The 456,595-nt window shown below is 72.5% G+C and carries 400 protein-coding genes, 10 pseudogenes and 1 riboswitch (2 of these 411 only partly in view); of the genes and pseudogenes, 199 read left to right on the top strand and 211 right to left on the bottom strand.

What is annotated here, in order from left to right:
- From K7396_RS00245 to K7396_RS00265, 5 genes are all read left to right on the top strand, one after another.
- Positions 1-931 carry the 3' portion of a carbohydrate-binding protein gene (locus K7396_RS00245; RefSeq protein ID WP_373866873.1) on the top strand. It extends 200 nt beyond the left edge of the window, so the window shows 931 of its 1,131 coding nt (coding positions 201-1,131); the start codon falls outside the window, past its left edge; the stop codon is at positions 929-931.
- A gap of 348 nt (positions 932-1,279) precedes the next feature.
- Entirely contained in the window at positions 1,280-2,830 is a 1,551-nt protein-coding gene (locus K7396_RS00250) for a M4 family metallopeptidase (RefSeq protein WP_174886830.1), read from the top strand.
- Between the two features lie 117 nt (positions 2,831-2,947).
- The gene (locus K7396_RS00255; protein WP_223659509.1) at positions 2,948-3,343 is read left to right on the top strand and encodes a DUF6153 family protein; all 396 of its coding nucleotides are present in this window, start codon (positions 2,948-2,950) and stop codon (positions 3,341-3,343) included.
- An 82-nt stretch (positions 3,344-3,425) separates the two neighbouring features.
- Positions 3,426-4,061 (top strand): DUF305 domain-containing protein, encoded by a 636-nt coding sequence (locus tag K7396_RS00260; RefSeq protein WP_086719452.1) that lies wholly within the window; start codon positions 3,426-3,428, stop codon positions 4,059-4,061.
- Between the two features lie 437 nt (positions 4,062-4,498).
- Entirely contained in the window at positions 4,499-5,503 is a 1,005-nt protein-coding gene (locus tag K7396_RS00265; protein ID WP_086719453.1) for a LacI family DNA-binding transcriptional regulator, read from the top strand.
- 12 nt (positions 5,504-5,515) lie between these two features.
- On the opposite strand, the gene K7396_RS00270 is transcribed toward K7396_RS00265, so the two are convergent.
- Genes K7396_RS00270 through K7396_RS00285 form a run of 4 tightly spaced genes read right to left on the bottom strand, consistent with a single transcriptional unit; the run spans position 5,516 to position 11,060 of the window.
- Positions 5,516-6,976, bottom strand: a complete 1,461-nt coding sequence (locus tag K7396_RS00270; RefSeq protein WP_086719454.1) for a hypothetical protein — start codon at positions 6,974-6,976, stop codon at positions 5,516-5,518.
- A gap of 10 nt (positions 6,977-6,986) precedes the next feature.
- A complete protein-coding gene (gene hypF / locus K7396_RS00275; protein ID WP_223659510.1) occupies positions 6,987-9,302 on the bottom strand; it encodes a carbamoyltransferase HypF in 2,316 nt (771 codons plus the stop codon).
- Positions 9,302-10,312 (bottom strand): hydrogenase expression/formation protein HypE, encoded by a 1,011-nt coding sequence (gene hypE, locus K7396_RS00280; protein ID WP_086719456.1) that lies wholly within the window; start codon positions 10,310-10,312, stop codon positions 9,302-9,304. Before hypE (K7396_RS00280) ends, hypF (K7396_RS00275) begins: the two co-directional genes overlap by 1 nt.
- A gap of 34 nt (positions 10,313-10,346) precedes the next feature.
- The gene (locus tag K7396_RS00285; RefSeq protein ID WP_086719457.1) at positions 10,347-11,060 is read right to left on the bottom strand and encodes a hypothetical protein; all 714 of its coding nucleotides are present in this window, start codon (positions 11,058-11,060) and stop codon (positions 10,347-10,349) included.
- Between the two features lie 264 nt (positions 11,061-11,324).
- Between K7396_RS00285 and K7396_RS00290 the strand changes: the two genes are divergently transcribed.
- From K7396_RS00290 to K7396_RS00305, 4 genes are all read left to right on the top strand, one after another.
- The gene (locus K7396_RS00290) at positions 11,325-11,909 is read left to right on the top strand and encodes an isochorismatase family cysteine hydrolase (protein ID WP_086719458.1); all 585 of its coding nucleotides are present in this window, start codon (positions 11,325-11,327) and stop codon (positions 11,907-11,909) included.
- Positions 11,910-12,069: 160 nt separating this feature from the next.
- The gene (locus tag K7396_RS00295; protein ID WP_086719459.1) at positions 12,070-13,050 is read left to right on the top strand and encodes an arginase family protein; all 981 of its coding nucleotides are present in this window, start codon (positions 12,070-12,072) and stop codon (positions 13,048-13,050) included.
- A 13-nt stretch (positions 13,051-13,063) separates the two neighbouring features.
- Positions 13,064-13,642, top strand: a complete 579-nt coding sequence (locus K7396_RS00300) for a nitroreductase family protein (protein ID WP_223660348.1) — start codon at positions 13,064-13,066, stop codon at positions 13,640-13,642.
- A 78-nt stretch (positions 13,643-13,720) separates the two neighbouring features.
- The gene (locus K7396_RS00305) at positions 13,721-15,028 is read left to right on the top strand and encodes an MFS transporter (RefSeq protein ID WP_086719461.1); all 1,308 of its coding nucleotides are present in this window, start codon (positions 13,721-13,723) and stop codon (positions 15,026-15,028) included.
- 33 nt (positions 15,029-15,061) lie between these two features.
- Here K7396_RS00305 and K7396_RS00310 read toward each other — a convergent pair whose 3' ends face one another.
- Positions 15,062-16,261, bottom strand: coding sequence for an MFS transporter (locus K7396_RS00310; RefSeq protein ID WP_086719462.1), 1,200 nt, complete (start codon positions 16,259-16,261; stop codon positions 15,062-15,064).
- 60 nt (positions 16,262-16,321) lie between these two features.
- Entirely contained in the window at positions 16,322-17,290 is a 969-nt protein-coding gene (locus tag K7396_RS00315; protein ID WP_086719463.1) for a LacI family DNA-binding transcriptional regulator, read from the bottom strand.
- A gap of 204 nt (positions 17,291-17,494) precedes the next feature.
- Here K7396_RS00315 and K7396_RS00320 point away from each other — a divergent pair, with 204 nt between their 5' ends.
- The 7 genes from K7396_RS00320 to K7396_RS00350 all read left to right on the top strand — a co-directional run bounded on the left by K7396_RS00320 (position 17,495) and on the right by K7396_RS00350 (position 23,421).
- Complete coding sequence (locus tag K7396_RS00320; RefSeq protein ID WP_086719464.1) at positions 17,495-18,076, top strand: LOG family protein; 582 nt, start codon at positions 17,495-17,497, stop codon at positions 18,074-18,076.
- Positions 18,073-18,747 (top strand): HAD family hydrolase, encoded by a 675-nt coding sequence (locus K7396_RS00325; protein WP_086719465.1) that lies wholly within the window; start codon positions 18,073-18,075, stop codon positions 18,745-18,747. The genes K7396_RS00320 and K7396_RS00325 overlap by 4 nt, the downstream gene beginning before the upstream one ends.
- On the top strand, positions 18,744-19,823 hold the full coding sequence (gene prs, locus K7396_RS00330; protein WP_152104255.1) for a ribose-phosphate diphosphokinase: 1,080 nt from the start codon (positions 18,744-18,746) through the stop codon (positions 19,821-19,823). Before K7396_RS00325 ends, prs begins: the two co-directional genes overlap by 4 nt.
- A complete protein-coding gene (locus tag K7396_RS00335) occupies positions 19,807-20,526 on the top strand; it encodes a beta/alpha barrel domain-containing protein (protein WP_086718071.1) in 720 nt (239 codons plus the stop codon). The genes prs and K7396_RS00335 overlap by 17 nt, the downstream gene beginning before the upstream one ends.
- Positions 20,527-20,577: 51 nt before the next feature.
- Positions 20,578-21,114, top strand: coding sequence for a phosphoribosyltransferase family protein (locus tag K7396_RS00340; protein ID WP_086718073.1), 537 nt, complete (start codon positions 20,578-20,580; stop codon positions 21,112-21,114).
- Positions 21,115-21,187: 73 nt separating this feature from the next.
- The gene (locus tag K7396_RS00345) at positions 21,188-22,459 is read left to right on the top strand and encodes an adenosylhomocysteinase (RefSeq protein ID WP_086718075.1); all 1,272 of its coding nucleotides are present in this window, start codon (positions 21,188-21,190) and stop codon (positions 22,457-22,459) included.
- Positions 22,460-22,710: 251 nt separating this feature from the next.
- Entirely contained in the window at positions 22,711-23,421 is a 711-nt protein-coding gene (locus K7396_RS00350; protein ID WP_086718079.1) for a haloacid dehalogenase type II, read from the top strand.
- A 66-nt stretch (positions 23,422-23,487) separates the two neighbouring features.
- Here the strand turns inward: K7396_RS00350 and K7396_RS00355 are convergent, their stop codons facing one another.
- Positions 23,488-23,907: a tautomerase family protein gene (locus K7396_RS00355; protein ID WP_086718081.1), complete on the bottom strand. Its 420-nt coding sequence runs from the start codon at positions 23,905-23,907 to the stop codon at positions 23,488-23,490.
- 120 nt (positions 23,908-24,027) lie between these two features.
- Between K7396_RS00355 and K7396_RS00360 the strand changes: the two genes are divergently transcribed.
- Complete coding sequence (locus K7396_RS00360; protein WP_086718083.1) at positions 24,028-25,011, top strand: LysR family transcriptional regulator; 984 nt, start codon at positions 24,028-24,030, stop codon at positions 25,009-25,011.
- A gap of 134 nt (positions 25,012-25,145) precedes the next feature.
- Here the strand turns inward: K7396_RS00360 and K7396_RS00365 are convergent, their stop codons facing one another.
- Complete coding sequence (locus K7396_RS00365; protein WP_086718085.1) at positions 25,146-25,679, bottom strand: hypothetical protein; 534 nt, start codon at positions 25,677-25,679, stop codon at positions 25,146-25,148.
- A 38-nt stretch (positions 25,680-25,717) separates the two neighbouring features.
- Entirely contained in the window at positions 25,718-26,011 is a 294-nt protein-coding gene (locus tag K7396_RS00370) for a hypothetical protein (protein ID WP_086718087.1), read from the bottom strand.
- 426 nt (positions 26,012-26,437) lie between these two features.
- Between K7396_RS00370 and K7396_RS00375 the strand changes: the two genes are divergently transcribed.
- Entirely contained in the window at positions 26,438-28,426 is a 1,989-nt protein-coding gene (locus tag K7396_RS00375) for an ATP-binding cassette domain-containing protein (protein WP_223659511.1), read from the top strand.
- A 65-nt stretch (positions 28,427-28,491) separates the two neighbouring features.
- On the top strand, positions 28,492-31,647 hold the full coding sequence (locus K7396_RS00380; RefSeq protein WP_086718091.1) for a BTAD domain-containing putative transcriptional regulator: 3,156 nt from the start codon (positions 28,492-28,494) through the stop codon (positions 31,645-31,647).
- 132 nt (positions 31,648-31,779) lie between these two features.
- Here K7396_RS00380 and K7396_RS00385 read toward each other — a convergent pair whose 3' ends face one another.
- From K7396_RS00385 to K7396_RS00395, 3 genes are all read right to left on the bottom strand, one after another.
- Complete coding sequence (locus K7396_RS00385; protein WP_086718093.1) at positions 31,780-33,006, bottom strand: cytochrome P450; 1,227 nt, start codon at positions 33,004-33,006, stop codon at positions 31,780-31,782.
- Positions 33,007-33,163: 157 nt separating this feature from the next.
- On the bottom strand, positions 33,164-34,402 hold the full coding sequence (locus K7396_RS00390; RefSeq protein ID WP_086718095.1) for an FUSC family protein: 1,239 nt from the start codon (positions 34,400-34,402) through the stop codon (positions 33,164-33,166).
- A 139-nt stretch (positions 34,403-34,541) separates the two neighbouring features.
- Positions 34,542-36,155, bottom strand: coding sequence for a molybdopterin-dependent oxidoreductase (locus tag K7396_RS00395; RefSeq protein WP_086718097.1), 1,614 nt, complete (start codon positions 36,153-36,155; stop codon positions 34,542-34,544).
- A gap of 500 nt (positions 36,156-36,655) precedes the next feature.
- Here K7396_RS00395 and K7396_RS00405 point away from each other — a divergent pair, with 500 nt between their 5' ends.
- Positions 36,656-37,456 carry a hypothetical protein gene (locus K7396_RS00405; RefSeq protein WP_143589091.1) on the top strand — a complete coding sequence of 267 codons (801 nt, stop codon included), beginning with the start codon at positions 36,656-36,658 and terminating at the stop codon, positions 37,454-37,456.
- 88 nt (positions 37,457-37,544) lie between these two features.
- On the opposite strand, the gene K7396_RS00410 is transcribed toward K7396_RS00405, so the two are convergent.
- Together K7396_RS00410 and K7396_RS00415 are read right to left on the bottom strand one after the other, a co-directional pair.
- Positions 37,545-38,198 carry a fasciclin domain-containing protein gene (locus K7396_RS00410; protein WP_086718102.1) on the bottom strand — a complete coding sequence of 218 codons (654 nt, stop codon included), beginning with the start codon at positions 38,196-38,198 and terminating at the stop codon, positions 37,545-37,547.
- Between the two features lie 394 nt (positions 38,199-38,592).
- Positions 38,593-39,078, bottom strand: coding sequence for a peroxiredoxin (locus K7396_RS00415; protein ID WP_086718104.1), 486 nt, complete (start codon positions 39,076-39,078; stop codon positions 38,593-38,595).
- A 607-nt stretch (positions 39,079-39,685) separates the two neighbouring features.
- Between K7396_RS00415 and K7396_RS00420 the strand changes: the two genes are divergently transcribed.
- On the top strand, positions 39,686-40,003 hold the full coding sequence (locus K7396_RS00420) for a UBP-type zinc finger domain-containing protein (protein WP_086718106.1): 318 nt from the start codon (positions 39,686-39,688) through the stop codon (positions 40,001-40,003).
- Between the two features lie 69 nt (positions 40,004-40,072).
- Here the strand turns inward: K7396_RS00420 and K7396_RS00425 are convergent, their stop codons facing one another.
- The 7 genes from K7396_RS00425 to K7396_RS00455 all read right to left on the bottom strand — a co-directional run bounded on the left by K7396_RS00425 (position 40,073) and on the right by K7396_RS00455 (position 47,215).
- On the bottom strand, positions 40,073-40,783 hold the full coding sequence (locus tag K7396_RS00425; protein WP_223659512.1) for a hypothetical protein: 711 nt from the start codon (positions 40,781-40,783) through the stop codon (positions 40,073-40,075).
- 61 nt (positions 40,784-40,844) lie between these two features.
- The gene (locus tag K7396_RS00430; protein WP_086718109.1) at positions 40,845-41,216 is read right to left on the bottom strand and encodes a hypothetical protein; all 372 of its coding nucleotides are present in this window, start codon (positions 41,214-41,216) and stop codon (positions 40,845-40,847) included.
- Positions 41,217-41,242: 26 nt separating this feature from the next.
- Entirely contained in the window at positions 41,243-42,868 is a 1,626-nt protein-coding gene (locus K7396_RS00435) for a zinc ribbon domain-containing protein (RefSeq protein WP_223659514.1), read from the bottom strand.
- 178 nt (positions 42,869-43,046) lie between these two features.
- On the bottom strand, positions 43,047-43,784 hold the full coding sequence (locus tag K7396_RS00440) for an SAM-dependent methyltransferase (protein ID WP_086718112.1): 738 nt from the start codon (positions 43,782-43,784) through the stop codon (positions 43,047-43,049).
- A 79-nt stretch (positions 43,785-43,863) separates the two neighbouring features.
- Positions 43,864-44,952 carry a chitinase gene (locus tag K7396_RS00445; protein ID WP_086718113.1) on the bottom strand — a complete coding sequence of 363 codons (1,089 nt, stop codon included), beginning with the start codon at positions 44,950-44,952 and terminating at the stop codon, positions 43,864-43,866.
- 390 nt (positions 44,953-45,342) lie between these two features.
- On the bottom strand, positions 45,343-46,062 hold the full coding sequence (locus K7396_RS00450) for an HAD family hydrolase (protein ID WP_086718114.1): 720 nt from the start codon (positions 46,060-46,062) through the stop codon (positions 45,343-45,345).
- A gap of 232 nt (positions 46,063-46,294) precedes the next feature.
- The gene (locus K7396_RS00455; protein ID WP_086718115.1) at positions 46,295-47,215 is read right to left on the bottom strand and encodes a ScbA/BarX family gamma-butyrolactone biosynthesis protein; all 921 of its coding nucleotides are present in this window, start codon (positions 47,213-47,215) and stop codon (positions 46,295-46,297) included.
- 100 nt (positions 47,216-47,315) lie between these two features.
- On the opposite strand from K7396_RS00455, the gene K7396_RS00460 reads away from it, so the two are divergent.
- From K7396_RS00460 to K7396_RS00470, 3 genes are all read left to right on the top strand, one after another.
- A complete protein-coding gene (locus tag K7396_RS00460) occupies positions 47,316-47,975 on the top strand; it encodes a ScbR family autoregulator-binding transcription factor (protein ID WP_086718116.1) in 660 nt (219 codons plus the stop codon).
- 67 nt (positions 47,976-48,042) lie between these two features.
- Positions 48,043-48,858: a thioesterase family protein gene (locus K7396_RS00465; RefSeq protein WP_152104254.1), complete on the top strand. Its 816-nt coding sequence runs from the start codon at positions 48,043-48,045 to the stop codon at positions 48,856-48,858.
- 123 nt (positions 48,859-48,981) lie between these two features.
- A complete protein-coding gene (locus K7396_RS00470; RefSeq protein WP_086718952.1) occupies positions 48,982-49,512 on the top strand; it encodes an LppU/SCO3897 family protein in 531 nt (176 codons plus the stop codon).
- A gap of 90 nt (positions 49,513-49,602) precedes the next feature.
- On the opposite strand, the gene K7396_RS00475 is transcribed toward K7396_RS00470, so the two are convergent.
- Positions 49,603-55,590, bottom strand: a complete 5,988-nt coding sequence (locus K7396_RS00475) for a WD40 domain-containing protein (RefSeq protein WP_086718953.1) — start codon at positions 55,588-55,590, stop codon at positions 49,603-49,605.
- Between the two features lie 56 nt (positions 55,591-55,646).
- Here K7396_RS00475 and K7396_RS00480 point away from each other — a divergent pair, with 56 nt between their 5' ends.
- Positions 55,647-56,837 carry an SLC13 family permease gene (locus tag K7396_RS00480; RefSeq protein ID WP_223659515.1) on the top strand — a complete coding sequence of 397 codons (1,191 nt, stop codon included), beginning with the start codon at positions 55,647-55,649 and terminating at the stop codon, positions 56,835-56,837.
- A 191-nt stretch (positions 56,838-57,028) separates the two neighbouring features.
- Here the strand turns inward: K7396_RS00480 and K7396_RS00485 are convergent, their stop codons facing one another.
- The 8 genes and pseudogenes from K7396_RS00485 to K7396_RS00520 all read right to left on the bottom strand — a co-directional run bounded on the left by K7396_RS00485 (position 57,029) and on the right by K7396_RS00520 (position 64,985).
- The gene (locus tag K7396_RS00485; protein ID WP_086718955.1) at positions 57,029-57,967 is read right to left on the bottom strand and encodes an inositol monophosphatase family protein; all 939 of its coding nucleotides are present in this window, start codon (positions 57,965-57,967) and stop codon (positions 57,029-57,031) included.
- Entirely contained in the window at positions 57,948-58,601 is a 654-nt protein-coding gene (locus K7396_RS00490) for a hypothetical protein (RefSeq protein ID WP_086718956.1), read from the bottom strand. The genes K7396_RS00485 and K7396_RS00490 overlap by 20 nt, the downstream gene beginning before the upstream one ends.
- Before the next feature lie 286 nt (positions 58,602-58,887).
- Positions 58,888-59,847 (bottom strand): hypothetical protein, encoded by a 960-nt coding sequence (locus K7396_RS00495; protein WP_223659516.1) that lies wholly within the window; start codon positions 59,845-59,847, stop codon positions 58,888-58,890.
- Positions 59,848-60,064: 217 nt separating this feature from the next.
- Positions 60,065-61,906 (bottom strand): gamma-glutamyltransferase, encoded by a 1,842-nt coding sequence (ggt, locus tag K7396_RS00500; protein WP_086718957.1) that lies wholly within the window; start codon positions 61,904-61,906, stop codon positions 60,065-60,067.
- A 363-nt stretch (positions 61,907-62,269) separates the two neighbouring features.
- On the bottom strand, positions 62,270-62,704 hold the full coding sequence (locus K7396_RS00505) for a TIGR03668 family PPOX class F420-dependent oxidoreductase (RefSeq protein WP_086718958.1): 435 nt from the start codon (positions 62,702-62,704) through the stop codon (positions 62,270-62,272).
- 74 nt (positions 62,705-62,778) lie between these two features.
- Positions 62,779-62,898: pseudogene (locus tag K7396_RS00510) on the bottom strand (LLM class F420-dependent oxidoreductase); the annotation flags it as partial.
- A 50-nt stretch (positions 62,899-62,948) separates the two neighbouring features.
- Complete coding sequence (locus K7396_RS00515) at positions 62,949-63,359, bottom strand: RidA family protein (protein WP_086718960.1); 411 nt, start codon at positions 63,357-63,359, stop codon at positions 62,949-62,951.
- Positions 63,360-63,725: 366 nt separating this feature from the next.
- Positions 63,726-64,985, bottom strand: coding sequence for a hypothetical protein (locus K7396_RS00520; RefSeq protein WP_086718961.1), 1,260 nt, complete (start codon positions 64,983-64,985; stop codon positions 63,726-63,728).
- A 170-nt stretch (positions 64,986-65,155) separates the two neighbouring features.
- On the opposite strand from K7396_RS00520, the gene tap reads away from it, so the two are divergent.
- The 4 genes from tap to K7396_RS00540 all read left to right on the top strand — a co-directional run bounded on the left by tap (position 65,156) and on the right by K7396_RS00540 (position 69,711).
- The gene (gene tap / locus K7396_RS00525; protein ID WP_152104253.1) at positions 65,156-67,312 is read left to right on the top strand and encodes a telomere-associated protein Tap; all 2,157 of its coding nucleotides are present in this window, start codon (positions 65,156-65,158) and stop codon (positions 67,310-67,312) included.
- Between the two features lie 9 nt (positions 67,313-67,321).
- A complete protein-coding gene (gene tpg, locus K7396_RS00530; protein ID WP_086721633.1) occupies positions 67,322-67,879 on the top strand; it encodes a telomere-protecting terminal protein Tpg in 558 nt (185 codons plus the stop codon).
- Between the two features lie 180 nt (positions 67,880-68,059).
- Positions 68,060-69,199 (top strand): GDSL-type esterase/lipase family protein, encoded by a 1,140-nt coding sequence (locus K7396_RS00535; RefSeq protein WP_086721635.1) that lies wholly within the window; start codon positions 68,060-68,062, stop codon positions 69,197-69,199.
- 185 nt (positions 69,200-69,384) lie between these two features.
- Positions 69,385-69,711 (top strand): hypothetical protein, encoded by a 327-nt coding sequence (locus tag K7396_RS00540; RefSeq protein WP_086721632.1) that lies wholly within the window; start codon positions 69,385-69,387, stop codon positions 69,709-69,711.
- Between the two features lie 167 nt (positions 69,712-69,878).
- Here K7396_RS00540 and K7396_RS00545 read toward each other — a convergent pair whose 3' ends face one another.
- Positions 69,879-70,361: a lamin tail domain-containing protein gene (locus K7396_RS00545; protein ID WP_086721631.1), complete on the bottom strand. Its 483-nt coding sequence runs from the start codon at positions 70,359-70,361 to the stop codon at positions 69,879-69,881.
- Between the two features lie 689 nt (positions 70,362-71,050).
- On the opposite strand from K7396_RS00545, the gene K7396_RS00550 reads away from it, so the two are divergent.
- From K7396_RS00550 to K7396_RS00560, 3 genes are all read left to right on the top strand, one after another.
- Complete coding sequence (locus K7396_RS00550; RefSeq protein WP_086721630.1) at positions 71,051-71,545, top strand: hypothetical protein; 495 nt, start codon at positions 71,051-71,053, stop codon at positions 71,543-71,545.
- 20 nt (positions 71,546-71,565) lie between these two features.
- A complete protein-coding gene (locus K7396_RS00555) occupies positions 71,566-72,021 on the top strand; it encodes a DUF2690 domain-containing protein (RefSeq protein WP_086721629.1) in 456 nt (151 codons plus the stop codon).
- A 355-nt stretch (positions 72,022-72,376) separates the two neighbouring features.
- Entirely contained in the window at positions 72,377-72,676 is a 300-nt protein-coding gene (locus K7396_RS00560) for a hypothetical protein (RefSeq protein ID WP_086721628.1), read from the top strand.
- A 69-nt stretch (positions 72,677-72,745) separates the two neighbouring features.
- Here K7396_RS00560 and K7396_RS00565 read toward each other — a convergent pair whose 3' ends face one another.
- From K7396_RS00565 to K7396_RS00575, 3 genes are all read right to left on the bottom strand, one after another.
- Entirely contained in the window at positions 72,746-72,949 is a 204-nt protein-coding gene (locus K7396_RS00565; protein ID WP_223659517.1) for a hypothetical protein, read from the bottom strand.
- A gap of 276 nt (positions 72,950-73,225) precedes the next feature.
- Positions 73,226-73,963, bottom strand: a complete 738-nt coding sequence (locus tag K7396_RS00570) for an AAA family ATPase (protein ID WP_107421287.1) — start codon at positions 73,961-73,963, stop codon at positions 73,226-73,228.
- A gap of 306 nt (positions 73,964-74,269) precedes the next feature.
- Entirely contained in the window at positions 74,270-75,334 is a 1,065-nt protein-coding gene (locus tag K7396_RS00575; RefSeq protein ID WP_223659518.1) for an AI-2E family transporter, read from the bottom strand.
- A gap of 595 nt (positions 75,335-75,929) precedes the next feature.
- Here K7396_RS00575 and K7396_RS00580 point away from each other — a divergent pair.
- Together K7396_RS00580 and K7396_RS00585 are read left to right on the top strand one after the other, a co-directional pair.
- Positions 75,930-76,289 carry a YciI family protein gene (locus tag K7396_RS00580; protein ID WP_086721624.1) on the top strand — a complete coding sequence of 120 codons (360 nt, stop codon included), beginning with the start codon at positions 75,930-75,932 and terminating at the stop codon, positions 76,287-76,289.
- Positions 76,286-76,663 (top strand): annotated as a pseudogene (locus tag K7396_RS00585) (sigma factor); the annotation flags it as partial. The gene K7396_RS00580 and the pseudogene K7396_RS00585, both read left to right, overlap by 4 nt.
- 75 nt (positions 76,664-76,738) lie before the next feature.
- Here the strand turns inward: K7396_RS00585 and K7396_RS00590 are convergent.
- The 3 genes from K7396_RS00590 to K7396_RS00600 all read right to left on the bottom strand — a co-directional run bounded on the left by K7396_RS00590 (position 76,739) and on the right by K7396_RS00600 (position 80,591).
- The gene (locus K7396_RS00590) at positions 76,739-77,437 is read right to left on the bottom strand and encodes a hypothetical protein (protein ID WP_167392846.1); all 699 of its coding nucleotides are present in this window, start codon (positions 77,435-77,437) and stop codon (positions 76,739-76,741) included.
- A gap of 444 nt (positions 77,438-77,881) precedes the next feature.
- On the bottom strand, positions 77,882-79,846 hold the full coding sequence (locus K7396_RS00595) for an ATP-binding SpoIIE family protein phosphatase (protein WP_223659519.1): 1,965 nt from the start codon (positions 79,844-79,846) through the stop codon (positions 77,882-77,884).
- A 43-nt stretch (positions 79,847-79,889) separates the two neighbouring features.
- Positions 79,890-80,591 carry a class I SAM-dependent DNA methyltransferase gene (locus K7396_RS00600; protein WP_152104252.1) on the bottom strand — a complete coding sequence of 234 codons (702 nt, stop codon included), beginning with the start codon at positions 80,589-80,591 and terminating at the stop codon, positions 79,890-79,892.
- Positions 80,592-81,031: 440 nt separating this feature from the next.
- Between K7396_RS00600 and K7396_RS00605 the strand changes: the two genes are divergently transcribed.
- Positions 81,032-82,237, top strand: a complete 1,206-nt coding sequence (locus K7396_RS00605; protein WP_086717141.1) for a cytochrome P450 family protein — start codon at positions 81,032-81,034, stop codon at positions 82,235-82,237.
- Positions 82,238-82,338: 101 nt separating this feature from the next.
- On the opposite strand, the gene K7396_RS00610 is transcribed toward K7396_RS00605, so the two are convergent.
- From K7396_RS00610 to K7396_RS00625, 4 genes are all read right to left on the bottom strand, one after another.
- Entirely contained in the window at positions 82,339-84,036 is a 1,698-nt protein-coding gene (locus K7396_RS00610) for an ABC transporter family substrate-binding protein (protein WP_086717142.1), read from the bottom strand.
- Positions 84,037-84,108: 72 nt separating this feature from the next.
- On the bottom strand, positions 84,109-86,244 hold the full coding sequence (locus K7396_RS00615) for an ABC transporter ATP-binding protein (protein ID WP_152104251.1): 2,136 nt from the start codon (positions 86,242-86,244) through the stop codon (positions 84,109-84,111).
- Positions 86,245-86,308: 64 nt separating this feature from the next.
- Positions 86,309-87,373 carry an ABC transporter permease gene (locus tag K7396_RS00620; RefSeq protein ID WP_152104250.1) on the bottom strand — a complete coding sequence of 355 codons (1,065 nt, stop codon included), beginning with the start codon at positions 87,371-87,373 and terminating at the stop codon, positions 86,309-86,311.
- A gap of 103 nt (positions 87,374-87,476) precedes the next feature.
- The gene (locus K7396_RS00625) at positions 87,477-88,457 is read right to left on the bottom strand and encodes an ABC transporter permease (RefSeq protein ID WP_086717127.1); all 981 of its coding nucleotides are present in this window, start codon (positions 88,455-88,457) and stop codon (positions 87,477-87,479) included.
- Positions 88,458-88,964: 507 nt separating this feature from the next.
- On the opposite strand from K7396_RS00625, the gene K7396_RS00630 reads away from it, so the two are divergent.
- Positions 88,965-90,155, top strand: a complete 1,191-nt coding sequence (locus tag K7396_RS00630; RefSeq protein ID WP_086717126.1) for an alpha/beta hydrolase — start codon at positions 88,965-88,967, stop codon at positions 90,153-90,155.
- 182 nt (positions 90,156-90,337) lie between these two features.
- On the opposite strand, the gene K7396_RS00635 is transcribed toward K7396_RS00630, so the two are convergent.
- The 3 genes from K7396_RS00635 to K7396_RS00645 all read right to left on the bottom strand — a co-directional run bounded on the left by K7396_RS00635 (position 90,338) and on the right by K7396_RS00645 (position 93,973).
- Entirely contained in the window at positions 90,338-91,042 is a 705-nt protein-coding gene (locus K7396_RS00635) for a DUF4232 domain-containing protein (RefSeq protein WP_086717125.1), read from the bottom strand.
- Between the two features lie 379 nt (positions 91,043-91,421).
- Entirely contained in the window at positions 91,422-92,861 is a 1,440-nt protein-coding gene (locus K7396_RS00640; protein WP_086717124.1) for a cellulase family glycosylhydrolase, read from the bottom strand.
- A gap of 245 nt (positions 92,862-93,106) precedes the next feature.
- Positions 93,107-93,973 carry a GNAT family N-acetyltransferase gene (locus K7396_RS00645; RefSeq protein WP_086717123.1) on the bottom strand — a complete coding sequence of 289 codons (867 nt, stop codon included), beginning with the start codon at positions 93,971-93,973 and terminating at the stop codon, positions 93,107-93,109.
- A gap of 187 nt (positions 93,974-94,160) precedes the next feature.
- Between K7396_RS00645 and K7396_RS00650 the strand changes: the two genes are divergently transcribed.
- From K7396_RS00650 to K7396_RS00660, 4 genes and pseudogenes are all read left to right on the top strand, one after another.
- Positions 94,161-94,382: a DUF7489 domain-containing protein gene (locus K7396_RS00650; RefSeq protein ID WP_086717122.1), complete on the top strand. Its 222-nt coding sequence runs from the start codon at positions 94,161-94,163 to the stop codon at positions 94,380-94,382.
- 131 nt (positions 94,383-94,513) lie between these two features.
- Positions 94,514-94,645 carry a hypothetical protein gene (locus K7396_RS35590; protein WP_263295684.1) on the top strand — a complete coding sequence of 44 codons (132 nt, stop codon included), beginning with the start codon at positions 94,514-94,516 and terminating at the stop codon, positions 94,643-94,645.
- A gap of 295 nt (positions 94,646-94,940) precedes the next feature.
- A pseudogene (locus K7396_RS00655) lies at positions 94,941-95,301 on the top strand (TetR family transcriptional regulator); the annotation flags it as partial.
- A gap of 355 nt (positions 95,302-95,656) precedes the next feature.
- Positions 95,657-96,928, top strand: a complete 1,272-nt coding sequence (locus K7396_RS00660) for a hypothetical protein (protein WP_086717121.1) — start codon at positions 95,657-95,659, stop codon at positions 96,926-96,928.
- A gap of 109 nt (positions 96,929-97,037) precedes the next feature.
- On the opposite strand, the gene K7396_RS00665 is transcribed toward K7396_RS00660, so the two are convergent.
- From K7396_RS00665 to K7396_RS00675, 3 genes and pseudogenes are all read right to left on the bottom strand, one after another.
- Positions 97,038-98,216 (bottom strand): 4-hydroxybenzoate 3-monooxygenase, encoded by a 1,179-nt coding sequence (locus K7396_RS00665; protein WP_086717120.1) that lies wholly within the window; start codon positions 98,214-98,216, stop codon positions 97,038-97,040.
- A gap of 50 nt (positions 98,217-98,266) precedes the next feature.
- Positions 98,267-98,485 (bottom strand): annotated as a pseudogene (locus K7396_RS35850) (AraC family transcriptional regulator); the annotation flags it as partial.
- Positions 98,486-98,496: 11 nt separating this feature from the next.
- Positions 98,497-99,627, bottom strand: coding sequence for a hypothetical protein (locus tag K7396_RS00675; protein ID WP_143589067.1), 1,131 nt, complete (start codon positions 99,625-99,627; stop codon positions 98,497-98,499).
- Positions 99,628-99,883: 256 nt separating this feature from the next.
- Between K7396_RS00675 and K7396_RS00680 the strand changes: the two genes are divergently transcribed.
- Positions 99,884-100,579, top strand: coding sequence for a hemerythrin domain-containing protein (locus K7396_RS00680; protein WP_086717118.1), 696 nt, complete (start codon positions 99,884-99,886; stop codon positions 100,577-100,579).
- A 95-nt stretch (positions 100,580-100,674) separates the two neighbouring features.
- Here K7396_RS00680 and K7396_RS00685 read toward each other — a convergent pair whose 3' ends face one another.
- Positions 100,675-101,082: a RidA family protein gene (locus K7396_RS00685; RefSeq protein WP_086717117.1), complete on the bottom strand. Its 408-nt coding sequence runs from the start codon at positions 101,080-101,082 to the stop codon at positions 100,675-100,677.
- Positions 101,083-101,199: 117 nt separating this feature from the next.
- Here K7396_RS00685 and K7396_RS00690 point away from each other — a divergent pair, with 117 nt between their 5' ends.
- The gene (locus K7396_RS00690) at positions 101,200-101,580 is read left to right on the top strand and encodes a winged helix-turn-helix transcriptional regulator (protein WP_086717116.1); all 381 of its coding nucleotides are present in this window, start codon (positions 101,200-101,202) and stop codon (positions 101,578-101,580) included.
- 88 nt (positions 101,581-101,668) lie between these two features.
- Here K7396_RS00690 and K7396_RS00695 read toward each other — a convergent pair.
- From K7396_RS00695 to K7396_RS00705, 3 genes and pseudogenes are all read right to left on the bottom strand, one after another.
- Positions 101,669-101,797: pseudogene (locus K7396_RS00695) on the bottom strand (pyridoxamine 5'-phosphate oxidase family protein); the annotation flags it as partial.
- Positions 101,798-101,869: 72 nt separating this feature from the next.
- A complete protein-coding gene (locus K7396_RS00700) occupies positions 101,870-103,567 on the bottom strand; it encodes a hypothetical protein (RefSeq protein ID WP_086717115.1) in 1,698 nt (565 codons plus the stop codon).
- Positions 103,568-103,779: 212 nt separating this feature from the next.
- On the bottom strand, positions 103,780-104,313 hold the full coding sequence (locus K7396_RS00705; RefSeq protein ID WP_317851961.1) for a GNAT family N-acetyltransferase: 534 nt from the start codon (positions 104,311-104,313) through the stop codon (positions 103,780-103,782).
- Here K7396_RS00705 and K7396_RS00710 point away from each other — a divergent pair.
- Together K7396_RS00710 and K7396_RS00715 are read left to right on the top strand one after the other, a co-directional pair.
- Positions 104,201-105,022 carry a maleylpyruvate isomerase family mycothiol-dependent enzyme gene (locus tag K7396_RS00710; protein WP_223659520.1) on the top strand — a complete coding sequence of 274 codons (822 nt, stop codon included), beginning with the start codon at positions 104,201-104,203 and terminating at the stop codon, positions 105,020-105,022. The genes K7396_RS00705 and K7396_RS00710 overlap by 113 nt on opposite strands.
- Positions 105,023-105,098: 76 nt before the next feature.
- Positions 105,099-105,443: a beta/alpha barrel domain-containing protein gene (locus tag K7396_RS00715; RefSeq protein WP_223659522.1), complete on the top strand. Its 345-nt coding sequence runs from the start codon at positions 105,099-105,101 to the stop codon at positions 105,441-105,443.
- Between the two features lie 5 nt (positions 105,444-105,448).
- Here K7396_RS00715 and K7396_RS00720 read toward each other — a convergent pair whose 3' ends face one another.
- Positions 105,449-105,841 (bottom strand): ATP-binding protein, encoded by a 393-nt coding sequence (locus tag K7396_RS00720; RefSeq protein ID WP_223659524.1) that lies wholly within the window; start codon positions 105,839-105,841, stop codon positions 105,449-105,451.
- 312 nt (positions 105,842-106,153) lie between these two features.
- On the opposite strand from K7396_RS00720, the gene K7396_RS00725 reads away from it, so the two are divergent.
- Positions 106,154-107,056 carry an RNA polymerase sigma factor SigF gene (locus tag K7396_RS00725; protein ID WP_086717112.1) on the top strand — a complete coding sequence of 301 codons (903 nt, stop codon included), beginning with the start codon at positions 106,154-106,156 and terminating at the stop codon, positions 107,054-107,056.
- Positions 107,057-107,174: 118 nt separating this feature from the next.
- On the opposite strand, the gene K7396_RS00730 is transcribed toward K7396_RS00725, so the two are convergent.
- The 3 genes from K7396_RS00730 to K7396_RS00740 form a co-directional block, all read right to left on the bottom strand.
- Positions 107,175-107,348 (bottom strand): CsbD family protein, encoded by a 174-nt coding sequence (locus tag K7396_RS00730; RefSeq protein ID WP_086717111.1) that lies wholly within the window; start codon positions 107,346-107,348, stop codon positions 107,175-107,177.
- A 137-nt stretch (positions 107,349-107,485) separates the two neighbouring features.
- Positions 107,486-107,656: a hydrophobic protein gene (locus tag K7396_RS00735; RefSeq protein WP_086717110.1), complete on the bottom strand. Its 171-nt coding sequence runs from the start codon at positions 107,654-107,656 to the stop codon at positions 107,486-107,488.
- A gap of 381 nt (positions 107,657-108,037) precedes the next feature.
- Positions 108,038-108,367, bottom strand: a complete 330-nt coding sequence (locus K7396_RS00740; RefSeq protein WP_086717109.1) for an antibiotic biosynthesis monooxygenase — start codon at positions 108,365-108,367, stop codon at positions 108,038-108,040.
- Between the two features lie 137 nt (positions 108,368-108,504).
- Here K7396_RS00740 and K7396_RS00745 point away from each other — a divergent pair, with 137 nt between their 5' ends.
- Both K7396_RS00745 and K7396_RS00750 read left to right on the top strand, forming a co-directional pair.
- Positions 108,505-109,077: a TetR/AcrR family transcriptional regulator gene (locus tag K7396_RS00745; RefSeq protein ID WP_086717108.1), complete on the top strand. Its 573-nt coding sequence runs from the start codon at positions 108,505-108,507 to the stop codon at positions 109,075-109,077.
- Between the two features lie 219 nt (positions 109,078-109,296).
- On the top strand, positions 109,297-109,809 hold the full coding sequence (locus tag K7396_RS00750; RefSeq protein WP_223659526.1) for a GNAT family N-acetyltransferase: 513 nt from the start codon (positions 109,297-109,299) through the stop codon (positions 109,807-109,809).
- A gap of 136 nt (positions 109,810-109,945) precedes the next feature.
- Here K7396_RS00750 and K7396_RS00755 read toward each other — a convergent pair whose 3' ends face one another.
- Positions 109,946-111,382 (bottom strand): amidase, encoded by a 1,437-nt coding sequence (locus tag K7396_RS00755; RefSeq protein WP_086717106.1) that lies wholly within the window; start codon positions 111,380-111,382, stop codon positions 109,946-109,948.
- A gap of 92 nt (positions 111,383-111,474) precedes the next feature.
- Here K7396_RS00755 and K7396_RS00760 point away from each other — a divergent pair, with 92 nt between their 5' ends.
- Complete coding sequence (locus K7396_RS00760) at positions 111,475-112,149, top strand: TetR/AcrR family transcriptional regulator (protein ID WP_086717105.1); 675 nt, start codon at positions 111,475-111,477, stop codon at positions 112,147-112,149.
- Between the two features lie 206 nt (positions 112,150-112,355).
- Here the strand turns inward: K7396_RS00760 and K7396_RS00765 are convergent, their stop codons facing one another.
- Positions 112,356-112,931 carry a CGNR zinc finger domain-containing protein gene (locus K7396_RS00765; protein WP_086717104.1) on the bottom strand — a complete coding sequence of 192 codons (576 nt, stop codon included), beginning with the start codon at positions 112,929-112,931 and terminating at the stop codon, positions 112,356-112,358.
- A gap of 82 nt (positions 112,932-113,013) precedes the next feature.
- Here K7396_RS00765 and K7396_RS00770 point away from each other — a divergent pair, with 82 nt between their 5' ends.
- Positions 113,014-114,186 (top strand): epoxide hydrolase family protein, encoded by a 1,173-nt coding sequence (locus K7396_RS00770; RefSeq protein WP_086717103.1) that lies wholly within the window; start codon positions 113,014-113,016, stop codon positions 114,184-114,186.
- Positions 114,187-114,256: 70 nt separating this feature from the next.
- Here K7396_RS00770 and K7396_RS00775 read toward each other — a convergent pair whose 3' ends face one another.
- On the bottom strand, positions 114,257-115,291 hold the full coding sequence (locus tag K7396_RS00775) for a hypothetical protein (protein ID WP_086717102.1): 1,035 nt from the start codon (positions 115,289-115,291) through the stop codon (positions 114,257-114,259).
- A 4-nt stretch (positions 115,292-115,295) separates the two neighbouring features.
- Positions 115,296-115,700: a hypothetical protein gene (locus K7396_RS00780; RefSeq protein ID WP_143589066.1), complete on the bottom strand. Its 405-nt coding sequence runs from the start codon at positions 115,698-115,700 to the stop codon at positions 115,296-115,298.
- A gap of 442 nt (positions 115,701-116,142) precedes the next feature.
- Between K7396_RS00780 and K7396_RS00785 the strand changes: the two genes are divergently transcribed.
- Complete coding sequence (locus tag K7396_RS00785) at positions 116,143-116,637, top strand: GNAT family N-acetyltransferase (protein ID WP_086717128.1); 495 nt, start codon at positions 116,143-116,145, stop codon at positions 116,635-116,637.
- 52 nt (positions 116,638-116,689) lie between these two features.
- On the opposite strand, the gene K7396_RS00790 is transcribed toward K7396_RS00785, so the two are convergent.
- The 6 genes and pseudogenes from K7396_RS00790 to K7396_RS00815 form a co-directional block, all read right to left on the bottom strand.
- A complete protein-coding gene (locus K7396_RS00790) occupies positions 116,690-117,499 on the bottom strand; it encodes a glutamate racemase (RefSeq protein ID WP_167392737.1) in 810 nt (269 codons plus the stop codon).
- Positions 117,500-117,870: 371 nt separating this feature from the next.
- Positions 117,871-118,044, bottom strand: coding sequence for a CsbD family protein (locus tag K7396_RS00795; protein ID WP_086717099.1), 174 nt, complete (start codon positions 118,042-118,044; stop codon positions 117,871-117,873).
- 722 nt (positions 118,045-118,766) lie between these two features.
- A complete protein-coding gene (locus tag K7396_RS00800) occupies positions 118,767-119,009 on the bottom strand; it encodes a hypothetical protein (protein ID WP_086717098.1) in 243 nt (80 codons plus the stop codon).
- A gap of 197 nt (positions 119,010-119,206) precedes the next feature.
- Positions 119,207-119,368 (bottom strand): annotated as a pseudogene (locus K7396_RS00805) (VOC family protein); the annotation flags it as partial.
- Between the two features lie 41 nt (positions 119,369-119,409).
- A complete protein-coding gene (locus K7396_RS35855; protein WP_086717097.1) occupies positions 119,410-119,805 on the bottom strand; it encodes a peptidase inhibitor family I36 protein in 396 nt (131 codons plus the stop codon).
- A gap of 429 nt (positions 119,806-120,234) precedes the next feature.
- The gene (locus K7396_RS00815) at positions 120,235-121,014 is read right to left on the bottom strand and encodes a vWA domain-containing protein (protein ID WP_086717096.1); all 780 of its coding nucleotides are present in this window, start codon (positions 121,012-121,014) and stop codon (positions 120,235-120,237) included.
- A gap of 435 nt (positions 121,015-121,449) precedes the next feature.
- Between K7396_RS00815 and K7396_RS00820 the strand changes: the two genes are divergently transcribed.
- The 3 genes from K7396_RS00820 to K7396_RS00830 are packed head-to-tail and all read left to right on the top strand — an operon-like array spanning position 121,450 to position 125,296.
- Positions 121,450-122,079 (top strand): 2Fe-2S iron-sulfur cluster-binding protein, encoded by a 630-nt coding sequence (locus tag K7396_RS00820; RefSeq protein ID WP_086717095.1) that lies wholly within the window; start codon positions 121,450-121,452, stop codon positions 122,077-122,079.
- On the top strand, positions 122,076-123,059 hold the full coding sequence (locus K7396_RS00825) for an FAD binding domain-containing protein (RefSeq protein WP_086717094.1): 984 nt from the start codon (positions 122,076-122,078) through the stop codon (positions 123,057-123,059). The genes K7396_RS00820 and K7396_RS00825 overlap by 4 nt, the downstream gene beginning before the upstream one ends.
- Before the next feature lie 8 nt (positions 123,060-123,067).
- Positions 123,068-125,296: a xanthine dehydrogenase family protein molybdopterin-binding subunit gene (locus K7396_RS00830; RefSeq protein WP_086717093.1), complete on the top strand. Its 2,229-nt coding sequence runs from the start codon at positions 123,068-123,070 to the stop codon at positions 125,294-125,296.
- 24 nt (positions 125,297-125,320) lie between these two features.
- Here the strand turns inward: K7396_RS00830 and helR are convergent, their stop codons facing one another.
- Positions 125,321-127,474: an RNA polymerase recycling motor ATPase HelR gene (helR, locus tag K7396_RS00835; protein WP_086717092.1), complete on the bottom strand. Its 2,154-nt coding sequence runs from the start codon at positions 127,472-127,474 to the stop codon at positions 125,321-125,323.
- 371 nt (positions 127,475-127,845) lie between these two features.
- Entirely contained in the window at positions 127,846-128,847 is a 1,002-nt protein-coding gene (locus tag K7396_RS00840) for an aldo/keto reductase (RefSeq protein ID WP_086717091.1), read from the bottom strand.
- Positions 128,848-129,380: 533 nt separating this feature from the next.
- Here K7396_RS00840 and K7396_RS00845 point away from each other — a divergent pair.
- Positions 129,381-130,121, top strand: a complete 741-nt coding sequence (locus K7396_RS00845) for an SDR family oxidoreductase (protein ID WP_086717090.1) — start codon at positions 129,381-129,383, stop codon at positions 130,119-130,121.
- A gap of 141 nt (positions 130,122-130,262) precedes the next feature.
- Here the strand turns inward: K7396_RS00845 and K7396_RS00850 are convergent, their stop codons facing one another.
- Positions 130,263-130,991: an MFS transporter gene (locus K7396_RS00850; RefSeq protein WP_317852145.1), complete on the bottom strand. Its 729-nt coding sequence runs from the start codon at positions 130,989-130,991 to the stop codon at positions 130,263-130,265.
- A gap of 95 nt (positions 130,992-131,086) precedes the next feature.
- Here K7396_RS00850 and K7396_RS00855 point away from each other — a divergent pair, with 95 nt between their 5' ends.
- On the top strand, positions 131,087-131,833 hold the full coding sequence (locus tag K7396_RS00855) for a VC0807 family protein (protein WP_223659528.1): 747 nt from the start codon (positions 131,087-131,089) through the stop codon (positions 131,831-131,833).
- Between the two features lie 140 nt (positions 131,834-131,973).
- On the opposite strand, the gene K7396_RS00860 is transcribed toward K7396_RS00855, so the two are convergent.
- Positions 131,974-132,432: a MerR family transcriptional regulator gene (locus tag K7396_RS00860; RefSeq protein ID WP_086716917.1), complete on the bottom strand. Its 459-nt coding sequence runs from the start codon at positions 132,430-132,432 to the stop codon at positions 131,974-131,976.
- Between the two features lie 24 nt (positions 132,433-132,456).
- Here K7396_RS00860 and K7396_RS00865 point away from each other — a divergent pair, with 24 nt between their 5' ends.
- Positions 132,457-133,926 (top strand): DHA2 family efflux MFS transporter permease subunit, encoded by a 1,470-nt coding sequence (locus K7396_RS00865; RefSeq protein WP_086716918.1) that lies wholly within the window; start codon positions 132,457-132,459, stop codon positions 133,924-133,926.
- Between the two features lie 112 nt (positions 133,927-134,038).
- Here the strand turns inward: K7396_RS00865 and K7396_RS00870 are convergent.
- Positions 134,039-134,528: pseudogene (locus tag K7396_RS00870) on the bottom strand (MarR family winged helix-turn-helix transcriptional regulator).
- A gap of 54 nt (positions 134,529-134,582) precedes the next feature.
- The gene (locus tag K7396_RS00875) at positions 134,583-135,383 is read right to left on the bottom strand and encodes an alpha/beta fold hydrolase (protein ID WP_086716919.1); all 801 of its coding nucleotides are present in this window, start codon (positions 135,381-135,383) and stop codon (positions 134,583-134,585) included.
- 36 nt (positions 135,384-135,419) lie between these two features.
- Here K7396_RS00875 and K7396_RS00880 point away from each other — a divergent pair, with 36 nt between their 5' ends.
- On the top strand, positions 135,420-136,040 hold the full coding sequence (locus K7396_RS00880) for a TetR/AcrR family transcriptional regulator (RefSeq protein ID WP_086716920.1): 621 nt from the start codon (positions 135,420-135,422) through the stop codon (positions 136,038-136,040).
- A 351-nt stretch (positions 136,041-136,391) separates the two neighbouring features.
- Entirely contained in the window at positions 136,392-136,661 is a 270-nt protein-coding gene (locus K7396_RS00885) for a hypothetical protein (RefSeq protein WP_086716921.1), read from the top strand.
- 169 nt (positions 136,662-136,830) lie between these two features.
- On the opposite strand, the gene K7396_RS00890 is transcribed toward K7396_RS00885, so the two are convergent.
- From K7396_RS00890 to K7396_RS00945, 12 genes are all read right to left on the bottom strand, one after another.
- The gene (locus tag K7396_RS00890) at positions 136,831-137,955 is read right to left on the bottom strand and encodes a M20 family metallopeptidase (RefSeq protein ID WP_086716922.1); all 1,125 of its coding nucleotides are present in this window, start codon (positions 137,953-137,955) and stop codon (positions 136,831-136,833) included.
- 155 nt (positions 137,956-138,110) lie between these two features.
- Entirely contained in the window at positions 138,111-139,283 is a 1,173-nt protein-coding gene (locus K7396_RS00895) for a barstar family protein (RefSeq protein ID WP_086716923.1), read from the bottom strand.
- Between the two features lie 226 nt (positions 139,284-139,509).
- The gene (locus K7396_RS00900; protein ID WP_086716924.1) at positions 139,510-140,511 is read right to left on the bottom strand and encodes a DUF1259 domain-containing protein; all 1,002 of its coding nucleotides are present in this window, start codon (positions 140,509-140,511) and stop codon (positions 139,510-139,512) included.
- A gap of 412 nt (positions 140,512-140,923) precedes the next feature.
- Positions 140,924-141,742 carry a tyrosinase MelC2 gene (gene melC2, locus K7396_RS00905; RefSeq protein WP_086716925.1) on the bottom strand — a complete coding sequence of 273 codons (819 nt, stop codon included), beginning with the start codon at positions 141,740-141,742 and terminating at the stop codon, positions 140,924-140,926.
- Positions 141,743-141,783: 41 nt separating this feature from the next.
- Positions 141,784-142,260, bottom strand: coding sequence for an apotyrosinase chaperone MelC1 (melC1, locus tag K7396_RS00910; RefSeq protein ID WP_086716926.1), 477 nt, complete (start codon positions 142,258-142,260; stop codon positions 141,784-141,786).
- Positions 142,261-142,697: 437 nt separating this feature from the next.
- Complete coding sequence (locus tag K7396_RS00915) at positions 142,698-143,234, bottom strand: hypothetical protein (RefSeq protein ID WP_086716927.1); 537 nt, start codon at positions 143,232-143,234, stop codon at positions 142,698-142,700.
- A 192-nt stretch (positions 143,235-143,426) separates the two neighbouring features.
- A complete protein-coding gene (locus tag K7396_RS00920; RefSeq protein ID WP_086716928.1) occupies positions 143,427-144,047 on the bottom strand; it encodes a LysE family translocator in 621 nt (206 codons plus the stop codon).
- Positions 144,048-144,227: 180 nt separating this feature from the next.
- On the bottom strand, positions 144,228-145,868 hold the full coding sequence (locus K7396_RS00925; RefSeq protein WP_086716929.1) for an amidase: 1,641 nt from the start codon (positions 145,866-145,868) through the stop codon (positions 144,228-144,230).
- A gap of 204 nt (positions 145,869-146,072) precedes the next feature.
- A complete protein-coding gene (locus tag K7396_RS00930) occupies positions 146,073-147,239 on the bottom strand; it encodes an acyl-CoA dehydrogenase family protein (RefSeq protein ID WP_086716930.1) in 1,167 nt (388 codons plus the stop codon).
- A gap of 74 nt (positions 147,240-147,313) precedes the next feature.
- Positions 147,314-148,513, bottom strand: a complete 1,200-nt coding sequence (locus K7396_RS00935; protein ID WP_086716931.1) for a CaiB/BaiF CoA transferase family protein — start codon at positions 148,511-148,513, stop codon at positions 147,314-147,316.
- A 353-nt stretch (positions 148,514-148,866) separates the two neighbouring features.
- Positions 148,867-149,754 (bottom strand): DUF2268 domain-containing protein, encoded by an 888-nt coding sequence (locus K7396_RS00940; protein ID WP_086716932.1) that lies wholly within the window; start codon positions 149,752-149,754, stop codon positions 148,867-148,869.
- Positions 149,755-149,895: 141 nt separating this feature from the next.
- Positions 149,896-150,294: a DUF6303 family protein gene (locus tag K7396_RS00945; RefSeq protein ID WP_086716933.1), complete on the bottom strand. Its 399-nt coding sequence runs from the start codon at positions 150,292-150,294 to the stop codon at positions 149,896-149,898.
- A 570-nt stretch (positions 150,295-150,864) separates the two neighbouring features.
- Here K7396_RS00945 and K7396_RS00950 point away from each other — a divergent pair.
- From K7396_RS00950 to K7396_RS00995, 10 genes and pseudogenes are all read left to right on the top strand, one after another.
- Positions 150,865-151,224 carry a hypothetical protein gene (locus tag K7396_RS00950; RefSeq protein ID WP_086716934.1) on the top strand — a complete coding sequence of 120 codons (360 nt, stop codon included), beginning with the start codon at positions 150,865-150,867 and terminating at the stop codon, positions 151,222-151,224.
- 720 nt (positions 151,225-151,944) lie between these two features.
- The gene (locus K7396_RS00955) at positions 151,945-154,494 is read left to right on the top strand and encodes a Pls/PosA family non-ribosomal peptide synthetase (RefSeq protein ID WP_174886818.1); all 2,550 of its coding nucleotides are present in this window, start codon (positions 151,945-151,947) and stop codon (positions 154,492-154,494) included.
- A gap of 4 nt (positions 154,495-154,498) precedes the next feature.
- The gene (locus K7396_RS00960; protein WP_086716935.1) at positions 154,499-158,083 is read left to right on the top strand and encodes an amino acid adenylation domain-containing protein; all 3,585 of its coding nucleotides are present in this window, start codon (positions 154,499-154,501) and stop codon (positions 158,081-158,083) included.
- Between the two features lie 32 nt (positions 158,084-158,115).
- Positions 158,116-159,153 carry a 2,3-diaminopropionate biosynthesis protein SbnB gene (gene sbnB, locus K7396_RS00965; RefSeq protein WP_174886817.1) on the top strand — a complete coding sequence of 346 codons (1,038 nt, stop codon included), beginning with the start codon at positions 158,116-158,118 and terminating at the stop codon, positions 159,151-159,153.
- 84 nt (positions 159,154-159,237) lie between these two features.
- Entirely contained in the window at positions 159,238-160,323 is a 1,086-nt protein-coding gene (sbnA, locus tag K7396_RS00970) for a 2,3-diaminopropionate biosynthesis protein SbnA (RefSeq protein WP_086716937.1), read from the top strand.
- A gap of 431 nt (positions 160,324-160,754) precedes the next feature.
- The gene (locus K7396_RS00975) at positions 160,755-160,964 is read left to right on the top strand and encodes a hypothetical protein (RefSeq protein ID WP_086721968.1); all 210 of its coding nucleotides are present in this window, start codon (positions 160,755-160,757) and stop codon (positions 160,962-160,964) included.
- The gene (locus K7396_RS00980; protein ID WP_086721967.1) at positions 160,951-162,354 is read left to right on the top strand and encodes an amidase; all 1,404 of its coding nucleotides are present in this window, start codon (positions 160,951-160,953) and stop codon (positions 162,352-162,354) included. Before K7396_RS00975 ends, K7396_RS00980 begins: the two co-directional genes overlap by 14 nt.
- Before the next feature lie 127 nt (positions 162,355-162,481).
- The gene (locus tag K7396_RS00985; protein WP_086721966.1) at positions 162,482-163,054 is read left to right on the top strand and encodes a GNAT family N-acetyltransferase; all 573 of its coding nucleotides are present in this window, start codon (positions 162,482-162,484) and stop codon (positions 163,052-163,054) included.
- A gap of 275 nt (positions 163,055-163,329) precedes the next feature.
- Positions 163,330-163,596: pseudogene (locus K7396_RS00990) on the top strand (muconolactone Delta-isomerase family protein); the annotation flags it as partial.
- Positions 163,597-163,641: 45 nt separating this feature from the next.
- The gene (locus tag K7396_RS00995) at positions 163,642-164,022 is read left to right on the top strand and encodes a YybH family protein (protein ID WP_223660349.1); all 381 of its coding nucleotides are present in this window, start codon (positions 163,642-163,644) and stop codon (positions 164,020-164,022) included.
- A 73-nt stretch (positions 164,023-164,095) separates the two neighbouring features.
- Here the strand turns inward: K7396_RS00995 and K7396_RS01000 are convergent, their stop codons facing one another.
- Positions 164,096-164,533 (bottom strand): VOC family protein, encoded by a 438-nt coding sequence (locus K7396_RS01000; protein WP_086721567.1) that lies wholly within the window; start codon positions 164,531-164,533, stop codon positions 164,096-164,098.
- 191 nt (positions 164,534-164,724) lie between these two features.
- Here K7396_RS01000 and K7396_RS01005 point away from each other — a divergent pair, with 191 nt between their 5' ends.
- Both K7396_RS01005 and K7396_RS01010 read left to right on the top strand, forming a co-directional pair.
- On the top strand, positions 164,725-165,018 hold the full coding sequence (locus K7396_RS01005; RefSeq protein ID WP_086721566.1) for a hypothetical protein: 294 nt from the start codon (positions 164,725-164,727) through the stop codon (positions 165,016-165,018).
- A 302-nt stretch (positions 165,019-165,320) separates the two neighbouring features.
- Positions 165,321-165,965, top strand: coding sequence for a LysE family translocator (locus K7396_RS01010; RefSeq protein ID WP_152104248.1), 645 nt, complete (start codon positions 165,321-165,323; stop codon positions 165,963-165,965).
- Positions 165,966-166,118: 153 nt separating this feature from the next.
- Here the strand turns inward: K7396_RS01010 and K7396_RS01015 are convergent, their stop codons facing one another.
- From K7396_RS01015 to putP, 4 genes are all read right to left on the bottom strand, one after another.
- Positions 166,119-168,185, bottom strand: coding sequence for a SpoIIE family protein phosphatase (locus K7396_RS01015; RefSeq protein ID WP_223659530.1), 2,067 nt, complete (start codon positions 168,183-168,185; stop codon positions 166,119-166,121).
- A 171-nt stretch (positions 168,186-168,356) separates the two neighbouring features.
- Complete coding sequence (locus K7396_RS01020; RefSeq protein ID WP_152104246.1) at positions 168,357-169,670, bottom strand: sensor histidine kinase; 1,314 nt, start codon at positions 169,668-169,670, stop codon at positions 168,357-168,359.
- Positions 169,667-170,377 carry a hypothetical protein gene (locus tag K7396_RS01025; protein ID WP_223659531.1) on the bottom strand — a complete coding sequence of 237 codons (711 nt, stop codon included), beginning with the start codon at positions 170,375-170,377 and terminating at the stop codon, positions 169,667-169,669. The genes K7396_RS01020 and K7396_RS01025 overlap by 4 nt, the downstream gene beginning before the upstream one ends.
- 116 nt (positions 170,378-170,493) lie before the next feature.
- Positions 170,494-171,996, bottom strand: coding sequence for a sodium/proline symporter PutP (gene putP, locus K7396_RS01030; RefSeq protein WP_223659533.1), 1,503 nt, complete (start codon positions 171,994-171,996; stop codon positions 170,494-170,496).
- Between the two features lie 882 nt (positions 171,997-172,878).
- Here putP and K7396_RS01035 point away from each other — a divergent pair.
- From K7396_RS01035 to K7396_RS01050, 4 genes are all read left to right on the top strand, one after another.
- Positions 172,879-173,259, top strand: a complete 381-nt coding sequence (locus tag K7396_RS01035; RefSeq protein WP_086719388.1) for a peptidase inhibitor family I36 protein — start codon at positions 172,879-172,881, stop codon at positions 173,257-173,259.
- 480 nt (positions 173,260-173,739) lie between these two features.
- Positions 173,740-175,122, top strand: coding sequence for a family 2B encapsulin nanocompartment shell protein (locus tag K7396_RS01040; RefSeq protein ID WP_086719389.1), 1,383 nt, complete (start codon positions 173,740-173,742; stop codon positions 175,120-175,122).
- Entirely contained in the window at positions 175,109-176,614 is a 1,506-nt protein-coding gene (locus K7396_RS01045) for a cysteine desulfurase (protein ID WP_223659535.1), read from the top strand. Before K7396_RS01040 ends, K7396_RS01045 begins: the two co-directional genes overlap by 14 nt.
- 143 nt (positions 176,615-176,757) lie before the next feature.
- Positions 176,758-177,417: a hypothetical protein gene (locus tag K7396_RS01050; protein WP_086719390.1), complete on the top strand. Its 660-nt coding sequence runs from the start codon at positions 176,758-176,760 to the stop codon at positions 177,415-177,417.
- A gap of 53 nt (positions 177,418-177,470) precedes the next feature.
- Here K7396_RS01050 and K7396_RS01055 read toward each other — a convergent pair whose 3' ends face one another.
- Together K7396_RS01055 and K7396_RS01060 are read right to left on the bottom strand one after the other, a co-directional pair.
- Positions 177,471-177,986 (bottom strand): hypothetical protein, encoded by a 516-nt coding sequence (locus tag K7396_RS01055; protein ID WP_086719391.1) that lies wholly within the window; start codon positions 177,984-177,986, stop codon positions 177,471-177,473.
- Positions 177,987-178,215: 229 nt separating this feature from the next.
- Positions 178,216-178,782 carry a GNAT family N-acetyltransferase gene (locus K7396_RS01060; RefSeq protein ID WP_086719397.1) on the bottom strand — a complete coding sequence of 189 codons (567 nt, stop codon included), beginning with the start codon at positions 178,780-178,782 and terminating at the stop codon, positions 178,216-178,218.
- A gap of 307 nt (positions 178,783-179,089) precedes the next feature.
- Between K7396_RS01060 and K7396_RS01065 the strand changes: the two genes are divergently transcribed.
- Positions 179,090-180,238 carry a serine hydrolase domain-containing protein gene (locus tag K7396_RS01065; RefSeq protein ID WP_086719392.1) on the top strand — a complete coding sequence of 383 codons (1,149 nt, stop codon included), beginning with the start codon at positions 179,090-179,092 and terminating at the stop codon, positions 180,236-180,238.
- Positions 180,239-180,455: 217 nt separating this feature from the next.
- Here K7396_RS01065 and K7396_RS01070 read toward each other — a convergent pair whose 3' ends face one another.
- From K7396_RS01070 to K7396_RS01080, 3 genes are all read right to left on the bottom strand, one after another.
- On the bottom strand, positions 180,456-182,030 hold the full coding sequence (locus tag K7396_RS01070; protein ID WP_086719393.1) for an IPT/TIG domain-containing protein: 1,575 nt from the start codon (positions 182,028-182,030) through the stop codon (positions 180,456-180,458).
- A gap of 169 nt (positions 182,031-182,199) precedes the next feature.
- On the bottom strand, positions 182,200-182,946 hold the full coding sequence (locus K7396_RS01075; RefSeq protein ID WP_086719394.1) for an IPT/TIG domain-containing protein: 747 nt from the start codon (positions 182,944-182,946) through the stop codon (positions 182,200-182,202).
- Between the two features lie 121 nt (positions 182,947-183,067).
- Positions 183,068-183,760, bottom strand: a complete 693-nt coding sequence (locus K7396_RS01080) for a right-handed parallel beta-helix repeat-containing protein (protein ID WP_223659537.1) — start codon at positions 183,758-183,760, stop codon at positions 183,068-183,070.
- 771 nt (positions 183,761-184,531) lie between these two features.
- Between K7396_RS01080 and K7396_RS01085 the strand changes: the two genes are divergently transcribed.
- From K7396_RS01085 to K7396_RS01095, 3 genes are all read left to right on the top strand, one after another.
- Positions 184,532-185,449, top strand: a complete 918-nt coding sequence (locus K7396_RS01085) for a hypothetical protein (protein ID WP_170314243.1) — start codon at positions 184,532-184,534, stop codon at positions 185,447-185,449.
- A 413-nt stretch (positions 185,450-185,862) separates the two neighbouring features.
- Positions 185,863-186,891 (top strand): fructosamine kinase family protein, encoded by a 1,029-nt coding sequence (locus K7396_RS01090; RefSeq protein ID WP_152104244.1) that lies wholly within the window; start codon positions 185,863-185,865, stop codon positions 186,889-186,891.
- A gap of 336 nt (positions 186,892-187,227) precedes the next feature.
- Complete coding sequence (locus K7396_RS01095) at positions 187,228-187,803, top strand: hypothetical protein (RefSeq protein WP_086720000.1); 576 nt, start codon at positions 187,228-187,230, stop codon at positions 187,801-187,803.
- 46 nt (positions 187,804-187,849) lie between these two features.
- Here K7396_RS01095 and K7396_RS01100 read toward each other — a convergent pair whose 3' ends face one another.
- Positions 187,850-188,929, bottom strand: a complete 1,080-nt coding sequence (locus tag K7396_RS01100) for a S1 family peptidase (RefSeq protein ID WP_086719998.1) — start codon at positions 188,927-188,929, stop codon at positions 187,850-187,852.
- Between the two features lie 827 nt (positions 188,930-189,756).
- Here K7396_RS01100 and K7396_RS01105 point away from each other — a divergent pair.
- The 3 genes from K7396_RS01105 (at position 189,757) to K7396_RS01115 (ending at position 193,661) form a co-directional block, all read left to right on the top strand.
- Positions 189,757-190,953, top strand: a complete 1,197-nt coding sequence (locus K7396_RS01105; protein ID WP_223659539.1) for an acyltransferase family protein — start codon at positions 189,757-189,759, stop codon at positions 190,951-190,953.
- Positions 190,954-191,113: 160 nt separating this feature from the next.
- A complete protein-coding gene (locus K7396_RS01110; protein WP_086720311.1) occupies positions 191,114-192,175 on the top strand; it encodes a class I SAM-dependent methyltransferase in 1,062 nt (353 codons plus the stop codon).
- Between the two features lie 190 nt (positions 192,176-192,365).
- Positions 192,366-193,661, top strand: a complete 1,296-nt coding sequence (locus K7396_RS01115) for a glycosyltransferase (RefSeq protein WP_086720310.1) — start codon at positions 192,366-192,368, stop codon at positions 193,659-193,661.
- A 166-nt stretch (positions 193,662-193,827) separates the two neighbouring features.
- Here K7396_RS01115 and K7396_RS01120 read toward each other — a convergent pair whose 3' ends face one another.
- Entirely contained in the window at positions 193,828-194,730 is a 903-nt protein-coding gene (locus K7396_RS01120; RefSeq protein ID WP_086720316.1) for an alpha/beta fold hydrolase, read from the bottom strand.
- 133 nt (positions 194,731-194,863) lie between these two features.
- Here K7396_RS01120 and K7396_RS01125 point away from each other — a divergent pair, with 133 nt between their 5' ends.
- From K7396_RS01125 to K7396_RS01140, 4 genes are all read left to right on the top strand, one after another.
- A complete protein-coding gene (locus K7396_RS01125) occupies positions 194,864-195,472 on the top strand; it encodes a TetR/AcrR family transcriptional regulator (RefSeq protein WP_086720315.1) in 609 nt (202 codons plus the stop codon).
- Positions 195,473-195,656: 184 nt separating this feature from the next.
- Positions 195,657-196,421, top strand: coding sequence for an ankyrin repeat domain-containing protein (locus K7396_RS01130; protein WP_086720309.1), 765 nt, complete (start codon positions 195,657-195,659; stop codon positions 196,419-196,421).
- A 220-nt stretch (positions 196,422-196,641) separates the two neighbouring features.
- Entirely contained in the window at positions 196,642-198,129 is a 1,488-nt protein-coding gene (gene yczR, locus K7396_RS01135) for a MocR-like transcription factor YczR (protein ID WP_086720308.1), read from the top strand.
- Between the two features lie 307 nt (positions 198,130-198,436).
- A complete protein-coding gene (locus K7396_RS01140) occupies positions 198,437-198,715 on the top strand; it encodes a hypothetical protein (RefSeq protein ID WP_086720307.1) in 279 nt (92 codons plus the stop codon).
- A gap of 135 nt (positions 198,716-198,850) precedes the next feature.
- On the opposite strand, the gene K7396_RS01145 is transcribed toward K7396_RS01140, so the two are convergent.
- Positions 198,851-199,477: an alpha-ketoglutarate-dependent dioxygenase AlkB gene (locus K7396_RS01145; RefSeq protein ID WP_086720306.1), complete on the bottom strand. Its 627-nt coding sequence runs from the start codon at positions 199,475-199,477 to the stop codon at positions 198,851-198,853.
- A gap of 178 nt (positions 199,478-199,655) precedes the next feature.
- On the opposite strand from K7396_RS01145, the gene K7396_RS01150 reads away from it, so the two are divergent.
- The 3 genes from K7396_RS01150 to K7396_RS01160 all read left to right on the top strand — a co-directional run bounded on the left by K7396_RS01150 (position 199,656) and on the right by K7396_RS01160 (position 202,313).
- The gene (locus tag K7396_RS01150; RefSeq protein ID WP_086720305.1) at positions 199,656-200,414 is read left to right on the top strand and encodes an IclR family transcriptional regulator; all 759 of its coding nucleotides are present in this window, start codon (positions 199,656-199,658) and stop codon (positions 200,412-200,414) included.
- Between the two features lie 105 nt (positions 200,415-200,519).
- A complete protein-coding gene (locus tag K7396_RS01155) occupies positions 200,520-201,818 on the top strand; it encodes a PP2C family protein-serine/threonine phosphatase (RefSeq protein WP_086720304.1) in 1,299 nt (432 codons plus the stop codon).
- Positions 201,819-201,893: 75 nt separating this feature from the next.
- Complete coding sequence (locus tag K7396_RS01160) at positions 201,894-202,313, top strand: PPOX class F420-dependent oxidoreductase (RefSeq protein ID WP_086720303.1); 420 nt, start codon at positions 201,894-201,896, stop codon at positions 202,311-202,313.
- A 33-nt stretch (positions 202,314-202,346) separates the two neighbouring features.
- Here K7396_RS01160 and K7396_RS01165 read toward each other — a convergent pair whose 3' ends face one another.
- On the bottom strand, positions 202,347-203,228 hold the full coding sequence (locus K7396_RS01165) for a SigB/SigF/SigG family RNA polymerase sigma factor (RefSeq protein WP_086720314.1): 882 nt from the start codon (positions 203,226-203,228) through the stop codon (positions 202,347-202,349).
- A 1,415-nt stretch (positions 203,229-204,643) separates the two neighbouring features.
- Here K7396_RS01165 and K7396_RS01170 point away from each other — a divergent pair.
- The 4 genes from K7396_RS01170 (at position 204,644) to K7396_RS01185 (ending at position 208,410) form a co-directional block, all read left to right on the top strand.
- Entirely contained in the window at positions 204,644-205,537 is an 894-nt protein-coding gene (locus K7396_RS01170; protein WP_086720302.1) for a Vgb family protein, read from the top strand.
- Between the two features lie 156 nt (positions 205,538-205,693).
- Complete coding sequence (locus K7396_RS01175) at positions 205,694-206,983, top strand: PP2C family protein-serine/threonine phosphatase (protein ID WP_086720301.1); 1,290 nt, start codon at positions 205,694-205,696, stop codon at positions 206,981-206,983.
- A 176-nt stretch (positions 206,984-207,159) separates the two neighbouring features.
- Positions 207,160-208,002, top strand: coding sequence for a DUF1206 domain-containing protein (locus K7396_RS01180; protein ID WP_086720300.1), 843 nt, complete (start codon positions 207,160-207,162; stop codon positions 208,000-208,002).
- Between the two features lie 81 nt (positions 208,003-208,083).
- Positions 208,084-208,410 (top strand): hypothetical protein, encoded by a 327-nt coding sequence (locus K7396_RS01185; RefSeq protein ID WP_086720299.1) that lies wholly within the window; start codon positions 208,084-208,086, stop codon positions 208,408-208,410.
- A gap of 79 nt (positions 208,411-208,489) precedes the next feature.
- Here the strand turns inward: K7396_RS01185 and K7396_RS01190 are convergent, their stop codons facing one another.
- From K7396_RS01190 to K7396_RS01205, 4 genes are all read right to left on the bottom strand, one after another.
- Positions 208,490-210,292, bottom strand: coding sequence for a M28 family peptidase (locus tag K7396_RS01190; RefSeq protein WP_208629157.1), 1,803 nt, complete (start codon positions 210,290-210,292; stop codon positions 208,490-208,492).
- Positions 210,293-210,647: 355 nt separating this feature from the next.
- Entirely contained in the window at positions 210,648-212,177 is a 1,530-nt protein-coding gene (gene amaB / locus K7396_RS01195) for an L-piperidine-6-carboxylate dehydrogenase (RefSeq protein ID WP_086720298.1), read from the bottom strand.
- A 45-nt stretch (positions 212,178-212,222) separates the two neighbouring features.
- The gene (gene hglS / locus K7396_RS01200) at positions 212,223-213,614 is read right to left on the bottom strand and encodes a 2-oxoadipate dioxygenase/decarboxylase (protein WP_086720297.1); all 1,392 of its coding nucleotides are present in this window, start codon (positions 213,612-213,614) and stop codon (positions 212,223-212,225) included.
- A 28-nt stretch (positions 213,615-213,642) separates the two neighbouring features.
- The gene (locus K7396_RS01205; protein WP_086720296.1) at positions 213,643-214,812 is read right to left on the bottom strand and encodes an NAD(P)/FAD-dependent oxidoreductase; all 1,170 of its coding nucleotides are present in this window, start codon (positions 214,810-214,812) and stop codon (positions 213,643-213,645) included.
- Between the two features lie 180 nt (positions 214,813-214,992).
- Here K7396_RS01205 and K7396_RS01210 point away from each other — a divergent pair, with 180 nt between their 5' ends.
- Together K7396_RS01210 and K7396_RS01215 are read left to right on the top strand one after the other, a co-directional pair.
- Positions 214,993-215,919, top strand: coding sequence for a LysR family transcriptional regulator (locus K7396_RS01210; RefSeq protein ID WP_152104243.1), 927 nt, complete (start codon positions 214,993-214,995; stop codon positions 215,917-215,919).
- Positions 215,920-216,288: 369 nt separating this feature from the next.
- Positions 216,289-217,686, top strand: coding sequence for an amino acid permease (locus tag K7396_RS01215; RefSeq protein ID WP_174886816.1), 1,398 nt, complete (start codon positions 216,289-216,291; stop codon positions 217,684-217,686).
- Between the two features lie 70 nt (positions 217,687-217,756).
- On the opposite strand, the gene K7396_RS01220 is transcribed toward K7396_RS01215, so the two are convergent.
- Positions 217,757-218,671 carry a LysR family transcriptional regulator gene (locus K7396_RS01220; RefSeq protein WP_223659541.1) on the bottom strand — a complete coding sequence of 305 codons (915 nt, stop codon included), beginning with the start codon at positions 218,669-218,671 and terminating at the stop codon, positions 217,757-217,759.
- 187 nt (positions 218,672-218,858) lie between these two features.
- On the opposite strand from K7396_RS01220, the gene K7396_RS01225 reads away from it, so the two are divergent.
- Both K7396_RS01225 and K7396_RS01230 read left to right on the top strand, forming a co-directional pair.
- Positions 218,859-221,831 (top strand): FAD-binding and (Fe-S)-binding domain-containing protein, encoded by a 2,973-nt coding sequence (locus tag K7396_RS01225; RefSeq protein ID WP_086717549.1) that lies wholly within the window; start codon positions 218,859-218,861, stop codon positions 221,829-221,831.
- Positions 221,824-222,972, top strand: a complete 1,149-nt coding sequence (locus K7396_RS01230) for a Glu/Leu/Phe/Val family dehydrogenase (protein WP_086717550.1) — start codon at positions 221,824-221,826, stop codon at positions 222,970-222,972. The genes K7396_RS01225 and K7396_RS01230 overlap by 8 nt, the downstream gene beginning before the upstream one ends.
- A 25-nt stretch (positions 222,973-222,997) precedes the next feature.
- Here K7396_RS01230 and K7396_RS01235 read toward each other — a convergent pair whose 3' ends face one another.
- The 3 genes from K7396_RS01235 to K7396_RS01245 all read right to left on the bottom strand — a co-directional run bounded on the left by K7396_RS01235 (position 222,998) and on the right by K7396_RS01245 (position 226,140).
- Entirely contained in the window at positions 222,998-223,294 is a 297-nt protein-coding gene (locus K7396_RS01235) for a PASTA domain-containing protein (RefSeq protein ID WP_223659544.1), read from the bottom strand.
- A 132-nt stretch (positions 223,295-223,426) separates the two neighbouring features.
- Complete coding sequence (locus tag K7396_RS01240) at positions 223,427-225,451, bottom strand: glycoside hydrolase family 5 protein (RefSeq protein WP_373866869.1); 2,025 nt, start codon at positions 225,449-225,451, stop codon at positions 223,427-223,429.
- Between the two features lie 272 nt (positions 225,452-225,723).
- Positions 225,724-226,140 carry a hypothetical protein gene (locus K7396_RS01245; RefSeq protein WP_086717552.1) on the bottom strand — a complete coding sequence of 139 codons (417 nt, stop codon included), beginning with the start codon at positions 226,138-226,140 and terminating at the stop codon, positions 225,724-225,726.
- A gap of 326 nt (positions 226,141-226,466) precedes the next feature.
- On the opposite strand from K7396_RS01245, the gene K7396_RS01250 reads away from it, so the two are divergent.
- Positions 226,467-227,228: a hypothetical protein gene (locus K7396_RS01250; protein ID WP_174886815.1), complete on the top strand. Its 762-nt coding sequence runs from the start codon at positions 226,467-226,469 to the stop codon at positions 227,226-227,228.
- A gap of 165 nt (positions 227,229-227,393) precedes the next feature.
- Here K7396_RS01250 and K7396_RS01255 read toward each other — a convergent pair whose 3' ends face one another.
- Both K7396_RS01255 and K7396_RS01260 read right to left on the bottom strand, forming a co-directional pair.
- Positions 227,394-227,936 (bottom strand): YcxB family protein, encoded by a 543-nt coding sequence (locus K7396_RS01255; protein WP_152104242.1) that lies wholly within the window; start codon positions 227,934-227,936, stop codon positions 227,394-227,396.
- Between the two features lie 117 nt (positions 227,937-228,053).
- Positions 228,054-228,821, bottom strand: a complete 768-nt coding sequence (locus K7396_RS01260; protein ID WP_223659546.1) for a RapZ C-terminal domain-containing protein — start codon at positions 228,819-228,821, stop codon at positions 228,054-228,056.
- Positions 228,822-229,028: 207 nt separating this feature from the next.
- Between K7396_RS01260 and K7396_RS01265 the strand changes: the two genes are divergently transcribed.
- On the top strand, positions 229,029-230,846 hold the full coding sequence (locus tag K7396_RS01265) for a TIGR03767 family metallophosphoesterase (protein ID WP_152104241.1): 1,818 nt from the start codon (positions 229,029-229,031) through the stop codon (positions 230,844-230,846).
- 46 nt (positions 230,847-230,892) lie between these two features.
- Here the strand turns inward: K7396_RS01265 and K7396_RS01270 are convergent, their stop codons facing one another.
- A complete protein-coding gene (locus tag K7396_RS01270; protein ID WP_152104240.1) occupies positions 230,893-231,849 on the bottom strand; it encodes an NAD(P)-dependent alcohol dehydrogenase in 957 nt (318 codons plus the stop codon).
- 255 nt (positions 231,850-232,104) lie between these two features.
- Between K7396_RS01270 and K7396_RS01275 the strand changes: the two genes are divergently transcribed.
- On the top strand, positions 232,105-232,677 hold the full coding sequence (locus tag K7396_RS01275) for a TetR/AcrR family transcriptional regulator (RefSeq protein ID WP_086721282.1): 573 nt from the start codon (positions 232,105-232,107) through the stop codon (positions 232,675-232,677).
- Between the two features lie 87 nt (positions 232,678-232,764).
- Here the strand turns inward: K7396_RS01275 and K7396_RS01280 are convergent, their stop codons facing one another.
- Complete coding sequence (locus tag K7396_RS01280; protein ID WP_373866872.1) at positions 232,765-233,385, bottom strand: MerR family transcriptional regulator; 621 nt, start codon at positions 233,383-233,385, stop codon at positions 232,765-232,767.
- A 254-nt stretch (positions 233,386-233,639) separates the two neighbouring features.
- On the opposite strand from K7396_RS01280, the gene K7396_RS01285 reads away from it, so the two are divergent.
- Positions 233,640-234,554, top strand: a complete 915-nt coding sequence (locus K7396_RS01285) for a hypothetical protein (RefSeq protein ID WP_086721280.1) — start codon at positions 233,640-233,642, stop codon at positions 234,552-234,554.
- The gene (locus tag K7396_RS01290; protein ID WP_086721279.1) at positions 234,551-235,015 is read left to right on the top strand and encodes an ABA4-like family protein; all 465 of its coding nucleotides are present in this window, start codon (positions 234,551-234,553) and stop codon (positions 235,013-235,015) included. Before K7396_RS01285 ends, K7396_RS01290 begins: the two co-directional genes overlap by 4 nt.
- 140 nt (positions 235,016-235,155) lie before the next feature.
- Here the strand turns inward: K7396_RS01290 and K7396_RS01295 are convergent, their stop codons facing one another.
- The gene (locus K7396_RS01295) at positions 235,156-235,896 is read right to left on the bottom strand and encodes a class I SAM-dependent DNA methyltransferase (RefSeq protein ID WP_086721278.1); all 741 of its coding nucleotides are present in this window, start codon (positions 235,894-235,896) and stop codon (positions 235,156-235,158) included.
- Positions 235,897-236,219: 323 nt separating this feature from the next.
- Between K7396_RS01295 and dacB the strand changes: the two genes are divergently transcribed.
- From dacB to K7396_RS01310, 3 genes are all read left to right on the top strand, one after another.
- The gene (dacB, locus tag K7396_RS01300) at positions 236,220-237,830 is read left to right on the top strand and encodes a D-alanyl-D-alanine carboxypeptidase/D-alanyl-D-alanine endopeptidase (protein ID WP_086721277.1); all 1,611 of its coding nucleotides are present in this window, start codon (positions 236,220-236,222) and stop codon (positions 237,828-237,830) included.
- 221 nt (positions 237,831-238,051) lie between these two features.
- Positions 238,052-238,498 carry an RrF2 family transcriptional regulator gene (locus tag K7396_RS01305; protein WP_152104239.1) on the top strand — a complete coding sequence of 149 codons (447 nt, stop codon included), beginning with the start codon at positions 238,052-238,054 and terminating at the stop codon, positions 238,496-238,498.
- A 159-nt stretch (positions 238,499-238,657) separates the two neighbouring features.
- Positions 238,658-239,965: a globin domain-containing protein gene (locus K7396_RS01310; protein WP_152104238.1), complete on the top strand. Its 1,308-nt coding sequence runs from the start codon at positions 238,658-238,660 to the stop codon at positions 239,963-239,965.
- An 87-nt stretch (positions 239,966-240,052) separates the two neighbouring features.
- On the opposite strand, the pseudogene K7396_RS01315 reads toward K7396_RS01310, so the two are convergent.
- Positions 240,053-240,355 (bottom strand): annotated as a pseudogene (locus tag K7396_RS01315) (protein-tyrosine phosphatase family protein); the annotation flags it as partial.
- Positions 240,356-240,388: 33 nt separating this feature from the next.
- Positions 240,389-241,180, bottom strand: coding sequence for an inositol monophosphatase family protein (locus tag K7396_RS01320; RefSeq protein ID WP_152104237.1), 792 nt, complete (start codon positions 241,178-241,180; stop codon positions 240,389-240,391).
- A gap of 302 nt (positions 241,181-241,482) precedes the next feature.
- On the opposite strand from K7396_RS01320, the gene K7396_RS01325 reads away from it, so the two are divergent.
- A complete protein-coding gene (locus tag K7396_RS01325; protein WP_223659549.1) occupies positions 241,483-241,989 on the top strand; it encodes a GNAT family N-acetyltransferase in 507 nt (168 codons plus the stop codon).
- Positions 241,990-242,040: 51 nt separating this feature from the next.
- Here the strand turns inward: K7396_RS01325 and K7396_RS01330 are convergent, their stop codons facing one another.
- Positions 242,041-242,988, bottom strand: a complete 948-nt coding sequence (locus K7396_RS01330) for a PhzF family phenazine biosynthesis isomerase (protein WP_152104235.1) — start codon at positions 242,986-242,988, stop codon at positions 242,041-242,043.
- A gap of 84 nt (positions 242,989-243,072) precedes the next feature.
- On the opposite strand from K7396_RS01330, the gene K7396_RS01335 reads away from it, so the two are divergent.
- The gene (locus K7396_RS01335) at positions 243,073-243,981 is read left to right on the top strand and encodes a LysR family transcriptional regulator (RefSeq protein WP_086716530.1); all 909 of its coding nucleotides are present in this window, start codon (positions 243,073-243,075) and stop codon (positions 243,979-243,981) included.
- A gap of 761 nt (positions 243,982-244,742) precedes the next feature.
- A complete protein-coding gene (locus K7396_RS01340) occupies positions 244,743-244,883 on the top strand; it encodes a hypothetical protein (protein ID WP_223659551.1) in 141 nt (46 codons plus the stop codon).
- Between the two features lie 106 nt (positions 244,884-244,989).
- Here K7396_RS01340 and K7396_RS01345 read toward each other — a convergent pair whose 3' ends face one another.
- Positions 244,990-245,979, bottom strand: a complete 990-nt coding sequence (locus K7396_RS01345) for an ornithine cyclodeaminase family protein (protein WP_086716516.1) — start codon at positions 245,977-245,979, stop codon at positions 244,990-244,992.
- Positions 245,980-246,456: 477 nt separating this feature from the next.
- On the opposite strand from K7396_RS01345, the gene K7396_RS01350 reads away from it, so the two are divergent.
- Together K7396_RS01350 and K7396_RS01355 are read left to right on the top strand one after the other, a co-directional pair.
- Complete coding sequence (locus K7396_RS01350) at positions 246,457-246,714, top strand: WhiB family transcriptional regulator (RefSeq protein WP_086716517.1); 258 nt, start codon at positions 246,457-246,459, stop codon at positions 246,712-246,714.
- 174 nt (positions 246,715-246,888) lie between these two features.
- A complete protein-coding gene (locus K7396_RS01355) occupies positions 246,889-247,548 on the top strand; it encodes an NADPH-dependent FMN reductase (protein WP_086716518.1) in 660 nt (219 codons plus the stop codon).
- A 90-nt stretch (positions 247,549-247,638) separates the two neighbouring features.
- On the opposite strand, the gene K7396_RS01360 is transcribed toward K7396_RS01355, so the two are convergent.
- The 7 genes from K7396_RS01360 to K7396_RS01390 form a co-directional block, all read right to left on the bottom strand.
- Entirely contained in the window at positions 247,639-247,863 is a 225-nt protein-coding gene (locus K7396_RS01360; RefSeq protein ID WP_086716519.1) for a hypothetical protein, read from the bottom strand.
- Positions 247,860-248,267: a hypothetical protein gene (locus K7396_RS01365; RefSeq protein WP_086716520.1), complete on the bottom strand. Its 408-nt coding sequence runs from the start codon at positions 248,265-248,267 to the stop codon at positions 247,860-247,862. The genes K7396_RS01360 and K7396_RS01365 overlap by 4 nt, the downstream gene beginning before the upstream one ends.
- 51 nt (positions 248,268-248,318) lie before the next feature.
- Positions 248,319-249,809, bottom strand: coding sequence for a sensor histidine kinase (locus K7396_RS01370; RefSeq protein WP_086716521.1), 1,491 nt, complete (start codon positions 249,807-249,809; stop codon positions 248,319-248,321).
- Positions 249,806-250,516, bottom strand: a complete 711-nt coding sequence (locus K7396_RS01375; RefSeq protein WP_086716522.1) for a response regulator transcription factor — start codon at positions 250,514-250,516, stop codon at positions 249,806-249,808. Before K7396_RS01375 ends, K7396_RS01370 begins: the two co-directional genes overlap by 4 nt.
- 182 nt (positions 250,517-250,698) lie before the next feature.
- A complete protein-coding gene (locus K7396_RS01380) occupies positions 250,699-252,948 on the bottom strand; it encodes a xanthine dehydrogenase family protein molybdopterin-binding subunit (RefSeq protein ID WP_086716523.1) in 2,250 nt (749 codons plus the stop codon).
- Complete coding sequence (locus tag K7396_RS01385) at positions 252,945-253,943, bottom strand: FAD binding domain-containing protein (protein WP_086716524.1); 999 nt, start codon at positions 253,941-253,943, stop codon at positions 252,945-252,947. The genes K7396_RS01380 and K7396_RS01385 overlap by 4 nt, the downstream gene beginning before the upstream one ends.
- A 1-nt stretch (position 253,944) precedes the next feature.
- Positions 253,945-254,460 carry a (2Fe-2S)-binding protein gene (locus tag K7396_RS01390; RefSeq protein ID WP_086716525.1) on the bottom strand — a complete coding sequence of 172 codons (516 nt, stop codon included), beginning with the start codon at positions 254,458-254,460 and terminating at the stop codon, positions 253,945-253,947.
- A gap of 193 nt (positions 254,461-254,653) precedes the next feature.
- On the opposite strand from K7396_RS01390, the gene K7396_RS01395 reads away from it, so the two are divergent.
- The 3 genes from K7396_RS01395 (at position 254,654) to K7396_RS01405 (ending at position 257,392) form a co-directional block, all read left to right on the top strand.
- Positions 254,654-255,112 (top strand): RrF2 family transcriptional regulator, encoded by a 459-nt coding sequence (locus K7396_RS01395; RefSeq protein WP_086716526.1) that lies wholly within the window; start codon positions 254,654-254,656, stop codon positions 255,110-255,112.
- Positions 255,113-255,423: 311 nt separating this feature from the next.
- A complete protein-coding gene (locus K7396_RS01400) occupies positions 255,424-256,689 on the top strand; it encodes an acyl-CoA dehydrogenase family protein (protein WP_086716531.1) in 1,266 nt (421 codons plus the stop codon).
- 193 nt (positions 256,690-256,882) lie between these two features.
- Positions 256,883-257,392: a hypothetical protein gene (locus tag K7396_RS01405; protein WP_373866871.1), complete on the top strand. Its 510-nt coding sequence runs from the start codon at positions 256,883-256,885 to the stop codon at positions 257,390-257,392.
- A gap of 126 nt (positions 257,393-257,518) precedes the next feature.
- On the opposite strand, the gene tgmB is transcribed toward K7396_RS01405, so the two are convergent.
- The 10 genes from tgmB to sigK form a co-directional block, all read right to left on the bottom strand.
- Positions 257,519-258,448, bottom strand: a complete 930-nt coding sequence (tgmB, locus tag K7396_RS01410; protein WP_086716528.1) for an ATP-grasp ribosomal peptide maturase — start codon at positions 258,446-258,448, stop codon at positions 257,519-257,521.
- 7 nt (positions 258,449-258,455) lie between these two features.
- The gene (tgmA, locus tag K7396_RS01415) at positions 258,456-258,647 is read right to left on the bottom strand and encodes a putative ATP-grasp-modified RiPP (RefSeq protein WP_167392716.1); all 192 of its coding nucleotides are present in this window, start codon (positions 258,645-258,647) and stop codon (positions 258,456-258,458) included.
- Positions 258,648-259,076: 429 nt separating this feature from the next.
- A complete protein-coding gene (locus K7396_RS01420; protein ID WP_152104234.1) occupies positions 259,077-259,787 on the bottom strand; it encodes an alpha/beta hydrolase in 711 nt (236 codons plus the stop codon).
- Positions 259,784-260,611, bottom strand: coding sequence for a DUF1295 domain-containing protein (locus K7396_RS01425; RefSeq protein WP_152104233.1), 828 nt, complete (start codon positions 260,609-260,611; stop codon positions 259,784-259,786). Before K7396_RS01425 ends, K7396_RS01420 begins: the two co-directional genes overlap by 4 nt.
- A complete protein-coding gene (locus K7396_RS01430) occupies positions 260,608-261,903 on the bottom strand; it encodes an SAM-dependent methyltransferase (protein ID WP_086721379.1) in 1,296 nt (431 codons plus the stop codon). Before K7396_RS01430 ends, K7396_RS01425 begins: the two co-directional genes overlap by 4 nt.
- Complete coding sequence (locus tag K7396_RS01435) at positions 261,900-263,192, bottom strand: SAM-dependent methyltransferase (RefSeq protein WP_152104232.1); 1,293 nt, start codon at positions 263,190-263,192, stop codon at positions 261,900-261,902. The genes K7396_RS01430 and K7396_RS01435 overlap by 4 nt, the downstream gene beginning before the upstream one ends.
- Complete coding sequence (locus tag K7396_RS01440; RefSeq protein ID WP_152104231.1) at positions 263,189-263,962, bottom strand: DUF1365 domain-containing protein; 774 nt, start codon at positions 263,960-263,962, stop codon at positions 263,189-263,191. Before K7396_RS01440 ends, K7396_RS01435 begins: the two co-directional genes overlap by 4 nt.
- Complete coding sequence (locus K7396_RS01445; RefSeq protein ID WP_152104230.1) at positions 263,959-265,224, bottom strand: NAD(P)/FAD-dependent oxidoreductase; 1,266 nt, start codon at positions 265,222-265,224, stop codon at positions 263,959-263,961. The genes K7396_RS01440 and K7396_RS01445 overlap by 4 nt, the downstream gene beginning before the upstream one ends.
- A gap of 272 nt (positions 265,225-265,496) precedes the next feature.
- Positions 265,497-266,243, bottom strand: coding sequence for an anti-sigma factor (locus tag K7396_RS01450; RefSeq protein ID WP_152104229.1), 747 nt, complete (start codon positions 266,241-266,243; stop codon positions 265,497-265,499).
- Positions 266,240-266,827: an ECF RNA polymerase sigma factor SigK gene (sigK, locus tag K7396_RS01455; RefSeq protein WP_152104228.1), complete on the bottom strand. Its 588-nt coding sequence runs from the start codon at positions 266,825-266,827 to the stop codon at positions 266,240-266,242. Before sigK ends, K7396_RS01450 begins: the two co-directional genes overlap by 4 nt.
- Positions 266,828-267,112: 285 nt before the next feature.
- On the opposite strand from sigK, the gene K7396_RS01460 reads away from it, so the two are divergent.
- Both K7396_RS01460 and K7396_RS01465 read left to right on the top strand, forming a co-directional pair.
- On the top strand, positions 267,113-268,303 hold the full coding sequence (locus K7396_RS01460) for a lycopene cyclase family protein (RefSeq protein WP_152104227.1): 1,191 nt from the start codon (positions 267,113-267,115) through the stop codon (positions 268,301-268,303).
- Between the two features lie 193 nt (positions 268,304-268,496).
- Positions 268,497-270,056, top strand: a complete 1,560-nt coding sequence (locus K7396_RS01465) for an FAD-dependent oxidoreductase (protein WP_152104226.1) — start codon at positions 268,497-268,499, stop codon at positions 270,054-270,056.
- Positions 270,057-270,108: 52 nt separating this feature from the next.
- Here K7396_RS01465 and K7396_RS01470 read toward each other — a convergent pair whose 3' ends face one another.
- From K7396_RS01470 to crtI, 3 genes are read right to left on the bottom strand one after another with little or no spacing between them, the layout of a single operon-like run.
- Positions 270,109-271,158, bottom strand: a complete 1,050-nt coding sequence (locus tag K7396_RS01470; protein WP_086716439.1) for a DUF5914 domain-containing protein — start codon at positions 271,156-271,158, stop codon at positions 270,109-270,111.
- The gene (locus tag K7396_RS01475; RefSeq protein ID WP_086716440.1) at positions 271,155-272,159 is read right to left on the bottom strand and encodes a phytoene/squalene synthase family protein; all 1,005 of its coding nucleotides are present in this window, start codon (positions 272,157-272,159) and stop codon (positions 271,155-271,157) included. The genes K7396_RS01470 and K7396_RS01475 overlap by 4 nt, the downstream gene beginning before the upstream one ends.
- Positions 272,156-273,691, bottom strand: coding sequence for a phytoene desaturase family protein (crtI, locus tag K7396_RS01480; protein WP_086716441.1), 1,536 nt, complete (start codon positions 273,689-273,691; stop codon positions 272,156-272,158). The genes K7396_RS01475 and crtI overlap by 4 nt, the downstream gene beginning before the upstream one ends.
- Positions 273,692-274,015: 324 nt before the next feature.
- On the opposite strand from crtI, the gene K7396_RS01485 reads away from it, so the two are divergent.
- Entirely contained in the window at positions 274,016-274,972 is a 957-nt protein-coding gene (locus K7396_RS01485) for an NAD-dependent epimerase/dehydratase family protein (RefSeq protein ID WP_086716442.1), read from the top strand.
- A gap of 66 nt (positions 274,973-275,038) precedes the next feature.
- Here the strand turns inward: K7396_RS01485 and K7396_RS01490 are convergent, their stop codons facing one another.
- Positions 275,039-275,575, bottom strand: a complete 537-nt coding sequence (locus tag K7396_RS01490; protein WP_086716443.1) for a DUF4232 domain-containing protein — start codon at positions 275,573-275,575, stop codon at positions 275,039-275,041.
- A gap of 484 nt (positions 275,576-276,059) precedes the next feature.
- Here K7396_RS01490 and K7396_RS01495 point away from each other — a divergent pair, with 484 nt between their 5' ends.
- Positions 276,060-278,255 (top strand): FUSC family protein, encoded by a 2,196-nt coding sequence (locus K7396_RS01495; protein ID WP_223660351.1) that lies wholly within the window; start codon positions 276,060-276,062, stop codon positions 278,253-278,255.
- 42 nt (positions 278,256-278,297) lie between these two features.
- Here K7396_RS01495 and K7396_RS01500 read toward each other — a convergent pair whose 3' ends face one another.
- Both K7396_RS01500 and K7396_RS01505 read right to left on the bottom strand, forming a co-directional pair.
- Entirely contained in the window at positions 278,298-279,029 is a 732-nt protein-coding gene (locus K7396_RS01500) for a ribonuclease H family protein (RefSeq protein ID WP_086716445.1), read from the bottom strand.
- 98 nt (positions 279,030-279,127) lie between these two features.
- The gene (locus K7396_RS01505; RefSeq protein ID WP_086716468.1) at positions 279,128-279,805 is read right to left on the bottom strand and encodes an AIM24 family protein; all 678 of its coding nucleotides are present in this window, start codon (positions 279,803-279,805) and stop codon (positions 279,128-279,130) included.
- 279 nt (positions 279,806-280,084) lie between these two features.
- Between K7396_RS01505 and K7396_RS01510 the strand changes: the two genes are divergently transcribed.
- Positions 280,085-281,587: a sugar transferase gene (locus tag K7396_RS01510; RefSeq protein ID WP_373866868.1), complete on the top strand. Its 1,503-nt coding sequence runs from the start codon at positions 280,085-280,087 to the stop codon at positions 281,585-281,587.
- Between the two features lie 73 nt (positions 281,588-281,660).
- Here K7396_RS01510 and K7396_RS01515 read toward each other — a convergent pair whose 3' ends face one another.
- A complete protein-coding gene (locus K7396_RS01515) occupies positions 281,661-282,605 on the bottom strand; it encodes a GDP-L-fucose synthase family protein (protein ID WP_086716446.1) in 945 nt (314 codons plus the stop codon).
- A gap of 177 nt (positions 282,606-282,782) precedes the next feature.
- On the opposite strand from K7396_RS01515, the gene gmd reads away from it, so the two are divergent.
- Genes gmd through K7396_RS01530 form a run of 3 tightly spaced genes read left to right on the top strand, consistent with a single transcriptional unit; the run spans position 282,783 to position 285,450 of the window.
- The gene (gene gmd / locus K7396_RS01520; protein WP_086716447.1) at positions 282,783-283,796 is read left to right on the top strand and encodes a GDP-mannose 4,6-dehydratase; all 1,014 of its coding nucleotides are present in this window, start codon (positions 282,783-282,785) and stop codon (positions 283,794-283,796) included.
- On the top strand, positions 283,793-284,329 hold the full coding sequence (locus K7396_RS01525; protein ID WP_086716448.1) for an LbetaH domain-containing protein: 537 nt from the start codon (positions 283,793-283,795) through the stop codon (positions 284,327-284,329). Before gmd ends, K7396_RS01525 begins: the two co-directional genes overlap by 4 nt.
- Positions 284,326-285,450: a glycosyltransferase gene (locus K7396_RS01530; protein ID WP_223659559.1), complete on the top strand. Its 1,125-nt coding sequence runs from the start codon at positions 284,326-284,328 to the stop codon at positions 285,448-285,450. The genes K7396_RS01525 and K7396_RS01530 overlap by 4 nt, the downstream gene beginning before the upstream one ends.
- A 41-nt stretch (positions 285,451-285,491) precedes the next feature.
- On the opposite strand, the gene K7396_RS01535 is transcribed toward K7396_RS01530, so the two are convergent.
- On the bottom strand, positions 285,492-286,700 hold the full coding sequence (locus tag K7396_RS01535) for a glycosyltransferase (RefSeq protein WP_086716471.1): 1,209 nt from the start codon (positions 286,698-286,700) through the stop codon (positions 285,492-285,494).
- Between the two features lie 186 nt (positions 286,701-286,886).
- Here K7396_RS01535 and K7396_RS01540 point away from each other — a divergent pair, with 186 nt between their 5' ends.
- The 5 genes from K7396_RS01540 to K7396_RS01560 all read left to right on the top strand — a co-directional run bounded on the left by K7396_RS01540 (position 286,887) and on the right by K7396_RS01560 (position 293,711).
- A complete protein-coding gene (locus K7396_RS01540) occupies positions 286,887-288,392 on the top strand; it encodes a hypothetical protein (protein WP_174886814.1) in 1,506 nt (501 codons plus the stop codon).
- Positions 288,389-290,068 (top strand): polysaccharide biosynthesis tyrosine autokinase, encoded by a 1,680-nt coding sequence (locus K7396_RS01545; RefSeq protein ID WP_086716449.1) that lies wholly within the window; start codon positions 288,389-288,391, stop codon positions 290,066-290,068. The genes K7396_RS01540 and K7396_RS01545 overlap by 4 nt, the downstream gene beginning before the upstream one ends.
- Positions 290,065-291,633: an oligosaccharide flippase family protein gene (locus K7396_RS01550; RefSeq protein ID WP_086716450.1), complete on the top strand. Its 1,569-nt coding sequence runs from the start codon at positions 290,065-290,067 to the stop codon at positions 291,631-291,633. The genes K7396_RS01545 and K7396_RS01550 overlap by 4 nt, the downstream gene beginning before the upstream one ends.
- A gap of 118 nt (positions 291,634-291,751) precedes the next feature.
- On the top strand, positions 291,752-293,260 hold the full coding sequence (locus tag K7396_RS01555) for a PQQ-binding-like beta-propeller repeat protein (protein ID WP_086716451.1): 1,509 nt from the start codon (positions 291,752-291,754) through the stop codon (positions 293,258-293,260).
- Between the two features lie 22 nt (positions 293,261-293,282).
- Complete coding sequence (locus K7396_RS01560) at positions 293,283-293,711, top strand: adenylyltransferase/cytidyltransferase family protein (protein ID WP_086716452.1); 429 nt, start codon at positions 293,283-293,285, stop codon at positions 293,709-293,711.
- A 66-nt stretch (positions 293,712-293,777) separates the two neighbouring features.
- Here the strand turns inward: K7396_RS01560 and K7396_RS01565 are convergent, their stop codons facing one another.
- Complete coding sequence (locus K7396_RS01565; protein ID WP_086716453.1) at positions 293,778-294,509, bottom strand: CDP-alcohol phosphatidyltransferase family protein; 732 nt, start codon at positions 294,507-294,509, stop codon at positions 293,778-293,780.
- A 40-nt stretch (positions 294,510-294,549) separates the two neighbouring features.
- Here K7396_RS01565 and K7396_RS01570 point away from each other — a divergent pair, with 40 nt between their 5' ends.
- The 4 genes from K7396_RS01570 to K7396_RS01585 all read left to right on the top strand — a co-directional run bounded on the left by K7396_RS01570 (position 294,550) and on the right by K7396_RS01585 (position 298,509).
- Positions 294,550-295,851, top strand: coding sequence for a glycosyl hydrolase family 28-related protein (locus tag K7396_RS01570; RefSeq protein WP_086716454.1), 1,302 nt, complete (start codon positions 294,550-294,552; stop codon positions 295,849-295,851).
- Between the two features lie 184 nt (positions 295,852-296,035).
- Positions 296,036-297,097 carry an HpcH/HpaI aldolase/citrate lyase family protein gene (locus K7396_RS01575; RefSeq protein WP_086716455.1) on the top strand — a complete coding sequence of 354 codons (1,062 nt, stop codon included), beginning with the start codon at positions 296,036-296,038 and terminating at the stop codon, positions 297,095-297,097.
- A gap of 5 nt (positions 297,098-297,102) precedes the next feature.
- Positions 297,103-297,978: an HpcH/HpaI aldolase/citrate lyase family protein gene (locus tag K7396_RS01580; RefSeq protein WP_263295704.1), complete on the top strand. Its 876-nt coding sequence runs from the start codon at positions 297,103-297,105 to the stop codon at positions 297,976-297,978.
- 141 nt (positions 297,979-298,119) lie between these two features.
- Entirely contained in the window at positions 298,120-298,509 is a 390-nt protein-coding gene (locus K7396_RS01585) for a hypothetical protein (RefSeq protein ID WP_308686888.1), read from the top strand.
- A 142-nt stretch (positions 298,510-298,651) separates the two neighbouring features.
- Here the strand turns inward: K7396_RS01585 and K7396_RS01590 are convergent, their stop codons facing one another.
- Positions 298,652-299,050: a hypothetical protein gene (locus K7396_RS01590; protein WP_086716457.1), complete on the bottom strand. Its 399-nt coding sequence runs from the start codon at positions 299,048-299,050 to the stop codon at positions 298,652-298,654.
- A gap of 210 nt (positions 299,051-299,260) precedes the next feature.
- Positions 299,261-300,544 (bottom strand): helix-turn-helix transcriptional regulator, encoded by a 1,284-nt coding sequence (locus K7396_RS01595; protein ID WP_086716458.1) that lies wholly within the window; start codon positions 300,542-300,544, stop codon positions 299,261-299,263.
- 331 nt (positions 300,545-300,875) lie between these two features.
- On the opposite strand from K7396_RS01595, the gene K7396_RS01600 reads away from it, so the two are divergent.
- From K7396_RS01600 to K7396_RS01615, 4 genes are read left to right on the top strand one after another with little or no spacing between them, the layout of a single operon-like run.
- A complete protein-coding gene (locus K7396_RS01600; RefSeq protein WP_086716459.1) occupies positions 300,876-302,246 on the top strand; it encodes an ATP-grasp domain-containing protein in 1,371 nt (456 codons plus the stop codon).
- The gene (locus K7396_RS01605; protein ID WP_086716460.1) at positions 302,243-304,252 is read left to right on the top strand and encodes a PEP/pyruvate-binding domain-containing protein; all 2,010 of its coding nucleotides are present in this window, start codon (positions 302,243-302,245) and stop codon (positions 304,250-304,252) included. Before K7396_RS01600 ends, K7396_RS01605 begins: the two co-directional genes overlap by 4 nt.
- Positions 304,249-305,574: an MFS transporter gene (locus K7396_RS01610; protein WP_223659560.1), complete on the top strand. Its 1,326-nt coding sequence runs from the start codon at positions 304,249-304,251 to the stop codon at positions 305,572-305,574. Before K7396_RS01605 ends, K7396_RS01610 begins: the two co-directional genes overlap by 4 nt.
- Positions 305,575-305,596: 22 nt before the next feature.
- A complete protein-coding gene (locus tag K7396_RS01615) occupies positions 305,597-306,421 on the top strand; it encodes a class I SAM-dependent methyltransferase (protein WP_086716461.1) in 825 nt (274 codons plus the stop codon).
- A gap of 72 nt (positions 306,422-306,493) precedes the next feature.
- On the opposite strand, the gene K7396_RS01620 is transcribed toward K7396_RS01615, so the two are convergent.
- The gene (locus tag K7396_RS01620) at positions 306,494-307,570 is read right to left on the bottom strand and encodes an agmatine deiminase family protein (protein WP_308686887.1); all 1,077 of its coding nucleotides are present in this window, start codon (positions 307,568-307,570) and stop codon (positions 306,494-306,496) included.
- 152 nt (positions 307,571-307,722) lie between these two features.
- On the opposite strand from K7396_RS01620, the gene K7396_RS01625 reads away from it, so the two are divergent.
- The 7 genes from K7396_RS01625 (at position 307,723) to K7396_RS01655 (ending at position 321,391) form a co-directional block, all read left to right on the top strand.
- Positions 307,723-308,298, top strand: coding sequence for a TetR/AcrR family transcriptional regulator (locus tag K7396_RS01625; RefSeq protein ID WP_086716463.1), 576 nt, complete (start codon positions 307,723-307,725; stop codon positions 308,296-308,298).
- 353 nt (positions 308,299-308,651) lie between these two features.
- Complete coding sequence (locus K7396_RS01630) at positions 308,652-309,959, top strand: MFS transporter (RefSeq protein ID WP_086716464.1); 1,308 nt, start codon at positions 308,652-308,654, stop codon at positions 309,957-309,959.
- A gap of 106 nt (positions 309,960-310,065) precedes the next feature.
- A complete protein-coding gene (locus K7396_RS01635) occupies positions 310,066-311,355 on the top strand; it encodes a condensation domain-containing protein (protein WP_086716465.1) in 1,290 nt (429 codons plus the stop codon).
- 147 nt (positions 311,356-311,502) lie between these two features.
- Positions 311,503-314,691 carry a non-ribosomal peptide synthetase gene (locus K7396_RS01640; RefSeq protein WP_152104225.1) on the top strand — a complete coding sequence of 1,063 codons (3,189 nt, stop codon included), beginning with the start codon at positions 311,503-311,505 and terminating at the stop codon, positions 314,689-314,691.
- The gene (locus K7396_RS01645) at positions 314,688-316,607 is read left to right on the top strand and encodes a non-ribosomal peptide synthetase (protein ID WP_152104224.1); all 1,920 of its coding nucleotides are present in this window, start codon (positions 314,688-314,690) and stop codon (positions 316,605-316,607) included. Before K7396_RS01640 ends, K7396_RS01645 begins: the two co-directional genes overlap by 4 nt.
- 1 nt (position 316,608) lies before the next feature.
- A complete protein-coding gene (locus K7396_RS01650; RefSeq protein WP_086715108.1) occupies positions 316,609-318,543 on the top strand; it encodes a non-ribosomal peptide synthetase in 1,935 nt (644 codons plus the stop codon).
- Entirely contained in the window at positions 318,533-321,391 is a 2,859-nt protein-coding gene (locus K7396_RS01655) for a condensation domain-containing protein (RefSeq protein ID WP_086715110.1), read from the top strand. The genes K7396_RS01650 and K7396_RS01655 overlap by 11 nt, the downstream gene beginning before the upstream one ends.
- Positions 321,392-321,499: 108 nt before the next feature.
- Here the strand turns inward: K7396_RS01655 and K7396_RS01660 are convergent, their stop codons facing one another.
- Positions 321,500-322,102: a CAP domain-containing protein gene (locus K7396_RS01660; protein WP_086715112.1), complete on the bottom strand. Its 603-nt coding sequence runs from the start codon at positions 322,100-322,102 to the stop codon at positions 321,500-321,502.
- Between the two features lie 588 nt (positions 322,103-322,690).
- Here K7396_RS01660 and K7396_RS01665 point away from each other — a divergent pair.
- Positions 322,691-323,197 carry a mycothiol transferase gene (locus K7396_RS01665; protein WP_086715114.1) on the top strand — a complete coding sequence of 169 codons (507 nt, stop codon included), beginning with the start codon at positions 322,691-322,693 and terminating at the stop codon, positions 323,195-323,197.
- A 29-nt stretch (positions 323,198-323,226) separates the two neighbouring features.
- Here the strand turns inward: K7396_RS01665 and K7396_RS01670 are convergent, their stop codons facing one another.
- Positions 323,227-323,730 (bottom strand): metallophosphoesterase family protein, encoded by a 504-nt coding sequence (locus K7396_RS01670; RefSeq protein ID WP_086715116.1) that lies wholly within the window; start codon positions 323,728-323,730, stop codon positions 323,227-323,229.
- 43 nt (positions 323,731-323,773) lie between these two features.
- Positions 323,774-324,571, bottom strand: a complete 798-nt coding sequence (locus K7396_RS01675) for an SDR family oxidoreductase (RefSeq protein WP_086715158.1) — start codon at positions 324,569-324,571, stop codon at positions 323,774-323,776.
- Positions 324,572-324,815: 244 nt separating this feature from the next.
- On the opposite strand from K7396_RS01675, the gene K7396_RS01680 reads away from it, so the two are divergent.
- Together K7396_RS01680 and K7396_RS01685 are read left to right on the top strand one after the other, a co-directional pair.
- On the top strand, positions 324,816-325,319 hold the full coding sequence (locus K7396_RS01680; protein WP_086715118.1) for a C40 family peptidase: 504 nt from the start codon (positions 324,816-324,818) through the stop codon (positions 325,317-325,319).
- Between the two features lie 178 nt (positions 325,320-325,497).
- Positions 325,498-325,911 carry a thiol-disulfide oxidoreductase DCC family protein gene (locus K7396_RS01685; protein WP_086715120.1) on the top strand — a complete coding sequence of 138 codons (414 nt, stop codon included), beginning with the start codon at positions 325,498-325,500 and terminating at the stop codon, positions 325,909-325,911.
- A 112-nt stretch (positions 325,912-326,023) separates the two neighbouring features.
- Here the strand turns inward: K7396_RS01685 and K7396_RS01690 are convergent, their stop codons facing one another.
- Positions 326,024-326,755, bottom strand: a complete 732-nt coding sequence (locus tag K7396_RS01690) for a L,D-transpeptidase family protein (protein ID WP_086715122.1) — start codon at positions 326,753-326,755, stop codon at positions 326,024-326,026.
- Between the two features lie 142 nt (positions 326,756-326,897).
- Entirely contained in the window at positions 326,898-327,320 is a 423-nt protein-coding gene (locus K7396_RS01695) for a hypothetical protein (RefSeq protein WP_086715124.1), read from the bottom strand.
- A gap of 337 nt (positions 327,321-327,657) precedes the next feature.
- Here K7396_RS01695 and K7396_RS01700 point away from each other — a divergent pair, with 337 nt between their 5' ends.
- Positions 327,658-328,137, top strand: coding sequence for an EF-hand domain-containing protein (locus K7396_RS01700; protein ID WP_086715126.1), 480 nt, complete (start codon positions 327,658-327,660; stop codon positions 328,135-328,137).
- Between the two features lie 28 nt (positions 328,138-328,165).
- Here the strand turns inward: K7396_RS01700 and K7396_RS01705 are convergent, their stop codons facing one another.
- Positions 328,166-329,782 carry an FAD-dependent monooxygenase gene (locus K7396_RS01705; protein WP_086715127.1) on the bottom strand — a complete coding sequence of 539 codons (1,617 nt, stop codon included), beginning with the start codon at positions 329,780-329,782 and terminating at the stop codon, positions 328,166-328,168.
- A 622-nt stretch (positions 329,783-330,404) separates the two neighbouring features.
- On the opposite strand from K7396_RS01705, the gene K7396_RS01710 reads away from it, so the two are divergent.
- Positions 330,405-331,037 (top strand): LysM peptidoglycan-binding domain-containing protein, encoded by a 633-nt coding sequence (locus K7396_RS01710; protein WP_223659561.1) that lies wholly within the window; start codon positions 330,405-330,407, stop codon positions 331,035-331,037.
- A 174-nt stretch (positions 331,038-331,211) separates the two neighbouring features.
- Here K7396_RS01710 and K7396_RS01715 read toward each other — a convergent pair whose 3' ends face one another.
- Positions 331,212-331,649 (bottom strand): CBS domain-containing protein, encoded by a 438-nt coding sequence (locus K7396_RS01715; protein WP_086715131.1) that lies wholly within the window; start codon positions 331,647-331,649, stop codon positions 331,212-331,214.
- Between the two features lie 241 nt (positions 331,650-331,890).
- On the opposite strand from K7396_RS01715, the gene K7396_RS01720 reads away from it, so the two are divergent.
- Both K7396_RS01720 and K7396_RS01725 read left to right on the top strand, forming a co-directional pair.
- On the top strand, positions 331,891-333,918 hold the full coding sequence (locus K7396_RS01720) for a M3 family metallopeptidase (RefSeq protein ID WP_086715133.1): 2,028 nt from the start codon (positions 331,891-331,893) through the stop codon (positions 333,916-333,918).
- 173 nt (positions 333,919-334,091) lie between these two features.
- A complete protein-coding gene (locus K7396_RS01725) occupies positions 334,092-335,093 on the top strand; it encodes a LysR family transcriptional regulator (RefSeq protein ID WP_086715135.1) in 1,002 nt (333 codons plus the stop codon).
- On the opposite strand, the gene K7396_RS01730 is transcribed toward K7396_RS01725, so the two are convergent.
- The 3 genes from K7396_RS01730 to K7396_RS01740 form a co-directional block, all read right to left on the bottom strand.
- On the bottom strand, positions 335,072-336,532 hold the full coding sequence (locus tag K7396_RS01730; protein ID WP_086715137.1) for an SDR family NAD(P)-dependent oxidoreductase: 1,461 nt from the start codon (positions 336,530-336,532) through the stop codon (positions 335,072-335,074). The two genes, K7396_RS01725 and K7396_RS01730, sit on opposite strands and share 22 nt — an antisense overlap.
- A 215-nt stretch (positions 336,533-336,747) precedes the next feature.
- Complete coding sequence (locus K7396_RS01735; protein ID WP_086715139.1) at positions 336,748-339,369, bottom strand: MFS transporter; 2,622 nt, start codon at positions 339,367-339,369, stop codon at positions 336,748-336,750.
- Positions 339,366-339,917 carry a MarR family winged helix-turn-helix transcriptional regulator gene (locus K7396_RS01740; RefSeq protein WP_086715142.1) on the bottom strand — a complete coding sequence of 184 codons (552 nt, stop codon included), beginning with the start codon at positions 339,915-339,917 and terminating at the stop codon, positions 339,366-339,368. The genes K7396_RS01735 and K7396_RS01740 overlap by 4 nt, the downstream gene beginning before the upstream one ends.
- Before the next feature lie 189 nt (positions 339,918-340,106).
- On the opposite strand from K7396_RS01740, the gene K7396_RS01745 reads away from it, so the two are divergent.
- Together K7396_RS01745 and K7396_RS01750 are read left to right on the top strand one after the other, a co-directional pair.
- Positions 340,107-340,499 carry a PPOX class F420-dependent oxidoreductase gene (locus K7396_RS01745; protein ID WP_086715145.1) on the top strand — a complete coding sequence of 131 codons (393 nt, stop codon included), beginning with the start codon at positions 340,107-340,109 and terminating at the stop codon, positions 340,497-340,499.
- A 102-nt stretch (positions 340,500-340,601) separates the two neighbouring features.
- Entirely contained in the window at positions 340,602-341,597 is a 996-nt protein-coding gene (locus K7396_RS01750; protein ID WP_086715147.1) for a D-cysteine desulfhydrase family protein, read from the top strand.
- Positions 341,598-341,625: 28 nt separating this feature from the next.
- On the opposite strand, the gene K7396_RS01755 is transcribed toward K7396_RS01750, so the two are convergent.
- From K7396_RS01755 to K7396_RS01790, 8 genes are all read right to left on the bottom strand, one after another.
- The gene (locus tag K7396_RS01755) at positions 341,626-342,237 is read right to left on the bottom strand and encodes a TetR/AcrR family transcriptional regulator (protein ID WP_086715149.1); all 612 of its coding nucleotides are present in this window, start codon (positions 342,235-342,237) and stop codon (positions 341,626-341,628) included.
- 103 nt (positions 342,238-342,340) lie between these two features.
- Complete coding sequence (locus K7396_RS01760) at positions 342,341-343,207, bottom strand: 3-hydroxybutyryl-CoA dehydrogenase (RefSeq protein WP_086715151.1); 867 nt, start codon at positions 343,205-343,207, stop codon at positions 342,341-342,343.
- Positions 343,208-343,331: 124 nt separating this feature from the next.
- Complete coding sequence (locus tag K7396_RS01765; protein ID WP_086715152.1) at positions 343,332-344,504, bottom strand: acyl-CoA dehydrogenase family protein; 1,173 nt, start codon at positions 344,502-344,504, stop codon at positions 343,332-343,334.
- Between the two features lie 47 nt (positions 344,505-344,551).
- Entirely contained in the window at positions 344,552-345,724 is a 1,173-nt protein-coding gene (locus K7396_RS01770; RefSeq protein WP_086715154.1) for an acyl-CoA dehydrogenase family protein, read from the bottom strand.
- Positions 345,725-345,755: 31 nt separating this feature from the next.
- Positions 345,756-347,843: an acetate--CoA ligase family protein gene (locus K7396_RS01775; protein ID WP_086715156.1), complete on the bottom strand. Its 2,088-nt coding sequence runs from the start codon at positions 347,841-347,843 to the stop codon at positions 345,756-345,758.
- A gap of 2 nt (positions 347,844-347,845) precedes the next feature.
- Complete coding sequence (locus K7396_RS01780) at positions 347,846-348,037, bottom strand: ferredoxin (RefSeq protein WP_152104223.1); 192 nt, start codon at positions 348,035-348,037, stop codon at positions 347,846-347,848.
- Positions 348,038-348,050: 13 nt separating this feature from the next.
- A complete protein-coding gene (locus tag K7396_RS01785; RefSeq protein ID WP_152104222.1) occupies positions 348,051-349,325 on the bottom strand; it encodes an NADH-ubiquinone oxidoreductase-F iron-sulfur binding region domain-containing protein in 1,275 nt (424 codons plus the stop codon).
- On the bottom strand, positions 349,322-349,732 hold the full coding sequence (locus K7396_RS01790) for a hypothetical protein (RefSeq protein ID WP_086717014.1): 411 nt from the start codon (positions 349,730-349,732) through the stop codon (positions 349,322-349,324). The genes K7396_RS01785 and K7396_RS01790 overlap by 4 nt, the downstream gene beginning before the upstream one ends.
- A 331-nt stretch (positions 349,733-350,063) precedes the next feature.
- Here K7396_RS01790 and K7396_RS01795 point away from each other — a divergent pair, with 331 nt between their 5' ends.
- The 7 genes from K7396_RS01795 (at position 350,064) to K7396_RS01825 (ending at position 358,264) form a co-directional block, all read left to right on the top strand.
- Positions 350,064-351,215, top strand: coding sequence for an aromatic ring-hydroxylating oxygenase subunit alpha (locus K7396_RS01795; RefSeq protein ID WP_107421160.1), 1,152 nt, complete (start codon positions 350,064-350,066; stop codon positions 351,213-351,215).
- Positions 351,216-351,363: 148 nt separating this feature from the next.
- Complete coding sequence (locus K7396_RS01800) at positions 351,364-352,497, top strand: polyamine ABC transporter substrate-binding protein (protein ID WP_086717012.1); 1,134 nt, start codon at positions 351,364-351,366, stop codon at positions 352,495-352,497.
- A gap of 1 nt (position 352,498) precedes the next feature.
- Positions 352,499-353,401, top strand: a complete 903-nt coding sequence (locus K7396_RS01805) for an ABC transporter permease (protein ID WP_086717011.1) — start codon at positions 352,499-352,501, stop codon at positions 353,399-353,401.
- A complete protein-coding gene (locus K7396_RS01810) occupies positions 353,398-354,243 on the top strand; it encodes an ABC transporter permease (protein ID WP_086717010.1) in 846 nt (281 codons plus the stop codon). Before K7396_RS01805 ends, K7396_RS01810 begins: the two co-directional genes overlap by 4 nt.
- A gap of 5 nt (positions 354,244-354,248) precedes the next feature.
- Positions 354,249-355,370 (top strand): ABC transporter ATP-binding protein, encoded by a 1,122-nt coding sequence (locus K7396_RS01815; RefSeq protein WP_086717009.1) that lies wholly within the window; start codon positions 354,249-354,251, stop codon positions 355,368-355,370.
- A gap of 154 nt (positions 355,371-355,524) precedes the next feature.
- Positions 355,525-356,838: a flavin monoamine oxidase family protein gene (locus K7396_RS01820; protein WP_086717008.1), complete on the top strand. Its 1,314-nt coding sequence runs from the start codon at positions 355,525-355,527 to the stop codon at positions 356,836-356,838.
- Positions 356,831-358,264 (top strand): aminobutyraldehyde dehydrogenase, encoded by a 1,434-nt coding sequence (locus tag K7396_RS01825; RefSeq protein ID WP_086717007.1) that lies wholly within the window; start codon positions 356,831-356,833, stop codon positions 358,262-358,264. Before K7396_RS01820 ends, K7396_RS01825 begins: the two co-directional genes overlap by 8 nt.
- A gap of 41 nt (positions 358,265-358,305) precedes the next feature.
- Here the strand turns inward: K7396_RS01825 and K7396_RS01830 are convergent, their stop codons facing one another.
- Positions 358,306-359,220, bottom strand: coding sequence for a DMT family transporter (locus K7396_RS01830; RefSeq protein WP_086717006.1), 915 nt, complete (start codon positions 359,218-359,220; stop codon positions 358,306-358,308).
- A gap of 301 nt (positions 359,221-359,521) precedes the next feature.
- Here K7396_RS01830 and K7396_RS01835 point away from each other — a divergent pair, with 301 nt between their 5' ends.
- The 8 genes from K7396_RS01835 to K7396_RS01870 all read left to right on the top strand — a co-directional run bounded on the left by K7396_RS01835 (position 359,522) and on the right by K7396_RS01870 (position 369,355).
- Positions 359,522-360,292: a GntR family transcriptional regulator gene (locus tag K7396_RS01835; RefSeq protein ID WP_223659562.1), complete on the top strand. Its 771-nt coding sequence runs from the start codon at positions 359,522-359,524 to the stop codon at positions 360,290-360,292.
- Positions 360,293-360,362: 70 nt separating this feature from the next.
- Positions 360,363-360,590 (top strand): 4Fe-4S dicluster domain-containing protein, encoded by a 228-nt coding sequence (locus K7396_RS01840; protein ID WP_086717004.1) that lies wholly within the window; start codon positions 360,363-360,365, stop codon positions 360,588-360,590.
- 209 nt (positions 360,591-360,799) lie between these two features.
- A complete protein-coding gene (locus K7396_RS01845) occupies positions 360,800-363,580 on the top strand; it encodes a fumarate reductase/succinate dehydrogenase flavoprotein subunit (RefSeq protein WP_086717020.1) in 2,781 nt (926 codons plus the stop codon).
- Between the two features lie 165 nt (positions 363,581-363,745).
- The gene (locus K7396_RS01850; RefSeq protein ID WP_086717003.1) at positions 363,746-364,870 is read left to right on the top strand and encodes a PP2C family protein-serine/threonine phosphatase; all 1,125 of its coding nucleotides are present in this window, start codon (positions 363,746-363,748) and stop codon (positions 364,868-364,870) included.
- A 151-nt stretch (positions 364,871-365,021) separates the two neighbouring features.
- The gene (locus K7396_RS01855; RefSeq protein ID WP_223659563.1) at positions 365,022-365,207 is read left to right on the top strand and encodes a hypothetical protein; all 186 of its coding nucleotides are present in this window, start codon (positions 365,022-365,024) and stop codon (positions 365,205-365,207) included.
- 210 nt (positions 365,208-365,417) lie between these two features.
- A complete protein-coding gene (locus tag K7396_RS01860; RefSeq protein ID WP_086717001.1) occupies positions 365,418-365,708 on the top strand; it encodes a hypothetical protein in 291 nt (96 codons plus the stop codon).
- A gap of 507 nt (positions 365,709-366,215) precedes the next feature.
- Positions 366,216-368,024 (top strand): M4 family metallopeptidase, encoded by a 1,809-nt coding sequence (locus K7396_RS01865; RefSeq protein ID WP_086717000.1) that lies wholly within the window; start codon positions 366,216-366,218, stop codon positions 368,022-368,024.
- 131 nt (positions 368,025-368,155) lie between these two features.
- Positions 368,156-369,355, top strand: coding sequence for an MFS transporter (locus tag K7396_RS01870; RefSeq protein ID WP_086716999.1), 1,200 nt, complete (start codon positions 368,156-368,158; stop codon positions 369,353-369,355).
- Positions 369,356-369,391: 36 nt separating this feature from the next.
- On the opposite strand, the gene K7396_RS01875 is transcribed toward K7396_RS01870, so the two are convergent.
- Positions 369,392-370,639, bottom strand: a complete 1,248-nt coding sequence (locus K7396_RS01875; RefSeq protein ID WP_086716998.1) for a cytochrome P450 — start codon at positions 370,637-370,639, stop codon at positions 369,392-369,394.
- 380 nt (positions 370,640-371,019) lie between these two features.
- On the opposite strand from K7396_RS01875, the gene K7396_RS01880 reads away from it, so the two are divergent.
- On the top strand, positions 371,020-371,682 hold the full coding sequence (locus K7396_RS01880; protein WP_086716997.1) for a hypothetical protein: 663 nt from the start codon (positions 371,020-371,022) through the stop codon (positions 371,680-371,682).
- Positions 371,683-372,014: 332 nt separating this feature from the next.
- Here K7396_RS01880 and K7396_RS01890 read toward each other — a convergent pair whose 3' ends face one another.
- The 3 genes from K7396_RS01890 to K7396_RS01900 all read right to left on the bottom strand — a co-directional run bounded on the left by K7396_RS01890 (position 372,015) and on the right by K7396_RS01900 (position 375,797).
- A complete protein-coding gene (locus K7396_RS01890) occupies positions 372,015-372,233 on the bottom strand; it encodes a hypothetical protein (protein WP_086716996.1) in 219 nt (72 codons plus the stop codon).
- 387 nt (positions 372,234-372,620) lie between these two features.
- On the bottom strand, positions 372,621-373,016 hold the full coding sequence (locus K7396_RS01895; RefSeq protein ID WP_086716995.1) for an SHOCT domain-containing protein: 396 nt from the start codon (positions 373,014-373,016) through the stop codon (positions 372,621-372,623).
- A 51-nt stretch (positions 373,017-373,067) separates the two neighbouring features.
- Positions 373,068-375,797: a SpoIIE family protein phosphatase gene (locus K7396_RS01900; protein ID WP_086716994.1), complete on the bottom strand. Its 2,730-nt coding sequence runs from the start codon at positions 375,795-375,797 to the stop codon at positions 373,068-373,070.
- Between the two features lie 447 nt (positions 375,798-376,244).
- On the opposite strand from K7396_RS01900, the gene K7396_RS01905 reads away from it, so the two are divergent.
- Positions 376,245-376,583, top strand: coding sequence for a hypothetical protein (locus K7396_RS01905; RefSeq protein ID WP_086717019.1), 339 nt, complete (start codon positions 376,245-376,247; stop codon positions 376,581-376,583).
- A gap of 59 nt (positions 376,584-376,642) precedes the next feature.
- Here K7396_RS01905 and K7396_RS01910 read toward each other — a convergent pair whose 3' ends face one another.
- Positions 376,643-378,097 (bottom strand): APC family permease, encoded by a 1,455-nt coding sequence (locus tag K7396_RS01910; protein WP_107421159.1) that lies wholly within the window; start codon positions 378,095-378,097, stop codon positions 376,643-376,645.
- A 318-nt stretch (positions 378,098-378,415) separates the two neighbouring features.
- Positions 378,416-380,500, bottom strand: a complete 2,085-nt coding sequence (locus tag K7396_RS01915; protein WP_086716993.1) for a SpoIIE family protein phosphatase — start codon at positions 380,498-380,500, stop codon at positions 378,416-378,418.
- Positions 380,501-380,953: 453 nt separating this feature from the next.
- Here K7396_RS01915 and K7396_RS01920 point away from each other — a divergent pair, with 453 nt between their 5' ends.
- Positions 380,954-382,498 (top strand): AMP-binding protein, encoded by a 1,545-nt coding sequence (locus tag K7396_RS01920; protein ID WP_086716992.1) that lies wholly within the window; start codon positions 380,954-380,956, stop codon positions 382,496-382,498.
- 55 nt (positions 382,499-382,553) lie between these two features.
- On the opposite strand, the gene K7396_RS01925 is transcribed toward K7396_RS01920, so the two are convergent.
- A complete protein-coding gene (locus K7396_RS01925) occupies positions 382,554-382,916 on the bottom strand; it encodes a hypothetical protein (protein ID WP_176605155.1) in 363 nt (120 codons plus the stop codon).
- Between the two features lie 266 nt (positions 382,917-383,182).
- On the opposite strand from K7396_RS01925, the gene K7396_RS01930 reads away from it, so the two are divergent.
- Positions 383,183-384,352 carry an EamA family transporter gene (locus tag K7396_RS01930; RefSeq protein WP_308686886.1) on the top strand — a complete coding sequence of 390 codons (1,170 nt, stop codon included), beginning with the start codon at positions 383,183-383,185 and terminating at the stop codon, positions 384,350-384,352.
- Here K7396_RS01930 and ligD read toward each other — a convergent pair.
- Positions 384,280-385,293, bottom strand: coding sequence for a non-homologous end-joining DNA ligase (gene ligD, locus K7396_RS01935; RefSeq protein ID WP_086716991.1), 1,014 nt, complete (start codon positions 385,291-385,293; stop codon positions 384,280-384,282). The two genes, K7396_RS01930 and ligD, sit on opposite strands and share 73 nt — an antisense overlap.
- Before the next feature lie 116 nt (positions 385,294-385,409).
- On the opposite strand from ligD, the gene K7396_RS01940 reads away from it, so the two are divergent.
- A complete protein-coding gene (locus K7396_RS01940) occupies positions 385,410-386,471 on the top strand; it encodes an ATP-dependent DNA ligase (RefSeq protein ID WP_086716990.1) in 1,062 nt (353 codons plus the stop codon).
- 38 nt (positions 386,472-386,509) lie between these two features.
- On the opposite strand, the gene K7396_RS01945 is transcribed toward K7396_RS01940, so the two are convergent.
- From K7396_RS01945 to K7396_RS01955, 3 genes are all read right to left on the bottom strand, one after another.
- Positions 386,510-387,496 carry an MASE1 domain-containing protein gene (locus tag K7396_RS01945; RefSeq protein WP_086716989.1) on the bottom strand — a complete coding sequence of 329 codons (987 nt, stop codon included), beginning with the start codon at positions 387,494-387,496 and terminating at the stop codon, positions 386,510-386,512.
- A gap of 63 nt (positions 387,497-387,559) precedes the next feature.
- On the bottom strand, positions 387,560-388,393 hold the full coding sequence (locus K7396_RS01950) for a PP2C family protein-serine/threonine phosphatase (RefSeq protein WP_086716988.1): 834 nt from the start codon (positions 388,391-388,393) through the stop codon (positions 387,560-387,562).
- A gap of 238 nt (positions 388,394-388,631) precedes the next feature.
- The gene (locus tag K7396_RS01955; protein ID WP_223659565.1) at positions 388,632-390,188 is read right to left on the bottom strand and encodes an APC family permease; all 1,557 of its coding nucleotides are present in this window, start codon (positions 390,186-390,188) and stop codon (positions 388,632-388,634) included.
- A gap of 478 nt (positions 390,189-390,666) precedes the next feature.
- Between K7396_RS01955 and K7396_RS01960 the strand changes: the two genes are divergently transcribed.
- Positions 390,667-390,924: a hypothetical protein gene (locus tag K7396_RS01960; protein ID WP_086716987.1), complete on the top strand. Its 258-nt coding sequence runs from the start codon at positions 390,667-390,669 to the stop codon at positions 390,922-390,924.
- 126 nt (positions 390,925-391,050) lie between these two features.
- Here K7396_RS01960 and K7396_RS01965 read toward each other — a convergent pair whose 3' ends face one another.
- Positions 391,051-391,551, bottom strand: a complete 501-nt coding sequence (locus tag K7396_RS01965; RefSeq protein ID WP_086716986.1) for an acyl-CoA carboxylase subunit epsilon — start codon at positions 391,549-391,551, stop codon at positions 391,051-391,053.
- A gap of 289 nt (positions 391,552-391,840) precedes the next feature.
- On the opposite strand from K7396_RS01965, the gene efeB reads away from it, so the two are divergent.
- A complete protein-coding gene (gene efeB, locus K7396_RS01970) occupies positions 391,841-393,094 on the top strand; it encodes an iron uptake transporter deferrochelatase/peroxidase subunit (RefSeq protein WP_086716985.1) in 1,254 nt (417 codons plus the stop codon).
- A 70-nt stretch (positions 393,095-393,164) separates the two neighbouring features.
- Here the strand turns inward: efeB and hypE (K7396_RS01975) are convergent, their stop codons facing one another.
- From hypE (K7396_RS01975) to K7396_RS02040, 15 genes are all read right to left on the bottom strand, one after another.
- Positions 393,165-394,289 carry a hydrogenase expression/formation protein HypE gene (gene hypE, locus K7396_RS01975; RefSeq protein WP_373866867.1) on the bottom strand — a complete coding sequence of 375 codons (1,125 nt, stop codon included), beginning with the start codon at positions 394,287-394,289 and terminating at the stop codon, positions 393,165-393,167.
- Positions 394,282-395,406, bottom strand: coding sequence for a hydrogenase formation protein HypD (gene hypD / locus K7396_RS01980; protein WP_086721817.1), 1,125 nt, complete (start codon positions 395,404-395,406; stop codon positions 394,282-394,284). The genes hypE (K7396_RS01975) and hypD overlap by 8 nt, the downstream gene beginning before the upstream one ends.
- Positions 395,403-395,741 carry a HypC/HybG/HupF family hydrogenase formation chaperone gene (locus K7396_RS01985; protein WP_086721818.1) on the bottom strand — a complete coding sequence of 113 codons (339 nt, stop codon included), beginning with the start codon at positions 395,739-395,741 and terminating at the stop codon, positions 395,403-395,405. Before K7396_RS01985 ends, hypD begins: the two co-directional genes overlap by 4 nt.
- A gap of 51 nt (positions 395,742-395,792) precedes the next feature.
- Positions 395,793-398,207: a carbamoyltransferase HypF gene (hypF, locus tag K7396_RS01990; RefSeq protein ID WP_152104221.1), complete on the bottom strand. Its 2,415-nt coding sequence runs from the start codon at positions 398,205-398,207 to the stop codon at positions 395,793-395,795.
- Positions 398,204-399,055 carry a hydrogenase nickel incorporation protein HypB gene (hypB, locus tag K7396_RS01995; protein WP_086719685.1) on the bottom strand — a complete coding sequence of 284 codons (852 nt, stop codon included), beginning with the start codon at positions 399,053-399,055 and terminating at the stop codon, positions 398,204-398,206. The genes hypF (K7396_RS01990) and hypB overlap by 4 nt, the downstream gene beginning before the upstream one ends.
- 3 nt (positions 399,056-399,058) lie before the next feature.
- On the bottom strand, positions 399,059-399,439 hold the full coding sequence (locus K7396_RS02000; protein WP_086719684.1) for a hydrogenase maturation nickel metallochaperone HypA/HybF: 381 nt from the start codon (positions 399,437-399,439) through the stop codon (positions 399,059-399,061).
- A gap of 139 nt (positions 399,440-399,578) precedes the next feature.
- Positions 399,579-399,683, bottom strand: coding sequence for a DUF6893 family small protein (locus K7396_RS35860; RefSeq protein ID WP_373866866.1), 105 nt, complete (start codon positions 399,681-399,683; stop codon positions 399,579-399,581).
- The gene (locus K7396_RS02005; RefSeq protein WP_086719683.1) at positions 399,677-400,246 is read right to left on the bottom strand and encodes a hydrogenase maturation protease; all 570 of its coding nucleotides are present in this window, start codon (positions 400,244-400,246) and stop codon (positions 399,677-399,679) included. The genes K7396_RS35860 and K7396_RS02005 overlap by 7 nt, the downstream gene beginning before the upstream one ends.
- Positions 400,243-401,664, bottom strand: a complete 1,422-nt coding sequence (locus tag K7396_RS02010) for a hypothetical protein (RefSeq protein WP_086719682.1) — start codon at positions 401,662-401,664, stop codon at positions 400,243-400,245. The genes K7396_RS02005 and K7396_RS02010 overlap by 4 nt, the downstream gene beginning before the upstream one ends.
- Positions 401,661-402,377 carry a DUF6084 family protein gene (locus K7396_RS02015; RefSeq protein ID WP_086719681.1) on the bottom strand — a complete coding sequence of 239 codons (717 nt, stop codon included), beginning with the start codon at positions 402,375-402,377 and terminating at the stop codon, positions 401,661-401,663. Before K7396_RS02015 ends, K7396_RS02010 begins: the two co-directional genes overlap by 4 nt.
- Entirely contained in the window at positions 402,374-403,042 is a 669-nt protein-coding gene (locus K7396_RS02020) for a DUF5947 family protein (protein WP_223659567.1), read from the bottom strand. The genes K7396_RS02015 and K7396_RS02020 overlap by 4 nt, the downstream gene beginning before the upstream one ends.
- Complete coding sequence (locus tag K7396_RS02025; protein ID WP_174886812.1) at positions 403,039-403,647, bottom strand: hypothetical protein; 609 nt, start codon at positions 403,645-403,647, stop codon at positions 403,039-403,041. The genes K7396_RS02020 and K7396_RS02025 overlap by 4 nt, the downstream gene beginning before the upstream one ends.
- Positions 403,644-405,428, bottom strand: a complete 1,785-nt coding sequence (locus tag K7396_RS02030; protein WP_086719680.1) for a nickel-dependent hydrogenase large subunit — start codon at positions 405,426-405,428, stop codon at positions 403,644-403,646. The genes K7396_RS02025 and K7396_RS02030 overlap by 4 nt, the downstream gene beginning before the upstream one ends.
- 85 nt (positions 405,429-405,513) lie before the next feature.
- Positions 405,514-406,602: an NADH-quinone oxidoreductase subunit B family protein gene (locus tag K7396_RS02035; RefSeq protein WP_086719679.1), complete on the bottom strand. Its 1,089-nt coding sequence runs from the start codon at positions 406,600-406,602 to the stop codon at positions 405,514-405,516.
- A gap of 217 nt (positions 406,603-406,819) precedes the next feature.
- Positions 406,820-407,566, bottom strand: a complete 747-nt coding sequence (locus K7396_RS02040; RefSeq protein ID WP_086719678.1) for a DUF4232 domain-containing protein — start codon at positions 407,564-407,566, stop codon at positions 406,820-406,822.
- 911 nt (positions 407,567-408,477) lie between these two features.
- Here K7396_RS02040 and K7396_RS02045 point away from each other — a divergent pair.
- The gene (locus K7396_RS02045) at positions 408,478-409,011 is read left to right on the top strand and encodes a GNAT family N-acetyltransferase (RefSeq protein ID WP_086719677.1); all 534 of its coding nucleotides are present in this window, start codon (positions 408,478-408,480) and stop codon (positions 409,009-409,011) included.
- A gap of 199 nt (positions 409,012-409,210) precedes the next feature.
- Here K7396_RS02045 and K7396_RS02050 read toward each other — a convergent pair whose 3' ends face one another.
- On the bottom strand, positions 409,211-411,658 hold the full coding sequence (locus tag K7396_RS02050) for an MFS transporter (RefSeq protein WP_152104220.1): 2,448 nt from the start codon (positions 411,656-411,658) through the stop codon (positions 409,211-409,213).
- Between the two features lie 613 nt (positions 411,659-412,271).
- Positions 412,272-412,946: a ScbR family autoregulator-binding transcription factor gene (locus K7396_RS02055; RefSeq protein WP_152104219.1), complete on the bottom strand. Its 675-nt coding sequence runs from the start codon at positions 412,944-412,946 to the stop codon at positions 412,272-412,274.
- Between the two features lie 172 nt (positions 412,947-413,118).
- On the opposite strand from K7396_RS02055, the gene K7396_RS02060 reads away from it, so the two are divergent.
- Together K7396_RS02060 and K7396_RS02065 are read left to right on the top strand one after the other, a co-directional pair.
- Positions 413,119-414,102, top strand: coding sequence for a ScbA/BarX family gamma-butyrolactone biosynthesis protein (locus K7396_RS02060; protein WP_152104218.1), 984 nt, complete (start codon positions 413,119-413,121; stop codon positions 414,100-414,102).
- Between the two features lie 205 nt (positions 414,103-414,307).
- On the top strand, positions 414,308-415,072 hold the full coding sequence (locus K7396_RS02065) for an SDR family oxidoreductase (RefSeq protein WP_152104217.1): 765 nt from the start codon (positions 414,308-414,310) through the stop codon (positions 415,070-415,072).
- 40 nt (positions 415,073-415,112) lie between these two features.
- On the opposite strand, the gene K7396_RS02070 is transcribed toward K7396_RS02065, so the two are convergent.
- From K7396_RS02070 to K7396_RS02090, 5 genes are all read right to left on the bottom strand, one after another.
- Positions 415,113-415,853 carry a 2OG-Fe(II) oxygenase gene (locus tag K7396_RS02070; protein WP_152104216.1) on the bottom strand — a complete coding sequence of 247 codons (741 nt, stop codon included), beginning with the start codon at positions 415,851-415,853 and terminating at the stop codon, positions 415,113-415,115.
- 110 nt (positions 415,854-415,963) lie between these two features.
- Entirely contained in the window at positions 415,964-416,476 is a 513-nt protein-coding gene (locus K7396_RS02075; protein WP_086717827.1) for a methylated-DNA--[protein]-cysteine S-methyltransferase, read from the bottom strand.
- Positions 416,473-417,993, bottom strand: coding sequence for an AlkA N-terminal domain-containing protein (locus tag K7396_RS02080; RefSeq protein ID WP_086717825.1), 1,521 nt, complete (start codon positions 417,991-417,993; stop codon positions 416,473-416,475). Before K7396_RS02080 ends, K7396_RS02075 begins: the two co-directional genes overlap by 4 nt.
- A 142-nt stretch (positions 417,994-418,135) precedes the next feature.
- On the bottom strand, positions 418,136-418,309 hold the full coding sequence (locus tag K7396_RS02085) for a hypothetical protein (RefSeq protein WP_223659573.1): 174 nt from the start codon (positions 418,307-418,309) through the stop codon (positions 418,136-418,138).
- Positions 418,310-418,533: 224 nt separating this feature from the next.
- A complete protein-coding gene (locus K7396_RS02090; protein ID WP_086717821.1) occupies positions 418,534-418,761 on the bottom strand; it encodes a hypothetical protein in 228 nt (75 codons plus the stop codon).
- 178 nt (positions 418,762-418,939) lie between these two features.
- Between K7396_RS02090 and K7396_RS02095 the strand changes: the two genes are divergently transcribed.
- On the top strand, positions 418,940-420,163 hold the full coding sequence (locus K7396_RS02095) for a cytochrome P450 family protein (RefSeq protein ID WP_086717829.1): 1,224 nt from the start codon (positions 418,940-418,942) through the stop codon (positions 420,161-420,163).
- Positions 420,164-420,218: 55 nt separating this feature from the next.
- Here the strand turns inward: K7396_RS02095 and gcl are convergent, their stop codons facing one another.
- A complete protein-coding gene (gene gcl / locus K7396_RS02100) occupies positions 420,219-422,000 on the bottom strand; it encodes a glyoxylate carboligase (RefSeq protein WP_086717819.1) in 1,782 nt (593 codons plus the stop codon).
- A 1,142-nt stretch (positions 422,001-423,142) separates the two neighbouring features.
- Entirely contained in the window at positions 423,143-424,366 is a 1,224-nt protein-coding gene (locus K7396_RS02105) for an acyl-CoA dehydrogenase family protein (RefSeq protein ID WP_086716720.1), read from the bottom strand.
- A 163-nt stretch (positions 424,367-424,529) separates the two neighbouring features.
- Between K7396_RS02105 and K7396_RS02110 the strand changes: the two genes are divergently transcribed.
- Positions 424,530-425,177 carry a TetR family transcriptional regulator gene (locus K7396_RS02110; RefSeq protein WP_086716721.1) on the top strand — a complete coding sequence of 216 codons (648 nt, stop codon included), beginning with the start codon at positions 424,530-424,532 and terminating at the stop codon, positions 425,175-425,177.
- Positions 425,178-425,214: 37 nt separating this feature from the next.
- Here K7396_RS02110 and def read toward each other — a convergent pair whose 3' ends face one another.
- On the bottom strand, positions 425,215-425,772 hold the full coding sequence (gene def / locus K7396_RS02115; RefSeq protein ID WP_086716722.1) for a peptide deformylase: 558 nt from the start codon (positions 425,770-425,772) through the stop codon (positions 425,215-425,217).
- Positions 425,773-425,956: 184 nt separating this feature from the next.
- Here def and K7396_RS02120 point away from each other — a divergent pair, with 184 nt between their 5' ends.
- The 5 genes from K7396_RS02120 to K7396_RS02140 all read left to right on the top strand — a co-directional run bounded on the left by K7396_RS02120 (position 425,957) and on the right by K7396_RS02140 (position 430,535).
- On the top strand, positions 425,957-427,195 hold the full coding sequence (locus tag K7396_RS02120) for a MurT ligase domain-containing protein (RefSeq protein WP_086716723.1): 1,239 nt from the start codon (positions 425,957-425,959) through the stop codon (positions 427,193-427,195).
- 38 nt (positions 427,196-427,233) lie between these two features.
- Positions 427,234-427,962: a type 1 glutamine amidotransferase gene (locus K7396_RS02125; RefSeq protein WP_086716724.1), complete on the top strand. Its 729-nt coding sequence runs from the start codon at positions 427,234-427,236 to the stop codon at positions 427,960-427,962.
- A 190-nt stretch (positions 427,963-428,152) separates the two neighbouring features.
- Positions 428,153-429,178: a 6-phosphofructokinase gene (locus tag K7396_RS02130; protein WP_086716725.1), complete on the top strand. Its 1,026-nt coding sequence runs from the start codon at positions 428,153-428,155 to the stop codon at positions 429,176-429,178.
- A 133-nt stretch (positions 429,179-429,311) separates the two neighbouring features.
- On the top strand, positions 429,312-430,271 hold the full coding sequence (locus K7396_RS02135) for a cytochrome c oxidase assembly protein (protein ID WP_086716726.1): 960 nt from the start codon (positions 429,312-429,314) through the stop codon (positions 430,269-430,271).
- Between the two features lie 105 nt (positions 430,272-430,376).
- Positions 430,377-430,535: a hypothetical protein gene (locus K7396_RS02140; protein ID WP_167392725.1), complete on the top strand. Its 159-nt coding sequence runs from the start codon at positions 430,377-430,379 to the stop codon at positions 430,533-430,535.
- Between the two features lie 46 nt (positions 430,536-430,581).
- On the opposite strand, the gene K7396_RS02145 is transcribed toward K7396_RS02140, so the two are convergent.
- Together K7396_RS02145 and K7396_RS02150 are read right to left on the bottom strand one after the other, a co-directional pair.
- Positions 430,582-431,016 (bottom strand): SSI family serine proteinase inhibitor, encoded by a 435-nt coding sequence (locus tag K7396_RS02145; protein WP_086716727.1) that lies wholly within the window; start codon positions 431,014-431,016, stop codon positions 430,582-430,584.
- A gap of 271 nt (positions 431,017-431,287) precedes the next feature.
- The gene (locus K7396_RS02150; protein ID WP_086716728.1) at positions 431,288-431,959 is read right to left on the bottom strand and encodes an RlpA-like double-psi beta-barrel domain-containing protein; all 672 of its coding nucleotides are present in this window, start codon (positions 431,957-431,959) and stop codon (positions 431,288-431,290) included.
- Between the two features lie 154 nt (positions 431,960-432,113).
- Between K7396_RS02150 and K7396_RS02155 the strand changes: the two genes are divergently transcribed.
- From K7396_RS02155 to K7396_RS02175, 5 genes and pseudogenes are all read left to right on the top strand, one after another.
- Entirely contained in the window at positions 432,114-432,869 is a 756-nt protein-coding gene (locus K7396_RS02155; RefSeq protein ID WP_086716729.1) for a type 1 glutamine amidotransferase domain-containing protein, read from the top strand.
- A 307-nt stretch (positions 432,870-433,176) separates the two neighbouring features.
- Positions 433,177-433,905, top strand: coding sequence for a lysophospholipid acyltransferase family protein (locus K7396_RS02160; protein WP_086716730.1), 729 nt, complete (start codon positions 433,177-433,179; stop codon positions 433,903-433,905).
- A 90-nt stretch (positions 433,906-433,995) separates the two neighbouring features.
- Complete coding sequence (locus tag K7396_RS02165; RefSeq protein ID WP_086716731.1) at positions 433,996-435,051, top strand: NAD-dependent epimerase/dehydratase family protein; 1,056 nt, start codon at positions 433,996-433,998, stop codon at positions 435,049-435,051.
- Between the two features lie 197 nt (positions 435,052-435,248).
- Positions 435,249-435,825: pseudogene (locus K7396_RS02170) on the top strand (TIGR02452 family protein).
- Positions 435,822-436,307, top strand: a complete 486-nt coding sequence (locus K7396_RS02175) for a YbaK/EbsC family protein (protein ID WP_086716732.1) — start codon at positions 435,822-435,824, stop codon at positions 436,305-436,307. The pseudogene K7396_RS02170 and the gene K7396_RS02175 overlap by 4 nt, the downstream one beginning before the upstream one ends.
- A gap of 78 nt (positions 436,308-436,385) precedes the next feature.
- On the opposite strand, the gene K7396_RS02180 is transcribed toward K7396_RS02175, so the two are convergent.
- The gene (locus K7396_RS02180) at positions 436,386-438,026 is read right to left on the bottom strand and encodes an alpha/beta hydrolase (protein WP_086716733.1); all 1,641 of its coding nucleotides are present in this window, start codon (positions 438,024-438,026) and stop codon (positions 436,386-436,388) included.
- Positions 438,027-438,666: 640 nt separating this feature from the next.
- Here K7396_RS02180 and K7396_RS02185 point away from each other — a divergent pair.
- The 4 genes from K7396_RS02185 (at position 438,667) to K7396_RS02200 (ending at position 440,882) form a co-directional block, all read left to right on the top strand.
- Positions 438,667-439,050, top strand: a complete 384-nt coding sequence (locus tag K7396_RS02185; RefSeq protein ID WP_086716734.1) for a hypothetical protein — start codon at positions 438,667-438,669, stop codon at positions 439,048-439,050.
- A gap of 43 nt (positions 439,051-439,093) precedes the next feature.
- The gene (locus K7396_RS02190) at positions 439,094-439,948 is read left to right on the top strand and encodes a hypothetical protein (protein ID WP_086716735.1); all 855 of its coding nucleotides are present in this window, start codon (positions 439,094-439,096) and stop codon (positions 439,946-439,948) included.
- Positions 439,949-440,018: 70 nt separating this feature from the next.
- Positions 440,019-440,399: a roadblock/LC7 domain-containing protein gene (locus K7396_RS02195; RefSeq protein WP_086716736.1), complete on the top strand. Its 381-nt coding sequence runs from the start codon at positions 440,019-440,021 to the stop codon at positions 440,397-440,399.
- 108 nt (positions 440,400-440,507) lie between these two features.
- On the top strand, positions 440,508-440,882 hold the full coding sequence (locus K7396_RS02200) for a hypothetical protein (RefSeq protein ID WP_086716737.1): 375 nt from the start codon (positions 440,508-440,510) through the stop codon (positions 440,880-440,882).
- Positions 440,883-440,898: 16 nt separating this feature from the next.
- Here the strand turns inward: K7396_RS02200 and K7396_RS02205 are convergent, their stop codons facing one another.
- From K7396_RS02205 to K7396_RS02230, 6 genes are read right to left on the bottom strand one after another with little or no spacing between them, the layout of a single operon-like run.
- Entirely contained in the window at positions 440,899-441,729 is an 831-nt protein-coding gene (locus tag K7396_RS02205; protein WP_086716738.1) for an urease accessory protein UreD, read from the bottom strand.
- Positions 441,726-442,421 carry an urease accessory protein UreG gene (gene ureG, locus K7396_RS02210; protein WP_086716739.1) on the bottom strand — a complete coding sequence of 232 codons (696 nt, stop codon included), beginning with the start codon at positions 442,419-442,421 and terminating at the stop codon, positions 441,726-441,728. The genes K7396_RS02205 and ureG overlap by 4 nt, the downstream gene beginning before the upstream one ends.
- Before the next feature lie 55 nt (positions 442,422-442,476).
- A complete protein-coding gene (locus K7396_RS02215) occupies positions 442,477-443,151 on the bottom strand; it encodes an urease accessory protein UreF (protein WP_086716740.1) in 675 nt (224 codons plus the stop codon).
- A 38-nt stretch (positions 443,152-443,189) separates the two neighbouring features.
- Positions 443,190-444,911, bottom strand: a complete 1,722-nt coding sequence (locus K7396_RS02220; protein ID WP_086716741.1) for an urease subunit alpha — start codon at positions 444,909-444,911, stop codon at positions 443,190-443,192.
- On the bottom strand, positions 444,904-445,215 hold the full coding sequence (locus K7396_RS02225; protein WP_086716742.1) for an urease subunit beta: 312 nt from the start codon (positions 445,213-445,215) through the stop codon (positions 444,904-444,906). The genes K7396_RS02220 and K7396_RS02225 overlap by 8 nt, the downstream gene beginning before the upstream one ends.
- A 17-nt stretch (positions 445,216-445,232) precedes the next feature.
- A complete protein-coding gene (locus K7396_RS02230; RefSeq protein ID WP_006608038.1) occupies positions 445,233-445,535 on the bottom strand; it encodes an urease subunit gamma in 303 nt (100 codons plus the stop codon).
- A 531-nt stretch (positions 445,536-446,066) separates the two neighbouring features.
- Between K7396_RS02230 and K7396_RS02235 the strand changes: the two genes are divergently transcribed.
- Positions 446,067-447,011: a M28 family metallopeptidase gene (locus K7396_RS02235; RefSeq protein ID WP_086716743.1), complete on the top strand. Its 945-nt coding sequence runs from the start codon at positions 446,067-446,069 to the stop codon at positions 447,009-447,011.
- A gap of 39 nt (positions 447,012-447,050) precedes the next feature.
- Here the strand turns inward: K7396_RS02235 and K7396_RS02240 are convergent, their stop codons facing one another.
- The gene (locus K7396_RS02240; RefSeq protein ID WP_086716744.1) at positions 447,051-447,365 is read right to left on the bottom strand and encodes a type II toxin-antitoxin system Phd/YefM family antitoxin; all 315 of its coding nucleotides are present in this window, start codon (positions 447,363-447,365) and stop codon (positions 447,051-447,053) included.
- A 58-nt stretch (positions 447,366-447,423) separates the two neighbouring features.
- On the opposite strand from K7396_RS02240, the gene K7396_RS02245 reads away from it, so the two are divergent.
- The 3 genes from K7396_RS02245 (at position 447,424) to K7396_RS02255 (ending at position 449,329) form a co-directional block, all read left to right on the top strand.
- A complete protein-coding gene (locus tag K7396_RS02245) occupies positions 447,424-448,059 on the top strand; it encodes an ATP-dependent Clp protease proteolytic subunit (RefSeq protein WP_086716745.1) in 636 nt (211 codons plus the stop codon).
- Between the two features lie 5 nt (positions 448,060-448,064).
- Complete coding sequence (locus K7396_RS02250) at positions 448,065-448,373, top strand: hypothetical protein (RefSeq protein ID WP_086716746.1); 309 nt, start codon at positions 448,065-448,067, stop codon at positions 448,371-448,373.
- A gap of 311 nt (positions 448,374-448,684) precedes the next feature.
- Positions 448,685-448,851: riboswitch (cyclic di-AMP (ydaO/yuaA leader) on the top strand.
- A 4-nt stretch (positions 448,852-448,855) separates the two neighbouring features.
- Complete coding sequence (locus K7396_RS02255; RefSeq protein WP_086716747.1) at positions 448,856-449,329, top strand: C40 family peptidase; 474 nt, start codon at positions 448,856-448,858, stop codon at positions 449,327-449,329.
- A gap of 150 nt (positions 449,330-449,479) precedes the next feature.
- Here the strand turns inward: K7396_RS02255 and K7396_RS02260 are convergent, their stop codons facing one another.
- On the bottom strand, positions 449,480-450,148 hold the full coding sequence (locus K7396_RS02260; protein WP_086716748.1) for a LysE family transporter: 669 nt from the start codon (positions 450,146-450,148) through the stop codon (positions 449,480-449,482).
- Between the two features lie 71 nt (positions 450,149-450,219).
- On the opposite strand from K7396_RS02260, the gene K7396_RS02265 reads away from it, so the two are divergent.
- On the top strand, positions 450,220-451,134 hold the full coding sequence (locus K7396_RS02265; RefSeq protein ID WP_086716749.1) for a LysR family transcriptional regulator: 915 nt from the start codon (positions 450,220-450,222) through the stop codon (positions 451,132-451,134).
- A 133-nt stretch (positions 451,135-451,267) separates the two neighbouring features.
- On the opposite strand, the gene K7396_RS02270 is transcribed toward K7396_RS02265, so the two are convergent.
- A complete protein-coding gene (locus K7396_RS02270) occupies positions 451,268-452,494 on the bottom strand; it encodes an 8-amino-7-oxononanoate synthase (protein WP_086716750.1) in 1,227 nt (408 codons plus the stop codon).
- 156 nt (positions 452,495-452,650) lie between these two features.
- On the opposite strand from K7396_RS02270, the gene bioB reads away from it, so the two are divergent.
- From bioB to K7396_RS02290, 4 genes are all read left to right on the top strand, one after another.
- A complete protein-coding gene (gene bioB / locus K7396_RS02275) occupies positions 452,651-453,787 on the top strand; it encodes a biotin synthase BioB (protein WP_086716751.1) in 1,137 nt (378 codons plus the stop codon).
- Positions 453,780-455,084: an adenosylmethionine--8-amino-7-oxononanoate transaminase gene (locus K7396_RS02280; protein WP_086716752.1), complete on the top strand. Its 1,305-nt coding sequence runs from the start codon at positions 453,780-453,782 to the stop codon at positions 455,082-455,084. The genes bioB and K7396_RS02280 overlap by 8 nt, the downstream gene beginning before the upstream one ends.
- A 136-nt stretch (positions 455,085-455,220) precedes the next feature.
- On the top strand, positions 455,221-455,922 hold the full coding sequence (gene bioD, locus K7396_RS02285; protein WP_086716753.1) for a dethiobiotin synthase: 702 nt from the start codon (positions 455,221-455,223) through the stop codon (positions 455,920-455,922).
- Positions 455,923-456,124: 202 nt separating this feature from the next.
- A protein-coding gene (locus tag K7396_RS02290) for a class I SAM-dependent methyltransferase (protein WP_086716754.1) crosses the window boundary here: on the top strand, positions 456,125-456,595 show its 5' portion. Its footprint extends 201 nt past the window's final position; 471 of the gene's 672 nt are visible here — the first part of the coding sequence; the start codon lies at positions 456,125-456,127; its stop codon lies beyond the right edge, outside the window.

Raw genomic sequence — 456,595 nt, forward strand, 5'->3', positions numbered from 1 at the left:
GGACACCGCGGTGGCCGGCGTGATCTCCGCGATCCGCGCGAAGGGCGGGGATGTCTCCGCCTCCATCGGCGGGTACGGCGGCACCAAGCTCGGGCAGACCTGCGGCACCCCGGAGGCGACGGCCGCCGCATACCAGCGGGTCGTCGACAAGTACGGCCTCAAGGCTCTCGACTTCGACCTGGAGGAGCCCGAGTACGAGAACGCCGCGGCCATCCACAACGAGATCGGGGCCGCCAAGATCCTCCAGCAGCGGAACCCCGGTATCTACCTCTCCGTCACCACGGCCGGCACCGCGGACGGCACCGGCTGGTTCGGCAAGCAGATGCTCGACGAGGCCAAGTCCCAGTCCTTCACACCGGACAACTTCTCCATCATGCCGTTCGACGGCGGCTTCAACGGCGCGGCCTCCCAGACCGCGGCCCTGACCAAATTCAACTCCCTCTTGCGGACCACCTTCGGCTGGGACGAGGCCACCGCGTACGCCCACGAGGGCATCTCGCAGATGAACGGCCGCAGCGACACCGGCGAGTACTTCACCCAGGCGGACTTCCGGACGGTGCTGGACTTCGCGACCGCGCATCACATGGCGCGCTTCACGAACTGGTCCGTCAACCGGGACCGGCAGTGTTCCCCGCCGGACAACAACGGCAGGACGTCCGGCACCTGCAGCAGTGTTCCGCAGGGTGCGTACGACTTCACCGCGTACTCGGTGAAATTCGCCGGGGCCACCCCGCCCACCACGCCACCCACTATCCCGCCCACCACTCCGCCCGGCAGTTGCACCGCCCCCGCCTACAACGCCGGAACGGTCTATGTGGGTGGCGACACGGCCTCGTACAACGGCCATACGTGGCAGGCGAAGTGGTGGACGCAGGGTGAGACGCCCTCCACCGGCGGCTCGGGGGTCTGGCGCGACCTGGGCGCCTGCTGACCTCAGGGGGAGGTGCGCTCCCGCCGGCCGCTCCTCCCCCCTCTCCCCTGCGCGCCGCCCCTGCCTCGCCAGCGCCATGGCCGCAAATGCCACGAAAGACATCACAAAGCATTGCCATTGGTGAAATTGTTGTTTCTTCTGTGTTGAACATCTGTCAAAAAGCGTCAACTCCTGGCACGCTCCCCTCGATTCACTCTTCTGCTCCACCGGGCATCCACCCCTCGGCTGCCCGGCCGCATCCTGGGCCGCGACGCCGCGGCCCTCACAAGGGAGACCGAGTTGAGACGGATCTCGTCCACCCCCCGCAAGAACACCCTGCGCGCCGCTGCCCTGGTCGCCTCCGCCGCGATGGTCGCCGTCGGCGTCCAGACCGGCTCGGCCAGCGCACAGCCGGACCGTGCGACCGGCGCTTCGGCGGTCCAACTGTCCAGCGCGCAGCGGGCATCCGCGCTCGTGGATGCCCAGCACCACGCCTCCGCCACCGCCGCGAAGATCGGCCTTGGCGCGGCGGAGAAGCTCGTCGTGCGTGACGTCGTCAAGGACGCGGACGGCACCGTGCACACCCGGTACGAGCGCACGTACGAGGGACTGCCGGTCCTCGGCGGCGACCTGGTGGTCCACGAGGCCGCGAACGGGACCCGCAGCGTCACCAGGGCGACCGACGCGCGGATATCCGTGGCCACCACGTCCGCCGCGCTCGCCCCCTCCGAGGCGAAGAAGAGCGCGCTCAGCGCCGCCGCCGCGAAGAAGGACACCCGGACCAGCGCCTCCGCCGCGCCGCGCAAGGTGATCTGGGCCGCCACGGGCAAGCCGGTGCTCGCGTACGAAACCGTCGTCACCGGCGTCCAGAAGGACGGCACGCCCAGCGAACTGCACGTCATCACCGACGCGGCCACCGGGCGGAAGCTGTTCCAGAACGAGGCCATCGAGACCGGCTCCGGCACCAGCACCTACAGCGGCAAGGTCACGCTCACCACCACCAAGAGCGGGTCGACCTACCAGCTGACCGACGGTGCCCGCGGCGGCCACAAGACCTACGACCTCAAGCAGAACACCTCGGGCACCGGCACGCTCTTCACCGACGCGGACGACGTGTGGGGCGGCGGGCGGCAGACCGCCGGCGTCGACGCACACTACGGTGCGGCCGTCACCTGGGACTTCTACAAGAACACCTTCGGCCGCAACGGCATCCGCGGCGACGGCAAGGGCGCCTACTCCCGCGTCCACTACGGCAGCAACTACGTCAACGCCTTCTGGGACGACGACTGCTTCTGCATGACCTACGGTGACGGCGAAGGAAACTCGCACCCGCTCACCTCGCTCGACGTGGCCGCCCACGAGATGAGCCACGGCGTCACCGCCGCCACCGCGGGGCTCAACTACAGCGGTGAGTCCGGCGGTCTCAACGAGGCCACGTCCGACATCTTCGGCACGTCGGCGGAGTTCTACGCCAAGAACGCCTCGGACCCGGGCGACTACCTCATCGGCGAGAAGATCGACATCAACGGCGACGGCACCCCGCTGCGCTACATGGACAAGCCGTCCAAGGACGGGGCCTCGGCCGACTACTGGTCCAGCGGCGTGGGCAACAAGGACGTGCACTACTCGTCCGGCGTCGCCAACCACTTCTTCTACCTGCTGTCCGAGGGCAGCGGCGCCAAGACCATCAACGGCGTCCGCTACAACAGCCCGACCTCCGACGGCTCCAAGGTCACCGGCATCGGCCGGGCCAAGGCCGAGAAGATCTGGTACAAGGCCCTCACCACGTACATGACCTCCACCACCAACTACAAGGCCGCGCGCGCCGCGACCCTGAAGGCGGCAGGCGCCCTGTACGGCACGACGAGCGCCGAGTACAAGGCCGTCGGCGCCGCGTGGACGGGCGTCAACGTGAAGTAGCGGTCCCCTCTTCGGTACGGCGTCCCGGCAACCGGTTGCCGGGACGCCGTCCTGCGCCGTGCGCGCAGGACCCGGGCTGCCGCGCCGCCCGCCCGGAGCGTTGCCTACGATGAGGGCGTGCTGCCCCGCCGACCGTACGAACTCACGCCGCCCGCCCGGCGGTGTCGTGCGCTGTTCGTACTCGCGCTGCTGGCGGGCCTGCTGGGCATGCACGCCCTCGCCCCCGCGGTCACCTCGGCTCCTCACCCGCACGGACCCCGCATGTCCGCGATGGGCACCGCGCACGCGCACTGCCACGGAGCGGGAGACTGCGGCGCCGGCGGGAAGCTCCACCACGCCGACACGACCTGCGCGTCCGGGGCGCTCGAAGCGACGCCGACGCCCCCGGCCCTGATGCCCTCCCCCATCCGCCCCGCCGAGCCCGAGTCCGTGGCGGACGCGGGCGAGTCGAAGGGCCGGGACGGTGGGCGGGCGCCTCCCTCGCTGGCCGAACTCCAACTTCTGCGGATCTAGGAACGCCCGACGGCACGCCCCGCTCCGGGGTGGCGTCGTCGTCCGGCACGTTCCGATACCGCACGTCTTCAGGAGTTCACCCATGACGTTCTTCCGTCCCCTCGCCCGCCGCGTCCCTCTCGTCGCGGCAACCGCCGCCTGCGCACTGGCACTGGCCGCCTGCGGCAGCAGCGACAGCGGCAACCACTCCGGCGACGGCTCCCCCGCGAAGCCCGCTTCCTCGCCGAGCGCCCGGGTTTCGTCCGACGGCCACAATGCCGCTGACGTGGCCTTCGCGAAGGGCATGATCCCGCACCACCGGCAGGCCGTGGAGATGGCCGGCCTGGCCGCCACCCGGGCCTCTTCTCCGCAGGTCAAGGAGTTCGCCGCCCAGATCAAGAAGGCCCAGGCCCCGGAGATCAGGACGCTGTCCGGGTGGCTGGCGGCCTGGCACGAGCCGGTGCCCGCCGAGATGCCCGGCATGGACCACTCCGCCCACTCCGGCATGCCCGGCATGAAGGGCATGCCGGAGATGGCGGCGCTCAAGAAGAAGTCCGGCAAGGAGTTCGACAGGTCCTTCCTGGAGATGATGGTCGGGCATCACCGGGGCGCGGTGAAGATGGCCGGCACCGAACAGGACAAGGGTGCCTACGGCCGGGCGAAGACACTGGCCACGGACATCATCAGGACCCAGAGCGCGGAGATCGCCCGGATGAACAAGCTGCTCGGCAAGGGCTGACCGCCGGCCGCGAGGGGAGCCCGCGCCGACCGTGGGCTCCCGCTGCACCGACCGCGGGCTTCGGCCCGCGGTCGGTGCAGGTCACGGCGGCGATGACGTCGTCCCGTCGCCGCGACCGTCTCCCCACCGGGTTCAATCCCTCGCACCGGAGTTCACCGTTCCGGCTTCCGTCTACGGCGAATTCGCCAACTCGCGCCGGACAACTGACCGGTTCGGATCCGTCGCGCGCAGTAGCGCCAACGACGAGGGATTCCGCTGACTTGGCGGTTCCGCCCCCTCGACCGACCCGTATCGGGTTTCTTTTTGCCCCTGGGAGGTTGTAGAACATACGGATCTGCACACGCATCTCATCGTGCGAACTGCGTGCGGCGTTTCCGTCGAATGTGCGATAGAAATAAGAGAAAGAGCTCCACGTCATCCCAACAGAAGATTCCGGAATGTCCGATACCGAACCTTACCGGGCTGTTACCGCGACAGATGTCGCTCGCGTTGCCGGTGTATCCCAGTCGACGGTTTCCCTGGTACTGAACGGAAAAGGCCGCGGCCGAATCAGCGACAAGACGGTGCGACGTGTTACCGAGACAGCCCAGCGGATGGGCTACCGCATCAATCAGTCGGCCCGCCATCTCCGATTGGGAACCAGTGGCACGGTCCTGCTGGCCGTCCCCACCCTCACCAACAACGCCTTCGCCGCCGTCCACGCGGGCGCGGCGCGCCGCGGCGCCGAACACGGCCTCGGCCTGGTGGTCTTCCCGCTCAGCGCCGAGGACGGGACCAGCCCGTTCTCCGCGCCGCAGCAGGCGCTCGACGGCGTGCTCGCGTGCTCGATGCCCGCGACCACCGTCTCCGACGTCAGCGCGGGGGTGCCCCTGGTGGTCCTCGACGACGCGTCGGCGCCGGGCACGCCGGCCGTGACGATGGACGTCGGCGGAGGCATGGCGCTGGCCCTGAACCGGCTGCTCGCCCTCGGGCACCGGCGCATCGCCCATGTACGGGCCGACCGCCCCGCGTGGACCTTCGAGCAGCGGGCGCAGACCTTCGATCTGGGGGTGCTCACCCGGCCCGACGTGGTGGCCCAGCGGGTCACGTGCCCCTTCGCCCCGGCCCTCGTCAAGGAACGCATGATGCCGGTGCTGTCCGCGCCGGACCGGCCCACGGCCGTCGTCTGCGACGACGACAACATGGCGACGGGGGTCTACTCGGCGGCGATGAGCCTCGGGCTGACCATCGGCACGGACCTGTCCGTGATCGGGTTCAACGACGCCCCCGCCGCCTCCCAGGCCACCCCCGGGCTGACCAGCGTCCACCTGCCGCTGGAGGAACTGGGCGACCGGGGGATGCGGGTGCTGGTCGGGCTGCGCGGCGGCGAGGCGGCGGAGTCGGAACCGCTGCCGGTGACCCTCGTCGAGCGGGACTCCATAGGGCCGGCGCCCCGGGGGTGAGGGGCCGCGCGCTCACACCCAGTCGTGGACGAGCGTGGCGGCCTCGTCGAAGCCGGTCCGCTCCGCGAGCCGCTTCTCCTTGGGGATGTAGGAGTTCGCGAACAGGTCGTAGACGCCGCCGGATCCCACGGAGAGCAGGTCGTTCAACGGGGTACGGAGCACGCTGTCGACATACGTCGCGTCCACGCCGCCCGCACTCATGACGTCGGCGGCGTAGCACGTCGTCAGCGTGGGTCCGGTCCGTTCGAAGAACACCGGGGTGCCCGCGATCATGCCGGTGACATCGACCTCGTCGAGGAGCCGGGCCTCCTCGGCCGGGCCGTGGCGGTCGAGCAGGGTGCGCCACCCGTCCCTGAGCTGTGTGGTGTAGACGAGGGAGCCGGGGCCGACGAGTGGCCTGATGCCCGCGAAGAGCAGCAGGGTCATGTACAGCGCCACCGAGGGGACGAGGTCCTCGCGGTGCAGCGCCTCGCGCAGCGCCTCCCGTTCCAGGGGAATGCGCAGGTGGGCGAAGCGTTCGTCGGCCGGCACGAGCGCGTTGCCCTGTACGTACAGCCGCAGGAGCCCCGGTCGGCGGGGGTGCCGCAGCCAGAAGAAGTGGGTGCCTTTCCCCGCGGCCTCGTCCCAGGCCACCACGACCCCGCGAAAGGTGTCGAGGACCCGCTGCCGCTGTGCGGGGTCGAGCAGGGCCGTGGAAAGCCAGCTCTCCTCCGCCAGCAACTCGATCAGGCTTTCCCTGGCCACGTCCTCGGCGCCGGCATAGAGCAAATCCGGAATGTGCGGCCGCAGTTCTTCCGAGAAGAGCCGGGGCCAGGTCCCGTGCACGACGGTCGCCAGCTGATCTCGATGTACGGTACAGCCGGAATGATCAAGTCCGTTGAGGAGTTGCTGATACTCCTCCAGGAAATCCTGGTCGTCGGGTGCGAAAGCGGACCAGCGCTTGAGTGATCGGAGCCGTTCTACGAAGTCGAAGGGCCGCGGCGGGAGGTAGTACATGACGTCCCGGTGTTCTTTCGCCGAGAAGTAGGGGATGTCCGTGCCGCGGAAGCGGAACCCGTTTCTCATGTAGTGGTTGCTGGGGTTGACGTTGCTGCACGACAACGTGACGATCGGCGCCGCCGGCCGGCCGGAGAGCAGCCGGCCCGCATTCGCGATGATGTTGGTGCCCAGCAGCAGCGGATGGTTGAGCAATTGATGGTGGTCGACGATGTTCACGGCCCGGATGTCCTGGGCCGTGACGGTGTCCGCGGGGCCGCCGGGCCCGAACGCCCGGCCCAGTACCCGCCGTACGGACCGCGCGATCAGCTCCTGTCGTGCCGCGTGTTCGGGGGCGACGGCAGAGGTGGGGGACAGCGCCTTCGCGTACTCCCCCAGTGGCCGGTCGTCCTCGAAGTACGGGGCCATGTCGGGCACAAATGTGCGGAGCTGTCCGACGACGGCGTCCAAGGCCGCCCGCACCCGCTGTTCGTCCATTGCCGCCTCGTCAGTTCGTTGCGTCCTTCGCGACGGCCCGGGCGGCCGCCACCATTGCCTGTCCCACGGAGATGCCGCCGTCGTTGGGGGGTATCCGCCGGTGGGTGTGGACCCGCAGTCCGGCGGCGGTCAGTTCCTGTTCCGTGCGTACCAGCAGGTGCTGGTTGAGGAACACCCCGCCGCTCAGGACGACATCGGGCAGTCCGTGGGTGCGGGACAGGCGCAGGCAGACCTCCACCACGGCGTGCACGATGCTCTCATGGAACGCACGGCTCAACTCGGCGGTGCCGCGCCGCTCCGTGAGACCGGTCAGCAGGGATTCCAGCCAGGGCCGGTGGTCGACGACCAGGCGCCCGTCCTCGTCGTCCAGCCGCAGCGGCCAGGGTGTCGCCGGGGTGTGGTCCCATGCGATGAGCTGTTCCAGTTCGATGGCGGCCTGGCCCTCGTAGCCCACCTCCTCGCACACGCCGAGCAGTGCGGAGTATCCGTCGAAGAGGCGGCCCATGCTGGAGGTCAGCGGGGCGTGGAGGCCGCGTTCGGTCATCTTCATCAGGACGCCGACCTCGAACGGGTCGCGGTTTTGCACCAGCGGGATCGGGAGGGACGCGGCGTCCCGGCCGAAGTACTGGGTGAGCAGGGCGATCGCCACCCGGGCCGGTTCCCGGACGGCCTTGTCGCCGCCGGGCAGCCGGAAGCGCGCGAGGTGTCCGGCCCGCTCGAACCCGCGGTAGTCGCCGACGAGGAACTCGCCGCCCCAGATGGTGCCGTCGGTGCCGTAGCCGGTGCCGTCGAAGATCACGCCGAGGACCGGGCGGTCCAGGCCGTTGTCGGCCATGCAGGACGCCATGTGCGCGTGGTGGTGCTGGACGGCGACCGGCTCCATGTCCGCGCAGGAGCGGGCGTAGCGGGTGCTGTGGAAGTCCGGGTGCAGGTCGTGCGCGACGTAGCGGGGGGTGACGTCGAAGATCCCGCGCAGGTGGCTGATGGTGTCCGCGAAGAACCGCTGGTTCCCCGGCGACTTGAGGTCCCCGATGTGCTGCCCGACATGGAGCGAGGTGCCGGCGCCGAGGCACGCGGTGTTCTTGAGTTCGGCGCCGACGGCGAGGACCGGGGGCAGCTCGAAGGGGGCCGGCAGGGGGTCGGGGACGAATCCGCGTGCCCGGCGCAGGAGGACCGTCGCGGGTCCCTCCGCGCGGTGCACGACCCGGGCGATGGAGTCGTCCACCCGGGTATGGATCGCGCGGTCGTGGACGAGGAAGGCGTCCGCCAGGCCCTGGAGGGTGCCGAGGGCCTCCTCCTCCGTGCGGGCCATGGGCTCGTCGGGGGCGTTGCCGCTGGTGGCGATGAGGACGCCGGCGGTGTCGGCGAGCAGGAGGTGCTGCAACGGCGTGGTCGGCAGCATGAACCCCAGCGTGGGGGATCCGGGGGCCACGTCCGGTGACAGGCCGCCGTCCTGGCGGGCCCGGAGCAGGACGATGGGCCGCGCCGGGGATTCCAGCAGCCGGGTCTCCTCCGCGTCGAGGTGGGCGTGGCGGGCCACCGTCGCGCTGTCGGTGGCCAGCAGGGCGAGGGGTTTGGTGCTGCGTTCCTTGCGGGAGCGCAGCTCGCGCACCGCGGCGGGCAGGTAGGGGTCGGCCATGAGCTGGTAGCCGCCGAGCGCCTTGACGGCCAGGATCTGGCCGTCGCGCAGCATCCGGGCCGCGGTGCCGACCGGGTCGTCGCCGCCCTTGTCCGTGCCGTCCGCCGACAGCAGCCGGACCCGGGGGCCGCAGGACCAGCAGGCGTTGGGCTGGGCGTGGAAGCGGCGGTCGGCCGGGGAGTCGTACTCCTGTTGGCAGGCCGGGCACATCACGAAGTCCGCCATGGTCGTCAGCGGCCGGTCGTAGGGCAGGCCCTTGATGATGCTGTAACGGGGCCCGCAGTTGGTGCAGTTGATGAGGGGGTAGCGGTGGCGGCGGTCGCCGGGGTCGGTCAGCTCGGCGACGCAGTCCGCGCAGACGAGGCTGTCGGGGGTGACGAGTCCTCCCCGGCCGCCGTCGGGGCGGCTCTGCCGGATGGCGAAGGCGGAACTCCCGTCCCGCAGCGGCTCCTCGGCCACCACCTCGCAGGAGTCGATGCGCGCGAGGCCCGGCAGCTCCGCGTAGAGGTCGGTGTGGAAGGCGTCCGCCGCGGTGCGGAGCCCTTCGAGGCAGATGGTGACGCCCCGCGTGTCGTTGAGCACCCAGCCGCCCAGCAGGTGCCGGGTGGCCAGGCGGTAGACGAAGGGCCGGAACCCCACCCCCTGGACGAACCCGGTGACCCGCAGGGTGCGGCGCACCGCCGCCATCAGCACAGCCTCGGCAGCTGGGCACCGTAGAGCAGGTCCACGGTCTTCTCGCGGCCGTCGGTGCCGGTCATCCGGACGGTCCCCGGCTCGCCGTCGACGACGCGGCCGACGACCGCCGCGCGCTTGGTCTCGTCGTGGCCGTGCAGGGCCTTGAGTGCGGCTTCGGTGTGCTGCGGGGAGACGACGAGGCAGAGGTTGCCCTCGTTGGCGAGGTACATCACGTCGACGCCCAGCATGTCCGCGGCCATGGCGGTCTCCGGCCGGACGGGCAGGTCCGGCTGGGAGAGCAGCAGGGCGGCCTGCGACGCCTGGGCGAACTCGTTGACGACCGTGCCCAGGCCCCCTCGGGTCACGTCCCGGATGCACCGCACGCCCTCGCCGCAGGCGTCGAGGACGTCGGCGATCACATGGTTGAGCACCGCGCAGTCGCTGCGCACCCGGTGTTCGAACCCGAGGCCCTCCCGCTGGGAGAGGAGGTGGATGCTGTGGTCGCCGAGGTAGCCGGTGACGATGATGTCGTCACCGGTGCGCAGGGACCGGCTGGACAGGTGCAGGGGGCGTTCGAGCACCCCCACGCCCGTGGTGTTCAGGAAGATGCCGTCCGCTTCCCCGCGCCGTACGACCTTGGTGTCGCCGGCGACGATGTGCACCCCCGCCGACGCCGCGGTGTCCCGTACGGAGTGCAGGATCCGCCGGAAGTCCGCCAGGGCGAACCCCTCTTCGAGGACGACCGCGAGCGTGAGGTAGAGCGGGCGGGAGCCGCTGACGGCAAGGTCGTTGACCGTGCCGGCGACGGCTATCTTCCCGATGTCGCCACCGTCGAAGAACAGCGGTTCCACGACGAAGGAGTCGGTCGTGACGGCGATCCGCCTGCCGGGGAGTTCCAGCAGGGCGCTGTCCTCCATTTCGCCGATGTAGGTGTCGCCGAGAATCGAGGCGATGGTGTCGGAGATGAGCTCCTGGCTCATCCCGCCACCCGCGCCATGGTCCAGGACCACGCTCTTCGTCACGCGCCGGCCTCCTGTGGTGGTTGCGGTCGTCGGATCAGGCGGCGGAGAGGACGGAGTGTCCCAGGGACTTGTTCAGCAACGCGTCCCACCACACCCGCATGACGCGGATGGCGTCCAGGGCTCCCTTGCGGACCTCGTCCATGTCGATCGGTTCGCCGTCGCCGTCCGCGGCGTCCGGTCCGAGGTCCACGAACGCGGCCAGGCCGTCCTTGTGGCCCTGCTCGACGCCGTCCTCCAGGTGGATGTCGTGGAAGCGCTTGATGAGGCTGCCGTCGTAGGTGAAGCCGCGGCGGTCGCAGATCTCCTTGCAGATCTCGTAGAGGACCTCGTGCTCGAAGATCGCGGCGGTCTCGGTGGCGTAGAGCGAGCCCAGGGCGCGCGAGGGGTTGGGGGCGCACAGGGCGTCGACGTCCGCCAGGAAGCGGGTCGTCGGGAGGAACTCCACCCGCTCGTCCATGTCGGTGCCGGCCTCCAGCATGCCCTTCTTGTACATCGGGGCGTGGCCGTCCTCCTCGTCCACGTTGCGCTGGAGCTCCACCGAGACGCCCTTGTCGGCCAGCTTCTTGGTGCAGTCCACGGCCTTCTGCAGCAGGCCCTTGTTGGCGAAGGAGAACTGGTAGTGCTCCATGACGAGCCACTCCAGCGCCGCGGTGTCGGCCTTCGGGAGGGTCGTGAGCAGCTGGTCCTTCACGGCGTTGGTGAAGGCGTCGTTCTCGGCGTCGATCTGTACGGAAAGGCGCTCGGCCATGGCAAGCCTCTTCTCTCGGGAGATGGCGGAAGGGGACGTGCGAAACAGGGGCGGCGGGTGGGGCCCGGCGCCTGCTGTGTCGCAGATTAGTCATACGCATGACTGAAGAACAAGGGGTGGCTTTGGCATCAACTCAGCTTCTGAGCATCAGGTTTGACGGCCGAAAAGTTTGACCCATTGCGAATGGTCATTCGTATGACTACGCTCGCCGTCGACTGACCGACCGCTTCGAGAACCTCCAACTCCCCGAACCAGGGAAGGCGCATGCCCCGATACGCGATCCTCACCAACGACCTCCAGCGCGACCTGGTCGACAAGAACGAGCAGCGCAAGGCGAACGTGGAGAAGATGACTCCCGCCTTCCAGGAGTTCCTGAGCCGGATGCGGGAACTCCAGGTCACGGTGATCCATCTGCAGCTGGTCTACGACGAGGACGACAAGAAGATCGAGTACCACGACGGCCGGATCCCCGTGCTGCGCGGCACCCCCGGGGCCGAGCTGCTCCCGGAGTTCGTGGAGCCCGGCGACCTCGTCATGGAGAAGAAGAAGGACAGCGGCTTCTTCGAGACGGACCTCCACGACTACCTGCAGAAGAACGACATCGACACCGTGATCATCACGGGGATGCAGGCGCAGGTCTGCATCCAGACAACCGCGGCGGACGCGCACTTCCGCGGCTACAACGTGGTCGTGCCCTCCGACGGCGTGGTCTCCACCCGCGACGAGGACCGCACCCGGGCCCTGGAGTGGCTGGCGTCCTACTGCGCCGTGGTGGCCCCGATGACCGAGGTGACCCGGCGGATCAGCAGCGACGAGGGGTTCGACTTCTCGGTGGCCGCGCTGCCCTGAGGCGCACCCGCCCCAGGACGGCACCCGCCGCCGGCCCGTTCGGACGGCCGTTTTCGCAGATCAACCGCACACCGCGGGAGCAGCATCCGGCGCGCCGCCGACACCGTCACCGTGCCCGGCTCCGGCGAGCTCCCGCGCGCAATCCTTGAGGAGGCGTCCCATGGACGTGGCAGTGACAGCGGGGGCCCACGCCTGGAACGGGCTCGCGCTGCCCCCCGGCGCCCGGCAGGAACCGGACCTCGTGGTCATCGGCGTGCCCTTCGAAGGAGGGGCGGGCGGCGCGGGCGGCGCCTCCCTCGGACCGTCCAGGGTCCGGGAGCTGACGCCCCGTCTCAAGACGATCGACCGCCACGGCCGCGACGCCTCCGCGGTCCGGCTGCGGGACCTCGGCGACATCCCGACCTGGCGGTTCGACCTGCCCCGATCGATCGCCCACCTCTCCGAGGTCTACCAACGGGTCTTCCGTGAGGTCACGGTGCCCGTCCTGACCTACGGCGGCGACCACTCGATCACCTACCCCATCGTGGCGGCCGCGGGCGCCGGCCGGTCCCTCGGCCTCGTCTGGTTCGACGCCCACCCGGACGTCCTCGACGGCTACCAGGGCTCCGGGATCTCCCACGGCTCGCCGCTGCGCCGCATCATCGAGGACGGGGCGGTCGCCCCGGAGAACGTCCTGCTGGTCGGCACGCGCGCCTACGACGCGGGCGAGGTCGACTTCATCGAGAAGCACGGCATCCGCGAGGTCCGGGCGGCGCACTTCGCGGACGATCCGCGGGCCGCCCGGGAGAGCTACCGGCGACATCTGGCCGACATCGGCGAACGGGTCGGCCATTTCTATGTCTCGCTCGACATCGATGTGCTCGACGCCTCGTGCGTCCCCGGCACCGGCACGCCGGTGGCCGGCGGGATCGGGACGGGTGAGCTGATCGGCCTCCTCGAGGCCCTGCCCGAGCCCGTACTGGGCTACGACATCGTGGAGTTCGCCCCTGCCCACGACGTGGGCGGCATGACGGGACACGCGGTCATGTCGCTCACCACGACGTACCTCGCCCGGATCGCGGCCCGTGCCCAGGGACCGAGCCGGGACGCCTCCCCGGGCGGCAGCCCCGTAGCGCATCCGGCCCGTCTCCCCGAGGAGTGACGCCGTGGACGTCATGACAGCCATCCTGACGCGGCGCAGCAGCCATCTGCTCAGCGATCCGGGCCCCACCGACGCGGAGTTCACCTACCTGCTGGGCGGCGCGGCCACCGCGCCCGACCACGGTGCCCTCCGGCCGTGGCGATGGGTGCTGCTGCGCGGCGACGGGCGCGCGGCGCTCGGCGACTGCCTGGCGGCGGAGGGGCCGCCGGACCAGCGGGACCGGGTCCGGCGGAAGATGCTGCGCTCGCCGCTCAAAGCGGTGCTGATCTTCGTTCCGCGTCCGGACCACCGTGTCCAGGAGTGGGAACAGCTCGCGGGGACCAGCTCGATGGTGTACGCCATGATGATGTTGCTGCACGCCCGTGGCTACGGCAGCATCTGGCGGACCGGAGCGCTGTGCCGCAGTACGGGCGTCCGCGAACTCCTGGGGCTCTCGTCCGCCGAACGGGTGCTGGGTTCCCTGGACATCGGCACCCCCGACGAGAAGGCGCGGCGCTCGCGGCGGCCGCGCGAGGACGTGGCGGCCAAGGTCTCGGCCTTCGACGCCGCGGCGGTCACCGCCGCCAGGACGGGCGGACCCGCCGGTCCGTGACAGCGGGAGCCCGGCGGCGGGGCCCTCGCAGATCCGACGTACCCGGCCCGTGCCGGACGAGAAAGGCAGCACGTACCAGTGGAACCGAGTGACGAGTTGACGCCGCCGCACGCCCCGTCCCGCCCGCCCGGACAGGGCCCCTCCGCATGGGCGCGGCGGCTCGCATCCGGCGTTCCGCAGGGGCGGGCGGCGCGTATCTTCCTGCTGGTCGCCTTTGTCGACGCCGCGGGCCGGGGCATCTTCCTCGCGGGCTCCGCGCTCTTCTACACACAGGTCATCGGGCTGACCAACGCGCAGGTCGGGCTGGGGCTGTCGATCGCGGGCCTGGTGGGGCTGGTGTGCGCCGTGCCCATCGGCTGGCTCGCGGACCGGTTCGGCGACGGGCCGGTGCTGGTGGCGCTGCAGCTGTGGCGGGCGGCGGCGTTCCTGGTCTACCCGCTGGTCGACGACTTCCGGTGGTTCCTCGTGGTGGCCTGTCTGGTCGGCGCGGTCGAGTGGGCCGCGATGCCGATCATCCAGTCGGTCGCGGGGGCCACCAGCGAGGAGGGCTCGATGGTGGGGGCCATGGCGGTGGTCGCGGTGGCGCGCAACTCCGCCTACGCGCTCTCCGCCCTGGCCGCCACCGCCGTGATCACCTGGGCGTCCCCGCGCGCCTATGTCGCGTTCGTGTTCGTCAACGCACTGGGGTTCCTCGTCTCGGGGATCCTGCTGCTGAGGCTGCGGCTGCCGCGCCGGGCGACGGACCACATGCCCCGGGAGCGGGGGGCGAAGCTGCTGCCGTTCAAGGACGTGCGGTTCGTGCTGCTGTCCCTCACCAACGGGATCCTGTACGCCCACATGCCGATCCTGTCCGTGGCCTTTCCGCTGTGGATCGTGACCCGGACCGACGCGCCGCGCGCACTCGTCGGGGTGGCGCTGACGATCAACACCGTGATGGCGGTGCTGTTGCAGATCCGGCTCAGCAAGGGCGGGGACGAGCTGCGCCGCGCCGGCCGCAAGCAGCGGCTCGCGGGGCTGGCGCTGGCCGTCTTCTGCCTGCTCGTGGCGTGCACCCGGTCGGTGGACGGGGTGACGGCCACGGCCTTGTTGCTGCTGGCCGCGGTCGCGCTGACCCTGGGCGAGCTGTGGCAGTCGGCGGGCGGCTGGGGGATCTCCTACGGGCTCGCCCCCGAGGCGCAGCGCACCTACTACCTGAGTGTCTATCAACTGGGGGCCACCGGAGTGACGGTGGCGGGTCCGGCGGTATTGGTGATGGCCGTCGTGGACGTGGGTCCGGCCGGCTGGATCGGGCTGGCCGCCCTGCTGGCACTCACGGGCCTGGTGACCCCGGCGCTCACCCGCCCGCCGCGCCGGAGGGCCGCGGCCGCCGCCGCTCCGGCCGACTGACCCGGGGCTCTCGGGCCGCGGCCGCCGCCCTCGTCAGGGTGCGCGGGTCGGCGCCTGCGTTCCGGTGCGTGGCGTGGTCCGCTCCGCGTCCGGCCCGGGGCCGGTGAGGTGCGTGACGACGGCGATGACGGTGGCGGCTATGGCGAGCAGGGCACCGACGAGGTTGGGCGAGGCGTAGCCGAAGCCCGCGTCGATGGCGAGGCCGCCGAGCCAGGCCGCGAGTGCGTTGCCGACGTTGAGTGCGGCGACGTTCGCGGCCGAGGCGAGCGTGCGGGCCGTGGGTGCCACCTGCATGATGCGGTGCTGCAGGGTGGGGATCGCGGCGGTGCCGCACAGTCCCAGCAGCGTCAGGGTGATCACCGCGGGTGTCCGGAAGTGGATGCTGTAGGCGAGGACCGCGAGCAGCACCGCCAGTGCGGTCAGGGTGGTGTGCAGCGTGCCGACGGGGAACTTTCCGGCGAAGTGCCCGCCCAGCAGGTTGCCGACGGACATCCCGACGCCGTAGAGCATGAGAATCACGGTGACGGCGGCCGGCGCGAACCCGGTCACCGTCACGAGCATCGGCTCGATGTAGGTGAACGAGGCGAAAATGGCGGCGGAGACCAGCGTGGTGACGAGGAGCGTGACCCACACCTGCCGCCGGCGGAACGCGCGCAGTTCGGTGCGCAGTCCCCCGGCCGCCGGACGGGGCCGGGCGGGCAGCAGGACGAGGATGCTGAGGAGCCCGAGGAATCCCACGAGCGCCACGCTCAGGAAGGTGGCCCGCCAGCCGAAGTGCTGGCCGACGAGCGTGCCCAGCGGTACGCCGAGGATCGTCGAGACGGTCATGCCGCTGAAGATGAGGGAGATGGCCGTGGCCCGCCGGTCCGGGGCGACGAGGTCGGCGGCGGTGACCGAGGCGACGCCGAAGAAGGCGCCGTGGGCCAGCGACACCAGCACGCGGGCGGCCAGCAGCAGGCCGTATCCGGGGGCCACTCCGGCGAGGAGGTTGCCCCCGACGAAGACGGACATCAGGAGCACCAGGACGGCGCGGCGGGGTAATCGGGTGGTCAGGGCGGCGAGCGGAAGTGCGCCGGCCACGACGCCGAGGGCGTAGCCGGAGACGAGATGGCCGGCCACGGGCACGGAGACGGACAGGTCGGCCGCCACGTCCGAGAGCAATCCCATGATCACGAATTCGGTCGTGCCGACCGCGAAAGCGCTGATGGCCAGGGCAAGGATCGCCAGGGGCATACGGCAGATACTCCTCAGGCAGGGAATTGCTGATGGTGTGTCAGGAATGCGGACAGCCCCTCACCGTCCCGGCGGCCCCACCGAGGCCCGTTCGACGAACTCGATCGGCAGCACCGTCCTGGCCGTCGCGGTGTCGTGGCGCAGGAACCTCTCCATGCCCAGGCGGCCCAGCTCCTGGGAGGGCAGGCGCACCGTCGTCAGGGCGGGGACCAGCAGGGAGGCGAGGGGCAGGTCGTCGAATCCGATGACGGAGAGATCGCCGGGAATGGACAGTCCCAGGCCGTGCGCGGCGGAGTAGGCGCAGGCGGCCAGGTTGTCGTCGTCGCAGATGATGCCGGTCACCGAGGTGTCGTCGCGCAGTCTGGCGAGGATCAGCTCCCGTGTCCGTGCGCCGTCGAAGGGCACGGCCAGGCTGCGTCCCCGTACCCGGGGGTGTGCCGCGATCCGGCCGTCGAAGGCCGCGGTGCGCTGGGTGAACGTCCAGGCGTCGCGCTGGGCGCGGACATGCAGGAGGTGCCGGTGCCCGAGGCGGACGAGGTGGTCCACGGCGGACCGCATCCCGGCCGCCACCTCCATGGTGACCGAGCAGACGCCGGCGTCCGGGTCGCTGTCCAGGGCCACCATGGCGACGCCGTCCCGGAGCCGGTCGATGCTGTCGGCGGAGACGGCACAGGCGAGGACGCCGTCGATGGCCTGCCGGGGAAAGGGGAACGGTCCTTTGCCGTCCTCGCCGTTGAGGGGATAGACGATCACCCCGATGCCGCGCTCGGCACCGGCGCGGGCCGCTCCGCTGTGCACATCGGCGAAATGCGGGTTCGTCAGGGAGGGGACGACCAGCATCACGGTGCCGGTTCGTCCTAATCGCAGACTTCGTGCCGAGAGATTGAGTCGATAGCCCATGTCGACCGCCGCATCCAGAACTTTCTTCGCCATTGTGGCCGAGACCCGTCCACGCCACTTTCCCGCCATCACCAGCGAGACGGTGGCCTGTGACACCCCAAGTGTCCTGGCAAGGTCCTTGCTTGTCATCTGGTGCGCGCCGGCCGGCGGGTTCCCTGCCCTGCCGAGTCCTTCTGACAACAGTGCCCCATCTCCCGTGCGAATCCCGGACGTTCAGCTTCCGTTGCATCTTGCGCGGGACATCATACGTATGATCTGGTGGCGCCACATCATACGTATGATGCCGCTCGATCCGAGACATCGGTCAGCGACTTCCGGCGCATGGAGATCTCAATGAAATCGGCCGTCACCGTGTACTGCGGAGCCTCACTCGGCGAGCACCCCGGATACGCGGACGCAGCGCGTCAATTAGGGCAGGCACTGGCGCGGGCCGACATGGATCTGGTCTACGGCGGTGCGTCCACCGGCCTGATGGGGTGCGTGGCGGACGCGGCGCTCCTCGGCGGCAGCCGCGTCACCGGAGTGATCCCGCAGAGCCTCGTCCGCTTCGAGGTCGCCCACACCGCCCTCACCGAGCTGCGCGTCGTCGACACCATGCACGAACGCAAGGCCCTGATGGCTCAGTTGGGCGATGCCTTCGTGGCGATGCCGGGCGGCTTCGGCACCGCGGAGGAGCTGTTCGAGGTCCTGACGTGGGCCCAGCTCGGCCTGCACGCCAAACCGTGCGCCCTGCTGAACACCAACGGCTACTACACGCCGCTCCTGAGGTTCCTGGAACACGCCGCCGGCGAAGGCTTCGTGCACCGGCGCTACCTCGACAACGTCATCGTCGAGGAGGATCCGCACGTCCTGCTCTCGCGCCTCTCGGGCCACCGTGCGCTGCCGCACCTCTTCGAGGAGGTGGCGGAGGCATGACCACAGCACGCCGTCCGGCAGCAGCGGGTGCCCCCTCCCGGCCGTCCGATGCCGCGTCCCCCGCGCCCGCCCTCGCCGTGTTCGACCTCGACGGGACCCTGCTCCCGGAGACGACGTCCTGCCGGGAGATCGCCCGGGTGGTCGGCAGGCACGCGGACATCCACGACCTGGAAGCGGCTTACGGCCGCGGGGAGATCGACAGCCGCGCCTTCGCGGTCAGCGCGCTGCGGTGCTGGAGCTCGGGCGGCGAGACCGTCTACCGCCGGGCCTTCGAGGCCGCGCGCTTCCTGGACGGCATCCAGGACTGTCTGACCTGGCTGCGCGCGCAGGGGACGACGACCGTCCTGGTGACGATGTCGCACCGGGAGTTCGCCGAGTGCTTCGACGGATTCGACCGGATCTTCGCGTCGGACTACCCCCGCGACATCCTCGACCCCGAGGACAAGCCGCTGATCGTCGACCGGCTGCGGGCCGGCCTGGGCATCACCCCCGACGACGTCATCGCCTTCGGCGACTCGATGTCCGACCTGCCGCTTTTCCGCACCCTGCCGCGCACGGTCGCCGTCAACGCCTCCCCCGCCCTCACCGAACTGGCCGCGTACCACTACCGGGGCGACGACCTGCGCGAGGCGCTGCGCCTGGTCTGCCCCGCCGCGGAGTTCGTGTCATGAGTGCCCGGCACCCCACCGGCCGTACCGCGGCCGCGGCGACCGAACCGCCCCCGGCCGGGACCGGCGCCCTCACCGTGCTGTGCCGGTCCTTCGCCGACGACTTCCCGGGCGGGCTGGACGCCTTCCACGACGCCCTGGGCCGGCGAGGGCTGACCACCGAGGTGCACGAACGGGTCGACGGGCGCTTCCCCGACGGGGAGTTGTGCGTGGACCTGCCCGGGGACCCCACCGGCGCCCATGTGCTCGTGCACCAGTCCCTGACCGGACCCGCCGAGCAGGTCGACCGGTCCGTGCTGGCGCTGCTGGCGGTGGCCCGCGCCTACCGGGAGCACGGGGCGCGCAAGGTGACCGCCGTCGTGCCGCACCTCGCGTACGCGCGCCACGACCGGCATGTCCCCGGTGAACGCCGCCCGATCATGGCCGGCCTGCTGGCGCAGCTCGCCGCGACCGCGGGCATCGACACACTCATCACCCTCGCCTCGGGCGCAGAGGACCGGCTCGGACCACTCAGCGGGCCCCTGAACCTGGTGCAACTCCCCTCGGATCAGGCGCTGTTGGCGCTGGTGCGGCCCTGGGTCCTGCCCGGCCGTACGGTGCTCGTGGCCCCGGACGCGGGGGCCGCCCGGCAGGTCCGGCGGCTCGGCGACCGGCTGCACCTCCCGGTGGTCACCGCCACCAAGCGGCGCACCGGTCCGGACTCCGTCACGGCCGCCCTCACGTCGTCGCCGCCCGGCCCCGCCGACCGCGTCATCATCGTCGACGACCTGATCACCAGTGCGGGCACGATGCTGGCGGTGGCCCGGCTGGTACGGGCCGAGTTCGAGGGGTGTCAGGTGCTCTGCGCGGCGACGCATCTGCGCCCCACCGCCACCGGCGAACAGCGACTGGCCGCCGCGCTGCGGGACGGGACGCTGCACCGCGTGCTCACCACCGACGCGGCGGGCCACCGCCCCCGTATCACCGGCCTCGACGTCACCGCGGTCCTGCCGTTGATCGCCGACGCCGTCGCCTCCCACGTGCTCCCCGACCACGCCCCCTTAGCGGAAAGGCCCACTGCGCATGCCGGCTCCCACTGAGCTGCTCGAATCCGTTCCCCCGACCGCGCTGAGCCCGGTCCTGTCGATGTCCGTGGTCTGCCTCGACCAGACCAGGCTCGGCGCACACATCGAGACCCTGCGGACGCTGGGGATCAGCCGGCTGCACGTCGATCTCATCGACCCGGCGTTCGGACGGAACGTGGGGCTGCCCCTGGAGACCATCAGCGATCTGGCGGCCACCTGCGGCCTGCCGATCGACGTCCACGCCATGCTGCACCGCCCCGGTGACCTGCTGGAGCAGGCCGCGCAGCGGGGCGCGGCCACGGTCTGCGTCCACCAGCGGACCGTCACCCCCGAGGTACTGGACTGCTTACGGCGCATCGCCGCCGGACCCACCGAGGTCGGCCTGGTCGTCGACCCGGGCGAGGGAATCGACCGGGCGCTGGTCGAGCGGCTGAACCCCGCCCAGCTGACGGTGATGAGCGTCGAACCGGGCGGTGCGGGGCGGCCGTTCCGCGACGAGGCCCTGCTGACCCTGGCCGAGGCCGCCGAGCTGCGCGAGCGCGGGACGGTGCAGCGGGTGGAGGCCGACGGGGCGGTCGGACCGGCCACGGTCGCCCGGCTGGTGTCCGCCGGCGCCGGTCAACTCGTCCTCGGCAGCACGGTCTTCCCGCAGCGCGGCCCGGCGGACAACCGCCTGGACGAACTGGCCCTGGCGCTCTCCGCCCTCTCCCCCGCCTGACCTCCGGCGCCCCTCCCCTCCCCGACCGACGAAGACCAAGGACGGCCCTTCATGACGCCCACCCATCCCATCACCATCGGCGACGTCCGCCGCGAGCTGCCGATCGTCCGGGTGGCGGACGACGCCCGGATCGCCTTCCTCAAGCTGTACGGCGACGTGGAACTCACCGTCGCCTGCGCCCGCGCGCTGGCCGAGCGGATGCCGACGGACATCGATGTCATCGTCGGCCCGGAGACCGGGGGCATCCTGCTCGCCCACGAGCTCGCCGAGCACTCCGGGCGTCCCTACGCGATCGCCCGCAAGAAGCTGCGCCCGAACATGGTCAAGCCGCTCCGTGTCCCGGTGCAGAGCATCGGAACACCGGGCAGGCAGGAACTCTTCCTCGGCGACGACGACGTGGCGCTCGTCGAGGGCCGCCGCGTCGCCCTCGTCGACGAGGTCGTCAGCAGCGGCGGCACCCTGACCGCGCTCCATGAACTCGTCGCCACGGCCGGCGGCACCGTGCGGCAGGTGCTGGCCGTGGCCACCGAGGGCGAGCGCAGGCCGGAGGTGGAGTCGCTGCTGCACCTGCCCGTCTTCCCGGGCTAGTGCGGCGACGCCCGTCCCCGTACACGTACCTCCTGACCACCCGCACCCGACAGGACGACGTAGGAGTTGCCCGATGACACCCACCATCCATGCCAGCGAGGTCGCCGACATGGGCCTCGCCGACCATGGTGAAGGACTGTGCGACTGGTCGGCCCAGTCGATGCCCATCCTGGCGCGGTTACGTGAGCGCTACGCCGCGGAGAAGCCCTTCGCGGGCCGGCGCATCGCGATCGCCGTGCACATCACGACCGAGACCGCCAATCTCGCCCTGACCCTGCAGGCCGGCGGCGCCGAGGTCTTCCTGTGCGCCTCCAACGTACGGACGACGAACGACGCGGTGGCCGCCTACGCGGCCCGGCAGGGGGTGCACGTCCACGGCATCCAGGGCGAGGACCGCGAGACCTACGCCGCACACTGCCACCGCGTCCTGGACGCCCGCCCGCACCTGGTCATCGACGACGGCGCGGATCTGACCGGCCTGCTGCACGGCGCGCGCACCGACGCCGCGTCCGACGTCGTCGCGGGCCTGGAGGAGACCACGGCGGGCATCCAGCGCATCCGCAGCCTGGAGGCCGACGGGCTGCTGCGCTACCCCGTCATCGCGGTCAACGAGGCGCGTACCAAGCACCTCTTCGACAACCGCTACGGCACCGGCCAGAGCACCATGGACGCCGTCCTGCGCCTGACGAACACGCTGGTGGCCGGCTCACGGGTGGTCGTGGCCGGTTACGGGATGTGCGGCAAGGGCGTGGCGGCACGGGCCCGCGGGATGGGCGCCGATGTCCTGGTGACCGAGGTGGACCACGTCCGGGCCCTGGAGGCCGTGATGGACGGATACCGGGTCATGGAGATGGACCGTGCCGCGGAGCTCGGTGACCTCTTCATCACGGTCACCAGCAGCAAGAACGTCCTGCGGGCCGAGCACTTCGCGCTGATGCCCGACGGTGCCATCGTGTGCAACTCCGGGCACTTCGACGTCGAGATCGATGTGCCGGCGCTGCGCGCCGCGGCCCGCAAGCACACCCGCCCCCGCCCCGGCGTCGACCAGTACACCCTCGCGAACGGCCGGCGCATCACCCTCCTCGCCGGCGGCGAAGTGGTGAACCTCGCCGCCGCCGAGGGCAACCCGGCCACGTTGATGGACATGTCCTTCACCAACCAGGTCCTGGGCTGCGAGTACCTCCTCCGGAACGCCGCCCACATGGACCGCCGGGTGCACGCCCTGCCCGCGGACATCGACGACCACGTGGCCGACCTCAAACTCCGGACACTGGGCGTCGGCATCGACACCCTGAGCGAGGAACAGATCGCCTACCTGCGCTCCTGGGACCAGGGCAGCGCCTGACGGCCCCCTCCCGGGGCGGCACCGGCCGCGGCGGCGGGCTCACCCCTGCCCCCGTGGCCGGTGCGGTGGGAAGGGCAACCGGTCGCTTCGTCCGTTCAAGCTTCCTGCGCCGCGACCCCGCTCGTCCGCGTCACAGCAACGCACCCCCTCGCGCACCCGAGTCGCGCCCACGGGCCGATGACGTACGGCATGATCGGAAGCGCACCAAGTCGGTGCGAGGGATGCCGCGTTGAAGGGTCGGGGGATGCCGGATGGACGTTGATGCCGCCGTGTTCGATGTGTTCGGGACGTTGACCGACTGGCGGTCCGGCGTGGCCGGCGCGCTGGCCGACATCGGCGGCCGGGCCGGACTGGAGGCCGACTGGCCGGCCGTCGCCGACACCTGGCGACGGCGCTACCGCCCGGCGCTGGAGCGGGTGCTGGGCGGAGAGCTGCCCTGGCGGCCGCTGGACGCTCTGCACCGGCTCACGCTCGACGAGGCCCTGGCCGGGCACGGGCTCGACGCCCTCGACGGCGCCGAACGCGATGCGCTCGTACGGGCCTGGCACCGTCTGCGCCCCTGGCCCGACGCCGCTCCCGGGCTGGAGCTGCTGCACACCACCCGTGTGCTGACCGCGACGCTGTCCAACGGCGGGGTCGGCCCGCTCGCACGCCTCACCAAACAGGCGGGGCTGCGCTTCGACTGCGTCCTGTCGGCCGAGCTGGCCAGGTCCTACAAGCCCGACCCCCGCGTCTACCTCATGGCCGCCGAGCTGCTCGAAGTGGAGCCGCGACGGCTCCTCATGGTGGCCTGCCACCCCGACGACCTCGAAGCGGCCGCGGCGGCGGGGCTCCGTACCGCGTACATCCCGCGCCCGCTGGAGTGGGGGCCGGACGCCGCGCGGGTCGCTCCGCCCGCCGGGGTCGACCTGGTCGCCGACGACGTCCCCGGCCTGGCCCGCGCGCTGGGGGCGACGGGCTGACCGGGGCGCGGGGCGTGCGGGGCCGGGCGCGAGGTGTCGGTCGGGACGGGGCCGGGCAGCGGGACGTCAGCGGGTGGCGGGGGCAGCAGCCGGTGCGTTCCCGGCACGGCGGTAGAAGTCGAACTGGGTGATCCCGTGGTAGCCGTAGCTCTCGGGGTGGAGTTCGTGGAGCGCGACACCGGCCCGGGGCAGCGGGCCGAGGAGGTCCGACAGCAGTTCATGGGCCCTTGCGATGAAGGCGGCCTTCTCCGCGGCGCTGTTCGTGCCCGCGGTGATGCTGGCCTCCACATGCGCGTCACGGGTGCCGGTCAGGGGTTTGCCGTCCACGAAGTAGCTGCCGGCCGGGACCAGGTTGAGGTGGACGATGGTGCGCGCACCCGCTTTCCGCAGGGCGGAGACCGCCAGCCCGGTCAGCCCCTCGGCGAGGGCGCTCCGGACGTCGGCGGGGAGGTCGGGGTCGGGGACGGTGACCCGGATGTACGGCATGGCTCTCCTCGGCTCGTGCTGGAGTGTGTCGGCCGCCGGATCCGGCGGCACGGATCAAGCCTCGCCAACCTGGCACCATAGATCCAACGCATAGATGTCATAGACCCATGAGGCCCTCGCATGACCGTGAACCTTCCCCAGTTGAGGGCGTTCCTCGCCGTCGTCGACGCGGGCGGCTTCAGCGCGGCCGCCGCCGAACTGGGCATGAGCCAATCAGCGGTGTCGCACGCGGTCGCCGCCCTGGAGCGCGAGCTGGCCGCCCCGCTGCTGGTCCGCGCCACCCCGGCGCGGACCACGGCGCTCGGCGCGCGGGTCCTGCCGCACGCCCGCCTCGCGCTGTCGGCGGCCCGGTCCGTGGAGCAGATCGCGGCCGAGGCCACCGGGACGATGACCGGCACCGTACGGCTGGCCGCCACACCGACCGTCTGCCAGGGGCTGGTCCCCGGCCTGCTCCGGCACTGGCGCGACGAACAGCCGCGGATCACGGTGCGGGTCTTCGAGGGCGACAGCGCCGAGGTCGCGGGCTGGCTGGCGGACGGCACGACCGATGCCGCCGTCCTGATCGACCCGCCGCCCGGCCCCGGTGTCCAGCTCGCCGAGGACGCCTACCGGGCGCTGCTGCCCCGGGACCACCCCTTGGCGGACGAGCCGCTCGTCGACCTCCGCGACCTGGAGGACGACCAGTTCCTGATCTCGCCCAACGGCTGCGAGGCCCGCATCCGTACGATCCACGGCCTGGCCGGGCTGCGCTTCTCCCCCACGCACCGGGTGCGGGACCTGGCGACCCTGATCAGCATGGTGCAGGCGGGTATCGGCGTGACCGTCCTGTCCGAGGTGTCCCGTTCCCTGATCCCGTCCGACCTGGTCCTGCTGCCGCTGGCGCCGCAGACCTCGCGCCGCCTCGTCCTGACCGGGCCGTCGAACCGGCCCTGGCACCCGGCGATCCGGGCCTTGGCGGATTCGGCCGTCAGTCATCTGGCCCGCGTCGCTTCGCTGTCACCCGTGCCGGAGGAGGCAGGGGTTGCAGGGGAAGCAAGGGACAGGGATGCGGGGGAAGCCAGGGAGGCAGGGGCGCCACAGCCGTTGCCCCGGCATGCCCCGTGAACCGGATCTGCCACACGGGCCGACCACACCTGCGACACCGGGACGGGCAACTGCGGCACCCGGCCCCCGTGGCCTTCCTGAGGGTGTCCGACACCCCTTCGTGGAAGGGGGGTCGGACCGGTTCAGGGCGCGCGTCACCGCCCGCCGGGCCTCTCGGGCAGGCCCCGGGCAGCGGGCGGTTCGACGTCGAGGTAGCGGCGGCGGCGCGGGCCGCGGTACTCCAGCGCTTCCCATCCCAGCCTGCGCAACACCGCTGCACAGTGCCGCAGCGCCTCCTGTTCGGCGTAGGCGGCGCCGCTGCCGGCCGGCCCCAGCCATTCGACCCGCGCCACTCCCGGTGCCTCGGCCGCGCGCACGCAGTACCCCGTGGCCACCCGCTGCCCCTCCTCGTCGACGGCCGACGGGGTCACGCCTGCCGCCTCCAGGGACAGGGCGACGGCACGCACCACGTGGTGCCGTTCCCAGTCCGCCGGGACCGCGAGAGGATCGGCCGCGCCTTCGTTCATCAGGCGCCGGATCTGCAGCAACCCGTTGAACGCGGCCTGGACCGCCGTGGCCCTGGCCGGCGTGGGCCCGGCCGGCGGGCGGCCGTTGCCGTCGGCCACCTCGAAGCCCGCGCCGTCGCCCGTCACCCGGTCCCCTTCCGCTCCCCTTGCCGCTGACGGCATGGTGTCGGCCCGCCGGGCGGGGAAGCCCCCTCACCTCATCAGGCGCGCCGGAGCCGCCCGGCGATGAAGTGTCCCAGGAGTAGGTAGACCACGGCGGGCAGTCCGTAGTTCAGGACGGTGCGCACCCAGTCCGTGTCCATGGTGAACAGGTCGTGCGACCACCCGGCCAGCCAGGCGGCTGCGGACTGCACCCAACTGACCAGGTCGTTGGCGCGGTTGGCGTCGAGGAGGGCGAACAGGATCCACAGACCGAGGATCACCGCGGTGAGGTCCGCGATGACGACGATGACCTTTGCTGCTTCGCTTCTGCCGTTACGGACGTGTCTGGACATGACAAACAGGTTGCCGCTTTCCCGCGGCCGAAACCCGACCCCCGTGGTCCGCATATGCCGCAGGCCCGTACCGTACGCGGCGCCTCGCAATCCCACGAAGGGGTGACGCTCGTCGTTCGAGTCCCCGTGCGGGGCGACCGCCGAGTCCACGCCCGCCTTCCGCCGGGCGTTAGGACATCAGTGCACGATCTGCCCCTCGGTCACCCGTTACGGGGAGCACACCGGGCCGTTCTCTAGAGCACCTGTACCCCTCACCGGCCCTTCCGGAGCTGCCATGCATGCTGTCCCCGTCCTCGCGAAGGTCCCTCTCGGACTCGAACAACGGCCGCCCGGATGCCGTTCGGCGGAGTGCCCGGGGCAGGCGCTTGACGCCTCGACGCGCCGGGCTCTCCGCCCCGCCTCGCGACCGGGTGCGCGGTGGTGGGCATGAGTGCGGCGGACGGCGAGACCTCACCGTCGCCGACCGTACGAGCCGGTGTGCCGGGGCCCCGCCGCGAGGCGCTGGGCCTCCCGCCGGCGACGGTGCCCAGTGGCCCGGGCGGCGGTGACATCACCGACGAGCTGGAGGAGGCGTACTGGTCCGTCTATGACGGCGCCGCTGCCGAGTCGACGGTCCGCGAGGTCCTGGCGCGGCTGCCGCGGATCGTGCGGCAGATCGGCCGGCTGGCGTGGCAGGCCGACCGGCCGGCCACCGCGGCGGTCGTGGTGCTGCAGTTGGTCTCGGCGGCGATGTCGGCCTTCGGGCTGGTGGCGTCGGTGGCGGTGCTGCATGAGCTGTTCGGTCAGGGTCCGACACCGGACAAGGTCCGCAACGCCGTGCCGCAGATCCTGCTCGTGGTGGGGTTCCTGTCGGCGCGGGCGCTTCTCGAAGCGGGGGTCGCCGTGGCGCAGGCCAGGGTGACCCCGAAGATCCGCACGGCGCTGGAGTGCGACTTCCTCCGGCTGACCGCTCATGTGCGTCTCGAGATCGTCGACGACGCGGACTGGCACGACGACGCCTACCGCGCCTCCGACCGCGGGCTGTTCTACGCGCGGCAGATCGTCGGCCAGGTCGTGTCGCTGGCCTCGGCGCTGCTCGGGCTGGTCGGTACAGCCGGGGTGCTCGCCTCGCTGCACCCCGTTCTGCTCCCGTTGCTCCTGCTGTCGGTCCTGCCGGTGGGCGCGGCGGCCGTCCGGACGGCGCGGGCCGGGTTCCACAGCTTCAAGCGGTGGAACGCCCTCCAGCGGCGGGTGCGGGTCTTCTCCTGGCTGCTGCTGGAGCGGGACGCGGCGGCCGAACTGCGCTCCGACACCGCCCAGAACGCCATCTTGGACGAGCACCGCCGGCTCACCGACCGGATCGCCGAAGAGGACACCCACCTCGGGGTGAGTTCCGCGGTGCTGACGCTGGGCGGCCGGGCCCTGGGCGGTGTCGGGACCGGCGTCACCTACGTCGCGCTGGGTGCCATGCTGATCGCCGGGTGGCTCCCCCTCGCCGCGGGGGCGGGCGCGGTCCTGGCGATCCAGACCGGACAGACCGCGCTGACCCGCTTCGTGGACGTGGCCCATCTGGTCTACGAGCACGCCATGTGGGTCGATGACCTCCTGCGGTTCCAGGAGCGCTGCCGCGGACTGCAGCCCCGCCGGTCCGGGATGACCGCACCCACCTCCGTCACCACCCTCACGCTGGAGGATGTCGGCTTCACCTACCCGGGCAAGGAGACACCGGCGCTGTGCGACGTCTCGATGACCCTGCGCGGCAGCGAGACCGTCGCGTTCGTCGGCGTCAACGGGTCGGGGAAGAGCACCTGTTCACGTCTGATCGCCGGGTTGTACGAGGCAGGCCGGGGCACGGTGCGCTGGGACGGCACGGACGTACGGGACATGGACGCCGAGTCGCTGCAGGCGCGGGTCGCCACCGTGCTGCAGGACCCGGTGCACTTCCCGTTCAGCGCGCTGGCGAATCTGACCATCTCGCGCGGCACGCTCACCGAGGCGGACCCGCAGCGGGCCAGGGACGCCGCGGTCGCCTCCGGCGCGGACCGGGTGATCGCGGGACTGCCGGGCACGTGGGAGGCGGTGCTGTCCAAACGGTTCCGGGGCGGCCAGGAGCTGTCGGCCGGGCAGTGGGCGAAGATCGCCGTCGCCCGCGGCCTGTACAAGAACGCGCCCGTACTGCTGCTGGACGAACCGACCGCGAGCATGGACCCCAGGGCCGAACACGAGGTCTACCAGGCGGTTCTGCACGGCAAGCGCAGGCCGGACCAGATCACGGTGCTCATCTCGCACCGGCTCGCCTCGGTGGTCGAGTGCGACCGGATCTACGTCTTCGACGGCGGTCGGATCACCGAGTCCGGATCCCACCGCGCGCTGATGGAACTCGGGGGCGCCTACGCCGAGATGTTCACCCTCCAGGCAGCGGCCTACCGCTCGTGATCCGCCGCTGCGCGCCTCATGCCGGCACCTGAGGGCCCGGCGCACGCCCATGGCAAAATCAGCGGGTGCGGATCGGGATGCTGGGCCCCTTGGAGGTGCGCGGGGACGACGGCGGGGTGGCCGACGTGCCGGGCGCGCGGTTGCGCGGACTGCTGATCGCCCTCGCGCTCAAGCCGGGCCAGGTGGTCCCGAAGGAGTCGCTCGTCGACTGGATCTGGGGCGAGCACCCGCCCGCCGAGGCGGCGAACGCCCTGCAGCGCCTGGTCTCCCGGCTGCGAAAGGCGCTGCCGGACGGGGTGGTCGAGGGGCGGACGGACGGCTACCGGTTGCGGGTGGCGCCCGACGCCGTCGACGCCGTGCGGTTCGAGCGCCTCGTCACCGCGGGCCAGGGCTGCGCCGGGAACACCTCCCGGCGGGTGCGGCTGCTGCGCGAGGCTCTCGGGCTGTGGCGCGGTGCGGCCCTCCAGGACGCCGGGCTGCAGGGCAGTGCCGCGTGCGACGCCGCGGCCGGCCGGTTCGAGGGGTTGCGGCTGACCGCGACGGAGGAGCGGGCCGACGCCGAGATCGCCCTCGGGCGCGGTGCGCAGCTGGTCACGGAGCTGACCGATCTGGTGGCCGCGCATCCGCTGCGGGAACGGCTCGTGGCCGCGCTGCTGCGCGCCCTCGCCGCGGCCGGTCGCGACAGCGAGGCGCTGCTGGTGTACCAGCGCACCAGGGAGGCCCTGGCCGGCGAGCTGGGTGTCGATCCGTCGCCGGAGCTGGCCGCGCTGCATGCCGCCCTGCTGCGGGGCGAGTTGGGGCGGCGGGCGGAGGACCGCAGGACCAACCTGCGCAGCGAGCTGACCAGCTTCGTCGGCAGGGACGGCGATGTCGCCGCGGTCCGTGAGCTGATGGCCGAACACCGGCTCACCACGGTGACCGGGCCGGGCGGTGCGGGGAAGACCAGGCTGGCCACGGAGACCGCGCGCACGCTGGTCGGCGAACTGCCGGACGGGGCCTGGCTGGTGGAGCTCGCCGCCATCGGCACGGACGGCGACGTGGCGCGGTCCGCGCTCACCGCTCTCGGCCTCCGCGACGCCCTGCTCGGCGGAGCGCCCGGCGCGGAGCTGACGGACCGGCTCATCGCCGCCGTCCGCGAGCGGGAGGCGCTGCTGATCCTGGACAACTGCGAGCATGTGATCGACTCCGCCGCGGTGTTCGCCGACCGGGTGCTCGGGGAGTGCCGGCGGCTGCGGATCCTGGCGACGAGCCGGGAGCCGCTCGGCATCACCGGGGAGGCGCTGTGGCCGGTCGAGCCGCTGGCCCTGCCGGCGGGGAACGCGGGACCGGACGAGATCGCGTCGGCGCCCGCCGTCCGCCTGCTGCGCGACCGGGCCCGAGCGGTGCGCAGGGATCCGGCGGCCGACACCTCCACGCCGGCGACGTTGGCACGTGTCTGCCGGGCGCTGGACGGGATGCCCCTGGCGATCGAACTGGCCGCGGCCCGGCTGCGCACCCTGTCCCTCGACCAGCTGGCCCACCGGCTCGACGACCGGTTCCGGCTGCTGACCGGCGGCAGCCGCACCGCGCTGCCGCGGCACCGGACCCTGCGCGCGGTGATCGACTGGAGCTGGGAGTTGCTCACCGACGCCGAGCGGGCGGTCCTGCGCAGGCTCGCGGTGTTCTCCGGCGGGGCGAGCCTGGAAGCGGCCGAACGGGTCTGTGCGGGCGAGGGGGTCGAGCAGGAGCAGGTGCTCGACCTGCTCACCACGCTCACCGAGAAGTCACTGCTGCGCGCCGACGGCGACGGCGACGGTGACGGCGACCCGCGCTACCGCATGCTCGGCACGATCAAGGAGTACGCCGCGCAACGGCTCGCGGAGGCGGGGGAAGCCGACCGGACGCGCCAGGCCCATCTCGCCCACTTCACCACGCTCGCCGAGACCGCCGAACCGCACCTGCGCCGCGCCGAACAGCTGCAGTGGCTGGCCGTGCTCGGGGCCGAGCACGACAACATCGGCTCGGCGATGCGTGGCGCGCTCGCGGCGGGCGAGGCGCAGGCGGCGATGCGGCTCGCCGCGGGCGCGGGCTGGTACTGGTGGCTCAGCGGCCACAAGACCGAGGGCAGGGAGCTGATCCTCGCGGCCACCAAGCTCCCCGGCGAGGTGACCGATGAGGACCGGGCCACCTCGTACGCCCTGCTCTCGATGTTCGTGAACTCCGGGCGGGGCGACGAACACCAGGCGGCGGAGTGGATCCACCAGGCGTACCGGTTCAGCCGGCGCAGCCGCCGCAGCCACCCGCTGATGGGGTTCGTCGCCCCGCTGGAACGCATGCTCCGGGCGCCGGACGCGGCCCTGACCGCGTTCGAACCGCTGCTGGCGGACGCGGACCCCTGGGCGCGTGCGCTGGCCCGGCTGCACCTGGGCAAGATGCGGATCGTGCTCGGCCAGGGCGGACGGGAGGCGGACGCGTACCTGGAGAGGGCGCTCGCCGAGTTCCGGGTGCTCGGTGAGCGGTTCGGGATCTGGTTCGCGCTGACGGAGCTGGCGGACCGGGTGGCCGTGCGCGGCGAGTTCGCCCGCGCGTGCGCGCTCTACGAGCAGGCGATCGCGGCCGTCACCGAGGTCGGTGCCACCGAGGACGTCCTCCGCATGCGGTCCCGCCAGGCGCAGCTCTGCCGGCTGCTGGGCGACGAGGACGCCGGCGCGGCCGCCCTCGCCGAGGCCGAGCAGTGCGCGCAGCGGGTCACCTGGCCGGACGCGCTGGCCGAGCTGGCCCTCACGAAGGCCGAACTCGCCCGGTGGCGCGGCGATGCCGAGGAGGCGCACCACCAACTCGGCGTCGCGACGGCCGCATTGGGCGCCGAAGCGGAACGCGCGGACATCCGCGCGGTGGCCCACGACCTGCGCGGCTACCTCGCCGACGACCTCGACGAGGCGCGCGCGCACCGCGCCGCGGCCTGCGAGGCGGCGTCCGAGGCGGGACACGCGCCGCTGATCGCGCTGGTGCTCGTCGGGGTCGCGGACCTGGCGCAGCGCCGCGACGAACACGAGCAGGCCGCGCGGCTGCTCGCCGCGAGCGCGGGCGTACGCGGACTCCAGGACCGCTCCCACCCGGACGTGGCGCGTATCGAGCAGACCGCCCGCCGCCGTCTCGGCGAAGCACGGTTCGCCGAGGCGACCCGGGAGGGGACCCTGACCAGCTGGTCCCAGCTGGTCGAGGTCACGCTCGCTTCGTGAGCGGGGCGACCGCCCGTGGGCAACGCATCGTGGCACAGCCGCAACGCAACGCTCCTCATCGCAACGCCGCGCATCGCAGCGAGTTGATCGGCACCGACGCCCGCACCGGTTCGCCGGTGCCCGGGACCGGCTCTACCGGGCCGCCTCCGTCCAGGTGACCGGCAGCTCGTGGACGCCGTAGATGTTCATGTCGGTCCTGAGCCTCACCTCGTCGGCGGGGAGGGCGAGTTCGAGGGTCGGGAAGCGGCGCAGCAGTCCGTCGAAGCCGGCGCGCATCTCGATTCGGGCCAGTTGCTGGCCGAGGCACTGGTGGACACCGTGGCCGAAGGACAGGTGGCCGCGGGCCGTGCGGCGGACGTCCAGGGTGTCGGGGTTGTCGAAGCGCAGGGGGTCGCGGTTGGCGGCCAGCAGCGAGACGACGACGGTCGATCCCTTGCCGATCGTCTCCCCGCCGAGCTCGATGTCCTCCGTGGCGTAGCGGTAGAAGATGTCGGCCACGGACAGGTAGCGCATCAGCTCCTCCACGGCGCCGGGCAGCAGCTCCGGGTGGGCGCGGAGTTCGGCCAGCTGGCCGGGGTGCTCCAGGAGCGCGAAGGTGCCCAGCGCCAGCATGTTGGCGGTGGTCTCGTGGCCCGCGAGCAGCAGCAGGAAGGCGATGCCGGTGAGCTCCTCGACGGTCAGGTCGTCCTGGCGGGCCAGGTCGGACAGGATGTCCTCGCCGGGGGTGGCGCGTTTGCGGGTGACCAGTTCGGCGAGGTAGGTGGTGAGCGCGCCGTACGCGGCCATCTTCTCGTCGAGCGGCTGGTCCTTGACCAGGAACTTGGCGGAGTTGACCTGGAAGGTTTCCCGGTCCTCGTAGGGGACGCCGAGCATCTCGCAGATGACCAGCGAGGGCACCGGCAGCGCGAACTCCTTGACCAGGTCGACCGGCGGGGCGAGGCGCGCCATCGCGTCGAGTTGCCGTTCGACGATGTCGTGGATGTGCTCTTCGAGCATCTTCATGCGCTTGACGGTGAAGGCGCCGGTGAGCCGGCGCCGCAGCCGGGTGTGGTCCGGCGGGTCCATGGCGATGAACAGGCCCGGCACCTGCGGGGAGGGTTCGGTCGCGACGGGCATGCCGGGGGTCTCGTACGGCACGTGCAGCACGCCGATGTCCTGGCGGGAGCTGAAGCGGGTGTCGGCCATGAGCCGGCGGACCGCCTCGTAGCCGGTGACGAGCCAGCCCTCGTGGCCGTCGGGGAAGAGCAGGGGACTGACCGGCCGGGCCTCGCGCAGCCGGGTGAGGTCGCGGGGCGGGTCGAAGGGGCCCGCGTCGCGCTCCATGGGGAGGCCCTGCGGGACGGGAACCGTTCGGCTCATCGGTGTTCCTTTCGTGGCGGTGACGGCCACGATTGCCGACGGGCCTGACATGGCGCTGACACGGCTCTGACACCGGCCGTGCCGGGGCACATGGCCGCTGCAAAGGCGTGGTCCGTGGGTGCCGGGGCTGCGCCGGCCGGGCGGTGGCGGCAGTTGTCTATCGCGCCGCATCCGTGGTGCGGCGTCCCGGTCGGCCCAGGCGCAGCCGGCCGCGCAGCTTGTCCACCAACGGGTACTTCTCCCGCTGCTCGCGGGCCTGGCGGTTGAGCTCCTCCACGAGCCGCTCGGACCGCTTCGTCACGTCCAGCTCGTCCAGGATGCGATCGATCTCGGCGAGCAGCGCACCGTGCAGCTGCCACTGCCGCGGATGTTCCTGTACCCCGTCGAGCAGCAGGTGCGCGACGGTCTCGCGGCTTGCGCGGCTGGCGGCGAGTTCCTCGCCGAGCCGTTCCTCGGCCTCCTCCGCGTTGGCGCTGACCTGGGTGGTGATGAGGACCGCGAAGCTCTCGACCGCGCGGGCCATGTGCCGGAACAGCTCCCGCAGGGCGGTGCCGAGGGCCGGTGGGAAGAGCGGCTCGTCGATCCGCGCCTTGGCCAGGTCGGTCAGGGTGCGGCACACCGTACGGAGCACCACCGCGGAGATCTCCAGGGTGTCCAGCCCGGTGCGCAGGACGACGCGGGACAGCAGGCCCTCCTTGACCCGGGGGTTGAGCCGGAGGCTGTCCTCCGCCTGCCGGAGTGCCGCGTCCACCTGCACGATGTCGTGGTCCAGCTGCCGCGCCTCGTGCAGCCGGGCGGCCGCTTCCGCCACGGGCGTATGGCCCGTCACCTCGTCGCCGAGGCTCAGCAGCAGCCGTCGCATCCGGGCGGCCAGGCCCTCGATGGCCGCACTGGCGGGCTGCACCCACAGGGGCGGTACGAACAGCATGTTGAAGAGCAGTCCGACGACCGCCCCGATCAGCGTCTCCAGCACCCGGTCCCAGGCGGTCGCGGCCACCCGCGTCGTGGTCACCCCGAGCACCAGCATCGCGCTGATCGCCACCTCGGGCACGAACTCGCCCGCCCGGACGAAACGCCCGATGACCAGCGACGCGAGAATGATCAGCCCCAGGCTCCACCAGGTCAGGCCCACCAGGGAGCTGAATCCGATGGCGATGACCACGCCCACCACGACGGCGTTGACCCTGCGCACGCTCGTGGTGAGGGTGGTGTACAGGGTGACCTGGACGACGAGCAGGGCGGTCAGGGGTGCCGTCAGCGGCGCCGGTTCGCTGCTCAGCAGCAGGGCGACGACGTAGGAGATCACGGCGGCCACGGTCGAGCGGAGCGTCTGGGCGACGACGGGCTCGCTGTGCCATCGAACGAGATCCAGCAGGGGATCGGTAACTTCGCGCACCCTCTGTCCCCTCCCCCGTTCCGCTCCCGGGGCATCATTCGTTGCGGTGAATGCCCCACACGCCGTCACCCGGGCCGGCCGCCCTGGAGAGCGACCGCCCCGGCGTCTGTCCCCGGGCCGGCGCGGGCGCCGCAGGAGGTCAGGCCACGGTGACCACGACCGAGTGCCACCCGGAGGCGCCGTCGGGGACGGGGCGGGCGCGCTTGTCGGTCTGGGTGTAGCCGGTGCGGTCGGTGGCCCGCACTTCGAGGGTGCGGGTGCCCGGTGTGGCCGGCCATTCCCACGACCACTGCCGCCAGGTGTCGACCGGCCCCTCGGCGGCCAGTTCGGCCCGCCGCCACGCCCCGCCGTCGACGCGGACCTCGACGCGGTCGATCCCCTTGTGCTGGGCCCACGCCACGCCGGCCACGACAACGGTCCCGGCCCTGACGTTCGCGAACGGCTTGGGGGTGTCGATGCGGGACTCCGTCTTGACCGGAGCCTCGGCGGCCCAGTCGCGCCTGACCCAGTACGGGTCGTACGCGTCGAACGTCGTCAGCTCGATGTCCCGGATCCACTTACAGGCCGAGACGTAGCCGAAGAGGCCGGGGACGAGCATCCGTACCGGGAAGCCGTGCGCGAAGGGCAGCGGTTCACCGTTCATGCCGACGGCGAGCAGGGCGTCGCGCCCGTCCATCACCGTCTCGACGGGCGTGCCGAGGGTCATACCGTCCACGGACCGGGCCACGAGCTGATCGGCAGGGCCGCCCTTCGACGGCGGCCGCACACCGGCTTCTTCGAGCAGGTCGGCGAGCCGTACGCCGAGCCAGCGGGCGGTCCCGACGTAGGACCCGCCGACCTCGTTGGACACACACGTCAGGGTGATGTCCCGTTCCACCAGCGGCCTGCGGAGCAGTTCGGGGAAGCCGAGGGTCAGCGGCCTGCTGACGCCCTGGCCGTGGATGCGCAGTTTCCAGCTGCCGATGTCCACACGGGGCACGGTGAGCGCCGTGTCGACCCGGTAGAAGTCGGCCGTGGGCGTGGTGAACGGACTCAGCCCCGGCAGTCTGAGATCCACACCGCGCGGCAGGGCGGGCGCGGCGGAGGCGGGCGGGGGAAGCTCGACCGTGGCCCGCGAGGCCGCTGCGTTCTGCGCTCCGGCGGCGTTCAGCCGACGCCCCAGGAACCCCGCACCGGTGGAGACGGCTGCCATTCCGGCCACACCGACGACGAATCCTCTGCGGTCCAGGCCCCAGCCCGACACCGTTGACCGGGGTGCCGGGGGTGCCGAGGGTGCCGAGGGTGCCGGGGGTGCCGCGTCCGGGCCGGTCAGTCGGCCGACGAGCGCGAAGAGCACCACCGCGGCCACGAGGGCCCCCGCCACGGACGGCACGGCGTCCAGTGGGCTGGTGGAGTCCGGCCGCCCGGTCGCGGCCAGTGCGCCCACGACGCCGAAGAGCAGCACACCGGCGGAGGCCGCCCCGCGGAAGCGGAGCGCCGCGGCACCGAGGGTCGCGGCCAGGACGGCGAGCACCGTGAGGATGCCCAGTTGCAGCATCAGCTTGTCGTTGGTCCCGAAGTTCCGGATCGCCCAGTCCTTGACCGCCGACGGCGTACGGTCGATGGCCGCCCCGCCCACCGCCGTAACGGGACTGGCCTCGGGCCGCACCGCCACCGCGGCCAACTCCGCGACGGCAAGCGCCGCATACCCGGCAGCCAGGCCGCTCAGCGCAGCCGCGGCCACGGGGAGAAAGGTCTTCCGTCGCGCACTCATGACGGGAGTTCGGAGCACCGGCGGCAACGGATTGGCACCGCCGGAATGGGACCCTCCACGGGGACCCCGGGCTCCTCAGACGGACCACGGCGACTTCCACAGAGGCTCCCTGACCGCGCCACGGCCGCCAGGACAGCCTGTCCCTGCACGCCCAAATAGGCGTGCGTGCACCCTGGTTGGTCGACCAGACTGCCTCCATGCAGCACGAGGAAGAGCAACCGCTCTCCGGCGGGAACGTCAGTACCAGCCCTGGGCCACACTCTGGAAGGAAGGCCACGGCGACATCTGGCGCACCGACGCCGCCTACATCGAGCAGCGGCAAGAAGAGTGGACACGCGCCCTGCTGACCGGCTGACGCACCTCAGGGACCGGCTTCCCAAGAACCGGCTCCCCAGGGACGGGCCGCATCAGCAGCGAGCCACGCCGGGAGCGGCCGGCACCGCCCATCGCCCCACCCCCACGTTCCGCTCTCCGTCGCATAATCGACGACCATGGGGGACATGAGGTTCTCGAACTCGCCGGAGCCGAGCGAGCACTACATCTTCGGTGACAGCCGGACGATGGTGCTGGAGTGCGGAATTCAGTGGGATTCCCTGCCCGAGCGGAGTCCCGTCGAGCGGGAGCGGACGGCTGCTCACCGCGCCGTCCGGGCGCTGGCCGCGCTGTGCGAGGGGCTGATCAGGCCCACGACCTTCGGCGTGACCAGAAGCTGGGTGGACGAGCACCCCATGCCGGTGGACGGCGTTCCGCCACGGTGGAACTGGTGGATGAAGACCCCGCAGTCACCGCCTGACGCCCACTCACGCTACGTGGACCCCCAGGTCATGGAGGCAACGACGCTGGACGAGCGGACGATGCTCACCCTCGTCGACCGGGTACTCGACGACCCGTGTGAGACTCCCGAAGGCACGCGCCTGGCCTGGGACGAGATGGTCGTGGACCACACCTGGGCCCGACTGTCCGAGCCCGGCCGTCACATCGAGAACGAGGAATTGCGTATCGATGACCACGACAGCAAGGCCCGTCGCGTCCTCATCCCACTTGACCGTGTGCACGGCGACCTATGGGTGACCGTGCCGGAGACCATGGTGTGGTGTCCGTTCCTGCTGAGAGTGGACAGGTCCTGCGGCACGGCCCACCCCGACGGACTCGACTATGACGAATTCATCGAGCTGACGATCGACGTCAACTGGTCATTCTGGTGGCACCCCGGGGAGGGGCGGGCCATGCTCGATCGAGCGGTGAACCGAGTACGTCGGCAAGGGTGGCGCCACGCGCACCCGCCAGCCAGCCCCCGGTGAAGGGTTCACGGCCCGTGCGCCTGCCTCGCATCCACGAGGCAGGCGCACGCGGGAGCCGGCACGCCTGATCCCCCCTCTAGCTCTAGACCTACTGCTTGGGGAGCAGGACGGAGTCGATGATGTGGACGGTGGCGTTGGCGGTCTGCACATTGCCGCAGACGACCTTCGCGGAGTCGTCGACCATGTACGACTCGCCGGAGCCGGACGTGGTCAGCTTGTTCTTCGCCAGGGTGTCGAAGGAGCCGTCGGCGAGCTTGTCCGGCGAGATCTTCTCGCCGACGACATGGCCCGTGAGGATCTTGGTCAGCATCGCCTTGTCGGCGAGGACCTTGTCGAGCTGGGACTTGGGAATCTTGCCGAAGGCATCGTTGGTCGGTGCGAACACCGTGATGTTCTTGGCGCTGTTGAGCGTGTCGACCAGACCCGCCTTCTTCACCGCGGTCACCAGGGTGGACAGGGCCGTGTTGTTCGAGGCGGCGGTGGCGACCGGGTCCTTTGCCATGCCGTCGAAGCTGCCCTTGCCGTCCTTGGGCACCGACGCACAGGCCGGGCCGAACGGCGTGGCCATGGCAGCCGTGCCGCTGTCGGCACCGCTGTCCTTCGACGGCTTCGAGGCGGTCGAGGACGTGCCGGACGCCTTGGCCTTGCTGTCCATGTCGCTGGAGCAGGCGGCCAGCGCGATCGGCAGGACCGCCGTGGCGGTGACGGCGAGGGCGGCACGACGGAAACGCAGGGTGCTCACGGTGTTCTCCAGAGGATGTCGGTGGTGCGAGGGGACGGGTGGGTGGCCCGCGCCGCCGGAGGCTTCCGCCCGGCGGCGCGGGCACGGGACCGTGCGGCGTCACTGCTGTCCCGGTACGGGCTCACACCCGTGGGCCGGGGCACGCGACCGGTGGGGACCGGGCGCATCGGACGCCGGCTCCGCGACGGCTACGGTCACGGCCACGCAGTCGGCCCGCAGGACGCGCCATGCGCCGCCTGCCCTACCGCGCGGGTGACTCTCTGCTGTCGCGTGCTCATACCCCGTATTCGGAACCCGTCCGGGAGCGGATTGGTCGATCGCTGCCGCAGTTTTTCGCGGCGTCGGCGGCCGAGCCGATGGCACAGGAGGCCACCCGCCCCCCCCCCGCACCCGGTCAGGCGGTCGCCGTGTCCGCGAGCTGCCGGGCGAGCGTGTCGAGGGACTGGAACGTGGCACCCAGCAGGGCCACGTGCTTCCAGCGCAGGGTCCCGTCCGACCCGATGAGGAACACCGCCCTGCGCAGCCCGATGCCGGGGGCGGCGACGCCGAAGGCGCGGGCGACGCGGCGGTCGGTGTCGGCGAGCAAGGGCATCCGCAGGTCGTACTTCCGCGCGAACCGCTCGTGGCTGTCGACGTCCTGCGGGCTGATGCCCCAGACTTCCGCGTCCTGGTCCTGGAACTGTTCGAGGCCACTGGAGTAGGAACACAGCTGCTTGGTGCACACGCTGGTGTCGTCGCCCGGGTAGAAGGCGAGGACGAGGGGGCGGCCCCGCTGGAGGGAGAGGGCGTAGTCACGTCGCTCGAAGCGGTCGCCGGTCAGCACACCGCCGGGCAGAGTGAAGTCGGGTACCAGCGTGCCGATGTGGGGTGCGGAAGCCATCTGGGTGTCCAATCCACTGGAGAGACGGGAAGGTCGGCGAGGAGCACGTACATGATCTCTTGTACGGAAGTCCCACGACGCACGCGTCCAGCAGCCGGGCACCGTGCCCACCGGCTCTGCACCATCGCTCCGTTCCTCCCGTTCCGATCGCACGGCAGCCGGCCCGGTGAGAGAGCAGCGCGGCGTGCAGGACGTCCTCCCGGTGCATTCGTCGCCGGTCGGGGCCCGGATTGGTCGAGTGAGGGATCTGTCGAGGGGCGAGCGCGGCGGGTCCGCTGGAGGTGGACGTCGAGGTGGTCGGGTCCACCGTTTGACAGAGTGCCGCCGAGTGGGAGGGTAGAGGTATCGATCCCGGCCTCGCCGCCGGGCAAGGGTGGCCTACGCCCGGACACCCGCCCCGGCCGGGACCGAGGTCAACCATCCCCTTCCCATCCTTCCCTCCCCTTCCCTCCCGACGATGGCACCAGCCGATCCGGCTCTGCCGTACCCCTGCGGCAGAGCACCCTGTCCGCGCTTCTGCGGCAACCGTCCCCGCGTGGGCTCCACGGCCTTCCGGCCGCGTCACAGGGGACCGTCAGGGATCGGCTGCGTGCGGTGAGGAGGCACCATGGCTATCAGCGACGGAACGGCGGGCGGCCTGATCTGCCAGCACCTCGATCAGGTGACGGTGGTCAACCCGGACAGCCCTGACAGCTGTCCCGAGTGTGTCGCGCTGGGTGACCAGTGGGTGCACCTGCGTGAGTGCCAGAACTGCGGGCACATCGGCTGCTGCGACTCCTCCAAGAACAAGCACGCCACGGCCCACTACAAAGCCACCGGCCACCCGCTCATCCGCTCCTACGAGCCCGGTGAGGCCTGGTGGTGGTGCTACGAGGACCAGGTGACCTTCGAGGTCGAGGGCGTGGGCCCCGAACGGCCGACGTGAACGCGCCCCCGTGAGCCCCCGCCCCTCACCTCGCCGAGGAGGCCCCTCCGGGATGCGCACCGCCGCCGCTCAGTACTTGCTGATGTCGGCGCTGACGATCTCCCCGCCGGACACCGTGTACGTCCCCTGGTACACCTGCACCGAGCCGTCGCTCTGGACCGCGTGCAGGACGGCACGGACCTGGCCGGGGCTCCCGGCGTTCACCGCGGTGAGGTCGATGCTCTTCGTCGTGTTGAAGCCCGCGACCCACCGTGAGTAGGAGGAGCCGCCGATGTTCTTGCCGCCGAGGTCCCAGGCGGCCGAGAAGTTCTCGTCGTTGATGTCGCGGTAGTACTCCTCCACGACCTCGCTCGCGTCGTCGGGGGACGGCGATGTCTCCGAGGGGGTGGGGGTGTCGAGGTAGCTCGGCGACGGCGGATCCACATAGGTGGGCGGTGAGGAGCCGATGTCCGTCGGCGACGGGGTGGGCGACGGGACGGTGCCGTCCGCCCCGTCCGAAGACCCGGCGGACGAGTACGACGACGCATACGAGGACGAGTCGTCCGACGAGTCCACGAGTACGTATGCCGTGACGCCGCCCGCCGCGAGCAGGGCCGCCACCAGCCACAACAGCCACTGCGGGAGGATGGTGGACCCGACGCGGACGTAGCCGTACCCGGTGGTCGCGGTGGCCTGACCGGTGCCACCCGGCACGCCGGCCTGGCGCGGCATGCCGCAACTCGGGCAGGAGTGCGCGGTGGAGTCCTCGCTCTGCGCACCGCAGTGGATGCAGGATGGCACGGTCGTTTCCCCCATTTTCCTCAGGGCTCCTCAGGGCCCGGCACCTTTGTGTGGCACCCGCCTACAGTCCGCGGATTCCCTCTTCGATGGTCACTGCCAGCGAGGCCAGAGCCGTGAATCCCGGCACCGCGCCGACCAGCGCCTTGGCGAACAGCTTCAGCTTGCCCTTGCGGGGCTCGGCCGACGTGACCTCCTCACGGGCGTCCTCCGCGGCCTCGATCAGGTCGGCGCGTTCCGGGTGCTCGGACCTGCCGAGTTCGTCGATCAGCCGGGTGAGCAGGTCGCCGATCTCCTGGGGAGTGGGCTGCCGCCCGCCGTCGGACTGGGTCAGCCTGCTGTTGCGCACTTCGGCCTTCGCGTTCCGGCCGCTGGCGACGGCGTTGCCGACGACGTTCGAGCCGCCGGTCGCAGTGATTCCGTTGTTCCTCTGCATTCCGATGCCTCATCCCTTCTCGGTGGTCAGTCCAGATTCAGCAGCGGGATCTTGTTGAGCATGCGTACGGAGATCCGCGACCTGTCGCCGGAGGCGACCGAATTGCCTTCCACGCGCGCCCCGTCGGCCGCGATGATGCCGTTGTTGATGATCATTTCCTGACGCTGGATCAGTCCGCCCGCGTCGATGTCATGTGCCTCGGCGAATTCGACGAGCGCGTCCAGGACCCGCTTTTCGACCGTCTTCAGGACCATGCCGCTGTCGGCCTTCTGGAAGTAGCGGTGGTGGTCCGCGGACGCCGCCTCCCGGCGCACGCTCAGGAGCGCCCCGTAGTCGAACCTGCGCAGCCTCGTGATCAGCTTTGCCTGGCGCCGCAGCCGCCGCGAGATCCCGTAGTCGGGGGCGAATCCCGCGACCGCCCGCGCGGGCGAGGCCAGCAGCACGAACGCGGTGCTGACGAACGTCTCCGAGAGGAGCTTGGCGATCTCGCGCACGGGCGGGCGGGGCATGAGGGTGTCGATGACCCGGTAGCGGTCGAGCAGCGGGAACAGCACCGTCGGAACGGCTTCCACGAAGAGGCTGGACTCCGAACGGACGAAGCGCAGGAACAGCGAGGTGACCAACTCGCCGCCCCAGCCCGTGGAGTGGACGGCCAGGTAGGGGCGGGCCCCTTCCTCGGGTGTCCGCTTCAGCTCGTCGAGCAGGTCGAGGGGGATCCGGGCGACCGGCCGGCCGAGCGGATCGGGCAGCATACGGGTGTCGTTGAGGAGGCTTCCCCCGTCGACGAAGAGCCGCTCCTCGATCTCCAGACAGGGCAGGACCAGGGTGCCGAGCCGTTGGGCGATGTGGGCGTAGAGCTCCGTCACCTCGAAGTCGCGCGGGGTGACACCCGCCCGGCCGGACGTCGTGACGTCGAAGGTCAGGGACCACGAGTCGAGTTCGGATCCGTAGCCGATGAAGGGTGAATAGCCGCTGTAGGTGGTGACGTTCCCCGCGGCGTACGAGCCGATCTGGCGGAGCCGCGTGGCGATGTCCTCGTTGAGCGGCGGCGGCGCGGCCGCGGGGTCGAACCGGTCCGGGCGGAGGCTTTGCAGGTGGCGGCCGTACTTCGTGGAGAGCTCGAAGGCGAACAGCGTCGCCCAGGAGGCGATCAGCACCAGCAGGGTGAGGATGGCGTCGCCGACCCAGAAGAAGAAGACGAGGAACAGCAGGAGGAGGACGGTGAGGACGAGATCCCGGCCGTGGCGGCGGGCGTTGGCGAGGTAGGCGTGCCGGAGCGCCACGGGGACGTCGCACGCCGGGGCGGCCGCCACTCCCAAGTGGGGTTCGGCGGCGACCTGTTTGATGAGCGACTTGGCGTAGGCGCGGTCCAGATAGGCGGCCGCGCAGATGTACCGGGTCACGTCCCGCCCGTCACCCCACCGCGGCACGGCCATGCGGTGGTCGGCGGTGACGGTGGGGAGGGCCTCGGTGGCCTCGGTGGACTCTGTTGCCTCGGTGGCCCCGGACGGCGCGGTCGGTGAGTGGCCGGCGGGCGCGGGAATCGTCGCGGACGATGCACTCGCCTCCACGGCCGCGCCGCAATGGGGGCAGAACGCGGCCCCCGTCACGGTTGCGCCGGCGCACTCCGGGCACTCAGTCGCTTGCGTCATGACTCCCCCGCACATGAGATGAACCCCACGGCCACTCAGTGCAGCACAACAGTGCGCCGAGAACGCGCCATTGTCACTCTTCGAGTCAGTTCCGTTACAGATCAGGAACGGGAGGCCGCGGAGGCGGGAGGGGCGAGGCGGCCGGCGGGCCGCCCTGCGGGGGCAGGGGCCGGTGGCCTCAGGGGGACGTGCGGCGCAGGACCAGGCAGACGAAGCCCCAGGTGTCCCGGTAGACACGGAGCCATTCGGTGCGTCGGGTGCCGGCCGTTTCGAGCACATGCGCGCTGTCCGGGTCGTCGGGGTGGTCCAGGGCCCATGAGGCCAACGAGCCCCAGCAGGACCACTCGTAGGCGTCCAGCTCGCCGCGGGTGCTGACATGGCCGTACACCGGAGTCCAGCCGTCGGCGACGATCCGGTCCACCGTCGTGGCCAGGTCGTCGAAGTCCCCGAGCATCTCGACGGCTTCCGGTGAGGGTTCGCGGTCCCAGAAGCCCTCGCCGATCAGCACGCGTCCCCCGGGTGCCAGGTGTTCGCGCACCGCGGCCAGGGTGGGCAGCAGGCCGCCGAAGGCGTGTGTGGCGCCGACGCTGAGCACCAGGTCGAAGGGGTGCGGCGAGGAGAAGGTGCCGGCGTCCTGGTGGTGGAGCACCAGGCGTTCCTGGACGCCCCGGCCGGTCGCGGTCCGCCCGGCCTGAGCCAGGTCGTCCGCGGAGAGGTCGATGCCTTCGGCGTGCAGGTGCGGGTGCAGGTCCAGGGCGCGCAGCAGCCATTCGCCGCCCCCGCAACCGAGGTCGAGGACCCGCTCGTTGCCGTGCGGGAGGCCGTGCTCCAGCAGGCGGCGCACCGAGTCGTCGTCGAGCGGGGCCTTCACCGGGTGGTGGGCATGGGCGAGCCGGGAGATCTGTTCACGATTCACCGGCGCAGCTTGGCAGCGCCGGATGGCGCGCGCACGTGAATTTCCGCCCCGGCCGCCCGGACCTCCGGGCGGCGGCCGTTCAGCCCGTGAACGCGCGGGTGAACTCGTTCGCCGGCTTGCCGAGGCTCGAACAGGTCGCTGCCGCCTTGAGGTTCGCGCCTCCGGGGCAGGCCTTGTCCCGGGTGAGCGACCACATCGACAGCCGGCCGAGGCCCTTCTTCCCGGCGAACCGCTTGAGCTCGGCGGCGTCGTCGGGCGTGAAGACCTCGCCCTTGACGTCGTTCACCCCGATCATCGGCGTGACCCCGACGGCCTTCCAGGCGCGGGCGTCGTCGCGGATGCCGAGCGCCGACTTGACCTGCTTCTGGGTGGCGGTGGCGGCCGAGATGGCGTACTGGCCCATGTCGCCGTCGTAGTAGGTGCCGTAGTCCATGGCCATGATGTTCACGGCGGATATCCGGGCGCCGTGCTTCGCGGCGTTCTCCAGTACCGCGACGGAGTGCCGGTTCAGGCCGGAGGGGAGCACCGGGAGGGTGAAGGACACGTCCAGTTTCCCGCGCTGCTGGAGCCTGGCGATCGCCTGGGCGCGGAGGTTGTTGGCCTTGGTGTCCGTCAGGGCGGGGCCCTCGATGTCGAAGTCGGCCCTCGTCAGGCCGTAGGTGTCGATGACCTCGCTGTAGGCGCGCACCAGCTTGTCCACCGAGCCGCAGACCCTGGCCAGTTCGTTGCCGCTCTGCCCGCCGAACGAGATCCGTACGTCGCCGCCCTTGGCGCGCAGCGCCTTCGCCTGCCGCGCCACCGGGTTGTCGCCGAGCGCCTGCCTGCCGCCCCACTTGGGTACGCAGCCGCCTCCCGGGGAGACGAAGGCGAGGTTGTACTCCTTCACGCCGGTTTCCTCGGCGCCCTTGAGGAGGTCGTAGGAGGGCCTGAGGGAGGTGTCCACGTACGGCGCGAAGGCGGTGGACTCCTTGGCGGGCGACGTGGGCGCGGGGCTGCTCGGCCGCGGTGAGGACACCGCGGGGGCCGGGCGCTTGGGCTTCTCCTCGTCGGCGCTCGAACAGCCCGTGAGCAACAACGCCCCCGCCATCACTGCCGTCCCTGCCGCGGTGGCGGCCGGCCGCGCCGTGTGGCCCGTCCGGCGGGAAGGCACTACTGCGTTGTTCGTCATCGTCGGGCTGCCTCCATCGGTGGGGGGTGGGCAGTTGTGTGCGGGCCTGCCGCGAGGGGGCGACAACAGCTGGGGGCGGCGTGCGGGCCGTTTTCGCAAGGGTTCGGGTGGCGCGGGAGCGGGGCACTCGGGGCGGCCGCGAGGGTGAGCGGTCGGCCCGCCCGCGGGATACGCATACATCATCGAGGTGTCATCCCTTGAGGGTACTTGATCCGGCGGACCGGGCTCGGTGGTGCCCCTGTCTGCGGCAGGGCCATGGGGGCCGCCCTGCCGCAGCACCGCCCCGCGAGGGGGAGGCCGCCCCGGCACCTCGTACCGGGAGGTTTTTCCACGGGACGGCGGCCCGGGACCGGGCCGCCGTCCCGTCCGTCGCGCCGCACCGTCACCGCGTCACGGCGTCCTGCCCTCCGGCCGCGCCGGGCCGGCGCTCTGTGCGGGGATGCGGGCGCCGGCCCACCCCTGCACCGCCGGCTCCTCCAGCGAGGGGACCCACCAGTCGGCCAACGCCGTCTCCTCGTCGCTCGGCCGGGGACCTACGCCCAGGACGCGCATGCCCGCGCCCGCGGCGGCCTGGATGCCGCAGTGGGAGTCCTCGACGGCCAGCGTGTCGGCGGGTTCGACGCCGCACAGCTCGGCGGCGGTGAGGTAGACGTCCGGGTGGGGCTTGGGTCTCGTCGTGGCGTCGGGCACCACGATGTGGCTGAAGCACTCGCGGAGCCCGGCCATGCCGAGGCAGGACTCGACGACTTCCAGCGGGCAGTTGCTGGCCACCGCCAGCGGGGCGAACTGCACGGCCGAATGCACCAGTTCCGGCGCTCCGGGCATGGTGGTGGGGTCCGCGGCGACGAGATCGCGGAAGCACTCGAGCAGCGATTCCGTCATGCCCTCGGTGAGATCCGGGCGGCCGGCGACATCGGCCATCAGGCGGCCGCATTCGGTGTAGTGCAGCCCTTTGGCCTTTTCGGCGAATGCGGCCGAGGGGGTGAATCCATAGCTCTGCAGCACCATGTCACGGGCGTCCTGCCAGTGGCGTTCGGTGTCCATCAGCGTCCCGTCGCAGTCGAAGACGACGGCGGCCGGGGTCCAGGAAAAGATGCTGTCTGCGGTCATCCGAGATTCCGTTCCGAGGGGCCCGGAGGCGCCGCTGTGACCGGTCGCGAAGAGAGACAGCGCAGGGTCGGTTTTCACGGACGCCCGTCACCGGGCCGAGGGAATTTTCCGGCAGAGGGCAGCTCTCATGGGCAGGAGTTCTCCCCGTTCCAGGCCGGAACATAACGATCGTTACGTTACGGATGGCCACACAGCGTGGTCAACAGCTTCATAAATGTCCATATTGTGTGCTCTACGTATAACCGAGAGTTCCGTACGCCGTTTCGGCGCCGTCCTGGAGGATGCGGAAGGCGCATGTCGAGCGGTGCCGGGTGCACAGCACATCTGCGGGTGGGGCCAGTTCGGTGAACCGCGAGGCCCTCAGCCAGCCGGAACAGGGGCGGCTCAGCGTGCCCCGGCTGCGGTAGGAGGCGGCCTGGCGGGCGGCCTCCAGCAGCACCATGCCGGGTACGTGATCGGTGGGGTGGTCGAAGAAGAACGGGTGCCGCGGGTCGGCCGGCGACACCAACAACCCGTCCCCGTCGAGCGCGAGGACCACGTCGTGCGGGTGGTTCACGGTCAGCCGGGCGGGCGACGGGCGCCTCCCCTCCCCCGACGCGCGGGCCGAGGAGGACCCGCCCGCGCTGCCGGCGCGCAGCGCGCTGAAACGCGCGCCGTCCAGAAAGCGCACGCCCCCGCCGCCCGAGCCGAAGATCCGTCCGCGGGCGGCGAAGGTGGCGTTCAGCCGCAGGCCGGCGACGGTCCCGTCCGGCCGCCGCCGGACGGCGCTCACCCGGGCGCGGCAGGTGACCTCGGTCGCTCCGGCGCCAGAGGGCGGCTCGTCGGCCGGGCTGAGCCGGAAGTACAGGTCGGTGATGACCGCGTGCCACGCCGCCGGGACGGCGTAGTGACGCAGCGGAACATAGAGACCGAGCTGACGCAGCGTCTCCACCAGGATCAGCGGACTGTGCCGCTGGGAACCGTCGCGCGGGAAGGTCGCATGCGCGCGCGGCCAGGACGCCGCCGCGCGGAAGACGTGCGCGGTCCCGGTCGGCCGTACGTCGGTGAGGAGGACCTCCGCCACCGAGGTCCGGTGCACCAGCTCCCGCTCGACCGTACGCGACCAGCTGAGCGGCTCACTCTTTCCAGCGGCGCCCACCGTTGACGTACTCATACGACCAGGGAATACCGAGATGCGCGGGTGCGCACGCCTGAATTCCGGGACGCGCGGAACGGGTAGGTTGCCTGCCGGCGGAACGAGAACGATATCCGAGGTGTATGTGCAGATCCGGGCGAAGACGACACGCAGGTCCCTGCTCGAAGCGGCAGCAGCCCTGTTCGACGAAAAGGGCTACGCCGGTACCAGCATCAGCGACATCAGCGCGCATTCCGGCCGCACCAGCGGTGCCATCTACTTCCACTACGCCAGCAAGGAGAAGCTCGCCCTCGCCGTCGTCGAGGAGCATTTCGCCACCTGGCCGCATTTGATCAGCCGGCACCAGCAGCCGGGGCTGCCCGCGCTGGAGAAACTCGTCGCGCTGAGTTTCGAGGTGGCCCGGGCCTTCCGTGACGACATCGTCGTACGGGCCGGAGCCCGCCTCTGGGCCGAGCGCAAGGCCATCGACGCCCAGCTCCCCGCGCCGTTCCTCGGCTGGATCGAGGCGGTCACCCAGCTGCTCGAAGAGGCCGGCCGCAACGGTGAACTCGCGCCCGGTGTGCCGCCCGCCACCACCGCCCACGGCATCGTCTGCGCCTTCTTCGGCCTGCACACCGTCTCCGACGCCCTGGACGGACGCCGGAACATCGAGGAGCACCTCGACGACCTGTGGCATCTGCTGCTCCGCGGTCTGCAGGCCGCGCCGGATCCGGACGCGCTGCTCGCCCGGGTGCGCCGGCCGCGCCACGAGAGCCGGCAGTCCCCCGGGCCGGCCTAGGGGGTGTGGTCGGGGTCGTCGGCGGCGGCCATTGCCCGGCCGGGGGGCCGGGGGTAAGGGTGGGCGCATGACTGATCATTGGCTTGCCGATTCGGAACCCCGGCACCAGGCGTTCTACCGGAGCCTGGGCGACGGCCGCTACGAGAGCAGCCCGGCCACCGCGGGGCCGTGGAGTGCGAAGTCCCAGCACGCCGGTCCGCCCTCCGCCCTGCTGGGCAGGGAGATGGAGCGCCACGCCGCCCGGCCGGGCTTCCGTATCGCCCGCATCACGCTGGAGCTGCCCCGCCCGGTGCCCGTCGGTGATCTGCGGGTGGCGGTGCGCACGGTCCACTCCGGTGGGCGGACCGAGCTGCTCGAGGGTGAACTCACCGCGGACGGAAAGACGGTGATGCTGGCGCGTGCCTGGCGGATGGCCGCAGGCCCGGCCGACACGCCGCGGCTCCGGCCCGAGCCCGAGCCGCCGTCGCTCCCGCGACCGCAGGCGCCACAGACCATGTCCGGCGCCTATCTGGACGGCTATGTCTCCGCCATGGAATGGCGGTTCGAGGAGGGGAAGGGCTTCGACACACCGGGTCCCGGCATGGTGTGGGCCCGCCAGCGCATTCCGCTGGTGGCCGGCGAACCGGACACCCCCCTGACCCGGGCCCTCACTCTGGCCGACAGCAGTTGGGCGGTCGCCTTCGAACTCGACCACCGTGCACAGTTCGTCATCAACACCGATGTGACGCTGTCGTTGCACCGCGAGCCGGTGGGCGAGTGGCTGTGCATGCGGTCGTCGACCGCGGCCAGCCCCGAGGGTTCGGCGCTGGCACTCGGGCAACTCGACGACGTGTCCGGCGACTGCGGTCGCATTCTCCAGACCCTGCTGGTCGCCGAGCTCTGAGCGCGGAAGGTGCGTTGCGGCCGTAAGACCCTGCTGGTCAGCGGGGTCCGGCCGGCAGGTAGCCTGCACCGGTCATTTCGCGTTGCCCTTCGTCCGGGCAGTCAACCATGGGGGAATTCAGGCATGTCCGCGCCGCCGCCCTATCCGAATCAGCCGCAGCAGCCGTACGGATATCCGCAGCAACAGCAGCAGCCGTACGGCTACCCGCAGCAGCAACAGCCGCAGCAGCCGTATGGGTATCCGCAGCAGCCCCAGGGACCGCAGGGACGGCAGCGGCCGCAGCCGCAGAGGAGCCCGCTGCGGGGGCTGATCACCGCCGTCATCGTCCTGGCGGTCTTCGGGGGCGGCGCCTGGTACGTGTGGGACTACAACACCAACCCTCATGGCGGCAAGGCCAAGAAGGAAGCCGCACAGGCGGCGCGTGCCGAGGAGAACAAGAAGTACAACCCGCAGGTCGGAGACTGCGTCAAGGTCCACGACCCGCAGGGCGAGCCGGTCGCCGAGATCGTCGACTGCGGCTCGCCCGAGGCGCAGTACAAGACCGCCGACCGGCTGATCGGCGCCGACGCGCGGTGCGGACCGAAGTTCGACTACGGCATTCACGTCTCGATCCGCCACAGCAGCAACTACACGCTGTGCTTCACCAAGGTCTGAGCACCACCGGGGCCTGACCCTCGGGTCCCCGCCGGCCGTCGCCCGAAGTCAGGGGTGACGGCCGGTGTCATGCGTACTCGCTCTACCGGTTCAACTCCCGTGCGGAACGGCTTCATCGAGGGGTGCGGTAAGAGACAGCCGGCGCACCCCCGGAAGGTGGCCGTCGAGTTCGCCCGGCTCGAAGCGGCACATGCCCACCGCGTGCCAGAACTCGCCCGCGATGTCGCCCTCGTACTTGTAGCCGCCCGAGGGCGAGAGCGCGGCCCAGCCGCCCGGCACACCGATCAAGGTGGCCCGCAGCGACGGTTCGCCCCGCGCGGGGACGGTCCACAGCCGCACCGTGCCGTCCTCGCCGCCGCTGGCGAGCAGCGAGCCGTCCGGGCTGAAGGCGGTCGAGAGGATCCTCCCCGTGTGCCCGGTCAGTTGGCCGGTCTCCTGCCCGTCGCGGGCGTCCCACAGCCGTACGGTCCGGTCGTCCCCGGCCGTGGCCAGCAGGGGGCGGCTCGGGTGCGCGGCGGCGGTCCACAGCCGGCCGGAGTGTCCGCGGAGGCGGTGCCGCGGCCTGCCGTCGGCCCAGATGATCGCTTCGCCGTCCCAGGACGCGCTGGCCAGCCAGGCGTCGCCGGGGCCGAACGCCACGGTGTACACCCGGTCGCGGTGGGCGTCGAGTTCGAGGGTGAGGCGGCTGTCCCGGATGTCCCACACGCGGACGCAGCGGTCGTCGCAGCCGGTCACCAGCCGGGTGCCGTCGGCGCTGAACGCGATCGACCGCACCCGGCCCCGGTGCTGGGCGAGCGTTGTCACATGGGTGCCCGTGCTGCGGTACCACAGCCGCACCGTGTCGTCGTCGTTGGCGGTGGCGAGCAGCTCGCCGTCGCTGCTGAACGCCTCGGCCCACACATGGTCGGTCTCGGCGTCGATCGCGCGCTGGTACTCCCCCGTGGCGGCGTTCCAGAGGTAGACGTCGCCGTCGTTGCTGGAGGTGCCGAGGAGGGCTCCGCCGGCTCCGGTGGGGCTGAAGACGGCCGACACCAGGCGGCCGCTGTGGCCGCTGAGTTCCCGCAGGCGGCGGCCGGTCTCCGGTTCCCACAGCCGGACGACACCGTCGTTGCTGCTGGCCGCCAGATGCGAACCGTCCGCGCTGAAGGCCAGGGTGCCGATCCGGCGGCCATGGCCGCGCAGGATGCGGCGGCCCTGTCCGCTGGCGGTGTCCCACAGCCGGACCATGCCGTCGTTGCCCGCCGTCACCAGCAGCGGGCCGGACTCGGCGCCGCTGAGGCCGCCGCGCGGGCGGAACCGGCAGGTCCAGACGGATCCGCGGTGGTCGGCGGGCTGCTGGCGCAGGGGGGACACCGACCAGCCGGCGGCCGCGCGGGCGCCGCTGCCGTCGGTCCCGGCGCCGTCCGCCTGTACCCGCCACAGCCGGACGGCGCCGTCGCTGTCGCCGGCCGCCAGCAGCGTGCCGTCCGTGTCGAACACCACCTGGTAGACGGCGCCGCTGCCCCGGCCGGGCTGCCCGGCGGGGGTGCCGGTCACCGGGTCCCACAGCCGTACCTGTCCGTCGGTGTCGCCGCTGGCCAGCAGGGTGCCGCTCGGGTGGAAGTCCAGGGTGTAGACGCGGCCGGTGTGGCCGGTGAAGGCGTGCCGCAGCCGTCCGGACGCCACGTCCCAGACCCGTACCGTGCCGCCCTGCTCGCCGCCGCGGTCGCCGGTGGCCAGCAGCGTCCCGTCCGGGCTGAACTGCGTCCGGTTGCAGATGCCTTCGTGTCCGGGCAGTTCGGTGGTCAGGCGGCCGGTGCGGGTGCCCCACAGCCGGACGCCGGCGGCCGCGTCGCCGGTGACGAGGGTGCGTCCGTCGGGGCTGAACACCGCGGTGTAGACAGGTGCGGTGTGCCCGAGCAGCTCGTGGCGCCGGGTGCCGGTGGCCACGTCCCAGAGGGTGACGGTGCCCTCCGCGTCACCGGTGGCGAGGAGCGTACCGTCCGGGTCGAGGGAGACGGGCCACACCCCGCTGGGGTGGATGTCCAGGCGGTGCAGGCAGGCCCCGGAGACGGCGTCCCACAGCCGGACGGTGCCGTCCGCCCCGCCGGTGGCGAGCAGGTCCTGGCGGAACTTCACCGCGTAGACGCGGCCGACGTGGCCCTGGAGGGTGCGCAGGGCCGTACCGGTGGCGGCGTCGCACACCAGGACCCCGCCGTCCTCGCTGCCCACCGCGAGCAGTTCGCCGTCGGTGCTGTACGAGACCGGCTCGGGCAGCCGGACGGACTGCATGCCGAACCCGTAGGGGACGCCGACCGCGGACGGCCGGAAGCCCGCGTCGACGGGCATGCCGGGGGCGAGGGCGGCGGAGCGCAGTTCGGGGCGGCGCAGGGTCTCCTCGTCGGTGGTCGCGTCGATCAGCGCGGCGCGGTTCCAGCGGCTGCCCCCGGTCCGGATGCCGCGGAGGTCGGCGCGGATCAGCCGGGCCCGGCGCAGGTCGGCGCCGCGCAGGTCGGCGTCGGTGAGGTCGGCGTCGTCCAGCCGGGCGCCGACGAGGCGGGCCTCGCGCAGGACGGCTCCGGAGAGGTTGGCGCCGACCAGCTGGGTGTCGGTGAGGTCGGCGCGGGTGAGGTCGACGCCGGAGAAGTCGCGGTGCGAGAGGTCCTCGCCGGCGAGGGCGGCGCCGCGCAGGTCGGTGTGGGCGGGCACCCGGAGCCGGGCGAGGACCTTGACCGCGTTGGCGCGGGCGACCTCGTCGGCCTGTCCGCGCCGTCGCCCGTCTCCTGCGCCGTCCTCGTCCGGGACGTCCAGGACGCTCTCGGCCCACTCCTGGCAGGTGCGGTGGTCGGCGAGGTCGCAGAGGAACTCGACGGTGAGCTGGCTCAGCGGGCGGCGCGCCAGCAGCTCGTGCTCGCCGCGGGCGAGCCGCGTCGCCGCCTCGCGGGCCACCAGCCACTCCACGATGGAGCTGTGAATGAACTGGAACAGCCCCTCGTCGCTGCGCACCAGCAGGCTGCCGGAACCGATGGCGTGGGCGGCCTCCCGGGCGGAGAGCCGGATGTCCGCCAGGCCCGTCAACGTCCCGGCGACATCGGTGAGTTCGTCGAGGCTCAGGGTGCTCTGGCCACTGGACCACAGCCGCAGCGCGAGCGTGGTGACGGCGTCCCAGCGCTGGTCGAGATTCATCCCCGGGGCCGCGCCGACGCCGCCCTGGCCGCGGTGCTCCTCGTACTGCAGCCAGGAGGTGAGCACCTCCTCGTAGAGGCCGGCGGCGCTGAGGGCGCGTCCGGCTCCGGCGACGGCGCGCAGCCGGTCGTGGTCGAGGTCGGCGACGAAGCTGAGCAGGCGCGGGTTGCGGCACAGCGCCAGCAGGTCGGGGATGCCTTCGAGGAGGCGCACCCGGCGGTCGGCGGCCTGGTCGTCGCCGTAGCGGTTGGCCAGGTAGGTGCGGATCTGCTGGGGGGTGAACTCCTGGAGGGCGAGGACGCGGCGCTGTGGGAGCAGTCCGACGCGCTCGCCGAGGGCGGTGAGCACCTGCGCCTGGGACTTGAAGTGCTGGTTGCGGCTGCTGACGACGACCTTGGCGTTGTCCACGACGGCGTCCAGGAGGACCTGCAGCCGGTCGGTGGCCCGTTCGTAGCTGACCCGGTTCGCCAGTTCGTCGAAGCCGTCGAAGAGCAGGACGATCCGGCCCTGCTGGAACATGTAGCGGAAGGCGCGGAGGTTGACGGAGTCGACGCCGTGGTTGGCCAGGTGGGCGGCGACGAGGCCGTCCAGCGAGTACGCCCGGTCGAGGGTGTTCAGCTCGATGAACAGCGGGATGAGATGCGGCATCTCCTCGGGGATGCGGCGGGCGAGCTCGCGCAGCGCGAACGTCTTGCCGTGCCCGAAGTCCCCCAGGAGCAGCAGGAACCGGCCGTGGTCGGCCTCCAGGAGCCGCAGCATGTCGTCGACGAGTCCGTGGCGCTCCTCGCCGCCGGGGCGTTCGACCTCCCGGTAGCTCTGCGGGAGGTAGAGGTCCGGGCGGTAGCGCTGGTCGGTGCGCAGCCGCTCGGTCTGGGCGGCAACGTAGTCGCGCAGGTCCAGCAGTCCCTGGAACTCGGTGAAACTGCGGATGCGGACGCCGCGCCGGCGGGCCCGCTCGCGCAGTTCGCGGGCCGGCGCGGGCCCGTCGTGGACGAGTTCGGCGTCGGGCTCGGTGTCGGAGGCGTGGACGTGGTCGAGGAAGGCGTCGATGTGCTCGGCGGAGGGGGTGCCGTGGCACACCCCCACCCGCTGTTGCCGGACGAAGCCGGACTCGTTCCAGGTGACCAGGAGTTGCGGCGGGCTGCCCGCGATACGGCGCAGCTGGGCGCCGTCGTGGCGGGTGCGGCAGACCTCGGCGACCCGGGCCACCAGCTCGTCGAGCGGGTCGTCGAGGGCGCGGGCCTCCGGCCCGGGTTCCTGCTCGGGCACGCCGGGCCCCGCGGTCTCCGGCGTGCCGTCCCCGGGCGGGCCGCTCTCGGCGTCGGGCTGCCGGCGCGGCGGCCCGAAGACGCGGTGGGCGCGCCGCCAGTCGGCCTCGATGTGCTCGGGTTCTCCCTCGGGCCGCTCCCGCCAGCGGGTCAGGCCGTCGCGGGTGATGCGCAGCAGTTGGTGGCGGGCGGGCCCGGCCGCGCCGTAGACGGGCAGTTCGCCGGCGGTGAGGGGGAGGGACGGGGTGGCGGTGGGTGCCCCGGAGGCGGAGCGCCGGTCCCCGGTGGGGCCGTGCAGGAGGAGGTGCAGCCGGGGAGCGGTGAGGCGGGCGAGGGCGGCGGTGTCCCGGAGCGGGCCGGGGCCGTGCGCGGAGCCGGTGCGGCCGTCGTCCTCGACGACCGGGTGCCGCAGGGCGCCGAGGCGCAGCCAGCCCTCCTGCTCGTACGGGCGCAGGGCCTGGGCGAACCAGGCGGCCTGCTCGGGTCCGAGCCAGCCGTACTGGTCGTCGGGCCGGTGGCTGTACGCCATGGAGGAGTTGAGGCCGGCGATGACCGTGCGCAGTTCGGGGACGGGGAAGAGGCTCCAGGGCTGGTCGCTGTCGAAGACGACGTCGAGGCCCTGGTAGAGCTCGTGGAAGAGCCGGGCGTAGTGGCGCCACTTGGGCCAGTAGGGCGGCCGGGGCTGCATCTCGTCGGCTTCGCAGGTGTTGAAGTACGCGCGGCAGGCGGCCTGGCTGACGTCCTGGCCGCCGGGCACCACGGCGAGGCGGTGCGGTTCGAGGCCGAGCAGGGAGCGCAGGCCGGTGAGGAAGCTGAGGGCCTGGTCGGTTTCGCGGGGGCTGCCCGAGGCGGTGAGGTCGCCGGTGACGACGAGGAGGTCGGGGGCGGGCGCGCCGGCGTCGGTGAGTTCGACGAGGTCGCCCCAGATGGCCGCCTGGAGCGCGGCCGGGTCCTGGCCGCGGCCGAAGGCGGGCCCGGCGAGGTGCAGCACGGTGACGGCCTCCCGGGCGTGCTGCGCGCCGGGCTCCTGGGGGTACTGCGGCGGGACGGCGGGACGGCGGCGCCCTGCCCAGCCGGGGCGGCCGAGCGGCCTGCCGTCCCCGGACTGCGGCCGCGGGATGCCGGCCGGGACGGCGGGGCCGGTGGCCGGGCCGCCGGGGTAGCCGGGGCGGCTGGTGGGCCGGGCCCGCCCGTCGAGCGCCTGGCCGACACGGGTGAGCAGCATCTCGCGGGCGGCGGCGGTGTCGGTGACGCCGACCAGGTCGACGTAGGTGATGGTGGCGAGCAGTCCCTCGACGGGGATGTCCTCGACGCGGACGGTCAGCAGTCTGCGTTCCGGGGCGTCGGGGTCGGCGCGCAGCGCGGCCTGCCACTCCATGCGTCCGTAGCGGGAGCGTTCGTAGTTGCTGGAGAGCACCGCGATGACGGCGGCGGATTCACTGACGCCGCGGTCCATGAAGTCCACGAAGTTGGTGCCCGGGACGAAGTCCCAGGCCTGGACCACCGTCCGGTAGCCCGCCTCCTCCAGCGTCCAGGCGATCCATGAGGCCCATCGCTCGTCCGCCGGTGAGTAACTGATGAAGAAGTCCAATGGGCCGGTTTCCGGGCGGGTTTCCGGTTCTCCGAATTCCTGGCGAGCCACCATGCCCGCCATCCTATGATCCGTCGTCAACCGGCTGTACAGCGTTTACTCTTTTCCGTGTGCGCGCCATACAACGCCTGCATCCCCTGGACTGGCTGGCCGGAGGGCTGCTCGCCTGCGGTCTGCTGTGTCTGGCCACGGGGCTGCTTCCCACGGAGTCCGCCGGCCAGGCGATGATCCGGATCGGTCCTCTCCTCGCCTTCCTCGGCACGGTCATCGTGCTGGCCGAGCTCACCAGCGAGGCGGAGGTCTTCGACGTCGTCGCCTCGGGGGTGGCCCGCGCCGGGCGGGGCGGCTACGGCAGGCTGTTCGTGCTGTGCGTGGCGTTCGCCTCGGTCACCACCATCACCCTCAACCTCGACACCACGGCGGTACTGCTCACCCCCGTGATGCTGGCGCTCGCGTCCCGGGTGGGGATCGCCACGGTGCCGCTGGCGATGACGACGGTGTGGCTGGCCAATACCGCCAGTGTGCTGCTGCCGGTCTCCAACCTCACGAACCTGCTGGCCGCGAACCGTGTGGCGCTGCGGCCCACGGAGATGGCCGCCACCATGTGGGCCCCCCAACTCGCGGCCATCGCCGTGACGATGGGCTGCCTGTGGGTGTTCTTCTGGCGCCGCGGACGGCGCGGGGCGGAGTCCTACACTCCGCCCGCCCCGCACCGTCCCGGGGACCCGGTGCTGTTCCGGGTGTGCGCCGTGGTCTGTGCGGGATTCCTGATCGCCATGCTGGTCGCCGATGTGCCGCTGTGGTCGGCGTCCGCGGTGGCGGCGGCGGTCGTGGTGGTGGTGTTCGCCGTCCGCCGCCCGGCCAGCCTGCGGCTGTCGCTGGTGCCGTGGCGGCTGCTCGTCATGGTGCCGGGCCTGTTCCTGGTGGTGGAGACGGTCAACGCCAACGGGCTGCACGAACTGCTGACGTCGGCGATAGGGGGCGACGGCGGCGCACTCGGCATGTTCCGGGCCTCGGCGGTCGGCGCCGGCCTGTCGAACGTCCTCAACAACCTGCCCGTCTACCTCGCGGGCGAGTCGGCCGTACCCCTGGGCAACCACCAGCAGCTGCTGGCCCTGCTCATCGGCACCAACGTGGGCCCGGTGGTGACCCCCTGGGCGTCCCTGGCCACCCTCCTGTGGTTCGAGCGCTGCCATGCGCAGGGCGTACGGGTACCGCTGCGCAGCTTCATGGCCACGGGCGCCGTCCTCGCCACGGGCGCGGTGGCGGCTTCCACGGCGGCACTGGTGGCTACGAGGTAGCGGGGCCCGGGACTTGGCCGGCCGGTGATGTGAGCCGGAGGGCGGTCGAGCAGGCCGGGCAGGAACCCATCCCCTTGCCTCCCCATCGGACGCCGGCTCAGCGTCGATGTCCTCGTCCACCTCTCGGCGCCAGGCCACGAGCCGCTCGTCCTCGGGTATGTCCTGGGAGCCTGTCTCCAGGTGTTCTCCCTCTAGGGCACGTGGTCGAGGGCCTCGCTCCGCCTGACGAGGTCGAGCAGGTACGGCATGTCCTGCGGCCGTCCGGCCACGAAGCTGCGGTCGGTGTCGGGCCCGTCGATGGAGCCCTGGAACGCGCCGCCGTCCAAGGAGCGGATCTCCAGCCCGGCCTCCGCCGCGAGCAGTGCGCCGGCCGGGAAGTCGATGGCCTCGGCGCGGTAGCCGACGAAGCCGTCGATGTCGCCACGGGCGAGCATCGACCAGGTCAGCAGCGGCGCCCACAACTGCAGCAGGCGGCGGGAGCGGATCTCCAGCGCTGATTTGAGCGTGCGCGCGGCCGGATCGTCGCGGGCGACGGCATGGCCCTGGGTCCAGGCGAGCAGCGGCCCGGAGGCGGCGAGCGGGCCCGACGGGCCGGTCATCCGCCCGTGCGGACCGTACGCGCCGCAGCCGGTCAGGGCCGACCAGGTCCGGTCGGTGACGGGGTCGTGGATGGCGCCGACCACCGGTTCGTCGTCCACGCACAGGGCGACGCCGACGACGTAGGCGGGCAGGCCGATGACGACGTTGTTGCTCCCGTCGAGCGGGTCGACCAGCCAGGTCCTGCGCGGCCCGGCCGCGGTCGCGTCGTCGCCGTCGCCGTCGAGGGTGCCCGACTCCTCGGCCACGATCCGGTCGTGCGGATAGTTCTCGCGGATGCGCTGGACGACGAGCCGCTCGGCCAGCAGATCGAGGTCGGTGACGACATCGCCCTCGTCGCCCTTCGGCTGGATGTCGTACTCGTCCTGGAAGCGCGCGCGGACCAGCGCGCCGGCCTCCCGCACCGTGGCCACGGCCAGCCGCTGTTCGGCCGCGAACCGCGCCGACGCGAACGCCTCCGGCGCGAACGGCCCCGCGGGGAAGGGCCCTGGAGCGTCCTGCGGGCCCGCTGGCTCATTCCGGGTGATGCCCATGGATCCTCCTGAGGGCGGACCGCGCCGTCCGGGCGGTCTGCGCGGCGTCGCATGTGTGTCGTACCACCCGGTGCCCCGTGCCATTCACGGGTCCGAGGGACAGGTCGGTGTGCCGGGGCAGCGAACGGCCGAGCACGAGGGTGGCCGCGGCGCTCCCCTTCGGGACGACGGTGCTGTGGAACGCCCCGGCCGGCAGCCGGTAGACCTGCCCGCGGGCGCTGGTCTCCTCGGGCCCGGGCTCGCAGCGGACCAGCCGCGAAGTCGGCCGGATCTCGTCCACCCCGGACGGGCTGCTGTCCACCTGGAAGACACGGTGGGTGGGCTGCACGGCGTCCTGGCTCACGCGGGACCGTAGGTTTCCGACCTCGCCGTAGAGCACGAAACTGGTCAGCTCCCAGCTGTGGCAGTGCACGGGTGAGGTGGTCAGCTCGACGGGGTCGCTCGCGCCGGGCTCGAAGACATGCACACAGACGCCTTCGTCCCCGTCGCGCAACACCGGCAGGCAGAAGAAGCCGAGCGGGTGGTGTATCGCCCGCAGTTCACTGCGCCCGGACGTGACGTCCTCCAGCGCGGCAGCGGCCGCCCCGAAGAGCACAGCCGTGCCGTTGCCCTGCCCGATGGTGCGTTCCAACATGCGGTAATCCATGGGACGTCGCCCGGGGCGGCTCACCTGACCTCCCGGAGGATGCTGCGGGCCTGGGGCCGCGCGGGGCGTAAGAGCCTGGAGGCGGCGTCCGCGCCGGAGTAGGGATCACGGCCCCGTGCCCCGCGAAGACCGCCCCGGCCCGCGGGTGCCGCTGCTTGCTGAACCTGCGGCGGACGTGCGGAACGACGTCGCGCCATGCCTGTGGAGCTGGTGTCAGTCGGCAAGGGTCCTCCCTGTCCGCGGCCGGCCGTGAAGCAGGACACCCGGAGCGGCCTCAACTCCGGTACGGGTTCTCCGCATGCAGCGCCTTTTCGACGATCTCGGCGACGTCCGTGTCGGTGACGGTGGAGGGAAGCGCGAGATCCAGCCTCTCGAAGAGCTGGCGCGCTTCGTCGACCGTGGGCTCGTCGCTGAGCGGCGGCGCGCGGTGCAGGTCGAGGGCGATCGCCTGTTCGCGGGCCTGGTGCAGCTCGGTGAGGTAGTAGTCGTACAGCGGACGCCCGCGGTCCACCAGGAGGTTGACCCGGCGCAGGTCGTCCTGCGTGATGATCAGGCACGAGTCGGTCAGGTCGAACCGGAGGGTGGGGACCACGGAGGACAGGTGGACGTCGATCTCCAGGACGTCCAGCCGCTGCTTGTGCCAGCAGGCGGCCAGGACGGTGGCGTACGACTCCTTGCGGGTGCGCTCGGCGCTCCAGGTCCGCCGCTGTGTCGTGTCCGCCTGCCCGCCGTCGAAGGTCCGCCGGAAACGGGCGTACGCCTCGCAGGCCTGGGCGTCCGACGGGTTGACGATGTCGATCTTCATCGTGAGGGAGCGGCGCTGCTCCTGTGCCTTCCGTACGCACTCGGGGAGCGTGACGGCGCGGAGATACGTGCCGGTGCCGCCCTTGAACACCCAGCGGTCGGTGTTCTGACGGGCCTCGTCCAGAGCACGCCGGACCTCGGTTCCGGACAGCGACCGCACCATGGCGAGGTCTTCCAGCGCCTTCTGCGTCCCCGTCGTCGCCTCCCGGATGTCGGCGACCCGGCGCCGCCGCTCGGTGAGCGACCCGAAGACCAAGGCGGCCAGCACCAGCAGGGTCGCACCGGAGGTGACGTTGTCGGAGACGGCATCGCTGAAGATGTCCATCAGGCCGACGACCAGGGCGCCGGATATGGCCACGACCCCGTCGAAGTGCCTGATGACCCAGGCCACGGCGGCCTCGATCCGGTTCGTCGACGACCGTCCAGGCACCTGTCCTGAAGGTGTGTTTCTGCGCGCCACGTGGCCCAACTCCTCCCCCGGGTACAGCAATCGTAGGAGGTGAACGGTACGGCCCGCCAGCGATTGTGATCATCGAGGGGGGCATCTGCGCCATCGACGGAGGCGGCAGGGCGGCAGGGCGGCAGAACCGATGCGGTCCCCTCCGGTTCATGTTCCGGAGGGGACCGCGTCGGTTTCGGGTCGGGCGTTATCGCGATTCGTGGAGCACCATGGCCGAACCGCCGCCTCGGCGCTTGGGTTCGGCCACCGCCGTGACCTTGCCCCGCGGAAGGAATTCCAGGGCGGCCACCGCCCCGATCTCCGGCGAGGGAGTGAACGCCTTCGGGGCGAGGACGAACCGGTGGCCCATGGCCTCCAGCTTCTTGCGTTCGGGCGAGTCGAGGAAGGCCGGTTCGGCTTCCGTCTCCGTCTGGTTCCGCTGCGAGAGACGCGGTGCGGCGACCGCCGCCGGCAGCGACATACCGAGGTCCAGGCGGTTGACCAGGGTCTGCAGCACCGTGGTGATGATCGTGGCGCCGCCCGGGGAGCCGACGGCCATCATCGGCTTGCCGTCCCGCAGGACGATCGTCGGCGACATGCTGCTGCGCGGACGCTTGCCGGGGCCCGGCAGGTTCGGGTCCGGCGTCCCCTTGGTGAGCGGGGCGAAGTCGAAGTCGGTCAGCTCATTGTTGAGGAGGAATCCGCGTCCGGGCACGGTGATCGCCGAGCCGCCGGTCTGCTCGATCGTGAGGGTGTAGGAGACGACGTTGCCCCAGCGGTCCGAAGCCACCAGATGCGTGGTGGAAGGCCCTTCGTGCGGCTGCTTGTTGCCGGTCTTCAGGTCGCATCCCGCGTCCGGATGGCGCGGGTCGGCGGGAGCCAGCGGGCTGGTCAGCGCCTTGTCCGAACGGATCCGGCAGGCCCGGGCCTTGCCGAACTCCTTGGAGAGCAGCTGCTTGGTGGGCACGTCGGAGAATGCGGGGTCGCCCACCCAGCGGTTGCGGTCGGCGAAGGAGATCCGGCTGGCCTCCAGGTAGTGGTGCAGCGCCTGGGTCTTGTCCTTCTCGGAGAGGTGGAAGTTGCCCAGGATGTTGAGCGCCTCCCCCACCGTGGTGCCACCGGCCGAGGACGGTCCCATGGAGTAGACGTCCAGACCGTGGTAGGTGGTCCGGGTCGGATCCCTGCGCTTGGCGGTGTAGTCGGCGAGATCGGCCGCCTTCATGAGGCCGGGGCGGGCCTTGTGCCGGGCGCCCGCGGCCATCGGCGGCTTCTGGACGGTCCGCACCACATCGCGGCCCACGTCACCGTGGTAGAGCGCGTCGACGCCCTTTTGGGCGAGCAGTCGGTAGGTGCGGGCGAGATCGGGATTGCGGAAGCGCGAGCCGACCACCGGGAGCTTGCCCTTGGGCAGGAACAGGTCGGTGGTGGACGTGAAGTCGCGGAAACGCTTCTCGTTCATGGCCGTCTGGGCCCGGAACTCGTCGTTGACCACGAAGCCGTCGTCCGCGATCCGGGTGGCCGGGCGCAGGGCCTTCGCCAGGGAGACCGTGCCCCAGTCCTTGAGCGCCTTCTGCCAGGTCGCGGGCGTGCCCGGGACACCGACCGACAGCCCCGAGTTGATCGCGTCCTCGGTGGGCAGCGGCTTGCCCGAACTGTCGAGGAAGGAGTCCTTGCGCATGCCGCGCGGGGCGGTCTCCCGGCCGTCGAGGGTGTGGACCTTCTTCGTCTTGGCGTCGTAGAAGACCATGTAGCCGCCTCCCCCCACGCCTGCCGAGTAGGGCTCGACCACGCCGAGCGCGGAGGCGGTCGCCACGGCCGCGTCCACCGCGTTGCCTCCCTTGCGCAGCACCTCGAGCCCCGCCCGGGAGGCGTACGGGTTGACGCTGGAGACCGCGCCACCGCTGCCGGTGGCCACGGCCTTCTTCGCGGGCGGCCGCTCCTTGGTGACGGCGGCCGAGGGGGCGCTGTTGATCTGGCACGAAGTGGCCAGCAGGGAAAGACTGAGCGCTGCCGCTGACGCGGCGACGACAGCGGCACGACGGACAGCCATAGGGCCTCCACGACTTCACTGTGTTGCTTGCGAGGGATTCCGGAAACCCTGGCACCGCTCGCCCGGTGGATCAACGCTGAGCTGCAAGGTTTGTGCGAGATCTGAGGTTTCCCCCCAGTAACCCGCCGGGGAGGGAGCGACGGCCCCGGGCCACCGGCACCAAAGGCGGCCGACGACGAAAGTCCCCGGCTGGACGGGGGAGGCCAGCCGGGGACTAAGGGTCGTGTGCCCCGCGCATCGAAGCCGAAACGCGCCGGCGCGAACGATGTGCGCGCCCCGCGGCCTCGCGGTCTCGTGGTCCCCCGGTCCGGACTGCCGGCAGTCCATCCACTCCATGCCCCAGTCGGTGTCAGCGGTGGCCGCTCACGAAGTGGCGCGCCATCCGGACCACCGGCCCACCGCGATCTCCACCACAGCCCCTTCCGGCGGACGGTCCGCGTACTGCCGCCGGTACTTCCGCACCAGGAGTTCCACGTACCGCGCCGACACCGCCGACTCCCCGGCCGGTGGCAGCACTGCGGCAGTGCCGTCGGCCCGCGCCCACCACAGCCGGTGCCAGTCCTCGTCATAGCCGTCGACCAGGAGACACACCTCGCCGTGGGCGCGGATGTTGGCCAGCCGCCGCAACCGGGCCGACCGCTTCGGTTTGTGGTCGACGGCGCAGACCACGGTGTCGCCGGTGAGGGCGAAGACCGTGGGGACCAGGTGCGGGCGGCCGGAAGCGTCGACGGTCGCGAGCCGGGCGATCCGGGCCCGGTCGAACCGCTCCCGGGCCTGCCCGCTCGTCATCCTCGGCACCGTGGGCCCCGACCGCTCACCGGAAGCGCCGCGCGACGTCGGCGATCTCGTCCAGCCAGGACAGCGGCTCGGCCCGGGATGTGGGTGTGCTCGGCGATGAGCGAGGAGTCGAGCCCTCGCTCTTCGTCGGCACGCCCGAGCGGGGCGGGCGCGATGCCCTGGTCGGTGATGAAGGTGGCCACACCGAACTTCACAACGACTCCCTCGGCTTCGGTTTCGGGTTGTGCAGGCTTCGCATCGGGCCTCAAGAGTCGAGTACGGCGGCGACGGCCTCGATCTCGACGAGCTGGTCCTTGTAGCCGAGCACAGTGACGCCCATCAAGGTGCTGGGAACGTCATGGTCGGCGAACGAGTCCCGAACCACCTGCCAGGCAGCCACCAGATCCTCCCGCCGGGCCGATGCGACGAGCACCCTTGTGCTGATGACGTCTTGGAGTGACGCGCCGGCGGCCGTGAGAGCAGCCTGCATGTTCTCGACAGCTTTCAGCGCCTGACCCGCGTAGTCCCCGATCGCTGCCGTCGAGCCGTCGCCGTTCAGGGGACACGCCCCGGCGAGGAAGATCAGACGGGAGTCGGCGGGCGCCGTGGCCGCGTAGGCGTACTCGGCGACGTCGGACAGGGAGGCGGAGCGGATCAGAGTGATGGCACGAGCCATGATCGTCGGGTCCTTTCCCCTCGAGTGGTGAGCGAGGACATCCTGCCAACGCCCCGTTGGCACCCGCCTTCCCTTTTCTCACCGCTCCCACGGCAACACCGTCATTCCTGGTCGACACGCGTGGACCGGGTGATACCAACTGACTCCGGAACCCGTCGAGAAACGCTGTTCCTTGAGATCAACGAAGCCACCCAGGGTTCGCGGATGCGCGCGGCTCACGGATACGCGGGCTGCACAGTCACACAGGGCTCACGACCGCATCAGCCGCGAGCAAGCCCGCGGTCCTACCCAGGTACCCGGATCGCTCCCGGCACAACAGCCCGTGCCGCCGACCGGGCGATACGTTCCCGGGCGGGGTCGAGGCCGTCACGGCGTGCCCTTCGTGAACAGGGACCGTTCGAGCGCGGAACGGATGGAGCCGGAGGCGCTGTCACCGGCCGGGGTGAGGGCCAGTGCGGCCGTCATGAGGAGCAGTACGCGCACGCCTCCGCCGGTGGCGCTGTCCACTCCGGGCAGCAGCGGGATGACCACGGCGAACGCCACGAGGACGAGGCTGGAGCCGGTACGGCGCGCGAGGCGGGCGGCCCGGGACGTCGGTGGCTCGGCGGCGCTGTGCCGCATGAGGGCCGCCATATCGCCCGTGGTGAGGGCCAGGACGCCCCTACGCAGGGAGTCCGTGATCGCGTCGTACTCCTGGGCGGTGCGGACCTGAGTGAGCGCGCGGTCATGACGCCGGATCAGTTCTGCCAGAGCGGTGTGGAATCCTCTCGCCTGGCGCCTTGCCGCGACTTCGGTGATCGAGGTTCGCCGTCGAACGGTTGCGGTGTCGCCGGCGGCTTCGATGGCGCCCGCAAGCCGGGCCCTCACGTTCTTGATGTTGCGTGGCTCCCACCACCGGGCCCGGCCCCGGTGACACGCCGACGTGGCCGCCATGAGTGCGACCAGCACGGCATCGAGGGGGCGAGGTCGATGGGGCTGTCGGAACCTGCGGTTGAGGAGTCTTTCCACCGTGCGCATCCAGCGGACCTCCTGCAAGCCGAGGATCACACCGAACAGCCCCGTCGCAGCAGTGATCAACTGCTGGCCCGCCGGGGCGGACAGCACGGTCGCCATCGTCAGCCGGCAAGCCGCAGCGGCGACGACGATGGTGGCGAGCACCGTGGCCGGTACGAACCAATAGGCGATCTGCGGATGCGCGACGCGCCAGAGCACGCCCCGGGGGCCGAGCCTGCGGAAGAGGGAGACGATCTGGCGTATGTCGTTCCGGATGACGACGAGGGTGCTGAGACAGACGGCGGCCCAGGTCGCCGTGGGGTAGAGCCACCAGGGCGCAGGGGCGGAACCGCCGGTGCCCGTCGCGAACAGCGCGGCCACCACGCCCGCGGTGGCGGAGGCCGCCGCCATTCCGACCGCTGTCACGACGGTGGCGACGTAGTTGGACACGAACTGCAGGCCGACCGGGTAGCGGTGGCGGATCCAGGCGTAGAGCACGGCCATCTGAACCCTGCGGCGCCCGGGTTCGTCGAGATCGGGAAACGCCCGGGCATACCGGCGCGTCCATAAGGCGGCGCCCCGCAACCACGTTGCCTCGCGGTGGAGGAGGTCGTCGTTGCTCGCGATCCGCATGCGGCTGAGCCTCCCCAACGCACGCCCGCCACAAGCTTGTTGTCCATGCCGGCCATCCGGCGACCGAGGTGTGGCCGGTGGCTCAACCCGGCCATCGACCCCGTTCATTGGATAAAATGACGGTTAAATTCAAGGGTAAATTATGCTAGCTTCGGGGGCGGAGGTGAAGCATGCCCACCGAGGAAGAGCTGTTCGCGGCGGTCGACGCACTGCTGGAGGGTGAGCCGCAACTGCCGTCACCGGCGGAACGGGCCCGGCTCCGGGAGGCGGCCGGTGTCACACAGGCCCGGCTCGCCCAGGTGCTGCGCACGACGCCGCAGACGGTGAAGAACTGGGAGCACGGCCGCAGCGAGCCCCGGCCGCCCCGCCTCCAGGCCTATCTGCGACTGCTGGAGGGCTGGGCCGCCCAGCACCCGGCACCGTCGGAGTCGGCGGGCCCCGCAGTCCCCGCCGCGGCACCGGAGTCGGACGGGCCGGCCGCTCCCGCCCCGGCATCGGGAGCGGCAGCGCCCGCCCCCTCCCCTACTGAAGCGCCCCCCGTCTCCGTACCCGCGACGGCGCCCGCCCCAGGGCCGTCGATGGCACGGCGCCCGGCCTCGGCCCCGGTGCAGGCCGCGGCCAAGAAGCGAGCCGCGTCAACGAAGCCGGCGCCGGCCGAGACCGACCCCCGCTTCGCCCACGGCCCGCTCGCGGTGCTGGACGGGGACGGATCGGCGTACTGCGTGGGCGGCCTGGTGCTGGACTGCCCGGCCAGGACGCTCCCCGAGCTGGTCGAATGGGCCCTGGCCGAAGCGAAGCTGGGTGCCGCGCGGCTCCACCACCACGGCCAGGACGCCGACCCGCTGATCGTGCTCACCGACACCGCCGCCGAACGGCTCGGGCTCCCGGCCGTCCTGGAGGACCGGCGCGGCCTGCGGCTCCCTGAGGACCACAAGGTCCCGAAGCAACTGGCCAAGGCGAAGTGGAAGCTGACCAGGCGCGGGTTCGGCCCCTGGGCCCGGGTCTACCGGCCCGCCGAGCGCGGCAAGCGCCAGTGCGTGCAGTTCGCGGTCCTGCCGTGGGGCGCCCTCGACACCCGCTCCTGGGGGGACACCGCCCAGTTGCCGGCGCCGGACATCGCGGCGGTGCTCGGCACGTACGCCACCCGCGTCCTGACCCCGCGCGGCTCCACCGCCGTCTGCGGCCTGGAGCTGATGACCGCGCTGCGCCCGCCGACCCGCGCGGTCAAGGACCCGGCGACCGGCTCGTGGGTGTCCGGTCCGAACCCCGGCTCGCTGACCGAACCGGTCGATCCCGCACCGCCCGAGGCCCCCGCCGAGCATCCCCTCGTCGCCGCCCTCCACCCCCGCCACCATGTGCGCACCCCGGACCAGGCCATCGACGAGGAGGCGTACGACTGGTTCCGCCCCCTCACCGACGAGGAGTGCACCCAGGGCTACACCCATGCGGTCGGCCTCGACGTCAACATGGCCTTCGCCGCCGCCGCCAACCGCCTCGTCATCGGCACCGGCCCGGCGACCCATGTGAAGCACCCGGCGTTCCACCCGAAACTGCCCGGCTCCTGGCTCGTCGACCTCTCCCACGTCGAGATCGATCCCCGGCTGCCGAACCCCTTCACCCCCAAGGGGATCCGGCCGGCCGGGCCCGCGTGGTACTCCACCTCGACCGTCGCATACGCGGTCGAGCTGGGCTACGACGTGGCGCCGGCCGAGGCGTACGTCCGTCATGAGCACGCCGCCTACTTCGACGCCTGGTACACCCGCCTGCGCGACGCCTATATCGCCACCATGGCCGACCTCGGCGTCACCACCGGCATGCCCGACGAGGACTTCCTCGCCGCGATGGACCGTCACAAGAGCGTGGACCCGGGGCGGGCGGCCGTCCTCTCCGCCATCAAGTCGACGGTCAAGGGCGGCATCGGCAAGCTGCGCGAACGCCCCCAGGGCATCGCGTACAAGTTCGGCGAGCCGTGGCCGGCCCTCCAGCGCCCGACCTGGAGCCCGCACGCCAGAGCGGAGCTGATCGGCAAGGTGCGCACCAACCAGCACCGCAAACTCATGGCGTGGGCGCGGGCCGGTCTCTTCCCCGTGGCCATCCTGTCCGACTGTGCCGTCTACCTCTCCCACGGCCCCGGCCCGCTGGACTTCATGCCCCGCACTCCCGAGGGCAAGCCGCTGCCCGGAGGGTTCCGCCTCGGCGTCAGCCCCGGCATGGTCAAGCACGAAGGCACCCGCGACTTCCTCTGGCTCGCCCGGACCGTCGAGGACGAGCAGATCAACCCGGCCCGCCACATCAAGGGCGACGACGCCCCCGACAGCGGGGAGTAGGGATACACGATGGGCATCCTCGGCGACAGCCTCGACAAGGCCGCGGAGAACACCGCCACCCGCCCGGTCCCCAAGAGCGCCGGCGCTCAGATGCGGTTCCTGGTCAAGCAGCACAAGGGGTCCACCAAAGCGGTGGCACAGCTCCTGGGCATCTCCCAGCGGACGGTCGAACGGTACGTCAAAAACCAGATCAAGCGCCCCCGCAAGGACCTCGCCGCACGCATGGAGCGTGAGGTCCGCCGCCGCTGGCAGCCCAAGGTGCGGGAGAACGCCCAGCGCCGCGCCGCGCAGACCGGCGGCATCACCATCGAGACCCGGGCCCGGTTCGGCTTCACCGCCGCCCCCGGAACGACGGACGACGGGCGGATCCGCCTGATCACCCAGCATCTCCCGCCGGCCTACGCCGCCCGCCTCTTCGACGCCCAGGCGGCCGGCGCCCCCGAGCAGCAGTTGCAGAACATCGCCGCCGAGGGCCTGCAGGAGATCTACTTCAAGGACAGCGGCCGCCGCGCCGACGGCCTCCTGGTGGAGTTCACCGACATCGACTACGTCGAGCTGGACTTCTGACACCGCAAGGAGGCGGCGGTCACCTGAGGCCCAGGTGACTGAGCGCTTCAGTTGGCCAGTGAGCGTTGCGCTTGGCCAATTGCGCGTGTCGGCTTGTGTGTCAAGGTGGCGGGGCGGGCGAACTCGCGGGTGCGTACACGCATCCGGACCTGAGAGCGTTGGGGAGCAGTGACGGTGGCGATGCGGACATTTCCGCTGGTGGGCGGGCCGGTGGAGTTACGGGGAGCGCTGGACTTGGAGAGGACGCAGGCGGGGGTGATGCCTCGCCGGTTGCCCGCATGGACCAAGGAGCAGTACCAGGACCCGTCGGTCTACGGGGTGACGGTGATGCCTTCGGGGGTGCGGCTGGTGTTCCGCACCGATGCGCGTGAGCTTGAGTTCGAGGTACTCACCTCCACAGGGCAGCTCGACACCGACCCCCAGCCTCGCCCGACCGGGATGCTGGAACTGCTGGTGGACGGTGCCCACGCCGGGCGCCGGCAAGCACCGATGGGCAACGTGGTGCGGATGGCGGGCCCCGGGGCCGCGCAGCGGCTGGTCCCGGGGGAGCCGGGGACCGTACGGTTCGCCGGGCTGCCGAGTGGCATGAAGAACGTCGAGCTGTGGCTGCCGCAGCAGACCCCCACGGAACTGGTGGCACTACGTGCTGACGGCGAGGTGCTGGCACCGCTGCCGGACGGTCGGCGCCGCTGGGTGCACCACGGCAGTTCCATCAGCCACTGCCTCGAAGCCGACGGCCCGACCGGCACCTGGCCGGTGGTGGCGGCTTCGCTCGGGGGAGTGGAGGTGATCAACCTCAGCCAGGCGGGCAACGACATGCTGGACCCCTATGTCGCCCGGACGATCCGCGACATGCCCGCCGGCCTGATCAGCCTCAAGGCAGGCATCAACATCGTGGGCCTGGCCACCTTCCGACTGCGGACGTTCGGCCCGGCCGTGCACGGATTCCTGGACACGATCCGGGACGGTCACCCGGACACCCCGCTGCTGCTGATGTCCCCGGTGAGCTGTCCGGCACTTGAAGAGGATCCCGGCCCGACCACGATGGGCCCGGACGGGAAAATCACAGCCCTGGGCGACCCGGCCGATGTGGTCCGTGGGGCGTTGTCGCTGACGGTGGTCCGTGAGGAACTGGCCCGAATCGTGGCGGCCCGGCGAGCACGCGATCCCCACCTGCACTATCTCGACGGACGCGAGCTGCTCGGCCCGCACGAGGTGGATGACCTTGCCGACGGCCTGCACCCCACCGCCGCCGCCTACCGCCGGATGGGCAAACGCTTCGCCGCGCACGCCTTCGCCGACGACGGCCCGTTCCGCTGAGCGACCGGGGCTCCGCACCTGCATCAGGTGCGGAGCCCGAGCGTACCGGCAGCCACCCTGTTCGCCCGCACGCTCAACTGGCCAACTAGAGTGCTCAGCCGCACCAACTCCTCGCGTCCGCAACCCGTTTCGATGTTTCGACGTCCCACTCCGTGACGGACGGCCGATGATCACCGGGAGAGCACATGCCGAAGAAGGACCGGACGGCGGACGCGGCGAAGGAGAAGGAGAAGGACCTCGAGAAGTGGATGGCGCGTTTCCAGGTTCGGCTGGTCATGCAGCCGGGCGTGGACCGGGCGATCGTGCTCCAGGCGGTCAAGGAGGTCACGGCGCGCTGCGCGGAGACGGGAGAGCACCCGCGGACCGCCTTCGGCGACCCGGACACCTATGCCGTACAGACCGGCGCGCGGCTGGTGCCGGCCGACCGGGCGGCACGCGTGAGGCGGCACGACTCCGCGGTGGGCACGCTCGGCTCCGCGCTGAAGAGGGTCGGGGAAATCGCCGGTCTGTGACCGGTTGAAGGGACTTCCGTCAGGCTACGCGTACGAGTTCCGGCACGGCTTCTCTGCTGGATGCCGCAGACGCGGGCGGACATGGCAGTGCGCCGCAGGTGCAGGAACCTGCGGCGCACTGGTGGTCGGTGAGGTGACGTCACCTCTCACCGACCGGCCCGGGGTGATCAGTGCTGGTGGCCCCGGTGACCGTGCCCCCAGCTCTCGATGTCAACGACCCGACGGTGGTCGTTGCTCAGGATCGCGGTGCCCCGGTGGTTGTCCCAGACGTAGTCGCGACGGTCCTGGAACAGGTCCCAGCGGTTGTCACGGCCGATGCCGGTGTGGACACGGACCTGGGAGTGGCCGCCCAGGCGGACGTTGCCGAACCGGTAGGTGTGGCCGGCGCGGTCCGACAGGGTCCAGCCCCGCAGGTTGACCGGCATGTGGCCGGTGTTCTTCACCGTCACGTACTCGGCGTTCAGACTCCGGTTGGAGTGGTCGTCCCGCCCGGGGCTGTCGTACTGGATCGCACCGAGCACCACTGCCGAGCGGTGGTGCCGAGCCGGAGAGTGGCCGTGGCCGGCCGCCGCGGCCGGCAGGACGGCGGTGGCCGCCAGAGCCACGGAACCGAGGACCGCGGCGGCGATACGCGAAGTGTTACGGAGCACAAAAACCCCCTGGATACGGCACCTTCGACGAGGTGCCGGAAACCGGATACCCGGCCGGTTTGACCGGGCCCCCACACAGTGGCGCCTCGTCATGTCTTGACGGAAGAAATCCGGTTTGGTGTTACAAAACACAGACATATACACAACCACACCACGCCAGGCGCGCACTCCCCCGCGCCCATCGGGACAAAAACGACACCCCGTACATGCATCCAGACGCCGCAAGGGTTACTCCCGGTGTACCGGCAGCGGCAGGCACAGGCTCGCGTCGAGGACGGGCGCAACCCGCGAGCGGCGTGGACTCGGTGCGCCCCGGATATCCGGTGTCGTGGAGGGCGGCTGACGCGGCGTCCCTCGCGCCGAGGACCGCTGCCCGGCGCCCACCCCGTCCGACGTCCAGCCCCTGAGGCCCGGCGTCCGGCATCCGGGATTCCGGCACCCCTGCGCCCGGCGTCCCACGACCGCCTCATGGGCCACGGCATCCCAGCAGCTCAGCCGCCACGCCGTCCCGTGAGATCCCCGACCGAGCGGTGGCGGTGTTCCCCCGGGCAGCGCGGTGGACAGGATCGGTGCGGCGAAACGGGAGGCCCGGCGCTGCCGCAACCGCCGGCCTGCCGACGGGCCGTCCCACCGGGCCGCCGAGCCCATCGGCCCTCGCCTCGGATTGTCGTCACGAAGGGAACCCGGCTATGTCCACCCATCTGTCCGCCCGGAGCGGGGCCGTCGCCGTTCTGGCTGCCGTCGCACTCGCCGCGCCCGTCGTCGCCGCCGACACCGCGGCCGCAAGGGGTACGAAGCTGACGCATGCGCAGGCCGCGAGCAAGTTACGGGCGGCCGGCATCAGCTGGACGTCGAGCGGTCACTGCTCGAACCGCAACAACCGGAGCTGCACTTCCTTCACCCGCATCAACTCCGGCACGGTCTCGGGGATCATCACCTTCAAGCGGGCCAGCCGCTGCGCGGTCACCATCACCGGCGGCACCGAAACCGGTCATGCATCAGGCCAGTTCAGCCACTGGAACGGCTACAAGGTGGACATCTCGCCGACCGGCTGCGTCACGAACTACATCAAGCACACCTTCCGGTACGCCGGTAAGCGCGGTGACGGCGCGCCCATGTACAAGTCCTCCACGGGCAACATCTACGCCCGGGAGAGCAGCCACTGGGACATCACCTACAAGTGACAGGCAGAGAGGAGACCAGCATGCGTACCGTCGTACGTCTCGCGGCCGGCGCGGCCGCCTCTCTCCTGCTGACCCTGTCCGGGACCGTGCCGGGGAACGCGGCCCCCACCGTGGCCACGGCCACGGCCACGGCCCACTGCACAGGCAGTGGCTGCGCCGGCCGGAACCCGGTGGGCACCGGCTGCGACCGCCAGGCGCGCACGGTCCGCCGCAGCGCCGAAATCGGCCCCCTCGTGGAGCTGCGCTACAGCGCGGCCTGCCGGGCGGCGTGGGTCCGCGTCACCCACGCGCGGGGTGGTGACCGTATCGAGGCCCGGAACAAGGGCGGCGCCTGCCGTCCCACCTCGTGCTACGCGAGAACGGTGGCGCCGGGCCACTCCTCCGTGTACACCGCCATGGTCAACGACAAGGGGATCAGGGCCTGGGGCTGTCTTCAGCGGCGGAACGGCAATGTCGTGTGCACGGAAGCGTACTGAGCGGCCGCGGGAGCGGGTGAGGTGAGGGGCGCGCGGCCCACCGCGTCCCTCACCAGCATCCGCATCACGCATCCGCATTCCCGGGGCCCGCTCCGCCCTGCTCGTGCTCCGGATCCGACTCCTGCTTGCGGCGCCGAACTCCCTGATGCCGAAACCCAGTTGTGGACCCGCGCCGCCGGGCGTCCTCCCGGGCGGCCGTCCCCACGCATCCGGCGCGAGGGCGCACCCTAGACTTCGTAGCGGCGCTCGCCCTCGCCTCGTCTGCGATGTCGCTACGCGCCGCCGTCCCTCATGCCCGGACCCCGACCACGGCACACGGCTTCACCGCCCGACCCGCAAAAGGACAACCGCACCCGTGAAGAAGAGCGCGATAGCCGGCGTCTGCGTACTCGGCCTGCTCGTGATCGCCGGCGCCTACCAAGGCAGCGCCGCCACCAGCGACCCGCTGACCCTCGCCGAGTACCACAAGCTCAAGGCCGGCAGCAGCCAGAAGCTCCTGTTCACGTACGCGAGCACCTGCCAGCAGGACAGCGAGAAAGTCGCCGACGACTATCCCGTCACCTGGACGTGCTACGGCGCCGACGGAAGCAGCAGCGCGGTGTTCTTCTACTCCGAGGGTGTGCTGTTCAGCAAGGCACAGACCGGGCTGACGTAGACCGGACGACCGTGCCCGCCACGCTGCGGCGGGACGGACGAAGGACGGCGGAGCGCCGGCGCGCGCGGTTCACTTGCCCGGCGTCTCCGCCAGCCGGAAGGGGCCCGCGGCACCGGGGCCGAACATCACCGGCAGGTTGCGCCCCAGCGGCACCACCACGATCGGCTCTTCGCGGTACTCCCTGAGGAAGTTCTCCAAGGGCTCCCAGATGAGGCTCCGGTACCCCGACTCGCTTCGTTGGGGTTCGAAGGAGAGAGTCAGCGCAGAGTCCATTACGGTGACGCTCACGGCGTCCACTTGCAGCCACTCTCCACCGATCCAGGCTTCGAGCCTCACGTATGACATGGGGCAAGGGTGCCTTGCATCTGATGCCGCCCGCAAACCAGCCCCCCGGGATGCCTCCGCTATGGCTGCCGGGCGACGATCACCCGCCGCCTCCGAGGCGCCGATGTGTGGTGCGGCGACCGAGGGTGCCGGAGAGCGGAACCCTAGCGTGACGCCCGGGAAGAGAGCTGGCTCAAACAGGCTTCTCCGAAGGCCCGGCACCCATCAGAGGCGGGCGGGGGCCCGGCCGCCGTGGGGGGCGAACTCCACTGCGGCCACGTGCTCTCGTGAACTGCGGTCCAGTAGGACCACGGATATCGCTTCCCGCACCGGGGCGAGACGCGGAGGCGGCGGGGACTGGGGCGGCCCGGACTGGTGCGGGAGCCTGACGCCCTGTACGGATGCGGAGCCGGCTTCGGCTTCGTCGACGGCGGCCCGTGGGGCACACGGCTGCGTCGTGCCGGGTCCGGGCAACGCCCCCAGCAGCCGGTCGAGGCCCTTGCGGTGCCGGACGAAGGCACGTCGCGGGGCCCACCGGCCGCGGGCCTCCTGGCCCGAGAGGGCCTCGGCCACCCCTACGTCCAACAGCACCAGGTGCAGTTCGCGTCCCTGCCGTCCGGCGCTTCGGGCCAGCCACCGGCGCATCCACGGCCGGCCACCGCAGTCGTGGACCAGCACCGGGTCGCCGGCGCGCATCGCCGTACGCAGCCACCGGAAGTACTTCCACCGCGCCCATGGGCGGTACACCGCGTACGGCAACCAGGCCGGCATCACCGCCTCACAGGCGACATGGACGATGCGCGGATCCACCACGGACGCGGCCCCGGACCATCGCCGCAGCAGGGTGCTCTTCCCGCTCCCCGGCAGTCCGGAGACCACCACCACCGCCCCGGCGGGGTACGACAACCGCGCCGGAACGTCCCCTGTGCCCCGCAGATCCACCAGGCCGCGTGGCCGCAACACCCGTTCCTCGTCCGGAACAAGGGACTTCCCCGTTGCCCCCGGCCTGACCGAATTGCTCACTGACCGCCCTTTGACCTCATGGTTTCCCCGCACCGTCGCGACGAGCGATCCTCACACAGTGCGCAAGCCCTGCAAAGCCGGACGAGGAGAACCAGTTGCCGTCGAGCGCTGCGGCGACGTGCCCGCCCGGCAGGCGCACCCGTCCGGCCGACGCGCTCGTCCGGCCGACATGCCCGTCCGGCCGACATGCCCGTCCGGCTCGCCCGAGTTGGCTCCCGGCACCGGACGGGAGCCGCCCGGCGTCGCTCAGCGCCCCTGGGGCCTTGCGGTCTCGGGCGGGTGTGCCCGCAGAGCCCCGTAGACGGACCAGGCCACGGAGACCAGCGGTACGGCGACGATCGCTCCGGGCACCCCCGCCGTGACGCTGCCACAGATGACCGCGAGCGCCACCACCACCGGATGCAGCCGGACGGCCCGGCTCATCACGAGGGGATGCAGCACATGTCCCTCGATCTGCCCGATGGCCACGATCAGCAGCACGACGACCGCGGCCACCAGCGGCCCCTTCGCGGCGAGTGCCACCACGGCGGCGACGGCCAGTGCCACGGGCGAACCCACCAGCGGGATGAAGGCGGCGAAGAACTCCAGCACGGCCAGAGGAACGGCGAGGGGGACGCCCAGGAGGAAGAGTCCGACTCCCACCAGCACCGCGTTGATGGCGGCGACCACCACGATCCCGCGGGTGTACCCGGTGAACGTCACCCATGCGGCACGTCCCGCGAGACGTACGGGATGGCGTCCGCGCCCCGGCAACTGGCCGCCGAACCACGCCCACATCCGGTCGCCCGAATGCAGGAAGAAGACCGAACAGAACAGGGCCAGCACCCCCACCGTCAGGACTTCCACCAGCCGGCCCACGCCGCTGAGCGCCGTACTGATCAGACTCGCGCGATGGCTCGTCACGAACCGCGACACCCGCGCCTGCAGATCCGAGAGCGTCCCCGCGCGCACGCGAAACGGCGGGCCCTGGAGCCACCGCTCGATCCTGGCCACACCGCCGACGAACTCCCGGCGCAGCCCCTCCCACTCCCCTGCGACATTCGCCCCGATCAGACTCAGCACGCCGAAGACGAGCACGATGGCGAGCAGCAGGCCGACCGTGACCGCCACGGACCGCGGCATCCAGCGGTTGAGCAGGCTGACGGACGGCTCCAGAAGGGCCGTCAGAACCAGGGCCAGGAACACCGCCAGCGTCACCAGCTGGAACCGCCCGAGCGCCGCGAAGATCGCGTAGACGGCGGCACCCACGACGATCAGGCGCCACCCGTACGCCGCCGCCACCCGCAGCCATCGGGAGACCTCGGTGGCCACCCCCGCTTCCCGGGTCGGCCGGTCCCCCACCGGGCGGCGCACGCGCAGGGCTCGCGCCCCGCGGGCCGGACGCGGCGCACCGTTCCCGCGCTGCCGTGCCGTGCCCCCGTGGACGGCCGGGGAACGGCCGCGCTCGCTGCCGGATCGGTTCCGCACTGGGCCGCCACCACCTCCCACCCCTCCCGTGCCGGGGCCGGAAGAGGGACGCCTGCCGCGCGGAGGCCGGGCGCCCGGCCTCCGCGCATACCCCAACGTGGTATCACCGCGAAGGGGCCTTCGAACGTGTGCGGGCCCGCATTCCCCCAAAGGCACGCGGCAGCGGACGGACCGCCGGCCGGCTGTTCCGCGGACGCCCGGGGCAGCAGCCGACGGATGTCCGCGGGCCCGGACGGCAGAGGCCGACGGCCCGTCGTCCGCCGCCCCGGCCGAGGGCTCAGGCTGGGAGGTGCGGGCGCCTCGGCTCCCGCATCTCCGGAGCGGGCGGAAAAATCTTCCGGCCGGTCGCGTTCCGGTGTCGATCCGGTACGAGGCCGTTCGTATAGAGGGTGAGACGTCGGCGCAGCACCGGCGAAACGCCTGGCCAAGGAGGCACACCATGACGCTCTACCTGCTCAGCATCTACCAGCCCGACGGGGACGGGACCCCGCCGCCGCCGGAGTTCCTGGAGCCGATCATGCGGGACGTCGAGGCCGTGAAGGCCGAGCTCAAGGCGGCCGGGGCCTGGGTGTTCTCCGGGGGCCTGCACCCGCCGAGCACGGCCACCGTGGTGCGGCGGAAGGACGACGAGATGCTGATGACCGACGGGCCCTACATCGAGGGCAAGGAGCACCTCGGCGGCTTCACCGTCATCGAGGCTCCCGACCTCGACGCCGCGCTCGGCTGGGGCCGCAAGCTCGCCCGCGCCACCACCCTTCCCATCGAGGTCAGGCCGTTGCAGGACGGGTCCTGCGGGTGACCTCCCGTAGGCCGAAGGCGACCGCGGCCGAGATCTCCGGTGTGTTCCGCGAGGAGTACGGCCGTGCGGTCGCGGTCCTGGTCCGCGCCTTCGGTGACCTCGATGTCGCCGAGGAAGCGGTCCAGGACGCCTTCACCACGGCGGCCGCGCGCTGGCCGTCGGCCGGGCTGCCCCCGAGCCCGGCGGGCTGGATCCTCACCACCGCCCGCAACCGGGCCGTCGACCGCCTCCGCCGGGAGGCGTCCCGCGCGGACCGGCAGGCCCGGGCCGCACTGTCGTACGCCGGGGACGCACCGGCCGAGGAGGGCCCCGTGCGCGACGACCGGCTCCGTCTGATCTTCACCTGCTGTCACCCCGCGCGGGCTCGGGTCGCTGTTCCCGGAGGAGTGAGGCGGGCGGTGTGCGTAGCGGCCCGGCCGCCGGCCTGCCCGCTGCCCGGGGCGTGGCCGCTACGCCGTCGCGGCGGTGAGCGACGGGAGCGAGGTGGGCGGTGCGGGGGCGGTGGCGTCCAGGATCTGGCATGCCTCCGCGTCGTGGTGGGCGAGCAGCGCGCTGAGGGCGTCGTCGGCCTGACCGTGCGGCTGGGTGTCCGGCAGGACGGTGATCGACAGATGGCGCAGGAGCTCGGTGTGGGCGGCCAGGACCTGCCGGGTGCGGGTATCGGTGTGGTCGGTGAGCAGGAGGCGGGCTGCGGTGTTGGCGGCGCGCAGCCGGGGCTGGTGGATCCGGCGGTGGGCGCGGGGAAGGGCGCGCCAGGCGGTGTTGGCCACGGTCACCAGGCGCCAGATCTCGTTGTCGGCGGGTTCGGTGTCGTAGAAGCGCAGGCCGTAGCGGCTCACCAGCCAGTAGGAGGCGGCCAGGAGGAGGGCCGCGGCGGCATCGAAGGCCAGCCAGAGCTCCGGCAGATGGGGCTCGCCGCAGGTCGCCCGTACCGCCAGGGCCGCTGCGGCTCCGCCGCCTCCGAAGAGCAGCGCCGCGGCGAGCAGCAGAAGGAGGGCGGCCGGCAGGGCGCCGATCCCGTTGTCACTGTCCAGGCGTGCCATGCCCTTCCAATGGGGTGCCAGGTAGCGGGCGTAGCGGGCCGGTTTGGGGGCGGGTTCGATCAGGGCAATGCGTCCGGCCCAGCTGACGCTCTTCGGCCTGTTCACATTCTTGGTACCCGAGACAGGGCTGCTACAGGGAATCATGTGAGCGACAACGAGCCGTGAGGGAAAACGCGACATGCGGGGCGGAGGTTTAGGCCGCAGATTCCTCCCACCGGCCGGGCGCGCGGCGCAGCGGGCGGAATGCGCCGGTGGAACACCTGGCCGATGATCCGACACATCGTCACCGGGAGTCGCGGTCCCGCCGGGATCGTATGGCCGGGCATCGGGGTGGCTGGTACGTCACCGCTGCTCCGCGGCCGGAGGAAGAAGTCCCCGGCCGGACGGGGGGCCGACCGGGGACTACAGAGCGTGTGCCCCGCTCACTCGCACCGAAACACGGTGGGTGCGGCGAACTTGGCGCCCGCTCGGGTGGGTTGGCGCGGGCAAGCGCGCGGGCCCGGCGGCGTGGGGGTCACGGTGCGTGCCGCCGCCCCCGGGCGGTGCTCCTCAGGGATCGGCTTCCCGGAACTCCCGGAACTCCTCGGGGATCGGCTGCTCGAACCAGACGACCTTGCCGTTGCTCAGCCGGGTCGCGCCCCAGCGCTGGGCGAGCCGGTCGACCAGGAACAGGCCGCGACCGCCCTCGTCCCCTGCCTGGGCGCGCCGCATCCGGGGGACCTGCGGCGAATCGTCGCCGACCTCGCAGCGGAGCACATCGGTACGCAGCAGCCGCAGGGCGATCGGCCGGGAGGCGTACCGGACCGCGTTCGTGACCACCTCGCTGACCAGGAGTTCGGTCGTGTCGAGCAGCGGGTCCAGGCCCCAGCGGTGCAGCGCTCTGCGGGTCAGCTGCCGGGCCCGGCCGGCGGTCTGCGGCTCGGGGTTGAGGAACCAGTACGCGACATTGCGCGGGGGAAAACCGTCGAACCGGGCGGCGAGCAGCGCGACATCGTCGTCCCTCGCACCCTGGCCCAGGATGGTCAGCACCGCGTCGCAGAGCGTCTCCAGCGGCGGGGAGGCGGCCGCGGAGGCGGTCGCCTCCAGGCGGGCCCGCAGCAGCTCCACGCCCGACCAGACGTCCCTGGTCCGGGACTCGACGAGGCCGTCGGTGTACAGGAGCAGGGTCGCTCCCGTGGGCGCGGGCATCTCCACGGACTCGAAGGGGACGCCGCCGACGCCGATCGGCGCGCCGGGCGGGATCCGCAGTACTTCGCCGACCCCGTCGGGGTGTAGCAGCACCGGGGGCAGATGGCCCGCGTCGGCCACCAGGAGGCGCTGCGATATCGGGTCGTAGACGGCGTAGAGGCAGGTCGCCATGTGCTCGCTGCCGAGGCGCTGGGCCTGCTCGTCGAGGTGGTGGAGGACCTCTTCGGGAGGCAGGTCGAGTCCGGCGAGGGTCTGCACGGTGGTGCGCAGCTGGCCCATGATCGCGGCGGAGGTCATCGAGTGGCCCATGACGTCGCCGACGACCAGGGCGACCCGGTTGCCGGGCAGCGGGATCGCGTCGTACCAGTCGCCGCCCACCTGGGAGGTCCCGGCGGCCGGCAGGTACCGGCTGGCCAGCCGTACGCCGGTGGGCGCGGGGAGCGAGGAGGGCAGCATCGTGAGCTGGAGCGCGTCGGCGAGCGAGGCTTCGCGCCCGGAGAGCATCGCCCGGTCGATGCCGAAGGCGGCGTGGGTGGCGAGCTGGGAGGCGACGAGGAGGTCGTCGCCGGTGAAGGCGGGCCGGTCGGTGCCGCGCAGCAGGGCGGCGGTGCCCAGGAGCTGGTGGCGGCCGCGCAGCGGAGCGATGATCAGCCGGCGGCCCGGGGACGGGGCCGGCGGCATGCTCGCCACCGGCTCCAGCAGTGCGCCCACCTCGGGCGCCGTCTCCGCCGCGTCGCCGAAGACGGGGCGCCCGGCCAGCAGGAGCTCGGCGAACGGGCCGGTGACCGTCAGCTCGACGAAGCCGGCGGTGCCCGGTGGCGCGCCGGTGACCGAGTCCTCCGGCCCCTGGGCGATGCTGTGCAGCCGCAGGGCGAGGGGGCCGTCCGGTGGCCGGTCCCCGGTCGGCAGGGGTTCCCGCAGGTGGACGAGCATCGCGTCGGCGAAGGCGGGGATCGCTGCCCGGCACAGTTCCCGCAGGGTTTCGCCCTGGTCGATTCCGCCGGCGATCCGCCGGGTCGCGGCTTCGAGGTAGCGCAGCCGGTCGGTCGGCGTCCCGGGGGCGTGTTCCGCCTCTTCCCGCCCGCTCTCCGCGGCCGGCGCCGGAGGGGTGGCGCCGCGGCCGGCGGCGGGCAGGTCCCCCGGGGGATCGGCGACGCTGCCGGAGCGGCCGCTTCCGGGCGACGACGGACCGGCCGGCGGGGTGGACGGCGGAGCGGCGCCCGTGCCCAGAGGCGCGGCATCCACCGCCATGTCCCGGGGAGCAGGCCCGCCCCCGGCCCCGGCGCGCAGCCTGCCGGGGTCCTGACCGGGGGTGCGGTGCTCCATGGTTCGTCTCGTCCGTCCGGTGGGTGCCAGGGACCGTGCGGTCTCAGCCGCGTCGTGAGCAGTTGAGGAACAGCTGTTCCTCGGGCGGCACGTCCGAGATCTCGGGGGCGTAGGTGTACGAGGACTCCTCGACGACTTCGAAGTCCGCCTCGTCGATGACCTGGCGCAGGTCGTCGCGCAGGTAGCCGGAGACCCGGATGGTGTTGCCGAGGAAGGGGATCGTGAAGTAGTCCACGTCGGCCTCGACCATCGAGAGGGCGAACAGGCCGCGGGGGACCAGCAGGTCGTGGATCATCCGCAGCACGCCGGGGATCTCCCCGCGCGGCAGCATCAGCAGGGAGAAGAAGGCCGCGACCGCGTCGAAACGCCCCAGGTCGTGGGGTCCGTCGGGCCCCAGGTCGGCGATGTCCAGCCGGTGGAGCGTTGCACGGGGCACATACTGGCGGGCGAGTTCCACCATGCCGCGCGACAGGTCGACGCCGACGACCTCCAGCCCCGCCTCCACCAGCTGCCGGGCGGTCGGCAGGCCCGTTCCGCAGCCCAGGTCCAGCACCCGGGATCCGGCGGGCAGCGCCCTGATCAGCCACTCGGCGGCGGCGAGCTGCCCCTTCTTGTACGGGAACGCCTCGTCGTAGCGGTCGCCGATCGCGTCGAATGCCTCGGCCTGCCCCTCGCGGTCGGGCCGGATGCCCTCGGGGCCGGCTTCCTCGCTCTCGTAACCGGTCTCCGGAAATCCTTCGCTCACGAATTACGCCTCTTTTTGTGCGTCTATTCGATTACCTCCATGATGCACCTGACCGGTCTGCCACGGCGCCCGCTCCTCCGGCCCGCCGGGGCCCGCGGAGCGCCCCGTGGAACCCGCGGCCCCGAGGGCTCGTCCGGCGGTCCCGCCGGCAGGAGGGCCGGCGGCGCCGCGGCCGCGACGGTGCTCCGGCAACGCCCGCGCGGCGGCCGTCCACCACGGCTCCGCCGGCCCCCTCGGCGCACCGGAACCCGTCCTCCCCCCCTCTTCCGGCGCGCGGCACCCGGCTCCCTCCGCCCCTCCCCCACTGCGCACAGGTGCGCCGAACGCCCCCTCGCCCGTGCGCCGTTGCGCATCCGCCGACGGTTTGCGCGGCCACCGCCACGGATAGTTCCCCCGTACCCGGCCGTACCGAGGCACAGGTCACGGGGACAGGAGGCCAGATGGCAACGGAACCGGTGGAGACCCTCGACCTGGCGGCGTCAGGAGAGGATTTCGTCCGCCATCCACACGCGGTGTACGCACGGCTGCGCGAGCGGGGGCCGGTGCACCGCGTACGGCTCCCGGAGGGCACGGTCGTCTGGCTGGTCGTCGGCTACGAGGAGGTGCGTGCGACGCTCGGCGATCCCCGTCTGTCGAAGGAGTGGCGGCACGCCTCCTCCGCACAGCCCCTGCAGCAGGTGTCCATCGGGGTGTCGATGCTGCGTTCCGACGCGCCGCAGCACACCCGCATCCGCGGGCTGGTCGCCCGTGCCTTCACCCCGCGCCGGGTGGCATCCCTCGCGCCGCGCGTCCAGGAGATGACCGACGAGCTGCTGACGGCGATGCTCGCCGCGCCCGAGGGCCGGGGTGACCTCGTCGAGGCACTGTCCTTCCCGCTCCCGGTCACGGTCATCTGCGAGCTCCTGGGCGTGCCGTTCCTGGAGCGGGACGCCTTCCGCACCTGGACCGACATCCTGATGGCGGGCGCGCCGACGCCGGAGACCGGGGAAGCCCGGACGGCCATGGCCGGCTATCTCGACGCCCTGGTGAAGACGAAGCGCACCCGGCCAGGCGACGATCTGCTGACCGATCTGATCGCGGTCAGCGACGAGGACGGCGACCGGCTCAGCCAGGAGGAACTCCTGGGAATGGCTCAGCTGTTGCTGATCGCGGGCTACGAGACCACCGCCAACCTCATCTCCAACGGCGTCCTGGCGCTGCTGACCCATCCGGACCAACTCGCCGCGCTGCGCGCCGATCTGTCCCTGATCGACGGCGCGGTGGAGGAGATGCTGCGCTACGACGGGCCGCTGGAGACATCCACCTTCCGCTTCACCATGGAACCGACCGAGATCGCGGGCACGGTGATCCCCGGTGGCGGCGAGGTGGTGCTCCCGGTGATCGCCGACTCGGGACGCGACCCGCTCCGGTTCGACGATCCCGGCCGCTTCGACATCACCCGCGACGCCAGGGGCCATGTCGCCTTCGGCCATGGCATCCACTTCTGCCTCGGCGCCCCGCTCGCCCGGCTGGAGGCCCGGATCGCGGTGCGCACCCTCCTGGAACGCTGTCCGGAACTGGAGCTGGACGCCCACCCGGCGGACCTGTCCTGGCGATTGGGCGCCCTGCTCCGTGGGCCGCGGAGTCTGCCGGTCCGCTGGTCGTAACGGTCGGAGCGGGCCGGTCGGCTCCGCACGGAAGAACGCCGGTGGCCGTACCCGATCGCGTCGGGCACGGCCACCGGCGTCTGTGCCTGGTGCCGGGCGGACTACTTGGTGAAGCCGATGTGCTCGTAGACCACGTCGGTCATGCCGAGGGCGCCCATGTTGACGAGGTTCTTCTTGATCGCCGCGATGTCGGGACGCTGGTAGAGCGGCAGGACGCCGGCAAGCTGCCATGCCTCGGCGTCGGCCTGGTTGGTCTGCTTGAGCGCGCCGGCCGGGTCATCGGCGTTGGAGCTGGCCGCGTTCAGCAGATCGTCCAGCTTCTTGCTGCCGACGTGGGCGTCGTTGTTGCCGCCCTTGACGGTGTAGATGTTGGTGGAGCCGCTGGCGGGGAACGGCGTGCCGAGCAGGGTGTAGGGCGAGACGTCGAAGTCGCCCGGGGTGATGTACTTGTCGAAGAAGTCGTTGGCCGGCACCGTCTGGACCTGCAGCTTGACGCCGACCTGCTGGTACATCTGCGTCAGCATCGAGCCTTCGTTGGTGGCCGCCGGGGTGGCTGAAGGGATGACGAACCGCAGCGACAGCTCCTTGCCGTCCTTCTTACGGGTCTTGCCGCTGAGCTTCCAGCCCGCCTCGTCGAGCAGCTTTCCGGCGGCCTGCGGGTCGTACTTGCCGAGCTTGCCGGAGTTGTCCTGGTAACCCTTCTGGTTGGAGATCAGAAGGTGGTTGTTCATGGCGGAGGGCTTCCAGCCCAGGCCCTTGAGGTCCGACTTGGCGATCGTCTCGCGGTCGGTGGCCATGAAGAGCGCATGGCGGACCTTCGGGTCCTTCAGCTTGGCGCTCGTCCCGTTGAAGGTGAGCTGACGGTAGTTGGGGCCGCCCGCTTCCCGGATCTCACCGGCCGCCACCTTGGATGCCTGCTTGAAGGCGGAGGAGTCGCCGCCGACGTCGAAGTAGTCGACCTCACCGTTGGCGAAGGCGCCGGGCATCGAGCTGGTGTCCATCGCATGGAAGACGATCTTGTCCAGCTTGGGCTTGTCGCCCCACCACTTCGGGTCGGCCACGACGGTCACGGTCTTGGCGGACTTGTCGATGCTGCCGAGCTTGAAGGCGTTGCCGGTGACCGGGATCTTGTTGACGTAGGCGGTGTTGAATGCCTTCGGGTCGGAGACGTACTTCGCCGGGTACAGCGGCTGGTTGGCCGCCGCGTTGAACATGCCCTTCCAGTCCGCGAACGGCTTGGCGAAGGTCATGACGGCCTCGTAGTCGTCCTTGCCCTTCTTGACGTCCTCGACCTGGTCGAAGCCGACGCTGGAGGCCACCTTGAACGCCTTGTCGTGGCCGTCCAGGGCCTTGGTGTTGGCCTCGATGTCCTTCCAGGTGATCGGCGTGCCGTCGGACCACTTGGCCTTGGGGTTCAGATGCCAGGTGACGACCTGCTTGCCCTTGACCGTCGCCGACGAGGCGTCCAGCAGGAACGCCTTGTTGGGCGTCTGCACACCATGGGCGTCCGAGCGCCACAGGTTCGGCATGAGGGACTTCATCACCTCGGTGGGGCCAGCCTGCAGGCCGTCGACCTCCGAGATGTTCCACTGGGTGGCAAAGGTGGTGATGGCCCAGTTCATCGTCCCGCCCTGCTTGAGCTTCGCGGGGTCCGTGGCCTTGATGTTGACGGCGGACGAGCCCAGGGGAGCCTTCTGCTGCGCGTCGTCGTCGCTGTCCGAGCCGCCGCAGGCGGTCAGTGCCAGCGAGGACACGGCGAGGGTCGCGACGAGGGCGACGGGATATCGGGAGACCTTCACGGATGCCTCTTCCTGAGCTGTGGGGAACGTACGTGCTACGGATGTGCGGGTGCGGAGCAGATCACGGGCGGATCAGTCCGCTGCGGGCGGGACGACGTCGAGCGGCCTCGCGTAGTGGCAGGCCGCCGCGTGGTCGGGGGCGAGGACGGACGTCGCGGGGTCCTCGTCCCGGCAGCGCGCCTGCTCGCTGTCGGTGAGTCCGGCGTACTTCGGGCAGCGGCCCGCGAACCGGCAGCCGGACGGCACGTCCGCCGGGCTGGGCAGATCGCCGCTGAGCAGGATCCGGGTGCGCTCCCGCTCCTTCCGCGGGTCGGGCAGCGGAACCGCGGACAGCAGCGCCTGGGTGTACGGATGGGAGGGCGCGGCGAACACGTCGTCGGCCGCGCCGAGTTCCACGATCCGGCCGAGGTACATGACCGCGATGCGGTCGGCGATGTGCCGTACGACGGACAGGTCGTGGGCGACGAAGAGGTAGCTGAGGCCGAGACGGGTCTTCAGCTCGTCGAGGAGATTGAGCACACCCGCCTGGATGGACACGTCCAGGGCGGACACCGGCTCGTCGAGGATGACGAGCCGGGGCTCCAGGGCGAGGGCGCGGGCGATGGAGATGCGCTGGCGCTGGCCGCCGGAGAACTCCTGCGGGTAGCGGTCGGCGTGCTCGGCCTCCAGGCCGACCATGTCGAGGAGTTCGGGGATGCGGGCGGCGATACGGGCCTTGTCCCAGCCGTGGGTCTTCATCGGTTCGGCGAGGATGTCGCCGACCGGCATCCGGGCGTCGAGCGCCGCCATGGGGTCCTGGAAGACGATCTGCATGTCGCGGCGGAGCCCCTTGCGGTCCGCCCTGCTGAGGCCGCGGATGTCCTTGCCGAAGACGGTGACGGTGCCGGCCTGGCCGCTGGGCAGGTCGAGGATCTCCAGCAGGGTGGTGGTCTTGCCGCAGCCGGACTCGCCGACCAGGCCCAGCGTCTCGCCCTCGCGGATGTCCAGGCTGATGCCGTCCACGGCGCGCACGGTGCCGACGGTGCGCTTGATGACCGCGCCCTTGGTGAGCGGGAAGTGCTTGACGAGTCCGTCGAGCGCGAGCACCGTGGGGCGCTCCTCGCGCGGCAGCCGCTCGATCGGCGCGGATTCCGGCAGGACCGGCACGGGGAAGACGGCGTCGCGGTCGAGACCGGCGCCGATCTCGTGCGCGCGGTGGCAGGCGGTGGGGTGCTGGGCGCCCTCGGCGACCGTCAGTTCCGGTTCCGTGGTGCGGCACTGGTCGACGGCGATGGGGCAGCGGGGGGCGAAGGGACAGCCGGGGGGCAGGGCGACCATCTTGGGCGGGTTGCCGTCGATGGGGGTCAGGGCGCGGCGCTCGGTGCCCTCCGCCCGCGCCTCGTCCAGCCGCGGGATCGAGCCGAGGAGACCGATGGTGTACGGCATCCGCGGCCCGTAGTAGACCTCGTCCACCGGGCCGGCCTCGACCGGCTTGCCGGCGTACATGACCTGCACCCGGTCGGCGAAGCCGGCGATCACTCCGAGGTCATGGGTGATCATGACGATGGCGGCGCCGGTGACCTCCTGGGCGGTCTTGAGGACGTCCAGGACCTGGGCCTGGATGGTCACGTCGAGGGCCGTGGTGGGCTCGTCGGCGATGATGACCTTGGGGTCGTTGGCGATGGCCATGGCGATCATCGCGCGCTGGCGCATCCCGCCGGAGAACTCGTGGGGGAACGCGTCCACCCGGCGCTTGGAGTCCGGGATGCCGACCACGTCGAGCAGGTCGATGGCCCGTTTGCGGGCGACCTTCTTGTCGAGCGACTGGTGGACCTGGAGGGCCTCGATGATCTGGTCGCCGACGGAGTAGACGGGGGTCAGCGCGGACAGCGGGTCCTGGAAGACCATGCCGATGTCCTTGCCGCGGATCTTCGACAGCGCGGCGTCGCCGAGGCCGAGCAGTTCGCGTCCGGCGAGCTTGACGGAGCCGGTGACCTGGGCGGTATCGGGCAGCAGGCCGAGTACGGCCATGGAGGAGACGGACTTGCCGGAGCCGGACTCGCCGACGATGCCGAGCACCTCGCCGGGCCGCACGGCGTAGGAGACGCCGCGTACGGCCCGCACCTCACCGGCTTCGCTCGGGAAGGAGACGGTCAGGTCGCTGACGTCGAGGACGGGCTGCGCCGTGTCGAGGGCCTCGGTGGGCTGGGACGGCCTGGTCTCGGTCACCGTCGGGGTCCTTCCTGGGGCGCGCGGTGCGTGGGGAGCTGGTGCGGGGTGTGGGGGGCGCGGTTCATGAGGCGGCGCCCTGGCTGCCGGCGGGGGTGCCGGGCTCGGTGGGCCGGGTGCCGGAGGCCGTCGCCTGGGCCGGAAGCGCGGCCGCGGCCCGCTGCTTCGGCTGCTTCTTCTTGCGGGGCGAACGTGCCTTGGCGCCGGACGCGTTGGGGTCGAGGGCGTCGCGCAGGCCGTCGCCGATGAAGGAGATGGAGACGCCGATCAGCACCAGGCAGCCGGCCGGGAAGAAGAACAGCCACGGGTAGGTGGAGGCGTTGGTGGTGTTGTCGGCGATGACCGTGCCGAGGGAGACGTCGGGTGCCTGCACACCGAATCCGAAGTACGACAGGCCGCTCTCGCCGATGACCGCCGCGCCGACCTGGATGACGGTGTCGATGATCAGCATCGAGGCCATGCTCGGCAGGATGTGCCGGAAGATGATGACGGGCGCGGGGACGCCCATGTACTTGGCGGCCTTGACGAACTCGCGGTCCTTGAGCGTGAAGGTCATGGAGCGTACGACCCGGCCGGTGATCATCCAGCTGAAGGCACCGAGCAGAATGACGAAGACCAGCCAGGTGGCGCCGCGGAAGGCGGGCGACAGCACGGCGATGATCAGGAACGAGGGCATCACCAGCAGCAGGTCGACCAGCCACATCAGCACCCGGTCGGTCCAGCCGCCGAAGTACGCGGCGAAGGCCCCGACGGTGGCGGCCAGGAAGGTGGAGATGACACCGACGAGGAGGCCGATGATCAGCGACTTCTGCAGGCCGCGCATGGTGAGCGCGAAGAGGTCGACGCCACCTTGGGTGGTGCCCCACCAGTGGTCGCCGGAGGGGCTGGAGAGGAAGTTCATGAAGTCGTGCTGCTGGTAGTCCCACTTGGTGAGGAACGGGCCGCCGTAGGCGCCGAGGAACAGCAGGACGAGAAGGAACAGGCCGAACAACGCCAGTCGGTTACGGGCGAAGCGGCGGACCGTCAGCCGCAGCCGTGAGGTACGGGCCTTGGCGGAACGGCCGGGGGTTTCACCGGGTGGGACGGGGCCGGGGGCCGGTTCGGTGGCGGGGGGCAGCTGGACGCTCATCGCGCGCTCTCCTGAGGTGCGGTAGGGGCGGGGGCCGGTCGGCGACGGGGGTGTCCCCCAGCGGTAGCCGGGGCGGGGGTACCTCCCAGCGGTGGCTGGGAGGTCAGCGGACCCGTACGCGCGGATCGAGCGCCGCGTACAACAAATCGGACAGCACGCCGGCGATCAGGACCAGGACGGCCGAGAACAGCCCGACGGTGGCGACGGAGTTGACGTCCTGCTTGTTGATCGAGTCGACGAGGAGTTCGCCCATGCCGTGCCAGCCGAAGGTCTTCTCGGTGAAGGTCGCCCCGGTGAAGAGCAGCACGATGTTGTAGACCAGCAGCGGCACGACGGGCAGGATCGCCGTCCGCAGTCCGTGTTTGACCAGCGCCTTTCGCCGGCGCAGCCCCTTGGCCCTGGCGGTGCGCAGGAAGTCGCTGCCGAGCACGTCGAGCATGGTGGAGCGCTGGTAGCGGCTGTAGAGCGCGACCTGGAGGATGATCAGGGTCAGCGCCGGGAGCAGCATGTGCTGGGCGCGGTTGACGAGGGCGTCGAAGTTCCACTGTCCCGCGTACTGCGCGTCGTACTCGCCGAGCACCTTGATGGTCTGCGTTCCGTCGTTCAGCGCGGTGGCGCCGATCTTCAGCGCGACACCGATGACGAAGACCGGCATCGCCAGCACGAAGAACGAGGCGAGGGTGGTGACCCGGTCGAAGAGGCGGTACTGCCGAATGGCTCCCAGCGCGCCGAGCGCGACACCGCCGGCGGAGCCGACGAGGGTGGCGATCAGCAGCAGCCGGGTGGAGACGCCCACCCGGCGGCCGAAGTCGTCGTTGACGTCGTCGCCTTCGATGGTCTTGCCGAGGTCGCCGTGCACGACGCCCTCCGCCCAGTGTCCGAACCGGGTCAGGATCGGCGTGTCCGGGTTCATGTTGTATTCGTCGAGCGTCTTGGTGATCGACGACGCGGGCAACGGCGGATTCCGGCCCTCGAACTTGGCTCGGGGGTTGAGACTGAGCCCGGCGAGAAAATAGGTGAGGGACGCGGCGACGACCACCAGGACCAAGTAGTTCGCCAGCCTGCGCACCAAATAGCGGCCCATGCTGAATGTCTCTCCCTCGTGCGCACCGAATCAGCCATGTGCAGCCGAAGTGGGGGTCGGTACGGATCGAGCACATCCTTCATGTATTCAACACGTTTGTCGATAACGAGATGTTCACGGAGCGGTAACGCCAACTCCCCTGTTGACCAAGGGCATTACCGCCACATCCCGCAGATTCGATGGCCGTTGCGGATCTACGGTATTGAATCCCAGGCTCGCACCGCTCCTCCGCGTAGCGAAACCCGTTATCCGGACACCCTGCGAACGTGACCTGCGAGGAGGGCAGTTGACGAAGACTTTACGGCAGACGGAGTATCAGACGCCCTGGTGAGGGCCTGACTTGCCACACCGGAGCCACCACGCGCGCACGTGGACCGGTCCGAGTCGGTGGCCGCCCCGCCTCCTCCACCTCCCCGCGAGGGAGGCGGGGGCCACGAAGTGCCGTTCGGGGGACCTGCGGGTGTCGGTGACAGGGCTCCGGGGTCACGGCTCGTACGTTCGGTCGGCATGACCTACGTATCGGGGGACCCCGCGCCCGGCCCCACCCGCCGCACCACCCTGGCCGGCCTCGTCGGCGGGGCGGGGGCCGTGCTCGCCGCCGGATGCAGCGCGCCGGGCCCCTCGCCCGCTCCCACCCGCACGGCCGGGGCCCCCGCTCCGGCGGACGGTGCCACGCCGGGCGCGATGACGCTCTTCAAGGACCCCGGCTTCAACTTCAACGGGCTGCTCGCCCTGGGCGCGTCCGGGTACGGCGCCGCAGAGGTGGGCGAGGTGCTCACCGCCGTGAACACCATCAACAAGGCCGGCCTCTCCGCGCAGACCTTCACCAAGGCCTTCCGGAACCTCGGCGACCAGCTGCGTCAGCCGCCCCGGAGCGGCAGGCCCGGGACGCAGACCACGCGCTTCCGGGCCCTGCGGGCGGCGCAGTACTACGGCCAGGCCCTGTTCTTCGTCCTCGGCTCCGACCACCCCGGCAGCGAGGAGCAGCTGTACCGGGCGGGACGCGAGTCCTGGGACGCGTTCTGCGAGCGGTGCGACCCGGCCCCCCTGACGGCACACGTCCCGTACGGGAGGACGCCGCTGCCCGTGTGGTTCTTCCGCCCTGACACCTCCCACGAGCCACGCCCCACGGTGATCCTGACGAACGGCAGCGACGGCCAGGACGTCGACATGTGGACCTACGGGGTCGCGGCCTTCGAGCACCGGATCGCCGCCCTGGTGGCGATGCCCGGCGTGCTCCAGCCCTGGCTGGGCTTCCCCCCGGAGATCCGGGAGATCCTCACCCCGAGCAAGGAGAAGACCAACGCCGTCTGGAACAAGGAGGTCGTCCCCGAGCTGCCGCCGTCCGCCGCCGCGACCCTCAAGAAGCGCTTCGAACCCTTCTCCGTTCCCGCGATGCTCGCGGCCCGCCGGGGCAAGATGTTCACCGACTTCTACACCCCCGCCACCCTCATCAGGTCGCTGGACATCACCGACGTGGTGCGCCGCATCACGATGCCCACCCTGATCCTCGACTACGAGGACGAACAGTTCTACCCAGGACAACCACGCCAGATGTTCGACAAGCTGACCGCACCCAAGGACTACATGAAACTCACCGCGGCCACCGGCGCACAACTGCACTGCTCCCCTATGGCCCCCCAGCAGCACTGCGAGGTCGTCTTCGACTGGCTGCAGGAGAAGCTGCCGGGCAGCTGATTCGCGCGGGCCTCGTCGTCATGGCGCCCCAGCTGCCCGATTGGGCCGGGGTGGGCAGGCGCGCGGCGGCGAGGGTTGCTGCCCCGTCGCCTCAGCCCGCCACACGTCGATGAGTGGTTGCCCCCGCGAGCACAGCGCGGCCCCGACTCCGGGCGTCCGGTCGGGGCCGCGCTGTTGAGGTGTCAGTTGTCCGTTCCGTCACCGGGGACGGCGTCGGCGGGGCTGGTGTGCCAGTTGGTGACGATGGGCCTGTCGACGGTGACGGAGCCCGTGGAGACGCTCGCCGGGTTCGGGTCGGACGAGCCGATCGCCGCGATGAGGAAAGTGAACTCGACGCCGCCGTTGGTCTTGGTGGTCTTGGGGTTGATGCCGGCATAGGCGGTCTTGGAGCCGCTGAGTGTGACCGCCGGGCCGACCGCCTGCTCGGCGGGGTGCGCCTCGATGCCGTTGGATCCGAAGGAGATGGAGGGCAGCCCGCTGGGGATCGTGCAGGTGATGCCGGGCTTGGCGCGGGCAGAAAGCAGGATGTAGCCGCCCGCCTGCGACTCGGAGCGCGCCGAGAACTTCAGGTCGTTGGCCCCGCAGGACTGTCCGTGGCCCTTCTGGTCTCCGGGCTGGCCCGACTTGGAGCCCGACGAGGACGAACCGTCCTTCGCCGACGTGCCCCCATTCGCGGACGAGCCGGCCTCCTTGCCGCTGCCGGAGCCCTCCTGGGACGCACCGCTCGACGACTCCGGGGTGGCCTTGGCGGACGCCGCGGAGTCGTCGGACGCGGCCGACCCGCTACCGCCATTCGTGCCGCAGGCGGTGACAGTCGCCGCGAGCGCTACACCGGCAGCCGCGGTGAGCGCGGCACGTCGTATACGGGCGGTGTAGGTGCGGTTCACAGATACTCCTCGTTGCGTTCAGGGAGAGAGGGGCCAGGCTGAAGGCTCTTCGGCCCCTCGCCGAAGGTCACTATTCTTCCTCACGCCACTGGCGAACCTACACGCGGGTAAACCACGAACAGGCAGATGGGGCGGAGGGGTTGGCCCCGGCAACATGTGAGGGCCTGGCCCAGCCGTGCGAGTCCGGTTCCGGCCGAAGCCACGGTTCTTGCATGACGTACACCCGGTAGGGCACGGCGGTTCCGTCCTCGGTGGTTGGTTCGGTCGGATGTGCCGGTGTGGGTGAACCCGGCTTTGGCGAGGACTCGGCCGGAGGCCGGGTTGGCGGGGTGGTGCGTGGCCTCCAGGTGGTCCAGGCCGGCAGGGCGAATCGGGTGGGCTATCTCGGGCTGATCGTGACCCGGTAGGTGGCTCCGGCCCTGCCGTGGGTGGTCACGGTGACGGACTGGCCGTAGTGGTCCCAACTGGCCTTGTTGCCTTGGATGTCGATGCGGTAGCCGCCTGGGTACGTGTCCCGGGGCACGGTGATCCGGGTGGGCCCCACCGCGGTGTCGCGGGTGCGGAAAGTGAGCGTGTAGGTGCGGGTAGCCGGGTCGTACGCGAACGTGAGCGGGTCGCCCGCGACGGCCTGCGCATATGGCTGGACGAGCAGTTGGGCGTTGGGCTTCGCGGTGCCCGTCTGGTCGAGGAAGCAGTAGCCGCCGCCCCGGCACCACTGCCACCACGTCCAGCCGCTGGCGAAGCGGTCCAGGGAGGCCGTCATGTCGGTGACGAACTGGCTCGCGTGCGGAACGTAGGGGTTGCCGCCCCACTCCCCCACGATCACCGGCATGCGGTGACGGGTCGGGTAGTCGCTGATCGCGGCCTCGTAGGAGGGGATGAAGGGGCCGTTGGGGTCGTAGTCGGCGCCGGTTTCCATCGCGGTCTCGTAGAAGTGCGGCGCGTAGCCGGCGTGCGGGTCGTCGATGTGGCCCATCCGGGTCGGGACGCCGACACCGACGATGACGGTCGGTTCGACGAATACCCACGACTTGCGGTCGACCAGGCGGATCGCCCGGGCCAGGCGGTTCCACAGCTCGGTGAGTTCGGTGGCCTCGAAGCGGGCCGCGGCGGCGGGGAGGTCTTCACCTTCGAGGAACTTCGCGAACGGCTCATTCATCAGGTCGTAGCCGAGCAGCGCCGGGTGCCTGCCCAGGGCGGAGGCGACCGTCATCCACATGCGAGCGTGCGCGGCGCGGAAGTCGGCGTCCTTGTACAGGTGGTCGAAGGCGGTCTGTACGGACGGCTCGAAGTACTCGGAGAACCAGTCGTCGGGTATCGGCCAGAACGGTAACCCCTCGTCGCGGGTGGCCCAGTCGGGGACGCCGCGGGAGCCGAAGTGCGGGCCGTATACGTCCTGGTGGGCGTCGAGGATGACCTTGATGTGGTAGCGGTTGGCCCAGTCGAGGATGCGGCGCATCTTGGTGAGGTAGCCGCGGTCGTAGTGGCCGGGGGTGGGTTCGAGGTCGTCCCAGAAGAACGCGAGGCGCGCGAGGTTGAAGCCCCGGGCGGCCATATCCTTCAGGTCGTACTCGTGGATGTCGGCGAAGGCGTTGGCGCCTCGGCTGTTCTTGTCGGCGAGGTTGAAGCCGCGCCACTGGAGCGCGCGGCCTTGGCCGTCGGTGATGAAGGTGCGGTCACCGACCGTGACCCGGTCGGGGACACGGACGGGCGCGCGGTCGGGGTGGGCCTGGGCCTGCGCGGGGAGGACACCGAGCAGGAGGGCGACCGCGGCGATCACGGTGAGGGCGGCGAGGGCGACGCGGGAGGTCGAGCGCATGCAGGAGCCCCTTTCGAGGAGGGCTGCTTGGGCGTCGTACTGCTGGCCGGCCGGATGCTACTGGCGGGTGGGTGAAGTTCCCAGAAATGCACGGGAGTTGGCGGGAGTTGGCGGGCGTTCGCGGGCTTGGATCCACCATGCGCCGGAGCTTACGAGCGCAACCCGCGACGGTGGATGAGATCCGGAAACCCGTACCTGCCAGACGATCCACGCCCCAGACTGCGCCTTACCGAGCAGCCCCGGCGTCAGGCCGTCCGGATCCGGTCCCGCACCTCGGGCCGCACCTCGAACCCGGCCGCCTTGTACGTGGCGACGCCGCCGACATTGGAGCTCGGCGTGCACACACGTGAGCTCGACGAGCCCATCTCCCGCAGCGCGGCCGCCCCGGCCACGGTGATCGCCCGGCCGTAGCCGCGACCACGGTGATCCTTGTGGACGCCCATCGGCTCGACCAGCCCCGGCTTCCCCGGGCCGGCCGACCACACCGTCACCACCGCCGCCACGCTGCCCTGGTCGTCATAGGCGCCCAGGCAGCGGGCGTCGGCGTAGAACGGCCCCGCCGACAACGCATGCCCGTACTCGCGCGTAGGCCGCGAGGTGTTGAACGCCGACCGCAGGACGTCGGCGAAGTCCTGCGCCTGCTCCGGGCCGATCGATTTGATCCGCACGCCGGGGTCCTCCACCGGCTCGGTGAGGTCGCGGAAGAGAGGCGTCCACGGCTCGTCGACGCCCCAGCCCTCCTTGCTCAGCAGGTCGTGGAGCAGCAGGCCCGGGGGGACCTCGATGGACACCGTTCCCTCCGGCAGCACACCGCGCTCAGGCAGTGAGAAGTCCTCGACCAGCCGCCGCGCCAAGTCCTCATCCCGGAAGGCGTCCGGAGCGACCGCCATCCGCACCAGCGTCGGCGAGTCGAGCATCCCGACCGCGAGTATCCTCCCGTCCCGGCTCCAGGTCCGGACCACCGCGGCCGTCTCGGCCGTTCCGAACCGGTAGTTCCAGCCGATGTCCCCGGAATGCAACTGCATCGGCGCTTCGTCGTACTGCCACGCCCGCAGCGCGGCCATGGCCTCGCGTACCCCGTCGACAGTCGGCGTACTCAGCACAATCGTCATAGCCGGGATCAGACACTCCGTTCCGAAGGTCCACAACCGATTAACCGGGCCGATCCGGCTCAGGCTCACCCGCCTGCGAACGCAGCCGTCCGCGTTCGGTTCAGTGCCCCGGCAGGACATATGTCATCACCAGGTGATGACGCATGGCTCTGCAAGGTCGGCTGCCGGTCCTCGTAGGCTCCCCAGCATGTTCACATCTCACAAAGTCGGACGGGACGACTCCTGGGAAGGCGTCGTCATCGACAAGTCGCGGGGCATGCTCGACGGCTCGAACATGTACCACTTCGTCGAGGTCCGCCGTGCCGACGGCGAATCCATGAAAGTCCGGATCAGCCGCCGGCTCTGGAAGTCGATCGAGGTCAACGACCGGGTCGTCAAGCGGCCGGGAGCCGACCCGGTCAAGGAGTAGCCGTCCAGGAGCCCGGAGGTGAGGGAAGCCGCTACTGCCATTCCGGGGCCGCCGCACGTACCGGCCGGCTGAGCAGCTGAGCACCGCCCACGTACGCTCGCTGAGCTGCATGGCGGAGGTGGCGTCGGGACATGGCCATCGTCGCCCGCCTGCACATCACGTTCGGCCTGGTGGTGACCCCCGGTCTCGGTGCGCGCCACCACGGGAACGCCGGGCCGTCCCCCTGCCTGCATCTGGTGCATGTGCCGGACGAGCGGGGCTGAGCGACGGTCGGCCCGCGGGTCGGCCGCGCAAAAAAGGGGCCCTTCCCCGTACGAGGAAGGGCCCCTTGGCGGAGCGCCCGGCAGGCCTTGCACCTGCATCTCCCACCGGCTGGTGGACGTCTTTCCTTGGACCACAGACGCGCGGTTCCGGCCCGAGGACCGAAGTTGCATCATGATCATACTGCATTGGCCGACCGGCAGCGAAATCCGCCGGCGGGCCGCACAGACCAGGTCACAGGTCTGCTGGTGATGACTGATCGGCCATCATCAGCAGAGGGTGTACACCGAACCCACCAGGACCACTTCGGCCGCCTTCAAGGCCGGCATGGAGATCCTGGTGGGCCGCATCCGGCGCCTCGCTGCCGGCGGCTGGCTTCGCGTCGACGAGGAACTCGCGGCCCGGATCATCCACGGCGCGCGGCGCGGTGCTCACCTGGCTCTCCCTGCCCCAAGACCGGCGCGATCCGGCCCTGTTCACCGCGCTTCGGGAGTGCATGGTCGCCGCTGTCACCCACCAGCAGCCGGCCGTGCAGGACCCGGGTCCGGCCGGCTCCGCCCGTGCCCTGCGCGCCGCGCTGCCCGACCAGACGAACCTCAGCACCGCCGAGCAGCATCTGCTGCGGGAGTGGCTGAACCGTCTCGCCGCCGACGGCTGACGGCTGAGGGCTGGTGGTCGACGGCTGGTGGCCGACGGTTCGTACGTTCTCACCCGGACGAGACAGCCGTGGAGTTCAGACGTCCGCCGAGCCCACACGACTGAGGTGCGGCGCCGGCACCGGAAGGTCCGCATGCCGTTCCGCATGCCGTTCCGACGGAGAGAGCCGAGGCCACTGCCCTGACTCCGATGAACTACGTTGATCATGCACGGACCGGCGCCGGGGCGTCGCGCATGCAGGATGAAGCTGCCTGTCGGCAAGGGCAGTTCCGCGGCCTCCACCCGGCCGGCGCGCCTCAGGCGGCACCGGTGGGGGAAGGCGCCGGCAACGACGTCACCAGAATCGGAGAACAGCAATGCGGTACGAGCCGTCCGCGCAGCCCGACACGTCCGGTACGCCCTCCCTCGCGAGGCCGACCTCGCGTCGCCGGCTGCTGGGGGTGTCCGGTGCGGCCCTCCTCACGGCGGCGTGCGGTCCCAAGGGGGGTGAGCAGGCGGGTGACGAGGGCGGTGTGCAGCCGCGCGCGAAGAGCGGCGGTGCGCCCGCCGGCGAGGCGCCGGACGGGGCGCTCGGGGTGAACTTCAACGAAGACCCCTCCGACATGAGTTTCCCCCAGGTGCGGGCCCTTTCGGCGAAGTGGGTGCGCGGCTTCGTCCCGATGACGGACGACCTCGACACGCACGCCCCGGGCCGGCAGCGGTCCATCGCCAGGCTGCTCGACGCGGGCGGGAGCGGCTTCAGGACGATTCTCTCCCTGAAGTTCCCCTTCCTGACTCTCGGGCGGTCGCTGCCCACGGTGGGCAGCAAGGAGATGGCAGCGCAACTGAAGCGCGTGGACCGGGTGCTGGACGCGGTCATGGGGAAGACGGACATCCTCACCATCGGCAACGAGCCCTTCCTCGAAACCCTCGACGACGAGCGCGACGCGCGCCTCAACGTGTTCTACGAGCACGTCGCCGAACACGTCATCGGCTACCGCAACAAGCACTTCCCGCACGGCTGCGGGACCCGCCTGTACATGGGAGCCCTCAACCGCCTCGACCAGAAGGTCGGGCGCACACCGGCCACCGAGCGGTGGGTGGCCTTCGTCAACCGGAAGCCGGAGCTCGAGGGCCTCGACATCCATCCGCACGTCGACTCCCTGCAGGCGGCGGGCAGGTACGTCCAGTACGTCGTGTCCCGGCTGGACAAGGGCAAGAAGTTCCTCGCCACGGAGTTCTCCCTGGTGCAGCACTGGGAGGACCACATGGGCGACAAGGTCCCGGCGGCCTACGCCGAGAAGTACCAGGTGCCCCCGGACACCCGCGTGTGGCAGGTGATCGGCAACGCGATCGAGAAGCCCTTCCCCCAGGAGAGGTGGGACGACTTCCTCGCGATGAGTCCGTGGTTCGCCTCGCACAAGGACTATCTGACACAGCAGATGCGGATGTTCCGGGAGACCGGGAAGCTCGCGGTGGCCACCTACGGGGTGACGCAGATCGAATCCATGCAGACGGGCTGGGGCGCTCACAAGAAGCCGTGGATCCTCAACCCCCTGTACGCCAACCGCACGGTCCGGAAGGAGAACGGCAGGGTCGGGCGGACCACGGTCTGGTTCGACTCGTTCCGTGCCCTGCAGGGTTCCTGAGCGGCTCAGCAGCGGCTCGCCGGCGCTGCTCCCGTTCGCGCCCCCGCGCGGGCGCGTGCGGGGCAGTGCCGCCCAGCCGGTGGAATTCCGCGTCTTGGGGGAGTGACGTCTAGAGCAGTCCGTCGACCAGCTCGTCATACAGGCGGCCGGCCGTGGGAGAGTCGTGCAGGCGCCGCAGTTCCGCCCGGGAGATCTGCTTGCGGAAGGCGCCCTCGTAGGCGGCGTCGCCGGCGTTGTGCATCAGATCGGTGATCCAGGCCGCGTAGGCCTGGTAGTTCCAGATGTGGCGCAGGCAGGTGTCGGAGTAGCCGTCGAGCAGGCTCGCGTCGCCTTCCCTGACCTTCGCGATGATCGCGCGGGCGAACACCTCGGTGTCGTAGAGGGCGAGGTGGATGCCCTTGGCGCTCATCGGCGGGACGATGTGGGCCGAGTCGCCAAACAGGTAGAGGCGGCCGTGGCTCATCGGGCTGTACACCACGGACCGCAGGGGCACGATCCGCTTGTCGACGATGCGGCCGGTGGGCACGTCGGCGCCGAAGCGGGCCCGCAGTTCGCTCCAGACGCGCTCGTCCGGCCACTGCGCGGGAGTGTCGCCGGCCGGGCACTGGAGATAGAGGCGGCTGGCGTCCGCGCCGCGGGGGTAGCGTGCGGCCAGGCCACGGTCGTGGAGCGCCATACCGAAGGGGTCGGCCGGCACCTCGGCCATGACGCTGAGCCAGGAGTACTTGTACTCGTGGGAGTGGAGCGTGAGTGCGCCGGCGGGGACAGAGGCCCGGCTGACGCCGTGGAACCCGTCGCAGCCGGCGACGTAGTCGCAGGTGAGGGTGGTGGACGAGCCGTCGGGATGGCGGTAGTGGACCGTGGGGCGTTCGCCGTCGATGTCTTCCAGGCCGACGTCGAGGGCTTGGAAGCGCAGGTCGCCGCCGGCCTCCAGGAAGGCGTCGGTGAGGTTGCGGACCAGGGTCTGCTGAGGGATGAAGACCGCGTCGGTGTCGTCGTCCCCGAACCTGGTGGGGTACATGACCCCGTCGATCCAGGTGCCGCCGCTGATCTTCTTCGGGGAGGAGCCGTCCTTCACGACGTCCGCAAGCCCCCACTCACGGAACATCCGTACGCCGCGGCTGTCGACGGTGCCCGCACGCTGTCGCTTCTCGACGTATGCGCGGCTGTGCTTCCCCACGATGACGCAGCCGATGCCGCTGCGCAGGAGGAAGTTGCCGAGCGTGAGCCCGGCCACTCCGGCGCCGACGATGACGACGGTGGTGGTGTTCTCCGCTGTCTCAACCATGTGCGGGGTGGGCCTTTCGGCGAGAGGGACGACCGGCCGTGCCCCGCATGCTCGAACCCCGGCGGTGTCCACGTGACGCGGTGCGCAGGAGCGACCCAGGTTCCCCGCTCGGTCGTGGTGGCCACGGCCCCGGCGGCCGCGTACACCAACTGGCCCTCGGAGTGGGAGTGCGCTTCGAGCTGGAAGCCGTGCGAGATCCAGGCTCCGCCGTGCGGCGCGGTCGCCGGCGGCAGAGAGGATAACGGCCCGGATCGGCGGGTTTTGGGCATGGGGCGTCAACTTACCGGTACCCCTGGCCCAGAGCGCAGGTCCAGATCACGGGGTGCGGGGCGCCGGCACCGTCGTATGGATCGCCGTCGTAGGCCCAGCCTCCGGCTCTTGCCTGGTCGTTGACGGCCTCGGCGCCGGCCGGGCCGTCGGGGGCGAGGCCGGGGAGGGCGCGAAGCGGGCCGGAGCCCGGCCAGATCTGAGCCTGGTCGATGGGGGTGATCGGCGGGATGCCGTACGGGAACATCGCGGTGCCGACGGCCACGCCGCTGCTGGGGCTGATGTCGTTGAGCCAGCCCTTGCCCTCGTGAGCGGGGAGCCCTGGTATCTGGACGCCGTCCTTGGTGTAGGGGGCGTCCCAGTAGGTCTCGGCGGCCAGGTCCTGGTGGCTGGATGTGCGTTCACCGACGACGCGTCCGTGGTTGTCGATGGCGGACGGATACCAGTCCGTGTCGGTGTTGATCTCCACGGGCCTCAGGTCCCGTCCCGGGCCCGTGGTGCCACCGGGCCAGACCAGCCCGACGCTGCCGCTCACCTCGCTCACGCCGTCCGAGTACCAGGAGTAACCGAGCACCGTTCCACGGGAGTTGATTCCGCGTACGCGTACCCGGGTGTGCCCGGGTGTGACGGCGAGGGTCCGGGTGAGGGTGGCCCCGGTCCAGAGATAGGCGGTGTCCGAACTGTCGTTGCCGCCCGCGACGGTGCCGAGGTCGTTGACGTCGGCGGCATAGGTGCCGCCGGGGAGGATGCGTACGGCCGAGGCGCCGGCCCGGTAGCTGAAGGCGGCGACACCCACCGGGCCCTGGATGCTGCCCACCATGAGGCCGTGGTGGTTGACGGCGGCGACCGAGCCGCTGTCGTATCCGGACGGGAGCGGGACGCGGTGCACGGCGCTTCCCGTCCAGTAGGCGGGCAGCCCGGCGGACCGGCCGACGGACAAGCCGCCGGTGCCGAAGTCGTTGACGCTCTCACTGCCCCAGGCCCCGGCGCCGGCGCCCGGCAGCCGGTCGAGGGCATGCACGGCGGGCGCGCAGCGGGAGGCCGGACCGGCGCCTTCCGCGGCGGTCGCCGGAAGCGCTGTGGTCAGCAGTGCTCCCAGTGCGAGTGCGGTGGCGGCCATGGCGCTGCTGCGGCCCGGTCTCATGGAGGAACCCCCTTCGCCGCGACGGGTTCGGCCCCCGCCGGCCGCTCATCATCGGCTGCCGGCACCGGCGGACGGGGATGTTCCACACCCCATGGCCGGATTGCGCCGAACCGAGGGCTGTCCTGTGTGCCGCGGCACGGCTGACGCGTCGCCCGGCGCCGCCCCAGGCCCGTGCGCCGAGCGCGACCACTTGCCAACATGTTGTCGACATAGCAGCCTGTTGCCATATCCCGAAACGGCACCCGGAGGACACGTCATGCCCAAGGTCGATCTCTATCGGAATGTCCACATGGGGCAGCGTGCCCGCCTCTTCGCCCTCGCCGTCGAGCTGGGCAGCACGGACATCTCCCAGCGCGGCACCGCCGCCGGTCAAGCGGAGCGCTGCCTGGCGATGACGCAGGAGCTGCGCGAGCACGCCGATCATGAAGACACCTTCATCCATGGGCTGCTGCGGGAGCGGGCTCCGGAGGCGGCCGATGCGCTGGAGGCGGAGCATGTGCGCCTCGACGCGGCCTTCGTCGCGCTGGACGAGCGGGCGCGCGCCCTGCCCACGAGCCCGGCCGACGCCCTCGCGGAGGCCCAGCACGCGCTGTACCTCGCGCTGAACGAGGTGATCAGCGCCTACCTGGCGCACCTGTACGTGGAAGAAACAGTCGCGATGCCGGCGCTGTGGGAGTACTCCAGCGAGGAGGAGCTGGGGGCCGTGTACGCCGCCTTTCGCTCGTCCCGTACCCAGGAGGAGGCCCTTACGGACCTCCGCAGGATGCTGCCGGCCCTGCCGCCCCCGACGCGCGCGGCGATCGTGCACGATGTCGTGCAGGCCGCGGCCGACCAGGCGGGCAGCACGCTCGCCGCCGTCACCACCACCCTCAGCCCCGATCAGCGCAGCCGCCTCTACGAGGACCTCGCCGTGCCGGAGGCGTGGGCCCTGCAGGAGTGCGGGCCCGCCTGAGGGACCTCGGCGCTTGACCTGCAACCACGGGACACCGGGCGGCCGCTGGGCATCGCGGTGCTCTGCGTGCCGCCCGGTGGGCGGGGAGCATCGGTTCAGTCGAGGACCGCGGTGGCTTCGATCTCGACGAGATGGTCCGGGACGTCCAGTGCGGCTACGCCCAGCAGCGTGGCCGGCGGGACCGGGGTGACTCCCAGCTTCGCGGCCGCCCGGGAGATCCCCTCCAGGAGCAGGGGCATCTTGTCGGGGGTCCAGTCGACGACGTAGACGGTCAGTTTCGCCACGCCACCGAACGAACCACCGGCCTCGGCCAGGGCAGTGGCGATGTTGAGGTAGCACTGCTCGACCTGCGCGGCGAGGTCGCCTTCGCCGACCGTGCGCCCCTCCGCGTCCCAGGCCACCTGTCCGGCGATGAAGGCCAGCTTCGCTCCGGAGGCGATCGACACCTGCCGGTAGGCGTCGATCTCGGGCAATCCGTTGGGGTTCATCAGGGTGACGGCCATGCTGCCTGCCTCCAGGTCGTGAGAGACCTCCACGGTCTCTTGTGGTTACTCAGGCACCGTAGGAGAGTGAATGCTGACATGGAAGAACGCACTTTTCGGTGACGGGGGAACCTGAGGGTGACCAAGCAGTTCAAGGGCTCGTCCAAGGACGAAGCAGACCTGACACGCGCGGACTCGCTGGCACGGGAGATCTTCTCGGACGTCGCCAACAAGTGGGCGTTCCTGATCATCGAAGCCGTAGGCGAGCGCACCCTGCGCTTCACCGAATTGCGCAACGAGATCGACGGCATCAGCCACAAGATGCTCACCCAGAACCTGCGCATGCTGGAACGCAACGGTCTGGTCGACCGGTGTGTGCACCCCACGGTGCCGCCACGGGTCGAATACACCCTCACGGAGCCGGGCCGTGCGCTGCGGGCGACGGTGGACGGAATGTGCGACTGGACTCACCGGTACCTCGGTGACATCGAGACCGCCCGCCGCCGCTTCGACGCCTGACGGCCGGCCGGTCCGGAAGTGGGGCCGTGGCCGGCCGGCCATGTCCGTCCGTCTCGTCGTGGCGGAACATAACTCGGAGCCCGGTGGGTCAGAACGCCCACCGCGTATGGGAGTAGACCCCGTCGCTCCGGCCGAAGCCGTACGCCGTGGCCGGGGCCACCGCGAACACCACCACATCTCCCTCGCGAAAGGCGTCGCCGAGGCCATTCGTGTGCCCGCTCCCTCGGGCGGGAGCGGGTCGTGGTCGGGTACGGAGTCGGTGGGCCGCGGCCCGCCGCGTACGAACTCGCTAGCCGTAGGCGTGCAACGCGTGGCGCAGCCTCTCGTCCGGGTCGCGGACGAACAGCGCGCGCAGTTCGCTCATGGGGGCGCAGAGGTGGACGGGATCGTCGTCGTCCTCATCGGGGCCGTGGTCTTCACAGGGATCGTCGGCGGACTCGTTCTCGTCGTCCGAGTCGTCGTTCTTCGTTCGGGGTGCGGGGCCCGCCACCATCGGGAAGTCACCCGGAAGGCGTTCGGCGGGAGGCCGCGGGCACCACCTCCAGACGGCGCCGCACTGCCTGACCTGGACCTCGCCGAAGTACCAGGCCGCGCCCACCAGGAACGGGGAGTCCTGCTCGGCCGAGATCTCGTCGTAGCTGCGGAACGTGCCGCGCACCAGGTCTTCGAGCCGGTCGAGGCTCTGGGCGGAGAAGTCCCAGGCGGTGGTTCCTCCGCCCGCCTGCCCGGCCCACGTGGGGAAGGTCTCCCGCCGTTCGGCCAGCCAGGTGTTCAGGCGGTGGTTGTCCTCCCAGTCCGGGCCCTCCAGGTCGTCCGTCTCCTCCAGTTCCTTCAGCTCCGCCGCGGTGAGGGGCGGAAGCGACGGCGCCGCCAGGTGTTCCGGGCGGGCCAGCTGCCACAGGACGGTGGGCCAGGCCGGCTCTCCCCAGACGTAGTCGCCCTCCGGAGCGCGGTCCGGGAAGCGGTCGACCACGTCGCGCAGGCTCTCGCCGGCCACGACGTCGCGCAGCATGACGGGGAGGAGTTCGGCGTGGCCGTCGTAGCGGAGCCGCTGGTTGACGAAGACGGCGCCGGCCCAGTAGCAGTCCTCCGCGTGCCAAGTGCCGGGCGGGGCATCGGGGTTGATGCCGCGGTACTGCCACTGGGCGCCCTTGCCTTCGACGACGCACTTGCCCACGTACCAGGCGGCCATGACCCAGAAGGGCTCGTCACTGGCCGCGTGGTAGTCCTCGACCGTCGGGAAGTTCTCACGCAGCAGCGTCTCCAGCCGGTCCAGGGACGCGCGGGTGAAGTTCCAGTGCTGGCGGCCGCCCGCTTCCTCGGCCCACCAGTCGAGGTAGTCGAGCATGCGGGCGTTCTGCCAGCGGTACGCGGTGTCGCCGGCCCTGAACAGGCACCCGTAGTGCACCCACGGCGTGGGCACCCGCTCCGGCCACCACTCCGGGTGCTGCCGCTGCCGGTCCCTGACCGCCTTGCGCAGCAGGCGCGCGGCGGTGGCGAAGACCTTCCCCGTCCGGTCCTTGACGGCCTGAGCGACGACGAGGAGCGGGACGACCGGTTCGAGGCCGAGGGCAGGGTCCGGGCACACCACGGGCAATCCGCCCGTGCCCGCACGCTCGTCCCAGTCCCAGCGCCCGCCCGCTTCCGCCAGCAGCGTCTCGCCCAGATAGGCCGCGGCGGACTCGATGAACATCGCGTTGGAGTCGCTGCCGTCGTCGCCCCGGCAGAAGTCGAGGAGTTGCTCCTCCAGTTCCGGTAGTTCGCGGGCGCTGTAGTCGTGCTGCCAGCCCTCGGAGGTGTACTGGTCGAGGAAACGGTCGAGAATATCGTGCAGGGACTCGATCCAGAGGTACAAGTGGTGGGCTGCGGAACCCTCCGGGGCGCGCCTGCCGGCCATGTAGATGTTGTCGGGCGGGTCCTCGTCCGGCCGGTGGTCGTCCAGCCCGTGGTCGTCCGGCCGGTCGTCATCGGCCCTGCAATCGTCCATGTGCTTCCCCCGTGTGGATCTGTGTGAGGAACGACCCTAGTCGCGGCCCGGGGTGTCGCATGGGACAGGGGGCTGGCCCCCACACGAGTACACCGGGCGAAACTTGAGGCCGGTGACGGACCAAGGCACTTGGCGGGACGACGGCACCCGTCGGGCTGCCACTCCCCCGCCGTCGTGGGTGCTGCCCGATGGCAGGGCGGCTCCGCCGACGCTCAGCAGGTTCGCTCGTATTCGATCTGGTCGAGGGCGTTGCCGTCGCCGAAGTCGTAAGTGCGCTCGGCGCCGGACTCGGCGAAGCCGCTTCTGGTGCAGAAGCGGCGGGACCGTGGGGTGTCGCGCAGGGTCCACAGGTGCACCCGGGTGAATCCGTCGTCGTGCAGGCGGCGCAGCGTCTCGGTCATCAAGACGGTGGCGATGCCGCTGCCCCAGCCGTCGGGGTGGCCGTAGAAGGTGGGGCCGGTGCCTTCCGGGGCCGGTGGTCCGCCGTGCTGCCGCCCGCGCGCCAGACGTCGCTGTTCAGGGTCTTGTCGCGGACCGTGCCGGCTGGTCTCCTGTTCCCCGGCGATCCGTGACGCGTTCGCCGCCCGGTGGCGCGCGTATCCGTCACGAGCACGAGACCGAGGGTGGAGCGGCGTGGAGTCAGTGGCGGGGCAGGACATACGGGGCGCGCTGCCCGAGGGGCTCGGTGCGGCGCTGCGCGAGACCGCCGAGGAGATCGCCGCGCTGCTGCGCGGGGGCGCCGACATGGAGCTGGCGGTGCCCGGTTCGGAGTGGACCGTCGGGGAGGCGGCGGCACATCTGGCGCAGGCCAACGAGCTGATGGCCGACATCGCGGCGGGCCGGGCGCGCAGCTACGGCGACGGCACGCCGCAGAGTCTGGCGGCGGCCAATGAGCGGGCGCTCTCCGAATTCGGCGAGCGGCGAGCCGAGCCGCTGGCCGCGATGATCGTGGCGCAGACCGATGCCTATCTGAGGGCACGGGCGGAGGGCGCCGCGGCGGGAAGCGTCGTCACCCCGCTGGGCCCGATGGAACCGGACGTACTGGGGTCGTACCTGCTCACGCACATGCTGGGCCACGGATACGACCTCGCCCGCGCCCTGGGCCGGCCGCACATGATCGACCGGGCCCGGGTCGGACTGACGCTGCCGTTCCTGATCACGGCCATGCCACGGGTGACCGACTCCGCCCGCACCGCCGGGCTGACCGCCCGCTACGCGATCCGCCTGTGGGGTGGCGGCCGCTTCGGCGTGGCGGTGCGGGGCGGCGCCGTGGCCGTCGATCCGCAGCCACCGGCCCGCGCGGACTGCACCATCCTCATCGAGCCGGTCACCTTCCTCCTGATGGCGCTCGGCCGACGCGGCCAGTGGAGCGCCCTGGCCCAGGGTCGGATCCTCGTCCGGGGCCGCAAACCGTGGCTCGCTCCCCGCTTCCCGGCGCTCTTCACGGCGCCCTGAGGCAACGGGAAGCCCGCGGCTGCCGGGCGCCGTGCGGTATCGCCGCCGCAGGACTTCGTCACTCAACGATCACCCGGTGGCCTATCCGCACCTTCGCGGAGGGGACCGCGGCTCCTGTGACCTGGCTCCCGACGTCGGGGCGATCGCCCGCTACCGGCGGCAGTTCCACGGCCCGATGATCGCGAACAACGGTTTCGACCGCGAGTCGGCCAACGCCCTCATCGCGTCCGGCCACGCCGACGCCGTCTCCTCCGCCACGCACTTCATCGCCAACCCCGACCTGGTCACGCGCTTCGCCCTGGGCCGGGAACTGGCGGTCGGAGACCCTGACACCTGCTACGCCGGCGGAGCGGACGGCCATGTCGCCTACCCGGCCAGCAGGTGGCGGGACGGCGCGGACGCGGTCACGCCGGGGAGGTAACCCGGTCACGCCAGGGGGAGGCGGACCTCGATCCGCTTGCCCACCGGCTCGCGCTGTACGTCGAAGTCCTCGCAGACGGCGAGGACGATCTCCAGGCCGTGCCGGCCGATCCGTTCCGGGTCGGCCGGACGGGCGTCCGGGAGGGTGGGGTCGCTGTCCCACACCGTGATCACCAGCGTGGCGCCGACGATCTCCAGCTCGACGAGGCACGGGCCGGGAGCGTACTTGCAGGCGTTGGTGACCAGTTCACTGACGACCAGCTGCCCCGTGCCGAGCACCTGGGAGGAGACCGGCAGGCCGTGCTCGGACTGCACCTGAGTCAGGAAGTCCCGTGCGAACGCGCGGGCGGCGGCGATGGACGCGGTACTGGCGTCGAAGGCGGCATAGGACGTGAGCACCGGCTCGGTCCATGGCCGGTGTACTTCCGTGTTCGGCGCTGCTTGGTACATGTGTCTCCACCACGTGCTCCGCGCACGAGCCTGCCGCGTGCGCCAACCGCCGTATACCCCGGGTTCGCCGTCTCAGTCGTGGCCGGAGACACGTGGCGCGGGCCGTGGCCCGGAGGGCCGGGCCGGGGACCAGGCCGGAGGGCCGGGCCGGAGCTCGGAGGATCGAACCGGAATCCGGATGGCCGGGCCGGCGCATGGGCGGCCGCGGCGGGGGTACCCGGTCGCATGATCGGCGCAACCACAGCAGGAGGGAACACCACCATGGGTGCCAGCCTTGCGACCTCCGCGGTCCAGGCCCAGGACTCGGCAGCCGAGGCCCAGGGCTCCGCAGTCGACGTTCGCACGGCGTCGGCAGCGCTGCCGGGAGAGCTGCCGCACATCGAGGACCCGCAGAACATCGCGCCCCGGGACGCCCGTGAGCTGACGCAGCTGTTCTTTCGCCGGCTGGAGACACTCGACGAAGGCACGCACGAGTACCAGTACGCGCGCAACACCCTGATCGAGATGAACCTCTCCCTGGTCCGCTACGCGGCCCGGCGCTTCCGCAACCGCGGCGACGACATGGACGACATCATGCAGGTCGGCACGATCGGTCTGATCAAGGCCATCGACCGCTACGACCTCTCGCGCGACGTCGAGTTCACCACCCTTGCCATCCCCTACATCACCGGGGAGATGAAGCGCTTCTTCCGCGACACCACCTGGGACGTGCGGGTGCCGCGCCGCCTTCAGGAACTCCGTGTGGACCTCGCGCGGGCCAACGAGAAGCTGTCCGGCAGGCTCGGCCGGGACCCGAAGGTCGCCGAGCTGGCCGAGGAGCTGGGCATCAGCGAGGACGAGGTCCTGGAGGGACAGGTGGCCGCCAACGGCTACAACGCCTCCTCCATCGACGTCACGATCAGCGACGACGGCAACGAGACCCCGCTCGCCGACCTGATCGGCGAACGCGATCCCGACATGGACCTCGTCGAGGATCTGCACACCCTCAAGCCCCTCCTGGAGCAGCTCGAGGAACGCGACCGGCACCTCCTCGAACTCCGCTTCGGCCAGGAGATGACCCAGGCGCAGATCGGCGGCGAACTCGGCATCTCCCAGATGCACACCTCCCGGCTCCTCAGCCGCGCCCTGGCCCGCCTGCGCGAGGGCATGCTCGACCAGGCATAGGCTTCGCGGCCCCGCGGGCGGGCGGATAGGTGGGTGGGTTCCGGCGAGATGCCGGGGCCCACCCACACGTTCGCGGGGCCCAACCGCAGGTTCGTAGACCGCCGCGTCCGTCGGGCGTTCAGTCCTTGAACGCGTCCTTGATCTTCTCCTTGGCGTCGCGGAGGTTTCCTTTGGATTCCTTCGCCGAGCCTTTCACCGCCGCACTCTCGTTTCCGACCGTGCGCCCCGCTTCTTTCTGCGCCTTACCGACGGTTTCCTCGGCCTTCGCCTTGGCCTTTTCGCTGGCGCTCATGATCGCTGCCCCTTTCGGACCGACGCCGTCCCTTGGCGGGCGGAAATACTCTGCTGCCCAGATTACTCCCGGACAACAAAATCGGGGCGGGCAGACGCGGTGAACCGTCTGCCCGCCCCGCGCTCGCGAAGGGAGCGCTACCAGCGGTACCACCGGCCGCGCTTGCCGCCGGCACCGGCAGAACGCATCACGAATCCCAGCAGCCAGAACGCCAGCACAATGACCGCGACGATCCATAGAGCCTTGAGAGCGAAACCGGCACCGAAAAGGATCAGAGCGAGAAGAAGAACGAGAAGCAGGGGAACCATATTTATCAACCTCCGAGGCTTCATGTGCCCCGCCTCTGTTCTCCTACGCAGCCGATGGACGATGTTTTTCCGGCTTTATGCGGGGCATAAAGCGGCGCGCTCATACGGTCCGGTCCGGCCCGTCCGGTCCGCAAAAGCGGTCCCGGAAAGCCGGATTGCGGTGCGGTCCGGCCGCCGCTCCCGCGCCGGGCCGTCGCCCTGAACGGGCCGGCCCCGGTGGTGCCGGTCGCCGCGCTCCGCCTGGTCCGCCCCGGGGTGACGGTGCACGGCCGGAGGACCCGGTTCGGCAACACCCCCGATACGGGCCGATGCTGAGCACCGTCCCAGGCTGCCGACGCCGGGTGCCTCCTTCCTGCCGTCACACTTCGGACTGCCGCCGCCTCACCCGGTCGTCGGCATCGTGACGGGCTCCTCGTCCGCCGGGGCCGCCGCCGGACGGAGGGTGAGGACCTGGCGAGGGAGTCGTTCCCGCTCGTCGTAGGCGAAGTCCACGCCGGCTTCCTGGGCCACGGCGAAGGACGCCGCGAGGGCCTCGTCGGAGGCGAACTGCGCGGTGGAGACGACCGCGTACCCCTCGCCCGTGACCCAGCATGCGGCGGACAGGCAGCCCGGGGTGGTCCGCAGGACATCGACAGCGTGGTGCACGCGGGTGATGAAGTCGTCGAAGTGCGTGGGGTGCGGGTAGTGAACGCCGACGAATCCGACCGACATCCCGCCACCTCCTTTCGTCGGCACCGGGCGTTGCCGTCCGGTGACTTCCCCCTGCGCCGTCAAATATACGGCGCCGTATACTTCGTCATACTAGGCCGCCGTGAAACGCTGTCAACACCACCAGCGATACTGGGGACATGCCCGCCGTCACACGCACTCCCCGCAGCAGCTGGATCGAGCAGGGCCTGCTGGCGCTGGCCGCCGGCGGCCCCGACGCCGTCCGGATCGAGAGCCTCGCCCGGGCGCTCGGCGTCACCAAGGGCGGGTTCTACGGGCACTTCGCCAACCGCGATGCGCTGCTGGAGGCGATGCTCGACACCTGGGAGCGCGAAAGCGTGGACCAGGTGCGCGACCGGGTCGAGCGCGAGGGCGGCGACGCCCGGACGAAGATCCGGCACGCGGGCCGGCTCACCTTCTCCAGCGACCGCCTGCTGCCGATCGACCTCGCCGTCCGCGACTGGGCCCGGCGTGACGAGTCGGTCGCCGAGCGCCTGCACCGCGTCGACAACCGGCGCATGGACTACGCGCGGGAGCTGTTCGGCACCATCTGCGCGGACCCGGACGAGGCCGAGGCCCGCAGTCTGCTCGCCTTCTGCCTGGCGATCGGCAACCACTTCCTCGCCTACCACCACGGAAGCCGGACCCGCACCGAGGTCCTTTCCCGCGCCTCCGACCTCCTGCTCAAGGGCTCGCAGGGCGAGGGCTCCTGAGGAGACTCGGCGACGCGTCGGACGCGCGCATCCAGGCCGGGAAATCGGCAGGCGGCGTCCGGGGGCCGGCTGATAGGTTCCGGCCGGTACGCACGGTGCGTGGCGACGGTTGAGGGAGGTTGATGAATATGGTCCGCCTGACGCGTCATCAACATGCCCTTTTCCGGGCCGTCTGAGGTTGCCGACGGCCCGGTCGTTCCGAACGACCAGGAGTCCCGCGTGTCTTCTTTCTCTCTCGACGGTGCCGACCTGACCACCGACCGCCTCGTGCTGCGGCCGTGGTCCGGCGCCGAGCTCACCGCCGTGATCCGTGATGCCCGACTGGCCCACTGGGCGGCGGACTTCCCCGCCGAGGGCGACCGCGTCATCGCCGGTGTCATCGCCGAAGCGCCCGAGGGGCCGGCGGAGTACGGTCACCGCCAGATCGTCGAGCGGTCCACCGGCCTGGTGGTCGGCTCCCTCGGCCTGTTCTGGCCTCCCCGTGACGGGTGCGTCGAATTCGGCTACGGCGTCGTCGCCTCCCGGCGGGGCCGCGGCTACGCGTCCGAAGCCGGCCGGGCCCTCGTCGAGTTCGCCCTGACGGCGCCGGGCGTGCACACGGTGCAGGCGGATGTGGAGCTGTCGAATCCGGCCTCGGTCCGCGTACTCGAGAAGGCCGGCCTGCGGCGCTGGAGCGGCGACGCCGGCACGGCCCGCTTCCGCATCACGGCGGCCGACCTGTCGCGGCGGTGAGACGGCGGGGACCGGCGGCGGTGTTTCGGCACCGCCGCCGGTCCCCGGGGGCGTCCCGGTCAGATCGGCGTCGTGGCCCATGCCTCCACGGCGAGGTGCACGCGCTCGGGGCAGGCAGGCCGGGAAATCCCCGCCATCACCCCTCGTCGCTGTCGACCCGGTGCCTGCGCGGATCGAGCGGGGTGAGTACGCCGAGGCGCTCCTCGATGCGCTGCGCCGCGTCCAGGCACAGGTCCTCGCGGTACATCCCTGCCAAGATCTGAATTCCGTGCGGCAGCCCGGACGCGAGTCCGGTGGGCACGGCCACGGCCGGCACCCCCACATACGTCGACGCGGTCGGCAGCCGCATCGGGGTGAAGATCGCGTCGCGCTCCTCCGGGGTCCGCGGCACCACGGGCTCGGGTACCGGCTGCGTGGACACGGGTCCGAGCATCAGCGGACAGTGCTCGAAGAACTGGGCCCACGCGCGCTGGACACCGAGGCGTACGCCGGTCTGCCGGAGGTATTCCTCCAGGCCGACGGCCGGGTGGCGTTGGGTGTCCAGTTCGATGTGGCGGGCGCTGTCGTCGGTGAGCAGCCTCCTGAGCATCGGCCAGGCCAGGGAGAACTCGGTCCGCAGCAGTGCGCCGTAGCCGTCGAGAGCGTCCTGGAGCCGCGGCACCTCCGCCTCCTCGACGAGGTATCCGGCGTCCTCCAGGGCGGCTGCCGCCGCCTCGATCGCGGCGCGCACGTCCGGGTGGACATCGCCCAGGCCGCCCGGGTCGGTCACCACGCCGACCCGCACCGGTGCGTGGGGCCGTGGCCCGTACAGCGGGGCCGGAACGGCCCGTGGATCCTGCGGGTCCGTCCCCGCGAGCACCTCGTACGCAGCCCGCAGGTCCGCCACCGAGCGGGCCAGCGGCCCGTCCACGGGGAAGAGTTGGTGCCCCAGGACCGGCTCCTGGTCGCTCATCCGGTGGTCGGCCGGGAACCGCCCGTAGCTCGGCTTGAGCCCCGCGACGCCGTTGAACGTCGCCGGGTTGCGCACCGAGCCGCCGGAGTCGTTGCCCAGGCCCAGCGGTGCCATGCCGGTGGCCACCGCGACCGCGTCGCCGCCGCTGGTGCCGCCGGGAGTGCGCTGCGGGTCCCACGGGTTGACGGTGTCCCCGAACAGCTGGCTGACCGTGTGCAGTCCGGCGAGCGCCAGGTCGGGCATGTTGGTGCGGCCGATCGGAATCGCCCCGGCCGCACGCAGCCGCCGCACCGGGGGCGCGTCCGCCTGCGCCACCCAGTCGCGGAAGTACGGCACGCCGTGCGTGGTCGCCGATCCGGCGACGTGGATGTTCTCCTTCACCGTGAACGGCACCCCGGCCAACGGGCCCAGCCGCTCACCGGCGGCCCGGCGCCGGTCGGTCTCCCGCGCCGCCTGCCGGGCACTGCCCTCCAGCAGCCGGGTCACCGCGTTCACCTGCGGGTTCACCGCGGCGATCCGCTCCAGGTGTGCCTCCACGGCCTCCGCCGCGGACACCTCCGCCGATGCCAGCAGCTTCGCCAGTTCCGACGCCCCCAGCGACCACAGTTCGTTCGCCCCCATCGGGCCTCCCTTCCTCCCGACAGAAATATACAGATCTGTATCTGGATACAGAACTGAATATTGCGGTCGCCGGCGCCCCGTAGGATTCCTGCGTGACACCCGAACGCAAACGCCTGACCCGCGAAGAGAGCCGCCGGCAGACCCGCGGCCGCCTGCTGGCCGCCGCCGCCGAGCTGTTCACCGAACGCGGCGTCAACGGCACCTCCGTCGAGCAGATCGCCGAGCGCGCCGGCTACACCCGCGGCGCCTTCTACGGGAACTTCGAGGACAAGAACGCCCTCGTCGCCGAGCTGCTCCACAACCGCACACACCGCGAACTCGAGGAAGTCGGCGCTCTCACCCAGGGCGCCACCTCCCTCGCCGACGCCCTCGACAAGCTCCGGGCCTGGAACCGCGACCGCGCACAGCACCTGCCCCAATGGCTCGCCCTGCGCATGGAACTCGTTTTGCACGCCCTGCGGAACGACGAACTCCGACCGCTGCTCGCCGAACGCGAACTCCTCGCCCGCGAAGCCCACACCGCCGGCCTGGAGCAGGCGTTCGCCGCCCACGGGGTCGAGTCGCCGGCGGACCCCGCGTTCCTCGCTCTGATCGTCCACGCCCTGGAGGACGGCCTGCTCATCCAGCACCTGCTGACTCCCGACGGCATCCCGGACGACGTGGTCGTCAACGCCTTCGACCTGCTCCTGCGCTCCTGGACCGCACTCGCACAGCGACCAGCCCCGGCGGGAGACGGCCAGGCCCCGCCGTCACATCCCTCCCGGTGAGGGCACCCGCTCTGCGTGCGTCCAGCGCCGGCACGCTCGTCTCCACCGGACCCGGTGCCGGCACATCACCGCCCCCATGGCCGCTCTTGCCCACCTGGCCGCCACCCGAGCCATGCGGTTGCGGTTTCAGTGGTGCCGTTGGGGTGCACCCAACGCGACAGATGTGCCGCGGGCGTGGGGCCCACTTGGATGTGCCGGGGTAAGAATCACTCCGCTGATCCGGGGTTCTTGCGCTGGTTGGCGTGGAAACGCGCCTTCTTCTGACGATTGCCGCAGGTGTTCATGTCGCACCATTTGCGGGTGCGGCTCTGGCTGGCGTCGAAGAAGGCGGCCCGGCAGGTCGGCGAGGCGCACAGGGCCAATTTCCCGTCGCGTTCGCCCGCGATGATGCTGATCGCGTCGGCGGCGATCACGCTGAGGGCGTCCTCCACGCAGGAAGCCGAGCCGAGCCGCCATTCCCGATTGCCCTCGGGCGTCAGGATCGCCGCGGCCCGGCCCTGGACGCTGCAGTCATTGATGACCTGGACGGCGGACGCGGGGAGAGCGTCCTGGGTCGCGGCCGCCGTCGCGGCGGCGTGGATCGACTCCCGCAGTTCCCGAGCGCGGTAGAGCTGGGCGGCGGTGCAGGAGTCCACGGCGAGGCCGTACACCGCCAGCCAGTCGATGAGTCGCTGCGGTGCGGGGATCCGCTCCACGGAGTCGCCATGACGCTCCGACAGGGTCCCGGTGAAGCTGGTCGCCAGCACGTTGCCGAGACGGAAGTCAGGGAATCCAGCACGCATGGAACCACCTTAGGCGGTTGCGGTGTGGTTCGGGAAACTGCTAGAACCGCCTTAGCCGGTTCCACGATGGTCAGGAGGTCTCATGCCCCGTCCCACCAGCGACGTGCAAGCGTTTGAAGCCCACGCGACCGACGCCGACCTCGACGATCTGCGCGCGCGACTGGCCGCGGCGCGGCTCCCGGAGGCCGAGACGGTCCCTCGCGCCGCATCCGGCCCGCGCCGATGGGACCAGGGCGTTCCGCTCGCCGACCTCGTCGAGGTCGTGGACTACTGGCGCACCGGATACGACTGGCGGTCGTTCGAAGAGCGCCTCAACCGCATCGGCCAGTTCCGCACGGCCATTGATGGTCTGGGAATCCACTTCCTGCACCGCCGGTCCGCGCGCGCGGATGCCACTCCGCTGATCCTGACGCACGGCTGGCCGGACAGTATTGCCCGGTTCATCGATGTGGTGGACGAGCTGGCAGATCCGGACGACGCGGACGCGCCGGCGTTCCACGTCGTGGTCCCGTCGCTGCCGGGCTTCGGTTACAGCGACAAGCCGGCCACCACCGGGTGGGGAACCGAAAAGATCGCGGCCGCCTGGGTGGAACTGATGGGAAGGCTCGGCTACCGCACGTTCGCGGCCCACGGCGGTGACTGGGGAGGCAATATCACCACGGTTCTCGGCGGCAGGTTCCCGGCGCACGTCCTCGGCATCCACACCACGTTCGCGGAAGGACCGCCCGGGTTGCCGACGGACGGGCTGACAGCGGTCGAGCGCGCGTGGGCCGAGGAGACCCGCCATTTCTGGCGTCACCGCGCGGCGTACGCGAAGCAGCAGGCGACCCGGCCGCAGACCATCGGCTACTCGCTCGTCGACTCACCGGTCGGGCTACTCGCCTGGATCCTCGACAAGTTCGCCGAGTGGACCGACACCGAGGACAGCCCGTTCGAGACGATTTCCCGAGACAGGATTCTCGACGACGTCACGCTGTACTGGCTGACGCGGACCGGTGCGTCGTCGGCCCGCATCTACTACGAGAGCCACAATGCGCTGGACCCCGAACTCCGGGTCGACGTCCCGTCGGCCATCACCATGTACCCCCGCGACATCGAGAAGTGCCCGCGCCCCTGGGCACAGGAGCGGTACCGGCAGATCGTCCGATGGAGGTCGCCCGAGAGCGGGGGGCATTTCCCGTCGCTGGAGGTTCCCGAGTTCTTCGTCAAGGACCTGCAAGAGGGCCTCGCGGCGGTGCTGGCCGCTCAGCGGTGAAGGCGGCCGGGTGCCGGCACTCGGTCGCTGCCTGACACCCCCCTTCCGGGAGCCTCCCCGCGACCCGTCATCATGTCGGCCCGCCCTCCCCCGCGGCGCGATAGCGGTCCAGGGCCGATGCCCGCTCGTGGTACGGAATCCGGGACAGCCGGGACACCATCGTCCACATCTCCCGCTCCTTGGCCAGTTGGTCCGGCAGCTTCAGTCCCAGCGCGTCGGCGAGCGGCTTGCGGCCGATGTTGACCATGGCACGGACCGCAGCGGCCCACTCGTCGGTGCTGGTGACCGCGGACCGGTACCAGACCGGGACGAGGAGGACCAGCACGACGACCGTGCTCCACAGCATCGAGGTGTCCGGGTGCGCGGTGGCCAGGGTCAGGACGGCCAGGAAGCAGACGACGGCATGCCCGTAGAGCAGCGCCACGAAGAAGTCGACGCTGGTACGGGCGATTTCGACCTGCCGGCGTACCTGGTCGGGCACGCACCCGGTCAGCTCGTTCCAGAGGACCTGGGTGTCGAGGCGGTACCGGTCGTGGCCGTACTCCTCGAAGCGCCGGATGGCGTTGCCGAGCCGGGTGGGCGCGATCTGGTCGTCCGCGATGGGGTACCTGGCGAGCCTTTCGTGCACCAGGGCGCGTTGTGCGGCGGTGCGCCGCCGGTCCCTGCGCGCGGCACGCTCGGTATGGGGCTGCTCCCGGAGACGGGTCAGCCGTTCGGCGTCCTCCGGCGGAAGCTCTCCCGCCTCCCGCTCCCGGCGTTCGAGCCGCAGCAGGGAGAGCCGGTCGGCGAGCGCCGCTTTCGCCCGGCGGCTGCGGCGGCAGCCCGCTTCATAGGCCACGGCGGGCCACAGGAGATAGCCCTCCAGCAAGCGGTACAGCGGATTCTGACCGGCGTTGGCGACGAGCCCGAGCAGCAACGAGCCGGTCAGGAACAGCAGCGCGGTACCGCCGCCGGTCGCCGGCCGCAGCCGGTTCAGCGGCGCCAGGCCCTGGAGGCTGGGCGCGACGGTGAGGAAGAACAGCGCCAGATTCAGTGCCGTGGGCAGGATCCAGCCGACGAGCAGCGTCCAGGCCCCGCCGAGCGCGCCCTTGGCGATGTCGCCCATGGATCTACTCCGGCTCCGGCCACTCGTCGTCGTCCGAACTGGTGCTGGGGCCCGGGGGTGTGTGTCCCGTGGGCGGCCGCTGGGACAACGCACCGAGCCGCTCCATCGCCTCCACGAACGCGGCACCGGACGCCAAGACGCCGACCACCGTGTGCGCCTCCGCGATCGCCTCCCACAGCCGGGCGAGGCGTCGGGACGTGACCGAGCCGGTTCCCGCGATCTCGGCCTGAACAAGCTCCAACTCCGTTGCCAACGCGACCACGTCAGCCGTCGGCCGCACCCTCGCGAGGTCGGCACGCAGCTCTCGGAGGGCCAGGACGAGCACCCGCGCCTCCTCGTCCAGGAAGGCCCCGGAAACCGGCGACACCACAGCACTGTGACTGCCGAAGTTGAATGCTCCGTGGCTCACTTCCCCGATGTGGATCTCCGGCTCGTCCTCCCCGCGCCTCTCCCTGTCCCCACGCCTGTCCTTCGATGCCATGAGTTCCCCTCCGTACCCCGACGGGGCCGACCACCGTTCCTGGAGCTGTTGTGCAACCGAACGAACGGGGCCAAACCCCCCTCACGCCTCCGGCACCAACAGCGGCGGCCCTAAGGTGTCGGTCACCGCCACCGACTCGGGAGCCCGATGTGTCCACCGTCGTCCCTGCGTTGTTCACACACCCACTGGAGAACGACGCCGCCCTGATACCGCGCGGTCGCGAAGGCGACTACCCAGGACACGGCTTGGCGCAGCCGCCCGACGCGGCACAGGCGCCCCGCGGCGGGTGGGTCGCAGGCCCCCGTCGGTCGCCGGAGGTGGTGCCGGCGTGAACCTCGGCCTCACCCCCGCGCCCTTCCCCGCCGAAGCCATGCGGACCCGCCGGCTCGATCTCCTGCCGCTTCGCGTGGAACACGCCGAAGAGATGGCCACGGTGCTGTCCGATCCCGCCCTGCACACCTTCATCGGCGGTGCCCCGGACGCCCCTCAGGACCTGCGGGCGCGCTACCGACGCCTCGCCGCCGGCTCGCCCGACCCCGCCGTCGCCTGGCACAACTGGGTGATCCGGCTTCGCGACGACGCATGTCTGACGGGCACGGTCCAGGCGACCCTCAGCGCTTCAGGCCACGAGACCATCGCCGAGATCGCCTGGGTGGTGGGGACCCCATATCAAGGACGCCGCATCGCGACCGAGGCCGCTCAGGCGCTCGTCGCCTGGCTCGGCGAGCGGCACGTCCCCACCGTCCACGCCCATATCCACCCCGCTCACCTGGCCTCCGCCGCCGTCGCCACCGCCTGCGGACTCACGCCCACGGACGACCGGCACGACGGAGAGGTCCGTTGGTGCCGGAGCATCGGCCAATGACGTCCCGCGGGCTTCGGCCGAGCACCGCAACTACGCCCTGACCAGGGCATTTTCACCTCTCGTGGACGACTTCACGGCGCACGACGGGTCCGGCCGCCCGGAGCCGGCGCCCCTCGTCGTACCTCAGTGCCGCCGCCGGGAGTTCCGACTTCCTCCCGCTGAGGATCACCGTCAGGCCGCCGTCCGCGGGTGCCTCGGGGGCGGGCCGCTCGCCGATCCTGCGCAGCGCCTGCGCGGCGACCGCCTCGGCCGAACCGTGGAGCGCGAGTTTGGGCCGGTCCGGGTGCTGCAGGGCGGCACGGATGTGCGGGGCGACGAGTTCGTAGTGGGTGCAGCCCAGCACGACGGCCTTCACCTCGTGGGGCGTACGCGCGGCCGCGGTGGCGACCGCGCGTCCGATGGCGGCCTCGTCCGCGTACTCGACGGCGTCGGAGAGCCCCGAGCACGCCACCTCGGTGACGCTCATCTCCGGCGCGAACTCCTCGATGAGACCGCGCTGGTAGGCGCTGCCGGTGGTCGCGGGAGTGGCCCACACGGCGATCGGTCCGCCGTCCGCCGCGGCCGGTTTGATCGCGGGAACGGTGCCGATGACCGGCAGGTCAGGGCCGAGACGGTCGCGCAGGGCGGTCAGGGCGTGGACGGAAGCGGTGTTGCAGGCGACGATCAGCGCGTCGGGGCGCTGGGCCACGGCGGCTTCGGCGACGGTGAGCGCGCGGGCCGTGACGTCCTGCGGGGTGCGCGGTCCCCAGGGCATGCCGTCGGGGTCCGAGGAGAGCACGAGATCGGCGTCGGGCCGCAGGCGCCGTACCGCGGCGGCCGCCGCCAGCAGGCCGATGCCCACGTCCATGAGCGCGATCTTCAATCGGCCCCCGCGCGGCGGTGCCGGTACGGCTGCCGCCTCCTTCGCCTGTCGCCGGTGTCGCTCGCGCCCGTCGCGATCCCTGGTCTTCTCGTCCACGCCGGTTGCCTCTCGTGTGCTGGTTCCTGAGTGCCACTGGCCGAGAGCGTGCACCGGCTGCGCCCGTCAAAGGCATGACCAATCCATGGAGAGTGGTATGGCCCCACGGCACCACCGGCACACGGCACGGCCGGCTTGCCGGGGTGAACGGGCCCCATTCCAGGAGCTGCAGACGGTGCGTCAACACAAGGCGGTGGCCCGCAGGAAAGCCTGCGGGCCACCGCCTCGGTCTCTGCGGGGAGGGCCACCTCTGTCCGTGGGACGGCGCGGCGTCGTCACCGGTGCAGCGCCTCGTTGGCCTTTGACGCGGCCTGACGCAGATCGCTGGTAGCCCGCTCGGCCCGGCCTTCGGCGGTCATCCGCTCATTGCCCATGGCCCGGCCCAGGGTTTCCTTGGCGGCGCCCTTGGCCTGCTTGGTCTTGGCCGTCATCTTGTCGGTGGCGGTCATGGTCGCACTCCTCCTCGCGTTGGCGTGTTTCCTTGACACAAGATCGCGTGCCCTTGCCGAAGCGGCACAAACATCCGCTTCGGAGTGATCGGCTGCCGACCACGGACGCTGTGGACGCGGTGGCGTCGAGCCGCCGGGTTCGAGGGGCAGTGCCCACGTCGCAGCGCGGCCACGACAATGCGGAAGACGAAGTCCCGCACGTGGGGGATACTCTCCCCGTAGGTCGTGACGTCGGACGGTTTTCCCACGTCAGCGCCGTTGCCCGACACCGTGGCAACCAGCCGCTGTTCATGTCGAAGCCGCATCCGCCACCACGTTCCCTACTCCACGACGCCACTCCCGCGCCCGTACACCCCCAGGCCACATCTGAGGTGCACGACAACGGATGTGACGTTCCATCACCCCAAGCATCGGCTGCACACAGCCACGAGCCCGGAGATCACATGAACGCGTCCTTCCCCCGCCCGGCCAAGCCCGACTACACGAACGTGTTCGTGGAGCCCGCATACTCCGGCGGCGAGCCGTACGGAGGCTCCGAGCAGGACGACGAGGAGTCCGGCCTCGCTTGCTCGGGCCGTCCCCCCTCCGATGTTCCCGAGGGGCGATAGACGGACAGAGACCCGACTCGACGCAACGCGACCCTGCCACCGGGCGCCCGGGCAGGACGGCACCCGGCGGCAGTTGCCGTTGCGGTACGCCCGGAGCGAGTCCGGGCGGCGGCGTCAGTCGACCGGCTCGTGCGGGACGGGCTGGTCGGAACGCACTCCCGACGCCTTGGGCACACCGCTCCGCCCGGTGCCGGCCTGATCGGTGTCGGGAACCGTCTCGTCCGGTCCCTCGCCTTCGTGTTCCGACAGTTCGGGGTCCCACGGGTCGGGGACCGGGCTGGAGACATCGGCCTGGTGACTCGGAAGGTCGTGGGGCACCGGGGTGCTGTCATCGCTGGACGTGTCACGACGGGACATCGGTCGAGATACCTCCTCGGTCGGTATGTGGCGTGCTGACCCGGTACCCGGGCGGCCCTGCGCCATGCTCGGCACGGACTGAGAGACACACCACCCGTTTTTCGACGTGGCGTGCGGCGTCTCGCCGTGTCACCTCGCGGAGGGACGTGAGTGCATACGGTTCCGGCACTCCTCCGGAGACAGGGGTGATTCCGGCGTCAGCCCCTGGTCAGGCAGAACGGGTGGCCGGCCGGGTCGAGGAAGACCCGCCACCGGTCGCCGCCCGGTTGGTGTTCCGGCTTGACCGCGCCCAGCCCCAGCAGCAGCGCCTCGGCCTCGTCCAGATCGTCGACCGCGAAATCGAGGTGGGCTTGTTGCGGATATCGGGATCGCTGCCGGGCCCCGTCGTGGCCGGCGTGGGTCAGTTGCCGTAGTCCCGCCCGACGACGAGGGCGCTCGCGGCATAGGGGAGGGAGCGAAGCTGGGCTCCGGGTGTGACTTTTCCGAGCGTGACGTACTGATAGCAGGGGAACCGGACACAGGTCGCCTGCCGGGCGGGGCCGTAACGAACGGTGAAATGGGTCCCGTTGAAGAACGACCGCGCCGAAGCGGGCAGCTGTACGCCACGGGTTCCGGCCCGTTCGATACTGGAGGCGGGAACAACGGTGACGCGGCCCGAGAGGGAAGAGCCGCTGTAGGAGCAGAGGCTTTGTGCGGGGCAGCTCGGTGCCGCCTGTGCCGGGGCGGCGAATCCGAGGACGCCGAGAACAAGTGCGAGGGAGACACTCGCCAGAGATCTTTCATGCTGTCGGGACATGGGTCTGCTCCGAATCCTTGGGTGAGGAAAGGGACACTGCGCGAACGGGCATGCGAGTCGGCCGGCGGCTGCTGTTCCGAGGAGGGAAAGGCCACTCCCCTGCTCCGTATCCGCCGAGAGTGCAGCATTCACCAGGTCAGGCGTGAAGATACTCAATTTACCGAATGATGGCCGATTCGCCCGAACCTTGAGGCGACTCTTTGCCAGGAAAATCTGGCCGGTTCGAAGGAATCAGTGAGGCGACGGCATATCGCGGAACAGTGGCACCACGGGGCCGCTCTGCCTCATGTATGACGGCATCGGGTGGTGAATCGGGTGGTGAAGGGCGCCCGGTTGCGGACGCCGTCGCGCCGTCGCACCGCCCCGTCACCGTTCTCAGGATGCTTTCGCCCCTGCGCCGTCACGCGACGGCGCGCTGCACGTCACGGTTCACCCCGCGTCCTTGACGATGCCGGCCGCGCGGGCCGCGGTCAGCCACAGCGGGAACTCCTGCAGCAGGTGGTCGTAGAGCACCGCGTCGGGGTGCGTCTTCGGTGCCGGTCCGGCGGCAAAGAATCCCGCGTTGTCAACGACGCGCCGGTCCGGTACCGGGAGGTCGTCGAGCTTGTGCAGGAAGCGGAATTCGTCGTCGCCGAAGCCGATGAACTGCCAGAAGATCGGGAGCTTGGCGGCCGTGCACAGGACGTGTTCGGCGGCGGCCCTGGAGGTGGGAGAACCGTCGGTCTGAAAGACGACGAAGGCCGGATCACGGGCACCGCTGGACTGGTAGTGATCGATGACCGCCTGCATCGCGACGTGGTAATTCGTACGGCCCATATGGCCCATGGCATCGTGCAGGGGGTTGATCCTGCCCTGGTAGGCGTCCAGGCTGATCTCCGCTGTCCCGTCGATCTCCGTGGAGAAGAAGAAGACCGGCACCACCCCGTCGTCGTCGAGGTTGGCCGCCAGGGCGAGCACCTGTTCCGCCAAGTGCTGCACCGAGCCGTCGCGGTAGTAGCGCCGCATACTCCCGGAACGGTCCAGAACCAGATACACGGCGGCGCGCCGCCCTCCGGCATGGTTCTTGGCCAACGAGACCGCGGCGGTCTTGTAAAGACTGACCAGCCCGGGCGCACGGCCGGAAATCTTCTCCAGGCTGATGGCCGGGGCCGGTATCTTGGCCGGCTTGCGGTAGTCGATTCTGGTGCGCTTGCGATAATCGATGGCCATGCGCAGTGATTGTCGCCGAGCCGGGCGGTGTGCGTGGCGCTTTTGCCGATAATGGTGCTCCGACAGCGAAAGCCGTCGCTCGGGGGCCGTCTTGCGTGGAGTCGCCGGAGTCTTCGGGATTCGCCTTTCGCGATCTCTGCTTGAGCGCGTACGAGGCGTGGGACCGGGCTCCCCTCTCCCGCACGGGCGATCCACCACCTCGTCCGCTTCCCGCGGCCTTGCGGCAGCGGTCCTCGCAGTGCGGTGGTCAACCATGTGCGAGACCCTGGGAGGGGAAGCGTGCCGCCGGTGGTGACGGGGCACGCAGAAACGCGCCCGCCAGCGGAGACGGTGCACGGAGGAGCGCGCCTGCCGACGGCGGCGCACCTCCAGGTGTCCCCCGGGGCGCGATGTGTCACGGGTGACACCCGCGCCCAGGGAGGAAGGCGGGCTGCGATGAGCAGAGCAGATGCGGGCGCCGCGGTGCGGAGCCCGAGGGAGCGAAGCCAGGACGAGCGGAATCAGCGCGAGACGCACCGGAGCCGGCCGGATCAGGACGAGACGGCCGGGCTCCTCTCTGTCACCTTGAACGTCAACGGCCGGGCACGGCAGCTCGACGTGGATCCGCGGACCTCGCTGCTCGACGCGCTGCGCGAACACCTGCGGCTGAGCGGGACGAAGAAGGGGTGTGATCACGGGCAGTGCGGCGCCTGCACGGTGCTGGTCAACGGCCGGCGCGTCAACTCCTGTCTGTCGCTGGCCGTGATGCACGAGGGCGACGAGATCGTGACGATCGAGGGCCTGGGCGGCCCCGACGAGCTGCACCCCATGCAACGCGCGTTCATCGACTGCGACGGCTTCCAGTGCGGCTACTGCACTCCCGGCCAGATCTGCTCGGCGGTCGGCATGCTCGCCGAGGCGGAGGCGGGCTGGCCCAGTCACGCCACGGCCGATGTCACCGCACCACAGGTCGAGTTGACCGATGAGGAGATCCGCGAGCGGATGAGCGGCAACATCTGCCGGTGCGCCGCCTATCCGAACATCGTCGCCGCCATCCGCGGCGTCGCGGAGGGAGACGCGGAATGAGGTCCTTCACCTACGAGCGGGCGGCGGACGCGGGGGCCGCCGTCGCCGCGGTGTCCCGGTCCGGCGCGAAGTTCATCAGCGGCGGCACCAATCTGCTCGACCTGATGAAGCTCGACATCGAGAAGCCCAGCCATCTGGTCGACATCAGCCGGCTTCCGTTGCGGGAGATCGAGGAACTCCCGGACGGCGGGCTGCGCATCGGTGCCCAGGCGGCGAACTCCGACGTGGCCGCCGACGCCCGGGTCCGTACGCGCTATCCGGTGCTGTCCCAGGCGCTGGTGTCCGGTGCCTCGGGCCAGTTGCGCAACAAGGCGTCCACCGGCGGGAATCTGCTGCAGCGCACGCGCTGCCCGTACTTCTACGACACCGCCGCGGGCTGCAACAAGCGGGATCCCGGATCCGGCTGCTCCGCCATCGGCGGGTTCAACCGGATCCACGCCGTCCTCGGCGCCAGCAGTTCCTGCATCGCCACCCACCCCTCGGACATGGCGGTCGCGTTGACCGCGCTGGAGGCGGAGATCGAGCTGCTCGACGTCGATGAATCGGTGCGCCGGGTCGTCATCACGGACTTCTACCGGCTGCCCGGCGACACCCCGCACCTGGAGACCGTGCTGCGGCCCGGCGAGATGATCACGGCCGTGCTGCTGCCCCCGCCGCCGCCCGGCCGGCAGCTCTACCGCAAGGTGCGCGACCGGGCGTCCTACGAATTCGCCCTGGTCTCCGTGGCGGCCGTGGTCTCGGTCGGCCAGGGGACGATCGACGCGGCCCGGGTGGCGTTCGGCGGTGTGGCGCACAAGCCGTGGCGGTCCCCGGAGGCGGAGGCCGCGTTGACAGGCCGTCCCGCCACGATGGCCACCTATCGTGACGCCGCCGAGGCCGCGCTGCGCGACGCCGTGGGACAGGGCGGCAACGACTTCAAGATCGAGCTGGCCAAGCGCACCCTGTGCCGGACGCTGGCGCAGGCGGCCCGGTCGAGTTGAGGAGCGAGATGATCGGCCAAGCTGTGAACCGCGTGGACGGCCCGTTGAAGGTCACCGGCCGGGCCACCTACGCCTACGAGTACTGGGAGGCCGGCCAGCCGCTCTACGGTTCCATCGTCGGCGCGACCATCGGCAAGGGCCGCATCACCGGCATCGACACCGGCAGCGCCGAACGTGCCCCGGGCGTAAGGATGGTGATGACCCATCACAACGCACCGGAGCAGGGTCCGCGCGATGAGTCCATCCCGTTCGAATACTGGCGCGCCCAGCCGGTGCTGACCGGGCCGGACATCCACCACTACGGCGAGCCGGTGGCCCTCGTGGTCGCCGAGACCTTCGAGCAGGCCCGCGCCGCGGCCGATCTCGTCGAGGTGGAGTACCGCCTCGGTCGGGGGCGTTTCGCCTTCGACGAGCACGAAGGCGAGGCGTACGCGCCGAAGGAGGCCAACGCGGGGCTGCCCACCGACACCGCGGTGGGCGATTTTGACTCCGGGTTCGGCAGCGCCTCCGTGCGGGTCGACGAGCGCTACACGACGCCGTACGAGTTCTCGATGCCGATGGAGCCGCACGCGTGTCTGGTGGAGCCGCGCGGCGAGGACCTGATCGTCTACGTCAGCTGCCAGATCGTCGACGCGGCGCAGGCCTCGATCGCCGCCACGCTGCGGATCGACCCGTCGCTGGTGCATGTCGTCACCCCGTTCGTCGGCGGAGGCTTCGGCTCCAAGCTGGGCATCCACTCCGAGACGATCCTGGCCGCGCTCGCCGCCCGCGACCTGCGCCGGCCGGTGAAGGTCGCGATGACCCGGCAGCAGATCTTCCAGCTCATCGGCATGCGCCCCACCTCGCGCCAGCGGGTCCGGCTGGGTGCCGCGCGCGACGGGCGGCTGACGGCCCTCGCGCACGACGTCACCATGCACACCAACCCCGATGTGGAGTACGCCGAGCAGACCGCCGCCACGACCCGCAGCCTCTACGCCGCGCCCCACCGGTTGACCAGCCACCGGCTCACCCCGCTCGACCTGCCGCGCGGGACGGACGTCCGCGCGCCGGGCGAGGCGCCGGGCATGCTGGCGGTGGAGTCGGCCATGGACGAACTGGCCGATGCACTGGAGATGGACCCGGTCGAGCTGCGGATACGCAACGAGCCCACCGTCGATCCCGAGCGGGACGTGCCGTACAGCGACCGGCACCTGGTCGACTGCCTGCGCGAGGGCGCGCGGCGGTTCGGCTGGGACCGCCGTTGTGTCACCCCGGCGAGCCGGCGCGAGGGACGCTGGTGGGTCGGCTACGGCATGTCCGCCGCCATCCGCGGGCATTTCCAGGGGCCGGCGGCGGTGCGGGTGCGGTTGACGGCGGACGGCACCGCCGTCGTCCAGACGGACATGACCGATATCGGCACGGGCACCTACACGGTCCTGACCCAGGTGACGGCCGACGGGCTCGGGCTGCCGGCCGACCGGGTGCGGATCGAACTCGGGCGTTCCGACTTCCCCACCAGCTGGGGGTCCGGCGGTTCGTGGGGTGCCGCCAACTCGACCACCGCGGCGCACCGGGCGTGCCTGACCCTGCGCGAGAAGCTGCTGGCCGCGGCGAGCGGCGACACGCGTTCGCCGCTGTACGGCCGGGACCCGGCGGACGCCGTGTTCGCCGACGGCAGCGTACGCGTCGGTGACGCGTCCGAGCCGCTGAGCGAGATCACCGCCCGCATCCCCGAGGAAGGCCGGGAGGCGGAGGGCCGGACCCTCTTCATGGGCGACGACCCGAACTACTCGGCCTACTCGATCCACACCTACGGTGCCCACTTCGCCGAGGTGGGGGTCGACGTGGACACCGCCGAGATCCGTCTGCGCCGGATGCTGGGCGTGTTCTCGGTGGGCCGTGTGCTCAACGCGAAGACGGCCCGCTCGCAGCTGATGGGCGGCATGATCTGGGGGGCCGGCGCGGCCCTCGAGGAAGAGGCCGTCGTCGACCCCCGGTCGGGCGCCTTCGTCAACCGGGACCTCGCGCAGTACCTGGTCCCGGTCCATGCCGACATCCCCGAGGTCGAGGTCGTCGTCCTCGACGGATACGACGACAAGGCCAACGTCCTCGGCGCGAAGGGCGTCGGCGAGCTGGGCATCTGCGGGTCCGGCGCGTCCGTCGCGAACGCCGTGTTCAACGCCACCGGAGTGCGCGTACGCGACTTCCCCATCACGATCGAGAAGGTGCTGCCCGGTCTGCCGTTGATGGACGCCTGAACCGGCCGGCCTATGGACCTGGCCTCAGGAGCTGGTGAGGATGACGAGCTGCCGGGTCGCGCGGGTCATCGCGACGTAGCGGTCGACGGCACCTTCGATGCCCTCGCCGAAGTTCTGCGGGTCGATGAGGACGACCAGGTCGAACTCCAGCCCCTTCGACAGCTCCGGCGTCAGCGACCGGACGCGGGGCGTCGCCCGGAACTCCGGGTCGCCGATGACGCAGGCGATGCCGTCGTCGTGGGCGGCGAGCCAGCTTTCGAGGACCGGGGCCAGGTCCGCGACGGACCCGTGGACGACGGGGATGCCGCTGCTGCGGATGGACGTCGGCACGTTGGCTTCCGGGAGCGCCTCACGGATGACCGTCTCGGCCTCCGTCATGACCTCTTCCGGCGTGCGGTAGTTGATGCCCAGCCGGGCCACGGTGATCCGGTCGAGTCCGACCCGCTCCAGCCGTTCCTGCCACGACTCGGTGAACCCGTGCCTGGCCTGCGCGCGGTCGCCGACGAGGGTGAAGCTCCGGGACGGGCAGCGGTGCAGCAGCATCTGCCACTCGGCGTCGGTCAGCTCCTGGGCCTCGTCCACGATGATGTGGGCGAACGGGCCGGCGAGGGGTTCCGGGTCGGTGGCGGGCAGTGCGCCCTCGTCGACCAGGCTGTCCTGCAGGTCCCGTCCGCGCAGCATCCCCATCGCGCCTTCGCTCTCGTCGATGACGACGTTCTGCAGCAGGCTGTCGATGACATCGGCCCGGCGCGCGCGTTCGGCGGCGGCGGATGCCTCTTGCCGACGCCTGCGCACGGACGCCTCCGGATCGCCGAGCCGCTGCCGTGCCGCGTCCAGGAGCGGCAGGTCGGACACGGTCCAGGCCCGCGCGTCCGGACGCTGCAGCGCGCGCACGTCGTCGGGGCCGAGCCAGGGAGCGCACCGGCGCAGGTAGGCGGGCACCGACCACAGGTCTTCGACGAGGTCGCCCGCTTCCAGCATCGGCCACGCCCGGTTGAGTGTCCGGATCAGCTCCCGGTCCTGCAACAGCGACCTCCTGAGCAGTTCGGGCGGGGCATCGCTGTCGTCCTTGTCGATGAGGAGCGTGAGCAGCTCCTCCCGGATCTGGTCGCGTGCCTCGTTGTGCGGCGTGCCCGGTTCGACCGCCGCGAACGCCGCCGCCCAGTCGTCGGCGCTCAGCCAGAGGTCGGACCAGTGGGTCGAGACCGTCATCCCCTCGGTGGGCGCCTCCTCGTAGAGCGCGACGGCCGGTTCGATCGCCTTCACCAGGTCCGCGGACGACTTCAGGAGGGCCACCCTCGGGTCGGTCTCGACCGCCGCTCCGGCCCCCTCGGTGACCAGGTCGCGCAGGGTGCAGGTCTGCACGCCCTCCTCGCCGAGGCTGGGCAGGACATCGGCGACATAGGCCAGGTAGGGCTGGTGCGGACCGACGAACAGCACTCCGCCGCGACGGTGCCCGAGGCGCGGGTCGGCGTACAGGAGGTGGGCGGCGCGGTGCAGAGCGACGACCGTCTTGCCCGTCCCCGGGCCGCCGTCGACGACCAGCGCCCCGCGGGATCCCGCCCGGATGACGGCGTCCTGGTCGGCCTGGATGGTGGCGAGCACGTCGCGCATCCGGGCCGACCGGTTGCCGCCCAGGCTGGCGATGAACGCGGAATGGTCGTCGAGCGCGGCGTGCCCTTCGCGCCCGTCGGCGGTGAACACCTCGTCCCAGTAGTCGCTGATCCGGCCGCGGGTCCAGCGGTACCTGCGGCGGCTCACCAGCCCCATCGGGTCGGCGTGGGTCGCGGCGAAGAACGGCTCGGCCGCGGCGGAGCGCCAGTCGTACAGCAGCCGGCGGCCGTCGCTGTCGGTCAGGCCGAGGCGTCCGATGTAGACGGGCTCGGGGTCGTCCGCGCGGACGAAGTGCCCCAGGCAGAGGTCCAGACCGAAGCGGCGCAGGGCCCGCAGGCGGCCGGTCAGCCGGTGGATCTCCGCATCCCGGTCCATCGCTCCCCGGCCGATGCCGCCGGGTGCCCTGCGTTCGGCGTCGAGGCGGTCGGACAGTTCGGCGATCGACTGGTCGAGGCTCTCCGAGATGGCCGCGAAGTGCTGCTCGTCGCCGCCGATCAGCGCCGGGTCGGCCTTGGCGGCGAGGTGGTCGGGAAGGTCGAACGCACGGGTGGTCAGGGGGTTCATGTCATCAGCTCCGGTCCGAGGCCGCCGCCGCGACGGCCGCCGGCGCGCACATCCGCACCCCGGCGCCGAATCCGTGCACATGCGGTGCGCGCACATGCGGTGCGCGCACCGCCACCGGCTCGCACTCACCGGCACCACATACCCCACGACCCGACAAACGCATACGCACTTCGCGAATCCCCCATTTCCACTGGTTCTGGCATCGGCCCGCGATTCTGCCCCAGGACCGGGGCCTTGCCGCAAGCCCCCCCGTGCGCTATACGTTGAGAGTGGCAAGGAGTGGGCAGCACTCCTTGCCTTCGTCGTTCCAGGGAGGAATGCGCCCAGGCGTCCAGACCTCCGGCGCCCAGGCGTCCAGGCGATCCGCCCCCTCAGTGCCCCAACCGCTTCAGGGCCGATTCCGGGTAGCGCTCCCCCGCCACCGCCTCCTCGGGCACCGCCCGGCGCAGCAGCTCGCGGTCGGCCTCGGTCAGGGACAGCGCCACGGCGGCGACGTTCTCCTCCAGGTAACGGCGCCGCTTGGTACCGGGGATGGGGACGATGTCGTCGCCCTCGGCCAGCAGCCAGGCCAGCGCGGCCTGGGCGGGCGAGCAGCCGATCCGTTCGGCGACCTCCCGTACCGCCTGGACGAGTACCAGGTTGCGCTGGATGTTCTCGTCGGCGAACCGGGGCCAGCGCCGCCGGTTGTCGTCCGGGTCCAGGTCGCCTCGGGAGGAGACGGCCCCGGTGAGCATCCCGCGCCCCAGCGGGGAGTAGGCGACGACGGCGATGCCCAAGTCGCGGCAGGTGGCCAGCAGTTCGCCCTCCACCACGCCGCGGGTGAAGAGGGAGTACTCCACCTGGACCGCGCTGATCGGGTGGACGGCGTGGGCCGTGCGCAGTGTCGCGGCGCTGACCTCGCTCAGCCCGATGTGGCGCACCAGTCCGGCCGCCACCAACCGGGACATGGCGCCGACCGTCTCCTCGACGGGCGTGGCGGGGTCTCGGCGATGCGCGTAGTAGAGGTCGATGTGCTCAACTCCCAAGCGGCGCAGGGATGCCCGGCAGGCGACGGGTACGTAGTCGGCGGAGGTGTCGACGTCACCGACGCGGCCGGTCGACGCGTCGTGGCGGAGTCCGAACTTGGTCGCCACGACCATCCGGTCCCGCTCGCGGGCGTGCCGGCGCAGCCACCGGCCGACCAACTCCTCGTTGGCGCCCTGCCCGTAGGCGTCGGCGGTGTCCAGGAAAGTGAGGCCCGTCTCGTAGGCGCGGTCCAGCGTGTGCTGGGACTCCTCCTCGTCGGGGACGCCGTAGGCGACGGACATGCCCATGCAGCCCAGACCGATCGCGGACACCTCGGGGCCGTTGGCACCCAGCGTGCGGTACTTCATCGAGTCTTCCTCTCAGTGGACCGGACAGCGGCGCGGGGCGGGGGGCGGTGCGGGCGCGGTGCTACAGCTATGCGATCTCTTCGGTGCGGCCCCCGCCTCTGTAGGTATCCGGGCCACGCGGGGCCGGCGTCCGTACCGGTGGACGGTCGTACCGTTTCGCGCGCGGCGCCGGCGTCGGCGGTCCGCCCCTGCACCATGGTGTTCGGCTAGCCGTCCGACGGTGCCGGCCCCGCCGGCTGCCCCACGGTACGCCGCCGGAGAGCACGCCGGTCGGGCGAGGCCGGCGGCGCGATGCGGAACGGCACGGCGCGGCGCGAATGTTCCCGCGTGGGCTGATGATGGCTCAGGTCCGCACGAGCGGAGGTCCGTCGCCCTCGCCTGGTCGCACTGACCGCTCCGGGTGGCCGGGCTGTTCCTCGGGGTGTCGCGTACCGGACCGAGCGGGCGTCGCTCGGACAATACGTCTCCGAGCGGAGGGTGCGCCCTCCCTGACCCCGTGGCCTGCCCCGTGCCCGTCGAGAAAGGTGACAGCCATGAAGTTCACAGTGATCGGTGGTACCGGGCTGATCGGCTCGCAGGTGGTCCGGAAGCTGACCGCAGCCGGCCATCAGGCCGCCCCCGCGGCGCCGTCCACCGGTGTCGACCTGATCACCGGCGAGGGCCTGGACCAGGCCCTGGAAGGCGCCGAGGGCGTGATCAATCTGGCCAACTCGCCGACCTTCGACGAGGCGTCCTTGGAGTTCTTCCGCACCGCCATGCACAACCTGCTCGCCGCCGGAGAGCGTGCCGGCGTCCGGCACCAGGTCATCCTCTCGATCGTCGGCGTGGACCGGGTGCCCCAGTTGGACTACTACCGGGCCAAGACCTTGCAGGAGGATCTGCTCCGCCAGGGGCCCACGCCGTACTCCATCGTGCGCGCCACCCAGTTCTTCGAGTTCATGGACGCCGTGTTGTCGTGGACGTCCGACGACAGCACGGTCCGGCTGCCGGCCACCCCCATCCAGCCGATCGCCGCCGCGGATGTCGTCGACGCGGTCGCCCACGTTTCGACCGGCACTCCGCTCCACGGCATCTACGAGGTGGCCGGCCCGGACGTCTGCCCGCTCGACGAACTCGGCAGGGTCACCCTGGCCGCGCAGAAGGACGCCCGGACCGTCACCACCGACGCCCAGGCCGGCATGTTCGGGGCCATCACCGGCGACGCACTCCTCCCGGGACCGCACGCACACCTGGCGTCCACGCACTACCAGGAGTGGGTCCAGAAGGCGGGATGACCGGGTGGTGGCTGGGGAGACCGGGCGGCCGGGGCGCAGGGAGCCACCGGGGGGAGGTAGCCGGCTGGTCGACCGCTGAGGGGCGGGCCGCCACCGGACCCACGGCCCGGCACCCTGCGCCCCAGCACAACAGCGCGGCCCTCACTCACCCGCACCCGCCGTCCGGGTGGTTGCGCGACCCGGCTCCCGGCCGTCCCGGGCTGTGCTCGTCGACGGCCGGGATGCCTTGGCACCCTGCGCACGGCGTGGCAGTACGGCGGCGGCCAGCGCTCCGAGCGCGGCGAGGGCCGCGAGGGCCGGCAGCGTGGCGCCCATGGCCGACGTGAACACCTCGGGGGGCACGTGTGGTCCGCCGGCGGTCGGCTCCGTGCCGGTCGAAGCCGGTGCCGTGAGGGTCATCAGCATGGTTGCCACCGCGGCACCCAGCATCGGACCGATGTTCATCGCGGTCTGCTGGAGGCCGCCGGTCACCCCGGCGTGTTCCATGGGCGCCTGGTGCACGATGACGGCCGTCGCGGTGACCATCACGGTGCCGAACCCGGTGCCCAGCAGGAGGAATCCCCCGCAGATGACGGGTGTCGAGGCTGTCCGGTCGAGTGAGGACAGCACCAGGATGCCGAGGACGACGAGGGCCATGGCCGCCATGGTCGTGCGGCGGGCACCGTGCCGCCGCTGGAGCACCGCGGCGGCCGGCGCGCCCAACACCATCATCACCGCCAGCGGCAGCGCCCGAAGACCGCTCTGCAGCGGGTCCAGGGCGAGGACGTCCTGCAGGAAGTAGGTGCCGACGAACAGTGCGCCGAACATGGCGGCCGACGCGGAGAGCAGTACGGCCAGCGCCGCGGCAACGGAATCAATCGCTCCGGCCAGATTTGGTGATCATTTGGCATGCGGCACCTGTTTCTCGCCCCGGGCCTGCTCTACGTTCTGCCTTACCGCACTCACCAGGCACTTCAGGGGGAATCGTGCCCACTCGGGACAGCACACCTACCCAGAGCGCTCCGGCCACCCCGGAGACGCAGACAGCTCCGGTCCTCGGCCGGCCGGCGCCACCGGCGCGGTCCAAGGGCGCCGCCGCCCTCGGCTGGCTGCTCACCATCGGCCTCAACATCGTCGCGCCGATCTTGACTTACCACGCGCTCCGCGATCACGGCTGGAGCGAGTCCGCGGCACTCCTGGCGGGCGGCGCCTGGCCCGTGCTGGAGAGCGTCGTCCACCTCGTGTGGCGCCGCCGGATCGACGAATTCGCCGTGGTCACCCTGGCGTTCCTGGTGCTCACGGCCGTGGTGTCACTCGTGGGTGCGCACTCGGCCCGCGCCCTGCTGCTCAAGGACTCGGCCATCACGGGGCTGTTCGGGCTGCTGTGCCTGGCGACGCTGCTGGCACCGCGCCCGCTGATGTTCTATTTCGGCCGCAAGTTCGCGACCGACGGCACCGCGGAGAGCACCGCGTGGTGGAACGGTCTGTGGCAGTTCGAGGGATTCCGTACGACCCTGCGGACCATGACGGCGGTCTGGGGCGCGGCCTACTGCCTGGAGGCCCTGGCCCGGGTCGCGCTGGTGTACGTCCTGAGCACGGACACCATGGTGGTCCTGAGCCCGGTGCTGGTCTACGGCGTTCTCGGCGCACTGGCCGTGTGGACGGCCGCGTACGGCAAGCGGGCACGGCGCAAGGGCGAAGCGCGCGCCGCGGCAGCCGCGGCGGCGGCCTGACCAGCGGTTCGCCGCGGCGGCGGTGAGAGCACGGGCGGGGCGCGGGTACGGGTACCGAAGACCCGGGCCCGTCCCCGGCCCGGAGACGCCAACGCCAGAGCCATCGCCCCCCGGAGACACGGTCGGCCGCCGAAAAGCCCTCAGCCCGCCGCCCCCGGCGACCGGTGGCGCGCCCACAGCTGGCCGGCGTCGCCGGCGGCGAGGCGGTCCCGGTAGACGTCGATCTTGCGGGCGATGAGTTTCAGGTTCTCCTGGAGTTCGGCGATGTCGGCGAGTACCTGGTCGCGATGTGACTCCAGCACCTCCAGCCGTTCGGCTTCGTTGCCGCCGCCTGCCGCGACGAGTTCGGCGTAGCGGCGGACGCCCTTGATGGGCATGCCGGTCGCGCGCAGCATCGTGCAGATGGTGATCCATTTCAGGTCGAGCGCGTGGTAGCGGCGCCGGCCGCTGTGGGTGCGGTCGACGGGGGTGACGACCAGGCCGGCGCGTTCGTAGTAGCGCAGGGTGTGAGCGCTCACTCCGGTACGGCGAGCGGCCTCGGCGATGCTCAGTCCTGCCTCGGGGATGGGCTCGTGCGGCTGCTTGTTGACTTCGACCACGCTCTAAAATCTAGCGTCCCCGACATGCCCGAACACCTCCCTTTCCTCAGTCCTCGTCGCCGGCTGCTGGTGCTCGCGATCTGCTGCGCCAGCATGGTCGTCGTGGTGATGGACATCTCCATCGTCAATGTCGCGCTGCCGTCGATCCGTCGTGATCTGCACACCTCGCAGTCCGGCCTGCAGTGGACGGTAGACGCCTACACCCTGGTCCTCGCCGGCTTCCTCGTGCTGGCCGGGTCCACCGCCGACCGCGTCGGCCGTCGGCGCGTCTTCCACATCGGCCTCGCCACCTTCGGTTTCGGCTCGCTGCTGTGCGGCCTGGCGCCGAGCATCGACTGGCTGATCGTGGCGCGCGTGGTGCAGGCCGTCGGCGGCACGATGCTCAATCCGGTGGCGATGGCGATCGTCGCCACCACGTTCCCCGACCCGGCCGGGCGCGCCAGGGCCATCGGGGTGTTCGCCTCGATGAGCGGCCTGTCGCTGGCGCTGGGGCCGATTCTGGGCGGTGCCCTGGTCGACGGCTTCGGCTGGCACGCCATCTTCTGGATCAATGTGCCGATCGTGGTGGCCGCGTTCGTGTGCACCGCGCTGTTCGTCCCCGAGTCCCGCGCTTCGCGGGGGCGCCGGTTCGACCCGGTGGGCCAGACCTTGATGGTCCTGGTGCTGGGCGGCGTCGTCTTCGCGATCATCGAGTCCGGGCCGTGGGGCTGGACCTCGCCGGTCATCCTGGGACTGCTCGCCGTCGCGGTGCTCGGCGTGCTCGGCATCGTCCTGTACGAACCGCGCCGCGTCGACCCGCTGTTGGAGCTGCGCCTGTTCCGCAGCGTGCCGTTCAGCTCGGCGCTGGTGATGGCGGTCTTCGCCCTGTGCGGGTTCGGCGCGTTCCTGTTCGTGACGACCCAGTATCTGCAGGACGTACGGGGCATGTCGGCGTTCACGGCCGGGCTGTGCCTGCTGCCGGTCGGGGCGCTGGTCATCGTGCTGTCGCCGTTCACCGGCCGGCTGCTCGGCGCGCGCGGCCCCCGGCTGCCGCTGGTGGTCGCCGGGAGTGCGCTGGCGCTGGGCGGCGGCGCGTCGCTCTGGCTCGGACCGGCCACGCCCCTGCCGGCCGTGCTCGCCGTCTACCTGCTGTTCGGAGTCTTCATGGGCACGGTCAACCCGCCGATCACCAACACCGCGGTCTCCGGGATGCCCCGCTCGATGGCCGGGGTGGCCACCTCGCTGGCCTCCGCCGGCCGGCAGACCGGCACCACCCTGGGCGTCGCCGTCGCCGGGACCATGGTGGGGTCGGCCGCGCATCACAGCGCGACGGCGTTCACCGGAGCGGAGCACGGCGTGTGGTGGATGGTGCTCGGATTCGGCCTGGGCATCGTGGTGCTGGGGCTGGTCAGCACCGGCCGCCGGGCCTCGGACACCGCAGCGCGGGCGGCGGAATCGTTCGAGGACGTGAGCCGTGGCGTGCGTCGTCCCGCCGCGCCCACCGTCCGCCGGTGAGCGGCGGGGCGGCGCCGCGCCCACCAGACGCCTCGGAGCCCGTCAACTGCAGTGTGCGGCACAGCCGTTGACGCCCACTGGACCGTTGCGGAGGACGCCCTTCATCAACGGCCTACGGGTTCCCGGCACCCTCGACGTTGGAGATCATCCTGCGCAGCACCTTCAGCGCGGCCACGTACTCCTCGTCGCTGATGCCGTCGTGGACCACGGCACGGAGTTCGGTCACCAGCTCGCGCAGCCGCGTCCTGGCCGCTTCTCCCGCGTCGGTGAGGTGGAGACGCTGTCCGGCGTCGGCCCGCAGCCAGCCGCGGTGGCAACTGGGCCACGGTGCGGGGGATGTCGTGTGGTCCGTCCGCGAGGGACAGCAGCCGCGCGGCCACCTCGTCGCGACTCGGCCCCTCGGGACAGTACTTGACGCTGTTGAGTACCCAGTACTGCGGCTGCGTGACGTCGATCTCCGCCAGGGCGTCACGCAGCTGCCGGGTGACGACCGCGTGAGCCCGGCCGCTCCAGTAGCCGATGGGCTGGCCGGCCGGCATGTCGTCGGTGGCAGCCGGATCGGCCGGCGCCTGGTCGGTGGTGGCGCCCCTCAGGATCTCCATGATCGCGACGCTGCCTCCGTGTGCCCGGCCTGAACACTGCCGGAACATGGTCGGTCACCCGACGACCGCAAGGCCGTTGAGCAGGTGGCCGAGCTCTGTCGGCGCCTCGATGTGGGCCATGTGCCCCTGACCGGGAAGCAGGTGGACTTCGGCGCGGGTGACGCGCTGCCGGACGTCGTCGAACGACGTTCCGTAGGGGGCCGTTCCGTGATTGCGCCTGCCGATGATCAGATCGACACGGTCCGCCCGTCGCGCCAACTCCTCCGGTGGCGGTGCCGAGTTGAGCGCGGCGAGCTCGCCGTACGCCGCTCTGCCCAAGTCCCGCAAGGCCGCCCATACTTCACGGTCGGCCCGCAGCGCCTCGACATGTGCCGTGCCGAGGCCGGCGACCCTCCGGTTCACGATCTCGACGGTGGCGTCCCAGTCCGCCGCCTCTTCGGCGGCCCGCAGATCCGGCAGGACGTGACGGCCGAACGGCCGTATCACCGGCTCGTAGGCCATCACCTGGCGCAGGGGACGCTCGTTGGCGGCCAGCAGCGCGATCAAGCCGCCGTAGCTCCAGCCGAAGAGCGCCTGGGTGCCTTTGCGCTCGTCGAGGACCACGCCGAGGTCCTCGACCTCCGCTTGCAACGAGTAGGCGCTGGTCAACGGCCCCGAGGGGGCGCGGCCCCGGCGGTTGACGACCGTCACCGACGGCCAGGCGTCGAGCGCGGTCGCGACATGACGCCAGCCGTGAGCGTCGGCCATCGCGCCCGGGACGACGACGAGGCCCGGGGCATCCGGCTCTCCGTACACATCGACCGTGACCCAGCTGCCTCCACCGACCGGCAGTCTTTTCTGAATCGTTTGCTCCATAAATTTATTATGGAGCAAACGATCTACAATGCAAGGGTGCCCCAGCCCACCCGTGGACGACCACGAGCCTTCGACCGCGACCGCGCGGTCCTCGACGCCGCCCGCCTCTTCTGGCGTCGCGGCTACTCCGGGACGTCGACCCGCGACCTCACCTCGGCCCTCGGACTCTCGACCTCCAGCCTCTACGCCGCCTTCGGCAGCAAGGCCGGACTGTTCGAAGAAGCGGTGCGGACCTACGCCGAGCCCTACCGGGAGATCTACCGGCAGGCCGTCGCCGAGAAGGACGTCCGGAACGTCATCGACCGGATCCTGATCGGCTCGGTCGAGGAGTTCACCCGGCCAAGTGACGCCCATCCAGGCTGCCTTCTCAGCAGCGCCGCGATGACCGACAGCACGAGCACGCTCGACACCAGCGCCTACTACGCCGAACTGCAGGGCTGGAACGAGCGCGCCCTCCTCGCACGCGTCGAGCGAGCGGTCCAGGACGGGGAACTGGTCGCCGGCACCGACGCGGCGGCCCTGACCGGACTCGTCCAGTCCGTCGTGCACGGACTGTCCGTGCAGGCCAACCTCGGCACGGCCCACGAGGATCTGCGGGCGACGGCGCGGTTCACCCACGAGCTGATCTGCCGACAACTCACGCCGCCCACACCCTGACCCGCAACGCCGCGCAGGATCGGCCGGGGGCCTCACCGGCCGGGAAGGCGGACGGCCGGAGGTGGCCGGCGCGACTCGGCTCGGCGCGCGGCATTTTCTGTAATCTGCAATTTCTCGCAAAATGATGCGGATGCCGCTGCCACCTCATTCGGGCGGGTTCGGCGCGGGTGTAAGCTCCAGATAAAACGTACATATGCGGCGTATCCGACCTGCCTGTGGGGCGATCACCAGGAGGCGGTTGTCCCGGGACAGCACCCGAATCTCCCGCTCCCGCCCACCGCGGGACCTCGCAGGGGACTCGTCAACGGGTGGCGGACCGCCAGATCCCTAGGACGAAGAAGGTGTGGACCTATGTCCACCAATCGTTTGACACGAGCCATCGCTCTGACCGCAGGTGGACTCCTGCTGGCCGGCGGCGCCGCGGTCGCCACGGCCGGGACGGCAACCGCCGTCGAGCCGACACACGCACCGACCAGCTACTCCGCCTACGACGGCGGCTACGGCTGGGGCCACCACGACCATGACCGGGGATACGGCGACTACTACGGCCTCGTGGTCCTCGTGCCCGTGGGCGGCTACGGCGGCTACTACGACCTGGGCGGCTTCCCCGGCTACTACTGAGCTGGCCGGCCCATGACGACTCAAACCTGCTGATGCCCGGGACCCCCGTCCCGGGCATCCCTCATGTCACCTGAGGGCCACCCCGTGGTCGGCACTCTCGGTGCCAGGGGCGACACAGCGAGTGCTGTCCTGGCGATCGTCGCGGGCCGCAGCGTCCGCCCCGCGCCTCCTACGCCGTCTCGTCCGCCTCCGCCCGGCCGCCCTGCCGCGCCCTCACCAGGCCGGCAACGAGGTTCGCCCGCTCGGCCATCGCGTCGACCACCAGGTACTCGTGGTCGGCGTGGGCACCGCCGCCGACCGCCCCCAGACCATCGAGGGTGGGCACCCCCAGCGCGGCCGTGAAGTTGCCGTCGCTCCCGCCGCCGACCGCCGTGCCGCCGATGCCGGGGAGCAGCGTCTTCGCCAGCGCGAAGAGCTCGGCCGACGCCGACTCGGGCATCGGCGGCCGGCTGACGGCTCCCGTGACCGCGATCTGCGCCTCGTCGAGATGCGGAGCCAGTGCCGCGAAGGCGGATTCGACGCGTTCCTTCTCGTCGGCGGACTCGACCCGGACGTCGACGACGACGGTCGCCTCCGCCGGCACCACGTTGTCCAGGGTTCCGGCGGACGCGACGGTCGGGGTGACCGTCGTGCCCCTGTCGGGTCGGGCGAGCGCCGCGATGTCCAGTACCTGGTGCGCGGCTTCGGTCAGGGCGTTGACCCCGGCGGCGGGCTCCAGGCCCGCGTGTGACGCCCGGCCCGTGACCGAGACCTGGAACGTGCCACAGCCCTTGCGGCCGGTCTTCAGGGCGCCGCCCTCCCCGGCGCCTTCGACCACGAGGACGGCGCCGCAGGCCAGCGCCCGTGCCTCGATGAGCGCGCGCGAGGAGCGGGAGCCCACCTCCTCGTCGGCGGTCACCAGGATCTCGACACCCGACCGGTCGTCGAGCGTCGCCAGGCCGTGCACGGCCTGTACGAGACCGCCCAGCATGTCGAAGACGCCGGGACCGGTGGCGTGCCCGCCCTGGACCATGAACGGGCGGCGTTCCAGGGTGCCGAGCGGGAACACCGTGTCGTGATGACCGAGGATCAGTACCGCGGGATCGCCGCCACCCGACCAGTGGACGTGCGGCCCGGCTTCGCTCTCCACCAGGACGGCCTGCCCGCCGAGGCGGCTCTCGATGACCTCGGCGACCACCTTGGCCGACTCCGTCAACGCGGCGAGATCACGCGAGGGAGACTCGGTCTCGACGAGTGTCCTGAGATCCTCGATCATCGCGTCGACACTCACCGGGCCGGTCTTGTGCATCGTCATACGAGAACGGTAGACGCCCGGGGCTCATGCCGTCACAACCCATGACGCACGGCCCGCCCGCCACGGCCGCCGGCCATACGGCCTGCCCCGACACGACACACGCACGCTCCCCATCGGTCGGCCGGTGCGGCTTCCCCGCCCGAGCGGCGACTTCACTACTGAAGAACGACCGTGACACCGCGTCGTTCCAGCAGCCGGACGATGTCCTCGACATAGCCGAGCTTCCCGTCCGGGTCCGAGACGGTGCCGGCCAGTGCCCGGCGCGCCACCTCGGCGTCGTGCCAGATCAGGGTGAAGGGCGGGGCCACTCCGAAGCCGCCGTTCAGACAGTCCTCGAAGGCGTTCCGCTCCCGGCCGAAGTAGCCGCCGGGACCCACCAGCGCCTCGGCCATCGCGCAGTGCAGGCCGGGCACATCGGTGACGAACCTTCCGTCGAGCCAGTAGCTGCCGCCGGAGCGGTCCGGGCCCTGGCCGCTCATGCCGGTGGCCGTCAGGTCGAGCCACTCGGCTCTGCCGTGCTCGCAGTACGGGGCCCACTGGTTGCGGGTGGTCGGGACGCCTCGGCGCCAGGTCTCCCAGACCGGCCGGGCGAGCAGCGGCGGGCGGTCGTCCCCGCCGTCGGTGAGTGTGATGTCGACGAGAGTGCCGCCGAGCACGGACGGTCGCGCCTCCTCGATGCCCAGGTACACATGGTGGCGGTACATCGTCCGGCCGTGGCGGTCCAGCGCCCGCAGCTCCGCCCAGTTCCGCGCCCACTTGCGCGGTCGGCGCAGGACGGCGAGCAGGGGCTCGGCGGCCTCACATCCGATGAGGTGCAGTGGAGTTGGCGGCGGAGCCACGCGGGCGCGGAACAGCCCGTCCACTCTGGTGCAGTGACCGGCGGGACGCACGCCCACGCTGGTCCGTACGAACAGCCGGCAGTGCGCCGACGCGGGAAGAGTGTGCTGCCACGCGTGGTCTTCTTGGACCCCTGCGCCGACGACCACATCCACCCGGGCCGGATCGGTGCGGTTCGGCCGGCAGGCGAGGACGGCGGTGTCGACCAGCGTCCACCACTGGAGCGGCTGCTGCTCGTCCCACACCTCGACGCAGACGTCACCGAGCAGGCCCGTTTCCTCCCCGGCCGGGGAGAGGGCATCGCGCAACGCGCCGGTGGGAGTGCACCCGTGCAGCGTCAGCACCTCGCGCGGCGGCACCTTGTCCAGGAACAGGCCCTCGACGCCCGCGCACCGCCCCCAGTACTCCGTCTCGCCGTCCTCGTCCTCCCGGACCAGGAGGTACCTGACCGGGAAGTCCCGTTCCCAGGCGACATGATCCGCGACCCGCATCTCTCCCCCGTACACGCGAACGATCTCATGCTCAGGGTACGGGGCCGGTTCGGGACATCAGGCGGCGTTCGGGACATCAGGAGGTCTTCGGGACTTCAGAGGCGTCGGCAGCGGCGGAGTGCCGAGTCGCCGGCGCAACGGCCTTTACCACAGCGAGCGTTGCTGGTTCGGAAGGCTGGGCGGCTGCCGGTGGTCGCGACAGCCGCCCGGACGGGTGGCCGGCGGGTCAGCCGCCGGCTGGAACGACGTTGGTGGCCTCCACCGCCGGGCGCAGGGCCCGGGCGAGTCTGACGCCGTCACCGACGGCCCAGAAGTGGGTGAAGAACAGGCGGGGTTCGTCCCTCAGGCCGTGGTTGTGCAGCTCGACGAGTTCGGCTCCGGCACGCCGCAGGGCCACCAGGACGTCCTGGACCTCCCCGGCGATCATGGCGCAGTCGCCGCTGATCGCGGCCCGGCCACGGCCCAGCGGCTGGAAGTTGAACGCGCTGGTCGACCCCAGCCCCGGCGGCAGTACCAGGCGCCCGTCGGTGATGGTCTCGCGGCGCACGAAGATGCATTTGTAGATCCCGTCGTCGACGGATCCTTTGGCGCCCAGGGCGGCGTCGATGCCGGCGGTGTCGAGGTCGACGCGTCCCGGCGCGGCGGTCGGTCGTGGGCGCGGGGTGCCGGTGCGGTCGAACGCCGCGCGCAGGCCCTGGGCAATGGCTCCCGGGTCGTGGCCGTGTGCGTGGACGTGAACCCACCAGAGGTCGGGGGCCTGGGAGAGCAGATGCTTGTGGATCGCGGTCTGCTCGATCCGGTGCTTGTGCAGGACATCGATGAACTGCTGCAGTTCGTCCTCGGTGACCACCACGTCGCCCATCGCCAGTGTGCTGCCGTCGCCGTAGCGGACGAAGGACACGTGCGAACCCAGGGCGAGTGCCGGATGGACGTCGATCTTGCGGGAGCGCACCCGCAGGTCCCGGCGCGGCAGTCCCGTATGGAACATCACCTTTCGCTTCATGTCGCCGGCTCCGCCGAGCTTCTCGGACACGCTCGTCCAGTCCGGCAGCGCGGTGTTCACCGGCTTGAGCAGCCCGTTCTTTCCCGGTTCGGTTCCCCCGTCGGACAGGGCACGAGCGGGAGTCGGTGCCCCCGCCAGCATCGGGGCCAGGGCGGCCGCGGCCAGCACGCGTCGCCGCGGCGCACCCGCATGCGGGTGGGTGTCCTGCTGTCGGTCTCCAGCCATCACGTGAGTACCTCCATGCCGAGATGGAAGCACGGGCCGACTCGTGACTCCGTGAACCCTGTCGTTGCTTGCGGCCAGCTGGCCTAAGCAGTCGCCACGGCAGGTGAGACGTCCGGGTGGACGTCCGGGTGCGGGGCGCTCGGGGGCGCGCCCGCGGCCCGTACGAGGGCGCCGGGGCGCCCGCCCGGCATCCTGGCAGTGGCCGGATGCCGGGCACGACGGCCCCCGCGCACCACGGGCGCGGGGCGGCGCCGAGCGCATCTCTGCGCCGCCCCCGGCACTCTCAGGAAGGCCCGCGGCGACGGACGAGGATCCGTCCCGCCGCCACGAACTCCCCTTCACGTGCGCGCAGTTCCCTCAACGACAGGTCACGCAAGGCCGGTCACGGCGAGCTATAAATGTCATGCACCTGTCATGCGTAAGTGTAGAACTTGGTGTGGTCCAGCATGTCCGCCGGTGTGACGTCGTTCCACGGCTTCATCGTGTCGTTGAGGTCGACGACATTGGGAGTGTTGCCGGTCGGCAGGTACCCCGACTTCGGGTGCAGGCGCTGCCAGTCGGCCCAGAGCTTGTCGATGAAACAGTGGTGCAGCCAGAAGACGGGGTCGTTGGGCGAGGCACCGGTGGTCATCTGCCCGCCGACCCAGACGTGCACCCGGTTGTGCAGATTCGGGCCGCGCCAGCCCTCGATGTTGTTGCGGAAGCCGTCGGAGGAGCTGTTCCACGGGGCGGCGTCGTAGACGGTCATGGCGAGCACCCGGTCGACCTCGGCGCGGGTCGGCAGTTCCCGGACGCCGGCACCGAGCGAGCGGCGCAGGAAGGTACGGCCGTCCACGCGTATGTTCATCGGCCACTTGCCGCTGCTGAAGGCGAACGGCCCGGAGGGCACCCGGCCGTCACCGCTGCGCCCGTCGCCGCCGAGGAAGTCGTCGGCCCACAGGGAGCTGCGGGGGGAGCGGTCGACGGTCCAGTCCCAGTAGGGCAGGGTGACCGACGGGGTGATGCTCTGCAGGGCTTCTTCGAACTGCAGCAGGAACCTGCGGTGCCAGGGGAGGAACGACGGGGACCGGTGGCCGGTCCGCTCTCCCTCGTCGGTGTCACCGATGATGAAGGCGTTGTGGGTGCTGATGAACTCGTCGTAGCGGCCGCTGCGCTTGAGTTCCAGCACCGCATCGACGAAGTTCCGCTTCTCGGTGGCGGTGAGGTCCGCCTGATTCTTCCGGACTGCCATGTCGAGGACTCCTCGGTGGGGGGACGGTCTGGGTGCGGGCCTCAGCCGGTGACGACGGGTACCAGGTCGGCGCCCTGGAGTTCACGGACGGCGGCGCGCGCCAGGGCCCGTGGCGTGGTGAACGTCTCGTAGTGGTTCACCAGACTGATCCAGGTGCCGTCCGCGTTCCGCATCACATGGAGGTCGTCGTTGTCGATGCGCACGACGAAGTCCATGCCGTCGTGTGGACCGGCCGGGGCGCTGCGGGAGTGCGCCCGGCCTCCGTGGCCTGCGTGGTGTCCGTGCTCCGGTGCTCCCTCGTCCGCCGGCCAGCCCTCGATGTGGCGGCCCTGGTACATCTCGTCGAAGGGCTCCGGCATCTCGTGGCCCGCGGGGGCCTGGTGGCCCTCCGAGTGCCCGTGACCGGCGGTGGGACGGGCACTGGCGGTGCCGGCAAAGGCGACCGGGGCGGCGAGCGCCGTTCCTGCCAGGGCCGCGGCGCTGACGTGCAGCACCTGGCGTCGGGTGGGACGCGACATGGTCCACTCCTGTGTTCGTCTCGGCTGCCCCTCCGCGTCGGAAACCGCGGGAAAGGGGCTCTTCGCGCCGACGGGCCGGAGCTCGGCCCGCGCCGCCACATGCTGGCAGGGACGAACGGATCATCAAGTTGGCCTCTCCCAGCCGGCAACGAACCGGACAACACCTGTGCGAAGGTGCAGAGTTCAACGGCGGGGATCGTGCTTGCGCCCCGCCGCACCCGCTCACGGAACCGGATATTCCGCGATCTGGAGCGCCCTCGGCCGCAGATCCTCCACCCCGGCGTCCCAAACCGTGAGACGCCCCACGGCCGGAACTCGGCGCGAATTCAGGGGGCTTGAGGTGGACGGTGTTTGGACGTGAGTCTGGAGATGAGGCTGGGGCCGGGCTTCCGCATCGTGGCGCGCGGAGTGCCCGTGGAGTGGGTGCGGAGTTCGTATCAGGGGGACTGGGGAGGCGGGAGCTGCCAGTTTCCCGAGTGGCCGGGTGGGAGGGCCAGGTCGCGCCGGACGGCCGCGTAGTAGCGCTCGCGTGCGGTCCGCTGCCTCTCCAGGAGGGCCGACCAGGTCTCCGGGCTCTGTGTCCGGTCGCGCAGAAACTGCTCCATGTCCATGACCGTGACGACCCATTCACGGGCCATGGCCACGACGTCCGGGGCACCGAGCATCAGCAGCGCCTCGCCGGCCGGGTCCCTGGCATCGCTGGCCTCGGCCACGTGCGGCGCTGCCTCTTCGGGTGACAGGGGGTGCGGATGGGGGTCGTTGCCGAGGTGGGAGGCGATGCGGTACGTGAGGGTGACGGACTTCTTCAGCGCTCGCGCGAAGTCCGTGTAGGCCGCCAGACGCCGCTCGTCCCAGCGGGCCGCCTGTTCGCGGCGGAAGCGTGCCTGATCACCGCGCGTGGTCGCCAAGTAGGATCCGAGGGCACCGACAAGTACGCCGATCAGCGCGGGGAGTTGCTGCAGGAATCCGGACATGGCCGCACGGTATCCCGCGGCCCCGGCGGCCGATTCCGGTGCGTTTCCGCCCGCCCCGAGCAGAAGACCGCCCCGAGTATCAGCCAGGCGGGATCTCCCGCCCCCTCGCCGGCTCCGGTCGGCCGTACCGGTTGCAGCTGGTGGATCAGTGGCTCGTCGGTGGCTCATCGGCGGCCGGGCGCGGCCGATGACTCAGGGCTGAGTGGTGGCGACCTTGATGCCGAAGCCGATCAGGACGATTCCGGTGACCCGGTCCATGGCCCGGCGGACGGCGGGCCGCTCGAAGAACGCGCGGGCCCTGGCCAGCAGCATCACATAGCCGCTGAGCCAGACGAAGGTGAGGAGCGCGTGCAGCAGGACCAGCAGCGCCATCCCGGTCTGCGGGGAGAGGCCGGACGGGGCGAGGGTGGGCAGCAGGCCGGTGTAGAAGACGGCGATCTTCGGGTTGAAGAGGTTGCTGACCAATCCGGTCCGCCACGGGTTGCCCGCCGGGGCCGGCGCGCCGGGCGCCGGGGCCCCCGAGCGGCCGCGGCGGCTGTGCCACAGTGCCTGGACTCCGAGGAAGGCCAGGTAGGCCGCTCCGGCCAGCTTCACGACGGTGTACGCCGTGGCGGACGCGGCCAGGACGGCGGCCAGGCCCAGTACGGTGAGTACGCCCCACACCAGCAGCCCCGCCGTGATCCCGCCGACGGTCCGCAGGCCGTCCTGCCAGCCGGAGGTGAGGGCCTGTTTGGTGGTCACGGCCATGTCCGGGCCGGGCACCATGGTCAGCACGGCGAGCACACCCGCGGCGGCGAGGAACTGTAGGAGCATGGTCGCAGTGTCACATCCGTGCGCCGCCATGCCGAGCGCCGGTGCCCGGAATCGGCCCTGCCACTTCCCGGCTCCACCGCTGCCCGGCTCCGCCCGCTCAAGGGCTCAAGCGCTCCACCACCCCCACCGCTCCCCCGCTCCGGCTCTGCGGCCGGGGCAGGGGCCGTATCCGCACCGTTCTCAGCGGGAACGGGAGCCGTCGGGACCCACCGACGGCAGGTAGCCCGGTGCCCGCCAGGCGTCCAGCCGGTGTTCCACCGCCGCGCCCAGCGACAGCAGCTCGGCATCCTGGTGATCGCCGGCCATCAGGAGCAGGCCGACGGGGAGCTTGTTCACGAAGCCGGCGGGTACCGACAGCGACGGGTAACCGGCGACGGCCGCGGGGGTCGAGGACGGGATCACGTCGTTGTCGCCGCGGGCGCAGTCGGTGGTCCAGGCCGGAGGGTTGGTCGGCGAGGCGATGGCGTCCAGGTGGTGGGTGCGCAGGGTTTCGTCGATGGAGTTGCGGGAGAGGCGCCGCAGCTCGGCGCGCATGGCCCGGTAGGCGGGGTCGGTGGTGGCGGGCGCGGCGAGGGCCTTCTCGAAGAGTTCCTGACCGGCGAAGCAGGTGCGCTCGGCCGGGTGGGTGCGGTTGAACTCGATCAGTTCGCCGAGGTTCCGCGGCCCGTGGCGCGTGGCGAGGTAGGCGTCGATGTCCCGGTGGAACTCGCTGAGCAGCGCCGGGAATTCGAGCTCCGCGAGCCGTGCCTGGTGCGGGGGCGTCACCTCGACGACCTCGGCTCCCGCGGTACGGAGCTGCTCCGCCGTACGGGTCATCACGGCGTCCACCGCCGGCCCGAGCGACGGCAGCCGCCACAGGCCGACCCGCTTGCCGCGCAGACTGCCGGGGTGCGTCAGGTCGTTCAGGGGTCCGAGGGAGCCCGGGGAACCGCCGGCGCGCGAGGTGTTGCCGCCCGCGAGCACGGAGAGGGTGAGCGCGGCATCGGTCACGTTGCGGGCCATCGGCCCCGCGGTGTCCTGCTCGGCGGAGATGGGCACCACACCGGCTCCGCTGACCAGTCCGAGGCTGGGCTTGTGGCCGACCACCCCGTTCATCCCGGCCGGGCAGACGATCGAGCCGTCCGTCTCGGTCCCGATCGCCACCTGTGACAGCGACGCGGCGAGCGCGGCGCCCGCACCGGCGGAGGACCCGCACGGGTTCCGGTCCAGCACATAGGGGTTGGCGGTCTGTCCGCCGACCGCCGACCACCCTGAGGTCGGCTTCTCCCCGCGGAAGTTCGCCCACTCCGACAGGTTGGTCTTGCCGAGGATCACCGCCCCCGCGTCCCGCAGCCGGGTGACCAGGGCGGCATCGGTGTCCGGCGGGTCCCCGGCGAGCGCCAGCGACCCGGCCGTCGTCGGCATGTCGCGGGTGTTCACGTTGTCCTTGAGCAGGACGGGGATGCCGTCGAGCGGGCCACGGGTCGCGCCGTGCCGGTGCCTGACGTCGCTGGCGGCCGCCTGGCGCAGGGCCGTCGGGTCGGTGCGCAGCACCGCGTGGATCTTAGGGTTGACGGCCTTGATCCGCCGCAGATAGGCGCTGGTCAGGGCCGACGGGGTCAGCGCACCGCGGGTCATACGGGCCTGCAGCTCCGGGATCGTCACCGTGTCGAGGTCGACTCCCGGCAGCGGGGACGCACCGGCCGACGGCAACGGGCTGCCGTCGCCGGGTCCGGTGGCTCCCGTCTGCGGGTTCGGTGCGCCCGTGCTCGTACTCATGCCCGTGAAAAGGGACCCCGCGGCCAGCGCGGCGATCAGTGCGGACCTGCTCTTCTTCCCCATGAGGGGTAGCCGACTACATCCCCGCGTCCGGCACAAGAGCGCCGCCCGGACACCCGGCACGCGGACTGTGCCGGTACCGGGTGTCCCTCGGGCGGGCCGCGCCAGGTGTCCGTATTCCGTTTACGGGCCGTGCCACGGAGTGCGCCGTCGCGCGGCGTCGCCCCGTAGGTCCATAAACCCGTAGCCCCGTAAACCCGCGCGCCCTCAGCCGTCGAGCCCCCCGCGCTTCACGAGCTGGCTCGCGATCACATTCCGCTGGATCTCGTTGGTGCCCTCCCCGACGATCATCAGTGGGGCGTCTCGGAAGTACCGTTCGACGTCGAACTCGGTGGAGTATCCGTAACCGCCGTGAATGCGGACGGCGTTGAGGGCGATCTGCATGGCGGTCTCCGAGGCGAAGAGCTTGGCCATACCCGCTTCCATGTCGACCCGGCGGCCGGCGTCGGCCTCGCGCGCCGCGTGCAGGGTGAGGTGCCGTGCCGCGGAGAGCGAGGTGGCCATGTCCGCGAGGTAGTTGCCGACGGCCTGGTGCTGCCAGATGGGCTTGCCGAACGACTCCCGCTCCTGTGCGTACGCCAAGGAGTCCTCCAGCGCCGCGCGGCCCACCCCGAGCGCACGGGCGGCGACCTGGAGCCGGCCGGTCTCCAGTCCTTTCATCATCTGCGCGAATCCCTTGCCCACCTCGCCGCCCAGTACCGCGCCGGCGGGAGCCCGATAGCCCTCGAAGGACAGCTCGCAGCTCTCGACTCCCTTGTAGCCGAGCTTCGGCAGGTCGCGGGAGACCGTGAGTCCGGGCCCGTGCTCGACGAGGAGGACCGACATGCCCTGGTGCGCGGGCGTGGCGTGCGGGTCCGTCTTGCACAGCAGGGCGATCAGCCGGGACCGCCGGGAGTTCGTGATCCAGGTCTTCGCGCCGTCGATCACATAGTCGTCGCCGTCCCGGCGTGCGACGGTGCGCATGGCCTGGAGGTCGGACCCGCCGCCGGGTTCGGTGAGGGCCATGGTCGCCCGGATCTCGCCGGTCGCCATTCGCGGGAGGTAGCGGCGCTTCTGCTCCTCGGTGCCGTAGCGCAGCAGCAGCTTGGCGACCACGGTGTGTCCGCCCATCGCGCCGGCCAGGCTCATCCAGCCGCGGGCGAGTTCCTCGGTGATCAGGACGTAGCAGGGGGTGGAGACCGGGGTGCCGCCGTACTCCTCCGGAACGGCGAGCCCGAAGATGCCGAGCTGCTTCATCCTCTCGATCTGGGCCTCGGGGTAGGTGTCGGCGTGTTCGAGTTTCCGGACGACCGGTTTGACGTCCTTGTCGACGAAGTCGTGCACCGTGCTGACGATGGACTGCTCGTCCTCGGAGAGGATGTCGAGAGTGCTCATGCCGTAGCGCTCCTTGCTGGGGGCTGGAAGGGGTGGGGACTCCCTCCCCGTGTCCGATGCCGTAGGGGCGGCCCTCACACGACGTGGTCGGCCCGCATGCCGTCGATCTCGGTGGTGCGGTAGCCCAGTTCGGCGAGGATCGCCGCGGTGTGCTCGCCGACTGCGGGGACGGCGTCCATGCGCGGCACGGTGCCGGCGAGGTCCGCCGGCGGCAGGAGCGCCGACACCCTGTCCCCGGCGGGCAGCCGCACGTCCCGCCAGCGGTCCCGGCCGCTGAGCACCGGGTGCGCGAGGAACTCCGCGACGTCGTTGACCCCGGCGTTGGCGATGCGCGCCTGGTCCAGCAGCCTCATCGCCTCCTTGCTGTCCGACCTACGGAACCGCTCGGCCACGATCGCGTTCAGCTCGTCGCGGTGGGCCACGCGGTCGGAGCCGGTGGCGAAGCGCGGATCCGCGACGAGGCCGGGGCGCTCCAGGAACTGTTCGCACAGGGCGGCCCATTCGCGCTCGTTCTGGATGGAGAACAGGACGTCCTTGCCGTCGGCCGCGGTATAGGCGCCGTACGGGGCGATGGTGGCGTGCTGGGTGCCGATCCGCGGGGGCTGGGTTCCGCCGTACGAGGTGTAGTACGCGGGCTGGCTCATCCACTCGGCCAGCGCCTCGAACAGCGAGACCTCCACGGCGCGCGCCACGCCCCTGGTCGCGCGGGTGAACAGCGCGGTGAGGATGCCCGAGTAGGCGTACATACCGGCGGCGATGTCGGCGACCGACACCCCCACCCGGGCCGGCTCCCGCGCGCTCCCGGTCAGTGAGACCAGGCCCGTCTGACACTGCACGAGCAGGTCGTACGCCTTCCGGTCGGCCCATGGCCCGGTGGATCCGTAGCCGGAGACGGAGCACGGGATCAGCGACGGGAAGCGCTCCGCCAGGGACTCGGCGTCCAGGCCCATCCTGGCGGCCGCGCCCGGCGCCAGGTTCTGCACGAAGACGTCCGCCCGGGCGAGCAGGCGTTCCAGGACGTCCCGCCCCCGGTCCGACTTGAGGTCGAGCGTGAGGGACTCCTTCGACCGGTTGAGCCACACGAAGTAGCTCGACTCGCCCTTCACCGTGGTGTCGTACCGGCGGGCGAAGTCCCCCTCCCCGGGGCGCTCCACCTTGATGACCCGCGCACCGAGATCGGCCAGCTGGCGGGTGGCGAACGGGGCCGCCACCGCCTGCTCGACGCTGACGACGGTGATGCCGGAAAGCGGCAGTTCTTCGGTGGGTCCGGTCATACGGTGACCTCCAGGCTGGACGGGCGGCGGCGAGGCGGGGCGACATCGGTTCCGCTACGACTACGGCTTCGACTCCGACTCCGGTTTCGGTGCGCTGCGCGGTTCGGCTCCTGTGCGGTGTCCCGGCCGGGCCGGGTTCTTCCGTCGTACGGTGGGGGCTCGCGTGTACGGCAGTGCCCTCATGAAAGCGCATGCCACGTGAAGGGAACAGCAACTGCTGAGGGCAGATGGTGCTGGTGCCGTCCCCGCGGCCTCGAAAGGAACCCCGAGGAACTCCATGGCACCACCGGACAACGTCCCGCTGCTCACAGCTCGTATCCCGCACGCCACGGCGGAAGCGACGTTCGCAGGACTCACACGCGGGTCGGCACACCGGCATTGACGAGGATCTCGCGCACGGGCAGGGCGGTGCTCTGCGCGGCGGTCATGCCCGAGGCGGCCAGGTGGGCGTCCACGATGCGCAGTCCGACCGCGTACCCGGCGAAGTCCGGCAATCCCACGGGCTGTTGACCCATCCGGCGGGCCGTGGCATCGCCGAAGACGTACGGGGGCAGGTTCGGCATCCCGGCCACGTCGATCGCGGCCGTGACCTTCTCGTAGGCGCGGTCCAGCGCGGTGCCGGTCAGGCCCGTCGACCAAGGCCCCATGGCCTCCTCGCCGGCCAGCTCCCGTACGAAGGCCTCCGCCAATCCCTCGGCGGCCACCTGCTCCCCCACCGTGACGGTGGTCGGGTCCCAGGCCACGTTCGCGTAGCGCACATTGTGGTGGAGCTCGTGTGCCGCGGCATGGCCGATCTTCCGCAGGCTGGTGTCGGTGGGCCACATCGTCAGGTGGATCGCGCCGGGGATACCGCCCATGCCGAGATAGCCGGCACTGCGGACGACGAGCTGTTCGTCGTCGGGATCGCCGAGAACGAGGACGACATGGACGGTCTCGGCGTGCCTGATGCCGGGCACCGCACCATGGAGTCGCTCCCACCCGGCGGCGAGAGCAGCCTCGATCCGGGTCCACACATCCGCGTCCTGCATCCGGCGCAGTGCGGGCACGTACCGCGGGTCCTCACGGTCGACGGCGAAACCACAGCCCATCTCATGCATGCGGACCAGGTCCATCTCACCCGCCACGGACATCACGTTCTGGAGCGGGCGGTACATCTCCCGCAGGGCGTCGGGCCGTTCTTCCCGCGGTCGCCGCAGGAGATCGAGCATGGCGGACGCCGTGTCATGAACAACAATCTTCATGACTCGGGACCGTAGGTCTTCACGTTGCGTAAGAGTCAACCGCGTTGACGGGGCCGGAGCGGGCGCATCGGGAGTACGGCGGACGAGGCCGACGCCGTCCGCGCCCTCCCCTCGCCCACGCTCCGCTCGCTTCCCTTCCCCTCACCGGATCCCCGCCGGGCCGGTGGGGTGCACTTCGGTGTGCGCCATCAGCTGTACGGGGGCGTGGTCGCCGTCCTGGCATTCGGCCCACTCCCAGTAGTGGGCGCGAGGGCCGTTCTGGACGTAGCCCAGGCGTGCGAGCGCCTTGCCGCGTGCGGTGAGAGTGGGCACCTGCGGTCCGGGCAGTTCCGTGGCGGGCCACTCGTCGGCGGGGACGCCGTAGAGGACCACGGCGACCTCCCAGCGTGCGTCGTCGGCCAGCCAGGTCAGTTGTGCACGGGTGAGGTGACCGTGGGCGGTGGGCTCCGGTTGCGGGCCGGGCAGTTCGGCCTGCGGTTCGGTGACCTCGGTCTCCGGGGCGAGAGGACCGGTCTGGGGTACGGGAAATTCGGCGGTCACGGGCTCTCCTCACGTCAGGTGGCACGGTCACGACGGCCAACATCGGTCACGGCGGGCAGCGCCGCCACTCCGAGCGGCGCCGGCTCGCGCACCGGTGTTGTGGCCGGGAAGCGTGCCCGCCGCGCGCGCTCCGAATCCCCGAACCACTCGATCGGGCCGTGTTCCACTCCCCCGCTCCTCCCTCACCGATCGTGTCCCGCTGCCGCATGGGCCGCACCCCATCCGTGTGGCCGTGGCCTCGTGCGGTGTTCGCTGCGTGCCGTGCTTCCCTGCGCTTACCCAGCGCATCGGACCCGAAAGGGATTCACCCCGACAAAACCTGCCGGCTCCTCTCCTCCACCGCCTGCGCACGCGCACGAAACCGCAGGTGGCAGCCCTGGAACGGGTTCGTCCGCCGCAGGGAATCCGAGTCGCCTCCGTCCCTGATTCGGCCCCTCTCTAGATGCTGGCGCGTGTGACGTTCTGTTACCTGGGTAGGGCACGGTGACGAGCCGGGGTGGCGTCGCGGCGGCGGTCAACCTCGCGGAGCCGCCCCGGCCCGATAGTGCTGAGAGAAAGGAACCGACCGTCATGAAGAACATCTGGACGTACCCGGCAGACGTGGGCTACCAGGGGCACGAGCCGTTGACGGGGTTCACCGTGGAGACCCCCGACGGGACGTTGGGGCAAGTGGAGCGTCAGATGAACGAGCCGGGCCGGCAGCACCTCATCGTCGACACCAGCGTGTGGGTCTTCGGCAAGAGCCTCCTGGTCCCCGCCGGCATCGTGCGCGCCATCGACACGGCCTCCAGGACGGTCACGGTCACCCATGCCAGGGACGAGATCAAGGCCGCCCCCCGCTTCAGCTTCGACAGCCAGACCACCGAAGCGGCCTACCTCACCGAGGTCGACACGTACTACGCCGGGCTCGGCCAGCCCGCCGCCCTGTAAGTCCCACGGCCGAAGCCACCAGGCCCTGAGAAACCCCGGGCCGGGTGCTGTGCACACGACGCAACCCGCGTGCACAGCACCCGGCCCTTGTCGTGGCATCGCCCGTGCGAGCCTCCAGAGCGCGTTATTACCCGGCGTAACCTTCGCCACCGATAGCGAGATTCCCCCGAAGGCATCGCCCGACATTCTCCGCAACCTGGCTTTCTTTCCGCAATCCCTGGAACACCACCAGAGCGCGGCTTCGTGGAGCATCACGGACGGCATTCCAAGGCCCCGCTATCGCCGTTAATCCATCACGACGTCACCAGAAATGCGCAGGTCATGCCCTCTATCAAGAGAGGTTTACTTGCTCGCGGAAGAAAGGGATGGCGCCCGCATACCCCCATTCGAGTGAATCGCGCGGGACGTCAACGCAGAAACTCCCGGAGGGAAATTGTCTCCCATCAGAGCGCCAAATGGGTGACGCAATCGAGAAAAGATTTCCAAAATGTATTTGCCCGATTCCCACGCTAGCATCGAACGAAGGTTGTGATCTCTGACCGTCTCTCGTGTCGGGCGCAGACGACATCGGGACTGGACCTCCCGCCGACGGCCTCGCCGTCCGTGCCGACACCCCACCCACCGCTCGGTTCGCCCCCTCGGGCTGGCGCCGGAACAGGTAAAGGCGCTCGGTGCCAGGGCACTGGACGACGGCGGCCGGAACTTCCCGAGGGAGCACACATGACGGGAAAGTCGTTCGAAGCGATGCCCCCTGATCTGGGGGCCTCCCCCACGGTCCGGGGCGCGATCGCCGCCCCGGCGGCCGGAGTCGAGGGGGTTCTGGCCGCGGTGCTGGCCGATGTCGTGCGCGTCGGTGAGGTGTCGGCCGACAGCCACTTCTTCGACGACCTGGGCGCCGACTCGATGGTGATGGCGCAGTTCTGCGCGCGGGTCAGGAAGCACGCGGATCTGCCCTCCATATCGATGAAGGACGTCTACCGGCATCCGACGATCCGAAGCCTGGTGACGGCGCTCGCGGCCTCCGTGCCCGCCGCCCCCACTGCACCGCCGGCCTCCGCTCCCGCCGCCCCCGGTGAATCATCGGCCCCCGCACCGTCGGCTCCGACGGGCACGCCCCGCTACGTCCTGTGCGGAGCGCTGCAACTCCTGGCGTTCCTCGGGTACTCGTACCTCGTCGCGTTCGTGGCCGCCAGGGGCTACACCTGGATATCCGCCGGCTCCGGCCTGGGTGACGTGTACCTTCGGTCGGTACTGTTCGGCGCGGCGGGCTTCATGGGGCTGTGCGTCTTCCCGGTCCTGGTGAAGTGGGTCCTCATCGGCCGGTGGAAGCCGCGGCAGATCCGCGTCTGGAGCCTGGCGTACGTCCGTCTCTGGATCGTCAAGACGCTGGTCCGTTCCGACCCGATGGTCCTGTTCGTGGGTTCGCCGCTCTATGCGCTGTATCTCCGGGCGCTGGGCGCGAGGATCGGGCGGGGCGTCGTGATTCTCTCCAGGAACGTGCCCTTGTGCACGGATCTGCTCGCCGTCGGCGACGGCGCCCTGATCCGCAAGGACGTGTATTTCACCGGCTATCGGGCGCAGGACGGGGTGATCCGCACCGGCACGGTCACGCTGGGCAGGAACGCGGTCGTCTGCGAAGCCACCGTGCTCGACATCGACACCGCGCTGGGCGAGGCGGCCCAGCTCGGCCACGCCTCCTCGTTGCACAGCGGACAGGCGGTGCCCGACGGCGAGCGCTGGCACGGGTCACCGGCGCAACGCACCGATGTGGACTACCAGGCGGTGGGCCCGGTCGCGTGCGGTGCCGCGCGGCGGGTGCTGCACAGCCTCGTGCAGTTGCTGACCGTGCTCCTCGTGTACGTGCCGCTGGCGATCGGGGCCGTGGGTCTCCTGCTCGCGGTGGCGCCGCAGCTCGCCGCCGCTCTGGAGCCAGGGCCCTCGGCCCTGACGACCTGGACGTTCTACGCCGACGCCCTGGCGTTCTCGCTCGTCGTGTTCTTCGGTGCCCTTCCGCTCGGTCTCCTGCTGATGGTCACGGTGCCGCGTCTGCTGAACCGGACCATCACACCGGGCAGGGTCTATCCCCTGTACGGCTTCCACTACGGGGCGCACCGGGCGATCACGTTCCTGACCAACCGGCGGTCCCTGATGCGGCTGTTCGGTGACAGCTCCTGCGTCGTCCACTACCTGCGGTGCCTGGGGTACGACCTCTCGCGGATCGAGCAGACCGGGTCGAACTTCGGCACCGAGGTCAAGCACGAGACGCCGTACCTGAGTTCCGTCGGCAGCGGCACGATGGTCGCCGACGGGTTGTCGGTCAACAACGCCGACTACTCCAGCACGTCGTTCCGGGTCGCGCGGACGTCGATCGGGCCCCGCAACTTCCTCGGGAACCGGATCGCCTACCCGTCGCGGGGCAGGACGGGCGACAACTGCCTGCTCGCGACGAAGGTGATGGTCCCCGTCGACGGGGAGGTCCGGGAGGGTGTGGGGCTGCTGGGCTCGCCCAGTTTCGAGATTCCGCGGTCGGTGCGGCGCGACAGCAGCTTCGACGGGCTGAAGAGCGAGGAGCAGCTGCGTCACCGCCTGCCCGCCAAGAACAGGCACAATGTCGTCACCATGGGCTGGTACCTGCTGGTCCGCTGGATCTACTTCTTCCTGGTCACCCTGCTCGTCTCGGCCGCCGCCGACCTCTACGCCCCGTTCGGCGCGGCGGCGATCGCGCTGGCCAACGTCCTGGTCGTGCTGTTCACGGCCGTGTACTACGTGCTGGTCGAGCGCGCCGTCACGGCCTGCCACCCCACGGGCCCGCTGTTCTGCTCGATCTACGACCAGCGCTTCTGGCAGCGGGAACGCTTCTGGAAGGTGCCGTCGGAGACGTATCTGCGGCTGTTCGACGGCACTCCGTTCAAGAGCCTGATCTGGCGGATGCTGGGGGTCCGCACCGGCCGCCGGGTCTTCGACGACGGCTGCTATCTGACCGAGCGGACGATGGTGACCCTCGGGGACGGCTGCACGCTCAACACGGGGAGCGTCGTCCAGTGCCATTCGCAGGAGGACGGCGCCTTCAAGTCCGACCGCAGCACGGTCGGTCCCGGAGCGACGCTGGGGGTCGGCGCCTTCGTGCACTACGGGGTGGCGATCGGCGACGGCGCCGTGCTCGCCCCCGACTCCTTCCTCATGAAGGGCGAAGTCCTCCCGCCGCGTGCGCGGTGGGGAGGAAATCCGGCCCGGCAGATCGGCCGGGGCGACGGCGGGGAGTGGAGGTAGCGCGATGACCACGCCTCTGAAGCACGATGTGGGCCCGCGCCACGAGGTGGCCGCCGCGGGCGGGTTCGCCACGGTGCCGCGCTGGACCCGTACCCCGGTTCCGGGTACCGCCGTATACGAGGCGGGGCTGCCCGAGGATCTGCTGCCGGCGCTGGAGCGGTGGGCACGGGAGTGGGGCGTCGCGCGCGACTCGGTGCTGCTGGCCGCGCATGCCAAGGTGCTCGGCGCGCTGAGCGGTGAGCAGAGCGTCGCGACCCGATACGTCCCGGTGGCGGGTGGCGGTCCGGTGCCCTGCCGGCTGTCGGCCGCGGGCGAGTCGTGGCGGTCGCTGGTGCGTGACACGCATCAGGCCGTCTCCCGGCTTACGGCGCGGCCGGGCTCCCCGGGCGACGGCCCCGGGGACGCCGCGGAGCCGTCCGCTCCGTTGCCCGAGACGGCGTTCGACCCGACCGGTGCCGGAGGCGCGGCCGAGGGCGCGGTGCTGCGGGTGGCGGTGGTGCGCCAGGACGGCGCGGACCTGCTGCGGCTGCAGTACCGGACCGAGGTGCTCGACGAGGCCGCCGCCGCCAGGATCGCCGGATACCACCTCACCGCGCTCACCCTGCTCGCCGCCGGCCCGGAGGCGGCGCACGGGCGGCAGAGTCTGCTGTCCACCGAGGAACTGCGCTTCCAGCTCGCAGCGCTCGCCGGCCCGCACCGGGCGCTGCCGGAGTACCGGTTCCACGAGCTGTTCGAGCAGCGTGTACGGGCGCACCCGGACGCCGTCGCGGCCGTGCACGGCGACCGGCGGTGGACGTACGGGGAGCTCAACGCCCGCGCCAACCGGCTGGCCCACGCCCTGCGGGCCGCCGGACTGCGTCGGCAGGACGTGGTCGCGGTGGTGACCGCACGCACTCTGGACTGGCCGGCGGCCGTCCTCGCGGTCTTCAAGGCCGGAGGCACGTACCTGCCCGTCGAACCGCACTTCCCCGCCGACCGGATCGCCGCGATGCTCTCCCGTGCCTCGTGCGGGCTGGTGCTGACCGAACCCGGCAGCACGGCCACCCTCGACCAGGCCCTGGAGTCGCTGCCCGGGGTCCGGCGGCTCTTCATCGACGCGGCGTGCGAGGGAAGCCCGGACGAGAGCGACCCCGGCGTGCCCGTCGCCCCGGACGACCTCGCGTACGTCTTCTTCACGTCCGGCTCCACCGGTGAGCCCAAGGGCGCGATGTGCGAGCACGAGGGCATGCTCAACCACCTCTACGCCAAGATCGACGACTTGGAGATCGGTGAGGGGCAGGTCGTCGCCCAGACCGCGCCGCAGTGCTTCGACATCTCCCTGTGGCAGCTGCTGTCCGCGCTGCTGGTCGGCGGGCGGACGCTGCTGGTCGAGCAGGAGGCCGTCCTGGACGTCGGGCGGTTCCTCGACACCATCGACGGTGGCCGGGCCGACGTGCTCCAGGTGGTGCCGTCCTACCTCGACGTCGTGCTGTCCTTCCTGGAGCAGCACCCCCGCGAACTGCCTACCCTGCGCTGTGTGTCGGTCACCGGCGAGGCGCTGAAGAAGGAGCTCGTCGAGCGCTGGTTCGCGGCCGCGCCCCGGATCAGGCTGGTCAACGCCTACGGGTTGACCGAGACCTCCGACGACACCAATCACGAGGTCATGGACCGGGTCCCGGACGGCGAACGGATCCCGCTCGGCCGTCCCGTCAACAACGTGCGCCTCTACCTGGTGGACGCGCATCTGTCCCCGGTGCCGCTCGGTGCCCCCGGCGAGATCGTCTTCTCCGGGGTGTGCGTCGGCCGCGGATACGTCAACGACCCGGAGCGCACCCGGCTGGCCTTCACCACGGATCCGTACCGTCCGGGCAGCCGGCTCTACCGGTCCGGCGACTACGGCCGGTGGCGGCCGGACGGAAAGCTGGAGTTCCTCGGCCGCCGGGACACCCAGGTCAAGATCCGTGGCTTCCGGATCGAGACCGGCGAGATCGAGAACACCCTGCTGCGGGTGCCCGGGGTCCGTGACGGTGCCGTCGTGGTCTCCCAACAGGCCGGCCGGGGGCAGCGGCTGGTGGCCTTCTACTCCGGTCCTCGCCCGCTGGAGGCGGGTGCGCTGCAGGACCGGCTGGGCCGGTCGCTGCCCGCGTACATGGTCCCGTCGGCCTTCCACTGGCGGGAGAGCCTCCCGCTGACGGCCAACGGAAAGGTCGACAAGAAGGCGCTGGCCGCTCTCGCCGACGCGGACGACCCCGCCGAGGACGACCGCCGCCCGCCCGGCACACCGGCCGAAGAGCGGCTCGCCGCCGCCTGGGCCGAGGTCCTCGGGATTCCGCCGGACCGGATCGGCGGCCAGGACGACTTCTTCGCGCTCGGCGGCACCTCGCTCTCGGCCGTCAAGGTCGCGATCCGCCTGGAGCGGGTGGTCTCCCCCAGGGACCTGGCCCAGCATCCGGTCCTCGCCGACCTGGCCCGGCTCGTCGAGAGCCGCACCGCGGCCGGCTCCGCGCCGCCGCCGACGCGGCCCGAGGGGCGCGCCCCGGTGCACGACACCGGCCGGGCCCCCGCCGCAGCAGACCGAGCCGACGCCGACCGAAAGGACACCACGATGGCTTCCTCCCTCCCGACCTCACTGCCCGGCCTGGAGTCCCCGGCCGGCCGGACACCGATGCTGCGGCTCGACGCCGCCGTCGACGCGGCGGACTGGGTGGCCGAACACCGGGACGCGCTGCGCGCCGCCGTCGTCGAACACGGTGCGCTCCTCGTCCGCGGTCTCGGCCTCCGGCACCCGGACGAGGTCGGCGCGGTCCGTCAGCGGATGGGCCTGCTTCCGGTGACGGAGAAGGAGTCCTTCGCTCCCCGGAAGACCCACTCCGAGGGCGTCTACTCCTCGTCCGCCTGGCCGCCGAACCAGCCGATGTGCATGCACCACGAACTGAGCTACACGCTGGAGTTCCCCGGCCTGATGCTGTTCGCCTGCCTCGGCGCCCCCGGTGAGGGAGGAGCCACCGGCGTCGCGGACTCCGCGGCGGTGCTCGACGCGCTGCCGCCGGGGCTCATCGAGCGGTTCGAGCGGGAGGGCTGGCTGCTGGACCGCAGCTACCACGACGAGATCGGCGCCTCCTTGTCGGAGGCGTTCGGCACCGACGACCGCGGCGCCATCGAGGACTACTGCCGTTCTCACGCCATTCAGTTCACCTGGCAGCCCGACGGCGGACTGCGCACCCGCCAGCGCCGCAGCGCCGTGGTGCGCCACCCCGTCAGCGGGCGGCGCTGCTGGTTCAACCAGATCGCGTTCCTCAACGAGTGGACGATGGCACCCGAGGTGCGCGAGTACCTCATCGACGAGTACGGCGCCGACGGGCTGCCGTTCAACACCCGTTACGGCAACGGCGACCCCCTCACCGAGGACACCGTCCAGCTGCTCAGCAAGGTCTACGACGCACACACCGTGCGCCGCCCCTGGCAGGCCGGTGACCTGCTGCTCGTCGACAACGTCCGCACCGCACACAGCAGGGAGCCCTTCGCAGGACCACGGGAGGTGGTGGTGGCGATGGCCGAGCCGCTGCGCCTGGCCGACTGCTCACCGACCATCGAGGTGACCGTCCCGTGAACACCGTCCGCTCCAGCGCAACGGAGTCCGCCATGACCGAATCGCCGCTCACCGTGCCCCCGTTCGCGGTGATCTCAGGAGCCCGGGTCCGCGCCGCCCTGCACGGACGCGAGAAGCACCTCGTGGCCGTGGTCGAGGAGACCTACCGGCTGCACGGCGCCGGGGACTCGGTGAACCCGCCGTCCTCGTTCCTCCGGTTCCCCGACCGCCCCGCGTCGCGGATGATCTCGCTGCCCGCCTCCATCGGCGGGGAGGCGCGGGTGGACGGGCTGAAGTGGATCTCCAGCTTCCCGGAGAACGTGGCGTCCGGCCTGCCCCGGGCATCCGCGGTGCTGATCCTCAACGACCCGGCCACCGGCTACCCGTTCGCCTGCCTGGAGAGCTCGATCATCAGCGCCACCAGGACCGCCGCGTCGGCGGCGTCGGCGGCCGACTGGCTCAGCCGCGGCCGCCCGCGGCCGGTGCGCGTCGGATTCTTCGGTGCGGGCCTGATCGCCCGCTACATCCACACGTTCCTGGAGGGCACCGGCTGGTCGTTCGACGAGATCGGCGTGCACGACCTGTCCGCGGACAGCGCGGCCGGCTTCCGCCGGTACCTGGAGCAGTCCGGCACCGCGGGCCGGATCATCGTGCACCGCAGCGCCGAGGAGCTGATCCGTCAGAGCGATCTGGTGGTCTTCGCCACCATCGCCGGTGAGCCGCATGTCGACGACCCCTCCTGGTTCGCCCACAACCCGGTGGTCCTGCACATCTCGCTGCGCGACCTCGCGCCGCGGATCCTGCTGGCCTCCACCAACATCGTCGACGACGTCGAGCACTGCCTCCACGCCGCCACGTCGCCGCACCTGACCGAACAGCTCACGGGCAACCGGGACTTCCTGCACGGCACGCTGGACGACGTGATGCGCGGACGGGTGACGATCCCGGCGGACCGGCCGGCCGTCTTCTCCCCGTTCGGCCTCGGAGTGCTCGACCTCGCGGTCGGCAAGTACGTCTACGACGAGGTCGCCCGCTCGAGACAACTGCAGGTCATCGATGACTTCTTCCACGAACTGCGCCGGTACGGATGAGCCCGGCCCCGGATAGGTGAGGAGCCCGCCACTGCCGTCGGATGGATATTCCGAGGGTGCTCTGCTCCAGAGGAGGGACCCATCATGCCAGTCATCACCGTTCCCTACGCCTTCAACGAGGAAGAGCTCTACGTCGACCTCGAGGCGATCTTCGGGCAGTCACTGTTCCTCAAGTGCGAGGGCCTCAACTTCGCCGGGTCGATCAAACTGAAGGCCGCAACAGAAATGGTGGAGGCAGCCGAGCGGGAGGGCGCCCTGACTCCGGAATCGGTCCTGGTCGAGTCCTCGTCCGGCAACCTGGGCGTGGCACTGAGCATGATCGCGGCGAGCAAGGGCTACCGGTTCCTGTGCGTGACGGACTCCCGCTGCAACCTGTCGACCCGGCTGATGATGGAGGCGCTGGGCAGCCAGGTGCACGTCGTGGCCGCCGACGAGGCGAGCGGCGGCTTCCTCGGCGCGCGGCTCGACTACGTCCGCGATCTGTGCGCCTCCGACGACCGCTGGGTGTGGCTGAGCCAGTACACCAACCCGGGCAACTGGCAGGCCCACTACCGCAGGACGGCACCGGCGATCGCCCGCTGGTTCCCGCGCCTGGACGTGCTGTTCATCGGGGCCGGCACCACCGGCACCCTGATGGGCTGTGCGCGTTACTTCCGCGAGTGGCACCGGCCGGTGCAGATCATCGCGGTGGACAGCGTGGGTTCGGTGACCTTCGGCGGCGCACCGGGGCGCCGCATGATCCCCGGCCTGGGCATGAGCGTCCATCCCCCGCTGCTCGACGAGTCCTTCGTGGACGAGGCGGTACGCGTCGAGGAGGCGGACACGGTCCGCGCCTGCCACCAACTGGCCCGGCACGGCTTCCTCTTCGGCGGCTCGACGGGCACTGTCGTCAGCGGCGCGATGGACTGGCTGTCCCGGCACGACACCCGCGGCCTCACCGCCGTGGCCATCGCCCCTGACCTGGGCGAGCGCTACCTCGACACCATCTACCAGGCCAACTGGGTGCAGGACCTGTACGGCGAGGAACTGCTCGGCTCCGACGGGGCCTTGGACGGGCCCGCCCCGGTATGCCCGCTGCCCGCTCCCCCGGAAGCCCGCCCGGCGCCGCCGAGGCGTTCACCCGACCCCCAGCCGCGCGAGGAGCGCAAGGAGCAGGCGGGCGATATCTGAGGCGGGCCTTGGTTGCGTCGGACGCGGGCTTCGGCTCCGTCTGGCGCGGGCTTCGGCTCCGTCCGACGTCGGCCTCGGCTGCGTCTCCCTGGCCCTGCGTTCTCTCCCGCCTCCGCTGACCGTCGGCCGCCTGGCCGTGCGGTCGGCGGGGGCGGGGCATGCAGGGGCAGGGACAGGGAGGAGATGGGGTGGGGTGGAGTGGGGCGGGGTGGCGCGGGCCGTCGGCCACAAAAGCTACTTGTTTGCATTAGGCGTCATCATCCCCTACCCTTTCATTAACGCAAAGTCTTTGCTTTAGACGGAGATGCCGGTTCCACTTGACCATGGACCGCCGCACACACCGGCCCCCTCATCCCTCATCCCTCATCCCTCATCCCTACTCCGCACACCGCACACCGCACACCGCACACCGCACACCGCAAGGACACTCCATGACATCCGTCGAACTCACCGCCGGGGACGTCGCTCGGTGGGCGCTGCACGCCGGGCTCCCGCTGCCGGACGAGCGCCATACCGACGTGGCCGCCACCGCGAACTACATCCACACCGTCATCAGCACTCTGCGCGAACTGGACTTCGGAGAGACCCCGCCCGCCGCGGCCTACAGCATCGAAGGGGTGGCGGCCGATGCAGCCGTTTGAGCTGACTCTTGCCGAAGCGGCCACGGCCCTGGAGGAGCGGACGCTCTCCCCGGTGGAGCTGACCGAGTCCGTCCTCGAACGCATCGGCGCCGTCGACGAACGGCTGGGGGCCTATGTCACCGTGGCCGGCGAGACGGCGCGCAACTCGGCCGCGCGGGCGGAACGCGAGATCGCGGACGGCAGGTACCGCGGCCCGCTGCACGGCATCCCGTTCGGGCTGAAGGACATGATCGATGTCGCCGGAATGCCGACCACGGCCAGCTCCCGCGTCAGGGCCGGCCACCTCGCGCAGACGGACAGCACCGTGGCGCGGCAACTGTCCGCAGCAGGCGGGGTCCTGCTGGGGAAGACGCACACGCACGAGTTCGCCTACGGGCTGACAACACCTCAGACCCGCAACGCCTGGTCCCAGGAGCACGTGGCGGGCGGATCGAGTGGTGGTTCGGCGGTCGCCGTGGCCGCCGGCGAGGCCACCTTCGCCCTGGGGACGGACACCGGCGGCTCGATCCGCGTACCCGCGGCACTCAACGGGACGGTCGGCCTCAAGCCGACCTACGGCCTCGTCTCCCGGCACGGCGTGACCGCACTGTCCTGGTCGCTGGACCACGTCGGCCCCCTCACCCGCACGGTCCGGGACGCGGCCCTCGTCCTCTCCGCACTGGTGGGCCACGACCCCCAGGACCCGGCGAGCCTCCGCGCGGTGCCGTCCGCCTGCCCGCTGCCGCCGGACGGTGGCGACATGACGGGCCTGCGCATCGGAGTACCCGTCAACTACTACTTCGACCGAGTCGCCCCCGAGGTCGAAGCCGCCGTGCGCGAGGCGCTCACACAGATGACGGACATGGGAGCCGAACTCGTCGAGGTCGAGATCCCGATGACGCGCTACATCCAGCCGACCCACTGGGGCCTGATGGTCCCCGAGGCGACCGCCTACCACGAACGCACGCTGCGGTCCGTACCGGAGCTCTACGGCCCCGACGTACGGATTCTCCTGGAGGCCGGCGAGCTGGTCTCGGCGGGCGACTATCTGCGCGCCCAGCGCTCCCGCACCCTCATGCGTCAGGCGTGGCTGCGCCTCTTCGACGGCATCGATGTACTCGCGGCGCCCACCGTGCCGATAACCGCCGCCAAGACGGACCAGCAGACCGTCCAATGGCCCGACGGCACCACGGAAGGCGTCCCCGACGCCTATGTCCGCCTCTCTGCCCCGGCGAACATCACCGGTCTGCCGGCCCTGAGCCTGTCGGCCGGACGCGATCGTGCGGGCCTGCCCATCGGGTTGCAGCTGATAGGGCGCCCGCTGGCGGAAGCGACCCTGCTGCGCACGGGCCACGCGTACGAGTGCGCCCGGGGCGTGGTCGACCGGGGGTCTGCCGTGGCAGGAGCCTGACGACCGTACCGAGGCCCAGGCCCAAGCCCCGGTCCAGGCCCAGGCCCAGGCCGGGATTGCCGCAGGCCCGGGACGGTCCGGGGCAATTGCGTTGTCGCTCCGGTGGGGCTGAGGGAGCATTCCGGTCATGGGAAAGCCTGCTGAGACCCTTCGCTTCGACCAGGTCGAGCTGCGCCGTTGGCGTGGCACCGACATCGAGGCCCTCGACCGACTGATCACCGAGTCACGCGCTCATCTGCTGCCGTGGATGCCCTTTGCGGCCACCCATGACCGGAAGCAGGGAGAGGGGTTCCTGACCCGGTGCAAGGAGGAGTGGGAGTCGGAGCAGGCCTACCACTACGCGATCGTCTCAGCTGAAGAGGTGATCGGCAGCTGCGGGCTGATGCGCCGGATCGGGCCGGGAGGGCTGGACATCGGGTATTGGCTCCACCCCGCGTCAACGGGCAAGGGGCTGGCCACCATGGCGGCGTCCGCTCTGGTGCAGGAGGGACGGCAGCTGCCGGGCATCGACCGCATCGAGATCCACCACGACGAGGCCAACCCCGCCAGTGGCGCCGTCGCCCGCCGATTGGGCTTCACCGAGTTCGAGCGCGTACCGCTGCCGCAAGGAGCGGAGGCCCCGGGTGAGTCGGGCATCGACGTGCGATGGCGCCTCCAGATACGGACCGGGAGGACCGACCCGGTGCACGGATCGCCGTAACTGCCCTGCGCCGGAGCACTGGTGGAGGAGCGGAGGCGCCGGTGGGGAGGTGCTGGTGCGGAGGTGCGGGAGGGGGAGGTGCGGGGGGGGGGAGGCGACCTGCACCCGCTGGTTGGGCGGGGCTGCGCAGGGTCGTTCTGCGGCTCGCCTCCTCGGGATCGACCGTCGGCGAGTGTCGGCGCGCCGTGTCCGTGAGTGATCACCGGCGGGCCGGGGCCGACGTTAGTGTTCCGGTGTTCCAGTGTTCGGGCAGGGCAGGACGAGGAGAGCCGCTGATGGAGTTCCTGGTCGACATGGTGACCACCGTTCCGGAGGGCACGTCCGAGGAGGCCGTGGCGGAGATCCGGAGCCGGGAGGCGGTGCGGTCACGGCAATTGACCGCGCAGGGGAGCCTGCTCCGGCTGTGGCGTCCCCCGCTCGCTCCCGGTGAATGGCGCACATGGGGACTCTTCCGGGCGGACGACGCCGAGCAGTTGGAGCAGGTGCTCACTTCGATGCCGCTGCGGGTGTGGCGCCACGACACGGTGACGCCGCTGTCACCGCACCCGAATGACCCGGGCCCGGACGCGGTTGTCCCGGCGGTGCGTATCGCCGCGCCCCTTGACCATGACGCCGTCCTGCGCCGCGTCCTCGACGGTTGGAAGGCTGCCGTCGACGCGCATGAACCGCAGCGGGTCGCCTCTCACTTCACCGAGGACGCGATCTTCCAAGGGCTGCGCCCGTACAGCGTCGGGCGGCAGGGCGTCGCCGACTACTACGACTCCCAGCCGCTCGGGATGACGGCCGAGTACCGGATTCTCGAAGCCCGGCAGCTCGCCGACGGCCTCGTGCTCGGCTACCTGAGCGTCGACTTCGCGTTCACCGACAGAGCCACGATCGTCGTCAACCTGAGCGTGCTGGTGAAGGACACGAAGGAGGGCTGGCGCATCAGCCACTACCAGGTCTCCCGTCTCGCACCGGCCGCCTAGCCAGGACCACCGGAGACCGATGCGGTGCGCGCTCTGCCAGGGACGCTCCTGGTCATACGGGGCGGGTGCTTGCTCAGACGACCAGTTGTCCGATGCCCAGCAGGTTTCCCTCGCTGTCGCGGAACCAGGCACCGCGCTCACCCCGTGCTCCCTTGCTGGGGTAGTTGCCCTCGATCTCCGCGATGCCGTCGCTGGTGTGCCCGCCGCCCAACAGCCCCGGCAGCCCGACCTCCTCGAACACGACGCCCCGCCCCTTGAGCGTCGCGACGACGGCCTCGATGTCGTCGGCCTCCCAGGCCATCTGGGTGAAGGTGCCGGATGACGCGCCGGTCGACCGGAACACCACGAACTCCGCGCCACCGCACCGGTACAGCAGCCCAGCGGGCCGCTCGTCGACGGGCTCCAGCCCGAGTTGCCGGGAGTAGAAGCGCCGTGCCCGGTCCAGGTCCTGGGCCGGCAGTCTGGTCGCCACGCGCGCGCCGGACAGAATGTCCCTCTCGTCTGCGTTCATGACTCCACTGTGCCCCGTGCTGCTGCCGGAAGGGCGGAGGCGCCGACTGCCCATCCGATCCACGGCGCCATGCAGCAAGTTGACGCGGTGCTCCCGCGGTTCGCCGCACCGAGCAGGCCGCGCCTCCTCTGGGTGGGTGAAGTCGCCCACGAGCCCCGTGTCCACCGCCTCCCCGGGCCGTTTGTGAAAGCGTGATCTCCACTCGACGTATCTACACCGCGCTTGTCCTGACCGCGGGCGCCAGCGCCCTCGCGATGTCGTCCGCCTCGGCCGTGCCCGTGGCCCCACCCGCCCAGTCGGCCCCGCAGGGGCTGTCCGTGCTCAGTCCGCTCGACAGTCTCGGCGTCGCGGCCATCCCCGCCAACTACCAGGGACAGCTGCCGACGGTCACCGGTCAACTCCAGCACCTCCGTGACCTCGGCCAACTGCACCAGGTGACCGACATGGCCGCCCCGGTCACGGGCCTGCTGCCGGTCGGGTCCTAGTCCTGCCTCCTTCGCACGGCTCGCGGCCGGGCGGAAGGCGGCCGTTGCCGCGTTCCACCGGCCTGACGAGGGTGCGTCGCCGACCGTTCCCCTGGGTCCGCGTCAGTGCGCGGATGCCAGGGGATCGCTCTGTCGGAGCACTGTCACGGTCCCCGGCCCACCGATCGCTCCAGCCCACGCCCAGCGACAGCCGCAGCCGCAGCCGCAGCCGCACAAGAACGTCAGCCGTCGGTGACCATCCACCGGACACGGAGGTCACACCCCGGGGCTCGGCTGATTCAATGGTCGCCGAGGTGAGAGACATGGTGTCGACCGACCGACTGCTGGCGTTCGCGGCGATGGCGTTGCTGGTGATCGTGATCCCGGGCCCGAGTGTGCTGTTCGTGATCGGCCGTGCTCTGGCACACGGCCGCCGCACCGCGCTGGCGACGGTACTGGGCAATGTGCTGGGCTCGTATCTGCTGGTGGCCGCGGTCGCCTTCGGCCTCGGCTCGCTGGTCGAGCAGTCCGCCGCCGTCTTCCTCGCCGTGAAGCTGGCCGGCGCGGCCTACCTCGTCTTCCTCGGGGTCCAGGCGTTCCGGCACCGCAAGGACATGAAGGTGGGTGCGGTGGACCGGCCCGCACAGCCCGCCCGCGGCGACCTGCGGACGATCGCCGACGGCACCCTGGTGGGCATCACCAACCCCAAGGGCATCGTGTTCTTCGCCGCCGTGCTTCCCCAGTTCGTGGACCACGCGGCCGGCCGGGTGCCCGTCCAGATGCTCGTTCTGGGCCTGGTGCCGATCGGCATCGGCCTGATCACGGACACCGTGTGGGGGCTGACGGCCTCGGCGGCCCGCAACTGGTTCGCGCGCTCCGAGCGCCGGCTGTCGATGATCGGCGGCGCGGGCGGCTTCGCGATGATCGGTCTGGGCGTGACGGTGGCAGCCACCGGCCGCGCGGACTGACCGCGGCTCGCCCCAGACCATTCGCCCCGGCCAAGAGCCCTCCCTGTCGCCCCGAGCCCGTTCGCCGCCGCCGGCCCGTTGGCCCTCGCCCCAGTCCCTTCTCCCGGGCCACGGCCCTCTTCACCCCGCCCCGGTTGCCGCCGCCCCGGAACCTCACCCCTCCGCCCGATGAACCCGCGCCAGCAACAGCACCGTGTCATCCGTCGGCGAACTGGGTACGAGGCGGCCGAGGATGCGGTCCGCCGTGGCTTCCAGTGAGCCGGGGGGCCGGGCCACTTCCGTGCGGAGGGCTTCGAGGCCCTCGTCGATGTCGTGGTCCCGTGCCTCGATGAGGCCGTCGGTGTACAGCACGAGCAGGGCGGCGTCCGGCAGTTCGAGTTCCGTCGTACGGAAGGGGAGGCCGCCGACGCCGAGGGGGACCCCCAGGACGTCGTCGATGAGCTGGATCCGGCCGTCGGGGTGGCGGACGAGGGGCGGCGGGTGGCCGGCACTGGCGATACGGGTGCTTCCGGTGGCGGGGTCGTAGCGGATGCAGAGGCAGGTCGCGAGTTCGATGCCGGCTTCTTCGGCGCACTGGTCGAGTTCCGTGAGCAGTTCGTCCGGTTCCTGGTCGTGCCGGGCCAGCGCCTTGGCGGCGATGCGCAGCCGGCCCATCGCCGCGGCAGCCGACACCCCGTGCCCCATGACGTCGCCGACGACGAGGGCGACGCGGCCGCCGGGGAGCCGGATCACGTCGTACCAGTCGCCGCCGACCTCGGTGACCCGGCTGCCCGGCAGGTAGCGGTGGGCGAGGTCCATGTGCGGGCCGGTGGCCAGCGAGGTGGGCAGCAGGGCCCGTTGGAGGGTGAGCGCGATGTTGCGCTCGCGGTTGTAGAGGCGTGCGTTGTCCAGGCACAGCGCCGCCCGGGAGGCGAGTTCGCCGGCCAGGCTGAGGTCCTGCTCGGTGAAGCCCGGCCGGGCGGCGGACCGGCCGAAGACCGCGATGCCCTGCACGGTTCCCCGGGCGATGAGCGGGGCGAGGAGGAGGCAGGCCAGCCCGCTGCCGGCCAGCAGCCGGGCGCGCGCGGCGTTCAGTACGGTCCGGGCGATGAACTCCTGGTTCACCGGTACGCACAGCGGACGGCCGGTCCGCAGCATCCGGTGGATGGCGGAGCCCGGTGGGTAGTGCACGGCTTCCAGCCCGCTGACCAGTTCCGTCGCGGGAGGGGGCAGGACGGTGCCGTGGGCGATCCGGTGGGTGTCCACCGGCTGGGCCGGGTCGAAGCCCGTGTGCTCGTCCTTCCACTCGACGAGTTCGACGACGGCCGCGTCGGCGAAGTCCGGCACCGCGGCCCCGACCAGTTCCTGGGCCGTGACCTGCACGTCCAGGGTGGTGCCGATCCGGGCGGTGGCGCGGTTCAGCAGTGCCAGCCGCTGCCGGGTGGCGGTCGCCTCGACGATGGCCTGCTCCCGGTCGGTGACGTCGACCAGGAGGCCGCCCACTCCCTGGCGGGTGCCGACGGCCTGGGTGAGCGGGAAGAAGCTCACCGAGAGGACCTTGTCCCGGTCCGGGTGGCCCCGGGTGCGCATCCCCACCCGTACCCCCGCGACGGGTTTGCCCTCCGCGACGACCGCGCGCAGCATCCGCTCGTACTCGCCGCCGTCCGAGGTGATCATGATCTCGGCGAGGCGGCGTCCGAGGTGCTCCTCGATGGGGAGGCCGTTCATGTCGGCGAGCGCCTGGTTGAGGTGGAGGTAGCGCAGCTCCTCGTCGAACATGGCCAGGCCGATGGGGCAGGTCTCGAAGAGGGCGTCGAGGAAGGCGAGGTTGGTCTTCACCCGGTCCAGTTCGTCGCCGCGGCTGGCCAGCGCCATGACCACCGAATGCCCGCCGGCGCCGGTCACCGGGAAGGCGCGGAATCCGCAGTCGAGGGCGGTGCCGTCCCGGTGCGCGGCGTGCAGGCGGCCGCGCCAGTAGCCGAGGGTCCGGCCCCGCTCCGCCAGGCGGGCGCAGGCGTCGGGGCCGCCTCCGGGCGGCGCGGGGAGCAGGAGGGCACCGGGCCGGGACAGCGCCTCCGCCGCGGGGTAGCCGAAGAGGTCGCGGGCGCCGGGGCCCCAGTAGCAGATCCGGTTGTCGTCATCGATGCCGAACACGGCGACGGCCACATGCTCCAGCAGCGATCCGGGCTCGGACCAGAGCGGACCGCGGGCCCTGGAGTCGCTCGGCCGATCTGATGGCACCGGCTTTCCTTCCACCCGCCGCGCAAAGTGGCCGGCCCGCCCGCCGGACGGCAGGGCGGTTCTCTTCATTCTGCGCTTGTCTCCCGGGCGCGGACACTCCGCCGCGGGCGCGGGGCCCCGGGACCAGGGCCTTCGCGCCCGCCGGGCCCCTGACCGGCCCTGGGGCGGACGCTAGGAGCCGCCGCCCCCGCCGGACGGTGCGCGCCGCGGTCCGGGGACCGGCGGCGTCAGGACGAGTTCGGCGACGGCACCGCCGTCCGGCGCGTTCGAGAACCGCAGCGTGGCACCGAGGACGCGGGCCTGTCCGGCGGCGATGGTCAGCCCGAGGCCGTGACCGGTCCTGCGGCCGCTCCCGGACCGGCTGCGGAATCGCTGCGGGCCGTGGTCGAGGAGGTGGCCGGGGTAGCCGTCCCCGTGGTCCCGCACGGTGATGACGAGGCCGTCGACGGTCAGGAGGACCGGCGGCCGGCCGTGCTGGTGGGCGTTGGAGACGAGGTTCCCCAGCACGCGCTGGAGCCTGCGCTGGTCGGTCTCCACCCGGGTGTCCCGCTCGACACGGACCTCGGCCTCCAGCCCGGTGGCCCGTACCGCACGCTCGGCCAGCGGTCCCAGCTGCTGCACCTCGACATCGGCCCGCTCCACCTCCGCGTCGAGGCGGGAGATCTCCAGCAGGTCCTCGGTCAGCCGGCTCATGGTCCGGATACGGTCCTGCACCATCTCGGCCGGGCGGCCGGGCGGCAGCAGCTCCGCCGCGACGTGCAGCCCGGTGAGCGGGGTGCGCAGCTCGTGCGCCACGTCGGCCGTGAAGCGCTGCTCGCTGTGCAGCTTGGCCTGCAGTGCGGCGGCCATCGCATCGAGCGCGGCCGCCACGGCCGCGGTCTCGTCCTGGGCGTAGGGGGCACTGCGGACATGCGGGTCGTCCACCCGGGCGTCGAGGTCGCCGGTGCTGATTCTGCGGGCCACCTGGGCGGTGTGGTGCAACCGCCGGGTGATACGGGAGACGCCGAACAGCCCGACGGCAAGGGTCAGTGCGATGGCGAAGGCCGAGGAGCCGATGATGGCCCGGTCCAGCCCGCGGATCGCGGCGGCCCGCTGGGTGTAGTCGAGGGGGACGGCCAGGGCCTTGCCGTCGGCGGGCGTGACGGCCCACATCACCGGCCGGCCCTGGTGCTCGGCGAGCTGGGTGCCGCGCTCGCCGCGCCGGGCCAGGGCGCGGAGCGGGGCGGGCAGGTCCGCCGGGTCGACCGCGGCGCGGCGGCCGAGGGGCTCCCCCGCCGCGTACGCGGCCGCGACGGAGTCCAGTTCGGCCAGGGCCGCGTTCCGTGCCTGGCTCTCGGTCTGCCGCCCGACCAGGACGTGCACCAGCACCCCGACGACGGTGGCGAGCACACAGCACATGACGATCACGAAGACGGCGAACTTCCAGTACAGCGTCGCCGTCCAGGCGGGCAGGTGCCGCCGCGTCCGGGGCCGGCCGGTGCTCACGGGGTGCGCTTCGGGACGGGGGCGGCGGAGTCCGCCTGGTCGAACTCCATCGACCGCAGGGCCATGGTCCGGGTCCGGGGGTCCCATGCGTAGACGGTGCGGGTGTCGTAGCCGGGTGTGCCGGTGGGCTCCCGCAGGATCAGATCACCGTTCGCGATCTCCACCGACAGCGGGGTCGCGCCGGCGTCCATGATCCGGGTGACCCGCCCGTGGTCGAGCGTGAAGACCCACAGGGCCAGCGACTGGTCCGGCGTCTCGATGCCGACGATCAGTTCGGCCTTCCCGTCGCCCGTCAGATCCCGGTACTGGGGTGTGCGCACCGGGCAGCGCGCCGGCTGCGTGGCACAGGCCCTGATCCTCCGCATGGTGGCGGAGTCGAACTGCGGCCCGCCGCCGAGGGAGGAACCGGCGGCCGTCTGGGCCTTGACGACGGTGAGCAGACGCGCCGCTCGGATGTCCCCGGACGGCACGGGCGGCACCCCGGGAACGGCCGCGGGAAGGTTCTCGCCCTTGCCGCGCTCGGGCTGCGGCGCCGGCGTGCGCTCGGGCCACAGCCGCACCGGGGCGGCGGCGGCCGGCGTATGGCCGGCACTCAGCGGCTCGCCGCGGTCCGTACAGCCGCTCAGCAGCACGGCCGTGCCTGTCGCCGCGAGTGCGAGCGAGATCGTCCGGAGCCCCGGGGGCGACAAGGAACGGTGAAGAGGCACGTCTTTTCCCGTCGTGGTGCGCTGAGCCTCTCCGGATCATAATGCGCGCCGCGCACCGCGGGGACGGGCCGGGATCCGCCGGTGCGCGGTGGGGCGGCGCGCGGGCCGGGCCGGGCTCAGGCGGCCGGCACCGCGGCCGCGGCCCGCTTCTCCATGGCGCCCGACCAGGTGCGGCGGGGCGGGCGGCCGACGAACTTCCCGAAGAGCAGTGCCGCGGCGGTGGCCGCGAGCACACCGGGCACCATCTCGTAGATGCCCGACTGGAGCGGCCCGAGGAGCGGGTCGATCTGCTTCCACAGGACGACGGTGACCGCCCCCGTCACGATGCCGGCCATCGCCCCGGCCCGTGTCATGCGCGGCCAGTAGAGCGACAGCAGGATCACCGGGCCGAAGGCGGCGCCGAAGCCCGCCCAGGCGTACGCGACGATGTCCAGCACGGCGCCGCCGCTGAGCGCGATGGCGTAGGCCACCAGCGCCACCACGACGACCGTCACCCGGGCCGCCAGCACCATCGTCGCGTCCGAGGCCTGCCGCTTGACGAAGGCCCGGTAGAAGTCCTCGGTGAGGGCCATCGCCGAGACCAGCAACTGGCTGTCCGCGGTGGACTTGATCGCGGCGAGCACCGCGACCAGCAGGAGGCCGGCGACCCACGGGTTGACCAACTGGGCGCAGAGCTGGATGAAGACGGTCTCCGGGTTCTCCAGCGGCTGGTGGAGAGCGGCGATCCCGACCAGCCCCACGAGCGAGGCCCCCGCCAGGCAGACGACCACCCAGCTCACCCCGATGCGGCGGGCCAGGGGGATGTCGCGGGTGCTGCGGATGCTCATGAAGCGGACCAGGATGTGCGGCTGGCCGAAGTAGCCCAGTCCCCAGGCGAGCAGGGAGATGACGGCCACCGCGCCGAGCGGTTGGCCGGACGTCCAACGGGAGCCGTCGAAGTGGGCCTTGGCGCCCATGTCCAGCAGGGACGGCGCCTGGTGGTCGAGCAGGTGCCGCATCGCGCCGACTCCCCCGAGCAGCCCGATGCCGATCACGGGGAGGGCAATGGCCGCGCAGAACATCACCGTTGCCTGCACCGAGTGCGTCACACTCACCGCGCGGAAGCCGCCCAGCACGGTGTAGACAACGATGACCACGGCGAAGACGGAGAGCGCGAATTCGAAGCCGCCGCCGAAGATGCCCTCGAACAGCACTCCCCCGGCCAGGAGTCCGCTGGCCACGTAGACGGTGAAGAACACGACGATGACGGTCGCCGAGACCAGGCGCAGCATCCGGCTGCCGTCCTCGAAGCGCTCCTCCAGGTACGCCGACAGCGTCTTGGCGTCGCCGGCCAGCTCGGTGTACGTCCGCAGACGCGGCGCGACCAGGCGCCAGTTGAGATAGGTGCCGACGGCCAGGCCGACGGCGATCCACGAGGCGCCGATGCCGGCCGCGTACACGGCGCCGGGCAGCCCCAGGAACAGCCAGCCGGACATGTCACTGGCGCCCGCGGACAGGGCCGCCAGCGGTGCGCTCAGCCGGCGCCCGCCGAGCGCGAAGTCGGAGAACGTCACTGTGTCCTGGTAGGTCCAGATGCCCACGGTCACCATGGCGAGCAGGAATATTCCGAAAATGATCATGACCGGTACGATCAGGGGTGTCACCACTGCTCCTCGGTGCAGGCACTGCCAGGTATCGCGGGGCCGGGGCATCCCACCAGGAGATTCCGGACGGGAAGCCTCCGGCGCGAGCTGACAATACGGATCAGCCCTCGGGAGCGGCACCCCTTGGGACGGATGTCCCTTGCATTCAAAGGCCCGACAGCCCTCGGACGGGCCGCGCGCCGGGCCCATATACGGGCACAGTTCCGCACAGCGGTCGCTTCCCGTCAACTGCCCCTGAACCTGGTGATTCGGGTCGGGGCAGAGCCGGGTGAGGGCTCCGGATCATGGTCGAGCCCTTCGATCCCGCCGGTCGCACCGGGCCGCCGGCCGACGCCTCACGCCCCTCCGCTTGCAAGGGAGTCGGGGTCCGACTACCGGTCATGTGACGGTGCCTCACCCGGTGGCGCCGCCCTTTTGCCGGCCGACGGGCAGGCGCACCGGCACCGCCGCGCCACCACCCCCGCAGGCCGCCTGCGAAACGAACGTCGCGGTGCGGCCGAGCACCCCGGCGCGCCGCGGGCGAGTCGCCGCGAGCCGGGGTGGCGAGGGACGCGGCCGACCGCCCAGTGGTGTGGCCCGCGTGGGTGGAGGTACATGCGGCGTACGCCCCGTGCCTGCGCCGCCGTGCTCCAACGGCCCTGGGTCCGGCCAGAAATGCCCTGAGGGGCGTCGTGGGGGCGAACCATACTGGTGACGCTTCGCCGCCGGCCGCCCGCTGCCGCCGGTCCGGCGGGGCCTTCCGGTCCTTCAGTCGCCTTCCTGCCCGCGTCCGCTCACCCTCCTGCTCGTGCGCGCCCCTTCCCACCCGGTCCGGGCGGCCCGCCCCTCCGGGCACCTTCGAAGAAGAGGAGTCTTCTCATGCGCCGCATCCGCTCGTTCGCCGTCGCCGCAGCCGCCGTCGCCGCGGCCCTGGGAACCGTCCCCACCGCGACCGCGACCCCGTCGGCGTCCGCCGCCCCGACGGCCTTCCATTGCACCTCCGGGTACTTCTGCATCTACAGCGACTGGAACGGCGGAGGCACCCGCTGCCAGTGGTCCCAGTCGAGCAAGGCGAACACCGCCGACGACTGCTCCTTCATCCAGCGGGGCCAGAACGTCCGCTCCGTATGGAACAACACCGGGCACCGCGTGCAGTACTACACGCAGACCAACTACCACGCGCGCGTCGGCTCCACCCCCGCCGGCGCGGGCGGCAATCTGCAGGGCAGCTACCAGATCCGCTCCTTCAAGCCCCAGTAGGCAGACTCCGGACCGGGTTCAGGAGCCGGCCCCTCCCAGGCCGTCGGCCGCAGGGTGAGCGGCTCCTGAACCCGCGCCACGGGCGATCACCCGTGACGCACCCGGCGCCCCTCGGGCACCTCCTCCTCGTCTGCATGACGGATCGTCAACTCTCCCCGCATAAGCCTTGCTTTAGGAATCACCAAGCCCCGTTATGAGGGGAAATCACGTCGCATATCGGGTGCCGTGCCGAGCCGGAAATCGAGGCCGGCGGGCCCGGGCGCACAAGATCCCGGAATCCGCACGCAAGGTCACGGGTTCACCACTCCCACCGTTCGCACATAAGTCCGCATTTGCGAATTTTGTACAGCGAACATTTCAGGCCCGACCCTGGCAAACCCTTGCTTGCGGGCGACGGACTCCGCCCAGAAGATCGGACAACTTCGCATGCCGCTCGGCCCTCTGCAGGCCGGGCTGCATGCCCGTCGTCGAGGAGGTCCTGTGAACGCCCAGACGAGTCTCAGCCCCGATGCCGCACGGCAACTCGCGACCACTACCAAGACCACTCCGCAGATGCGCGGCATCACCCCCCGCTATCTGCTCCGCGCCCTGCCGTGGGTGGATGTCGAATCGGGTGTCTTCCGTGTCAACCGCCGCCGCACCTACGTCCTCGGCGACGATCGCATCAGCGTCCACACCGACAGCGGCTCGCCCCGCGTCATCCCGGGCGACCTGCGCGAACTGCCGTACCTCCGGGACGCCGACGACGCGCTGCTCACGGAACTGGCCGACTCCTTCACGGAGGTCACCTTCGACGCCGGCGAGATGCTCGCCCAGGACGGCGAGGCGCACGACAAGCTGTGGGTGATCGTCCAGGGCCGTGCCGAGAAGCGGGTCAGCGGCCGCTACGGGGAGGACGCCGTCCTCGAAGTGATCGGTGACGGCCAGTTCTTCGACCTCGACGCCTGGACCCGCTCCGAGTCCATGCCGTACCGCGTCAAGGCGCTCACTCCCGGCGTGGCGCTGTGCGTCGAGCGCAGTGTGCTCGCCGGGCTCTGCGACCGCGACGCGACCGTCCGGGGCGCGATGGATGCCTACCTCGCGGCGGACGGGGTGCTGCCGGGCGCGGAGGTGCCCGTCGATCTCAGCGCCGGACATGTCGGCGAACCCGAACTCCCCATGACCTTCGTCGACTACGAGGACACGCCCCGCGAGTACCACATGACCCTCGCGCAGACCGTGCTGCGCGTCCACACCCGGGTCTCCGACCTCTACAACGGGCCCATCGACCAGACCCGCGCCCAGTCCAATCTCACCGTGCACGCCCTGCGCGAGCGGCAGGAGGCCTCGCTGCTCAACCACCCGGAGTTCGGGCTCTTCAACAATGTGGCCCCGGGCCAGCGGGTGCAGGCGCGGACCGGGTCCCCCACCCCCGACGACCTGGACGAGCTGCTGACCAGGGTCTGGAAGCAGCCCGGCTACTTCCTCGCGCACCCCAGGGCCATCGCCGCGTTCGGCCGGGAGTGTACGCGCCGGGGTGTGCCCCCGGTCATCGACAACCGGTTCGGCAGCCCGCTGCTGACCTGGCGCGGTGTCCCGCTGCTCCCCTCCGACAAGGTGCGCTTCTCCGGCGGCGCGGGCGTCGGCACCACCGAGATCCTGCTGATGCGCACCGGCGAGGCCGAGCAGGGCGTCGTGGGTCTGCGTCCCGCGAAGGTCGAGGACGAGGTGGAGCCCGGCCTGTCGATGCGGAACATGGGCGTCGACCAGAAGGGCGTCACCTCGTACCTGATGACGGCGTACTTCAACACCGCGGTACTGGTGGAGGATGCGCTCGCCGTGCTCCAGAACGTCGAGGTCTCCAACTTCCATGACTACTCCTGACGTTTCCGGGAGCCGGTGGCCGCACACGGCTCCGACCGCGGACCCGCTCGCCGGCGGCGCGGCGCCCCTCGATCCGGCGGCGGTCCTGGCCGCGGCCCTCTCCCTGAGCACGGCCACGCACCCGCCCACGGACACCCCCGCGGACCCGGTCGCCGCCGATCCGACCGGCCAGGCCGCCCCTGCCGCGCAAGGCGCCCAGGACGGCCAGGCCGGCTCCCCGCCCCTCCAGCCCACCGCCCAGTCCGGACAACCCACCGGCCTCCCCGGCCAACCCGTCGCCTTCTCACCCGAGATGGTGCGCCGGGACTTCCCGATCCTGCACCGGACCGTGAACGGGCATCCCCTGGTCTGGCTGGACAACGGGGCCACCACACAGAAGCCCCGCCAGGTGATCGAGACGCTGGCCGCCTTCTACGGATCCGGCAACTCCAACATCCACCGTGGTGCGCACACCATGGCCAGAGAAGCCACCGAGGCGTACGAGGCAGGCCGGGCGGCGGTCGCCCGGTTCCTGGGCGCACCGTCACCCGACGACATCGTCTTCGTCCGCGGCACCACCGAGGCGATCAACCTCGTCGCCCAGAGCTGGGGGCGGGCCAACCTCGGCCCCGGGGACGACATCCTGGTGCCCGTACTGGAGCACCATTCGAACATCGTCCCCTGGCAGTTGGTCGCCAAGGAGACCCGCGCCCGGGTGGTGCCCGTACCGCTGCGGCCGGACGGCCAGATCGATCTCGACGCGTACGCCGATCTGCTCTCGATGCGCACCCAGCTCGTCGCGGTCAGCCAGGCGTCGAACGTGCTCGGCACCGTGCCGCCGGTGCGGGAGATGACCGCGCTCGCCCACCGTTACGGCGCCAAGGTGCTGGTGGACGGCGCCCAGGCGGTGGCGCACTTCCCGGTCGATGTGCAGGACCTGGACGCCGACTTCTATGTGTTCTCCGGCCACAAGCTGTTCGCGCCGACGGGCATCGGCGCCCTGTACGCGAAGCCGGATGTCCTGCGGGGCATGGCGCCCTGGCAGGGCGGCGGCAACATGATCGAGTCGGTCGACTTCACCCGTACCACCTACGCACCCGTCCCGCACCTCCTGGAGGCCGGCACCGGGCACATCTCCGGCGTGGTCGGTCTGCTGTCCGCGCTGAACTGGCTGACGTCCTTCGACCGGGAGGCCATCGCCGCCTATGAGACCTCACTGATGGCGTACGCCCAGCAGGCCCTGGCCACGGTGCCCGGTCTTGAACTGCTGGGCTCCGCGCCCGACCGGATCGCCGTACTGACCTTCACCCTCGCCGGCCACGACCCGGCAGCGATCGCCGGCTGGCTGGACCGCGACGGCATCGCCATCCGCGCCGGCCATCACTGCGCCCAGCCGGCGCTGGCCCACTACGGCCTGGAGAGCGCGGCGCGTGCCTCGCTCGCGCTCTACAACACGTCCGAGGAGGTGGACAAGCTGGTGGCGTCGCTGCACCGACTACAGCAGTCCGCCTGATCCTGCTCCGTGCTGCGTCCGGGTTGCCGACCGGGGTTCCGGTCGGCAACCCGGCACCGGGGATCGAGCCTGTGGACAACGCGCCGGTGGCCTCGTCCGCGGGCCATACTGGGCACCTGGCAGCGAAGAGGGGGAGCAGAGCCATGACGGTGTCGCAAGGAGAGGCCCGGCCGCCGCACCGGGTCGATGACGTGTCGTCCGCCCGCTGGGTCGAGGAGGGGGCCGGCGGGTTCGACAGCGGGGTGCACGCCCTGCTGCCGTCGGGGTTCGAGACGTACGTACGGCTGCTGCATCCCAGCGAGCCGGCCGACGGCCGGTTCGAGCGGTGGGCGGAGGTCGCGCAGCGGTCCGGCCGCCGTCTGCATCCGCTGGCGCGCTTCGCGGAGGTGGCCGGACCGGGAGACGAGGCGCCGTGGCAGGGGTCGCTGCCCGAACACCTGCTGGCGGCGCTGTGCGCGGTGCTGAAGACGGAGACCACCACCCCGCAGCAGTGCCTCTTCGGGCTCTGGGAGGGCTGGGGCTGGCTCGATGACGAGGGGCCGAGGGTGCGGCTGAGCGGCCGTGCCTACGCGTTGTACGAGGGGCCGGTCGACGCGGCGACGGCACTGGGGGACCGCAGCGCGGGGGTCTTCTTCCCGCAGGCGCCGAATCTGTGGTGGCCACGGGACCGGGCCTGGTGTGTCGCCACGGACGTGGACCTCGACTCCACCTACCTCGGCGGGTCCGCCCGCCTGGCGGAGCGCTTGGCGGGCGACCCCCGCTTCGAGGTGTTTCCGGTGGCGCTCCACGACCGGATCGGCTGAGCCGCCCGTGGAGCGCCCGCCGCCGAGGAATCAGCGGCTTCGCGGGAGGTCCGTCAGCGCTTCTTGCAGGCGTTGATGCGGACCGTGTTGCTGGTGTGCTTCACCTGCTTGGTGCGCGGGGTGTAGCCGGGCGGGAAGGTGACCACGCCGACGGAGTACCCCGTGTAGTTCTGCCGCTTCACACAGCGGCGCGCGGCGTTCTGGCCCACCTTGCTCTTCCCGGCGTTGACCTTGTTGCCGCTCTGCTTGTACAGCCTCCCGTTCTTGTACAGGGCGACGCGGATGGCGAGTTGGGCCACCGGCTTGGAGCACTTGATATCGGCGGTGACGTTCACCATGTGCCGGTTGTCGGCGTGGGCGTGGTGGGAGTAGTGCGGGAGATGCGTAGTGATCTTGCAGGTGATCACGTCACCACTGCGGGCATCCACCGTCTGCACGGTGCGGGCGCCCACCGCGGTGCGGGATCCCCCGTCGGCCGGCGCCGAAGCGCCCGCGGTCCCCGCTCCCATGGTCAGGGCCAGCGCCCCGGTCAACGCCCCCGCTAGCAACGTCCGCTGTACGGTCTTCATGAAATTCCCCCTGTTTGGCGCCCGTTGGGGCGCACTGCTGACGGCGCCCCACCTCTCGAGAACAAGGGAGGTGAGGCGTGCTGGTGACAGCATCCCGTATCAGCGCGGCGGACGTGGGGGTATTTCACACATGCCCCCACAGCCCTCCCTCTTGGGGTCGCATTCGCGCGAACGCGGCATACCGCGTCCTTCGGCCCCTGCCCGTGGGGGGATCAGGCCACCGCGGAGATCACCGACGGCCCGACCTGTCGCGGTCCCGCCACTCCCGGGCCAGGACCGACCAGATCTCCATGTCGTGGCGCACGCCCCGGTACGGGAAGCTCTCCCGCAGTACTCCGTCCCGCACCATGCCGAGCCGCTTGGCGACGTTGATGCTCGCCGTGTTGCCCGAGGCCGCGACCCACTCCACGCGGTGCATCCCGCGCTGCTCGACCGCCCAGTCGATGAGCACCCGGATCGCGCGCGTGACCAGCCCCCGCCCGACGCCCGCCTCCTCCAGCCAGCAGCCGACCTCACAGGTGCCGGACGCGACATCGAACGTCTTGAACAGGACACCGCCGACGAGCACACCGTCCAGCCAGATGCCGTAGAGCCGGCCGATGTCGGCGGCCGCCTTGTCCGCGTAGGACTGCAGCAGCGCCGTGGCGGACGCGAGGTCGGTGACGCGGTCCGGCAGCCCGATGTACCGGCCGATGTACTCTCGGCCCCGGTCCATGTGCGCGAGGTACTCCGCGGCATGCCACACCTCCAGCGGCCGCAGCTCCGCACCGTCGTCACCCAACGAAATCGCGAACATCGCGTCCTCCCCCGCCTTCACTGTCTCGGTACGTTCACCGTCGTCCTGCTGCGCGCCCGCATCCGGGACGAGCAGCTCCGCGGCCGCCCGTGCGCCGCACCCGGCATCGTCGCACGTCGGCGCGCGCGAGCGGCCCGCCCCTCCCCCATTGCCACCGGGCGACGAAGGGCGAAGAGGATGATCGCGACGGGGACGGCCGGCCGGTCCCGACGAGGGCCGATCGGGTCGGATCCGACCGCGGCAGCCCGATGATTCCGTGCCGCGGCGGAAGTCTTACTCCGGACCGCACCCTACGGAAGGTGGAACGATGACCGGCCTGCAGCACATCCTGGAGACGTACATAGGCGACGGACCGGTGCCCGGCGCGGTGACCCTGGTGGCACGCGGCGACCGGGTCGAGGTGCAGGCCGTCGGCTCGTCCGACGCCGAGGGCAGCTCGCCGATGGCCAGGGACTCGATCTTCCGCATCGCTTCGCTCACCAAGCCCGTCGTCGCCGCGGCGGTGATGATGCTGGTCGAGGAGGGCCGGCTCGGCCTGGCGGATCCGGTCGCGAAGTGGCTGCCGGAACTGGCGTCACCGGCCGTCGTCCGCACGCCGGACGGACCGGTCGACCAGGTGCGGCCGGCCACCGGACCGATCACCGTGTTCGATCTGCTCACCTCCCGCGCCGGATACGGCTTCCCCTCGGACTTCTCGCTGCCGGCGGTCGGCCTGCTGTTCAGCGAGCTGAAGCAGGGCCCGCCGCAGCCGCAGCTCGTCCCGGCACCGGACGCGTGGATGGCGGCGTTGTCCCGCATTCCGCTGCTGCACCAGCCGGGCGACGGCTGGCTGTACAACACCTCCTCGGACATCCAAGGGGTGCTGATCGCCAGAGCCTCCGGCCGCCCACTGCCCGAGTTCCTGGCTGAGCGGCTGTTCGAGCCGCTGGGCATGGCCGACACCGGATTCGAGGTGCCGCCCGGCAAACTCGACCGGTTCACCAGCTACTACCGAGTCGGCCCGACGGGCGAACGCGAGCTGGTCGACGCGCCCGGCGGCCAATGGAGCAGCCGGCCGGCGTTCCCGTCCGGCGCCGGCGGGCTGGTCTCGACCGTCGACGACTGGCACGCCTTCGCGCGGATGCTGCTCGCCGAGGGGAGCGTCGGCGGCCGCCGGCTGCTGTCGCCCACGTCGGTACGGCAGATGACCACCGACCACCTGACCGGGGCCCAGCGCGAGGCCGGGCGGCTGTTCCTGGAGGGCCAGGGCTGGGGCTTCGGCGGCTCGGTGGACATCGGGACCATCGACCCCTGGAACGTACCGGGACGCTACGGCTGGGTCGGCGGAACCGGAACGACCGCGCACCTCGTCCCGTCCACCGGCGCGGTCGCCATCCTGCTCACGCAACTGGAACTCTCCGGTCCGACCGCGCCGCCCCTGATGCGGGACTTCTGGCGGTACGCGGCCGGGGTCTGAGCAACGGACGGTCACCGCGGCGGCGGCCTGCCGCACCGCGCACTCATCGGCGTGGCATCCCACATCCCGTACCCCGGACTCCAGTTGACGGCTCCCGGCGAGGGAAGCGGCGCCGATTCCCTGGAGGCGAAGCGGCGCGCCGCTCCCGTACGGGAAGGAGCGGCGCTGTCCCGCCACCGGTTCGTAGCGCCAGGCGCCGGGGCCGGCCCGTCGCCCCTCAGATTCCGGGCGCCCCGACCCGGGTGTAGGTCACCGGTGCGCTGGTGCCGCCGGGGGTGATGACGGTGACACCGACGGGCCCGACGGCTCCCGGCAGAGCGTCGACGACGAGGTGGGTGTCGGAGACGACGGTGAAGCCGGCGGGGTCGGTGCCGATGAGCACCTGGGTCGCCTGGGCGAGGTTGGTGCCGGTCAGGGTGAGGGTGATGCCGCCGGCGGTGGGGCCTTGGTTCGGGACCACCGTCGTGACGACGGGGGCCGGCAGGTAGGTGTAGGTGACCGGGTTGCTCGTCCCCCCGGCGGTGGTGACGGTGACGTCGGCGAGGCCGGCGGCTCCCGCGGGGACCACGGCGGTGATCTGGCTGTCCGAGACCACCGTGAAGGTGGTGGCGGGGATGGCCCCGAAGCGTACCGCGGTGGCCTCGACGAGGTGGATGCCGGTGAGGGTGACGGTGTTCCCGCCCGAGAGCGGGCCCGAGAGCGGGGCGACGCCGGTGAGGACGGGGGCGCTGACGTAGAAGTAGGCGCTCGGGAGGGTGGCGCTACCGCCCGGGGTGGTGACGGTGACACCGACCGGACCCGCCGTCGCCGCGGGGACCACGGCGGTGATCTGCGTCGGGGACACCACCGTGAAGGAGGTCGCGGGGGTGGAGCCGAAGGTGACCGCGGTCGTTCCCGTGAAGTTGGTGCCGGTGAGGGTGACGGTGTTCCCCCCGGAGGTGGGGCCTTGGTTGGGGATGATGCCGCTCAGGGTGGGTGCCAGGGCGTAGGTGTAGGAGACGCCGTTGCTGGTGCCGCCGGCGGTCGTGACCGTGACCTGCACCGTGCCGGTGCCGGCCGGGGCGACCGCGGTGATGTGGGTGTCGGAGACGACGGTGAAGGAGGTGGCCGGCGTACTGCCGAACCGCACAGCAGTCGCGGTGGCCAGACCCGTACCGGTCAGAGTCACCGTCGTACCACCGGCCGGCGGCCCCGACGTGGGACTCACCGACGTCAGCACAGGCGCCGAAACCGACGTGTACGTGAACGACACACCGTTACTCGTACCACCCGGCCCCGTCACCGTGACCTGCACCGTCCCCGAACCCGCAGGCGCCACCGCAGTGATCTGCGACGCCGAATTGACCACGAACGACGCCGACACCCCACCGAACCGCACCGCCGTCGCACCCATGAAACCCGAACCCGTCAACGTGACCGACGTACCACCGGCCGGCGGCCCCGACGTAGGACTCACCGACGTCAACGCCGGTGCGGGGGTGGCGACATAGGAGAAGGTGACGAACTGGTTGCTGGTGCCGATGGGGGTGGTGACGGTGACCTGCACCGTGCCGGTGCCGAGCGGGGTGGTGGCAGTGATCTGGGTGTCGGAGAGGACGGTGAACGACGGCGTCGGGGTGGCGCCGAAGCGCACGGCGGTGGCACCGGTGAAGCCGGTGCCGGTGATCGTCACGGTGGTGCCTCCGCCGGAGGAACCCGAGGCGGGAGAGACGGAGAGGACTGCGGGTGTGGCTGCGGCCGGCGTCTGCGCGGCGGAAGCGGTTGGCGGTTCTGCTGAGCGATTCACGGCCATGGTCCTTCGAGAGCGTGAGCCCCGGCCGGCCGCCGAGGAGAAGCGCCGGGCCGAGGCTCGTCAGGTGAGCTGGGGGGGGGAGGGCCGGGCAGGGCAGGGCGCGCCCTGTCCGGACGGGTGGTGCGGTGCCTGGTCGGCGGACCAGGCGGTCAGTGGCTCGGGGTTCCGGTCAGATGCCGGGGCCGGCCAGGTAGGTGAAGTCAGCGGTGGCAACGCCACCAGTGGTGGTCACGGTGACCGTGGCGGGGCCGGGTGCTCCGTCCGGCGTCGGCGGGGTCACGACGGAAATGGTGGTGTCGCTGAGGACGGTGAACGGTGCGGGCGTGGCGCCGAAGAGGACCGACTGAGTGCTGCTGAGGTTGGTGCCGGTGATGGTCACCACGGTTCCGCCGCTGGCCGGGCCGGAGTTGGGGTTCAGCGTGGTGACGGTCGGGGCGTCGACGTAGGTGTAGGACAGGCCGTTGTTGGTACCGCCCGCGGTGGTGACGCTGACGCTCACCGGACCGGGGCCCGTGCCCGCCGGCACGGCGACGGTCAGCTGGCCGTCGTTGACCACGGTCGGGGTCGCCGTGGCGGCACCGAAGTGCACCGCGGTGGCGGTGGTCAGGCCGGTGCCGTTGATGGTGACGGTGTTGCCGCCCGCGGTGACGCCGGATACGGGGGAGATACTGGACTTGAAGGGCGCGCCTACGTAGTAGAACGACAGCGGGTTGCTGGTTCCGCCGGGGGTGGTCACGGTCACCGGAACCGTTCCGCTGCCCGACGGGCTGACGACGGTGACCGAGGTGGGCGTGTTGGCGGTGATGGTGGCTGTCTTGGTGCCGAAGTGCACGGCGGTGGCGCCGCCGAGGTTGGTACCGGTGATGGTGACGATGGTTCCGCCGCCGGTCGACCCCTGATTGGGAGAGATGGGCATGGCGATGCTCCTTCGGTGAAATGGGTGAGTGGGAGAGATCAGCCGAGGCCGGCGGCCGGGTCAGCCGCCGGCGTCGGGGTGGGCTGCCTGGTGCGTGGTGGCCGGTGCACCGGCCGGGCCGTCAGGTGCAGCCGATGACGCTGCCTGACGGAGCACAGTTGTCCGGGGTGTTGCCGCTCACGTTCGTGCCCAGCAGGGTCGCGCCCCCGGAGTTGACGTAGATGCCGCCGCCGCTGGATCCGGCGGTGTTACCGGTCACGGAGCTGCCGACCAGCGACACGGCACCGTTGTCGGTGTAGATGCCGCCCCCGGCGACGGCGGTGTTGCCGGTGACGGCACTGGTGAGCAGCGAGACGGTGCCCCCCAGGTTCGAGATGCCGCCCCCCGGCCAGGGGGAAACGGCGCTGCCGCCGCGGATGGTGACCCCCACCAGGCTCAACTGGCCTTTGGTTCCCGGAACGTTGGCGGCTCCCTGGACCTGGAGAATCCGGAATGCGGGTGCGCTCGGGTCACGGGCGATGGTGACGCCCACCCCCAGCAGGGTGATCGGGGTGGTGATGGGCGGGAGTCCGACCGGACCGGTGGGTCCGCTGCCGTGCGCGCTGGTGAGTTGGTAGGTGCAGAACGGCACCAGCGCCAAGGTGTCCCCGCCGGCCGCGTTGGCCGCTGTGATCGCGTTCACCAGCGCGGTCTCGCTGCACAGCACGGGGGTCTGGGCACGGGCTTCGTTCGGGACCGCGACCAGCCCGGCGGTCAGCGCCACGGTCAGGGCGCAGACACCGAGGATGGAGCGCAAGGTACGGACAGTTCGCATGACGTCCCCAGGAAGAGGTGACGTGAGCCGACGCACCGGCCGGTGCCGACGAGCGGCACGGCACGCTGCCTTGACATCCTCTGCGCAGGAGGGAACCCGCGGCGGCACCGGGGCGGCACCACCGGCAACGCTGAAGTGGGTCTTCGGGTAGGCGAGTTGCCCCTCCCCGAGAGGATGGGCGGCCCACCGGATTGGATGACCTCAGTAACCCACCCGAGTGAGCACGCCTGCAACGCTCTTGATGGTCCGTCACCCGGATGGCAGAGCGCGCTTCGGGCAGGGTGCACAACGTCGGTGGTGCGGGCGGTTCCGGGCCCTGCGCCACCCCGGCTGTCCGCCTTCGCCGGGCTCGGATGTCTGCACCCGGCGGGCCCGGATGTCTCTCCTCGACGAGCCCGGACCACCGCAGCAGGCACCACCTCTCCCGAGGGATCACGGCCCTACCCGAGGAGCCCCGACCCCGCCACTTGAGACCTTGGGTAACCGACTCGGCACGTTCAGCCATCACCCCGCTGCCGTCCGGTCCGCGCACGCCCGGTCCCTATGAGAGAGGAATCGCCCGGTGAGAGAGGAGTCCACCGGGCACCGGCGCCCCGAGACAGTTCACCGGCGGCCGGCCGGTCCGGAAGCCCCGGGCTTTCCGCAGCTCACGGCGGCCTTCCGCGTCCGGTACCGAGCGCGTCACGCGAGGGCCACGCCGGTTCAACACCACGGTCATGGCCGACCCTCCACGCTGGCTAGCGACGGCCCATCCACTCAAGAGGAGGCATCATGGCGTCGAATATCCGGAAGCGCATTCCCCATGTGATAGGTGCGTCTTTCCTGGCCCTGACGCTCACCGGAACGGTGGGCGCGATCACCGCGATGAGCAGTGAATCGCCTCAGACAGCGAACGCTTCCGCCCCGAGCAGCAACGAACAGACCACAGGTGCCACGACAACCGGTGCCACGATCGGTGGCGGAGGTGGAACCACAGGAGCCACCACCACCGGCGCGACCATCGGCGGCGGCGTCGGCGGGACCACAGGCGCCACCACGACCGGCGCCACCATAGGCGGCCTCGTGGGCGGCACGACCGGCGCGACCACCACGGGCGCCACCATAGGCGGCCTCGTGGGCGGCACGACCGGTGCCACCACCACAGGCGCCACCATAGGCGGCCTCGTGGGCGGCACGACCGGCGCGACCACGACCGGCGCGACCATCGGCGGCGGCCTCGGCGGAACCACAGGCGCCACCACTACCGGTGCGACGATCGGCGGTGGCGGCGGAGTGACCTGCCAGGTCCGCGTCGTGCAGGGCCGGCTCGTCCTCCTCCCGAGGGGCTGCAGGCTCGGTGGCGGGACCACGGGTGCCACCTCGACCGGCGCCACCATCGGTGGCAGGGTCGGCGGCACGACGGGCGCCACCACCACCGGCGCGACCATCGGCGGCGGCCTCGGCGGGACCACCGGTGCCACCACCACGGGTGCCACCATCGGCGGCGGCGTGGGCGGCACGACCGGTGCCACCACCACCGGCGCGACCATCGGCGGCGGCGTCGGCGGGACCACCGGTGCCACCACGACCGGTGCCACCATCGGCGGCGGCGTGGGCGGCACGACCGGTGCCACCACCACCGGCGCGACCATCGGCGGCGGCGTCGGCGGGACCACCGGTGCCACCACCACCGGTGCCACCATCGGCTGACACCAGCCACGCGCTGTGCAGAGCCTTCGGCGGCGGGGACGACCTGATGGTGGCAGCGGGCGCCTAGGAGCGCGCCCGCTCGGGGGACCTCCAAAGGGGGCGTGGGCCACCGTTCCCGCCGCCGAGCAGGTGGATTGGTAGTCAATCCTCCCCGCGACCGTCCACGTTCCGCGTCGGAACGGTGGTACCGATGCAGGACGGTCCTGGGGCCAAGCCCTCCCGGGTGACCCTCACCCGGGAGGGCTTGGCGCGCCCGCCCCGCAGGTCCGTGCAGGGGACGTGGGGGAAGGGGTGGTGGAAGGGGGTGGTGGAAGGGGGTGCCGCGGACCGGTTCCCCTCGGGAAGGAATCGCCGCGGAGCAGCGAACTCACCGGCCACCCGGGCTTGTTCGGCCGGATGGCAGGATGAGCGTCATGATGACGCGACTTCCCTTCGGAGACCGGTTACGGGAGGAGCTGGGGACGCCCGGGAAGCACCGGGCCCTTCAGAGCAGTCCCCGCTCACATGTCTGGCGCGTCGAGCTGGACGGGACACCGGTGGTGGTCAAGCAGCTCGTCGAGGCGCCGGATGCCGCCGAGCGGTATGCGCACGAGGTGGCGGCCCTCCGGCTCGCCTCCCGGTCCCAACCTGCCATCGTGCCCGCCTTGTTGGGCACCGACGACGCGGAGCGCGTCCTGGTCCTGGAGCACCTGGAGGCCCGCGAGCCGTCCCCCGACTGGCTCGTCGACTACGCCGCCACGCTCGCCCGGCTGCATGCCACCGGCACCCCCGAGGACGCCGGCCTCCTGCCGGTCTGGTCCGGCCCGGCGCAGGACGACATCGACTCCTTCCTCCGCCTCGCCGAGTCCCTGGACGTGTCCGTGCCGTCCTGCGCACCCGCTGAACTGGAGGCGCTCGTCGACCGGATCGGCCGGGCACCGGGGCACGCCCTGCTCCACGGAGACCCGTGCCCCGGCAACGACCTGCACACCGCCCAGGGCGTCAGGTTCATCGACTTCGAGCAGGCCGCGCTGGGCAGCGGCATCATGGAACTCGCCTACCTGCGCATCGGGTTCCCCACCTGCTGGTGCTCCACCGCGCCCACCGCCGCGCTCCTCGACCGCGCCGAGGCCGCCTACCGGGCCGCGTGGGCCGGAGCGACCGGCACCGAACCCCAAGGCGATCTCACCGGCGCCTGTGCCGGCTGGCTGCTGCGCGGCGACGCTCTGGTGCAGCGGGCGCACCGTGGCACCGTCGACCACCTGGCCCGGATCCCGGACCGGGACTGGAAGTGGGGTACGGCGACGGCCCGTCAGCGGCTTGCCTACCGGCTCGGTGTCGTCGCCCATCGGACGGCCGGGCGAGACGACCTCCGCGGACTGCACCGCCTCTGCGCCGACCTGCGCGGGCGCATGCTGACCCGGTGGCCCCGCCTCGGGCCGCTGCCCTCGCGGCGCCCGTAGCGGCCGGCCCGCGCAGCCGTCCGGCAGGGGCCTGCTTCAGGGCACGGGGTCAGGTACGGGTACCGGCCGGCGGGTGGACGCACGGCTGCCAACTGCGCCCCGGTGCCGTCCGCCTCAGGGCGACTGAGGGCGAACCACCCTCCCCCGTACGGCTGATGTGGTTGCGTCACCAGGCCGATGCCGCGGACATCGGCACCGCCGGACCATCGGAACATGACCGGACCGGAGACACCCGAGAAAGACACCTCCGACGAATCAACGCGGCCGCCCGGAGCGGCAGAGTCGGACGGCGGCCCCGCAGCCCCTGGACGGGCAAGGCGCCCCGCCGTTCGCCGGATGTCGGCGAAGCTGCACGGCCGGGCGGCGGAAGGCGTGCCCCGATGGGCCGTGTGGGCCGCATACGCCACCACACTGACCACGCTGCCCTCCTGCGTATGGCGGATCGCGGCCATGAACTTCCATGCGCCGCTGCTCGAACCCGCGAAGACGATGGTCCGTGGTCATGGGCCGGTGGTGTTCACCGGCTGGTGGTACGTGCTCGCGCTGAGCGTGGTCAGCGAGGCGCTGGCCTACCTGACCGTCGGGCTGGTCAGCGAGTGGGGCGAGGTGGTGCCGCGCTGGGTCCCCGGACTGGGCGGCCGCCGGGTGCCGGTCCTCGCCGCCGTCGTTCCCGCCGGCCTGGGCGCGACGGTGCTCACGCTGCTCTTCCCGTACGCACTGATCATGTCGGGCCTCGGCCGGATGCTCGACGGGACGCCCGGCTCGGGTGTGATCACGCACGGTTGGCAAACCGTCGCCTTCGCCGTTGCCTACGTGCCGTTGGCCGCCTGGGGCCCGCTGCTCGGAATCGTGACCGTGCACTACTACCGGCGCCGCCGCGCCCCCGGAGGGTTCACCGCAGCACCGCGGTGAACCCTCCGCGCGGGGCGCGGCGGCGGGAGGCCCTCCGGGGGCCGGCTCAGCCGAGGTGCGATCCGGTCTTCTCCAGGGCCTCGCGTACGGGCTGATAGAAGGACTCGCCGTTGGAAGCGCAGGTGCCGCGGCCGCCCGAGGTGATGCCCAGTGCGGTGTCGCCCTCGAAGAGCGGGCCTCCGCTGTCACCGGACTCCGCGCAGATGGAGGCCTGGACCAGGTCGTCGACCGGCCCTTCCTGGTAGTTGGCCGTCACCTCGACGGCGATGACGTCACCGCTGCGGAGGCGGGTGCTGCTGCCGCTGCGCCGCACCGGCTCGCCCACGATGGCGTCGCCGACCTTGCCGATGGCCTGCATGCTGCCGTTGTAGAGGTCCACCCGGCCGGGGTGCGCGTCGGTGGCGTCGGTGTACTTCGCGATCCCGAAGTCGTCGCCGGGGAAGGAGCCGGCCTCCGTCACGGCGAACTCCGGGCCCCCTTGCGAGGCGGACCAGCTCCGTACCGCGTTGGCACAGTGTCCGGCGGTCAGGAAGTACGGCTGCCCGTCCCTGATGACGTTGAACCCGAGCGAGCAGCGTGCGGCGGTCCCCCAGATGGCGTTGCCACCGGCGATCAGAGGCCGGAGCGCGCCGGGCGACTGCTTGAGGACGGCCCGGTCGCCGAGCGAGGCGACGACCTTCTTGAGCTGCGTCAGGCGGTCGCCGGTGACCGTCCGGTCGGCGACGACGACCACCTGGTTGGACTTGGGGTCCATCGCCCAGGACGTCCCGACGATCGTGGCCTTCTGCTTGAGGGTCGCGCGGGCGGCGTTCAGCGACGTCAGGGAGTGCCTGACGAGCTTGGCCTCGGCGCCGGCCCCGCGGACCTTGGCCGCGGCGGTCCGGGTGGTGACGTTGACGACGAGCTTGCGGTGCGGGGCGTCGTAGTAGAAGCCCGCCGCGTCGGGGCCGAGGGCGGAGCTGATGGTCCTGGCGCGCTGTGCGGCGGCGGTGGCTGTCGGGGGTTCGGCGTCGGCCTTGGCGGGGGCGGCCTGGGCGCTCTGCAGGGTGAGTGCGGCGGCGATCAGGGCCACCGTCCCCACACTGCCGAGGACGGTGCGGGACTGAGGTACGCGTGTGTGCTTCAACTCAAGACCTTTGGTGTGGAGTTGGGCCTGCAGGGGATATCCGGTCCCGCGGGAGGCGGGCGTATTTTCCCCTCCCCCGTGACGATGTCGTGCCGGCGGCCGCCCCGTCCTTCGCGCGGGAATTCCCGCGCGCCGGCGACGGCACAGGAGATCGCTCTATATCGCCGTACCGCTCCTACCGGACACCATCTGCGTCGACATGTGCTGCCTCGTCATATGCCTTGCCCTTGTGAGTAATCGGCGCCACAGGCGGCCGGTGGGTGTGGCTCGGCGGAATGGAATCATTCTTTCCTGCACCGGCTGCGCGCTACACCCACCCGGCCACAGCTCCGCAGGAATCACCTGTACGGCCGGTGGCGCAACCGGTCGGCATCCGGATATCACCGCACCCGTCCGCGCTCCATGACGTTCGCGCGGGGAATGCTCCCCGGCCGGCACATACGGCGGACTTCCGCTGACGAAGCCCCCAATCCGCGAGTGTGTTCCCTGAATCCGCTCCGTGAACGCGTAATGAATTCCCTCCGCCGCCGATGCACTCCGTCAAACGCGTTTCGCGAAGAACTCATGCCCTCTGCCGCTATCACACGCCGGATCCCATGATGCGTACGGCACTCACAAGGCGCTGCGCCGTACGAGTGAAATCGGGTAGCTCTTCTATGCACGGGACACGGGGCGATGGGTGAATCGAGGTATCCGCGCGACGGGCCGCCCATTCCTCCGCACGGGCCGGATCAGCCGTTCTCCCGGTCCCCGGCGACCCCACTCGCGCCTCCCTCCGCACGTGCGTGGTCGTCATGGGCCTGGGCGTTCCCCCGCAGGAGGCCCTCGTGCACGATCTCCCCAGGCCGTCGTCCCGGTCCACCGCCACGGCCGGCCGCGTCGTCGGCCGCATCGGTGCGGACGGGCCGTCGGCGAAGGACGGCACACGCCCCGGCCGCCCCCAGCGGCTGCCGTCCCTGACCGGTCTGCGGTTCGCGGCCGCGGGCGGGGTCGTCTTCACCCACGGTTCCCTGCTGGTCGATCCTCACCTCGCGCAGACCCTCGGGCCCGAAGTGTGGGTGGGGGCGAGTGCGGTGTCGCTGTTCTTCATTCTGAGCGGCTATGTGCTGACGCATTCCGCCCGCCCGGCCGACACCGCCCGCGCCTTCTGGCGCCGGCGGGCCGCGAAGATCCTGCCCAATCACGTCCTGACCTGGTGTGTGGTGGTGGCCGCGCTCGCCTGTGCCGGTGCGGCCGCCGCCACGCGCGCCTCCGCATGGCCGGCGAACCTCGCCAGTCTCCTTCTGGTGAACACCTGGGTCCCCACTCGGCAATTCGTCTCCGCGGGCAATCCGGTTTCCTGGTCCCTGGCCGCCGAGATGTTCTTCTATCTTCTCTTCCCCCTGCTCCTGCCGTGGGCCGAAAGGCTGTCCCGCCGGGGGCTGTTGATCGGTGCGGGAACCGCCGTCGCCGTCGTCTGGATCTGCCCGGCGCTCTACGAATTCGTCCTCAACCCGGGCGGTCCGTCGTTCCCCGGATACTGGTCCCTGTACATGCTGCCGGTCACACGGCTGCCCGAATTCGTCCTCGGCATGTTGCTGGCCCGCATGTCCGCGACGGGAATGCGGATTCCGCGTATCGGTGTGCTCCCGGCGGCGCTGGGCGTCATCAGCACGATCGTGGTGAACAGCGCGTTCCTGCCGCGCAGCTTCCTGTACGCGGCTTCGACCGCGGTGCCGCTCGCCGTGCTCGTCCATGCGACCGCGGAGCTGGACCTGCGCGGCAGGCGGTCCCTGCTGCGCGCGCCCGCCCTGGTGTTCCTCGGTGAGATCTCCTACGCCATGTACCTCGTCCATTTCCTGGTGCTGGGCCTGATGTACCTGGCCCTGACGGGGCAGGGATGGAGCAGCCTCGCCGCGGTGCTGGCCGGCCTTCCCGTCGTACTGCTGGCCTCGTGGCTGATGTACGCGGGCGTGGAACGGCCGTGTGTGCGGCGCTTCTCCGTGTCGCGCCGGGCCCGTGCTCGTACCGCCACGACTTCGTGAACACGCCCCCGCTCACCGGTGGCACGTGCGGCGCGTACCCGCCCCCCGGAGTCCGCCCGGCACACCCCGCCCGCCCGGCGTCCCGCGTCCGCCCTCCGTACCGGTGTCAGCGCTCCCCCCTCAGGACCACCTCCAGGACTACCTCGGAAAGAAGCCCCCCATGATGAGTACGCGAAGCGCGCAGATCGCCGCCCACCGGCCCCGTTACCAGGACGAGCTGGCCCGTGGGCTGGACCGGTTCTTCGAACCGCGGCGCACCACATGCCCCTGGTGCAGCTCCTCGCGGCTGCGCGGGCACCTGCGCACCACCGACCACCCCCAGCACAAGCCCGGGACGTTCGTCCTCGACCGGTGCCGCAGTTGCGGCCATGTGTTCCAGAACCCCCGGCTGAGCGCCGACGGGCTGGATTTCTACTACCGGGACTGTTACGACGGCCTGGGCGAGGCGACGATGGCGCGGCTGGCCGGTTCGCCCCTCGCGGTGCGGCTCTACCGGGCCCGCGCCCGCGCGCTGCTCCCGTTCGGCCGCCCGTTGCGCTGGCTGGACGTGGGCACCGGTCACGGCCACTTCTGCGCCGAGGCCCGCAGGGTCCACCCGGACACCCAGTTCCACGGGCTCGACTGGGGCGAGGGCGTGGAGATCGCCGCACGCGAGGGCCGCATCGCGCGGGCCTACCGGGGCTCCTTCGTCGGAATGGCGGGCCAACTCGCCTGCCAGTACGACGTCGTGAGCATGCACCACTATCTGGAACACACCCTGGCGCCACGGCAGGAACTGGCCGCCGCCCACACCGCGCTGCGGCCCGGCGGTCACCTTCTGGTGGAGGTGCCCGACCCGGAATCGGCATCCGCCCGGCTGCTCGGCCAGTGGTGGGGCCCGTGGCTCCAGCCGCAGCATCTGCACTTCGTCCCCCTGGACAACCTGTGCGGGGCGCTGGCCGAGCAGGGTTTCACCGTCGTGGCCACCGACCGGCACGAGCCCCATGTCCCCACGGATCTGACGTCGGCGGCGGTGAACCTGCTCAAGTCCGTTCTGCCGAGCGAGGATCTGCCGTGGCTGCCCGAGCGGCCGGGAGCGCTCAGCCGCTGGGCCCGCCGGCTGGGCCTGCTGGCCGTCGCGCCCGTGCTCCTCGTCCTCATAGGGATCGACTTCGCGCTGGCCCCGCTCACCCGGCGCACCCGGCTGTCCAACGCCTACCGGGTGGTCGCCCGCCGCGACTGACCCCGGCGCCGGGCCGCCCGCGCAGGCGCCCCGCCGCCCTTGGGGGAACGCAGCCCGGCCCTCGTCCACCACACAACTGCGGGTGTTCTCCCGCGTTTTCGGCTGAACAAGAAGTTCATCGGTACACCACCCGAGTGAAGCCGAGCGCGGCCGGAATCCTCGCAGCCGACGAAACGGAACACTGCCGACCATGCACATCCTGATCGCTACCGCAGGTTCGCACGGGGACGTGGCTCCTTACACCGGCCTGGGGACCCGGCTGCATCGCGCCGGGCACCGGGTGGTGATGGCCACACACGAGCGCTCGGCCGAACTGGTGCGCCGCAGCGGCCTGGGCTTCCACCCCCTGCCGCTCGACCGGTACGCCACCTCTCACAAGGACGACGCGCAGGGGCAGGGGCAGGGACGGGGGAAGGGCGCCGGCCTCTCCAAGGTCGAACAGATACAGCTGGCACGGGAGTTGGCCCCGGAGATGGCCGACGCGGTCGCGGGCGCCTGCGCCTCGGGGGCCGACGTCCTCCTGTTCTCCAGCAGCCTGGCGCCCCTGGGGCTGGTGGCGGCGGAGGGACTGCGACTGCCCAGCGTCGGCGTGTTCCTGCAGCCGCTGGAGCCCACCCGGGAGTTCCCGCCGGTCATCTTCGACATGCCGTCGTGGGGGCCGTTCGCCAACCGGGCCCTGGGACAGTGCGCCCAGTCGTTGCTGGCCCGGGCCTTCGCCCCCGGGGTGCGTCATCTGCAGCGCAGCCTGGGCGTGACGCCGCAGGCCCTGGCCCGGCGCCGGACGACCTGGCCCGTCCACCACGGATTCAGCCCGGCGGTGGTGCCGCGGCCCGCCGACTGGCGGCCGGGCATGGAGGTAGCGGGCTACTGGTGGCCGTCGGAGCCCCCCGGCTGGACGCCGGATTCCCGGCTGGCCGACTTCCTCCGGTCCGGCCCGCCACCGGTGTTCATGGGCTTCGGCAGCATGGCGCCGAGCGATCCGGAACGGCTCGGGCGCCTCCTGGTGCGCGCCCTGCGGCTCGCCGGGGTGCGCGGTGTCGTCCAGTCGAGCTGGGCCGGTCTGTCGGTCGAGGGGGACGACGTCCTGACGGTGGGCGAGGTCCCGCACGCCCGGCTGTTTCCGCAGATGGCGACCGTGGTCCACCACGCGGGCGCCGGGACCACGGCCGCCGGCCTGCGCGCGGGCGTGCCCGCGGTACCCGTGCCGATGATGCTGGACCAGCCCTTCTGGGCGGCGCGGCTCATCTCACTGGGCGTCAGCCCCGGGAGGATTCCCTTCCGGCGGCTGACGGCGGAGAATCTCGCGGCCGCGGTGCGCAGGGCGGTGCACGACCCCCGCTACGGGCGCCGCGCCCGGCAGGTGGCGGCGCTGCTCGCCACGGAGGACGGCGCGGGCCGGGTGCTGGCGGCGGTGGAGCAGTTGGCGGGAGGTGACAGCGCCGGGGGCCGGGGAGGCGGCACGGAGGGCCGAGGTCCCGGCCGCTGAGGTGACGTGACGTGCGGCGGCGCGCAGGAGCGGGTATCAACACGCGGCCCCGCGGACGGACCTCGCGGCTGCCCGGCCGGCCTGTCCGGACCGTCCAGAGCCCGGACCGCCGGGCCGGCAACGGCAGGTCCGGCCGCCTGCCCCCGGCGGGACGCCGGTGCGCGCCTCAGCCGACGGAGGCCATGAAGCGCACCATGCGGTCATTGACCGCCTCCGCATGGTCGATCTGGGGTCCGTGGCCCGTGTCGGAAACGATCTCGACGCGGGCGCCGGGCACCAGGCGCGGGACGCGCTCCTGCTGCCGTCGCGGATGCACCAGCAGGCTCCGCTTGCCGAGCAGCAGATAGAGCGGGGTGCGGATACCGCGCAACTCCGCTTCGGTGAGGGGAAGCGGCGCGGGGCGGCGGATGCGGTAGGCGCGCACACCCAGCCGCACCATCGCGCGCAGCTCCGGCACCACCAGGACCGGCTGGTCGAGCCAGGCGGCCAGGCGGGGGCGCAGCGCCTTCGGCGCGCAGGTCGCGAAGAGGCTGACGAAGATCCAGACGAAGAACCGCAGGCCCACCTTCTCCAGGCCACCGGGGTCCAGCAGGGTGACCGAGGCCAGCCGGCCGGGCCGGTGCAGCGCCTGGTTCAGGGCGAGCCATCCGCCGTAGGAGGACCCGACGAGGTGGACGCGGTCGAGCCCGAGCCCTTCGAGGGCCTCGTCGAGCCACTGGGCGGCACGTGCGGGCTGGTGGATCGGTTCGCGGTGCGTGCTGCGGCCCGGATCGCCCGGGGTGTCGAGCGCGTAGACCGGGCGCTGCGCGCGAAGGGCGGCGACGTTCGGGTACCACTGCGCGGAGTTGCCGCCGGCGCCGTGCAGCAGGACGGCCGGGGTGCGGGCCGCGGCGCCGGGGTCCGCCGGCGCGTAGTGGTAGACGTGCGTGGTCCCGAAGCGGGTTTCCACGTCGCACTCCCCGCTCGGGGCCGGCCCCAGCGCGTGGACGGCGTCGCACGCGGCGAAGTAGCGGTCGCGGACGGCCTCGTTCACATAGCGGCCGACGGCTCGGTCGCGGTCGTGCGTCATGGTGTCGGGCACAGCGGGCCACCTCCGGGACAGCAGGTTTAGTGGTACCACCGTATCACTAAAATGGTACAGCGGTATCATGCAGTCGATCCCGCAGGCCGGACGGAACGAACGAGGCGGAGGGCACCGGCTGATGCCGAAGCGCGTGGACCACGAGGAGCGGCGCACCCAGATCGCCGAGGCACTGGTCCGGGTCGCCGGGCGGCGCGGACTGCACGCCATCGGGATGCGCGATGTCGCGGCCGAGGCAGGAGTGTCCCTGCGGCTGGTGCAGTACTACTTCGAGACCAAGGAGAAGCTGCTGCTCCATGGGCTGCACCAGCTGACCACCGGACTCGGCGCCCGGGTCGCCGACCGGGTCCGGGCCGTCGGCGAGGCACCCGGACCGCGCGAGACGATCGAGGCCGTGCTCCTCGAAGCGCTGCCCACCGACGAGGAGAGCCGGACCTTCCACCTCGTCTACACCTCCTACGCCGTGCTCTCCGTGACGGACGAGGCCCTGGCCGCCCAGCCGTTCATCGACGGCCCCCATGCCGCCGAGGAGCTGGTGGCCGGCCAGCTGGAACGGGCGCGCGAGGCCGGCCTCACCGCGCCCGGCGTGGACGTACGCACCGAGGCGATCAGCCTGCTCGCCCTGTCCGCGGGCCTGGGCACCAGCGTCCTGGTGGGCCAGCGCACCCCGGAGGCCGCCACGGCCGTCCTCCGTCACCACCTGGACCGGCTCTTCCCCGGCGACGGGTGAACCGGCCCCGCCGACAGGCGACTTGCGGCGTCGGCGGCCCGCGCGACCTGCCGTGCGCCCCCGCACCCGAATTGCGTCGACACCCGCGAATTGCGGAATTAGCCTCGGCCTCCGGGAGCACCCCGCGCGCCTCTTCCCTGAGCGCCTGCGCACCGGCGATGACGCTCCCGGGGAAGGAATCCGCATGACCGAGGCGTTGACGCGGCGACTCGTCACCGCCGTCCACGAGGACGAGGTGGACCGGGCCGAGGCGCTCCTGCGGCAGGGCGCCTCCCCGTCCGCACCGGACCCCGACGGGGACACGCCGCTGTACCTCGCCGCGGTCAGCGGGCGCACGGAGATGGTGCGGCTGCTCCTCGAAGCGGGCGCCGCGCCCGATGCGGAGAGCAGGGGAGGGCCGGGAAGCGAAGGTCTGCCGCTGTGTGCGGCCGCGTCCTGGGACCACTGGGAGGTGGTGCGCGAACTGCTCGCCCACGGCGCCGACCCCGACCGGCGCGAGGACGACGGCACGTCCTTCACCCCCCTGATGTGGGCGGCTGCCGGCGGCCACCACCGCACCGCCCGCCTCCTGCTCGAAGCGCATGCCGATCCCGACGCGGACCAGGGCGGGCGCACCCCGTTGATGGCGGCGGCCGAGCGGGGGTCGATCGCGGTGGTGCGGGCCCTGCTGCGCCACGGCGCCGATCCTCGCCGCACCGACCCGGAGGGGCGTACGGCAGCGAGCATCGCCCGCGCGAAGTGCGGCAAGGACCTCGCGGACGAGCTGCGGGAGCGAGCGCGCTCCGCCCCCGCCGGCCGGTGCGAGGTCCTGCGCAGTCCCCGTCCCGAGGGCACGGAGCTGATCGAGGTCACGGTCAGCGCACCGGACGGAACCGCCGGGGCCACCTGGCAGGCGGAAACGGGGCACGCCGCGATCGTGGCGCTGCTGCGGGAACACCCGCGGGACTGAGGACCGTCGGCGGGACGGCGGGGGCGGCCGGCGCGGTGCCCGTGGCGTCCTGCCACACACCAGGTCACTTCTCCTCCGGACGGTGGGCCGCCGGGCCCGTGCGCCTCGCGACCCGGGCACCTCGCATCCCACGCGCCCCGGCACCCTTGCCGTGCAAGGCCGTTGGGGCACATCGGTAGAGTGACCGGCCGGGGAACACGAGCCGTTCCGGGAGAGTCATATGGCCGAAGCGGGTCCGTTCCGGCGCGGGGAAGGGGCGGGGCGCACCGACCGGAGCGTGGGGAGCCGGCAGCTCGCCGCGATGCTGCCCGACCCGGCGCAGGCGCGTCCGGCCTATCGCCACCTGGCCCGAGCGATCAGCGCGCTGATCCTGGACGGACGTCTCGCGCTGCACGTCAGGCTTCCCGCCGAACGGGAACTGGCCCTCGCCCTGAACACCAGCAGGGCCACCGTCACCGCCCTGTACGACCTGCTGCGCGAGAGCGGTTACGCGCACAGCCGCCGGGGCTCCGGTACCTGGACGGCCCTGCCGGAGGGCCGGGCCCCCAGTGGCATCACCCGGCTCCTGGGCCCCCAGGACCCCGCGATCGACCTGGCCAGGGCCGCCCCCGGACTGCCGGAGCAGGCCCTTCTCGACGCCCTCGTCCAGGTCGCCCCGCGCCTGGCCGAGCATGCGCACACCCCCGGCTACCACCCCTACGGCCTCCCGGAGTTGCGTGCCGCCGTCGCCGAACGCTTCACCCGGCGGGGGCTGGCCACCGTGCCCGAACAGATCCTGGTGACCGCCGGCGCCCAGCACGCGCTCACCCTCGTCCTGGGGCTGCTGTGCCGACCCAGTGACCGGGTCCTGGTCGAGAACCCGTCGTACCCGAACGCGCTGGAGGCCCTGCGCCGCGCCCGGCTGCGCACCCTGTCGGTCCCGGTGACCGATACGGGCTGGGACATCGAGATCGCCGAATCGACGTTCCGCCGGGCGGTTCCCCGACTCGCCTATCTGATCCCGGACTTCCACAATCCGACCGGCTGCCTCATGCCCGACGAGGAGCGGGTCCGTGTTCTGCGCGCCGCGGGGCGCTGCGGCGCATGGCTGGTCGTCGACGAGACCCTGGCGGACCTCGCGCTCGACGTCCCCGCCCCGCCGCCCTTCGCCTCCCGCGCCACGCCCGGCGGGGCGGGCCAGGTCATCACCATCGGTTCGATGAGCAAGACCCATTGGGGCGGTCTGCGCATGGGCTGGCTGCGCGCCCCCGCGCGACTGGTCACCGAACTCGCCGGGCAGCGTGTCGCCACCGACATGGGCGGCTCGGTCCTGGACCAGCTGCTGGCCGTCTCGTTGCTGGCCCGCGCCGGGGAACTGCTGCCGGCCCGGCTGGAACAGCTGCGCCGGCAGCGGGAGGCGCTGACCGCGGCCCTGGCCGAGCAGGTGCCGCAGTGGAGATGGCAACTGCCGCCCGGTGGGCTGTCGTTGTGGGCCGATCTCGGCGCCCCGGTCGCCTCGGCGCTGGCCGACCGGGCCCTGGACCACGGGGTGCGGGTCGAGGGCGGTACACACTTCGCCCCCGACCCGGGCCTGTTCGAGCAGCGGCTGCGCATCCCGTACACCGCGTCTCCCGACATCCTGCGTGACGCCGTGCGCCGCCTGGCCGCCGCCTTCGCGGAGGGCCCGGCACCGTCACGTACCGGCCGGCGGGAGCACTGGATCGTCTGAGCCGTCCGCCTCGGACCCGCTTGCGGGCGCGCCCTGTCGGGGGGCCGCCACCCGGTGCGCGCCGCACCGGAGTTGGCGTCCTCCCCCGAGCTCCCGCAACGCCGCCCGGCACCACCGCGACCACCAGGAGACGGTCTCGCCCCTCCGGCCACATTAGTCGGATAATTGCTTCATTTGGCCTTTCTTCTGGATTGTGTAAAGCCTTTGGTGTTGGCCGGATTTGGCGGGCTTCGCGGGTGCATTCTCTGTCCTGCCCGGCCATCGGCGGGGCATCTCGCACCATGGCAATGCAGAAAGGCAATCCTCGATGACTGACGGATTCAAGCGCGCCATCGCCCTCGGCGCCGCCACCGTTGCCCTCGCCGGAGGCGCCCTCCTCTCCTCGGTGGGCGTCGCCTCGGCCGCGCCGTCGCACCCCGGAGACCACTCGCCCACGCGACACATCGACAGGGGGCGGTGCCACATGGTCCACGGGCACTGGACCCGGACCTGGCACCCGGCCTGGCGTGACCGGCACGGCGTGCGTCACCCCGGCTACTGGACCCGTACCTGGCACCGGGAGCACCTGGTCTGCCGCCGCCACTGACCGCTCCCCCTGTTGCAGGGCCCCCGAGTCGCCACGGACTCGGGGGCCCTGCCCCTTTGCACACAGAGCGATGTACGCACGCCGAGACCTCGCGCGGTACCGGGGCGGCCCCGCGGCGGCAGGAAGGCCCGGGCGTCAGCGCACGCCGTGCGGCCGGAACTGGACGCTGATCCGGGGTCCCGCCGCGTGGGCGCTCTTGGGGATGGCGTGTTCCCAGGTCCGCTGGCAGGAGCCGCCCATGACGAGCAGGTCGCCGTGTCCGAGCGGGTGCCGTACGGCGTGGCCGCCGCCCCGTGGGCGGAGCAGCAGATCGCGCGGCGCCCCCACCGACAGGATGGCGACCATGGTGTTCTCGCGTCTGCCGCGGCCGATGCGGTCGCCGTGCCAGGCGACGCTGTCGCGGCCGTCCCGGTAGTAGCAGAGTCCGGCGGTGGTGAAGGGTTCGCCGAGTTCGGTGGCGTAGTGGGCGGAGAGCGCGTCCCTCACCTCGTCGAGCACGGGGTGCGGCAGCGCGTCGCCGGCCCGGTAGAAGGCCAGCAGCCGCGGTACGTCCACCACCTGCTCGTACATCCGCCGGCGCTCGGCCTGCCAGGGCACCTCGGCGGCGAGCCGCGCGAACAGGGCGTCCGCCCCGCTCAGCCATCCGGGCAGCAGGTCGAGCCAGGCCCCGTCGCCGAGCCCGGTCCTGCGCAGCCCGTCCAGCGGGCCGAGAGACATCTCGTCGGCCTGGTCGAAGAGCGAGCCCTGGAGGTGCGTGGCCATGCTGCCAGGGTACCCAATAATCGAATATGTGTTCTGTGCGCCGTTGCGCGCCGGGCGTCCGGCTCCGTCGGTCCGGCGCGCGGCAGCCACCACGCGCCGGACCGGCCGGCGCCACGCCCCCACGAGCGCCCACCCGGCCGGCCTTGCCTGTGCGGGGCGCCGGGCGCACGCTGAAGACATGGGCAACGGAGACGGCCCTACGCTCATCACTTCCGTCCAGCGCGCCTTCCGCCTGATGGAGGCCGTGGGTGCGCACGAGGGCGGCGCACCGGCGAAGCAGCTGGCACGCGAGACCGGATTGCCGCTGGCCACCACCTATCACCTGCTGCGCACACTGGCTCACGACGGGTACGTCCGGAAGCTGGAGGACGGCGGCTTCGTCCTGGGAGACCGGCTGGAGACCCTGCATGCCGGCGGTCAGGGGCAGGCCCTGCTCAACCGGGTCCGCCCCGCGCTCGCCGCGCTGCGGGACGAGCTGTCGGCCGCCGCCTACCTGACCTTCTACGAGGACGGCGAGATCCGCGTCGCCGAGATCGTCGACGGCCCCCGGGCGCCCCGGGTCGACCTGTGGGTGGGCTTCGAGGAGGCCGGGCACGCGACGGCGCTGGGCAAGTGCGTGCTGCGCGAACTGGACGACGAGGCCCGCGACGACTACCTCTCCCGCCACCCCCTCGCCGACCTCACGCCCCGCACCATCACGGGCCGCGCCGAGCTGCTCCGCACGCTCGACACCCTGCCCACGGCGCCGCTGGTCACGGACATGGAGGAGTACGCGCTCGGCACGTTCTGCGTCGCGGTGCCGGTCTACAGCGGTCAGACGCTCGGATCCCTCGGCGTATCGCTCCGGGCGGACCGGGTGTCCCGTATCGACGAGGTCCGCAACCGGCTGCTGCCCACCGCGAGCCGTGTGACCAGGGGACTCTCGCTCACTATCTGAAATCCCGGCCCTTGCCGCTTCCCCACAGATGCCGCTTTCCTTATGGAAACGGACATTTTCCACGTGCCAGTGCACTGAGTAGGGAAGCGAGCCTCGGACCACTCCATGCGCCAAGCCCCGATCCATCGCCCCGACCGCCACCGGCCGCGGTGGCAGCCCACGAAGCCGTTCTCCGCCCTGCGGGCAGCCGTCCGACACCTCGTTCCGCCCCGGGGCGACGAGGCGTCCGGTGCGGCGGGCGCCCGCCTGCACTACACCTCCGGCGCGCCGGTGCTGATCATTGCGGCCGTGGCGATCCTCGCCTTCTCCGGCGGGACGGGGATGGCGTGGCTGCCGCTGCTCGCCGTGGGCCCCGCGCTGGCCGCGGCCACCAGCGGGCCGTGGGGAGTACTCCGGATCGGCGTCCTGGCGGTGGCACTGGGTGCGGCGCTGGGGGTGCACGGTGGTGCGCCGGGCACCGAGCAGGCGATCGTCCTGTCCACGCTGTCCGCCGTGACGCTGGCCAGCGCTCTGGCCAGTGCCCTGCGCAGGCGCCGCGAGCAGGTGCTGGCCGCCGTGCGCTCCGTCGCCGAGGCCGCCCAGCACGCCTTCCTCAAGCCGGTGCCGACGACGGTCGGGCACTTCCAGACGGCGGTCCGCTACAGCGCCGCCGCGGCCGAGGCCCGGGTCGGCGGGGACCTGTACGCGCTGGTGCCGACGCCGTACGGGGTCCGGCTGATCGTGGGCGACGTCCGGGGCAAGGGGCTGCCTGCGGTGGGCATCGCCGCGCTGGTTCTGGGCGTGTTCCGGGAAGCGGCCTACGACGAGCCGGACCTGCTCGACGTGGTCCACCGGATCGAGCGGAGCCTCGCCCGCAACCTGGGTCCCGACGACTTCGTCACGGCGGTGCTGGCCGGCTATCCGGAGGACGGCCGGATGGAGCTGGTCAACTGCGGGCACGCCGCTCCGCTCCTGGTCCACGACTCCGGTGTGCTGCCCGTCGATCCTGTCCGTCCGGCCCCGCCCCTGGGCCTGCGGTCCCTGGCCGGCGAGGCCCCCGCCCTCCAGGAGATCGCCCTGTCCGACGGCAACCAACTGCTGTTCTACACCGACGGCGTGACCGAGGCCCGCGACCACCGGCGGGAGTTCTACCCGCTCCCGGAACGGCTGTCCCGGCACCTGACGGAAGACCCCTCCCGCACCCTCGCCGCGCTGCACGAGGACCTGCTCGCGCACGTCGGCGGCGAACTGCACGACGACGCCGCCATGCTCCTGCTGCGGAAGCCTGCCGGTGCGCCGGCGGCACCGGAAGAAGCCGGCCCGCCGGCCGGACGGTGCTGCTCCCCTCGGATGGCCGCCGAAGAGCAGCACCTCGGCGGAGGTGTGCGGTGTGGCGGCGAACCGGAGGACGGGTGCCGGTGGTGAGCTGAGTACAGTCGGCCATGTGGGCCGTTCCGGACGGCCCACGGCACGGTACGCACCTGCTGAGGAGCGCCTCGTATGTCGAAACCACCGCTTCCCGACGCCGCGGTCGCCATGTTGGGCAAGGCGAATCCGGCCGTCATCACGACGCTGCGGCCGGATGGGCAGCCGGTGTCCACGGCCACCTGGTACCTCTGGGACCACGGCCGGATCCTGGTCAACATGGATGAGGGCCGCAAACGGCTGGAGCACGTCCGCAACGACCCGCGGGTCTCGCTGACCGTGCTGGACGAGGGCAACTGGTACACGCACCTCAGCATCGTCGGCCGGGTCGCCGCGTTCCGTGACGACGACGGGCTCGCGGACATCGACCGGCTGGCGCGGCAGTACCTCGGCACGCCGTATCCGCAGCGGGACCGCCGCCGGGTCAGTGCCTGGATCGAGATCGACCGCTGGCACGGCTGGGGCAGCATGAAGGACAGCAGCCAGGCGGGCTGACCACGGCAGCGGCCGGCCGCCTCTCCGGGCGCGTCACTTCTCGGCCAGGAGGCCCTTGCGCAGGGTGGCGAAGGCGCGGGCCAGCAGGCGGGAGACGTGCATCTGGGAGATCCCGAGTTCCCTGCCGATCTCGGCCTGCGTCATCTCCGCCCCGAAGCGCAGCCGCAGGAGGGTGCGGTCGCGGTCGTCGAGTTCGGCCAGGTGCGGCTTGAGGGCCTGGACGTCCTCGGCCAGGGCGAGGGCGGGGTCCTCGGTGCCGATGAGGTCGGCGACGAGTCCGGTCTGCCCCTTGGCGCCGGCCTGGACGGGCCGGTCCATGGAGTCGCTGTCGTAGCCGTTGCCGGCCACCAGCCCTTCCGCCACCTCGTCCGCCGGCAGGTCCAGACGGGCCGCGAGGTCGGCGACGGTGGGCTCGTGGCCGCCCTCGCTCTCCAGCTCCTCCCGGGCGCGGGCCAGGTCGATACGGAGTTCCTGCAGGCGCCGCGGCACACGCACCGACCAGGTGGTGTCGCGGAAGAACCGCTTGATCTCGCCCTGGATGTAGGGGACGGCCAGCGTGGTGAACTCCACGTCGCGGGCGGGGTCGTAGCGGTCGATCGCCTTGATCAGACCGATCGTCCCGACCTGCAGGACGTCCTCCGCGGAGTCCCTGCGGCTGGAGAAGCGGCGGGCGACGTAGCGCACCAGGGAGAGGTTCATCTCGATGAGGGTGTTGCGCGCGTACTGGTACTCGGGCGTGCCCTCCTCCAGGTCGTGCAACCGCTCCAGGAACCGCCGGGACAACTCCCGTGCGTCGCAGGGCGCGACCCGCTGCGGGACCTGGATGTGTGGCAGCACCGTCGCAGCCGGAACGGTGCTCTCCTTCGATGTGGTCCGCGGCTCCGTCCCGGCGTTCACGGTGCTGATGCTGCTCATGCTCGTGGCTCCCGCCTGTTGCTGAGCCCCCGTCGGACGCTCCCCTACCCGACGCCGCCACAGGCATGTCCCGCCGCCTGTCCTTCCTTGCCCGCGCCGCCGGGCCGCCGGGACCGTCGCATGGGGCCACGGCCAGTCGACGGGTGTCCGGGGCTCGTCCTCTCCGGTGCAGGTGTCCCCGGCGTCCACAGCACGTGCAGCCGACCGCGGTCCGTGCGGGTCACCTCGACGCGTACAACTCCGGCCGGGCGTCGGTCTCCAGGCGGCGGACGTGCGTGGTCCCGTCGAGGCAGGCGGTGAGTTTGGCGAAGGTGTCGGCGGACGGGTGGCGCCGGGTGAGGGCGAGGATATTGCGGGTGACGAGCCGGCGGCAGTTGATCCGGTCCCGCTTCGCGGCCAGTTCGGGCCGGACGCCGCGAAGGCCGCCATCATGGTCTGCTGGAACGCGGCCTGGGCGTCGGGGAATTCGAAGAGCGTCGGCCCGTTGTACTCCCCCGCCACCACCGGCCGCTCGTAGCCGTGCCGGCGCATCATCCGGCGGACGGTCGCCACCTGCTCGGGGATGTCGTGCGGGTCGCCGTAGAGGTGGACGGAGAAGAGGGCGAAGGCGTCGCGACCGTGGGCGAGGACATGGCCGAAGAACTGCCGGGCCGGGCCGTCGGCGGGACCGGCGAGCACGTCGTAGCCGCACCCGCCGGGGACGACCCGCGCGTCCGGGTCGGCGGCGCGCACCCGGCGGTGGAGGGCGGTGAGCTGCTCGACGTGATCCGGCGCGGTTCCGGCCCACAGGAGCCCGGTGTTGCTGGGCTCGTTGTCGCACTGCCAGTAGTGGACGCGGCCCCGGCAGAGGGCCGCGAGATCGCCGACGAAGCGCGCGCAGTGCCGCGGGTCGCGGGCGGGCGACGACGGCAGGAAGCCGGTCGCGTGCCGGGTCGCCCACGGGGAGCTGGAGCACCCGGTCACCCACACCTCGTCGGCCGGGTCCAGCTGGCCGAGGACCGCATCGACGGCCGTCCAGGCGTAGCACCCCGGCTCCGGTTCGACCTGGCCCCAGTGGACGTAGACCCGCACCTGATGCGCCGCCGGTACGGGCTCCACTCGCCGCAGCAGCTCGGCGAGGCCATCACCGCCGCCCGCGCGCCGGCCGCCGAGGGCGGGCGCGACCCCCTGCTCACGGAGTGGATGACCGCCCCCTCGGGAGCCGGGATGGACAAGCAGTTCGCGCTCAGCCCGGCGTTCCTCGTCGAGGGCATCGCGGCGCGCCTGCCGGGCCGGGACGCGACGGCGGGCGGGCAGGGCAGGGCCGTCGCGGTCCGGGGATCGCGACGGAAATTCCGTTGCGCGTGCGGCGGCACCCGTGGCATTGTTAATGCAACATTCGTTGCAGTAGAGAACAGTCAGGGAAGAGCCAGCCGATGTCCCGCCGCACCGTCTCGTTCGAGGAGATTCCGGTCTCCGACGCCCATGCCGGCCCCTACGCCCTCACCACGGGCCCCGACGACGCCCTGTGGTGCACCTTGGTCCACGCCGGCCGGATCGCCCGCCTGACGCCGGGCGGCCGGCTGGACCAGTTCGCACTCGACTCCGCCTCCTGCGGGCCCGCCGTCATCACCCCGGGGCCCGACGGGGCACTGTGGTTCACCCGGAGCCGGGACGGCCGCATCGGACGGATCACGGTGGACGGGAAGGCGACCTCGTTCCCCGTGCCCGATCCCGGCTGCGGCCCGTTCGGCCTGGCGTCCGGCCCGGACGGCGCCCTGTGGTTCACCCAGCTGCACAGCGACCGCATCGGGCGGATCGACACGGACGGCCGGGTGACGGAGTTCCCGCTGCCCCTCACCGGCGCCTTCCCCTCGGCCCTGACGACCGGCCCCGACGACGCCCTGTGGTTCACCCTCAACCAGGCACACGCGATCGGCCGTCTCGGCCTCGACGGCGACGTCACCCTCTACCCGCTCCCGGCCGGCAACGCCGCGCCGGTCGGCATCACCTGCGGCGCGGACGGCGCGCTCTGGTTCGTCGAGATAGGCGCCGGCCGGATCGGGCGGATCACCACCGGCGGACGGATCGACGAGTTCCCCCTGCCGGACCCGGCGTGCCGGCCGCACGCGATCGTCGCCGGCCCGGACGGCGCCTGCTGGTTCACCGAATGGGGCGCCAACCGCGTCGGCTCCCTCACCCCCGGAGGCCGTATCGAGGAGTACGACCTGCCGACCCCCGGTTCGGAACCGCACGGCCTGGCCTTCGGGCCGGACGGCGCGCTGTACGTGGCGCTGGAGACCGGCGCGATCGCCCGGATGACGCCCTGAGCTGCCTGTCGGTGTCACCATCGAGAGGACAGGCATCGCCGTCGGCAGCGTGGGCGGAGGCGATGCCACCGCAGGGACAGCCCACGGGGCGAAGGCTCGGCGAGCTGCGATCCGAGGAGAGGTGCCCGCATGAGCAGTCCAGACGCCCGGGCGCGGATGCTGGGTGACCTGATCGCCGCCAGCCATGTGATCACGCTGGAGCAGCTGCCGGACCTGGTCGTCAAGCACGCCGCCCGGGTCGGCTGGCCGGGGGTGCTGGTCTACCTGGCCGATCTCCAGCAGGACGTCCTGTGCCTGCTCGCCGGCCGTGGCCCCGGTGCCGGCGGCGGGGCGGAGGCGCCGCCGGACGTGGTGCGGGTGGAGGGCACCCTCGCCGGGCGGGCGTTCCAGACCGGGGGCATCGTCGGGGGCCCCACGTCCGAGGCCGGCCACTGGTGGGTTCCGCTGCTCGACGGCACCGAGCGGCTGGGCGTCCTGCGCGCCTCCGCCGCGCCGGACACGGAGATGGACGCCCAGGCCGCCGTGGACCTGCGCAACCTCGCCGGGCTGATCGCGTTGATGATCGTCAGCAAGCGGGGAGCGAGCGACACCTACGCCCAGCTGGTGCGGCGCCGGAGGATGAACGTCGCCGCCGAGATGGAGTGGCGCATCATGCCTCCGCGGACCTTCGCCACCGACCGGGTGCTGATCAGCGCGGTGATGGAGCCCGCCTACGAGGTCAGCGGTGACGTCTTCGACTACGCGATCGCCGAGGAGACCGTGCATCTGGCGCTCTTCGACGCCATGGGCCACGACACCGCCGCCGGGCTCACCGCGAACCTCGCGGTCGCCGCCAGCCGCAACCGGCGCCGGCAGAACGCCGGAATCCTGTCGATCGCCGAGGCCGTGGAGCACGCCCTCGTGGAACAGTTCGGTTCGAGCCGCTACGCCACGGGCCTCCTGGCCGAGCTGAATTCCGCCACCGGCGTGCTCACCTGGACCAGCCTGGGCCACCCCACTCCGGTCGTCATCCGCAAGGGACGCACCGCACTCGGCCTGACCTGCCCGCCCGCGCCGCCCATGGGCACCGACCTGGGGATGCTGCCCACCCTCAGCCGGGACCAGCTGGAGCCCGGCGACCGCCTGCTGCTGTACACCGACGGCATCACCGAGGCCCGTAACCACGAAGGCCGGGAGTTCGGACTCGCGGGCTTCACCGACTTCCTCATCCAGCACCACGCCGACGGGCTGCCCGTCCCGGAGACCCTGCGCCGCCTGATCAGGCGCCATCTCGCCTACCACGACGGGCGGCTCGGCGACGACGCCACGGTCCTGCTGCTGGAGTGGAGCGGCCCCACCCCCTACCGTCCCGCACGGGTCGAGGCCCTCGCCGGCCTCCCGGAGCACAGCACCGCCGAGCCGCCCCTCGCGACTCCCTGGGCCCCACCCGCCAGAGACGTCCTGTAGGGCTCCGGGGGCACGGTCCCCCGCAGGAGGCGGACGGCGGGGCCGAGGGGATCCGTCCTGCCAAGGCATCCGGAGTGTGTCCGCGGCGACGGGGCAGAAGCATCACGCTCCCGTCGGTCCCCGCGACCGGCCGGGTGCGCCCCGACGGCGGGGCAGGAGCCCTCTGGAGGTCACGGATGCCATCGACTACCGCGCTACCGCACATCGGACGACGCACCGCCCGGCGCGCCGCGCGCAGCCCGGCGGTCCGGGCCGCGGCGCGCGGTGGTTTCGCGGCCCGGGGCGTGATCTACCTGCTGGTGGGGGTGCTGGCACTGCGGATCGCGTTCGGCGACAGCGGCGAGCAGGCCGACCGGGGCGGAGCGCTGGCCGAGATCGCCGCCCGGCCGTTCGGCAGCGTGCTGATATGGGCGCTCGGCCTGGGGCTGGCGGGGATGGCGCTGTGGCGGCTGTCCGAGGCGGCCTTCGGCGCGGCCGGACCCGAGGGCCACAAGACCGGGACGCGGCTGCTCTCGCTCGCGCGCTGCGTCTTCTACGGCGTGGTGTCGTTCTCCGTGCTGTCCTTCGCGGCAGGGGAGAAGGGCAGCGGCAGCGGCGCGAGCGACCAGCAGTCCCGGGACGCCACGGCCACGGCGCTGGACCTGCCCGGCGGCCCGTGGCTGGTGGGCGCGGCGGGAGCGGGCATCGCCGTGGCCGGCATCTGGATCGCGGTGCGGGCCGCGCGGCGCTCGTTCCACAAACACCTCGACCGGAGCGGGATGTCGCGGCCCGTCAGGCGCGGGGTCGATGTCCTCGGCGTAGCGGGCGGTGCCGCCCGTGGCGGGGTGTTCGCGGTGGCCGGCACCTTCGTCGTCAAGGCCGCGGTGAGCTACGACCCCGACCGCGCCAAAGGCATGGACGACACGCTCCGCTCCCTCGCCGACACCTCGTTCGGCCCCTGGCTGCTGGCCGCGATCGCCGCGGGACTCGCGCTGTTCGGCCTCTTCTCGTTCGCCATGGCCCGCTGGCGGAACATCTGAACCGGCTCGTTCCGGACACCGTCCCGCAGAATCGTCCCGGGACGTCCGGCACCCCTCCCCCACGACAGGAGCACCCTTCGCATGACCGAGACCCATCAGAACGCCCCGGCCGCACGCGCCGCGTACCGCGCCGAGGTCTTTGTGCGCAACGGCCGCTGGCACCTCGAAGTCGCCAGTCTCGACAGCGAACCCGACACCGGTGACACCGAGGCCCTGCTCGTCACGCTGTGGCCCGTCGAGGAGACGCCCGACGGCAGCGGCTTCCCCGCCGCGTCCCTCGGCGCGCAACTGCTCGACAACGGCTTCACCCTCGCCGACCCCGGGCGGGGCACCGGCGGCTGGACGCCCACGGGCGAGGAGGGGCACTACGCCGCGTCGTGCTGTGCGACGGACGAGGCGCCCGCCTGACCGGACGGGCCGCCGAACGCGGAGAGACGGCCCGGAGGGGCGGGCACGGGCACGCCGCCCGCCCCTCCGGGCCGTCGTGTCAGCCGGTCTGCAGGGTCGCGTCGTCGACGACGAAGCTGCTCTGGAGGCTGGAGTCCTCGGTGGCGGTGAAGGTCAGCGTGATCCGCTGGCCGGCGTACCGGCTCAGGTCCAGGGAGCGCTGGGTGTAGCCGCTGGACGCGTCGGTGTTGGAGAGGGTCGTCAGGGTGGTGCTGCCCACCATGACCTTGAAGGTGTCGTAGGCGGTGCGGTCGGTCTCGTCGGTGTCGATGTGCAGCCAGTACGTCAGGGTGGCCTTGCTGCATCCGGCGGGCACGGTCACCGACTGGCTGAGGGTGTCGGTGGCGGAGGAGCCGTAGCCGCCGAGCCAGGCGAAGCGGCTGCCGCTGTGGGCGGACTGGCCGGCGTGGGCGCCGATCGCGCCGGTGTCACCGGTCCAGGGGGTGGTGCCGTTCTCGAACCCGCCGTTGGCGAGGAGCTGTTGGGCGGTGCAGCCGCCGGCGCCCTTGATCGTCAGGGTGTACGGCGTGGTGTGGGTGACGGACCCGGTGCCGGTGACGGTGAGGGGGTAGGTGCCGGGCGCCGCGCCCGACGTCGTGGCGAGGGTCATGGTGGAGCTGCCGCCGGAGGTGACCGAGGCGGGGCTGAAGGAGACGGTCACACCGGCCGGAGCGCCCGAGGCCGACAGCGTCACCGTCTGGGCGGATCCGCTGGTGGTGGCCGTGGAGATGGTGCTGGTGGTCGAGGCGCCGGGGTCGACGCTGCCGGCGGCGGGGCCGGCGGTCAGGGAGAAGTCGTTCGCCGGTGCGGTGTCGGTGACGGCGACCTTCCAGAGGGTGGCGGCGATGCCGTCGACGCTGCGGTCGAGCCCGGTGGCGTTGATGTTGCTGGTGGTGTCGCAGGACTGGTGGTAGCAGGAGTCGTAGGCGCGGTTCGCGGTGCCGCCCCACTTGGCCGCCTGCGCGGAGGTCTTCCGGGCACTGGCGCCCATCGCGTATCCGGAGGTGGGGATGCCCGCCTGCTCGAAGGAGTAGTCGTCGGAGCGTCCTGCGCCCTCGGTGTTCTCCTCGGGCTGGAGGCCCAGTGAGTCCCAGTACGCCTTCATCGGCTGGGCGGCCGCCGAGGTCAGGTGGTTGATGAAGTAGCCGCCGTTGAGCGAGGCGATCATGTCGAAGTTGTAGTACGCCTTGATCTTCGACCGCTCGGCGGAGGAGAGGGAGCCCACGTAGAAGTCGGAGCCGTTGAGGCCCTGTTCCTCGTCCGTCCACCAGCCGAAGCGGACGCGGGCCGCCATGGCGGGGTGCTGCTGGGCGAGGGTGAGTGCCGTTTCCAGCAGCGCGGCGGAGCCGGAGCCGTTGTCGTTGATGCCCGGTCCCGCGCCGACGCTGTCGAGGTGCGAGCCGAACATGTAGACCTTGCCGGCGTCGCCCTGCGGCCATTCGGCGATCAGGTTGGGGCCGGCGCCGGTGGCGCAGCCGGAGGTGCAGGGCTGTTCGGTGACGGTGTAACCGGCGGCCTGCAGCTTGGCCTTGGCGTAGGCGACCGAGTCCCGGTAGCCCTGGCCGCTGGATTTGCGGGTGCCGCCGTTGCGGGCGGCGATGGCGTTCAGCTCGGTCAGATGCGCCTGGACCTTGGCCACGTCGATGTCGGGGGCTTCGGCGGCCCGGGTGCGGGCGGTGGTGTGGTGCGCGGCCCGGTCGACGGCCGATATCGCCCTGAGGGGCGGGTGGAGCGGCTGGGCGGCCTGCGGGGCGGCCGCAGCGGTGGGGGCGAGGGGCAGCACGGCTGCCTGGAGGGTGGCGGCGAGGGAGACGCCGGCCACCGCGAGTCTTCGGAACACCATGGCTCCTTGAGGGGTAGGGAGTGCTACCGACGGAGGTTCTGGTGGAGCGCCGGGTCGTTGCGGCGTCGTCGTCCTGCCCGCTTCGGCCCCGTGGGGAGGCGTCCGCACGACAGAAGGGCGACATGTCCATGACCCAGGCCGCCGTACCATCACACCGCGGCACCCACCGCGTCAACGGATGTCCCGGCGCAGCGCCGTGTTTGACGAAAAACGGCAGGTGGCGCCCGATAACCGGGCACTTGGCCGGGTCCCCGGGCGGTGGGGGACGCCCCGGGCACGACGAACCCCCGCCCTGCGCACGGCAGGACGGGGGCGGTCGGGGACGTACCGGTGCGGGCGGGGGCCCGTCCGGTGTCTAGAGGAAGCTGACGTTCTGGGCGAGGGCGAGGCGGCTGGAGTAGTTGATGGTGTTGGTGGCGGAGCGCATGTAGGCGCGCCAGGCGTCGGAGCCGGATTCGCGGCCGCCGCCGGTCTCCTTCTCCCCGCCGAAGGCCCCGCCGATCTCGGCGCCCGAGGTGCCGATGTTGACGTTGGCGATGCCGCAGTCGGAGCCCTCCGCGGACAGGAAGAGTTCGGCCTCCTGCTGGTCGCGGGTGAAGATGCTGGACGAGAGGCCCTGCGGGACGTCGTTGTGCAGTGCGATGGCCTCCTCCAGGGTCTCGTAGGTCTGCACGTACAGGATGGGGGCGAAGGTCTCCTCGCGGACGACGTCGGTCTGTTCGTCGACGCGGACGATGACGGGTTCGACGTATCCGGCCCGGGGCGCGGCGTCGGCGAGGCGCCGGTTGCCGCCCGCGAGGATCTTGCCGCCCTCGGCCTGCGCCCGGGTGAGGGCGTCCTGCATGGTGTCCAGGGCGGCGGTGGAGATCAGCGGGCCGACGAGGGTGGTCTCGTCGAACGGGTCGCCGATGGGGAGCTTCTGGTAGGCGGCGGTCAGCCGGGCGATGAGGGTGTCGGCGATGTCGCGGTGGACGATGAGGCGCCGCAGGGTGGTGCAGCGCTGGCCCGCGGTGCCGGCCGCGGCGAAGACGATGCCCTGCACGGCGAGGTCGAGGTCGGCGGAGGGGGTGACCACGGCCGCGTTGTTGCCGCCGAGTTCGAGCAGGCTGCGTCCGAAGCGGGCGGCGACGCGGGGGCCGACCTCGCGTCCCATGCGGGTGGAGCCGGTGGCGCTGATCAGCGCGATACGGGGGTCGTCGACGAGCTTTTCGCCGACGGTGCGGTCGCCCAGCAGCAGGCGGTGCACATCGCGGGGGGCGCCGACGTCCTCGGCGGCCCGCGCCAGCAGCCGGTCGCAGGCGAGCGAGATCAGCGAGGTGAGCTCCGAGGGCTTCCAGATCACGGTGTCACCGCAGGCCAGCGCGACGGCGGTGTTCCACGACCACACCGCGGCGGGGAAGTTGAACGCGGAGATCACGCCCACCACGCCGAGCGGGTGCCAGGTCTCGGCGAGCCGGTGGCCGGGGCGCTCGGAGGCGATCGTGCGGCCGTAGAGCTGACGGGACAGGCCGACGGCGAAGTCGCAGATGTCGATCATCTCCTGGACCTCGCCGAGCGCCTCGGAGCGGATCTTGCCCGCTTCGATGGTGATGAGGTCGGCCAGCTCACCCTTGTGGTCGCGCAGCAACTCACCCAGGCGGCGCACCAGTTCACCGCGGCGGGGCGCGGGGGTGGTGCGCCAGGCGAGGAACGCCTCGCGGGTGGCGGCGACGGCCTCCTCGGTGCCGGCGGCGGTGGCCGCGCGCAGGCCGAAGAGGTCCTCGCCGGTGATCGGGCTGCGGGCGGCGAAGTCATCGCCCTCCGGGACGGTGACGCCGAGGGCGGCGAGGCCGGCGCGGGCACGGGTGCGCAGGTCCTCGGTGGTGGGGAGGATGGTGCGGGTCATGGTGCTCCCTAGGGGTGTTGAGGGGTGCGGGTGGCGGGCCGGGGGTCAGACGGGTGTGCCGTCGAGGCCGAGTTCGCGGGTGACCTGTGCCAGGGAGCGGTTCTGCTGCTCCTCGTAGAGGTCGAAGGGGTCGAGGACGTCGCGGCCGAGGACGCCGGAGAGCCAGGCGCTGTCGTAGGCGGCCCCCTGCCGGTCGTTGTTCCGGGAGCCCTCCTCGCTGAGGTTGGACTGGAAGATGCCGGCGGCCGAGCGGGGCAGGAAGTCCTCGTAGACGAGGGGTTCGGCCCGGATCCAGCCCTGTTCCAGCAGGTCGCCGAGGCCGGCGGGCGGCCGGCTTCCGTCGCGCGGCCGGTCGGGCGCGACGTGGTAGGTGAAGTGCGCCAGGCACTGTGCGGCGAGCCCCTGCTCGCTGTCGGGGATCTCCTGTGCCCACAGGTCGCGGGCGAGCCGGTCCCGGTCGGGCCGGGGCAGCCCGGCGGCCGCCTCGTCGACGCGGGCGAGCAGCCGGTCGTAGCGGGCCCGGCCGGTGCGGCTGAGGGCGATACCGCGGGCCTCGACCTCGCCGAAGCGCACCCGCAGCGCCCCGCTGATCACGCTGCCGTCCGGGGTGCGCAGCGCGCGGGGCTCGGCGAGCGCGCGGAAGGAGGTCTGGCGCAGCAGGACGTCGGGGCCCTTCCAGCGGGGCGGCCCCTGAATGGTGTCGATCATCTCGATGCCGCGCTCGGTCATCCGCCGGTACAGCTCGTCGATGTCCAGGACGCGCGGGGTGAGGTGGTTGATGTGGGTGCTGCGGACGCCGCCGATGTCGGCGGCGACGGCGGAGACCCGCTCCAGCGTGCGGTACCACGCCTGGTCGACGGGCTCGGGGGACAGTTCGAAGGCCCGCACGGCGAGGTGCAGGAACCGTTCGGCGTCCGCCTCGGAGAGTTCCCCGGCGCCCTCCGCGCGGTCGGCGAGGTCCAGCAGTTCCGGGGGGAACAGCTCGCGCCCGTCGAGGAAGTTCTCCAGGCGGGCCCGCAGGTCGGGGTCGAAGAACCGGGGGTCGGCGGGGGTGAGCAGGGAGGTGAAGACGCGGAAGGGGTTGCGGGCCAGCTCCTCGCCGTCGACGGGTCGGAACGCGGTCGACACGACGGGGACCGCGCTGGCGGCGGCCTCCCGCAGGTCGTAGAAGCCGACCGGACGCAGGCCCAGGGCGCCGAAGACGCGGGCGACCTGGCGGAGTTCCTCCGGTGTGCCGACGCGGATGGCGCCGTGCCGCTCCGCGGTGACCCGGCCGATGGAGCCCAGGCGCTCGGCGTCGGCGCCGCGGGCCCGCAGCACGTCCTCGTTGACCTCGCGGGAGACGTCCACGAGCGTGGTGTAGGCGGGCACCTCCCGCCCGTACATGTCCGAGAGCCGCTGGGCGAACGCGGCGCGCAGGTGCCACTGGCTGATCATCGGCGGGTCGTCCTTCCTTCGGGGGGATTCACACCACGTGGATTTCGGGGCGGGTCTCGGCGCCGGTGGTGAAGCGGTCGGCGCCGAAGGGGGTGACGTCGAGGAACGGGGTGCGCTCCAGGTGGAGGTCGCGCACGATCTCGCCGACGGCCGGTGCCTGCAGGAAGCCATGGCCGGAGAACCCGGTGGCGTACAGGAAGTTGTGCGGTGTACCGGCGCGGCCGATCAGTGCGTTGTGGTCCGGGGTGACCTCGTACAGTCCGGCCCAGCCGCCGTTGGTCTCCATGTCGGCGAGGGCGGGGGCCCTGCGCCGGGCGGCGGCGCGGAACAGGGTGAGCCAGTCCGGTGTCCAGGTGGTGTCGAAGCCGTCGGCCTGGCCTGGGTCGGCGAGGCCGAACAGCAGGCCGTCGTCGCTGTTGTGGAAGTAGGCCGTCGAGTCGAAGTCGATGGTGAAGGGGATGCGCGGGGCGGGCGGCGCGAGCGGCACGGTGAAGGCCAGCTGGCGGCGCACCGGGCGCACGGGGAGGTGGACACCTGCCATCTCACCGAGCCGCGCGGACCAGGCGCCCGCGGCACAGATGACGGTGGAGCAGGTGATCCGGCCGTGATCGGTGTGGACGGCCGTGACCCGGTCTCCCGTGGTGTCGAGGCCGGTGACGGTGGTGTGCGTGGCGAAGGCGGCGCCGGCCCGGGCGGCGGCGCGTGCGTAGCCGCGGACCGCGAGTCCGGGCCGGGCGTGGCCGTCGGTCGGCGAGTAGGCGGCGGCCACCAGCCCGTCGGTGGTGACGTAGGGGCACAGCCGATGTGCCTCGTGGGGGCCGATGATGCGGCTGGGGACGCCGAGTTCGTTCTGGATCCGGACCGAGGTCTCGAAGTCGGCGGCCTGCCGCTCGCTGGTGAGCAGGAAGAGGTAGCCGACGTCGTCCAGCCGGATGTCGGCGCCGGGGCGCTGTCCGAAGTCCTGCCAGGCCCGCAGACTCCTGCTGCCCAGCGCGATGTTGAGCGGGTCGGAGAACTGCGCCCGCACCCCGCCGATCGGCTTGCCCGAGCTGCCGCTGCCCAGTTCGCCGCGCTCGATGACGACGATGTCGGTCACCCCGGCCTCGGCCAGGTGGAAGGCGATGCTGGTGCCCATCACACCGCCGCCGACGATCACGACGTCGGCAGTCGGCGGCACGGTGCGGGAGGTGGATGACATGGACAAGAGGCCGATCCCTTCCGGAGGCCGGCGCCTGCGCCGGGGGTGTCGGTCCGGCGCGTGGCGGGGCTGTCAGTGCATGGCGAGAAGAGCTGATCAGCTAGCTGCCCGTCATCGTGCAGCACACCAACCGTTGACGTCTACGAACAGTTAGTGCGTCTGATCTATTACGATCTCTATATGGACTGGACGAGTGCCCAGCTGCGGTCCCTGGTGGAGCTGACCAGGCGCGGCACGATCACCGCGGCGGCACAGGCCCTTGGATACACGCCCGGTGGGGTCTCCCAGCAGATCGCCGCGCTGGAGAAAGCGGCCGGTATGGAGCTGCTGCGGCGGGTCGGGCGGCGGGTGGAGCTGACCGACGCCGGCCGGACGCTGGCATGCCACGCCGAGCGGATCCTGGCGACGGAGGCGGAGGCCGTCGAGGCGCTGGAGCGCACCCGGCACGAGATCTCCGGGGTGCTGCAGGTGGGCCTGTTCGCCACGGCGGCGGCCGAGATCCTGCCGCGGGCGCTGCAGGAGGTGCGGCGGGTGCATCCGGGGCTGACGGTGCACAGCCGTGACATGGACGTGGACGAGGTGCACGACGCGGTCGCGTCCGGAGCGGTGGACCTGGCGCTCGGCCTGGACTACCCGGACGTGCCGATTCCGCGCGAGCCCGCGCTGCAGGTGCGGCAGCTGTACCGCGAGCGCTTCTCGCTGGCGGTGCCCGCCGGGTCGCTGGACGGCCGCGAGGTGATCGGCCTGGCGGAGACCCAGGAGCTGGGGTGGATCCTGCCGTCGGCGGACAGCTACTACGGCCGCGCGGTGCGCACCGCGTGCCGGCGGGCGGGCGTCGAGCCCCGCGTCCGGCACGAGGTGACCGACACAGCCGCCACGCTGGCGCTCGTCGAGGCGGGGATCGGGGTGAGCACGGTGACGGATCTGATGCTGGGCCTGCGCGCCTCCCGTCTCGATGTCGTACGGCTGCGGGAGAAGGTCGAGCGGCACATCGTGGTGATGTGCCGTTCCTCCGTCGAGCACCGGCCGACGGTGGCGGCGTTGATCGACGTCCTGCGGGCGGTGTCCGAAGCCCGGCGCGGCCCGGCGGCCCGCCGCGATCCGTAGGGCGGACCCCGGCCGCCGCTCCCCAACCCGCCTTCCCTCCGGCCGGGTTGGTCCGCCGCCACAACAAGATGCAGCATGCAGCAGAATCCGGACTTCTCGTGCTGCGGCCCGCCTCCACCAGCTCCGCTTGCCCTCAGCCACGCAAGTTGTCGCGCTGCGGTCCCTGTTGCCGGGGAGGATCGTGGGTGAGGGTTCGAGCAGTGGTGACCCCCGCCACGACGGTGGCCCGTCGTGCCGCCGTTGCCTGACAGGGAGCGAGCGATGTCCCCCCATCACACCCCCCATTCCCCCCTTCGCGCACTGCTGGGAAGAGGCCCCCAGGGAATCTTCAGGCGAACACTGCCGCATGAACAGCCCGGCGGTGAGCGCATGGTGCGCACGCTCGGCCTCACCCAGCTCACGATGATCGGCATCGGCGCCATCATCGGGGCCGGCATCTTCAGCCTCGCCGCGGCCGTCGCCCGCGATGTCGCGGGGCCCGCCGTGCTCCTCTCGTTCCTGGTGGCGGGAGCCGCCTCGCTCTGTGCGGCCTTCGCCTATGCCGAGTTCGCCGGCATGGTGCCGAAGGCGGGCTCGTCCTACACCTACTGCGCCGCGGTCCTCGGGGAGATCGTGGGCTGGATCGTCGGCTGGGACCTGCTCCTGGAGTACACCGCCATCGTCGCCGTCGTGGCGATCGGCATGTCGGGCTATCTGGGCTTCCTGCTGGAGGCCGTCGGCATCCACCTGCCGGCCTGGGCCCTGGGCGCCCCGGGCACCGGCGCCGGCCACCGGGTCGATCTGCTCGCGGTGGCGATCTGTCTCGCCGTGGCCTGGCTGCTGACCCGGGGCACCCGCACCTCGGCCCGGGTGGAGACCGTGCTGACCGTCGTCAAGATCGCCATCGTGCTGCTGGTGATCGTGGTGGGCTTCACCAAGGTCAGGACCGGCAATCTGCATCCCTTCGCGCCGTTCGGCTTCGGCGGGGCGTTCACCGGCGCGGCCACGGTCTTCTTCGCCGTCTTCGGCTATGACGCGCTGAGCACGGCCGCGGAGGAATCGGTGGAGGCGCGGCGCAAGCTGCCGAAGGCGATGATGCTGTCGCTGGCGGTCTCCATGGTGCTGTACGTGCTGGTCTGCGTCGTGCTCACCGGGATGCAGCGCTACAGCGAGCTCAATCCGAACAGCGGCATCTCCAGCGCGTTCCGGAGCGTGGGGCTGAGCGGGCTGGCCAATGTGATCGCCGTCGGCGCGGTCATCGGCATCGTCACCGTGACCTTCTCCTTCATGATGGGCGCCGCCCGCCTGTGGTACGCCCTCAGCCGCGACGGGCTGATGCCGGCGTGGTTCGGCGCCATCCATCCCCGGCGCAAGGTCCCGCACCGCGCCACCTGGCTGATCGGCATCGTGTCGGCCGTGCTGGCGGGTCTGCTGCCCATCAACGCGGTCGCGGAACTCACCAACATCGGCGTGCTGCTGGCGTTCGTGGTGGTCTCCGCCTCCGTGCTGGTCCTGCGCTACCGCAAGCCGCATCTCCAGCGCGGGTTCCGCTGCCCGGGAATGCCGGTGGTGCCCGTCCTCGGAATGGCCTTCTCGGTCTGGCTGATGTCGTTCCTGCAGTGGGAGACCTGGGTGCGGCTCGGCGGCTGGCTGGTCGTCGGCCTGGCCCTCTACGCCGGCTACGGATACCGCCGCACCCGCACGGTGATGCCGGGCGGCTCGGTGGACCTCGACGACCTCGACCGGATGTCGGAGTCCGACGACCCCGCGCCCGCGCCCACCCCGTGACGGGCGGTCAGCCGCCGCTCCGCCGCTCCCTCCTCCCCGGGAGCGGCGGAGCCCGCCCGCGCCCGGCCGGTCACCCGGCAGGCGCGGGATGCAGGTACGGCTCGCCTGTGGGCACCGCGCGCCGCAGGCAGCGGAGCACGGCGGGCAGCAGCGGGTTGCTGTTCTCGCTGCGGTACAGCGCCATCACCGTGCGGTGCGCGGAGCGCTGGGTGACCCGGGTCGCCTCGATGCCGTCGCCGGGCACATGGCCGAGCGCCGGGACCACGGCCACGCCGAGGCCCGCGGAGACCAGTTCCCGCACCACGTCGTAGTTGTTGCTGCGGAAGGCGACGGCGGCCTCGAACCCCGCAGCGGCGCAGAGGCGGACGAACGAGCGGGCCCCGGCGGTGTCCTCCCGGCTGGTGATCCAGCGGGCCCCGGACAGCTGGGACAGCTGGCCGCCGAGTCCGCTGTCACGGGCCCGGAGCAGGACGAGGTCCTCGCGCAGCAGGTGGTGGCGGGCGAGGCCGGCGGGCCACTGGCGGGGGCTGAGGCCGTACTCGAAGACCAGCGCGACATCGAGGTCGCCGTGGCTGAGCGCGGTGACGAGCTCCTCGGGCTCGCCCTCCTCCAGTTGGATCCGCGCCCGCGGGTGGCTCTCGACGAGCGCGGACAGGGCGGCGGGCACCAGCCGCACGTCGGCGGTGGGGAAACTGCCCAGCCGCAGCCGGCCGGTGGCGCCGGTGGCCAGTTCCTGCACCTGGTGGTCCAGGTCGTCCATGGCCGCCAGCACATGGGTGCTGAGGTCGACCAGCCGGTGCGCCGCGGCCGTGGGACGGATGCCGTGCGCCTCGCGCTCGAACAGCACCAGGCCGGTCTCCTTCTCCAGCGCGGAGATCTGCTGAGAGATGGCGGAGGCGGTGTAGCCGAGGTCACGGGCCGCCAGGGCGAACGAGGCGCTGCGGACGACGGCCTTGAGGGTGAGCAGATGCAGTGGCTTCAGCAACGCGGGCTCCCAACGAACGGGGAGGGCGAGCATAAGCATCCGCGACCCTCGAACGCGAGCCTAAGCATTCCTTGCCCTCAAGACCGCATTCTTTCGTCCTGCTGGGCCTTGTCCGCGGCCCCCGACGGCCCACATCGTGGTCGGGACCAGGCGGAACACGACCGGTGAGCCAGAAGGAGCGAGCACGGTGACCTCGACAGCCCAGGGCGTCGGCAGCCTCGATGCGGCAGCGGTGGCCGCCGCCCTCGACGAGGCGGACTGCGGCACGGTCGCCGGCGACGCCGGCCGTCGGGCCCAGTACTCGGCCGATGCCTCCAATTACCGGCAGATCCCGCTGGCCGTGGTCTTCCCCCGCGAGCGGCAGCACGTCCTCAACGCGCTGCGGGTCTGCCGTGGTCTGGGGGTGCCGGTCACCGCGCGCGGCGCCGGGACCAGCACCTCCGGACAGGCCGTCGGGCCGGGCGTGGTGCTCGACTTCTCCCGCTGGTTCAACCGGCTGATCGCGCTGGATCCGCGGGCCCGGACGGCGACCGTGCAGCCCGGCATCGTCCTGGACGACCTGCAGCGCGCCGCCGCCGAACACGGCCTGCTGTTCGGCGCCGACCCCTCCACCCACAGCCGCTGCACCCTGGGCGGCATGATCGGCAACAACGCGTGCGGCTCGCACTCCCTCGCCTGGGGCCGCACCGCGGACAACATCGTGGAACTGGAAGTGGTCACCTACCGCGGCACGGTGGTCCGGCTCGGCGAGATGACCCGTGCGGAGATCGACGCGGCCGTGACCGCGGGAGACGACCGCGGCGAGCTGATCGCCGCCCTGGACCGGCTAGCCCAGCGCCATCTGGCGACGCTCCGCACCCAACTGGGGCGGTTCCCCCGGCAGGTGTCGGGCTACGCGCTGGAACACCTGCTGCCCGAACGGCGCTTCCACCTCGCCAGGGCCCTGGTCGGCAGCGAGGGCACACTGGCCGTCGTCCTCTCGGCGACCGTCCGCCTGCTGACACCTCCGCCCGCACGGACCCTGGTCGTCCTCGGGTTCCCGGACGCCGGTGCCGCGGCCGACGCGGTCCCCGCCCTGCTCCGGCACGAGCCGCTGGCCCTGGAGGGACTCGACCGCGCGCTGACCGACATCGTCACCCGGCCGGGCACCAGGGCCGCCATCGACACCCTGCCCGCCGGCCGGGCCTGGCTGTTCGCGGAACTCGGCGGGCCCGAGGACGCGCTGCCGCGGCAGGCCGCAGCGCTGGCCGGGACGGCGCAGCAGGCCGCCGGCTGCACCGGCCACGAGATCGTCACCGATCCCGTCCGCGCCCGCGGCCTGTGGCGGATCCGCGAGGACGGCGCGGGCCTGGCCACCCGTCTGCCCCCGGGCTCCGGCGGCGAGAGCGGGGCCGAGGCCTGGCCCGGATGGGAGGACGCGGCCGTCCCGCCGGACCAACTGGGCTCCTACCTGCGCCGGTTCACCGAGCTGCTGGACCGCTACGAGCTGCGGGGCGCCGTCTACGGGCACTTCGGCGAGGGCTGTCTGCACGTCCGGATCAACTTCGACTTCACCACCGAGCGGGGCACCGCCGTCTTCCGCGCCTTCCTCGCCGACGCCGCCCGGCTGGTCGCCGCGCACGGCGGCTCGCTGTCCGGCGAGCACGGTGACGGCCAGGCCCGCTCCGCGCTGCTGCCCTTGATGTACGGGCCCGACGTGATCGCCCTGTTCGAGGAGTTCAAGAACATCTGGGACCCCGACAACGGCCTCAACCCCGGCATGATCGTGCGCCCGCTGCCCGTCGACGGCAACCTCCGCGTCAGCCCGCACCGCACCCCGCTGCCCCTGGCCACCGTCTTCCCCTTCCACGCCGACGACGGCGACTTCGCCAAGGCCACCCGCCGGTGCGTGGGCGTGGGCAAGTGCCGCTCCGCGGACCACCGCGGCGAGGTGATGTGTCCCAGCTACCGGGTCACCCGCGACGAGAAGGACTCCACCCGCGGCCGCGCCCGGCTCCTGTACGAGATGACCCAGGGCGAAGTGATCACCGACGGCTGGCGCTCCACCGAGGTCCGGGACGCCCTCGACCTGTGCCTGTCGTGCAAGGGGTGCAGCGCCGACTGCCCCGTCGGCGTGGACATGGCCACCTACAAGTCGGAGTTCCTGCACCACCACTACAAGCGGCGCCTGCGGCCCGCCGCGCACTACACCATGGGCTGGCTGCCGCTGCTGGCCCGCCTGGCCGCCCGGTTCCCCCGGCTGGTCAACGCGCTCACCGCCTCCCGCCTGGCCCCCGCCCTCAAACGGCTCGGCGGCATCGCCGCGCAACGGGACCTCCCCCGTTTCGCCGACCAGACCTTCCTGACCTGGTTCCGCCGCCGCACACCCCGGGGCGACGGCCGGCGCGGCCCGGTCCTGCTGTGGGTCGACTCCTTCAACAACCACTTCAGCCCCGAGGTCCTCAAGGCGGGCGTGGCCGTGCTGGAGCACGCCGGCTTCCGGGTGCGGGTCCCCGACGGCACCCAGTGCTGCGGGCTCACCTGGATCACCACCGGGCAGCTCGGGATCGCCCGCCGGGTCGGCCGGCGGACCGTCGACGCGCTGGCCCCCGACGTCCGCGCCGGCGTCCCCGTCGTCGGACTGGAGCCGAGCTGCACCGCCGCCCTCAAGAGCGACCTCCCCGAACTCCTCGACGGCGACAAGGACGCCCGCGCCCTGGCCGGGGCCACCCGCACCCTGGCCGAACTCCTCGTCCACGACGCGCCCGGCTGGCAGCCCCCGCGGGTCGAGGGCCGTTCCCTCAGCCAGACCCACTGTCACCAGCACGCCACCGCCGGCTTCGGCGCCGACGCGACGCTGCTGGCCCGGATGGGCATCGACAACACCGCGCTCGATTCCGGCTGTTGCGGCCTCGCCGGCAACTTCGGCTTCGAACGCGGCCACTACGACGTGTCGGTCGCCGCGGGCGAACAGGTGCTGCTGCCCGCGGTGCGCTCGGCCGCCGCCGACACCCGGATCCTGGCCGACGGCTTCAGCTGCCGCACCCAGATCGCCCAGCAGACCGATCGCGGCGGCACCCACCTCGCCGAGCTGATCGCCCGGGCACTGCCCCCGGCCGGCTCCTCCGCCCCGCCCGCACCGTCCCTTCTGCCTACCGACAAGGAACACGCCCGTGACTGACGCACTCTCCCTCGTCGACGAGTGGGGCCCCGAGAAGATCGTCGTCGTCTCGCACCGGCGCACCGGCATGAAGGGCGTCCTGGTGATCGACAACACCGCGCGCGGCATCGGCAAGGGCGGCACCCGCATGAGCCCCGGCGTGACCGTCGACGAGGTGGCCCGGCTGGCGCGCGTCATGACCTGGAAGTGGGCCGCCGTCGACCTCTTCTACGGCGGCGCCAAGGCCGGCATCGTCGCCGACCCGGCCGCCCGCGACAAGGAGGCGGTGCTGCGCGCCTTCGCCCGCGCGCTGTCCAACGAGGTGCCCCGCGAGTATGTGATGGGGCTCGACATGGGCCTGACCGAGAGCGACGCCGCCATCGTCCAGGACGAGCTGGGCGACCGCGGCGCCGCCGTCGGCACCCCCGAGCACCTCGGCGGCGTGGCCTACGACAAGCTCGGCGTCACCGGCCACGGCGTCGCCGAGGCGGCCGACGCCGCCGCCCGGCACCAGGGCCTGCCGATGGCCGGCTCCCGGGTCGCCCTCCAGGGCTTCGGCGCCGTCGGCAGCGCGGCCGCCCGCCGCTTCGCCGAACTCGGCGCCACCGTCGTCGCGGTGTCCACCGCGCACGGGGCGCTGCACGACCCCGGCGGCCTCGACGTCGACGCGCTGCTGGCCGCCCGGGACGAGCACGGCGACCGGTTCGTCACCCGCCACTCCCCCGGCACCGCTCTCGCCCCCGGCGGCGAACTCACCGTGGACTGCGACATCCTGGTGCCCGCCGCGCTCCAGGACGTCATCGACCGCACCACCGCGCACGAGATCAAGGCGAAGCTGGTCGTGGAGGGCGCCAACCTGCCCACCTCCCCGGACGCCCGGAGCATCCTGGCGGAGCGCGGCATCACCGTGCTGCCCGACTTCGTGGCGAACGCCGGCGGCGTCGTCGCGGCCGCCTTCGCGATGGACGCCCGCTACTCCGGGTTCCGGCCCGACACGTCCACCATCGTCGAGACGGTCTCCACCCGGCTGCGCGCCAACACCCTGACCGTGCTCGACGCGGCCCGGCAGCAGCGCGTCACGCCGCACGCCGCCGGGCGCCGCCTGGCCGAGGACCGCGTCCGCACCGCCATGCACAGCAAGGGGCGCCTGCCCCGCGACTGAGGCGACCGCCGGCCGGGGCGCTCTGCTACGGGCAGGACTCGTCGCGCTTGACGACGGTGAGGGTGACCCGCCGGCCCTGCAGCGGGGTGCCCGCCGACGGATCCTGCGCACAGACCTTCCAGGCCGCCGGCCACAGCACATGGCGGCCGGCGCCGCGCCCGTCCTTGAGCCGGACGGAGGTGTCGTAGTGGAGGGCCGCGTAGGCGGAGACCAGCCGGTGGCCCGCCACCTGCGGCATCCTCTCGGGGCCGTCCGCCTGGGCCGGCACGGCCGGAACCAGGCAGCAGAGGGCGAGGACCGAGGCGGTGACGATTCTGTTCACGACCGGAGAACGATCACGACGCGCCACGGTCACCGAGGCCGGCACCCGTCACGGCGGCCACCACGCCCGTCACGGTCACCGGAACCGGGTCCCGCCACGGCCACAGAGCCGCGGCCCCCGGAACCCGCCCCGTCAGGAAAGCTCCCGGCAGAGCAGGGCCTCGGGGCTGTCCCGGTGGCCGGGGCGGCTGGTGTGGGCGATGCCCGCCGCGTAGGCGTCGGACGGGCACTGGCCCTTGTAGTGGCCGTACGCGAAGTCGCCACCGGGGTCGCCGGGCGGACGGTGGTCGCCACGGTCGAACCAGACGGTCTGCCCCGCCGTGCCGAGCGAGGTGCGGGCGGGCATGCACACCACGGCGGAGACCCGTTCCCCGCGCAGGCTGTACCCGGAGAGGAAGCTGCCCTCGGGGCACTGGAGTTTGCGGTAGCCGGGAGCCCAGTCCCCGCCGGCTGGGACATAGCGCTCGTCGCGTACGACCTCCGGGGGGCTTCCCGGCGCGCGCAGGTCGCGGGCGGTGGGGGCATCGGTGCACAGGCCGCGTCCCCCGGTGTGGCCGATGCCGATCATCCGTTCCCCGTCGGGGCAGGCCGCCTTGCGGGCTCCGGCGTCCCAGTCGCCGAGGGCCCGGGTGCTCAGGGACTGGACGAAGTCGCGGTGGTCGACGGTGAGCTGGTGCCAGACGGGCGTCGGCGGCACCGTCCCCGTCCGCTGCGGTGCCGTCATCAGCCGGTGCCACGCCGTCGCCCGCCAGTCGTCGCCGTCGAGGATCCCGCTGCGGCTCCCGCCGTTGTCGTAGCGCAGCAGGGCCCAGCCGTCCCCCATCGGGCGGCCCTGGCCGTCGGTGCTCCAGCCGACGAGCGGCCAGTAGGCGAAGTCCGTGTCGGTGGTGGCGAGGTAGTCCGTCATACGCGCGAACCAGGTGCGGGCGGCCTGGCCGCGCTCGTCGGCACCGATGCCGAATTCGCTGATCCACAGGGGTGCGGTGAAGTGCTGTCCGGTCTCGGCGGAGACGAAGAACGCCTGATCGCGCAGCGTGGCGTGCAACTGATCGGCGGTCAGGTCCTGATAGCGGGGGTCGCTGGTCTCCCCCACCCCGGTGGCGCCGCTGTGGTGCGGGCCGGTGTAGCCGTAGAAGTGGGCGGAGTAGACGAGCTTCCCGGAGCGGACGAGGGTGTGCGACAGCGTACGGACCGGGGTGAGGGTGGGGCGGCCGTGCGGCAGCCCGTCGACCGGCAGCCCGGTCCAGTTGATGCCCTCGATGATGAGGAGGAGCCGGGGGTTGGCCTCGGTCTGGATCCGGTCCGCCGCCTCCTGCGCGGCGGCCTGCCAGTCGTGACTGTCGCCCAGGCCCCAGTTGGGGTCGTCCCAGACGTCGCGGCGCACCTCGTTGTAGAGGTCCGCCCCCACGACCCGGCCGTCGTCCCGGTAGCGGCGGGCCATGAGGACCCAGTCGTCCTCCCACTGCCGGGTGGTCTGGCGGCTGTTCCACCGTTCGTTGCCGTCGAGGCCGCAGCACCAGCGGGTGGTGTTGGTGTGGTTGTTGAGGATGACGGCGAAGCCGTCGGCGGTCAGGGCCTCGACCACGGCGTCGAAGATCTGCAGCGGTGTCCTGCCGCGCAGCCGCGGGTTGGCGGCCACCGCGGCGTCCGGCACCGGCGCGGTGGAGTGGATCATCTCGTTGGAGAACGGCAGCCGGATGCTGTTGAGCCCCAGTGCGCGGAAGTCGCGCAGCAGCGTGGGGATGCCCACCCGGTCGAGCCCGACCGGGATGCCGTGGGAGTTCTGGCCCCCATGGTGACTGGCCGGGTCATCGATGTCGCCCGAACCGTTCCACGAGCCCTGCGCACCGTCCCAGTTGCCGGCCTTCCAGCGGATCCGCTTCCCGTCCGCGTCGACGATGTAGCGGCCTCTGGTGGACAGTGGTGCGGTCCATGCCGGGTCGGGTGCGGGCGCCGCCCTGGTAGCGGCCGCGGCCGCCTTCGGCGCAACGGGGGCGGCGGCGGCCGCGCCCGTGACCCCACTGCCCGTGAGGATGAGGACGAGGCATACCGCCACGGCACCGCACGCCGAACGTAAGAATGGCTTCACCGCATCCGCCCGCTCCCTCGGGTGTCCCCGCCGGGTCCGCCCGACGAGCAGCCCCGCGCGACAGGACATCGCTGCGGAGCATCGACAAGTTACCCACGGGTGCCGGACGACGCCATACCGCCTCGGCGGGATTTCCGGGACGGTGGGGGACGGAGGGGCCGTCGGCCCCGACACGGCCGGCGCTTCTCGGCCACAATTGGCGGCTGCGGTAGCCGGACGACGCCCGCGGCAATCCCAACTGCGCGCCCTCCAGGCCGCGTTGACCGGATTGGCGAAGGATCCGGCGCACGCCCGAGCGGCGCGGGGACCGACTGGTCCAGGGCGACGCCACCCCACGGCCACTACAGCCGGGAGTTCCGCTTCCCGTCCCGCGGGATGACGTGCACCATGCCCGGCTCGATCTTCTCGTCCTGGCCGCCGCCGGCCGAAGGCAGCAGACGGATGGTCTCGGCCTGAGCGGCAGAGGCACTGCCGCTGTAGGCACCGCGTCCGGCGACGACGGTGATCACCCGGGCGGCATCGGTGTCAGCGGCGCGCACGACCGGAGCGTTCACGACCGGGGCATGCGCGACCGGGGCGTTCGCGGCGGACGCGTTCATGACGGGCGCATCCACGGTGGCCGCGGAAGCGCCGGAACGCGATTCCGCCGCGCCGGACGCGGAGTGCTGGCAGGCGGCCGTCAGCGCAAGCGCCGCCGCGGCGATCAGCGTGGCGGCGGCGGTCTTACGGCCGCGATGGTGCGTGAGGCGATCCGACATGAGTCCCCCTGATGGTTCCGGTCCTGCGGCTCTACGGGCCCGCGATCCGGCGGTTCAGCGGTCCGGCGCAGCCTTGGGCCCCAGACTGCGGGTGCCCGCTGTTGATCCACTAACACGCGGCTAACACCCCGCCGGCTCCGGAACGCCGGCCGCGCCCTCGGCACCCGCTCTCCCCTCCCTCACCACCACGGGGCCGAGCGGCGTACGCCCCGGCCCGGCGCACCGGCGGCACCACCGACCCGCCCCATCGAGCACGTAGGGTGATCGCACCATCACGGAATCGAGTGCTCCGCAGTCACTCGGCCCCACCGGAGAAAGGGACCTGCATGCGCCCCCGCCCTCTCGCCACGGCTGCCGTTCTGGCGCTCACCACCGCTCTTCTCGCAGCCGCCGCCCCCACAGCTCCCGCTTCCCGCACGCCGCTCCCCGGTCAGGCCGGGGAGCGGCGTGCGGGAAGCACCGAGGTGCCCGTCAAGGGCGGTTCGGCCCGCTTCGACGCACCCCCGAAGACCCTCGCCGCGCTCAAGTCCCGCGGCGTCGCGATCGCCGAGATCGACACCCAGGGCCAGATCAGCCCGCACTACTCCACCGGCAGCATCCGCCTCGGCATCAAGAGCGGCGCGGTCACCAACAGCGGCGGCAAGGTCGGCGGCGAGCTCCGCTTCTCCCGCGCAGGTATCGCGCTGATCAACATCAAGACGAAGAAGGTCGTCAAGATCACCGGCTTCGTCGGCGACCTCTCGCAGGGCACCCTGTACGCCGTTCTGAACCGCCGCACGAAGACCACCCTGGGCACCTTTGCCCGGCCCCGCACCGTGTCGGCGATCGACACCGAGGCCGCCGTGCTGCGCATGGACACCGGCGTCACCGTCACCGCGACCGCCGCCGCCCGGCTCAACGCGGCCCTCGGCACCCGGTTCTTCACCCGCGGCGGGCCGCTGCTGCACCTCCGCGTCGACGCCGCCCTCGACCCGTCCGTCGACCTCGTCACCGCCCTCCACCTGGGCCGGCCCACCCCCCGGACCGACGAGGAGGACCGGGCGGTCCCCAGCGCACGGCCACGTACGGTGCCCGCCTCGCACCACTGAACGGCACCCACGGCGCCGCCCAGGCGCCTTGCCCGAAGCCTCGGGGCCGGGCGATGCCCGCCGGGCGATGCCCGTCGGCCGGGCCACCCGGACAGCCACACGAAGCAGGCAATCGACGAGGCATTCCCGACGGCATGCCGCCGCGACACCTCACCGCCCCCGGTCCTACGAGCCCGGCGGCCCAGGTGACGCCACGGTTTCCCCGACCCGCGAGGCCCGCTGGTCGAGCAGGGCGCGCAGCCGGTCGGTGTCCCCCGCCCTGCTCGTCCCGTGCTTGGGCAGCAGGGTGACGCCGGAGGCGTTCTTGTCACCGCTGAGCAGGACGAAGAGCCGGGGCGTCTCGGCGTAGCGGGGTACGGCCTGCCAGGTGACGGTGCTGCTGCCCTGCTCGGTCGCGACGGTGACGCCGGACTCGTCCACCACGATCCGCTGCTCGCCCTTCGCGGCGGCCAGCCGGTGGAGGCTCCTGGCCTGCATCCGCGTCTGCCCCATCAGGACCAGCAGGAAGACCAGCGCCATCACGACGACCGGCGGATCCACACTGTCGTCGCCCGCCCACGACAGCACCGCCGCGCCCACCATGCACACGGCCACGAGCGCCATCAGCCGGCGGGTGCGGCGGACCGATACCGAGACCCTCGCCCGGGCGCCCAGTGCCTCCCGGAAGTCCTCGACCGTCGGCCTGTACGACAACTCCACCTGTGCCACGCCCCGTTACCCCCTCGTCCATGTTCGCCGCCGAAGTATCCGAACGGAGATCCTAGCCCCGGCTTCCGCGCGGGCGGGGTGAGGTCGGTGCACCGCGGCCCGGCGGCCCGCACGCCGTCACTGCCGCCGGGGAGCCCAGGGCAGCACAAGCCCGTCACCGTCGCGCCGGGGCACCAGATGGACGTGGGCGTGGAAGACCGTCTGTGCCGCCGCCGGGCCGACGGCGGTGATGAGGTTCAGGTCGCCCGCCACTTCCGCGCCCAGCTCCGCCGCGCGCTGCATCACCGCGGCGGTCACCGCCGGGTCAGTGGTCGCGTCCCGTACGTGGCGGCGCGGGACGACCAGGAGGTGACCGGGGACGACCGCCCGGCGGGGCACGATCGCCAGGGCCTCCGGCCACTCGCGGACGAGCCGGGCGGACGCGGCCCCGGAGACGATGCGGCAGAACGCGCAGGACTCCAGCTGTTTCGCCGGTTCGCTGTGGATCAGCGGGCGGGCGATGTCGCGGTGCTCGACGTCGGCCACGGTGCCGCGTTCGGCAAGCCAGTCGGCGACCGCCCGGGCGACGGCCGGAGCGCGGTGGCGGCCGTACCAGCAGGCAACGTACAGATGAACGGCTTCTTCGGCGGCGGCCCGGTGCAGGGCCAGGATCTGACGGCCGGTGCGCTCGACGGTCCGCCGGGCGTCCGGGGCGGAGAGGACGTAGTCGCGGACCGCGGGGTCCAGTCCGGTGAGCGGCACGAGGGCCTCGGTGATGGCGGTGTCGGCCGGGTCCCACATCCGGTCCCGGACATCCAGCACGAGGGCACTGGTGTCGTGCCGGGGCGGGGCGCCCCAGCGGGCGCCGTAGGACGTGATGCGGACCGGGGCGACGCTACTGGGCATGACCTCTCCTGTCATCGGGCGGGCAACGGGGAACGGCAGGGGAACCGTACCGACAGGCAACGGGACCGTACCGACGGGCAATCGGTGTGCCCAGTTCCGGACCCGTTCAGCTTCCGGTCACGCTCGCCTCCCAAGCTCTGGAATGAGACATTCCGCTTGATGACCCCGCTGTGGTCAGGCACTGCCGGCCATGGCACGGAGGGCCTCATGGCCGGTATCGAAACCCACTTCCCCACCAACCGTCGCCGCTTTCTCCTCAGCTCCGGTGGCGCCGTCGCCGGCGTCGGTGCCGCATGGGCACTGCCGGGACAGCGCAGCGGCAGCGCCCCGGGCGGCGCCCCCGTACAGCCGCTCACCCGCACGTCGCCGGTCCGCACGGGCGCGCGGCGCGCGGCACCGTACGGGGCCACCACACTGGACACCGCGGCGCGCCTCACCGGCAGCGGCGGCTACCGCCGGATCACCTCCGGCCCCGGATGGCCCCTGGTCGTCCGCGGTGAACTGGCCGCCGCGGCGGCCGGGCGCCAGGACCGGCGCACTCCCCTCGCCTGCTTCCTCCAGTTCACCGATCTCCATGTGGCCGACGTCCAGAGCCCCTTGCGCACCGAGTTCCTGCGCGCCGGATCGCCGGGTTCGTGGCGGGCGCAGGAGGCGCTGTCGGTGGCCGGTGCGGTGTCGCTGGTCGAGCAGGCCAACGCGGTCCGCGGCGGACCGCACACCGGCCGGCCGCCGGCTTTCGTGATGTCCACGGGTGACAACATCGACAACCACTCGATGGTGGAGCTGGACTGGTTCCTCACCCTCATGAGCGGGGGCCGCATCACCCCCGACACCGGCGATCCGACGGGGTACGAGGGCGTGCAGAACTCCGGCCTCGCGCTGTACTGGCACCCGGACGACGCCCTGCGCGACCAGGACAAGTCACGTGGCCTGCCGCGGATACCCGGCTACCTCGAAGCCGCGATGCGCCCGGTCGTCAGCCCCGGCCTGCGGCTTCCGTGGTACTCGACGCCCGGCAACCACGACGACCTGCCGGGAGGGTGCCTGGCCCCGCAGGACCCCGAGCTGGCCGACTACATCACCGGGGCGCGCAAGCTGTTCTCCGTACCGGATGCCGATGTGGCCGCCTTCGCGAAGGTGCTGGACACCGGTGGCGACCCCAAGAGCACCGTCCTCAAGGACATCCTCCGCCACAACGCCGCCCGGGCCCGTACCGTGACCGCCGACGAGCGCCGCCGGATGTTCACGCCCCACGAATACCTGCGGGCCCACCTGGATCCGGCCATCAAGGGAGCGGGACCGGTCGGGCACGGCTACACCGACAACCACCTCGACGGCGACCGGATGTACTACTCCTTCACCATCGCCGAGGGCGTCATCGGCATCAGCATCGACACCACCTACCGCAGCGGCCACTACGAAGGGTCGCTCGGCACCGAGCAACTCCGCTGGCTGGAGCGGACGTTGGCGTCTCACAGTTCGCGCCATTACGACGCGGACGGCCGGCTGGTACGCAACGCCGGCGCCGACGACGCGCACATCCTGGTGTTCAGCCACCACCACAGCCCGAGTATGACCCGGCGCCCCGACGCGGCCCGCTCGGAGGAGAAGCGGCACGACGGCGAGGAGGTCATCGCGCTGCTGAGCCGGTTCCCGAACGTGGTGGCGTGGATCAACGGCCACAGCCACATCAACCACATCACGCCGCACGCCCACCCCACGGCCGCCCGCTCCTTCTGGGAAGTCAACACCGCCTCGCACGTGGACTATCCGCAGCACGCGCGGATCATCGAACTCGTCGACAACCACGACGGGACGCTGTCCCTGTTCACCACCCTCATCGAGTCCGCCGCCCCGCACCACACGGACTTCGACGACCTCTCCGCCGTCGGCCTCGCCTCGCTCTACCGCGAGCTGTCCTACAACGCCCCTGGGCTCGCCGCCGGTCTGGCCGACGGCGTCCACGAAAAAATGGCGGGCACCCCGGCGGACCGCAACACCGAACTCCTGGTCCGCCGGGGCTGAGCGGGCCCGGTCCCGCCTGTGGGGCACGGCCCGCCCCGTACGAGAGTCACTCGGCCGCCCGCACAGCCACCACCTGCTTGCCCACCACTCCGCCGCGCTCGAACGCCTGATGCGCCGCGGCGATGTCCGTCAGCGGATACACGCTGTCGACGACGGGCCGCAGCCCGCCGGAGGTCACGTAGTCGGCCAGGTCACGCAGCAGCGCGGTGTCCGGGTTGGCGCTCAAGGTGCGGATGCGGCGGGCGCCGTGCACGCTCGACGCGGCGATGGCGGCCAGAGAGGAGGCCGACAGCGCGATGGTGGCCATCCTGCCCCGGCCGGTCAGCCGGCGCCGGAAGGAGTGCAGGTCCGAGCCGACGGTGTCCACGATGACATCGAACGGCCCGGTCTCCTCCGGCGCGGTGGAACCGTAGTCGAAGACCTCGTCGGCCCCCAGCTCGCGCAGCGCCGCCGCATGGCGCTCGCGGGACAGCGCGGTGACATGAGCCCCCATGGCGTGGGCGAGCTGCACGGCGGCCGTGCCGACCCCGCCGGCGGCGCCCCGCACCAGGACGCGTTCCCCGCCGGTGAGCCGCAGCGTGTCGCGCAGCGCGAGCAGCGCGGTCGTTCCCGCGACGACCAGGGAGGCCGACTCCACCGGCGTGAGGCCGGCCGGCGCGGGCCCGACGCGGCCGGCGGGGACCACGACGTATTCGGCGGCTCCGGCGGCCGGGTACCGCTTGAGCGGCTGCACCGTGCCCCACACCCGGTCTCCCACCCGGTACGCGGACACGTCGGCCCCGGTCGCCGCGACGACACCGGCGAAGTCCAGCCCGACGCCGATCGGGAACCGGAACCCGGTCACGACGCGCAGTCCCCCTGAGCGAACGATCGTGTCGAGCCCGTTCACACTCGACGCCTCGACCGAGATCAGCACCTCGCCGGCGCCCGGGGCGGGGCGGTCCACGTCGTTGATCTGCAGGGTGGTCGGCGCACCGTAGCGGGTGATCTGGGCGGCCTTCATGTCGTGTTCCTTTCGGGGAGGGGGTGCCGGTGGGGGCGGCTGGGGTGGCTGGGGTGGCTGGAAGTGAGGCTCGGCAGGGTGACGCCTCGGAAGAGGCGGCGCCTCGTCCGGGGCGGCGCCTGGCGCACAGCGCGGGATGCGGCACGCACCACCAATCATCCAGTGCGTGTGATTTCTTTCTATCACACACGGCGTATGATTTATTGCGTGGCTTAAATCACACGACACGTATGATTCATGGATAGGATGAGCCCCATGCAGGAGCCCCTCCACCGCCGCCAGCCCACCCCGGGCAACCCACGAGTCCAGCGCACCCGCCATCGCGTCCTGGCGGTCGCACGCGAGCTGCTGCCCCAGGTCGGACCGACCGGGCTGACGTACGCACTGCTGGCCGAGCGCGCCGACGTCACCCGCCAGACCCTCTACCGCCACTGGCCCAACCGGGCCGCGCTGCTCTTCGACCTGATCCTGGAGGGCCCCGACCGCGGCAACTACCCCGAGCCGGGCAGCGACGTACGCACCGTGGCCACCGCCTGGCTGAAGAGCCTGCGCGACGGCATCAGCGAACCGGCCATCCGCACCGCGGTACTGGCCGTCACCGCCCAGGCCGACCACGACCCCGACAGCGCCCAGGCCCTGGTACGCATCGGCCAGGACCGCCGCGCGGCCCTCAACAAACTGCTGGAGCCCTCAGGCGTCCAGCTCGACGACGCCGAGCACACCCTGCTCTACGGCCCGGTCCTCGCCCGCCTGTTCCTCGACCGGAGCCACGTCACCGACGAGTTCATCGACACCGCCGTCTCCCAGTGGCTCACCACCCTCGCCTAGCCACGACGGCCGCAGCAGGCCCCGCCAGTTCGCGCTCGCAACGGGACCGCCGAGCCCCTGCACCGAGCCCTCCCGACGTGCGCCGGGTCAGCTCGTCCTCTGCTCCGGCGGCCCATCCGTGCCGTACAGCCGCACCGAGGCGTCCACATGGGCCAGTCGGCGCAGCGCGCTGAACACCGCCTCGCCCAGTACGGTTCCGATCACCACACTCTCCACCATGTCCTCGACCGACACCCGCCGGCCGACATACCCGAGGTCGGCGCGGGCGACCTGCTCGGCAGCGTCGGCATAGTCGTCGAGTACCTCGACGAACGCGCCATGCCCCAACCGGGCCATGGAGGCAAGGGCCTTGGACAGGTCGGCCGCGGCGGGGTCCGACTCGTGCGTCCGCCAGCCACGCCGGGAGACGAGGTCGGCGACAACGGCATGCGCGGCCGCCGACTCGGTGTCGTCGCGTTCGACGCTTGCGCTGCCGAGGCGGTCCGCGGCGGCACCGAGCACTTTGTGCAGCGGACGCGCCGGATCGTCGATGGCGGTCAGTACGTCCGCGATTTCGGCCACCTTCATGCCGCCCACATCGAGCAGGGCGCGGATGAGCCGCAGCCGGCGCTCGTGCGCCTCGCCGTAGGCCGCTTGATTCGGGCTGGTCAACTCGCCTGGAGGCAGCAGCCCTTCACGGACGTAGTACTTGATCGTCGGCACCGGCACTCCGGTTGCCCGGCTCAATTCTCCCATGCGCACTGCCGGTTCACTCCTTGACCTTTGGTCTGCTCACCCCGCCGGCCCTTGCCGACTTCGCCCCCATCATAGATAGTTGAGCTATCAGATAGCGGATAGCGCCGCTATCCATTAGGGGGTCTCCCATGTCTTCGTTACGTCCGTCTTCGTGGTCCGTGCCGCCGTGGGGGCCTTCGGCTCCGTGGCGCTCGTGGCACCGGCCTCTGGTGCTGATCTCGGTGGCAATGGTGGTGATGGCGGTCGCCTCGGCCGTGGGGCTCATCGCCGACGACCGCGTGCTGGTGGGTGCGCCGATCTGGGCCAAGCCGTTCAAGTTCTCGGTCTCCTTCGTGGCGTACTGCCTCTCCCTGGCCTGGATGCTTTCGCTTCTCCCCCGGGGGCGGCGCGTGGGCTGGTGGGCGGGGACGGTCGTCGCGCTGGCCAGCCTCGTCGAGATGGTGATCATCGCCGGGCAGGCGATGCGCGGGAAGCGGAGCCACTTCAACCACGAAACGCCCTTCGACGAGGGGCTGTTCAACGCGATGGCCGTCACGGTCGTCATCCTGTGGCTCGGCACGTTCGCCGTCGCGGTGTTGTTGCTCCGCGCCCGGATCGACGACCGTGCGTCCGCCTGGGCGATGCGCTCGGGCATCGTCCTGGCGCTGGCCGGGGCCGCCGTCGGATTCCTGATGACACAGCCCGCGCCGGGGCAGCGGCGTGGCGTCTCCAAGGTGGTCGGCGCGCACAGCGTGGGCGTGCCGGACGGCGGTCCCGCCATGCCGCTGACCGGCTGGTCGACGACCGGCGGAGATCTGCGGATCCCGCACTTCGTCGGCATGCACGCACTGCAACTCCTGCCGCTGCTGGTCATGGTGCTGACCGCTCTCGCACCGCGCTTCGTCCGCCTTGCCGACGACCGGGTACGACTGCGCCTGGTGCTGCTCGCCTCGAGTGTGTACGCCGCCGCCTTCGCTCTGGTCCTCTGGCAGGCGCTGCGGGGTCAGCCGTTGATCCAGCCGGACGGCGTGACGCTGAGGGTGGCCGGCCTGATCCTGGTGGCCGCCGTTCTCGGGACGTACGGGTCCCTGCGCGTTCCGACTCCCCTTACGGGCAGGGCAACTGCCGAAGACTTCAGCGCCTCGAAGGAGCTCGCGTCATGACCGGATTCCTCTTCGAGCTCTCCTTCTGGCTGGCCGCACCCGTCTGGCTGCTCATGATCTTCGCCCCCGCGTGGGGCCCGACCGCGCGCATCGCCGGGTCACCGCTGACCGTGGTGCCCGTGCTGCTCGTCTATCTCGCGCTCGCCGTCCCGGTGTTCCCCGAACTCTGGACCGCGGTCAGCAGCCCGGACCTCGGCACCTTCCGCGAGCTGACCGCGCTCGCGGACGGCGCGGGAGCCATCTGGTCGCAGGTCATTGCCTGGGACCTTCTCCTCGGGCAGTGGATGTACCGGGAGGCCAGACGGCTCAGGATCCCCGCCCTGCTGATGGGGCCCCTGCTGGTCTGCACGATCCTGCTGTCGCCCTTCGGGCTGCTGGTGTTCCTGGGGCTGCGATCGGCCAGGACACGGCGTTCGACCCGCGACGACCTCGCGGTTGCCGCGTCCTGTGGAGCCACGTAGACGGAGCGCGGCGCCCATGTGGAACAGCTCCTGGCAGACGGGTGATTGTCGAGATCAACCGTCCGGCCAGGAGTCTCCACGTGCCAGTCCACCCAACGGGGATCGGTCCGTCACCTCGCGCCTGCTCGCTCCCTCCCCACTCAGTCGGCGGGCTTCTCCCACACCGAGACATGGCGGCTGCTCTCGCTCGTGAACGGCGCGCGCGTCCACCCCTCCCACCGGTCGCGCAGCCGCAGCCCGGCGAGACGCGCCATCAGATCCAGTTCGGCCGGCCATACGTACCGGAACGGAATGGACTCGTACTCGGCCCGCCCGTCCACGATCGTCACGTAGTTCGAGCTCATCGCCTGCGTGGCCACGTCATAGGTGTCGAACGCCCACCGTGTCGGGCTGATGTGGAACGGTACGGCCTTCTGCCCGGGCGGCAGCAGACGGAGAGCCGGCACCCCCACCTCGATGACGAAGCAGCCACCGGGCTTCAGGTGGTCGGCGGCATTGCCGAAACAGGCCACCTGGGCATCCTGGGTGGTCAGATTGTTGATCGTGTTGAAGACGAGGTAGGCGACATCAAACGCGCCGGCCACCCGCGTCGTCGCGAAATCACCGATCGTCACGCCGATGGCGGCACCGCCGGGTTTGGCACGCAGCCGGTTGACCATGGCCCGGGACATGTCGATGCCGTGCACCGAAACCCCGCGCTCGGCCAGCGGCAGCGCAATCCGCCCGGTGCCGACACCGAACTCAAGCGCCGAGCCACGCCCCGCAAGGTCGGCCAGCATGTCCACCGCGGGCTCCACGGCTTCCGGCCGGAACATGTCCGCCAGCGACTCGTCGTAGGTGGCCGCGGCCCTCTCTCCGAAGTATCCGTCTCCCTCATGCATCCCGGGATCGTAGTGCTCGGGCTCCCACGGACGCGCGGGGTTTCCGCTCGCAGGCCGGACGCGGTGACGTCCTGAGGGCCGGCCCTGGCGCCGCGTCGGGCGACGCGCGCCCGGTTCGAGCGATCGGCTGAGTGCTCGTCACATGCTTGCTGTGCGTGTGGACTCCCCTGCCCGCGCACGTCCAGAGGTCGGGGCGACATGCTGAAGCGGCCGACCGAGGGACCCGGGCCGCACCTGCGTCCCGGTGGTCGCGGGGAGCAGTACCTTCGGGGGATATAGCCGCATATAAGCGATAGATCTACATCACCATCGGTGGAGTCCGCATGTCTTCCTCCGTCCCTCCCCGGTCCAGCCGTAGGCGTCTCGCCGGCACGTTGAGCGTGGTGGTGGCCGTCGGCGTCGTCGTCATGGGGCTCGTCCAGGCGGCGCCGTCGCCCGTGCCCGGAGCGCTCGACCCGCGGATCACGTCGATCATGCGGAAGCCGGACTACCGGCACGCCCGGTGGGGGCTGTTCCAACAGAACCCGGCAACCGGCACGGTGACGCAGGACCGCTACGCCGACCAGTTCTTCATCCCCGGTTCGACGGCCAAGCTGGTCAGCGTCAGCGGTACCTGGCACACCCTCGGCAGCGCCCACCGCTTCGCCACCCCGGTCCATGCCGTCGGGCAGCGCCACGGCAGCACGCTCAAGGGCAACCTGGACCTGGTCGCGCAGGGCGACCTGACGCTCGGCGGCCGGACGCGCAGGGACGGTACCGTCGCCTTCACCACCATCGACCACACCTACGCCAACAGCATCCCGGGAGCCACCCTCACCCCGCAGGACCCGTTGGCCGGCATCCATCACCTGGCGCGGCAGGTGCACGACGCGGGGATCCGCCGGGTCGACGGGGACGTGGTCGTCGACGCCCGGCTGTTCCGGCCGGACCCCGCCCTCAACCCGACCCCCACGCCGCTGATCGTCAATGACAACCTCATCGACCTGCTGACCTACCCCGGCGCCGAGGCGGGCGCCCCGGCGGGCCTGGAGTGGCGCCCGAAGGTCGCGCCGTACCACGTCACCTCCGCCGTCCGTACCGTCGCGGCGGGCAAGCCGTCCGACATCACCGTGAGCAGTTCCCCCGACGGCACCCGCATTCGCCTGTCCGGCACCATCGCCGCGGGGTCCGCCCCCGTCCTGCGGGTGTCGGCCGTCAAGGATCCGAATGCCTTCGGCCGGACGGCCTTGATCGAGGCGCTGAAACGGGCCGGGGTCGAGGTCCGCGCGAAGGAGATCGGCCCCAACCCGGCCGGGAAGCTGCCGAAGTCCTACCGGGGCGCGCCTGCGGTGGCGCGCTACACCTCGCCCCGGTACTCCGAGTACGCCGAGCTCATCTTCAAAGTGAGCCACAACCTGGGGGCGAACCTGGGAATCTGCCTGATGGCCACCAGTACGGGAAGCCCCGACTGCGAGAACGGCTTCCCCGTGCTGGCCTCGTTCCTGGACCGTGCGCACATCGACCGCAAGGCCGTGCAGCTCGCCGACGGCCGCGGCGGCAATCCGGCCGACCGGACCACCCCACGCGCCCTGGCACAGATCCTGACGTACTGGCAGCACACCCGGGACGCCGGACTCTTCCGCACCTCGCTGCCGGTCCTGGGCGTCGACGGAACCCTGGCGGACTCCTGCCGCAGTTGCCCGTCACGCGGCAAGGTCTTCGCCAAGACCGGCACCGTGGCGGGCGGCGACGCCCTCAACGACCGACTGGCCGTGGGCGCGGAGACCGCGGCCGGCTATCTGGAGACGCGGCCGGGCCACTTCGACGTGTTCTTCGCCGGGGTGAACGGCGCGTCGACCCCCAACGCCAGGATCAACGGCGTCCTGGCCACCGGGAACGACGTGGCCGATATCGCCGCCCACCTCCAGCAACAGGCCGCCGCGGGCCGTAGCTGAACGGGGAGGGCGCCGAGGCAGTGGGGGCGGCGGCGCCTTTGCATGTCCCGCTGCCGGGGTTCGGTGGGGGTGTGCGGAGGCTGTCGGAGCCGGTCGGGTTGGCGCGTCGTCTCGCGGGGTGAGGCCCTCGTCCCGTCCCCTTCGTCTTCATCGGCCGGCGCGCCCTCCCGCGCGGCGAGAGTTAATTGGCATCTTGGATGCCACTTATATAGAGTGCGAGTGTGCGACTCACCAAGAGCACCGATATCGCCCTCCGTATCGCCATGCGCCTCGCGGTGCTCGGCGACACGGGCGAGGCCCCCACCACCCGCGAGGTGGCGAGCGCCGTCGTCGTGCCGTACACCCACGCCGCCAAGGTGGTGAGCAAGCTCCAGCACCTCGGCGCGGTCGAGGCGCGGCGCGGGCGGGGTGGCGGGCTGACGCTGACCACCGCGGGGCGTACGGGCTCGCTGGGGCAACTGGTGCGTCAACTGGAGGGGGCCGATGATGTCGTGGGCTGCGAGGACGACCCGCCTTGCCCGTTGCGCGGGGGCTGCCGGCTGCGCGGCGCGCTGCGGGCGGCACAGGAGGCCTTCTACGCCTCCCTCGATCCGCTCTCGATCGCCGATCTGGTGGAGGCTCCGACCGGGCCGCTACTCCTCGGCCTGACACCTCGCCCCACGGACTGAGCGCGTCGGCCGCACCACCCTCCGCCCGGTAACGCCCCACCGCCACCACACCCGCCCCCCGCTCCACGCCACCCCACGCCGCACCAGCGCCAAAAATGCGAATCTCAGATGCGAGTTTCCTTACCCTCCCCCTCCCCCTTCGAGAGTCCGGAGTTGTCGATGCTGTCGCCGAAGTCCGCCGAGACCGTACGTGCCACCCTGCCCGCCGTGAGCGGAGCCCTCGGGGAGATCACGACGCTCTTCTACGAGAAGCTGTTCGCCGCGCACCCCGAGCTGCTGCGCCACCTCTTCAACCGTGGCAACCAGGCCAACGGCGGCCAACAGCAGGCTCTCGCCGGGGCCGTCGCCACGTTCGCCCGTCACCTCATCGAGCACCCGGACCGCCGGCCGGATGCCGTGCTCACGCGGATTGCGCACAAGCACGCCTCGCTCGGGGTGCGGCCGGACCAGTACCCGGTCGTACGGGAGCATCTCTTCGCGGCCATCGCGGAGGTGCTCGGCGATGCGGTGAACGACGAGGCCGTACGGGCCTGGGACGAGGTGTACTGGCTGATGGCCCACGCCTTGATCGCCGTCGAGAAGCGGCTCCTGGACGAGGCGGGGGTGCCGGACGGCGAGGTGTGGCGCCCCTACCGAGTGGCGGCACGTATCGAGGAGACCGCGGAGGTCGCGACCTTCATCCTGCGTCCGGCGGATGGCGGCCCGGTGCCCTCGTCCCGCCCCGGCCAGTACGTCTCCGTGCGGGTGCAGCTCCCGGACGGTGCACGGCAGATACGGCAGTACAGCTTGTCGGGGCAGCCGGACGACGGGCTGCAGATCTCCGTGAAGCGGGTGGCGGGCGGCCGTCGGCCCGGCGTCCCGTCCGAGGACCCCGCCGGCGAGGTGTCCGGCCACCTGCACACGCACGTCCACGGCGGCGAGACCCTGCACGTCAGCCCGCCGTTCGGTGATGTGGTGCTCGGTGACGACGGTGAGGGGCCCCTGCTCTTCGCCTCGGCGGGCATCGGGTGCACACCGATGATGGCCATGCTCGCGCACCTCGCGGCCACCGGCTCCCGGCGCCGCGTCATCGCCGCCCACGCCGATCGGTCGCCTGCCACCCATCCGTTCCGTACGGACCTCCACCGGCTCACCGGCAAGCTCCCCGACGCGACGGCGGAACTCTGGTACGAGGACCAGCTCCCGCACGAAGACGGACTCCCGGGCGGGAAGGAGAGAATGGGGTGGCGTACGGGCGACGTGGAGGAAATGACTGAAGTGGCGGACATGGCGGAAGCGGCGGCGGATCCGGTGACCGTGCGCTCCGGGAAGATGGATCTGACGCGGATCGCCGTTCCGGCCGGTACCACCGCGTACCTCTGTGGGCCGGTGCCCTTCATGAAGGCGGTACGCACCCAGCTCCTGGCCTCCGGCGTACCCGCCTCGCGCATCCACTACGAGGTCTTCGGCCCTGATCTCGGGCTCTAGGCGGGCGCGACCGCAGGCGGACGGGGCAGTTGCCCGCAGTCACCGGGCCGATTGCGGCGGGCCGCTCTGCGGTTGCCCGGGGCGGCGCTACCTGTCGGCGGCGAAGTTCCGTACGTAGCGTCGCTGCCAGGGGGTTTCCACGGCGCGAGGGTGATAATGCCGGCGGACGAAGGCCACGGCCCGGTCCGCCGGCACCCCGTCCAGAACTGCCATACAGGCCAGCGCCGTTCCGGTCCGACCGCGGCCGCCTTCGCAGGCCACCTCGACGCGTTCGCCGGCCGCGCGGGTCAGTGCCTCCTCGAAGGCGAGGCGGGCCTGCCGGCGGTCAGTCCTGTGACCGGACACGATCACCAGTGGCAGAAGGTGCACCGGAGGGTGCGGCGGGACGGGGCAGGGCGGGCCGGCAGCGGGCGCGGGCCGGCATCAGCCGCGGATCATCGACATCAGCAGCCCGTGCGTCGCGGCGTCCGCGGCCACGACGAGCCCGCGGCCCGTCGGCCCGATCGGAGCGCCGTCGACTCCGGTGACCACACAGCCGGCGGCCCGGCACAGAGCGATGCCGGCGGCGAAGTGCACGCTCTCGGCCAGGTCACCGCCGTCGGTGACGTAGGCGGCGCGCCGGCCGGCCGCCACCCAGGTCAGCGCCAGCGTCGAGGACACGACCCGCGGCCGGAACCGTTCGACGAATCCAGCGTGGGCGAGCAGGTCCACGGCGCGGAATCCAGGCGCGCCGGGAAAAGGCGGATCCAGGTTCACGTCCACCAGGTGGGTGGCAGCGGTCGGCGTGAGGTGTGTGTCGTTCCCGTCGCGCCGGGCCCAAGCGGTCTCGCCGTCGGTGTGGAAGACCTCGCCGCTGAACGGGTCGGCCACCGCTGCCGGGCCGTTGCGCAGTGCCACGTTGACGGCGACCACCATGGTGCCGGCGGCGTAGTTGAGCGTGCCGCACAACGGGTCCACCCACCACTGGCGCACCGCGTCGGCGGCACCCCGCTGCCCGCCCTCCTCGCCGTGCACCGCGTCTTCCGGCCGCGCGGCGCGGATGACGCCGAGGATGGCCTCTTCGGCCGCCACGTCGGCGTCCGTGGCGAAGTCCCCGGCGCCTTTGTCGATGCGGGTGAGCCGCCGCCCGTACCTGGCGCGCACCGCGTCCGCACCGGCAAGCGCCGCGGCTATCGCGACCTCGGCATCGTCAAGGCCGGCTTGGGAGTTGGTCACGGCGTGCAGAGTATCGGGACGACGCGCCCTCGCCGGACGGGGAGTCAGCCGGCCGCCACCGCTCCTCCGCGTTCATCAGCCGGGTGAGCCCGTGTGGCCAGGGCAGCAGCGAACCGGCGGGCCCGGCGTTGCCTGTCGCCGGCAAGGGCCGCATGATGCGGAGAATGACAACGAACGCCCCTTCGGAACAACCGGCCCCGGCAAACCCGGCCTCATCGGCTATGACTCCGGCGAACCCCGTCTCAGCAGCCCCGATTTCAGCAGACCCGCCGTCGAAGAATCCGGCTTCGGGGCCGTCCTCCGTGGTCCGGCTCGCGCGCTACTCGACGGCCGAGCTGCGCGAGATCGCCGGGGACGACGAGGACCCCTTCGGCGTCGCCGAGGCCGGTCTGACGTGGCTGCCCAAGCAGGAGCACTTCGGCATCCGGCGGGAGGGCCGCCTGGTGGCGCACACCGGTCTGGTGACACTGCCCCTCGCGGTCGGGCCGGTCGAGACGGAGGTGGTGGGGTTCGGCGGGGTGCTCGTCGCTCCCGGGTTGCGGGGGCACGGGCTGGCGCGGCTCGTGGTCAGCGGCGCCCTGGAGCACGCCCGGACGAGCGGACCGGAGTGCGGGCTCCTCTTCTGCCGGCCGCACCTGGTCCCTCTCTACCAGCGCCTCGGCTGGCGGACGCTGGAGGAGGACGTGCACGTCGAGCAGCCCGGCGGGCCGGTGGTCATGCCATTGCGGACCATGTGGATCCCCCTGCGCGACGGGGCGCGTTGGCCGGGCGGGAGCGGGCCGGTGCGGCTGCTGTCCCTTCCCATGTGAGCCGCGGCCCGGCCGCTCCTGTCCCGCCGCCCCTCCCCCGCACCGCCGGGCTCAGCGGCCCGGGGCCGGGGCAGGGGCGGCCGGGGCCGGGAGGGGGACGGCCGTGCCCGTCACCCGTGCCCGCGGGTCGTCGGGGTGGAGGTCGACGTAGAGGTCGCTGGGCCGGCCCATGTCCTCGCCCTGCCGGAGGTGCACCCGCAGGGGCTGTGAGACCAGGCCCAGGGTGCGGAGGTAGCCGCCGAAGGCCGCGGCGGCGGCGCCGGTTGCCGGGTCCTCCACGACGCCGCCGACCGGGAAGGGGTCCCGGGCGTCGAAGTCGAGGCGGTCGGGGGACACGCGGTGCACGAGGTGCACGGTCGTCCAGCCCCGGTCCCGCATGAGGTCGTGCAGGGCGTCGAAGTCGTAGTCGAGGGCGGCCAGTCGGGCCCGGATGCGGACGCCCAGGACGAGGTGGTCGTTGCCCGCGAAGGCGATGTGCGGCGGGAGGGCGTCGTCGAGGTCGTCCCTGGTCCAGCGCAGGGCCCGGAGCGCCGGCTCGACCTCGGTGGTGTCCTCGGCCGGGCGGGAACGCGCCGGCACGCTGGTGAGCGTGGCCCGGACCAGTCCGTCGACGAGGCCGGTCCCCACCCGGATCTCGCCTGCGGGTGTGTCGAACAGCAGCTCACCGGTTCCGGTGCGGGAGGCGAGGGCCACGGCCGTGGCGATCGTGGCGTGTCCGCAGAAGGCGACCTCGGCACGGGGGCTGAAGTACCGCAGCCGGTAGCGGCGGGCGGCGTGGTCATGTGCCGTGACGAAGGCGGTCTCGGAGTATCCGACCTCCGCGGCCAGGGCGAGCATCCGCGCGTCGCCGAGGGACGCGGCGTCGAGCACCACACCGGCCGGGTTGCCGCCGGCCGGATCGGTGGTGAAGGCGGAGTACCGCAGGACTTCGACGGCGTCCGGGCGCTCGGTGTTGTCCGGGTGCGGGTTCCGGCCGGTGGGGAACGTGTGCGTGGTCATGGCTTCACGATGGCAGGGCGGCACGATCGCGTCCAACGATGGTTGTTGCTCGTTGCCATCGATGATCGCGATACCGTGGGTGCGGTGGACACCAGACTGCTGCGGACGTTCGTGACGCTGGCCCGGGCCGGAAGCTTCACCGCCGCGGCCCGCGCACTCCATCTCGCCCAATCCACGGTCACCGTGCACATCCGCACCTTGGAAAGGGAGTTGGGAACCCCGCTCTTCGACCGGATGCCGTCGGGGACGGTCCCGACCCGGGCCGGGGCGCGGCTGCTGGAGGAGGCCGAGGAGGTGCTCGACGCGGTGGCCCGGCTCCGTGCGACGGCCGCAACCGCATCCGGGCAGGGGGACGCGGCGGGCGGCGCCGTCGAGGGCCAGGTCGCCGTCGGCGCCGGCGATTCGCTGTGCGCCTCACGGCTCCCCGGGGTGATCGCCTCGCTGCGGCGCACGCATCCCCGCCTGGATGTCGAACTGCACGCCGCGGACACGGCCACGGCGGTGGACGGGCTGCGCACCGGCCGGCTCGACATCGCAGTGTTGCTGGAGCCGGAGGTGGACGAGAGCGATCTGCTGGCCCGCCGGATCGCGGACGAGCCGCTGGCGTACGTGGCGGCACCCGGCCATCCACTCGCCCAACGGGCCGCCGGATGGGCGGAGTTGGCGGACGAATGCTTCTTCGTCCACGAGGAGGGCTGCTCGTACAGTGACCGGCTCGTCCGTACGCTGCGGGGCCTGCCCGGCGCCCGGCCCCGGATCACCCGGTTCGGCAGCATCGACGCGGCCCGATCGTGCGTCGCGGCCGGTCTCGGTCTGACGCTGCTGCCCCGGGTGACCGTCGAACGCCACCTCCACGAGGGCCGGTTGACGGTGGTGGACGGACCGGAGGCGCCGCCCGTTCCCGTGCAGCTCGTCCGGCACCGGAAGCGGTGGTTCGCGCCGGGCGCACAGATCGTGGCCGAGGAGCTGACCCGCGCCTTCACGGCGGCGTAGGCACTCCGCCGGGTCCGGGCCCCCGTTCGAGGTCCCGGACCCGCCCTCTCCCCGGCAGCTCAGGAGTCCCACGGGAGTTCGGTTTTGTCCTTCGTCCGCGTGGAGGCCCGGCGCGTCGTTTGGACAGCCCGCGGGCCTCCGACACCGTGAAGTCGTGCGCCCACTACTCCTTCGCCTCGCCGCAGCGGCGGCCGTCCTCCTCGCCACCAGCAGCTGCGTGTCCCTTCCGGCCGGCGGGCCCTTGCACGCTCCCGGTCACGGACCGGGTGGACGCACGGTCGCGCCGGCCCGGCCCTCGCCGCTGCTGCAGCCCACGCAGGGCGCGTCCCACGAACAGCTGGTGGACGTGGCGGCCATGAAGCGGAAGCCCAAGCGGAAGGCGAGACACCACACGACATCACATGCGGCATCGCCTACGAAACGGCGTCCGGCGTTATCCCCGGCGGATGCCGCTCCCCGGCACGACGCGCCCGCTCAGCGGCGGCAGCGGGCCGTGCGCCCGGGGGCGCCCCGCCCCGCCCGGGTCGCGGCGCCGCGGTCGCATACGGCCCCGGTCCGTACGACGCCCCGGCATCGGCACCCCGCCGCGGCCCCGAAGAGGCACCGGCCGGCGCCGCGGTCGAACGTCGATACCGGCTTCATGTGCCGGATGGCGTCCGGCCGCGTCCGGGCGGATCTGCTGCGGCTGTGCCGCCGGACGTACGGCCGTTGACGCCACGGATTCGCTTGCCGGAGTCGTCACGGCGCATGAGGATGGCGCCATGCCTGCCTTCGCCGCCTTCGACGGGACCGAACTCGCCTATCACGTGATGGGCGAGGGCGAACCGCTGCTCTGCCTGCCGGGAGGGCCGATGCGTGCGTCGGAAGGGGACGCCGGGAAGCGCGGCGGGATCTCTGGGTGAGCGACGGCGTCCTGCCGCTGCACAGCCGGCACCCCGCGGGCGCGCCCGCCAGAGAAGCTCCGGAGGGCGTGGTGCCGTGCGCTCGGAGTGCTGTGACGGGCGGGCCTCACTCCAGCCGGATGTCCGTCCCGGCCGACCGTTCGCGGGCCGCGGCGACGACGAGGGCCGCGGCTGCCGCGTCCTGCACCGCCACGCCGACGGACTTGTAGAGAGTGATCTGGTCACGTGCGGAGCGGCCCGGTTTGCTGCCCGCGAGGAGTTCGCCCAGTTCGGCGTGGACATGGGCTTCCGTGATGACGCCGTCGCGCAGCGGGAGCAGCAGGTCGTTGCTGCCGGCGGGGAAGGGCGCCAGCGCCGCCTGCCGTGACTCGACGCAGACCAGCGCCTCGGCCACCGTGGCGTCGTCGATCTCCCGGCCGTCCGGGTTGAAGCCCACCGAGGTCACGTGCACGCCCGGTGTCAGCCAGGAGCGGCGGATCACGGGGTCGACGGCGTGGGTGGTCGCGGCGGCGATCTCCGCGCCATCGAGCGCCTCGGCGTAGGAAGCCGTCGCCTCGGCGGGGATCTGGAGGTCGGCCGACAGGGCGTCGGCCAGGGCGGCCGCCTTGGCCCGGTCGCGGCCGGCCACGCGGATGTGCCGGATCGGGCGGACCCGGCACATCGCCTCGGCGTGCGAGCGGGCCTGCGCCCCGGTGCCCAGGACCGCCAGCACGGAGGCGTCCTCGCGGGCCAGCAGGCGCGCCGAGAGCGCCGAGCCGGCGGCGGTGCGGGCCGCGGTGATGGCCGTGCCGTCGAGCAGCGCCGCGGGTTCCCCGGCGTGCGGATCGAAGACGACGATCAGTGCCTGGTGGGTCGGCACGGGGGTGCCGCCGTTGTGCGGGAAGACGGAGACCAGCTTGCTCATGAGGACCCCGGCCGACGGGACGAAGCCCGGCATGGCGGCCAGGAAGCCGTCCCGTTCGGGAACCAGGGCGGCGACGCGGTCCGGTGAGGAAGCGCGCCCGGCGCTCAGGTCCGTCATGGCCGACGCCAGGGCGTCGATCAGCGCGTCCATGTCGAGCAGCGCCTCGACCTGCGCACGCCCCAGTACCAGCATCCGTCTCAACCTCCTGATCGCAGCGTTACGAGCGACGTTACGCCGGGGCGTGGCGGCGGGCGAAGCCGCCGCGTGTGGGCGTTCGGTGAACGATCAGCGGGTGGCGGTCAGAAGCGCCGCCAGGGTGGGGACGCCGACCGGTTTTCGTGGAGCATGGCGTGATCCTGGGGGTGCTTCGGCCGGCCGACAGGGGCCCGGATACGGGGCGCGGGTGGTCCGCCTGCGTACGACGCGTGGGGCGGGGTGGGAGTGCCGCGGCGGGCGGAGGGTAGGCGGTGTGACGGCCGCGGGCAATGGTGCGGCCGTCTCGCCGGACCGGAACGCGCCGGTTGCCGAGGGCGGGGCATTGCGCGCCCCGGATCGGGCACGCGAGGACAACAAGATGGCCGGGTACGGCAGTTGAGCAGGTGAGCAGGAAGCCCCGCCCTCGCAGCAAGGGACTCGACCGTGCCCGGCCGCGGACTTTCGGAGGTATCCATGGACTGGCGCCATGACGCGGTATGCCGCGCAGAGGACCCGGAGATCTTCTTCCCCGTCGGCAACACCGGCCCCGCGCTTTTGCAGATCGAGGAGGCCAAGGCCGTCTGCCGCCGCTGCCCGGTGATGGGGCAGTGCCTGCAGTGGGCGCTCGAATCCCGTCAGGACGCGGGTGTCTGGGGCGGGATGAGCGAGGACGAGCGGCGCGCCATGCGGCGCCGGGCCGCCAGGAACCGGGTGCGCAGCGCCTCCGCGTAGGGGCGCGGGGGCCGGTGGCCCCGGCTGGGGTGGCGGTTGCGGAGCGGAGCGGGACATGGCGTGGTGGGTCCCGGATGCGCCGCCCTCGCGCCGGTACGCTTTCGGCATCTCGGGCGGTGGCCGTGCGTGTGCGGCGACGGGCACGCGCTCTCCTGTGCCGGAAGGACGGTCGCCATGCCCACGGATGCCCACCCCGGACCGCTGCGTGTGCTGGTGCTCGGTGCCGCGCTGCGGGCGGCGTCGACCAACGCCCGGCTGGCCGCGCTGGTAGGGCGCATCATCACCGCGGCGGGCGCCGTGGTGGACCTCGCCGGGATGCGGGAGTTCGACATGCCGCTCTACGACGGCGACGCCGAGGCCGAACGGGGCCTGCCGGACGGTGCCCTGGCACTGCGCGACCGGCTGGAGCGGTGCGACGCCTTCGTGCTCGCCTCGCCCGAGTACAACGCGTCCGTGCCGGGAGTGGTGAAGAACGCGATCGACTGGGTCTCGCGGGTCAGGCCGCAGCCGTTCAAGACCAAGCACGCGCTGCTGGTCTCCGCCTCCCCTTCCCTGGTGGGCGGCAATCGGGGGCTGTGGGCGCTGCGGGTTCCGCTGGAGCATCTCGGTACCCGCGTCTACCCCGACATGTTCAGCCTCGCCGCGGCCCATCAGGGTTTCACCGAGGACGGGCAGCTGTCCGATCCCGCTTTGCAGCAGCGGCTGGAGGAGACCGTGACGGCCTTCCTCCGTCTCGTCGAGGCCGATGCGCGCTATGTCTGTCTGCAGCGCCGGTGGTACGAGTTCCCCGGTGACCGCACCGGGGCTCCGGTCACCCAGCGCGCCGAGGACTGAGCCGGACCGCCCGAGCGCGGCCGGAGGGCGCGCTCGGGCGGGGGAACGGCGCGGCCGGACGGCGTGCCGTACGTGCCGGGTCCGGCGGTCTCAGTGGTCCGCGGCCGCGTCGGAGTCCGCGGCGGCCGCCGCGCTCTCGGCGTCGTCCACCAGTTTGCGCAGGTCCGGCAGGTCGGTGGGCGCGGGCGCGGAGGACGACGGGGTCGCGCGGGGCGCGTCGCCCTCGGTGCGTACGCCGTTGCCGCATCCGGCGACGAGCGCGCCGCACACCAGGGTGATCGCCACGAGCACCGCGGCCTGGCCGGCCGGGGTCACGACGAGGCCGCGTTGTGGTGCTGGGTGCGGCACCAGGTGGCGACCTTGGCGAGGTCCTTCTGCCGCTGCTGGAGCGTGGGGACGAGGGACTTGCGGTAGGTGAGCTTGTGGTTGAGGAAGGTCGCGATCTCGGTGTGCCCGGCGGCCTTCGCCTTCTCCACCCGCTTCTCCAGGCGGGCGACGGAGCCGCGGACGCCGGCCTTGCCCTGGAGCCGCGCGAGTGCCTTGTGCAGACGCTTGTCGATCTTCGGGGCGCGCTTGCACAGGGCCTGCGCGCCGTCTCCCGTACGGGTCTTGGCGGAGGCCGACGGCGCCGGGGTGCTGTCGGCCACCGCGGTGCCCGCGACACCGAGCACGGCCGTCGCGACGGCCACCGACGAGAGAGCGATGTTCCGGGTACGCATGAAGTCCTCCTCAGGTGCGTGGCGGGCACGGTGCCCGTCCGCGAGGAGAAGTTAGGGACGTTCTTTGTGGAAACCTTGTGGCCGGTCCGCGGGGCCGGCCAGCCAGTCCCGGTGCGCGGGCAGCGCCGGCCGCACGGGACGGTGGGCGGGGGCGGCGGGGAAGACGGCCTCGAAGCGGGCGCCCCGGCCCCCGGGGCCGTCCAGCACCCGCAGCCGCGCCCGGTGCAGGGCGGCCTGCTGGGCGACCAGGGTGAGCCCGAGGCCGGACCCCGGGCTGTCCGGCCGGCGCTGGAAGCGCTGGAAGACCGCCTCCCGGCGCTGCGGCGGCACCCCCGGTCCGCGGTCCTCGACGCCGAGGACGACACACGGGGCACCGTCGTCCTCACCGGCCCGCAGGGAGAGCGTCACGGGGGCGCCGCCGTCGGCGGGCCGGCCGTGGACCAGTGCGTTGGTCAGGAGGTTGTCGAGCAGCGAGCGCAGTCCGGGCTGCCAGCCGTGGATCGTCAGCCCGGGACTGCTGTGGACCGTCACCTCGGCTTCGGGGTACCGCCGCCGGAGGTCCGCCGCGGCCTCGTCGGCGAGGTCCGCCATGTCGATGACGGCGAACGCGTCCGCCTCGACCAGGTCGCCCTGGGCCAGCGCTCTCAGCATCACCAACAGGCCGAGCAGACGGGCGTGTTCGTGCCGGAGGTCGGCGACCGTCTCCGCGCGGTCGGCGGCGTCGAGGTCCTGGAACGCCTCCAGGATGTCGAGGTTGGTCTGCATGCTCATCAGCGGGGTGCGCAGCTCGTGGGACGCGGCGGCGGAGAACGAGCGGGCCGAGGCCAGCGCCTCGGCGGTGCGGGCGGCCTGCTCGTCGTACCGGGTCAGGAAGGTCTGCAGCGTCCTGGCGAGGTCGTCGACCTCGGTGATCCGGGTCGGGGCGTGGTCCAGCCGGGCGGCGCTGGTGTGCGGGTCGAGCCGGCCGGCCGCCTGCTGCAGGCGGCGCAGCGGCCTGGCGGCGCGGGCGGCGAGCAGCCAGGCCGCGGCGCCGGCCAGCGGGGCGGCGAGCAGCGCGACCGTGATCACCCGGCGGCGCACCGCGGCGAGCTGGGCCTCGCGCGCGGTGTCCGGGGAGAACAGCCACAGCGTCCCGCGCGCCCCGGGGCCGCCGGCGACCGGCACGGCCAGCACCCGCCAGCTCTCGCCCCGTGACCGCACGGTGGACGGATGGCGGTTCACGGCGGGCAGGGGGACCGAGACGGCGGGCTGCGGGCCGTCCAGGACGGTGGTGTCGGGGCCGGACAGCCGGACGCCGACGTCCAGGGCGGCGGTGAACAGCTTCCGCTGGCGGGCCTGTTCGGCGCGGGGCCGGTCGTGCGAGCTGGCGCGCAGCAGGCCGCGCGCCACCACGGCCACGCTCTGGGCGCGGGCGGCGAGGCGCTGGTCCGCCTGGGTGCGCAGGTCCTTGCCGACCAGCTGCACCAGGAGCCAGCCGGACACCACGACCAGGACCGGCACCACCATGCCGACCACCAGCGCGATCCGGGTGGACAGCCTCATCGCGCCGCCCCGTCCTCGTCGTCGCGCAGGACGAAGCCGACGCCGCGCACCGTGTGCACGATCCGGCTCCGCCCGCCGGCCTCCAGCTTGCGGCGGAGATAGCTGACGAAGGTGTCCACGGCGTCGGTGCGCACCTCGAAGTCGTAGCCCCATACGCGTTCCAGCAGCTGGTCTCGGGTGAGTACCTGTCCGGCGTTGCGGGCGAGGACGTCCAGCAGGGCGAACTCGCGCCGGGTCAGCGCGATCTCCCGGTCGTCGAGCCGGGCGCGGTGTGCCGCGGTGTCCAGCGCCAGACCGCCGACGTGCACGGCATCGGTGGGGGCGGGCGGCCGGCGCCGCAGCAGGGCGTGCAGCCGCAGCACCAGCTCGTCCAGGGCGAAGGGTTTGACGAGGTAGTCGTCGCCGCCCGCTTGCAGTCCGGCGACCCGGTCGGTGACCTCGTCGAGCGCGGACAGCATCAGCACGGGCAGGTCGTTGCCGTCCTCCCGGAGCCTCCGGCACACGGCGATGCCGTCGAGGTCGGGCATCGAGATGTCGAGGACCATCACGTCCGGCGGCGTCTCGGCCATCCGCTCCAGCGCGGCCCGGCCGCCCTCGGCCAGCCCCACGGTGAAGCCGTTCAGCCGCAGCCCGCGCCCGAGCGAGCGCCGGATCGCCGCGTCGTCGTCCACCAGCAGGACCCGGCCGGTACTGCTTTGTCCGTACATGTTTCCCTCCCGTGGTGACCGCCGCCTGACGGAATCATCCGTCATGGGTTCCGGGGGTCGTCAGCCACGGCCCGGGAGGGACGGGAGGCGGGGCGGGCCGGTGCGGTGGGCCGCCGGGCGCCGGCGGGGCACGGCGCGGCGGTGGAGCGGGCTGCGGAGGCGGTCCGGCGGCCGGGCCCGCACTACAGCAGGTGCTCGATCCGGATCGGCAGTTCGCGGGCGCGGTAGCCGGTCGCGTGGAAGACGGCGTTGGCGATGGCCGCCGCGGCGCCTACCATGCCGACCTCGCCGAGGCCCTTGACGCCCAGTGGGTTCACGACCGGGTCCGCGACCTCCACGAACTCGATGTCGACGTCGGGGGCGTCGGCGTTGACCGGCACCAGGTACTCCCCCAGGCTCGCGTTGGCCCAGCGGCCGTCGCGCGGGTCGACCAGGGTCCCCTCCAGCAGGGCCTGACCGATTCCCCAGAGCATGCCGCCCATGGCCTGGCTGCGGGCGGTGGCGGCGTTGAGGATCCGGCCCGGGGCGAAGGCGCCGGTCATCCGGCGCACCCGGACCACTCCGAGGTCCGGGTCGACGGCGACCTCGGCGAACTGCGCACCGAAGGTGGCGAGCCCGTACGGCAGGTCCGGGGGCGGCGGGCGCCAGCTGCCGAGCGCGTCCATGTCCGTCATGAAGTGACGCTGCATCAGGTCGCAGTAGCTCTCGCCGGTGTCGGGCCGGTCCCGTAGCGCCATCCGCCCGTCGCGGACGACGACGGCGGCCGGGTCCGCCCGGTGCAGCGGGGAGCCGGGGTCGGCGACCGCCTGCTCGATCATCTGGTCGCGGAGGGTGGTGACCGCGGTGTGCACCGCGGCACTGATCATGCCGGCGCCGGCCGAGCCGACCGTCGCCGCGACGTTCGGCAGGTCGGTGTCGCCGTACTCGAACCGGACGTTCTCCACGGCGACGCCCAGGCCGTCGGCGGCGACCTGGGTCATGGCGGTGGCCGCTCCGGTGCCGAACTCCTGGGTGCCGGACTGCACCACGGCGGTGCCGTCTGCGTAGAGGCGGGCCCGGGCGCGCTGCGGCTGCATGGGGAAGAACACCGGGTATCCGGCGGTGGCCATGCCGGTGCCGATGAGCCAGTTGCCGTCCCGGCGGGAGCGGGGTTCGGGGTTGCGGGACTGCCAGCCGAAGCGGGCCGCGCCGCGGCGGTAGCACTCCTCCGCGCCGTCGCTCGACCACGGGTGGCCGGTGGCCGGGTCGTACTGGGCGTGGTTGCGCAGCCGCAGCTGTACGGGGTCGACGCCGATGCGGTGGGCCAGCTCGTCCATCAGGCATTCCAGGGCGAACATGCCGGTGGTCTCACCGGGCCCGCGGGTGAAGGTCGGGGTCATGGTGTTGCCGCGGATCAGCCGGTAGACGCCCTCGTAGTGGGGGCAGGCGTAGGCCTGCGAGGCGATGCTGAGCGAGGGTTCGGCCCAGTCGTCGAAGGGCGAGGTCAGCGAGAGCTTGTGGTGGCGCAGGGCGGTGAGCCGGCCGTCGTCCGTGGCGCCTATTTCGAGGCGCTGCTCCTGCTCCTCGCGGTGGCCGCAGGAGGTGAACATCTGCTCGCGGGTGAGGGCCAGCTTGACGGGGCGCCGGACGTGGCGTGCGGCCATGGCGGCCAGGGTGACATGCGGCCAGATCATGGCCTTGCAGCCGAACCCCCCGCCGACGAACGACGCATGGACCCGGATCTTCGACGCGGGGATGCCCAGCAGCGCCGCCACGGTGTTCTGGCTCGCCACGATGCCCTGGGTGGCGTCGTAGAGGGTGAGCCGGTCACCGTCCCAGACCGCCGTGGTGGCCGACGGTTCGATGGGGTTGTGGTGGTTCGCCGCGAAATGGTAGGTGGCGTCGAGCCGTTGGGTCGCGGCCTGGAAGCCGGCCTCCACGTCGCCGCGCACCGTGCGCGCGGGGAGGAACCCCGCGAAGATCGCCTCGGGTTCGTAGGCCTGGTCGCGGCCCTCGTCGAGGGTGGTGACGGACGGGCTTCGGGCGTAGTCGACGTGGACCTGACGGGCCGCGAACTGGGCGCGTTCGACGGAGTCGGCGATCACCAGGGCGACGGGCTGCCCGAAGTAGTGCACGGCGTCGTCCTGCATCGGGAAGAAGCTCTCCCCGGGGGCGGCGTGCCCGGCCAGCGACGGCAGCAGGTGCGGCGGGCCGGCGATCTTCGGGAGGTTCCGGTGGGTGAGCACGGCGAGCACGCCGTCCGCGTTCTCCGCGGCGCTGGTGTCGATGCGGGTGATCCGCCCGCAGGCCGTGCGGGCGCCGACGAGCGCGGCGTACACGGTGCCGGGCAGGGTGTGCTCCGCCGCGTAGCGGGCGCTGCCGGTGACCTTGGCGGGGCCGTCGACGCGGGTGAGGGGCCGGCCGACGGCGGTGAGGGTGGCGCCCGTGGTCATGCGGTTCCGCCTCCTTGGGCGGCAGCGGTGAGCAGGGCACGGACGAGGGTCCGCCGGGCGAGTTCCGCCTTGAAGGCGTTCATCGGGCGGGTGACGGCGGGGGCCAGCTCCACGCCGGCGGCCCGGGCGAACACGTCCGCGTCGGCCCGCTGCCCCACGAGGGCCTCCTCGGCCCGGCGGGCGCGCCACGGCTTCGTCGCCACGCCGCCGAGGGCGAGCCGGACCTCGCGGATCACCCCGTCCTCCAGCGCCAGCGCCGCCGCTGCCGAGGCGAGGGCGAACTCGTAGGACTCGCGGTCACGCACCTTCAGGTAGCACGACCCGCGCGCCACGGGGGCCGGCGGCACCTCGATCGCGGTGATCAGCTCACCGGGGGTGAGGGGGTGTTCCCGCTCGGGTGTCTCGCCCGGGAGCAGGAAGAAGTCGTCGACGGGGATGCCGCGGGAGCCGTGGGTGCCCTCCACGTGCACGACGGCGTCCAGGGCGACGAGCGCGACCGCCGCGTCCGAGGGGTGGGTGGCGATGCAGTGCTCGCTCGTGCCGAGGATCGCATGGCCGCGGTGGACGCCTTCCAGGGCGGAACAGCCGCTGCCGGGAACGCGTTTGTTGCAGGCGGACTCGGTGTCGCGGTAGTAGGCGCACCGAGTCCGCTGCATCAGGTTTCCGCCCATGGAGGCCATGTTCCGCAGTTGGGCGGAGGCCCCGAGAAGCAGCGCCTGGGAGAGCATCGGGAAGCGCTCCACGACCGCCCGCGCCTGTGCCACTTCGCTCATCCGGGCCAGCGCGCCGATGACCAGTCCCCCGTCGGACCGGTTCTCGATCCCGGCCAGCGGCAGCCGGTTGATGTCGACCAGGCGGTGGGGCCGCAGCACGTCCAGCCGGAGCAGGTCGACCTCCGTGGTGCCGCCCGCCAGGTAGGAACTTCCGGGGTCACCGGTCACCGCCGCGACCGCGTCGCCGACGTCGGTCGCCCGGGTGTAGCTGATGGCACGCACGTCACTGTCCTGTCTTCCGGTCGCGCACCTCGCGCATGGCGGAGCGGATGTGGGGATAGGCCGCGCACCGGCAGATGTTGCCGCTCATCCACTCGGCGATCTCGCTGTCGGACCCGGCGTGCCCCTCGGCCAGCACGGCGACGGCCGACATGATCTGGCCGGGGGTGCAGTACCCGCACTGGAAGGCGTCGTGCTCCAGGAACGCGCGCTGCATCGGGTGCAGCGCGTCGCCCTCGGCGAGACCTTCGATGGTGGTCACCTCACGGCCTTCGCAGGTGACGGCCAGGGTCAGACAGGCCAGCACCCTGCGCCCGTCGACCCAGACCGTGCACGCCCCGCAGGTTCCCTGGTCACAGCCCTTCTTGGCACCGGTGAGAGCCAGGTGCTCACGCAGGGCGTCCAGCAGGCTCACCCGGGGTTCCAGATCCAGAACGTGCGAAACGCCGTTGACGCCGAGGTCCATCTCCACGCTGCCGGGCCCGCGCGTCTCCCTGACCGCGGATTCCGCCACGGACATGGGCACGCCTTTGTCTGCCACGACACTCACCTCGGAGTCGATGCCGTACGTCGAGCCTCCGCCGCCTCGTACGGGCTCGCAACCGGACCAGGAGGGCACGGGGCCGGAGCCCACCGGACCAGGAGGGCACGGGACCAGGCCCGTGGTGCACCCGGAGCCCGGGGGCCGTGCCCCTTACGGGATAATGCGGGGCATGCGGATCTCAGCCAGAGCGGACTATGCCGTGCGGGCGGCGCTGCAACTCGCCGCCGCCCGGGAGGCGGGGCCGCTCAAGGCGGAGGCGATCGCCACCGCACAGGACATTCCGCACAAGTTCCTCGAAGGCATCCTGAACGACATGCGCCGGGGCGGGCTCGTCCACAGCCGGCGCGGCGGCAACGGCGGCTACCGGCTGGCCAAGCCCGCGGAGGAGATCAGCATCGCGGATGTCATCCGCGTCGTGGACGGCCCGCTGGTCTCGGTACGCGGCGTCCGCCCGCCGGAGTTGTCGTACACCGGGCCCGCCGAGTCCCTGCTGCCGCTGTGGATCGCCCTGCGGGCCAATGTCCGGCAGATCCTCGACGGCGTCTCGCTGGCCGATGTCGCCTCGGCCGAACTGCCGGACCCGGTATCCGCCCTGACCGAGGACCCCGCCTCCTGGGCCAACCCCTAGGGATGTCCTGCGGGTCCGCTGCGAGGCGGGCCGCGTTCGCCGGTTTCCGGAGAGCGCCCGTTCCGGGCAGCGCCGGACCCGGCACGCCCACACGCGTCCGGATGCCAAGACCGGCCTGTCCACGCCTTGAACGCCCCTTGATCCGCCCGCAGTCCGGACGCATCCTCTTCCCTATCAATCCAGTGGGAAAACTAGGGAACCCGGAGGGGGGAGAAGTGGGCGTACGGACTCCGGTGGGGTGCGTTCCTCCGGGCGGCGGCCCGCTTCTCCCGTGCGCGCCGGAGACACCCGACAGGACGGTGAACGGCACGATGCCGAAGAAATCCGCAGCACGGACCGCCCGCCCGGAGCCCAACCACCTTGCCGACGAGGGAATCCGGCACCGTGTCACCCGGGAGGTCGCGGAGGACCTGGCCGCCGACGCCCTCAGCCGCGACCGCGCGGGCAAGCCGCCGTTCGACGAGGTCGCCCGGCTGCGGGAGGCGGGACTGCCCGCGCTGCTGGCGCCGCCCGGACCGGCCGGGCGGGGCACCGACTGGCGCACCGCCTGCGCGGTCCTCCGGGAGATCGCCGCGGCGGACAGCTCCGTCGGCGAACTGCTGGGCCGGCACTACGCGTTGTCGTGGAGCGCGCGGTTCTTCGGCACGCCGGAGAGGGCCGAGGCGCTCGAACTCCGGGCGGCGGCCGGGCAGTGGATCTGGGGCGGGAGCACCGACATCCCGGACCCCGAACCGACGGCGGGCCCCGATCTGACGCTGACGCCGGCCGGCGGCGGATATGTCCTCCACGGGTGCAAGACGCTCGCCGCGGGCGTCCAGGTCGCCGACCGGCTGGTGCTCGGCGCGGTCTGCGCCGACAGCGGTGAGCCCATGGTCGTCTGCGTCGACCCGTCGCTCCCGGGGGTGGCGGCCGACGCCGAGCACGACCGCCTCGGCCAGCGGCTCACGGGTGCCGGCAGCGTCAGCTTCGACGGCGTCGCCCTGCCCGCCGACCAGGTTCTCGGCACCGTCCCCCAGGACGAGCACGCCGTCTCCCCCTTCGCCACGCTCGCCCCGCTGGCGCTCCGGCTCGCCCTCGTCCACGTCGGCCTGGGGACCGCCGAAGGGGCGCTGGCCGAGGCACGGGACCTCAACCGGGCGGCACCGCGCGGCCGGGCGGCCGCGGGCCGGGACGACGGCGGGTACCCGGACGGGCCGGGTACGGATCCCTACCTCCTGCTCGCGTACGGGGAGCTGGTGACGGCGGCGCACACCGCCGCGGCAGTGGTCGAGTCGGCGACCGAGGCGCTGGCCCGGGGCCTTCTCGCGGGCCAGGCGCTCGGGGTGGACGAGCGCGCCGACATCGCGGTCCTCGTCGCCGCGGCCGAGGCCGTCACCGGCCGGACGGCGATGGACGTCACCACTCGCGTCCTGGAGCTCACCCAGGGCACGGACTCCCCGGCGGACGCCCTGGGATTCGACAGGTTCTGGCGCAATGCCCGCGTCCTGACGGCGCAGGTCTCCCCCACCCACAGCCTCCGCGACATCGGCGACCACTACCTGAACGGCACCCACCCCGCCTTGACCCTGCGGGCCTGACGCCCTGCCGCCCCGCCGGGCGGAGCCCGTGGTTGCGTGCCGGGCCGCGGGAGGCGCCGCCGTGGCGGGGAGGGAATTCGCCGGGGGCGTCGGCGCAGCTTCGGACGGTTCCGCGCCGGGGGCTGCTACACCTCGGGGGGGCTCCCGGAGCGGGGCGGCCCGGTCGGTCCTGGGAGGTGGCGCCGTGTCCGTATTGCGCAACGATTCCCTGCCGCCTCCCAGACGGGGGGAGCCCCTGCAGCGGCTGCTGTTCGGCGGGGTGTACGGCTCGGTGCTCGCCAGCGCCCTGGCGGCCGCGCTGGGCCATGAGGGCACCCCGGCGGATCCCGGCTACGACGCGTTGTGGGTGGCGTTGTCGGCGGTGGCCTCGGCCGCCGCGCACGGCTACGCCCACTCCATCGCGCACCGGACGGACGAGGACGCCCAGGTCACCGCCAGCGCGGTGCGTTCCATGCTGACCGAATGGCCGCTGGTGGCCGCGATGGTGCCGACGATCGCGGTGCTGCTCGGCGCCCAGGCGAAGTGGTGGGGCGAGGCGAGCGCGATCGACGTCGCCCTGGGCTTCAACATGGTGGCGCTGTTCGGCTGGGGGGTGTGGGCGGCCCGGGTGGCGGGCCGGGGCTGGCCGGGCTCCTTCCGGGTCGGCGGGGTGGATGTACTGATCGGGTTGTTCATCGTGGTGGCGAACGTCCTGAGCAAGTAAGGGGTCCGCGGCGGGTCCGGGCGCGCCGTACGAGGAACGCAGGCGCGCCGGGACCGCGGACGAGAGGGAGCGGCGCGGCCTCGGCGTCGCGGCACCGTGGTCCCGCGGCCGGCCGCCGCCCCGGGGTCAGGTGACGGATTCCACCGCCAGCCAGGTGGCGATGGCCCGGGCGATGGGCTGGTCCGTCTCCAACTGGACGAAGCCGAACTGGCCGCCCTGGTTGCATTCGAGGAACCACCAGGCCCCATCGGGGTCCTCGGCGAAGTCGAAGGCCCCGTAGGCGAGTCCCGCGGTGGTCATATAGCGGCTCACCGCCTGTTCGACGGAGTCCGGTACCTCGGCGGGCTCCCAGGTGCCGTGCTGGGTGAAACGGCTGTCCACCTCTTCCGGGTCGGCCTTCTTGCGGGCGGCGAAGAGCTGTTCGCCGACGCAGGTCAGCCGGATGTCGGCCTCCTTGTGGACATGCCGCTGGAGCAGGGTGGGGCCGGCCGCGACCCCGCTGAAGTCCGCGTCCGGGCTGATGCGCGTGGTGGGCAGCACCAGTGGCGGGTCGCCGGGGTGCTTCCCGCTGACCGACTTCACCACCAGGTCCTGGTGGGCGGCGGCGAACTGCCGGGCGACGGCCGGAAACGTCGTGATCAGTGTGGGGGGTACGAGGAATCCGCTGCGGTGGGCGAGGCGCAGTTGCCACGGCTTGTTGCGTGCCTGCACCGACGCCACCGGGTGGTTCATCCAGCGTGCCGGAGTGCAGGAGAGCATGCCGTACAGCGCCTGCTCGGACTCCGCCGTGATCCAGGCGGACTGTTCCGGGGCGCGTGCTCCCGGGGTGCCGGGGCGGCGTACCCATACCGAGCGCAGGCTGCCGAGGCTCACCATGCGTTCGCCCGCTTTGAGATAGCCGTCGAAGTCGTCGCCGGCGTACTCCGCCGACAGCGCGACCTTCCCCGGCAGGTCGGCGGGGTCGAGGCGGACGAGCGGAACCCCGAGGTCCTGCAGCGTCGACACCACGATGTCCGCCGTCAAGTCTTCCTCGCACGTGAGGACCAGGACGGTCATGTGGCGCTCAGTCGTCGAAGTGGGTCTTGGAACCGGCGGTGGAGGCAGTGGTGCCGGTCGCCAGCAGCACCGCCCGGCTGCAGGTGGCCGGGCGCCCGTCCGGGAGGACGTTGAGTTGCCGTGTGGCGTCATAGCTGTAGGGGGTGGTGGCCGGTGTTTTCACCGCCGGACGGGCGTAGCTCAACGCAAACGGTCGCATACCTTCTCCTTCGAAGCCCGGTTTCTGAGCCCTTGGCACGGGGCACACTTCAAGGCCCCGTTTGATGACTCTGCACGGAAGACGCGACAATCTGGTCAGTAAGTTGCCTCTTTTGCTCGTTTCCGGCGATCCTCTTGACTGAATAGCGACGATCGCGTACTCGCCGGCCGTGCCAAGTACCGCCGTCGAGGCATGTCCTGACGGCCCGTTCGGGCAGGAGCGCATGCGGAAATCCCCCGCCCGGAAGAAGACTTCCCCGAGCGGGACTTGGGCACGCGGAAGGGCCCCGCGCGGCGGCCCGGCGGCGAAGCGCGCGCGGAGCGCACACGACCGGCTGCGCCCCGCCCGGTGAGCGACTGACGGGACGCGTGCGGAAACGAGCGCCGTACGAGGCTGCCGGTACGTGTCGCGTCCGTGTCGCGCGGGCGGCTAGCCGGGGATCTTCCCGTCGGCCGGGAGCCGCAACGGCGCGCCGTCCAGGATGGCGGCGACCAGTTCCACGGTCAGCCGGTGCCACTGGCGGGCGCCACGGAGCATGGTGTGGCCGCCGCGCGGCATGGTGACCGCGTGGGCCCGCGCCCCCGAGTCCCGGGCGCGGTCGGCGAAGAGCCGGGAGCCCTCGGCGTCGGTGATCCGGTCGCGCGCGTCGTGCAGCAGCACGACGGTCCGGTCCCGCAGATGGGCGACCGGTTCATCGGACGGGCACCAGGGGGCGAGCGCGACGATGCCGCGCACCGTCGGGTGCCCGCCGGTGCGCAGGGCGGCCCTGCCGCCCATGGAGTGGCCGACGAGCACGACCGGCACGCCGGCGGCGAGGGCGGCCAGCTCGTCGAGCGCCCGCCGGGCGTCCCGGGCGGCGTCCGCCTGCGGCCCGTTCCACCCGCGGCAGCGGTACCGGACGGAGGCGAGCAGCAACTCCCGCCCGCGCGGCGGCCGGGACAGCGCGGAGCCGAAGGGCCGCATCCGCAGCGCGGGGAGGTTGAGCCGCGGGGGCGGGGTGCGGCCGTCGGCCCGGCCGCCGTGCAGCAGCAGGACCGCCGCCCGGGGCGCGTCCGATGCCCGGTGGACGACCAGCGGACGGTGCGCTTCCCGGTCTCCGTCGCCGCCGGGGTCCGTGGGCTGTGCCGGGCCTGTCGTCATGGGCGGGGGTCCTCCGGGTGGGGCGGTCGGCGCGGCGGCCGGGGGAAGAAGCCGCTGGTGCGGGCGGTGTAGGCGGCGTATCCGGGGCGGTCCGCCAGGTGGTTCTCCAGCAGTCGCTTGCCGCTGCCGAAGACGAGCAGGTACGACATCACCAGCGGCGAGACCACGGCGAGCGCGGCGGCCTGCACGGTGCCGCAGGCCAGCAGGAACAGACCCCACCATACGAGGAAGTCACCGAAGTAGTTGGGGTGCCGGGTCCAGCCCCACAGGCCGCGGTCCATGATGCGGCCCCGGTTGGCGGGGTTGGCCCGGAACCGGCCGAGCTGGAAATCGCCGACGCTCTCGAAGACGAGGCCGGTCGCCCACACCACCGCGCCGGCCACCGCACTCGCCCCCAACGGCACCGGGACGTACTGGGCCACCTGGACCGGCAGCGAGATCAGCCACACCAGCCCGCCCTGCAACAGGTACACCGTGCGCAGGGCGTAGGCGTCGCGGCTGCCGGGGGCCTTGGCCAGCAGCCGCTCGTAGCGCGGATCCTCGCCGTGCCCGCGGCCGCGCCGGGCGATGTGGACGGACAGCCGCAGCCCCCACACCGCCGTGGCGGCCGTGACCAGGATCCGCCGGCCGTCGTCGCCGTGCCCCGCGGACAGGACGCAGGTCGCCACGGCCACCGCCGTGAACGCCGCTCCCCAGGCGATGTCCACCAGCCGGTGCAGCCCCTTGGTCCGGGCGACGGCGAACGTGGTGAGCATGACGGCGAACGCGGCACCGGCCGCCACGGCGAGATTGACGGCGAAGGCCGCCCAGGGCAGCCCCGTCATGTCCGGATGTCCTCCGCGTACCAGTCGTACGGCGTGCCGGGCAGGCCGGCGGCCCCGTCCGGTGCGGTGCGTACGGCGAGGATCTGGTCGACGCCCATGCGGTGCTCGGTGAACGCCAGGCCGGCACCGGCCATGTAGAGCCGCCACACCCGGGCGGTCGGCTCCCCGGCCAGGGCCACGAACTCCGGCCAGCGGGTCTCCAGCGTGTGGTGCCAGGCGGCGATGGTCCGTGCGTAGTGTTCGCGCAGCGACTCCACGGAACGCACCTCCAGTCCGCCGGCCTCCAGCATGCCCACCGTCTCGCCCAGCGGGCGCATGTGCATGTCGGGGGCGATGTAGGTCTCGATGAACGCACCGCCTCCGGGCGCGGTCGCGCCACGGGACATCTGCTGGACCAGCACCCGTCCCCCGGGGCGCACCAGGGCGTGCAGCCGGGCGGCGAAGGCCGGGTACTCGGCCTCGCCCACGTGCTCGCCCATCTCGATCGCGCTCACCGCGTCGTGGCCGTCCGCCGTGAGGTGGCGGTAGTGCCGGAGCTCGACGTCGATCCGCTCGGTCAGCCCCAGTTCACGCACACGGGCGGTCACGAACGCGTGCTGCTCCCGCGAGAGGGTGACCGCGGTGACCTGTGCGTGGTGCTCCCGGGCGGCGTACAGCGCGAGGCTGCCCCAGCCGCAGCCGATGTCCAGCAGGCGGGCACCGGGGCGGAGTCCGAGCTTGCGGCAGACCAGCTCCAGTTTGTCCCGCTGGGCGTCGGCCGGCCCGTAGGACGGGTCGGCGGGGCGTTTCCAGTAGCCGCAGGAGTAGGCCATGGTCTCGTCGAGCAGCAGCGCGTACCAGTCGTTGGACAGGTCGTAGTGGTGGCTGATCGCGGCCCGGTCGCGGGCGGTGCTGTGCAGGGCGCCGCGCAGCCGGGCCCGCGGGGCCCCGGGGGCGGGCGGCCGCGGGCCCAGCGCGCCGAGCAGCAGGGCAGCGCGGGCCATCCGGGCCAGTTGCCGGGGGCCGGGGGCGGCGGGAGCCGGGCCGTGGGCGCGAACCGAGCGCCACACCCGGCTCAGGCCGTCGACGAGGTCGCCCTCGACGTCCAGATCGCCGGCGATGTACGCCTGCGCCAGGCCGAGTTCGCCGGGCTGCCACAGCAGCCGGCGCAGCGCCCGGCGGGAGCGCAGCACCATCACCGGCGCGTCCTGGGGCCCGGCTTCGCTGCCGTCCCAGGCGCGCAGCCGTACCGGCAGGTCGCCCGCGAAACGGCCGGCGAGCAGTGCGGCGAGACGGGGCGCGGCGCGCGTCATCGCGGGCCTCCGTCCTGCGCCGTGGCGGCGTCGGTCAGGAGCAGTTGGCGGACGTCCAGGTAGCCGGCGCGGAAGCCGGCCTCGCTGTAGGCGAGATAGAACTCCCACATCCGGCGGAACACCGCGTCGAAGCCCAACGCGCCGACCGCGGCGTGCTGTGCGATGAAGCGTTCGCGCCACAGCCGCAGGGTCTCGGCGTAGTGGCCGCCGAACCCGTCGTTCTCCGCTACGCGCAGGCCGGCGCCCGCGGCGCACTCCTCGACGGCCCGGACGGAGGGGATGAGTCCGCCGGGGAAGATGTACTTGTGGATCCAGGTGTAGGTGGTGCGGGTGGCGCGCATCCGGTCGTGCGGCATGGTGATCGCCTGGAGCGCGATCCGGCCGCCGGGCGCCACCAGGCGCCGGAGGGTCTCGAAGTAGACGGGCCAGTAGTCCTCGCCGACGGCCTCGATCATCTCCACGCTCACCACCGCGTCGTGGACCCCGGTCACCTCCCGGTAGTCGCACAGCTCGACCGAGACCCGGTCGGCGTGACCGGCCTCGGCGACCCGCGCCATGGCGAGCGCGCGCTGCTCCCGCGACAGGGTCACGGAGACCACCCGGGCGCCGCGGGCGGCGGCGCGCAGGGCGAGTTCGCCCCAGCCGGTGCCGATCTCCAGCAGGCGGGTGCCCTCGCCGACGCCGGCCAGGTCCAGCAGCCGGTCGATCTTGCGGTGCTGGGCGTCGGCCAGCTCGCTCCATGCGGCGGGGCGCTTGCGGAAGAGGGCCGAGGAGTAGGTCAGGGTCGGGTCGAGGAAGAGCGCGAACAGGTCGTTGGACAGGTCGTAGTGCCGGTGGATGTTGTCCCGTGCGCCGTCCGGTGTGTTGCGTTGTCCGTGCGGCCTGCGGTGCGCCCAGGCGCCACGCAGCCGTTGCAGGGGGCGGGGTACCAGCGCGGTGAGGTGGGAGGCGAGGACGGTCAGCGCGGCGACGAGTTCGTCGGTGTCCCACTCCCCCGCCATGTAGGACTCGCCGAAGCCGATCAGCCCGTCGGTGCCGATCCGGCGGAAGAAGGCGTCCGGGTCGTGCACCCGCAGCAGGGGCCCTTCGGTGCCCGTGACGGGGGCGTCGCCGAGCGCGACCCGCAGCGGGAGGGCGGCGAGCGCCCGGCGGACGAGCAGCCGGGTCAGGGCGGTACGGGCGGCCGAGGCGCGCGGGGCGCGCGCCACGTCCGGCCAGGCGGCCGCGTCCACCCGCGTCGGGGCCGGGGCGGGGGCGGTTCCGGTGCGGTACGGGGCGGAGGTCTTCACTGCGTGCCTTCCTGGATACGGTGGCGGGGGCGGGGCTGGACGCGCAGTCCGCGCAGGAACAGGGCGATGCCGTGGCGGCGGATCCCGGCCGAGACCGCGGCCGTCGACCAGGGGTGGCGCAGCACGGTGGCCAGCAGGTGCCGCGGGGTCGCGGGCCGCCGGGTGCCGCGCACGGTCGCGGTGAACGGCCTGGCGTCGCCGCGCCGCAGTTGTACGGTCAGATCGAGCCGGGCGGCCGGTTCGGGCAGGCGCATCCGGTAGGCGCCGTCGACGGGGAAGAACGGCGAGACGTAGAAGTCCTTGGCGGTCTCCGCCCGGCCCTGTGCGTCGGTGTGCAGCAGATAACAGTGGCGCTCGCCGTAGGTGTTGTGCACCTCGGCCACCACGCAGAGCGGCGCGCCGCCCGGGTCGTGGCACCAGTACAGGGTCAGCGGGTTGAAGACATGGCCCAGGACCCTGGCGTGCGCGAGCATCAGCACCCGCCCGCCCTCCAGCCGCACCCCACGGCTCGTCAGGAACCGTTCCAGCCCGGCCCGGATGGTCGGTGCGGTGCCGTCGAAGTGGTCCCGGGCGTCGAACCGGGCCAACGGGCGCAGGACGGCGGGGAGTTGCGGCAGGCGGTCGAGGTCGACCAGCCACATGTACGTGCGGTGGCGCAGGGAGTGCCGCACCGGGGCCGTGCGGGTGTGGGAGACGAGGCAGGTGTAGAGGGCGGGGGTGCGGACATCGGTGGCGGGGGCGGCGGCCGGGGTGGCCGCGGGGGGTGTCACCAGCGCACCCCCAGGTCCGCGGCGGCCTGGACGCCGGAGCGGCAGCCGTCCTCGTGGAATCCCCAGCCGTGGTAGGCGCCGGCGAAGGCGGTGACCGCGGTGTTCAGGTGCGGCAGGCTCTGCTGGGCGGCGACCGCCTCCGGTGTGTAGAGGGGGTGTTCGTAGACCATGCGGGCCAGGACCCGGTCGGGGGCGACCCGGTCGGTGGCGTTGAGGGTGACGAGGTGGTCCTCCGGGGTGTCCAGCCGCTGCAGCCGGTTCATGTCGTAGGTGACCTGCACCTTGTCGGCGGGGGTGGTGCAGGAGGCCATCAGGTAGTTCCACGAGGCCCGGGCCCCGCGGGCGCGCGGCAGCAGCGAGGTGTCGCCGTGCAGCAGGGTGGTGTTGCGCGAGTAGGAGAAGGCGCCCAGGACCCGCCGTTCGTCGTCGGTGGGGTCGGCGAGCATCCGCAGGGCCTGGTCGGGGTGGACGGCGACCACCACCGCGTCGTAAGTCTGCTCCGTACCGTCCTCGGTGACGATGCCGGCCCGGCCGCCGCCGCGGCGCACCGCGCGCACCGGGGTGCCGGTGCGGACCGCCGTGAGCTGCTTGGCCACCCGCCCGACGTACTCGATCGAGCCGCCGGTCACGGTCTTCCACTGCGGCGAGCCGCTGACGGAGAGCAGGCCGTGGTGCTCCAGGAAGCGGAAGAGGTAGACGGCCGGATACTCCATGGCCGTCGTGGGGGCGCAGGACCACACCGCGGACACCAGCGGGGTGACGAAGTGGGTGACGAAGTACCGCGAGAAGCCGCACTCGCCCAGGAACGCTCCGAGGGTCAGCCGGTCCCCGCGCTCCGCGGCGAGCGCGGTGCGCGCCGCCCGGTGGAAGGCCCGGACCTCGGTCAGCATCCGCAGGTAGCGCCCGCGCAGGGCGCTGCGCGGCTGGGCGAACAGCCCCGCGGGACCGCGGGCGCCGGCGTACTCCAGGCCGCAGCCCTCGCACCGTACGGACATGCTCATCTCGGAGTCCTGGGTGGTCACCCCGAGTTCGCCGAAGAGCCGGAGCAGCAGCGGGTAGGTGCGTTCGTTGTGGACGATGAAGCCGCTGTCGACGCGTACCACCCGGCCGTCCGCCGAGGTCGTTTCGTGGGTGTGGGCGTGGCCGCCGAGGCGGTCGTCGGCCTCGTACAGCGACACCTCGCAGCCGCCTCGCTGCAGCACATACGCGGCGGTCAGTCCCGAAACCCCGCCGCCCACCACAGCTATCCGTCGACGCTCCACAGCAGGTGCCTCCTCCTCGTGTCGGGGCGGGCCGCTTCAGGGGTGCGGGGGCCCGCTCACGGAGGATTCGGCGCCGGGGGCGGCGCGGATTGGTCCTGATGCGGCCGGACCGTCGCCGAGGCCGACGTGCGGGGTGGAAGCCGGCGGTGCGGGACGGGGCGCGCCGCCGGAACCGGCGGCCGGCCCTGGGAGGTTCAGGGCAGGCCGCCGGTGTCGTCCGTCGTGTCCCGAGGGCACCTGCCCGTCGCGGGGTCAGGTGCCGACGCCCGGGGTCACACCCGCAGCAGGCCCAGCGGCGGGCTGGTGGGAGTGCGGGAGCCGCCCGGCGGTTCGGCCGTGACGCCGACGCCGTCCGCGCCCTGCGGTCCGCCGGTCAGCAGCATCGTGCCGGAGGAGCGGCCGGGCTCGACGAGTCCGGCGGGCACCATGCTGCCGTCGCGGCTGTACCAGAGTTCGTACACCCGCTGCTCCGGCAGGGCCGGCAGCCCGCGGTACAGGAAGGCGGCCCGTCCCATCCGCTTGGAGGCCACCACCGTCCCGCTGCCCCCGCCCTTGAGGGCGGTGGTGTGGAAGGTGGCGTCCGGCGCGGCCATCAGGGCGCTGACCACGGCCGCCTGCTGCTCGGCGCGGACGGAACGTTCCCGCTGTGCGTCGGCGTCCTGCCGGGCCTTGACGGCCAGTCCGCCGGCGACCGCGGCGACGACGAGACAGGCGGCGGCCGCGAGGTAGGGCAGGCGGCGGCGCGTCCGCCGGCGCATGGGGAGCACGGTCGCCTCGCGCGGTATCGGCGGCAGCTGCCGGACCTCGGGCAGGGCCGCCATCACCCGGGTCCTGAGGTCCGCCGGGGGCACCTCGGCGACCGCCAGCGCGAGCCGGGCCGCGGTCTCCTGCAGTTCCCGTACCTCCCGGGTGCAGGCGTCGCACTGGGCGAGGTGGCGGCCGAACTCCGCGGCCTCCTGCTCGGACAGCGCGCCCAGGGCGTAGGCACCGGTGAGCGTGTGCAGATCGACGGTGTTCACGCCGACACCCCCAGGCAGTCGCGCAGCCGGATCAGACCGTCGCGCAGCCGTGTCTTGACCGTGCCCAGCGCCGTGCCCAGCAGGTCGGCGGTCTCCCGGTAGGTGTACCCGCGGTAGTAGGCGAGCGTCACCGACTCCCGCTGCAGTTCGGTGAGCTGTCCCAGGCAGCGGCGCACCTGCTCGCGCTCCAGACGCCGTTCGACCTGTTCGCTGACCTCGTCGAAGGCCGCGGTGTAGGCGTGCACTCCGGCCCGGTGGTCGCGATCGGCCGCCGCCTGGGCCGAGCGCACCCGGTCCACCGCCCGCCGGTGGGCCAGGGTCATGATCCAGGCCATGGCGCTGCCCTGCCGCGCGTCGTACCGGGCCGCCGACCGCCACACGTCGATCAGCACCTCCTGTGCCACCTCCTCGGACTGGGCCGGATCCCGCACCACCCGGCGCACCAGGCCCAGGACCGACCCGGCCACCGCGGTGTAGAGACTCTCGAACGCTTGCTGGTCACCGCGCGAGACGCGGTCGAGCAGGGTTTCCAGGGCACCGGAATGCGGCGCTGAGGATCGGTCGCCGCGGGCTGCGACGGGCATGGACACCTCCGGACTGTGACATGGTCACCAGTGATTCGGCGCCGGGCGACACCTGGATTGGTCGGAAAGGATTCTGGCGTACGGCACGGCGGGCGCCGCGGGCGGGCCCGGCCGGTACGGCCCCGGCCCGGCACCGGCCCCTTCCGCGCGCCCGCGGCCCGGACAGCCGGCGCGCGGCCACGAACTCCTGCGGCCCGCCGGTTTCCCGCGCGTCGGACACCGCCTCCCGGCCCCTCGTTGCGCGAGGATCGCCGTCGGGCCCGTCGAGCGCAGGGAGGACCGGGCGTGCGGGACGCGGATGCCGTCATCGTCGGCGCGGGAGCGGCCGGGCTGTCGCTCGCCCACCGGCTGTGCGCCCCGGCACCGGGTGCCGGGACGCCACGGGTGCTGCTGGTCGACGCGCCGCCCGGGCCGCTCACCCCGCGGGAACGGACCTGGTGCTACTGGGAGGCGCCGGGCGGCGCCCTCGACTCCGCGCTGACCGCTTCGTGGGACCTGCTGCGCGTGCACGGACCCGACGGGGCGGCGACGACGGGACGGCTCGCGCCCTTCCGGTACAAGATGCTGCGCTCGCGCGACTTCGAGGAACTGGTCGGCGCCCGGCTGTCGGGCCACGGCGGCGTCGCCCGGGTCGCCGCGACGGTGGAGTCCGTACGGGACGTGACCGGCGGCGCGGAGGTGCGGGGGCGCGACGCGGCGGGGCGGCCGGTGGTCCTCCGGGCGCGCTGGGCGTTCGACTCCCGCCCCGGCGGCCGGCTCCCGCCGGCCCGCACCACCCTCCAACAGCACTTCCGGGGCTGGTTCGTGCGCACCCGGCAGCCGGCGTTCGACCCCACGACAGCGGACCTGATGGACTTCCGCACCCCGCAGCCCGCGCACGGCCTGTCCTTCGGGTATGTGCTGCCCCTGAGCGAGCACACCGCGCTCGTGGAGTACACCGAGTTCTCCCGCCGGGTCCTCGACACCGCCGCGTACGAGCGGGCGCTGCACCACTACACGGCGCGGGTGCTGCGGCTGGGCGGGTTCCGGGTGACCGCCGTGGAGCAGGGCGCGATCCCGATGACCGACGGGCGGTTCCCGCGGCGGGCGGGCCGCGCGGTGTTCCGCATCGGGACCGCGGGCGGCGCCACCCGTGCGTCGACCGGCTACACCTTCGCCGCCGTCCAGCGGCAGTCCGCGCACATCGCGGCCGCCCTGCTGGCGGGCCGGCCGCCGCTCCCCCCGCCCGCGCACGCCACCCGGCACCGGGCGATGGACGCCGTGCTGCTGCGGGCGCTCGACAGCGGCCGGGTGGACGGCGCGGAGTTCTTCACCGGGCTGTTCCGCGCGGTGCCGACGGAGCGGCTGCTGCGGTTCCTCGACGGCCGCTCCCGCCTGTGGGAGGACCTCGCCATCGGCCTGCGCACGCCCGTGCTGCCCATGCTCCGTACCGCCGCCGAACTTCCGCTGCTGCCACGTCGGGCCACCGTGCGGTGAACCGGCCGTTCGCCCGCCCCCGGACCGGAGGAGAGACCGTGCCACCGCTGGCTCCACGAGGACCGCTGATGCGAAGGACGTCATTGACGCCACTGATCCCGCAGATCCCGTCGATGCCGTCGATGCCCTTGAAGCCGCTCCCGTGGCCGTCCGGGAACGTCCCGCCCGTGGCGTGCGCCTGCCCGGAGGGCACATGACCGCCAAAGGGCGTGCGCGTGGCGGGGCCGCGCGGCACGGGCGCGACCGGCGGGCAGAGCGGGTGCCGGGGCCGCCGGGGCGGGAGCGGGTCCCGGACGGCGGGCCCGCCGCGGCGGTGATCGGCGGCGGTATCGCGGGCCTCGCGGCCGCGACCGCGCTGGCCGAGCGGGGCGTGCGGGTGACGCTGTACGAACGGGGAGCGGACCTGGGCGGGCGGCTGGCGGGCTGGCCCGTGCGGCTCGCCGACGGCTCGGCGGCGACCATGAGCCGCGGATTCCATGCGTTCTTCCCGCAGTACTACAACCTGCGGGGGCTGCTGCGCCGGATCGACCCGGGCCTGGACGTGCTCCGGCGACTGCCCGACTACCCGCTGCACCACCGTGCGGGCCTGCGGGACAGCTTCGCCCGGGTGCCGCGCACCCCGCCGTGGAGCGCCCTGGGCTTTGCCGCGCTCAGCCCCACCTTCACCTGGCGGGACCTGGTGCGGATGCGGCCCGGTGCGGCCCTGCCGCTGCTCGACGTGCGGGTGCCGGGGGTCTACGAGCGGCTGGACGGGATCAGCGCCCAGGACTTCCTCTCCCGTATCCGCTTCCCCGAGGCCGCGCGGCACCTCGCCTTCGAGGTGTTCTCCCGGAGCTTCTTCGCGGACCCGCGGGAACTGTCCGCCGCGGAACTGGTGTTGATGTTCCACATCTACTTTCTCGGCTCCAGCGAGGGACTGCTCTTCGACGTGCCCGCCGAGCCCTTCCCGCAGGCGCTGTGGCACCCTCTCGGCCGGTATCTGACGGGACACGGGGTGCGGCTGTGCACGGACACGGCGGTGGCGCGGGTCGAGCCGGAGGACGGCGGGGTGCGGGTCGTCGCACGGGACGGGGAGCGCCGGTTCGACGCGGTGGTGCTCGCGCCGGACCCCGGCGGACTGCGTCAACTCGTCGCGTCATCCGGGAAGTTGGGGGATGCCGCCTGGCGGGCGCGGATCGGGCGGCTGCGGACCGCGCCGCCCTTCCTGGTGTCACGGCTGTGGCTGGAACGGCGGGTGCGCACCGACCGGCCCGGTTTCCTGGGCACGAGTGGCTTCGGCTCGCTGGACAACGTCAGCGTGCTGGAGCGCTGGGAGGGGGAGGCGGCCCGCTGGTCGGCCCGCACCGGCGGCTCGGTGCTGGAACTGCACGCCTACGCGGTCGCCCCGGGAGCCGACCGGGATCGCGAACAGCGGCGCCTGGTGGACCAGTTGCACGCTGTCTATCCGGAGACCCGCGGCGTCCGGATCGTCGACCGGCGGAACGAGTGGCGGGCGGACTGCCCGCTGTTCCCGGTGGGCGGCTTCGGCGACCGGCCGACCGTGCACACGCCCGATCCGCGGGTGGTGGTCGCGGGTGACACGGTGCGCACCCCGTTCCCCGTCGCGCTGATGGAGCGCGCCGCGACGACCGGGTTCCTCGCCGCCAACGCCCTGTTGCGGCGCTGGGGGGTGCGCGGCCAGACCCTGTGGACGGTGCCGGGCAGGGGACGTTCCGCGGCGCTGCGGTGGGCGGCGCGGCGGGGCGAACGGTGACGGGGGCGTGCTCCGGGTCCCCGGCGAGCCGGCCGGTGGCCGGTGTCCGGTGTCAGCCCGGGAAGCGTCCGCTGCTGCGCAGTTCCCAGCGGCGTTCGGCGTAGGCCAGGTCGTCCCGCCACAGCCGTCGCGAGGCGGCGCGCATCAGCGGGCGCAGGGCGGGGGCGGCCGCGCGCGCGAGGGCGAAGCCGGGACGCCGGGACGTGGCGATGACCGCCTCGGTGACCGCGGTGCGCGGCCGCCCCCGGTCGTCGGCGCCCAGCGGCGTGGCATGGGTCTCCACCACGGAGCCCTGCCCCTCGCCCGCCACGATGTGCATCACCACCGTACGGGGCTCGGGCGCGGTGAAGACGGCCGTGACCGGGACCACGGCGCGCCCGGCGACCTTGAAGGAGACCTCGACGGCGATGCCGTCGGCGTGCGGGGCGCCGTGCTCCGCGGGGGTGTCCACCACGGTGAGGTCGACGAAGGAGTAGGGGTGGAACCATGCGCCGTGCCACGGGTCGAGACGGTTGGCGATCACGTCCTCGGGGTCGCAGCCGCCGGTGACGGTGTGGACCGCGGTGACGGCACCCGCCGTGCGCGGCCGCCGGGGCAACACCGGTTCGGGCAACGGCTCCTCGCCGCCGGCCGCGTCGAGGCGCACCCACGCCAGCAGTCCGTCGTCGTGGGCGGGGAACGGGTCCCAGCCGGCGAACGGGGCGCCGTCCAGGGCGAGTCCGTGCCAGCGGCAGCGGACGATGCCGCAGTGCACGGGGCTGCGGTCCAGGGGCGCGCCGAGGTGCGGGCAGGCCCCCGGCCCGGCGAGCAGCCGCCCGGCCGGGTCGCGCCAGGCGACGACCTCGACGCCGGCGACGGTGCGACCGACGGCGCGCCGGGCGCCGATGCCGTCGGACGCGCCGAGGACGAACCAGTTGCCGGACGAGCGGGCGAGGGCGGCCTTGACGGCGTCGGCGAGGCGCGCGGGCCGGGCGTCGCGCCAGGTCGGCCGCTGGGCCTCCCACGGCACGGGCCCGGTCCGCAGCCGGAGCGGGATGCGCGGAGTCCGGCCGGCCCGATGAGCCTGAGGAGTCCGGTGGTTCCGACGGGCCTGAGGGGTCATGGCGTCTCCTCCTGCGGACGGTGCGGCACCCCGGAGTACGGCGTCCCTGGGCGCCGCACGGCGGGGCGGCGGGCGGCGATCCGGGCGGCGGTGACCCGGGCCAGCCCGCCGAGGGCGGTGGCCGCGCGGCGTCTGCGGGAGACCACCGCGCGGCGGTGCAGCACGGCGTAGCCGTCGTCGCGCACGGCGTCGAGGATGGCGCGGTAGAGGACGAACGCGGTGCGGATGCACGGGCGCGACACCGGGTCGAGCAGGGCGAGGCCGGGAGCCGCCTCGCGGTAGACGCCGCGGACGAGGTCGGCGGCGGCCGCCATGGCCGCGGTGATCCGCGGGTCGCGGTGGCCGGTGTCGCGGCTCCACCGCAGCAGCGCGCGGTCGACGCCGTGCGCCGCCAGCAGGTCGGCGGGCAGATAGATCCGGCCCCGGTCGAGGTCCTCCCCCACGTCGCGCAGGAAGTTGGTGAGCTGGAAGGCGACGCCGAGGGCCGCGGCGTGCGGCGCGGCCTCGTCCTGCGGCGCGACCGTGCCGAGCACCGGCAGCATCTCCAGCCCCATCACCGCGGCCGAGCCGTGCACATAGCGCCGCAGGTCCTCGTACGTCGGGTAGTCCGTCACCGTCAGATCGCTGCGCATCGACGCCATGAAGTCCGCGAAGTGCCGGTGGTCGATGCGGTACACGGCAGCGGTGTGGGCCACCGCGCGCACCACCGGTTCCGTGGTCTCTCCCCCGCGCAGGGCCTCCTCCAGGCAGCCCTGGAGGGCGTCGAGCGCCCGTGCGCAGTCGGCGGTCGAGCGGCCCGCTCCGGGTTCGTCGACGAGGTCGTCGGCCCGGCGGGCGAAGCCGTACAGGGCGTGGACGGCCGGCCGGCGCTCCACGGGCAGCAGCCGGGTGGCGAGGAAGTAGGTCTTGCCGTGCCGGGCGTTGAGCCGGCGGCACCGGGCGTAGGCGTCGCGCAGGAGGGGGTCGGTGATGCCTGCGGCGTCCAGTTCGCGAGCCGTCATGCCGGGGTGCCTCTCGGGGTCGGGCGGGTGGTTCCCGCCGGGGACCGGGTGGCCCGGGGGCCGGTGATCCGGGCCGCGGCGAGCTTGCCGGAGAGCAGGACGGTGGGGACGCCGACGCCGGGGGTGGTGCCGCAGCCCGCCAGGACGGCGTTCTCGGTGCCGCGCACGAGGTTGCGGGGGCGGAAGGGGCCGGTCTGCGCCAGGGTGTGGGCGGCCGAGAAGGGTGTTCCGGCGGCGAGCCCCTGCGCGGCCCAGTCGGCGGGGGTGACCAGGTGGTGCATCTCGGTGGCGGCGCCGATGCCGGTGAGCCCCCGGCGCTCCAGTACGGCGAGCAGGCTGTCGCGGTACCGGGGCGCCAGGTCGTGCCAGTCCCCGGCGCCGGGACCGGTCTCGGTGTTGGGGCAGGGCGCCAGGATGTAGTGGAGGTGGCGCCCCGGAGGGGCGAGCCCGGGGTCGGTGGCGGTGGGGCGGGTGATGAGCAGCGAGGGGTCGCTCATCAGCCGCCCGGTGCGGGTGAGTTCGTCGAAGGTCCGCTCCCACGCGGCGCCGAAGGAGAGCGTGTGGTGGGCCAGTCGCGGCCAGGTGCGGTCGGTGCCGGCGTGCAGGACCACCGCGGACGGCGCGTGGCGCAGGCGGAGCGGGCGGCGGGGGCGCCGGCCGAGCAGCCGGTGGACGACCGGGAGGTCGGGGGTGAGGACCACCGCGTCGCAGGGGATGCGTTCGTGCGCGGTGACCACGGCCGTGATCCGGTCGCCGCGGCGTTCCAGCCGGGTGACCGGGTGTCCGTAGCGGAACGCGGCACCGGCGTCGGCGGCCGCGGCCGCCATGGCGCGGGGCAGGGCGTGCATCCCGCCGCGGGGGAAGTACACCCCGGCGACCGTGTCCATGTAGGCGATGACGGCGTAGGCGGCCAGGGCGCGGGCGGGCGGCACCCCGGCGTACAGCGCCTGGAAGGAGAAGACCCGGCGCAGCCGCGGGTCCGGCAGGAAGCGGGCGATGCGGTGGTCGAGCCGGCCGAAGCCGCCGAGCGCGGCGAGGCGGACCAGGTCCGGGTGCAGCAGTTGCAGCGGTGAGTCGAAGTTGGCGTCGATGAAGCGGTGGCGCTGGACCGCGTACAGCTGCTGGAGCCAGTGCCGCAGCCGCCGGTAGCCGTGGGCCGCCGCGGGGCCGGCGAACCGTTCGACCTCCGCCTCCATGGCCTGTGGGTCCGTGTGCACGTCCAGCTCGCTGCCGTCGGCGAAGCGGGCGCGGTACGCCGGGTGCAGTGCCCGCAGTTCCAGCCGGTCGGTGAGCCGCTCGCCGACCGCCGCGAAGGTCTCGTCGATGAGGTCCGGCATGGTCAGCACGGTCGGACCGGTGTCGATGCGGTAGCCGTGGCGGTCGATGCGGCCGGCCCGGCCGCCGGGCAGCGTCTCGCGCTCGACGACGGTGACCCGCCGTCCCGCGCCGAGCAGGTGCAGCGCGGCGGACAGCCCGGAGAGACCGGCGCCGACCACCACGACGTGGTCGGTGGGGCCCTGAACCGCTCTCATGAACCGCCTCCTCGAGCCCGGCGGGCGGGCGCACTCGCCGGGAGCCGTCCGGCCGGGCACCCGACCGATGCCCACGGGCCGACCCTGCCCTCCCCCGCCGCCGCACTCCACACACCACGCACGGCACCGGCGCCCTCTGACACCAACGGCGGCAGCCGCCCCCGCCAAGCGGGACGACCATACAACCATTGCGACGAACCATCGCGAGCGTTATGGTCTCTAACATAAGCGAGGGCGCAGAACGAGAAGCGCTGCGAAGCCTCTCGCCGCCGATCGCCCTCGGGCCCCGCCCGCCGGCCACCGCCTCATAGAGAAGGAACCGCCATGTCCGATGCAGCACGCTCCCTCCACGCGGTACTGGGCGCCGGCCCCGCGGGCACCGCGCTCGCCGGTGAACTCGTCCGCCGCGGCCACGCCGTACGGCTGGTCAGCCGCTCCGGGCCGGACAACGCCGCCGAGGGTGTCGAGCGGCGCGCGGCCGATGTGAGCACGCCGGAGGGGGCACTGGCCGCCGTCGAGGGCGCCGACGTCGTCCACCACTGCGTGAACGTCGGCTATCACCACCAGGTCGAGGTGATGCCCCGGATCCAGCGCGCGGTACTGGCCGCCGTCGAGTCCACGGGCGCCCGCCTGGTCGTCCTGGACACGCTGTACCCGTACGGCCCGACGCACGGCGAGGTGATGACGGAGGACACGCCCTGGCGGGCGACGAGCCGCAAGGGGCGGATGCGGGCGGAGCTGGACGAGCGCTACCTCGACGCGCACCGCGCGGGGCGCGCCCGGGTAGTCCTCGGGCGGGCGGCGGACTTCGTCGGCCCCGGCGTGCTCAACTCGACGCTCGGCGGGGCGGTCTTCCCCGGCGCGCTGACCGGAGGGGAAGTCCTCGGCCTGGGCGACATCGACCTGCCGCACAGCTACACGGACATCCGGGACGTGGCGACCGGCCTCGCCACCCTCGGCGAACTCCCGGTGGGTGACGGCCGGGTGTGGCATCTGCCCACCGCGCCCGCCGTCACCACGCGCGAGATCCACACGATGATCGAGGAGCGGGTGGGGCGCCCGCTGCAGCGCGTGGTCCTGCCCGAACCGCGCCCCTTCGGGCCGTTCGACGAAGCCTTCATGGACGAGTACGCGGAGATGTTCTACCAGCACACCGAGCCGCAGATCGTGGACTCCACGGCCTTCGCGCGGACCTTCGGCGTGCACCCGACCCCGCTGGCCGCCACCCTCGACGCCACCGTCGACTGGTACCGCGGCCTGCTGGCCGGGGCCCGCGGCTGACCCGGCGGTACACGCCGCGGAGGCCCGACGCCCCCACGCGTCGGGCCTCCGCTCCGCCGGCTGCGGTCAGGAAGCCGCGGGCGGCGTCGCCGACCAGGCCGTCACGGACAGCTTCCCGCCGTCCACGGCGTTGTCGAACGCCACGACGCCGTGCGCGTTGCCGCCCGTCGGGGACACCTGCAGGTACTTGGCCTGCGCGGAGGACGGTCCGGCGTGCGTCCAGACCAGGTCCGCGAAGGCGCTCTTGCCCGGCTTCAGGGTGATCCGGCGCGCGCCCGGGTCCTTGGCGAAGTAGGTGTCACCGTGGTGCGGGGTGGTCTTCAGGGCCGCGTGTCCGGCGCCCTCCAGCGCCAGCCCCGGGTACCCGTCCATCGCGCAGGTGCTCCCACCGGTGTTGGTCACCTTCAGGTAGGTGCCCTGGTGGTTCATGCCGATCTGGCTCGAACCCGCGCTGGCGGTCGTGACCTTCAGCGCCCCCGGGGCGCACGCGGCGGCACCCGGTCCTGCCGTACCGGCCGCGGAGGCCATTCCGGCGCCCGCTCCCGCGGCGAGGGCAACGGCGGCGGCGACGGTGACGGCGGTACGCAGACCACGGATGGTCATCAGTCATCAACTCCTTCTTCTCCGGCACCGGGAGAGACCTCGGTGCACGCCCACCGCCCGGCCCGCACGGCGCTCCCCGGCCCCCGTGAAGGCACCCCCGGCCGCGGAGCCGACCGCGGGACCGGTCGGTGGGTTCTCTTTCGTTCCGCGCCACCCACCCTGGGCGCCCCCACTGATGATCGGCTAACGCGCGGCTAACACCGCGGAAAACAAGGACGCGAGGGCGACAAAGAGGGGCATAACGGGGCCACTAGGAGCAAACCTGGAGGCAAGGGAGCGAAAGAGGCGGGGAGTTCGCGGGGAGCGCGCTCACGCCTGCCAGGGGGGCGCCGGAGCCGATGCGGATGGAGTCGTTCCGATCAGGCGTGCGATGCTGGTGCCTCCCGGATCATGGCAAGAAGTGGGAGTGTACGGCACCGTGAGGGCAGCGATACGGCGGGCTCGGACGAAGACCTGGGACCGCTTCGCGGCATCCGACCCAGGGATGCTGCGGCTGAAGGCGGGGCTGCGGACGGTCGGGGCGATCGTGCTCACGCTCGTCGCCCTCGCCCTGCTCCACACCGGCGTCACGCTGATGGTCGCGGGCGCCATGGCCGCCATGGTCGCCACCTTCGCCATCAAGGAGAAGGAGGTCCGCGGCCAGGCGGTCACCCTGGCGCTGGGCCTGCCCGTCGCGCTCGCCGCCATGTCGCTTGCGGCGGTACTGCACGCCCTGGTCATCCCCGGGGACCTGTTCTTCGTCCTGCTGATCTTCAGCGCCGTCTACGTCCGGCGGTTCGGCGACCGCGGCACCGCGCTCGGACTCATCGGTTTCCAGGTCTACTTCGTCTCGCTGTTCGTGCACGCCACGGTGCCCACCCTCCCCGAGCTGTACCTGACCCTGGGCATCGCCTTCGCCTGCAGCGCCCTCGCCCGCTTCGCCGTCGTCCCGCAGACGCCCCAGCGCACCCTGGACCGGCTGCGCGAGGCCTTCCGGGCCCGCCTCGCCCAGTTGCTGGCCACCCAGCTGGAACTGCTGGACGCCGGCCCCGACGAACGGGACAAGGTCCTCGACGACCTGCGGCGGCACACCGCCCGGCTGCACGAGGCGGCCCTGATGATCCAGGGCCTCCTGGAGGAGGGCACCCGGGACGCGGCCGCGGCGGGGCTGGTGCAGCGCCGCGTCGCGGAGGCCGAGATCGCCGCCGAACGCCTGGGCATGCTGATCCTCAACGCCCGCAGCGCCGAGCGGGCCGACACCCTCACCATGCACCTGCCGCACGCCCCCGTGCCGGCCACGGCGGCCCCCCTCCGCACCGAGGACGAGGCCACCGTCACCCTGCGCCGGGACCTGAACTCCCTGCTCCTGCTGGTCGCGCGGCGCGCGCCCGACGACCGCGGCACCGGGCTGGCCCATGTGCGCAACCGGCTGCTCGGCTACCGCGACGAGGACAACCTGCCGCGCGCCACGCCCGTCGTCCAGGACGTCTTCCGCGGGCTCGGTGAGGCCGCCCGCTCCGTCCTGGGTCTGCGCCTGGCGCTGGACGGCCCGCAGGACGAGTCGGACGACTCCCCGGCCACCACCCGCTCCCGCGAGGAGTTCGACGCCGAGGACCTCGCGATCGTCGGCGCCGAGGAGAGCGACGAGGCGGAGGACGACCGCACCGGGTTCCAGCGGCCCACCACCCGTGCCGCGTTCCAGGTCGCGGTGGGCTCGACCCTGGCCGTCATCGGCGGCGAATTCCTCTCCAGCCAGCGCTGGTACTGGGCGGTGCTGACCTGCTGGGTGGTCTTCCTCAACACCGCGTCCACCGGCGAGATCATGGTCAAGGGCTACCGCCGGCTGGTCGGCACGGTCCTCGGCGTGGTCGCCGGTGTCGCGCTGGCCGGCCTGGTCGGCAATCACACCTGGGCCGCCTTCGCCCTCGTGCTGCTCTGCATCTTCGGGATGTGGTTCACCGCGCCGTTGTCCTACGCGCTGATGTCGTTCTTCGTCACCGCGATGCTCGGGGTGCTCTACACCCTGCTCAACACCTACAGCTTCGCGGTGCTGGTGCTGCGCATCGAGGAGACGGCGCTGGGCGCCGCGTGCGGGATCATCGCCGCCGTCCTCGTCCTGCCGGTGCGCACCGACCGCCGCACGGACGAACTGCTGGGCACGGTGCTGGTCCGGCTGCGGGACGTGGCCTCGGCCGCGGTGGAACAGCTCAGCGGCGGACCGGCCGTCGACCTGCTGGGCAAGGCGCGCGATCTGGACACCGCGCTGGACGAGCTGCGCGCCTCCATCCAGCCCCTGACGCACCCGATCACCCCGCTGCGCGTACGGCGGCGGACCGCCCGCTACCTGGTCGCGCTCCTGGAGACCTCCGCCTACCACGCCCGTTCCCTGGCGGCGACGGCGGAACTGGTGCCGTACAGCAAGACCATCGCGGCCGATCCGCGGCTGGCGGGCGCCGGCCGGCGGATCGCGCACAACATCGACCTGATCGTCGCGCGGGTGCTGGAGGAGTCCGCCGAGGGCGAGGTGGAGTCGGGCGTCAGCATCGCCGCGATGCTGGATGCCGCCGGTTCCGGGGCCCTGCAGTCGGGCACGGTCACCTTCCGCGTGCTGCGCCACCTCCAGCGCCTCGACGAGGGAGTGGTGGGTATCGCCCGCCCGCTCGGCGTGCCGGTGGCGGGCCCGAAGGGCAACAGGTCGTAGCCCTTCGCGCCCCGGCGGCCGCGGGCCGGCTCACCGCAGGGCTCAGGCGCCGCTGCCCGCGCCGGAGCGGCAGTCGGGGTGCCCCCAGCCGTCCGGGTTCTTGGTGATGGGCTCGCCCTTGGCGTAGGAGCGCCCGCAGCGGCAGCGTCCGGGGAACTTGGCGTTCAGCGTCCGCGTCGAGGCCCCGGAGGTCCGCCGCTTCGGCGAGGACGCGGACGTCGCTGCCGCGCCCGAGGCCGGGCGGCGGGATCCGGCGGGCTTGGCGGCGCCCGAGGAGGGCGGCGGCTCCGGGGAGCCGAGGTCGCTGCCGGCGGCCTCCTGGACGACCGCCGCCTGGCTGGCGGCCCGGTCGGCGAGGTCGTTGAGCGGGTCGCCGTCCACCTGGTGCGCCGGCACGTACCGGAATTCCACGGAGCGGCCGGTGAGCAGCTCGTCGATGCGCATCACGAGTTCCTGGTTGGCGACCGGCTTGCCCGCGGCGGTCTTCCACCCCTTGCGTTTCCAGCCGGGCAGCCAGGTGGTGACGGCCTTCATCGCGTACTGGGAGTCCATCCGGATCTCCAGGGCGTCGGCCGGATCGATGGCGGCCAGCAGGCGTTCCAGGGCGGTGAGTTCCGCGACGTTGTTCGTCGCGGTGCCCAGCGGCCCGGCCTCCCACCGCACCACGGTCTCCGCACCGTCGGCGATGACCCAGGCCCAGCCCGCGGGCCCGGGGTTTCCTTTCGAGGCGCCGTCACAGGCGGCGATCACGCGTTCAGCCATGGGCGCGATCATGCCAGCCGGAGAGCCGCCGGGCGAAGTCGCCTCCGCGGGGGCCGGCACCGGGGCGGGCCGGCCGTCGCCTGGTCCGAGGGGCGCGCCCGCCGTCCGGATCAGTTGCCGGCCGTCTTCTCCGGGCGGAGTTCGCTGGGCCGTACGATCACGAAGCCCTCGCCGTCGAGACGGAGCTGGACGGCCTCGCCGGAGCCGCCGCGCAGCATCGATCCGAGGCTCTGCGAACGGTGCAGCGTGGTCTGCAGGCTGCTGCTCCAGCCGACCACGGCATCGGTGTCGACGAAGACCGGGGCCTGCGGGGACACGGGTATGACGACGGGGTTGCCCTCGCACATCACCGCCAGCTTGCCCTGTCCGCTGAAGACGGAGTTGAAGAGTCCGCCGCCGACCATGCCGGCGCCCTTGACGACCTTGATCTCGTAGGAGAGGGACGGGTCGAAGCACAGCACATTGCGGCCGTTGACGGTGAGGCCGTCACCGGGGGCGAGGTCGATGACGAAGCAGTTGGCGGCCTCGTGCGCGAACCACACCTCGCCGCGGCCCCGTACGGCCATCAGCGCCAGCCCCTCGCCGGTGACCGCGCGCTTGAGGAACTTGCCGATTCCCTGCCCCTGCTTCTCGAACTGCAGGTCACCGCGGTAGGCGATCATCGAGCCCTGCCGCGCGTAACACTCGCCGTCCAGGGCGTACTTGATGGACTTGGCGTTCTGCTGGATCATGCCGGGCGCGGCGGCGGGCGTGGCCATGTTCTCGGAGGAGAAGAGATCGCTGTTCATGGCCTGCATGCTAAGCGGGGCGCGGAGCGGTCACGCCGAGAAGTCCGGCGGTGGGCGCGAGGGCGGTGCGGGCCGCCCGGCGGGGCTCGCGGAACGAGGCCGAAACCCGATCACACAGACTGTTGGCCTGTAAACAATGGGACACAAGAACACTCAAATTAGGTAAACCACAGCAGTCGGGCGCAACGTGCTCTAGCGTCACGTCCGACACGGAGGCGGTTGGGTGGCCGGGGGGCTCCAGCCGTGCCGGAAAGGTGAGGGACGACCAAGTGGGGGGCCATGGGGTTGTTCGAAGCTGCCGGATCACGGGTGATGGAGTCACCCGCCGGAACAGCCGGATTAGCGCGTGCGCCACAGCGCGGGGAGAAGGACGGGCACCGGTCGGCCGAGCGCCGGCTCGTGCGGCTGGCGTGGGCCGTGGACGCCGTGGGCACCCTGGTGCCGGTCGGTGTGCTCGGTTCCGTGACGCGGCAGCCGCAGCCGTGGCTGACGGCGGTGCTGGCCTGTCTTGCGTGGCTGGCGGTCGGCACAACGAAGAATCGTTACACCCGAGATGAACTGAGCGGGGGCGACACGGCACTGCCGGTCCTGCGGGACTGGCTGACCATGCTGGGCGTGCTGGCCGTCATCTGTGTCGGGGCACGGATCGAGACGGACCTCGAGGTCTGTGTGCTCGCGCTGCTGCCCTGCCTGGGGCTGAGCGTGGCCCGGCGCAAGCTCGTCCACCGGTATCTGCTGGCGATGCGCCGCCGTGCGCAGGCGTTGCGGCGCGTCCTGGTCGTCGGGGAGGCCGGCGCCGTCGATGTGGTGCTCGCGGAGCTGGCGCACCGTACGGACCACGAATACGTGGTCGTCGGCAGCTGCCTCGTCGGCGAGGAGACCACCGACTCGGTGCTGCCGGTGGCCGCCCGGATCGCCTCCGACGGGGAGTCGCCCGAAGGGGCGCTGGACGGCGAGACCGTCCTGCGGTGCGCCGCGGAACTCGACGCCGATCTCGTCTTCGTGGCGCCGGGGCGCCGGCTCTCGGCTCCGCGAGTACGGCGACTGGCCTGGGCGTTGCACGACGAGGGGCGGAATCTGGCCATACTTCCGGGGCTGATCGACGTCTCACAGCACCGGGTCCGGCTGGCCAAGGCGGCGGGCCTGACCGTGATGCACATCGACCCGGCGGCGCGACGGGGGCTGCCGGTGCTGCTGAAGCAGGCCACCGACCGGCTGGGGGCCCTGCTGCTGCTCGTGCTGCTCGCCCCGGTGTTCGCCGCGGTGGCGGCGGCCATAAGGCTCACCACGGCGGGCCCGGTCTTCTACTGGCAGGTCCGGGTCGGCAGGGATCTGACGCCGTTTCGGATGTGGAAGTTCCGCACGATGGTGGTCGCCGCCGACCGGATGCGGGCCGCGCTGGAGTCGGCGAACGAGAACGACGGGGCGATGTTCAAGATCCGGCGCGATCCCCGGGTGACCCGGGTGGGCCGGCTGCTGCGGCGCTTCTCCCTGGACGAACTGCCCCAGCTCTTCAACGTCCTGGCCGGCCATATGTCCTTGGTCGGGCCGCGGCCGCCGCTTCCCGAGGAGGTCGAGCGGTACGACGGGACCGAGGTCCGGCGGCTGTCCGTCAAGCCGGGACTGACCGGCCTGTGGCAGATCAGCGGGCGGTCCGACCTGTCCTGGGACGAGACCGTGGCACTGGACCTGAGCTATGTGGACAACTGGTCCTACGGCCGGGACATCGGTGTGCTGATGCGGACCGTGCGCGCCGTGGTGGACGGGCGCGGTGCCTACTAGGGAAACAGGGCTCCGGTGTGCGGCCGGCGCCTCGCCGAGGGGCGGGCGCCGGCCGCACACCAGGGGACGGGCCTCACACCCGGGCCGTCTCCTCCTGCCACGCCCGGTAGGTGCGGGCGATGCCCTCGGCCAGCGGGATGGTGGGCGACCAGCCCAGTGCCCGCATCCTGCTGATGTCGAGCAGCTTGCGCGGGGTGCCGTCGGGGCGGGACGGGTCGAAGGAGATGCGTCCCTCGTATCCGACGGCGGTGGCGACGCAGGAGGCGAGGTCGGCGATGGTCAGGTCCTCGCCGCAGCCGACGTTGACGGTGTCGTCGCCGTCGTAGCGGCGCAGCAGCACCTCGCAGGCCGCGGCCAGGTCGTCGACGTGCAGGAACTCGCGCAGCGGGGTGCCGGTGCCCCAGAGGGTGAGTTCCTCCTGCCCCTTCTCCTTCGCCTCGTGGAAGCGGCGGATGAGCGCGGGCAGGACGTGCGAGGTCTCCAGGTCGAAGTTGTCGCCGGGTCCGTAGAGGTTCGTCGGCATGGCGGAGATGAAGGAGGCTCCGTACTGCCGGCGGTAGGAGCGGATCTGGACCAGTCCGGCGATCTTGGCTATCGCGTACGCCTCGTTGGTGGGCTCCAGCGGCCCGCTCAGCAGGGCGTCCTCGGTGATGGGCTGCGCGGCGTGCTTGGGGTAGATGCAGCTCGATCCGAGGAACAGCAGCCGGCGGACCCCGGCCTGGTGCGCGCCGGCGATGACGCTGAGCTGGATGCTCAGGTTGTCCTCCAGGAACTGCACCGGGTAGGTGCTGTTGGCCATGATTCCGCCGACTTTGGCGGCCGCCAGGACGACGGCATCGGGCCGGGCGGCGCGCAGGAACTCCGCGGTGGCCTCGGCGTCCCGCAGGTCGAGTTCCGCGTGCGTACGGGTCACCACGTCATAGCCCTGTGCGGTCAGCCGCCGGGCCACGGCGGATCCCACCAGTCCTCGGTGGCCCGCGACGAAGACGCGGGCGGGTGTGGGCAGCAAGTCATCCATGGGGCGGATTGTGTCAGTTATCCCGATACGTCCACCGGCTATTTCAGGAAATGCCTGCCGCTCTCCGCCCTCGACCACCGGCCGGGGAGCGGGTAGCGTCCACGCCCCGCGGTCCGCCGGCGCGTGGGAAATCCATTGATCGATCCCGATGTACATCACTTCTCGTGGGGGGAAGCCATGCCGAAAACCGCGGTCATCACCGGAATCACCGGACAGGACGGTTCCTATCTCGCCGAATTGCTGCTCGGCAAGGGCTATGAGGTGCACGGGCTGATGCGACGCTCGTCGAGCTTCAACACCGAGCGCATCGACCACATCTACCAGGACCCGCACACCCCGGACCGCAGACTGGTGCTGCACCACTGCGACCTCTCGGACGGGGTCGCCCTGGTGAACCTGCTGCGCGATGTACGGCCCGACGAGGTCTACAACCTCGGGGCCCAGTCCCATGTCCGGGTCTCCTTCGACGCTCCGCTGTACACCGGCGACGTGACCGGGCTGGGCGCCGTACGACTGCTGGAGGCCATCCGCGCCAGCGGGGTGCAGACCCGGCTCTACCAGGCCTCGTCCTCGGAGATGTTCGGCTCCACCCCGCCTCCGCAGAACGAGGCGACGCCCTTCCACCCGCGCAGCCCGTACGGCTGCGCCAAGGTCATGGCGTACTGGTCCACGGTCAACTACCGCGAGGCGTACGGCCTGTTCGGGGTGAACGGCATCCTCTTCAACCACGAGAGCCCGCGGCGGGGCGAGACCTTCGTCACCCGCAAGATAACCCGCGCGGTGGCCCGCATCCAGGCAGGTCTGCAGGAACACCTCTACCTGGGCAACCTCGACGCCGTCCGCGACTGGGGCTACGCCCCGGAGTACGTGGAGGCCATGTGGCTGATGCTCCAGCGGGACGAGCCCGACGACTACGTGGTGGCGACCGGTGTGGCGGCGACCGTGCGCGACTTCCTGCAGGCCGCGTTCGCCACGGTCGACCTGGACTGGGAGCGCTATGTGCGCTTCGATGCGAAGTACGAGCGCCCCTCCGAAGTGGACGCGCTCATCGGCGACGCGTCCAAGGCCAAGAGCCTGCTGGACTGGTCGGCGAAGGTGCAGTTCGACGAACTCGCCCGGATCATGGTCGAGTCGGACGTGCGGCAGCTCACGGACGAACTCTCCGGCCACCGGGTGCGGGTGGACCGATGACGGCTCCCGCCACCGACCGCCGGCTGAGCGGCTTCAGCGGCGCCGGCTACGACAAGGGCCGGGGGCTGCTGACCCAGGCCGCCTGGTTCGCCGTGCTCAACCTCGTGTTCATGAAGTGGTGGTTTCCGCCGCGGCTGCGGCCCCCGCTGCTGCGGGCGTTCGGCGCCCGGGTCGGCGAACGGGTGCTGATACGGCACCGGGTGCGGGTGCAGTGGCCGTGGAAGCTGACGGTCGGCGACGACGTCTGGGTCGGCGAGGACTCCTGGCTGATCAACCTGGAGCCGATCACCATCGCGAGCGACGTGTGTGTCTCCCAGGGTGCCGTGCTGTGCACCGGAAGCCACCAACGGCGCTCACCCACCTTCGAGTTCGACAATGCGCCGATCCATCTGGCGGAGGGGTCCTGGGTGGCCGCCCGCGCCATGGTGCTGCGCGGCGTCACCGTCGGGGCGGGCGCGGTGGTCGGCGCCGGCGCGGTGGCCCACCGCGATGTGCCGCCGGGCGTCGTGCACACCACCGGGGGTGCGGCATGAGGATCACCCATGTGGTGACCCTGGTCAGCGACGACGGGGCGTACGGCGGTCCGGTGAGCGTGGCGACCGGGCAACTGGGCGAACTGGCCTCGCGCGGCCACGAGGTGGAGCTGGTATCGCTGTGGCGGGGGCGGGGCGCGCCCCCGCGGTCGGTGGACGGGGTGCCGCTCCGTGCCCGGCCGGCCCGCACCCTGGTACCGGGGCAAGGGTTCCTCGGTCTGTTCCACCCGGGGCTGGTGCCGCTGCTCTGGCGGAGCGTCGGCCGGGCCGAGGCACTGCATCTGCACGCCGGGCGCGATCTGGTCTCGCTGGCCGCGCTCGCGGTGGCCGCGGTGCGCCGCCGCCCGTTCGTGGTGCAGACACACGGCATGGTCCAGCCTCGTGGCTCGATGGTGGCCCGGCTCTTCGACCGGGTGTACGTTCCGCTGCTGCGCCGGGCGGCGGCGGCCCTGGTCCTCACCGACGAGGAGGAGGCCGGGCTGCGCCGGGTGCTGGGGCCGCGCGGGCCGCGCCTGGTCAGGCTGCCCAACGGGGTCCGCGCCCGGCCCGGCGCCGCGGACCGGAGCGAGACGGACGTGCTGTTCCTCGCCCGGCTGCAGAGCCGCAAACGGCCCGAGGCGTTCGTCCGGATGGCGGCGCTGGTGCACCGCAAGCGGCCCGAGGTGTCCTTCACCCTGCACGGTTCGGACGAGGGGCGGCTCGCGGAGGTCCGGCGGCTGATCGCCGAGGAGGGGCTCGGCGAGGTGGTGACGTACGGCGGGGCCCTCGATCACGACGCCGCCGTGCGGCGGACCGGGCGGGCCACGGTCTACGTCCTGCCCAGCGTCGACGAGCCGTTCCCGATGAGCGTGCTGGAGTCCTTGGCGGTGGGCACGCCGGTGGTCTGCACGGACAGCTGCGGGATCGCCCCGGCCCTTCGGCAGCGCGAGGCCGCTCTCGTGACCGACGGTTCGCCGGAGCAGCTGGCGGACGCGGTGCTGCGGCTCCTGGAGGACCGTCCGCTGCGCGAGCGGGTCACCCGCGCGGGCCGGGCGGCGCTCGAGGCGGAGTTCTCGCTCGCCGCCGTCACCGACCGGCTGGAGGAGCGGTACGCCGCCCTCCCGCGGCCCGGATCCAGATGAGGCGGGGCGGCGGGGACGGTCACCGCCCCCGCCGCCTCCGGCTACCGGCCGTTCCGCGCGGTCCGCAACAGGGCGGTGATCCGCTCCAGCCCGGCCCGGCTGCTCAGCCGCTGCTCGACGTACTCCGGACCGCGGGCCCCGAGCCGGGCCGCCCGCCCGGGGTCGTCGGCGAGCGCCCTGACCTCCGCGAGCAGCGCCTTCGGGTCCTCCGGCGCGATCACCGACCCGGCGCCCGAGCGCAGCACCTCCTGGGCGGTGCCCCCTTCGGCGGCCACCGAGGCGATCACCGGCCGGCCCGTCATGAAGTACGAGGTCAGCTTGGACGGCAGGCTCATGTCCAGCACCGAGGCCTTCTGGGTCACCGCGAGCACATCGGCGGCGGCGAGCACCTCGGGGAACTCCGCGGTGTCGGCGGGCGGCAGGAAGGACAGCGAGGGGACGCCCGCGGCGAGCCGTTGCAGGTGGGCGCGCTGGTTGCCGTCGCCCATCAGCACGAACCGTACGGGCGCGGACTCCTGGCCGGCGAGCCGGGCGGCCTCGACCAGGACCTCCAGGCCCTGTTTCAGGCCCATGTTGCCGGCGTGCAGGACCACGGTCTCCCGGTCGGACCAGCCCAGCCGCTCCCGGGTCCGCTCCCGGTCGCCGCTCGGGCCCCGCACATGCGTCCAGTTGGGCACCACATGCACCCGGGAGCGGGGCACGCCCATCGCGGTGACCCGGTCCACGAACGACTCGTGCACCACCCCGACGACGGCGGCTCCGCGCAGGACCCTGGCCTCCACCGCACCGGCGAGGGCGGCGGCCCGGCCGCCGCCCTGGATGCCGCTCTGTTCGGCGGCGGCCCCCATCAGGTCCTGGACGACCACGACATGGGGCACCCCCGCCTGCCGTGCCAGGCGTCCGCCCAGCACTCCCCCGGCCAGGCTGGGCATCTGGGTGAGCACCACGTCGGGGCGGATGCGCGGTGGTGCCACGGCGCCGTGCGCCAGGATGCTGGCCTCGAACAGCGCCCGGCGCAGGGCGGTCTGACGCGGCGGCACGGTGTGGCGCCTGCGGTGCACCGTGACCCCGCCGCGGCGCTCGCGTATCCGCCATCGGCCGCGGTAGCCCTCGGCCACCCGCCAGGCGGGGTAGTGCGGCATGCCCGCGAGGACATGGGTGTCGGCTCCGGATGCGGCGAGGTGCTCGGCGATCTGTGTCGAGTACGGCCCTATGCCGGTGTGTTCGGGCGCGTAGTTGGTGGAGACCACCAGCACACACCGGCCCGCGAACGAGTCTTCCAAGACTGGCCCCCCTCTGGATGTGCGGTCATCGTAGGAGCCCGCCGGGACCCGCGGGCTGTGAATTGCGTTGCGATTGTGTCCCGAAGGCGACCTTGTTTTCCCGATGTCCCTTAGATTGTGGTCGCTGATGGGGAGTTGGGGGGAGGTGGGTCGATGACGTACGGGAAGCGCCCGGGCGCCGCGGCTCCGGTGCGGGGCATCGCCGCACTGTGCTGCTGGGCGCTGCTGCTGGTGGTGCTGCTGCCGGTGCTGATCCTGCAGTCGACGGACGCCCGCTTCGGCGCCGCGCTCGCCCTGCAGTGTGTGGTGGTGGTGCACACCGGTGCGGCGCTGGCCCGGGTGCTGACGGATGTCCGGGCGCGGCTGATCGCCTTCGGTTTCTGGCTCTTTTCCTACGTCTGGCTGGGGCTCGCACCACTGGCCATGCTCGCGACGGACGCGTATCCGCGGGGATTCATGGTCGACGCGAACACCGCGTTCCTGACAACTGCCGTGGTGGAGGCGGGACTTCTGGCCTACAGCGGGGGTTCGGCGCTGGCGTCCTGGCGGTCGGCGCGCTCCTCCGTGGCCCTCGAACCGCTCCTGGCCCGCCGGCTGTCGCCGGTGCGGGTGCTGCTGCTGTGCGGCGCCGCGCTGCTGCTGGCCGTCGCGCTCATTCCCGGCCAGGGCGGGCTGTCGGCGTTCTTCCTCAGCCGGCAGGCGGCCAACGAGGCGGCGGCAGCGGCGGAACCGGCCGCGTCGGCGGACCGGGCCATGGCGGCCTGGTTGCTGTCGGTACCGGCGTTCTGGGCGCTGGTGGCGCTGGTGCACGTACCGCGGTTCTCCGCGGGCGACCGGACCCTGCGCGGATTACGCTGGCTGCTGCTGCCGTTGCTGATCGCGGTGAACGTCGTGGTCAACAACCCCATCAGCCAGCCGCGTTTCTGGGCCGGTACGGTCCTGCTGGCGCTGGTCTTCAGCGCGTCCTGGCTGCGCGGGCCGCGGGCCTTCCGCTTCGGCGCGGCGGCCGTGGCGGCCGTGGTGCTGGTGGTCTTCCCGTACAGCGACTACTTCCGCTACGACAAGCGCGAGCCCGTCCATGTGGTCTCGCTCGCCGAGCAGTTCACCTCCAACGGCGACTACGACGCCTTCCAGCAGGTCGAGACGGGTGTGGACTACGTCCGCACGCACGGCTTCACCCCGACGGCCGCGCTGGGGCCACCGCTGTTCTTCGTGCCGCGCGCCGTCTGGCCCGGCAAGCCCGACGACGCGGGCATCCTGCTCGCCCGGCACGCGGGCTACACCTTCACCAATCTGTCCGCGCCGCTGTGGGTCGAGACCTATATGTGGGCCGGCTTCCCGTCGGTCATCGCCGTCTTCGGCCTGATCGGCGCGGTGGGACGGCGCATCGACCACCTACGGCACCGGCTGCGGCGGCAGCGCGGCACCCTCGCGGCACTGGTGGTGCCCGCCTTCGGCTTCTACCAGCTGGTGTTGCTGCGCGGCAGTCTGATGGCCATCGTGGGACCGCTCGCCCTGCTGGTGTGCATCCCGCTGCTGATCACCCGTAAACCGGGACGGCGGGTCCTGCCGCCGTCCGCACAGGAGTCCGCGTGCGCACCGACGTCCTCGGAGCACCGCGCCGCCTCACCTCTACCCACAGGAGGAGCACGTACGTGAGCGTCTTCGACGAGCCTGCGGAGGAGCCGGACCAGATCCGTGACCAGCTGCGGCAGCTCTTCCGGTATCGCGCCCTGCTCGTACTCGGGCTGGTACTGGGCATGCTCGGCGGTGGCGCCGTGTCCCTGCTCGGCGGCTCGACCTATACGGCGACCGGTGAGGTCGTGGTGCATGCGATCAGTACGGCGCCGTTCGAGGCCGGCGGGGTCTCGGTCGACAAGCAGATCAGCATGGGCACCGAGCGGCAGATCGCCCAGAGCGCCTCGGTGGCGGCGGGCGCGGCCAAGGCCCTGAAGCTGGACACCGACCCGGCCAAGCTCCAGCGGGATCTGCGGGTGAGCAATCCGCCCGAGACCCAGACCCTGATGTTCGAGTACAGCGCGGACACCGCGGACCGGGCGTCCGCGCTGGTCAACGCCTTTGTGCACGCGTACCTCGACTACCGTCAGGACGCCGCGACCCAGCGGATCGACAAGACCGTCAGCAAGCTGGGCACGGAGCTGAAGCCGCTTCAGGAGCAGCGCAAGGTGCTGGACCGGCGGATCGCCGGGGCCAGCGGGTCCGGTCGGGCCACCGACGAGTCCGAGCGCAGCAACCTGGTGTCGGAGATAGCGGATCTGCAGGGGCGGATCTCCAGCCTCAAGTCCCTCGACACCACTCCCGGCGACATCGTCCGCAAGGGCGACCCGCCGGCCTTCCCCTCCAGCCCCGGTCTCACCCTGCTGCTGCTCGCCGGCGCCGTGATCGGTCTGGTGCTGGGCATCCTGGCCGCCTGGGTCCGCTCGGTGCTGGAGCCGCGGGTCCGGTCGGTGGCGGATGTGCAGGACAACCTGCGGGCGCCGGTGCTCGGTATCCTGCCGCGCCGCCAGGGGGGTGCGGAGCTGCTGGAGGTCGGCCGGGGCGGCCGCGGCAACCGCGCCGAGGCCTACCGCACGATCGCCTTCCGGCTGGTGCACGACCACCGGTTCGCCGGGCGGGGCAGCCTGCTGATCGTCGCCCCGCGGGAGAACGCCGACGCCGTCTCGGTCGCGGTCAACCTGGCCGCCGCCTTCGCCGAGATCGGCAACGACATCCTGCTGGTCGAGGCGGATCTGCGCACCCCCCGGGTCGCCCAGCGGCTGCCGGTGCGCCCCGGCCACGGCCGGCCGGTGCCGGGCAGCTGGGCGGAGGGCGAGCGGCTCACCGTGGACGCCGGAGTCGACGGGCGCTTCGACCTGCTGCCCGGCCGGGAGGTGCCCAACCCGGCGCGCACCCTGTCCTCCCCGCAGTTCGCCCGGCTGCTCGACACGCCGTCGGGGCCGAACGAGAACGTCGTGGTGTTCACGGGTCCGCTGCTGTCGCACGCGGACGGGCTGGCCGTCGCCAAGCAGGCCGCGGGCGTCGTGGTGGTCTGTGATCTGAACGAGGTCCGCCGGGACGACCTGGACCGGGTGTGGGAGCTGATCACCACGGCCGGCGGGCACATCCTGGGTGCCGTCCTGGACAAGGGCAGCCACGGTCCGGCGCTGCGCCGGCTGTCGGACGGCGGGCCCACCCACCGCAAGCGCGGCCGGGGCCGGGGGCGCGCCGCCGTGGCGCCGCCGCCCGCGCTGCCCGGACCGCCGCCGCCCGCCGCCGGCCCCACGCCGGCGCCCCGAGGGCCCCTCGACGCCGACACCACCTCGCTGCGCAGGTGACGGCCATCCGTCCGGCGGGCTCCGGCCGGCCCGCGCCGACGGCCCCCGGGCCGTCCGCGGGCGGCGGGCGCGGGGTCGCCACGACCGCCCGCGGCAGTCTCTTCGGCCTGGCCGGCTCGGCGGCGAACGCGCTGTTCGGGTTCGTGCTCGTCGCCGTCGTCACGCATGGGCTGGGGGCCCGCGGGGCCGGTGCGGTCTTCACCGGGGTCGCGGCGTTCACCATCCTGAGCAACGCGCTGAAGCTGGGGGCCGACACCGCCCTGGTCCGCTTCGTCTCCCGCGACCTCGAACTCAGCGGCGGGGGCGGGGTGCCGGGGCTGCTGCGCATCTCGGTGCTGCCGACGCTGCTGGCGAGCGCGGCGGGGGCGGCGGTCCTGGTGTGCTCCCCGGGCCTTGCCGGGCTGCTGCTTCCCGAGCTGGATCCGGGGCAGGCCGCCGCGCTGATCCGGCTGTTCGCGGCGTTCCTGCCGGTGACGACGGTGGCGCTGGTGCTGCTCGGGGCCACCCGCGGGTACGGCTCGGTGGTCCCGTTCGTGGGCGTGGAGCAGATCGGCAAGCCGCTGCTGCGGGTTCTTCTCGCGGTGCCGCTGGTCCTCCTCGCGCCGAGTGTGGGCGCGCTCTCGGCGGCCTGGCTGGTGCCGGGGGTGCTGGGTCTGGTGGCCGCCTGCGTCTCGCTGCGCGGGTCCCGCCGGACGCATCCCGGTACCGGCCGACCGCCGCCGCAGGCAGGGGAGTTCTGGGCGTTCGCCGGTCCGCGGGCCATCTCGTCGGTGTTCGACATCACCGCGGTGTGGATCGGCGTGCTCCTGCTGTCGGCGCTGGGCACCGCGGCCGAGGCCGGCGTCTACACCGCGATCGGGCGGCTGGTCACGGCGGGGACGCTGCTCCAGTTGGCGATCCGGCTGGCGGTGGCACCGCAGATCAGCCGGCTGCTCGCGGGCGGCGACGCACCCGGCGCGCACCATCTGCACCGGCTGTCGACCCGATGGATCGCGCTCTTCTCCTGGCCGGTGTTCCTGGTCCTCGCCGGCTACCCGCGGACCGTGCTGTCGCTGTTCGGGCCGGGCTTCTCCGGCGGCGCGGCGGGCCTGGTGGTGCTGGCGGCGGCCTGTCTGGTCAACGTCGGTGTGGGCAACGCGCAGACGGTCATCCTCATGGCCGGGCGGAGTGTCTGGAATCTGGCTGTCGCGGGGGCCGCGTTCGTGGTCCAACTGGGCAGCGCCGTATGGCTGGTTCCGCGCTACGGGGTGCTGGGCGCGGCGGTCTCCTGGGCGCTGGCGATCGTGGTGGACAACGGCGCGTCGGCGCTGCTGGCCCGCTACCGGCTGGGTTTTCGCACCGTCGACCGCGGCTATGTGTGTGCCGCGCTGGTCGGCCTCGGGTCGGTGGCGCTGCCGGTGTGCGCCGTGCGGACGCTATTCGGCGACAGCGTTCCTGGTCTCTTCTTGGGAATTGTTTTGTCGATTGGGGCTTTCGGGGCCGCCGTCTGGCGCTATCGTTTGCCGCTGGGGGTAGGGGAGTTCTTCGGGGCGCTACGCAAGCGTGGTTCGGAAAACTCGCGATGAACAGTGGGCTCATTTCCGCACAGAAATCGCCTCGTTCCCGCGTCCTACCCCGACAATTCCCATCGCGCCATGCTTCCAGGGGGGACCTGTGCGCCAAAGAAGCAGATCTGTCCATCTCTTGCTCGCCGCCGCGGTACTCGGTACCGCGTCGACGGCGCTTTCCGCCGGTCCCGCTCAGGCCACCGGTGAGACCACACTGACCGCCGATCCGCTGAGCACCTGGCAGACCGACGGCATCGTGTGGGCCATGGCCTACGCCAAGGGCATCGTGTACGTAGGAGGCACTTTCAGCCACATTCGGCCGCCGGGTGCGGCCCAGGGCACCGGTGAGGTCGCCCGGACGAACTTCGCGGCCTTCGACGCGAAGACCGGCCAGCCGCTGCCGTGCGCCCCGGCGTTCACCGGCGGCACGGGCACCATCCGGGCCATGAAGGCCGCGCCCGACGGTTCGAAGATCTACATCGGCGGCTCGTTCGGGAAGGCCGGCCCGGTGGGGCGGTCCAACACGGCCGCGCTCAACACGTCCGACTGCACCATCGGGGCGGACTGGCAGCCGACGGTCAGCTCGACCGTGCGGGCCATCGACGTCACCGACGACACCGTCTACATCGGCGGCGGCTTCGGCACCGTCCAGGGTCAGACCCGCGAGCGGGTCGCCGCCCTGCGGCCGGACGGCACCCTGCTGCCGTTCAAGGCGACGATCCGGGGTTCCTCGGTCGGCAACGACCCCACCCCGGCGGTCAACGCCCTCACGGTCGCGCCCAAGCTCAACAAGATCATCATCGGCGGCCGGTTCACCTCGGTGAACGGCAGCCTCTTCGGGGTGCACGCGCTCGCCGGGCTCGATGCCACCACCGGCCGGGTCGTCAACTCCTTCACCGGCTGGATCCCCAACCGCTCCGCGGTCAAGGCCCTGGTCAACGATGGGACGAACTTCTACCTGGGTGCCGAGGGCACCGGCGGCGGGGTCTTCGACGGCCGCGCGGCCGGCCGGCTGTCCGACGGCGCGCAGTTGTGGAAGGACACCTGCCTGGGCGCCACCCAGGCGGTGCTGCCGTACAAGGGCGTGCTCTACAGCGGTTCGCACGCGCACGACTGCTCCGACACCCCGGGCGGGTTCACGGACATCAACAACCGCCAGCACTTCCTGGCGCAGTCGATCTCCGACAAGACGATCCTGCCCTGGTTCCCCGACACCAACGACGGGATCGGCGAGCAGATCGGTCCGCGGGCGCTGACCATGGCGGACGGTGTCCTGTGGGCGGGCGGTGAGTTCACCACCGTCAACGACGCACCGCAGCAGGGCCTGACCCGGTTCGCGGCGGCGCCGGACACCGGGGCGCCGCAGGTTCCGCTGCTCAGCGGGGCGAGCGGCGCGCGCGGCCGGATCACGCTCAACTGGAAGGCGTCATGGGACCGGGACAACGGCGTCCTGACCTACGAGATCTACCGTGACGGTGAGTACCTGACCTCGCTCAACCAGGACTCGCGCTACTGGAACCGGCCCAACATGAGCTTCACGGACACCGTGGAGCCCGGGTCCCAGCACCGTTACTCGATCGAGGTCACCGACGGCACCAATGTCTCGGGCCGCAACGGCCCGGTCTATGTGACCGCCAGGAACTGACCGCAGGGCAAGTGGGGGGTAAATGACACACCGAGTAGGTTACGCACCCGGGGTCTACGACCTTTTCCACGTCGGACACCTCAATATTCTCCGGCACGCCAAAAGCCAGTGCGACTATCTGGTGGCCGGTGTGGTGTCGGACGAAATGGCTGCCCAGGCCAAAGGAAAGGCACCGGTGATTCCGCTCGCCGAGCGGCTGGAGATCGTACGCAGCGTCAGGTTCGTGGACGCGGCGTTCGTCGAGACGGTGCCCGACAAACTGGAAACCTGGCAGCAGGTGCGTTTCGACGCCATCTTCAAGGGCGACGACTGGCGGGGGACGCCCAAGGGCGACAAGCTCGAACGGGATTTCGCGACGGTCGGGGTCGATGTGGTCTATTTCCCCTACACCGTGCACACGTCGAGCTCCTTGTTGCGCGAGGTGCTCGACGGGCTCGCGAATTCGGCGTGATCCCGCGGGGGTGACGCCGCGCGGTACCCGGGCAGCGCGCCCGGGTACCCGGTCCGTCCCCGGCCCTCAGCGGCCGGGGGCGGACAGTTCGCGGTACCACTTGACCAGGAACGCCACCATGAAGAGCAGATGGGCGACGAGCAGACCGCAGTACAGCGCCAGGAACACCTCCCGGCTGCCGAACAGCAGGAACATCGCGCAGAACACGCCGTAGTCGACGAACAGCAGCGCCACGGCGCGCAGCGGGGAGACCGCCGCCGCGGGCGCCGGCCCGTGCGCACCGGCCTTCTGCCGTGCGGCGCGCTTGAGTTGCTCGGTGAGGATGCCACCGAAGAAGACCATCACCGCCGCGAACTGGAAGACGACCGGAACGAGATACCAGCGGGGGTCGGAGAATCCGAAGTAGCGGTGGAACGAGAGCAGTACGGCCATGTGCAGAGCCAGCATCTTGGCGCAGTCGACCACATGGTCCAGCCACTCCCCCGCCGCGCTGCCGGTCCCGGTCAGCCGGGCGAGCTGCCCGTCGGCGGAATCGAGGGCGAAACCGAGGACCAGGGCCGCGAAAATCCCGGCCGCCACGGCCGGAGAGGGCCGCAGCGTGGCTATCATCACCACCCCGGCAAAGGTGAACACCGCGCTGATCATGGTGACTTGATTGGGCGTCAATTTCAGGGTGTAGCCCGCGGCGGCCAGCACCCGGCCGGCCGGCCGGTTCACATAACGCGAATACAGGGACACCCCCTTCGCGGATTTCTGGGCCGCCGACAGCTGTCTGATCGCATAACCGAACTGGCTCATGTCCCCCACCTGATGAATGGACCCCCGAAGGAGCAACATCATGGCAGGCACGACCTCCCCGTCAACCGGTGGCGCCACCCGCCGGTCCCTCCTGGCGGGCTCCGCCGCCGCGCTGGCAGCCGCCCTCACCGGGTGCGACTCCGCGTCGCCCCCTGCCACCCGGCAGTCCACCGATGACGCGAAAGCGCCGGTGGTCACCGGCCACAAGCCCAAGGGCAAGGACGTCATCGACGTGGTGGCGGACTTCGGCGCCAAGGGCGACGGGCGCACCGACGACAGCCGGGCCTTCGCCCGCGCGTACGCGTACGCGGCGCGCCGGGTGTGGGACCACGTCGGCCGGACCGTGATCGACGTGCCGGCCGGCACCTACCTGATCCGCTCCCCCAACGCCCTGCTCGACGCCCGGGGCGGCAAGCTCAAGGCGAACGGTTTACGGTTCCGCGGGGCCGGCAAGCGCATGACCCAGCTGCTCTTCGCGCCGCGCCGGGCCGACAACGCCTATCTGTGCCGCAACGAGGACAGCTGGGCGAACGTGATGTTCGAGCAGATGGGCTTCGCCGCCGCGACCCCCGGCGCCTCGTTCTTCTACTCGTACTCGACCGGCCAGGCGCAGGACTACCGCTTCACCGAGTGCGAGTGGACCGGCGAGTGGACCTACGGGGTCGCCCTCGACGGCAGCAACACGAACTCGGAGATGCGCTGGGACGCCTGCCGGGTGGGGGGCGCCTACCGCAAGGCGTTCCTGTACTCCGGGCTGTCGCAGAAATCGCTGAGCCGCCCGCAGCAGGACCAGTTCCTCAACTACTGGTTCAACGACATGAAGGTCGAGTACGCCTGGGGCAACTTCCTGGAGTTCCCCTACGGCGGCTCCATCACCTGCCGAGGCGGCTCCTACATCGTCACAGGACGCCGCCCCGACGACTCCGGCGACTACGGGCGCACCAGCACCTTCTTCCGTTTTCCGCGCGGCCCGCACCACGACTCCGTCCAGCGCTTCCACGCCGAGGACATCCGCTTCGAGGTGCGCGACCCGGACACCGTCGTGATCGACTGCGCCTGGGACAGCGGGACGGTGCACTTCAACGACTGCGACGACACCGCCCAGGCGTTCAAGTCCTTCGCCCAGGACAGCAGCCCCCACCGCTACCGCGTCGGCGCCCAGGGCCCGCTGGTGCGCTACGACTCGTGCCAGCTGTCCGGGCAGCACGCCTACGCGGCGGAGAGCGGCGGGTCCGGGCCCCGGGCCCGCTACGACATGTGCCGCTTCCGCAACCACGCCCAGCAGGACTTCATCAAGGGCTCGGCGGACCGGGTGTCGTTCGTGGACTGCCTGGGGTCCTGAGCGGGCCGCCTGCGGTGGCGGGCGCGGGGGCTCCGGCCCGGCCCGGCGCCCGGCTGCCGACGGTGATCAACGGCACACGTACTGGTCAGTAGCATTCTGCTCGTGCGGGCCTAGAGTGAGGGCCGAACGGCGCCGCCGGACCCCCGGCGGCACTCCCGCCCTCCGAGCCGACCAGGGAGACTGCATGCGCTCTCCGAAGGACTTCTTCCGCCCGCTGGCCGTCGGGGCGCCGACACCGGTACGCGAGGTACCGTTCCGGCCGTCCCGGATGATCCACTTCTTCGATCCGGGCAACGAGAAGATGACCGCGAAGGTGCCGTCCATCGCTCCCACCGTGGACGTCCTGCTCGGCAACCTGGAGGACGCGGTCGCCGCCGACCGCAAGGAAGCGGCCAGGTCGGGCCTGGTGAAGATCGCCAAGGCCACCGACTTCGGCGACACCCAGCTGTGGACGCGCATCAACAGCCTGGACTCGCCCTGGGCGTTGGACGACCTGCTGACCCTGGTCACCGAGATCGGCGACAAGCTGGACGTCATCATGGTGCCGAAGGTCGAGGGCGCCGAGGACATCCACTACGTCGACCGGCTGCTCGCCCAGCTGGAGGCGAAGGCGCGGGTCCAGCGGCCGATCCTGGTCCACGCGATCCTGGAGACCGCAACCGGCGTCGCCAACGTCGAGGAGATCGCCGGCGCCAGCCCCCGGATGCAGGGCATCTCGCTCGGCCCCGCCGACCTCGCCGCCAGCCGCCGGATGAAGACCACCCGGGTCGGCGGCGGCCACCCCGGCTACCTGGTCCGCGAGGACCCGCACGGCGCGGACGGCGCCGCGCCGCGGGCCACCTTCCAGCAGGACCTGTGGCACTACACCCTGGCGCGGATGGTCGACGCCTGCGCGGCGCACGGCATCCTCCCGTACTACGGCCCGTTCGGCGACATCAAGGACACCACCGCCTGCGAGGACCAGTTCCGCAACGCCTTCCTGCTCGGCTGCGTCGGCGCCTGGAGCCTGCACCCGGTGCAGATCGGCATCGCCAAGAAGGTCTTCTCGCCCGCTCCCGCCGATGTCGCCTGGGCCCGCCGGGTCATCGAGGCGATGGGCGACGGCACCGGCGCGGTGATGATCGACGGCAAGATGCAGGACGACGCCACGTACAAGCAGTGCCAGGTGGTCGCCGAACTCGCCGATGCCCTCGCCGCCCGCGACCCCGAGCTGCGCGACGCCTACGCCGCGGCCGAGAAGGAGTGAGTCCCGTGTCCGACGCGATCCTGCGGCCGCGCCGCTCCGTGCTGTACATGCCCGGCGCCAACGAACGCGCGCTGGAGAAGGCCAAGTCCCTGCCCGCCGACGCGCTGATCCTCGACCTGGAGGACGCCGTCGCCCCCGACGCCAAGGCCGACGCCCGCGAACGGGTCGCGGCCGCCGCGGCCTCCGGCGAGTACGGCTACCGCGAGGTGACGATCCGGGTCAACGCGCCCGGCACCGCCTGGCACGCCGACGACCTCCGGGCCGCCGCCGAGGCCGGTCCGGACGCGGTGGTGGTGCCCAAGGTGGAGTCCGCCGAGACCGTGCGGGAGGTCGAGCGCGCGCTGGAGGCCGCCGGCGCCCCGGACCACACCGCCCTGTGGGCGATGGTCGAGACGCCGCGCGCGATGCTGGACGCCCGTGCGGTGGCCGCGGCCGGCGAGCGGCTGACCGTGCTGGTGATGGGCACCAACGACCTGGCCAAGGAGCTGCACGCCGAGCACGTGCCCGGCCGGGCGCCGCTGCTGACCGGGCTGTCGCTGGCGCTGCTGGCGGCCCGTGAGAGCGGCAAGGTCATCCTGGACGGCGTCTACAACGACGTGAAGAACCCCGAGGGGTTCGAGGCCGAGTGCGTCCAGGGGCGGCAGTTCGGCTTCGACGGGAAGACGCTCATCCATCCGTCCCAGGTCGAGCCCTGCAACCGGGTGTTCGCCCCGTCGGCGGAGCAGATCGCCCGCTCCCGGAAGATCATCGACGCGTTCGACGAGGCCACCCGCGAGGGACGCGGCGTCGTCACCGTCGACGGCCGGCTGATCGAGAACCTGCACGTCGAGGACGCCCGCCGGATCCTCGCGCTCGCCGAGGCGCTCGACGGGCGCGGTTAGGGCCGCGGCCGTCCAGGGCCCCGTCCAGGGCCGTCCCGGTGAATCCCATAATCGGACAGGGTGAATATGTGAGGCGGGCCGCCGCTCCTGCTAGGTCGGTGCGGGCATCCGGGATACCAACGTCCGGGGACCATCGATGAGGTGCAGGAGCACACTGTGAAGAACACGGCACGCGTCAATTTCGTGATGGCAGGCGCCTGCGGCCTGCTCCTGGCCGCGGGCGGGGCCGCGCCCACCCCGGCCTGGGCCGGGTCGAGCGGCGACGGGGTCTCGAACAGCGACACCGTCGCCCGCTTCGACGCCAGGTTCCACTGCGGGCCCCGGGCCAGGTTCTGCGTCAACGGGCCGGTGCTCAGCGGAAACCCCGGGCGTGCGCAGAACGTCTATGTGGGCGGCTCCAACAGCAACAGCGGCAGCCCGAAGAACAACAACGGCAACACCAACGACGACAGTGGCGGCACCACCGGCGCCGCGAAGAAGTCCAGCAACAACATGCAGCACATCGGCCACCACGGCAGCCAGAAGCTGTGACGGCACACTGATCCGCACCGGCCCCGCGGCCAGGGGCCGGTGGGATGCCGACGCGGAAACGACGATCGCCCGGCGGAGTTCCGCCGGGCGATCGTGTGCGGGCCTTCGGACGTACCGGGTCCGTCGGCGCCGGGCCTCCGGATCAGTGCAGGAGCAGACCCCCGAGGATCCGCTGCACGTTGTTGAAGCTCCCCGTGGACGCACCCGTGACGGAGTTGGCGCCGTTGGTGGTTCCGTTCGTGTTGGAGAGATTGCCGCTGTTGTTCGGGTTTCCGTGGTTGATGAAGTTGCCGCTGTTGAGGCTGTTGCCGCTGTTCACCGGCCCGTTGATGCAGGCGTGGGGCGAGGCGAGCACCGGCGACTTGTAGTGGACCTGGCCGAGGCGGTTGTTGCAGACCACGCCCTGGACCGTGCCGGTCACGCTGCCGACATCGGCGTCCGCCACCGCCGAGAGCAGGGACTCCGGAATCGTCACCGCCTGGGCGACCCCGCCGCCCAGCAGCACCAGCCCGCACGCCCCGACGACACTTCCCGCCCGCACAATTCTTCTCACGACGCTCCTCGCCTCTTCAACCTTGCGCTGCCAGTCGTATCGTGCTGCCGTCGTCGGCCCGCACCGTCGTTCAACCCGCTGGGAGCAAACGCCCGTCGGCCACAATCAGCCGGGTGGCCCAACAATCCGCACGACTGCGCGGACCCGTTCGGGCCCTTCCGGCGCTCCGGTGTGCGCGGGCGGGGGCGGCCGGCGTCTCTAGGTGGCGCTGTGCGGATGGCAGGCCGTGGCCGAACGCGGCGGCCAGGTCTGGGGGTCGAGGATGCCCAGGACGTAGGCGCGGGCGACGAGGGCGGGTCTGGTCGGGGCGTCGAGGAGGTCGCGCAGCCGGCTGAGGTGGTAGTCGACGGTCTGCCGGGAGAGGTGCAGGGACGTGGCGATCTCCGCGTTGCTGCGGCCGGCGGCCAGCAGGGACAGGATGCGGACCTGGCTGGCGGTCAGCGCGGGGTGGGCCTCATGGGCGAGGCCGTGGTGGGTGACGACCGCCCAGACGCTGGTCGCGCGGTGCGCGCTCCGGCCGACCGTCGTCAGGTGCAGCCGGGCGCGGCGCTGCCGGCCACGGGCGTCGAGGAAGAGCGCGGAGGTCTGGATCCGCCGGCTGCGGCGGGCTATCAGATCGTGCCAGCCGCGCCGTAGCGCTCCTAACTCCGGGGCGGGGGCCAGCAGCGTGTGGGCGCGGCGGCCGACCAGGTCCGAGAGGCGGGTCTGCAGCAACTCCGCGGCCGCCGCGCTCGCCTGCTGGATCCGTCCGCCCGCGGAGACCAGGGCGCAGGCCAGTCCGCTGTGGTCGCGCAGCGCGTGCAGGTTCTCCTCGGCCTCCCGGCGCTGGCGCAGCGCACGGGTGTAGTCGCTGATGTCGACGTAGATGCCGGCGACACAGGTCTGGCCGCCTTCCCTGACGGGGAAGCGGTGGCCGACGGCCTGCCCGCTGGTGCCGTCGGCACGGTGGTAGGTCAGGGTGTGCCGCACGGGTTTGCCGCGGGCGAGCACCTCCTGGTCCAGGGCGAGGACCTGCGAGGAGTCGGCGGGGCCGTCGATGTCCGTGACGTACCCGCCGATGACGTGTTCCGGTGTGGTGCCGTAGAGGTGGGCGTAGGCGTGGTTCGCCCAGACGTAGCGGCCGCTGCCGTCCCGGATGAAGGCCGCGGCGGGGGCGAGGTCCGCGAAGGCGTCGTAGCGGCGGGCGGCGGGGGCGCGCGCGGCGACCTCCACCGCCAGCCCCCGGGAGCGGCCCTGCCGGGGCACGCCGAGGGGCCAGTTCACATCGAAGACACGACCGTCGAACTGGGCTTGCCAATGGCTGGATTCCGGTGCTGCGGCCGGCTCGGTGAGCTCGCTTCGTACGGCGTCGAGGAACCGCTGGGCCGTCCCCGTGTCGTCGAAGGCACCACCGCCGCTGTCGATCACGCGCAGCTCGCGGTCGGCCTCCCACCAGGACACCGGGAGGTGTTCGAGCAGCGACTTCAAACTGGTCTCGTCCACGACGGGCCCCTTTTGTGGTGAAGAGTTCAATGGTTTTGGACGGCGCGCCATGGCCAATAGGTATCCCCCAGCGTCGCGCGACATGCCCGGTTCTCGGCCGATCTGGCGCGTCCGCGCACCTCGCGGCCCGTACAGCCGCCATACGGCATCACGGAACCTTCACCGTTGATCAACGGGTTCCACAACTCTGGCATTTGCCTGAGCGGTTGCGGCCCGATGCGGGGAACCGTGAGCCGCACGGCTGTTTCGCTTGAAGCACGGCGTCCGGATGTGAGTTCCGGGCGTCCTCGGCCGTTTGGTCCATACCCGTATGAAGAGGAGTCGGATTCCAGTGAGCAAGGTGCTGTTCGTGTATGCCAAGGGCGGTCCGCCCTTGGGGTACGCCCTGTCACGGGTCGCCGCACGGTCGGCAGTGCACCTGCTGGCGCTCAGCGCGCTCCCGCCCACCGTGGCCGCGTCCGCCGACCGGCTGTGCGCCTCAGTGCTGAGCCCTTCCGAACCCGAACGGCGCGACCTGGTGTCCCTGATCGTCTCCCGGGCCCAGGCGGTGGGCGCGGACGCGGTCGTCACCTTCTCCGAGTACGCGGTCGTCGCCATGGCGGAGGCCTGCGAGAAGCTCGGCCTCGCCGGTGCCGGCGGCAACTGCGCACTCGCCCGCGACAAGAGGATGATGCGTCGCACCTGGCAGGAACAGGGCATATCCCAGCCCCGGTTCCGCCCCGTCGCCACCGAGCAGGATCTGCACGACGCGGCCGCCGCGCTGCGCTTCCCCCTGCTGCTCAAGGCCGCCTGGAGCGCCGGCTCCACGGCCCACCGGACCCTCCGCCGCCCCGACGAGGTGCCGGCGGCCTGGGCGCGGGCGCGGGAGGTGATGGCCGAATCCGCGCAGCTGGGGTACGCCGAACTCCATGTGGCCGATGCCGGGGCGGACTTCCTCGTGGAGGAGATCGTGCAGGGCACCGCCTCGGAGTGGTTCGACCAGGAGGGCTGGGGCGACTACGTCAGCGTCGAGGGCGTCGTCGTGGACGGCGACTTCCGCCCGGTGTGCCTGAGCGGGCGCATGCCGACGGTGGAGCCGTTCACCGAGCGCGCCGGCATCACCCCCGCGGCGCTGCCGCACGACGCCCAGCGGCGCATCGTCGCCCTCGCGCGCGACGCGGTCGACGCGCTGGGGCTGCGCAACTGCGGTACGCACACCGAGATCAAGCTCGGTGCCGACGGGCGGATGTGGGTGATCGAGACCGCCGCCCGGTTCGGCGGGGCGATGACCGTCCCGCAGATCGAGGAGGTCTTCGGCCTGGACCTCATCGGCATGCTCACCGACCACCTGCTGGGCCGTGAGGTCTCCTGGCCCGCCGAGGCCCGCACCCCGCAGGAGGCGGACGGCGCGGCCGGGTCGCTGGTCGTCCTGGCCGTCGACGGCGCCGGTGAGGCGTGGCCCGACCGGCGCCTGTGGGACTTCCCGACCGTGCGCGAGGCGGTGCCCGTCAGCGCGGGCAGCCGGCTGTCCGTGGTGGCCGAGAACTCGCTGCCGGACGGGACGCTGGTGCCGGTGTACGACCCGGCCGCGGGCGCCAACACCATGGCGGCGCTGTGTCTGCTGTCGGCCGCCGACCCGGAGACCGTGATCCGCGACTTCCGGACCCTGGTGGACGCCCTCCCCAAGGTCCTCCCCCACGGCACCACGGAGGCACAGTCATGACCACCACCGTCCTGCCCTCCGGCGCGCCGGGCCCGGTCACCGACCGCACCGTCGTCGGCGAGAACCTCTCCCTGCCGCTGTTCCGCACCCTCTCCGGCGTCCTGGCCGGCCACCCGTACCTCAAGGTCGTGGTGGACCGCGTCGAGAACACCTGGCACCTGCTGGACACCGCGGCCCACCCGTTCCACGTCAACTACATCGCCACCCGCGTCCTCGGCATGGAACTCGCCGACCTGGACTCCTGCCTGGACGCGTTCAACGCCTCGGTCTACATGGACCCCGAGCGCCGCTTCCTGCTGGGTGTGCTCTCGCTGCACACCGACGAGGACACCGAGGGCCGGGAGCGGCCCTTCCTGGTCCTGGAGACCACCGAGGCCGACACCATGAACGGCCGGCTGCTGGAGGAGTTCTACACCTTCGTCCGCCACCGGGTCGACGGCCGGCTGCCGGTGCTGCTGAAGCCGGCGAACCACGGCCAGGAGCACGAACTCGCCGCGATCAGCGACGTCCACGTGCCGCGCATCCTGGGCCACGAGCTGTTCGGCAACCGCACCCGTACCCCGCTCAACATCGGCGAGGCCGTCGGGCGGCTGCGCTACTTCCGCACCCCGGAGGAGTACGCGGCCGAGGCCGACGGGCTCGGCTGGTCCGACATCGTGGCCATGGCGTCGCTGCCGGACGACGTGCCGCGGGTGGCGGGCTTCCTCAACACCGCGCCGGGGACGCCGCTCTCGCACACCAATGTCCTCGCCTCCGGCTGGGGCATCCCCAACGCGATCGTCCGCGACCTGGACCGGCTCGTGGAGGCGGACGACCTGGACGGCGCCTGGGTGCGCTACCGGGTGCAGGACGACGAGATCAGCCTGGTCCCGCTGGCGCACGTCCCGGCGCTGGACGCCCCGGCCTGGCACCAGCAGCGCATCCGGATGGAACCGCCGCTGCTGGAGGACGTCCCCGCGCTGTTCCTGCACCGGCTGCGCCGCGCCGACCAGGACCGGTACGGCACCAAGGCGGCCAACCTCGGGGAGCTCCACCACGTCCTCGACAGCCGCTCCGCCGACCTGACCGCCTTCTACGGGCAGCCGCGGCCGCCCCGCAACGACCTCTACGGCCACCTCGCGGCCCGGCTCGGCGTCCCGGACGCGTCGGGGGCCGAACTGCGGGACCTGGCCGCCGACTTCGTGGCCGGCACCATCGCCGCGCCCGACGGCATCGCCCTGCCCTTTGCCCTCCAGCACCGCTTCCTGACCTCCTCGGCGGCCGTGCAGCAGGGCCTGGGGAAGCTCAAGATGGCCCTCGAACTCGACGCCGTCGATGTCCTGGACGCGCTGTGCCTGCACCTCCAGCAGCTCATCCGCAACACCCCCATGCCCGACGAGGTGACCCGGCAGATCACCCAGGCGCTGCCCGACGGCCCGGACGGGCAGCGGCTCGTGGTGCGCTCGTCCTCCAACGCCGAGGATCTGCCCGGCTTCTCCGCGGCCGGCGTCTACGACTCGGTCAGCACCGTGCACGGCGAGGAGGAACTCCTGGACGCGGTGCGCCAGGTGTGGGCCTCTCTGCTGTCGCCGCGCAGCGTCCGGCTGCGCCACCAGGCGGGCATCTCCCTCGACGACACCTACATGGGCGTGATCATCCAGCGGTATGTGCCGGCGGACCTCGGCGGGGTGCTGGTGACCTGCAACCCGACCCGGCGCACGGACTTCCGCAATGTCTACGTCAACTGCTCGCCCGGCTCGCCCGAGACCGTCGTCGACGGCACCACGCTGCCGCTGCAGTACCTGTACAACACGGTCGAGGGCGGCGGCCGCACCGTCGCGCTCGGCTCGACCGGCAAGGACCTGCCCGTCGCCACCCGGGACAAGCTGGCCCGGCTGGCCCTGACCGGACGGCTGCTGCAGTCCCACTTCAGCGACAGCGACGTGGACCATCCGCTCGACATCGAATGGCTGATGACCGATCAGGGGGACTTCCGCCTGGTCCAGATCCGCCCCTACGCGCTGTGATCCGCCCGTTCAGCGGCCTGCGGGCCGTCCGTGGCCCCCGGGGCCCGGGCGCGTCCCTGACCCCGCGGGCCCGCCGGATCATCCGCCTCAACAACGGCTTCCAGCTGCTGTTCAACCTGTTGTGGTGGATGCCGGTCTTCTACGCCTACCAGCGGGAGGCCGGGCTCTCCGACGGGCAGATCTTCGGCATCCAGAGCATCTACTACATCGCGTTCTGCCTCTTCGAGATCCCGACCGGGCTGGTGGCCGACCGGATCGGTGCCCGCAACTGCCTGCGGGCCGGTGCCGTCGTGATGACCGCGGCGAACCTGGCCCCGGTCCTCTCCCCCAGCTACACCGGCTTCCTGGTGCACTTCCTGGCCATCGCCGCCGGCCGCTCGCTGACCTCCGGTGCCGCCAGCGCCTACCTCTACGACGGCCTGGCGGCCGAGGGCGCGGGAGAGCACTACCTGAAGGCCGAGGGGCAGGCGCGGGCGCTGGGGCTGGCCGCGAAGGTGCTGTGCTGGCCGCTGGTCGGCCCGCTGATGGCCCTGGCGCACCCCACGCCGTATCTGCTGAGCGCCGCGAGCGCGGCCGGCTCGCTCGTCTGCGCCGTGGTGCTGCCGCGGCACGTCGCGCCCGCCGGCCGGGACCGGGCCGGGCAGCCGGCGCGCGGCGGGCTCACGTTCCTGCGCGACGCCGGCACGGCGCTGCGCTGTGTGTGGGCCACGCCGTGGCTCGCCCTGCTGATGGTGCAGGGCGTGGCCGTCTTCACGCTCTCGCGGATCTGCCAGGTCAACCTCTTCCAGCCGGTGCTGCTGGACCACGGCATCCCGGAGGGCTCGCACGGCGGTGTGCTGGCCGCCATGACCGTCGCGGAGGCGGTGGCCTCGGCCCGTCCGCAGTGGCTCGGCTCGCGGCTGTCGCCGGTGGCCTGGGTCTCGCTGCTCAGCCTCGCGATGGCGGCCGCGCTGGCGGGCAGCACGCTGGGCGGTCCCTGGACCGTGATCGCCCTGCTGTGCGTGTTCGCCGCGGTCACCGGCTTCGCCTATCCGCTGCAGCGCAAGCTGGTGAACGACGCCATTCCGGCGGGTGCGCCGCGGGCCACCCTGCTGTCCGTCGAGAGCATCGTGGACCGGGCCGTGTGCGCGCTGGCGGCCGTGGCGGCCGGCGCCTACCTCTCGGCGGGCCGGCTGGACGTGCTGCTGTGGCACAGCGCGGTGGTGACCGGCGTGGTGATGCTGGTGCTCCAGCTGGTCCTGCGGCGCGTCCCGGGGCGGCCCCGCAAGCCGCAGGCCGGCGAGCCGGTCCCCGAGCTGGTCACCACGGCAGGAAACCCCTGAGGGTCGCCGTCATACTGGGGACGTGCGGCGTACCGGTGCCGGGCGCTACGGCGAAGGGCTGTTCCGCCCGGAGGAGACCGGCGAGGCCGGTCGTATCGACCAGGGGGCGCTCGCCTACGACGAGGTGAGCGCCGCCCGGCTGACGGCGTTGGGTGCCGGTCCCGGCTGGAACTGCCTGGACGTGGGCGCGGGGACCGGCACTCTCGCACGGTGGCTGCTGGAGTCGGCCGGGGTCACGACGGTGCTCGCGGTGGACCGCGACACCCGGTTCCTCACCGCCGGCGGTATCCCCGGCCTGACGGCGCTCGACGCCGACATCACCGCTCCGGACTTCGATCCCGGCCGGTTCCAGCTGGTGCACGCGCGGTTCGTCCTGATGCATCTGCGCCCCTGGCGCCGCATGATCGCCAAACTGGCGTCGCTGGTGGCGCCCGACGGCGTGCTGGTGCTCAGCGACGCCGTGGACCTCACCAGCGCCACCGCGCCCGGCACCCCGTACACCACGGTCATGCGGGCGATGTGGCAGGCGCTCCGGGAGACCATCGGCACGGACATCTCGTGGGTCCCGGACTACCCGCACCTCCTGCACGAGGAGGGGCTGTGCGAGGTGGCCGCCGAGATCCATGTTCCCCCGTTGGTGCCGGGGAGCGCGATCAGCCGCTTCTGGGCCGATACGTGGGGCCGTACCCGGGGCGCCATGCTGGCGACGGGGCGGGTGGACGAGGAACAGATCGAGCAGGGCCTGCGGACGCTGTCGTCGCCCGCCGGGGGCGCCGGTCTGTCCCCCGGGATGCTCACCGCCTGGGGGTGGCGGACCGAGGAGGGCGCCCGCGGCCGGCACCGCTGACCGGGCGGGCGGCCCCTGACGGCGCGCCCGCCCGGACCCGAGCCGATGGCGCACCGCCTCCCGGCGCGACGGTCAGCGGGCCTTGGGGAGTTGCTGGGTGGAGCAGTGGATGCCGCCGCCGCCCTCGCCGAGGTGGTCGACGGGCACCGCCACCACCTCCCGTCCCGGATACAGCTCCCGCAGGACGCTCGCGGCCCTGCTGTCGGCCCTGCGGTCGCCGAAGCGGGGCATGACGACCCCTCCGTTGACCACGTAGTAGTTCACGTAGCAGGCCAGGAAGCCCTTGCCCCGGCGCCCGATGTCGGCGGGCTCGGGCAGCTCGACGACGTCGAGCCGCTTCCCGCGGGCGTCGACGGCCCGCTCCAGGACCCCGCGGGCCTGCCGGTAGGCCGGGGTGAACTCGTTGGGGCGGGCGTGTGCGGCCGGCGTGCTCAGGACCACGACGCCGGGCTCGGAGAACCGGGCCAGCGCGTCGATGTGATAGTCCGTGATGTCCTTGCCCTTGACGCCCTTCACCCAGATCACCGTCGTGGCGCCGAACAACTTCTCGAGCGCCCGCTCGATGTCGTCGCGGGAGGCACCCGGGTTGCGGTTGTCGTTGACGAGGGAGCTCTCCGCCGCCATCAGGGTCCCCCGGCCGTCGCCCTCGACCGCCCCGCCCTCGGCGGTGATCGGTGCCTCGATCCTGGTGAGCCGCTCGTCGTCGAGGACCGCGCGGGCGACCCGGCTGTCGCGGCCGTGCTCCTGCTTGCCGCCCCAGCCGTTGAAGTTGAGGTCGACGCCGGCGATGCCGTCGGGCCCGAGGACGAAGACGGGTCCGCTGTCCCGCGTCCACAGGTCGTCCACCGGGACCGGGACGACCTCCACCCCGGACCCGCAGGCCCTCCGGGCGGCCCGTACCTCCCGTTCGTTGGCGAGGAGGGCCACCGGCTCGAACTCGGCGATCGTGCGGGCGATACGGGCGATGTCGGCGCGCACGCCGTCGGCGTCCGGCCCCCAGATCCGGCGGGTGGGCCAGGCCATGTAGGTCGCCTGGTGCGGATGGGCCTCCTCGGGCAGCCGCCATCCACCGGACGGCTTCGCGCCGGCGGGAACGGCGCCCGCCGCGTTCGACGCGCGGCCGCCGTCCGGTGTGCCGCAGGCCCCCAAGGCTCCTCCTACGGCCGCGATGACCGCCGCTTGCAGTGTCTGACGTCGGGATATGTCCACGATCAGCCCCCTGACTGAAATTTTGGTCAGGACGATGGTAGGGCATGATCGGACCCGAGCCACCTCGATTCCTCGGACCGCGGGAGCATGCGATGCCGGACAGGCCCACCCAGATCCTCGAAGCCGCCGCCCGGCTGATCGCCCGGCGCGGCGTCCGCGGGCTGCGCGTGGAGGAAGTGTCAGCGGAGGCCGGCGTCTCGACCGCCCTGATCTACTACCACTTCAAGGACCGCACCGGACTGCTGCGCCGGACCCTGGAGTTCATCAACCGGCGCGCGGTCCGCTACACCGACGCCGCCTTCGACCTCTCCGACGATCCCCGTACGCAGCTCACCGAGATCCTGCTGCGGGAGCTGCAGGACGCCCCCGACGTCAGGGAGAACAGCGCGGCGTGGGGCGAGTTGCGCGCCACCGCCGTCTTCGACCCGGACCTGCGGGAGCTGCTGGCCACCGCGACCCGCGAGTGGAACGACGACCTCGCCGGCCTGATACACCGGGCGCGGGAGGCCGACCCGGCGCTGTCCGGGGTCGACGCGCAGGCGGCGGCCGAGCGGCTCACCGCGCTGGTCGAGGGCGTGAGCGAGCGCTGGCTGAGCGGCACCACCTCGCTCCAGCGGGCCCACGAGCTGATCCGTGGCGCCGTCGAGGCGGAACTCCGGCCCGCCTGAGGGGACATGGACCGGCCGGCCCGGTCCCGCGGCTGTCATGGCCGCGGGGCCGGGCCGTTCGCATGGCGGGCGCCATACCGGAGGAACTCAGCGCTTCGGTCAATAAGTGGACATCGACGACTGTTTTCGGTCGGATTACGGCACGTGACCCTCTGCACCCGCTCACCCGGTCCGACCGGGCCGACAGTGCGGAATCCCCTCCTCACAAGGAGTGTCGCCATGTGGCGGTCATGCGGCGGTTGCCGGAATCTGGCGGAGAATTTTCTGTTCTGATGTGTAAATGGTGAAGAAACCCGACCGAAAGTGTGCATCGGGTTTTGACCCTTGATCGACCGGTCAGTCATGGTCGGCGCATGCCCGACATACCCCGACCCGCGGCCGGCAGCCCGCTGCGTCTGCGTGACTTCCGCCTTCTGCTCGCCGGTGCCGCGGCCGGTCAACTCGGCTCCCAGGTCACCCTGGTCGCCCTGCCGCTCGTAGCGGTGCTCGTACTCGACGCCCCCGCCTTCCAGGTGGGGCTGCTCACCGCCGCGGAGACCGCCGCGTTCCTGCTGGTCGGGCTGCCGGCCGGGGCCTGGGTCGACCGGATGCGCAAGCTGCCGCTGATGATCCGCGCCGATGTGGTGCGGGCCCTGGCGATGGCGAGCGTCCCGCTGGCCGCCGTCACCGGTGTGCTGACGATGACGCAGTTGTACGTCGTCGCCCTGGTGACCGGCGTGGCGACGGTCTTCTTCGACGTCGCCCACCAGAGCTTCCTGCCCCAACTGCTGCCCCGCGACCAGCTCGTGGCGGGCAACGGGGCGCTGGAGACGATCCGTTCCTCGGCGCAGGTCGCCGGGCCCGGGATCGGCGGCGGTCTCGTCCAGCTGCTGGGCGCGGCCCTGGCCATCGTCGCCGACGCGGTCGGCTATGCGCTCTCCGCGCTGTTCCTGTGGGGCATCAAGCAGCCCGAGAGCCTTCCCGAGCGCGGGCCGGACGCCTCGCTGCGCCGGGACATCGGCGAGGGACTGCGCTTCGTCTTCCGGCACCGGCTGCTGCGCGTGATCGCCGTGACGACCGCGCTGGGGAACTTCTTCACCGCGCTGCTGATGGCCACCCAGTCCGTCTTCCTGGTCCGGGTGCTGGGCCTGGCGCCGGGCGTGGTCGGTCTCGTGCTGGCTGCCTCGGCCCTGGGCGGACTGGCCGGCGCGCTGTGCGCCGGACGGCTCGCCGCCCGGCTCGGCCAGGCCCGGATCATCTGGCTGTCCGCGCTGGTCACCGGCCCGTTCGCGCTGCTGTGGCCGTTGTCGGGACGCGGCGCGGGGGCGGCGCTGTTCGCCCTGGGCTCCGGCGTGGTGTTCTTCGGCGCCGTGGTCTACAACGTCGCCCAGGTGAGCTTCCGTCAGTCCCTGTGCCCGCCCCGGCTGCTCGGCCGGATGAACGCCACCCTGCGGTTCCTGATGTGGGGGACCCTGCCGCTGGGCGCGCTGGCCGGCGGCGCCCTGGCCGATGCCTTCGGGGCCCGCACGGCGCTGGTGTGGTGTGCGGCCGGGTTCCTGGCCGTACCGCTGCCGCTGCTGCTCTCCCCGCTGCGACGGATGCGCGACCTGCCCGGCGCGGAGCCGGCCCCGGAGGCCGGGGACGACGCCACCGACGCGCCCGAGCCCGCGCCCCTCGGCTGACGGCCGGCCGCCGCGCCCCGTCCCCGACCCTTCCACCGGCCCTCGTACCAGGGCCCGTTCCCTGCGTCGTCTTCCGCGAGGCAGGCCCGATGTCAGAGAGGATGACGTGCTCAGCATCACGAGCCAGTACCTGGCCCGCTTCCGGCGGCTCGACGCCGGCGACGGGGCCCCGGCCCCGCTGCCCGTCACGGGCGCCCAGCGGCGCTTCGCGCTGGTGCGTGCCATGGACCCCGACGGCCGGCCGGACCTCGTGCCGATGTTCTTCGCCTTCCCGCACGGCACGGTGGACCCCGTACGCCTCGCGGCGGCCGCGAGGCGGCTCGCCGCCCTGCACCCCGTGCTGCGCTCCCGGCTCACCGTGCTGCGCGGCACCCCCGCACTCCGCCCGGAGGAGCCGCAGGTCCCCGTGACCCGCCTGACCTGCGCGCCCGGTGAGGACGCGGCCACCGTGCTGCGCCGCGCCCTGGCCGGCTGGGCCCCCGACGGCCCGCCGCTGCGGCTGTTCCTGGCGCAGGACGGGCCCGGGAGCGCGGACGAGGTGCTCGCCGTCGTCCTGGACCACACCGCCTGCGACGGCCAGTCGCTGGCCCGGATCGTCGAGGAACTCGGCGCGGCCTACGAGGAAGGGACGGGCGCCGAACGGCCCTCGGCCCATGAGGTCGCCACCGAGCTGGCCGCCTACCGGGACGCCGTGCTGCTCCAGCTCGAAGCGGAGGAACGCGCGGGCTCACCCGCGGCGATGGCGTACTGGGGCGAACGGCTGCGCGCGGTGCGCGAGCAGGCGCCCGCGCCACGGCCGCAGTCCCTCTCCCCCGGGGCGGCGCCGGGCGGTTCGGCCGCGCTGCGCCTGCCCGCGCCGCCGGCCGGGGTGCCCTTCCCCGAGCTGCTCGACGCCTGCCGGGCGGCGGCAGCGGTGCTGTTCGGGGCGGGTCATGTGGTGCCGCTCGGCTACCCGTGGGGCGGCCGGCCGCCCGCCGCCGCACCCGTCCTCGGCTGCTTCCTCAACACCGTGGTCTTCCCGACCGCCACCGGGGACGCGCCGTCCGCGACGTCCGAATCCTGGTGGGACGACCTGGACCACGCCGCCACGCCCTTCGACGCCGTGGTGCACGCCGCCCGCGCGGCCGGCTCCGGCTGGACCGGCCGGCTCGACGGCATGCTGACCGTCGACGACTCCCGGCGCCACCCCCCGCTGCGGCTGGGCGGTGTGACGGGCCGGGAGATCCATGTGGACGGCAGGGCCGTACGCGGCCCCTTCGCGGTCTCCGTCACCCAGGGCCCGCAGCTGCACCTGCGGATGGTGTGGGACCGCGCGATCCTCCCCGACGACACCGCCGAGAGCGCCTTCACCGCGCTCGCCGGCGCGCTGCGGACGCCGGCGCCGAGCGCCGGCTGACCCCGCCCGGGGCCCCGCCCCGCACACGCTTTTCCATGACCGCAGGACCACGCCGCGCGATCCACGGCCGGTTCCTGCCACCCCACAGGCCGGGCCCGACCATGCCCCGGCCGGAGAAACCCGCCCCGACAACCTCAGGGACCGCCCATGCTTCCGCTCTCCTCCTCGCAGGAGATCGTCTGGCTGCACGAACAGGTGCAACCGGGCAGCCGCGCCTACAACTTCACCGCCGCACTCGACCTGTGGGGCACGCTCGACACCGAGGCGCTGCGCCGCGGCCTGGCCGCCACGCTCGACCGGCACCCCGGTCTGCGGCTGGAACTCGTCGCCGTCGACGGGGCAATGCCCGGTCAGCGGGTCGCCGAGAGCTGCGCGCCGCGGCTGCACACGGTGGACCTGAGCGGGGAGGCGGACCCGGAGGCCGCGTTCCAGGAGCTGCTGCGCACCGAGGCGGAGACCCCGCTCGACACCTTCGAGGCGCCGCTGCTGCGCTGGACGCTGGTCCGGCTCGGGGAGGAGCGGCACCGGCTCGTCCATGTCGAGCACCACCTGATCCACGACGGCCACTCGTTCGCGATCCTGCTGCGCGACGTGTTCAGCGTCTACCGGGGCCACGTCCTGGGCGAGCCGGTGGAGCTCGCGCCCGCGCCCTCGTACGCCGACCACGTCCGGGCGGGCGCCCGGGCCGAGGAGGGCGGGGAGCGGCGCGACAGCCTGGAGTTCTGGGCCGGTGAACTGCGCGACATGTCCTACGACATGCCGCTGCCCGGTCTGACCCGGCCCGGCTCCCGGCGCCGGCACCACGGCGGCCAGCTGCGGCAGTCGATCGGCGCGGACCTGGCGGAGGCGCTGCGCGCCCATGCCCGTGAGCGCGGGCTGACGCCGTTCGCCACGCTGCTGGGGCTCTTCGCCGAACTGCTGCGCCGGCACAGCGGTCGCTCGCAGATGGTGATCGGCACCGCGGTCGGCAACCGCCCGCGCGGCTTCGAGGGCGCGGTGGGCATGTTCGTCAACACCATCCCGCTCGCGCTCCACCTGGACCCGGCCGCCCCGGCCGAGGAGACCATGGACGAGGTGACCGACACCCTCATCCGTGCGCTGCCGCACCAGGAGGTGCCGATCCAGGAGCTGACCCGCACGCTCGGCCTGCACACCTCCGGCGCCGACAACCCGCTGTTCAGCGTGATGTTCAGCGCCCACGACGCCGAGCTGCCCGAGATCGACGTCCCCGGCCTGGACATCACCCTGTTCGAGGGCTTCAACACCGGCACCACCCGCTTCGACCTGGACGTGGTGCTGCTCCCGGACGACCGGCGCGGGGTCAGCCTGCGGCACGGCGCGGCGGGGATGACCCTGGTCTGGGACTACGACGCCGACATGTTCGGCGAGGACGTGGCGAAGCTGCTCGCCGAGCGTTTCCTGGACCTGCTGCGCGCCTACCTCGACGCCCCCGGCGCCGCCCTCGCGGACCTGGCGCCGCCGGCCGCACCGCCGGCCCTCCCGGCCGCCGCGCCGCCGGCCTTCGCACACGATCCGCTGGACCCGGCCACCGCGCACGACGCGTCCCTGCCCGCGCTGCTCATCGGCGCCCGCCGGATCACCTACGGCGACCTCGACGCCCGGGTCACCTCGCTGGCCGAGCGGATGCGGGCGGCGGGGGTGAGCGCCGGTCAGCCGGTGGCGGCCGTGCTGCCCCGCGGCGCCGACACGGTCGTGGCGCTGCTGGCCTGTCTGCGGACCGGGGCGGTGTACTGCCCGCTGTCGCCGTCCGACCCGGCGGCCCGTCTGGAGCTGCTGCTGGGCCGGCTGGGTCCGGCGCTGGTGCTGACCTCGGCGGACGCCCCCGTCACGCTTCCCGACGGGCTGCCGGCGGCCACCGTCGACGCCCCGGTCCTGCCGGCGGCGCGGGCGGCCGAGGCCGTGCCCGGTGCCGCCTACATCATCCACACCTCCGGCTCGACGGGCGTTCCCAAGCCGGTCGCCGTCGGCCGTGCGGCGCTGGTGAACCATCTGACGGGCGCCGCCGAGGCGTTCGGGCTGGGCCCGGGCGACCGGGTGCTGCTGTTCGCCCAGCCGTCGTTCGACGTGGCCCTCGAAGAAATGCTGCCGTCGCTGTACGCCGGGGCGTGCCTGGTGGTGCCCGAGCGCGAGGTGCCGACCGGCGCCGAGCTGGCCGCGCTGCTGGTCTCCGCCCGGGTCTCGGTGGCCAACCTGCCGACCAGTTACTTCCTCGCCACCCGCGAGGAGATGCGGCCGGTGCTGCGCGACGGGCAGTGGGCGCCGCGGCTGCTGGTGCTCGGCGGCGAGCGCCTTCCGGCGGACGTGATGCGGGCGTACCTGGCGGAGAGCGACAGCACCGTGCTCAACGTCTACGGCGTCACCGAGGCCGCCGTCAGCACGACCGTCCACGAGATCACCCGGGACGGCCTCGTCGACGGTGCGGAGATCCCCCTGGGCACCGAGCTGCCCGGCGAGCGGGTCCATGTGCTGGACGCGCACCACCGGCCGCTGCCGGACGGCGCGGTCGGTGAACTGGCCATCGCCGGGGCCGGGCTGGCCGAGGGTTACGTCGGCAACCCGGAGACCACCGCCGCCCGCTTCCTCGACATCGAGGCCCTCGGCGGCGAGCGGGTCTACCTCACCGGTGACCTCGGCTACCGCGGCCGCGACGGGCTGCTGTACTTCCTGGGACGACGCGACCACCAGGTCAAACTGCGCGGCTACCGCATCGAGCTGGAGGAGGTGGAGGCCGCCGCCTCGGCCGCGCTCGGCGGCCGGTCGTGCGCCGTGGTCCTGGACCGGGACGCCGCGGGCGGCCCCCGGCTGGTCGGCTTCCTGGAGAGCGCGGACGACGGTGCGCCGTGGGACGAGCAGGCGCTGCACACGGAGTTGAGCCGCCGGCTGCCGAGCGCCCTGGTCCCCGGGCGCTGGGCGGCGCTCGACACCATGCCGCGGCTGGCCGGGGGCAAGCCGGACCGCGCCGCGCTGACCCGCCGGGCCGTCGCGCTGGAGCCGGCCGCCCCCGTCGAGGAGAGCGGGGACGCGCCCGCCGCGCTGCCGTCCGACCCGATGACGGAGCTGCTCGCCGAGGGCTGGCGGGAGGCGCTGGGCCACGCCCGCTTCGACGCGGCCTCGGACTTCTTCCGGTCCGGCGGCCACTCGCTGCTCGCCGCGCAGCTGGCGGCCTGGCTCGAACCGCGGCTGGGGCAGCGCCCGCCGCTGCGGCTGCTGTTCCAGAACCCGGTGCTGGCCGACCAGGCCACCGCGCTCACGGCCGTCGGCACCCCCGCCGTGCCCGCCCCCGCCGCCTCGACCACTGTGACGGAGTCCCGATGACCCAGCCGATGACCGCCACGACGGCGGCCCCGACCACGTCCGCCGCAGCGCCGCTCAGCATCGCCCGTACCGAGGCCCCGGCCGCCGAGGGGACGAGCGGGGTGCTCTCCCGCTTCGAGGAGTGGGCCCGGCGCTCGCCCGAGGCCCCCGCGGTGGTCGACGGTGCCCACCGCTGGACGTACGGGGCCATCGACGCCGCCGCCGACGAGGTCGCGGGGGCGCTGCGCGGCCGGGTCGGGCCCGGGGACCTGGTCGGTGTCTGCCTCGACCGTTCGGCCGCGCTGGTGGTGACCGCCGTCGCGCTCGCCCGGATCGGCGCCGTCTACCTGCCGATGGGCCCGCGTCCCGGCGAGCGCCGCACCGAGGCCGTCACCGAGGATCTCGACGTCGTCTGCCTGATCGGCGACCCCGGGGTCCTGCCGCCCCGGCACCGGTCGGCCGAGCACCTGCCGCTGGCGCTGCCCGGCGAGGGCGCCAACGCCACCGCCACGGTGGTGGCGGCGTTCGCCCCGTCCGGCGACACGGCCCGCTCCGCGCCCTCCGGGGCGTTCTACGCCGTGCTGACCTCCGGTTCCACCGGCCGCCCCAAGGCGGTGGCCGTCGGCGAGCCCGCGCTCGCCGCGGTGCTGGACTGGTACCGCACCACGAGCGGTGTGGGCCCCGGCGACCGGCAGTCCCTGCTGATCGGCGTCGCGTTCGACCCCCATCTGCTGGAGCTGTGGGCCGGGCTGACGTCCGGGGCGGCGCTGGTGCCCGCGCCGGACGAGGTCCGCTGGGACCCGATGGTGCTGGCCGACTGGTGGCGCACGTCCGCGGTGTCGGTGGGCGTCGCGGCCACCCCGATGGTGGAGCCGCTGCTGGAGCGGCCCTGGCCGCAGGATCTGACGCTACGTCATCTGTTCGTGGGCGGTGACCGGATGCGCCGCCGGCCCGGCAAGGACGTGACCACCACGGTCCACAACGCCTACGGCCCGGCCGAGGCCACCGTGGTCTCCACCGTCCACACCATGCGGGACTCGGACGCCGCGGCGGGCACCGGCGCCGCGCCGCCGATCGGCCGTCCCCTGCCGGGCGTCACCGTGGTCGTCGCCGACCCGGACGGCCGGCCCGTCTCCCGGGGCACCGAGGGCGAACTCCTCATCGGCGGTGGCGCCCTGGCGCTCGGCTACCTCGACCCCGAGCTGAACGCGCGCCGCTTCCGCGCCGTGCCGGAGGGCCTGGACCTGCCGGAGGTGGCGCGCCTGTACCGCACCGGGGACCGGGTGCGGATGGCGGACGACGGGGAGCTGGAGTTCCTCGGCCGCCTCGACGACCAGGTCAAGATCAGCGGAGTCCGGATCGAACCGGCCGAGGTGGAGGCCGCGTTCGAGAAGGACCCTGCGGTGCTCGGCGCCGTCGTCACCGCGCCGCGCACCGCCGAAGGACGCCCCCGCCTGGTGGCGTACGTCCGGTCGGCGCCCGGGGCGGTGCTCACCGCGGACGCGCTGCTGCCCGCCGTACGCGGCTGGCTGCCGGAGCAGGCGGTGCCCTCGGACGTACGGATCGTGGACTCCTTCCCTCTGGACGCCAACGGCAAGGTGGACCGGGCCGAGCTGACCCGGCGGGCGGCGGCCGGCGACGGGGCCGGCCCGGCCGGCGCCCCCGCGGACGGCGGCGGCCTGCCGGCCGACGCCACCCCCGGCGAGCGGCTGGTGCTGAGCGCCGTGCGCGACCTGCTGGCCCGGCCCGCGCTCTCGCTGGCGGACAGCTTCACCGGGTCCGGCGGCACCTCGCTGCTCGCCGCCCGGCTGCTGACCGTCATCGAGAAGGAGAGCGGTATCCGGCTGCGCGCCCCCGAGCTGCTGCGCCAGCCGGACCTGCGCGCGGTGGCGCTGCTCGTCGACACCCGCGCCGCCCGGCAGCCGGCGGGAGCCTGAGATGACCACCCTGAGCCCGCTCTCCCCCGACACCCGGAAGGAAGGCCCCGTGCCCACCGAAGGCACCCCGCAAGGCGGCCGTACCGCGTCCGGTGACCGCACCGCGGCCGCCGCGACCGCCACACGGCCCGCGGCCGCCGCACGGCCCGCGGCCGCGGCCGGTCCCGCGGCCCTGGTGGCCTGGCACGCCGCGCGGACCCCGCAGGCCCTGGCCGTGGCGGACGGCGACACCACGCTCACCTACGCCCAGCTCGTCTCCTCGGCGCGGGCGCTCGCCGCCCACCTGCGCGAACACGGTGTGCGCCGGGGCGACTCGGTGGCGCTGCTGATGCCGCGCTCCGCCCGTACGGTCGTCGCCCAGCTCGCCCTGTGGTGGGCGGGCGCGGTGTGCGTCCCGCTCGATCCGGCCCATCCGCGCGCGCGTTCCGAGGCGCTGGCCGCCGACGCGGGCGCCACGCTGACCGTCGGCGACGGCAAGCTCCTCGAATCGGCGGCCCTGACCGGTGCCACGCTCGCGCTGCCCGGTGAGCCGCTGGTGGACGGCGGGAACCCGCCCGGCGTCGAACTCGCGCCGGACGCCGCGGCGTTCATCATGTTCACCTCGGGCTCGACCGGCCGGCCCAAGGGCGTGGCCATCCCGCACCGGGCGATCGCCGAGCTGGTCTGCGACCCGGCGTACCTCACCCTCACCTCCCGCGACCGGGTGCTCTTCCACTCGCCGATGACCTTCGACGCCTCGACGTTCGAGGTGTGGGGAGCCCTGACCAACGGGGCCGCCGTGGTGGTGTCCACCACCGAGCGGCCCTCGTTCGAGGACCTGGCCCGGCAGGTGGAGCGCCACGGCGTGACCGTCGCCTTCTTCACCACCGCGCTCTTCCACCAGCTGGCCGGCCGCCGCTCGCGGATCTTCGCGCAGCTGCGCACGGTGGTCGTGGGCGGTGAAGCGCTGTCCGCGCACCACGCCCGCGAGGTGCTCCAGGCCTTCCCCTGGCTGGAACTGGTCAACGGCTACGGGCCGACGGAGGCGACGACCTTCACCACGGCCCACCGCGTCACCCTCGCCGACTGCGACGGCCAGGTGCCCATCGGCCGGCCGATCGCCGGGGCGACCGTGCACCTGCTGGACGACGCCGGCCGGCCGGTCCCGTACGGGGAGGTGGGCGAACTGTGGATCGGCGGCAGCCGGCTGGCGCACGGCTACACCGGGCAGCCGGAGCTGACCGCCGAGCGCTTCAGCGACCACCCCGAACTGGGGCGCCTCTACCGCTCCGGCGACCTGGTCTCCCGGCGTCCCGACGGCACCCTGGACTTCCACGGGCGGACGGACGACCAGGTGAAGATCCGTGGCTTCCGGATCGAGCCCGCGGAGATCGAACACGCCCTGCGGGAGCAGTCCGAGGTGGCGGACGCGGCGGTGGCCGTGCACCGTCCCTCCCCCGACGACGCCCGCCTGGCCGCCTTCGTCGTGGCCGCGCCGGGACCGGTGCCCCGCCCCGACGCCCTGCGGGACCGGCTCGCCGCCGTGCTTCCCGCCCATCTCGTCCCCGACGAGGTGCGGGTGGTCGACGCGCTGCCGCTCAACTCCTCGGGGAAGGTCGACCGCCGCGCGCTGACCGACCTCGTCACCGCGGACGGGCCGGACGCGCCGGCCGGGCCGCTGGGTCCGCTGGAGCAGGCCGTGGCCGAGGTCTGGAGCCGGTCGCTGGGCCGTGAGGTCACGCGTCCGGACGCCGACTTCCTCGCGCTGGGCGGGCATTCGCTGCTCGCGCTCGCGGTCACCGACGACCTGCGCGAGGAGCTCGGCGTCGAGCTGACGCTCGCCGACTTCTTCGCCGCCCCCACGGTGGCGGGGCACGCCGCGCTGGTCGAGCGCGCGCTCCTCGCCGCGCACAGCGATCTGCACCCCGGCGCCCCGGAGGACACCGATGGCCACTGACACCCCCTCCGCCGCGGCGCTCCAGGAGGAGTTGCTGCGCCGGGCGCGCTCCCGTGCCGGGCGCCCCGCCGCCGCGGCTCCCGCACCCGTCCCGCAGGGGCCCGCGCCGCTCTCGCACGCCCAGCGCCGGATGTGGCTGATGGACCGGCTGGGGCACGGCGACGCCTCGTACAGCGTGCCCTTCGCCACCCGGCTGCGCGGACCGCTCGACCTCGCCGCGCTGGCCGCCGCACTGACGGCGCTGGTGGGCCGCCACGAGATCCTGCGCACCCGGTACGGGCAGCGGGACGGCGAGCCGTACCAGGAGGTGCTGCCGGCTCCGGAGACGGTCGCGCCGCGGGTCGTGGACGCGGTCCCGGACGACTCCGACGCGCTGCTGGCCGAGGAGGCGCGCCGTCCCTTCGACCTGGCCGCCGGCCCCCTTCCGCGCGCCCTGGTCCTGCGGCACGGCGAGCAGGACCACACCGTTTTGCTGACGTTTCATCACATCACCATCGACGGATCCTCGTTGGACACCGTCGCCGGGGAACTGGCCCGTGACTACGCGGCAGCCGCCGGGGGCTCCGCCGCCGAGGAGCGGCCCGAGCCGCCGCAGTACGCGGACTTCGCCCGCCGCGAGCAGGCGGCCGCCGACCGCCTCGGACAGGGCCTCGCCCATTGGGCCGGCCGCCTCGAAGGTCTCTCCCCGCTGCGCCTGCCGCGCCCCGCGCAGCCGCCCGCCGACACCGGCACCCGCCCGGCCGGCACCCGGACCGTTCCGCTCGACCCGCGGGTGCCGGCCGCCCTGCGCGCGCTGGGCCGAGAGCACCGGGCCACCCTGTTCACGGTGGCGCTCGCCGCGTCCTTCGCCGCGCTCAACCGGTTCACCGGCCAGGACGACCTGGTGATCGGGGTCGCCGGCACCCACCGGCAGGGCGCCGACATGCGCGGTCTGGTGGGGCTCTGCGTCAACACCCTCCCGGTCCGGGTGGACACCGCGGGCGACCCGTCCTTCAGCACGCTGGTGGCGCGCGTACGGGACGCGCTGCTGGAGGCTCAGCAGCGCCGCGAGGTGCCCTTCGACCTCATCCTGGAGCGCCTCGGCGCCGCCGCCCGCGACACGGACGGCACCGGGCTGGTCCGGGCGACCGCGGACGTCCTGGGCGAGCCCGCCACGCTGCGGCTGCCGGGGCTGACGGACGAGTACGTCGAGGTCGGCACCGCCGAGGCCAAGTTCGACCTCTCCTTCGGCCTGGTGGACACCGACGCCCCCGCCGGCCTTGTCCAGTACAGCCGCACCGCGCTCGACGAGGAGGCGGCGGCCGCGCTCGGCACGCACTACGCCGCCCTGCTCACCGCAGTGGCGGACGAGCCCGCTCTCCGGCTGTCCCGGCTGCCCGGTGCGCCGCCCGCGCCCCGGGAGGAGGCCGGCGGGCACCCGGCCGAGGTGCTGCTGCGGGCGCACCCTGAGGTGGCCGAAGCCGCCGTGGTCGCGCCGGCCGGCGGCCCGCTGCTCGCCTATGCCGTGCTGCGCGGCATCGATGGCCCGTCACCCGCCCAGCTCCGCTCCCTGCTGCGCACGGAGTTGGCCCCGGAGCTGGTGCCCGCCGCGGTGACCCTGCTGGACACCCTGCCGCGCACGGCCGACGGCGCGGCCGACCCGGCCCGGCTGCCCGGCTTCCCCGCGGCACCCGCGCCGGAGGGGGCGCACGCCGACGCCGTGACCGAAGGGTTCACCGCCCTCCTGGGCCACGCGCCCGGACCGGACGACGACTTCTTCCTCCTCGGCGGCCACTCGCTGGTCGCCGTGCAGCTCGCCGAGCGGCTGCGCCAGGCGCTGAAACTGCCCCTGACCGGCCTGGACATCATGCAGGCCCGCACCCCGCGCGCGGTCACCGCCCTGCTGGAGGCACGGGAGGCGGAGCGCGTCGCCGCGCCGTCGGCCACCCGCTCCCGGCCGCGGCGCTCGCGCGAGGGCACGGTCCTGGTCACCGGCGGCACCGGCGGTGTCGGTGCGTTCGTGCTGCGCGAACTGGCCGCCCGGGGGCGTCCGGTACTCGCGCTGGCCCGCCCGGAGTCGGCACACCTGGTCGCCGCGGAGGGCGTGGACGTCATCGAGGGCGACCTCACCGATCTGGACGGGCTGCGCAAGGCCGTCGACAGCGCCGACGCCGTCCTCCACGCGGCCTGCACCTTCACCCGTCCCGACGTCGATGTGGCGGCGATGATCGCGATGGTCGACGCCTGGTCGCGCGGCCCGTTCGTCTTCGTCAGCAGTGTGGACGCCTACGGGCACCCGGCCGGCGAGTGGGTGGCGGAGGAGTCCGCGCCCCGGCAGCCGCTGAGCGGGTACGGGCAGGCGAAGGCCGACTGCGAAGGGCTGCTGCTGCGCGCGGCCGGCGACGGGGGCCGGGGCGGCGCGAGCGCCGTCCGTTCCCCGCTGGTCTGGGGGGCGCACCAGCGGCTGCGGGACCAGTTGCGCTGGGGCGCGACCGGCATCCTCTACCAGGCGGCACAGGAGGGGCGGCCGATCGGTCTGCCGCGGCCGGGGACGGGCGGTCACGCGTGGTACGGCGCGGCGTGGGTGCATGCCGCGGCGCTGGCCCGGGCCGTGGTGTCCGCGCTGGACTCCCCCGTGCACGGCGTCGCCAACGCCGTGAGCGGGCACCTGTCCTGGCGCGACCTCGCCGGCGGGCTGACCGAACTGCTCGGCAGCGACAGCGAGATCCACGAGACGGACGAGGTCCACCCGGACCTCGATCACCGCTGGCACTACCGCGCCGACCGGCTGGCCCCGGCCCTGCGGGCACTGCCGGGCGAGGACTGGCGCGCCGTGCTGGCCTCGATGGTCGACCCGGCGGCGCACTGAACGGCGTGGCACGCCAGGGCGGAAGCGCCCGGCGGCCCCCCGGCCACCGGGTGCTCTCCCCTCCGCCGTCCGGCGCGGCCCGAGCGGGCCGTGCCGGGCGGCGGCGGTCTATGAGCGGGCGAGGTCCTGGGTCCAGTACGCCCGGTGCTTCCCGTCGAAGGCGACGCCCACGCCGGTGGTGTGAAAGGAGCAGTTGAGGAGGTCGGCCCGGTGCTCGGGGCTGGCCATCCAGGCGTCGACGGCGTGCTCGGGCTCCGTGGCCCCGGCGTTCTCCGCCCGGGCGTCGTGGTCCGCGGGGGCCGCTGCGCCGGACTCGGCGCCGTCCGCGGCACGGTGGGCGGAGGAGCGGCGGGCGGCCAGGTCCCGGCTGTGCCGCCGGGCGGCCTCCGCCAGGCGCGCGTCGCGTCGCAGGGGCTCGCAACCGTGCTCCGCGCGGGCCTCGTTGACGAGCCGGAGCGCCTCGGCCCGGTCGTGGTCGGCCCGCGGTGCGTCGGGCCGGGAGGTGGGGCTCTCGGCGGCGGACGCGGCGGGGGCCTGATCCGGGGACCCCGTGTACTCGGTCGCCTTCGCGTCGTCCTGGGAGGAGAGCACGGCGAGCGCGCCGATGAGCGCACCGGCCGAGACAACGATGGCAGGAGGAACCCTGCGGACCCGCTGCGGAGGGGTACCACGGGAGCCGCGTGCAGGCGTGGACGAGTATTTCGTATTCAACTAAATATTCTCCATGCGTGGGGGGAGATACCCGGGAGAGGGCACGTCGCATTCAACGCGCCATCCCTTCACCGGAGAAGAAACCGGTCGTGCGAAGGGGCGCTCCCAGGAGCCGGATTACCGTAACAAGAGAACGGAACATGGCGCCCCCGCGGGCCGTCGCTCAGCAACAATCTCCGCCGTGAGCTGGGAAATCAGGGGGGCATCAGCTGTCGATACCACCCTGCTCGGGCATTCGGCATCGGCGGCGGGATTCTTCGACATACCGGACCAGTTCCGGCACCGACTTCCCCCGCACGCCCCGGCTCTTTCCCGGCGGCGGCTTCTCTTCCGCACCGGCCGCGGCGCCCGCCGCCGCCCGGACACATCCACCGTACGCAATCGCGCGACCACGGGGGATTCCGGGAAATTCCCTCCTCCCGGCCTGCCCAGCGCCGAATACCGCGGCCGGCTTGCGACCATGGGCGGGCTGCCGGGGCCGACGCCCTCCGGGTGCCCGACCGCCACCGGGGCGCGACACCCCGGCCCCTCGGTACCGGTATCCGCGGACCTTCCGCGAAGACCTCCGTCGCCGCAAAGGAGCCCTGCATGAACGCCAGCACGGATCTGCTCGTCGATGCCTTCGGACGTATCCGTGAGGTCGTCGAGGACGTCGTCACCGGGCTCGACCCCGACGAGCTCGGCACCCGCCCCGACGACGCCAACTCGATCGCCTGGCTGGTCTGGCACCTCACCAGGATCCAGGACGACCACCTCGCCGGGGTCGCCGGCACCGAGCAGGTCTGGACGGCGGACGGCTGGTACGACCGCTTCGGGCTCCCCTTCCCCGCCGACGACACCGGCTACGGCCACACCGGCAAGGACGTCGCGGCCGTCGGCGGTCTGAGCGCACAGCTGCTGACCGGCTATCACGGCGCCGTCCACGACAACACCGTGCAGTACCTCGCCGGGGTCGACGACAAGGACATGAAGCGGGTCGTCGACCGTGCCTGGACGCCGCCCGTCACCCTGGGGGTGCGCCTGGTCAGCGTGGTCGCGGACGATCTGCAGCACGCCGGCCAGGCCGCCTACGTCCGCGGTCTGCTCGGGCGCTGAGAGCCGGACCGCGCCCCGTCACCGCGGCCTCATCCGCCGCGGGGCAGGCGGTGCAGCTCCACCGCGGCGAGCCGGCCCGCCGCGAGCCGTGCCGTCATATAGGTGCAGTACGGCTGCCGGCGGCGGTCGGTCGGCGACCCCGGGTTCAGCAGGCGCAGCCCGCCGTGCGCCGTGGAGTCCCAGGGGATGTGGCTGTGCCCGAAGACCAGCACGTCGAGGCCGGGGAAGCGCTCCGCGCACCGGCGCTCCCGCCCTTGCGCGGGGCCGGTCTCGTGCACCACGCCCAGCCGGACCCCGGCCAGTTCCGCGTACGCCACCTCGGGCAGCCGGGCCCGCAGTTCCGGGCCGTCGTTGTTGCCGTACACCCCGATCAGCCGCCGGGCGCGGGCCGCCAGCAGATCGAGCGTGGCGGTGTCGACCCAGTCGCCGGCGTGCACGACGACGTCCGCCCGGGGCACCTCGTCGAGCAGCTGGGGCGGCAGCGCCTTGGCGCGCCGGGGCAGATGGGTGTCGGAGACGAGCAGCAGTCGCACGGGGTCTCTCCTCGGGTGGGCGTCCCGGACGCGGGCGCGCCGGTCAGCGTTCCTGGGCGGTCGGCCGCACGGCGATCTCGTTGACCGCCATGTGCGGCGGCCGCGTGACCATGAAGGCGATGACGCGGGCGATGTCCTCGGCCCGCAGCCAGACCTCCGGGGGCAGTCCGTGGGCGGCTCCGGCCTGGCTGCCGCCGCGTGTCATCTCGGTCGCGGTCATGCCCGGTTCGACGAGTCCGACCCGGACCTGGCGTCCGGTCACCTCCTGGCGCAGCGCCTCGCTGAAGGAGCACACCGCGTGCTTGGTGGCCGAGTAGACGCTGTTGTCCTTGCGGGGCACCCGGCCGGCGACCGAGCTGACGGTCACCAGGTCGGCCACGCCGCGCGGCCCGTCGTGCGCCGCACGCAGCAGATGCGGGAGGGCGGCGTGCGACATCCGCAGCACCGCCCTGAGGTTGAGGTCGACCATCCGGTCCCAGTCCTCGGGGTCGCTGTCCTCGGCCGCGCCGCGCGCGCCGAAGCCCGCGTTGTTCAGCAGGATGTCCAGCCGTCCGTAGTGCCCGACGGCCTCCTCGACGACCCGTGGCGCCTGTGCCGCCTCCCCCAGATCGGCCGTCAGGGCGACGGCACGGCCGCCCCGTTCGCCGATGGTTCCCGTGAGCCGCTCCAGCCGTTCGGTCCGGCGCGCGACCAGTGCGAGCGCGCAGCCCTCCCGGGCCAGTGCCAGGGCGGCGGCCGCGCCGATACCGCTGGAGGCGCCGGTCACCAGCGCCACACACCCCGACAGCGCCCCGGGGTCCGCGCCGCCGGCTGCCCCGGATGGGTCCTGACGCTCCGTCATGGGGTGTTCCGAGCTGCCCATCGTCCCGCTCCTCCTGCTCGCTCCTGCGGCGCGCGGCGGCCGCGGCCCGGTCCGGGGACCCGTACCCCGCCGGGCGTCCGCTCTCCCGCCCCCTGCGCCATCCGCCCTCCGGGCCCGTGCCCCGTCTACGCCGGCGCCTGCCCCCGCGCGGCGCGGTGCGGAGGCCCGGACAACGGGTATTACCCACGGGAACCCCCCTTTTTTCTGGCTCTGGGAGCTGCTCATGAAGCACACCCATCCCCTGCCGGGCGACATCGGACTCACCCGCATCTCCGGCGTCACCGGCACGCTGATCCGCGTCGGACAGTGGATCAACAAAGACGGCTTCGCCGACTACGAACACGCCTTCCTGGTCCTCCCCGGCGACCAACTGCTGGAGGCGGAGCCCGGCGGCGCCCGCATCACCCCCCTGGCCGCCTACGCCGACGCGGACGTGCTCTACGTCTGCCCGGACCACCTCACCGAGCGGCAGCGCACCGACATCTGCGCGGCCGCCACCGGCTACGCCGGAGTCCCCTACAGCTTCCTCGACTACCTGGCGATCGCCACGCACCGCTTCCGCCTGCCCGTTCCCGGGCTGCGCCGCTACGTCGCCAGCACCCGGCACATGATCTGTTCCCAGCTCGTCGACCAGTGCTATCTGGACGGCGGCGTGCACCTGTTCGCCGACGGCCGCTGGCCCGGCTATGTGACGCCGATGGCGCTGTACCGCCTGCTGGCTCCCTGACCCGGCCGCCCGGCACGGTCCGGGCACGGGTACCTCCTCGCCCGGCGGCGCTTCCCCGGAAACGGGGCCGCCGGGCCTGTCACCGGGTACGGAGCCGCCCCGCCCGCCGCCCTCGCCAAGGCGGGTCACTTATCATGAGGGCCGCCGGACTCGGCACCGGCGCGAAGGGGGCGGCACGATGCGGCGACGGACGACACGGCGGCAACCCGTCCTCGTCTATGACGGCGACTGCGCCTTCTGCACGTCCTCGGTCCGGTTCGCGGAGCGACGGCTGCGGCCGCGCTGCGAAGCGACCCCCTGGCAGTTCGCCGACCTCGCCCGCCTCGGCGTCGACCGGCGGCGCGCCGAACACGAGGTGCTGTGGGTGACCCCCGCCGGTTCCGTGTACGGCGGCGCCCAGGCCGTCGCCAGACTGCTGATGAGTTCGCGCGGCGGATGGCCGGTGGTGGGGGCGCTGCTCACCCTCCCGCCCGTGCGCTGGGTGGCCCACGCGGCGTACCGCCTCATCGCGCGCAACCGTCACCGGCTGCCGGGCGGTACGGCGGCCTGTGCGCTGCCGTCCTCCGCCCGGAGCAGCCGGCAGCCGTCGTAGCGCGGCCCGGCCGGACGGGGCCGGTCCCCTCGCGCGCGGCACGGCGCCCGGTGGCGTTCCGCCCTCGGGCGCTCCCCTCCGCCGCGGCGTCTCCCGGCCCGCCCCGGGTGGCTCAGGTACCGGACTTGCGGCCGTAGACGTAGACGTCGTCGCCGTTCTTGAGCAGGGACCAGTACTTCTTGGCGTCGTTGGTGCGCATGTTGACGCAGCCGTGCGAGCCGGGGGCCGACCAGACGCTGCCGCTGATGGAGTGGAAGGCCTGGCCGCCGTCGAAGAACTGGCTGTACGGCATGGCCACGTGGTACAGCGTCGACACATGGTGCAGATGGCGCCAGTAGATCTTCTTGGCGCCGGTGCGGGTCTCGTACCCGTCGCGCCCGCTGCGGATCGGGACCGGCCCGAACACCAGCTTCGAGCCGTCCTGGATCCAGCTGAGCTGGCGGGTCAGGTCGACGCAGGCGATCCGGCCCTTGGTGGTGGGGCACTTGTGTGCCTTGTTGGGGTTGTTCCCGGCGGCCTTCTGCTGGGCCACCAGGCTCATCACCCGCCAGGTGACCGGGCCGGCGTAGCCGATGTTCGGGGTGATGCCGTGGCTGGTCTGGAAGGCACGGATCGCCCGGCAGTCCGACGCCGACTGCCGGCCGTCCACCGGGAGCCCGAGGAACTTCTCGGCCTGCTTCTGGTACGGGCCGCGGCTCGCGGTGCAGGACGACGCGGAGGCGGCCTGGGCCGTGGAGCCGAAGGCCACCGTCAGCGGAAGGGTCAGCGCGGTGAGGGCGAGCGCCGCGCCCGCCCGGCGGCCGGCGCCGGACCCCGGTATCCGCAGGTTCAGTTGTCTTTTCATGCCCCGTAGGACCGTTTGTCCGACCCGTCGGTTGCATGCGTGACCGACCCGAAATATCTGACGGGCCGTGCCACGGAGCGACCGGGCCGGACAGGCCCCGGCCGGCCGGAATGATCCGGGCCGGCCGGGGCCGCGGCCGCGCCTACAGCACCACCGCGGCCTCCTGCCGGGCGTAGCTGAACCCGTCCTCGTCGAAGTAGAAGACCGCGATCTTCACCTTGTCGCCCTTGCCGAAGGAGGAGCCGGCGGCCGGGCGCAGGGCGACCTGCGCGGTGTGGCTGTTGGCGTCACAGGTGAGCTTGTCCTTCTTGACGGTGCCCGCGGCGACCGACCCGTCATGGCCGGCCTGCTTGGCCGCGTTGGCGACCAGCTGGTGGTTCATGCCGGGGTCGCAGGAGTAGGTGACCTTCACCTGCAGGCCCGGTGACTGCAGGGCGACCTGGCCGATGGCCAGGACGTTGGCCTTGGCCACCGCGGACGGCGCGGCGGCCAGGATGCCCGCGCCGACCAGGGCGGCGACGGCTGCGCTACCGGCGAGGCGGCGCCGGAGACGGGATGACTTCATGGAGTTTCCTTCCCCCCCTGCGCGGTCACCCCGGTCGAATGCGGAGGAGACATATCCGCTCGTACGGGTGACTGCGACAGCTCTTCATGGTGAATCCGGATCTTACGTGACCTCTCCCACGAATCCGCACACGCTTTCGCCGGCCCGTCCGGCCGGCGCGGTCCTCCGTCCGGAATCCGCCGCCACCTCCCGAGGGCGCACCCCCTGACACACCACCCCTCACTGACCCTCCGCACTCACGCGGCCACTTAGTGTGCTCATGGCGAATGGGTGCGGCCCCCGCGCCCGGCCGCCTCCCCGGGCTCCGCCGGGAGCCCCCTTCCGGAAGGGACGACGCATGATCCCCGATGCCCTGCGCGCCGAGTACGAGCAGCGCTTCTCCCTGTACGACACCGACGGCGACGGCTACCTGACCGCGGACGACTTCACCGAGCGGGCGCGCGTCCTGACGGCGGCGGTGGGCGAACCGGAGGGGTCCGCCAAGGCGCGGGCCCTGCAGGCGGGGATGCGCAACACCTTCGAGGAGCTCGCCGCCCTGGCGGAGGTGGACACCGCGGGCCGCCTGGACCGGGAACAGTTCGTCGCGGCGTTCACACGGGCCGGCACGACGGGCATGCTCGGCAGGGTCGTGGGGCCGTCGATCGCCGCGACCGTCGCCCTGGCCGATACCGACGGGGACGGCGTGGTCAGCCTGGCGGACTTCACGGCCGTGCACCGCGCGGCGGGGTACTCGGCCGCCCAGGCGGAGGCGGCGTTCCGGGCACTGGACCAGGACGGCGACGGACGGCTGAAGCTCGAAGCCTGGCAGGCCCCGTGAGCGAAGCGCCGCCGGCGGCGCCGACCGCTCACCGGAACGTCAGCGCGAGCTGCGCCAACAGCTCCGGGTCGCCCGCCAGGGCGGGGCGCAGGCCCAGGTAGCCGTCGGGGCGGATGAGGAATCCCTCGCCGCCGTGGGCGCCGTAGCTCTGCCGGAACGCGTCCCGGCCGTCGAGGACGACGGGCAGCGGCAGGCCGTCCGTCCGGAGCCCCGGGGCGACGATCACCCGGACGGCCAGCTGCCCGTGCGCCCTGGCGCGCGCCGCGTCCGCCACGCCGGCGAACGACGTCAGCTGGTCCTCGCCGTCCGCATAGAGCAGCAGGGTGTGCTCGTCGCCGCGCAGCACGTCGAACAGGCGGGACGGGAAGGCGGCGAGGTCGTAGCGGAGGCCGCCGCAGTCGGGGGCGCGGTCGCCCGGGGCCGGGCCCTGCCGGGGCGGGTGGTCCGTGCCGACGATCGGGCTGCCCCGGTATCCGACGAGGAGCTGGGCCTCGCGCCGGATGAGGGTCGACGGGTCGTCCGGGTCCGCCGGGACGCCCTCGCCGGCATGCCGGACCGTGCGCTGCACCACCTCCTCGCCCACGGGGCGGCGCTCGGCGTGGTAGCTGGACAGCAGCCCCTCGCTCGCGGTCGCGCGCACCGCCATGGCCAGCTTCCAGGCCAGGTTGCAGGCGTCCTGGATACCGGTGTTCATGCCCTGGGCGCCGGTGGGCGGGTGGATGTGGGCGGCGTCCCCCGCGACGAACACCCGGCCCTCGCCGTAGCGGTCCACCAGGCGGTGGCTGATGCGGAAGACCGAGGACCAGCGCAGGGCGGTGGCGGTGGCGGGCCGGGGCGCGAGCCGGTCCAGGACGGTCTGGATGTCGGCGAGGCCGGGCGCAGGACCGTCCTCCAGTCCGTGCAACACGCCTTCTTCGTCGGGCCGTTGGGGCCTTCGGGAGAGTGCGGGCGGAACGAGCATGGACATCCGGTAGCGCCGGCGGCCGGGCAGCGGAATGCACACCAGCAGGTCGTCGGTGCGCCCTTCGCTCCGGTGCAGGGACCGGACCGCGTAGCCCGGCGGCAGGTCCCAGTCGACCTCGACATCGCCCAGCATGTACTCCTCGGGGAAGGCGCCTCCCGCGAAGCCGAGCCCCAGGGTCGTGCGGACGACGCTGTGGGCACCGTCGCATCCGACGAGGAACTCGGCGCTCGTGCCCTCCTGTTCTCCGGTGGGCAGGGCGAGCCGGGCCCGGACCCCGCCCGCGTCCTGCGCGAAACCCAGCAGCTCGGTGCCCCGTTCGACCCGGCCTCCCCAGCGCGTGAGCGCCCCTTCGAGGAGGCGCTCGGTGTCGTTCTGCGGAAGGGCGGCGAAGCGGTACGGCACATCCGGCGGCAGGGTCAGCTCGATCCGCGCCTGCTGGACACCGTTGACGTACAGCAACTGGCCCCGGAGCGGGACCGCGGCCTCCAGGGCCTCCCGGACGATGCCCATGCGGTCCCAGATCTCCAACGTCCTGGGCTGGATGCCCACGGCCTTGGCGAACGGCTGCGGTGCGGGCAGCCGGTCGATGAGACGGCAGCGCACTCCTCGGCGCCGCAGCTCGCAGGCCATGGTCAGTCCCACCGGGCCCGCCCCCACGACCAGGACATCCACATCGGCCACGGCTGCCTCCCGGGCGACGACGCCCCTGTCTCCAATGCACCACAGCGCCCGATGCCTGTCCATTTCGCGCGAGCGCCCGCCTCGCACGGCCGCCGGCCCCTCTCCCCGCGCCCGTCGCCCCCTCGTGTGCGATGCGCCGTTGCACCAGGGTGGGACGGGCCGTTGCACCGCCGGGATGCCCGTGCGCGGTGCATGCGGACCTGCGCAGCGCATGCATCGTGTGCGCCGGTTGCGCTCGGCGGACACCCCGGGGCCGGGCAGGTGATCGCAGGCCACGGGGGTGTGCGGCGCCGTCGGCCCGGCGGGTGCGCCCCGCCCGTCTGAACTGGTGTGCCCGGCACAAGCACGGCCGCGGGCGGACGGCAAGGGGGCAGGCCCGGCGGCGACGGCGCTCCCGCGCGCTCTGCCGAGGCGAACTCGGGCCGTGGTTGTCTCTTCCCCGTCAAATTCCTGGCGCCGCCCGGAAATCGCGGTTCGTGCACCGTTCGAACGCGTACGCCGAAAACGCGCCAGGTTTTCTGCAGAACCGCCAGGAAACTGTGCGGCGAGCGACGGGAGTAGAGGCATGGAATGTGCGCGGGCATCGAAATCGCCTGCCCGGGGTGAATTCCGGGGCTATGGCGTGCGGGGCTTCACGGCAGCGGCCGTCCTGCTCGCGGCCGGCACGCTGAACCTGGCGTCCGGGCAGCCGGCCGAGGCCCGGTCCGGCGGGGTCTGGGACCGCCTGGCGGGCTGCGAGAGCGGCGGGAACTGGCGTATCGACACGGGGAACGGGTTCTCCGGGGGGCTGCAGTTCGCCCACTCCACCTGGCACTCCTACGGCGGCGGCGCCTACGCGTCACGGGCGGCGCGGGCGACCCGGTCCCAGCAGATCCAGGTGGCCGAGCGGGTGCTGGCCCGGCAGGGCTGGGGGGCCTGGCCGGCCTGCTCGGCGTCGCTGGGGCTCGACTCGGCCACCGCGCACCGCAGCGGGCGGACCGCCGCACGCCCCGCACCGCAGCGCCATGCCGCGCCGTCGGCGCGGGCGCGGGCCCGCCATCCGCAGTCCCATGAGAAGCGCTACAAAGTGGGGCGCCATCGGAGTACCGGCGGCCCGGTCGTGGTCAACTCCGGTGACACGCTGAGCGGCATCGCGTACGCGCACGGGCTCGGCTGGCGGGAATTCTACCGGCTCAACCGGCGGGTGATCGGGGCGAATCCGCATCTGATTTTCCCCGGCCTGCGACTGGCCGTGCCGCACTCCGGCGGCCACTGAGCACATAAGGAAATACCCGGAATTCCCCGGCCCGTCGCCGAGTGAATTCCGGTGCTGCTCCACCCTGTCACGCCGCGGTGGCCCGTCGGAGGGGACGGGCCACCGCGGGCCGTGCCGGCGGCCCGGCGTCGCCCGTTCCCCGCCGCATGCGCGTGCGGCGCGGCGTCGGCCGGGTCAGCCGGCGGTCGCGTACACCCGGTTGGCGAACTCCGCGATCTCCGCGTCGCTGAGGTTCTTGGCGAGGTTGGCCTCGGTGATCATTCCCACCAGCTGGTGGCCGCCCTTGACGTCGATCACCGGCAGGCGCTTGATGTGGTGCTCCTCCATGGTGCGCAGGACCTCGGAGGCGTCCGCGTCCGCGTCGATCCAGTGCAGCTCGCCCCCCATGGAACCGGACTGCACCGTCGCCGGATCGACCCCTTCGGCGCAACAGGTGACGACGATGTCGCGGTCGGTGACCATGCCCATGAGCCGGTTGTTGTCACCGCAGATGGGCAGGCAGCCGACGTCCAGGTCCCGCATCATCTTCGCCGCGTCCATCAGCGATTCGTGGGCACCCACACAGCGCGCCCCGCCGGACATGATGTCGCGGGCTCGCAGCTTGCTGGCCATGATTCCTCCTGTCTCAGGAGTGGTGATTTGCCTCGCTTCGATCACATCACGGATGGCCCCACGACGCTCACCGGGGCCGGGCCGGGGACACGGCCCGGCGGTGGTGCCCCGCGAAGAGCGGGCGCGCGCTGCCCCTCCCGGCAGCGGCGGATGTTCTGAAGGGCAACTACCCGCGTCCACAAGGGCTGTCCTGCGGCGACCGCCGGACCGGACGCCGTCACCGGGCGTAGGGTCGGACCCTGTGACGACGTCGAACCCTTTCTTCGAACCGAGTGAACTGCCCTACGGAATCCCGCCGTTCGCGCGGATCCGCACCGAGCACTTCCGCCCCGCCTTCGCCCGCGGCATGGCCGAGCAACTGGACGAGGTGGCGGCGATCGGCGCCTGCGCCGAGCCGGCGACCTTCGAGAACACCGTGGAGGCGCTGGAGCGCAGCGGCGCGGTACTGGGCCGGGTGTGCAGGGTGTTCTTCAACAAGGTGGCGACGGACACCGACGAGGAGATCCAGGCGATCGAGGTCGAGATCGCTCCCCGGCTGGCCGCCCATGACGATGCGCTGCTGCTCGACTCCGCGCTGTTCGCCCGGCTGGACGCGCTCTTCGAGCGCCGTGCGCAGCTCGGCTGCGACGCGGAGCAGCTGCGGCTGCTGGAGCGCCACCACACCAGCCGGGTCCGGGCCGGTGCGCGGCTCGCCCCGGAGCAGCAGCGGCGCCTGCGCGAGCTGAACGCCGCGATCGCCGCCCGCAGCACCGAGTTCGGGCAGAACCTCCGGGCGGCCACCGCGGCCGCCGCGCTCGTGCTGGACAGCGCCGAGGAACTGGCCGGTCTGCCCGCCGACCAGGTCGCGGCCGCCGCGGCGAACGCCCGGGCGCTGGGGCACGAGGGCAAGTTCGTGCTCAACCTCAAGAACTTCTCCCAGCAGACCGAACTCGCCGCGCTGGACGACCCGGCGCTGCGCGCACGCCTGCTCGCCGCCTCCCTCGGGCGCGGCGCCGACACCAACGGACCGGTCGCCGTCGCCCTGGCCGCCCTGCGCGCCGAGCGCGCCGCCCTGCTCGGCTACCCCAGCCACGCGGCCTGGGAGGTCGCGGACCGGACCGCCGGCACCACCGACGCCGTCGAGGACCTGCTCGGCCGGCTGGTCGCCCCGGCCACCGCCAACGCCGCGCGGGAGGGCGCCGCGCTGGCCGAGGCGGCCGGTGTACCGGAGGTCGGCGCGGCGGACTGGCAGTACTACTCGGAGCGGGTGCGCAAGGAGCGGTTCGCGGTCGACGCGTCGGTGCTGCGGCCCTATCTGGAGCTGGAGGCCGTGCTGCACGACGGTGTCTTCCATGCCGCCGGGCTGGTCTACGGGATCACCTTCACCGCGCGTCCGGACCTGGTGTCGTACCACCCGGACGCCCGCGTCTGGGAGGTGCACGACACCGACGGCAGCCCGCTCGGCCTGTACATCGGCGACTTCCACGCCCGGGAGTCCAAGCGGGGCGGCGCCTGGATGGACGCGCTGGTGCCGCAGTCCCGTCTGCTCGGCGACAAGCCGGTGGTGGTCAACAACCTGAATGTCGCCAAGCCCCCGGCGGGCGAGCCGGTGCTGCTGACCTGGAGCGAAGTCAACACGCTGTTCCACGAGTTCGGGCACGCGCTGCACGGCCTGTTCTCCGACGTGCGCTACCCGCTGCTGTCGGGCGCGCGGGTGCCGCGCGACTTCGTCGAGTTCCCCTCCCAGGTCAACGAGGTGTGGGCGGACTGGCCCGAGGTGCTGGCGCACTACGCCCGCCACCACGTCACCGGCGAGCCGATGCCGCCCGAGCTGCCGGCCCGGCTGCGCGAGGCGGAGACCTTCGGCGCGGGCTTCCGGATGGTGGAGCACCAGGCCGCCGCGGTGCTGGACTGGGCCTGGCACAGCCTCGCCGACGGCGAGGCGCCGGACGCCGACGGGGCGGCGGCGTTCGAGGCGGCCGCGCTGGAGCGTTACGGGCTCGCGGTGGCCGCGATCCCGCCGCGCTACCGCACCGGCTACTTCTCCCATGTCTTCGCCGGCGGCTACGCGGCCGGGTACTACGGCTACCGCTGGGCCGAGGTGCTGGACGCCGACACCGTGCGCTGGTTCCGCGAGAACGGCCGGACGATCCGCGAGAGCGGTGAGATCTTCCGCCGGGAACTCCTCTCGCGGGGCAACAGCGTCGACCCGCTCGACGCGTTCCGCGCGGTGGTCGGACGGGACCCGGACCTCGCGCCGCTGCTGGCGCGCCACGGACTGGACGGCTGACCCCGGGCGGCGGGGGCGGCCACCGTGGCGCCGGACCGGGCGGGATCCGGCCCGGCGGCGCACCGACGGTACCGATCCCACCGGCGGACCCGAACTCCCTCTGCCGACCGGGAACTTGCCGCCCGCGCCCGCACCCCGAGAGCTCGCGATCGCCCTCTCTAAGATCAGCAGTTATGGAACTTCGGCAGCTGCAGTACTTCGTCGCGGTGGTGGAGGAGGCCAACTTCACCCGGGCGGCCGCCCGGCTGCATCTGGCGCAGCCGGGGGTGAGCGCCCCGATCCGGCAGTTGGAAAGGGAGTTGGGGCAGCCGCTGCTGGACCGCTCCGGCCGTTCGGTGACCTTGACGGAGGTGGGCGCGAGCGTCCTCCCGTTCGCGCGGGCCGCGCTCGCCGCCGTGGAGGAGATCCGGCAGACCGTGGACGAGTTCGGCGGGCTGCTGCGCGGCCGGGTCCGGGTCGGGCTGGTCTCCGGCGCCAGCACCCGCAGGTTCGATCTGGCGTCGCTGCTGGCCGACTTCCACGACGCCCACCCGCAGGTCGAGATGTCCCTCACCGAGGACACGTCCGAGCGGATGCTCGCCGCCCTGCACGACGGCGCCCTCGACCTGGCGGTGATCGGCCTCGCGGACGAGGAACCGCCGGCGGGCGTCTCCTGCCGCATCGTGGTCGACGAGCCGCTCGTCGCCGCCGTCGCCCCCGACGACGCCCTCCTGGCGGCGCACGCCGGCCGTACGACCGTCCCGCTGGCCGCGCTCCGCGACCGCCCGTTGATCAGCCTGCCGCGCGGTACCGGTCTGCGCGGGGTGCTCGAACGCTGCTGCGCCCGAGCCGGTTTCCGGCCCCGGATCGCCTTCGAGGCGGCCGCCCCCCAGGTGCTGGCGCGGCTCGCCGCCCGTGGTCTCGGGGTGGCCGTCGTCCCGGCGCTGCCGGCGGCGGAGGCGGCGGCCGCCGGGCTGCGGACGCTGGAGATCACCGACCCGCGGCCGCGCGGCCGGGTCGCCCTGGCCTGGCGGACGGAGGGGCCCGCCGGCCCCGCGGCCAGGGCCCTCCTGGAGCGGCTGCGGACCAGCCTTCCCGTGCCGGGAGCCGGCGGGCCGTCACCGTCCGGACCGCGGACCGGGAGCGACCGGCCCGCGGCGGCCGGCGGCCACGCTCACCAGGCCGCCGGCGCGTAGTCCTTCAGGAAGCAGCCGAACAGGTCCTCGCCCGCTTCGCCGCGGACGATCGGGTCGTACACCCGGGCCGCTCCGTCGACCAGGTCGAGGGGCGCGTGGAAGCCCTCCGCGGCCAGGCGCATCTTGTCGGGGTGCGGGCGCTCGTCGGTGATCCAGCCGGTGTCCACGGCCGTCATGAGGATGCCGTCGGCGTCCAGCATTTCCCGGGCGCTGGTCCGGGTGAGCATGTTCAGCGCCGCCTTGGCCATGTTGGTGTGCGGGTGGCCGGGGCCCTTGTAGCCGCGGCTGAACTGGCCCTCCATGGCGGAGACGTTGACCACGTACTTCCGGCGCGCCGCGGCCGCCGCCATCGCCGGGCGCAGCCTGCTCACCAGCAGGAAGGGCGCGGTCATGTTGCACAGCTGGACTTCCAGCAGCTCGACCGGGTCGACCTCGTCCACCTTCTGGATCCAGGTGTTGGTCGGGTGCAGGTCCGGTACGAGGCCGCCGGCGTCGATCGCGGTGCCCGCCTCGATGCGGGCGGGGGTGGCGGAGCCCGTGGTCAGGGCGAGGGCGGTGATGTCCTCGGCGGTCAGCGCGCCGGGGTCGGCGGAGGCGGCGCTGAGGGCGGCGGGGGCACCGCTGCCGAAGTGGCCGAGGGTCACCGAGGCGGGCAGCTCCCCGGCGGGCAGCGGGGCGGACTCCGCGTCGATCAGCTGCCCGTACGCCTCGGGAGAGCGGCGGACGGTCTGGGCGGCGTTGTTGATCAGGATGTCGAGGGGGCCCTCGGCGCTCACCGCGTCGGCGAGCGCGATGACCTGGGCCGGGTCACGGAGATCGATTCCGACGATCTTCAGCCGGTGCAGCCACTCCGCGCTGTCCGGCATCGCCTTGAAGCGGCGGATGGCGTCATGGGGGAAGCGGGTGGTGATGGTGGTGTGGGCGCCGTCCCGCAGGAGGCGGAGGGCGATATACATGCCGATCTTGGCCCGGCCGCCGGTGAGCAGGGCGCGCCGGCCGCTGAGGTCCGTGCGGGCGTCGCGGCGGGACCGGTTCTCCTTGGCGCAGGGCGGGCAGAGCTGGTGGTAGAAGGCGTCGACCTCGACGTAGCGGCTCTTGCAGGTGTAGCAGGACCGGGGCCGCTCCAGGATGCCGGCGATCTCCGTGGTCACCGAGCTGGTGAGGGCCAGCCCCTGCGTCTCGTCGTCGATCCGGTCGGGCGCGCCGGTGGCCGTGGCCGCGGTCACGGCCCGGTCGTTGGCGGTCTTGGCCGCCCGGCGCTCCTGCCGGCGGCGCTGCTTGACCGTGCGGTAGATGCCGGCGGTGGCGCGCCGTATGGTGATCGCGTCCGGGTGGTCGACGGGCAGCGTGTCGAGCTCCTCCAGCACGCTCAGGCAGACCGCCATCCGCTCCGCGTCGATACCCGTGCCCTCGGCCCGGCCTGTTTCGGTCACCGTCATTGCCGCTGCCGCTTCCCTGGGATCGTGTGTTCTATTCGTACTTCGGCGGAACTGTAATGAGACGGGGGCTTCGGTGCCAAACCCGGCGGGCCGGGGCGCCCGCGCCCGCCGGGACACGGCGGCGCCCCCTCGGCGCGTTGCGACGCACCGGTCACGGGGGAGGGGCCCGGCGCGCCGTTCGCACCGGACCCCTCCCCCGCGTCGCCGGGCCCTGGTCAGTGGGCCTGGTCGTGGCTCAGTTCGATGTCGAACGCGCCGTGACCGTCGGCCCCCAGGTGCAGCGGGGTGGCGACCGGCGGGTAGCCGGCGGCGATCAGCGTGTACTCACCGCTGTCGAGGTCGGTGAAGACGTACTCGCCGTCCTGGCCGCTGGTGGCGCTGGCCACCACATTGCCCGCCGGGTCCAGCAGGGTCACCCGGGCGTCGTCCACCGGGCCGCCGCGCACCGTACGGACCGTGCCGCGGACCTGGGCGCCGAGCGTCAGCCGCACCTCGTACCAGTTGCGGTCGCCGGAGGTGACCTCCACCTGGAGGGCGGACGGGCGGTGGTGCTCGGCGCTGACGGCCAGGGTGTAGCTGCCCGGGGTCAGTTCACCGAACGCGAAGCCGCCGTCCTGGCCGGCCACGCCCGAGGCCACGACCTCGCCGCGGACGTCGGTGGCCACGACGAGTGCGCCGGGCACCGGGTCGTCGCCCTTCTCCTCGCGGACCTCGCCCGAGAGACCGGCCGCGCCGCTGAGGGTCAGGTCGAACGAGACGGGCTCGCCGCCCACCACCACCGTCACGGCCTGCGGCCGGCGGGCCCCCGCCGAGCCGATCAGCACGTAGGTGCCGGGGCCCGTCGTGGGCAGGGTGTAGCCGCCGTCGGCCGCGGTCGACGTCCGGCCGAGCTGCCGGCCGCCGACGCTGATCAGGGTGACCGCGGCCTGCGCCACCGGACGGCCCGCGCCGTCCCGCACCGTGCCCCGGATCGCCGGGCCGGTCGTGCCGGCGCCGCGGTCCGCGGCTCCCGAGGGGGCCGCGGCGAGGACCGGTACGGCGTCGGCGGCCGGAGCGTCGGCCGGCCCGGACGGCGCCTCGGCGACCGCCGTGTCGGCCCCGTGCCCGGCACCGTTCGCCGCGCCCTCCACGGCACCGCCCGCTCCCCCGGCGGCCTCCGCCTCGGCCTGCGCACGCGCCTCCAGACCGGAGATCTGCCGCAGCGGCACCTCCTTGATGAACCACATCAGCAGGAAGGCCAGGGCGACGACGACCGCGCCCATGAGGAACACGGTGTGCATCGAGTCCGCGAAGCCGCGCTTGAACGGCTCGGCCAGCCGCGGGTCGAGGTGCTGGATGAAGGACGAATCACTGAGCACGCCCGAGGAGTTGCCGTTGCCGGGGTGCTTGAGCATGTCGAGCACCGGCTTGTTGGCGGGGTCGTGCAGCACCGCGGGGTCGCGCAGCGCGGCCTGGAAGCGCTCGGTGGACGCGGCGTCCTTGAACGCCGCGGAGATCTTGTCGCCGACGGTGCTGAACAGCACCGACAGGAAGATCGCGGTACCCGCCGTGGCGCCCATCTGCCGGAAGAAGGTGGACGAGGCGGTCGCCACGCCCATGTCCCGCGGCGGCACCGCGTTCTGCACGGCCAGCACCAGGGTCTGCATACAGCCGCCCAGGCCCAGGCCGAAGACCAGCATGTAGATCATGGTCTCCCACAGCGGGGTGTCCCACTGGACCCGGAAGTGGAAGAGCAGCATCGCCGCGATCATCAGCGCGGTGCCGATGATCGGGAAGATCTTGTAGCGGCCGGTCTTGGCGGTGATCTGGCCCGAGGCGATGGAGGCGATGAACATGCCCGCCATCAGGGGCAGCATCTCCAGGCCGGACTTGGTCGGGCTGGCGCCCTTCACGAGCTGGAGGTACTGCGGGATCATCAGCATCCCGCCGAACATGCCCATGCCGATCAGCACGGACAGCAGGCTGGTCTTGCTGAAGGTGCCGTTGCGGAACAGCCGCATCGGGATCAGCGCGTCGTCGCCGATCCGCCGCTCGACGAAGATCCAGGCGATGATGCCGACGACGCCGATGACGTAGCAGGCGATCGACCGCGACGAGTCCCAGCCCCACTCCCGGCCCTGTTCGGCGACGAGCAGCAGCGGAACGACGCCGATGGAGATGGTGAGCGCGCCCCACCAGTCGATGCGGTGATCGCGCCTGGTGTGCGGGATGTTGAGCACCTTCGCGACCACGAACAGCGCGATGATGCCGATCGGCACGTTGACCAGGAAGACCCAGCGCCAGCCGGTGATGCCCAGGAGCTGGTCCTGTCCGGCGAGCGCCCCGCCGATCAGCGGTCCGGCGACGCTGGAGGTGGCGAAGGTGCCCAGCATGTAGCCCTGGTAGCGGGCGCGTTCGCGGGGCGGGACGATGTCACCGATGATCGCCAGCGCCAGGGACATCAGACCGCCGGCGCCCAGGCCCTGCACCGCCCGGAAGGCGGCGAGTTCGGTCATCGAGGTGGAGAACGTGCACAGCACCGAGCCCGCGACGAAGACGGTGATCGCCGTCAGGTAGTACGGCTTGCGGCCGTGCAGGTCGGACAGCTTGCCGTACAGCGGGGTGGCGATCGTCGAGGTGATCAGGTACGCGGTGGTCGCCCAGGCCTGCTCGCTGAGGCCGTGCAGATCGTCGGCGATGGTCCGGATGGAGGTGCTGACGATGGTCTGGTCGAGCGCGGCGAGGAACATCCCCAGCATCAAGCCGCTGAGGATGGTGAGGATCTGACGGTGGCTCAGGGACCCGGGTCCGGGTATCGCCTCGGCTCCCGCGGCGGGCGGGGAGGTGGCTGTGCTCATGTACGTATGTCTCCCTGCTCCACGGCCCCGCCCTGGTCTCCCCCGGGGCCCAGCCGTGTGTGTTGTCGTTCTGCCATGTCCTCGTTGAGACGGCCCAGCAGCCGGATGAGGTCGGCCCGGTCGCCGGGCGACCAGGGTTCGAGGAGCGCGGCCAGTTCGGCGTCGCGCTGCCGGCGGTAGTGCGCGAAGGCGGCACGTCCGGCGTCGGTCGCCGCCAGCAGCGACCCCCGGCGGTCCTCCGGGTCGGGGCGGCGGGTCACCAGTCCCCGCTCGACCAGCGAGCGCACCTGGCGGCTGACGGTCGACAGGTCGAGGAACGCGTCGGCGGCCAGATCGGTCGCCCGCTGGTCCCCGCCGACCACCAGCCGGGCCAGCAGCACCCGGTCGGCGGCGCCGCCGTCGGTCTTGGCGCGCTGCTTCCACGCCGCGATCAGCCGGGAGAAGCGGACGATCTCCGTTCCCAGTCCGGCGGCCGCCTCGTCGAGTCCCGACGCGGCGGTGACCTGCGGAGCAGCCCGGTCGCAGGCATGGACCGTGCCCTTACTCATCGTCGTGATCCCTCGCGGTGATGTTGTCGGTCCGCTGAATACCTTGCTTGTATCCAGCAAGCATAGCGGCTGGATGCGTCTGCTCCGCACCACCCGGCACCGGGTGACGGGAGTGGCGACGGGGGTGAGAAAGTACCCCCGGCGGTCCGGACCGGCCGCCGCCCCCTCCGATCCGGCCGGGAGACCGTCGTGCACCTTCCCCCTGAACTTCTCGCGCTGCTGCGCCGGCCGAGCCCCTGCTTTCTGGCCACCTCGATGCCCGACGGCTCCCCCCAGCTGACCCAGACCTGGGTCGACACCGACGGCACCCATGTGCTGATCAACAGCGTCCGCGGCCATGTGAAGACCCGGAACATCGCGCGCGATCCCCGCGTCGCCGTGGCCGTCAGCGACCCCGAGCACCCCGCGCGCTACTTCCAGGTGCGCGGCCGGGTGGTCGAGACCACGACCGAGGGCGCGGTCGAGCACATCGAGCAGCTCGCCCGGAAGTACCTCGGCGGGCCCTACCCCTGGTACGGCGGCCGCGACGAGGAGCGGGTCCTCTTCGTCATCGCGCCGGAGAGCATCAGCGGCACGGGCTGAGGCACGCCCGTCCCGGAGTGCCGTGCGGGGTACGCCGCCGGGCCGCGGCATGGCACGCTGGCCGGCGGAACGGCACCGCAGGTCAGACGGAAGGGCAAGACGATGAGTTCGCACGGCGGCACCCCCCGGCGGGCAGCGCTCGCGACCTGGCCGACCCCGCTGGAGCCGGCGCCGCGGCTGGCCCGCGCGCTCGGCCTCGGGGCGGACGACCTGTGGATCAAGCGCGAGGACCTCACCGGGCTCGGCGGCGGCGGGAACAAGGTCAGGAAACTGGAGTGGATCTGCGGTGCGGCGCTCGCCGAGGGCGCCACGACCCTGGTGACGACCGGCGCCGCACAGAGCAACCACGCCCGGCTGACCGCGGCCGCCGGCCAACGGCTCGGGCTCGATGTGGTCCTGGTGCTGGCCGGCGCGGCCGGTGACTCGGCCTCCGGGAACCTCGTCCTCGACGGCCTCTTCGGGGCCAGGGTCGTCTGGGCCGGAGACGTGAGCGGCAGCGGGCTCGCGGCCGCGGCCCGGGGCGTGGCGGAGCGGCTCCGGGAGCGGGGAGCCGTCCCGGCGCTGATTCCGCTGGGCGGCTCCAGCCCGCTGGGGGCGTACGGCTATGCCGAGTGCGGGCGCGAACTCCTGGGCCAGGCCCCCGACCTGGACACCGTCGTCGTCGCCCTGGGGTCCGGCGGCACGATGGCCGGGCTGGTCGACACCCTCGGCCCCGGGAAGGTGCTGGGCGTCGACTGCGGGGCGGTGCCCGACCCGGCGGGCACGGTCACCGGCCTGGTCACCGCGCTGTCCGGCACCGTCCACACACCGGAGAGCCTGCGGCTGCGACGGGACCAGGTCGGCGCCGGGTACAGCACGTTGACCGAGGAGTCGATGGACGCCCTGACGCTGGCGGGCCGTACGGAGGGCATCGCCCTCGACCCGGTCTACACCGGGCGCGCGCTGGCCGGGCTGCGGGCGGCGGTGCGGGACGGGAGCGTGGCTCCCGGGCGGCGCACCGTCCTGCTGCACTCCGGCGGGCTGCCGGGCCTGTTCGGCCACGGCGACGCCGTCGCCCGCTGCCAGGAAGCGCTCACGGTCCTGCCGCTCCACGAGTGAGCGCGGCGGCGCGGACGCCGGCCGGGGGTCAGATCTCGGGGAAGGCGTCGGGGACGCCGAGGGTGCCCGCGACGGCGTGCCAGATGGCCGCCTGGGCGGCGGGGAGGTCGATGCGGGGGTCGCCCAGCATCAGCCGGATGCCGAACCCGTCGCTCAGGGAGACCAGGAGGGTGCTGACCGCCTCCACATCGCAGTCGCTGAACTCGCCCGACGCGATGCCCCGCCGGACGGCCTCGCCGATCCAGGTGTGCAGCTGGTCGTACAGGTCGACGGCGAAGTGGCGGGCGGTCTCGTCGCGCAGGGCCCGCACCCACAGCTCCTGCCACAGCCGCCAGTCCTGCCGCAGTTCGGGGTCGGTGGGCAGCATGTTGTGCAGGATGCGGGCGAGGACCACCGAGGCGGGCACCGAGTCGGCGTCGCGTTCGAGTTCCGTGCCGGTCTGGGCGAAGGAGTGCGTCATCGCCTCGGCGAAGAGCCGCTCACGGTTCTCGAAGTGGTAGTGGAGCAGGGCGGTGGACACACCGGCGTGTTCCGCGACCATCCGCATCCGGATCTTCTCGAAGCCGACCTCGGCGATCACTTCGCACGCGGCGGACAGGATCCGTTCCCGCGTTTCGAGAGTGCGTTCAGCCTTGGCCACGTGAGTGCTCCCCGGGTCGGTGTCGGTGTCCTCGGCGGTCCGGCGGGCCCGCCGGGTCCATCTTCCCGCATCGGCGCCCTCGGCGGTCCGCCGCCCGGCGGGGTCAGGGGTAGGAGTGGAAGCCCCGGCCCGACTTGCGGCCGAGGAGGCCCGCGTCGACCATCCGGGACAGCAGCGGCGGGGGCGCGTAGCGGGGCTCGCGGAACTCCTCGTAGAGCGATTCGGCGATCGCCCGAGTCGTGTCGAGGCCGATCAGGTCGGCCAGGGCGAGCGGCCCCAGCGGGTGGGCGCAGCCCAGCCGCATCCCGCGGTCGATGTCGTCCGCCGAGGCCGCGCCGGACTCGGCCATCCGCACCGCGTCCAGCAGGTAGGGCACGAGCAGGGCGTTGACGAGGAACCCGGCGCGGTCCGCGGCGCGCACCACGTCCTTGCCCAGCACGTCGGCGGCGAAGGAGTGCGTCCTGCGGACGGTGTCGTCGCCGGTCAGCAGGGAGGGCACCAGCTCGACGAGCGGCAGCACCGGCACGGGGTTGAAGAAATGCAGGCCGATGACCTGCTGGGGGCGGGCGGTGGCCGCGGCGAGGCGGATGACGGGGAGGGAGGAGGTGTTGGTCGCCAGGATCGCGTCCGGGCGCCGGACCACCTCGTCGAGCCGGGTGAAGACGGCCAGCTTCGCCCGCTCGTCCTCGGCGACGGCTTCGACGACCAGGTCACGGTCGGCCAGCGCCGCCAGGTCGGTGCCGACCGTGATCCGGGCGAGCGCGGCGTCCCGGTCCCCGGCGGAGAGCCGGCCGGCCGCCGGGGCGCGTTCCAGGGAGCCGGTGATCCGGCGGAGCCCGGCGTCCGCGGCGGCCGGGCCGGTCTCGACGACGTGCACCTCCCGGCCCGCACGGGCACACACCTCGGCGATGCCGGAGCCCATCAGGCCGCAGCCCACGACCCCGACTGTTTCGACTGCACGCTGCGACATCGCTCCTCCTGGGCCGGTGCTCCGGGACGTCTCGCGGGTCCCGCCCGGCGGGTGAGGGCGCCGGGCGGGGTACGGCGGGGGCGGGGCCGGGTGCCCCGGCCGGTGACCGGGGTGCCCGGCCGGGTCAGGAGGCGGTGGGCAGTTGCAGGACGCCGGTGCCCCGCTTGACCAGTTCGCCGGCGATGATCAGGCGCTGGATCTCGGAGGTTCCCTCCCAGATCCGGTCCACCCGCAGCTCGCGGTAGAGCCGCTCGACCGGGTACGAACGGTCGTAGCCGCGCCCGCCGAAGATCTGCACACAGCGGTCGATGACCCGTCCGGCCGCCTCGCTCGCCGCGAGCTTGGCGATGGCCGCCTTGGCGTGCAGCGTCTTGCGGTCGACGGTGCCCTCGTCGACCTCCCAGGCGACCTGGTGGGTGTAGGCCCGGTTGACGGCGATGTCCACCGCGCAGTCCGCCAGCATCCCCTGCACCAGCTGGAAGTCGGCGATCGGCGACCCGAACTGCCGGCGCTCCACCGCCCAGTCCCGCGCCAGCCGGAGCGCCCGTTCCGCGGCGCCGGTGGTACGGGCCGCGATCATCAGCCGTTCCTCGGTGAACCAGGACCGGGTGATGTCATAGCCGTTGCCCACTCCCCCGAGCACGGCGTCCTCGGGGACCCGCACCCCGGTGAAGGTGAACTCGGGGTGCTCGTAGACGAAGGTGTGCATGAAGCGCGGCACCCGGGTCATCTCGATGCCGGGGGTGTCCTTGTCGACGAGGAAGAGCGTCGGCTCCCGGTCCGGGCCCGCGGCGGCGAGGACGATCATGAAGTCGGCGTGGTCGCCGACGGTCACGAACCACTTCTCGCCGTTGAGCGTCCAGCCGTCGGCCGTCCGCATCGCGGTGGTCGCCAGGTTCTGCGGGTCGGATCCGGCGCCGGGCTCGGTCACCGCGTAGCAGTCGCGGCGCTCGCCGCGGATGACCGGTTCGAGGAAACGCGCGCGCTGGGCGGGGGTGCAGAAGCGCAGGGCGTTGGCGGGGCGCCAGACGGTGTCCCACAGGGCGCCGGTGAGCTGCCCCAACTCCTCCTGGACGATGGCCTGTTCCAGGATGGTCAGCCCGGCGCCGCCCCACTCCCGGGGCATGTTGACGGCCTGCAGGCCGGAGGCGAGGACGGCGTCGCGGATGGCGGCGTGGTCGTCCGCCGTCAGGCCGTTGTTCTCCTCGCAGTCGGTCTCGTACGCGGTGAGGGTCTCGGTGAGTTCGCGCGCGGTGCGCTTGAGGTCCGCCTGGCGGGGGGTGAGACGGAAGTCCATGTCAGTCCTCGGAGTCGATGGGGTGCCGGGTGGGGTGGTGGCCGCGGTCAGGGCAGGGGCAGGTCGAGGGCGCGGGTGCCGCGCTTGATCAGCTCGTTGGCGATGATCAGGCGCTGGATCTCGGAGGTGCCCTCCCAGATCCGGTCCACCCGCAGCTCGCGGTAGAGCCGCTCGACCGGGTACGAACGGTCGTAGCCGCGCCCGCCGAAGATCTGCACACACCGGTCGATGACCCGGCCCGCCGCCTCGCTCGCCGCGAGCTTGGCCGTCGATGCCTTGGCGTGCAGCGCCTTGGGGTCGGCGCCCGGCTGGTCGGCCTCCCAGGCGACCTGGTGGGTGTAGGCCCGGTTGACGGCGATGTCCACCGCGCAGTCCGCCAGCATCCCCTGCACCAGCTGGAAGTCGGCGATCGGCGCCCCGAACTGCCGGCGCTCCACCGCCCAGTCCCGCGCCAGCCCGAGGGCCCGCTCGGCGGCGCCGGTGGTACGGGCCGCGATCATCAGCCGTTCGTCGGTGAACCATTCCTTGGTGAGTTCGTAGCCGTTGCCGACGCCGCCGAGGACGTCCTCGTCGGGCACGAAGACGTCGGTGAAGGTGAACTCGGGGTGCCCGTTCACCGCGGAGTGCATGAAGCGCGGCACCCGCGTCATCCGGACGCCCGGTGCCTGCTTGTCGACGAAGAAGAGGGTCGCGGCCCGCTCCGGTCCCGCATCGGCCTGCACCAGCAGGAAGTCGGCGACGTCGCCGCAGGTGACGAACCACTTCTCGCCGTTGAGCAGCCAGCCGCCCTCGGTGCGGGTGGCGGTACTGGTGCCGGAGGAGGGGTCGGAGCCCGCGCCGGGTTCGGTCACCGCGAAGGCGTCGAAGCGCTCGCCCCGGATGACCGGGAGGAGGTACTTCTCCCGCTGGGCCCGGGTGCCGTACGCCAGCACGTTCGCGGGCCGCCAGGGCATGTCCCACAGGCAGTTGGTGACCTTGCCGAACTCCTCCTCGACGATGACCTGGTCGAGCAGCGACAGCCCGGGGCCGCCCCACTTCTCTGGCATGTTGATGGCGTAGACGCCGGCGTCGATCGCGGCCCGGGTCAGTTCCCTGACGGTGTCGGCCGGCAGCGGTCCGCCGGCCTCCTCGGCCTGGTCCTCGTAGCGGAAGAGCAGCTCGGTGTAGGCGGCGGCGCGGGCCTTCAGATCGGCCTGGCGGGCGGTGTAGCGGAAGTCCATGGTTCCTCCGGGGCGGCGGGCGGGGCGGGCGTCAGGCCGGTACGGCGCGGGCGTCGAGGGCGAGGGCGCCGTCCGGGCGGACGAGCAGCGGGTTGACCTCGATCTCGGCGATCTCGGGGTGGGCGGCGGCGAGCGTGGTGAGGCGCTCGATCACGGCCGCCGCCGCGGTCAGGTCCACGGCGGGGCGGCCGCGGACACCGTGGAGGAGCGCGGCGGTCCGCAGCCCGGTCAGCAGCTGTACGGCGCGGGCCGCCGGGACGGGGGCCAGGGCGAAGGCGACGTCGTGCAGGGCCTCGGTGAGCACTCCGCCCAGGCCGACCATGGCGACCGGGCCGAACCGGGGGTCGCGCCGGACCCCCACGATCAGCTCGACGCCGTCGGTCAGGTCGGCCATCGCCTCGACGGAGTAGGAGGCGGCGCCGAGCCGGGCGTGCATCTCCCGGAAGGCGGCGAGGAGCGCGGCCCGGTCCGGCAGGGCCAGGGCGACCCCGCCGGCGTCGGACTTGTGCAGGAGGTGGAGGGCCTTGAGGACGTAGGGGCCCTCGAACGCGTCGGCAGCGGCGTGCAGTTGGGCTTCATCGGCGATCTCACGGGCCGCGGGGAAGGGCACCCCGGCGGCGCTCAGCAGGGCGCGGACGCCGTGGTAGCCGGGGTCGCGCAGCGGTGCCGCGGCCGGTGGCAGCGGGCGGACGCCGGGCGGTCCCGCGGCCTCGTCCGCGGTCATGGCGGCCAGCGCGCGGGCCGCGTCCTCGGTGGCGGCGAACACCGGTATGCCCGCCTCGACCAGCGTCCGGCAGCTGGGTGCGTCCGGGAACATCGACTGCACCACCAGGGGTTTGGCGGTGCGCGCCGCATGGGCGGCCATCTGCTGCGCGGTCTCCAGCTCGCCCGCCGCGAGGGCGCTCCCGCCGCCCGCGGTGCCGCTCTCGGCCGCCGGGCCGCCCAGGCCGCCGGTCGCCGCCGAGTAGCCGCCGAAGTACCCGGTCAACACGACCGAGTCGACCTCGTCCAGGGCGAGCAGCGCGGAGACGGTGTCGCCGTAGGAGTGCGGGTTCTGTTCCCCCATCCCGGCGAGGTCGACGGGGTTGCCCACCGCGGACTGTTCCCACAGCAGCGTCCTGAGCCGGTCCTGCGCGGCGGGCCCGAGTTCGGGCACGGCCAGCCCGGCGGCCTCGGCGGCGTCGGCGGCGATGGCGCCGTGGCCGCCGCCGTCCGTGCAGACCGCGGTGCGGTGTCCGGTGGCGCGCCGCCCGCCGTGCAGCGCGGCGAGGACGACGGTCATCTCGTGGGGGGTGGCGACCAGTTCGACGCCGGCGTCGCGGCAGGCGGCGGCCACGACGTCGGCGGAGGTGGTCAGGGCGCCGGTGTGGGACTGGGCACCGCGCGCGGAGGCGGCGCCCCGCCCGGCGGTGAGCAGGACCACCGGTTTGCCCGCGGCGGCGGCCGCCTCGGCGAAGGCCCGGCCGTCGCCGAAGTCCTCCGCGTAGACGGCGATGGCCCGGGTGGCGTCGTGCCGGGCGGCGTCCTCGATCAGGTCGACGAGGGTGACATCGGCCTGGTTGCCCAGCGAGACGAAGCGGGAGAAGCCCAGCCCGTGCGGGGCGCAGCGGAGTTGGAGTTCGAGGGCGAGGTTGCCGCTCTGGCTCAGCAGGGCGATGCCGCCGGGCGCGAAGCGGTCGGAGGCGAGGTAGAGCTCGGTGGTGTTGTCGGTGATGCCGAGGCAGTTGGGGCCGACGAGGACGGCGCCGGCGGCACGTACCCGGTCGGCGACGGCCTGCTGGCGGGCCAGCCCGGCGGGGCCGGTCTCGGCGAAGCCGGCGGTGATGCCGACGAGGGCGCGGGCCCCGCAGGCGAGTGCCTCGTCGACGGCGGCCTCGAAGCCGGCGCCCGGTACGGCGATCACCACGAGGTCGACGGGTTCGCCGATTCCGGCGAGCGAGGTGGCCGCGGTGCGCCCGAGGACCGTGCCGCCCCGGCGGTTCACCAGGTGGACGGGCCGGCGGTCGGGTGCCCGCAGGGCCTGGGCGGCGACCGCGTGGCCGTACTTCGCCGGGTCGTCACTGGCTCCGACCACCGCGACCGACTTCGGGTCGAACAGCGCCGACAGATCACGTCCCATGGTCACCTCTCCAGCCGGAGCGCGGAGTTGGGGCAGGCTTCGGCGGCGGCGCGGGCGGCGTCTTCCGAGGCGCCCGGCGCGGGGTCGGCGGTGACGGCGGCGTAGCCGAACTCGTCGAGGTCGATGAGGTCCGGTGCGGGTTCCTGGCACAGGCCGTAGCCCTGGCAGCGGGTGGCGTCGAGACGGAGTTTCACGGCGGTCGTCCTTTCAGCGGGGGGAGGCGGCGGAGCGGGGGCGGGGCACGGCGGCGCGGGCGACGTGCGGGACGGGGACGGTGAGCCGGCCGGCGTCGGCGGGCGAGGCGCAGCCGGGACAGGGGGCGTCGAGGTGGGCGCGGACCAGGTCGGGGAAGGCGCGCAGCAGACTGCCGGCCGTGCCCGCGGCGGCGTCGAGCAGGCCGCAGGCGCCGCGGCCGGGCAGTGCGGTGGACCAGCGCCGCAGCCGGGTGAGGAGGCCCGCGTCGGCGGTGCCGTGGGTCAGGGCGCCGAGGGCGTCGCGTACGGAACCGGTGCCCGCGACGCAGATGCCGCACTGCCGGGCGCTCTCGGCGGCGAGATGGGCGACGGCGGCGGAGGCGAGGGACACCGGGCACTCGTCGGGGGCGAGGAAGCGGATCGCCCCGCAGCCCAGTGCCGTGCCCGCGGCCGCGAGGGTGTCGGGGTCCAGCGCCAGGTCGAGTCGGCCGGGGCCGAGCAGTCCGCCGAAGAGGCCGCCCATGAGGACGCCGGCCGGCTCGGGGGTGCCCTGGGCCCGTGCCAGGGTCCGCAGGGTGCAGCCGTAGGGCACCTCGGCGAGCAGGGGTGCGGCGCCGCGGCCGGCGAGCGTGACCAGGGTCGCGCGGGCGGCCGGGCGCCGGCGGTCCGGCCGGGCGGCGATGAGCGCGATCCGGGCCAGGGTCTCGACGTTGGCGACGAGCGTCGGGGCGCCGCCGACGCCCTGCTGGAAGGGGCGGGGCGGTTTGGCGGTGGGCAGGGCGGGGCCGCCGTTGATCCGGCGGACCACGGCGGTCTCCTCCCCCGCGACATAGGTGTGGTCGGTGTCGACGACGTCGCACGGCAGCCGGGGCGTCCGCTCGGCGAGCGCCCGGCGGATCCGCTCGCCGGCCACGGTGTCGGAGACGTAGACGTAGCCGCGTTCCGCGCCGGTGATCTCCGCGGCGCGCGCCAGCCCGTCCAGGACCAGGTGCGGGCGGGCCCGCAGCAGCCAGCGGTCCTTGACGGAGCCGGGCTCGCCCTCCTCGCCGTTGGCCACGACGACGGGGCGGGGCCCGGCGTCGCGGACGGCGCGGAGCTTGGCCGCGGCGGGGAAGCCGGCGCCGCCCCGCCCGCGCAGGCCGTCGAGGCGGTCGAGGAGCTCCGCCGCGCCGATCGCGCCTCGGTAGCCGCCGGCGGCCAGATACGCGCGGACGTCCTCGGTCACGCCCGGTGCCGTGCCGAGCACGGAGGGGGCGCCCGGCGGTATCAGGGAGTCGATCCCGGTCATCCTCGGTCTCCGTCCGGTGGGGCGGTGCGCAGGGCGCGCACCACGCGTTCCAGGGCTCTGCGGTCCGCGGCCGTCCGGTCGTACCCCGGTCCGGGCAGGCCGATCAGCATGCGGTGGTGGTCCAGTACGACCTCGGCCGCGCGGAGGGCGGCCCGGCGGTCGCCGGGGCTCTCCCGGCCGGCGACCGCCGTCACCAGGCCGGTCACCTCGGCGAGGTAGCGGAGCCAGCCGCGCTGGGTGCCGTGCAGGATCAGGCGCTCGACGCGGCGCCGCTCGGCCTCGGCCGCCTCCTCGGGGGCCGGGGCCGTCCGCCGGGCGGCGGTGCGCAGGGCCGCGACGGTGGCGGGCAGTTCCCGTTCGGGTTCGGGGGTGAGCCCGAGCCAGATCAGGTTCCGACGACCGCTCATGCGTGCCTCCGGGGAGAGGGGTGGGGTGCCGGGCCGCCGGACGGGGCGTCGCCGTGGCCAGGTGCCGGGGTGCAGTGCCGTTGCGGGGGGGGACCGGGGCGCGGCGCGCCCGCTCGCTTCCGGGATCCGTGCGGCGGAGCGCCGGAGCAGCGACACGACTAAGCTAACTAATCAATTAGTCAGGACACAAGTCTTGACTTCGTTGAAACCCGCCAGCAATCTGACTGACCAATTAGTCAGCACGGATCCGGTGCGCCGGTCCAGGGACGTGCCACCGCGCCCTGCCCGCCACGGCCCCGGGCACCCCGTGCGGCACGGAGGAGTGACCCCGATGCACCCCGAAGCCACCACGACACCGACGGCACAGGACGTCCCCGGGCAGGCGCTGCCCGCCCGCTACTACACCGACCCGGCCACGGCCGCCGCCGAGACACGGCACATCTTCGCCAGGTCCTGGCAGCTGGTGTGCCACGAGTCCGACCTCCCCGGCCCCGGCGCCCGGCTCGCGGCCACCGTCGCCGACCGCGAGGTCCTGGTCGTCCGCACCGAGGACGGCACCCTGGCCGGGCACCTCAATGTGTGCCGGCACCGCGGCACCCGTCTGGTCGCCGCCCCCGAGGCGTCCGGCAAGGCCATCCGCTGCCCGTACCACGGCTGGACGTACAAGCTCGACGGGCGGCTGGTCGGCGCGCCCGAAGCCCGGCAGATCCCCTGCCTGGACAAGCCCTCGCTCGGCCTCTTCCCGGTCCGGGTGGAGTCGTTCCTGGGGTTCGTCTTCGCCAACCTCGACCCGGCCGCCGTGCCGCTGGCCGAGCAGTGCGCCGGGCTGGCGAAGGCCGTCGGCCACTACGCGGGCAGCGACCTGGTACCAGTCGGCCGCAGCCGCATCCACGACCTGGCCGGCGCGGAGGTACAGCACGCCAACTGGAAGGTCGCCGTCGACAACTACCTGGAGGGCTACCACGTCCCGGTCGCCCACCCCGGGCTGATGCGGCTGCTGGACTACCAGGGGTACACCTGCGAGACCGACGGGTCCTACGCCCTGTTCGCCTCGCCGCTGCGCGACAAGCCGTCCTCGAACTGGGCCGAGCGGCTCTACCAGCGCCTCGCCTCCCCCATGCCCGGCCTCACCGAGGCCGACCGGCGGATCTGGCGGTACGCCGTGATCTACCCCAACACACTCATCGACTTCTACCCCGACCATGTGCTTGCCTGGACCGCCATACCGACGGCGGTCGACCGGGTGGCCGTCCCCGGCGCGTTCTACACGCGGCGCGGGACGAGCGCGCGGACCCGGCTCGCGCGCCGGCTCAACATCCACATCGGCTGGATCACCAATGACGAAGACGCCGAACTGGTGTCCCGGGTGCAAAAGGGCCTCGGCACCCCGGGCTTCGAGCCGGGCCCCCTGTCCCGCCGCGAGGCCGCGGTCGGCTGGTTCGCCGACCGGGTACGCACCGACCTCGGCGGCGCGATGCGCTGACCCCCACCGGTGAGACAGCGCCACGAGCCGTCCCCCTCGGCGCGCGCCGCCCCGCGCCACGGCTGACAGGTCCCGCACGGAGGACAGGGCTTCCGTGTCTTCGCGACCGTTCCCTGAAGCAGCGCACACCCCCTACGGAGAGGACCTCATGTCCCCCGAGGAACCCCCACCCGTGTCCCGGCGCGCGCTCCTGCGCTCGGGCGCCGCCGCGGCGCTCGGCGCCGGCCTGGCCGGCTGCGGCTTTCTGCCGGAGGACCGCGACGCCTTCGGCGACCCGGACCGGCCGATCGACGTCAAGGCGGACGGCGACCTGGTGTATTTCAACTGGGCGGACTTCGTCGCCCCGGCCGTCTTCGACGGATTCGAGAAGGAGTACGGCGTCAAGGTCGTCCAGTCGAACTTCGACTCGATGGAGGGCATGGCCGCCAAGCTCAACGCCGGGAACCGCTACGACATCATCTTCCCCACCGCGAAGTGGGCGCAGCGCCTCGCCGACGGCGGCCGGCTGCGCCGTATCGACCACTCCCGGCTCCGCCACGCCGGCGCGGTCTTCGGCACGTACCGCTACTTCGCCGACCCCTGGTACGACCGCCGCTCCGCGCACACCGTGCCGTTCACCATGTACAAGACGGGCATCGGCTGGCGGAAGGACCGGATCGGCGACGACCTGACCGGCTCCTGGAAGGACCTGTGGAACGCCCGGGCCAAGGGACAGGTCTTCGTCCTCGACGACCGCGACGAGGTCCTCGGGATGGCCGCGCTCCGGCTCGGCCTGGACGTCGGCACCTCCGACCCGCGCGACCTCGCCCGTATCACCGCGACGCTGCAGAGCCTCCGCCCCCGGCTGCGCGGCTTCTCCAGCGACAGCTACAACAACCTGCTCAACGGCAACGCGGCGATGACCCAGGCCTGGAGCGGCGACATGGCCGCCATGCTCGGACAGGCCAAGGACCCTTCCGTGCTCGGCTTCGAGGTCGCCCGGGAGGGCGCGCCGATCAACTCGGACTGCTACGCGATCCCCGCCAACGCCCGCCACCCCGGCACGGCGATGCTCTTCATCGACTACATGCTCAGACCCGAGAACGTACGGAAGAACATCCGGTACATCGGCTACCCCATGCCGGTCGGCGGCAGCGAGGACGTCTACGCCTCGATCGTGAAGCCGTTCCCGCAGTGCCTGGTCTCCCCCGACGACCTCAAGGCCGACCTCTTCTTCCGCAACGTGTCCCCGGCGGGCGAGCAGGCCCGCGACACCGCCTGGACCCACGTGAAAGCCGGCTGACATGGCACAACGCACCCCCTCCGGGGCACTCCGGGACCGGCGCGGGCGCTCCGCGTCCGGCACCCGGCTGTGGACCTGGCTCATGCTCCCCGGCACCCTGTGGATGACCGGGTTCCTCATCGCCTCCCTGATCCTCGTGGCCACCCTGGCCCTGGGCACCACCGACCCCCTCGGCAACCCGCGGTTCGGGTTCAACTTCGCCAACATCGCGGCGATGGCCGACCCGGCCTACCGCATCGTGCTGCTGCGCTCGCTGGGCTTCGCGCTGATCGCCTGCGCCGTCTGCCTGGTCGTGGCCTATCCGGTCGCGTACACCATCGCGCTGCACGGCGGACGGTTCAAGAACCTGCTGATCGCCGCGATCGTCGTCCCGTTCTTCGCCAACTACCTGGTGCGGATGTACGGCTGGTCGGTGGTGCTGTCCGACGGCGGCCCCGTGCTCAGGGCGCTGCGCGCGGTCGGACTCGCCGACGCGCACACCAAGATCCTGCAGAGCGGGACCGGGGTCGTCGCCGGGCTCGTCTACGGCTTCATCGTCTTCATGATCATCCCGCTGTACGCGGCACTGGAGCGGATGGACCTCTCCCTGATCGAGGCGGGACGCGACCTGTACGGCGGGCCGTTGCGGACCTTCTTCTTCGTCACCCTCCCGGCTACCCGGCAGGGCGCAGCCGCCGGCGCCGTCCTCGTCTTCCTGCCCGCCATGGGCGACTTCGTCAGCGCCCAGCTGATGGGCGGGCCGGACCAGATCATGATCGGCAACCTGATCCAGGACAAGTTCTTCCAGGGCCAGAACTGGCCGCTCGGCTCCGCCCTCACCATGCTGATGATGGCGGTGCTCTTCATCGGGATGCTCGGCTATCTGCGGCGCACCCGCAAGGACGAGGCGGAGGCCGCCCGATGACGCTCCGCACCCCGCACCGCCGGCACCGCCGCGGCACCGACCGCAGGCCCCGGCTCGCCCTCACGGTCACCGCCCTCTTCTTCCTCCTCCTCTACCTCCCCATCGCGGTGGTGGTCCTCTTCTCCTTCAACGGGCAGAAGTCGCTCACCGTCCTCAAGGGCTTCAGCCTGCGCTGGTACTCCGCCTTCTTCCACGACAGCGTGCTGCTCGAATCGCTCGGCATGAGCCTGCGGGTCTCCCTGGTGGCCATGGCGGGCTCGGTGGTCCTGGGCGTGGCGCTGGCCCTGGGGCTGGTGCGCTGCCGCACCCGGCTCGGCTCGCTGGCCGGCCTGATCATGCTGGTCCCGCTGATCACCCCGGAGATCGTCACCGGCGTCGCCGCGATGCTGCTCTTCAAGGGCATGGACATCACCCTCTCCTCGGGCACCGTGATGCTCGCGGAGATCACCTTCTCCATCTCCTATGTGACGGTGATCCTGCGCTCGCGGATCGCCGCCCTCAACCCGGAGGTCGAGGAGGCGGCGATGGACCTGGGCGCCACCCGGTGGCAGGCGCTGCGCCTGGTCACCCTGCCCGCGCTGCTGCCCAGCATCCTGGCCTCCGCGGTGCTCGTCTTCGCCCTGGTCTTCGACGACTTCGTGCTCGCCTACTTCACCACCGGAGTGGACCCGCAGCCGCTGTCCGTCCGCATCTACTCGGCGATCCGGTTCGGCGTCCAGCCCACCATCAACGCCGTCGGCACGCTGATGCTCGCCGGTTCCGTCGGCCTCGTCGGTCTCGCCCTGGCCATCCCGCGTCTGTTCGGCCGCCGTGGTGGCCTCGATCTGCTCTCCGGGAAGTGACACCCATGACCTCCTCCGACGCCCCCGTCGCCGGCCCGGCCCCAGCCGGTGCCCAGGCCGGTGACCCGCCCGCCGTCCGGCTCGACCGGGTGAGCAAGAACTACGGCGGCTCCTACGCGGTGCGGGACCTGTCCCTGGACATCGCGCCCGGCGAGTTCTTCTCCCTGCTGGGCCCGTCCGGTTGCGGCAAGACCACCTCGCTGCGGATGATCGGCGGCTTCACCGACCCCACCGCGGGCACCGTCCGGCTCGGCGGGGAGGACGTGACCGCGCTGCCGCCCGACAAGCGCGACGTCAACACGGTCTTCCAGAGCTACGCGCTCTTCGACCACCTCTCGGTGGCCGACAACGTGGCCTTCGGCCTCAAGCGCAAGGGCGTCGGCCGGGCCGAGATCCGCGAGCGGGTCGGCGTGATGCTGGAGCGGGTGCAGCTCGGCGGGCTCGGCGACCGCAAGCCCCGTACGCTCTCCGGCGGCCAGCGCCAGCGGGTGGCCCTGGCCCGTGCCCTGGTCAACCGGCCGCAGGTGCTGCTGCTCGACGAGCCGCTGGCCGCGCTCGACCTCAAGCTGCGGCGGCGGATGCAGGTCGAACTCAAGCAGATCCAGCGCGAGGTCGGCATCACCTTCGTCTTCGTCACCCACGACCAGGACGAGGCGCTGACCATGTCGGACCGGGTGGCGGTGATGAACGAGGGCCGGGTCGAGCAGTGCGGGACGCCGGAGGACGTCTACGAACACCCCGCCAGCCGCTTCGTGGCCTCCTTCATGGGGACCTCCAACCTGGTCCCCGGCACCTACCGCGACGGGCGGGTGGTCCTCGACTGCGGCCCCGCGCTGCCGGTCGGGGACCGCGGCGGCGTCGCCGACGGCAGCAGCGTCAGCCTGTCGATCCGGCCCGAGAAGATCTGGCTCTCCGACTTCGAGCCGGGCATGGCGCTGGTGCGGGGCGTGGTGCGGGAGACCGTCTACTCCGGTCCCACCACCACCTATCTCATCGAACTCGCCCCCGGCGTCACGGTGTCCGTACTGGAGCAGAACACCGACCGCTCGCGCATGGAGGACCGCTGGAGCGGCGGCGAGAGCGTGGAGATCGGCTGGCGGCCGGAGCACTGCCTGGTCCTGGAGTAGGGCCGGTCCGACGGCCCGGGGCCGGGGCGCGGCGCCCGCTTCGCCCCACCGGCCCCGGGCTCCTCGTCCGGCCCCACCCGACCGCACCCGCTACACCCGCCCCGGCCGTCCCGGCTCTCCCCGCCGCCCGCCGACAGCAAAGGAAGCTCCCCCCATGAACCACGATGTCATCGTGCTCGGTGCCGGCCTCGCCGGGCTCGCCGCGGCGCGGGACCTGAGCGCGGCCGGCGCCGACGTCCTCGTCCTGGAGGCCCGCGACCGGGTCGGCGGACGCGTCGAGCAGGCCGTGCTGCCCGACGGCCGGCTGGTCCAGCTCGGCGGCGAGGTGGTGGGCCGGGCCCACACCGCCTACCTCGCGCTCGCCGCCGAGCTGGGCCTGTCCCTCGTCCCCAGCTATGTCGCCGAGCCCGGCCGGATGGCGCGGGCCACCGCGGAGGGGGTCTCGGCCGGCGACCCGCCGCACTGGTTCGGCCCCGGCGACGAGATCTGCCACCGCAAGGTGACCGACGCCTTCGTCGCGCTGGCCCGGACCGTGGACCCCGAGGACCCGTGGTCCCATCCGCACGCCGCGACCCTCGACCGGCTGTCGGTCGGCGCCTGGCTGCGCGGCGAGGGCGCGAGCCCGGCCGTCGTACGGCTCTGGGAGATCGGCCAACTCGCCCTGGCCAGCGGCTCCTACGAGCGCACCTCGCTGCTCTCCGCGCTGCGCAAGCACGCCGCGGTCCCCGGCGACGACCCCTACGCCTACGAGGACTGGGAGGGGCTGCGGGTGGCCGAGGGCTCGGCGACGGTGGCGCTGCGCATGGCCGCCGGACTCGGCCGGCGCGTCCGGCTCGAAGCGGTCGTCGAGGAGGTGGCGGTGCGCCCGGGAGGCTGCCGGGTGCGGCTGGCGGGCGGGGAGACCCTGACGGCCGACGCCGTGGTCAGCGCCCTGCCGGTCGGCCCGCTCCGCTCGGTCGCCCTCACCGGCGTCTCCGAGGCCCGCATCGCCTCGCTGCACCGCCAACGGCAGGCCGTCGCGGCCAAGTTCGCCGTGGCCTACGACACCCCCTTCTGGCGCGGCGCGGACCTCAACGGCCTCTCCGAGTGCGAAGGCGTGCTCGGCAGCACCTGGCCGCAGAGCGAGGCCATCCTCTCCGCGCTGATCCCGCCGGAGCGCTACGGCGTCCTGCTGGGCATGCCCGCCCCGGTCCGGGACCACGAGCTGCTCGCGGACATCGCCCGGCTCTACGGCGCCGAGGCCTTCCAGCCGTTCACCTCGTACCTGCGGCTGTGGGGCACCGATCCGTGGACCCAGGGGTACGTCACGCAGTGGAACCCCGGCGACGTGATGGCCGTCGGGCCGCTGCACGGGGCGCACGAACCGCCCTTCTACGTCTGCGGGTCCGACCAGTGGGTGGCCGGCTACATGGAGGGCGCGGTGCGCACCGGCCGCGACGCGGCGCGGGAGGTGCTCCGCCATGGCTGAGCACGCCGTGTCCGCCCCGGTCCGCAACCACATCGCCGGGGCGGACCGCCCGGCGGCCACCGGCGCGACCACGGACCTGGTCGACCCCGCCACCGGCGCGGTGCACGGCAGCGCCGCGCGCTCCGGCCCGTCCGACACCGACGCGGCCTGCGCCGCCGCCGAGACCGCCCTCGCCCGCTGGTCGCCGGCCACCCCCGCCGCGCGGCAGCGGGCGCTGCTGCGGATCGCCGACGCGGTCGAGGCGCACGCCGAGGCGCTGGTGGCCGCCGAGGTCGGGGACACCGGCAAGCCGCCGGAGCTGTTCCGGACCGAGGAACTGTCCGCCGTCGTCGACACCTTCCGCTACTTCGCGGGGGCGGCGCGCGGTCTGCCGGGGGCGGCCGCCGCCGAGTACGCCGAGGGCCGCACCTCGGTGCAGCGCCGCGAACCGGTCGGCGTCTGCGCCCAGATCACCCCCTGGAACTATCCGCTGATGATGGCCGCCTGGAAGGTCGCCCCGGCGCTCGCGGCGGGCAACACCGTCGTCCTCAAGCCCGCCGACACCACCCCGTCCTCCACCGCGCTGCTCGCCCGGATCGCCGCGGAGCACCTGCCGCCCGGCGTGCTCAACGTGGTCTGCGGGGACCGCGACACCGGGCGGTCGCTGACCACCCACCCGGTGCCCCGGCTCGTCGCCGTCACCGGCAGCGTCCGCGCCGGGCGGGAGATCGCCGCCACCGCCGCGGCGGACCTGAAGCGGGTGCACCTGGAGCTGGGCGGCAACGCCCCGGTCCTCGTCCACGAGGACGTGGACGCCGAGTGCGCCGCGGCCGAGCTCGCGGCCGTGGCGTTCTACAACGCCGGCCAGGACTGCACCGCGCCCACCCGGTTCCTGGTGCACCACCGACGCTACGACGCTTTCGTGACCGCGTTCGCCCGGGCGGCGCGCACGCTGCGGACCGGGCCGCCCGACGATCCGTCGGCCGACTACGGACCACTCAACAACGCGGCCCAACTCGCCTCCGTACATGGCTTGTTGAGCCGCCTGCCGGATCACGCCGAGGTGGTGACGGGGGGTACGGCGCCGGAGCGGCCCGGCTGGTTCCACTCCCCCACCGTCGTCGCCGGGGTGCGCCAGGACGATGAGATCGCGCAGGAGGAGATCTTCGGACCGGTCGTCACGGTGCAGCCGTTCACCGACGAGGCCGAGGCCCTCCGGCTGGCGAACGGGGTCCGGTTCGGGCTGGCGGCGAGCGTGTGGACCGCCGACCACGCGCGCGCCATGCGGGCCACCCGCGCCCTGCACACCGGCATCGTCTGGGTGAACACCCATGGCACGACGGTGTCGGAGATGCCGCACGGCGGCGTCAAGCACTCCGGCTACGGCAGCGACCTGTCCCTCGCGGGCCTGCTGGACTACACCCAGGTCAAGCACGTCATGCTGTGAGGCGGCTGCCGGGCGCGGCCGTGCCCGGCGGTCCGCCGCCCTCAGGTGTCCGCCGTGCCCGGCTCCGCCCCGGCGTCGTGGGCGGCCTCGGGCACGGCGTCCTGAGCACCCGTCAGGTCACGGGCGAGCGCGACCCGGGAGAGCAGCACGGCGCCCCACAGGACGAGCGCGATGCCCAGGCACTCGGGCAGCAGCCACCAGCCGGTCCGTACCCGTTCGTCGAAGAGGGTGACGCCCAGCGACAGGCTCACCAGCGCGTCCCCGAGGGTGAGGACCGGCTGCGAGGCGGTCAGCGGGCCCGACTGCATGGCGTTCTCCAGCAGGAAGAGGGCCAGCACCCCGACGGCGGCGAAGCCGTAGGTCTGCCAGGTGGTGAAGAACCCGGCGGGGCCGCCGGTCTGCCAGGCGTGGGTGGCGTCCTTCATCAGCGCGGCGGTGAGCGCGTAGGCGACCGCGGTGGCCCCGGCGAAGCAGGCGGCCCGTACGCCGCCCGCGCCCCGCCGGAGCGCCGCGCCGACCGCCGCGGCGATCACCACGGCGCAGACCACCAGGGCCGGGACCCAGCGGGCGAACGGGGCATGGGTGGTGCCGATGGTGGGCGCGGCGGCGGCGAGGGCGCAGCCGAGTCCGACGACGAGCAGCGCCACGCCCGTCCATCCCGCGCGGGAGATCCGTCCGCCGAGGATGACCTTGCCGAAGAGCAGGGCGAGGGGGAGTTCGAGGACGAAGAGCGGCTGGACCACCGACAGCGCCCCCTGCGAGAGGGCCAGCGCCTGGAAGCAGGCCGCGGCGACGACCGCGAGCATCCCGCCGAGCCAGACCGCGCGGTGCAGCAGATCGACGAGCAGTCCCAGGCGCAGCCCGGCGGACAGCGGGACGGTACGGGCCGCGCGGCGCTGCAGCACCGTGGCCAGCGCGTTGCTGGCCGCCGCGAGCAGTGCGAACAGTACGGCCACGCGCCACCTCCTCGTCGGCCGCCCCGGCACCGGGGCGGGGCCGGCCGCCGGTGGCCGGGCGGTGCGGGGCGGCGCGGTACGGGGGCGACGCTATCCGCAGGGCGCGCGCACCGCCCGGCGACACGGGCACCGGGCGCCCGCGTTCGCTGAGCCGGAGGGGCGCCGCCGGGGCGGGGGCGCTGTGGCAGATCTTGCCGCCGCGATGCCGGATCCGCAGGTCACGGCGGCGGCGCGGGCGGCGTCAGGTGGCGTAATACGGCGGCAACACCACGGCCCTGAACCCCTCGGTATGGTCCACCGCATGCCAGCCGAACGCACCCGCCAGCACACGACGCCGGTCGCCGCGGCGCGCCGTCGCCGGCTCCGCGCCGACCGCGCCCGGCAGCTCGCCGACCTGTTGCGGCACCAGGTGCTCGGGGGCCGCTTCCCCGAGGGCGTGCTGCCGCCCGAGGAGGTGATCGGCGCCGAGTACGGCGTGTCCCGCAACACCGTCCGCCAGGCCCTCGACCTGCTGCGCGCCGAACAGCTCGTGGTGCGCCGGCCGGGGGTGGGCACGGTGGTGGTGGGCCAGAAGTACCCGCATGCGCTGGACCGGTTGAGGGGCCTGGCCGAGACCCTGCACGCGCACGGCCGGGTCACCAACGAGGTGCGCACCATCAGCCCGGTCCCCGCCCCGGCCCCGGTGGCCGACCGGCTGCGGCTCCCGCCGCGCGGCGAGGTGCTCTACGTGGAGCGGCTGCGCCGGCTCGACGGCCTGCCCCTCTCCCTGGACCTCACCTACCTCCCGATGGACATCGGGCTGCCCCTGCTCGACGCCGATCTGGAGCACCACGACGTGTTCCGGCTGATCGAGGAGAGCGCCGGACAGCCGTTGGGCACCGCGGAGATCAGCCTGGAGGCCGTCAACGCCGACGCGCACACGGCCGCCGTCCTGGAGGCGCCGCGCGGCACGGCCGTGCTGATGCTCGAACGCCTCACCCGTCTCGCCGACGGCTCCCCCGTCGACCTGGAGTTCATCCGCTTCCGCGGCGACCGCCTCACCATGCGCGGCCTGCTGCACCGCACGCTCTGATCCCCTCCCCGCTCCTCCCCTCCTTCACCTTTCCGCCCCTGCTCTGCTCCGCCCTGCCCTGGAGACCGCCATGCCTCTTGCGCCGCAACGCGCCGACGTGCCCGTGACCATCGACGAGTCCCTGTGCATCGACGGCTGCACGCTGTGCGTCGACATGTGCCCGCTGGACTCGCTCGCCATCGACCCCGCGAGCAACAAGGCGTACATGCACGTCGACGAGTGCTGGTACTGCGGGCCGTGCGCCGCGCGCTGCCCCACCGGTGCGGTCACGGTGAACATGCCCTACCTGCTGCGATGAGAGGTCCCCGGCCACGGACTCCCGGCCCCCGGGGCTCCTCCGTCGCGCCGTCCCCGCCACCCTCGTCCGGCGCGCCGTGTGCCCCGAACCCAACCGACCGAAGATCGACATGACGGCACGTCAGGAGACGTGACCGGCGACCGAAAGGCACCGCCATGCCGCACGGCACCGCCCCGAAGGCCCAAGAGGCTCTGAAGGCCCCGGAGGCCATGGAGATCCCCGCCCTCGACGACGCCGAGGAGCTGGCCTGCGACGTCCTGGTGATCGGCGGCGGCACCGCGGGAACCATGGCGGCGCTCACCGCCGCCGGACACGGCGCCTCGGTCCTGCTGCTGGAGAAGGCCCATGTCCGCCACTCCGGTGCCCTGGCGATGGGCATGGACGGGGTCAACAACGCCGTCGTCCCGGGCCTCGCGGAGCCCGACGACTACGTCGCCGAGATCACCCGCGCCAACGACGGCGTCGTCGACCAGTCGACCGTCCGCCAGACCGCGACCCGCGGCTTCGCGATGGTCCAGCGGCTGGAGTCGTACGGCGTGAAGTTCGAGAAGGACGAGCACGGCGCCTACGCGGTCCGCCAGGTGCACCGCTCCGGCTCGTACGTGCTGCCGATGCCGGAGGGCAAGGACGTCAAGAAGGTGCTCTACCGGCAGTTGCGCCGCCGGGAGATGCGCGAGCGGATCCGCATCGAGAACCGTGTGATGCCGGTGCGGGTGCTGACCTCCGGCGGCCGGGCGGTCGGCGCGGCGGGCTTCCACACCCGCACCGGACGGTTCGTCACCGTCCGGGCCGGCGCGGTGATCCTCGCCACCGGCGCCTGCGGCCGCCTCGGCCTGCCCGCCTCCGGCTACCTCTACGGCACCTACGAGAACCCCACCAACGCGGGCGACGGCTACGCCATGGCATACCACGCGGGCGCCGAGCTGACCGGCATCGAGTGCTTCCAGATCAATCCGCTGATCAAGGACTACAACGGCCCGGCCTGCGCCTATGTCGCCAACCCCTTCGGCGGCTACCAGGTCAACCGGCACGGCGAACGGTTCGTGGAATCCGACTACTGGTCGGGGCGGATGATGGCGGAGTTCGCGGCGGAGGTCGCCTCCGAACGCGGCCCGGTCTACCTGAAGCTGAGTCACCTCCCGGAGGAGTCCGTCTCCGCCCTGGAGACCATCCTGCACACCACCGAGCGCCCCACTCGCGGCACCTTCCACGCAGGGCGCGGCCACGACTACCGCACCCACGACGTGGAGATGCACATCTCCGAGATCGGCCTGTGCGGCGGGCACTCGGCGTCCGGCGTCCGCGTCGACGACCACGCCCGCACCACCGTGCCGGGACTGTACGCGGCGGGCGACCTGGCCTGCGTCCCGCACAACTACATGATCGGGGCCTTCGTCTTCGGCGACCTGGCCGGCGCCGACGCGGCCCGACACCCGGCGTACGAGGGCGAGTTGCCCGCCGACCAGCTGCGGGCCGCCCACGAACTCGTCTACCGGCCGCTGCGCCACCCCGACGGCCCGCCGCAGCCCCAGGTCGAGTACAAGCTCCGCCGCTTCGTCAACGACTACGTCGCCCCGCCCAAGAGCGGCGCCCGCCTGTCGCTGGCCGTCGAGCACTTCGACCGGATGCGCGCCGATATCGCCGGCATGGGCGCCCGCACCCCGCACGAGCTGATGCGCTGCGCCGAGGTCGGTTTCATCCGCGACTGCGCCGAGATGGCCGCCCGGTCGTCGCTGGCCCGCACCGAGTCCCGCTGGGGCCTCTACCACGAGCGCACGGACCACCCACGACGCGACGACGACGCCTGGCTGCACCATCTCGACCTGCGCAAGTCCGCCACCGGCGCCATGGAGTTCACGGCCCGCCCGGTGGCGCCGTACCTCGTCCCGGTCGACGCCTACACCCCGGTGGGCGGCGCTCCCCGGTTCCTCGGCGAGGTCCACCCGGAGCGGGTCGCCACGGCGGGGCGGAGGGACACGCCGCCGGTGGGGTCCTCCACGGGCTCCGGGGCGGGTACGGCGGACACCGGGACGACGCACGCCGGGACGACGGACGAGGCGGCGCCGGGCGCCGGCGCCACGGCCGCCCGCGAGACCGGCACCGCGGCCCGTCCCGGCGCCTCCCCGCGCCTCCTCGAACTCGTCGCCCTCGCCGAGGACCAGCCGGACCTGCCCACGCTTCGCCCCTACCTCACCGACCCCGACCCGGCCGTCCGCCGCGCCGCCGTGGACGCGCTCACCGAGAGCGTCCCGCCCGGTACCGGCCGGGCCCTGGCCACCGCCCTCGCCGACCCCGACCCGGCCGTCCGCGCCGCCGCCGGCGCCTCGCTGCGGGAGCTGACCGAGGTCCTGACACCGGAGCCCGGCCTGCGGACGCCGCTGGCCGCCGCCCTGCACGGGCCGGACGCCGTGGTCCGCTCGGCGGCCCTGGAGGTGCTGCGCGGGCTCCGGCTCGGCGACCGCTCCCTCTTCGCCGCCGCGCTCGCCGACCCGGCGGTGGAGGTGCGCCTCCAGGCCGTCCGCGGCCTGGTCTCCCTCGACGCGCCCGACGCCCTGCGACCGGCCACGGCGGACCCCTCCCGCGAGGTCCGGGTGGCCGTCGCGCACGGCCTCGGCACGGTCGGCGGCCCCGCCGACCTGGCGGCGCCGCTGCGCGACGAGGACCTCCTCGTCCGGGCCGCCGCGCTCGCGGCCCTCGCCACCACCGGCTGCCCGCCGCCGTACGACGCGGCGGCGGTCGTGGCCCTCGGCGACGACGCCTGGCAGGTCCGGGCCGGCGCCGCCACGGCCCTGGCGGCCGCCGCCCCCGGGCTCGCCGTGTCCGCGCTGCGCTCCGCGCTCCGCGACGGGCACGCGGACGTGCGCAGGGCCGGGGTCCTCGCGCTGCGCGCGCACTCCGGCCACGAGGACGCCCGCCGGGCCTGGGCCACGGTCGCGGACGACCCGGACGCCGACGTCCGCGCCCACGCCCGGCTCGCCTCGAAGGAGTGACATGCGCGCGGGGCGCCCCGGGAGGCCGGTGACCGGGGGCCGGGGGCGGTGGGGACCGGCCGGGCGGGCCGCCGGCATCGCCCGACCACCGAAGCGCGCTGTATAAATCTCCCGAAAACAGGCATATTCCTGCTACCCGACATGGATGGCTGGTCAGGAATCCCTATGCCCTCTTTCTCCCCGCGTTGGCCCCGGTACGTCGAATTCGCTCCGAGCATCCTGGTCGCCGGAGGACTCACCTGGGACGCGTTCTCGCCGGCGGACTACTGGGGCGACCCGATGCTGACGGCCGCCAGCGTGACCGCCGGTGCGCTGCTCTCCCTGCGGCACACCCTGGCGATCGGCGCCGCCATCCTCGTGGGCGTCTTCGCCCTGACGGTGAAGGACGGCACCGCCGACAGCCTCGAAGGTCATCTGGAGCTGATCAACACCCTCTTCGCCGCGTTCATGGGCCTCGGGGTCAACCGGGTGATCGCCCGCCACGGGCGCCATCTGGACGTCGTCCGGTCGGTGGCGGAGGCCGCCCAGCGCGCCGTGCTGCCCGCCCCGCCGGAGCGCATCGGACGGCTGGCGATCGCCGCCCGCTACCAGGCGGCGCAGAGCGAGGCCCGGATCGGCGGCGACGCCTACGCCGTCCAGCGCACGCCGTTCGGCGTACGGCTGATGATCGCCGATGTGCGGGGCAAGGGGCTCGGGGCGGTCAGCGCGGTGTCGGTGCTGCTGGGCGCCTTCCGCGAGGCCGCCGAGCAGGAGCCCGACCTGCGGGCGCTGGCCGACCGCATGGAGCACGCGCTGCTGCGGGAGAGCGAGCACACCTCGGAGGAGAACCGCCTCGAAGGCTTCATCACGGCCCTGATCTGCGAGATCCTCCCGGGCGCCGCCGGGCTGCGGTTGCTGAACTGCGGCCACCCCGCGCCCTACCTCTGCCACGACGACGAGGTGCGCCCGCTGGAGGTCGCCGCCCCGGGCCTTCCGCTGGGCATGGGCACCCTGGGCGCGGCACGGAGCGGGCCCACCGACTGGCCGTTCCCGGCGGGCAGCACCCTGCTGCTGGTCACCGACGGGGTGACGGAGGCCAGGGACCACGCCGGGATGTTCTACGACCCCGCGACGCAACTGGCGGACCACGGCCCGTTCCGGGGCCCCCGGGAGCTGATCGACCGCTTGGCCGCGGACATCGAGGACTGGACCGGCGGGCCGCGCGACGACGACATGGCGGTCCTCGCGATCACCCGGCAGGTGACGGGGCGCGGGCGGGCCGCCGTCAGGGGCAGCAGCGCCGCACGCTGAGCCAGGACCGCCGGACGCACGACTTCTTTCGGGTCCCTTTCGGAATTTCCTCGTGTGCTGCCGAAGATCCGCCAAGTGGGATGAGAAGATCAGTCAGAGCATCAGCATCCGCACCGAGCGATCCCTCGCTCCCGCGCAGATCGGAGTTGATGTGTCCGACAACAGATCAACCCTGCTGAGTCAGCGCGCCGCCGTCATCTTCCTGCTCGGCGCCCTCACCGCCATCGGAGCCGGTGTCCTCACCTTCATCAACGGCGGTACCCCGGCTTCCGCGACCCTCATCGGCGGTGCGGCCTTCGGCGGCGCCGTCACCTTCTTCCATACGGTCATCGACTGAGCCCTGACCGCTGCCCGCCGCCCCGGACCGGGCCCGGCGGCGCAACGGAAACGGGCACTCACGACCCGCAGGGCGCGGGGCGTACCCCGGCTTCCGCGCCTCTTCCGGAATTCGCGCCCCCGTATGCGGTGCGCTCCCGCACCTCAAGTGCCAAACTTGAGTCACCGCGCCCGGCCGCCGGCCGGGGCCCTTGCCGCCGAGGGGAACAACATGACCTGGGCATCTTGGACCACTGTCGGGATCCACGCCCTACCCGGCGCGGTGCGCACCGCGGAGATCGGCGTGATCAACGGCGACCTGACCATCCACACGACCTGGTCGGACGACCTGGCGCACGTGGCCGTGCAGTACACCGGCTCCACCGAGTGGTACACCATGGCCGGCAGCCCCGTCCCGTGCCATTCGGAAGCAGCCAGCCGCTCGTTCCACCAGGCCGTCGTCGAGGCCGCACGCGGTGGCGAGCGGGCCGAGGCCTCGCTCGAGGAGCTCTTCCACACGTAGCCCCGCGGCCCGGCCGGCCGACGCCGTGACGGCGGCTCCCGGCCTCCGCGCGCCCCTCCCCGTGCACGGCCGGTGACGGCCGGCTTTCGCACGCGCACGTCTTCCTCCCTCGCCTCCCGGTGACGTCCCGGGCTCCCGCCGCCTCCCGGCGAGCCGGGCCCGAAGCGCTGCCCGGGGACCGGGCCGAACTCACCGCGCCCCCACCGCCGGCACGGACGACGACGCCTCCGTCACACCGCACCATTCCGCGCGACTCCCGAGCAACCATTTCGCGCCACCCCATGTCTCTCCCCATGAAGCACTGTTGGTCATCTTCCGGCTACTTAAAGCTGATCAATTGTTAAATTTCGACCAGGAATCTTGCATACTGATCATTTCGCTTTACATGCCCATGCCAGACATACCAGGGTTTGCGCGGGGCCCCAGGGCCCCCGTGGTGCACAACAGCACCGCGCGTACGGGCGGTTGGTCTGCCGACCGCCCCCGCAGCGCTAAGGACCCACAGCAGTGCGTAGACCCCACATACGCAGACACCGCCTGGCCGTCGCCGTCGCCGTCACGACGGCCGCAACGCTCACCGCGGGGGTGGCGGGCACTGCCTCCGCCAGCTCCACGGCCTCGCCGGTTGCTGCACCCTCTGCTTCAACTCACGCTCCGCAGAAGGTCGTTGACGCGGCCCGCGCCGCCGCGTTCGCGCACGCCCCGGCCACCGGAGTCGGCAAGAAGGACACCCTCAAGGCCACGGACACCCTCGTCGATCCGGACGGCCGTCAGCACGTGCGCTTCGTCCGCACCCACCGCGGACTGCCGGTGCTCGGTGGCGACCTCGTCGTCCACCTGACCGCCGACTCGGCGTACGAGGGCGTGACCCGCGCCTACCGCCACCGGGTCGACGTGCCCGACACGGACCCCAAGCTGTCGGCGGGCGAGGCCCGGACGAAGGCCGCCGCCGTCGCGAAGGGCCACGCCGGCGAGGCCCAACTCGTCGTCGACGCCCGCGCGGACCGGACCACACTGGCCTACCGGGTGGAGGTGGCCGGCAGCCGTACCGCCGAGGCCGGCGGCGCCCGTACCGTCATTCTCGACGCGGCCTCCGGAGCGGTGCTCAGCAACGCCCCGGTCGACGACTCCTTCCTGTCGCCGGCCGTCCAGGCCAAGCTGCGCGCCCGGGGCGAGCGGCTCAACCCCGCGACGGGCTCGCTCACTCCCGCCCCGGCCGCCACGGCCGAGGCCGCCGGCACCGCCGGCTTCCCGTCGGCGGCCACCGGTTCCGGCGCGTCCTTCTTCGTCGGCAAGGTGCCGCTGTCCACCACCCGGACCGCGCAGAAGTCCTTCACCCTCAAGGACTCCACCCGCGGCAACACCGAGACCCGCGACGCCGGCGACAAGGAACTGGGGAAGTTCTCCGACGGCAAGGCGTTCACCAGCGCCACCAACCGCTGGGGCAACGGCACCACCAACAGCCGGGCGACCGCCGCGGTCGACGCCCAGTACGGCATCACCAGCACCCTGGACTTCTACAAGAAGACCTTCGGCCGCAAGGGCATCAAGAACGACGGCCGCGGGGCCCGTGCCCTGGTGCACTTCGGCAAGAAGGTCGGCAACGCCTACTGGTCCTCGGACTGCGGCTGCATGCTCTACGGCGACGGCGACGGCAAGACGTTCGCCAAGCCGCTGGTGGTGCTGGACGTCACCGGCCATGAGCTGACCCACGGCGTCGTCGACGCGACGGCCAACCTCCAGCCCACCCGGGTCGACGAGGAGGGCAACCAGTTCGGCGAGCCCGGTGCGCTCAACGAGTCGCTGGCGGACATCTTCGGCAGCGCGGTCGAGTTCTCGACCAACAACCCGAAGAACCCGCCGAACTACCTGATGGGCGAGAAGCTCGGCCTCTCCCAGAAGTTCCTGCGCCGTCTGGACAAGCCGTCCCTCGACAAGCTCGAGGGCACCGTCGACTACTGGTCGAAGGCGTCCTACGACACCGAGGTGCACGCCGGTTCCGGTGTCTCCTCGCACGCCTTCTACCTGCTCGCCGAGGGCAGCGGCAAGAAGACCATCGGCGGCGTCGCCTACGACTCCCCCACGTACAAGGGCACGAAGGTGACCGGCATCGGCCGGAGCAAGGCGACGGCGATCTTCTACCGGGCGCTCACCCGGTACATGGTCTCCACGACCGACTTCCACGACGCGCGCAACGCGACGCTGCGCGCGGCCAAGGATCTGTACGGCGCCACGAGCACCGCGTACAAGACGGTCGACAAGGCCTGGGCCGCGGTGAACGTGACGGCGGCCAACGCGCCCGCCGGCAACCACTGATCCACCCCGGACCGCACCTGGGGTGCCCCCGCGCTCGCGGGGGCACCCTGTGCGTCCGGCCCGCGGCACCGGCCGCGCGGATCGCCGCCCGGTTCTCGACGGCACGGCCGGCGGGAGCCTACGTTGACACCATGATCAGCGAACGTACGGGCGGCACGCGACGGCCCGGCTATCCGGTGGCGGCGGGCGTGTTCGCGATCGGCATGGCCGGGACGACGCTCCCCACCCCGCTCTACGGGCTCTACCGCGCCCAGCTCGGCTTCTCCGAGCTGATGGTGACCGTGGTCTTCGCCGTGTACGCCCTCGGCGTCATCACGGTCCTCCTCCTCGCCGGCAACTTCTCCGACGAGGCGGGCCGCCGCCCGGTGTTGTTCTGCGCGCTGGGACTGTCGGCGGCGAGCGCGCTGTGCTTCATCTTCGAGGGCGGCCTGCCGATGCTGCTGCTGGGGCGGGTGCTGTCCGGGTTCGCCGCCGGACTGTTCAGCGGCGCCGCCACCGCGGCCGTGCTGGAGCTCGCGAAACCGGGTCAGGAGGCGCGGGCGGGCTTCGCCGCCACCGCGTCGAACATGGGCGGTCTCGGCTGCGGCCCGCTGCTGTCGGGCCTGCTGGCCCAGTACGCGCCCTGGCCGTTGACCCTGCCGTTCCTGGTGCACCTCGCGCTGGTGGCCGTGGCGGGCGTGGCGACCTGGCTCCTGCCGGAGACCGTCGGGCATCCGCACCGCCCACGAAGGCTGCGGCCGCAGGGCCTGCGGCTGCCGCCCGAGGTGCACGGCGTCTTCACCCCGTCGGCGGTCGCCGCCTTCGCCGGTTTCTCCCTGCTGGGGCTGTTCACCGCGGTCGCGCCGAGCTTCGTCGGCGAGACCCTGGGCGTGCACAATCTGGCCGTCGCCGGGCTCATCGTCTTCACGGTGTTCCTGGGCTCGACCCTCGGCCAGTCCCTGACGGAACGGATCGGGGTGCGCAGGGCGCTGCCGGGCGGCTGTCTGGTGCTGGTGGTGGGCCTCCTCCTCGTCGCCACCTCGCTGGCCGTGACGTCGCTGCCGGTGCTGGTCGTCGGCGCGGTGTGCGGCGGCGTCGGCCAGGGCCTGGCGTTCCGGGCCGGTCTGACGGCCGTGGGCCGCGCGGCGCCGCCCGCGCACCGGGGCGGCACCATCTCGGCGTTCTTCCTCGTGGCCTACCTCGGCATCTCGCTGCCGGTCGTCGGCGTCGGCGCGCTCACCCTCGGGCTGGGCCTGCGGGGTGCGGGCCTGGCGTTCTCCGCCTGTGTCATCGCGGTCGCCGTCACCGTCGGCCTCTACGTCCTGCGCCGCCCGCCGGTCGCCGCGGGCTGACCGCCCCGCCTGCGGCCGGACCGGGCGCACGGCGCGTCAGGCGGTACCGGCGGGCCGTGCCGCGCCCCGGCCCGGCGTGAGCCGCACCCGCAGCCGCGCCGGTCCCCGGGTGAACACCCCCTCGTCGGCGGGCATCGCACCGTCCGCGACGTCCATGGCGGGGAAGGCGTCGAGCAGTTGGTCGACGCCGACCTCCACCTCCGTCTTGGCCAGGAGCGCGCCGACGCAGAAGTGCCGGCCCAGGGCGAAGGCCACATGGTCGGCCGCGGCGCTGAAGGCCGTGGCGGTGGTGAGATCGGGACGGAAGAGGTCGAAGGCGTCGGGCCGTGCGTAGCGGCGCTCGTCGCGGTTCGCGGAGCCGATGAGGCAGGTGACCGTGGCGCCCGCCGGGACCGTGCCGCCGCTGAGGGCCACATCGGCATCGGGCCGGCGCATGATCATCTGGACCGGCGGGGTGTAGCGGAGGGTCTCGGCGAAGGCCGCGGGGACCAGCGACCGGTCGGCGCGTACGGCGGCGAACTGGGCGGGGTGGGCCAGCAGGTTGCGGAACAGGGCGGCGAGGGCCTTGTCCGTGGTCTCCCCGCCGGCGGCCAGCAGCAGGCTGACGAACGAGGTGATGTCCTGGTCGGTCATCCGAGTGCCCTCGACCTCCGCGGTGCACAGGGCGGAGAGCAGGTCGTCACCGGGCGCGGCACGCCGTGCGGTGAGGACCGGCCGCAGGTAGGCGGCGAGTTCCTCGCCCGCGCGCCGTCCCGCGGCCGCGACCCGCGGGTCCTGGGCGAGGTTGGACAGGAAGCCGACGACGGAGGCGTACCAGCCGTGGAAGCGGTCGTGGTCGGCCCGGTCGAGGCCGAGCATGTCGACGATCACGTTGACCGGGAAGCGGGTGGCGAACTGCTCCACCAGGTCGGCTTCCCCGGCGTCGCGGAAGGCGTCGATCAGCTCCCGCGCGTTGCGCTCGATGACCGGGAGGAACTTCTCCCGCAGCTCCCGGCCGCGGAACGCGGGGGCCACCAGGGCGCGGCGCACGGCGTGCTCACGGCCGCTCATCTGGGGAAGGGTCCGGCCGCCGTGCGCCGGTTCGAGCTGCCACGCGTAGTTGTCGGTGGTGAACACCGGATCGCGGAAGGCCCGTGCCACGTCGTCGTACCGCGAGAGCAGGTAGCTGTCGGTCCCCTTGTCGTGGAAGAGCGGGTAGTGCTCGCGCAGGACGCGGTACGCGGGGTAGGGGTCGGCCGCGAACCCGGGTGACAGGATGTCGGGCGGCTGCGGGAGAGTGGTCACGACGCGTCCTCGGCTTCCGTCGGTGGCCGGCATCGGACCCGGACGGTGGTGCCCGGCCGGCCTGTGACGCTAGGGGCTGTCGCAGGCCCCGTCCAGAGCGCCCCGTCGAGCGGGGAACGGACTCTTTACGGGTTTCCCGTACGGCGGACCGCGAGGGCCGGGACGCGGCCGCCGGGCGCGCCGCCGCGGCCCGTCCGGGCCGGATACGGGGCGTGCGCCGGACCGCCGGGATGCGCCGTGCGGCGGGCCGCCACCCGGACGGCCGCCCGCCCTCACCCGTCTGCCATCCACGACACGCTCTTCCGGCCGAGGCCGGAAACGCTGGGATCCGGCAGTACCGGTCCAGCAGCCTCCCGTCGAGGCGGAGAAGTGAGATTCGCATGGCCGCACCATTCGCCCCGGGCCCGTTCGGCCGCCTGTGCCGTGGGGCTCTCCTCGTCGCCCTGCTGACGGCGGTGTGCGCCGCCACCGGCCCGGCCCGGGCCGTCGGCGGCGCGGCCGGGACGGAGGAACGGACCGGCACCGGCCCCTCCGTCACACCGATGCGCTGTGCGTTCCCCGACACCACCGCCAGGGACGCGGCGGCCGGACAGCCGCGGCACGCCGGGAGCGGCGTCGTCGCGCCGGCCGGCCCGCTCCGGGCCCTGCCCGAGGAATCCGCGCGGATATCCGGCCTCCGCCAGAGCGTTCCGGGCCCGGTCGCGCCGGCCGGACACCCCGCGGGCCGGTCCGCCCCGTCCCGGAGTGCCGACGGCAGCGGCGGGCCCGTTCGGTATCCACTGCCCGGTCCGTTCCGCCGGCTCTGCGCCGCGGGCGTCCCCCTCACCACCGCGGACGTCCCGGCCGACGCCCAAAGGCCGGGTTCCGCCACGGCGTTGACTTCCAAGCCCGCCGCGAAGCCCGCCCAGGCGGCGACGGGGACCAAGCCCCTGGTGTTCATGGGCTTCGGCACGATGGCCGGTCTGACCCTGCTCGCCGGCGCGGGGCTGGTGTCGGGCGCCCGCAGACGGCGCGGCAGCGGCCCGCCGCCGGGCCGCTGCTGAACGCCCCGGGGGCCACGCCTCCCCGGCCCCTCGGCCATCCCTCGTACGCCGGTGAACGGCAGGAAAGGACCGACCCCCCAGATCGTTCCTCTGGTGGCGGCCGGCCAGAAGTCGGTGAAACTGGTGGAGGACGCCACGCTGAAGGTCTGCCCGGGAGCGCCGCACGGCCTCCCGGCGGTCGCCCCGTACAAGGAGGACTTCCACGCCGACCTGCTGTCGTTCCTCGACGGCCGACCCAGACTCCGGGCACGCGAGCAGCCCGGAAAAACAGCCGGTGCCGGCCGAGGACCCCGTGGTCCTCTCGGCCGGCACCGGCTGGCGCGTTGTCGGGATTACCTCCGGTGGCCGTCGCCCCAGCCGCCCCGCTCGCAGCCCTCGCTGAAGACCGGGCCGACGTAGTCGAGGACGCCCGCGGAGAGCCAGCAGGAAGCGTAGTGGCCGTGGTGCTTGTGGTGGTGGCGGTCCTTGCCGTGAGCCAGGGCGGCGCTGGCACCGCCCATGACGATCGTGGTGGCCAGGGCGCTAGCTGCGATCGCGGCGCGGATGCGCATGTGTGCTCCTCAGGAGGATCAAAGGGGTATATCGACCTTTTCAGGAATCACCTTCACAGAACCTCCCAAAACCTGACCCCTCGCTAATTGCGCGGGTCGGAGTAACCGCCTCGCGGCCCGCGCGCCGGGCACCCCCGGCCGCGGCGAGGCGGGACAGCCCTCTCCGGGAACGCGGGCATACTCCCAACTCGCCACCATGCAGGGCCCGTTCATCGTCGCCATCGTCACTCGACGCCCCCGACGAGCAGAGACCCCCGCGGCTCCGACCGGGCCGCCGCGAGCCGCCCTGCGGAGTCCCCCTTTCGAGGCGAAGGCGGGCCACGGAAAACCGTCCATTCATCGGATGAACATCCCGGGCGGCGGGACCCCGTGGCACGGTGCCCGCGGTCAGGCCAGGATCTTCGCCTTGGCCTTCTGGAACTCCTCGTCCGTGATGTCGCCATGCTTCTTGAGGTCGGCGAGCTTCGCCAGGGCATCCGCGTGGCCGCCGCCCGCGTCGCCGGTCGCGACGGTCTCCTTGAGGTAGGCCTGCAGTTGCTTCTGCTGCCGTTCGGCCTGCGCGACCTCGCGTTCGCTCATGCCGTGGCCACGCGCGATCACATAGATGAAGACGCCCAGGAAGGGCAGCACGATCACCAGGATCAGCCACCCCGTCTTGGCCCAGTTGTTGAGGTCCCGGCTGCGGAAGATGTCGCCGATGATCCTGAACAGCAGGATCAGCCACAGGACCCACAGGAAGATCAGGCACATCGTCCAGAAGGCGTTGAGCAGTGGGTAGTCCATCACGGCCTCCTCAGGCACTCGCTCGGCCCCCGGGCTCACCCGCCCCTCGGCTCAAGCATCCCCGCCGTCGCCCTCCCGCGCGACCAGATCGGCGCCCACCAGCGCCTGCTCCGTCCAGATGACCTTGCCACTGGGGGTGTAGCGGGTCCCCCAGCGTTCGGCCAACTGGGCGACGAGGAAGAGGCCGCGTCCTCCCTCGTCCGTCGTCGCGGCCTGCCGCAGGTGCGGTGAGGTGCTGCTGCGGTCGGAGACCTCGCAGATCAGGGCGGTGTCACGGATCAGCCGTACGCGGATGGGCCCCGCGGCGTACCGGATGGAGTTGGTGACCAGCTCGCTGAGGATCAGCTCGGCGGTGAACGCCTCCTCGGCCAGGCCCCATTCGTTCAGCTTGCGGACCGCCGCGGCCCGTACCTGGCCCACGGCCGAGGGGTCGGGCGGCACGTCCCAGTCGGCGACGTGCGCGGTGTCCAGCACCCGGGTCCGGGCGACGAGGAGCGCGATGTCGTCGCTGGGGCGCTCCGGCAGCATCGCCCCGAGCACGGCCTCACAGGTCTCGTCCGGGGTCCGGCCCGGCCCGCCGGACAGCGTATGACTCAGCAGCGCCATGCCCTCGTCGAGGTCGCGGTCCCGGTCCTCGACGAGTCCGTCGGTGAAGAGCACCAGACGGGTGTCCTCGGGCAGTTGCCGCTGCCAGATCTCGAAGGGCAGGCCGCCCAGGCCGAGGGGCGGGCCGCCGGGCACCTCGGCGACCTCCGCGGTGCCGTCGGGCAGCAGGAACATGGGCTGGACGTGCCCGGCGCGCGCCATGGTGCAGTTGCCCGACGCCGGGTCGTAGATCGCGTAGAGGCAGGTGGCCCCGGTGACCGAGCCCCCGGACTCCTCGGCTCCCTCGTCCTGGTCGATGCGGGTGACGAGTTCGTCGAGGTGCCAGAGGATCTCGTCGGGCGGCAGGTCCAGGTTGGCGAAGTTGTGGACGGCGGTGCGCAGCCGGCCCATGGTGGCGGCGGCGTGCAGTCCGTGCCCCACGACGTCGCCGACCACGAGCGCCACCCGGGCGCCGGGCAGCGGGATGATGTCGAACCAGTCGCCGCCGACGCCGCCGAGCCCGCCGAGCCCGGCCTGTGCGGGCAGGTAGCGGTAGGCGGCCGCCACGGCGTTCTGCTCCGGCAGGCCGCGCGGCAGCAGGCTGCGCTGCAGGGTGATGGCCATGGTGTGCTCGCGGGTGTAGCGGCGGGCGTTGTCGATGCTCACGGCGGCGCGGGCCACCAGCTCCTCGGCGAGGGAGAGTTCCTCCTCCTCGAACGGCTCCGGCTTGTCGGAGCGCCAGAAGATCGCCACGCCCAGGATGACGCCGCGGGCGCGCAGCGGCACCGCGATCCGCGAGTGGATGCCATGCGCGACGATCTTCCTGGCCCGGGCGGGAGACTGCAGATGCCAGCCGGAGAACGCCGCCAGATCCGCTTCCAGGGCCGCCTTGCCGCTGGCGATGCTCGCGCCGAGGGCGGTGGCCGGCTCGAAGCGGATCAGCTTGCCGACCGGATAGAGGCCACTGTCCGGCGGGGCGCCGCTGGTGGCCGTCCGCCGCATCTCGATGACGCCCCCGGTGGGCGGCGTCGGCTCCTCGCCCGTCAGCACGTCCTCCGCCACGTCGACGGTGACGATGTCGGCGAAGCGGGTGGCACCGAACTCCGCGAGCTCCTCGCAGGTGCGGACGACGTCGAGGGTGGTGCCGATCTCCGTACCGGCGTCGTAGAGCAGCTTCAGGCGGCCACGGGCCACGTCGGCGCGGCCGGTGAGGGCCCGCAGCTCGGTGGTGTCGCGCAGCGTGGTCACGCTGCCGGGCGGTCCGCCGGCCTGGTCGGTGGAGCGCTGGTTGATGGCCAGCAGCCGTTCGCCGACCGGGTGGACCTCGTCGGTGACGACCCGGCCGGAGGCGAGCAGGCGGGCGGTGGTGGGGTCCAGGCCGAGGTCGCCGACCGGGCGGCCCTCGACGTCCGGCGGCAGGTCGAGCAGCCGGCGCGCCTCGTCGTTGGCCAGCAGCAGACAGCCGTCACCGCCCACGATGACCACGCCCTCGCGCACGGCGTGCAGCACCGCGTCGTGATGCTCGTACATCCTGGTCATCTCGGCGGGGCCCAGGCCGTGGGTCTGGCGCCGCAGGCGCCGGCTCACCAGCGCCGTACCGCTGGTGGTCAGGATCAGGACGCCGGCGGCGACGCCGAACAGCAGCGGGAACTGGTCGTCGACGACACCGCTCACCCGGTTCACGGTGATGCCGGCCGAGACCAGGCCGATGACCTTCCCCTTGTCCTTGCCGCTGTGGCCGAAGACCGGGACCACGGCCTGGACGAGGGGTCCGATGGTGCCGGTGATCCGCTCGGTGACCACATGGCCGGCCAGCGCCGGCTGCAGGGTGCCGACGAACTTCTTGCCGATGCGGTTGGCGATCGGGTGGGTGTAGCGGATGCCCTGGGTGTTCATCACGACGATGAAATCGACCTCGGAGCGCTTGCGGGCGGCCTCGGTCCGCGGCTGCAGCACCCGTGTCGGGTCGGCGCTCTTGAGGGCCTCGTCGATGCCCGGCGCATTCGCGAAGGCCTCTGCCACCGCAACGGATCTGTTGCGCGCCTCGCGGTCCCCGTCGGCCCTGGACTGCAGCACGAGCGCCGCGATGGCGGCGGCGACGAGCAACACCACGATCGCCACCTGCAGGAGAAAGACCTGACCTGCGACAGTTCGCATCCTGAGAACCGAACGCGGGCGGCCGTAGCGTCCGGCCATGTCCTCTTTCTACACCTCCCGCATACGGTGGGCGAACCGCACGATGCGGAGCGCAGCAGCCGTCAGGGCCCGCGCTGCGCCGGGCGGCCGCACGGGCTGTTCGAGGATCGTCCCGTGATCCGGGGCCGGGCGCCAGAGGGCGGGAAGACCCCTGGGTAGGTTTTACTGCCGCACATATGCGAACCTCTCCACGAAGAGGACATACGCGACACCCCTGCCGCGTCGCACCGCGGGGAACAAATCGCCCAGAGCGTGCATGCTTCATGTAACTCTTCCCACAGGCCCGGCCGCTTGTCCGACGGGCGTCTGCCGGTCGGGTGAGCCGGGGGCCGCCGCAACATGCCTGGTCAGCCCGCCTCGCCGGCCAAACCCCGCCGGCCCGTGCGAGCCCCTTGGACCCCCGCGTGGCCGGCCGGCCCGGCGAGACGGTATGAGACGTTCGTGGGCATGCATGTTCCCGACGAGATCCGAGCCGAGGCGGCCGCGCTCATCGACCACCACGCGCTCGGACTGTGGAAGCCGAACGACGCCGACCGGCGGACCGCCGTGGCGTTGTACCGCTTCCTCGAAACCGGTCAGCCGCTCACGGGCGAGCAGATCCGGTCCGCCCTGGCGCACGCGGAAACGGCGGCCGACGTGCACGAGCGGCTGCTGCGGCTGCTGCGGGCCACCGCCGCACTGCTCGACGACGCGACGGTGGCCGACGGCCCCGCCGGACGGGACGCCGTCGACCACGTATGCCTCCTGCTGGACGCGGTCGCGCTCTCCCGGCTCACCGGGCAGTAAAAGGAGAAGGCCCGCCCGGTGTACAGGCCCGGGCGGGCATACGAGGGCCTTCGCGGGCCCTATCCGGGCAGCGGGGCCGCGGACGGCGCCTCGGCCACAGCCTGCTCGTCCTCGGGAACCGAGATCACCCAGTGCGTCTCCTGGCGCGGGCGGAGGTAGAGCGCCCAGTACAGCGCGGCGACGGCCACGATGGCGCCGGTGATGACCAGGCTCGTCGCGCTCTGCTGGTAGAGCACCCACGCCAGCACCAGGATCAGCAGCGCCGGGATCGCGGGCCACAGCGGCATCCGCCAGGCGAGCCGGTGCTTGTGGTCGCCACGGCGCGAGACCAGGGCACCCAGGGCGACGAAGACGTACATCGCGGCGACCGCCACGCCGGTGACCTCGCTCAGGGTGTCCAGGTTGACGAAGCACAGGGCCGCCCCGGGGACGCCCACCGCGAGAGTGGCCGCCCAGGGGGAGCCGAAGCGCCGGCCGACGTGCGAGAAGACGCGGTTGACGGCCGTCGGCCAGGCCGCGTCACGCGCCGAGGAGAACACCACCCGGGAGTTCTGGATCACCATCACGATCGCCGCGTTGATGATCGCCAGGGCGATGCAGAGGCTGACGAACGTGCCGACGCCCGAGTTGCTCCAGCCCTGCACCATGCCCGCGACGTCACCGGCGCCGAGCGTCTTGAGGTCGGGGGCGCCCAGGGTGATGGCGACGACCGGGATCAGGACGACGGCCGCGCCGATGCCGAGGGTCCACAGCACGGTGCGCGAGACGTTGCGGCGGGGGTTGTCCATCTCCTCCGCCAGGTACACCGCCGTGGAGAAGCCCTGCAGGATGAAGAGCGCGGTGGCCAGCCCGGTGACGATGAGACCCGCGGTGACCGCGGTGCTGTGCCCGTGTCCGGCGTCGATCACGGGGTGCACCAGCACGGACGCGGACCGCTGGGTGTGGGTGAAGCCGAGGAAGGCGACGACCGCGCAGGCGACGACCTCCAGGACCAGGAAGATGCCGGTGATCCAGGCGTTGGCCCGCAGGTCCAGCAGGCCCATGGCGGTGGCCAGCAGCATCACGGCGGCCGCGGTCCACTGCGGATCCAGGTGCACGATCGGGGCCAGATAGTCCGCGGTGCCCAGGGCGATGATGGGCGGCACGATCATCACGACGATCAGCGAGAGCACGAAAACCAGCCATCCGGCGAGCCGGCCCATGAGCGTGCCGACCATGGCGTACTCGCCGCCCGAGCTCGGTATCAGCGTGCCCAGTTCGGAGTAGGTGAAAGCCACCCCGATACAGAGCAGTGCCGCGACGGCGATGGTCAGCGCGGTGCCCGTGCCCAGGCTGGCGAACGAGTCCGGCACGATCACGAAGAGCGAGGACGCCGGGGTCAGACAGGACAGCGTGAGCAGGGTGCCGCCGACGACTCCGATGGACCGGGTCAGCCGGGGGCCGCCGGTGTCCTCGGCCGTCGCACTGCGGGTGTCCCGCTCAGGAGCTGCGGAGGCAACAGGCGTGTAGGGCATATCGGTATCCGTATCCCATCGGTGCTGGCGGCAGGAAGGGGCGGCGCCTTGACGAAAGAACGCCGCAAAGCGCTCCGAACCCGGACAACCTCAGGTCCCGCTTTGGTGACCGAATAAAACCCCTGCCGACGACTCCCGTCAAGGTCTTGTTAAGGCTCGTGGACAACGAAATCCGTAGCCTTCGCCCGGCATGGGAACGCTTATCCACGACGCGTTCACAGAAGACAAGCGGATTCCGCGGCGGGAAGGGTGGCGTGAGCACTCCCCGGGGCACCGCCGAATCCGTTGCCGTCCCGGCGAAACCCGTGGCCCGTGCGGTCAGCCCTCGTGGGCGCGCACCCGGGCGATGAGCAGCGCGACATCGTCGTGGTCGTGCTCGTCGCGCAGGGCGCGCAGGAGACGGTCGCAGAGCTGCTCCAGATCCTGTTCGGGCTCCGTCAGCAGCTCCAGGAGGCTGTCCAGCCGGGTGTCTATGGCCTGGTCCCGGGTCTCGATCAGCCCGTCGGTGTAGAGCACCAGCAGGTCGCCGTCGCGCAGCGGAACGGTGGTCTGCTCGAAGGGGACGCCGCCGACGCCGAGCGGGGCGCCGGTGGGCAGGTCGAGCAGCTCGGGCGGCCGGTCCGGCCGCACCACGATGGGCGGCAGATGCCCGGCGACGGCGATCCGGCACAGCGCGCGGTGCGGGTCGTACACGGCGTACAGGCAGGTGGCGAAGGCCGGGTCGAGGCCGCCGGCGATGTGGTCGAGGTGGCGGAGCACCTCGGCCGGGTCGAGGTCGAGGTCGGCCAGCGCGCGGGTGGTGGTGCGCAACTGGCCCATGGTGGCGGCGGCGTTGATGCCGCTGCCCATGACGTCGCCGACCACCAGCGCGGTCTTGTCGCCGGTCACCGGAATGGCGTCGAACCAGTCGCCGCCGACCTCGCTGGCCGCCTGGGCGGGCTGGTAGCGGTAGGCGATCTCCATGGCCGTGGGCTGCGGCGGCCGGTGGTTCATCAGGTGGCGCTGGAGGGTGAGCGCGGTGCGGCGTTCGCTCTGGTACGAGCGGGCGTTGTCGATGCAGACCGCGGCCCGGGCGGCCAGTTCGACCGCGAGCACCGCGTCGTCCTCGTCGAACGGCTCCGGGTTGCGGACGCGGTAGAGCGACAGCGCGCCGAGGACCTCGCCGCGGGCGATCAGCGGTACGGCGAGATAGGAGTGGGTGCCGGCCTTTCCCAGGAGGGCGGCGCCCTGCGGGTCGGCGGCGATGTGCTCCAGGTCGTCCGGGCCGACGTGGGGTATGCGCACCGGGCGGGCCTCGGTCACACAGCGGGTGATCAGCCGGTCGGCCTCGTAGGAGGCGATCTGGCCGGTGGGGTCGGCGGCGCGCACGGCCTCGGTGGAGTAGGCCGCGGCCACCGCGAGCGCGCGGAAGCGGGCCGGGCCGCCGCGGGAGAGCGAGGTCGGGCGCCTGCCGTCGAGGACGGCGTCGAGGACGTCGACCGCGGCCAGGTCCGCCAGCTCGGGAACGATGACGTCGGCCAGTTCATGGGCGGTCTGGTCGACGTCGAGGGTGGTACCGACGGTGGCGGAGGCGTCGGCGATGACGGCCAGCCGCCTGCGGGCGCGGGCGGCCTCGGTGGCGGCGCGGTGCTGCTCGGTGACGTCCACGACCGACGTGGCCAGCCCCAGCACCCGGCCGTGGGCGTCCTCCAGCCGGTAGTACGACACCGACCAGGCCCGGTCGGCGTGCGGGTCGGAGGCGGTCCGGCCGACGGTGAACTGGTCCAGCAGCGGGGTGCCGGTGTCGAGTACCCGGCGCATGCTGGCGACGATGGAGTCGGTGTCCAGGAAGGACAGGGCATCTTGGACGGCCCGGCCGATGTGCCGGTCGGCGGGCAGCTCGTTGATGCGTTCCAGCGCCGGATTGACCATGACGAAGCGCAGCGCGGTGTCCAGGACGGCCAGGCCGATCGGCGCCTGGGCCACCAGCCGCACGGACAGCGCCAGGTCCCGCTCGACCCGCCGCAGCACGGCCTGGTCGGTGGCGATGCCCAGGGCGTAGGACTCGCCGCGCTCGTCCAGCAGCCGCATGTTGCGGAATTCGACGAGCCGGGTGCTGCCGTCCTTGTGCTGGACCGGGAAGACCCCCGCCCAGCTCTCACCGCCCGCCATGACCTCGGAGAAGAGGCTCAGCACCAGGTCGAAGTCGTCCGGTCCGACCAGCAGCTGCGCCGCGGGCCGGCCGAGCGCCTCCTGCGCGCTCCAGCCGAAGAGCTGCTCGGCCTGCGGGCTCCACAGGGTGATCCGTCCGTCCGCGTCCAGCATCACGGCGGCCACGCCCAGCACGTCCATCAGGCCGCCCGGCTGCCCCGGTGTGGCCCCGACCTGGGCGGCGCCCTCGGGGAACGCGTCGGTCGCACCCATCCAGGCACTCCTTCCGCCGGTCACCGCGGACCGACAGCCGTGGCGCTCTCCGTACATCGGCCGATTCTCGCTGTGCTTCCGTTGGTCTCCATCATCTCTCGACACGGGACGGACCTGCAGGGAGAGCGAGATCCGCAGGGCTTCGGCGCCCCGTGCGCGAGCGAGCATTATCCGTCGCTGTTCCCAGGTGGGCGACCGTGTTGACGATATTCGGGGCGATGATTCCGGACGTACTTCTCAGACGGGATGCGGAGCGCCGGGCCCGGCAGCGCAGAGCCCCCGCTCCCCCGGGCGCCCGCGGGGGCCCGCCGCGCGGCACCACCGGACTTGGAGATGTCGATCTCCAAGGACTACCCTGAGATCATTGGTTGCCTCCAGCAACTAACTATATTCATGTACACCACACCCGTCGGGCCGACCGCGCCCGCCGGCGTCGGGAGGAAGCCTCACATCATGCCCACCGCCGCCCGGACATTCCGCACCTATGCAGAGGAGAACCTCGATGTCCTCAGCGCCGATCCGGCGCGCGAAGCCCTGGTCCACCAAGGCCGCCGCGTCACCGCGGGCGAGTTCCGCACCCTGGTCCACCGCATGGCACGCGCACTGTGCGCCCGCGGCGTCGGCCGCGGCACGACCGTCACGCTGCTGAGCGGCAACCTCCCGGAGATCATCGCCGCCCGCTACGCGGCCAACCTGCTCGGCGCCCGGGTCAACTACCTCTACAACAAGCTGTCCGCCGAGTCCCAGGCCGCCATCGTCCGCGACGTCGAGACCCAGGCCCTGATCGTCGACCCGCGCTACGCGGAACGGGCCGCCGAGGTCACCGAGCTGGCGCCGGTGCCGGAGGTCCTCGTCCTCGGCCCCGCCAAGGTGGGCACGGACCTGCTGGAACTGGCGGCCGGTCAGTCCGACGAGCCGTTCGCGAGCCGGGCCCGGCCCGATGACGTCTGCACCATCCGCCACACCGGCGGCACCACCGGCCACCCGAAGGGCATCTGCACCACCTTCGAGCAGGCACGCTGGTTCCACGGCGTGCTCCAGCAGCCGGAGTCCGAGCGCCGCCAGCTGGTCTGCACCACACTGGCGCACGCCGCGGGCCTGATCGCCGACAGCACGCTGCACGCCGGCGGCACCGTCGTCCTGCTCGACGACTTCGACCCGGGCGCCGCCCTGGCCGCCATCGAGCGCGAGCGCATCACGGACCTGTTCCTGCTGCCGCCGCTGCTCTACCAGCTGATGGACCATCCGGACGCCCGGCACACCGACACCTCCAGCCTCCGGATGCTGACCTACGGCGGCTGCCAGGCCTCCCCCGCCCGGATAGCCGACGCGGTCCGGACGTTCGGGCCGGTACTGATGCAGGGCTACGGCCAGAACGAGGCCGGCGGCATCAGCATGCTCACCCAGGAGGACCACGACCCGGAGCGCCCCGAGCGGCTGCGCTCGGCGGGGAAGGTGCTGTCCGACGTCGAGGTGGCGGTCCGTGACGAGTCGGGGCGCGACCTGCCGGCCGGCGAGCACGGCGAGATCTGCGTCCGCTCCGACATGATCATGCAGGGGTACTGGAAGCAGCCCGAGCTGACCGCCGAGGTCCTGCGGGACGGCTGGCTGCACACCGGGGACATCGGATTCCTCGACGACGAGGGGTACCTGACGATCGTCGACCGGATCAAGGACATGATCGTCGTGGTCGGCGGCCACGTGTACACCACGGAACTGGAGGACCTGCTGAACTCGCACCCGCAGGTACTGCAGAGCGCCGTGTTCGGCGTCCGGGACGCCGACCGCATGGAGCGGGTGCACGCCACGGTGGTCCGGGCGCCCGGCAGCGATGTCGACGCACGGCAGCTGTGCGAGATGGTCCGCGCCGAGCGCGGGGCGATGTACGAACCGGCGCACGTCACCTTCGTCGAGACGCTGCCGCTGACCGACGCCGGAAAGCCCGACAAGAAGGAGCTGCGCCGGCGGGCCGAGCAGGAGGCCGGCGCCCAGGGCTGACAGCGACGAGCCGCCGCAGCCGGGGGCTGCGGCGGCCTGTCGGTACAACTGCCGGTCAGAGGATGCCCAGCAGGCCGAAGGGGAAGCCCCCGAAGCCGTAGCCGTAGTTGCCGTAGCCGCAGCTGCCGTAGCCGCCGAAGCCGCCATAGCCGCCATAGCCACCCAGACCGCCGAAGCCGCCCAGACCGCCGAAGCCGCCGAGGCCGCCGAGGCCGCCGAAGCCGAAACGGTCGAAGCCGCCGTGGTGGTGGCAGTGGTGCCTGTGGTGGTGACGACCGTGGTGGTGACGACCCTGGTGGTCGCCCTTGGACGATGAGGCCGGCGCCTGCGGGGTGGCCGAAGCCATGCCGGCGAGCGGGACGACAGTAGCGGCGGCAAGGGCCGCGGCGGCCACGGAGCGGCCTATGTACTTGCGCATTGCGTTTCTCCTGTTTGGCAGGAAATCTGACATTCGATGAGTACCGCGCCGCGACAAAAACCCCGCAGGCACGACGCAGAGCCACTCCAACGGCCCCAAGAATTGCTCCACTCGCGGCAATGAATCGGCAAAGCGGCCTGGTGAACGGCCTGACCGCGATCGGGTGACCAGGAGGGGCGCGGCGTCGGCCGGAACCGCTCGACGGCACCACATCCAGCCCGCGGGCGCGTCGGCGGGCGTCGCCGCCCGGATGCCATCCTGGGGCCATGGCGATCACACGGGGCGGGGACGGCGCCGGGAACGCCGGCGGCGAGGGGATCGGCCGGCTCAAGCATCGCACCGGGGCGGAGAGTTCGCGCACGGCCGCGGGGGCCATGGTGGGCCGCGTCCTGGGCAGGGTGCCGGCCCCCGGGCTGGTGTGCGGCGGCATCGTCGGCCTCCAGGGCGGGGCCGCGCTCTCCGTCCACCTCTATCCGGCCGTCGGGCCCGCCGGGGTGGTGATGCTGCGGCTGGTGATCGCCGCGGTGCTCCTGGGCGCGCTGTGGCGGCCGCGGTGGCGCCGCCCGTCGCCCGGCACCCCCGGCATCGTGCTCACCGCGGGCACGCTGCTGGCCGTGCACCATCTCGCGTACTACGAGGCCGTGGGCCGGATCCCGTTGGGCGCGGCCACCACGATCGAGTTCGTCGGCCCGTTCGCCATCGCACTGGCCACCTCGCGCAGGCCGGCGGACCTGGTGTGGTCGCTGCTGGCCGCGGCCGGTGTGCTGCTGCTGGGCGAGGGCGGCATCCCGCTCGACCTCCTGGGCATCGGGCTCGCCGCGCTCGCCGCCGCCTGCTGGGCCGGGTACATCCTGGTCTCGGCCCGGCTCGCCCGGCGGACCGGCGGCGGTGGCGGCCTCGCCCTCGCCGTCGCCTGGGGCGCGCTCCTCAGTCTTCCGTACGGCATCACGCGCGGCGGCGGCGAGCTGCTCGAACCGCGGGTGCTGCTGCTCGCGGCGGCCGTGGCGGTGCTCGCCGGCGTCCTGCCGTACTCCTGCAACCTGGAGGCGCTGCGCCGCGTCCCGCCGCGCGTCTTCGGGATCCTGACCAGCCTCGAACCGGCGGTCGGCGCCGTCGCCGGACTGCTGCTGCTCGGCCAGCGCCTCGCCCCCGTGCAGTACCTGGGCATCTCCGCCGTGGCCGCGGCGTCCATCGGGGCGAGCCTCCTGGCGGGCGACGGCGACGACGGGCGGGGCGGAGCCGAGCCGGCGGAGGGAGCGCAGGCCGCCCCGGCGTACCGGAACGCCAGGCCCGGCCGGGAACCGCGTAGCCGCCGGCGGCCGACGAGCGGGCGACGGATCCCCGGGCCCGCGGCCCCGCGCCGCTACGCCTTGCGGGCCCGGCTCGGCTGGACCCGGGACGGCTCACCCGGCATCTTCGGGTGGTCGGGCGGGTAGGGCAGGTCGCCCAGCCCCTCGTCCGCCGCCTGACGGTCCGCGAGTTCCAGGACGGATTCCAGGCCGAAGGCGTGGTCCGCCATGTCCGCGTGCACATCGCCGAGTTCGGCGAAGCGCGGGGGCACCGTCCGCAGGTCGAAGTCCTCGGGCGCGGCGTCGGACAGCTCGTCCCAGCGCAGCGGGGTGGAGACGGTCGCCCGGGGGCGGGCGCGCAGCGAGTAGGCGGAGGCGATGGTCCGGTCGCGGGCCATCTGGTTGTAGTCGACGAAGACCTTGGTGCCGCGCTCCTCCTTCCACCACGCGGAGGTCACCAGGTCCGGCATCCGGCGCTCCAGCGCCCGGGCGAGGGTGATCGCGGCCCGTCTGACCTCGGTGAAGGTCCAGCGGGGCCGGATCGGGACGTAGACGTGCACCCCGCGGCCGCCGGACGTCTTGGGCCAGCCGCGCAGCCCGTGGTCCGCCAGCAGCTCGCGCAGGTCGTGGGCCACCCGGACGGCGTCCGCGAAGTCGGTGCCGGGCTGCGGGTCGAGGTCGATCCGCAGCTCGTCGGGGTGCTCGGTGTCAGCGCGCCGGACGGGCCACGGATGGAACGTCAGACACCCGAGATTGGCCGCCCAGAGGACGGCGGCGGGCTCGGTGGGGCACATCTCGTCGGCGAACCGGCCGCTGGGGAAGGCGATACGGGCGGTGGGCAGCCAGTCCGGCATCCCCTTGGGCGCCCGCTTCTGGTAGAAGAACTCGCCCTCGACGCCGTCGGGGAAGCGCTGCATGGTGGTGGGCCGGTCGCGCAGGCCCCGCAGCACCCCGTCGGCGACGGCGAGGTAGTACTGCGCCACGTCCAGCTTGGTGAATCCGCGCTCCGGGTAATACGTCTTGTCGGGGTGCGACAGGCGCACGGTGCGCCCCGCGACGTCCAGTTCGACAGCTCCGGCTCCGGCCATGACTCCACGCTAGATTCCGTGCGCCGCCGCCGCGCGCCGGGCGGGGCCGCGGCCGGGTCCCGCGGATCGGGTGTCCCGGCGCGCGGGATGCGGCGCGGGCCCTCAGGATCGGGACCATGGACCTGCCCGTCATGCCCCCGGTCTCCCCCATGCTGGCGAAGGCGGTGGCCGACATCCCCGCCGGCATGCTCTACGAGGCCAAGTGGGACGGCTTCCGCGTCATCGTCTTCCGGGACGGCGAGGACGTCGAGATCGCCAGCCGTACGACGAAGTCCCTCACCCGCTACTTCCCCGAAGTGGTCGAGGCCGCACGGGCCGAGCTGCCGCCGCGCTGCGTCGTCGACGGCGAGATCGTCATCGCCCATGACGGCCGGCTGCACTTCGAGGAGCTGCTGGAGCGCATTCACCCGGCGGACTCCCGGGTCCGCACCCTCGCCGCGCGGACGCCCGCCTCGCTGGTCGCCTTCGACCTGCTGGCGCTCGGCGCGGACGCGCTGCTGCACGAGCCGCAGTCGGCGCGCCGGGAGGCCCTGGTCGAGGCGCTGGGCCCGGCCGGGGCGCCGGTGTACACGGCGCCCGCGACGCGGGATCAGGAGCTGGCGCGCCGCTGGTTCACCCAGTTCGAGGGCGCGGGGCTGGACGGGGTGATCGCCAAGCCGCTCGATCTGCCGTACCGGCCCGGCGACCGCGCCATGTTCAAGGTCAAGCATGCCCGCACCGCCGACTGTGTGGTCGCCGGCTACCGGCTGCACAAGAGCGGGCCGGTGGTCGGCTCCCTGCTGCTGGGCCTGTACGACGACGCCGGTGAGCTGCAGCACGTCGGGGTGTGCGCGTCGTTCCCGATGGCCAGGCGGCGGGCGCTGGTCGAGGAGCTGGCGCCGCTGCTGATGGACGACGTCGCGGGGCATCCGTGGGGCGCGTGGACCGACGAGGCGGCGCATGCCGCCCGGCGGATGCCCGGCGGGCCCAGCCGCTGGAGCGGCGGCAAGGACCTGTCGTGGGTGCCGCTGCGCCCGGAGCGGGTGTGCGAGGTCGCCTACGACCACATGGAGGGCAGCAGGTTCCGGCACACCGCCCAGTTCCGCCACTGGCGCCCCGACCGTACGCCGGAGAGCTGCACCTACGCCCAGCTGGAGGAGCCGGTGGGCTACGACCTGGGGCAGTTGCTTCCGGGCTGAGCGGGCGGGGCGGCTCACCGTCGGCCGGCCGTGCCGGGTCAGGTGGGGTCGCCGTCCGGCGGCCAGCGGCGCCGGCTCTCCCCCGGGGCCAGCCGGTCCACCACCTCGGCCAGTTCGCTGCAGGCATGCTCGACCTTGCGGCGGATGGTGTTCTGCTCGGTGACGATCGCCGACAGCAGCAGCGCGGTGAGGGCCGCGGACGCGTTCAGGGCCTGCAGATTGACCATCGCCTCCAGCAGGCTCTGGCCCTGGAACGGTCCGGTCCTGGCCGTCGCCGCCCGGATGACCAGGACGGACACCAGCAGGACGCAGGGCGCGGCGCCCGCCAGCTGGAAGCGCAGCGCCGCCCAGACGATCACCGGGAAGACGAGGAAGAGCAGCGACAGCTCGCTGCGGATCGCGATGACCGTGACGGCGACCGTGACGACCAGCAGGGCCGCCGCCTCCGCCCACCGGTAGCCGGGGACGCCGCGGGGCCACCGGAACGAGCGGCAGACGAGGAGGAGCGGGGTGATGACGAGGATGCCCATCGCGTCGCCCGCCCACCAGGCGACCCAGGTCCGCCAGAAGCCGCCGCCCGGCAGGGCGCCTTTGAGGAGGAGCATGCCGGTGCCCAGCGTCGCGCTGACCAGTATCCCGGCGAAGGCACCGAGGGCGACCAGCGCCACCCCGTCGCGCAGCCGGTCGAGTGCGGTGCGGAACCCGACCCGGCGGAGCATCAGGAAGGCGCACACCGGGGCCAGGGTGTTGCCGGCCATGATCCCGAGGACCGTGGGGTCGAGCGGGTTGACGGTGGCGACGACCGCGAGGGTGCCGAGGGCGATGCCCGGCCAGGTCCACAGACCCACGAGGAGCAGGCAGCTCAGGGAGATACCCGTCGGCGGCCACAGCGGCGTGACCACGGCACCGGAGATGACCACCTGTTCCAGGAGGCCGATCCGGGCGGACCCGTAGTAGACGCCGGCGAGGCCGAGGATCGTCAGAGCTGCCGGCCCGAGACGGCGGAGTACCTCGGTGCGCACCACCCGGTCATCAGACAACGCCGGGGGCCGGGCGCCGGCTGCGACACGCACGCCCCGGGCCGCGCTTCACCCGGCTTCGGGCGGGACCGCGTCGAAGCGCAGCGCGAGCACCGCCGAGTCGTCGGTGTGCCCGGTGAACTCGGCCACGCTGATCGCCGCGTCGGCCACGGTGGCCGGGTCCCGGTCGGCGTTGGCGCTGACCAGGCGGGTCACCTGTGTCAGGCCCGCCTCGATCGGGAACGACGGTCCCTCCACCACCCCGTCGGTGAGCAGCACGAACGCGCCCGCGGTAGCGAACCGGTGGTGGGAGACCGGGTAGCTCTCGCCCGGCATGATGCCCAGCGGCAGGCCGCCGGGGTCGTCGGCGAGGCCGGAGCGGCCGTCGGTGGTGGCCCAGATGCCGGGTACGTGCCCGGCCCGGGCGCTGGACAGCTCCCAGGCGGCCTGGTCGAAGCGGACGAAGGTGCAGGTCGCGAAGAGGCCGCAGTCGACCGAGACCAGCAGGTCGTTGGCCCGGCTCAGCACCTCGCCCGGGTCGGCGGCATGGCCGGCGACGGCGCGCAGCCCGAAGCGGATCTGCCCCATGAAGGCGGCCGCCTCGACGTCGTGGCCCTGCACATCGCCGATGCAGAAGGCGAGCGACCCGTCGGGCAGGCGGAAGCCGTCGTACCAGTCGCCGCCGATGTCGAGTCCGTGCCGGGCGGGGGCGTAGGTGGCGGCGGCGCGCAGACCCGGTACCCCCGGCAGCGCGGCGGGCAGCATCTCGCGCTGCAGCGCCTCGGCCAGCTCCACCCGCGCCCGCTGCTTCTCGGCGCCCTCCCGTGCCTGGGCGGTCAGCCGTCCGAGCGTGCTCAGCAGGTCGTCGGCGCTCGCCGACCGCGCGGGACGACGCCGCAGCATGGGCCGCTCCCAGGTGCATCGGTGGACCCGCCAGGGAGCGCGCTCCGTACGGCAGTCCGCGGTGGCCGCCTGACCTGGCCTCATGGGGCTCGCGGGGAGCCCGCCTCTCGCGATTCATCTTATTTCCGCGGGGGGACTTCCGCTTGACGGCCGGGACCGCGCCCTCCGCGGGTGTTCCCGCGCGATCCCGTGCCCCGGTCCGCCGCCGCTTCCCGCCGCGGCGTCCCGGGCCCGGCGCTCAGACCTCGGCGGGGCGGGACACCACCAGGTGCCGGACACCGGAGCGGACGGCCCAGATGAAGACCGCCAGCGCCATGGCGGCCACGGTGATCGAGTCGTACGGTGCGGGCAGCAGTCCGGAACCCTCGAACGTGCCCACCCCGGAGAGCGCGGTCAGGGCCACGAGGTAGCACACCAGCCAGGCGCCGGTGCGCAGTTCGGCGCCGAGCGGGCGGCGCGGGCCCGCGCCGTCGCTCTCCACGCGGACGCCGGGCCGGCGCATGGCCAGGAAGATCAGCAGGCCGCCGAGCACCAGGGGCAGTGCGAGGCGCAGGTCCTGCCAGCCCGACCAGTAGACGAACTCGCTGGCCACCACGAAGCTGAGCGGCGCGATCCAGCGCAGCCCGGGGACCCAGCCGGCGGTGTGGCCGCCCGGCTCGGCGCGGAACACCGCGACCGCGACCGCGGAGGCGGCATAGATCAGCAAGTACATGTCGCCCATGACGCTCACGATGTCCTGCCAGCCGCCGAACGGCAGCAGGAAGACCACGATGACCGCGAGGTTGATCGCCAGCGCCCGGCGCGGGATGCCGAACCGCTCGTTGACCTTCATGAAGTACCGCGGGATGGTGCCGTTCTTGGCGAGCGCGTAGGTGTGCCGCGCGTCGATCGCCACGCCGACGTACGCGGAACCGCCGGGCGAGATCACCGCGTCCGCGTAGAGCAGGCCGGCGAGCCAGTGCAGGTTGAGGATCAGCGCGAGCTGGCCGAACGGCGAGTCGAAGGAGACCCCCTGCCAGCCGTGGCCGAGCAGGTTCTCGGGCACGGTGAAGAGGAACGCCACCTGCAGCGCCAGGTACATCAGGACGGCGAGGCCGATGCCGGTGAGGACGGCGGCGGGGATGGTCCGGCGGGGGTTGCGGGTCTCGCCGGAGAAGTCCAGCGGCGCCTGGAAGCCGTTGACGGAGTAGACGATGCCGCCGCCGGCCAGCGCGGTCAGGCAGGCGACATAGCCGTACGGCGCGAAGCCGCCGTGGTCCGTCAGGCGGCCGGAGTGCCAGCCGGAGGCGATCAGCGCGATCACGGTGATCACCGGGACGAGGATCTTGAACACCGAGATCAGGTTGTTGAGCCGGGCGAACATCCGGACCGCGAACCAGTTCAGCGCCGTCAGCACCACGCTGAGCCCGGTGGCCAGCGCCAGCCCCGAGAGGGTGAGGGTGTGGCCGTTGTAGATGCCCGGCAGGTAGTGCGCGGCGTACTGCATGATCGCGCTGATCTCGGCGGCGGTCCCGCCCACCGACAGCAGCGTCGACCAGCCGATGAGGGTGCCGACGAGGCGTCCGCTGGCGAACAGCGGCCAGCGGACGGTGCCGCCGCCCTCCGGCCGGGACGCGCCGAGTTCGATCATGACCAGGGCGACCAGGCCGCACAGCAGACCGGCGCCGACCCAGGACAGCAGCGCCGCGGGGCCGGCGGTCTGTGCCGCGTAGAGGGCGGCGAACAGCCAGCCGGAGCCGACGATATTGGAGAAGCCGATACCCGTCAGACCCCAGAAGCCCAGGTCACGGCGCAATCGACGCTCCTGTGCCAGCACTTCCGGCGCGCCGGCCCCGTCGCCCCCGCCTGATACCTGACGCTCCGTCACGAAAACGCTCCTTGATTCACTCTTTCCGGCTCGCCGGACCCTACTCGACGAGCGCCCAAGAGGAATCTTGCGCTCCACCAGCGGACACTTCCTGCACACAGCGCAGGGGACGGCCACGCAGAGCGACGACGGGGCGCCGGAGGGTGCGCCCCGTCCGTGCCGGACGACGGGCCGCCCGGCGGCGGGGCAGGCGGTCCGTGTCGACACCGAAGGCGGCCAGGCGTCCGTCCTCTTCCGCCCGGGGCTCCGGTCCGGCCGACGGCGCACATCGTCCGATTCCGCTCCGCCCGCCGGGATCTCCGGCGCATGCTCGGGCGTTGACGGGTAGGAGGGGACGGGGGAAGCCGCATCGGCACAGGGGGATGCCGGCTCCGCCGTACGGGACGAGGAGACGAGGAGCAGCCGGATGAGCACACTGCCGTGGCGCGAGGACGAGAGCTGGCGGCGCCGGTACCCGCAGTCGGGGCCCGACTGGACCAGTGGCATGCCGCAGGGGCCGACGGACCCGCTGACGCCGATGGGGCGGATCGACCAGTACGGCCGGATGGGGAGCGCGCTGCGCGGTGGCCACATGGCGCCCTGGCAGCGGAAGATGATCATCGGCTTCGTCGTCGGCGCACTCGTGGTCGCCGTGACGGCGGTCCTGCTGGTGCTTCTGGGCTGACGGTCCCCCGGGGTGGCCGGGGTATGCGCAGCCTCCGGGGAGATGGCGGCGGCCGGGCGCTCAGCCGCCGCGGAGACCGCGACAGACGGCGGGAAGGCCGGCCGGAGGCGCAACGGGGCCGGCGGGTCAGCCGCAGCTCCAGCAGCCCGACCAGCAGGCGGTGTGCCGGGCGTGGCGCCGCCGGGCGGTGGACGGCGGCTGGTCGCCGTTGTCGGCGAGGGCGCGCAGCCCGGCGAGCCGGGCACAGAGCACCACGCTGATCGCGGCGATCTCCTCGGGCTCGGCATGGCCCTTCTCGATCCGCAGCCAGGCGGCCGGCGGCGCATCGAGCGACATGCTCGCGTCGGCGGGCGCGGCCTCGTCGGGGGCCGCGCACTCGCCGGCCACCGTGTCCCCGGTGGGCGGGACGTCCGCGGTCGCCGGGCTCTCGTCGGGGGCCCCGCTCCCGTCGGCCGCCGTGCCCTCCTCGGCGCATGTCTCCGTACCGACGGGTGCGGCCTCGGCGAGGACGGTGCCCTCTTCGGTGGCGGTGCACCCGCCGAGGGCCGTGCTCTCCTCGGTGGGGGTGCCGTCGACGGCGGGTCTGGCCTCGCCGATGACGGTGCTCGCGTCGGTGGATGTGCTCATGTGGGGTCCGTCGGATCGGGGGTGGTGCGCGGTGTGCGACCGACGGACGCGGCGTTGCGCTGTGCCGTGTCCGGGCAGGTCACAGGGCCGACGCTAGAAGCGCTCCGGGGCCCTGTCGCGCGGGGAGGGCCCCGGCTGCGCCATTCGGACGACCGTCCCGCGGCCAAGGCGTGATATCCGCCGCCGGGACCGTGTTGCTCCCCGCCGTCGCGTCGTGGAAGACGAGCATCGCGCTCAGGTTGGGCAAGGCACGCGGCTTCCGGACGACGCAGTCAGGATGGGCGGGACGATGAGATGTGATCAGGCCGGCGACGAACGTGCCCCTGCGCGGGACGAGGGGCGCCGGGGCTTTCTCAGGTGTGCGGCGGGGCTCGCCGGAGTGGCGGCCGCGACGGGCCTCGGCGGTCAGGCGGCCGCCGCTCCGGCCGGCCGGCCCGCGGCCGACAGCGGGAAGTCGCTGCCCGACAGGGTGCCGTTCCACGGCCGCCACCAGGCCGGCATCCTGACCCCCCAGCAGCTCTTCGCCGGGTTCGTCGGCTTCGACGTACTGGCCGAGAACCGCGAGGGCCTGACGGACCTGTTCCAGCGGCTCACCACGCGCTGCCGGGTGCTGGCGGCCGGGGTGAAGCCGCAGGACGAGCAGGTCGCCGCGGAACGGCCCACCCCCGACTCGCTCACCATCACGCTCGGCGTCGGCGCCTCGCTGTTCGACGACCGGTTCGGGCTCTCCGGCCACAAGCCCCGCCACCTCAAGGCGATGCCGGCGTTCCCCGACGACCGGCTGGAGCCCGCGCGCTGCCACGGTGACCTGTCGCTGCAGATCTGCGCCCAGCACCCGGACGCCATCGTCCATGTGCTGCGCGACCTGACACGGTCGACGGAGGGCCTGCTGCGGCCCCGCTGGCGCGCGGACGCCTTCTTGAACCCGTCGCGGCCCTCGGGCTCGCCGCGCACCTTCATCGGCTTCAAGGACGGCATCGTCAACCCGGACCTCGCCTCGTCCAGGGAGATGGACCGGCTGATGTGGGTGACCCCGCCCTGCGGGGAGCCGGAGTGGGCGCTGGACGGCAGCTATCAGGTGCTGCGTCTGATCCGCTTCCACATCGAGGAGTGGGACAAGGTGCCGGTGGCCCGGCAGGAGAAGATCTTCGGGCGGCGCAAGGCGAGCGGCGCACCGCTGGACGGCGAGCACGAGACGGACGCGCCGCGGTACCACGACGACCCGCGCGGCAGGAAGATCCCGCTCGACTCGCACATCCGGCTGGCCAACCCGCGCACCGAGAGGACCGACAAGTCCCGCTTCCTGCGCCGGAGTTACAACTACGACCAGGGCTTCGACCACTCCGGACGGATGGACCTGGGGCTGGTCTTCTGCGGCTACCAGCAGAACCCGGAGCGGCAGTTCGCGACCGTGCAGCGCCGGCTGCGGCACGAGCCGCTGTCCGAGTTCATCACGCCGATCGGCGGGGGCTACTTCTTCATCCTGCCGGGGGTGCGCGACGCCGACGACTGGTTCGGGTCCCGGCTGCTGAAGAAGGTCTGAGCGGGACGGACCCACGCACCGAGGGCGGCACCGGTTCGGTGCCGCCCTCGGTCGTACGCGGAAGGACCGTTCAGCAGATCCGGGGCAGTTGCTCGCCCAGCGGCAGGTCGACCACCCGGGTGCCGCCCAGCGGGGTGCCGGCCACCACCATCCCGGGGTGGGTGGCGACCGCCTCTCCGATGATCGCGGCGCCGGCGCCCAGCGGGTGCGCGCGCATGGCCTCCAGCACGGCGTCCGCGTGGTCGCGGGGGACGAAGGCCACCAGCTTGCCCTCGTTGGCGACGTACATCGGGTCCAGGCCGAGGATCGCGCAGGCGTTGGCGACGGCCGGCGGGACCGGGATGGCGCGCTCCTGGATGACGATGCCGGTGCAGGAGGCGGTGGCGATCTCGCACAGCGCGGCGGCCAGACCGCCGCGGGTGGGGTCGCGCAGCACATGCAGATCGGGGGTGACGGCGAGCATGGCCTCGACGAGGCCGCCGAGGGCCGCGCAGTCGCTCTCGATCTCGACGCCGAACTCCAGGCCCTCGCGGACGCTCATGATGGCCACGCCGTGCAGGCCGATGTCACCGCTGACGATCACCACGTCGCCGGGGACGACGCGCTGCGGGCGCAGATCGACGCCCGCCGGGATCAGGCCGATACCGGCGGTGTTGAGGTAGACGCCGTCGCCGTGGCCCGCCTCGACGACCTTGGTGTCGCCGGTCGCCACCTCGACCCCCGCGGCCCGCGCGGCCGCGCCCATCGCGTCGGCGACCCCGGCCACCACCGGCATCTCCACGCCCTCCTCCAGGATGAAGCCGCAGGAGAGGTAGGCGGCCTTGGCTCCGCTCATGGCCAGGTCGTTGACGGTGCCGTTGACGGCGAGGTCGCCGATGCAGCCGCCGGGGAAGAACAGCGGCCGCACGACGTAGGAGTCGGTGGAGAACGCGAGGCGCACACCGCCGAGGGACACCGCGGCGGAGTCGCCGAGCTGGGCGAGGATCTCGCCGCCGAACGCGGGGGCGAAGATCTGCTGGACGAGTTCCGCGGACAGGGCGCCGCCCCCGCCGTGCCCCATGACGACGCGGGGCTGGTCGCGGAGCGGGGCGGGGCAGGTCCAGCCGGAGATGTCGACGGTGGGCAGGCCGCGGTCGGCCGGGGTGGGACCGCCGCGGGAGGAACCGCCGGGGGCCGGGTGGAGGGTGTCAGACAACGGGGCTCGCCTCCTGGGGGGTGGGCGTGGTGCCGAGTCGGCGGTAGAGGTAGTAGGCGGCGCAGGCGCCCTCGCTGGAGACCATGGTGGCGCCGAGCGGGGAGCGCGGGGTGCAGAGGGTGCCGAACGCCTCGCACTCGTGCGGCTTGATGAACCCTTGGAGGACTTCACCGCTGCGGCAGGCGGCGGGCTCCCGGGTGGTGATGCCCTCGACGGAGAAGCGGTGCTCGGCGTCGTACTCGCGGTAGCGCTCCGAGAGCCGCCAGCCGCTGGCGGGGATGGTGCCGATGCCGCGCCAGGAGCGGTCGGTGACCTCGAAGACATCGGCGAGCATGGCCCGGGCCGCCGGATTGCCCTCGCCGCGCACGGCGCGGGGGTAGGCGTTGTCCATGGTGTGCTCGCCGCGCTCCAGTTGGCGGACGGTGCGGCGGATGCCCTCCAGGATGTCCAGCGGCTCGAAGCCGGTGACGACGATCGGCACCCGGAAGCGGGCGGCCAGTTCGGGGTACTCCCCCGTCCCCATCACGCTGCAGACGTGACCGGCGGCGAGGAACGCCTGGACCCGGCAGTCGGGTGAGGCCATGATGGCCTCGATCGCGGGCGGCACCCGCACGTGCGAGACCAGCAGGCTGAAGTTGGGGATGCCGAGCTTGCGTGCCTGATGAACCGTCATGGCGTTGGGCGGTGCGGTGGTTTCGAAGCCGATGCCGAAGAACACCACCTCGCGGTGCGGGTTCTGCTGGGCGATCTTCAGGGCGTCGAGCGGGGAGTAGACGACCCGTACGTCACCGCCCCGGCTGCGCACCTGGAACAGGTCCCGGTCGGTGCCGGGGACGCGGAGCATGTCGCCGAAGGAGCAGAAGATCACGTCGGGGCGGGCGGCGATCTCCAGCGCCTTGTCGATGACCTCCAGCGGGGTCACACAGACCGGACATCCCGGCCCGTGGATCAACTCGACCTGTTCGGGCAGGAGTTGGTCGATCCCGTGCCGGATGATGGTGTGGGTCTGCCCGCCGCAGACCTCCATGAGGGCCCAGGGCCGGGTCACCGTGGACCGGATGTCGTCGAGCAGCCGCCGGGCGAGTTCGGGGTTCTGGAATTCGTCGAGGTACTTCACCGGCCCGCCTCCCGCGCTCCGTCGCCGGCCGCGACCGCGGGTCCGGCGCCCGGCTCCTCCCAGCGGGGCGGCTCGGCCGCCGCCTCCCAGGGGTCGCCGAACTCCTCCTGCAGCAGGCCCAGTTCCTCGAACAGGGCCAGGGTCTTGCGGGCGGACTCCTCGTCCAGCCGCTGCAGCGCGAAGCCGACGTGGACGATGGCGTACTCGCCGACCCGCAGGTCGGGGACGTACTCCAGGCACACCTCCTTGACCACGCCGCCGAAGTCGACGGTGGCCATGCGGGTGCCGTCCCGTTCCTCGATGTCCAATACCTTGCCGGGTACCGCCAGGCACATGGGCCCTCTCCTCGTCGTGGGTACGTTACGTCCGCCGCGCCGTGGCGCCGCTCAGCGCGCGGCGGCTCCTGCGGTGCGCGCCGCCACGACGATCTGGCCGAGCGCCAGTCCCCCGTCGTTGGGCGGGACGCGGCGGTGGCGCAGGACGGTGAAGCCGTCCTGCCGCAGGAGGCGGGCGGTGGCCTCGGCCAGCAGGGTGTTGGCGAAGACGCCACCGGTCAGCGCCACGGTCGTCAGGCCCGCGCGGGCCCGGGCCAGCGCGCAGCAGCGCCGGACGAGGTCGGCGACCGCGGTGTGGAAGCGGGCCGCGATCAGCGCCGGTGCGGTGCCCGCGCGCAGGTCCGCCACGACGGCGGTGAGCACCGGCGCCGGGTCGGCGACGGTGTCCGCGCCCGTCGTGCCCGCCGGGGCGGCGCGCAGCGCGAACGCGTAGCCGGGGCCGTGGTCCTCGCCGGCGGTCAGGGCCGCGGCTTCGAGGGCGACCGCGGCCTGGGCCTCGTACCCGGCGTGGTGGCAGATCCCGGCCAGCGAGGAGACCGCGTCGAAGAGGCGGCCCATGCTGGAGGTGGGCACGCAGTTGAGGTGGCGCTCCAGCTGCCGGGCCAGCAACCGCCGCTCCTGCGGCGGGCAGGCGGCCACCGGCGGCAGGTCCGCGGCCCAGTCGAGGCCGGCGGCGCGCAGATGGGTCAGGGCCATGCGGTAGGGGCGCCGTACGGTGGTGTCCCCGCCGGGCAGCGGGACGTAGGCGAGCTGACCGAAGCGGCGGTACCCGTCGTAGTCGGCGAGCAGGATCTCGCCGCCCCACACGGCGTGGTCGTCGCCGTAGCCGGTGCCGTCGAAGGCGACGCCGATGACGGGGTGGCCGTCGGGCAGGCCGTGTTCGGCCATGGCCGAGGCGACATGGGCGTGGTGGTGCTGGACGCGGACCAGCGGGCGGCCGTCGGTGTGGCGCTGTGCCCACTGCCCGGAGCGGTAGCCGGGGTGCCGGTCGGCGGCGAGCAACTGCGGGCGCACCCCGGTGACCGTCTCCAGATGCGCCTGGGCCTCCTCGAACGCGAGCTGGGTCGCCAGGTCGTCCATGTCGCCGATGTGCGCGGACAGCCAGGCGCGGTCCCCCTCGGCGAGGCAGAGCACGTTCTTGAGGTCGCCGCCGGCGGCGAGCGCGGGGCGTACCGGCACCGGGAGGCGGACGGGCATCGGCGCGTGCCCGCGCGAGCGGCGGATGAACAGCGGCTCGCCGTCGCTGATCCGGACCACGGAGTCGTCGCACGGGATCCGGATCGGCCGGTCGTGGGTGAGCCAGGCGTCGGCCAGGTGCGCCAGGCGCCGTACGGCGTCCTCGTCGTCGGTGACGATCGGCTCGCCCGCGACGTTGCCGCTGGTCATGACGAGCAGCCGGGGGCCCCGGGGGTCGCCGGGCAGCCCGAGCAGCAGGTGGTGGAGCGGGGTGTAGGGCAGCATCACGCCCAGGTCGGGGCTGCCGGGGGCGACGGCGCCGGACAGCACCGGCGCGTCCGGGGCCGGCGCGGGGCCCCGGTGGCGGCGCAGCAGCACGATGGGGCGCACCGGCCCCGTGAGCAGGGCGCGCTCCTCGGGCCGTACGCGCACCAGGTGCTCGACGTCCGCGAGTTGACGGGCCATCAGGGCGAAGGGTTTGTCGCCGCGGTTCTTCCGGGCGCGCAGCAGGGCGACGGCGGTGTCGTCGGAGGCGTCGCAGACGAGGTGGTAGCCGCCGAGGCCCTTGACCGCGACGATCGCGCCCTCGGCGAGCAGCCGTCGGGTGGCGGCGACCGGGTCGGTGCCGGGGGCGGGGCGCGGGGGGCGGGTGGGGTCGGCGGGGTCCGCGGTCAGCAGCCGCAGGCGGGGGCCGCAGTCGTGGCAGGAGATGGGCTGGGCGTGGAAGCGCCGGTCGGCCGGGTCCGCGTACTCCCGCGCGCAGCGGGGGCACATCGGGAAGCGGTCCATGGTCGTCTGCGCCCGGTCGTAGGGCAGGGCGGTGACGATGGTGAAGCGCGGCCCGCAGTGGGTGCAGGTGAGGAAGGGGTGGCGATAGCGGCGGTCGGCCGGGTCGGTCAGCTCGGCGAGGCAGGCGTCGCACGTGGCGGCGTCCGGGGAGACCAGGGTGCGGGGGAGGCCGTCGGCGCGCGAGGGGAGGATGCGGAACCCGGTGTCGCCCCGCACCGCGACGTCCTCGGCGTCGACCGTCTCGACCACGGCCAGCGGTGGCGCGTCGGCGCCGATCCGGCGGCCGAACAGGTCGAGCGCGGCGACGGCGCCCTCGACCTCGGCGACGACGCCCTCGCCGGTGTTGGTCACATGGCCCGTCAGGCCCAGTTCCGTGGCGAGGGTGTGGACGAACGGGCGGAAGCCGACGCCCTGGACGACACCGCGCACGGTGATCCGGCGGCGTGCGGCGGCTGTCGCGGGGGCCGTCACGAGCCCCCCGCCGGCCTGCCCTGTGGTCATGAGCGACTCGACGCCACGGTGCCGGAGCCGGTGGTGTGCGCGGGGCCGCCGTCCTGGGCCCGCGGGGCGTGTGTGTGGTCCGGGTGGTGGGAGTGGCCCTCGCCGTGGAGGTGGCACTCGTCGCGCGGCTGGCCGTCGTCGGCGTCATGGACGTGATGGGACTTGCGGGTCATCACGGGGATGTGCACCGGCGCCCCGTCGCGGGCGGCCAGCGCCCGGTCCACCAGCACGCCGTCCCCTTCGCCGCGGCGCGCCGAGGTCAGCACCACCTCGACGCCGGGGTTGATGCGTTCGACGTTGGCGCGGAACTCCGCCTCGTCGAAGGCGACCGCCTCGGCGATGTCGGTCTTGGTGACCACGACCAGGTGGGCCAGCCCGAAGGCGGTGGGGTACTTCAGCGGCTTGTCCTCGCCCTCGGTCACCGACGCCAGCACGATGCGCAGCGTCTCCCCCAGGTCGTAGGAGGCCGGGCAGACCAGATTGCCGACGTTCTCGATGAACAGCAGCCGGGTTTCGGCGGGGAGCCAGCCGTGCAGGTGCCCGCCCAGCATCTCGGCCTCCAGGTGGCACAGGCCGTCGGTGAGCACCTGTTTGACGGGCACTCCGGAGCGGGCCAGCCGGACGGCGTCGTTCTCGGTGGCGAGGTCGGCAGTGAGCGCCGCGACCGGGATGTCCCGGCTGCGGGCCAGGGTCAGTTCCCGCTCCAGCAGGGCGGTCTTGCCGCTGCCGGGGCTGGAGAGCAGGTTGACGACCGCGGTGCCCCGCGCGGCGAGATCCTCGCGCAGGGTGTGGGCGCAGGCGTCGTTCTTGGCAAGGACCGCCTGTTGCAGGTCGACGACACGGCACATGGTTCAGCGCTCCTCAGGAATCGGGACGTGTACCGGGGCGTCGTTCCAGCACACTCGGACGATCTGCAGTTCCCGGCCGGACAGCAGCTCGGTGCTCGCCCCGCCGCATCCGGGGCAGCTGAGCCGCGGCGGCATGCCCACCGGCCAGGTCTGTGCGCAGGGGCCGCAGCGGGCGCGGGCCACGACGGGTTCGGTGATGAGTTCCGCGCCCTCCAACACCGTTCCCGCGCAGGCGAGTTCGAAGGAGAAGGCCAGCGCGTCCGGGACCACCCCGGCCAGTTCGCCGACCTGGAGCCGGACGCTGTTGACGGTGGTGGCCCCGGTGGGCCGGTCCGCGCTTTCGACCTGCTCCACGACCGCGAGCGCGATGGACATCTCGTGCATCGGTCCCTCTCTGGTGCGGGCACGGCCGTGGCACGGCCGGGTACCGCTCGGCATCATTAGACGGCGCGCCCGCAGGGCGGCCGCGGTGCCTCGCCGGGGCGGCGCGGTGGCGTACACCGTTCGGTGCAGCGCCCCCGGCTCACATGGAACGGATCCGCATATAGCGTTTGACGTCGGGCAGCACGGACCTGACGGCGACGGCGAGCGCGGCGGCGAGCGCCCCGCCCAGAGCGAGCTTCAGCATGGTGTCGTGTTCCTCTCATCGCTGGTGTGCGGTCCGGCGGCGGCCGGTGCCGGCTCCGCCGCGCCGACCAGCCGCAGGACCAGCCCCACGGCCTCGTCGACCGCGGCGGCGACCGGTTCGCTGAGCCCGATGCCTTCGGCGACATCGGCGGGTTCGCAGCCGACGACCAGGACCCGCTGCGGGCGTCGGCCGTCGGTGCCCGCGCTGAGCGTGTCGAGCAGCGCGAGCACGGTGTCGGGGGTCATGTGGTGGCCGTCGAGCGCGGTGTCCCGGGACGGGGCGCCGGCCGGGGCGGTGGCGTCGAGGAGGTAGACGGTGCCGGGTTCGCCGCCGCGCGCGGAGGCGTCCACCAGGAGCACCGTGTGGTAGCCGTCGAGCATCTGGTAGGCGAGGTGGACCCCGCGTACGCCGATGTCGACGACCTCCACGCCGTCGCGCATCGGGTGCTCGCCCAGGCGGCGCACGACCTCGACGCCGAAGCCGTCGTCGCCGAGGAAGATGTTGCCGACGCCGGCGATCAGCGTCCTCGCGGGCGGCCCGGCGACGGGTGCTTCGGCGTTCACGCGTCCTCCAGGGGAGCGATCTCATCGGGTTGGAAGTACAGGAACCGGCCCTGCTCGCGCCGGATGTCGACGCCCGGGTCGCCCTCCACGGTCACCGCGAGGTGCACCCCGCCGTCGACGTCGTGCAGGACGGCCTCGACATGGGCGGTGCGGCCCTGGAGGAAGAGGTCCTGGGCGTCGGTGCGGCGCAGGCCGGGACGCAGCAGCACCCGGCTGCCGGCGCCGACCGACCGGCCGTCGACGGTGATCCGGTCGCGTACGGGATCGACGCTGCGGTCGCTCTCCGGGTCCCACCAGGGGGTGTCCGGGCGCAGGCCCGGCACGTCGGGGGTCAGGTCGTCGGGTGCGGCCGGGCCGGGCCCGGTGACCTCGCGCAGGGACCGTACGGCGCCGTGCAGCCGCTCCAGCACCTCGGGCGGCATGGTGTCGGCGAGCTCGATGACCTCGGCGGCGCGGGGGTCGGTGCCGCGGGCCTCGCGCTTCTCCTGGTCGGTGAGGGCCGCGGTGCGCAGGGCGAGGATCTCGTCGATCTCCAGGGCGTCGTAGAGGGCGCCGGGGCTCTCGGGGGCGATGGCCGGGTGGTCCTCCAGGATGATCGGGGAGGACAGGACGACATCGGCGCGGCCCGCGTCGCCGGCCAGCACCGGCCAGGCGTGCTCGTTGCGGCAGTCCGCGACCGCTCCCCTGGCCCACTCCGGCGGGTCGGTCATGGACACGAACGAGCCCGCGCTCAGGCCGAGGAAGAGGTGGGCGCCGACCAGCGAGTGGGGCAGTGCCGCGTCACGGTCGGCGCCGGAGCCGTCGGGTTCCCAGCCGCTGGTGTTCTCGACGGTCGCGGTCAGCCGCAGCGCCGCGTACGGACCGTCGAGTTCGCTCGCGGTCAGCCGCACGCGTCCGTGGAGTTCCGCGCGGCGGCGCACCAGCCGGCCGACGAGCTGCCCGCCGGCGTCGTGCACCGCCTCGGTCTCCTCCCCGGCGGGCCGGGTGAACGGGACGGTGACGCCCTCGCCGGTCAGCCGGGACACCTCGGCGTCGAGCGTGACGCGCTCCTCGACGCCCTCGTCCCAGGGGACCAGCACCCGGTCGGGCAGTTCGAGTTCCCCGACGGTCTCGAACGCGCCGTCGGTGCCGGCGCGTTGGACGGTGCGCCGCTGGGCGTGCAGGAACCGCAGCTCGGCCGTGAGCCGGGCCCCCGACCTGGGTTCCATGAGGCATTCGGTGCGCTGGACGGAGTGCTCCGCGCCGCGGGCGCCCCAGCGGGGCGGTACCAGGACGCCGAACTGCCAGCGGAGTCTGTTCTTGGCGGCGGAGGCGCGGTACGGGTAGAGCACATAGCCCTCGAACAGCACGGCGTCCGCCACCTGGCGGGCGGTGGCGAAGCGGTCCGCCGTGTCGTCGGGCCGGACGCTGGTCGTCACGGCGCGGTCCTTTCGCTGACGGGGTGGGCGGCGGGGCGCGCGGCGACGCCGGGGAAGAGCCGGGCGCGCGGTGCGGGCGGCCCGCCGTCCCCGGCGGCGTCCAGCAGCGAGGCGACGGTCGCCTGCCAGGAGGGCAGGGCGTGCCGTGAGCGGTAGGCGAGCAGCGCGTCGAGGGTCTCGCGGGGCAGCCGGAGCCAGCCGCAGCCGGGGAAGTGCGTCTCGGTCATCTCCTGCCAGACGGACACCGGCATCCGCACGGACGCCTCCTTGTTCCAGGGCACCGGCTCGACGTGGAAGCCGCCGGTGCCGGCGAACACCGTGCCGGAGAACAGCAGCAGCAGCGGGACCTCGCCGTCGCGCAGGGCGTGGAAGTAGCGTCCGGCCGCGACGTCCAGGTCGTAGCTGCACGGGACCGGCAGGTCCACCTCGGTCTCGCCGGTGAAGCCGGGGACGACCAGGGAGACCTGGGCGAACTGCAGGGGCTGCAGGGTGCTGCCCCAGCGCGACCGCTCGCCGAAGAGGTCGGCGAGCGCCTCGGCCTCGTCGGTGCGGTAGCCGCGCCGGCCCGGTTCGATGCGCAACTGGCAGCGCAGCGCGACGGCGTGCACCCGGTCGCCTCCGGCGGCGGTCAGGCGCAGCCGGAAGAGCAGGGTGGGGGCCGCGGCGTAGCGGTCGGCGCGGACGCCGGTGCAGGCGAAGGACAGCTCGGTCACGGCCGGTCGTCCTCCCTCGGCTCCCGGGCCCGGCGGGCGACCTTGGCGAAGAACTCGGTGACCGCGGCGCGTGCCTCGGCCCCGCCGTCGAAGCCCTGCCACAACAGGCGCATCCGGCCGACGAGTTCGTAGCAGATGTCGACGGGCACCAGGTAGCAGTCGATCCGGCCCTCGGAGCGGCGCAGCAGCAGCGCCTCCACGTCGGGCCGCAGCAGACCGGCCAGCCGGCTGGCGTCGAGCACGGTCTGCCACGTCGAGGGGTCGAGTTCGCTCTCGGTGGCGCCGGCCGGGCTGGGGTAGAGCGCGACCAGCCGGTCGAGGTCGGCGTGGCGCAGGAAGAAGACCACGCCGACGGGGATCTGCAGGAGGTTCCAGGCCGCGTCGTCGAGGGCGTGGCCGGGGTCGACGAGGTAGCGGTCGGGGACGGTACGGAACTGTCCGCCGCCGGCGCCGGGCTGCTCGAAGAGCAGCGCGCAGGGGGTGCAGGCGCAGGCCAGCGCGCGGCGTTCGGTGTTGACCAGGTGGCGGTGGTTGTGTTCGGCGAGCACCACGCCGCACAGTTCGCAGCGTTCGGGGGCGGGCGGCGCCGGGGTGCGGAAACGGCGCAGGCCGCGGTGGGCGCTCGACGGTCCGAGCCGCGGGGGCACCGTCAGCCGGCCGCTCACGACGCGGGGTGGGCGGTCGGCGGCCGGCGGGAGATCTGCAGCAGCGCCGGTTCGGCCGTGGCCCCCGCCGCCTCCCACCGCACCGAGGCCACATCGGGCGCGAAACAGGACACGGCGGCCTCGACGGCCTGCTGCGCCTGCTGGTTGGTGCTCGGGCAGCCGCAGCCTCCGGTGTCCCCGGCGCGCAGCCGCAGCGCCCCGCTGTCCGCGTCGAACTCCACGATGTCCGCGGGGTGTTGGCGGCGGACGCTGTCCAGGGCGCGGCCGATGCGCGTCACGGTGTCCTCGGGGTGCAGGTCGTGCAGCACCAGGAGGCTGGTCACCAGCTCGTCGCGCAGCAGCGCCGCCCGGGGGCCGTCGTCGCCGGTGGTGCTGCCCATGAGGTGCATGATCCGGGCGAGTCCCGCGCCGTAGAAGTCCATCAGGACCCGGACGAGTTCCTCGGCGGCGGCGCCGGCCTCGCGGTCGCGCTGCGCGAGGCGGTCCAGCACCTCTTCGACGCGCCGCCCGGTCGTCTCCGCGTTCACGGTGCCCTGGGCCGCGGCGCCCTGGGGGACGCCGGCCCGGGGTGCGGCGGCCGGTGCCGTGGTGCCCCGGGCGCTCATCCGGACAGTCCGCTCAGGCCGGTGGGCACGTGCATCTTCTGCACGGACCTGCCGTCCCCGACGTACATGTGGACGCCGCAGGGCAGGCACGGGTCGAAGCTGCGCACCGCGCGCATGATGTCGATGCCCTTGAAGTTCTCCGGGGTGTTCTCCTCGAAGATCGGGGTGTTCTGCACGGCGTCCTCGTACGGTCCGGGGGTGCCGTAGGTGTCACGGGTGCTGGCGTTCCACGGGGTGGGCGGGTACGGGTGGTAGTTGGCGATCTTCCCGTCCCGGATGACCATGTGGTGCGAGAGCACGCCGCGCACCGCCTCGGTGAAGCCGCAGCCGATGGACTCGTCGGGGACCTCGAACTTCTCCCAGGTCTGGGTGCGCCCGGCCCGGACCTCTTCGAGCCCCTGCTCGGCGAAGTGCAGTGCCATGGCCGCCGTGTACGCCTGGAAGTAGGTGCGGGCGCGGTTGCGCTCCAGGGCGTTGCTCCACTTCGGGATCTTCCATTCGAAGCGGGCCTCGGGCTTGGTCATGCTGCGCGGGAGGTCGATGGTGACGCTGTGGCCGGTGGCCTTGACGTACGGGGTGTCGACGAGCCCGGACAGCGCGGTGGACCACAGCCGGGCGATCGGGCCGCCGCCGGTGTCCAGCGCCAGGTGCTCCTTGCCGTCGAACCAGCGCGGGGACATCACCCAGCTGTACTTGTCGTTGAAGTCGCGCTTCTGCGGGGCGGGGATGGTGTGCTGGTTCCACGGGTGGCGCGGGTCGACGGGGTTGCCGAGCGGATCGTGGGTGACGAACTGCTCCTGGCCCTCCCAGTCCTGGTAATAGGAGCTGCCGAGCAGGATCCGGATGCCGAGGTTGATTTCGGTGAGGTCGTTGGTGACCAGCTTGCCGTCGACGATGACGCCGGGGGTGACGAACATCTTCCGTCCCCAGTCCGTCATGTTGCGGTAGGTGAAGTCGCAGTGCTCGGGGTCGTTCAGCGCGCCCCAGCAGCCCAGCAGCACCCGCCGCCGGCCGACCTCCTCGTATCCGGGCAGCGCCTCGTAGAAGAAGTCGAACAGGTCGTCGTGGAGCGGGACCACGCGCTTCATGAACTCGACGTAGCGCATCAGCCGGCTGAGGTAGTCGGTGAAGAGCTGGACGCTGGCGATGGTGCCGACGCCGCCCGGGTAGAGCGTGGAGGGGTGCACATGGCGGCCCTCCATGAGGCAGAACATCTCCCGGGTGTAGCGGCTGACCTGGAGCGCCTCGCGGTAGAACTCGCCCTCCAGGGGGTTGAGGGAGCTCATGATGTCGGCGATGGTGCGGTAGCCGTGCTCGGCCGCGTGCGGGGCCTCGGTGCGCTGGGCGAGTTCCCAGACGCCGGGGTTGGTCTCGCGGACCATCTTTTCGCAGTAGTCGACGCCGACCAGGTTCTCCTGGAAGATGTTGTGGTCGAACATGTACTCGGCGGACTCGCCGAGGTTGATGATCCACTCCCCCAGGTGCGGGGGCTTCACCCCGTAGGCCATGTTCTGCGTGTAGACGGAGCAGGTGGCGTGGTTGTCACCGCAGATGCCGCAGATCCGGCTGGTGATGAAGTGCGCGTCGCGCGGGTCCTTGCCGCGCATGAAGACGCTGTAGCCGCGGAAGACGGAGGAGGTGCTGTAGCACTCCGCCACCCGCTTCTGCTTGAAGTCGATCTTCGTGTGGATGCCGAGGCTGCCCACGATCCGGGTGATCGGATCCCAGGACATCTCCGTCAGACCGCTGCCGTCACCGGCCGCCTTCGTCTTCGGTGCCATCGTGAGTGCCGTGCCCTTTCGTTGCGCGCGGAGGTGGGGTCGAACGGAGGTGCCGAGGAGCCGGACGGCTACGGACGGGGTGTGTTCACCACGGTTTGCGGTAGCCGGTGGTCAGTTGGTCGCCGCGATGCCGCCACTTGGGCTCGTGGTCGACGGTCTTGGCCGTGATGCCGCGCAGTCGGCGGACGACGCTGCCGTACGCGGCGCTCGCGGCGCTGGAGACCTTGCCGCCGGGCGGCTCGTCCATGAACGGCATGAACTTGTCGGGGAAGCCGGGCATGGTGCAGGCGATGCAGATACCGCCGACGTTCGGACAGCCGCCGATGCCGTCCATCCAGCCCCGCTTGGGCACGTTGCATTTGACCACGGGACCCCAGCATCCGAGCTTCACCGAGCACTTGGGCGAGTCGTAGGTGGTCGCGAACTGGCCCTGCTCGTAGTAGCCGGCCCGGTCGCAGCCCTCGTGCACGGTCGACCCGAAGAGCCAGGTGGGGCGCAGCTGGTCGTCCAGCGGAATCATCGGGGCCGAGCCCACCGCCTGGTAGAGCAGATAGGTGAGCGTCTCGGAGAAGTTGTCCGGCTGGATCGGGCAGCCGGGCACGCAGACGATCGGGATGCCGGCCTTGGAGGTCCAGTCCCAGCCCAGGTAGTCGGGCACGCCCATGGCTCCGGTCGGGTTGCCCGCCATCGCGTGGATGCCGCCGTACGTGGCGCAGGTACCGATCGCGACCACGGCGAGCGCCTTGGGGGCGAGCCGGTCGATCCACTCGCTGGTGGTGATCGGCTGGCCGGTCTCCGGGTCGTCGCCGAAGCCGCACCAGTAGCCCTCCGGCTTGATGGACTCGTTGGGGATGGATCCCTCGATGACCAGCACGAACGGGTCGATCTCGCCGCGCTCGCCCTTGAAGAACCACTCGATGAACGCGTCCGCGCCCTGGACCGGGCCGCATTCGAAGTCGATCAGTGGCCAGTGGACGGCGATCTTGGGCAGCCCCGGCAGCACACTGAGCGCGATCTCCTCAATGCTCGGCTGGGTCGCCGCGGTGAGCGACACGGAGTCGCCGTCGCAACTCAGGCCGGCGTTGATCCAGAGAATGTGGATCGGGGACTCGTCCTCGGCGGACGGCTTTCCGTTCGCAGCGGCCTGCGCGGCCACGCTCGAAGCTGCAGACATGGGGATGGCTCCTCGGCAGATATGCAACGAAAGCACTCATTCAAGGCTTCCATCCACCTTGGTAACACCGATCCGGAGCCGTGGGGCGGTCACAAGGGGCCGTTGTGGTGAACCGCCCGGCCACTCGGTCCGCCGCCGGGCCCCGCCCCGACGGAGAACGCCGGGAGCCGGGTGACCGCCCGCGCGGCCACCCGGCTCCCGTGTCGTCGTACCGCGGTCAGCCCAGTCCCCCGGCCTCCACCGCGGTCACCTCGAACCGTCCGCCGCACACCCGCAGTCCGGCACTGCCGGTGGTCATCGACTCCTTCGATCCGGGCGGGTAGACGAAGACGAGCTGCGAGCGGTCCCAGCACGGAGTGTCCGAGACGCCCTCGTTGAGGGTGTGCAGCACGGCGTGCGCGCTCTGCCCCGGCTGGAGCCGGATGGCGCCGCCGGAGCCGCCCCAGCGGGTGGCGGGCCTGCCGACGGCCGAGCCGTCCCGCTTGATCAGCGAGACCCCGGGGTAGCCCCGCAGCGAACAGGCCGTCTTGCCGTTGTTGGTGAAGACGAGAGGGTAGCGGACGTTGCCCGCGCCCATGTCGGAGGGGCCCAGGCGCAGCGACATCCGGGCGGCGGTGCAGCGGTCCGAGGCCGTCATGGCGGAGGCCTGGGACTCCGTGGCACCCGGCGTCCTGCCGGTCGGCTTGCCGCCCGGAGACGTCGCCTTGGCCGAGGCCGCCGACGGCCCCTGACCGGGCACCGAGGACTGGGGCTTCGCGGCGGACGAGGTGCCCGCGCCGCCCGCCGACTGCGACCCGTCACCGCTCCGCGCGTTGTGGGACGTACGGGGTGCGGCGGCCGACGAGGGGTGCGATGCGGCATCGGGCCCGCCCTGGCAGGCGGTGAGCGCGAGCGCCGCGACGGCGATCAGCGATCCCGCGGCGACACGACGGCCGCGGCCGCGTGTCTTGATGATGAGCGACATAAGTGTCCCCCTCGTCGGGTAGGTGCGAGCTCTCGTCGTGGGGTGGGTACGGTCCGGTGCTCCAGCCAGCGTGGCCCGGGGCGCTGCCGGTCCGCTAACGAGGCACTAACACACCGCTAACGAGCCGGAGTGCTCGGCACGCCGGTGACCCCGGCTATCGGTGTGACCAGCCGGTATTCGGGGCGTGTCGCTCAGAATCGCAGAATATTCCCGAGTTGCGGACACGCCACCGCCATGTTCGGCCGTTCCGCCGACCGAGAACACCGCCCCCGGGGGCGCAGGGGCCCCGCCGGGCCCGTGCGGCGACTCCGGGCCCGGGCGGCACCCGCGGGCCGGGCGGTTTCTCCCGGGGCCGGTGGTTTCCCCGGTCCCGCTGTGCCTGCCTGCCTCCGGGCCCGTTACGCCCTGTCGCTGACGCGTCGCGATCCCCGCTCGCCCGGTTGACGGCCGACAGCACCGCCCGCGCCGAGGCCGCCAGGAGGGAGGTGTCCTGACCGGCGCCCCGGTACGCGTCGCCGCCGAGCAGGCACCGCGCATGGGCGAGAGCGCCACCGTCGGGTCCCTGGCCGACCGGATGCCCGGCGCGGGCGAGGACGGCGACGGGATACCCGGCGGCGGCCATCGCGTCGCCGGAGGCGGCGAGCGGGTCGCCGCCGGTGCCTTCGTAGCGCCCCCGCAGTCGGCGGAGCGGGTACGGGGCAGGGCGAGTCCTTCACAAACCGGAGGGAGACCGGCAGCACCGCACCCCGCGGCGGGCGCCGGTCGCGTCAGGCCCCGCCGCGGCAGCCGAGAAGGAGACCACGCAGCGTCATGCCGGGTGCCGTGACCACGGTTCAACTCCTCAGTGCGTGGCCGCGCACGGGCGGCCGCCGATTACCGTCGGGCCCCCGGCATTGGACAGGATGGGCGGCATGACCGAGATCCGCACCCCCCGCCTCATCCTCCGCCGCTGGACCGACGACGACCTCGCCCCCATGGCGGACATCAACGCGGACCCGGTGGTCATGCGCTGGATCGGCGACGGTTCCGTCCTGAGCCTGGAGCAGACCGCCGAAGAGATCGAACGGTGGGAGGAGGAGTGGGACGACGAGGGCTTCGGCCTCTTCGCCGTCGAGTTGCTCGCCTCGGGCGAACTGGCCGGATGCGTGGGTCTGTCCGTACCCGGTTTCCTTCCGGACGCGGCGGACGAGGTGGCGATCAGCTGGCGCTTCGGACGGCAGTACTGGGGCCAGGGCTATGCCTCCGAAGCCGCCCAGGCCGTGCTGGAGTTCGCCCTCCAGGACCGCGGCCTGGACCGTGTCATCGCCGTCAACCGGCTCGGCCACGAGGCCTCGGCCAACGTCCTGCGCAAGCTCGGTATGGCCGTCGAGCGGGAGGCGACACATCCGGAGTACGGGCATGCGCTGACGGTGCACAGCATTGATCTCACGGAGTACCAGGGCTGAGCGGGGCTCAGGGCTCGGCCGCGGTCCGAGAAATCCGACGGGAGCCTCCCCTGCTCCTCGGTCGTCAGGCGTGCGGACGCGGCGGCGTCTCGAACGCCGCCCCTCCCCCACCACCCGCGAGCCCTCCGGAGAGGGAGAGGGGGCGGAGGCCGGGGGACAGGCCGGGGACGCGGCAAGGCGCGCGTACCGCGCGTCCGGGTCAGCCGGTGACCGCCGACGGCTGGGCGAGGTCCAGGTCGAGGGTCTCGTGGGCGCCGTCGGCGAGGGATATGCCGACGGCGTGCGGTGGGTGGCCGGCCGCGGTGAGGGTGTAGTGGGACGCGCTCAGGCCGGAGAAGGCGAAGGCGCCGTCGGGGCCGGTGACGGTGTGCCCGGCGACCGTGCCGTCCTCGACGAGGGTCACGGCGGCCTCGGCGAGCGGCCGTCCGTGCGGTCCCCGTACCGTTCCGCAGACGGTGGTGGCCGGCCGCAGACGGGTCTCCTGGCGTTCCGGCTCGCCGCCGGAGAGGTGCAGGGCGCGGGCCTGCGGCTGATGGCCGGGGGCGCTGAGCACCAGGGTGTACGGGCCGGGCGGCAGCAGGGCGACGTCCCAGCTTCCGTCGGCGGCGGAGGCCGTACGGGCCACCACGTCGCCGGCGGCATCGGTGAGGACGATGCTGCCGCCGGCCAGTGGCGCGCCTTCCGGGCCGCCGAGCAGCACGCCGCCCAGGCGGCCGGTGCCGGCGAGCAGCAGATCGACCCGGACCGACGTGCCCCCGCCGCGGTAGAGGGCGGAGGCGGCATACGGGGTGTGGCCGGGCGCGGCGCCCGTCAGGACATAGGTGCCCGCCGCGGGGGCGGCCAGCGCGTAGCGTCCGTCGGCGGCGGCCGTGGTGATGCCGGCCTGGCGCCCCTGCCGGTCGATCAGGGTGATGCTCGCTCCCGGGACGGGAAGGCCGGCGGCGTCCAGGACACGGCCCGCGAACCCGGGGCGGACAGCGGCCGGTGGGGCCACTTCCGCCCCGATGGGGGCGGACGCTCCGGTCGGGGCGGACGCTCCATGGGTGGCCGGCGGGGTCCCGGACGGCGCCGGCTTCACGAGGCCGGACGCCCCGTCGCCGGAGTCGACCGCACCACCGGTGCCGGCGCCGGCCGCTTCCCCGGCAGCGTCGTCCGTGCTCTGCGCGACCAGGGTCGGCCGGGACACCTGGCGCGCCGAGGGGAGGAAGGAGGCCAGGACGACACCGACGACGACGGCGGCCGTGGCGATCAGGAAGGAGACCCGGAACCCGGCCATCGTCGGCACCGTGGCCGCTCCCATCCGCTGGGACATATGGGCCAGCACCATGCCGATCACGGCGCTGGACACCGAGGTGCCGATCGAGCGCATCAGGGTGTTCAGACCATTGGCCGCACCGGTCTCGGAGGGGTCGACGGCGCCGATGATCAGCGCGGGCAGCGAGGAGTACGCCAGGCCGATACCGGCGCCGAGGACCACCGCGATGATGACGGTCTGCCAGGGGGCCGTCATCAGCCCCATGCCCGCGCCGTAGCCGATCGCGATGACCAGCATGCCCAGCAGCAGCGAGACCTTGGGGCCGCGCCGGGCGGCGATCCGCGCGTACAGCGGGGCGACGAGCATCATCGTCAGGCCCAGCGGCGCCATGCACAGGCCGGCCACCACCATGGACTGGCCGAGGCCGTAGCCGGTCGACTCGGGCAGCTGCAACAACTGCGGGAGCACCAGGGAGACCGCGTAGAAGGCCACCCCGACGGTGATCGAGGCGAGGTTGGTCAGCAGGACCTCGCGGCGGGCGGTGGTCCGCAGATCGACCAGGGGGTCGGCGATGCGCAGCTCCATCACGCCCCACAGCACCAGGATCAGGGCCGCGATACCGAACAGGCCGAGGGTGGTGGGCGAGCCCCAACCCCAGTCGCTGCCCTTGGTGATGGGCAGCAGCAGGGCCACCAGCCCGGCCGACAGCCCGAGGGCGCCCGCCACATCGAAGCGGCCCCGGGCCCGCACGGTGCTCTCCGGGACGGTCAGGAAGGTGAGCAGCATCGACAGCACGCCGAGGCCGGCGGCGCCGAAGAACAGGGTGTGCCAGTCGGCGTGTTGGGCGACCAGGGCCGCGACCGGCAGCGCGAGTCCGCCGCCCACACCTATCGACGAACTCATCAGGCCCATGGCCGAGCCGAGCCGTTCGCACGGCAGCTCGTCGCGCATGATGCCGATGCCGAGCGGAATGGCGCCCATGGCGAAGCCCTGCAGCGCCCGACCCGCGATCATGGTGAGCAGGTCGCTGGTGAACCCGCAGATCAGCGAGCCGACGACCATGACGGCGAGGCTGGTCAGCAGCATCCGCCGCTTGCCGTAGAGGTCACCGAGGCGCCCCATGATGGGCGTCGAGACGGCACCCGCGAGGAGCGTGGCCGTCAGCACCCATGTGGCATTGCTGGGGGCCGTGTCGAGCAGCACCGGAAGGTCCTTGATGACCGGCACCAGCAGGGTCTGCATGACGGCGACGACGATGCCGGAGAAGGCGAGGACCGGGACGATGCCGCCGCGGGTTCTGCGGTGCCCTCCCGCGGCGCGGTCGGGCACGGGGGGCTCGGCAGCGGTGTCCGCCGCCCTTCCGGGGAGTTGGTCCGTCGTCGTCCGGGTCATGCGAGCGGCCTCCAGGGCGGCAGAGGTGAGCGTCGGGGGGAGTGGGGGTGAGCGGGTGGGGGGAGTGGAGGGGTGAGCGGGTGTGGGGAGCGGCGGAGCAGGGGTGGGCGGCAGCGTTCGAGGGCTGGGGCGCCTTCCCCGGGCGTCGGCACGATCAGGCCATGGATACGTGCATGCCGAACGTGATTGCGCGGCGGTCTATTCCGCGGCACGGGCCGCGCTCGCCCCGGGAGGTCGTGATCTCCCTCACTCCACCCCGCTCCTGACTCCCCTTCGCCCCGTTCATCGGGCCTCCCCCGGCCTCGTCCTCGGCGCGCGGACTCCGCTGAACCCGCCGAGTCCCAGTGAACCTCACCCCACTGACAGTGCCGTCCGGCAGAGACCTCCGACCGCCGCCGCCCGGCCGCTCGCCGCCGCTCCCCACGCACCCGCCCGGCTACGACGAGAGGCACCGCGGGAGCCCCCTCGACGCCTCTGACCTGCACCATTTATTCACGACACGTGCACAGACAAGGAACCGACACCGCATGCGCGGTATGTTTTCGCCTCCCGCCCCCGGCTGCCGGTCCACAGCACCGGACCACCTCGGACCACCCGGCCCGAGGCATCGCGGTCAGCTCGCCGCAGCATCCATTCCGGCGGTCGCCGACGTCTTCCCCTGCATCGCGGCGTCGAGTTGTGCACCGCGCTCAGAATCCAGATTGAGCTTGGCGAGAATGGCCGGAACCGCGATGCTCGGGAAGGTGTGCTCGAAGAAGACGGTCAGCCGGCGGCTGAGATCGGCCCTATTGGTGAAGGCCTGGGACATCATCTGCAGCCCGGCGAAGGCGCCGACGAACAGTTCCGCGGTCTCCCGGACGACGATGCTCTCCATCACTTCGCCGCGGGCCTTGGCCTCGTTCAGCAGTCCCTCGACGAACACGCTCCACGAGAGCATCGACTGTTTGCGGTCGAGGTGGTTGGAGCCCTGTTCGACCGCCAGTCGCGCCGCCCCGCGCTGGATCGGGTCGCTGCGCAGCCGGTACGCCAGCACCTGACCCGAGTCGACGAACTCCTGCAGCTTGATCGGCTGCGGCTCGACGGCGATATCGATCACCTGCTCCTCGAGCACCGCGAGCGCCAACTGCTCCTTGGAGGCGAAGTGGAAGTACAAGGCGCCCTTTGTCACGCCGGCGCGCTCCAGGACTTCGGCGATCGTCGCGCGGTCGTAGCCCTGCTCGTCGAAAACCGACGCGGCCGCCTCCAGAATCACTCGCCGGGTCCGAATAGCGCGGTCCTGTTGTGCCACAGGACGCCTCCTGTCTCTCGTGCTTTCCATGTTCGCATCAGTTAGCTACCGCTCAATTCCCCCCTGGGCCAGCTACTTGCTGCAATTCGACGCCCGGCATTGAAAATAAAACCGGATGGTACGTATCTTAACAGCGTTGTACCTCACCCCGTAGAGACGCCTGGGGGCACTCATGAGCGACACGATGCACGTCAGCGGCACGGTTCCACCCAGGTCTCCACAGCAGCTGCGGCTCAACCGGAACCAGATCGGCCCGCCGCGACCCCGCCTCGGCCCCTCCGTGCGGCGGGAGTTCGTGCACCGTCCCCTCATCGACGACATTCTGGTCACGTCATGGCGGCGCCGGGACGCGACGCATTTCTCGCTGACCGCCCAGTGGCCGCACGATCACGGGTACTTCACCCCCAACCGAGGGCGTCACCCTCTCATTCTCACCGGCGAGACCATCCGCCAGGCCGGGTTGCTGATCTCCCACGCGGAGCTCGGCGTACCGCTCGGCCACCACTTCATCCTCGGGGACCTCGTCTACACCACGCACCCCGAACACCTCACGGTGGAGAGCGGGCCCACCCTGCTGACGATCGACGTCACCTGCAGCAGGCTGCGGATGCGGGCCGGAGCGATGGCCGGCGGCCGCTTCGACATGACCATCCGCAAGGCGGGGCGGATCGTGGCGACGGGCCACTCCGACGTCACGGTCGCCTCGCCCGCCGTCTACCGCCGGATCCGCGGCGACCGGCTGACCGCGCGGCGCGCCCTCGGCCCGCTCCCCACCCCCGTCCCGCCCCAGAAGACCGGCAGCGTGAATGACAGTGATGTCCTGCTCTCCCCCACCCCCCGGCCCGACAGCTGGCTGCTGCGCATCGCGCCCGGCCATGCCGCGGTGGTGAACCCGGCGAACGACCATGTCCCCGGCATGGTGCTGCTCGACGCCGCGCAGCAGGCCGCCCGCGCCCTGACCTCGCCCGGGAGCTTCGTGCCCTATGCCTTCGGTACCGACTTCCACCGCTACGCGGAACACGGCTCCCCGTGTGTGATCGAGGCCCGCCGCCTCCCCTCGGCGCTGCCCTCCACCACGACCGTCCAAGTCACCGGTTCGCAGAGCGGCCACCCGGTGTTCGTCTCCACGCTGACGGCACTGGGCGTCCGGAGCTGAGCACACCGCCCGTGAGACCCCCTCCTCTCCGGGCCCCCGCACTTCTCGGGTCACCGCACCGCGCCGTACGAGCCACCGCCGCTCACGGGCAGCGGCGGCTCGTGAGGCACACGGTCAGCCGGCCCCGGCTGCCGCACCACCATAGCAACGACAGCCCCGGGCAGCGCTACGCCTGCCGCACGGGCAAGGAAGGCCAAGAACGATCATGGGTGACCTCAATGGGAAGACCGCGCTGGTGACGGGATCCAGCCGGGGTATCGGCCGGGGCATCGCGCAGCGCCTCGCCGCGGACGGCGCGCTGGTCGCCGTCCACTACGGCAGCAATGACCTCGCCGCCAAGGAGACGGTCGAGAGCATCGCGAACGCGGGCGGGCAGGCGTTCATGGTGGGCGCCGAACTGGGCATCCCGGGCGACGCCGAGGCCCTGTTCACCGCGTTCGACAACGGACTGGCGGCGCACGGCGCGCAGCCCGGCCTCGACATCCTCGTCAACAACGCGGCGATCAGCCTTCCGGGCCATATCGACGAGGTGACGCCCGAGGACTTCGACCGCACCCTCGCGGTCAACACCAAGGCGCCGTTCTTCGTCATCCAGCACGGTCTGCGCCGGATGCGGGACGGCGGACGCATCATCAACATCTCGTCGGCGGTGACGAGTACGGCCTTCCCGTCGACCATCGCCTACGGCGTCTCCAAGGGCGCCGTGGACACCCTGACGCTCACGCTCGCCAAGGACGTCGGCGCCCGGGGCATCACGGTGAACACCCTCTCCCCCGGCTTCGTCGAGACCGACATGAACGCGGCGATGCGGGCGACACCCGAGGCGCAGGCCGCGCTGGCGGCCCTCTCCGTCTTCAACCGCCTCGGCCGCCCCTCCGACATCGCGGATGTCGCCGCGTTCCTGGCCTCGGACGCGTCCCGTTGGATCACCGGTCAGCGCTTCGACGTCACGGGCGGCTCGATGCTCTGACCCGTCGGCGCGCCCCTGGGCCGGGTGTGCCGCGGTGCCGTCAGGCGTCGTGGAAGACCAGGCCCAGGGAGTGCCGGTGGCCCGAGCGGACCGTGCTCACCCCGTGGCGTACGGCGCCGGCCGACCAGCCGCGGGCGGAGCGCACGGGGCGGTCGCGGGTGGTGAACACCAGGGCGTGGCCCTGGCGCAGGACGGTGGTGGTGCCCCGGGACTGGGCCCGCGGCCGCTGCTCGACGAGCAGGAATTCGCCACCGGTGTAGTCGGTGCCCGGCTCGTCCAGGCCGATGACGACCTGGAGGGGGAAGACCATCTCCCCGAAGAGGTCGCGGTGCAGCGCGTTCCAGTCGCCCGCTCCGTAACGCAGCAGGATCTGCGAGGACTTGGTCTGGCCGGCGTCGTGGCACATCGTGAGCCACTCCCCCAGGGTGTCCGGCCAGGGAGCCGGCCTGCCGAGCCGGGCCGCCCAGTCGCGGGCGATGCGCAGCAGGTGCGGGTAGAACGCCTCGCGCAGGGCCCGGACGGGTTCGGGCAGCGGGTCGGCGAAGTAGCGGTACTCGCCCGACCCGAAGCGGTGCCGTGCCATGTCGACGGTCGAGCGGAAGCGGGCGGGGTCGTCGTACAGCGCGGCCAGGGCGCGGCAGTCGGCCGGATCGAGCAGCCGTGGGGTCAACGCGCAGCCCAGGGCGTCGAGTTCCTCGGCCGACACCGTCCGGTCGGCGGCCGCCACCCGTTCGGCGGGCGCCCCGGGACGGGCCCGGCGCCGGGTGGTCGTGGTGGTCATGGCGTGCTCCAGGGGGAACGGGGGCGGGCGGGGCGGCTCACGGGGAGCGGGACGGGTTGTGCGGTGCGCTGCAGAGCGGCGCGATGCTGTCCGCATGCACTACGGCGGACTCAGCCGGCGTCCGGCGTGGCCCCCTCGATGCCGAGGAGCTGCCGCTTGCGCACGGGCCCGCCCGCGTAGCCCGACAGGGACCCGTCGGCGGCGATCACCCGGTGGCAGGGCCGGACGACGAGCAGCGGGTTCGCGCCGATCGCCGTTCCCACGGCCCGCACCGCCCCCCGCGCCGCGCCGATGCCGGCCGCGATGGCCCCGTAGGTGGTCGTGGTCCCGTACGGGACGGCCTCCAGGGCCTGCCATACGCGCCGCTGGAAGTCCGTGCCGCGGGTGTCGGCGAAGGCGAGGGTGAAGCGGGTCAGCTCCCCGTCGAAGTAGGCGCGCAGCTGACGGGCGATCTCGGCGAAGGCGTCCGGGGCGTACGTCCAGTCGTCCAGGACGGTCGCGCCGCCCTTCTGGCCGGGCACGCTCAGCGAGGCGAGCGCGGTGCCGCCCGGTGCGGCGGCTGATTCCTCGCCCACCAGCAGGAGTTCGCCCAGCGGGCTGTCGAGGGTGGTGTAGAGCGTCATGGTCCGGTGCTTTCCGTGGTGGAGGGACGGGGGTGCGCCGGTTCGTTGACCGGCACGTTCCAGAAGTGGTGCAGGGCGTACGAGCGCCAGGGGCGCCAGGCGTCGGACCGCGCGGTCAGGGCGTCCATGGGGACTCCGGCCCGGCGCATTCCGGCCAGTACGGCCGCATCGCCGGTCAGCAGCACATCGGGGTCCCCGAGCGCGCGCATCCGGATGTAGCCGGCGGTCCACGGGCCGATGCCGCGCAGGCCGAGCAGCGCCCGTTCGGCTGCGTCGCGGTCGGCTCCGGCGTCCAGCGTGACGGTGCCGTCGGCGAGCGCGGCGCCGAGGGTGCGCAGGGTCGTCCGCCGCGAGCCGGGCATGCCGATCTCCGCGAGCGGGACCGCCGCCAGATCGTCGGCGCGGGGGAAGAGGTGGGTGAGCGTTCCGGACGGCTCCGGCAGCGGTTCGCCGTACGCGGCGACCAGCGCGCCGCCGAGAACCCGCCCGGCCGCGACCGAGACCTGCCGGCCGAGCACGGCGCGGACCGCCAGCTCGTCCGGCGCGGCGGCCCCCGGGGACCGCAGTCCGGGATGGCGTTCCACCAGCCGGGCCAGGTCGGGGTCTTCGCCGAGCCGCTCGGCGACCGCGTACGGGTCCGCGTCCAGGTCGAAGAGGCGTCGCACCCGCTGCCCGGCGGTGGTGAGGTCGCGCAGCTCGGTGAGGTGCAGCCGGCAGTCCAGCCAGCCGTCGCCGGTCGCCTCGTCGACCTCGGCGATGCCGGTGCCGTTCGGCAGCCGCAGGGTGCGCCGGTAGGTGCGGGCACCGGTCTCGCCGACGACCTCCTCGATCCCGGTGATCGCGCGCCGCTGGAGGTGGTCGAAGAGCTGCTTCGCCGCGTACGGGCCGCGGAAGGCCAGCCGCAGCGGCAGCACCCCGGCCGTGGCAGGCGGCGCCACCGGGCCGCACCGGGCCGTCGTGCCGGGGCGGGCGGCGCGCAGGGCGCTGGGGGTGAGCGCGTAGATCTCCTTGATGGTGTCGTTGAACTGGCGCACGCTGGCGAATCCAGCGGCGAACGCGATCTCGGCGGCCCGCAGCCCGGTGGTCTGCAGCAGGACCCGCGCGGTGTGGGCGCGCTGCGCCCGCGCCAGCGCCACCGGGCCGGCGCCGAGCTCGGCGGTCAGCTGCCGCTGCACCTGCCGGGCGCTGTAGCCGAGCCGGTCCGCCAGCCCGGCGACCCCTTCCCGGTCCACCACGCCGTCGCCGATCAGCCGCATCGCCCGCCCGACCACATCGGCGCGGGCGTTCCACTCGGCGGAGCCGGGCACCGCGTCGGGGCGGCAGCGGCGGCAGGCCCGGAAGCCCGAGCCCTGGGCGGCCGCGGCGGTCGGGAAGAAGGCGACGTTCCGGCGCCGGGGCGTGGTGGCGGGGCAGCTCGGCCGGCAGTAGATCCCGGTCGTGGACACCGCGAAGAAGAAGGCGCCGTCGAATCTGGCGTCCCTGCTGCGCACCGCCTCGTATCTGCTGTCCTCGCTCATCACAGGTCCACTGTGCAGCAGGTCGGGCGGCCGTGCTGGCGGAAATCGGACGGCGCGTTCGGGGGGGGCGGCGGGCCGGTCCGACGCCGAGAGACCGGCCGGGGCGCGGCCCGGAGGGCCTACGGCGCCCGGGCGGCCGCCTCTAGGACGCCGCCGCGGCCAGGACCACCAGGATCACGAGGATCGCGAGTGTCTCCCAGCGCATGGCCCTGCGCAGCACACTCAGGTCCGTGGAGTTTGCCGACCGGCCGTGCAGCACGGAGCTTCCGCTCTGCGCACCGCCGTCGTCGTAGCCGCTGTCCCCGTCGTCGCTCACGCCCTGCTCCCGTTTCCGCCGCACCCTCACGAACCGGCGGTCCGGAGACCGCCGTTCGCCAGCCTACGCGCTCGCACCGCGGCGGCTCGGCTCACCTGCCCCTGCCCCGTGGTCAGGGTGGGGCGGGGAGCGGCGGGACGGGGAGAATCGGGGTCCGGCGGCCCCCGGTCAGTCGTACGAAAGCCACCGGCCCCGTCGAACGGTTCGCGCCGGCTCGTACCGGCTCAGGCCGGCGGCATCGGCCAGTCGTCCAGCGAGCCGCCGCGCCATTCGACGAGCCGGGGGTCGTCCAGCGCGATGTCCTCGGCCGGGCCGGCGACGCCCGCACGGCGGAGGAACTCGGCGACATCACCCCGGCCGTGGGCCAGGCCGACGATCTGCCCACGCACGGTCACCCGTCGGCCACCGGAGGGGGTCGGCGGGTGCACGATGACAGGCGGATGCTCGGACATGCATCCAGCGTGCGCCGCGCTCTTGGCTCGCGCATTTCGGCAGCCGCCATGAGCGGCAATCCCCGCCCCGCGCGCATTCACTAGGCTGGCCGGTGGCCGGGGCCACCAGGAGGCCGCTCCACAGCACCCCGGAACCGACCTCCGCGACGGGATCATGAGGCCGACCGTGAACAACCCCATGGACTCAGCCGAGTTCTCCCGGGACCCGTATCCGCTGCTCGCCGCCCTGCGGACGCGTGGCCCGGTGCAGCGGGTACGGACCGACAACGGCCGTACGACATGGGTCGTCACCGGGTGGGCGGAGGCCAGGGCGGCGCTGGCGGACCCGCGGCTGTCGAAGGACACCGCCCGTTACTTCGCCGACCGGCCCGGCACCCGCAGCCTGGCACCCGCCGTCAGCCGCACCATGCTCGCCACCGATCCCCCGCACCACGGCCGGCTGCGCAAGCTGGCGATGAAGGCGTTCACTCCGGCGGCCGTCGCACGACTGGAGCCCCTCATCCGTGCGATCGCGGAGGAGCTGGCCGACGCACTGGCCGCGCGCGGGTCGGCCGACCTCGTCGGGGAGTTCGCCGAGCCGCTGCCGATCGCGGTGATCAGCGAGATGCTGGGGCTGCCGGTCGCGGACCGTGCGGCGGTACGGCGCTGGTCCCACGACCTGTTCGCCGCGGGGGCGCCGGACACCGTCGACCGCGCGTCGCACGCCCTCAGCGACTACATGACGCGGCTGATCGCGGCGCGACGCGGGAACCTCGGGGACGATGTGCTCAGTGGTCTGATCGCCGCCCGGGACGAGGCGGACCGGCTGTCCGAGGCCGAACTCGTGTCACTGGCCGTGCTGTTGGTGATCGCCGGCCACGAGACGACCACCCACCTCATCGGCAACGGCATGCTGGCCCTGCTCCGGGACGAGGCGCTCCGCTCCCGTCTGCGGGCCGATCCCGCGCTGCTGCCCGCCGCCGTCGAGGAGTTCCTGCGCCATGACGGCCCGATCACCCTCGCGACCTTCCGCTTCGCCACCGAGCCGTTCGAGCTCGGCGACGCCCGGATCGGCGCGGGGGATGTGGTGCTGGTGTCCCCCGGAGCCGCCAATCGCGATCCCGCCCGGTTCGCCGCACCGGACGAGGTACGCCTCGACCGTCACCGCCGTACGGAACCCACGGAGCCCGCGGAACGGCTCCCGGGCCCCGGCCGCCCGGGCGGTCACCTCGCGTTCGGCCACGGCCCGCACCACTGCCTCGGCGCGCCGCTGGCCCGCGTGGAGGCCCGTATCGCCTTCGAGGTGCTGCTGACGCGCTTCCCGGACATCCGTCCTGCGGTGGAGAGTTGGGACGCACTGGAGTGGCGTCACACCCGCCTGATGCACGGGTTGGCCGGCCTGCCGGTGCTCCTCGGCCCGTGACCGCGGACCGGCGCCGTGCCCCGGTGCGGCGGTCACGGCGCCGGTGGTCCCGCTCTCAGACCTTGAGCGGCTTGATCGCGGTGGGCGCATGGCCCGGCTCGGTCGCGATGTCCTCCCACTCGTTGACGCCGGCGATGTCGCTGCCGCTCATCGAGATGTTGGTGATCCGCTCCAGGATCGCCTCGACGACGACGGGGACGCGGTGCTCGGCGGCCAGCTTCTTGGCCTCCTCGAAGGCGGCGCCCAGCTCGCTCGGGTCGGTCACGCGCAGGGCCTTGCAGCCCAGGCCCTCGACGACCTTGACGTGGTCCACGCCGTAGACGCCCAGCTCGGGGGCGTTGATGTTCTCGAACTCCAGATTGACCTGGAAGTTGATGTCGAGGTTGCGCTGGGCCTGGCGGATCAGGCCCAGGTACGCGTTGTTCACCAGGACGTGCACATACGGGATCCGGTGCTGGGCGCCGACGGCCAGCTCTTCGAGCATGAACTGGAAGTCGTAGTCGCCGGAGAGGGCGACGACCGGCGTCTCCGGGTCGGCGGTGGCCACGCCCAGCGCGGCCGGGATGGTCCAGCCGAGCGGACCGGCCTGGCCGCAGTTGATCCAGTGGCGCGGCTTGTAGACGTGCAGCATCTGCGCGCCGGCGATCTGGGAGAGGCCGATGGTGGTGACGTAGCGGGTCTCCGGGCCGAAGGCCTTGTTCATCTCCTCGTAGACGCGCTGCGGCTTCATCGGGATGTCGTCGAAGTGCGTACGGCGCTGCAACTGGGCCTTGCGCACCTGGGTGGAGGCGGCCCAGTCCGAGCGGTCCGGCAGCGCGCCCGCGTCCTTGAGTTCCCGCGCGACCTCGACGAACAGCTCCAGCGCCGCCTTGGCGTCCGAGGCGATGCCGTAGTCCGGGGCGAAGATCTTGCCGATCTGGGTCGGCTCGATGTCGACGTGGACGAACTTCCGGCCCCGGGTGTAGACGTCGAGCTTGCCGGTGTGGCGGTTGGCCCAGCGGTTGCCGATGCCCAGGACGAAGTCGGACTCCAGGAAGTTCGCGTTGCCGTAGCGGTGCGAGGTCTGCAGGCCGACCATGCCGGCGTTGAGTTCGTGGTCGTCGGCGACGATGCCCCAGCCCATCAGGGTGGGGACGACGGGGGTGCCGGTCAGCTCGGCGAACTCGACCAGCAGGTCGGCGGCGTCGGCGTTGATGATGCCGCCGCCGGCGACGATCAACGGCCGCTCGGAGTCGTTGAGGAGGGCGAGGGCCTTCGCGATCTGGGCGCGGGTGGCGGTCGGCTTGAAGGCAGGCAGCGGCTCGTACGTCTCGGGGTCGAAGTCGATCTCCGTGAGCTGGACGTCGATCGGCAGGTCGATCAGGACCGGGCCGGGCCGCCCGGAGCGCATCAGGTGGAAGGCCTGCTGGAAGACGCCGGGGACCTGCGCGGCCTCCATGACCGTGGTGGCGGCCTTGGTGACCGGCTTGGCGATCGCGGCGATGTCGACGGCCTGGAAGTCCTCCTTCTGGATCACCGCGGTCGGCGCCTGGCCGGTGATGCACAGGATCGGGATCGAGTCGCCGGTCGCGGAGTAGAGGCCGGTGATCATGTCCGTGCCGGCCGGGCCGGAGGTGCCGATGCAGACGCCGATGTTGCCCGGGTGGGTGCGGGTGTACCCCTCGGCCATGTGCGAGGCGCCCTCGACGTGGCGGGCCAGCGTGTGGTCGATCCCGCCCGCGCCCTTCAGCGCCGCGTAGAAGGGGTTGATCGCGGCACCCGGCACTCCGAAGGCGTTGGTCACGCCCTCACGCTTGAGGATCTCCACCGCGGCGCGGGCGGCTGTCATTCGAGGCATCGAGTACTCCTGCGTCGACCTGTCACGGGCACGCTCCGACGAAGGGTCGGAGGGAACTATTTCCGCATCATGGAATGAATGTTTTGCTTTATGGAAGGAACGTAGAGCGCGGCGATCCACCCGTCAAGGGGAAGCCGGGCCTCCGGCACCGTGAGCACGGAAGGAAAGAGGGGACGCGGGCCGGCAACCGCCGGCAGGGACCGGACCACGACACCGGGGACCCCGACGGCCCGATGCCCCGACGGCGCGCGGCTCAACACCCCGACGGCACGACGAAGCCCGCCGCGACCACTCGCGACGGAACTCCTCACGAAGGCACACCGCCGCCGACCCGCCGTCGCCCCATCACCTCCGGAAGGCCGTCCGCACACTCAAGCGGAATCCCCGCATCGCCCGAGTTCCACTTCTTCTCTCCGAGGTCTTCACGCAGGTGATGACCGTGTCAGCCGGCCGTTCGGGATAGCACCGAGAGACCCAACCGGACCCTCCGGGATTGCGGCGGGAGCCAACCGCCCTACGCCAGTTGAAGGTTGAAGGGACGCTATTCGAAAACCGGGACGTCACCATTGGCGGACCCGGCCGGCGGACCCTGATCACCGGCGCACGGATTCTCCACCCGGCTCGGAGCTTTCACCGCACGCGGTTCACATCCCCGACTCCGGACCCGTACGGGAGGCCGATGCGGTCGGCGCGTTCTGCTCGTCACAGCGAATGCCGTGCCGGACGACTCAGTTGGCGGCCGGTTCGGTGAACCCGGACGTGGTGACGGCGGCGACGACCTGGGCACCGTGACGCCGCATGTCGCCGGCCCCGCCGACGCGGGGCCGCGGAACGCGGCGACCCGCCGGCGGGGCCGGATACAAAAGCGCCGGAAGGGCAGCGGCACCCCCGCTCACGCACGCCCCCTCCCGCCCCCACCTCCCCGGAATGCCGTGCACCCACAGCGAAATTTCCCCGCCCTGCGGAGCGCTTGCCGCCATTCCCCCCTTTGCCCGCAGGCAGGAGCCGTCGACCCGCACCCCCAAAAATGCTCCCGCAACCGAAATCCAGCGCCGGCGGAAAAGCACGAGAAAGGCCCCGCCCGATGACCGGACGGGGCCCAACGCGAAACTCAACTCCGCGCGCTTTACGGCGCATACGTGTCAGCGGATCGGCATGCCCGAAATCGTCCGGGCGATCACCAGGCGCTGGATTTCACTGGTTCCCTCGAAGATGGTGTAGATAGCCGCGTCGCGGTGCATCCGCTCGACCGGGTATTCGCGGGTGAATCCGTTGCCGCCGAGGATTTGGACGGCCTGGGCGGTGACCTTTTTGGCGACCTCGCTGGCGAAGAGCTTGGACATGGAGCCCTCGGCGGACGTGAACGGCTTGCCGGTCACCGCCATCCAGGAGGCGCGCCACACCAGCAGGCGGGCGGCGTCGATCTGGGTACGCATATCGGCGAGCTGGAAGGCCACGCCCTGGTTGTCGATGATCGGGCGGCCGAACTGGGAGCGGGTCTTGGCGTACTCCAGGGCCTCTTCGTAGGCGGCGCGGGCGGTGCCGACCGCCATCGCGCCGACGGCCGGGCGGGACGCCTCGAAGGTGGCCATCGCGGCGTTCTTCACGCGCTCACCGCTGCCGGCCTTCTCGCGGGCGCGGGCGAGGCGCTCGTCGAGCTTCTCCTTGCCGCCGAGCAGGCAGTGGCCGGGGACCCGGACCTGGTCGAGGACGACCTCGGCGGTGTGCGAGGCGCGGATGCCGTGCTTCTTGAACTTCTGGCCCTGGGAGAGGCCGGGGGTGTTCGGGGGGATGATGAAGGACGCGTGGCCCTTGGAGCCGAGGTCGGGGTCGACGGCCGCGACGACGACATGGACGTTGGCGATGCCGCCGTTGGTGGCCCAGGTCTTGGTGCCGTTGAGCACCCACTCGTCCTTGGCCTCGTCGTAGACCGCGCGGGTCCGCATCGCGGCGACGTCCGAGCCGGCGTCCGGTTCCGACGAGCAGAAGGCGGCGACCTTCACATCGGTGGCGTCGCCGTACATCTGCGGGACCCAGGTGCCGATCTGCTCCTCGGTGCCGTTGGCGAGCACGCCGACGGCGGCGAGCCCGGTGCCCACGATCGACAGGCCGATACCGGCGTCGCCCCAGAAGAGCTCCTCCATGGACATGGGGAGGCCCAGGCCCGTGGGGTCGAAGAATTGCTGGGCGTAGAAGTCCAGCGAGTACAGACCGATCTTGGCGGCTTCCTGGATGACCGGCCAGGGGGTCTCCTCGCGCTCGTCCCATTCGGCGGCGGCGGGGCGCATGACGTCCGCGGCGAAGCCGTGAACCCAGTCACGAACTTCCTTCTGCTCGTCGTTGAGCTCCATGGTGAACTCGGCCATGTCCCCTCCACTGCTGCCAGGCATTACTGTTGTTACTAGCGGTAACCCGCAGTGTGTTACTCGCCAGTAGAAGATGTCAACTCCCCTGAGAACGAATTCACCGTGGAGATCGGGTGTTACGTTGCGCGAGCGCCACGGATTCACAAGGGTGGGGAGCACGACCATGGAAAGCACCGAGCACAGCGGCCGCCGGCAGACGGCGACCGAGCGCAGACGGCGGGAGCTGCTGGAGGCCGCCGAGCGCATTGTGCTGCGCGACGGCCCGGACGCCTCGATGAACGCCATCGCCGCCGAGGCCGGCATCACCAAGCCGATCCTCTACCGGCACTTCGGCGACAAGGGCGGCCTGTACCGCGCGCTCGCCGTACGGCACACCGACGCCCTGCTGGCCAATCTGGCCACCGCGCTGGACGCGCCCGTCCTGCGCCGGGACCGGGTCGAGGCCACCCTCGACGCCTACCTGCTCGCGATCGAGGCCCGGCCGCAGGTGTACCGCTTCCTGATGCACCCGTCGGACGAGGACAACGCGTCGGAGTCGGGTTTCGACGTCGGGCGGCACTCCGCCCCGCTGCTGCGCCGGCTCGGCGAGGAGCTGGCCAAGGTGATCACCGACCGGCTCGACCTGGGGCCGGGCGGCGAGCTGACCGCACGCGTATGGGGCCACGGCATCGTCGGCATGATGCACGGGGCAGGCGACTGGTGGCTGCGGGAACGCCCCTGTTCACGCGAGCAGTTGGTCACGCAGCTGGCCGATCTGCTCTGGGGGCAGCTGGCCGCGGTCGAGGACCGCGAGGGCGGCCCCGGCTTCTGAGCGCCGGGGCCGTGCGTCGGCGGGCGGCGCCGGCCCTTCAGCGGCCGGGCGCCGCCGTCGCGGCCCACGGGGCCCTGGCCGCCGCGCGCAGCGCCCGGCGGCGGCGCAGCCCGGTGAGGCGGTCGACGTACAGCCCGCCGCCGAGGTGGTCGCACTCGTGCTGGAGGCAGCGGGCGAAGAAGCCGGTGCCGGTCACGGTCCGCGGCTCGCCGGTGACGCTGAACCCGGTCACCACGGTGTGGTCGTGGCGCGGGGTGCCGGCCTCGATGCCGGGCAGCGAGAGACAGCCCTCGGGTCCGCGGACGACCGGGCCGTCGCTCTCCACGAGCCGGGGGTTGACGAGGTGCCCGAGGTGGCGGAGATCCTCGTCGTCGGGGCAGTCGTAGACGAAGACCCGCAGCGGGACGCCGATCTGGTTGGCGGCGAGGCCCACACCGTGTGCGGCGTACATCGTCGCGTACATGTCCTCGACCAGCCGGGCCAGCTCGCCGTCGAAGGCGGTGACCTCCCGGCAGGGCTCGGTCAGGGCCGGATCGCCGAGCAGGCGCAGCGGGCGGACCCGGCCGGAACTGCCGGGGATGGTGCGGGGAGGCATGGGCCAAGCGTACGGTCCGGCGCGCCCGGGATGTCGCCGGACGGGTGGCGGGGTTCGGGCCCGGGCCGGGATCTCGATAGGCTGATCCCCGACCGAAGCCTCGGCCGGTCATCGGCTGCGGAGGAAGCGTTCCACCGGCAGCCTCAGGACAGGCGGGCGCCGGATGCAAGGAGGATCAAGGACGATGGCAGGCAACACGGAGCCGCTGTCGCCGCGGGCCAAGCTGGCCGTGACGGCGGGCAAGGCCGCGGCGGCGGTGTCGCGCGCGGCGGGCCGCGGCAGCGGATCGGTGATCGGTGGCCGGGTGGCGCTCAAGCTCGACCCCGACCTGCTGGCGCGGCTGGCCCGGCACTTGGACGTCATCCTGGTGTCGGCGACCAACGGCAAGACGACCACGACGCGGCTGATCGCGGAGGCCCTGCGGGCCAGCGGCCCGGTGGTCTCCAACGCGCTGGGCGCCAACATGCCGGCGGGGATCACCTCCGCGCTGGCCGGTGGATCGGACGCCAAGTACGGCGTCATCGAGGTGGACGAGAAGTACCTCGCCGGCGTGGCACGCGATGTGACGCCGAAGGCCATAGCGCTGCTGAACCTCTCGCGCGACCAGCTCGACCGCGCCGCGGAGACCCGGATGCTGGCCGAGCACTGGCGGGAGGGCCTGGCCGGTTCCAAGGCCCTGATCATCGCCAACGCGGACGACCCGCTGATCGTCTGGGCGGCCTCGTCGTCGGCGAACGTGGTGTGGGTCGCGGCCGGGCAGGAGTGGAAGGACGACGCCTGGTCGTGCCCCTCCTGCGGTGGTGTGATGCAGCGGCCGAGCGATGACTGGTTCTGCGCGGAGTGCGGCTTCCGCCGCCCCACGCCCAGCTGGGCGCTCTCCGGCGATCATGTCCTGGACCCGCACGGCAGCGCGTGGCCGATCAAGCTGCAGCTGCCGGGGCGCGCCAACAAGGCGAACGCCACCACGTCCGCCGCGGTCGCCGCCGCCTTCGGGGTGCCGCCGCAGGTGGCCCTGGAGCGGATGTTCTCGGTGCAGGCGGTGGCCGGGCGCTATGACGTGGTCACGTTCATGGAGCGGGAGCTGCGGCTGCTGCTGGCGAAGAACCCGGCCGGCTGGCTCGAGACGTTCTCGCTGATCGACCCGCCGCCGACCCCGGTGATCATGTCGGTGAACGCCCGCGGCGCGGACGGCACGGACACCTCCTGGCTGTGGGACGTCGACTACACGCGGCTCGCCGGGCACCCGATCTTCGTCCTGGGCGACCGCAAGCTGGACCTGGCGGTGCGCCTGGAGGTCGCGGGGCTGGACTTCCACGTGTGCGAGAGCCTCGACGAGGCGGTGGGGATGGCCCCGCCCGGACGGATCGAGGTCATCGCCAACTACACGGCCTTCCAGGACCTGCGCCGGCGCGTGGGCAACTGAGTGTGGTCCACCGACGTAACGGACAAGGACGAGCGAGCATGAGTGACAACAGCCTGCGCCTGGTGTGGATCTACCCGGACCTGCTGAGCACGTACGGCGACCAGGGCAACGCCCTGGTGGTGGAGCGGCGGGCGCGCCAGCGCGGCCTGGACGTCCAGCGCCTGGACGTACGGTCCGACCAGCAGATTCCCACCTCCGGCGACATCTACCTGATCGGCGGCGGCGAGGACCGGCCGCAGCGGCTGGCGTCCGAGCGGCTGATCCGCGACGGCGGGCTGAGCCGTGCGGTCTCCAACGGCGCGATCGTCTTCTCGGTGTGCGCCGGGTACCAGATCCTGGGTCATGAGTTCATCAACGACCTCGGGGAGCGGCAGGAGGGCCTGGGGCTGCTGGACGTGGTCAGCACCCGCGGCGAGGCCGAGCGCTGCGTCGGCGACGTACTCGCCGACATCGACCCGCAGTTGGGCCTGCCGCCGCTGACCGGCTTCGAGAACCACCAGGGCGTGACGCACCTGGGCAAGACCGCCCGGCCGTTCGCCAAGGTGCGGTTCGGCAAGGGCAACGGCGTCGGCGACGGCTACGAGGGCGCGTGGAACGACACCGTCTTCGGTACGTACATGCACGGCCCGGTGATGGCGCGCAACCCGCACATCGCCGACCTGCTGATCAAGCTGGCGCTGGACGTCAACGCGCTGCCGCCGGTCGAGGACCGCTGGTACGAGGCACTGCGCCAGGAGCGGATCGCCGCGGCGACCCAGCCCGCCTGATACCACTTCCTCCCGTTTCGGACGGTTCGCCGATGTGCGGCATCCGCCGGGTGGAAACCCTTTTCGTACGCCCGCAGTCCGCACTGCGGGCGTACGTGTGCGCAGGGGCTCCGCGCTTGTAGGGTGAGCGGAATCCAACCGGACGACGGGGTCCGGGCCCCCGGTTGAGTTGCAGAGGGTTTTTCGAGCAATGCGTATTGGTGTACTCACCTCCGGCGGCGACTGCCCCGGTCTGAACGCCGTCATCCGCTCCGTCGTCCACCGCGCCACCGCCGATCACGGCGATGAGGTGATCGGCTTCCGCGATGGCTGGAAGGGCCTGCTGGAGTGCGACTACCGCAAGCTCGACCTCGACGCCGTCGGCGGCATCCTGGCGCGCGGCGGCACCATCCTCGGGTCCTCGCGGGTGCAGCCCGCCCACCTGCGCGACGGTGTCGAGCGGGCCCGCGGCCACGTCGCCGAGCTGGGCCTTGACGCGATCATCCCGATCGGCGGCGAGGGCACGCTGAAGGCGGCGCGGCTGCTGTCGGACGCCGGACTGCCGATCGTCGGCGTCCCGAAGACCATCGACAATGACATCGCCGTCACGGACGTCACCTTCGGCTTCGACACCGCGGTGGGCGTGGCCACCGAGGCGCTGGACCGGCTCAAGACCACCGCCGAGTCCCATCAGCGGGTGATGATCGTCGAGGTGATGGGGCGGCACACCGGCTGGATCGCGCTGCACTCGGGCATGGCGGCCGGTGCGCACGCGATCGTGGTCCCGGAGCGGCCCTTCGACATCGAGGAGCTCACCGCGCGGGTCTCCGAGCGGTTCGAGGCCGGCAAGAAGTTCGCGATCGTGGTCGTCGCCGAGGGCGCCAAGCCGCGCGAGGGCACGATGACCTTCGACGTCGGCGGCAAGGACATGTACGGCCACGAGCGGTTCGCCGGGGTCGCCCGACAGCTCTCGGTGGAGCTGGAGAACCGCCTCGGCAAGGAGGCCCGCCCGGTCATCCTGGGGCACGTCCAGCGCGGCGGCACCCCCACCGCGTACGACCGGGTGCTCGCCACCCGCTTCGGCTGGCACGCCGTCGAGGCGGCCCACCGCGGCGACTTCGGGATGATGACGGCGCTGCGCGGCACCGACATCACGCTGGTGTCGCTGGCCGAGGCCGTGGAGACGCTCAAGACGGTGCCCACCGAGCGCTACGACGAGGCCGAGTGCGTGCTGTGACCCCGGCACCGTAGCCCGTGCGGCACGGACCGCCCCCGGCCACCGGCACCGATATGCGGCCCTGCCGCATGGTGCGGCCGGGGGCGGTTCTAGTCTTGTCGCCGGAGCATTGGTACGAATCAGGAGCGAGCGGATGGATCACAGCGGGCACGGCATGGACGGCATGAACATGGATCTGCCGCCGTTCACGCTGGCGCGGGGCCTGGAGTTCGGTGGTGATCCGTTCTTCCTCGTCGGCTGCCTGCTGGGGCTCGGGCTGTACGGCTGGGCGGTGATCCGGCTGCGGCGGCGGGGCGACGCCTGGCCGGTGGGCCGGACCGTCGCCTGGGCCCTGGGTCTGGTGACGGTGGCCCTGGTGATGTGCACCCAGCTCAATGACTACGGCATGGCGATGTTCAGTGTGCACATGGTCCAGCACATGGTCATCAGCATGCTCTCGCCGATCCTGCTGCTGCTCGGGGCGCCGGTGACGCTGGCGCTGCGCGCGCTGCCGGCCGCCGGGCGCGGGCGCAAGGGGCCGCGCGAACTGCTGGTGGCGCTGCTGCACAGCCGCTACATGCGGATCGTCACGCACCCGGCGTTCACCATCCCGCTGTTCATCGCGAGCCTTTACGCGCTCTACTTCTCCCCGCTGTTCGACTTCCTGATGGAGTCCCGGGCCGGGCACATCGGGATGATGGTGCACTTCCTCGCGGTCGGCCTGGTGTTCTTCTGGCCGATCATGGGCGTCGACCCGGGCCCGCACCGGCCGGGGTACGTGATGCGGATGCTGGAGCTGTTCGCCGGCATGCCCTTCCACGCCTTCTTCGGCATCGCCCTGATGATGGCCACCGAGCCCATGGTCGACACCTTCCTGCACCCGCCGTCCTCGCTCGGGATCGAGGCGCTGGCCGACCAGTCGGCGGCCGGCGGCATCGCCTGGGCCTTCAGCGAGATCCCGTCCGTGGTGGTGCTGATCGCCCTGGTCTTCCAGTGGTACAAGTCCGAGGAGCGCCAGTCGCAGCGCGCGGACCGGGCTGCGGACCGCAACGGCGACAAGGATCTGGCCGACTACAACGCCTACCTCGCCTCGCTCGACGCGCGGAGCCGGTGACGGCGGGTCGCCACTCTGGCGGTACGGGCCGCGGCCGGGGACGATGGTCCCATGGCCGCGGCCCGCGGCATGCGTGCCCCGGGCCGCCGTGAGGAAGGTGCGGGTATGCCCGGATCTGCTAGGACGATGGCCGTGTGCACGGTGGGCGGGCTCGTGGTGGCGACCGCCTACACCGTGGCGATGGGCGCCAATGGCTGGCTCTGGTTCTGCTGGGTGGTGCTGGCGCTGGTGACCGTGGGCGTGTTCGCGGCACGGCCGGTCTGAGCCCGCCGTACCGGCGCGGTGGTGCGGGCGCGCCGTACCGCCGCCGTCAGAAGCGGAACAGGGGCCCGGTCACGGCATCCATCGTGCAGCCGTTGGGGAACTCCTTGCGCCAGTTCACCACGGTGCCGTGCCAGGTGCCGGTCGCGGTGGCGACGATCGGGTCGTACTCCCTGGTGCAGGCCTGCGGGTGGCCGGGCAGGGCGTCCAGGTTGCCGCGCGCCCAGGCCAGCGCGTCGCAGGCGGCGGCCGCGTGCGGGTGCCTGCCGTGGATGTCCGGGCAGCTGAGCCGGACGCCCCGGCTCCAGGTGTTGCCGGCTCCCGAGACGGTCAGCAGCAGGCCCTGATCGACGGTGGGGGGCTCGTCGGCCTGCGCCGGTCCTGCGGCGAGCGTGCCGAGCAGCGCCGCGGACAGCGCGGCGAGCGCGGACGCGGACACGGTCAGGGTGGCACGGACGGATCGGCGTCGAGGGCTCACGGGCATCGAAGTCTCCTGGGAAGCTCGGTGGGGTCACCTGCGGGAGCCTGACAGCGACGCGTGGCGCCCGGCGGCCCTGGGGCCTGTCGTCACAGTCCCGCCTGCCTCGCGGGCGAACGACGGGACTGTGACGACAGGCCCCAGGCCACCGTGCCGGAACCCGGCGGGCAAGCGGGCACGCCGTCAGGTCGCCCGTACGGACCGCCGATCGCCCCTCGACGACAGGGGTGGGCGGCAGCGGAGGAGGCGACTCCGCTGCCGGCCACCCGGACCGGGACTACTTCACACGCTCGATCCGGGCGTGGCGGATCAGGAACTTCCCCTCCTCCCGCACCTGCTCGAAGGCCGCGTTGTTGAGCAGGGCGCAGCTGCCCGAGGCCGAGGTCACGGAGACCGTCGTCGACTTGTCGTTGTCCAGGTTGGTCACCTTCAGCTTGGTGCCGACGGGGAACTGGTCGCTGGAGGCCGCCGGGGCGCCGCTCTCGCCGGAGAGGGTCACCGTCGAGCCGGCGCAGACCACGTCGCCGTCGGCGGCCGGCGGGTCGTCCGATGCGGGCGGGGCGCCGGAGGCGGTCGGATCCGCCGATCCGGACGGGGCCTCGGACGCCCCGGGGGCGCTGGAGGCGGGCGGCTCGTTGCCCGTCGGCGGCGCGCCGGCGGCATCGCCCCCGCCCTGTCCGGCGGAGCAGCCGGCGGCTTTCTGCTGGACCTGGATCTGCTTGATCACGGCCTGGCGGTTGGCGATCCGGGCCGCCGACTGGGCGTCCGGCTTCGCCTGCTGGTCGGCGATGAACTTCTGGTTGTTGCTCAGGGCGGTGGCCAGTCCGTCGCACGCCACCGATGCCTGGCTGGTGCCCGCGGTGACGATGGCGATGCCGCCGACCAGCGCGGCGGCGCTGACGCAGATGACGATCTTCTGGCGCTTGCCGACTCTCTTCTTCCGGGACATCTCTGACTCCTGTCCTCGGCCCGGACCCTGGGTCCAGGCTCGGTCGCCGGGCAATACGGCGAGTCAACCCGGCCTCGTTCATGGCGAGTTGAAAGTTGTCCGGGGATGCCAAACCGGATACCGCAAGGTAACAAGGACCTGCGAGGATGCCCCGATGCGCGTGCTGATGCCGGTCCCCGACCACGATGTCGACATCACCGAAGTGGCGGTGCCCTGGCGGCTGCTCACCGACGCCGGTCACCAGGTGATCTTCGCCACCGAACGGGCCGGCACCCGGCCCGCCGGTGATCCCCGGCTGCTGACCGGTGTCCTCTTCGGCCGGCTCGGCGCCGCGGAGGAACCCCGGCGTTTCTACGAGGAACTCACCCGCAGCGCGGAGTTCACCGCGACCGTGAGCTGGGCGGAGCTGGTCCCGGAGGAGTACGACGGGCTGATCCTGCCGGGCGGGCACGCGCCGGGAATGCGGCAGTACCTGGGCTCGGAGGTGCTGCGGCGGCAGGTCGCCCGGTTCTGGGCGCTGGACCGGCCGGTCGGGGCGATCTGCCACGGTGTGCTGGTGGCCGCGCGGGCGCGGGAGGCGTCCACCGGCCGCAGCCTGCTGGCCGGCCGGCGGACGACCTGTCTGCCCAAGTACCTGGAGCGGGCCGCGTATCTGGCCACCGCATGGCGGCTCGGCCGCTACTACCGCACCTACCCGGCGTATGTGGAGGACGAGGTCAGGGCCGCCCTGACCGGCCCGGACGCCCGCTTCGAGCGCGGGCCCAGGGTCCTTGCCGCGCGGGGCACCGCCACCGACGACTCCGCCGCGTTCGTGGTGCAGGACGGCCGCTACCTCTCGGCGCGCTGGCCGGGCGATGCCTACCTCTTCGGCCGCCGGTTCTGTGCGCTCCTGGAGGGCGGGGCGCGCTGAGGCGATGGCGGCGCCCCGTATGCCCGTCGGCCTTACGGGGCAGCCTGCCGTCTGCTCAGCAGCCGGGCCCCCGCCGTCAGCACCTGCTCGGCGCGCACGGCCGGGACATGACCGTGCGCATCCCCTCCAGCTCCCCGCCGGGTTCCGGAGGTGTCCACCGGGGCATCGGAAAAGAGCCGGCATCGACCGGCCGAAGCTGCTCACCCGTGCCGGCGCTTGACCCTGGACTCACTGGCCGTCCCCGGACACCCCTTGTGACCTGGAACGATGTAGCCGCCCGGGCGAGCCGACGGAATGGGGTTGCCCTGTGTTCTACCAGGTGCTCAAGTACCTGCTTCTCGGGCCGTTGCTGCGGCTGGTGTTCCGGCCGCGGATCGAGGGGCTCGATCATGTGCCGGCGGAGGGCGCGGCGATCATCGCGGGCAATCACCTGTCGTTCGCCGATCACTTCGTGATGCCGGCGATCGTGCCGCGCCGGGTGACGTTCCTGGCCAAGGCCGAGTACTTCACCGGGCCCGGTCTGAAGGGCCGGCTGACCGCGGCGTTCTTCCGCGGGGTCGGGCAGATTCCGGTGGACCGGTCCGGGGGCCGCGCCTCGCAGGCGGCGATCTCCTCGGGTCTGGCAGTCCTGCGCAAGGGCCGGCTGCTGGGCATCTATCCGGAGGGCACCCGCTCGCACGACGGCCGGCTCTACAAGGGGCGCACCGGCGTCGCCTCGATGGCCATCAAGGCCGGGGTGCCGGTGGTGCCGTGCGCGATGATCGGCACGTTCGAGGCGCAGCCGACGGGCCGGCGGCTGCCGCGCATCATGCGGATCACCATCCGCTTCGGCGCGCCGCTGGACTTCTCGCGCTACGCGGGGCTGGAGGACGAACGGCACGCGCTGCGCGCCGTCACGGACGAGATCATGTACGAGATCCTCGCCCTGTCGGGACAGGAGTACGTCGACACGTACGCGGGCGAGGCCAAGGCCGCGGCGCAGGCACGAGCGCGGGCGCACGGGCGGCGCGGGCACGGCAAGGAGTCCGCGGACTGAGCGGCCGGCCGGGGTTCGCCGACGGCGAGGTCCCTCCGCCGACGGCGAACCCGGCTGCCGTCGCCCGCTCCTCTTCCTAGGGTTCCTGGCATGACATCAGGCAGCGCAGTGGTGATCGGGGCGAGCGGGCAGATCGGGCGGGCCGCGGTGCGGGCCCTGGCGCGGGACGGCTGGGAGGTGCGGGCCGCGTCCCGGCGCGGCGGGCGCGACGACTCCTGGCCCGCGGAGGTCCGCCCGGTGGCGGTGGACCGGGAGGACGACGCGGCGCTGGCCGGGCTGGTCGGCGAGGGCTGTGACGTCCTGCTGGACTGTGTGGCGTACGGGACCGCGCACGCCCGGCAGTTGGCCGGACTGGCGGACCGGATCGGTTCGGCGGTGGTGATCTCCAGCGGCGCGGTGTACGAGGACGGGCAGGGGCGCAGCCTCGCCACCGGCGGGCGGCCCGGCGGTGCCCCGCAGTATCCGGTGCCGATCCCGGAGTCCCAGCCGACCGTGGCGCCCGGCGACGACGCCTACGACACCCGCAAGGCCGCCCTGGAGCGGGCGCTGCTGGCACAGGGCGACCGGCTGCCGGTGACCCTGCTGCGGGCCGGCGCCATCCACGGGCCGTACAGTCCGCTGCCCCGTGAGCTGTACTTCGTCAAGCGGGTGCTGGACGGGCGGCGGGTGCGGGTGCTGGCGTACGGCGGGCGCAGCCGTTTCCATCCGGTGCATGTGGCCAACCTCGCGGAAATGGTCCGGCTGGCGGCCCGCCGGCCGGGCTCGCGGGTGCTCAACGCGGGGGATCCGGAGGTGCCGACGGTGGCCGGGATCTCGGCGGCGGTGGATGCCGCGATGGGTGCGCCGGAGAGCGAGGTCGTGACGGTGGCCGGGGCGGCGCCGTCGCCCGGGGTCGGCGACACGCCGTGGACGGCCCCGCACCCGGTCGTCCACGACCTGGCCGCGGCGGAGCGCGAGTTGGGCTACCGCGCGGTGACGACGTACGAGGAGTCGCTGCCGGAGACGGTGGAGTGGCTGGCCGGCCGGGTCGAGGGGCGGGACTGGCGGGAGGTGTTCCCGCTGATGGCGGGCGTCTACCCGGACGAGATGCTGTTCGGCTACGCGGCGGAGGACCGCTGGCTGGCGGACCGGGGCGAGCGGGGCTGAGGCGAGCGGGCTGAGGACGGCGGCGGTCCAACCGGCGGCAGGCCGCGGGCGGCAGGCGTCCGGCCACAGGCCGCGGTGCAGCGGGACCGGGCGGCGGGCGATGAGCGGCGGGCCTCGGGCGGTGAAATCCGATCGCGGGGCGCGCCCCCGGCCCGTACCTTGATCGCTATGAACGACGGGACACGGGGGTGCCGACGATGAGTGCCCGGCTGCGCGGCATGGCGCAGGAGACGGAAAGGATCGTCGCCGCGGGTGCGTACCGCGCACCGGGCGGACGGCTGGTGGAGATCGCGGCGGCGGTCGGACGGGCCCGGTCCGGGACCCGGCTTCTACAGCGACCGGGTGATCCTCTCCCCCGGTGTCCCGGTGTTCCGCGACGATCGCGGCACCCTGCTCGGCGAGCCGTACGAGGCGGGCTTCCTGACGGCCGCGGCACCGAACGCGGGGGTGATCGCCCGGCAGCGGCCGGCCGAGTCCGGGCGGGTGGCGGCGGCCCTGGCGGTGCGGGCGGAACGGGTGCTGGAGGTCGCGGCGGCCGGCGGGCACCGGCAACTGGTGCTCGGGGCCTGGGGGTGCGGCGTGTTCCGCAACGAACCGGCCGATGTGGCAGGGGCGTTCGCGGCCGCGCTGCTGGACGGCGGCCGGTTCGACGGCTGGTTCGACCGCGTGGTGTTCGCGGTGCTGGACCGCCGGGCGGACTCCCCCACCCGGGCCGCCTTCGCCGCGGAGTTTTCCGGTGTCAGCGATGCGAGCGGGAGTGTGGAGCCACGATGACCGACCACGACACGTACACCAGGCTGATCGGCCTGCTGGACGAGCGCGGGGCGCGCTACCGGATCTACGAGCACGCCGAGGAGGGGGCGACGGAGGCGGTCAGCGCGCTGCGCGGGAACGCCGTCGAGCAGGCCGCCAAGTGCATCGTGGTGATGGTGAAGCTGGGCAAGAAGACCAAGCGCCATGTGCTGGCGGTGGTGCCGGGCGACCGGCGGGTGGATCTGGGGGCGGTGAAGGCGCTGCTGGGCGGCTCGTACGCCGGGTTCGCCACGCCCGAGGTCGCGGAGCGGCTGGCGCGCAGTGTCAGCGGGACGATCCTGCCGTTCTCCTTCGACGAGGAGCTGGCCCTGGTCGTCGATCCGGCGCTGCTGGAGCAGCCGGAGATCTTCTTCAACGCGGCCCGGCTGGATCGCTCGCTGGCGCTGGCCACGGCGGACTACAGGGCGATCGCGGAGCCGCGGGTCGAACCGATCGCGGGCTGACGACGACAGGGGCGGCCGGGAGGATTCCCGGCCGCCCCTGTGTGCCGTCAGGTCATGCCGGCACGGTTCCCGCCGTCGCTAGGGAACGGCCGGCAGGAGGGAGGTCACCTTGCCGACGGCGGACTTCACCGTCGACTTGGTGGGCTGGGGCGTGGCGTGCGGGGCGCAGGTCACGTCCTTGGCGTCGGTCTTCCCTTCCAGGAAGTACGCGTCGACCCGGTCGTTGATGCAGGGGTTGACCAGGCCGGTGACACCGTGCGAACCGGCGTCCCGCTCGGTGATCAGGCGCGAGCCCTTGAACCGGTGGTGCAGCTCGACCGCGCCGCCGTACGGCGTGGCCGCGTCACGGGTGCTCTGCACGATCAGCACGCTCGGCAGGCCCTTGCCGGTCTTGACCTCGACCGGCCGCTGCTGCTTGGCCGGCCAGGTGGCGCAGGGCAGGTTCATCCAGGCGTTGGACCAGGTCATGAACGGTGCCTGCTGGTGGATGCGGGTGTTGTCGCGGTCCCACTTCCGCCAGCTGGTGGGCCACTTGGCGTCGGTGCACTCGACGGCCGTGTAGACGGCGTTGCCGTTCTCCGCGGAGATGTTGCCGGCGGTGTCCTGGAGGTTCGGACCGGCGTTCTCCACCAGCGGCTTGGTGTTGCCGGAGAGGTACGCGCTCCAGACCTCGGCGACCGGGGCCCACATGGAGTCGTAGTACGGCGCGTTCTGGAAGAAGCCGGTCAGCTCGGCGGGGCCGACGACTCCGCCGACGGGGCTCTTCTTCGCGGTGGCGCGCAGCTTCTCCCACGCCGCCTGGACCTTCTCGGGGGTGTTCCCGATGTGGTAGGTGGCGTCGTTCTTGGCGACCCACTTCTTCCAGTCGCCCCAGCGGGTCTCGAAGGCGATGTCCTGGTCGAGGTTGGCCTGGTACCAGATCTTCTCGCGCGCCGGGTCCACGACGCTGTCGACGAGCATCCGGCGGACGTGCTGCGGGAAGAGCGTCCCGTAGACGGCGCCCAGGTAGGTGCCGTAGGAGACGCCCAGGTAGTTGAGCTTCTTCTCACCGAGCGCGGCGCGGATCACGTCCAGGTCGCGGGCGGTGTTCTTGGTCGTCATGTAGGGCAGGAGGCCGTGGCTGCGCTCGGCACAGCCGTCGGCGTACTCCTTGGCGAGCTTGCGCTGGGCGCGCTTGTCCGCCTCGCCGCCCGGCACCGGGTCGGCCTTGGGCGCCTTGACGAAGTCCTGCGGGTTCATGCAGGAGATCGGCGCGGAGTGGCCCACGCCCCGGGGGTCGAAGCCGACGAAGTCGTACGCCTTCGCGGTCTTGGCCCACAGGGCGCTCTTGGTGGTGATACGGGTCGGGAACCGCATGCCCGAACCGCCGGGGCCGCCGGGGTTGTAGACGAGGGCGCCCTGACGCTCCTCCTTGGTGCCGGTGCTGACGGCACGGTCCACGGCGATCTTGATGGTGCGGCCGTTGGGCCGTGCGTAGTCGACCGGGACGGTGACATAGCCGCACTGGATGGGCGACTTGAAGCCCCAGTCGGCAGGACAGTCCTGCCAGTCGATGCCCTTCTTGGCCGCGCGCGCGGCAGCGACCGCCACACCGCGTGCTTCGGCCGAACCGCGCTGGTGCTTGTCGCCCGCGCTGGCGGGCGTGGCGGATATCGCTCCGGCAAGGAGCGCGCCGGTCACCAGGGTGCCGGCGGCGCCGAGCGCTGCTGTTTTTCTCACGTGGTTGATTCCCCCTGCATGGTGTGCCACTTGTGGTGGCGTGATCACAGGCTTACGGAGGGATCCTGACGTGTGGCGTCCGCTCTTGAACAGGCTTGCCCCGCACTTCTTTACCAAGCTGTAGGTTTCCGGCCGCGGCGGCTTCCGGCGCACCCCGAGCGGCGGTCCGCGGGGCCGCGGAGTGCGCCGGGTGCCGCGCCGGCGCACCGGCGGCGCGGGCGCCGCACCGGCCCGTACCAGCGGCGAACGGCCGAAGAGCGCAGCGGAACCTCACCTTTCCAGCCAACGCCGCCGGTCGCCTGCGCCCGCTCCCACGTCCCCTCCACCCCACCCGCGGCACCTTCAACTCGGGTTTCAGGAGCGGCAGATGACGGGACAACAGAACAGCTCGCGGCCGGTTCGGGCCGCTCGGCGGGGAGTTCACGGCCAGGGGGTGACCTGGCGGAGCGCGAGGCGGCGCAATGGCTCCCGGAGGGGCGTGCGGGGGCGAGAATACGTCAATTGCCGTAGACCTGCCCATCGGGCATGTGCCAGCCGCACACCTTCAGTAACCTTCCGTGAAGGCTCTCCCACTCACCGCCACAAGGGAGGGCTTCGACGTTTTCACGCCGCGTCCGGGCCGTCGCGAAGGAGATCCGAAGTGCCGGGTATCGATCAGGTGTTGTCCCAAGCGATGGGGATTCCCGGCGTTCGGGGCGCGGGGCTGATCGACTGGACCAGCGGTCTGACACTCGGCACGGCGGGCCGGGCACCGCACGACGATCACGACGCGGCCGCCGCCGACACCGCGGAGGTGGTGCAGGCCGTGGCGCGCAACGCCACCTTCGACACCACCGGCGCCGTCGGAACGGACCTCGAAGACCTCATCATCACGGCTGCGGACAGCTACCACCTCATCCGTTTCGTGCATACGGCCTTCGACAGCCAGACCTACCTCTACCTCTGGCTGGACCGCACACAGGCCAATCTCGCCGTCGCCCGGCTCCGGCTGCGCGATCTGGCGGCGGAGCTGGTCGCGTCCTGACGGCGCGCTCCGCCACACCGCACGAACGGTAAGGGAACCAGCCATGGGCCTGCCCATATCTCCTCACCCGCCCGCCCCGGCGGGGCTGCTCGACCGGTTCGCCGCCGAACGCGTCACCGGCGCCCTCAGCGGCCCGCACGGCTGCCTCTACCTTCTCGACGGCGCGGTCTACTGCATCGAGGGCACCGCCGCCCCCGGGCTCGACCTCCGTCTGACCGCGTCCGGGAAACTGCCGCCGCAGGGCTGGCAGTACGCCGCGGAGACGGCGGGGCCGCAGCAGAGCGGCGGCCAATTCCTCATCGGCAAGGGGTGGTTGACGCAGGGCGAACTGGAGATATGCCACCTCGCCGCCCTGCTCGACGCCGCGTTCTTCGCCCTGCCGCTGACCGCCGAATCCACGACCTTCACACCCGGGGCCGGACACTGGCTGGGGGTCATACGCCCCGTCAGCGCCACCGCCCTCCAGCAGGCGACGGCCCACCGCCGGCTGCTGCTCGACCGGCTGCGCCCCTGGGCCGCGGTCGACTCCTCGCCCGTCGTGCCCGTCCATCCGCACCCCCCGGCCCCCACCACGAGCCGCCAACGACGGCTCCTCGCCCTCGCCGACGGCAGGCACACGCCGTACGACCTGGCCAGGGCCCTGGGACAGTCCGCGTTCGGCACGCTGCTGGACGTCCGCCGCCTCGCCGCCGCCGGCCTCGTCCGCGTCCCCCGGGCGCCCGCACCGGCTCCCCTCCCCCGGCGGCGGCCCGGCGCGGCTCTGGGCGATCCCGCCCCCGTCGCCCGGGGAGGACCCGCCGCGACCTGGCAGCTGCCGGATCCGGACGTCCTCGCCACCGCCGATCCGAACGTTGCCCTCCTGGTCCGCCTGCGTACGGCGTTGGAGGAGAACCTGTGAGCCCCTGCGCACGAAGACAGTGCACCCCATGAGGCGCGTCATCAGAAGGCACGCCGTGAAAAGGAGACTGATGACGATCGAACCCCGGATACGGGAGGAACTGCATGCGCTGCGCGATCAAGTGCGCCACTTCCGGGGCGGGATGGTGGCGAGCGTCGACGGCATGGTGATCGCCCATGACCTGCCGGACATCGAGCCGGACGGCCTGGCGGCCCTCACCGCCGCGGCGATCGGCGTCGCCAAGCGCCTCACCGACGCCACCGGACAGGGCGCCTTCGAGGAATCCCTGACCCGCGGCTCGGAGGGCTACATCGCGGCCTACTCCGCCGGGCGGCGGGCGGTCCTGACCGCGGTGGCGAGCCCGGACACCAACGTGGGGCGGCTCCATCTGCAGGCCAGAAGGGCCGCGGAGCGGATCGGCGCCCTCGTGGACGCACCACCCGACCGGTAACGGACCCACCCCCGCATACCCGCACGAACGCGGAAACCGGAACGCCGCGACCGCGGAAGACCGGAAGCCCGGCAACACCCCCGGAATATCGAAAGGTCTGAACTCCTCATGGCTCAACTGGAATCCGCTCTCGCCGACGCGATGTCGACCATCGAGGGCGCGGTCGGCGTCGCCCTGGTCGACTACACCAGCGGTATGGCCCTGGCCACCCTGGGCGACAAGCAGGCCCTGGACCTCGATGTCGCGGCGGCCGGCAACACCGACGTCGTCCGGGCCAAGATGCGCACCATGGAGATGCTGGAACTCCAGGGCGCCATCGAGGACATGCTCATCACCCTGACCGCGCAGTACCACATCATCCGCCCGGTGACGGGCAAGAACGGCAGCGGCCTCTTCCTCTACCTGGTGCTGGACCGCAAGCGCGCCAACCTCGCGCTGGCACGCCTGCGTCTGGCCCGGCTGGAGAACGACCTGGAGGTCTGAGGCGGGGCGGCCGCCGTCACCCGGCGGCCGCACTCCGGGCGGCCCGGTCCAGGAGGCGCCGCAGCCGGAGCGCGTCCGGGGCCACGGCCGTGGCCAGCGCCCCGGGCCCGGCGAGCGGCGCCAGGACACCCTGTCCCGCGCCGTCGCGGGTGCCGTCGCCGGCCGCGTCGCCGAGCAGCCGCACCTCGGCCGGCGCCTCCTCGAACTCCGGCCCGACGACCAGGAACTGCCCCACGGCACGGTGCCCGCCCAGGACGGCCGAGGTGTCCCAGCCGGGGACGCCGGGCCCGTACGCCGTCTCCTGGTCGAGCAGGGTGCGGCCGCCCCGGCGGACGGTGAGCCGGCTGCGCAGGGTGCCGGTCTCCTCTCCGCTGCGTCCCAGGACCTGTTCCTCGCGGAGCACCAGGCGTGCGGTGGGGGCCAGTTCGACGGTGGTGGTCATCCGCAAGTCGCTGCCCGCCGCGGAGATCAGCGGTTCGGGCAGCCAGTCCAGCCGCGCGCCGTCGCCGACCGTCAACCACACGTCGTAGCAGGCGTGTTCGCCCGTACGGCCGGGCAGCGCGACGGTCGCGGCGGCGGAGGTGACGTGCAGCGCGCTGTCCGCCTCGGCGGTGGCCTCGATGCCCAGGCGGTCGCCGCCCAGCGGGGCGCTCATGGCGCCCACGACACAGACCCTGGCCTGGTTGCCGTGCCCGCGGATACGGCGCAGCGCGAACGGTCCGTCGCCGTCGAGGACCGGCAGCCGGGTGGTGCCGCCCGCCGCGTCGGCCCGCGCGACGACGCGGGCGGTGGCGCACAGCCCGCCGGCGGCGCGGGCCGTCTGCGGCGCGGGTGGTGCGAGGGTCATGCCGGGCCCGCGGTCCAGTCGGCGAGCCGTCCGCGGACCCAGTCCACCACCGGCCGGACGCCGTCCTCCGCCTTCAGGGCGGTGAAGACGACCGGCAGGTCGCCGCGCTGCGCCTTGGCGTCGCGGGCCATGCCCTCCAGGTCGACGCCGACGTACGGCGCGAGGTCGGTCTTGTTGATGACGAGCAGGTCGGAGGTGGTGACGCCGGGGCCGCCCTTGCGCGGGATGTCGTCGCCGCCGGCCACGTCGATCACGAAGATCTGGGCGTCGACCAGGCCCTTGGAGAAGGTCGCGGTGAGGTTGTCGCCGCCGGATTCGACGAGGACGAGGTCGAGCGGGCCGACCGCCTCCTCCAGGTCCTCGACGGCTTCGAGGTTGGCGGAGATGTCGTCGCGGATGGCGGTGTGCGGGCAGGCGCCGGTCTCGACGGCGGCGATCCGCTCGGCGGGCAGGACGGCCTCGCGGAGCAGGAATTCGGCGTCCTCGCGGGTGTAGATGTCGTTGGTGACGACGGCGAGGGACAGCTCGTCGCGCAGCGCGCGGCACAGTGCGGCGACGGTGGCGGTCTTGCCGGTGCCGACCGGGCCGCCGAGGCCGATGCGCAGGGCGCGGCGGGCCCCGTCCGGACGGATGGGGTCGGCGGCGCTGTAGGTGTGGCGCTCGGGGAAGGTGTCCTTGTGGTCGAGGTGCATGATCACTCCGGTGGTGGGGTCGGGCGGCGCGGGATCCGCCGGAAGGGCGGCCGGGTCAGGACGCGAAGAGGCGTACCGGCCAGGCGGCGTGCTGTTGGGCGGTGATGTCGAGCAGCGGCGCGGAGACCGCGGGCAGTGCGCCGGTTCCCTCGGTGCCGGTCCGCAGCGCGGCCTCGGTGGCGCGGTGGGCGACCTGGTCGAGCTCGGTGGTGAGGCGGGCGAGCACGGCGGTGGCGTCGAAGGGGTCCAGGCTCAGCAGCCGGACGGCCGCGGTGGCCGGGCCGCTGAGGTTCTCGTAGGCCGCGGCGTAGGCGGCATCGAGCGGGGGCAGGCCCGCCGACCGGGCGGCCAGGCCCAGGACGACGGGCTGGTGGGCGCCGCGGGGGCGGGCCGCGGCGAGCGCGTCGAGGGCCTCGCTCGGCCAGGTCGCGCGGGCCGCCCGCATCATCTGCCGGCCGAGCCGCCGGGCGACCTGCCGCAGGGCGGGCACCGGGGTACGGGCGTCGGCGGCGTCGTCCAGGAGGAGCGGGTCGTGACCGTCCGCGGCCGCGGCGGCGAGGGCCGCGGCGACCAGGCCGGCGGTGTGCAGCCGGCCCCGGCAGAAGGTCTCCAGAGTGGCGGCGTCCGTGATGCGGCCCGCGGCGACGGCCGGTTCGGCGCCGCCCGAGTGGGCGTGCCCGCCGGCGGGGAACCGGCCGTCGGCGAGGACGAGCAGCGCCGCGCGGCTCATCGGTGGTCCGGGGTGGTCGTGGGGAGGTTCATCGGATCTCAGAAGAGGAAGTACCGCTGGGCCATGGGCAGCTCGCGGGCGGGCCGGGGCTCGACCACCTCGCCGTCGATGGTCACGGTGAAGGTGTCGGGGTCGACCTGGACGCGGGGCAGGGCATCGTTGTTGCGCATGTCGGCCTTGGTGCGGCCGCGGGTGCTGTGGATGGCCTCGTACGGCTTGGCCAGCGCGAGGCGCTCGGGCAGCGCGTCGTCGAGGGCCTGCTGGGAGACGAAGTTGACGGAGTTGCTGCCCGGGGCCCTGCCGATGGCGCCGAACATCGGGCGGGGCAGCACCGGCTGCGGGGTGGGGATGGAGGCGTTGGCATCGCCCATCTGCGCGTAGGCGATCTGGCCGCCCTTGATGACCAGCTGCGGTTTGACGCCGAAGAACGCCGGGTCCCACAGCACGAGGTCGGCGAGCTTGCCGTCCTCGACGGAGCCGACGACATGGTCGATGCCCTGGGCGAGAGCCGCGTTGATGGTGTATTTGGCGACATAGCGGCGGGCGCGGAGGTTGTCCGCGCGGCCGTCGCCCGGGAGGGTGCCGCGGCGCCGCTTCATGACGTGGGCGGTCTGCCAGGTGCGCAGCACGACCTCGCCGATCCGGCCCATGGCCTGGGCGTCGGAGGACATGATCGAGATGGCGCCGAGGTCGTGCAGGATGTCCTCGGCCGCGATGGTCGAGGGCCGGATCCGGGATTCGGCGAAGGCCAGGTCCTCGGGGACGGCCGGGTTGAGGTGGTGACAGACCATCAGCATGTCGAGGTGCTCCTCGACGGTGTTGACGGTGTGCGGCCGGGTGGGGTTGGTCGAGGCGGGGAGCACGTTCGGCTCGGAGACCATCGCGATCATGTCGGGGGCGTGGCCGCCGCCGGCGCCCTCGACGTGGAAGGCGTGGATGCCGCGGCCGGCGATGGCGGCGAGGGTGTCGCCGAGGAACCCGGCCTCGTTGAGGGTGTCGGTGTGGATCGCGAGCTGGGCGCCGCTCTCCTCGCAGACGGTCAGGCAGGCGTCGATGACGGCGGGGGTGGCGCCCCAGTCCTCGTGGATCTTGAAGCCGAGGATGCCGGCCCGCAGCTGGTCGCGCATGGAGGCGAGGGAGGTGGTGTTGCCCTTGCCGAGCAGGCCGACGTTGACCGGCAGGGAGTCCATCGCCTCGAACATCCGGGCCACGTGCCAGGCGCCGGGGGTGATGGTGGTGGCCTTGCTGCCCTCGGCCGGTCCGGTGCCGCCGCCGACGAGGGTGGTGATGCCGGAGGCCAGCGCCTCCTCGGCCTGCTGGGGGCAGATGAAGTGGACGTGGGTGTCGATGCCGCCGGCGGTGAGGATCTTGCCGTTGCCGGCGATGACCTCGGTCTCCGGGCCGATGACCAGGTCGGGGTGGACGCCGTCCATGGTGTCGGGGTTGCCGGCCTTGCCCAGGGCGGTGATCCGCCCGTCGCGGATGCCGACGTCGGCCTTGACGACGCCCCAGTGGTCCAGCACGACCGCGCCGGTGATCACGGTGTCGGGGGTGCCCTCGGCGCGGGTGGCGCGGGACTGGCCCATCGATTCGCGGATCACCTTGCCGCCGCCGAAGACCGCCTCGTCGCCGGCCCGGCCGGGTCCGCCGGAACGGTCCTCGGTGATCTCGATGAGCAGGTCGGTGTCGGCGAGCCGGATCCGGTCGCCGGCGGTCGGGCCGAAGAGATCGGCGTACGCCTGGCGGGTCAGCTCAGCCATCGAGAGTGCCTCCGGTCTCGCCCCGCAGGCCGGCGACGATGCGCTTGCCCCCGAGGGGGACGAGTTCGATCTCGGTGGGGATGCCGGGTTCGAAGCGCACGGCGGAGCCGGCCGGGACGTTCAGCCGCTTGCCGTACGCGGCCGCGCGGTCGAAGTCGAGGCCGGGATTGGCCTCGGCGAAGTGGTAGTGGGAGCCGACCTGGACGGGGCGGTCGGCGGCGTTGAGGACGGTCATGCGCGTGCGGGGAAGGCCCTCGTTGAGGCGCACCGGCTCGTCGGCGGGGAAGATCTGTCCCGGGATCATCGTCTGCTCTCCCGTGGTCAGTTGATGGGTTCGTGAACGGTGACGAGCTTGGTGCCGTCGGGGAAGGTGGCCTCGACCTGGACGTCGTGGATCATCTCGGGGACGCCCTCCATGACCTCGTCGCGGGTGAGCACCTTGCGTCCTGAGGACATCAGCTCGGCGACGGTGCGGCCGTCCCGTGCGCCTTCGAGGATGTGCACGGTCAGCAGCGCGATCGACTCCGGGTGGTTCAGCTTCACCCCCCGGGAACGGCGTTTTTCGGCCACGTCTGCCGCCACATGAATCATCAAACGTTCTTGTTCATGCGGGGTCAGTTGCATACGTTCCACCTCACAGTCTTCCCGCCCGGACGCAAGAGCCCAGGTCACAGGCGTGGACGCACCTGTGTCGATAGATGTACCACGCAGTAATTAAAGGAGGAGCAAACCGACTTCCAGCACTTGGCCATCAACAGCCCCGGGCTCGGAGACTAGTTCGGCGGGATTTCGTCGGCGTTACAGCCAGGGACACGTTCTCGTCCCCTCTTTCGCCTGATGTAACGCGGTGTCATCGCGGCCCGTTACGGCGCGGCAACCGATTCCCGGGGCGGTTTCACCCCCTCGCCCCCCTTGGCGTACGCGGAATCCGGTGGCGAAATCCCCCTCTCGACGACCGCCGGGAAGCGGGGGACAGAGCCCTCTCATGCGCCATGCACCACCGCGTCCCGCGCAAAACGGGCGCGTCCCGCTCCGCGAACGCAACTGACCGGTATGCGCTCTTGACGGTTTCCGGAGTGATCGCAATTCTCGTGTGCGCGTCAATCCATGACGCGCATCGCAAAAGCTCCATCCCCCCACACCAGGAGCCACAACGTGACTCGTTCCACGCGAATACGCCGGATCGTGCTGGCCTCGGGCGCCGTCACCGCCCTCGCCGCCACCCTCTTCACCACGGCCGGCGCCCACGCCGATCCCGCGCCGAAGGCGGCCCCGGACATCGACGTCAAGGCCGTCAAGGCCGACCTGGACAAGCTCCAGTCGATCGCCGACGACAACGGCGGCAACCGCGCCCACGGCAAGCCCGGCTACAAGGCGTCCGTCGACTTCATCAAGGAGAAGCTGGACAAGGCCGGCTTCACCACCAAGATCCAGGAGTTCGACGGCGGCGGCACCAAGGGCTACAACCTCGTCGCCGACTGGCCGGGCGGCGACGAGAGCAAGACCGTGATGGCCGGCGCCCACCTGGACTCGGTCCCCGCGGGCCCCGGCATCAACGACAACGGCTCCGGCTCGTCCGGCATCCTCGAAGTGGCGCTCGCCGTCGCCAAGTCGGACCTCAAGCCCACCAAGCACCTGCGGTTCGGCTGGTGGGGCGACGAGGAGGACGGCATGGTCGGCTCGCAGGCCTATGTCGACAAGCTCGGCGCCGACAAGTCGAAGATCGACTCGTACCTCAACTTCGACATGATCGGCTCCCCCAACCCGGGCTACTACGTCTACGACGACGACACCCGCCTGGAGAAGGTCCTCAAGGACTACTACACCAAGAAGAACATCACCACCGAGAAGGACACCGAGGGCGACGGCCGCTCGGACCACGCCTCCTTCAAGGACGCGGGCATCCCGGTCGGCGGCTTCTTCTCCGGCGCGGACTACAAGAAGACCGAGGAGCAGGCGAAGAACTGGGGCGGCGAGGCGGGCAAGGCGTTCGACGCCTGCTACCACCAGGCCTGCGACACCACGAAGAACATCGACGAGAAGTCGCTGGACACCAACACGGACGCCATCGCCCACGCGATATGGGAGCTCAGCTCCTGAGCCACCCGCCCCACCGCACGGTCAGCGCCTGCTGAACCGTCAACTCTCGCGACCCGGCCGCCGTTCCCCGGCAGCCGGGTCGCGGTGTTCCGCCGCGATGCCGAAGCGGCGCCGTTCGCCCGGAGCGGACGGCAGCTGCCGCACGGACGAGACCGTGCTGATCACCTGCTCCTCCTCCGCGCCCTGTTCACGCCGCCCCAGCTCTTCCAGAAGCTGCAGGTCAGCGGCGGACACCAGCGCCACCAGCGGCTTGCCGTGGCGGGTGACGACCACCCGCTCACCGCCGTAGACGACTCGGTTGATCAGATCCGCCAGCTCCGCACGAGCTTGCGTCACCGGAATTTCGTAGGCCATGCTCCCATTCTAACGGGATGTACATCCTGTACATTTTTCACAGAGGAGAGGAGCAGACATGCTGCAACCGACGGCCCGCTATGTCCTTCCGGAGTTCACCGAGCGCACCTCGCAGGGGACGCGCACCATGGACCCGTATTCCAAGCTGCTCGACGAGCGCATCATCTTCCTGGGCACACCGATCGACGACGCCTCCGCCAACGACGTGATGGCGCAGCTCATCCACCTCGAACACGCCGCGCCCGAACAGGACATCTCGCTCTACATCAACTCCCCCGGCGGCTCCTTCACGGCGATGACCGCCATCTACGACACGATGCGCTTCGTGTCGTGCGACGTGATGACCGTCTGCCTGGGGCAGGCCGCCTCGTCCGCCGCGGTACTGCTGGCCGCCGGCACGCCCGGGAAGCGGCTGGCGCTGCCCGGCGCCCGGGTCCTGATCCACCAGCCGTCGTTCGGCGAACCCGTCCAGGGGCAGGCCACCGATCTGCAGATCCAGGCGCGGGAGCTGCTGCGCACCCGCGAGATGCTGGAGGAGATGCTGGCGCGGCACACCGGGCAGCCCCGCGAGCGGATCGCCGCCGACATCGAGCGCGACAAGATCTTCGACGCCCGCGCCGCGCAGGAGTACGGCCTGATCGACCAGATCACCCGCGACCGCAAGCAGTCGGCGCTCCGGCCCGCGGCGCGGTGAGCGCGATGCTGCCGCCCGAACCGCCGCCGCTGCCCGCGCTCACCCGCGCCGAGGGCGAACTCGTCGACAGCTATCTGGAGGTGCTCGATCTGCTCGGCCGGATCAACCCGGCCCGCTGCGGCGGCACCTACACCGGACTACGGGCCGCCCAGGCGCTCGTCGGCAAGGCCGCCCGGCTGCGGGACGCGCTGACGCTGATGCACAGCCGGGGCGAGAGCGAGGTGCACTCCGCGACGATGGCCCGCGCACTGCGCGTGCTGGACGGCGAGCGCCGGGCCGGGCTCGTGACGATGCCGCCACCCGGGGAGAACTGACGCGGGGACACACGGAGAGGCTGCGCAGACGGCGTAGCGTCCGCACCCGATCTGAGGAGGCGACGAATTGCGCGGGCGAACGCAATTCCCCCGGTCGCGGATGTTTCGCCGCTGGTCCGCGGGGTGCAACACCCCGCGCTGCCGCACCTGAGGGAACAAAACTAACCATTCGGGTCAATTGTGACCCATCTCACATACGGCATTTTCGGCTCGGAATTCGGGTGCCGGGTGCGTGACGATCCCTTCGACGACAAGACCCCGCCACAGCGACGGGGCGGTCCGCACGGGCGCCCAATCCCGCCGCCGTGCCGGATGACCGGTCGACGATGTGGATCGGCGGGAGCGGAGGACCCGAGCAGGACGGGGTCCCGGCCAGCACGGCCGAGGACCTCTTGGGGTGAAGCCGTACGCACGGCCGGGCATCTTCGCCTGCCCGAACCCGACAGGTCTTCCTTCGCAGGCGGCTGACGAAGGGTTTGCGCATGACCGTGCGCATGCATACGCCGAATCTGCTGGCACGCGCCGGCACCGTCACCGCTCTGACGCTGGTCACGCTCGGCGGGACCACCGTCGCTCCGGGAGCGGCCGGGAACGCGGAAGCCGCGTCCGTATCCGTCCACGCGCTACGGATCGCGGCGTCCAAGAGCGGAGCTCCTTACCGGTACGGCGCCCAGGGGCCGCACGCCTTCGACTGTTCGGGGCTGACGCTGTACTCGTTCAAGCGCGCCGGCCGGGCCCTGCCGCGCACCGCGGCCGCGCAGTACAGCCGCACCCGGCGCATCCCGGCAGGCGCGCGCCGACGCGGCGATCTGGTCTTCTTCCATTCGCGCAGCGGCATCTACCACGTCGGGATCTACGCGGGCCAGGGCCGGATGTGGCATGCGCCCAAGGCCGGGAGCGTGGTGCGGCTGGAGCGGATCTGGAGCCGTTCCGTCACGTACGGGCGCGTGGGCTGACCTGCGGGTTCACCCCCGTGCCCGGTCACGTTCCCGCGTGCCCGGGTGCGGTGGCGGGCGGCCGCCACCGCACGGGCCGCTCTCCGTGGGGATTCCGCCGCCCCGCGGACGAACCGGTGACAGCTCTGCCCCTGCGGGGGCGGACCGCCTTCAGGACAACGCCAGTTCGACGAGCAGGATGCCGCCCAGGGCCGTGAGCAGCGCTCCGGTGGTGGCTTCCAGCGCGCGGGCCACCGAGGGGCGGCGCAGCCAGGCGCCCAGCCGGTCCACGAGCAGCGCGACGAGCGGGAACCACACCAGCGCCATGGCGACGATCACCGTCGCGAGCAGCAGCGTCCGGGGCAGCGCGGGCGCTCCCGCCGGGACGAACTGCGGGAGCAGGCTGAGGAAGAGCACCGGGGCCTTGGGGTTGAGCGCGTTGGTCAGGAAACCCTGGCGCAGGCTCTGCGCCGCGCCCTGCCGAGCGGGCGGGCGGCGGGTGCCGGCCGGGGCCGCGGCGGCGGGGTCCGTCGTGCCGTCCGTCGTGGCCGTGGGGCGGCGGACGGCCGCGGCCAGGGCGCGGGCGCCGAGGTACAACAGGTAGCCGCCACCGAGGAGTTGGACGGCTTCCAGGAGCGCGGGCTCGGCGACCAGCACCGCCGCGAGCCCGGCCACCGCCAGGGCGGTGTGCACCAGCAGCCCGCCCGCGACGCCGACGGCGGCCGCCACCCCCGCCCGCCGCGAGTCGAGTGCGTTGCGCACCACCACCGCGAAGTCCGCGCCCGGCATGGCGACCATGCCGGCGGCGACCGGGGTGAAGGCGATCAGCTGTCCGTCCATGACCGCAGTCTCGCCGGTCGAAGCCTTTAATGGGTATTGCGGACTTTCATGGAGAGCCTAAAGGGATTCTTATGTACGACCCCACACGACTGGCCGCCCTCGTGGCGGTGGCGGAGGCCGGTTCGATCACCCGGGCCGCCGCCCGGCTGGGCTACACCGCTCCCGCGCTCTCCCAGCAGCTCGCCAAGCTGGAGCGGGAGGCCGGTGCGGCCCTGCTGGTGCGCCACCACCGCGGGGCGCGGCTGACGGCGGCCGGTGAGCTGCTGCTCGTCCGCGCCCGGCGGGTCCTGGACGAGCTGGACCAGGCGCGGCACGAGCTGTCCCGGCTGGCGGGGCTGTCCGGCGGGCGGCTGCAGGTCGGCACGTTCATGACCGCCGGCACCCATCTGCTGCCGCCCGCGCTCAGCGCGTTCCGGCGGGCGCACCCCGATGTGGAGCTGAGCGTCACGGAGTACGTGCCGCCGCAGGCGGCGGGGGCGGTGGCGCTGGGCGAGGTGGATCTCGCGCTGACGCACGAGTACGTGCCGGGCGAGGCGATGCCGGCGCCGGAGGGGGTGCGTCTGGAGCCGTTGCTGGCCGAGGAACTGGTGCTCGTCACGGCGCCCGGTCATGCCCTGTCAGCGGGGCCGGGACGGCTGCCGCTCGGCGAACTGGCCGGTCAGCCGCTGGTCAGCATGGCGCCGGCCAACCCCAACCGGCGCGAGGTGGAGGCCACGCTGGCGGCCGCCGGGGCGAGTGTGGCGGTGCGCTGTGAGTCGCCGAGCTATGCGGTGGTGTGTGCGCTGGTGAGCGCGGGGCTCGGGGTGGCGGTGGTGCCGGAGATGGTGGCGGAGGGGTCGATGACGCCGCTGGGGGTCCGCCGGCTGGACCCACCGGAGCTGCACCGCCGGATCTCGGTGGCCTACCGCCCCGGCGGCAGCCCGGCCGCCGACACCCTGCGGGCCCTGTTGCGCGGGGCCTTCCTCCGGCACTCCCCGGCACCGTGACGAGGCCGGGCGCGGCGTACGCCGGACGGTCGCGGCGTACGGAGACCGGCGTGGACGACGTACGGCGCGGACGGCGGCCCGTCGTCGGGCCGGCCGCCGTACCGGGGTGCGGAGGGACGAGCGGTCGCCGGGGTCAGTCCCCCGGCGCGGTGGCCACGATCGTGCGGACCGCCGCGTCGAGCTGATCATCCGTCAGGTCGGCGCGGGCGGTGAGCCGCAGCCGGGAGATCCCGTCGGGCACGGACGGCGGGCGGAAGCAGCCGACCGCGAGCCCGGCCGTGCGGCAGTCGGCGGCCCAGCGGAGCGCCGCCTCCGGCGAGGGGGCCCGCACGGAGATCACCGCCGCGTCCGGGCGCACCGCCGTCAGCCCCGCCGCGGTGAGCCGCTCGTACAGCCCCTGTGCGACCGCGACGGCCCGGGTGGCGCGCCGCGGCTCGCGGCGCAGCAGCCGCAGCGCCGCGAGGGCGCCGCCGGCCGCCGCCGGGGCGAGGCCGGTGTCGAAGATGAACGACCGGGCGGTGTTGACCAGATGCTCGACGACGCGGGCCGGGCCGAGCACCACACCGCCCTGGGAACCGAGCGACTTGGAGAGCGTCACGGTGGTCACCACATCGCCGTCGCCGGCGAGTCCTGCCGCCCACGGCGCGCCGCGGCCGCCCTCGCCCAGCACCCCCAGGCCGTGCGCGTCGTCGATGAGGAGTCCGGCGCCCCGGGTCCGGCAGACCTCGGCCAGCGCGGGGAGCGGCGCGGCGTCCCCGTCGACCGAGAACACCGCGTCGGTCACGACGAGCGCCCGGCCGTCGTGGCCGGTCAGCGCGGCGCGCACGGCCTCCGGGTCGGCGTGCGGGGCCACTTCGGTACGGGCCCGGGAGAGCCGGCAGCCGTCGATGAGGGAGGCGTGGTTGCCGGCGTCGGAGACGATCAGGGCGCCGGGGGCGGTGAGCGCGGTGACCGCGGCGAGATTCGCGGCATAGCCGGAGGACAGCACCAAAGCGGCCTCGAAGCCGCAGAACTCCGCGAGTTCCGCCTCCAGCCGGGCGTGCAGCTCGGTGCTGCCGGTGACCAGCCGGGAGCCGGTCGCGCCGGCGCCCCAGTGGTGCGCGGCGTCGGCGGCGCCACGGGTGACCTCGGGGTGCCGGGCGAGCCCGAGATAGTCGTTGCCGGCCAGGTCGAGCAGCGGGGAGTCGGCCGGGCGGGGGCGCAGGGTGCGCACGAGGCCGGCGTCGCGGCGCGCCGCACCGGCCGCATCGAGCCAGTCGAAGGCCCCGGCGCCGGACGGGCCGCCGGGCGCGGCGGCGGGCGCGGCGGGCCTTGCCGGGGAGGTGTCGCGAAGCAGCGGCGGGGCGGGGTCCTGCGGCATCGGCGTCCTTCGTCTGTCGGCCTCGATTGTGGGCTGTCGATAGACGTTAGCGGTCGTTCCGCAGGGCCACGGTGTGGCGATACACACACCTCGATCGCGGCTCGTTGTGGGAATCCTCCTTGGCCGGGGGCGGGGGCGTACGCGAGGATCAGCGCCATGGACCTGCTGAACACACTGGTGGACAAGGGACTGCGGCGCGAGTTGCCGACCCGTGAAGAGGCGCTGGCCGTACTGGCCACCTCCGATGACGAACTGCTCGATGTCGTGGCCGCGGCCGGAAAGGTACGCCGCCAGTGGTTCGGGCGGCGGGTCAAACTCAACTATCTCGTCAACCTCAAGTCGGGCCTGTGCCCCGAGGACTGCTCCTACTGCTCCCAGCGGCTGGGCTCCAAGGCCGAGATCCTCAAGTACACCTGGCTCAAGCCCGACGACGCCTCCAAGGCCGCGGCCGCCGGGGTGGCCGGTGGCGCCAAGCGGGTCTGCCTGGTGGCCAGCGGCCGCGGGCCGACGGACAAGGACGTCGACCGCGTCTCGGAGACCATCTCCGCCATCAAGGAGCAGAACGAGGGCGTCGAGGTGTGCGCCTGCCTCGGGCTGCTGTCCGACGGCCAGGCCGGGCGGCTGCGCGCGGCGGGCGCCGACGCGTACAACCACAACCTCAACACCTCGGAAGCCACCTACGGCGACATCTGCACCACGCACGACTTCTCGGACCGCGTCTCCACCGTCCAGCAGGCCCAGGCGGCCGGCATGTCGGCCTGCTCCGGTCTGATCGCCGGCATGGGCGAGAGCGACGCCGACCTCGTCGATGTGGTGTTCGCGCTGCGCGACCTGGACCCGGACTCCGTCCCGGTGAACTTCCTGATCCCCTTCGAGGGCACCCCGCTCGCCAAGGAGTGGAACCTCACCCCGCAGCGGGCGCTGCGCATCCTGGCGATGGTGCGCTTCGTCTGCCCGGACATCGAGGTACGGCTGGCCGGCGGCCGCGAGGTGCATCTGCGCAGCATGCAGCCGCTCGCGCTGCACCTGGTCAACTCCATCTTCCTCGGCGACTACCTGACCAGCGAGGGGCAGGCCGGCAAGGACGACCTCGCGATGATCGAGGACGCCGGCTTCGAGGTCGAGGGCACCGACACCACGACGCTGCCCGAGCACCGCAGGCCGGACGCCGACGAGCCGGCCGAGACCGCCGTGGAGGAGGCCGCCGTCCCGGCGCCCTCCGACGACACCCGCCGCGACCTGGTCTCGGTGCGCCGCCGCGGCGCCGGTACCGACCTGCCGCCCAATGCCTGAACCGCTCACCCCATACGCCCTGCTCGCGCTCGACCGGCAGCATGTGTGGCACCCGTACGGGCCGATGCCCGGCACCGCCGCACCGCTGCTGGTGGAGTCGGCATCGGGCGTCCGGCTCCGGCTGGGCGAACCGGTCGAGGGCCGGGACGAGTTGGTGGACGGGATGTCCTCCTGGTGGTCGGCGGTGCACGGCTACAACCACCCGGTGCTCAACGACGCCGCGCGCGGCCAGCTGGAGCGGATGAGCCATGTGATGTTCGGCGGGCTCACCCACGAGCCCGCCGTGCGGCTGGCGAAGCGGCTGGTCGACATCACCCCTGAGCCGCTGCAGCACGTCTTTCTCGCCGACTCCGGTTCGGTGTCGGTCGAGGTCGCCGTCAAGATGTGCCTGCAGTACTGGCGCTCACTCGGCAAGCCGCGCAAACAGCGGCTGCTGACCTGGCGCGGCGGGTACCACGGCGACACCTGGCAGCCGATGTCGGTCTGCGATCCGGACGGCGGGATGCACGAGCTGTGGCAGGGGGTGCTGCCGCGGCAGATCTTCGCGGACGCGCCGCCGGCCGGCTTCGGCGCCGAACCCGACGCGGCGTACGCGGCGCATCTGCGGGAGCTGATCGGCCGGCACGCCGAGGAGCTGGCGGCGGTGATCGTGGAGCCCGTGGTGCAGGGGGCGGGCGGGATGTCGTTCCACTCCCCCGCGTACCTGCGGGTGCTGCGGGAGGCCTGTGACGAGCACGGCGTCCTGCTCGTCCTCGACGAGATCGCCACCGGCTTCGGTCGTACGGGCGCGCTGTTCGCCGCCGGCCACGCGGGCATCGCGCCGGATGTGATGTGCCTGGGCAAGGCCCTGACCGGCGGTTATCTGACCCTGGCGGCGACGCTGTGCACGACGGCGGTCGCGGACGGCATCTCCCGCGGCGCCCTGCCGGTGCTGGCGCACGGCCCCACCTTCATGGGCAATCCGCTCGCCGCCGCCGTCGCCGACGCCTCGATCGGGCTGCTGCTGTCCCAGGACTGGCAGCAGGAGGTCAAGCGGATCGAGGCCGGGCTGCGGGACGGTCTGGCACCGGCCGCGCGCCTGGCCGGGGTGCGCGAGGTGCGCGTACTCGGCGCGATCGGCGTGGTCCAGCTCGACCGCGAGGTGGACATGGCGGCGGCGACCAGGGCCGCGGTCCGGGAGGGCGTCTGGCTGCGCCCGTTCCGGGATCTGATCTACACCATGCCGCCGTACATCACCGGCGACGAGGATGTGGCCCGCATCTGCGCCGCGGTGTGCGCGGCGGCCCGGGAGGGCTGAACTCACCGGCGGTGGCCGGCCCGGTCCGTTCCGGCCGGCCAGCGCCGCCCCTCGGCGGGCGACACCCCCAGGGCCGGTCGCCCGGCACCATTCGCCAGAGCCCGCGCGGGTCGGCCGCGCAGAGTCGGAGGAAGACATGTCGGTGCTGTTCGTGACGGGCACGGGCACGGAGATCGGCAAGACCGTGACCACCGCCGCGATCGCCGCGGCGGCGCTCGCCCGGGGACGGTCGGTGGCCGTGCTCAAGCCCGCCCAGACCGGTGTCACGGCGGACGAGACCGGTGACGCGGCGGAGGTCGAACGGCTGGCCGGCCCGGTGACCACCCTCGAACTCGCCCGCTTCCCCGAGCCGTTGGCACCCTCGACGGCCGCCCGGCGGGCCGGTCTGCCGCCGGTGCGCCCCCAGGACGTCGCCGAAGCCGCCGCGAAACTGGACGCCTCCCACGATCTGGTCCTGGTCGAGGGCGCGGGTGGGCTGCTGGTCCGCTTCGACGCCGAGGGCCATACCCTCGCCGACGCCGCGCGGCTGGCGGACGCGCCCGTGCTGATGGTCGCCCAGGCGGGCCTGGGCACCCTCAACGCCACCGCGCTGACCGCCCTGGCGCTGCGCTCGTACGGGCTCGACTCCCCGGGCGTCGTCATCGGCAGCTGGCCGGCCGAGCCCGATCTGGCCTCCCGCTGCAATCTGGCGGATCTGCCCGAGGCAGCGGGCGCGCCCCTCCTCGGACTGATCCCGGAGGGCTCCGGCGCGGTGCCGCCGGGGACCTTCCGGACCGCCGCCCCCGACTGGCTGGCGCCGGCGCTCGGCGGCTCGGGCGTGTTCCGTATCCCGTCCTGACGCCGGGGCCCCGCGCCTGACGCCGGGGCCCCGCGCCGCCGGACCGCCCGGTCCTCCGGAGCACCTGGCGGCCGGGCGAGGACGGCGCACACGGCCCGTACGGATGTCCGAACGGCGGTTGCGGCTGCCGCGTGCGGCTCCCGGTCCGCCCGGTGGGAAGACTGAGGACCAGGAGCGGGCGTCGTCGGCGAAAGGGTCCGTCATGTGGCAGCGCACAAAGGTTCCGCACGGCAGCGTCCATCACCCGGTGTTCGCCCGCTTCTACGCGAGCTGCTGCGGACCGGCCGCGGACGCGCGGGCGGGGGTGGCCGCGCTCCGCAGGGAGCTGCTGTCCGGCGCCGCGGGCCGGGTCATCGAGGTCGGCGCGGGATCCGGGCTGAACTTCGCGCACTATCCGGGCACGGTCTCGGAGGTGGTGGCGATCGAACCGGAGGCCACCCTGCGGGAGGTGGCCAGGTCGGCGGCGGCGCGTGCGGAGGTGCCGGTGGACCTGGTGCCGGGGGTCGCGGAGGCCCTGCCGGTCAAGAGCGAGGCGTTCGACACGGCGGTGGCGTCGCTGGTGCTGTGCTCCGTACAGGAGGTGCGGCGCGCGCTGATGGAGCTGCACCGGGTGCTGCGTCCGGGCGGTGAGCTGCGGTTCTTCGAGCACGGGCGGGCCGCGGGGCGGGGGCTG

The sequence above is a fragment of the Streptomyces angustmyceticus genome (genome assembly GCF_019933235.1).
Lineage (GTDB): Bacteria > Actinomycetota > Actinomycetes > Streptomycetales > Streptomycetaceae > Streptomyces > Streptomyces angustmyceticus.

Bases quoted from the DNA above. Each gene is read 5' to 3' on its own strand.
- K7396_RS00250 (WP_174886830.1), top strand. From the start codon at position 1,280: ATGGTCGCCGTCGGCGTCCAGACCGGCTCGGCCAGCGCACAGCCGGAC.
- K7396_RS00260 (WP_086719452.1), top strand. From the start codon at position 3,426: ATGACGTTCTTCCGTCCCCTCGCCCGCCGCGTCCCTCTCGTCGCGGCA.
- K7396_RS00265 (WP_086719453.1), top strand. From the start codon at position 4,499: ATGTCCGATACCGAACCTTACCGGGCTGTTACCGCGACAGATGTCGCT.
- K7396_RS00270 (WP_086719454.1), bottom strand. From the start codon at position 6,976: ATGGACGAACAGCGGGTGCGGGCGGCCTTGGACGCCGTCGTCGGACAG.
- hypF (WP_223659510.1), bottom strand. From the start codon at position 9,302: ATGGCGGCGGTGCGCCGCACCCTGCGGGTCACCGGGTTCGTCCAGGGG.
- K7396_RS00285 (WP_086719457.1), bottom strand. From the start codon at position 11,060: ATGGCCGAGCGCCTTTCCGTACAGATCGACGCCGAGAACGACGCCTTC.
- K7396_RS00290 (WP_086719458.1), top strand. From the start codon at position 11,325: ATGCCCCGATACGCGATCCTCACCAACGACCTCCAGCGCGACCTGGTC.
- K7396_RS00295 (WP_086719459.1), top strand. From the start codon at position 12,070: ATGGACGTGGCAGTGACAGCGGGGGCCCACGCCTGGAACGGGCTCGCG.
- K7396_RS00300 (WP_223660348.1), top strand. From the start codon at position 13,064: ATGACAGCCATCCTGACGCGGCGCAGCAGCCATCTGCTCAGCGATCCG.
- K7396_RS00310 (WP_086719462.1), bottom strand. From the start codon at position 16,261: ATGCCCCTGGCGATCCTTGCCCTGGCCATCAGCGCTTTCGCGGTCGGC.
- K7396_RS00315 (WP_086719463.1), bottom strand. From the start codon at position 17,290: ATGACAAGCAAGGACCTTGCCAGGACACTTGGGGTGTCACAGGCCACC.
- K7396_RS00320 (WP_086719464.1), top strand. From the start codon at position 17,495: ATGAAATCGGCCGTCACCGTGTACTGCGGAGCCTCACTCGGCGAGCAC.
- K7396_RS00325 (WP_086719465.1), top strand. From the start codon at position 18,073: ATGACCACAGCACGCCGTCCGGCAGCAGCGGGTGCCCCCTCCCGGCCG.
- prs (WP_152104255.1), top strand. From the start codon at position 18,744: ATGAGTGCCCGGCACCCCACCGGCCGTACCGCGGCCGCGGCGACCGAA.
- K7396_RS00335 (WP_086718071.1), top strand. From the start codon at position 19,807: ATGCCGGCTCCCACTGAGCTGCTCGAATCCGTTCCCCCGACCGCGCTG.
- K7396_RS00340 (WP_086718073.1), top strand. From the start codon at position 20,578: ATGACGCCCACCCATCCCATCACCATCGGCGACGTCCGCCGCGAGCTG.
- K7396_RS00345 (WP_086718075.1), top strand. From the start codon at position 21,188: ATGACACCCACCATCCATGCCAGCGAGGTCGCCGACATGGGCCTCGCC.
- K7396_RS00350 (WP_086718079.1), top strand. From the start codon at position 22,711: ATGGACGTTGATGCCGCCGTGTTCGATGTGTTCGGGACGTTGACCGAC.
- K7396_RS00355 (WP_086718081.1), bottom strand. From the start codon at position 23,907: ATGCCGTACATCCGGGTCACCGTCCCCGACCCCGACCTCCCCGCCGAC.
- K7396_RS00360 (WP_086718083.1), top strand. From the start codon at position 24,028: ATGACCGTGAACCTTCCCCAGTTGAGGGCGTTCCTCGCCGTCGTCGAC.
- K7396_RS00365 (WP_086718085.1), bottom strand. From the start codon at position 25,679: ATGCCGTCAGCGGCAAGGGGAGCGGAAGGGGACCGGGTGACGGGCGAC.
- K7396_RS00370 (WP_086718087.1), bottom strand. From the start codon at position 26,011: ATGTCCAGACACGTCCGTAACGGCAGAAGCGAAGCAGCAAAGGTCATC.
- K7396_RS00375 (WP_223659511.1), top strand. From the start codon at position 26,438: ATGAGTGCGGCGGACGGCGAGACCTCACCGTCGCCGACCGTACGAGCC.
- K7396_RS00385 (WP_086718093.1), bottom strand. From the start codon at position 33,006: ATGAGCCGAACGGTTCCCGTCCCGCAGGGCCTCCCCATGGAGCGCGAC.
- K7396_RS00395 (WP_086718097.1), bottom strand. From the start codon at position 36,155: ATGAGTGCGCGACGGAAGACCTTTCTCCCCGTGGCCGCGGCTGCGCTG.
- K7396_RS00405 (WP_143589091.1), top strand. From the start codon at position 36,656: ATGAGGTTCTCGAACTCGCCGGAGCCGAGCGAGCACTACATCTTCGGT.
- K7396_RS00415 (WP_086718104.1), bottom strand. From the start codon at position 39,078: ATGGCTTCCGCACCCCACATCGGCACGCTGGTACCCGACTTCACTCTG.
- K7396_RS00420 (WP_086718106.1), top strand. From the start codon at position 39,686: ATGGCTATCAGCGACGGAACGGCGGGCGGCCTGATCTGCCAGCACCTC.
- K7396_RS00430 (WP_086718109.1), bottom strand. From the start codon at position 41,216: ATGCAGAGGAACAACGGAATCACTGCGACCGGCGGCTCGAACGTCGTC.
- K7396_RS00435 (WP_223659514.1), bottom strand. From the start codon at position 42,868: ATGACGCAAGCGACTGAGTGCCCGGAGTGCGCCGGCGCAACCGTGACG.
- K7396_RS00445 (WP_086718113.1), bottom strand. From the start codon at position 44,952: ATGACGAACAACGCAGTAGTGCCTTCCCGCCGGACGGGCCACACGGCG.
- K7396_RS00450 (WP_086718114.1), bottom strand. From the start codon at position 46,062: ATGACCGCAGACAGCATCTTTTCCTGGACCCCGGCCGCCGTCGTCTTC.
- K7396_RS00455 (WP_086718115.1), bottom strand. From the start codon at position 47,215: ATGAGTACGTCAACGGTGGGCGCCGCTGGAAAGAGTGAGCCGCTCAGC.
- K7396_RS00465 (WP_152104254.1), top strand. From the start codon at position 48,043: ATGACTGATCATTGGCTTGCCGATTCGGAACCCCGGCACCAGGCGTTC.
- K7396_RS00470 (WP_086718952.1), top strand. From the start codon at position 48,982: ATGTCCGCGCCGCCGCCCTATCCGAATCAGCCGCAGCAGCCGTACGGA.
- K7396_RS00475 (WP_086718953.1), bottom strand. From the start codon at position 55,590: ATGGTGGCTCGCCAGGAATTCGGAGAACCGGAAACCCGCCCGGAAACC.
- K7396_RS00485 (WP_086718955.1), bottom strand. From the start codon at position 57,967: ATGGGCATCACCCGGAATGAGCCAGCGGGCCCGCAGGACGCTCCAGGG.
- K7396_RS00490 (WP_086718956.1), bottom strand. From the start codon at position 58,601: ATGTTGGAACGCACCATCGGGCAGGGCAACGGCACGGCTGTGCTCTTC.
- ggt (WP_086718957.1), bottom strand. From the start codon at position 61,906: ATGGCTGTCCGTCGTGCCGCTGTCGTCGCCGCGTCAGCGGCAGCGCTC.
- K7396_RS00515 (WP_086718960.1), bottom strand. From the start codon at position 63,359: ATGGCTCGTGCCATCACTCTGATCCGCTCCGCCTCCCTGTCCGACGTC.
- K7396_RS00520 (WP_086718961.1), bottom strand. From the start codon at position 64,985: ATGCGGATCGCGAGCAACGACGACCTCCTCCACCGCGAGGCAACGTGG.
- tap (WP_152104253.1), top strand. From the start codon at position 65,156: ATGCCCACCGAGGAAGAGCTGTTCGCGGCGGTCGACGCACTGCTGGAG.
- tpg (WP_086721633.1), top strand. From the start codon at position 67,322: ATGGGCATCCTCGGCGACAGCCTCGACAAGGCCGCGGAGAACACCGCC.
- K7396_RS00535 (WP_086721635.1), top strand. From the start codon at position 68,060: ATGCGGACATTTCCGCTGGTGGGCGGGCCGGTGGAGTTACGGGGAGCG.
- K7396_RS00540 (WP_086721632.1), top strand. From the start codon at position 69,385: ATGCCGAAGAAGGACCGGACGGCGGACGCGGCGAAGGAGAAGGAGAAG.
- K7396_RS00550 (WP_086721630.1), top strand. From the start codon at position 71,051: ATGTCCACCCATCTGTCCGCCCGGAGCGGGGCCGTCGCCGTTCTGGCT.
- K7396_RS00555 (WP_086721629.1), top strand. From the start codon at position 71,566: ATGCGTACCGTCGTACGTCTCGCGGCCGGCGCGGCCGCCTCTCTCCTG.
- K7396_RS00565 (WP_223659517.1), bottom strand. From the start codon at position 72,949: ATGGACTCTGCGCTGACTCTCTCCTTCGAACCCCAACGAAGCGAGTCG.
- K7396_RS00580 (WP_086721624.1), top strand. From the start codon at position 75,930: ATGACGCTCTACCTGCTCAGCATCTACCAGCCCGACGGGGACGGGACC.
- K7396_RS00595 (WP_223659519.1), bottom strand. From the start codon at position 79,846: ATGGAGCACCGCACCCCCGGTCAGGACCCCGGCAGGCTGCGCGCCGGG.
- K7396_RS00605 (WP_086717141.1), top strand. From the start codon at position 81,032: ATGGCAACGGAACCGGTGGAGACCCTCGACCTGGCGGCGTCAGGAGAG.
- K7396_RS00620 (WP_152104250.1), bottom strand. From the start codon at position 87,373: ATGAGCGTCCAGCTGCCCCCCGCCACCGAACCGGCCCCCGGCCCCGTC.
- K7396_RS00625 (WP_086717127.1), bottom strand. From the start codon at position 88,457: ATGGGCCGCTATTTGGTGCGCAGGCTGGCGAACTACTTGGTCCTGGTG.
- K7396_RS00630 (WP_086717126.1), top strand. From the start codon at position 88,965: ATGACCTACGTATCGGGGGACCCCGCGCCCGGCCCCACCCGCCGCACC.
- K7396_RS00640 (WP_086717124.1), bottom strand. From the start codon at position 92,861: ATGCGCTCGACCTCCCGCGTCGCCCTCGCCGCCCTCACCGTGATCGCC.
- K7396_RS00645 (WP_086717123.1), bottom strand. From the start codon at position 93,973: ATGACGATTGTGCTGAGTACGCCGACTGTCGACGGGGTACGCGAGGCC.
- K7396_RS00650 (WP_086717122.1), top strand. From the start codon at position 94,161: ATGTTCACATCTCACAAAGTCGGACGGGACGACTCCTGGGAAGGCGTC.
- K7396_RS35590 (WP_263295684.1), top strand. From the start codon at position 94,514: ATGGCCATCGTCGCCCGCCTGCACATCACGTTCGGCCTGGTGGTGACC.
- K7396_RS00660 (WP_086717121.1), top strand. From the start codon at position 95,657: ATGCGGTACGAGCCGTCCGCGCAGCCCGACACGTCCGGTACGCCCTCC.
- K7396_RS00665 (WP_086717120.1), bottom strand. From the start codon at position 98,216: ATGGTTGAGACAGCGGAGAACACCACCACCGTCGTCATCGTCGGCGCC.
- K7396_RS00675 (WP_143589067.1), bottom strand. From the start codon at position 99,627: ATGAGACCGGGCCGCAGCAGCGCCATGGCCGCCACCGCACTCGCACTG.
- K7396_RS00680 (WP_086717118.1), top strand. From the start codon at position 99,884: ATGCCCAAGGTCGATCTCTATCGGAATGTCCACATGGGGCAGCGTGCC.
- K7396_RS00685 (WP_086717117.1), bottom strand. From the start codon at position 101,082: ATGGCCGTCACCCTGATGAACCCCAACGGATTGCCCGAGATCGACGCC.
- K7396_RS00700 (WP_086717115.1), bottom strand. From the start codon at position 103,567: ATGGACGATTGCAGGGCCGATGACGACCGGCCGGACGACCACGGGCTG.
- K7396_RS00705 (WP_317851961.1), bottom strand. From the start codon at position 104,313: ATGTCGGCGCCCCCGCGCAGCAGCGCGGCGATCTCCTCGGCGGTCTCG.
- K7396_RS00725 (WP_086717112.1), top strand. From the start codon at position 106,154: ATGGGTGCCAGCCTTGCGACCTCCGCGGTCCAGGCCCAGGACTCGGCA.
- K7396_RS00730 (WP_086717111.1), bottom strand. From the start codon at position 107,348: ATGAGCGCCAGCGAAAAGGCCAAGGCGAAGGCCGAGGAAACCGTCGGT.
- K7396_RS00735 (WP_086717110.1), bottom strand. From the start codon at position 107,656: ATGGTTCCCCTGCTTCTCGTTCTTCTTCTCGCTCTGATCCTTTTCGGT.
- K7396_RS00740 (WP_086717109.1), bottom strand. From the start codon at position 108,367: ATGTCGGTCGGATTCGTCGGCGTTCACTACCCGCACCCCACGCACTTC.
- K7396_RS00745 (WP_086717108.1), top strand. From the start codon at position 108,505: ATGCCCGCCGTCACACGCACTCCCCGCAGCAGCTGGATCGAGCAGGGC.
- K7396_RS00755 (WP_086717106.1), bottom strand. From the start codon at position 111,382: ATGGGGGCGAACGAACTGTGGTCGCTGGGGGCGTCGGAACTGGCGAAG.
- K7396_RS00765 (WP_086717104.1), bottom strand. From the start codon at position 112,931: ATGCGTGCTGGATTCCCTGACTTCCGTCTCGGCAACGTGCTGGCGACC.
- K7396_RS00770 (WP_086717103.1), top strand. From the start codon at position 113,014: ATGCCCCGTCCCACCAGCGACGTGCAAGCGTTTGAAGCCCACGCGACC.
- K7396_RS00775 (WP_086717102.1), bottom strand. From the start codon at position 115,291: ATGGGCGACATCGCCAAGGGCGCGCTCGGCGGGGCCTGGACGCTGCTC.
- K7396_RS00785 (WP_086717128.1), top strand. From the start codon at position 116,143: ATGCGGACCCGCCGGCTCGATCTCCTGCCGCTTCGCGTGGAACACGCC.
- K7396_RS00795 (WP_086717099.1), bottom strand. From the start codon at position 118,044: ATGACCGCCACCGACAAGATGACGGCCAAGACCAAGCAGGCCAAGGGC.
- K7396_RS00800 (WP_086717098.1), bottom strand. From the start codon at position 119,009: ATGTCCCGTCGTGACACGTCCAGCGATGACAGCACCCCGGTGCCCCAC.
- K7396_RS35855 (WP_086717097.1), bottom strand. From the start codon at position 119,805: ATGTCCCGACAGCATGAAAGATCTCTGGCGAGTGTCTCCCTCGCACTT.
- K7396_RS00815 (WP_086717096.1), bottom strand. From the start codon at position 121,014: ATGGCCATCGATTATCGCAAGCGCACCAGAATCGACTACCGCAAGCCG.
- K7396_RS00820 (WP_086717095.1), top strand. From the start codon at position 121,450: ATGAGCAGAGCAGATGCGGGCGCCGCGGTGCGGAGCCCGAGGGAGCGA.
- K7396_RS00825 (WP_086717094.1), top strand. From the start codon at position 122,076: ATGAGGTCCTTCACCTACGAGCGGGCGGCGGACGCGGGGGCCGCCGTC.
- K7396_RS00830 (WP_086717093.1), top strand. From the start codon at position 123,068: ATGATCGGCCAAGCTGTGAACCGCGTGGACGGCCCGTTGAAGGTCACC.
- helR (WP_086717092.1), bottom strand. From the start codon at position 127,474: ATGAACCCCCTGACCACCCGTGCGTTCGACCTTCCCGACCACCTCGCC.
- K7396_RS00840 (WP_086717091.1), bottom strand. From the start codon at position 128,847: ATGAAGTACCGCACGCTGGGTGCCAACGGCCCCGAGGTGTCCGCGATC.
- K7396_RS00845 (WP_086717090.1), top strand. From the start codon at position 129,381: ATGAAGTTCACAGTGATCGGTGGTACCGGGCTGATCGGCTCGCAGGTG.
- K7396_RS00865 (WP_086716918.1), top strand. From the start codon at position 132,457: ATGCCCGAACACCTCCCTTTCCTCAGTCCTCGTCGCCGGCTGCTGGTG.
- K7396_RS00875 (WP_086716919.1), bottom strand. From the start codon at position 135,383: ATGGAGCAAACGATTCAGAAAAGACTGCCGGTCGGTGGAGGCAGCTGG.
- K7396_RS00885 (WP_086716921.1), top strand. From the start codon at position 136,392: ATGTCCACCAATCGTTTGACACGAGCCATCGCTCTGACCGCAGGTGGA.
- K7396_RS00890 (WP_086716922.1), bottom strand. From the start codon at position 137,955: ATGACGATGCACAAGACCGGCCCGGTGAGTGTCGACGCGATGATCGAG.
- K7396_RS00895 (WP_086716923.1), bottom strand. From the start codon at position 139,283: ATGCGGGTCGCGGATCATGTCGCCTGGGAACGGGACTTCCCGGTCAGG.
- K7396_RS00900 (WP_086716924.1), bottom strand. From the start codon at position 140,511: ATGGCTGGAGACCGACAGCAGGACACCCACCCGCATGCGGGTGCGCCG.
- melC2 (WP_086716925.1), bottom strand. From the start codon at position 141,742: ATGGCAGTCCGGAAGAATCAGGCGGACCTCACCGCCACCGAGAAGCGG.
- melC1 (WP_086716926.1), bottom strand. From the start codon at position 142,260: ATGTCGCGTCCCACCCGACGCCAGGTGCTGCACGTCAGCGCCGCGGCC.
- K7396_RS00915 (WP_086716927.1), bottom strand. From the start codon at position 143,234: ATGTCCGGATTCCTGCAGCAACTCCCCGCGCTGATCGGCGTACTTGTC.
- K7396_RS00920 (WP_086716928.1), bottom strand. From the start codon at position 144,047: ATGCTCCTACAGTTCCTCGCCGCCGCGGGTGTGCTCGCCGTGCTGACC.
- K7396_RS00925 (WP_086716929.1), bottom strand. From the start codon at position 145,868: ATGGGGAAGAAGAGCAGGTCCGCACTGATCGCCGCGCTGGCCGCGGGG.
- K7396_RS00930 (WP_086716930.1), bottom strand. From the start codon at position 147,239: ATGAGCACTCTCGACATCCTCTCCGAGGACGAGCAGTCCATCGTCAGC.
- K7396_RS00935 (WP_086716931.1), bottom strand. From the start codon at position 148,513: ATGACCGGACCCACCGAAGAACTGCCGCTTTCCGGCATCACCGTCGTC.
- K7396_RS00940 (WP_086716932.1), bottom strand. From the start codon at position 149,754: ATGAAGATTGTTGTTCATGACACGGCGTCCGCCATGCTCGATCTCCTG.
- K7396_RS00950 (WP_086716934.1), top strand. From the start codon at position 150,865: ATGAAGAACATCTGGACGTACCCGGCAGACGTGGGCTACCAGGGGCAC.
- K7396_RS00955 (WP_174886818.1), top strand. From the start codon at position 151,945: ATGACGGGAAAGTCGTTCGAAGCGATGCCCCCTGATCTGGGGGCCTCC.
- K7396_RS00960 (WP_086716935.1), top strand. From the start codon at position 154,499: ATGACCACGCCTCTGAAGCACGATGTGGGCCCGCGCCACGAGGTGGCC.
- sbnB (WP_174886817.1), top strand. From the start codon at position 158,116: ATGACCGAATCGCCGCTCACCGTGCCCCCGTTCGCGGTGATCTCAGGA.
- sbnA (WP_086716937.1), top strand. From the start codon at position 159,238: ATGCCAGTCATCACCGTTCCCTACGCCTTCAACGAGGAAGAGCTCTAC.
- K7396_RS00975 (WP_086721968.1), top strand. From the start codon at position 160,755: ATGACATCCGTCGAACTCACCGCCGGGGACGTCGCTCGGTGGGCGCTG.
- K7396_RS00980 (WP_086721967.1), top strand. From the start codon at position 160,951: ATGCAGCCGTTTGAGCTGACTCTTGCCGAAGCGGCCACGGCCCTGGAG.
- K7396_RS00985 (WP_086721966.1), top strand. From the start codon at position 162,482: ATGGGAAAGCCTGCTGAGACCCTTCGCTTCGACCAGGTCGAGCTGCGC.
- K7396_RS01000 (WP_086721567.1), bottom strand. From the start codon at position 164,533: ATGAACGCAGACGAGAGGGACATTCTGTCCGGCGCGCGCGTGGCGACC.
- K7396_RS01010 (WP_152104248.1), top strand. From the start codon at position 165,321: ATGGTGTCGACCGACCGACTGCTGGCGTTCGCGGCGATGGCGTTGCTG.
- putP (WP_223659533.1), bottom strand. From the start codon at position 171,996: ATGATCATTTTCGGAATATTCCTGCTCGCCATGGTGACCGTGGGCATC.
- K7396_RS01035 (WP_086719388.1), top strand. From the start codon at position 172,879: ATGCGCCGCATCCGCTCGTTCGCCGTCGCCGCAGCCGCCGTCGCCGCG.
- K7396_RS01045 (WP_223659535.1), top strand. From the start codon at position 175,109: ATGACTACTCCTGACGTTTCCGGGAGCCGGTGGCCGCACACGGCTCCG.
- K7396_RS01050 (WP_086719390.1), top strand. From the start codon at position 176,758: ATGACGGTGTCGCAAGGAGAGGCCCGGCCGCCGCACCGGGTCGATGAC.
- K7396_RS01055 (WP_086719391.1), bottom strand. From the start codon at position 177,986: ATGAAGACCGTACAGCGGACGTTGCTAGCGGGGGCGTTGACCGGGGCG.
- K7396_RS01060 (WP_086719397.1), bottom strand. From the start codon at position 178,782: ATGTTCGCGATTTCGTTGGGTGACGACGGTGCGGAGCTGCGGCCGCTG.
- K7396_RS01065 (WP_086719392.1), top strand. From the start codon at position 179,090: ATGACCGGCCTGCAGCACATCCTGGAGACGTACATAGGCGACGGACCG.
- K7396_RS01070 (WP_086719393.1), bottom strand. From the start codon at position 182,030: ATGGCCGTGAATCGCTCAGCAGAACCGCCAACCGCTTCCGCCGCGCAG.
- K7396_RS01075 (WP_086719394.1), bottom strand. From the start codon at position 182,946: ATGCCCATCTCTCCCAATCAGGGGTCGACCGGCGGCGGAACCATCGTC.
- K7396_RS01080 (WP_223659537.1), bottom strand. From the start codon at position 183,760: ATGCGAACTGTCCGTACCTTGCGCTCCATCCTCGGTGTCTGCGCCCTG.
- K7396_RS01085 (WP_170314243.1), top strand. From the start codon at position 184,532: ATGGCGTCGAATATCCGGAAGCGCATTCCCCATGTGATAGGTGCGTCT.
- K7396_RS01090 (WP_152104244.1), top strand. From the start codon at position 185,863: ATGATGACGCGACTTCCCTTCGGAGACCGGTTACGGGAGGAGCTGGGG.
- K7396_RS01095 (WP_086720000.1), top strand. From the start codon at position 187,228: ATGTCGGCGAAGCTGCACGGCCGGGCGGCGGAAGGCGTGCCCCGATGG.
- K7396_RS01110 (WP_086720311.1), top strand. From the start codon at position 191,114: ATGATGAGTACGCGAAGCGCGCAGATCGCCGCCCACCGGCCCCGTTAC.
- K7396_RS01115 (WP_086720310.1), top strand. From the start codon at position 192,366: ATGCACATCCTGATCGCTACCGCAGGTTCGCACGGGGACGTGGCTCCT.
- K7396_RS01120 (WP_086720316.1), bottom strand. From the start codon at position 194,730: ATGACGCACGACCGCGACCGAGCCGTCGGCCGCTATGTGAACGAGGCC.
- K7396_RS01125 (WP_086720315.1), top strand. From the start codon at position 194,864: ATGCCGAAGCGCGTGGACCACGAGGAGCGGCGCACCCAGATCGCCGAG.
- K7396_RS01130 (WP_086720309.1), top strand. From the start codon at position 195,657: ATGACCGAGGCGTTGACGCGGCGACTCGTCACCGCCGTCCACGAGGAC.
- yczR (WP_086720308.1), top strand. From the start codon at position 196,642: ATGGCCGAAGCGGGTCCGTTCCGGCGCGGGGAAGGGGCGGGGCGCACC.
- K7396_RS01140 (WP_086720307.1), top strand. From the start codon at position 198,437: ATGACTGACGGATTCAAGCGCGCCATCGCCCTCGGCGCCGCCACCGTT.
- K7396_RS01145 (WP_086720306.1), bottom strand. From the start codon at position 199,477: ATGGCCACGCACCTCCAGGGCTCGCTCTTCGACCAGGCCGACGAGATG.
- K7396_RS01150 (WP_086720305.1), top strand. From the start codon at position 199,656: ATGGGCAACGGAGACGGCCCTACGCTCATCACTTCCGTCCAGCGCGCC.
- K7396_RS01155 (WP_086720304.1), top strand. From the start codon at position 200,520: ATGCGCCAAGCCCCGATCCATCGCCCCGACCGCCACCGGCCGCGGTGG.
- K7396_RS01160 (WP_086720303.1), top strand. From the start codon at position 201,894: ATGTCGAAACCACCGCTTCCCGACGCCGCGGTCGCCATGTTGGGCAAG.
- K7396_RS01165 (WP_086720314.1), bottom strand. From the start codon at position 203,228: ATGAGCAGCATCAGCACCGTGAACGCCGGGACGGAGCCGCGGACCACA.
- K7396_RS01170 (WP_086720302.1), top strand. From the start codon at position 204,644: ATGTCCCGCCGCACCGTCTCGTTCGAGGAGATTCCGGTCTCCGACGCC.
- K7396_RS01175 (WP_086720301.1), top strand. From the start codon at position 205,694: ATGCTGGGTGACCTGATCGCCGCCAGCCATGTGATCACGCTGGAGCAG.
- K7396_RS01180 (WP_086720300.1), top strand. From the start codon at position 207,160: ATGCCATCGACTACCGCGCTACCGCACATCGGACGACGCACCGCCCGG.
- K7396_RS01185 (WP_086720299.1), top strand. From the start codon at position 208,084: ATGACCGAGACCCATCAGAACGCCCCGGCCGCACGCGCCGCGTACCGC.
- K7396_RS01190 (WP_208629157.1), bottom strand. From the start codon at position 210,292: ATGGTGTTCCGAAGACTCGCGGTGGCCGGCGTCTCCCTCGCCGCCACC.
- amaB (WP_086720298.1), bottom strand. From the start codon at position 212,177: ATGACCCGCACCATCCTCCCCACCACCGAGGACCTGCGCACCCGTGCC.
- hglS (WP_086720297.1), bottom strand. From the start codon at position 213,614: ATGATCAGCCAGTGGCACCTGCGCGCCGCGTTCGCCCAGCGGCTCTCG.
- K7396_RS01205 (WP_086720296.1), bottom strand. From the start codon at position 214,812: ATGTCATCCACCTCCCGCACCGTGCCGCCGACTGCCGACGTCGTGATC.
- K7396_RS01210 (WP_152104243.1), top strand. From the start codon at position 214,993: ATGGACTGGACGAGTGCCCAGCTGCGGTCCCTGGTGGAGCTGACCAGG.
- K7396_RS01215 (WP_174886816.1), top strand. From the start codon at position 216,289: ATGGTGCGCACGCTCGGCCTCACCCAGCTCACGATGATCGGCATCGGC.
- K7396_RS01240 (WP_373866869.1), bottom strand. From the start codon at position 225,451: ATGTCCTGTCGCGCGGGGCTGCTCGTCGGGCGGACCCGGCGGGGACAC.
- K7396_RS01245 (WP_086717552.1), bottom strand. From the start codon at position 226,140: ATGTCGGATCGCCTCACGCACCATCGCGGCCGTAAGACCGCCGCCGCC.
- K7396_RS01250 (WP_174886815.1), top strand. From the start codon at position 226,467: ATGCGCCCCCGCCCTCTCGCCACGGCTGCCGTTCTGGCGCTCACCACC.
- K7396_RS01260 (WP_223659546.1), bottom strand. From the start codon at position 228,821: ATGCCCAGTAGCGTCGCCCCGGTCCGCATCACGTCCTACGGCGCCCGC.
- K7396_RS01265 (WP_152104241.1), top strand. From the start codon at position 229,029: ATGGCCGGTATCGAAACCCACTTCCCCACCAACCGTCGCCGCTTTCTC.
- K7396_RS01270 (WP_152104240.1), bottom strand. From the start codon at position 231,849: ATGAAGGCCGCCCAGATCACCCGCTACGGTGCGCCGACCACCCTGCAG.
- K7396_RS01275 (WP_086721282.1), top strand. From the start codon at position 232,105: ATGCAGGAGCCCCTCCACCGCCGCCAGCCCACCCCGGGCAACCCACGA.
- K7396_RS01285 (WP_086721280.1), top strand. From the start codon at position 233,640: ATGGTGGTGATGGCGGTCGCCTCGGCCGTGGGGCTCATCGCCGACGAC.
- K7396_RS01290 (WP_086721279.1), top strand. From the start codon at position 234,551: ATGACCGGATTCCTCTTCGAGCTCTCCTTCTGGCTGGCCGCACCCGTC.
- K7396_RS01295 (WP_086721278.1), bottom strand. From the start codon at position 235,896: ATGCATGAGGGAGACGGATACTTCGGAGAGAGGGCCGCGGCCACCTAC.
- dacB (WP_086721277.1), top strand. From the start codon at position 236,220: ATGTCTTCCTCCGTCCCTCCCCGGTCCAGCCGTAGGCGTCTCGCCGGC.
- K7396_RS01310 (WP_152104238.1), top strand. From the start codon at position 238,658: ATGCTGTCGCCGAAGTCCGCCGAGACCGTACGTGCCACCCTGCCCGCC.
- K7396_RS01330 (WP_152104235.1), bottom strand. From the start codon at position 242,988: ATGACCACGCACACGTTCCCCACCGGCCGGAACCCGCACCCGGACAAC.
- K7396_RS01340 (WP_223659551.1), top strand. From the start codon at position 244,743: ATGCCTGCCTTCGCCGCCTTCGACGGGACCGAACTCGCCTATCACGTG.
- K7396_RS01345 (WP_086716516.1), bottom strand. From the start codon at position 245,979: ATGCTGGTACTGGGGCGTGCGCAGGTCGAGGCGCTGCTCGACATGGAC.
- K7396_RS01350 (WP_086716517.1), top strand. From the start codon at position 246,457: ATGGACTGGCGCCATGACGCGGTATGCCGCGCAGAGGACCCGGAGATC.
- K7396_RS01355 (WP_086716518.1), top strand. From the start codon at position 246,889: ATGCCCACGGATGCCCACCCCGGACCGCTGCGTGTGCTGGTGCTCGGT.
- K7396_RS01365 (WP_086716520.1), bottom strand. From the start codon at position 248,267: ATGCGTACCCGGAACATCGCTCTCTCGTCGGTGGCCGTCGCGACGGCC.
- K7396_RS01370 (WP_086716521.1), bottom strand. From the start codon at position 249,809: ATGAGGCTGTCCACCCGGATCGCGCTGGTGGTCGGCATGGTGGTGCCG.
- K7396_RS01375 (WP_086716522.1), bottom strand. From the start codon at position 250,516: ATGTACGGACAAAGCAGTACCGGCCGGGTCCTGCTGGTGGACGACGAC.
- K7396_RS01380 (WP_086716523.1), bottom strand. From the start codon at position 252,948: ATGACCACGGGCGCCACCCTCACCGCCGTCGGCCGGCCCCTCACCCGC.
- K7396_RS01390 (WP_086716525.1), bottom strand. From the start codon at position 254,460: ATGTCCGTGGCGGAATCCGCGGTCAGGGAGACGCGCGGGCCCGGCAGC.
- K7396_RS01395 (WP_086716526.1), top strand. From the start codon at position 254,654: ATGCGGATCTCAGCCAGAGCGGACTATGCCGTGCGGGCGGCGCTGCAA.
- K7396_RS01400 (WP_086716531.1), top strand. From the start codon at position 255,424: ATGCCGAAGAAATCCGCAGCACGGACCGCCCGCCCGGAGCCCAACCAC.
- tgmB (WP_086716528.1), bottom strand. From the start codon at position 258,448: ATGACCGTCCTGGTCCTCACGTGCGAGGAAGACTTGACGGCGGACATC.
- tgmA (WP_167392716.1), bottom strand. From the start codon at position 258,647: ATGCGACCGTTTGCGTTGAGCTACGCCCGTCCGGCGGTGAAAACACCG.
- K7396_RS01420 (WP_152104234.1), bottom strand. From the start codon at position 259,787: ATGACGACAGGCCCGGCACAGCCCACGGACCCCGGCGGCGACGGAGAC.
- K7396_RS01425 (WP_152104233.1), bottom strand. From the start codon at position 260,611: ATGACGGGGCTGCCCTGGGCGGCCTTCGCCGTCAATCTCGCCGTGGCG.
- K7396_RS01430 (WP_086721379.1), bottom strand. From the start codon at position 261,903: ATGACGCGCGCCGCGCCCCGTCTCGCCGCACTGCTCGCCGGCCGTTTC.
- sigK (WP_152104228.1), bottom strand. From the start codon at position 266,827: ATGCCCGTCGCAGCCCGCGGCGACCGATCCTCAGCGCCGCATTCCGGT.
- K7396_RS01465 (WP_152104226.1), top strand. From the start codon at position 268,497: ATGACCGCCAAAGGGCGTGCGCGTGGCGGGGCCGCGCGGCACGGGCGC.
- K7396_RS01470 (WP_086716439.1), bottom strand. From the start codon at position 271,158: ATGACCCCTCAGGCCCGTCGGAACCACCGGACTCCTCAGGCTCATCGG.
- K7396_RS01475 (WP_086716440.1), bottom strand. From the start codon at position 272,159: ATGACGGCTCGCGAACTGGACGCCGCAGGCATCACCGACCCCCTCCTG.
- crtI (WP_086716441.1), bottom strand. From the start codon at position 273,691: ATGAGAGCGGTTCAGGGCCCCACCGACCACGTCGTGGTGGTCGGCGCC.
- K7396_RS01485 (WP_086716442.1), top strand. From the start codon at position 274,016: ATGTCCGATGCAGCACGCTCCCTCCACGCGGTACTGGGCGCCGGCCCC.
- K7396_RS01490 (WP_086716443.1), bottom strand. From the start codon at position 275,575: ATGACCATCCGTGGTCTGCGTACCGCCGTCACCGTCGCCGCCGCCGTT.
- K7396_RS01495 (WP_223660351.1), top strand. From the start codon at position 276,060: ATGCTGCGGCTGAAGGCGGGGCTGCGGACGGTCGGGGCGATCGTGCTC.
- K7396_RS01500 (WP_086716445.1), bottom strand. From the start codon at position 279,029: ATGATCGCGCCCATGGCTGAACGCGTGATCGCCGCCTGTGACGGCGCC.
- K7396_RS01505 (WP_086716468.1), bottom strand. From the start codon at position 279,805: ATGAACAGCGATCTCTTCTCCTCCGAGAACATGGCCACGCCCGCCGCC.
- K7396_RS01510 (WP_373866868.1), top strand. From the start codon at position 280,085: ATGGGGTTGTTCGAAGCTGCCGGATCACGGGTGATGGAGTCACCCGCC.
- K7396_RS01515 (WP_086716446.1), bottom strand. From the start codon at position 282,605: ATGGATGACTTGCTGCCCACACCCGCCCGCGTCTTCGTCGCGGGCCAC.
- gmd (WP_086716447.1), top strand. From the start codon at position 282,783: ATGCCGAAAACCGCGGTCATCACCGGAATCACCGGACAGGACGGTTCC.
- K7396_RS01525 (WP_086716448.1), top strand. From the start codon at position 283,793: ATGACGGCTCCCGCCACCGACCGCCGGCTGAGCGGCTTCAGCGGCGCC.
- K7396_RS01530 (WP_223659559.1), top strand. From the start codon at position 284,326: ATGAGGATCACCCATGTGGTGACCCTGGTCAGCGACGACGGGGCGTAC.
- K7396_RS01540 (WP_174886814.1), top strand. From the start codon at position 286,887: ATGACGTACGGGAAGCGCCCGGGCGCCGCGGCTCCGGTGCGGGGCATC.
- K7396_RS01560 (WP_086716452.1), top strand. From the start codon at position 293,283: ATGACACACCGAGTAGGTTACGCACCCGGGGTCTACGACCTTTTCCAC.
- K7396_RS01565 (WP_086716453.1), bottom strand. From the start codon at position 294,509: ATGAGCCAGTTCGGTTATGCGATCAGACAGCTGTCGGCGGCCCAGAAA.
- K7396_RS01570 (WP_086716454.1), top strand. From the start codon at position 294,550: ATGGCAGGCACGACCTCCCCGTCAACCGGTGGCGCCACCCGCCGGTCC.
- K7396_RS01575 (WP_086716455.1), top strand. From the start codon at position 296,036: ATGCGCTCTCCGAAGGACTTCTTCCGCCCGCTGGCCGTCGGGGCGCCG.
- K7396_RS01605 (WP_086716460.1), top strand. From the start codon at position 302,243: ATGACCACCACCGTCCTGCCCTCCGGCGCGCCGGGCCCGGTCACCGAC.
- K7396_RS01625 (WP_086716463.1), top strand. From the start codon at position 307,723: ATGCCGGACAGGCCCACCCAGATCCTCGAAGCCGCCGCCCGGCTGATC.
- K7396_RS01630 (WP_086716464.1), top strand. From the start codon at position 308,652: ATGCCCGACATACCCCGACCCGCGGCCGGCAGCCCGCTGCGTCTGCGT.
- K7396_RS01640 (WP_152104225.1), top strand. From the start codon at position 311,503: ATGCTTCCGCTCTCCTCCTCGCAGGAGATCGTCTGGCTGCACGAACAG.
- K7396_RS01645 (WP_152104224.1), top strand. From the start codon at position 314,688: ATGACCCAGCCGATGACCGCCACGACGGCGGCCCCGACCACGTCCGCC.
- K7396_RS01650 (WP_086715108.1), top strand. From the start codon at position 316,609: ATGACCACCCTGAGCCCGCTCTCCCCCGACACCCGGAAGGAAGGCCCC.
- K7396_RS01655 (WP_086715110.1), top strand. From the start codon at position 318,533: ATGGCCACTGACACCCCCTCCGCCGCGGCGCTCCAGGAGGAGTTGCTG.
- K7396_RS01665 (WP_086715114.1), top strand. From the start codon at position 322,691: ATGAACGCCAGCACGGATCTGCTCGTCGATGCCTTCGGACGTATCCGT.
- K7396_RS01675 (WP_086715158.1), bottom strand. From the start codon at position 324,571: ATGACGGAGCGTCAGGACCCATCCGGGGCAGCCGGCGGCGCGGACCCC.
- K7396_RS01680 (WP_086715118.1), top strand. From the start codon at position 324,816: ATGAAGCACACCCATCCCCTGCCGGGCGACATCGGACTCACCCGCATC.
- K7396_RS01685 (WP_086715120.1), top strand. From the start codon at position 325,498: ATGCGGCGACGGACGACACGGCGGCAACCCGTCCTCGTCTATGACGGC.
- K7396_RS01690 (WP_086715122.1), bottom strand. From the start codon at position 326,755: ATGAAAAGACAACTGAACCTGCGGATACCGGGGTCCGGCGCCGGCCGC.
- K7396_RS01695 (WP_086715124.1), bottom strand. From the start codon at position 327,320: ATGAAGTCATCCCGTCTCCGGCGCCGCCTCGCCGGTAGCGCAGCCGTC.
- K7396_RS01700 (WP_086715126.1), top strand. From the start codon at position 327,658: ATGATCCCCGATGCCCTGCGCGCCGAGTACGAGCAGCGCTTCTCCCTG.
- K7396_RS01715 (WP_086715131.1), bottom strand. From the start codon at position 331,649: ATGGCCAGCAAGCTGCGAGCCCGCGACATCATGTCCGGCGGGGCGCGC.
- K7396_RS01725 (WP_086715135.1), top strand. From the start codon at position 334,092: ATGGAACTTCGGCAGCTGCAGTACTTCGTCGCGGTGGTGGAGGAGGCC.
- K7396_RS01730 (WP_086715137.1), bottom strand. From the start codon at position 336,532: ATGACGGTGACCGAAACAGGCCGGGCCGAGGGCACGGGTATCGACGCG.
- K7396_RS01735 (WP_086715139.1), bottom strand. From the start codon at position 339,369: ATGAGCACAGCCACCTCCCCGCCCGCCGCGGGAGCCGAGGCGATACCC.
- K7396_RS01740 (WP_086715142.1), bottom strand. From the start codon at position 339,917: ATGAGTAAGGGCACGGTCCATGCCTGCGACCGGGCTGCTCCGCAGGTC.
- K7396_RS01750 (WP_086715147.1), top strand. From the start codon at position 340,602: ATGAGTTCGCACGGCGGCACCCCCCGGCGGGCAGCGCTCGCGACCTGG.
- K7396_RS01760 (WP_086715151.1), bottom strand. From the start codon at position 343,207: ATGTCGCAGCGTGCAGTCGAAACAGTCGGGGTCGTGGGCTGCGGCCTG.
- K7396_RS01765 (WP_086715152.1), bottom strand. From the start codon at position 344,504: ATGGACTTCCGTCTCACCCCCCGCCAGGCGGACCTCAAGCGCACCGCG.
- K7396_RS01770 (WP_086715154.1), bottom strand. From the start codon at position 345,724: ATGGACTTCCGCTACACCGCCCGCCAGGCCGATCTGAAGGCCCGCGCC.
- K7396_RS01775 (WP_086715156.1), bottom strand. From the start codon at position 347,843: ATGGGACGTGATCTGTCGGCGCTGTTCGACCCGAAGTCGGTCGCGGTG.
- K7396_RS01785 (WP_152104222.1), bottom strand. From the start codon at position 349,325: ATGACCGGGATCGACTCCCTGATACCGCCGGGCGCCCCCTCCGTGCTC.
- K7396_RS01790 (WP_086717014.1), bottom strand. From the start codon at position 349,732: ATGAGCGGTCGTCGGAACCTGATCTGGCTCGGGCTCACCCCCGAACCC.
- K7396_RS01795 (WP_107421160.1), top strand. From the start codon at position 350,064: ATGCACCCCGAAGCCACCACGACACCGACGGCACAGGACGTCCCCGGG.
- K7396_RS01800 (WP_086717012.1), top strand. From the start codon at position 351,364: ATGTCCCCCGAGGAACCCCCACCCGTGTCCCGGCGCGCGCTCCTGCGC.
- K7396_RS01805 (WP_086717011.1), top strand. From the start codon at position 352,499: ATGGCACAACGCACCCCCTCCGGGGCACTCCGGGACCGGCGCGGGCGC.
- K7396_RS01810 (WP_086717010.1), top strand. From the start codon at position 353,398: ATGACGCTCCGCACCCCGCACCGCCGGCACCGCCGCGGCACCGACCGC.
- K7396_RS01815 (WP_086717009.1), top strand. From the start codon at position 354,249: ATGACCTCCTCCGACGCCCCCGTCGCCGGCCCGGCCCCAGCCGGTGCC.
- K7396_RS01820 (WP_086717008.1), top strand. From the start codon at position 355,525: ATGAACCACGATGTCATCGTGCTCGGTGCCGGCCTCGCCGGGCTCGCC.
- K7396_RS01825 (WP_086717007.1), top strand. From the start codon at position 356,831: ATGGCTGAGCACGCCGTGTCCGCCCCGGTCCGCAACCACATCGCCGGG.
- K7396_RS01835 (WP_223659562.1), top strand. From the start codon at position 359,522: ATGCCAGCCGAACGCACCCGCCAGCACACGACGCCGGTCGCCGCGGCG.
- K7396_RS01840 (WP_086717004.1), top strand. From the start codon at position 360,363: ATGCCTCTTGCGCCGCAACGCGCCGACGTGCCCGTGACCATCGACGAG.
- K7396_RS01845 (WP_086717020.1), top strand. From the start codon at position 360,800: ATGGAGATCCCCGCCCTCGACGACGCCGAGGAGCTGGCCTGCGACGTC.
- K7396_RS01850 (WP_086717003.1), top strand. From the start codon at position 363,746: ATGCCCTCTTTCTCCCCGCGTTGGCCCCGGTACGTCGAATTCGCTCCG.
- K7396_RS01860 (WP_086717001.1), top strand. From the start codon at position 365,418: ATGACCTGGGCATCTTGGACCACTGTCGGGATCCACGCCCTACCCGGC.
- K7396_RS01870 (WP_086716999.1), top strand. From the start codon at position 368,156: ATGATCAGCGAACGTACGGGCGGCACGCGACGGCCCGGCTATCCGGTG.
- K7396_RS01880 (WP_086716997.1), top strand. From the start codon at position 371,020: ATGGCCGCACCATTCGCCCCGGGCCCGTTCGGCCGCCTGTGCCGTGGG.
- K7396_RS01890 (WP_086716996.1), bottom strand. From the start codon at position 372,233: ATGCGCATCCGCGCCGCGATCGCAGCTAGCGCCCTGGCCACCACGATC.
- K7396_RS01895 (WP_086716995.1), bottom strand. From the start codon at position 373,016: ATGGACTACCCACTGCTCAACGCCTTCTGGACGATGTGCCTGATCTTC.
- K7396_RS01900 (WP_086716994.1), bottom strand. From the start codon at position 375,797: ATGGCCGGACGCTACGGCCGCCCGCGTTCGGTTCTCAGGATGCGAACT.
- K7396_RS01905 (WP_086717019.1), top strand. From the start codon at position 376,245: ATGCATGTTCCCGACGAGATCCGAGCCGAGGCGGCCGCGCTCATCGAC.
- K7396_RS01910 (WP_107421159.1), bottom strand. From the start codon at position 378,097: ATGCCCTACACGCCTGTTGCCTCCGCAGCTCCTGAGCGGGACACCCGC.
- K7396_RS01915 (WP_086716993.1), bottom strand. From the start codon at position 380,500: ATGGGTGCGACCGACGCGTTCCCCGAGGGCGCCGCCCAGGTCGGGGCC.
- K7396_RS01920 (WP_086716992.1), top strand. From the start codon at position 380,954: ATGCCCACCGCCGCCCGGACATTCCGCACCTATGCAGAGGAGAACCTC.
- K7396_RS01925 (WP_176605155.1), bottom strand. From the start codon at position 382,916: ATGCGCAAGTACATAGGCCGCTCCGTGGCCGCCGCGGCCCTTGCCGCC.
- K7396_RS01930 (WP_308686886.1), top strand. From the start codon at position 383,183: ATGGCGATCACACGGGGCGGGGACGGCGCCGGGAACGCCGGCGGCGAG.
- ligD (WP_086716991.1), bottom strand. From the start codon at position 385,293: ATGGCCGGAGCCGGAGCTGTCGAACTGGACGTCGCGGGGCGCACCGTG.
- K7396_RS01940 (WP_086716990.1), top strand. From the start codon at position 385,410: ATGGACCTGCCCGTCATGCCCCCGGTCTCCCCCATGCTGGCGAAGGCG.
- K7396_RS01950 (WP_086716988.1), bottom strand. From the start codon at position 388,393: ATGCTGCGGCGTCGTCCCGCGCGGTCGGCGAGCGCCGACGACCTGCTG.
- K7396_RS01960 (WP_086716987.1), top strand. From the start codon at position 390,667: ATGAGCACACTGCCGTGGCGCGAGGACGAGAGCTGGCGGCGCCGGTAC.
- K7396_RS01965 (WP_086716986.1), bottom strand. From the start codon at position 391,551: ATGAGCACATCCACCGACGCGAGCACCGTCATCGGCGAGGCCAGACCC.
- efeB (WP_086716985.1), top strand. From the start codon at position 391,841: ATGAGATGTGATCAGGCCGGCGACGAACGTGCCCCTGCGCGGGACGAG.
- K7396_RS01985 (WP_086721818.1), bottom strand. From the start codon at position 395,741: ATGTGCCTGGCGGTACCCGGCAAGGTATTGGACATCGAGGAACGGGAC.
- hypF (WP_152104221.1), bottom strand. From the start codon at position 398,207: ATGACCACAGGGCAGGCCGGCGGGGGGCTCGTGACGGCCCCCGCGACA.
- hypB (WP_086719685.1), bottom strand. From the start codon at position 399,055: ATGTGCCGTGTCGTCGACCTGCAACAGGCGGTCCTTGCCAAGAACGAC.
- K7396_RS02000 (WP_086719684.1), bottom strand. From the start codon at position 399,439: ATGCACGAGATGTCCATCGCGCTCGCGGTCGTGGAGCAGGTCGAAAGC.
- K7396_RS35860 (WP_373866866.1), bottom strand. From the start codon at position 399,683: ATGCTGAAGCTCGCTCTGGGCGGGGCGCTCGCCGCCGCGCTCGCCGTC.
- K7396_RS02025 (WP_174886812.1), bottom strand. From the start codon at position 403,647: ATGAGCGCCCGGGGCACCACGGCACCGGCCGCCGCACCCCGGGCCGGC.
- K7396_RS02030 (WP_086719680.1), bottom strand. From the start codon at position 405,428: ATGGCACCGAAGACGAAGGCGGCCGGTGACGGCAGCGGTCTGACGGAG.
- K7396_RS02035 (WP_086719679.1), bottom strand. From the start codon at position 406,602: ATGTCTGCAGCTTCGAGCGTGGCCGCGCAGGCCGCTGCGAACGGAAAG.
- K7396_RS02040 (WP_086719678.1), bottom strand. From the start codon at position 407,566: ATGTCGCTCATCATCAAGACACGCGGCCGCGGCCGTCGTGTCGCCGCG.
- K7396_RS02045 (WP_086719677.1), top strand. From the start codon at position 408,478: ATGACCGAGATCCGCACCCCCCGCCTCATCCTCCGCCGCTGGACCGAC.
- K7396_RS02050 (WP_152104220.1), bottom strand. From the start codon at position 411,658: ATGACCCGGACGACGACGGACCAACTCCCCGGAAGGGCGGCGGACACC.
- K7396_RS02060 (WP_152104218.1), top strand. From the start codon at position 413,119: ATGAGCGACACGATGCACGTCAGCGGCACGGTTCCACCCAGGTCTCCA.
- K7396_RS02065 (WP_152104217.1), top strand. From the start codon at position 414,308: ATGGGTGACCTCAATGGGAAGACCGCGCTGGTGACGGGATCCAGCCGG.
- K7396_RS02070 (WP_152104216.1), bottom strand. From the start codon at position 415,853: ATGACCACCACGACCACCCGGCGCCGGGCCCGTCCCGGGGCGCCCGCC.
- K7396_RS02075 (WP_086717827.1), bottom strand. From the start codon at position 416,476: ATGACGCTCTACACCACCCTCGACAGCCCGCTGGGCGAACTCCTGCTG.
- K7396_RS02080 (WP_086717825.1), bottom strand. From the start codon at position 417,993: ATGAGCGAGGACAGCAGATACGAGGCGGTGCGCAGCAGGGACGCCAGA.
- K7396_RS02090 (WP_086717821.1), bottom strand. From the start codon at position 418,761: ATGTCCGAGCATCCGCCTGTCATCGTGCACCCGCCGACCCCCTCCGGT.
- K7396_RS02095 (WP_086717829.1), top strand. From the start codon at position 418,940: ATGGACTCAGCCGAGTTCTCCCGGGACCCGTATCCGCTGCTCGCCGCC.
- gcl (WP_086717819.1), bottom strand. From the start codon at position 422,000: ATGCCTCGAATGACAGCCGCCCGCGCCGCGGTGGAGATCCTCAAGCGT.
- K7396_RS02105 (WP_086716720.1), bottom strand. From the start codon at position 424,366: ATGGCCGAGTTCACCATGGAGCTCAACGACGAGCAGAAGGAAGTTCGT.
- K7396_RS02110 (WP_086716721.1), top strand. From the start codon at position 424,530: ATGGAAAGCACCGAGCACAGCGGCCGCCGGCAGACGGCGACCGAGCGC.
- def (WP_086716722.1), bottom strand. From the start codon at position 425,772: ATGCCTCCCCGCACCATCCCCGGCAGTTCCGGCCGGGTCCGCCCGCTG.
- K7396_RS02120 (WP_086716723.1), top strand. From the start codon at position 425,957: ATGGCAGGCAACACGGAGCCGCTGTCGCCGCGGGCCAAGCTGGCCGTG.
- K7396_RS02125 (WP_086716724.1), top strand. From the start codon at position 427,234: ATGAGTGACAACAGCCTGCGCCTGGTGTGGATCTACCCGGACCTGCTG.
- K7396_RS02130 (WP_086716725.1), top strand. From the start codon at position 428,153: ATGCGTATTGGTGTACTCACCTCCGGCGGCGACTGCCCCGGTCTGAAC.
- K7396_RS02135 (WP_086716726.1), top strand. From the start codon at position 429,312: ATGGATCACAGCGGGCACGGCATGGACGGCATGAACATGGATCTGCCG.
- K7396_RS02140 (WP_167392725.1), top strand. From the start codon at position 430,377: ATGCCCGGATCTGCTAGGACGATGGCCGTGTGCACGGTGGGCGGGCTC.
- K7396_RS02145 (WP_086716727.1), bottom strand. From the start codon at position 431,016: ATGCCCGTGAGCCCTCGACGCCGATCCGTCCGTGCCACCCTGACCGTG.
- K7396_RS02150 (WP_086716728.1), bottom strand. From the start codon at position 431,959: ATGTCCCGGAAGAAGAGAGTCGGCAAGCGCCAGAAGATCGTCATCTGC.
- K7396_RS02155 (WP_086716729.1), top strand. From the start codon at position 432,114: ATGCGCGTGCTGATGCCGGTCCCCGACCACGATGTCGACATCACCGAA.
- K7396_RS02165 (WP_086716731.1), top strand. From the start codon at position 433,996: ATGACATCAGGCAGCGCAGTGGTGATCGGGGCGAGCGGGCAGATCGGG.
- K7396_RS02175 (WP_086716732.1), top strand. From the start codon at position 435,822: ATGACCGACCACGACACGTACACCAGGCTGATCGGCCTGCTGGACGAG.
- K7396_RS02190 (WP_086716735.1), top strand. From the start codon at position 439,094: ATGGGCCTGCCCATATCTCCTCACCCGCCCGCCCCGGCGGGGCTGCTC.
- K7396_RS02195 (WP_086716736.1), top strand. From the start codon at position 440,019: ATGACGATCGAACCCCGGATACGGGAGGAACTGCATGCGCTGCGCGAT.
- K7396_RS02200 (WP_086716737.1), top strand. From the start codon at position 440,508: ATGGCTCAACTGGAATCCGCTCTCGCCGACGCGATGTCGACCATCGAG.
- K7396_RS02205 (WP_086716738.1), bottom strand. From the start codon at position 441,729: ATGACCCTCGCACCACCCGCGCCGCAGACGGCCCGCGCCGCCGGCGGG.
- ureG (WP_086716739.1), bottom strand. From the start codon at position 442,421: ATGCACCTCGACCACAAGGACACCTTCCCCGAGCGCCACACCTACAGC.
- K7396_RS02215 (WP_086716740.1), bottom strand. From the start codon at position 443,151: ATGAGCCGCGCGGCGCTGCTCGTCCTCGCCGACGGCCGGTTCCCCGCC.
- K7396_RS02220 (WP_086716741.1), bottom strand. From the start codon at position 444,911: ATGGCTGAGCTGACCCGCCAGGCGTACGCCGATCTCTTCGGCCCGACC.
- K7396_RS02225 (WP_086716742.1), bottom strand. From the start codon at position 445,215: ATGATCCCGGGACAGATCTTCCCCGCCGACGAGCCGGTGCGCCTCAAC.
- K7396_RS02230 (WP_006608038.1), bottom strand. From the start codon at position 445,535: ATGCAACTGACCCCGCATGAACAAGAACGTTTGATGATTCATGTGGCG.
- K7396_RS02240 (WP_086716744.1), bottom strand. From the start codon at position 447,365: ATGGCCTACGAAATTCCGGTGACGCAAGCTCGTGCGGAGCTGGCGGAT.
- K7396_RS02245 (WP_086716745.1), top strand. From the start codon at position 447,424: ATGCTGCAACCGACGGCCCGCTATGTCCTTCCGGAGTTCACCGAGCGC.
- K7396_RS02250 (WP_086716746.1), top strand. From the start codon at position 448,065: ATGCTGCCGCCCGAACCGCCGCCGCTGCCCGCGCTCACCCGCGCCGAG.
- K7396_RS02255 (WP_086716747.1), top strand. From the start codon at position 448,856: ATGACCGTGCGCATGCATACGCCGAATCTGCTGGCACGCGCCGGCACC.
- K7396_RS02260 (WP_086716748.1), bottom strand. From the start codon at position 450,148: ATGGACGGACAGCTGATCGCCTTCACCCCGGTCGCCGCCGGCATGGTC.
- K7396_RS02265 (WP_086716749.1), top strand. From the start codon at position 450,220: ATGTACGACCCCACACGACTGGCCGCCCTCGTGGCGGTGGCGGAGGCC.
- K7396_RS02270 (WP_086716750.1), bottom strand. From the start codon at position 452,494: ATGCCGCAGGACCCCGCCCCGCCGCTGCTTCGCGACACCTCCCCGGCA.
- bioB (WP_086716751.1), top strand. From the start codon at position 452,651: ATGGACCTGCTGAACACACTGGTGGACAAGGGACTGCGGCGCGAGTTG.
- K7396_RS02280 (WP_086716752.1), top strand. From the start codon at position 453,780: ATGCCTGAACCGCTCACCCCATACGCCCTGCTCGCGCTCGACCGGCAG.
- bioD (WP_086716753.1), top strand. From the start codon at position 455,221: ATGTCGGTGCTGTTCGTGACGGGCACGGGCACGGAGATCGGCAAGACC.